Here is a 448,741-nt window from a genome sequence, read left to right as displayed (position 1 = left end):
TGGCGTTTCGCCCGCGCCGTCGATGCGGGGCAGGTCTATATCAACGAGTTCTTCGCCGGCGGCATCGCTATGCCCTTCGGCGGCAACCGCAAATCCGGTTTCGGCCGCGCCAAGGGCATGGCGGGCTTGCGCTCCTACTGCAAGCTCAAGAGTGTGGTGGCGCGGATCTGATCCGGGAGGATGACGAAGACGATGCCGAGCGATCTGTTCGCCAGTGATTTCAAGGCCGCGCCCTATTGGTGGGACGATGTGCCCCGGCCGGATCTGCCGCGCGCCGACCCGCCGCAGCAGGCCGAGGTCGTTATCGTCGGTTCCGGCTATACCGGCTTGCAGGCGGCGCTCCAGACGGCACGCGGCGGGCGTCGCACGGTCGTCCTCGATGCAGAGGCAGCAGGCTTCGGCTGCAGCACCCGCAATGGCGGCCAGATCTCGACCAGCGTGAAGCCGGGCTTCGACGAGCTCACCCGCCGCCATGGCCGCGAGCGCGCCTTCGCGATCATGCAGGAGGGCCGGAACTCTCTGCGCTATATCGGTGATTTCGTTCGCGACGAGCAGATCGATTGCAATTTCGGCATCGTCGGCCGTTTTCATGCGGCCCATGCTCCGGGCAAGTACGAGGAACTGGCCCGCAGCGTCGGGACCCAGCCGAAGGGGCTGGAGGTCGCCTGTCATGTCGTGCCGCGGTCCGAGCAACGCAGCGAGATCGGCTCCGATCTCTATCATGGCGGTGTCGTCTACGAGAGCCACGCCTCGATCAACCCGGCCCGCTACCATCAGGGCCTGTTGCAGCGCGTCGTCGCGGCCGGCGCGGAACTCGTGCCGCATTGCCCGGCGACGGGCATCGAGCGCATCGGGCAGGATTTCCTGGTCCAGACGCCGCGCGGCACGATCCGAACCCGCGATGTCGTCATTGCCACCAACGGCTATACCGGCCCGCTGACCGGCTGGTTGCGCCGCCGCGTCATCCCGATCGGCAGCTATGTCATTGCGACCGAGGAGCTCGAGCCGGCGCTGGTCGACAGGCTGATCCCGAAGAACCGCATCGTCAGCGACACCCGCAAGGTCGTCTATTACTACCGCGCCTCGCCCGACCGGCGGCGTATCCTGTTCGGCGGCCGCGTATCCCTCAGCGAGACCGATCCGCGCCGCAGCGGCCCGCTGCTCCATGCCGCGATGAGTCGGATCTTCCCAGAACTCGCCAACCGCAAGCTCAGCCACTCCTGGTGCGGCCTCGTCGCCTACAGCTTCGACGAATTGATGCATATCGGCCGGCACGAGGGCATGCACTACGCCATGGGCTATTGCGGCTCGGGCGTCGGCATGGCGAGCTATCTCGGCATGCGGCTGGGCCAGCAGGTGCTTGGCCTTGCGGAGGGCAGGACCGCCTTCGACGGACTGCCCTTCCAGACGCGGCCTTTTTACAGCGGCAATCCCTGGTTCCTCGCGCCATCCGTCCTCTACTACAACTGGCGCGACAGGCTGGCCCGCTAGAGCATTNGGACCGCCTTCGACGGACTGCCCTTCCAGACGCGGCCTTTTTACAGCGGCAATCCCTGGTTCCTCGCGCCATCCGTCCTCTACTACAACTGGCGCGACAGGCTGGCCCGCTAGAGCATTTTCAAGCGAAGTGGGCACCGGTTCGCGTGAAGAAAATGCGACAAAAGAAAAGCTCTAGAGTGGTCGCCCCGAATTCTCAGAGTGGACCTTATGGCCAGACCAATTTCGCCGGACTCTGCATGAGGCGAGACGTGCGGACGCCGCTGACCGGCCAACCGCGCGCTCATCTTTGGGGAACGCATCGTTCAAACGGGAGAACAGACACATGTCGCGCCAGCCGATCACGCCGACGAGAACGGCCCTTGCCCTCGTCCTGGGCCTTGGCCTGTCGAGCGCTGCGCCCGCCTGGGCCCAGGAACTGACCGTCGTCTCCTTCGGCGGCTCCTATCAGGAGGGCCAGAGCAAGGCGCTCTTCCAGCCCGCCGCCAAGGCCTTGGGCATCAAGATCAAGGAGGAGACCTATACCAGCATCGCCGACCTGCGCCTCAAGGTGAAGGCCGGCGCGGTGACCTGGGACGTGGTCGCCAGCGGCTCCGGCAGCGCCGCCCGCGCCGGCGCAGAGGGCATTCTCGAGAAGCTCGACTACAAGGTCATCGACACCTCGAATTTCCTGCCCGGCACTGCGCAGGATTATTGCGTCGGCGGCGACGTGTTCTCGACCGTGCTCGCCTGGAACACCAAGACCTACGGCCAGAACGGGCCGCAGAGCTGGGCCGATTTCTGGGACGTGAAGAAATTCCCCGGCAAGCGCTCCTATCGCAAGGGCGTGGCCGGCGCGCTGGAGCCGGCGCTGATGGCCGATGGCGTTCCCGCCGACAAGGTCTACGAGGTTCTGTCGCAGCCCGGCGGCATCGAGCGCGCGATCAAGAAGATCCGCGAATTGAAGCCGCATATCGCGGTCTGGTGGAGCTCGGGCGCGCAGCACGCCCAGCTCATGAAGGACGGTGAGGTCGACATGATCACCGGCTGGAACGGCCGCTTCGATGTCGCCGCCAAGGACGGCGCCAAGGTCGCCTATACCTTTAACCAGGGCCTGCTCGACTATGACTGTTTCGCGATCGCCAAGGGCGCGCCGAACAAGGATCTGGCGATGAAGTTCCTCGCCGAGGTCAGCAAGCCGCAATACCAGGCCGAATTCACGAAATACATCACCTATGGCCCGACCAACAAGAAGGCCTACGAGGGTGGTGCGATCGACGCGACCTATGCCAAGACGCTGCCGTCCCATCCCGACAATGCCGGCAAGCAGCTCACGATCGATCTGGACTGGTACATCAAGTACGAGGCGCAGGCCTCCTCCGCCTACCAGAACATGCTGACCGAATGAGGCAGGCCGGCGATCACGAGCGGCCGCGTGATGCGGCCGCTTCTGCCTCGGGCTCCACGACGGCTCTGCCCATAGCAGTCCGGCGGCTGAGCAAGGCCTATGGCGCGGTTTCCGTGCTGGATGAGATCGATATCGATGTCCGGCCCGGCGAGTTCCTCACCCTGCTCGGCCCTTCCGGCTCGGGCAAGACGACGCTCTTGATGGCGATCGCCGGTTTTCTCAGGCCCGACAAGGGCTCGATCCGCTTCGGCGAGCGCGAGGTCGTCCGCCTCGCGCCGCACAAGCGCGAGATCGGCATGGTCTTCCAGAACTATGCGCTGTTTCCGCATATGGATGTCGCCCGCAATGTCGGCTTTCCCTTGCGATTGCGCCGCGTGCCGGCCGCCGAGACCGCCCGTCGCGTCGAGGCCGCGCTGGAAATGTTCCAGCTCGGCGGTTTCGGGAGCCGCCGCATCGACCAGCTCTCCGGCGGCCAGCGCCAGCGCGTCGCGCTCGCCCGCGCCATCGTCTTCGAGCCGCGCATCATCCTGATGGACGAGCCGCTCTCGGCGCTCGACAAGCAGTTGCGCGAGCGCATGCAGATCGAACTGCGCCAGCTCCATGAGCGGCTGGGCACAACCACGGTCTATGTCACGCATGACCAGCGCGAGGCGCTGACCATGTCGGATCGCGTCGCGATCCTCGATCGCGGCCGCATCGCCCGCATCGACACGCCGCGCGCGATCTATGACGATCCCGGCAGCCGCTTCGTCGCCGAGTTCATCGGCGAATCGTCCTTCCTCGACGTGACGGTCACAGACGGCATCGCCCGTGCGGCCGGCGCCTCCATCCGCGCCTCGAACCTGCCGATGCGGCAGGGGCGCTGCACGATGGTGCTCCGGCCGGAGCGCCTGCATCTGCTCGGATCGGGCGAAGGCGAGGGCATGAACTGCTTCGATGGCCGCGTGACCGGCGCGGTCTATCAGGGCGACACGCTGTTGCTTCAGGTCGCGCTCGTCGACGGCAGCCCGGTCGCATTGCGTCTGACGACGCGCGGCGGCGAAGGTCCGCCGCCGGCGCCGGGAACGCCCGTCCGTATCGGCATCGCGGTCTCCGATACCGTCCTGCTGCCCGACGAGGCGAAGGGCGCGCCGTGACCACCGCGAGCGCCTTCGATCCCGCCCGCCCGGCGGGGGACGACCATGCCGCCGGCCTGCGGCGCGACCAGTGGCGCGAGCGCATGGCGCTGGCCGGCCTCGCGGCGCCCGCGCTCCTGCTCGTCACCGTCACCATGCTCGTGCCGGTCGGCTGGCTCTTCGGCCTGTCCTTCCTCGACGATAACGGCGCGCTGAGTCTCGAGCATTACCGGCGCATGCTGGCAGAGCCCTCCTATGGCCGGACCTTCCGCACCACCTTCGAGATCAGCTTCGTCACCACGCTGATCTGCATCCTGCTCGGCTATCCCCTGGCCTATTTCCTGTCCCAACTGCCGCGCCGGGCCGCCAATCTCTGCATGATCGCGGTGCTCTTGCCGTTCTGGACCTCGCTTTTGGTGCGCACCTATGCCTGGCTCGTGCTGCTTCAGCGCAGCGGCCTCATCAACACATGGGGCATGAAGCTCGGCCTCTGGAGCGAGCCCCTGCAGCTCGTCCACAACATGGGCGGCACGCTGATCGGCATGGTCCATATCATGCTGCCTTTCATGGTGCTGCCGCTCTACGGCACGATGCGCGCGATCGACCGCAACCTCTTGCGCGCCGCCGCCAGCCTTGGCTCGACGCCGGTCCACGGCTTCTGGACGGTGTTCTTCCCGCTCTCGCTGCCGGGGCTCGCGGCCGGCGCCTCGCTCGTCTTCGTTCTCTGCCTCGGCTTCTACGTGACGCCGGCGATGCTCGGCGGCGGCAAGGTGACGATGGTCTCGAACCGTATCGCCAACGATATCGAACTGTTCTTCAACTGGGGCGCGGCAAGCGCGCTCGGCGTCGTGCTGCTGGTGATCACGCTGGTCGTGCTGGTACTGGCGGCGCGGCTCTCGCGCGGCGCCGGCCTGTTCGGGGCGGGGCACTGAGATGGGCTGGCTCGATCGCCCCGCAAGCGACACGCAGATCAGCCATCGCGCGCGGCTCTGGCTCTATGCGGTCGGCGCGCTGGTCCTGGCCTTCCTCGCCATACCGACGCTGATCGTCATCCCGATGTCCTTCTCCCAGTCGCAATATCTGGAGTTCCCGCCGCGGGAATGGTCGCTGCGCTGGTACGAGGCCTATTTCTCCTCGTCGAGCTGGATGGCGGCGACCGCGACCTCGTTCAAGGCGGGCTTCTGCACGGCGCTGCTGGCGACCCCGCTCGGCACGCTCGCGGCCTATGGCCTGCATGCGTCGCGCCTGCGCTTCGCGGGGCTCGCGATCCTCGCCCTGCTGACGCCGACGATCGTGCCGGTCATCCTCGTCGGCGTCGCGCTTTTCTATGCCTATGTGCAGCTCAAGATGGTGAACTCCTTCCTCGGCATCGTGCTGGCGCATACGATGCTGGCCGTGCCCATCGTCATGATGATCGTCGGCTCGGCGCTGAAGAGCTTCGATCTCGATCAGGAGCGGGTGGCGCGCAGCCTCGGCGCGACGCGGACGCAGGCCTTCCTGCAGGTGACGGCGCCGCAGATCGGCTTCGCCCTCGTCACCTCGGCGGTCCTGTCCTTCCTGACCTCCTTCGACGAGGTCGTGGTCGCGCTCTTCGTCTCCGGCGGGGACAACGCTACCCTGACGCGGATGATGTTCCTGGCGCTGCGCGACCAGATCGACCCGACCATCGCCGCCATCTCGACGATCATGATCGTGATCACTTCGCTGCTGCTGGCGGTGTCCCAGCTCTTCGGCAAAAGCGAGACCTGAGAGGTCGCAAGCCATCAACAAAGCGCCGGCCGTGGGAACGGCCGGCGTCGTGGATAATCTGCTGGAAGCCTGGGTCTACTTCTTCGGATCGGAGGCAGGCGCCGGCTGGGTGGCCGCTTTACTCGCCCCGCCCACGGAAGCCGCGAGCAGTGCCTGCGTCGGATCGGCGCCCTCGAACCCGGCCTGCTTGAGGATCTCGTCGAGGATCGGCTTCTGCGCGGTGAAGCTGAGCAATTGGCTCGACAGGTCGCCAACCGCACCCGGCTGCTCACCGCCGGCCCCGCCATTCATCGCACCCGCGAGATTGCCGGCGCTGAAGATGCGGATATCCGAGATCTTCTCGATCGGCTTCATCGCCTGCGCCAGCGCAGCCGGCACGATGTCGACACGGGCCTTGTTGAGCTCGAACTCGATGATCGCCGGAGACAGGGCGTTGCGGGCTTCGTTCTTGGCCCGCTCGGCCCGCGCCTGCGCCTCGCCGAGCTCGATCACGCCAGCGGCGCGGATCTTGGCGGCGGCGGCTTCCGCCTCCGCCTCGATCTTGGTCGCGGCGGCGAGGTTCTCGGCCGCCTGACGCTCGGCCTCGGCCTTCACGGTGACCGCTGTGGCCTCCTGCTCGGCGATGCGGCGCGCGTCGAGCACGGCGATGCGCTTGGCGCGCTCGGCGATCTCGACCTCGCGGGCCGTCGTCACCTGCTCCTCGGCGGTGATGGCGGCGGCCTTGGCCTCGTCGGCCTTGGCGCGTGCGGCCTGCTCCTCCTCGGTCTTCTGAGCGACGGCGATCGCCGCCTCGATTCGGGCGGTCTCGGTGATCTTGCGGGCTTCCGCCTCGCGCTCGGCGATGCCGCGCTCGGCCGCGATGCGGGCGGATTCGCGCGCCTGCCGCGTCTCGGAATCACGTTCGGCGATGCCGCGTTCGGCTTCCAGCCGCGCCGTCTCCTCATTCAGGCGGGCGAGCTGCTCGGCCTTGGCCGCCTCGGCGCGGGTCTCGGCCGTCTTGTTGGCGATGTCGCGTTCCTGCGAGAGCTCGGCGTCGCGCTGCTCGCGCTCGATCGTCAGGCGGCGCAGCGAGGCTTCGCGGTCCTTGGTCGCGATCTCGACCTCGTTGTCGCGCACGATCTGGTTGCGCTCGCGCTTGCGTTCCTCGGTGATCTTGGTGAGCGCGGTCAGGCCTTCGGCGTCGAAGGTGTTGTTCGGGTTGAAATGCTTGATGTCGGTCTGGTCGAGCCGCGTCAGCGAGACCGATTCCAGCTCCAGGCCGTTCGACTGCAGGTCATGCGCGACCGCCGCCTGCACCGACTTCACGAATTCGGCGCGCTGCTCCTGCAGGTCGCGTAGCGACATGGTGGCGGCGACCGAGCGCAGGCCGTCGACGAACTTCGCTTCGACCAGCGCCTTCAGCGCATCAGCATCGTTGGTGCGGTCGCCCAGCGTCTGTGCCGCGAGCGCGATGTTCTCGGCGTCCGGCTTCACCCGGACATAGAACTCGGCGGTGATGTCCGCCCGCATCCGGTCCTTGGTGATCAGCGACTCGTTCTCGGCGCGCTTCACTTCGAGGCGCAACGTGCTGAGCGAGACCCAGGAATAGGAATGGAAGATCGGCAGGATGACCGAGCCGCCGTCGAGCACGACCTTCTTGCCGCCGAGGCCGGTGCGGACATAGGCCTTGTCGCGTGTCGCCCGCGTGTAGAGCGACGTCATGATGATGCCGATCACCACGACGGCGACGAGAATGCTGGCGGCGATGATGCCGAGCGTGAAGAAATCCATGTCTCAGACCCCCGTTGAAGCGCTACCTGCGACGCTGTCCGGAGCGGGAATGGCCTCGAACAGGCCATCCGCTCCATCGACGATCAGCACCAGCGTGCCCGTTGCCATCAGATGCCCCGGCGCCGCCCTGGCGCGCAGGATGTGAACATTGTCGTAGCGGTCCTTCACGCGGACCGCACCGGGATGGCCCTGGTCGAGCGGGCCGATCGTGACGGTGCCGATCAGGCCGATGAATTCGGCCTGGCTCAGCGCGTTGGTTTCGTCGCGCGGGATGACCTTGGCGATACCTCGGCTCGTCCAACGTGTCGTGGGTATCGCCGCCAGAGCGGCGGCCGGCACGGCGATCAGGAGCGGCAATGGCCCCAGCATCCGCGCGGCGAGGCTTTGCAGCGCGAAGCCGAAGACCGCGAAGGCCGTGAGAAGAATCACCGCCAGCACGAGGATCGGCACGCCGCCGGCATTGAGCCAGGACATCCAGCCGCCGAGCAGGCCGGCCTCATGGTCCCCCGGCCCGTGATGGCCGAGCCCGTCATCGAGCAGGCCGGAAGCCGAGGCGCCGATCAGGACCGAGACCAGCTCGATCACGCCGAGCCCGGCCACGACCATCAGCGCCACCCAGAAGGGCGCAGTGCCCGGCTGGATGATGTCGCCCATCAGCGCTGGCCTTCCCGGAAGGCCTTGAGCCTCGCCTCGATCGCATCCTCGCGCTGGATACGGCCGAGCTCCTCGACCTCGGCCGCGCCGGTCATCGGCTTGGCCGGGACGCCGGTGACGCGCTCGACGGCGGAAAGGGCCGCCGCGAGGCGCTGGTCGTTGCGCTGCGAGGGCGTGGCGGGATTGCTCGCCGCGACCGCACGCTCGGCGCGCTTGGCGTCTTCCAGTCGCTTCATTGCGTCGGCGCGGGCCGAGGCGATGCTGCGCAATGTGGCTTCCGCCTCGGCGATCTCGCCGGCATTCTCCGCAACGGCCTTGGCGAGCGCGGTGCGCTGCGCTTCCAGGTCGATCTGGACGCCGGTGGCGGCGCGGGCGAGGTCCTCGCGGCCTTTCTCCAGCCCCGTCTTGATCTTCTGGTCGAGGTCGCGGATCTCCTCGTCGAGATCGGCTGACTTGGCCTTGAGGCGATGGCCGGCGGCGACGGCGACGCCGAGCGCAGCCTTTGCCTCTTCGGCGATCTTCTCGATCTCGCGCACGGCCTGCTGGGCGACGGCGATGGCGTTGGCGCCCTCCGCCGCATCGACCGCATTGTTGACGACGCCGGCGATCACGCGACCGAGGCGGGCAAGGATTCCTTCGTTGGACATCGTGCTCTCCCTGTGTGTGTGAATTCCAGCCTGGACAGCGACGAGGACGCTGATCGTCGATCCCTGGAAGGACAGACGCGCCTCGGCAAAGTCGTTCCAGCCGCCGCGATAGCCATCCACCGAATAGGGGACGACAATCCGCCCATTGATGGTGGCGATGCTGATGCTGTCCGGGCCCTTGATGGCGAAAAGCTTGGAATCGAGGGGTATCTCGACGGTCGGCTCGTTTGGCTGCTGCCGGCTGTGGTCGCGCAGGGCCAAGGTCGCCATGCGCGAGGGCAGGCCGGTCTGCGCCCGGATCTCCTCATAGGCTTCCTCGTGTAGCGCAACGAGATTGGCGCCCGTCGTGCCGTCGAGAATGGCCATGGCCTGCCGGTAGGCGGCGAGCGTGGCGTTCAGTGCCGTGCGATCCTCGTCGCTGGGCGCCAGCAGAAGCGCCATCGTGGATTGAGGCTTCTTGACCATGCGACTGATATAAAGCACTTCATTGGTGCTTTCAAGGGTAGGAGTGTAACGCCACACGGTGTCATTCCGGGGCGCACCGGAGGTGCGAACCCGGAACCCACGACTGGATGGGACATTCCAAGCCGCATTACGAGCCGCTCACCCGGTCGTGGGTTCCGGGTTCTTCGCGGCGCGAAGCCCCGGAATGACAAAGGTTATCCGGCCAAAAAGCGATCCAGGAGTTGTCCAAGTCGCCTCAGCGATCCGCAACGAGCCCGCGACAGGCCAGCCGCACCAGACCCTCGATCTGGCGGTCGAGCTCGCGGCGGGGCACGGCGATCAGCTTCTCCTCCAGCCCGATCGCGACGACGCCGTGGACGGCCGAGAACAGGGTACGGCCCAGCAGGTTCCTGTCGTCCTCGTCGCGCTCCGGCACCAGCGTGCCCAGCGGCTGGAGGATGTGGCGGAACATCGTCATCTGCTCCGAAACGGCCCAGTCCGGGACCACCGCGCCCTCGGCCATGCGATGCTCGAAAAGCACGCGCCAGAGCTGCAGGTTGTCGCGGGCGAATGCCGAATAGGCGAGGGCGACGGAGACGAGGGCTTCGGTCGCCTCATCCTGCGACGAGGCGGGCGGCGCTGCCGCGCTCAGTGCAGTATCGAGCCGGGCGAGCGTGCGCGATCCGACGCGCAGCACGAGTTCGTCCATATCCGCGACGAGATTATAGATCGCGCCGAGCGAACAGCCGATCTCCTGGGCCAGCTCGCGCGCCTTCAGGCCGGCGAGGCCCTTCTCGGCAATCGCCCGTTCCGCCGCCTCGATGAGGTGCTCGCGCTGCCGGTCCCGTCGCGCTGCCGTGGTGGTCATCTCGCCGCTCTCACCTTTCCGCTTCTCACTTGCCTTGAACGTCGTTCAAAATATGCCTTGAACATCGTTCATGGATGCGCTACCCATTCTCTCGTGAACGATGTTCATAGCAGGGGAAAGCCAATGCTCAAGATGTTTCTCACTTTCGTTCGCGGCGGTGCTGCCATCGCCGAGGAACGCTTCGCCGACCGTAATGCCCTCCTGATCCTCGACCAGCAGATGCGCGATGCCGCCGTTGCCTTCGAGCGCGCCAAGAAGGCGCTGGCCATCGCGATCGCGCAGGACCGTCAGGAAAGCGAACGGCTCGCGGCCGGCAAGGCCTGCATCGCCGATCTGGAAAACCGCGTTGCAGCGGCGCTGGCGGCCGGCGACGAAAGCCTCGCCCGCGAGGGCGCCGAGACGATAGCCGCGCTGGAGGCCGACCGTGACGCTGCCGCGAGCGCGCAAGCGCTCTTCGCCACCGAGATCCTCCGCCTGCGCCGTCATGTCGCCCAGGCGCAGGCGCGCATTGCCGAACTCGATCGCGGCCGGCGCCTCGCCCGCGCCTCGGAGGCCGTCCGCCAGATGCGGCAGGGTCGCATCGAACCCGGCCCCACCCATGAGGCGACGCTGACTGAGGCCGAGCAGACCTTGAAGCGACTGCGCGAACGCCAGGTCGAAGCCGCTGCGGCGGAGACCGCGCTCGACGAGCTCGACGGTGCCGCTGCGGCTTCCGTCACCGAGAAGCTCGCAGCCAAGGGCTTCGGCCCGCGCCTGCGGACTACGGCCGAGGATGTGCTGGAGCGGCTGCGCAGCCGCCCGGCCGCCCCCGCCAATTGATCGCTACCTCGCAAGTCAACGGGAGATCGCCGTCATGAACCAGAATGTTCAGCCGCATAGCGGCGCCTGGGTCAGCTTCACCTACGCCTCCTTCTTCGCCGCCGCCGCGATGGTCGGCTCCGGCATCCTGTTCCTGCCTCTGGACTGGTGGGCCAAGGGCTATCTCGCAATGGGCTGCGTCATGCTCGTCCAGTCCTGCATCACCATGACCAAGACGGTGCGCGACATGCACGAGGCCTCAAAACTGGTGAACCGCATCGAGGATGCCCGCACCGAGCGCCTGCTGATGGATGCCGGCAAGCCGGTGCTTTGAGCCCACCGGTAAGTTCCGCTTAACCGAAAGATCGCATCGCCCGCCGCCGGCAAGGATTGCTTGGCGGGGGCGATGCGAACCTCCCTAGAACCGTCGCGAGCGCATGATGTTCGACACCTTGATGCTGAAACGGCGCTTCGCGCCGCTGTTCTGGGCGCAGTTCTTCTCCGCCTTCAACGACAATTTCCTCAAGAACGCGCTGGTCTTCATCATCCTCTACCGGCTCGCCGGTTCGCATGGCGAGGCGTTGGTGACGCTGGCGGGCGGGCTCTTCATCGCGCCCTTCTTCCTGCTCTCCGGCATCGGCGGGCAGATGGCCGACCGCTTCGACAAGGCGATGATGGCGCAGCGCTTGAAGCTCGCCGAGATCGGCGCGGCCGGTGTCGCGGCGCTCGGCTTCACGCTCCATTCCGTGCCGATGCTCTTCGCCGCACTCTTCCTGTTCGGCGTCATCGCCGCCCTGTTCGGGCCGATTAAATACGGCATCCTGCCCGACCATCTGAAGCGTGAGGAACTGCCGGCCGGCAACGCGCTGATCGAAGGCGCGACCTTCATCGCCATCCTGCTCGGCACCATCGCCGGCGGCCTGACGGCGCGCGAGGGCGGCGACGCCGCGCAACTCAGCCTGCTGATCATGGTCTTCGCGCTTGCCTGCTGGGTCGCGACGCTGTTCATCCCGAAGACGGGCGCGGCCGCGCCCGATCTCATGATCGACCGCAATATCCTGCGCTCGACCCGCGATCTCCTGAAAGACCTCTGGGCCGATGCCCAGCTCTGGCGCACCGGCGTCATGGTCTCGCTTTTCTGGCTGATCGGCGCCGTCGTGATGGCGCTGCTGCCGGCGCTCGTGAAGAACGGCATGGGCGGCACTGAGATGGTTGTCTCGGCCTATCTAGCCACCTTCGCCATCGCCATCGCCGTCGGTTCCGGCATCGGCTCCTTCCTGGCGAGCGGGCGCATCGTGCTCCTGCCTGTGCCGGTCGCCGGCGTGATCATGGGCCTGTTCGCGCTCGATCTCGGCTGGGCGGTCTCCGGCATCGCCGCGCACCAGCCGGCGCAGGACCTCGACGCATTCTTCGCCAATTCATCCGCCTGGCGCGTCGGCATCGACCTCGCCGGCCTCGCTATCGCCGGCGGCATCTTCATCGTGCCCTCCTTCGCCGCGACCCAGGCCTGGGCGCCGGCCGAGAAGCGCGCCCGCATCGTCGCCGCCGTCAACGGGCTTTCGGCCGCCTTCATGGTCGCTGGCGCGGCGGTCGTCGCCTTGCTGCAGGCGGCGGGCCTGACGCTCAGCCATCTCTTCATGCTGATCGGCGCCCTGACCATCGCGTCTTCCGTCTGGATCTTCCGGACGCTGCCGACCAATCCGCTCAGCGATTTCCTCTCGATCCTGTTCCGCGCCTTCTACCGTGTGGAGGTCACCGGCCGCGAGAACATCGCCAAGGCCGGCGATAACGCGATCATTGCCCTGAACCACGTATCCTTCCTCGATGCCGCGCTGGCACTCTCGATCCTCGACAAGGAGCCGGTCTTCGCCATCGATCACGGCATCGCCCAGCGCTGGTGGGTGAAGCCTTTCCTGAAACTGACGCGGGCCATGCCGCTCGATCCCTCGCGCCCGCTGGCGACGCGCTCTCTGATCAGTGCGGTCAAGAACGGGGAGAGCCTGGTGATCTTCCCGGAGGGGCGCCTCACCGTCACCGGCAGCCTGATGAAGGTCTATGACGGCGTCGGCATGATCGCCGAGAAATCCGGCGTGCCGATCATGCCGGTTCGCATCGAGGGGCTGGAAGCGACGATCTTCTCGCGCCTGACCCGCGAGCAGGTGCGCCGCCGCTGGTTCCCCAAGGTGCGCGTCACCGTGCTGGAGCCGGTCTCGCTGACCGTTCCCGACGAACTCAAGGGCAAGCCGCGCCGCCAGGCGGCGGGGGCGGCGCTTTACCAGATCATGTCGGACCTGATCTTCCGCACCACCGACATCGACCGCAGCGTTTTCGAGGCTGTCGCCGAAGCCGCCAAGATCAACGGCAAGGGCCGCGTCGCGGTCGAGGACCCGATCACGGGCATGCTGACCTACAAGCGCCTGCTGATCGGCGCCGAGGTGCTCGGCCGCAAGCTGATGCCGCTGGCGGAGAAGGGCAAGGCGATCGGCGTGATGCTGCCTAACGCCAATGGCGCGGCGGTGACGCTGCTCGGCCTGATGTCGGCGGCGCGCGTGCCGGCGATGATCAACTTCACCGCTGGCGCCGGCAACATCGCCGCCGCCTGCAAGGCGGCGCAAGTCCGGACCATCGTCACCTCGCGCGCCTTCGTCGAGAAGGGCCGGATGGGGCCGCTCATCGAGGCGCTCTCGGCGGATGTAAAGATCGTCTATCTCGAAGATGTCCGCGCCACCGTCTCGACCGGTGACAAGCTCAAAGCGCTCTGGCGCCATGGCCGGGCGATCGAGCCCGCGAAGGGCTCGGACCGTGCCGCGATCCTGTTCACCTCGGGTTCGGAAGGTGCGCCCAAGGGCGTCGTGCTCAGCCATGCCAACATGCTGGCCAATGCGGCGCAGGCGGCGGCGCGCATCGATTTCGGCCGGCGCGACAAGGTCTTCAACGTCCTGCCGGTCTTCCACTCCTTCGGCCTGACGGCGGGGTTGATCCTGCCGCTGGTCTCGGGCGTGCCGGTCTATCTCTATCCCTCGCCGCTGCACTACCGGATGGTGCCGGAACTGGTCTATGGTTCGAACGCGACGATCCTGTTCGGCACCGACACTTTCCTCACCGGCTATGCCCGCGCCGCCCACCCCTATGACCTGCGCTCGCTGCGCTACATCGTGGCCGGGGCCGAGCCGGTGAAGGACACGACGCGGCGGACCTATGCGGAGAAGTTCGGCCTGCGCATCCTCGAAGGCTATGGCGTCACCGAGACCGCGCCGGTGCTGGCGCTGAACACGCCGATGTTCAACCGCTTCGGCACGGTCGGCCGGATCATGCCGGGCATGGAAGCCAGGCTGGAGCCGATGCCGGGCGTCGAGGAGGGCGGCCGTCTGCATGTCCGCGGCCCCAACATCATGCTGGGCTACCTGAAATCGGAGAATCCCGGCGTGCTCGAGCCGCCGCCCGAGGGCTGGCACGATACCGGCGACATCGTCGTCATCGACAAGGACGGCTTTGTCACAATCAAGGGCCGGGCCAAGCGCTTCGCCAAGATCGCCGGCGAGATGGTCTCGCTCGCCGCGGTCGAGGCGCTCGCCGCCGAATGCTGGCCGGGCGTGCTCTCGGGTGTCGCCAGCCTCCCCGATGCGCGCAAGGGCGAGCGGCTGGTGCTGGTGACCCAGCAGAAGGACGCGACGCGCGCCGCCTTCCAGGCCTTCGCCAAGGGGAGGGGCGCCGCGGACCTGATGATCCCGGCCGAGGTCATGGTGGTGCCGGCCGTGCCGGTGCTCGGCTCCGGCAAGCTCGACTTCGCCGGCATCTCCAGGCTGGTGAAGGAACGGGCCGCGTCGCCCGCGCCTCAGCCGGTGGAGGTCTGATGCTCGGCTTCTGGCTGAAGGCGCTGACCCGGCCGACGCTCGACCTGACGCTGACCACGGCGCCGGGTCAGCAGACCCGCATCATCGAACGGCCCGGCGCCGTTCTCGACGATGCCGAGCTGGCGGCGCTGGTCGAGCATTTGCGCACGGTCGCGGGGCGGACGCTGGCGCAGGGCGCGCTGACCTATGGCGTCTTCTCCGGCGAGCGCGAGCGCCTGAGCCAGAGCATCGTCACCCTGATCAGCGAGACCGCGACCGGCCGCCCGATTGCCTTCAATGCGCTCGCCCAGATGCCGCTGACGCTGAACGGCGAGCCCGAGCAGGTCACCCATCTCGGCCTCGTCATGGTCGATCCCGAGGTGCGCGGCCGCGGCCTCTCCTGGGTGCTCTATGGTTTGACCGTGCTGGTGCTCTTCGTCCGTGGGGGCTTACGCCCGCGCTGGATATCCAACGTCACGCAGGTGCCGGGCGTGGTCGGCATGGTCTGCGAGACCTTCTCGGAGGTCTATCCCTCGCCCGATCCCGGCAGCCGCCAGATCTTCGCGCATCTGACGCTCGCAAGGCAGATCATGCGCGATCACCGCCATGTCTTCGGCGTCGGTCCCGAGGCTGGCTTCGACGAGGCGAATTCGGTCATCACCGATGCCTATACCGGCGGCTCGGACGACTTGAAGAAGAGTTTCGAACAGGCGACGCATCATCGCGAGGAGCGCTACAACACGTTCTGCCGCGACAAGCTCGACTACGGCCGCGGCGACGACGTGCTCCAGCTTGGCCGCATGGACCTCGCGGCGGCGCGCCGCTACCTGCTGGGGCAGGTTCCACGCGCCTCGCTGCCCGGGCTCATCGGCGCCTCGGCCTTCCTGCTGGTGCAGCGCCTGCTGCTGCCGCTGGTACACTGGCTTGACGATAACAGGCGCTTCGGCACGTTGCGTCCGCGCCCCGCGAGGTCGAAACCATGATCCCCGGCTTCAGCTACGAGCTTTTCGCGACCCGCAATATCGGCTTCGTCTCGGAGGCCGAGCAGGCGCGGCTCAGGCAGGCGACGGTTTTCGTCTGCGGTGTCGGCGGCATGGGCGGTGCGGCCTTCATGGCGCTGGTCCGGGCCGGCATCGGCCGCTTCGTCATCGCCGATATCGACGTCTTCGAGATCTCGAACCTGAACCGGCAGGTCTTCGCCAATGCGGGCACGATCGGCCGGCCGAAGGCGGAAGCGGCGGCCGAGGCCGCGCGCGCCATCAATCCGGAGATCGAGATCGAGGTGCTCGGTGCCGAATGGGTCGAGCGCCTGCCCGAGATTGCCGGCCGTTGCAAGGTGATCGTCAACGGCATGGACGATATTGCCGCCGGCCTCCATCTCTACCGCACGGCCAAGATGGCTGGTGCGACCGTGATCGACGCCTATATGGCGCCGCTGCCCTCGGTGATCGTGGTGCGCCCCGGCGATCCGCGCCCGGAGGAGCGACTGGGCTTTCCGACGCTCAGTAAGGATTGGCGGACACTCTCGGATGACGACAAGCGGGCGGCCATGCTCTGCGAGGTCACGCATGTCATGCTGCATTCGCGCTCGCGCCATCATGTCGACCTCGCCATCGCCGGCGAGGTCGCGGCCGGGCGGCGCAGCCGCATGTCCTTCGCGCCGATGGTGATCACGACGGGCATGATGATGGCCTATGAGGCGATCGCGCTCGTGCTGGGCCGGCAGACCGGCACCGATTGCCGCGGCTGGTTCTTCAATCCCTACCGCCCTGCGGTGGAGCGGCCCTGGCCGGCGCCGGTCGCGGCGCTGCTAAAGCCCTTCGTGGCGCGGGCACTCGCCAAGATGGTCTCCGGCCCATGACCGGCGGCTTCGCCAATCCGGGTCTTGTGGCGGATTCGATCGTCGATCTCTGCGGCGCGCTTGGCTTGGCCGTCGCGATGATGACATTGCGCCGGCGCGATCCGCGCGGCGCGCTGGCGCGGCGCTTCTTCGTCGCGATGGGGCTGGTCGCGGCGCTCTTCCTGCTGAGGGCGCTCGGCTGGTGGAGCGGCAGCGTCCTGCTCGGGCGGCTGGCGCTGGCTTGCGCCGCCCTCTTCCCGCTCGGCGCGCTGATTGTCACCGAAGGCATGCTGCGGCGTCACGCGCCGCGCCCGGTCAAGATCGCGGTGCTCACCGGCTCGCTCCTGCTGGTTCTAGCCAGCCTTCTCGGTCTCGACGATTCCGGCTGGTTCTACGATCTGGCGCTGGCCGGCTTCCAGCTCCTGACGATCGCCGTCTGCGGCATCCTGCTGTTCCGCCGTGATCAGACCGCACTCACCGCGTCCGAGAACACCAGCGTCTGGCGGCTCGGACTGTGCGCTTTCCTGATCCTGCCCTTCGCCCTCAGCGATTTCCGCGAATTGCTGCCGGGTCTGCCGGTCAGGCTCGGCGGCGTCGGTGCCTTGCTGCTGGTCTCGATCCTGCTGGTCACCGGAGGGGCGGCGCCAGCCCGGCGGCAGCGCTTCGCGATGCTCAGCCTGCGCGTCGTGGCTGCGCTGCTCCTGGGTCTCGCGGCGGCCCTCGTCACCCCGGAAGCGAGCTTCGCCCATGTCGCGCGGCTTTGCGCCGTGGCGCTCGCCGGCGTGCTCGCGATCGCGCTGGCGGTCGATGCCTTGTCGAGCGCCTTCGACGCGGAGGCGCCCGGCGTCCTCGACTCGCTCGCCCGGTCGAAGGCCGGCACGCGCGAGGCCTTGATCGCGCAGCTCGCGGCCCATCCGCTCTTCACGAACGCCCGCCGGCTCAACGAGACCGCACTCGCCGAATACGATCCAGCCATCCTGCGGCCGGCTTTGCACGGCATCGGTGTGCTCCATGCTTCCGGCCGCGGCTGGCCCTGGCCACCGACCGATCCGGCTGCCGAGCGATTGTTCGCACTGATGGCCTCACAAGCCGCGAGCCATCTGCTTGTGCTGGGCGAGACGCCGCTCGACTTGCTGCTGGTGACTGTGCCGGTGGTCTCCGCCGATCCCGCGACCGAGACGGCGCTGGCTTTGGTGCGCCGCCTGCTCGCGACGGCCCCGAGCGAGGCCACTGCATGATCGAGATCCGCAGCAACGACCGCAAGGCGGCCTTCGCCGTCACGGCAAACGCCTATCCGGCGAACAGCGCCTATGTCCCGCCGATGTGGTCGGATTTCGACCGTATGCTCGATCCGGCGCGCAATCCGCTGGTGACACAAGGGCACGGCCGCTTCGAACTGTTCACGGCTTTGCGCGACGGCCGGCCGCTCGGCCGCATCGTCGCGACGATCCACGACGCCTCCAACGCCCGGCACGGGATGAGGCGCGCCCAGTTCGGCTATTTCGACTGCGCCGACGATGCCGAGATCGCATCGGCTTTGCTTGGCGCCGCGGAAAGCTGGGCGCGGGAGCGCGGCATGGCCGAGCTCGTCGGCAATTTCAATCTGACCGCGATGCAGCAGGCGGGTGTCGTCACCGGCGGCTTCGACAACGCGCCCTTCACCGACATGCTCTGGAGCCCGCCGCATGTCGCGCGACTGCTCGAAGCGAACGGCTACGCGGCAACCTTCCCGATGACGACCTTCCGGATCGATCTCGCCGATATCGATCCGCGCGGCTTGCTCGGCCCGAAGCAGCAGGAAATCCTCGCCGACCCCGACTATCTGTGGATGCCGATCGATCGCCGCCATTTCGCCGAGCGACTCGAGGATTCCCGGCTCATCCTCAATGACGGCTTCGATGCCAATCCGATGTTCGTACCCCCGACGGCCGAGGAATACCGCTTCCAGGCCGACGACATGATGTGGGTCATCGACAAGCGCATCTCGACCGTCGTCCATCACAAGGGCGAGCCGGTCGGCGCGATTATCGCGATTCCCGATCTCAACCCGCTGGTGAAGGCGACCGGCGGGCGGATGGGCCTGAGCTTTCCCTTCCGTTTCCTGCGGCATCGCTGGACCAACCGGCGCGCCGTCATTGTCTACCAGTCGGTCGCTCGCGCCTTCCATAATCGCGGCTTGAACGGTGCGATGCTGTTCAAGGTCGCGACTGCGCTCAAGGCTGCCGGCTATACGGAACTCGGCGGCACTTGGATCGCCGACGTCAACGGCCCGAGCCTGCGGCAGGCCGAGAAGGCGGGGGCGAAACCGCTGCACCGCCTGCATCTCTTCGCCAAGTCTCTGCGGGATTGAGCGATGCTCGGTAGCGACCTGTTCCGGGAGTTGATCGCCGAGGCCAGCCTGGCGCCAAGCGTTCACAATATCCAGCCGACACGCTGGCGTCTGCTTGCGGCGGATACGGTGCTCCTGCTGGAGGACGGACAACGGCGCCTGCCGGCGGCCGACCCGACCGGGCACGATGTCCGGCTTTCGCATGGCGCTGCGCTAGAAGGCCTGTCGCTGGCCTGCGGCCGCCATGGCCTGCGGATCGCGCAGGTCGCGCTGGACGATCGGGAGGGAGAGATCTCCGGGCTACGCGTGATCGCGCGCCTGACGCTTGCCTCCGGCGGGGCAGCGGACCCGCTCGCCTCGGCGGTCGCAGGTCGCCGCTCCTGGCGCGGTCGCTTTCTGCCGGCCGATGCGGCGCTCCGGGACAGCCTTCAAAAGCTCGCCGCCGAGCCCGACCTCCTCATCGTCCCGCCGGGCTCTGCCGTGACGGAGATCGCGGAGCTGGCGGACCGCGCCGGCTTCCATTTCCTGTGCGAGGACGAGCATCGGCGCGAGCTGCTCGCCTGGATGCGGCTGTCGCGCCGCCACCCGCGTTATGATCGTGACGGCCTCAATGCTGAGGCTATGACCTTGGGGAGCGTCGAGGCGATAGGGGCCTCGCTCGTGCTCGGGCCCTTGTTCCCGGTTCTGAGACGCATCGGCCTTGCCGAGCCACTGACGCGGGAGCGTACGAAAACGGCGGCGGGTGCGATTGCCGTCTTTCACAGGCCGCTCGGCGAGGATCCGCTGGAGACCGGGCGCGCCTTCTATCGCGCCTGGCTTGCGCTGGCGGCGCAGGAGCTCTGCGCCTGTCCGATCTCGGTGCTGGCCGACTGGCCCGTCAGCAACGCCGCTCTCGTCGCGCGCCATCCGCTGCCGGCCGGTCGCAGGCTCGTCAATGTCTTCCGGTTCGGCCGGATACCGCCCGGTGCCGGTGCAGCCCGGGCACGCCTGCCTCTCGGCGAACTGATCGTCTGACGGTCCCCTCAGTCGCGTTTCCGCCGGGAGCGAAAGCGATTGAGGAGGCCGAGGCACCACAGCGCGAAGCGGGCCATCGGCTTTTGCAGGAACGGCACGTCCGCGGCGAGCAGCAGCAGGCCGAGCGGCAGCATCCAGGCGCCGAGCAGAGGCAGGAACGAGAAGATCCCGCCGGCGATCAGGGCGATGCCGGCGGGAATGCGGACCAGCCGGGAATCGGGATGACGCAGCCATCGCAAGCCTGCGGCCAGCCGGGGCGGCAACTCGCGCTCGATATGCTTGAAAGCGCGGCGCAGTTCCTGTCTGGACGAGAGCGACTGCATGATCTGGTGCTAACGGACGACGAAGCCTTGCCGGCGCCCCTTGGACGTGCGGCAGGAGCAATCGTCCCCGAGGGAGGCAGGTCGTGCCAGGGTGCATTGCCGTGCCGGCGTTCGGCAATGACGCCCGAGCCCGCTCGTCCGCTCCGCGTGGCGATAGGACCTGCCCGATGATGCGCTCGGCTCGTAGAAGCGCGGGCTGGGGGCGCCGGCTCCGACCGGCGGCCCGGCACCCGGAATCCCGCCCTGGCTCGAACGCAGCCGGATATCCGGCACATTGTCCGTGATCGAAGGCGGCCCAAGGCCTTGCCGCGGGCCGCCGGGATAGAGCGGGCCATTGCCCGGCGTCGCGTCGAACTGGGCGCTGGCGGGCAGCGAAACCAGCACGGTCAGCAGGGTCGCCGTCGCTGCGATGAGATTGCGCATCATGCCGTTCCTGTTCTCCCGAAATGGCTCACTGGTCTAGTCATCCAGGGCGATGAGCATAAGGCCGGTCTCGTGATCGCGCCGCTTTTTCAGGTAGCTCGGCTGTTCGGTCAGGATGATCTCCAGCGTCGGGCGGACGATGCCCTTGTCGAGATGCCCCGCGACCGCGCTGCCATCGAGGCGGCCGAGAACGGCATGGACATGGACGGCCGGTTCGCCGTCTGGCTCGACGGCGATGTCCCCGGTCAGCGAGGCGACCTCCACCTGCTCATCGACCGGAATCGGCTCATAGGCCTTCGTCGCCCAGTCGAAGAAGCTGAGCTCCGCCCGTTCGAAGGCGCCGATCGCCTTGAAACTCGCGGCCGTCAGCCGCTGGTCGCGGCCGAAGGCTTTCAGGCAGGCCATGGCCTCGTCGCCGGCATCCAGGATGATGGCGAAGATCTTCTGCCCGTCGGCTTCGTGGATCAGCTTGTGCCGCATTGTCCAACCATCTGCTTGCGTCAGCCTGGGAACGCGAGGCGGATGGTCCTGTTCCGGGTTTCAGTGCTCCGGGCTGATCACCGAGGTGATCTCCGACCAAAGTTTCCAGCCCAGTGCCTGATACAGGGCCCGGCCCTCCGACGTCGCTATCAGGGTGCCTTGGCTCGCGTCGCGTTCCATGGCGCGGCGCGTCAGGGCACCCATGACCGTGGTTCCAATCCCAGCCGCCGATGCGCCGCCTGCGTGAGGATCTGGTCGTAGACGGCATGTCCATGAGTCAGGCCGGCTTGCCGATCTCCAGCCACAGGCCGGTCGGCACGGCTTCCGGGGCCGGGTATCCGCGTGTGAGGGCATAGCCGGAAGCCCAGGTTTCGATGGGATTCATGGTTCGATCTTCGCTCGTCAAACGGGCGGAGAAGGCCCGGCCCGCACGATCCCGGCGCATATAAGCGCACCGAATAGAGGACGGAAATATATCATAGCGCGCGGCCGCTCCGTTCCCGGGCATGCCCGCTAAGATCGCCGCAGCGTCAAAAGGCGCTCGGCTGTCGAACCTGCGCGACCCCTCGGGTCCCGCGCTCTCGCCGGTCGGCAAAACGGGGAACCATGATGACCGCTCATTTTTCGGCCGGACGCTGCCTTTCCGCCGCCGCCTTCACCCTGTCGTTCGCGTTCGCTGCCACGACGCCTGCCTCTGCCCAGCAAGGCGCCATCCCGCTGCCGGCCGCGGTCAAGTCGGCCGGACAGATAGTCGTCGGCATCGAGACCACCTATCCGCCGATGGCCTTCAAGGACCCGAAGACCAATGAGCGCGCCGGCTTCAATGTCGAGCTCGTCAATGCCATCGCTCGGGAACTCGGCATCTCCGTGAAGTGGGAGGAGATGAGCTTCGAACAGCTCATGACCTCGTTGACGACCGGCCGCATCGACATGATCGGCACCGCGATCAGCGACCTGCCGTCCCGCCGCGAGAAGCTGACCTTCGTCGACTATCTCGCGACCGGTGCGCAGCCCTTCGCCCTGGCGGCCAAGGCTGGCGAACTGAAGAGCAATGCCGATCTCTGCGGCAAGACGGTCGGCGCGCCCCGCACCACGAGCTACATGCCGGTGACGGCGGCCTGGAGCGAGAAGAACTGCGCCGGGGCCGGCAAGCCCGCGATCACGGTGAACGGTACGGCCGGCGCGACCGCGACCCGGCTCGAACTGAAGCAGGGCCGACTCGACGCAGCCGTGCTCGGGCCAGAGTATGTCGCCTATCTGATGGCCGACGAGCCCAATACCTACGCCTTAGTCGGCGAGCCCTTAAACAAGACCCTGTTCGGCCTCGCCTTCGACAAGAAGAACGCCGAATTGCGCGACGCCGCCGCCAAGGCGACCGCGGCGGTGATGAAGAATGGCGGCTATCAGCAGGCGCTGAAGAAATTCGGCCTCGAACGGCAGAGCCTTCCCGAGCCGACCATCGACGCCGGCCAGTGATGCTGGTCCAGGAGGTCGGCGCGGACAGCAAGCAGATGAAGGCCGTGATGCTCGCGCAATTCGGCGGGCCGGAGGCGCTGGTCTGGGGCGACGTCCCGGCCCCGCGCGCCGGGCCGGGCGAGATCGTGCTGCGCGTCCATGCCGCTGCGCTGAACTATGCCGACCTGCTGCAGCGGCGCGGCACCTACGGCATCGAGCAGAGCCTGCCGCGGATCATCGGCTATGAATGCTCGGGCGTCATCGCGGAGGTCGGGGCCGGCGTGTCCGGCTGGCGCGTCGGCGATCCCGCCTGCGCCCTGGTGTCGAGCGGGGCCTATGCCAGCTTCGTTGCTTCGCCCGCAGCGCAGGTCCTCCCGATCCCGACCGGTATCGACCTCGTCGAGGCAGCAGCCTTGCCCGAGGCGGCCTGCACCGTCTGGTCGAATGTGCTCGACCTCGGCGCCCTCCAGGCCGGCGAGAGCCTGCTCGTCCACGGCGGCGCCGGCGGCATCGGCTCCTTCGCCATCCAGGCGGCCAGGGCGATCGGCGCCCGCGTCTTCGCCACGGCCGGCAGCGCCGAAAAGCTGGGTCGCTGCCGCGATTTCGGCGCCGACCGGGCGATCTCCTATACGGACGAGGATTTCGTCGCGGTGATCGAGGCCGAGACCGGCGGACGCGGCGCCGACGTCATCCTCGACAATATGGGCGCCGCCTATCTCGGCCGGAACGTCGCGGCGCTCGCCTTCGACGGCCGCATCGCAATGATCGGCCTGCAGGGCGGACGCGACGCCGAGATCAATCTCGGCGCGATGATGCGCAAGCGTGCGGCGCTGTTCACGACCTCGCTGCGCGATCGGCCGCCCGCCGCCAAGGCGCGGATCGTCGCCGGGGTTCTGCGTGACCTCTGGCCGCATGTCGCCGCTGGCTGCATCCGCCCCGTCATCGATCGCAGCTTTCCGCTGGCGGAGGCCGCCGCCGCCCATCGCTACATGGAAAGCGGCAGCCATGTCGGAAAGATCCTGCTGCTCGCGCCGGAGTCCGCCTGAGCCGGCGGCAAATCTCCGGCGGCAAGTCTTTTGCTTACCCACCGCCTATCACCGACGACCTCAAGCCATCGAGGCCAGATGACCGCTGAAACCGAACACCTCATCATCGTCCCGCGCCGGCATTTCGGGCGGATCATCGGCGCAGGCGTGGTCTGCATCGCGCTCGCCGCGGTCGTACGCGCCTTCGCCGTCGGCCAGATCGAGTGGGACTATGTCGCCGAATTCCTGACCGTGCCGGCGATCCTGACCGGCCTCGTCAACACCATCGTCATGGCGATCCTGGCGATGGTGCTGGGCATCACGCTCGGCGTCGTCTTCGCGGTGATGCGACTCTCGGCCAATCCCGTGCTCTCGAACACGGCGATCGGCTATATCTGGTTCTTCCGGGCCGTGCCGGCGCTGCTGCAATTGCTGCTCTGGTTCAACCTCGCGCTGGTCTTCCCGACGCTCGGCATCCCCGGCCTGTTCGCGTTCAAGACCGTCGACGTGATGACGCCCTTCGTCGCGGCTTTGCTCGGGCTCGGCATCCAGCAGGGCGCCTTCACCGCGGAAGTGGTGCGCGCCGGCCTGTTATCGGTCGACAACGGCCAGTACGAGGCGGCGCAGACGCTGGGCATGACGCGGCTCCAGCTCCTGCGACGGATCATCATGCCGCAGGCGATGCGCGTGATCGTGCCGCCGATCGGCAACGAGTTCATCGGCATGGTGAAGCTGACATCGCTGGCGAGCGTCATCCAGTTCGCCGAGATCCTGCATAGCGCGCAGAACATCTACTACGCCAATTCGCGGGTCATCGAGCTGCTGATCGTGGCGGCGATCTGGTACCTGGTGGTCGTCACCGTGCTCAGCCTGATCCAGGGTCGGATCGAGGCCTATTACGCCCGCGGCGTCGCCGCGCCGGCGCAGCGCTGAGGAGCAGGCCATGACCGACACCCTGCCTCAGGTCCGCACGACCGATCCGGATCATCTCGCCGCCGGCGCCCCGCTCGTTCTTGCCGAGAGGGTCGAGAAACAGTTCGGCCCGCTCAAGGTGCTGAAGGGCATCGACATCGCCGTCCCCAAGGGCGAGGTGCTCTGCATCATCGGCCCCTCCGGCTCGGGCAAGAGCACCTTCCTGCGCTGCATCAACCAGCTCGAGCGCATCGATGGCGGCGCGCTCTGGGTCTCCGGCGAGCGCGTCGGCTATCACCGCGAGGGCAACAAGCTCTACGAACTGGACGACAAGGCCATCGCCCGCCAGCGCCGCTCGATCGGCATGGTCTTCCAGCGCTTCAACCTGTTCCCGCATCTCACCGCCCTGCAGAACATCATCGAGGGACCGGTGCAGGTGCTGCGGGAGCCGGCCGCGGAGGCGACGAAGCGGGCGCTCGCCCTGCTGGAGCGGGTCGGCCTCGCCGACAAGCGCGATGCCTATCCCTCGCAGCTTTCCGGCGGCCAGCAGCAGCGCGTCGCCATCGCCCGCTCGCTCGCGATGCGGCCCGAACTGCTGCTCTTCGACGAGCCGACCTCGGCGCTCGATCCGGAACTGGTCTCCGAGGTGCTCAAGGTCATGCGCGACCTCGCCGAGACCGGCATGACCATGATCTGCGTCACCCACGAGCTCGGCTTCGCGCGTGACGTCGGCCATCGCGTCGCCTTCATGGACCAGGGCCAGATCGTCGAGCTCGGCGATCCGCGCACCGTGCTGACCGATCCCACGGAGGCGCGCACCCGCGCCTTCATCAACGCCGTCCGTCATTGACCAAGAAGGGGAACACCATGTCCAAGAAGACCGTCCTGCTCGGCCTCACGGCCATCGCGCTCTGTGCCGCCACCGGTTTCGCCCAGGCCCAGAGCCTGCCGGCGCGCATCCTGGAGAAGAAGACGCTCTCCGTCGCCAATGTGCCGAATTACCCACCGCTCGAGTTCAAGGATCCCAAGACCGGCACGCTGACCGGCCTCGACATCGATCTCGGCAATGCACTGGCCCAGAAGCTCGGCATCACCATCAAATGGGAGGAGATCAGCTTCGAGGGCATGATCCCGGCGCTGACCACCGGCCGCGTCGACATGATCCTGTCGGGGATGAGTGACCTGCCGAGCCGGCGCGAAACGCTCGATTTCGTCGATTATCTCGCCTCGGGCGCACAGTTCTACACCAATGCCGACCGCAAGGACGAGTTCAAGGATCTCGCCGCGCTTTGCGGCAAGAAGGTCGGGGCCAGCCGCCGCACCTCCTTCCCGAAGGAGATGGAAACCTGGAGCAAGGAGAACTGCGAGGCCAAGGGCAAGCCGGCCATGCAGATCGTCGGCACCGAAGGCTCGGCCGACGCCCGCACGCAATTGCGCCAGAAGCGCCTCGACGCCGCGGTGCAAGGCAGCGAGACCTTGCCCTATCTGATGGGCCAGGAGCCCGGCGTCTACGCCATCCTCGGCACGCCCTTCACCACCGTCTATCAGGGTCTCGCCTTCGCCAAGAAGGACACCGAATTGCGCGACGCCGTCGCCAAGGCTTTCGCCACCATGCTGGCTGACGGCACCTATGCCGCCGTGCTGAAGAAATGGGAGCTCGGCGAGGCCAAGGTCGACAAGCTGATGATCAACGGCGAAGCCAAGAACTGATCACGTCATAATCCGCATCCGTCGCGCCCCGGCCATCCGGCAGGGGCGCTCCTCTCGAAAGACGACCCTCATGCTGACCGACTTCCCTCATCGCGTCGCCAATCTCGCCGACCCCGCGCCGGACTATCCCTGGCCGGAGGGCTATCGCAGCGCGGTCTTCCCGGCCTTCGACGTCGATGCCGAGACCGCCTGGCTGAACTACGATGCGAAGAACACCGACCGGCTGGTGACCCTTTCCCATGGCGGCTACGAGCAGCGCGTCGGCGTGCCGAAGATCCTCGAGCAGCTCCGCCTCATGGAGATCAAGGCGACCTTCTTCATTCCGGGCTGGGTCGTCGAGGTGCATCCGGCGATGTGCGAAGCCATCGCCAAGGACGGGCACGAGATCGGCCATCACGGCTATTCGCACAAGCGGCCGGAACCCGGCGACCTCGCCGTCGACAAGGAAGAGATCGACAAGACGCTCGACATCTTCAAGCGCATCCTCGGCGTCACGCCGGTCGGCTACCGCGCCCCCTCGGGCGAGAACTACGACGAATTGCTCGGCTATCTCCGCGACAAGGGCATTCTCTATTCCTCGTCTTTCCGCGACGACATCCGGCCCTATCGCCACAAATTGCGCGACGGCTCGAAAGGCCCGATCGAATTACCGGTGGACATGTATTTCGACGACTGGCTCTACGGCCTGTCGCAGCGCTTCTCCCCGCGCCCGATGTTCCCGAAGGAGCATGTGCTTTCGATCTGGAACGACGAGCTCGACCAGCTCCGCGAATGGGGCGGCCTCGTCTCGATGGTGATGCACCCGCAGGTCTCCGGCCGGCCGATGCGGATCGGCATCATGCGCGAGTTCCTCGCCCGCGCCCGCGGGTTCGGCGACGTCTGGATCGCGACCGGCCAGCAGATCGCCGAGCATTTCATCGCGCAGGAGAAGAAGGCGGGCTGAGCCCGGCGATCCACGCTCCGTCGTCATCCCGGGCGGAGCGAAGCGAAGACCCGGGATCCATGCCGGAACGGCTCAGGCATGGATCCCGGATCAGCGCCGCTGACGCGGCTTGTCCGGGGTGACCTTGATGAGCAGGACCAGCAACCGCGCCATGACCACCCGCATCCGCAATGCCGACATCGTCATCGCCTATGATCCGGCCGTCGACGACCATGTCTATCGCCGCGACCTCGATATCGTCTTCGACGCCAGAGGCATCCTGCATATCGGCGAGGGCTTCACCGGCGCGGTCACGCGCGAGATCGACGGCAGGGGCTTCATGGTCATGCCCGGCCTTGTCGACATCCACTCCCACCCGTCGAGCGAGCCCGGCAACAAGGGCATGACCGACGAGGTCGGCACGCCAAAACTTTATAATTCCTCGCTCTACGAGTTCCTCTGGCTGTTCCGCGCCGATGCCGACGGCATCCCGCATCTCAACCATGTCGCGTGGTCGGAGCTGCTGATGTCCGGCACGACCACGCTGGTCGATCTCTCCTTCCCAAGCGAAGGCTGGCTCGACCGCGCGGCGGCGAGCGGCCTGCGTATGGTGATGGCGCCGATGTACCGCAATGGCCGCTGGTTCACCCGCAACGGCTATCAGGTCGAGTACGAGCTCGACGATGCCGCCGGCCGCAAGGTAATGGAAGACGCCTTCAGGATCATCGACGCCGCACTCGCACATGAATCCGGCAGGCTTTCCGGCATGGCCTGCCCGGCCCAGATCGACACCTGCACGGAGGAGCTGTTCCGCGCCTCGATCGCCGCCGCCGCCGAGCGCAAGATCCCGATCCAGACCCATGCCGGCCAGTCGATCAGCGAGTTCCACGAGATGGTCCGCCGCAGCGGGCTCTCGCCGATCCAGTGGCTGGACTCGGTCGGCTTCCTCGCGCCGAACGCCTCGATCGCCCATGCGATCTTCCTCGACGATCACCCCTGGGTGCGCTGGCCGACCCGCACCGATCTAGCACGCCTCGCCGAGACCGGCACCTCGGTCGCGCATTGCCCGACCGTCTTCGGCCGGCGCGGCTTCACCCTGCGCGATCTCGGCCGCTACCTGAAGGCCGGCGTCAATATCGGCATCGGCACCGACACCTTCCCGCACAACATGCTGGAGGAACTGCGCCACGCCGGCGTCTATGCCCGCATCACCGGCGAGAGCCATGCGGTCGTGACGACCGGGCAGGTCTTCCGTGCCGCGACGCTCGGCGGCGCCAAGCTGCTCGGCCGCGACGATATCGGCCGGCTGGCGAAGGGTGCTCAGGCCGATCTCGTCATGGTCGACCTGACCCATCCGATGATGCGCCCGACACGCGATCCGTTGAAGAGCCTCGTCAATGCCGCGGCTGACCGCGCGGTCTCCCATGTCTTCGTGCAGGGCAGACAGGTCGTCGCCGACGGCAAGGTCCTGACCATGGACTACCACGCAGCCTCCGACGGGTTGGAACAGGCGCAGCGCCGCGCGCTCGCAAAGGCCTCCTCGCTGGACTGGGCCGGGCGCTCGGTCGACGAACTCTCGCCGCCGAGCCTGCGCTGGGCCTGAGGCTGGCCTATGATTTGCTAACCGAATAGAGTTGGCCTGCTCTATTCGGAATGCTGTCATGAACCTTCGCCAGATCGAGCTTCTGCGCGCCGTCGTCCGCTGCGAGACGACGGTCCGTGCCGCGCAGGAACTGGGGCTGTCGCAGCCGGCCGTCAGCAACGCGATCAAGCATCTCGAAAGCCAGGTCGGCTTCCCGCTGTTCGAGCGCGTCAACAACCGTCTGTTCCCCACGGCCGAGGCACGCACGCTCTACGAGGAGTCCGAGCCGATCTTCACCCTGCACGCTGCCCTCGAGGCGAGGGTGCAGGACATCAAGGAGAACCGCGCCGGCCATATCCGCATCATCGCGACGCCGCCTTTGGGCTATGGCGTGCTGCCGGCAGCGTTGCGCAATTTCCTGGTCAAGCGGCCGAAGGTCAGGATCTCCTTCGACATCCGCCGCTTCGAGCATGTGCTGGAGAGCGTCGAGAACGGAACCGCCGAACTCGGCTTCGTCATGGGGCTGGACGACGATCGCGGGCTCGACGCCGAGACCTTCTTCGCCGGCGACATGGTCTGCGTCATGCGGCCCGAGCATCCGCTTGCAGGCAAGGTGAGGATCACCCCCGAGGATCTGCGCGAGGCGCCCTATATCGCCCTTGAACAGGGCACCCGCATGGGCACGATCGTTCGGCGGGCCTTCGCCCAGGCCGATGTGCCCCACCGGTTCTCCGTCGAGGTTCGCTACTGCAACACCGCTTGCGTGCTGGCGGAAAGCGGCGTCGGCGTTGCCGTGGTCGATCCGCTTTCGCCGGTCTTCAGCGGCCATTACGACCTCGCCATCCGCCCCTTCGCGCCGGCTTCGGAGGTGCGCGCTTCCGCGGTGCGTTCGCGCAAGCGCCCGATCTCGCGCGCAGCCGACGCCTTCCTGCGCGAGGTCCGGCTCGTCGCCGCGGAGACCGCCGCCAAGCTCGGCTCAGGCTGACGAGGGCTGCGCTATTCAGCCCGCGAATGTCGCCCCGGAAATCCGCATAGACGGCGCCATTGTCCGGCCGCCCGGGCTGGCCCAGAGTTACCCGACTGCCTTCCGGCAGCGCGTATCATGAGACCAAGCAAGCCCGATCGCGTCCGCCAGGAGCTGTGCGTGATCGGGCCGCGCCCGACACCCGACCGGACAGAAATGACTGCACCCGCCAGGACGCTCCGCACCGACGCGGCGATCGCCACGGCCGTCGCCGCCCAGCGCAATTGGGTAGAGAGCCTCTTCGGCCGGCTGGCAGCCGGCAGCCGCGATAATCCTGGCATCACCCGCGACACCTACGGCGCGGGTGAGGATTTCGGCCACCGCCTGCTGGCGGAGCACGGCAAGGCGCGTGGGCTCGCCGTCTCGCACGACTTCGCCGCCAACACCTATGTCACCTTGCCGGGTCGCGAGGCCGCGGCGCCGCGCATCCTGATGGGCTCGCATCTCGACAGTGTGCCGCATGGCGGCAATTTCGACGGTGCGGCCGGCGTCGTTGCCGGGCTCGTCGTCATCGAGACCTTGCGCGCGCTGGGCGTCCAGCCGTGCTGCGACGTCACGGCGATGGGTGTGCGGGCCGAGGAGAGCGTCTGGTTTCAGGTTTCCTATATCGGCAGCCGCTCTGCGCTCGGCACCTTGCCGGACGGCGCGCTCGAAGCGAAGCGCATCGACGACGGCCGCGTCCTTGCCGCGAGCATCGACGCCAGCGGCGGCAACTCCGAAGCGATCCGCCGACGCGAACGCCATCTCGATCCCGCAACGATCCGGGCCTTCCTCGAAGTCCATATCGAGCAGGCGCCGAGCCTGGTCGAATCGAAGTTGCCGGTCGCGATCTGTACCGGTGTGCCCGGCAATTTCCGTTATCCCGATGCGCGCATCGTCGGACGGCACGACCATGTCGGCACGCCCCGCCGCTTCCGTCGCGATGCCGCAATGGCCGGTGCCGAATTCGCGGTGATGCTCGACCGGCTCTGGCAGGAGGAGGAAGACGCCGGCTTCCCGATGGCGGTCACGCTCGGGCGCTTCCATACCGATCCCGCCGTCCATGGCCTGACCACGGTGCCGGGCAGCTTCGCCTTCAGCCTTGATGTGCGCGCCTATGATCTTGCCGTGCTGGAGCGCGTCGAAGCCAGGATGCTGGCCGGCATAAGCGAGATCGAGGCGCAACGGCGCGTCAGTTTCCAACTCGGCACCCGCGCCAATGCTGCGGTCGGCCCGGTCGACCCGGCCATTGTCGCGGGGCTCGGCGCCGCAGCCGACCGGCAAGGCATCGCGACGATGCCGCTGGGCAGCCCCGCTTCCCATGATTCCGCCGCCTTTGCCGCTGCCGGCGTGCCGATCGCCATGCTCTTCGTGCGCAACGAGCATGGCAGCCACAATCCGCTGGAAGCTATGGAGATCGACGATTTCCTGGCAGCCTGCACGATCCTGGCCGATTGGGTCGTGCGAGAGGTCGCCTGAACCGGTTGGCAATGCCATGCTGAACCACGAACCTGCCACTTCGGATCACTCGCGATGAATCGCCGGCCCCGCATCCTCGTCATCAATCCCAACTCCAACGAGATGATCACCGAGGGCTTGCGGCAGGCGCTGGTGCCGCTCGCCTTCGCGGAGGGGCCGGAAATCATCTGCGAGAGCTTGCCTGAGGGGCCGGCGGGTATCGAGACACAGGAGCATGTCGAGAGCGTCTCCCTGCCTTTGCGCCGCCGGGTCGAGGCCGCCAACGATGTCGATGCCTTCGTCATCGCCTGCTATTCCGATCCCGGCCTGCATGTGGCGCGCGAGGGCACGCGGAGTCCGGTCTTCGGCATTGCGGAATGCGGCGTGCTCACGGCGCTGACGCGGGCAGACCGCTTCGGCGTGATCGCGATCAAGTCGCGCTCGATCCCGCGCCATATCCGCTATCTCCGCCAGATGGGGCTGATGGATCGGCTCGCCGGAGAGCGGCCGCTCGAAATGTCGGTGGCGGAGAGCGCGACCGGCGAGGGCACTCTCCAACGCATGATCGCGATCGGCACGGAGCTGAGGGATCTGGACGGCGCAGGCGCGATCGTGATGGGTTGCGCCGGCATGGCGCGCCATCGCAGGCCGCTGGAGGATGCGCTGGGCATCCCCGTGATCGATCCGACGCAGGCCGCGGTCGCGATGGCGATCGGCACGATCATGGTGCGTTGAGAAGGACGAGGGCAGATGACGGCGAACTATGATCTGGTCATTCGCGGCGGCACGGTCGGCTCGGCGACCGGCAGCTTCCGCGCCGATGTCGCGGTCAAGGACGGCAAGGTCGCCGCTTTGGGCATCGGCCTTGGTGAGGGCACCCGCGAGATCGATGCGACGGGCAAGTTCGTCCTGCCCGGCGGCATCGATACCCACGCCCATGTCGAGCAGGTTTCGGCCGGCGGATTGCTCAATGCCGACACCTTTGAGAGTGCCACGACCTCCGCTGCCTTCGGCGGCAACACGACGCTGATCTCCTTTGCTGCGCAGCATCGCGGCCTCGATCTGCGCAAGGTCGTCGACGATTATGCCGTGCTTGCCCGGCGCGGCGCGCTGATCGATTACGCCTTCCACCTGATCGTCGCCAATCCCGACGCCAAGACGATCCGGCAGGACCTGCCGGCGCTGATCGGCGAGGGCCACGCCTCGATCAAGGTCTTCATGACCTATGATCTGATCAAGGTCGATGACGAGCCATTGCTCGACCTGCTGCTGACCGCAAGGCAGCATCGTGCGCTGATCTGCGTCCATGCCGAGAACCACGGCATGATCTCCTGGATGGGCAGGAAGCTGGTCGAGAAAGGCTATGTCGCGCCGAAATACCACGCGATCAGCCATCCGCGCGGTTCGGAGGCCGAGGCCTTCAACCGACTGATCACCGCGGCCGAACTGCTCGACCAGCCGATCATGATCTTCCATGTCTCGACGGCCGAGGGCGCGCAGGTGATCCGCGATGCGCGCGGACGTGGCCTCAAGGTCTTCTCCGAGACCTGCCCGCAATATCTCTTCCTGACCCGGCATGATCTCGACAAGCCCGGCCTGGAAGGCGCGAAATGGATGTGTTCGCCGCCGCCGCGTGAACAGGTGGATCAGGATGCGCTCTGGCAGGCGCTGGCGCTCGGCGACATCCAGACGGTTTCTTCCGACCACGCGCCCTATCGCTTTGACGAGACCGGCAAGCTCTCGGGCGGGCCGAATTCCACCTTCAAGCAGATCGCCAACGGCCTGCCGGGGCTGGAGACCCGTTTGCCCCTGCTCTTCGACGCGCTGGTCTCGCAGGGCCGTCCGGAATTCGCCGGGCGCGGGCTCGACGCCTTCGTGAACCTGACGGCGACGGCGCCGGCCGAAATCTACAACCTGCCCGGCAAGGGCGCGCTGCTGCCGGGCTATGACGCCGATATCGCGATCTGGGATCCAGCCAAGCAGGTGACGATAACCGACGCGGCGATGCATGACCTCACGGGCTTCACGCCTTTCGCGGGTCGCAGTGTCACCGGTTGGCCCGAACACGTCCTCGTCCGGGGCGAGGACGTCGTCAGCGGTGGCGCGCTGCATGCCGCTCCGGGCTCGGGCCGCTGGCTCGCGCGCACGGGCGGCCATGCCGCGACCCCGACCGGCCGCCTCGTCGCCGATATGGATCCGCAGCGGAATTTCGGCGCGGCTCTGCTCGACTGAAAGCGTCGTTGCCGACAGAGGATAGCGCGTATTCCAGGCCCGCGCCTCGGTCATGGCCGCTCGTCTATTGTCGACAAAAAATATGCAATATACGGTGCCTGCCGCGTGCCGCCTTTGGGCGCTGCCGTTCCGCCTGAAGGCGGAATCGGATGGCGCACCCAGGTCGACTGAGGCCGCGTAGCATTCGAGAACCGACCAAAAGAGGATGTCGACCGATGGCCATTGGGGTGGGAGGTTCGAGCGTCGAGGCGGAACTGGCCAGGCTGGGAACAGCGAGTGCCGAGGTCCCGCCCATCGCGGTCGGCGAGTTCAAGGCGCGGATCGCCAAGGCGCAGCGCCTGCTGCGGGAGCAGGGCATGCAGGCCCTCTATCTCGATACCTCGACCAATCTGCACTACTTCACTGGCATCCAGCTCAAGCTCACCGAGCGCCTGCATGGCGCGATCATCCCGGCCGAGGGCGAGGTCGTCTATCTCAGCCCGACCTTCGAGGAGCCCAAGACGCGCGAATACATGCAGTTCGGCGACGATGTGCGCTGCTGGGAGGAACATTAGGACCCGGCTGCGCTGGTCGTCGAGACCATCCGCAGCCTCGGCTACGAGAGCGGCTCCGTCGCGCTCGATCCGGACACGCCGTTTTACACCGTCGATGGCCTGCGCAAGGCCGGCAATCGCTTCGATTTCCAGAGCGCCAGTCCGATCACCGCCGCCTGCCGCCAACTGAAGTCGGCTGCCGAGATCGCCCTGATCCAGCGCGCCATGGACGTCACGATGGCGGTCCACAAGGCCGCGGCGCGCACGCTGCGCATCGGCATGACCACGACGGAACTCGTCGATTTCCTCGACCGTGGCCATCGCAAGTTCGGCCTGAGCCTGACATTCGGCGCCGCGCAGTTCGGCGAGGCGACGGCCTATCCCCATGGCGTCCCCTATCCGCAAACCCTGGCCGAGGGAGACATGGTGCTGGTCGATACCGGGACGAAGGTCGGCGGCTACCATTCCGACATCACCCGCACCTATGTTTTCGGCGAGCCCACGGAGCGTCAGCGCGAGATCTGGGATCTGGAGAAGCGTGCGCAGCTCGCCGGTTTCGCGGCGGCCATGCTCGGCGCGCCCTGCGAGGCCGTCGACCAGGCCGCGCGCGGCGTGATCGAGGCCGCCGGCTTCGGCCCCGGCTACAAGGTGCCGGGCCTGCCGCATCGCACCGGCCATGGCCTCGGCCTTGCGATCCACGAGGAACCCTTCATGGTAAAAGGCAGCCGCACGCCGCTGGCGCCGGGCATGTGCTTCTCGGTCGAGCCGATGATGTGCATCTACGGCGAGTTCGGTGTTCGCCTCGAGGACATCGCCTATATGGCGGAAGACGGAGCGCGCTGGTTCACGCAGCCCGCTTACAGCGTCGACGACCCGTTCGGCTACGAGGCCTGAGCCGGTCGGCGCTTACGCCTGCCCGGCGTCGAAGGCATCGCGTGCGCGATGCACGACGTCGAGAAAGGCCTTGATGATCCGGCTGGAGACGCGTTGCTTCAGCACGACGACATGCGCGTAGGTATAGACCTCCGCGCCCGCGATCGGGATCAGCTTCAGTGCCGCGTCGGGCACGAACTCGGCTTCCGAGACATAGCTGATGCCGAGGCCGTGGATCACCGCCTCGCGGATAGCCTCGCGGCTGCCGATCTCCATCATCAGGCGCGGCTTCGTGCCGGTCCTGACCAGCGCCTCCTCGAAGGCGCGCCGCGTCGTCGAGCCCTGCTCGCGCACGATCATCGGCTCGCCCTCCAGCTCTGTCAGCCGGATGCTGTCGCGGGCGGCAAAGCGATGGTCGCTCCGCACGAACACCGCGACCGGATGGCGCCGGTAGGGAACGGTCAGGAGCCGGTCGTCCTCGTCGATATAGGCGAGGACGGCGACGTCGCAGCGATAGCTGGCGAGGTCGTCGAGGACCTCCGCCGAGTTGCCGAGCGTCACGGCAAGCTCGATCTCCGGATAGGCCTGATTGAAGGCGGCGAGCATCTCCGTGACGTGGAACGGCCCGACGGCGCTGATCGAGAGGCGGCCGGTCCGCAATTCCCGCGTATCGGACAGGAAGGCGAGGGCCTCGGCCTCCTCGGCGAAGAGCCGGGTGGTGATGGCCAGAAGCTGGCGCCCGGTATCGCTCAGTTCGCGTCGCCGGCCACGCTTGACGAAAAGCTCGACCCCGAACTCGGCCTCCAGTGCGCCGACCTGCGCCGTCAGTGTCGGCTGGCTGATGTTGAAGGCATCCGCGGCGGCGTTGAAGCCGCCGGTATCGGCCACGAGATGGAACGATCTGAGCTGGGTGTAACGCATAGCAAAAAGCTATCGAAGCGGGCCGAGAAATCAATTTGCGATGGAACTCGGCTTCCGCTGCTGTTGCAGAGGACGTGCTGACGGTGACAGTGAGGCTCGATGCCGATTCTCAGCGACATTCCTGCCGATATCCGGCGCGCCGCCTGCGCCTTTCATGAGGCCGGCCATATCGTCGTCGGCTGGGAGCATCGGCGCCATATCACGCATACCTGGCTGCGGCCGCCCTATGGCTTCTCCGGCGAGACCTGTTTCGAGCCCTATAAGCGCGGCTTCCAGATCGACAGCCCGGTCGATCGCCAGCGGGCCGAGATCGAGATCATCATCCTGTCGGCCGGCTATTGCGGCGAGATGATCTATTGGAACGAGGAGGGGCTGAAATGGTATCCGGGCGCGATCGCCTCCCATGAGGACGACCTCCGGCAGATGAAGCCCTATCTGGCGCTTCTGCAGCCGCCTGACGAGGCCGCGCTGCGGGCCCGCTGCACCAATGCGGCGACCGCCATTCTCTATCGCCCGGCGATGCTCGCGGCTCTCGCCGCCATCGCCCGGCGATTGGCCGACCGGCGCCGCATCGATCGCGACGAGGTCGACGAGATCATCGAGGGCGCGGCGGGCCGAGTGCCGCCGCGCGCCTGATCGGATGTCCAGCCGTTACGCCGCCTTCTTGCCGGCGTCGAACGGCACTTCGATATCGACGGCGAGCGTCGAGACCTGCGGGCCGCGCTCCATCCGGACGCTGACCTTGTTGTCGTCGATCTGCATGTGCTTGGAGATCGCGCGCAGGATTTCGTCGCGCAGCTTGCCGAGCAGATCGGCATCGCCGCCGGTCGCGGCGCGCTCATGCGCGAGCAGCACTTGCAGCCTTTCCCGGGCGGCGGGGGCCGAACGGGGGCGGGAGAAGAGACGAAGCAGGTTCATGCCGCCTTCCTTCCGAAGAACTTGCCGAAGAAACCGCGCTTCTCGCCGGGGACCGTGACCGGGAGCTGCTCGCCCTTGAGGCGGCGCACGGCATCGAAATAGGCGAGGGCAGGGGCGCTGCCCTGGTCGGCCAGCGTGACCGGCGAGCCGATATTGGAGGCGCGCAGCACGTCCATGCTCTCGGGGATGATGCCGAGCAGCGGGATCGAGAGAATCTCGAGCACGTCGTCGACCTTGAGCATATCGCCGCGCTCGGCCCGCAGAGGGTCGTAGCGGGTCAGCAGCAGGTGCTTTTCCATGCGCTCGCCATTTTCGGCCTTGAGTGTCTTGGAATCGAGCAGGCCGATGATCCGGTCGGAATCGCGGACCGAGGAGACTTCCGGATTGGTCACGACGATAGCGATATCGGCATGGCGCATGGCCAGCGTCGCGCCGCGCTCGATGCCGGCCGGGCTGTCGCAGATCACCCAGTCGAAATTCGCCTTCAGCGCGCCGATGACCGCCGCGACGCCCTCGCTCGTCAGGTTGTCCTTGTCGCGGGTCTGAGAGGCCGGCAGCAGATAGAGCGTCTCGACCCGCTTGTCGCGGATCAGTGCCTGGGTGAGCTTGGCCTCGCCCTGGATGACGTTGACGAGGTCGTACACCACGCGCCGCTCGGCGCCCATGACGAGGTCGAGATTGCGCAGGCCGACGTCGAAATCGACCACGACGACCTTGTCCCCGCCCTGGGCGAGCGCGGCGCCGAGCGCGGCCGACGATGTCGTCTTGCCGACGCCACCCTTGCCCGATGTGACGACGATGACCTTGCCCATTGACCGCTCCTTCTGAACGTTGAGTGATGTGCGCGCCTCAGGCGAGCGCTTCGACCTTGAATGTTTCGCCGTCGAGCCAGATCTGCACGGGCTTGCCGCGGAATTCCGGGCCCATGTCCTCGGCCGTCTTGTAGAAGCCGTCGATCGCGATCAGCTCGGCCTCGAGCTTGCGGCAGAAGATGCGTGCGGCCGCATTGCCCATCGTGCCGGCCATCGCCCGGCCGCGCAGGGTTCCGTAGACATGGATCGAGCCGCCCGCGACGATCTCGGCGCCGGACGCGACCGAGCCGACGATGGTCACGTCACCTTCGAGGAAGACCAGCGACTGGCCCGAGCGCACCGGCTGCGTCACGATGATCGACGGCACCGACTTGGGCAGGTCCGGCATGACCGGCTCGGCGGCGGCAACCTCGGCCTTGGCCGTCTCGGCCGCAGCGGCCGGAGGCTCGAAATCGGAGGTCGGCCGCCCGTCGGCCATCGCCGGTGGCAGATCCGAGCCGAGCAGGGACGGCGAGGCGCCCTCGATGCCCATGATCCTGACCTGGCGCTGGCCGAGCTGGCTGACGAAGGTGCGAAGCTGCGCCCGGTCGATGTCGAGCCCGGTGATGTCCAGCACCACGGGGCGCCGCAGGAAGAAGCCGGCGGAGCGCGACGCGAGATCGTCGAGCCGCGCGAGCCAGTCCTCGAAGGGCAGCTCCGGGGTCAGCGTCAGCGCAAGATAGGACCGCCCCTTGAGGCGGATGGGCCGGGGTTGAGTTAACACGTCGGTTATCTTGGTAAATTTTCGGTTGCTTCGGTGTATCGAGAGAATGGTTAACAGGTGGTAAACCGCGCCTCCGAAGAGGCTCTCTCGACACGGTCCGAGGGACGCTGTCCACACCCCGTTCGCGGCTTGCGCGCAGGGGCGGCGCATGCCCTCCGTTAGGGCAGGACGTGCAGGCGCAGGGGCCGGAAACCGCTGATTCTAAGCGAATAATGCCGCCACAGACGCCGGCGTTGCTCACCCCGGTCATGCTCGGGCTTGACCCGAGCATCTCTGGGAGAAAGGGCGCCTTTCCAGTGGGAGATTCTCGGATCTGCGCTTCGCCCGAGAATGGCGTGGGTCTGAAACGCGGGCGCGCCTAGCCCTGAAACACTTCCGGATAGGCGTAGAGCCCCGGCGCGCCGCCGGTATGCCAGAACACGACGGTGTCGTCGGGGCCGATGGCGCCGCTTCGGACCTTAGCAACGAGCCCGGCCATCGCCTTTCCGGTATAGACGGGGTCGAGGAGGATGCCTTCCGTCCGTGCGACCAACTCGACCGCTTCGATCATCGCGGGCGTCGGTTGGCCATAGCCGGGACCGACCTGCGAATCATCGATCTCAAGCGCGATCTGCTGGCCCCGCTGCCGGCCTTCCAGCGCGTAGATATCGTTCACCAGCCCGGAGACGATGGCGGCCGACTGTTCCGTCGAACGCGAGACGCTGACGCCCTGCACGCGGCAGGCAAGTCCGGCATCCTCGACGCCGGCGAGGATGCCGGCATGGGTGCCGCCGCTGCCTGTCGGCACGACGATCTGATCGATGCGAACATTCGCCGCCTTCGCCTGCCCGGCCAGTTCCAGTAGGGCATCGCGATAGGCGAGGCTGCCCAGCGCATTGGACCCGCCGACCGGGATGAAATAGGGCCTTTTTCCCTGCGCCTTCAGCCCGGCCACGGCCTCGTCCGCGATCACGGTCGCATCGCCGCCGGCCGGAAGCAGACGGATCTCGGCGCCGAATAGTCGGTCGAGCAGCCAGTTACCGTTGTTCCGGTAGGATTCGCTGCGGTTCGCCACCGAATCGGTCAGCAGCAGCACGCAGGCCAAACCATTGCGCGCGGCTGCAGCAGCCGTCTGGCGGGCATGGTTCGACTGGATCGCGCCCATGGTGACCAGCGTGTCGGCGCCCTGCTTCAAGGCCTCGGCGACGAGGTATTCGAGCTTGCGTACCTTGTTGCCGCCGCCGGCGAAGCCGGTGCAGTCGTCGCGCTTCATCCAGATCGACGGTCCCTAGCCATTCGGGCTGAGCGCCTGCGAGAGGCGCGGGAGTTGCTCGAACGGCGTCGGCAGCAGCGCCAGTCGGATCGTGTCGCGTCGGGTCATTCCGGGAGGCTCCCAGCTTCGTTGCCGTCGTTAGCGAGGACAGCATAGCGCGGCGCCGGAGATTCGCCGGGCGTGCGAACGCATGCCCGGCGTGCAGTTTGGACCTACGGCTACAGCCGCCGCGACAGGCGCGGGTCGAGCCGGTCGCGCAGGCCGTCGCCGAGCAGGTTCACCGCCAGCACGACCAAGGCGAGCGCGATGGCCGGGCAGAAGATCGTCCAGGGCGCGCGGGCGAGATAGAGCCGGCTCGAGGCGATCATGTTGCCCCAGCTCGGCACTTCCGGCGGCACACCTGCGCCGAGGAAGGAGAGCGAGGCTTCCACCAGGATGGCGGACGCGCAGATATAGGTCGCCTGCACGATCAGCGGCGCGATCGTGCTCGGCATGATATGCCTGAACAGGATGCGCGGCGTCTTGGCCCCGCAGGCGCGCGCGGCCTCGACAAAGGGCAGTTCCTTGACGCTGAGCACGATCGAGCGGACCAGCCGGACGACGCGTGGCAGCTCTGGAATCGAGATCGCAGCGATGACGATGCCGATGCTGCCCTGGTTCAGCGAGACCATCGCGATGGCGAGCAGGATGGCGGGGATCGCCATCAAGCCGTCCATCAGGCGCATGACGATGGCGTCGAACCGGCGATAATACCCGGCGAAGAGCCCGATCGTCAGGCCGATCAGGATTGAGATCGTCGCGACGCTCAAGCCCACGATCAGCGAGACGCGGGCGCCGTAGACGGTGCGCGCGAAGACATCCTGGCCGAGCTGGTCGGTGCCGAAGCGCAATTCGGGGGAGGGCGGTTGCAGGCGCCGCGTCGGCAGCTTCAGCATCGGATCGCCCGCGATCAGCGGCGCGATGATCGCGATGCCGACGAAGAAGATCAGGATGGCGCCGCCGATGAGCATTGTCGGGTTGCGGCGCGCGAAACGGCCGAACCGAACGAGCCGGTTGCCGGAAGCGGGAACGGGGGCGGTGGTGGCATCGATCGTTGTCATCGTTCGCGCCTCCTCAATGCCGGATGCGGGGGTCGATGAGTGAATAGGACAGGTCGACCGCGAGGTTGATCAGCACATAGATGCCGGAAAAGACGAGGATCACGCCCTGGATGATCGGGTAGTCGCGCTTTGAGATCGCATCGACGACGAGGCGGCCGATGCCGGGAATGTTGAACACCGTCTCGGTGATCACGACGCCGCCGATCAGCAGGGCGACGCCGATGCCGATGACGGTGATGATCGGAACGCCGGCATTCTTCAGCGCGTGCTTCATCAGCATGGTGCGCGCCGGAACCCCCTTGGCATTGGCGGTGCGGATATAGTCCTCCTCCAGCACCTCCTGCACGGAGGCGCGGGTCATGCGCGCGATCAGCGCGACATAGGCGAGGCCGAGCGTGATCGTCGGCAGGATGAGATGGAGGAACCACGGGCCGATGCCGTCCATGATCGGCCGGTAACCCTGCACGGGCAACCAGCGCAATTCGATCGCGAAGACATAGATCAGGCAGTAGCCGACCACGAAGGTCGGCATCGAGAAGCCGAGCACGGAAAAGCCCATCAACAGGCGGTCGACTGGCCGGCCGGCCTTCCAGGCGGCGAGCACGCCGAGCGTCACCGCGATCGAGACGGCGAAGATCATCGTCAGCACGGCGACCGACAGCGTCGGCTCCATGCGTTGCAGGATCAGCGTCGAGACCGGCGTGCTTGTGAAGATCGAGACGCCCAGATCGCCCTGCACGACGCGCAAAGCCCAGCGGCCGAACTGCACGAGCAGGGGATCGTCGAGGCCGAGCCGCTGGCGGATGGCGAGAATCTGCTGCGGGGTTGCGTAGTCGCCGGCGATGATGGCGGCGGGGTCGCCGGCCGAGAGATGGAGCAGGAGGAAGACGAAGATGCCCACCAGCGTCATCACCAGGATGGTCGATGCCAGGCGCTGTACCAGATAACTCAGCATTGCGTCGTTCGTCCTCCGTCGGCTTGTTCTCTGATGCGGACTGCTGGGTCGCCCGCTCGGGCACGGCTTGCGTGCTCGCCCTCACGCCGCCGGCACGATCACCTGAAGACGGTCGGACAGGCGGAGCCCGCGCCAGGGCGGGCTCCGCGTATCGATGATCGATCGGGCTGAAATCAGCCCTTCTTGACGTTCCAGAACGGGATCAGCTCGGGCATGCCGATCAGGCCCGTCAGGTTGCGCAGGGCTGCCGGTTGGAACCACTGGCCGAAATAGGCATGCGGCACGAAATCCCAGGCGTTCTGCTGGATGTCGCGGGCGATCTGCTTGCGCTCGGCATCCGACTGGGCGCCGGCCCATTTGTCGCGCAATTGCTCGTGCAGCTCGTTGTTGGGCCAGCCGAACCAGCCCTTCTCGCCATTGGCGGCATGGCCACTGAGCGAGACGGGATTGCCGAAGGCATTGACCGAGCCGGAGGTGAAGAACACGTTCCAGCCGCCCTGGTCCGGCGCGGCCTTGACGGCGCGGCGGGTGACGACGGCGCCCCAGTCGGAAGCCTGCAGCGAGACGTTGAACCCGGCCTGGCGCATCCATTGCGCGATCAGGTTCGCGGCATTGTTCATGTAGGCGATGTTGGTCGCCTGCAGCACCACGACCGGGCGTCCGTCATAGCCGGACTCCTTCACGAGCTGCTTCGCCTTCTCGATGTTCGGCGCACCCTTGAACCAGTCGATATTGGCGTCGTTCTCCATCGGCGTGCCCATGCCGAACAGCGAGGAGCAGCCGCGGAAATACTTCTCGTCGCCGAAGGTCGCCTTCATCACCTCGGTCGGATGGATCAGGTGCAGCATGGCCTGGCGGGCCTTGACGTTGTTGAACGGCGGATGGAGCCAGTTCACGCGCGCCCAGCCGAGCTGGCCCTGCTTGTTGAGAACTTCCAGCTTGATGTCCTTCTCGCCGGCGAGCGAGTCGAGCAGGTCGACGTTGGGATATTCGATCATGTCGATCTCGCCGGCGCGGATCGCGGCGATGGCGGTCGCCTCGTCGGCGATGTTCTCGTAGACGACGCGGTCGACATTCACGACCTTGCCGCCCGAGGTCATCACGGCCGGCTCGGAGCGCGGCACGTAATTCGCATTCTTGTCATAGACATAGCGCTGGCCCTGGACGACCGCGCTCTCGTTGAAGACGAAGGGCCCCGAGCCGATGATCGTGCTGATCTGCTGGTTCGGATCGGTCCCGGCCTCCTTCTCGCGCATGATGTAGCAGACATTGGTCGCGGCCTTTGCGAGCCATTCGACCACGAGCCCATAGGGCTCCTTCATCACGATCTGAAAGGTCTTGTCGTCCTTCACCGGCGTGTCGGCGAGCCGTGCCATCATGTGCTGGCCGCCACCGTCGCGGGCGCCCCAGCGCCGGATCGAGGCGACGCAGTCCTTGGCCGTGACCGGCGTGCCATCGGTGAAGCGCAGGCCGTCGCGCAGTTCGAACGTATAGGTCTTGCGGTCGTCCGAAAGCGACCATTTCGAGACCATCTGCGGCTGCGGCTCGAACTTGTCGTTCACGCCGAACAGCGTGTCGTAGACCATGCCGGCGTGATAGGAGGTCATGTTCGCCGTCGTCCATATCGGATCGAAGACGCGCAGATCGCCGTGCAGGACGGCCTTGAGCGTGCGGGCGGCGGAAGGCGTGGTCTGGGCGCGGATCGTGGCTGGCGCAGCGAGGGCCGCGCCGGTTGCCAATCCGCCCTGAACGAAGCGTCTGCGTGTCGTGGTCATGTCGTTCTCCTCCTCGTTGATGGGGAGGACCGCGGGCATTCGCCTCGTCTGGCCCTCATCGGGTCATGCTTCTTCTCTCCTGTTCCTTTCGGGTGCGGGGGCGTCAGACGACGAGCCGGCCCGGCGGGAGCGGATCATGCGGCCAGAGCGGCCGGTTGATCTTGCGATAGGGATATTTGCGCACGTCGAGATGCGAAGGGCCACCGCCATCGGTGTAGATCACCTCGCTGGCGATCGGGCCGTAGGCCGCGTGGAAATGGTTGGTCGACTTGACCGAGACGATGCGCTTCTGCGTCGGGTCGATGCCGACGCTGGTGAAGATTTCCAGTCCTAGCGCCTGCGTCCGGTGCGAGAGCAGCGCGACATCGATGCCGTCGATGCGGATGCCGACCGCGTTGCCGATCGGCACCTTGGCGGTGCCGAAGCTCTGGGTGCCGTTGCGGATCGCGCCGAGCACCGTGACCTCGCCATCGACCGGCGTGCCGGAGGTCGAGGCCGCCTTGCCGCCGAAGCGTAGCGGAATGGTCGCGCCGACGCCGGCCGTCAGGCAGAACTCGACCGCCACCGGGTCCCAGATCGGGCCGACCGCCGCGTCGCCGATGCCGCGCTCGCGCAGCCGATGGATGATGTTGGTGTTGTCGGAAGCCGCGCCGCCGCCCGCATTGTCGGTGGAATCCGCGATGACGCGCGGGCCGTTGGCGGCCCCGCCGAGCGCCCGGTCCAGCGCCTCGTCGAGCGGGGTCACCGGCGGGGCGAACTGCCCCTTGAGCGAGCGGAACTCCTCGCCGAGTTTGGCGGCGAGCGCATCGCCCTTCGCCTTGTCGTTGTCGGTGATGACGAGGACGCGGGTGCCGATCTCCGGAACGTCGCCCTGCTGGAAGCCATGCGCCAGCGAAACCGAGAGGATGCCGTCCTTGCCTTCGAGCGCGCTCATCCGGTCGACGAAGGAGCGGCCGGGCTCGCGCGTCGTCGGCACCAGCTCGATCATCCGGCAATCATAGAGCGACATCACCGGTTTGATCTTGCCGCGAATGGTCCCAAGGATGATGTCGACAAGTTCCTCGGCCCGCTCGACGAAGTCGATATGCGGATATTCCTTGTAGAGAATGACCGCGTCGGCGAGGCGCACGCGCTTCTCGGTCAGGTGGCAATGCGGATCGAGTTCGACGCCGATCGGCACGGAGGGGCCGACGATGGCGCGGACATGCTCGATGATGTCGCCCTCGCAATCATCGTAGCCATGCGCGACCATGGCGCCGTGCAGGCCGAGCAGCACGCCGTCGACCGGCAGCGCCGCCTTGAGCTGGGCGAGGATCTCGTCCCGCATCTCCTCGTAATCGGCCTGGGCGCAGGTCCCTGACGGCTCGGCCCAGAAGCAGGAGCCTTCGATCAGCTCGAAGCCCTCGCGCTTGGCGCGCTGCCGCGCAACGTAGAGCGGGGCGGTGGTGTGTGTCGCCCGGTCGGGATGATGGCCCGCAGGAAAATAGGCGGAAGCCTCGAAATTGGCCCGGGATGTCGGGATAGGAGAGAACGTATTGGTCTCGGTTGCGAGCGACGCAGCGAACAGACGCATAAGCTACCTTTCCGACGATGTGACCGTCATGTTCGGTTGGCCGAGAAGGCCATGTCAAGCTGCAGCGCGAGCGCGGGATGTTGCAGCCGCTGCATGGGCCGGAAGCGCCGCATTATTGCTAATGAGGCGCATTGGCATTTTATCGTGTCGATCTTGCTGCCGGGGAGACCGGGCCGACCCCAGGGGTCACTTCGCCAGCGTCACTTCCCACATCCGCAGCTTGGACTGCCAGGGCTGGAAGCCGGAGATGGCCTTGCTCATCGCCACCGCATCGAGGCCGTTATAGAGGAAGATCAGCGGCACCTCGTCGATGACGCGGCGGTGCAACTCGTCGAAGATCTTCTGCCGCTCGGCCTTGTCCGAAATCAGCATCGACTTGTCGATCAGCTTCTGCGCGTCCGGATTGTCCCAGACCTTGCGCGGCTGCTTGTCCTTCGGCCCGGAGAATTGTTCGAAGGCGATCGCCGGGTCGAAGCGGGCTGAGAACGAGAAGGACTGCATCTGGTAGTTGCCCTTGTTGAACCGGTCGAGCTGCGTCGCCCAGTCCAAGATCTCGATCTCGGCATTGATCCCGACCGCCTGCAGCATCTGCTGCCAGACCACCGCCGCCGGGAAGCTCGGCACGGTCGGGCGCTTGTTGGCGAGGATGGTGATCTTCTCGCCCTTGTAGCCCGCTTCCTGCAGCAACTGCTTGGCCCGGGCAGGGTCATATTTATGACCCTGCTTCTCGACCTCGCCGAAATAGCCGGAGGTCGAGTAGATCGGCGAGTTGTTCGGCGTGCCCAGGTTGTTGGAGGCGGCCGCGACCAGATCGGGATAGTCGAGTGCGGCTGCGATCGCCTGGCGCAGCTTCTTGTTGCTCATGACAGTGTCTTTGGTCTGGATCAGGAAGATGTGGCGCACCGCATTGGGCGCGACCGCGACCTTCAGGCTCGGCACCTTCTTGAGTTCCTCGACATCGCTCGGCAGCGTCTCGCTCATCTGCACCGCGCCGGAGATCAGCGCGGCCTTCACGGTCGCCGCATCCTTGACGACCAGGAACTTGACCTCCTTGAGCAGCGGGCGCTTGGAGCCGACATAGCCGTCGATCTTGCCCTGGCCGGGCGACTGGTAGCCGTCGAAGGCGGTCATCGTGAAATACTCGCCGCGCTTCCATTCGCCGAACTTGTAGGGGCCGGTGCCGATCGGCTTGTCCCATGTCCCGTCGGCCTTGACGGAATCCTTGTGCAGGATCGCGGTCATCGCGCAATCGGTGCGGGCCATCGTGTCGAGGAACAGCGCGTTCGGCTTGTCGATGGTCATGACGAAGGTCTTGGCATCGGGGGCCGAGACGGATTCGACCTTGAGGCCGCTGCGTCCGTCGAATTCCGACGTGCAGCGCCAATCGGTCTTCGGGTCCATGTAGCGGTTCCAGCTCCACAGCACGTCGGCCGAGGTGAGCGTCGCACCATTGTGGAACTTCACCCCGTCGCGCAGCGTGAAGGTATAGGTCTTGCCGTCGGCAGAGAGATCGACTTTCTGCGCCAAGAGCGGCGCGGCATTGCCGCCTTCGTTGTAGCCGACGAGCCCCTCGACGAGCTGCAGCGCGAAATCGTCGGTGCTGTCGTCGCGGTTGACACCGGGATTGTTGCTGCGGATGTCGGCGGCGACTGCGACGGTGATCGACTGGGCCGCGGCCGGGCTCGCGCAGGCGGCGAGCAGGATCGCAAGGGTGAGTGGGCGTCTCATGGCATCGGCTCCCTCAAGGTGTCGCCATAAGCGGCGCGGTCGGTCTCGATCAGGCGGCTCGTTCGGTCGCGAAAGGCTCGCCGGTCAGGCTGTAGCAAGTGAAATGCCGGTTGAGCGCCGGCAGCGGCGCGACCTCCATTACGCCCTTGCCCGGTTCGAGCAGGATCATCGCCACGCTGGCGGTGATATCGCCGCGCTGGCCGGGGCGCGGCGGGCGGCAGACCGAGAAGGGCGAGAGGAAGTCGTCGAATAGCGCGGCCTTCAGGTCCTCGCGGCCGAGCGGCCGGCGCGGCTCGTTCAGGAGGTTGCGGACGCGCCAGTCGCGATAGGGGCTGTCGGGCGCGCTGGCGATGCCGGTCTCGCGCAGCTTCGTCAGCGCCGTCGGGTTGGTCCAGTGATTGGCATGCACGATCAGCCCGTCCTCGGGCAGGATCGGAAAGGCCTCGTCCGGCGCGCATTCGAGGTCGATGCCAAAACCCTTGTCCTGGCTCAGCATCATGTTGGTCGAGCAGGCCTTGGGCGTGGTCGCCACCACCTTGATCGCCAGCGCCAGATGCTCCTGTTCCATCGCCTTGCGGCGGATCAGCGCCAGCGGCACGCCCTCCTGGCAATAGTCGCGGTCGCTGCGCAGGTAATTGCCGGTGACGCAGATGCCGGCCTCGTTCATGCCATGCCGGCCCAATCCGCCGGCCTCGACGAAGGTCAAGAGGTCCGGCCCGTTCTTTCGCTGCACCCTGAGCACGATCGCGGTCTTGGCGCATTCCGGCTGCCAGTCCCAGTTCTGGCCCTGGATCACGCCGCCGGTGGCGCTGCGTTCCGGCAGGATGATCGCGCCGGTGCAGCCGTCATTATCGGCCTCGTCTTCCTCTTCCTCCTCGTCGGGGCGGCTGGTGATCAACCTGGCCTTGGCGACGATCTCGGTGCGGGCATTGATCATGATGATCGCATCGAGCGGCACGCCGGAGCCGTCGGCGATGCCGCGCATCTCCTCCAGATAGGCTTCGTCGAAGGCCGCGATCCCCTGGCGCGCCTCGTCGATCAGCTTGCCGCGCAGCGTCGGGCTTGAGCCGAGCCCGTCCAGTTGGCCGGCATAGAACCGGGCGCTGCCGGCGATGCGATCCGGCACCGCCGCGCCATAGCTGCGGCCACGCTCGTAGGGAGAGCCCGAGACCGAGACGAAGGGAAATGGTTCGATCACGAGACACTGCTGTGTTTTTTGATTGACCAAGATGCACAGTGGCGCATCATTCCACAGATTGTCAAATCGCCTCCGAAGAAGCGGAGATACGGCATGGCCAGCAATCTGCGCGGCGAGATCATCGGCGATATCCTGCGGCTGGCCCGCGACGAGGGCTGGCCGGCGGGTGCGGCTGTTGGCGTCAAGCCTCTGGCGGCACGGTTCGGCGTTTCGCGCACGCCGGTGCGGAGCGCGCTCCTGACGCTGGTCGAGATGGGGCTGCTGGCGCGCGAGCAGGGCCAGGGCTTCAGCTTGCTGCGGCCGGTCGACGACGTGGCCATTGCCGCGCATATGCCGCTACCGGCCGGCGGCGGTGAGCTCTACCACCGGATCCTGACCGAGCGGGCGCGCGGCGAGCTCCCGACCGAGGTCACCGAGAACGCGATGCTGGCGCAATTCGGCGCGGCCAAGGGCGATCTGCGCAAGGCCCTGATGCGGCTGTCGTCGGAAGGGCTGGTCCAGCGCCAGCGCGGCCATGGCTGGCGCTTCACCGAGAGCCTCGACGCGCCGGAGGCCATTCTCGAATCCTATGCCTTCCGCATCGCCATCGAGACGGCGGCGCTGAACCAGCACGGCTACAGCATCGACCCCGTGGAACTCGCTCGTCTCCGGACCGCGCATGAGGCGCTGATGCGTCGGCCGGTGCAGGAGGTCACGCCGCAACTCTGGTTCGAGGTCAACTCGACCTTCCACGAAACGCTGGCCTCATGGTCGCGCAATCGCTTCTTCCTGCAGGCCGTCAGGCGCCAGAACGCGCTGCGGCGGATGCATCAGTTCGCCGATTTCTGGGAGTTGGAGCCGGAGCAGATCCTGCAATCCTGCCGGGACCACCTCGCCATTCTCGCGGCGCTCGACAAGGGCGACCGGCCGGGTGCCGTACAGCTTCTCGTCGAACACCTTGCTGGAGCGGCCCAGGACTGGGAAGGGCAGTCGGCGGAGAGTTCAGGGCAGCCCTGACGCGCTGGTCGGCACGCCCGCTACAGCGATAATTGTGAGCCGGCCTCGGCACAGCTCGCCTTGAGCGCTTTGAGGATCGCGTCCTCGTCGGTCGCGATGCCGTGGCGCTGCAGGCAAGGCACGAGGATCGCCGCCTCGGCATGCCCGCCGGGGCCGATGACCGGGCAGGCGATATCGGTCACCGCCATGATGTCGCGGCTGGCGGCGACGCGGTGTCCGAGAGCGCGAATCTCGGCGAAGCTGCGCTCGGTCTCGGCCGCTTCAAGGCGTTGCTTGTCGGCCTCCGACGCCTCCCGCATCAACTGGCGCCGGCGCGTCTCGCTCTGGAAGGCGAGGATCAGCAGCCCGGAATTGGCGTCGAGAGCCGGGCGGCCATAGCCCGGCCGCACGATGACGCTGGCATCGAGATGGCCCGAGGTCGTCGCCAGCACGACGGTCTGCGCCCGGCTCAGCACGACGAGATGCGCGACCTGGCCGCTCGTCTCGCTGAAGCGTTCCATCACCGGCAGCACGATCGAGGTGAGCTGCCGTCCGGCCGGCGTGCGGATGCCCAGGTCGAACAATCGGCGCGACAGTTCCAGCCGGTCCGTGCCGGCCTCGCGGGCGAGATAGCCGCGCTGCTGCAGCACGAAGACCATGCGGAAGATCTCGCTCTTCGAGCGGGCAAGGCGCTCGGCGATCTCGCGCGTCGAAAGCGGCTCGCCGACCTCGGCAAGCAATTCGAGAATATCGAGCCCCTTCTCGAGCGCGGGCGCCGCGTAGATGCCCTTGTCTCCGTTCTCGGTGTCCGGCAGGTCGCTCATGTCTCTCTGTTTCATATATGAAGCTTGACATCAAATAAGAAACGAACCTAGCCTCACGGTCAAAGGGGAGGCTGATGGTACGATCGTCGGATCATATCGCAGGTTCTGGGAGCGCCGCGCCGCTGTCGCGCGGCGGCCGGTCATGAAGTACGGCCTGCAGTTCCGCGATGTCTTCGCCGCCTGGGAATCGATCCTGGAAGGCGTCTGGATAACGCTGCTGCTCTCCGCCGCCGCGATGGTCGGCGGCCTCGTCATCGGCATCGCCTGCGCCGCCGCCCGCGTCTATGGCCCGGCCTGGCTGCGCCGCATCGTCGGCACCTATGTCGAGGTGATCCGCAACACCCCGCTGCTTGTGCAGCTCTTCCTGATCTTCTTCGGCCTGCCGACATTCGGCGTCAGGCTCGACGGGCTCACCGCCGCGATCATCGCGCTGGTCGTCAATCTCGGCGCCTATACCACCGAGATCGTCCGCGCCGGGCTGGAAGCCGTGCCGAAAGCGCAGGTCGAGGCCGGCCATTCGCTCGGGCTCTCCGGCCTGCAGGTCTTCCGCTATGTCGTGATGTTTCCGGCGCTGAAGGCGATGTTCCCGGCGCTCGCCAGCCAGTTCGTGCTCTTGATGCTGGCGACCAGCGTCGTCTCGCAGATCTCGGTCGAGGACCTGTTCCATGTGGCCTCGATCGTGCAGTCGCGCACCTTCCGCGATTTCGAGGTCTACACCGTCATCGGCGTGCTCTATCTCGGGCTCGCCTTCGCCTTCCGCGGCCTGTTCGCGGGTCTCTATTACTGGGCGTTCGTCAGGCGATGATCCGCGAATTCGGCCTCATCGATGTGATGTACCTGATCGCGGCGGCGCGCTGGACGCTGGCGCTGACCGCGACCGCCTTCATCGGGGCATCGCTGATCGGCATCGTCATCGCCATCGCCCGCATCCTGCCCTTCGCGCCGCTGCGCTGGCTCGCGGCCGCCTATATCCACATCGTCCAGGGCACGCCGCTGCTGGTCTGGCTCTTCGTGATCTTCTTCGGCTTGCCGCTCACCGGCATCTCGGTCAATCCATGGCTCGCGGCGGCGACGGCCTTCTCGGTCTATGGCAGCGCCTTTCTGGGCGAGATCTGGCGCGGCGCGCTGGTCTCGATCGCGAAGACGCAATGGGAGGCCGGCGCCTCGCTTGGCCTCTCGCTCGGAGAGCAGTTGCGCCATGTCATCGTGCCGCAATCGATCCGCGTCGCGATCCCGCCGACGGTCGGCTTCCTCGTTCAGCTCATCAAGAACACTTCGCTCGCTGCGGTGATCGGCTTCGTCGAACTGACACGCGAGGGCCAGCTTACGGCAGCCGGCACCTACAAGCCCTTCGCCGTCTACATCACCGTCGCTGCGATCTATTTCGCGATGTGCTTCCCCCTCTCGCAATGGAGCCGCTCGATCGAGCGGAAGCTCGATGTCGCTCGTTGAAATCCATGGGATCAACAAGAGCTACGGCTCGGTCCAGGTGCTGAAGGACGTCACGCTCGATATCGCGAAGGGCGAGGTCGTCGCCGTGATCGGCCGCTCCGGCTCGGGCAAGAGCACGATGCTTCGCTGCATCAACGGGCTGGAGCCGATCCAGGCCGGCCTGATCCGCGTCGACGGCACGCAGGTCAGCGACCCCGCGACCAATCTGCGCAAGTTGCGCCAGGAGGTCGGCATCGTCTTCCAGAGCTTCAACCTGTTTCCGCATCTTTCGGTCTGCGACAACATCACGCTCGCCCCGCGCGTCGTGAAGAAGCAGGCGCCGCAGGCCGCCCGCGAAGTAGCGCGCGAAGTGCTCGCCCGCGTCGGGCTGGAGGACAAGCTCGACGCCTATCCCTCGCAGCTCTCCGGTGGCCAGCAGCAGCGCGTCGCCATCGCCCGCTCGCTCGCCATGCGGCCGAAGCTGATGCTGTTCGACGAGGTCACCTCCGCGCTCGATCCGGAGCTCACCGGGGAAGTTCTCAAGGTCCTCGAATCCGTGGCGAAAGAGGGCATGACCATGATCCTCGTGACCCACGAGATGGGCTTTGCCCGCCGCTTCGGCTCGCGCGTCGTCTTCATGCATGAGGGGCGCATTCACGAGCAGGGCCCGGCCGCAGCCGTCCTGGCCGAACCGAAGACGCCGGAACTCCAGACCTTCCTCAGCGCGGTCCTGCACTGAGGCTGAATGCCAACGATATCAACGAGGGGAGAAAAGACGATGCGTTCACTGTTCGCAGGCAGATCTTTCGTGGCGGGGCTGGCCGCCCTGGCCATCGCCGCCTTCGGCGCCGCCGAGGCCAAGGCCGACAAGCTCCAGGACATCCTGTCCAAGGGCGTGGTTCGCATCGGCGTGCCGCTCGACGCGCCGCCCTTCGGCTCGCAGGATGCCGATCGCAAGGCGATCGGTTTCGACATCGAGATGGCCGAGATGGTCGCCAAGGGCCTCGGCGTGAAGCTGGAGATGCAGCAGATCACCGGCGCCAACCGCATTCCCTTCCTGATGACCGACAAGGTCGACATCGTCATCTCGGTGATGGGCCTGACGCCGGAGCGCGCCAAGCAGATCCAGTTCACGGCGCCCTATGCCAACACCTTCCTCGCGGTCTACGGCGCGAAGAGCTCGACGGTATCGAGCCCGGAGACGATCGGCTCGGCCCGCGTCGCCGCCGCCAAGGGCACGACGCAGGAACTCGCCATCTCGGCCGCCGCACCGAAGGCCAGCCTGATGCGCACGGAAGACGACGCCACGGCCGCCGCCGCCTACATCACCGGCCAGGCCGATCTCCTCGCCACCAACTCGATCGTGGCGCAGGCGCTGGCCAAGCAGAACCCGAGCAAGGAATTCGAGCGCAAGTTCGTCATCCGCCGCAGCCCTGCCCATATGGGCGTGCAGATGGACCAGCACAATCTCGTGCGCTGGCTCGACGGCTTCATCTTCTTCAACTCGATGAACGGCGAACTCGACCGGCTGCACCGGAAGTACCTGGACATGCCGATGGACCCGCTGCCGACGCTGTGACGTCGTAGCGCTTCCTGCTGGGCGCATTGCTGCGCCCGGCTTTTCCACGCTTCTCAACGGCCCGCCTGCGGCGCCGATCCCTGCCCTGCACCCTGCGTGACCCCATGAGCACAGCCAGCGCCGCGCGCCCCAAGCCGACCCCGCGCCCGTCCAGCGCCTTCCTCACCGTCGATCTCGATCGCGAGGGCAAGCAGACCGGCTTCCTGATGATCCCGCATTCGCCGCATGACGATGCCTGGGGCGCAACCCGCGTGCCGGTCGCAGTGATCAAGAACGGCACCGGCCCGACCGTGATCATGGAAGGCGGCAACCATGGCGACGAATACGAGGGGCCGATCACGATCTGCGACCTGATCCGCGATCTCGATCCCGGCCGCGTCCAGGGTCGGCTCATCCTGATGCCGGCGAACAACGTCCATGCGGTCATGGCCGGTCAACGCACTTCACCGGTCGATGGGCTGAACTTCAACCGCACCTTCCCGGGCGATCCGCGTGGCACCATCACCCAGCAGATCTCGGCTTTCGTCAGCGACCATATCCTGCCGGTCGGCGACGCTTTCCTCGATCTGCATTCCGGCGGCTCCTCGCTCGATATCATCCCGAGCGCCATCGTCGAGCCGACCGACGATCCGGCCCTGCACAAGCGCAATGTCGCGGCCGTCCAGGCCTTCGACGCGCCGATGATGGTCGTCATCAGCAATCTCGGCGAGCCTCGCACCGCGACGGCCGCCGCCTGCCGGGCCGGGCTCGTCACGGTCGGCACGGAGATGGCCGGCGCCGGCACGGTCTCGCTGGAGGCGCTCGCAGTCTGCCGGCGCGGCGTCGCCAATGTGCTCGACCATCTCGGCGTCGTCGTCCGCGAAAAACCCGAGCCCCGGCGGGCCGAGGGCCAGATACTCGAACTGCCCGGCATCTCCGCTTACGTCTACGCGACGGCGGACGGCATCTTCGAGCCTTTCCACGCCAATGGCACCAAGGTCAGCGCCGGCGAGCCGGCGGGACGCATCCACTGCACCTGGGACCCGACGCGCCCGCCCGAGACGCTGTATTACGCCGCCGACGGCATCCTCTACGGCCGCCGCCAGCCGGGCCGCGTCAAGCCGGGCAATTGCTGCCTCATCGTGGCTGCGCCCTATCGCGGGACCCTGTGATGATCGCGCTCGACGATATCCGCGCCGCCCGCCAGCGCATCGCGCCCCACATCCGGAAAACCCCTACGCTGCCCTATGCCAGGACGCGCGGCAGCGATTTCGGCGGCGATGTCACGCTGAAGCTAGAATTGCTGCAGGCGGCTGGCTCCTTCAAGGCGCGCGGCGCGATGAACCGGCTCCTGACCCTGTCGAAGGACGAGCTGGCGCGCGGGGTGGTCACGGCATCCGGCGGCAATCACGGCCTCGCCATCGCCCGCTCGGCCCATGTGCTCGGCGTCAGCGCCACGATCTTCCTGCCGTCCAACGCGGCGCCGGACAAGATCGCCAAGCTGCGCGACTGGGGCGCCGACGTCCATATCGTCGGCGCGATCTGGGACGATGCCAATGCCGCCGCGCTCGCTCATTCCAGCAAGACCGGCGCGACCTATGCCCATCCGTTCAGCGATCCGGTCGTTGTGGCCGGGCAGGGCACGCTCGGCCTCGATATTCTCGACGACATGCCTGATGTCGACGTCATCCTCGTCGCGATCGGTGGCGGTGGATTGATCACCGGCCTCTCGACGGCGGTGAAGGCCCTGCGCCCGCAGACGCGGATCATCGGTATCGAGCCCGTGGGCTCGCCGACGCTGCATGCCTGTCTCGCCGCCGGCCGCCTCGTCGCGCTCGACAGGCTGGAGACCCGCGTCGCCACGATGTCCTGCCGCCAGACCGACCAAGCGATCTATGAGGCGACGGCGCGCAATGTCGACGAGATCGTGCTGATCACCGATGCCGAGATGGAGCAGGCGGCGAAATCGCTCTGGTTCGAATTCGGCATTGCCGCCGACCTGTCCGGCGCGGCGGCGATTGCTGCGCTCCAGTCCGGGCGCGTTCCGCTATCCGGCGGCGAAACAATCTGCGCGCTGGTCTGCGGCGCCGGCACGGATGGCTGCCTGCCTGGCTGAGGTCAGCTTGCATTTTTGGAAACAAAGAGGGAACATGTAAGCATGTCTCTCTCGGATTCTGTTCTGAACCCGCCGCCGGCACGGCCCGATATCACGCGCATCGTCTGTCGCGGCGCGGCACGTCATCTGCGCGAGCGCGGCTATGCCATCGTCAAGGAGATGACCTTCGCCAATGGCCGGCGTGGCGACGTCGTCGCGCTTTCGCCCTCGGGCGAGCTCTGGGTCGTCGAGGTTAAGTCCGGCATCGCCGACTACCGCGTCGACGGCAAGTGGCCGGATTATCGCGATTATTGCGATGGCTTCCTCTTCGCGGTCGCCCCGGAATTCCCGCGCGAGATCCTGCCCGACGATGTCGGCCTGATCGTCGCCGATGCCTATGGCGGCGAATTGCTGCGCGAGCCGCCGCGGCATCCCCTGAGCGCGGCGCGGCGCAAGATGCTGACCATCGCGCTGGCGCGGCTGGCTTCCAGCCGGCTCGCGCTGATCGAGGACCCTGACGCCTCAGCCTGATACGACCGCCTCACAGGCTTCGGTTATCGCCGCTTTCGGCATCGCTGCGAACCGGCGCAGATCGATCTCGTCGACCAGGAAATCGATGAAAGCGCGCACCCGTGCCGGCAATTTGCCGCCGTGGCCGACATAGACGGCATGGATGTCCTCGACATCGCCGGGATTGAAATCCTCCAGCACCGGGACGAGCCGGCCCGCGGCGATGTCGTCGGCGATATGGAAGAGCGAGAGCCGCGTCAGCCCCTGTCCCGCCAGCGCCAGGCGCCGCGCGCTCTCGCCATCGCCGACCGTGACGCGTCCATGGGCCGGCAGGAAGGCGCGCTGCCCGTCGATGACGAAGGGCCATGTATCGCGGTGCCGGGCGAAGTTGAAGGTGATGAGATCGCAGCCGGCGAGTTTTTCGGGATGATCCGGCGCGCCACGCGCAGCCAGGTAATCCGGCGAGGCGACGATGGCCGAGACGCTTTCGCCGAGCTTGCGCGCGACGAGCTGGGAGGATTTGAGCGGGCCGACCCGGATCGCGACATCGGCGCGCTCGTCGACGAGATCGATCACCGCATCGGTGATCGAGATGTCGAGCTGGATTCCGGGATGCGCCGCCATGAAGCGGGGCGCCACCGGCAGCAGAAAATGCCAGCCGAAGGCGACATTGGCGTTCACCCTGAGCCGCCCGCGTGGGATCTGGCAGGCGGCGACCGCCCGCTCGGCCTCGTCGAGATCGGCCAGCACGCGCAATGTCCGCTCATGGAAGGTCGTGCCTTCCTCGGTGAGCATGAATTTGCGGGTCGAGCGCACGATCAGCCTGACGCCGAGCCGCGCCTCCAGCCGGGTGATAAGCTTGCTGACGGCAGACGGTGTCATCCTGAGTGCGCGAGCGGCCGGCGAGAACCCGCCGAGCTCGACGACGCGGGCAAACACCTCCATCTCCCCGGATCGGTTGATCTCGCTGCGCGGCATCGTGAATTGATCTCACAATTGCTGGTCTTTCACGCAGTCTAATTCACAAGCGTGGGCGGCGCTATCTCCGGGCCCGAACAAGTCCCCCGGAGGCACGCGATGCCCATTGCCCTTTATGCTCTCACCGTCGGTGCCTTCGGCATCGGCGTCACTGAATTCGTCATCATGGGCCTGCTCCTGCAGGTCTCCGCCGATCTCGGCATCAGCGTCCCGCTCGCCGGCCTGCTGATGACCGGCTATGCGCTCGGCGTCTTCGTCGGCGCGCCCATCCTGACGATCGCGACCCGTTCCCTGCCGCGCAAGACGACCTTGCTCGTGCTGATGGCGATCTTCACCCTCGGCAATCTCGCGGCGGCGCTGAGCCCCGGCTTCGGCTGGCTGATGGCAGCGCGCATCGTCACCGCGCTGGCGCATGGCACCTTCTTCGGCGTCGGCTCGCTGGTCGCGACCAGCCTCGTCGCACCGGAGCGCAAGGCCTCGGCCATCGCCCTGATGTTCACCGGCCTGACGCTCGCGACTTTGCTCGGCGTGCCCTTCGGCTCCTGGCTCGGCCTCGCCTTCGGCTGGCGCTCGACCTTCTGGGCAGTGACCGCGATCGGCCTCGTCGCCCTGATCGTCCTCGCGGTCTTCGTGCCGGCGGATCGCGAGCGCGTGGTGCCCGGCTCGCTCGCCGAGGAGTTCAAGGTGCTGGCGCGGCCGCAGGTTCAGCTCGGCCTGATCATGACCGTTCTCGGCTTCGGCGGCATCTTTGCGGTCTTCACCTTCATCCAGCCGATCCTCGTCCAGCTTGCCGGCTTCAGCGAGGCCGCGGTCTCGCCGATCCTGCTGGTCTTCGGCGGTGGCCTCGTCGTCGGCAACCTGCTCGGCGGGCGCTGGGCCGATCGCAGGCTCGCCCCGGCGCTGATCGGTTCGATCGCACTGCTGACCGTCGCGATGTTCGCCTCGGGTTTCGCCTTCCACAGCCAGATCGGCGCCGTCGCCGCAGCCTTCGTGCTCGGCGCCGCGGCCTTCGCCACGGTCGCGCCGCTGCAGATGTGGGTGTTGCAGCAGGCCGGCGGCGCGGGGCAGGGCCTGGCCTCCAGCCTGAACATCGCCGCTTTCAACCTCGGCAACGCCTTCGGCGCCTGGCTTGGCGGCGCGGTGATCACGCAGGGTCTCGGCTATGGCGCTATCGCGCCGGTCGCCGCTGTGGTTCCGCTGCTGGCGCTCGGCCTTGCCGTCGTCGCGGTGTCCCTCGAGCGGCGCGCGGCCCGGATCGTTCCCGCCTGCGCGACCTGAGCCGCATACGCTTGCAACCAAGAAAAAGCCCGCCGGACGTCATGTCCGGCGGGCTTTTTTGCATTTCTGTTGGATCAGCGCGGAGCGCGCTTGGCGAGAATGCGCTGCAAGGTGCGGCGATGCATGCCGAGGCGGCGTGCCGTCTCCGAGACATTGCGGCTGCACAGTTCGTAGACGCGTTGGATATGCTCCCAGCGCACCCGGTCGGCCGACATCGGGTTTTCGGGCGGCTGCGGGCGGGCATCGCGCTGGGCTGCGAGCGCGGCATGGATCTCGTCGGCATCGGCCGGCTTGGCCAGGAAGTCGAAGGCGCCGAGCTTCACGGCGCTGACGGCGGTCGCGATGTTGCCATAGCCGGTCAGGACCACGCCGCGCGCATCGGGGCGGCGCTCCTTCAGGCGGGCGATCACGTCGAGGCCGTTGCCGTCGCCGAGGCGCAGGTCGATTACCGCGAAGGCCGGTGCCGACTCCTCGACGGCTGCCATGCCAGCTGCAACGCTGTCGGCGATGCGAACGGCGTAGCCGCGGCCTTCCATGGCGCGGGCGAGGCGGGTCAGGAACGGCTTGTCGTCATCGACCAGCAAAAGGGACATGTCGGCGGCGGGGCCGGGCCTGTCGGTGTCGCTCGCGGAATCCTGCATCGTCTTCTCCTTGCCGCTTCTCCACGCGCTGCGGCTCGCGCGCATAATGGTTTCAGTGTGTTGGCAGACCGGTCGCGGCTGCTCAACCAGGCTCATGTAAGGCGGATCTCTCGCCCTGTGTACCCCCATCGACAGGCAGATCGGCCTCGAAGTCATCGCGGGACCAGGTGATCCGGATCGAGGCGCCGCTTGCCGGCACCGGCCGGTTCGAGAATTCCAGGGTTGCGCCGCCTCGCTCGAGCAGCGTCTTGGCGATGAAGAGCCCGAGCCCGAGACCCCCGCCGGCGCGGCCTTCGCCGGAGCCGCGTGAGAGATAGGGATCGCCTGCCCGCATCAGTACATTGGGGGGGAAGCCAGGCCCGTCATCGGCAATCACCAGCACGACCTGATTGTGGCTCCACTCCGCTGCGATCGTCACCGTTGAGCGCGCGAAATCGACGGCATTGTCGACGATATTGCCGAGGCCGTAGATCATGCCGGGATTGCGGCGGCAGACCGGCTCCGGCTTCTCGCCGGCCATGGTGATCTCGAAGGGCGTGCCGAAGGGCCGCTGCGGCCCGGCCGCTTCCTCGATCAGCAGGCGCAAGGTGAGCTGGCCGAGCGGGCCGGCATCCTCGTCCTGAAGACTCGACAATTTGCCGAGGATGCCGCGGCAGCGTTCGACCTGTTCGCGCAGCAAGGCGATGTCCTCGGCCATCTCGCCCTCGGGGGGGGCGAGGCGGGTCAGTTCGCGCGCGACCAGCGCGATCGTGCCGAGCGGCGTGCCGAGTTCATGGGCGGCCGCGGCGGCTAGGCCGTCGAGCTGCGACAGATGCTGCTCGCGCGCCAGAACAAGCTCGGTGGCGGCGAGTGCGTCGGAGAGGTCGCGCGCCTCCTTGGCGACGCGCCAGGCATAGATGCCGGTGAAGGCGAGGCCGAGCACGAGGGCTGCCCAGTTGCCGAGCTGGTAGAAGGCCGGCAGCACCGGCCGATCGTCCCCGGCCCAGGGCAAGGGCAGGTGATAGCGGCTGAGCAGGGTTGCGAGCCCCATCGCGAGCAGGCCAAGCACCAGCGTGCGCTGCGGCGGCAGGGCCGTCGCCGAGATCATCACCGGCGCCAGGAACAGGATCGCGAACGGATTCTGCAGCCCGCCGGTCATGTAGAGCAGAGCTGCGAGCTGGGCGATGTCGAAGCCGAGCAGGGCCGTCGCCGCCCTGTCGTTGAGGCGGTGGCTCAGCGGAAAGCGGATGCGCAGCGCGACATTGAGCCAGGCGGAGACCGCGATGACGCTGAAGCACCAGCCGAAGGGCAGGGGAAAGCCGAGGCCGAAATGCACACCGGCAACGGCGAGGCTCTGCCCGGCGATGGCGAGCCAGCGCAGACGGACCAGCGTATCGAGGCGCAAATGGCGGCTGGAACGGGCCAGAGCCGGGGCGGAAAGGTCCGGAAAGCTCACGTTTTGGGGATCTCCTGAACGGCGCCGACCGGTTGTTTGGCCTGCCTCATCCACATTGGCATCGGACCGAGAAGTGGAGTCCACTTTTCGGATCAATCCGATGCAATAACAATGAGATAGATCATCGTTATCGCGTCAGATAGGACGCGCGACGATCATAGCAGGAAAATCTTATCCTTTAGCCGGGTTGAATGAGAACAAAATCAACGTAAGGTGCGATGCTGCGTCGCATCATCGCATGTTGCGACGCCGGAAGGACGTTCAATCGTATGTACGGGGCTGCCATGTCGTTCGCCTACCATGCCTACGAAGCGGTTCACATGATGGTGAGCCCGATGCGTGGGGTTTCGGATGCGATGCATCTGGCCTTCAAGAACCCGGCCAATCCGCTGACCTATACGCCGCTCGGCCGCAGCGTCGCTGCGTCCTGCGAATTGTTCGAGCGCATGACGCGCCGCTACGGCAAGCCGGCCTTCGGCCTCGACGAGACCACGATCAACGGCGTCAAGGTCGCCGTGGAGGAGCGTGTCGTCTGGGAGCGCCCCTTCTGCAAGCTGGTCTATTTCGACCGCAAGATTCCATCCAGCCGCCGCAAGCCACAGCCGAAGGTGCTGCTGGTCGCGCCGATGTCGGGCCATTACGCCACGCTGCTGCGCGGCACGGTCGAGGCTTTCCTGCCCGGCCATGAGGTCTACATCACCGATTGGGTCGATGCCCGCCTCGTGCCGCTTTCCGAGGGCCGTTTCGACCTCGACGATTACATCGATTACGTCATCGGCATGCTCCAGATGCTGGGGCCGGACACCCATGTCATGGCGATCTGCCAGCCGTCGGTGCCGGTCATCGCCGCGATCGCCCGCATGGAGGCCGAATCCGACCCGTGCGCGCCGCGCTCGATGACGCTGATGGGTGGCCCGATCGACACCCGCCGCTCGCCGACCGCCGTCAACCAGCTCGCGATGGAGCGCGGCACGGACTGGTTCCGCCGCAACTGCATCACCGTCGTGCCGTTCCCGAGCCTCGGCGCCTTCCGGCAGGTCTATCCCGGCTTCATGCAGCTCTCGGGTTTCATGGCGATGAATATCGACCGCCACGTCACCGCCCATTACGACATGTTCAAGCATCTCGTCAGTGGTGACGGCGATTCCGCCGAGAAGCATCGCGATTTCTACGACGAGTACCTCGCGGTGATGGACCTGACCGCCGAGTTCTATCTCCAGACCGTCGACACCGTCTTCGTTCAGCATGCCCTGCCCAAGGGAGAGATGATGCACCGCGACAAGCCGGTCGATCTCACTGCGATCCGCCGCGTCGCGCTGATGACGGTCGAAGGCGAGATGGACGACATCTCCGGCGTCGGCCAGACCCAGGCCGCGCATGATCTCTGCGTCAACATCCCCGCCGACAAGCGTGTCCATTATCTCCAGCCGAAGGTCGGCCATTACGGCGTCTTCAACGGCTCGCGCTTCCGCGCCGAGATCCAGCCGCGCATCTCCGACTTCATGGTCAGCCTCGACATGGAAGCGGCCAAGGAGCGCCGCGACGACAGCGCCAAGGAGCAGCGCAAGGCGCTCAAGGTCGTCGGCTAAGGCTCTTTCGTATCGCCCGCGAATCCCGCACAATCGCGGGCGATGCGCATCTCCCTGTTCAGGCGCCAGCCGGACCCCGACCGGATCGAGGTCGTGCATGCCGGCACGCGCTATGCCGTTCTGGTCAAGCGCCGCGCCGCCGCGCGGCGGATGACGTTGCGCGTCTCGCAGGCGACCGGCGAGATCACGCTGACCCTGCCCGAGAGGGCCGATTTCGCGGCGGGCCGCACCTTCGCCGAGAACCATGGCGGCTGGATCGCGGCGCGGATGGCCAAGCGCCCGCGCCCGGTGCCCTTCGAGCCCGGCCAGAGCATTCCCCTGCGTGGTGTGCCGCATCGCATCGTCCACTGGTCGAAAGCGCGTGGGCTGACGCAGGCGACACGCGATGCCGACGGCGCGCCGGTCATCGCAGTGGCCGGCGATGCCGCACATGTCGCGCGCCGGGTCAGGGATTTCCTGCGGAAGCTCGCGCTCGAGGATATCGAGAAGGCGGTCCGCCGCCACACCGCGACGCTTGGCATCTCCGCCCGCAAGATCACCATCCGCGACACCACGAGCCGCTGGGGCTCCTGCTCCTCTCAAAGGGACCTCAGCTTCTCATGGCGCCTGATCCTGGCGCCGTCCCCGGTGCTCGATTATCTCGCGGCCCATGAGGTGGCCCACCTCAAGGAGATGAACCACTCGCACCGCTTCTGGGCGCTGACCCACAAGCTCTGCCCCCATACTGAGGAGGCGGAAGCCTGGCTGAAGCGCCATGGCGCCAGCCTGCACGGCTATGGTTGAGTCAGGCGCACTGCCGCAATTCCGCCGTTAACCACTTTCTGAAGGCTCGCCCCGCACACTGAAGGCCGATTCGCTTTCAGCGTGAGTATGCCTATGGGTCAGGTCATTGCGTTCCGCTTGCCGCAACAGCCGGCTGCCGCCGCCGAGCCGGTGCTCGGCCTGATGTCGGCCGTCGATTTCGCCCTGCGCGATCTCGCCGAGATTCTCCCCCATATCGCGCTGGATTCGGCGCGCCAGCAGGCTGAGGCCTGCCGCGCCATGCTGGCTCAGGCCTTCGACGCCGAGGTCGAGGCCGAGCTCGGCAACTGACCCGGTCTTCGCGCATGCCGCCCCCGGCGATGACGCGGGTTGCCGAAGCGGCTGAAGTGTCGAACCTTTCCGGGCAAGAGCCGGTGATCCGCCGGCCATTCCTGCGCCTGGGAGGCTTTATCCGTGTTCTTGACCAACAGCGACATGGTCGATCTCGTCGATCTCCGGCATCGGCTGCATCGCCGTCCTGAAATCTCCGGCGAGGAACGCGAGACGGCTGCGACCATCGTCGAATTCCTCAAGCCGACCGGGCCGGATCGTATCGTCACCGAACTCGGCGGCCATGGGGTCGCCGCGATCTACGAGGGCGTCGAGCCCGGCCCGACGGTTCTGATCCGCGCCGAGCTCGATGCGCTGCCGATCGAGGAGCTTTCCGACAGCGACCACCGCTCCGAAATCCCCGGCAAGGGCCATCTCTGCGGCCATGACGGCCATATGACCATCCTCGCCGGCCTGGCGCGCGGCTTGCAGCGCAATCCGCCGAAGAAGGGCCGTGCCATCCTGCTGTTCCAGCCGGCCGAGGAGACCGGCGCTGGCGCTGCCGCCGTGATGGCCGATCCGAAATTCGAGGAGATCGTGCCGGATTACGCCTTCTCCCTGCATAACCGCCCGGGTGTGCCGGTCGGCCATGCCCGCATCTCGGAAGGCGCCGCCAACTGCGCCTCGCGCGGCATCAAGATCATCCTGACCGGCGAAACCTCGCATGCCTCGACGCCGGAGCATGGCCGCTCGCCGGCCCCGGCCATCGCGACGCTGATCCCGACGCTGACCGCGCTCGGACCGGGCGGCCCGCTCGACGCCAACTTCCGGCTGGTGACCGTGACTCATGTCGAGATCGGCGAGCAGGCCTTCGGCATCGCGCCGGGCCATGGCGAGCTCTGGGCGACGCTGCGCACCGTCAACGACGCGCAGATGGGCGCGCTCTGCGAAGCCGCCGAGACGCTGGCCCGCGAGGCTGCCGAGGCCGGTCGTTTGACCGTCGAGATCAGCTATCACGACATCTTCCACCACTGCGAGAACGAGCCGGAGGCCGTCGCGATGCTGCGCCGGGCGATGGACGAGGAGAAGGTGCCGCATGGTCCGACGCCGCCCTCGCGCGGCTCGGAGGATTTCGGCCTGTTCGGGCGCCGCTCCAAATCTGCGATGTTCCTGCTCGGCTCGGGCGAGACCGCGCATCTGCACAACCCGGATTTCGATTTCCCGGACGATGCGATCGGCCCCGGCGCGCGCGTCTTCATGCGGGCGCTGCGCAATCTGCTCGGCGAAGCCCGCCCGCAGGCTTGAGGGAGCGTGACATGACCGTGAACTGGACCCGCGCCGCGACCCGCGCGCAGGAAATCGTTGCGAGCTGGCAGCGCGCGGCGGGGCCGGGCGGCGCCGTCGTGCTCTTCGACCGCGACGGCGTGCGCGAGAGCTTTGCCGGCGGCCTCGCCAGCATCGAATACGGCGTGCCCTTCACGCCGCAGACGCCGAACCGCTTCGCTTCGATCAGCAAGCATGTCCTGGCGGTCGCGTTGCTCCGCGCCGGCATCCCGCTCGATGCCCCGCTCGGCCATTGGCTGAAGGACCTGCCGGCGCCGCTCGCCGCGGTCGAGTTCGGTCGTGCCCTCGACATGACCGGTGCCCTGCCGGACATGATGGAGTGCTTCTGGCAGCAGGGCTTGCCCTTCACCGCGACATTGAGCGCGGAAGAGGTCTTTGCGCTCGCCTGCCGCTTGCCCTCGCTGAGTGCCGAGCCCGGCACTGAGATGGCCTACTCCAACACCGGCTGGCGGCTTGGCCAGCGCATCCTCGAGCAGGTCACCGGCAAGCCCTACAAGGACACCGTCGCGGAACTCTCCGGTGAGCTCGGCCTTGCCTTCCGTCTGCCCTATGACGGCTCGGAGATCGTCCCCGGCCTCGCCACCGGCTACTGGAATGACGGGACGGACTGGCGGCGCGGCCATAACGGCCCGCATTTCTCCGCATCGGGCGGACTCGTGGGTTCCGCCGCCGATCTCGCCGGCTGGGCTTCGGCCCTGCTGGCGGGGCGCGGCCCGCTCGCCGGCATGCTGGAGCGCCTGACCGCGCCGCGCCATTTCGCTGACGGTAGCGAAAGCGTCTATCGGCTCGGCCTCGTCGCCAGCCGGCTCGGCGAGACCACGATCGTCGGCCATGGCGGTTCGCTCGCCGGCTACCGCAACCATTTCTGGATGTCGCCGGCCCATGGCGTCGGCGTCGTCGTGCTGAGCAATCGCGAGGAAGAGGCGCTCTGGCCAGCCCTGACCGTGCTGGCGACCCTGCTCGAACAGGAGCTGCCGACGATCGCAAACGCGCCGGTCGGCCTGTTCGCCAGCGACGAGGGGCCGTTCTGGGCCGAGCTCGCTGCGGATTCGATCAGCTACATGGGCGGCTTCGAGCGTCTGATCACCGATGGCGACGGCGGTCTGCGCAGCTTGCCGGCCTATCTCGACATCCGCCTGAAACAGGAAGGGCAGGACCGTCTCACCGGCCTGATCGGCGGCGTGCGGCGCTCGCTCGCGCGGGTGCCGGCCGATACCCCGCTTGATGCGCGCTTGATCGGGCGCTGGCGCGACCCGCATTTCGGCACGGAGATCGAGATTCGGGCCGACGGCACTGCACTGCTGCCCTGGCCTTCCGGCGGAACGGTCTCGCAACTGACGCCGCTGCCGAACGGCCGCGCGCTTGCTCGCCACCAGCACGGCCCCTGGCTTGCGCGCCCCTGCCTCTGGCTCGATGCGGAAGGAAGCTTGCGGGTGGCCGGCCACCGGGCAAGGATCTTGCAGATGAAACGAGCATGAAACGCGCCGGCTGAGGCGGCTCCGCGGAGGGGCGGTGCCGCAGGGCCGGTGACGAAGGAGGAGAACGCCTGATGCAACTGTCCCGTTTCACCGCCGCGCTGCTGCTATCGGCGGCAGCGTTCCTGCCGCTGCCGGCCTCTTCGCAGTCGCAGCCGGCCTCGAATCGCGTCCTGCGCGTCGCGCCGCATGCGGACCTCAAGACGCTCGATCCGGTCGCCGCCTCCATCGTCATCACCCGCATGCATGGGCTGATGATCTACGAGACGCTCTTCGCCTGGGATTCGAACCTCCAGCCGAAGCCGCAGATGGTCGAGAGCTTCGAGACCTCGGCCGACAAGCTGACCTGGACCTTCAAGCTCCGCCCCGGCCTGAAATTCCATGATGGCCAGCCGGTGACGACCAGGGACGTCATCGCCTCGCTCGGCCGCTGGATGAAGCGCGACACGATCGGCGGCAAGCTTGCGGAATATACCGACGGCATGGAGGCGGTGGACGATGCCACCTTCCGCCTCAAGCTGAAGCGGCCGATGGCGCTGGTGCCCTTCGCGCTCGGCTCGGCGGTCGGCCAGATCCCGGTGATCATGCGCGAGTCCGACGCCAAATCCGACCCGATGAAGCCGATCACCGAGACGATCGGCTCCGGCCCGTTCAAGTTCAACCGCGAGGAATGGCGCAGCGGCTCGAAGGTCGTCTACGACCGCAATCCAGACTATGTCCCGCGCTCCGAGCCGGCCGACGGGCTCGCCGGCGGGCGCGTCGTCAAGGTCGACCGCGTCGAGTGGCAGATCATGCCGGATGCCGCGACCGCTGCTGCTGCGCTCCAGACCGGCGAGATCGACATCTGGGAGCAGCCGAGCCAGGACCTGATCCCGGTCATCGCGACCAACAGCCAGGTCAAGGTCGACCGCTACGCCAACCTCGCCAATCAGGCGATGCTGCGGCCGAACCATCTCCACCCGCCCTTCGACAACCCGAAGGCGCGTCTGGCTCTCGCCTATGCCACCGACCAGGCCGATTTCCTCTCGGCCGGCTTCGGCGACGAGGAATGGTGGAAGCGCTGTGCCTCCTATTTCATCTGTGGCGGCCCGAACGGCACGGAAGCAGGCACGGAAGGCTACGCCAAGCCCGATCTCGACAAGGCGCGCGCGCTGCTGAAGGAGAGTGGCTACAAGGGCGAGAAGCTCGTGCTTTCGACCAGCAACGATATTGCGCCGATCGGCCGCATGGCGGAGGTCGCGGCCGCCTCGCTCAGGAAGGTCGGTTTCAATATCGATCTGCAGGTCGCCGATTGGGGCACCGTCACCACGCGCCAGCAGAACAAGGGTACGTCCGAGCAGGGCGGTTGGAACCTCTTCGTCACGACGGCGTCAGGCGCGACGATGCAGTCGCCGCTGACCAATATCGGCACCAACATGGCATGCGAGCGCGCTTGGTCGGGCTGGCCCTGCGATGCGGAAGCCGAGAAGCTGCGCGGCGCCTTCATCGATGCGCCCGACGATGCCGGCCGCAAGCTTGCGCTTGAGGCCTTGCACAAGCGTCTCGCCGAGATGCAGCCCTATCGCGTGCTCGGTCAGTACGATCAGCCCTATGCAAGGCGCACCAATGTCTCCGGCGTGTTGGCGGCACCGGTGATGCTGTTCTGGAACGTCGAGAAGAAGTGAGGCGCTAAAGCGTCGCGCGCCATACGAAATCGCGGCTCTCGCCCGGCGCCAATTTGAGGATGCCGGGCTTCTCCGCGATGTCGCCCTGCCAGCCGGCAGGGCTCGCCATGCCGTACCAGGGCTCGATGCAGAGGAACGGTGCGCCTGTTGGCTTCGACCAGATGCCGAGGTCCTTGTAGCCTTCCCAGCTCACTGTCAGGGCGCGGCTCTCCCGCCCTGATGCATCCAGCGCGGCGAAGCGCACCGAGCGGTTCGCCGTATCCGGGATCACGATCGCGTCGTTGACGAACAGGCTGCCGTCGAGCGGCAGGTCCGTCCCCGCGAAGGGCAGGGGAATCGGTGCGGTGAGCAGGCCGGCCTCGACGCCGAGTCCCTGGCCCGGCTCGGGTTGCGGGAAGGTCAGGCGATGCGCTTCCTTCGCGACACCCTCGCTCAACGGCCAGAGGAAGGCTGGATGCGCGCCGACGCCGCAGATCAGCGGGACATCGGCCGGATTGCTCACCCGCGAGGTCACGGTCAGCGTATCGCCCGCGACCGCGTAGATCATCTGCAACACGAACCGGAACGGATAGATCGCCAGCGTCTCCGGGCTCTCCCGGAGTTCCAGCACTGCCCGGTCCCTTGTGCGCTCGACCCAGGTGAACAGGCTGTCGCGTGCGAAGCCGTGCTGGGTCAGGCGATAGGAGCGTCCTTGATGGATCAGCGTGTCGTCAGTCAGCCGCCCGACGATCGGAAACAGCACCGGCGCATGGCGTGGCCAGTCCGGCCCGCCATTCCAGAGCGCAGGCCCGTTCGCATCGGAGAGCGCGATCAGTTCGCCGCCTTGTGCCCCCACGGTCGCAAGCAGCCGGTCGGAGGCAATCTCATGGGTCTCGCTCATCATCGTCTCCATCGGCGGCTCCTGTCCCGATAACCGATCGGCGCTGGCGAAATCCACTGCGCTTTCCGGATGCGTCGCATGTCTTCAGATGCGTCGGCCTCTTGCAGCGGGGCGCGTTTCGCGCGATTCCGCTAGCGATGCCGAAGGAGGCAAGTCTTGCTGATCACCCGCCGTCAGTTCGCCGCCGGTTCGCTCACGACGCCCGCCATCCTGAAGGGCAGTCTGGCATTCGCCGCCGGCCGACCCGTGACCGTCGCCTCGCTTTTGGGCGAGGACAAGCCGGAGACGAGGATCTGGCGGCACATCGCCGAGATCCTCAACCGCACGGCGCCCGGACGTTTCGACCTTCGGATCGTGCCCAATGCCGCGCTCGGCGGCGAGAAGGAGGTGGCCGAGGGCCTCCGCCTCGGCTCGATCCAGGCGGCCCTCTCGACGGTGTCCTCGCTTTCGAGTTGGGTTCCGACCGGGCAGATTCTCGACTTGCCTTTCCTGTTCCGCGACCGCGACCATCTCGCGCGGGCCCTGGCCGGGCCGCTCGGCACTGAGCTCAGGAGACTCTACGAGGCGCAGGGCTTCGTCGTGCCGGGCTTCATCAACTATGGTGCCCGCCACCTCCTGGCGAAGGAGCCGCTGACCACCCCCGCGTCGGTCAAGGGCAAGCGCATCCGCGTGATCCAGAGCCCGCTGCACACCGCGCTCTGGTCGGGCTTCGGCGCCCATCCCACGCCGATCCCGATCCCCGAGACCTATAACGCGCTGAAGACCGGCGTGGTCGACTGCATGGACCTGACCAAGTCGGCCTATGTCGGTTTCCGCCTGCACGAGGTCGTGCCGGTGCTGATCGAGACCGGCCATATCTGGGCGAGCGGCGTCGTGATGTTCGCGGCGCCCTTCTGGAAGGCGCTGACGCAACAGGATCGCGAGGCGCTGACGGCAGCGGTCCGTGAAGGCATCGCCCATTTCGACGAATTGATGCGGGCCGACGAGGAAGCCTCGATGGCGCGCGCCACGGCCGAAGGCGGCAAGGTGATACCGGCCGAGAACCGCCAGGGCTGGCAGGACGGCGCGCGCAAGGTCTGGGAGAGTTTTGCGCCGCAGCTCGGCGGCATGTCGGGCATCGAAGCCATCGCGCAGAGCGCGTGAAGCCAGCATCAAGGACGATGACCATGCCGCTTTCGATCGACCATATCGTCATCGCCGTCGCCGATCTCGACGCCGCCATCCGCGACTACACGACGCTCGGCTTCACCGTGCTGCCGGGCGGCGAGCATCCGCGCGGCTCGCGCAATGCGCTGGTCGTGTTCGAGGATGGTGCCTATCTCGAAATCATCGCCTTCCCGCGTCCGCTGCCCGGATATCGCTGGTGGCAGGTGCTCGACCGTGCCGGTCCTGGCCTCGTAGACTATGCCGTGCTGCCGGATGATCTCGACGCCGATCTCGCCCGTGCGCGGGCCGCCGGCATCGTCATGGACGGCCCGATCGATGGCGGCCGGCTCAAGCCCGACGGCACCAGCATCGCGTGGCGCTCGGCCCGCCCGCCCGAGCCCGACATCCCCTTCCTCTGCACCGATGTCACCGCCCGCAGCCTGCGCGTTCCCGAGGGACCGGTCCGCCGCCATGCCAATGGCGTGACCGGGGTCGCCGGCATCACCGTGGCGGTGCAGGACCTTGCGACTTCGATCGCGCGCTATCGCGCCCTGCTCGGGCAGGAGTCGGTCGCGCTGGGCGGTGTTCCCGGCCTCGGCTTCGGCATCGTTCAGTTCCGCATCGCCCGGCAGACACTGTCCCTGACGGAGCCGCGCGGTCCCGCCGCGGCCAGCCTCAGTGAGCACCTCGTCCGCCGCGGGCAGGGCGCCTATGCCGTCTCCTTCTACGGCCCGGAGGATGCCCGCCTGGACGAAGGCCTAGCGCATGGCGCCCGTCTGGAGATCGTCCGCGACCTCTAGGCGCAGGGCGCCGTCACGATGCGGTCACGCTCGCGGACGAGAGTGGCCCGTTACCTTAAAATAGTTCTATTTATGTAGTAATAACAATATCTTGCATAGAATCATCGGTGCGCCTATCTCTCCCTCGCGATCAGTGAATCAGCCGACGGAGGGGTCGAATGGGTGGAGTCACCGAGGTCGATGTCGCAGCCGCGATCGGCCGCATCGACGAGATCATCATTCGCGAGATCGTTCGCACCGGCGCGAGCCGGCCTGAATTGCGCCGGGCGCTCGCATTGGCCAAGGGGCCGGGCGATCTCGACGCCGATGCCGCGCTGCCGCCGCATATGCAGCGCCTCGTGGAGCTGCTTGCGGTCACCTTGCCTGAGCAGGGACCCAAACCCATTCAGGGGCCACAGCACCGCCTCCATGCCGCCATCAAGGGCATCGAACGTGCAGCCTGATCCGGGGAGCGCCGAATCGCTGGAGACCGCCCGTACCGAGATCCGGGAAGCGGTCATGACAGCCTTTTGCGCCGCGCTCCGCGATACTCGCCTCCCGCCGCTCGCCCTGATCGAGCTGGCGGCGGCAGCGGTCGGTTCTGTCTACAGAGAGGTGGCGGATGCTCATTGCGGTGACCAGCCATGCCCTTGCGGCTGGCATCCGCGCCTCCAGGCGGATCTGGAGGCGCTTCAGGCGGCGCTGGCCCTGAACGCGACGCCTGCATTGCAGCCCGATCTCGCCAGCATGGCCGTGCTCGGCCGGGCCTGATCTCGCGTTCCGTGCGCCGGCCGTGCTAAGCCGCCGCCAACGGCGGGGCGGCATGCGCAACATTCTCATCATCGGCATCGGGGCCGGCAATCCCGACCACATGACGATCGAGGCGATCGCGGCGTTGAACCGCGCCGATATCCTGTTCATCCCCGACAAGGGCGAGGAGAAGGCTGCGCTTCGGGCCCTGCGCGAGGCGATCTGCGCCCGCTTCATCCGCAACGCGAACTACCGCACGGTTCCGGTCGAAATCCCGCGCCGGGCCGAGGCCGGCAGCGACTATCACGGCGTCGTCGACGACTGGCACGAGCGCATCGCCGCGCGCTACCGCACCCTGTTCGAGGCGGAATTGCGGGAAGGCCAGACCGGCGCGCTGCTCGTCTGGGGCGACCCCGCTCTCTATGATTCCACCTTGCGCATCATGGAGCGCGTTGCCGCCTCCGGCCTCGACCTCGATTGGCAGGTCTATCCCGGCATCAGCAGCGTCCAGGTCCTGGCCGCGCGCCACCGCATACCCCTCAACACGATCGGCGCGCCGATCCTGATCACCACCGGCCGCCGGCTGGCGGCGGGCTTCCCCGCCGATCAGGACAGCGTGGTCGTCATGCTCGACGGCGAGCAGACCTTCGGCAAGATCGATCCCGCCGGGCTCGATATCTGGTGGGGCGCCTATCTCGGCACGCCCGACGAAATCCTGCGCGCAGGCCCGCTCGCCGAGCTCGCCCCCGAGATCGCCGAGGTCAGGGCCGCGGCCCGCGCCCGGCATGGCTGGATCATGGATACCTACCTGCTGCGCCGCCGTCCGGCTTGACGCAGCCGCCTGCATCCGCCATCGCTCGCCCCGATCTTTCTGGAAGCGCCGGAGCCACCTGATGTCCCTCGCCGATCTCAACCAGACCATCGACGCCGCCTGGGAAAACCGGGCCGAGATCGGCGTCCAGACCAAAGGCGCCGTGCGCGAGGCGGTCGAGCAGGCCATCGAGATGCTCGATGCCGGCCAGGCCCGCGTCGCCGAGAAGCAGGGCGCGGATTGGATCGTCCATCAGTGGCTGAAGAAGGCGGTGCTGCTTTCCTTCCGCCTCGCCGACAACGTCATCATGGCGAATGGTCCGGGCGAGGCCGTGTTCTGGGACAAGGTGCCCTCGAAGTTCGAGGGCTGGGGCGAGAACCGCTTCCGCGCCGCCGGCTTCCGCGTCGTGCCGCCGGCTGCGGCACGCAAGGGCTCCTTCATCGCCTCGGGCGTCGTGCTGATGCCGTCCTTCGTCAATATCGGCGCCTATGTCGACACAGGCACCATGGTCGATACCTGGGCGACGGTCGGCTCCTGCGCGCAGATCGGCAAGAACGTGCATCTCTCGGGCGGCGTCGGCATCGGCGGCGTGCTGGAGCCGCTGCAGGCCAACCCGACCATCATCGAGGATAACTGCTTCATCGGCGCCCGCTCCGAGGTGGTCGAGGGCGTGATCGTCGGTGAGGGCTCGGTGCTCTCGATGGGCGTCTTCATCTCGGCCTCGACCAAGATCGTCGACCGCGCCACCGGCCAGGTCCATGTCGGCAAGGTGCCGCCCTATTCGGTGGTCGTGCCGGGCTCGCTGCCCGGAAAACCCTTCCCGGATGGCACGCCGGGCCCGGCGCTCTCCTGCGCCGTCATCGTCAAGACGGTCGATGCGCAGACGCGCTCCAAGACCGGCATCAACGAGCTTCTGCGCGACTGATAGCTCGGTCGCTTCACGTCATGCCCGGGCTTGGCCCGGGCATTTCGGAAGCCAGCGCTTACTCGCCGCCGATCGCCTTGGCCGCCTCGACGGCGCGGCCACGCAGCGGCAGTTCCTGCATCCGCGCCAGCGACAGCCAGGCGAGCGCGAAGCCGAGGCTCGCGGCGCCGAAGACATAGCGGAACAGCACGACCATGGTCTCGCGGTCGACGGTGCCGAGCTTCAGTGCCTCGGGCGAGAGCTGTGCGCCCGCGCTCCCGACGCCGCCGAGCACGATCGCGCCGAACACCGCGACGATCAGTGCCCCGCCGATCTGGCGGAAGAAATTGGCCACCGCCGTCACCGTGCCGAGCTGATGCGCCTGCACGGCATTCTGGATCGACACGGTCGCGACGGGCAGCAGCGTGCCGAAGCCGATGCTGACCACGGCGAGGATGACGCTGAAGGGCAGGAGCGGGATCCGGCCGGAAAAGGCGGCGAGCACGGCTGTACCCGTCATCGCGACGAAGAGCCCGGCCAATGGCACGCGCTTGTAATGGGTGAGCTGCGACATCGCCCGGCCGGAGCTGGTCGCGCCGATGACGGTGCCGCAGGTCAAGGGCAGCAGGCCGAGGCCGGATTGGGTGGCGCTCAGGCCCATCACCGTCTCGAAATAGAGCGGCAGATAGATGGTGAGGCCGATGAAGGTGCCCATGCCGAAGCCGGCCGCCACCGTCCCGCGCCTGACAACGCCGTTGCCGAAGAGGTCGAGCGGGATCAACGGCTCGGCCGCCCGGCGTAGGCGCCAGGCGAACAGCATCCAGAGTACGAGCGAGGCCGCGACGAGGCTGGCGATCGGCAGGGACCGCCAGGGATAGGCCGTGCCGCCCCAGGACAGGGCGAGCAGCAGCGACACCGTCGCCAGCGTCATCAGGATCGCGCCGAGCACGTCGAGCTTGTGCGGCCGCTCATGGCGCGGCAGCCGCTTCAGCGCCGCATTCGACATCCAGTAGGCGCCGAGCCCGAGCGGCAGGTTGATCCAGAAGATCACCGACCAGTGCAGCTTTTCCGCGAGGAAGCCGCCGAGCACCGGGCCGAGCAGTGAGGAGGACATGAAGACGCTGGCGAAATAGACCTGATAGCGCCCGCGTTCCTTGGGCGGCACCATGTCGCCGACGATGGTCTGGGCCAGCGCGATCAATCCGCCGCCGCCGAGCCCCTGCACGAAGCGCGCGAGGACGAGCAGCCAGAGCGAGGGCGCCAGCGCGCAGGCGATCGAGCCGATCACGAAGACGACGATGCCGGCGAGCAGCGTCACCCGCCGTCCATGGATATCGGCTAGCTTGCCGTAGAGCGGCGTCACCGCCGTCGAGGCCAGCAGATAGATCGTGACGATCCACGAGAGATGCGTGACGTCGTTGAGATCGCGGCCGATCGTCGGCAGCGCGGTCGCGACGATGGTCTGGTCGAGCGCGGCGAGGAACATCGCCAGCATGACGCCGATCAGGACCGACCGAATATCCGCGGGCGTCATGGCCGCGGCCTGGGCTGGAATGTCGAGCCGCTTGTCCATGAACTGTGTTCTTGCTTGCGTCTACGGAATAGCCGGAGGGTAGTCGCGTGGTGCGCCATGCGCCAGAGACACGTTGGCGGGGCGGCTCTGCGGCGCGGGCGGGACAGGCTGCCGCAGCTCAGCCCAGGCTGCGCAGTGTCTTGCGCAAGGTTTCCGGCGCAGCATCAGGCATGGTGGCCTCGATGGCCTCATGCGTCCGCTGCCAGATCGGCACAGCCGAAGCGAGCAGCGCCATGCCGTCTTCCGTCAGCGTCAGCAAGCGGCCGCGACGATCGGCCGGATCGACCGCGATATTCACCAGGCCGCGTCGCTGCAGTGGCTTCAGCGCGGCGGTGAGGGTCGTGCGGTCCATCGCCAGAAGCTCGGCCACCGGTCCGAACGTCGCCGGTACCGGGCGGTTCAGGGCCATCATCAGCGAGAACTGGCCATTGGTCAGCCCGAGCGGCCGCAGCGCCTCGTCGAAACGGCGCGCCAGCGCCCGCGCCGCGCGCTGCACATACAGGCACAGGCAATGGTCGCGCACATGCAGCGTCGTCGCGAAGGGAACGATCGGTTTGCCGTCCATGTTGTCTGCATGTTGACTGCCGTTAGGCAAGTCAAGCCAAGCTCGTCCGAAGAGATGCCATGCCGGTTGACGGAGCGGCGCCGCGAAGCGCTAACAAGGCTCCCTGACGGCGCCAGAAGGAAAGGCCGATCATGCCGCTGCTCGCCGCGAAACATGCCATGCTGGTGGTCATCGACTTCCAGGCGAAGCTGATGCCGGCGATCCATGACGGCGAGACGGTCCTGCTCAATGCCGGGCGCCTTGCCGACGCAGCGCGCCTGCTCGGCGTGCCCGCCGTCCTCACCGAGCAATATCCGCGCGGACTCGGCGCGACAGTGCCGGCCCTGGCGGAGGTCGCGCCGGCCATCACCAAGATGAGTTTCGACGCTTGCGCGGAGCCCGCCTTCCTGGAGGCCGTGGCGGGAGATCGCGAACTGGTGGTCTGCGGCTGCGAGGCGCATGTCTGTGTCGGCCAGACCGTGTTGACCCTGCTCGAGCATCGCCGCCGCGTCGTGGTGGTTGCCGATGCGATCGGCTCGCGCGTGCCGCAATCGCGCGAGATCGCGTTGCAGCGCATGGCGAGCCATGGCGCCGAGATCGTCACCACCGAGATGGTGCTGTTTGAATGGCTGCGCAGCGCCGAGCATCCGCAGTTCCGGACGGTCTCGAAGCTGATCCGCTAGATCGAAGCCGCTCTCAGAGCGGCTTCTTGATCGCCTTCGAGATGACGCCGACGATGCCTTCGCGGAAGAGCAGCACGCAGAGCACGAAGATCACGCCCTGCACGACCGTGACCCAGGCGCCGAGCGTCGCGAGATAGTTCTGCATCGCGACGATGACGATGGCGCCGACGATCGGGCCGAAGACGGTGCCGAGCCCGCCGACCAGCGTCATCAGCACGACCTCGCCGGACATCGTCCAGTAGACGTCGGTGAGCGAGGCGAGCTGGAAGACGATCGCCTTGGTCGCGCCGGCCAGCCCTGCGAGCGTCGCCGAGAGCACGAAGACCATCAGCTTGTACTGGTTGGCGCGATAGCCGAGCGAGATCGCGCGGGGCTCGTTGTCGCGGATCGCCTTGCAGACCTGGCCGAAGGGCGAGTGGATGACGCGGTAGATCAGCAGCAGCCCGCCCATGAAAATGGCGGCGACGAGCCAGTAAAGCGCCCGGTCGTCGGCGAGGCTGATCAGGCCGAGGAACTTGCCGCGCGGCACGGCCTGGATGCCGTCCTCGCCGCCGGTGAAGCGCGGCGTCTGCAGCGAGAAGAAGAACACCATCTGGGCGAGCGCCAGCGTGATCATGGCGAAGTAGATGCCTTGGCGGCGGATGGCGAGCGAACCGAAAACGAGGCCGAGCACGGCGCCGACGGCGGTGCCGAACAGGATCGCGAGCTCCGGCGTCAGGCCCCAGTTCTTGGCGGTGTAGGCCGAGACATAGCTCGCCATGCCGAAATAGGCGGCATGGCCGAAGGAGAGCAGGCCGCCATAGCCGAGCAGAAGATTGAAGGCGAGCGCGAATAGCGCGAAGCAGAGCACCTTCATCACGAAGACGGGATAGGCGACGAAGGGTGCCACCACGAGCACCGCGGCGATCGCGATGAACAGGTTGCGGTGCAGGCGCGCCGTGCTGTCGTCGGTCTCGGCGAGTGTGAGGCCGGCGGCGGGAGCTTCGGCGGAAGCGAGATCGGTCATGTCCTTGTCCTTCTCGCGTCGTCAGGCTGCGCGGCCGAACAGGCCGGCGGGCTTCACCAGCAGCACCAGCACCATGATGACGAAGATCACGGTCGCGGCGCCTTCCGGGTAGAACACCTTGGTCAGGCCCTCGATCAGCCCGAGCGAGAACCCGGTGACGATCGCGCCCATGATCGAGCCCATGCCGCCGATCACGACGACCGCGAAGACGACGATGATCAGGTCGCCGCCCATGTTGGGATTGACCGAATAGATCGGCGCGGCGAGCACGCCGGCGAAGGCGGCAAGCGCGACGCCGAAGCCGTAGGTCAGCGTCACCAGGAGCGGCACGTTGATGCCGAAGGCCTGGGTCAGGGTCGGGTTCTCGGTCGCGGCACGCAGATAGGCGCCGAGCTTGGTCTTCTCGATCAGGAACCAGGTGCCGAGGCAGACGACGAGCGAGGCGACGATCACCCAGGCCCGGTAGTTCGGCAGGAACATGAAGCCGAGATTCTGCCCACCGGTGAGCTGCGGCGGGATGGCATAGGGCAGGCCGGAGGAGCCGTACTGGTTGCGGAAGACGCCCTGGATGATCAGTGCGAGGCCGAAGGTCAGCAGCAAACCGTAGAGATGGTCGAGATGGGCGATGCGCTTCAGCAGCAGCCGTTCGACCGCGACGCCGGTCGCGCCGACGATGATCGGCGCCAGCAGCAGCGCCGCCCAGTAGTTGAGGCCGAGATAGTTCAGGCACATCCAGGCGACGAAGGCGCCCATCATGTACTGCGCGCCATGCGTGAAGTTGATGATGTTGAGCAGTCCGAAGATCACCGCCAGCCCGAGGCTGAGGATGGCATAGAACGAGCCGTTGATCAGGCCGAGAAGGACCTGACCGAACAGCGCCTGCGGCGGGACTCCGAGAAGTTCGAACATGCGGGGCTCAGATCATCATGTGGGGTGGGCTCTTGAACCTCTTCGTCATCCCGGCCAAGCGAAGCGCAGGGCCGGGATCCATCGCAGAGTTCCGGAGCACTCCGATGGATCCCGGGCCGACCTAAGGTCGCCCGGGATGACGGCGGAGGACGTCTGGGCGGCGTTCAGCCGCGCGTCACTTGACGAGCGAGCAGCCCGTCTCGGCCAGCGGCTGGAAGGCCTGCTCTGCCGGGAGCACCGAGACCTGCTTGTAGTAATCCCACGGGCCCTTCGATTCCGAAGGCTTCTTGACCTCGTAGAGATACATGTCGTGCATCTTGCGGCCGTTGGGGCGGATCGAGCCCTTGCCGAAGAGCGGATCGTCCGTCGGCAGTTCCTTCATCTTGGCGACGACGGTGGCCGAATCCTTGCTCTTGGTCGCCTCGACCGCCTTCAGATAGTGCAGCAGCCCGGAATAGACGCCGGCCTGGACCATGGTCGGCTTCTTGCCGCCATTGAGCTTGGCGAAGCGGTCCGACCAGGCGCGGGTGCCGTCGTCGCGATCCCAGTAGAAGGACTCGGTCAGGACGAGGCCCTGCGCCGCCTGCAGGCCGAGCGCATTCACGTCGCTGATGAAAACCAGGAGCCCCGCGAGCTTCTGGCCGCCGGCGACGATACCGAACTCGCCCGCCTGCTTGATCGCGTTGGTGGTGTCGCTGCCGGCATTGGCGAGGCCGATGACCTTGGCCTTCGAGGCCTGCGCCTGGAGCAGGAAGGACGAGAAGTCGGTGCCGGGGAAGGGCGTCTTCACCGAGCCCACGACCTTGCCGCCGGCCTTGGTGATGGTCGCGGTCGCATCGCGCTCCAGCGCGTGACCGAAGGCGTAGTCCGCGGTCATGAAGAACCAGCTATCGCCGCCGGCCTTCACCATGGCGCCGCCGGTGCCCTGAGCCAGCGCGTAGGTGTCGTAGGTCCAGTGGATCGTGTTGGGGCTGCAGGCCTTGCCGGTGAGGTCCGAGGTGCCGGCGCCCGAGTTGATATGGACCTTGTTCTTCTCCTTGGTGATCTGGCTCACCGCCAGCGCGACCGAGGAGGTCGGCACGTCGAGGATCACGTCGACGCCATCCTGGTCGTACCACTGCCGGGTGATGGTCGAGCCGACATCCGGCTTGTTCTGGTGGTCGGCCGAGACGATCTCGACCTTGATGCCCTTCTCTGCCGCCTTGAAGTCCTCGACCGCCATGCGCGCCGCGATCACCGAGCCTTCGCCGGCAAGGTCGGCATAGAGGCCGGAGCGGTCGTTCAGCACGCCGGCCTTGACCGTGATCTGCTGGGCGATGGCAGGAGCCGCCATCAGGGTTGCGAGCGCGGTGGTCGCGAGGATCGTCTTCAGCTTCATGATCGTTCTCCCTCTGTCGATACCGGCTGGGGCCGGCGCTGTTCTGGTGGGTCGCGCTGCTTCAGACGCCGAGATAGCGATGCAGCTTGTCGATATTGGCGTCGAGCGCGGCATTCGGGATCATGTCGATCACCTTGCCTTGCTCGACCACGTAGTGTCGGTCGGCGACCGTCTGGGCGAAGCGGAAGTTCTGCTCGACCAGGATGATGGTGAAGCCGTCCTGCTTCAGCTTCGCGATGGTGCGGCCGATCTGCTCGATGATGACGGGGGCGAGGCCCTCGGTCGGCTCGTCGAGCAGGAGCAGATGCGCGCCGGTGCGCAGGATGCGGCCGATCGCCAGCATCTGCTGCTCGCCGCCCGACAGCTTCGTGCCCTGGCTCTTCAGCCGCTCCTTGATGTTGGGGAAGAGCGTGAAGATCGCGTCGAGCGAGAGCCCGCCGGGACGCACCTGCGGCGGCAGCATCAGGTTCTCCTCGACCGAAAGCGAGGAATAGATGCCGCGCTCCTCCGGCACGAAGCCGATGCCGAGCCTTGCAATGGCGCGCGAGGGCAGGGCGATCGTCTCCTTGCCTTCAAGCACGACCGAGCCCTTGCGTTTGCCGAGCACGCCCATGATCGATTTCAGCGTTGTGGTCTTGCCGGCGCCGTTGCGGCCGAGCAGCGTCACCACTTCGCCGGGCGAGACGTCGAAATCGATGCCGTGAAGGACATGGCTCTCGCCATACCAGGCCTCGAGCCCGCGCACCTTGAGCAGCGGGGCGGTGCCGGCGGCAGCGGTCGGCATCTTAAGGGCCTCAGTGGTGGCCATGTCCGCCTCCCGAGCCGATATAGGCCTCGACCACGCGCGGGTCCTTCGAGACGGTGGCGTAATCGCCCTCCGCCAGCACCTGCCCGCGCGCCAGCACGGTGATGCGGTCCGAGAGCGAGGCGACGACCGAGAGATTATGCTCGACCATCAGGATGGTGCGGTTGGCCGAGATCTTGCGGATCAGCGCCGCGATGCGGTCGACATCCTCGCGGCCCATGCCGGCCATCGGCTCGTCGAGCAGTAGCATCTCGGGGTCGAGCGCCAGCGTCGTCGCGATCTCCAGCGCGCGCTTGCGGCCGTAGCTGAGCTCGCCGGCGGTCAACCCGAGGAACGGGGTCAGGCCGACGGCGTCGACCAGGGCCGCAGCTTCGGCATCGAGTTCCTTGAGCGAGCGCTCCGAGCGCCAGAAATCGAACGAATCGCCGCGCTTGCGCCGCTGCAGCGCGATGCGGACATTGGTCAGTACCGAGAGCTGCGGGAACACAGCCGAAATCTGGAAGGAGCGCACCAGCCCGAGCCGGGCGATCTCCGCCGGCTTCTCGCGGGTGATGTCGCGGCCGTTATAGACGATCGCGCCGCGCGTGGGTGCGAGGAACTTGGTCAACAGATTGAAGCAGGTCGTCTTGCCGGCTCCGTTCGGCCCGATCAGAGCGTGAATAGACCCGCGGCGCACGCTAAGGTCGACGCCGTTTACAGCTGTAAAGCCGGCAAATTCTTTTGTAAGGCCTGATGTCGAAAGAATAGTATCCTCAGACATGCTGGTTGCCAGCCTTCATCAGCTTTATCTTTCTTTTTTAAGCGGTTCCCCTTGCATGTCATGCTGCACCGCGCTCCGGGCATAAGTCAACGCTGGCGGGTTTCAAAGCGGTCTTGGCAGACGCGCACTCATCCCTTCGTCTTATGTCCTGCATCTCATGCGAATAGAGGACGCGAGTGTCTTGGTGCCGGCCCGATGGTCGCGGTCCGGCGCGTGATCCCGGAAAGAATTTGAACCGATGTCCTGGTTCGCGCGACGAAGAGACGTTCCGGTTTACCAGCGGAGCGTGTTGCGGTAAAAGACGGCCATCTTTCGTCCATATTGCCGCCGTGTTTCTGAATCTGCGCTGCACCGACCGTTGCTGGCGGGCAGCCGATTGCCGAATTGGGGAGGTTGTCGTGAACTTCGCGTCTCTGGTTCCGGGGTTCCGTGCCCGAATGGCTGTCGCCTTTGCGCTGGTGCTCTCAGCAGTGGCGCTGGCCTCGCCTTCCTCCGCGGCCGTGCCCGAGCGGCGGGTCGCGCTCGTCATCGGCAACAGCATCTATACGGCCGTGCCGCCGCTATCCAATCCGGAGCGCGATGCCAAGGGCATCTCGGCCGCGCTCAAGCGCCTCGGCTTCGACGTCGTCGAGGGCTACAATCTCAAGATGGACGAGATGACGGGCATCGTGCGCGAATTCGCGCAGAAGCTCGACGGCGCCAAGGCCGGCCTCGTCTATTATGCCGGCCACGGCATCGCCGTCGGCGACGAGAACTACCTGATCCCCGTCGACGCCTCGCTGCGGTCTGAAGCCGACCTTGATTTCCGGGCCGTGAACGTCCAGCTCGTGCTGCGCCAGATGCAGCGCGACGAGCGCGTCAACATCGTCATCCTCGACGCCTGCCGCGACAATCCCTTCGCCGCCCAGCTCGCGGCGAAATCCCGCGCCGTCACCCGCGGCCTGACAGCGATCGAGACACAGTCGGCCTCCGGCATCCTGATCGCCTTCGCCACCGATCCACGCGCCACCGCCATGGATGGCGAGCGCGACACCAACAGCCCCTTCACCAGCGCGCTGCTCAAGCATATCGAGACGCCCGAGGTGTCGATCACGACGGTGATGGACCGCGTGCGCGCCGATGTCTGGGAGAGCACCGGCAAGAAGCAGAAGCCCTGGACCAATTCCTCGATCATCGGCGAGTTCAAGCTCAACCCGACTCTGAAGCTCGCCGCGGTCGATCCGGGCGTGGCCGCGACCAAGACCATCGACGCCGCCGTGCCGATGCCGGCAATGCCGGCAGCCCCCTCGCTCGATCGCACCCAGATCGACATCAAGACCTGGGAAGTCGCCGAGCGCGGCAACTCGGCCGCCGACTACCGCGCCTATCTCGACGCCTTCCCTTCGGGTCAGTTCGCGACCTTCGCCCGCAACCGCCTCGCCAGCCTCGATGCCTCGAAGCCGGCGAGCGGCTTCCTTGCCACGCCTCCCGGCGTTAATGACGAGGCGCTCAAGAAGGAAATCGGCACGGCGCAGACCGAGACCGCGATGAAGCTGGACAATGTCGGCCGGCGCGAGGTGCAGACCCGCCTGCGCGTCAGCGGCTTCCAGCCCGGCAAGGCCGCGGCGACCTTCAGCCCGAGCCATCGCAAGGCTATCCAGGCCTGGCAGAAGTCGCGCAGCATCCCGGAGACGGGCTTCCTGACCGCGATGCAGGTCAGTGCGCTGCGTGCCCAGAGCGAGGCCGCCTATCAGGCCGTGCTCGCCGAGGAGAAAGCTGCCGCCGAGAAGAAGCGCAGCGCCAAGACGGCCGGCGAAGGCAAGGCCGCCACCCGCAACGTCACGTCCTATGAAGGCGACGAGATGTATCGGCGTGACATCGCCCGCGAACGCGGCCAGGCCTACCAGGGCACCACGACCGCGACGCCGCGCCGCGGCACGACCAGCACCGGCTATCAGGGCCGCGTCCGGACGCGTGAAGGCGACTCCGGTGACAGCGCTGGCGCAGCGATCTTCGGCGGGATCGTCGGTGGCGTACTCGGTGGCGCGATTGGCGGCGGCTTCCGCCGCTGACGGATCGCTCGCCGCTCTCATGATTCGAAAGGTCGGCCTCAAGGGCCGGCCCTTTTCCTTTCGGCGCCGAAGCTATGGCTCGGCGCAAAGCCGCGTCAGCGTCGCCGCGAAGCTACGCGCGGCCGGTCCGAGCGGCGCGTCCAGCCGGTGCCCGAGATAGGCTTCGGCCGGAAGCCCGCCGCGCCGGCCGAGCACGCCCGTCTCGACCCGCACCAGCCGGCCGCTGGCGAGATCATCCGCTGCAAGCCAGCCCGGCAGCCGGCCCCAGCCCAGTCCCGCGCGGATCATGGCGTGCTTGATGTCCTGCCCGCCGACGCGGCAGGTCCGCGGCGAGATCACGCCGATATCGCGCTGGTCGGTCAGTGGCGAGCGGTCGAACTGCACGATCTGGAGATGGTCGGCGAGCGCGGCCGCATCGAGCACCCGCCTGCTCGCTTGCCCCAGCGGATGGGGCGGCGCCGCCACCGCGATCATCTCGATCGAGGTCAGTGCCGCGATCGCGATGCGCGGATCGCGGAAGCTTTCGCCGACGATGACCGAGACCTGGCTGCGTTCTTCCAGAAGCGCCGTGATCGGGCCGCCCAGGGCCTCGGCCGAGAGCCGGATCGCGACGGACGGGTAGGTCAGGCTCATCTCGGCCAGCGCCGCACCGACCAGCAAGGGCGGGAACAGCACGTCGATGGTCAGCGACAGTTCGAGTTCGACACCCTCTCGCAATCCGCGAGCCCGCGCCCGCATGGCATCGACGCGCAGCAGCACGTCGCGCACATTGGCGAGCAGGGCGCGGCCTTCCGGCGTCGGCACTGGCCGGTGGCCCGAGCGGTCGAAGAGCGTGACGCCGAGCTCGTCCTCAAGCCTGGCGATGGCATGACTGACCGCCGACTGCACGCGACCAAGCCTTTTCGCCGCCGCACGGAAGCTGCCGCTATCGCAGACCGCGAGGAACATGCGCATCTGGTCGAGGGAGAGATTGTCGAGCATGATCGATGTAATAGATCAACTCGATGCAAATTATCTCACTTTTATCGATTGGAGCGAAGGTGCATCACGAGGCGGCAACGAGGTGATGCAGCTTGCACAAGATCGATAAGACCGCCGGAAGCACGGTGACGGCCCGCACCGACTGGTGGGTGGTTATGCTGGTCGTCACGGCCGGCATCGCCGCATCGCTGCAGATCGGCAAGGCGGCGATCGCGATTCCGCTGCTGCAGGTCGAGACCGGGCGCGATCTCGCCGTCCTCGGCTGGGTCAGTTCGATCTTCGCCGTGCTCGGCCTGTTCGGCGGCGTGCCGGTCGGCGCGCTGGCGACGCGCTTCGGCGACCGCCGTATCCTGCTGCTCGGGCTCGTCATGCTCGCGCTTGGCAGTGCGTTGGGCGCTGCTACCTCCGGCCTCGGACCTCTCCTCGCTTGCCGCATTATCGAGGGGTCGGGCTTCCTTATGGTCAGCGTCGCCGGCCCGGCTTTGCTGCGCCGCTGCGTCGGCGAGCGCGACCGCGAGATCGCGATGGCGCTGTGGAGCTGCTTCATGCCGGCTGGCATGGCGCTGGCGATGCTGCTCGGGCCGCTCTTCGGTGGCTGGCGTGCGATCTGGCTGGCGGGAGCGGGCTTCGCACTCACAGCCGGCATGGCCGTCGCCGTGAGAGTGCCGGCCGCCGCGGCGGGTGCAAGCGTATCGTGGCGGCAGCTAGCTTCCGATGCCGGGAATATGTTCCGGACGCGCGGACCGTTGCTCCTGGCTTTATGTTTCGCGCTCTACGCCATGATGTTCTTCGCGGTGCTCAGCTTCCTGCCCGTGCTGCTGATCGAGCGGATGCACAGCTCGCTCGCCGTCGCAGGTCTGTTGAGCGGGCTCGCGACCGCCGGCAACATCGTCGGCAATCTGATCGCCGGCGCTTTGCTCGCTCGCGGGGTGTCGCGGCTCGTGGTCCTCGTCGGCGCGAGTGTCGCGATGGGGCTGGCTGCTGTCTTCGTCTTCCTGCCGCTCCTGCCGCCGGCCGGCGCCTTCCTGGCCGGCATCCTGTTCGCGACGGCGGGGGGCTTCATCCCCGCGACCCTGCTCTCGACCGCGGCCTCGCTCGCCTCGCGTCCGAATCTGGTCCCGGCGAGCATCGGCCTCCTGATGCAGGGCAGCAATCTCGGCCAGGTGCTGGGGCCGGCCGTGGTCGGTCTGGTGATCTCCGGCATCGGCTGGACCGGTGCAGCCTGGCTCGTCGCGCTGCTCGCCCTGCTGGCGGTGCTGACCTCCTTCGGTCTGCGGCGAGACCTTGCCGGCCTTGGGCTCAGCCGCGCTCCCAACCCGCCCTGACCAGCTCGGGCACGTCGCAATCCTCCTCCGGCCAGCCGACGCAGAGATAGGCGACGAGCTTCCAGTCCGGCTGGGTCTTGAGAACCTCGGCGATCTCGCCGGGATCGAGGATCGAGACCCAGCCGACGCCGAGCCCGCGAACGCGCGCCGACAGCCAGAATTGCGTGATCGCCGCGACCACCGAATAATCCAGCATCTCGGGCATTGTCTGGCGGCCGAGCCCATGGCCGCGCGCGGTGCCATGATCGCAGAACACGGCGAATTGCACCGGGGCTTCCCGCAGTCCTTCGAGCTTCAGGCGGGCATAGAGCGCGGCGCGCTCGCCCTCGTAGGCGGCGAGCGCATCCGCATTGCAGCGGCTGAAGCTTTCCTGCACGGCCGCGCGTTGCGCCGGCTCCGAAACGGCGAGCCAACGCCAGGGCTGCGCGTGCCCGACGGAAGGGGAGAGCCTGGTCTGAGCCAGCAGGGTCTCGATCAATGCGGCGGGGACCGCCTCGCGCCTGAATCGCCGGACATCGCGCCGCCAGCGCAGCAATTCCTCGAACTGCCGGGCGAAAACCGCGTCGAAGACCGGCGCCTGGCTCACGCCGGGCCTGCCGTCGCGATCGCGTGGAAGAACGAGCCTGTCACCAGTCCGCGTCGGCTTCCGGCAGGAACGGGCGCCGAGCCATGCGGATCCGTGACGGTCGCGAAGGGCGGATCGTCTCCCTGCGCGATGATGCTGGCGTAGTGGAATTCATGTCCGGTGAGCGCCGAGTCGGCCGGCCCCAATGGGCCGTCCGCTTCAAGCACTGCCCGGCGATAGCCCAGGTTCATCTTCCTCTTCGCAAAGGAAGTCTCGACCGAGAGCAGGCCGGCCATGGCATGGGTGACACCGTCGGCATCGGTCAGGCTGCGCCCGAGCACCATGTAGCCTCCGCACTCGCCATGCACCGGCCGGGTCTCGGCGAACCTGCGCAGGCCGCCGAGGAAGCGGTCGGCTGCAGCGATCGTGCCGGCATGCAGTTCGGGATAGCCACCCGGCAGCCAGCAGGCGTCGCAATCCTTGGGCGGTGCTTCATCCTTGAGCGGCGAGAACGGCACGAGTTCCGCGCCCGCCGCGCGCCAGCCAGCCTCGACATGCGGATAGACGAAGGAGAAGGCGGCATCACGTGCGATGGCGATCCGCCGGCCCGGCGCGGGCAGGGGCGGGGGCGCATTGCCAGTCGTTACCGGAAGCGTCGTGGCGCCGGTTGCGGCCATGACGGCATCGAGATCGACGGCGTTTGAGACGGCTTCCGCCAGGGCATCAAGTCGCGCATGGAGATCTGCGGTTTCGCCGGCCTGGACCAGCCCGAGATGGCGTTCGGGCAGGATCAGGCTCGCCTCGCGCGGCAGGGCGCCGAGCACGGGCAGGCCGACACGCTCCATGCCTTGCCGCACCAGCCGCTCATGGCGGGCGCTCGCGACCTTGTTCAGGATCACGCCAGCGACGCGGATGCGAGGATCGTAGAGCTTGCAGCCGAGCGCGACCGCCGCCGCCGATTGCGCCGCACCGGAGACATCGATGACGAGCACGACGGGCCAGCCGGCCAGCGCCGCGATATCGGCGCTGGCGCCCGTATGCCCAACCTCGCCCGGCACGGCATCGAACAGCCCCATCGAGCCCTCTGCGATGACGATATCGGCGCCATCGGCCGCTTCGCCGGCGATCCGCCCGAGCAGCCCGTCCGTCATGGCATAGCTGTCGAGATTGGCGCTGGGCGCCCCGGTCGCCGCGGCATGGAAGGCCGGGTCGATATAATCCGGCCCGCATTTCAAGCCGCGCACGGTGAGGCCGCGCCGCGTCAGGGCGCGTTGCAGCCCCAACGTGATCGTGGTCTTGCCGGAACCGGAACGCGGCGCGGCGATGAGGAGCCCACGCGCTGTCATCGCCCGCCTCGCGGCCGGAAGCGGCGGTCGTAGTCGATCGAATAGAGCGCGCTTTCGCCGAAATCATCGGCCGCCAGCGCCGGCCCGATCAGGATCAGTGCGGTACGCTCAAGTGCGCTCGCACGAACCTTCCCGGCGATATCGGTGAGCCTGCCTTGCAGCACCGTCTCGTCCGGCCATGTCGCGCGGAACACCACGGCGACCGGGCAATCGGGACCGTAGAACGGCGTCAGCTCCGCCACCACCTGCTCGACCACATGGATCGAGAGATGGATCGCGAGCGTCGCGCCGGAAGCAGCGAAGGTCGCGAGCTTTTCCTTGTCGGGCATGGCCGAGGCGCGGCCGGAGGTGCGCGTCAGCACCAGCGATTGCGCCACGCCCGGCAAGGTCAGCTCGCGCTTCAGCACCGCGGCGGCGGCGGCGAAGGCCGGAACGCCCGGCGTCACCGTATAGGGAATGCCTGTTCGGTCGAGCCGCCGCATCTGCTCCCCGCAGGCGCTCCAGATCGAGAGATCGCCGGAATGCAATCGCGCCACGTCCTGTCCGGCGCGATGCGCTGCCTCCATCTCGGCGATGATCGCATCGAGATCGAGCGGAGCGGTGTCGACGATCCGCGCACCGGGCGGGCACCAGTCGAGCATCGCCTTGGGGATCAGCGACCCCGCATAGAGGCAGACGGGCGAAGCGGCGATCAGGTCGCGCCCGCGCAGCGTGATGAGATCGGGCGCGCCGGGGCCGGCGCCGATGAAATGGATGGTCATGCGAGGCTTCTGGCGAGCGCGCAGGTGACGCGCGCGGTTGCGATCCGGGGCTGAACCAGTTCGCCGCCCGGACCCGCCGCGGCCAGCGCCGCAGCCTCCGCCACCGAACCGACGCCATAGAGCGCGGCGATCCGGGTCGAGCGCGTCGCGCAAGCGGCCTCGAAGCCTTTCAGGGCCTCGTCGGGGATGGCGACGAGTTCGGCCGCGCGTTCGGTCGCGGCAGCGACCATGCCGGCCTCGGCCACGCGGCTCGCCAGCGTGGCGAAACGCGGCGTAGGCGCACCCGCAAGCCCGGCGCTCGCCAGCGCCTGGTCGAGGCAGGCGAGGATATCGGCGGCGTCCGTGCCGGGCCGGATGCCGATGCCGGCGACGAGGCGGCTCGTGCTCAAGGCTTCTCGACCCGCCACTGCGTCACCGGCATCGCCGGGCGCCAGCCATGCTTGCCGCCGACGGGCGCGAGCCGGTCGATCGAAATGCGGCGCAGGGAACCGCCGTGCTCGGCATGGAGGGCCGCAAGCTTGGCCTCGCCCTCGATCGTCACGACGTTGGCGACGAGCCGACCGCCCGGCTTCAGCGCCGCCCAGGCGGCGTCGAACAGGCCTTCTTCGGTCAGGCCACCGCCGATGAAGACCGCATCCGGCGCCTCGCGCCCGACGAAGCCGGCCGGCGCCTCGCCGATGACTTCGACCGAGAGCCCGCCGAGCTCGAGCTTGTTGCGCTTGATGCGCTCGGCCCGTTCCGGCTTGGCCTCGAAGGCGACAGCCCGGTTGCGCAGATGGCGCTGGCACCATTCCACCGCGACCGAGCCGGAGCCCGCTCCGACATCCCAGAGCAGTTCGCCGCCGCGCGGGGCCAGTGCCGAGATCGTGATCGCGCGGATTTCCGACTTGGTGATCTGCCCGTCATGGGCGAACCACTCCTCGTCGAGACCCGGCGCCAGCGGCAGGATGCGTGAATCGCGGGTCGCCGCGACCTCGACCGCGATCAGGTTGAGCGGCACGATGTCGTTCAGGTCGAAAGCGTCGGCGCGGCATGCGCGGATGCGCTCCTGCGGACCGCCGAGCGATTCCATCACCACGATGCGGCTCGCGCCCATGCCACGCGCGGTCAGAAGTTCGGCGACGGCGCGCGGCGTCGTTTCGTCCCAGGAGAGGGCGAGAATGCGGGCTTCAGGCTGGAGATGCGGCACGATCCGGTAGAGCGTGCGGCCATGCAGCGAGACCAGCGCGCATTCCTCCTGCGGCCAGCGCATCCGCGTGCAGGCCATCGAGAAGGAGGAGAGCTGCGGGATGATCCGCATCTCCTCGGCCGGGATTGCCCGGCTGATGCTGTTGCCGATGCCGTAATGGAACGGGTCGCTGGTCGCGAGCACGCAGACCTTGCGGCCGCGCTCCTTCAAAATCTGCGGCAGCGCGTTGCGGAAGGGCTGCGGCCACGGTCGCAATTCGCCCGGCACCGTGCCGACCAGCGCAATATGCCGCTCGCCGCCGAAGACGATCTCGGCCTCGTTCAGCGTTGCCAAGGCCTCACGGCAGAGCCCGGAGGCCCCGTCCTCGCCGAGACCGATCAGCGCAAGCCAGGGCGCCGGCGTCTCGCGGCTCGACAGAACATCCGATTCACGCAAAACTGGTGACATGACCGTCCTCATCCTTGGCGGAACGAGCGAAGCTGCTGCGCTTGACCAGCACCTGGCTGATCAGGCTCCCGATATCCGCGCCATTATCTCGCTGGCGGGCCACACCGTCGATCCCCGCCCGACCAATCTGCCGGTTCGTACCGGCGGCTTTGGTGGTGTCGAGGGTCTCAGGCGCTATTTGGTCGAGGAAGGCATCGTCGCCGTCGTCGACGCGACCCATCCCTTCGCCGCGATCATGCCCTTCCATGCCGAGCATGCCTGCAAGGCGGAGGGCGTGCCGCTGTTGGCCATCCGCCGCGATTCCTGGAAGCCGCGCGCCGGCGATCGCTGGAAATCCGTGCCCGATATCGAGGCTGCCGCGCAAGCGCTGGGCGACGCGCCGCGGCGCGTCTTCCTCACAGTCGGCCGGCTCGAATTGCCAGCCTTCGCCGACGCGCCCCAGCACCGCTATCTCGTCCGCGCCATCGAGCCGATCGGAGACCGCCTGCCGGTGCCGCATGTCGATGTCATCCAGCAGCGCGGGCCGTTCGATGTCGACGACGAGGAGGATCTGATGCGCCGCGAGGGCGTCGAGATCCTCGTCAGCAAGAATTCGGGCGGTCCCGCGACGGTCGGCAAGCTCGTGGCGGCACGCCGGCTTGCCCTGCCGGTGGTAATGGTGGAGCGCCCGCCCAAGCCCGCTGTCGAGACCGTCGACCATATCGATCAGGTCCTGCCCTGGCTGGTGGCGCAGGGCATCTTCGCGACCGAACGCGGCGTGTAGACGTAAGGGGCTGCGCCCTCGCGCACGATCAGGCGCGTGCTCGATGCCCCGATCATGACCAGCGTTGCCATATCTGCCGTACCCGCAACTGCGGCGGCTTCAGCCAGCGTCAGGATGCGCAGGCTTTCGTCCGGCCGCCCGACGGCGCGGGCGAAGAGCACCGGCGTCGTCGCGTCGCGCTGCTCGGCCGCGAGTTCCAATGCCTTGCCGAGCTGCCAGGGCCGGGCCTTCGAGATCGGATTGTAGAGGCAGATCACCAGATCCGCGGCGAGCATCGCTTCGAGCCGCGCCGTCACGACGTCCCAGGGCTTGAGATTGTCCGAGAGCGAGATCGCGCAGAAATCCCCGCCGAGCGGGGCGCCGGCCCGTGCCGCCGCCGCCAGCATCGCGGTTATGCCGGGTTCGACCGTGATCGGAAGTACCCGCCATTCGGTCGGACCGGCTTCCAGCGCCTCGAACACAGCCGCCGCCATGGCGAAGACGCCGGGATCGCCGCCGGACACGACCGCGACCTTGCGGCCCTCCGCCGCCAGTTGCAGCGCATGCGAGGCGCGCTCGACCTCGACGCGATTGTCCGTGGCGTGCTTGTTCAGTCCCGCGCGCTCCGGTACCCGGTCGACATAGGGGCCGTAGCCGACGATATCGCTCGCGGCATCGAGCGCGGCCTGTGCGGCTGGCGTGATCCAGTCCGCCTTGCCCGGGCCGAGTCCGACGATGGTGAGCGAGCCGGTCACAGGCGCCGCCCCTCGCCGGGCACCAGCACCATCGCGAAATAGGGCGCCTCGTCATCGGCCTTGTCGGCGAGCCGAGCTACGACCTGCCGCGTCATCGTGGCGCGCTCGACATAGATCGCGCGCCCTTCCAGCCCGGCGGCCACGAGCGCACGCCGCACCTTCGGCAGGTTGCGGCCAAGCTTCATGATCACGGCGGCGTCGGTATCTGCAAGGCGCCGCGCCAATTCCGCTTCCGGCAGCGTGCCGGGCAGCACGGTCATGACGTCGTCGCCCCAGGTGATCGGCGCGCCGGCCTCGCCCCACGCCCCGGTCATGCCGGTGACGCCGGGGACGACCTCGGTCGGGAAGCGGTGGCTGAGCCGCCGCCACAGATGCATGAAGGAGCCGTAGAAGAAGGGATCGCCGTCGCAGAGCACGGCGAGCGTATGCCCGGCCTGCATCTCGACGGCCAGCCGCTCTGCCGCTTCCTCGTAGAAGGCTGCGATCGGCCCGTCGTAATCGGGCTCTCCGACGCTGGCCTCGATCGTCACCGGGAAGGCGAGCTCGATCTCGCGGGCCGGCTCGGGCGCGATGATCGCATCCGCCGTGCTGCGGGCATTGCCGCGCCGTCCGCGCTTGCAGAAATGCACGAGACGGTCGGCCGTTGTGATGATCTCGCGCGCCCTGACGGTCATCAGGTCCGGTGCGCCGGGCCCGAGCCCGACGCCGTAGAGCAGGGTCTTCTGCGTCCCGCTCATCGCCTATTCCTTGTCCTGCGCCAGCGCATTGACGGCTGCGGCTGCCATGGCCGAGCCGCCGCGGCGTCCATGCACGACGACGAAGGGCACGCGCCCGTCCTTGGCCAGCGCCTCTTTCGATTCCGCCGCGCCGACGAAGCCGACGGGGATGCCGATCACGGCAGCCGGCTTGGGCGCGCCGGCATCGAGCATTTCGAGCAGGCGGAACAGCGAGGTCGGTGCGTTGCCGATCACGACGATGGCGCCGGCGAGCCGGGGCTTCCAGAGCTCCATTGCGGCGGCAGAGCGGGTCGTGCCCATTTGCGCTGCCAGTGCCGGAACCTGCGGATCGTCGAGCGTGCAGAGAACCTCGTTATTCGCCGGCAGGCGCGCGCGGGTCACGCCATTGGCGACCATTTTTGCGTCGCAGAGGATCGGTGCGCCGGCTTGCAGCGCTGCCCGCGCCGTATCGGCGAAGCCTGCGGACATGTCGACATCTCTGGGCAGGTCGGTCATCCCACAGGCATGGATCATGCGGACGACGACGCGCTCGGCCGCGCCGCTGAAGCGGGCAAGGTCGGCCTCGGCGCGGATGATGGCGAAGGAGCGCTCATAGATCGCCGCGCCGTCCTGGATATAGTCGTATGCCTTGCTCAACCCTGCGATCCCGTCGAACGCGCGGCCGTCAGCCGGGCGTGAATATCTTCTCCGGGCTGCAATCGCGTGAGCAGCGCCGAAAGGTCAAGCGTCGCGACCGGATTGTCCCGCGTCGTCCCGCCCATGACGACGTCGTACAAGCCGCCGCGCCCGACCAGCGTGAGATCGGCCGCCACCGGATGGGCGCAGGCCTTGACGCAGCCGGAGACATGCAGGGTCGCGCCTTGCGCCAGCAGGTCGGCGGCAGCTTCGGCGAGTTTGGCCGCATCCGCCATGGTCGGCGCTTCGGCGCGCGAGCAGGCGGGGCTGCCGGCGCAGGCTTGCACCGAAAGCCGCGGATCGTCGTCGCCCGTGATTAGCCCGAGATCGTCGGCGAGAGCGAGCAGGCTCCCGGCTTCGGTGCGATCAAGATCGCGGAAGGCGAGCCCGCGCCAGGGCGAAAGCCGGATATCGGCTGCGCTCGTCTCAACCGTGGCGCCGAGCCTGTCGAGCTCGGCGGCATCGCAGCGCCCGAAAGGCAGGCCGATGAGCGCGGCGAAACGGTCACCGTCCAGAGCGAACAGACCGGCGCGCCTGGGCGGCATACGTGATGTCGGAGCGTTGGCGTCGGGCAGAGAACTCAGGTTCGCCAAGGCTTCGGGCGACAGGTCGCGCAAGCGGCGGATGCGATCGGGAGCCGCGGCTCGCAGCGCTGCGAAACCACGAAGGATCGTTTCCACTGCTATCGTGGTGTCGATGACCGGAATCGGGCCGTGCCAGAGGCGATCGCCAAGGCAGAGGGCCACACGCCCGCCATCGAGCCCGATCAACCGGAGATCGCCGGCAAAGCCGCCGAGGGCCTGCGCGCCGCCATCATCGACGACGATGCAGAGCTTGGCCGGCAGGCCGGGAAGCACGCGGGCGCGCTGCTCGATCTGTTCGGCCAGTGCGGCGGCGTCGATCAGGCTGGTCGGGTCTCGCCCCGCCAGCGGCGAGACCAGCGTCACGCGCTGTGGTCCGTCGCCCGCATGCTCGTCGACGAGATGCTCGACCAGCAGGCGCTCGACCAGCTTTGGATGGCTCTCGGGCGTCACGCCGCGAATTTGCAGGTTGGCGCGGGCGGAAATCTCGATCAGCCCGTTGCCATGCGCGGCAGCCAGCGCCGCGATGCGCCGCAATTGCGCCGGTGTCAGCTTCGCGCCGGGCGGATGCAGCCGCACCAGCCAGCCGTCGCCGGTCTCCATCGGCCTGAGCGTGCTTGGGCACCAGCCGCGCCTCAAGGCCTCTCGGGGAAGCGCGCTCATTCCGCCGCCTCCCGGGCCAGGAAGGCGCCGACCGAATTCCGCCGGCTGGTCCAGAGTCCGCGTCGTGCGGCTTCGGCCAATCGCGAGCGGATCGAGGCGGCGGCCGGAGCATTGGCAACTTCCAGCGCGGCCCAGACCTGCGGATCGGCGCAATAGGCTTGGAACACGGCATCGAACAAGCCATCCGCGACGGCATCCGTGCTGGCTGCGAAGACGAAGAGCGTATCGACCGCCTCGGCCAGTTCCGCCGCGCCACGCCAGCCATGGGCGAGCTGTCCGGCGATCCAGCGCGGATGCGTCAATCGGCCATGGACGATACGGGCGATGTCCTCGGCCAGCGTTCGCGCCTTCGGCGCTTCCGGGTTCGAGCTGTCGAGGCTGTAGAGCGCGGGATCGGCGCCGAGCGCCTTCGCCGCCGCCGCGAGCCCGCCGATCACGTCCGCAGCGCTGCTGGCCTCGAGAATGTCGCGTCCGGCCGTGTCGCTGACATGGATGAAGGCGTCGGAGGCGCGAATGCGATCGGCAAAGCCGGCATCGGTCGAGGCTGCGCCCTCCGGCCCGCCATAGGCATGGTCCGAAGCTGCCAGATAGGCTGCGCCCAGTTCCGCGCGCTCGGCCCAGTCGCCGTCGAGGGCGCGGTCGGCCATTGCCGCGCCATAGCGTCCGGGCGCGGCCCCGAAGATGCGGGCGCCGTGCGCGCCGCGGCGGCGGGCGGCGGCGGGCTCGTTCCAGTCGTCCGGCTCTTCCAGTGCGGCGACGGCGCGTGCCGCCTGGTCGATCAGGGCGATCTGCCCGGGGAAGGTGTCGCGGAAGGTGCCGGAAATGCGCACGGTCACGTCGAGGCGCGGGAAGGCAAGCTTCGGCTGCGGAATGATGCTGAAGCCGGTGACGCGGGTCGAGGCATTGTCCCAGATAGGCTCGACGCCCATCAGCGCCAATGCATGGGCGATGTCCTCGCCGCCCGAGCGCAGCGTCGGCGAGGCCCAGAGGTCCATGACGATCCGGCGGGGATAGTCGCCATGATCCTGGAGATGGCGCGACACCACTGCCTGCGCCGCCAGTTGGCCCAGTCGGGTGGCGGCGCGCGTCGGGATGGCGCGCGGATCGAGCGTCGAGAGATTGCGCCCGGTCGGCAGCACATCCGGCCGGCCGCGATGCGGCGAGCCGGCCGGGCCGGGCGGGACGAAGCGGCCGTCGAGGGCGGCGAGAAGGTTCTCCCGCTCGTTGCGGGCCGAGGCTGGGTCGATCTCCGAGCGCCCGAAGATATGCAACCCATCGCGGAAGGGCAGTTCGGCGATGTCGCAGAGATGGGCGTCGAGAAGCGTCAGCGCCTCGTTCATGTCCGTATCGGCGGCGACCCCGCAGGAGGCGGCAAGCCCGCTCGCCTCGGCCCGCGCCCGGATTTCGCTGGCGACGATATCGGCGCGGCGCGGATCGAGCACTTGCGCCTGCGAGAATTCCTCGACCAGGTCTCGCAGCAGGGCGGTTTCGCCGGCGGCTTCCGTCTCGGCCAGAGGTGGCGGCAGATGACCGAGCGTGACGGCCGAAAGCCGGCGCTTGGCCGGAGCGGCTTCGCCGGGATCGTCGACGACATAGGGGTAGACCACGGGCACCCCACCGACAGCGAGACGCGGCCAGCAGCCGGCCGAAAGCGCGACCGCCTTGCCCGGCAGCCATTCCATCGTGCCATGCGTGCCCAAGTGGATCAGAGCGTCGATGGCTTCGACTTGGCGCAGCGCCAGATAGAAGGCGAGATAGCCATGGCCCGGCGGCGCGTCGGGATCGTGATAACGCGCCTTGCGGTCGGGTGTCGTATCGCGTGGCGGCTGGAGAGCGACGGTCAGCTTGCCGAAGCGCATGACACGGAACCGGAAGGCGCCGTCGCCGCACGCGGTATCGGTTTCCGGGAGGCCGTGGCTGCCGATGAGGGCATCGCGCGCTACGGCGGGGATGGTCGCGAGCCAGTTGCGGTAGGTCGCGAGCGGAATGCTCAGGCTCGTCGGGGCCGTGGTGAGCGAGGCCATCAGCAAGGCCCCCTCTGTCATTCCCTCCTCCTCATCCCGAGCAAGCCGCGTCAGCGACGCCGATCCGGGATCCATTCCTGAACCTCGATCGGAAGCACTCCGGCATGGATCCCGGGGCAAGCCCGGGATGACGGAGGAGGTTGCAGAGCCAACCTCATACCCCGCCTCCGCCAGCAATTCCCGGATCTCCATCACGCTCGCCGGCGTGTCGAGCCCGACGGCGAAGCCGGCGCGACCGCCGCGTGCGGGATAGTCCGACATCACCAGCGCGAGCCGGCGCTCTGCAGCGGGCTTGCGGGCGAGCGCGATCCAGCCGGCGACGAGATCGGCGAGTGCGGCGATGCCGTCTGGATCGGGCACGAGCCGACGGATGGTGAGACCGGTCGTGGGATCGGTCTCTTCCGCCTTGAAGGCCACGGGGCTGGCCCCGATGCGCCCGTCGAATTCCGGTAGCGCGACCTGCATGGCGAGGTCGGCGGCGGAGAGTCCGCGCGGGGAAGCCTCCCAAGCTTCGCGTTGGGAGCCGACCGGCACCGCCTGCAGGATCGGACAATCGGCGCCGTCGAGCACGAAATCCGCGCCTTCGCGGGCGGAGAAGGCGGTGGTGGTGACGATCAGGGCCGGCTTGCGCGCCGCGATCAACGCTGCGAACTCGGCCGTGACGGCAGGGTCCTTCAGGCTGGTCAGCGCGAGGGGGAGCGGGGTGAGGCCGCGCGCAGCAGTGAGGGCGGCGGAAATGGCTTCACCCATGGCCATGTCGCCGGCTGCAACGCCGGAGCGGTAAAGCAGGATCGGGACGAGCGGGCGGTGGGCGGGCAAGGCGGACAGCGCATCGTGCCATGGCAACGGATCGCCATTGCTGCCGAGCGCGAAGAAGGACGGCAGCGGGAGGGGCGCCAGGTCCAGGGTTTCAGCGGTCTGTGCCAGATAACCTGCGATCCGCCGCAGCAACCACCGCATGTTCTCGACGCCGCCGCCGGCCTGAAAATAGGCCAGAAGCTGCGCCGCGAACTCCGCCGGGACGCTCGCGTGCTCGCCGAGCCGCGGATCGTCGCGCTCGTCGCCGGGCAGGATCGCGAGCGGAATGCCGCGCTTACGGCAGGCCGCGCCGAACTGCTCGATGCCGTAGCGCCAGTAATCGAGCCCGCCGAGGCAGCGCACCAGCACGAAGCGGGATTGCGCCGCCGTCTTCTCGATCAGGAAATCGACCGAGAGCGGGTGCTTCAACCGCCGGAGCGGCGCGAGCCGCACCGACAGATTGCTGTCACCTGCCGCCACCGCCAGCGCCGAGAGGTCGCTGTCGGTGAAGGACAGGACGAGCACGTCTCCCGGCGGCAGGGCGAGATCGACGGCGTCCTCGCCGTCGTCGAGCCTGATCTCGCTGGTCGGGAGGAGATGCATCGGTTGAGGTTACGCCCCCGCGAGGGCCGCTTCCACGGCCTTGAGGTCGAAGCCTTTGAGTCCGATCACGGTCAGGCGCCCATCGCGCGGCTCGCTCGCGCCCCAGGCCCGGTCGAAATGATGCCCGACGCGGCGGCCGACGCCCTGCACGACGAGGCGCATCGGCTTGCCCGGCACGGCGGTGAAGCCCTTGAGCCGTAGCACGCCCTCGGCCTCAGCGGCCTTGGCGACGCGCGCCGTGAGCTCCTCGGGGGAGAGACCGGCAGGCAGCGGCACGGCGACCGAGTCGAAATCGTCATGGTCGTGATCATGCTCACCCTCGCCATGATGCGAGGGGCGGGCGGCGAGATCGTTCTCGGCGGCAGCGCCGAGGCCGACGATCAGCGTCGGCTCGACCTTGCCATGGGCGGTCTCTACGATCTTGATCGCCTTGGGCAGATGCTCGGCGATCTCGGCCTTGACCCGCGCGCGGTCGGCTTCGTCGACGAGGTCGCTCTTGTTGAGCAGGATCAGGTCGGCGCAGAGAATCTGGTCCTCGAACACCTCTTCCAGCGGGTTGTCGTGGTCGACCGAGGCATCGGCCGCCTTCTGCGCCGCGAGCGCTTCCGGATCATCGGCGAACTGGCCTTCGGCCACCGCCGGGCCGTCGACCACGGCGATGACGCCGTCGACGGTGACGCGCGAGCGGATCGCCGGCCAGTTGAAGGCGGTGACGAGCGGCTTCGGCAGAGCGAGGCCGGAGGTCTCGATCAGGATATGCTCGGGCGGATTCGGCCGGTTCAGCAGCTTCTCGAGCGCCGGCACGAAATCATCGGCGACCGTGCAGCAGATGCAGCCATTCGGCAGCTCGACCACGTCCTCGTCGCTGCAGCCGGCGATGCCGCAGCCCTTGAGGAACTCGCCGTCGAAGCCGAGATCGCCGAATTCGTTGACGAGCACGGCGAGTCTCTTGCCCTGCGCATTCTCGAGGAGATGGCGCACCAGCGTTGTCTTTCCGGCGCCGAGGAAGCCGGTGATGATCGTGCAGGGCGTCTTGCCCAGGTTCGTGGTCTGCGGAGTGTTCATGATGTCATCCTTGCTGGCGCGCCGGCAAAGGCGGCACGCGCGCGACCACGCCCTTGCGGAAGGACTGCGGCCGCTCTTTCCAGGGAACGATGCCGTTGGCGCTGGCGGCATAGGCCTCCGCGGCGCCGACGATCTCGTCGAGATGGGTGTCGGTGTCGAGGTCGCCGATCAGATAGGTCCATTTGCCATCGGCCGTGAGCGCGATGGTGCAGGGCCGCTTGCAGACGCAGAGGCACTCGACGGGCAGCACGGGGATCGTGCTGCCCTTGGCTTTGAGCTGTTCGGCGAGACGTTCGGCCAGCGCCAGCCCCGGCTGGTCGTAACCCTCCGGGAGATCGGCGCGGGCACGGCGGCAGGCCGTGCAGACATGGATGGTGAGGTCGCCCTCGGACATTGGCTTGCCTCAGGCTTCAGAGGCCCGGCGGCTCGCCCAGGGCCAGAGCACGCCGACCATGAAGGCGGTGACGAGCCAGAGCGCGGCCTGGATGCCGAGCGAGAGCGAGGCGAAATGGGCGGCGACCTCCGCCGGAACCTTGCTCTCCGGTGGGGCCGGTAGCGGAGCGCCGACGACATGCGGCAGCAGGATCACGACGATGGCGACGAGCTTCAGCCAGGGCTGATCGAAGCGCAGGAACAGGAAGAGCCCGGCCGCGGTCGCGATGGCGGTCCAGAGCCACCAGAACTGGCGCTGTCCCAGCGCAGCCGAGGCCGCGCCTGGTAGTTCCGGAGCCAGCCCCATCGCCGGCGCGAGCCCCAACGCCAGGAAGCCGCAGGCGCCCCAGACGAGGGCGGTGCGCTGCTCGATCCGGTCGCCGGCCGCGATCATGCCGGCGAGCAGCAAAGCCGCGAAGCCGATCGCGGTCGCGATCGTCACCGCGCCGGTGAAGAGCGTGCGCTGGAGGCCGTCCTGCGGCTTCCATTCGGCATGGTCTTGGCCGGGCGCGTCGCCGGCCGGGCCATGCGCGAGGATGAGTTTCGCCTCGCCGTCGAAGGCGGCGAGAGTCGGCGCCTTCAGCGCGAGCGCCGTCTCATAGGTCTCGGCCTTGAGGATCAGCGGGGTGGTGGTGACATGCTGCAGGGCGGCGACGATCAAGCCAGCCAGAAGCCCGGCCAGGATGCTGACCGTGAGAACACGCGTGACCATGATGGCTTTCCCTCAGTGGCAGGGAAAGGCGAGGCCGTGACGGCTGTCGTGCGCGGCGTTGTGGAGGTTCGTCGAGGCCGCGAAGCCGGTCGTGTAGATCAGCGCGACGCCGATCACGAGCGCAGCGGCAACCGCCTTGACGCGGTCCGAAACGCTGAGTGTGGGGGTGGAAACCGAAACGGTGTTCATAAGCGTTCTCCGTGGCCGCCCCGCCGGCAGCCGGTTGGATCTCTGCGGGTCGACGGCAGGTCTCCTGGCTCGCGGACTTCGCGTCCCTTGCCGCCTTCCCGGAGCGAGCGCTCCAGTGGCCGATGGCGAAGGACATCCGCTTACAGTTGCGGGGGCAGCCGCGGTCTCGCACCGCGTTCCCTTTTCACCTCCTCGCGGAGGCACCGTCAGCGACGATCATTAGCCTTCGCCGTGCCGCTGTGCAATGCAGGATGGTCCTTTGAACCCTGCTTCCGCGATGCCGAACGAAATTCCCCATCTCACCCTCGTCCTCGGCGGTGCCCGCTCCGGCAAGAGCCGCCATGCCGAGGCGCTGGTCGAGGCCCAGCCGGCGCCCTGGAGCTATATCGCGACGGCACAGGCCTATGACGACGAGATGCGCGAGCGCATCGCCGAGCACCGCGCGCGCCGTCCGGCCGGCTGGCAGACGGTCGATGCGCCACTCGACCTGCCCGAAGTCATCGCCGCCCAACCGGAGGGGCGCGCGGTCCTCGTCGATTGCCTGACGCTCTGGCTGACCAATCTCATCCTCGCGGAACACGATACGGCCGCAGCCCGCGAAGCCCTGATCGCCGCCTGCGAGCGCGTCTCGGCGCCGCTGGTGCTGGTCGGCAACGAGGTCGGGCTCGGCATCGTGCCGGAGAATGCGCTGGCTCGCCGCTTCCGCGACGAGGCCGGGCGTCTCCATCAGGCGCTTGCGGCGCGGGCGGCCAGCGTGGTCTTCATGGTCGCTGGACTGCCGATGCGAGTGAAATGATGACGGATACCGAAGACGCCGCCCGCCACAAGGCGAAGATGGAGAAGCGCAAGGCGGTTCAGGACGCCGAAGTCGCCTCCAAGACGCTCGAAAAGGGGTTGCTCATCGTCAACACGGGCCCCGGCAAGGGCAAGTCGACGGCGGCCTTCGGCTTGATTCTGCGCGCGCTCGGCCATGGCTGGCGCATCGGCGTGGTGCAGTTCATCAAGGGCGCCTGGTCGACCGGGGAGCGCAAGGCATTGGAAGCCTTCGGCGATCAGGTGAGCTGGCACAGCATGGGCGAGGGCTTCACCTGGGAGACGCAGGACAAGGCCCGCGACATCGCCGCCGCCGAGCGCGCCTTCGCCAAGGCCAGGGAGTTGATGGCCGATCCGGAGATTCGCCTGCTGGTGCTGGACGAACTCAACATCGCCCTGCGCTACGATTATTTGCCGCTCGCCGACGTGGTCTCGACGCTGGCTGCCCGTCGCCCTGATCTGCACGTCGTCGTGACCGGCCGCAACGCCAAGCCGGAATTGATCGGGGCCGCCGACCTCGTTACCGAGATGACGCTGGTGAAGCACCACTTTGCTGCCGGCGTGAAGGCACAGCAGGGGATCGAGTTCTAGCAGGCCGCATCGCCGGCTGCTGCTTGTTTGCCAGAGAACGAACGCAGGCGGCTCTCATGCGTTCATGCCCTCGATCATCGTTTTCGGGGGTGGGCCATGAGTGATTTTCTGTGGGGACAATTGGATCTGCTTGCCAGGTTGCTGGCCGGCATGGCCGCCGGCATCGTCGTGGGCTGGGAGCGGACCAACAAGCAGCGCGCGGCCGGGATCCGCACCTTCGGGCTGGTCGGGTTGGGCACGGCCGCTGCCGCGACGATCTTTAGCGAGCCGAGCGAGGCCGACGCCGCGAGCCGCGTCGTCCAGGGGCTTCTGACCGGAATCGGCTTTCTCGGCGCCGGCGTCATCGTGCTGCGCCGGGGCCATTCGACGCCGACAGGCCTGACCACGGCCGCGGCGATATGGGTCACCGCTGCGCTCGGTTGCGCCGCTGGGCTCGGTGACTATGCGATCGTGGCGTCGGCCACGCTTCTTGCCCTCGTCCTGCTCGCCATCGACCATTCGGTCGAGCGCTGGGCTGGCCGCAGAGCGGCCGGAACGGGTGAGGCGCCGCCTTCCTGAGTGCCGGACTGGCTCCCATCCTGACAACAGGGCTCGCGGGAACATGCTGTCGGCGACCTGAGACCCCGGCTGCCCTGCTTCGCCACGCACCCCAAGCCGCCGCCCCTTGACGGCTGCAATCCATCTCTTCAAATTGAATCCGAATTCAAATTCAATTTCGAGGTCGCGTATGGTTGGCACTCGGCAGAAGCAACCGCGCAAGGCAGGGAAGCGCGAGGCGATTCTCGCCGCTGCGCGCGGTATCGTCTCGGAGGTCGGCTTCCATGAGACCTCGATTGCGGCGGTGGCATCGGCCAGCGGCGTCTCGACCGGCAGCGTCTATTCCTATTTCGCCTCCAAGGCCGAGCTGATGGCGGAGATCGTCGCGGCCGTGTCGACGCGCGAACTTGCCGTGCTGCGCGAGATCGCCGCGAGCGACGCGCCCGTTGCGGAGCGCCTGACCGCCGCGGTCGAGGCCTTCGCGCGCCGCGCCTTCGCCAATCGCCGGCTCGCCTGGTCGATGATCGCGGAGCCTGCCGATCCGGCCGTCGATGCGACGCGGCTGGATTATCGCCGCGAGATCGCCGGCATTTTTCGCGCGCTCGTCATCGAAGGTGAAGCGCTGCGCGCCTTCCGCCCGGTCGATCCTGATGCCGCCGCCGCGATGATCGTCGGCGGCTTCATGGAGGCATTGATCGGCCCACTTTCGCCGGAGCGGACAACCACGCCCGAGCGTGGTCGCGAGATCGCAGCCGCCCTTGCCGATCTCTCCCTCACCGCACTGGTTTCTCGTGAAGGGCGCGCCGCATGACCACGCTCGACGCTTACGGCTACGACACCCATGAGGTGCTGAACCAGGCCCCGGCGCTGGCGGATTATGACGCCTTCGCCGCCGACCCGGCGCTTGGCCGTATCCTCGATGCCTTCGGTGCCGGCTGGTTCCGCGAGCAGGCGAGCGTTGTCGGCGGCCATGTCGGTTCGCGGCGCGTGCAGGACCTGGCCCGGCAGGCCAATCGCAGCCTGCCGGAACTGCGCACGCACGATCGCTGGGGCCGGCGCGTCGACCAGATCGAGTTCCACCCTGCCTGGCATGAATTGATGGGGCTCGCCATGCGAGACGAGTTCCATTCGCTATGCTGGACGAAGCCGCGCCAAGGCGCGCAGGTGGCGCGCGCGGCGGTCTCCTATCTCTGGAACCAGGGCGAGAACGGCATCTGCTGCCCGCTCGGCATGACCTATTCGGCGATCCCCGTTCTGCAGCACGACCCCGCCCGCTGGGCCGAATTCGGCAAGCTGATCACCTCCTCCGACTATGATGGGCGTCCGCTGCCGGCGGCGCAGAAGCGCGGCGGCACGGTCGGCATGGCGATGACCGAGAAGCAGGGCGGCTCGGACCTGCGCCAGACCCAGACGGTCGCGACGCGCAATGCCGACGGCACATATTCCCTCACCGGCCATAAATGGTTCTTCTCCGTCCCGCATTCCGACGTCTTCTTGACGCTGGCACGCACGGAAGAGGGCGTCTCCTGCTTCGTCGTGCCCGGCTGGTTGCCGGACGGTTCGCGCAATCGCCTGCAGATCCAGCGGCTCAAGGACAAGTGCGGCAACAAGTCGAACGCTTCGTCCGAGGTCGAATTCCGCGGTGTGATCGCCCATCTGATCGGCGAGCCCGGTCACGGCATCCGCGCCGGGCTGGAGATGAACCACTATACGCGGCTCGATTTCGCCGTCGGCTCGGCCGGGCTGATGCGACATGCGGTGGCGCAAGCCGCGCATCACACGGCGCATCGCCGCGCCTTCCAGAAGGCGCTGATCGACCAGCCGATCATGACGAACGTGATCGCCGACCTCGCGCTTGAGGTCGAAGCCTCCGCCTGGCTCGCCTTCCGCTTCGTCCATGCGCTCGACCGGGAGGAGGCGAGCGAGGCGGAGAAGCTGATCGGCCGCATCGGCGCGCCGATCGCCAAATACTGGAACTGCAAGCGCGCCACCCCGGTCGTGGTCGAGGCGCTCGAATGCCATGGCGGCAACGGTTTCATCGAGGACCACCTGATGGCGCGGCTCTATCGCGAGGCGCCGCTCAACGGCATCTGGGAGGGCACGGGCAATGTCGTCTGCCTCGACGTGCTCCGCTCGATCCGCCGCTATCCCGATTGCGTACCGGCTTTGCTCGATGAGTTGCGGGCCGCCCGCGGCAGCGATTCGCGCTACGATGCCTTCCTGACTGAGCTGGAGACCGATATTGTCGATGTGCTCAGGCACGAGCATCTGGCGCGTCGCTTCGTCGAGCGCATGGCGCTCGGCCTGTCGGCCTCGCTGTTGATCCGCCACGCGCCGCACGCGGTCGCGGACGCCTATGTCGCCTCGCGATTGGCCGGCGGCTGGTCCGGCCATTTCGGCTCGCTGCCGCAGGGGGCGGATTTGCAGGCGATCGCGCGGCGGGCCGTGCCGGTGCCGAACTGAGCCTCAGCGCAGTGCCACAGCCGCCAATAGCGCCGCCAATCCCCAGAGCAACCCGCAGGAGCGCTTGTACAGCGTGAGCGCCCGGCGGATATCGGCTGCACTGGCCTCGGCGCGACCATCTCCCATCCAGTGATCCTCGACGCGGGTCTCGCCATAGACGCGCGGTCCGGCGAGCCTGAGGCCGAGCGCTCCGGCCATCGCGGCTTCCGGCCAGCCGGCATTGGGCGAGCCGTGCTTGCCGGCATCGCGCCGAACGGCTTTCCAGGCTCCGCGGGCATCCGCCGATCGGTCGAGCGCCGCCGACACGATCAGCAGCAGGGCCGTCAATCGCGAGGCCGGCAGGTTGACGAGGTCATCGAGCCGCGCCGCTGCCCAGCCGAACGCGAGATGGCGCGGCGTGCGGTGGCCGATCATCGAATCGGCCGTGTTGATCGCTTTATAGGCAGCGATGCCGGGAAAGCCGCCAACACCCAGCCAGAAGGCGGGCGCGACGATGCCGTCCGAAAAATTCTCGGCGAGGCTTTCGATGGCGGCGCGCGACACGCCGGCTTCGTCCAGCGTCTGCGGATTACGCCCGACGATCATCGAAACGGCGCGCCGCCCGCCGTCGAGCCCGTCCCGCTCCAACTCCTCGGCGACGCGGGCGACATGTTCGTAGAGGCTGCGCTGGGCGATCAGCGTCGAGGCGAGGAAGGCCAGCGGGATCAGGCCGAACGGCCCGAGGGCGAGGCACAGGCGCTGGACCAGCGCCGACAGCGCGATGACGGCGGCGAACAGCAGCACGAGCGCCAGCACGCCCATCGCCTTTCGCTGCGCGAAAGAGGCAGTTTCCCGGTTCAGCCCGCGATCGAGCCAGCCGATCAATCGGCCGATCCAGGTGACGGGATGGCCGATTGCGGCATAGAAGCGCTGGGGATAGCCGAACACCGCCTCGATGGTCAGCGCGAGCACGAGCAGCGGCAGGCTGGCGGAGAGATTCATGCGGGGCGCGGACGGGGTCGTGGCTGAGGACGGTATCTGGCATGGCGGCGATCTCGCCACGGCCCGCGCCCTCTTTCCGGAGGCGCCGCAGCCCTGGATCGATCTCTCCACCGGGATCAACCCGATCCCCTATCCGCTTCCGGCGCTGCCGTTAAGCCTCTGGGCGCGCCTTCCCGGTGCCGATGACGAGGCGGCGCTGATAGCAGCGGCCCGGAAAGCCTATCGGGTCCCGGCCCACGCAGACATGGTCGCGGCGCCCGGAACGCAGATCCTGATCGAACTGCTGCCGCGTCTGTCTCCAGCGGGGCCGGTGGCGATCCTCGGCCCGACCTATGCCGAGCACGGCCATGCCTGGCGCAAGGCGGGCTATGCCGTCACCGAAACCGCCACGCCTGCCGAGGAAGCCACGACCGTCGTCGTGGTCAACCCGAACAATCCGGACGGGCGCGTGCTGTCGCAGGCCGAGCTCACAAGGCTCGCCGCGCATTGTGCCGCCAATGGCGGGTTTCTCGTCGTCGACGAGGCCTTTGCCGATTTCACGCCGGAGGCCACCATCGTGCCGGATCTGCCTGTTGGGGCGATCGTGCTGCGCTCCTTTGGCAAGACCTATGGCCTCGCCGGCCTGCGGCTTGGCTTCGCCATCGGCGCGCCCCACCAGATGGCGCGACTCAAGGCGGCACTCGGTCCCTGGTCGGTTGCCGGTCCCGCGCTCCATGTCGGCGCGCAGGCGTTGTCGGATGCCAATTGGCTCGCCGAGACCGGGCGGGAGCGTGCCCGCGATGCCGCCCGCCTCGATGCCTTGCTGGCGCCCCATGGCCGAATCGTTGGCGGTACGACTCTGTTCCGCCTGCTTGAAACGCCGGTTGCGTCGGCTCTTTTCGCCCGTCTCGGCCGCCACGGCATCTATGTCCGGCGCTTCCAGAACGCGCCGGATCGCCTGCGCTTCGGCCTGCCGGGCGACGAGGCCGGATGGTCGCGCCTGCGCGCTGCGCTCGCCCTCGATACCCGGGAAGCATCGCCGCCAGCGTGAAGCTTGCATGCGGCCAATGCGGGGACAGGAGCGGGCGCGCCCGCTAACGTCCAGCCAAGAAGGAATCGGGGAGAGACGACACATGGCATTCCTGCCGCCGGAAGGCGACCTGACGATCGGCTTCGCACATGCCGCTTATCAGCTCCGCGACGAGTTCCTGACGCGCGGCCGCGCCGCGAAAAGCTTCGAGGTCCGCAGCCTGGACGAATTGCGCGAACGCGCGCCGGAAGCCGATGTGCTCGTCGTTTCCGGCCTCTGGCGCAACGACCTGCTGCCGCGCCTGCCGAAGCTGCACTTCATCCAGTCGATCAGCGCGGGCACCGACCAGTTCGACAAGCCCGCGATCGGCGCCGCGGGCGTGCGCCTCGCCAGCGCCCAGGGCGGCAATGAGCGGGCGGTGGCCGAGCATGCGATCTCGCTGATCCTGGCGCTGACCCGCCAGATCCATTTCGCCCGAGACAACCAGGCGAAGCAGGTCTGGCGCCCGATGATCGGGGACCGCGCGCTGCGCGAGGATGAACTCGGCGGCAAGACGCTGGTCATCGTCGGGCTCGGCCGCATCGGCCTGAGACTTGCGAAGCTCGCGAGCGCCTTCGACATGCGCGTCATCGGCGTGCGCCGCAGCGCCGAGCCGCAGCCGCATGTCGAGGCGGTCGTCCATCCGGACAAGCTGGCCCAGACGGTGGCGCAGGCCGATTTCGTCGCGCTGACCTGCCCGTTGACGCCGGAGACGGAAGGGCTGATCGATGCCCGCATTCTCGGCGCGATGAAGCCTTCCGCTTACCTGATCAACGTCGCGCGCGGCCGCGTCGTCGACGAGATGGCCCTGCTCGACGCGCTCGGCAACGGCGGCATCGCCGGCGCCGGGCTCGATTGCTTCCATGAGGAGCCGCTTCCGTCGAACTCGCCCTTCTGGCGCATGCCGCAAGTCATCGTCACGCCGCACAGCGCTGGCGAGACCCGTGCCTATGAGGGCAACGTGATCGATATCCTTCTCGATAATCTGGATCGTCTCGGACGCGGCGAAGCGGGCCTGCGCAACCAGATCGTCTGAGCGGCAGCAGGTGGCGGCGATGGCTTCGCCCAGATTGTTCCGGCCGGGCGGCCCTTCGCTGATCCCCGCGCTCGGGATCACCCAGGTCTTCGGCTACGGCACGCTGTTCTACGCCTTCACCGTGCTGGCGCCGCGCATGACCGCCGATTTCGGCTGGGCTCCGGAGTGGACCTTCGGCGGTTTCGCGATCGGCCTTTTGCTGGGTGGCGCGGTCGCGCCCGTCACCGGCAGCCTGATCGACCGCTATGGCACCCGGCTGGTGATGACGATCGGTTCGGCGCTGGCCGGCCTCTCGCTGTTCGCGCTGGCGGAGGCGCGCGGCATCGTCAGCTATACCTTCGCGATGGTCGCCTTGCAGGCGGTGACCACGGCCGTGTTCTACGATGCCGCCTTCGCCGCGCTGACTCAGGCGCGCGGCAGTCAGGCGCGCCGCGCCATCAGCCAACTCACCCTGATCGGCGGCTTCGCCTCGACCTTGTTCTGGCCGCTGACCTCGAGCCTGCTCGGGATGTTCGACTGGCGCGGCGTTTATCGGCTCTACGGCCTCTCGCAGATCCTGGTTTGCCTGCCCTTGCACCTGTTTTTCCTGCCTGGGCGGGTGAAGCGGCCGGTCGTCGCGCAGGCCGCAGATGCGGCAGTGCCAGCCCCGCGGGAGCCGGAGCTGGCTTATCTCCATGGCGATGCGCGCCGCCGTGCTTTCCTGCTGCTGGCGCTGGCCTTCTCGCTCCAGGGCTTCGTCGTCTCGGCCATGGCCGTTCATATGCTGGCGCTGCTGCAGGGCTTTGGGCTCAGCGCGGCCGTCGCGGTCGGCATCGGCGCGATGCTCGGCCCGTCGCAGGTCGCCGGACGCCTCGCCGAGATGCTGTTCGGCCGCAGCCTCTCGCCGGTGACCACGGCCTGGGTCTCGGCCTGGCTCATGCCGCTCGGTCTGGTGTTGCTCCTGATCGGCGGCTCGATGCCGGTCGTCGCCGGGCTCTTCGCCATCGCCTTCGGCATCAGCATGGGGCTGAGTTCGATCGTACGCGGCACCGTGCCGCTCCAGCTCTTCGGTCCGGTCGGCTTCGGTGCGACCATGGGCAAGCTCTCGGCGCCCGGCCTTGTCATCAAGGCGGCGGCGCCGCTCGTCTTCGCCGTCTCGCTGGAGCGGGGCGGCGTCATGCTCTCGACGGTGCTGCTGATCGGTTTTTCTGCGCTTGCCGCCGGCTCGCTCATGCTGCTGGCGCGCCGCCGGGCCTGAATTCAGGCCCGCATCGTCCGCCACCAGTGGCGCACGGCGTCGCGCGTCCGCATCGCCATCGCATAGGCGGCCGTGGCGCGGACCCAGCCGAGCACGCGATCACGCACGCGCACCACCTGCCCCATGAACCAGGCGAACCAGCGATAGCTCAGCAGCTTGTCGCGCCCGGCATGGTAGATGCGCTCGACGAAGACGAAGCTCGTCAGATGCGCGAAGGCGGTCACCACCAGGCCGGCCCAGAACTGCCCGCGTGCGAAGAGCAGCAGGCCAAACAGCTTCAAGGGCTCGGCGATGGCGAAGGGGATCGCCAGCGCCAGCAGAACGAGGGCGCGCGGCAGCGACGCGACACGCTCCTCCAGCCGGCGCATGATGCGCAGCTCCGCGAGCCGGCGCAGCAGCGGCCGGTAGAGCGGCCGCAGGAACTCGTCGAGGATGACGAAGACGGTGATGACGGCGCGCAGGACCGCGAGCAATCCGCGGGTGAACGGAGCGCGCTCCGGCGCAGGCGAGGGCGGAAGATCGTCGGGCATCGCGATCCGATTCATAGATTGCGGTTTGCGGCAATTCAAAGCCGCCCGGCGCGGCAGGCGTTAGCGGCGCGCGTCTTCCTTCAGCATCGCCACGCCCTTCTCGGCGATCATCATCGTCGGATTGGCGGTGTTGCCGGAGGTGATCGTCGGCATCACCGAAGCGTCGATGACGCGCAGGCCCTCGACGCCGCGCACCCTGAGCCGCCCGTCGAGAACCGCGCCCGGATCGTCGTCGCTGCCCATCCGCGCCGTGCCGACGGGGTGGAAGATCGTGGTGCCGAGCTTGGCGGCGGCTTCCAGCAGGGCTTCGTCCGATTGGGCGGCATCGCCCGGCATGTGCTCTTCCGGGCGGAAGCGGGCGAGCGGTGCCTGCGCCACGATCCGGCGCGTCAGCTTCATCGCGTCGATCGCGACCTGCCGGTCCTCCTCCGTATCGAAATAATTCGGCGAGATGACCGGATTGTCGCGCGGGTCGGCCGAGCGCAGATGCACGCTGCCGCGGCTCGACGGCCTGAGATTGCAGACGCTCGCGGTGAAGGCGTCGAACGGGTGGAGCCCCGAGCCCCAGCTATCGAGCGAGAGCGGCTGGAAATGATATTGCAGGTTTGCGGTGGCGTATTGCTGGGAGGACTTGGCGAAGGCGCCGACCTGCGAAGGCGCCATCGTCAGCGGTCCCGTGCGTAAGGCGGCCCATTCCAGCGCCATCAGCGGCCGGCGCCAGAGCTTGGCGTAGTCGCTATTCAGCGTCTTGACGCCATGGACCTTGTAGATCGGCCGGATCTGGAGATGGTCCTGCAGGTTCTCGCCGACGCCGGGCGCATCGACCAGCGTCTCGATGCCGAAGCCCTGCAGTCGCGACCCGCTGCCGATGCCGGAGCGTTCCAGCAGGAGCGGCGAGGCGACGGCCCCGGCCGAGAGCACGACCTCGCCGTTGATCTCGACCTTCAGCCTCTCCTCGCTCGCCGTACCCAGGGCATGGGTGAATTCGACGGCCTTCGCCCGGCCGTTCTCGAACAGGATGCGCTCGACATGGACGCCCGTCTCCAGCCTGAGATTGTCGTGGTTGTGCCGTTCGAGCATCGGTTTCAGGAAGGCGCGATAGGCGCTCAAACGCCGGCCCCGCCGCTGGTTCACCTGGAAATAGGACGAGCCTTCATTGTCGCCGGTGTTGAAATCCAGGATCTTGGCGATGCCCGCGGCTTCCGCCGCGTCCCGGATCGCATCGAGGATCGCCCAGCGCACGCGCGGATGCTCGACGCGCCATTCACCGCCGGCCTTGTGCAGCCCGCCCGGTGGCGGCGCCATATGGTCCTCATGCCGCAGGAAATAGGGCAGGACGTCGTCCCAGCCCCAGCCGGCCAGGCCGCGCTGGCGCCAGCCGTCATAGTCGGCGGCCTGGCCGCGCATATAGACCATGGCGTTGATCGCCGAGGAGCCGCCGACGACCTTGCCGCGCGGATAGGCCAGCGCCCGCCCGCCGAGCCCGGCCTGCGGCTCGGTCTGGAACAACCAGTCGGCGCGGGGATTGCCGATGGCGAAGAGATAGCCGACCGGGATGTGGAACCAGACCCAGTCGTCCATGCCGCCGGCTTCGAGCACCAGCACCCTGTTCTTCGGATTGGCCGCCAGCCGGTTGGCGACGATGCAGCCGGCCGAGCCCGCCCCGATGACGACATAGTCGAACGAGCCGATCAGGCGACGCGCGGTCGATGCGGTATCGGGCATGGCGTTTCCAGCGTTCCGTTGCAGGCCTGCCCGTTGCTTCGGCAGTGACGGAGCAATCTGGCATAGGCCGGCTGGCGTGGCAGCAGGCGAAAACGCACAGTGCGTTGGCGGTGATGATGACCCGGCTTCGCCCGGCGGCCGGGATCCCGTGAGCTCAGGATATCCGGTAGCCCTCGACGAAAACCTTCTGCTCGGCCTCCCAGCAAAGGCTCTCGGCAGCCTTCAGCGAGTTCCTCTTCATCTCCTCGATGTCGCGGCGCGTCAGGCTGTTGATCGCATTGGCGACCGATTCGGCATCGAACGTGGCGACGAGCCGGCCGTTCTTGTGCTCGCGGATGATTTTTGAAAGCTCCGGGACATCCATCACGACCAGGGCCAGGCCCGACATGATGTACTCGAAGAACTTGTTCGGGAGCGTGTATTTCCGCTGATTGGAAAAGACGTCGAAGGCGAAATAGCCGATATCGGCCTGGTTGGCCGATGCGACGAGGTCCGCGAACGGGACAGGAGGCGCGATCGTGAACCGATGCGCCACGCCGAGCTGCTTCGCGAGGTCCAGCAATTTCCGATCGTAGTTCGGATCGGCAGGCCCGCGCATCGTCAGCCGGAATTCTTCGCGGCACAGGACCAGTGCGCGCACGGCGACATCGAGATTGCGGGTGGGGGTGATCAGCCCGTGATAGACGATCTCGATCGTCTCGCCGCAGGGCCTGAACGGCATTTTCTCGAAGAAGGGCGTCGATCTGACGACGATCGGGCGCTGCGCGAGCTCGTAATCTGCGGCCAGGAGGTCCGCGATCCCGTCGCAGACGGTGCTGACGACGTCCGCGCTCTTGAAATAATGGCGCTGCAACGCATCGACATAGGGCCGGGTGACCGTCAGCCACTCATTCCGGGCGTTACGATCAGGGTTGTTCTCGTAATCATATTGCTGGAGCGCGTATTCGTGACAATCGAGGCCGAGCCTCGCACCGCGGCGCTTTGCGACGTCATCCGCCAGGATATAGGTGAAATAGTCATGCGCTATGACGAGGTCGCACGGCGGAATTTTCGCGATCAGATGCCTTTTCAGGTTCCGCGTCGCCTTGTCGCGATAGAAATGCTTTCGCGCCTCGCGCCATGACCAGGGCCGGGCTCTTGGGGAGGTGAGGGGCAGCCTCACGCGCAGCTTCGGCACGGCCCGCTTGGCATGGACGAGGAGAATTTCCGAGATGCGGCGCGCGGCGGCCAGAGGATCCGACAGGATCATATGCCGGATCCTGCGGGTTTCCGGCGGCCTCACGCGGCCGGAACTATCCGGCAGGAGGCTGAGATCGGCCTCGACGAAGTCCCAGTTATCGGGGATCGGCTTGCCGCGGCCGTACCCGACCACGGTCACCTGCCAGCCTTTTTCCAGGAAGGCCCGGATCTGACGCAGGACCCGGGGCTCCTGGACCACCGATGTCAGCGAGATGATGCAGACCCGGCGGGGCCGAGCGTTGGGTTCTGCGGCAAGAGACATGCCCGCAGCGCCGGAACGCTCGGAAGGCGGTTGCTGCGTCATGCCCCACCGAGTTTGCGTCGGATCCGCCGTGCAACGCCGCGTGCGCGCGGGACGAACCATCCCTTGAAGCTCACGACGGGGTTTTGCGCGACCTTCGCCAGCCGGAGAGCCGGATAGTAGTAGCGCGGCCGATACTTCGTGTCGGTGTCGAAATCCCACAGCGAGATGGGGGGCTTCTTCAGGAGATCTTCGTATTCCGCGTCCGAGATGCCGAGCTTCTTCAGCACGAATTGCCGGTCGATCTTGGCCTGTTCCTCGGCGATGGGCGGCTTCTGAATCGCGGCAAGCGCCTCGTCGCGCGTCATGCGATGGTCGTTGATCAGGCAGGACAGATGCGGCCGGCGCTTGTCGGCGCCGAACTTCGTGAAGAGATACTGCGTCTGGTAGAAGCGCGTGTAGATCGACTCGTGGTGCTTGTCGCCATACGAGACCCAGCCGAGCTCCGACTTCATCAGGTCGAGAGCCTCGAACTTGTTGTATTCGAAGTAGTTGAGCACATAGACCATTTCCATGTGCTTGATCGCTGGCCAGAGCACGGCGTAGTCGAAGAACGTGTAGTGCGGATAGGTGCGAAGCGGGCCGGCTCCGAACTTTTCCCCGATGGTGCGGATATAGCGCCAGTCCGAATGCCCGTCCGACCATGTGCGCGGAACCATCTGCTCCGTCGCATAGTTGGAGCCGCCCATGATGAAGCGGACACCCTGCTCCATGGCCACGCGATAGAGCACGGCGGTGATCGCGTGGTCGGTCGGAATCTCGCAGTCGGGAACGCCCGAGCGGACGAAGGCGGCCTGCAGGCCGCGGAATTCCTCCCAGTTCAGCACCTCGGTATAGAGGTCGATGCCGAGCTTCGTGACGACGTTCTCGATGTTGCTGACCGCGATCTCGGTATTCCAGCCATTGTCGAGATGGATGGCGAGCGGACGAAGCCCGAGCTTCTTCACCACGACATAGGCGACGTAGGTCGAATCGACGCCGCCGCTGAGACCGATGATGCAATCGTATTTCTTGCCGCGGCCCTCCTCGCGGATGCGCTGCGCGATCGCTTCCAGCTCGGCCCAGCCCTCCGGTCCGCGCTTGACGTATTGCTCGATCGTGGCGTCGTAGGAGAGGCAGTGGTTGCAGATACCGTTTTCGTCAAACGAAATCTCGGGATCCGACGTATCCATGATGCATCGGGAGCAGATCTGATAGCGCGTCGAAGATTGTTCGCCCGGCCGCTGGCGCGGGGGCTTATAATTCTCGCCGATTGAACGGTTCACATGAGACGCGAAAAACCTGTCGAGAGCGTTGATCGCCGTTTCGCGAACATAAGTCGACGTTTTCGTCACGGGTATTGTCCATACATCTGAGCGCGCTGTGCGCGTGACATGGCGGAGAAAATCGGCCATGTCAAAGTTCCGGGTCTCCCAGCTTCCTTCCGATTATGGCCGAGCGTTCCATCTGCATTCTGTCGCTGTCCGCTATCGCGGACGATCCGCGCGTGAGGCGCCAGGGCGATGCCTTTGCGGATGCAGGCTGGCTGGTGACGGCCGTGGGGCTGGATGGTGGGGCCTCGCCGGCGCCGTCCTGGACCATCCTGACGCCCGGCTCCGCTTCCCCCGGCCGCGGGCCGCAGGGTGCTGCTTCTGCGGGGCCGGCCGGGGCCCGGGCGCTGGCGGCGCGCCTGCCGGGCGCACTGCGCCGGATCGCCCAGCCCTGCTGGCGCCTGGCTTTGCGCGTGTTGAAGCTGCCGGAATACGCTAGGCTGGCCTCGTTCCGGCTGGCCCCGGGCCAGGCCGTCGACTACTACCTGCGGCGTCCGCATATCGCTCCACTCTATGCCGCGGCTCTCGACGTGAAGGCGGCGGTCTATCTGGCCAACGATTGGCACATGTTGCCGGTCGCGATGGCGCTGGCGGAGCGGCATGGCGGCATCGTCGGATACGACACCCACGAATATGCACTCGAAGAATATGGCCATAGATTGGCCTGGAAGCTGACCCGGGTGCCCTTGGTTCGCGCGGTCGAGGGTGCGGGGCTGGCCCGCGCCAAGGTTAGGACGGCGGTTTCGGCCGGTATCGGCACGGATATCGCACGCATCTACGGGCTGCCTGAGCCCCTGCAGGAGATCAGGAACGTGCCCGATCGGCACGACGTGCCGTTTCGGGCGGTCGGCAGTCGCTGCTCCGTCCTGTTCCACGGTATCCTGGCGCCGAATCGCGGCATCGAGGAATGCCTGGAGAGCGTCCCGCTCTGGCGGCCTGAATTCGAATTCGTGCTGCGCGGCCCCGGGGAGCGAAGCTACCTCGACATGATAGAGCAGACGATCGACCGGCTGAAGATCCGCGACCGGGTGCGGCTCGATCCGCCGGTGCCCATGGTCGAGCTCGTCGCACGGGCGACGGAGGCCGATATCGGGATCGTCACGCTGCCGCCCAGCTCGAAGCACAATCTCTATGCGCTGCCGAACAAGTTCTTCGAGTACGTGCAGGCGGGATTGGCGCTGATCGTGTCGGACCTGCCGGACATGAGAGCCCTCGTCGACCGTCACGGCTTCGGGGTCCTGACCGAAAGCCTGACGCCGGAGGCGATCGCGGCTGCCGTGAACGGTCTCGACGCTGCCGGAATCGATAGGCTGAAGCAGCGCAGCTTGGCCGCGGCGGGGGAGCTCAACTGGGATGTCGAGCGCTCCCGGCTGGTCGGCCTCTACGAGACCGCGATCAGCCGAGCCTGAACACCTCGTCCAGCACGTTTTGCGTTGGGTAGGTGATCAGCACCGCCCGATGCGTTCCCTGGAAGACGAACATGCTGCCGGCTGCGGCCGCGGCGGCGCCCGCCTCGACCGCTGCCCTGAAATCGTCCGGCTTGCCCGCACCGCCGAGCGCGACTACCGGCACGTCGACCGCATCGGCGAGCGCCTTGATCAGCGGGAGATTGTAGCCCGCGAGCGAGCCCTCGCGCTTCATGTCCTGGATGATGATCTCGCCGGCGCCGCGGCGCACGCATTCCCGGGCGATCGCCAGCGGGTCCTGGCCGGTCGCGCGCGTGCCGTTCTGCGTAAAGGCCTTGTAGCTCCCCAGCAGATTGCGCTTGGCGTCGATGCAGACCACGGTGCTGGAGGCGCCGAGGAGGGCGGAGATTTCCTCGATCAGGGCGGGATTCTCGACCGCCGCCGTATTGACGATCGCCTTCTCGACGCCGAGCGAGGCAAGCCGCGCGGCGTGCTCGACCGAGCGGATGCCGCCGCCATAGCCGATCGGCATGAAGCTCTCGCTGACGATCTCCTCGATCAGCGCGTAATCCGGTTCGCGGCGCTGGGGCGTCGCGCTCATGTCGAGCAGGACGAGCTCATCGGCGCCCTTGTCGTTGAAGATCTTCACCGCCACGCGCGGATCGCCGACATAGCGCGGCGCGCGGAAGCCCTGGGGCTTGTACAGAAGCCCGTCCTTGATCAGCAGGACCGGGATGACGCGCGGCCGCATCGGTGGGAGCTGAAGGGGCGGCAGCCCGGTCGGATCGGACATCAGGGCCGCCATGCTGCAAAATTGGACAGGAGCTGCATGCCGTACCGATGGCTCTTCTCGGGGTGGAACTGAACGCCGACGACCGTGTCCTTGGCGATGCCGGCATTGAAGCGGCAGCCGCCATAGGAGGATTCCAGCAGGACATCCTGGCGCGAGGCGCAATCGACCCAGTAGGAATGCACGAAATAGAAGCGGGGCATCTCGAGCCCCGCCAGAACCGGGTGCTCCTTGGCCGTCGCGACATGGTTCCATCCCATATGAGGGACGGTCGGCGGCTTCTGCCCGGCTTCGCCGGGCTCGAAGCGGAACTTGACGCTGCCGCCCTTGATCAGCCCGAGGCCTTCGCCGGGGCCTTCTTCGCTGTCATCGGCAAGCAGTTGCATGCCCATGCAGATGCCCAGAAGCGGCGTTGCATCCTTCAGGATCTTGTCGCGGATCAGGGAACGCAACTCCATCTGGGCGACATTGCCGGCGCAGCGGGAGAAGTTGCCGACGCCCGGCAGCAGCAGCTTGTCGGCCTTCGCGATATCCTCGTGCCTGTCGGTCAGGCTGGCCTCGATGCCCAGGCGCCTGAACATGTTCAGGATCGAGCCGAGATTGCCCATCTTGTAGTCGATGATCGTGATCATGCGCAGGCAGCCTGCAAGGAAGCGCCGGCCGGCGCATTGTCGTTGTCGAGGCCGTCGCGCCAGGCGCCGTCGCGGCCGAGCCTCAGCCACTCGCTCGCGCTGATCCAGCGCCACAGATCCCATGAAACGTCGGCGCCGGCCTGATGCCGCTGCCATGCGGCCTCGATCGCGCCGCGATCATAGGTCGCCTGGTCCACGATGGGGCCGGCGAACAGCAGCTCATGGGCCCAGTCCTTCAGCGGGCCGCGCAGCCATCTGTCCTGGGGCGCGGCAAAGCCGACCTTGTCGCCGCGCCACTGCACGTCCCGGGGGATGACGCCGTCCATCGCCTGGCGCAGCGGCCATTTCTGCCAGCCGTTCCGGATGAGGACCTCGTCCGGAAGATGGCTGCACCAGTCGACGAGCTCGTGGTCGAGGAACGGGAAGCGGGCCTCGATGCCGAACGCCATGGCGTTGCGGTCCGACATGACGAGCTGGTTCGGCAGCATGTCGTGGAGCATGCCGTCGGCGAGATAGGCCCGGAAGAAGCGGCCGTTAGCGGGATCGGGGGTTCCGACGCGGCGTGCGAGCTGCGGCTCCAGCCGAGACGGCTCTCCGCGAGCCATGCGAAACTTGTCTGCAATGCCGCGCTTGAGCATGTCGAGGATTGACCCGGCCGCATCGGCGTTGAACCGGCGGCCGGCATCGGTGTACTTCCGCGCCTCGCGAACCAGATGCTGGCGATGCAGATATGTCTGCTTCGTCAGCTCGAACCAGCGGCCGGTGTTCAGCCAGTCGATCTGCTTGACGCCGAAATAGAACTGATAGCCGCCGAGCAGCTCGTCCGCGCCCTGGCCGTCGATCATGACCGTCAGGCCGCTTTCGCGCGCGGCCCGATGCACGCACCATTCGAGATAGGCGGAGGCCGACAGGAACGGCATCTCCTGGTGCCAGTGCAGCGCGCGGGATTCCTCCATCAGCCGCAGCGGATCCGGCTCGATCCCGAGGCCGGCGGCGCCGCAATAGCGCAGCACACTGTCGATATGGGCTCCCTCGCTCAGCGTCGGATCGTCGCTGAACCGGGCCGAGATCGTATGGAGGAGCTGGCCTTCCCGCGCGACGTTCTGTCCGGCCATGAGACCGACGAGCGAGGATGAATCCAGGCCACCCGACAGGCAGGCGCCGACCTGGACATCGGAGCGCAGGCGAAGCCGGACCCCGTACGTCAGACGCTCGCGGAATTCCGCGGCGGCGTCAGCCGGGCGGATCGGGCGGACATCGCCGAAATCAGGCAGCCAATAGCGCCAGGAGCGGCGAATCCGGCCATCCGCGGAGACGACCATCGCATGCGCCGCCTCGAGCTGGCTGACGCCGCGAAACAGCGTCTCGGCGCTGGCATAATCCGCCCGCCCGCCGGTGAAGATGTTGAGGCGATCCTGGTCGAGCTCGACCGCCACGCCCGGATGCGCGAACAGCGCCTTCATCTCCGAGCCGAGCGCGAGCCCGCCGCCGGCGATCGCGGCATAGTAGAGCGGCTTCTCGCCGTAGCGGTCACGCGCGACGAAGGCCTCGTTGCGCCTTCCGTCCCAGATCACGAAGGCGAACTGGCCGTTGAGGCGCCGCAGGCAATCCTCGCCCCAGACCAGATAGGCCTGGACCAGCACTTCGGTGTCGGACGCGGTCCGGAATGTCGCTCCGGCCGCCCGCAGTTCCTCGCGCAGCTCGATGTAGTTGAAGATCTCGCCGTTGAAGACGATCGCGATCCGGCCGTCCGCGGCGAGCATGGGCTGCGTCGCGGCATTTGACAGGTCGATGATCGACAGCCGGCGATGGCCCATCCCGACGGTGCCGTCGCCGACGCGCTCCATCCAATGCCCGGCGCCGTCGGGGCCGCGATGGACGAGGCGGTCACGCATCCGGACGAGGATGGATGTATCCAGCGGTCCCGGGGTCAGGACCGCGACCAAGCCGCACATTCTCTTCTCACGCGTTAGGAAGTTTCCGGAAGATCATCGTCGATCTCCGTCTGTCTCGGGCACGGAAAGCATAGCACGCTTTGCCGCTACGCTCTGCCGACACCAAGCGCCGCATCGCCGGCTGCTCGTGCCGATAACGTGCCAGGGTCCAGTAGCGATTCAGATCGTGGTCATAGACATACAGGCTCGGATCGGTCTCGTCGGCACGGCTCTGCAGGACGTAGCCGGCCTTCTCGAAGGTGCGGATCACGCTTTCCGGCTGACGCAGGCGGAAATAGCTGAACTCGTCGAGCTGGACCCGCAGCATCACGCCGAGCGTCGGGATGACGCTGTGGTTGACGATCAGCAATCCGTCATCGGCGAGGATCTCGCGGGTATCCTGCGCGAATTTCCCCAGGTCCTGGCAGAACATGATCGCGGCGCGCGCCATCACGATATCGAACGTCTTGGGAACCTCGGCCTGGATGCTGTGGCTGTTGAAATTGAAGAGGCGGACATCGATGCCATGCGTGGCCTTCGCATAGTCGATGGTCGGCTGATTGATTTCCGTCAGGGTCACCTCGGCGCCGAGCTTGGCGATCTCCATCAGGAAATGTCCGTTGCCGCCGCTGATGTCGAGCACGCGCTTGCCGTAGAAGGCGATGCGGTTCGGTTCGGCATGCTGGCGCAGGAAGTCGCCGGCCGTGCCGATCGAGTAGTCGATATGGTCTTGGTGGATGAAGTAATCATACATCGACGCCTCGTCCTCCTTCATCTTCTTCAGATGGGGGTCGGGCAGAAATGTCAGCGAGTACCGGTCCTTCTGCTGCGGAAAGGCGTCGCCGCAGGCGTGGCACAGGAACCAGTTCCGTTTGTAGGTGTTCAGCGCAAGCAGATCGTCCGATTGGCAGGAAAGGCAGATCACGGGGGGATCCTATCGTTCACTGGCGCGCCGCGAGGCGGGCGTCTTCGGGCGGCCGATCCGGGTAATGCCATATTCCGTTCATATGCACGAGAGGCGGATCGGAATCATTGCTCGGTGCGTAGTTCAGGCAGCCGAAGCGCGACCAGAGATCGTAGCGCTCGGCGGCAGCGCCGAGTGGGGGGGATGCATCCTCGATCGCCAGCGAAAGCAGATAATGCTGCGCGCCGAGAAGAAGCGGGCCGAGCACCATGCGGAAGGTTGCCTCCGAGCCGGCCGGAAGATCGCCCAGCTCGATGAGCTCTCCTGCGGCAGAGGCAAAGCGCTCGCCGGAGAGCGAGTATATCCGCAATTGCGGCGTGATCGCGAAGCTGCCGCCGGTAGTGCTGGAAAGCCGCACCGTCAGTTCCAGCTCGTCGCCGACGACGAGGCCGGTCATTCGTGCCGGGGACGCGCGCATCTCGATCCCGGCTATGCGCAGCCCCGGCTTGCCTGGATAGGACATGACCGCTTGCCCGTTGGCCCGTGTGATGGGGACCGGCTCGCCCTCCACCCGTTCCGCCACGCGGATGGCCTCGGCCACGAATTCGGTGTCGAGGCTGGCCGGGAGGCTGAAAGGATCGGTCGCTTCCTCGATCCGGGCGGTTGCGCCGCCATGGGCCGCGGCGATGTCCTCCATCTCGGCCTGGTAGGCCGCAAGCACAGCCTCGGCCGGGCCATCCTGATGGACCCGTCCCTCGCGCAGCCAGATGACGCGCTCGCAATATTGCAGGATCTGCGTGGCGTCGTGGGACACGAGCAGGATCGTGCAGCCGCTATCGACCAGCCCTCGCATCCGGTTCGCCGACTTGACCGCGAAATAGCCGTCTCCCGCGCCCAGCACCTCGTCGATCACGAGAATGTCGGGCTGTATGGCCGTCGCCACCGCGAACTGGGTCCGTGCCTGCATGCCCAGCGAGTAGACGCCGAAGGGCTGGTTGATATGCAGGCCCAGCTCCGTGAAGGCGACCACGTCCGCGATGGCGTCCTTCAGGCGCCGGCCGGTCAGCCCGCTCTGGGACAAGGCGGCTTCGATGTTCTGGAAGCCGGTCAGGTCGGGATGGAACCCGCCCGCCACGCTCATCAGAGCCTGGACGGTCCCGTTCCTCTCGACCGCGCCTTCGCTCGGCGCGACGGCACCCGTCGCCAGCTTGAGCATCGTCGTCTTGCCGGAGCCGTTGCGCCCGACGATGCCGACCCGCTCGCCGCGGCGGATCGACAGGTTCAGGCCCCTGAGCGCGGAGAAGACCGGAATCTCCGGGCGCTTGCGAAAGGGCAGGCGACGCAGGCCGAGCTGGTCGACCGCGACCTGCAGCGGCGAGGCATACATCTTGTAGAGCTTGGCGACGCCCGAGAACGACAGGGCCGGCTGCTCGGGGAGCGGAGAGGGGAGTGTCATCCGAGCGCGACCTTCAAGGGCTGTCCGGACAGGATCGCCTTGAGCAGCCGCTGCTGACGCTCCGGCTCGGCGATCGTCCTTTCGGGATGCCACATCAGGCAGGTGAGCGGACGGGCACGGTGGGAGGCGGCCTCGACCGTATCGTCGCTCCCCCACAGGATCGGCTCGAGCTCTGCCGCAAGATCCGCGCGGCCGATGCCGAAATCGTGGAAGCTGTTGACCAGGAAGGAGCCGCCACCGGCGGTCGAGACCTTGTGGCTTGCGGCGACATGTCCTTCCACTGGCCGAACCTGCCCGCCGAGGCGCTGGTTGATCGCCTGCATGCCCCTGCAGATGCCGACGACGGCACACCCGTGCCGCTCCGCCCAGTCCAGCGCGGCTTCTTCCAGCCTGTTGCGCTCCGCATCCGGCGCGCTTTCCGGCAGCGGGTCGCTGCCGCCGGTCAGGATCAGCGCATCGGGCTGAAGCCGTTCGAGCAAGGCAAGGGGCTCCGTCGCCGCATTGGGCAAGGCGACCATCTGGCAGCCGAGGCGGCCGAGCAGCCGCGCCCATTCCTGGTCGAGGCAGTCCCGGCGCTCCTTGTAGCGCTGCTCCTCGCAGGTCCGTTGACTGAGCGCGACCAGCATCGATTACCTCAGAACCATGATGCGCCGCGCCGCACAGTCGAGCTCGACGATTTCGGCCTTCGCCAGCGCGTCCATCTTGACCTCGCCGACGCCGATCGCGGCCGGGAGCCCGAATTCGGCCGCGCGGATGGCCATATGCGAATTCGCGCCGCCATAGGTCGTGACGAAGCCCGCGAGCTTGCGCCCGAACAGCCAGTCATAGCCGGGATCGGCGTTCTCGATAAGGGCGATGGCGCCATTGAGCGCATCGTCCTTCACCAGGCTGGCGACGGGCACCACGCGCGCCGTCACCTTGCCCATCGTGACGAAATTCGGCTCGACCTCGGGCATGACGAAGGACTGGAAGTCGCGTGCCTGCGTCAATAGCGGCGGCAGCCGCATCGATTGCACCAGCCGCACCCTGTCCCTGGCGGTGGCGATCCGCCGCCGGAGACGCTCGATATCCGGCCCGATCGAGCCGGAGCCGATATCGAGGATGTCGCCGATGGTGAGGTAAGCGGCATCGGAGCGCGCGATGCCGGCAGCCTCCGCCCAGGCGGCGATATCGTTCAAGGCGGCGCAGACGCTGCGGGAGAAGATGAATTTGGCTTCCTCCCGCCCTTCGATGGAACGGCGCAGAAAGCGGTCGATCTCGTCGATCTCCTCCGGGAGCGAGGCCGCCTGCATGGCCTTCTGCCAGTTGCGGGCTTCGTCCGCCGACCAGGCGAAGGACGAATGCGAGGGCTCCTGCGCGTTGTCGACGAGCGGGCGCAGATATTCCTCCGGCGTCTCGCCATAGGATGGAGCGCCGATGTCGTAGGTGCCCGGGCGGAGATGCCCGTAACGGGCGACGAACGCATCCCAGGCGAGTGCGCCCTTGCGGACCTGCCAGGCATCTTCCGGCAGGCGGTGGCCGACCGTCCTGATGGAGCCGAGGAACTCGCTCATGCGGGTCGCCGAGATCAGGCCCGTCTCGACTGCCGTCTTGAGGAGCGACATCGCGACGAAGCCGCAACGCGCGAGATGCGCGAAGAGCAGCGTTCCCGTCCGGCGGCAGACATATAGGCTGGCGCGGAGCCGGCTGAACAGGGCGCCGTCCGCCGCCAGGAGCCGCTCCTGCATCGCGGCATAGCTGTCGAGGCGGGCCCAGGAGCTTTCGCAGCGTGCGAAGGCATGGTGCGTGATCGCGATCAGCGCCGCCCGGTAGTCGTCGGTCTCCGCGCGGCTGAGCCCTGCCTCATTCAAACGCTCCCGCCAGGACTCGAACGCGAAGTCGAAGCAGGTCAGGGTGATGCCGAATTCCAGCTTGTCGTGCAGATGCGGTTCCCGGCGCAGCCGGGCGATGCCCGCCTCGACGATCCGGCGGGCGACGGTCTCGGGAAGGGCGGCGGGGATGAAGCTGTTCAGGCTCGCGCGGACATCGACATAAGGATGTCCCGCGAAAAGCCGGATGAGCGGCTGGTGCCTGAGGTCGCGATAGCCGAACTCGGCTCGCTGGACCGCCCAGGTCTCGTCGGTGATGAGATGACGGTACAGGCTCTCGGCCAGCGGCGCCGGCGTGATTCCGATCAGCTCGGCCGGGTTCCAGTCCGGCATGATCCCGAAGACCGTGGCATCGCCGACGATGCCGGGCATCGGCGCCTGGCCCTCGCCGAAGGCCTGTTGCGCATAGGCGATCTCGCGGGCGATGAGCGCGTCCGTGTCGCCGGTCCGCTCCTGCTCCATGACGAGCGGGCGCACCTGGAGGATATGGCAGACGTCGTCGCCATCGATGGCGAACTCGACATCGAGCGTGTCCAGTTCGGTCAGGCGCTCGATCTCATCGAGCGCGTCGACCAGGCTGGCGAGGGACGGGTGGGCATCGGGCGGCAGCTCGGTCGAGCCCCGGTGGAGGTAGATGACCCTGCTTTCCCCGCGCATGCCGCTGGTCACGATATCGGTGCGGCTGCCTTCGGAGGCGTTGATGACGCGGTAGGGCGCGCCGACGCCGAGCGTCCGGGTGAAGGCCACGCCGCTGCGCGCGACGCCGCGGATCATCGGCTGGACGAGGACCTGATGCTCGTCGCCACCGTCATAGGAGCCGATCACGCGCGCGACAGCCGCGGCGAGGCTGGCTTCATCGAAGCCGACATTCAGCTCCGACTGGAACTTGCCCGCATTGCTTTCGTTGAAGCCGTCCTCGTTGCGGGCGCTGGAGCGGACGGCGAGGCTGCCGGAGGGCAGCTCCGCCAGGACGCGTGCCGCGATCGCGGCTTGGTCTCGGCGCCAGTCCGCGACGGAGAAGGTCGCCTGCGGCGCGATCCGGGCTTTGGTGATGACCTTCGCGAGCCGTGACAGCGTTTCGGCCTTGGTGCCGAAGATGAAGCGCGCGAGCACGGCCTCGCTGTCCAGATCGGTCCAATGGCCCGACGCGTCGTGGAAGCTGAAAGCCTCGCCGCGTTCGCGCAGCGTCTCCAGCCAGGCGGCGAGATGCGCCCTCGGGTCTTTCGCCAGCGTGCTTGCGAGCGCATCGGCGGCGGCCTCGACGCGCGACGCTGGTATCCTGACGAAGCCGACCACGTCATGCTCCGCCCTGTCGATCTCGGCGGCCCGCCCGAAGGCGGATGGCTGGCCGTCCGGGCCGAACAGGACGACCTCGCGGCTGGTGCGGCGCGCCGTCCGGCGCGACGAATCCACGGCGAGCCCGACCCGCTCCGGCGAAGCGGTGCTGCTCAGCGCTTCGACAAGATCCGGCCGGAACAGGATGTCGGCATAGCTGATATAGACATCCTGGCCCGCGCCCAGCCCGGCTTCAGCGAGCGAGCGGATGCTGCCCGAACGTTCCCAGTCCGGATTGATGGCATAGTGCAGTTGCGGGAACCGCTCCATGATGTCTGTAACGGCGTATCCGCCGACGAAATGGACGTCGTCGCCGAGCGGCGCCAGGGTCGAGAGCAGCCAGTCGAGCACGTTGCCGCGCCGGCTCACCGCCCTCAGCGAGCTGTGGCTCTCGCCGTGAAAGGGCCGGCCGGCGCCGAGAATGATGACGCGCGGCTTCATAGTGTCCCATCGCTGAGAAGGCGCATCGCCTTGCGCTGCAGGCGGGCATGCATCCAGTAGAAATTCCGTCCGCTCTCGGGATCCTGCGGCGTGTTCGGCAGCGAGGCGAGGTCCCGGCCACCGCAGGCAGCGACGACATCGGCGAGAAGCTGGGCGCGCAGATGCGGGTCATAGGCGTAGAGCAGTGCCGAATAGACGACATCCGGACGCTGCTCGATCGCCTCCTTCAGGAACGGCATGACCGGCCGTTCGAACTCCCGTGTGCGGATGATCGAGCCGGTATCGATGCCGGGGTTCATGTAGAAGCAGCTCATGCCCGGCCGGCCGCGCGTCAAGAGCGACCAGAACAGCCCGTCCGACCCCCGCACATGCGGGACCACGCCGGGGTGGATATGGATCATCCTGAAGTCCGGCCGGTCGAGCAGCGCGGGCGGAACCCGTCCGCCATTGGTGTAGAGCCAGACGGGCATGCCGGCCTTCGTCAGCCGCTCGTGCAGGTCCTTGTCGTCATAATCCTCGGCGACGAAGGGCAGGACCTGTTCGGCATATTCTGACCAGTCGAAGGCGCCGAAATAGTCGACCGGGTGCGGAACCACGGCCTGCATGGCCTCGCAGAGCGCCCGGAAACCGTCGTCGAAATGCCGGTCGGGCAGCCTGCGGCGCTGTTTCACGAGTGGCGCGACGAGCCGGTCGAACTGCCCGCGCAGGCCTTGCCTGTGCCGGACAGGGCCGGTGAAATCGGTCAGCAGCACGAGCCGGACCCGATAGCCCGCGGCCCTGAGATAGGTCAGGTAGGTGCGCGACGTCGAACAGAAGCGGTCCGCGACGATTCCGAGATCGACGGTCTGCATCACGGGGCTTCGCCGAGGGAGATGCGCAGGGCGCTCTCGAAGGCGGCGGGAAGGGTGATGGGCCTGTCGATGAGAATACCGTCCTGCATTTTCATGGCGGTGTTCAGAAACTTCCAGTCGCCGCGTGCGAGGCCGGCGAACACGAACAGGCAGGCGAGATAGGTCGACACCTCCGCCCGCACCGGCCTGTCATCCACGGGCTTGCCGAAGCCGTCGATATAGGCAGCCAAAAGCCTGCGGCCAACCTCGACCTTCCGCGACAATCGTTCCAGCACGGCGGCGGCCGCATCGTCGGCCGCCAGCAGGGCGGGATCGAGGACGATCCGCTCGGTCGCGGGCTGTTCGGGCGATGCGAGCGACTTAAGCGCCGCCGCGAGCATCTCCCGCAGCGCCTCCGGGGTGCCGGCTGCGACCACGGGCCCTTCAGAGGCGATCATCATAGAAGGCCAGCAATTCGCCGCTCTGCGCGAGGCCGTTATAGGCCTCGTAATCGGCCAGGCTGTCGATTTCCAGCCAGCCGCGGTTGAAGAAGCCCGGACGCACCGTGATGCCGGCATCGATCATCGCTTGCACGAAGGACGTCATGAACATGTTCGCCTTGTCCCGGCCGTCATGCGGGCCGGCGGGGTCGAGCTTGTCGTAGAGATCGACGATGCCGCGCTGGGCATCGGCCCTGATCTTTATCAGGCCGATATACTGGCCTTCAATCTCGTCATAGCTCCGCGGCTTGCGGCCGAGCTCGACGAGCTGGCCCTCGGGGCCGATCTTCAGCGTCTCGGCATCCGAGAGCGGGTCGTCCATGCGCAGGCCCCACAGATCGCGCCAGCCGCGGTCGACAGCCACGGCGACGGGGGCATCGACCGCGAGCAGCGACGCCAGGACCGTGCGTTGATAGACGATGTCGCCGTAGCAGATCAGCAGGTCGCGCGACCCGTCGAGGAGATGCCGGGCACAGAAGAGCGACGACACCATGTTGGTGCGCTCGTAATCCGGGTTCAGGACCTTCTTGAGCCCCGGAAACGCGATCCGGTCCGCGAGATGACCCGCGACGATCGAGATGTCGTCGATCCCTTCCGCGGCGAGCGTCCGCAACTGGCGCGACAGCAGGCTCTCGCCGGCCAGGGGGGTCAGGCATTTCGGGGCGGTATCGGTGAGAGGCCTGAGCCGCGAACCGAAGCCGGCGGCGAGGATGACGGCACGCGGTGAGGTCATCTGAGGTCCTTCATCAAGGCGATCAGGCTGGTCGCGGCGCGCTCGCCGACATGGGCTTGTTCATAGAGGAAATCGGGCACGACGGCGGCAATGGCATCCGGCGGGCGAGGCGCGTCGATCGCCGCGAGGATAGCCTGCAGTGTATCGCCGAGAGTGCAGCCGGCGATGGTCCCAAGCCGCGCGCGCAACGCGATTTCGACCGGTTCGGACGCGATTTCCTGCCAATCCGGGTTCAGCACCTTCTTGGGCAGGTCGACGAAGACCGTCGGCCGATGCCTCAATGCGGCGTATTCAAAGGCGATGCCGGAATAATCGGTCACCAGGACATCCGCGCTCAGCATCGCGGTCTGGACGATATCGGTCGAGGTTTCCAGGACGAAGCGGGGGTTGCCGGCCGCAGCTTCCAGCGTCGCGGCTAGTTCCGGCTCCTGCTTGAGGAAGAAGCTCGGATGGGGCCGCAGGGTGACCTGCAGGCCTTCCGCCAGAAGTCCGGCCACGAGCTGCGGACCCATGCTGCGCAACAGATTGGCCTCGCCCCAGGACGGCGCCAGAAGCACATGCCGTTGCGGCTGCGGGGGTCCCGCCTCCCGGAGCACATCGGCGAGCGGGTCCATCTTTCCGTAGCCGACATCCATGGACAGCCCCGGCGGCAGGCCGTGGCGCGCCCGGATCAGGCTCCACTCGCGGACATGATGCGGGCCGGCCGCGAACAGCACGTCGTAATTGTCGAACGCATCGCCCGGATAGATCATGTGCAGGCTGACCAGAGAATGCGGCATGTGAACGAGCCGCCGCAGGGACGGCCCGAAGAACGCCCTGGGAATGCCGCTCGACGCGGTGACGACCAGCCGCATCCGGAGCTTGTGCAGCTCTTCGATATTCGAGGCTTCGATCAGCGGAACCTCAAGCGCGGCATAGCGCTCCCTGAGCGCCGGCGGCGCCGCGCCCGGTCCGCCCGACAGGACCAGCCGCAGCTTGAGCCCGCGGGCGAGGCAGGCCGCGATCGTGCTGCGGACCCAGATCTCGTCGATCCAGCTCGATGCGTAGAAATCGACATCGACGCCATGGCCCGGCCTTCCGAAGAAGCGGCGCAGCGCTTGCAGGAGGCGGCGTTCCACGATCCGTGCCTGTCAGATCTTTCTCATCACGTAGAACTCGCGCAGGCCGGATTCCGTCTTCTTGAAGACGCCGTCCCACGAGAACAGGTCGCGCACGGTTTCCATCGCTGCGTAGAAATCGGCCTGGCCGGGGTCAGCCGCATGGGTTTCGAACAGAAGCAGCCCGCCCGGCGCGAGATAGGAATGCATCCGCTCCATATGGTCGCGGATCGACACGCGGTAATTCTCGTCGTCGGTCCAGTGCGTCGCGAAGGACAGGACGACGGTGAACGGCTCCTTGGCCGCGTATTCCTGAATGCGGACGGCCTCCAGCGAGACGAGGCCGCCGACATTCAGGTGGTCGGCGCAGAGCCGGCCGATCTCGATCATATAGGGGTTGATGTCGATGCCATGGGCGCGGCACCCGGTCCGATAGGCCGCCATCAGCGCGATGAAGCCGCAGGAGCAGCCGATGTCGAGGACGTTGTCCTTTTCGCTGATGAATTTCCTCAGCTCGTATTCGTCGAAGCGCGGATCGGCGAGCCGGTCTCCGAACACGTTCAGGAGCCCGAGGCCCTGATAGGGATAGCCGTTGAAATAGGTATAGCTCTTATATTCCTGCGCCTGCCGGCGAAGCGTGTCGTTGATCGCGGCGTTGAGGCCGCGCAGGCGCACGACGGGATCGCGGTCGTTCAGTCCGCGATCATCCGCATAGATGGCGTTCATGAGCTCGCGGCTCAGCGCGACCATCTTGACGCCGAAATCGTTCAGGCGCGACGAGAGCTTGAGCGCGAGAGGCCAGCGGCGTTGGTCTGCTGAAAAATAGCGGCGAACGAAAACCGGGATCATAGTGCTTCTTGAACCTTAATGTCGTGCGGGTCGAGCGAGTGAGACCTGCAGGGGATGCCGTATCAGAAAATCGTCATCGCCGCCCGGGGGCACGACCTCGAAATCGAGCGCATGCGCCAGCACGTCGTACCGGGCCTCCTGGGTTGCGGCCGAGCCGTGCTTGTCGACGTCGTAAACGGAAAACGACACGAAATAGCGCCCGCGGGTCAGCGCCTGCGCCGGCGTCTCGAAGCGGATGCTGCGGCGCTCGCCGGCCGCCAGGGTGAAGCGGTCGACGTCGTTCTCGATCCTGCCCACCCGCCGTCCGGCCGCGGTCCAGAGCGTGATCACATAGCGGCAGATATAGTCGCCGCCTTCTTCCGCCACGATCGAGAGGCTGACCTTCAGCGGCTCGCCGGGCCGGAACTTGTCCGTCGGCCCGAGCTCGTTCTCCAGGCTCAGGCTGTCGATCTTGACCCCCTTCTTGCCCGGCCAGCGGTAGACGTCGCGGCCGTCGCCGAGCCGGGTCTTCATCTCGCCGGACGAGGCCGGGGGCTCGAAGCGCGACTGCGGGTCTTCGCTGCTGATGCCGAGCCGCGACAGCCGCTCCAGATAGACCTCGTAGGCGTCGATCACCTCGAGCGCCGGCCCGTCCATGACGAGGCGCCCGCGATCCAGCCAGATCACACGATCGCAGAATTCCAGGATCTGCTGCATCGAATGCGAGACGATCAGCATCGTGGCGCCGCGCTCGACGAAGCCCTTCATCCGGGCGGCGGATTTATGGGTGAAATAGACGTCGCCCGCGCCGAGGATCTCGTCGATGATCAGGATATCGGGGTCGACCGCCGTGGCGACCGCGAATTGCAGCCGCGAGCCCATGCCGAGCGAATAGGTCTTGAGCGGCTGGTCGAGATGGTCGCCGAGCTCGCAGAAATCGATGATCTCGTCGACGACGCGGAGCATCTCGCTCTCCGGCAGCCCGTTATAGGCGAGGGCGGCGTGGATGTTCTCCCGCCCCGTCATCTCGTTCGAGAAGCCGATCCCAGTCTGCATGAGGCTGTGGACGGTTCCGTTCCGCTCGATCGCGCCACGGCTCGGTTTGAAATTGTCGGTGACGAGCTTCAGCAGGCTTGTCTTGCCGGCGCCGTTGCGGCCGATGACGCCGACACGCTCCCCCTTGCTGACCGAGAAGCTGATATCGGCGAGGGCGTCGAAGGAGGGGAACTGCGGCCGCAGCGCGCGCGGCAGCAGCCGGTAGAATCCGAAGGCGTCCAGCGCCCGCTGCCCCGGCGTCTCGTAGAGCGGGAACGTCTTGCCGACATTCGAGAAGCGCAAGGCCGGGCTTGCGTCAGGCATAGTCGTAGAATGCCAGCTTGGCGCGCTGGAACAGCCAGAAACCGCCCGAGAACGACAGGATCGACGAGAGGACCATGGCCGTCGCGAGCTTGCCTGTCGGAAGGGCGCCGCGCACGAGGATCTCCTGATAGGACAGGACGAAATAGGCCAGCGGATTGAGATAGGTCAGCAGCGCCAGCCGCGGCGGGACCATTTCCAGCACGTAGCCGATCGGCGTCACGATCAGCAGGATGATCACGAGATACTGGATGAGATGCTGGATGTCCCGCAGCACCAGGGTCACCAGCGCCAGCACCCAGACGATGCCGCAGGTGAACATGAACTGGAGCAGCATGACGACCGGGAGCGCGAGCACGCTGCTGCCGGCCGAGCCGTAGAGCATCGCGCCCGCGGCGATCACCAGCCCGCCGACGAGAAGCGGCGGCAGCGTGACGATCACCGCCCTGACCGGGAGAAGCTCAGGGGGGAAGACGGTACTGGTCAGCATCTGCTTGTTGCGGATCACCGAGACCGAGCCGCCGGCCAGCGCTCCCGCGAAGGAGAGGAAGGCGATCAGCCCCGCCGAGACATGGGCGATGTAATCCGCCGTGGTCAGGCCGGGGACGCGGACCTGGAAGATATAGGCATAGGTCAGCGTGTAGATGGCGAGCAGCAGCAGCGGCGCCAGGATCACCCAGGCCAGCCCGAGCACCGATCCCGCATACATCATGCGCAATTCGATCAGCGACGTCGTGGTCAGGATCGCCCGGTGCCGGAAGACCAGTTGCCACGGCGCCAGCAGGAAATCTCCGACTTTACGGGCCAGTGTCATGAACCTGCGCCTTCAAGCCGCGACGCCGAAGCGCTGGCCCCAGCGCCCGAAGCAGATGATGCGCCAGAGCGCGAAGGAGAACGGCACCCGGCCGTCGAGCATGTCGCGGGCATAGCGCCGGACCTGGTCCGCATCGAAGATTGTCGGATACGCCTCGACCGTCTCGTCGGCCGCGGCGAGGATGCGCTCGCGCAACGGGCCCTTGAACCAGACCTCCTCGGGGGTCGGGAAACCCAGCTTGTCCTGCCGGTTGGTGACCTTCGCGGGCAGGATCGGCTCCATCGCGCGGCGCAGAATCGCCTTGGTCTCGCCATCGACGAGCTTGTGCGCCTCGCCGAGACCGATGGTCAGCTCCGCCAGCCGGTAATCCAGGAACGGCACGCGCGCCTCGATGGCATGGGCCATCGAGTTGCGATCCTCGAAATGCAAGAGCATCGGGACGCTCGTCGTGGTCAATTGATGGGCGCAAAGCGAACCGAGCGGCGAGGCGTCTCCCGTCCGGGGCACGCGCAGCGACCCCAGGAGATCACCCTCGTTCGCGGCGGAGAAGCCGGTATTGAGCCAGGCCGGCGCGGGCGAGCGGCCCGTCAGCCTCAGGATCGGCGTGAACCAGCCGCGCGGCAGCAGGCTGGCGAGCACGAGCCCGGTCAGCCGTTCCATCGAGGTTCCGTGCCGGCGGCGGATGGCCTTGATCTCGCTGACGAAGCGCTGGAGGCGCAGCTTCTTGAGATGGCCCGCGAGAGCGGCGCCGAACATCGGATGGTAGCCCGCGAGCTGCTCGTCCGCCCCCTGGCCATCGAGCATGACCGTCACGCCGGCCTTGTGGGCCTCGGCGAAGACCGACCATTGCGCGAAGATCGAGGTCGAGCCGAAGGGCTCGTCCTGATGCCAGATCATGGCATCGATCGCCGACCAGAGATCTTCGGCGCTCGGCGAGACGACATGGCTGGTCGTGCCGCACTGCTCGTTGACCGCCTTGGCATAGGTCCATTCGTCGAGGCCGGGCGTATCGAAGGCGCAGGTGAAGCTGTGCTGCCGCGCATTCGGATCGTCCGCGATCAGCTCGCTCATCAGGCAGACGATCGTCGATGAATCGAGGCCGCCCGACAGGCAGGTCCCGACCGGAACGTCCGCCCTGAGGCGCAGGCGCACCGAATCGCGCATGAGGTCGAGGAAACGGGCCGAGGCCTCCTCCATCGGCAGCGCGAGCGAGTCCGGCCGCGGCAGCTCGTACCAGCGGTGGGGGGCGGGAACGCCGCCGGGCCGCCATGCTGCGAGATCGATCGAGAGATATTCCCCGCCGCGCAGTTGCTGGACGCCCGCGAACATCGTCTCCCGGCGATGGTCGAACACGCCGGAGACGAGGAAGTCCCAAGCGCCGCGCTCGTCGCGCCGGGCCTGGAAACCTTCGACTGCGGTGAACTGCTTGATCTCGGAGGCGAAGGCGACGCCCTTGGGCGAGACCCAGTAATACAGCGGCTTCACGCCGAAGCGGTCACGCGCGATGAACAGCCGCTGCGCCTGCTTGTCGAAAAGCACGAAGGCGAACATGCCGTTGCACCGGGAGAGGCAGGCCTCTCCCCATTGGGCATAGGCTGCGAGCAGGACCTCCGTATCGGTCTTGGTCCGGATGCTGCGCCCAAGCGCAGTCAATTCGTCGCGCAATTCGCGGTAATTGTAGATCTCGCCGTTGAAGACGATGACGTAGCGGTCATCATAGGTCATCGGCTGGAGGCCGCTGGCATCTGGGGCGATGATGGCGAGGCGGCGATGCCCGAGCGCGAGCGGGCCAGCCTGCGTCGCGATCTCTTCCCAGCCGTCGCCGTCAGGGCCTCGGTGAGCCACGAGGTCGATCGCCCGCTTGTCGGGAGACAGGCCAAGCGAGGCCCAGATTCCGCACATCGTCCTGTTCCGCTTGCTTTTCCGCCGCCGCAGCGACGAAGGCGCCGCGCAGTCGGCAGCTTCTATACGGTGCGTCCGCGCTCTTCAAGCGAAGCCGGCTAGGCCGTCAGGGCGTCCGCAATCTCCATCATGCGCCGCTCTTCGTGCTCCCAGCTCAATTCCCGGGCGGCGACGAGCGCGCGGCGTTTGTGCTCCTCCACGGCGGAGCGGTCGAGTCCGTTGACGACCGTAGCGATGTCGGTGGTGGAGAGGCCTGCGATCAGGCGGCCCTGGCCATAATGGGCGATCACCGCCGCCATTTCCGGAAGATCCGAGACGCAGACGCAAAGCCCCGCCATCGTGTATTCGAACAGCTTGTTGGGCAGTACGTAGCGGTTCTGGTGCGAATGCGGCGAGAGCACGAAGATGCCGATATCATATGCCGACGCCGCCCGAACCAGGTCCGTGAACGGCACGGGCGGATCGAAATGGACCCGCTGCGTCACGCCGCCGGCCTCGGCAAGGCGACGAAGCTCGGCGAGATAGGTGTCGCTGCCCGGCCCGCGGATCGTTAGCTCGAACTCGTCGCGCCAGAGCGCGACGGAACCGATCAGGGCCTCCAGCCCGCGGTTCGGCATCACCAGGCCATGATAGAGCACCTTGATGCACTCGCCGCACGGCCGGAACGGCATTTCCTCGTAGCGGGGCACGTTGCGGACCACCACAGGGCGGCGCGCCAGCCCGTAGACGGCCGCCAGCCTGTCGGCGATGCCGTCGGAGACGCAGGTGATCTCCGCGGCCCGGGCAATGCCGGCCGCTTCGATCTTGCTGACCAGCGGGCGCATGAAGGTGCGCCATTTCCAGTTCTCGGGGAATTCGTCCGAGGCGAATTCATGCGTGTCGTAGATGAACGGGATGCGATCCCTCTCGGCCAGCCGCGTCGCGAGAGGCAGCATGGTCCAGTCGTTCGCCAGCCAGAGATCCGGGCGATAGGGCTCGGCGAGGTCGAGGATGGCACCGTAGTTTTCCGGAAGATTCCAGAAGACGGCCTCCGGCGCCCATGGCTGCACCTGTAGGCGGCCGAGGCGCACGAGCCGCCGCAACCGGCTTCGGAACGTACGGTCGTAGGACGGCAGATGCGCTTCCAGCAGCTCGCCTGCCGGCGGCGCGGCACGCCCTCCCTTGGCGCCGAACGCGAGGACACGCCAGCCGGCCTTGCTGAAGGCCTCCACCTGCCGACGAACCCGCGGGTCGTCGGCAATGGCCGTGTGGGTCAGGATACCGACCGAGCGACGGCGGTCCCCGGCTGTCATCGCGCGCCCTCGATCTGCCCGAGAACGCTATCGATCGCCGCGGCACGCGCCGCCCATGAATGGTGAGCAAGCGCTTCGGTCGCACCGCGTTCGCCCATCGCCGCGGCTGCGGACGGATCGGCGGCGAGGCGCGCGACGGCTTCCGCAAGCGCCGCCAGGTCTTGCGGGGGAATGACCAGCCCGCAACCGGTGGAGCGCACGAGCTCCGCCTGTCCCTTCAGGTCGCTGGCGATGACGGTGACGCCGCAGGCCATCGATTCGAACAGCTTGAGCGGCATGACGCCGTAATCGGAGCGCCCCTCGGGATTCTCGATCGTGACGAGGCTGGCCAGCGCCCCCCGGTACAGCGACGGAAGGGCGTCCTGCTCCTGCCTGCCGAGATAGGTAAGACGGTCCGACCGGGCGGCCTTCACGGCGGGAGCTTCGACGCCGTCTCCGGCGATGACCAGCCGGACGCCGTCGGGCCATGACGGGTGGTCGATCGCCGCGAGCATCGTCTGGATGCCGTGCCAGCGCACCAGGCCGCCGACAAAGACGACATAGGGCCGATCGAAGGAGGTTTTCGGGCCCTGTGGATTGAAAAGCGCGGTATCGGCGGCATTCGTCACCACCGAAACCCGGTCATGCCCGGCATGATCGCTGGCCCAGCGGGCGAGCGCTTCCGTCACCGCGAAAAGATGATCCGCCGTCTTGTGCTGGATGCGGTCGAGCCAGGCGAAAACCGGATAGAGCCGTCGCAGGGCCGGATAGGTGACGACGATATCGCGCGTGGTGCCGTTGATCTCGTGGACGACGGTCTTGCCGAGAAGCCGCAGGATGAGCGCGGCCGGCGCCGCCATGCAATGCCCTCTCACGAAGACGACGCGGTAACGTGCCGCCTTCATCAGCAGGGAGGCTTGCGCGGCGAGCTGCGACATGAGCCGCACCGGGAACGAGGCCCGGCCGGAGGCGCCGCTCTTCGCGGCGGTGAAGAGGGTCACGTCCCAGCCGAGTGATCTCAGCTCGCCGATGATGGCGTGGACATGCGTATGCGCAGCCTGGCCGGGCCGCGGGTTTTCCAGCGCCAGATAAGCCAGCCGCTTCTGCCGGCTCATGCCACCGCGGCCGCCGGTGCGGCCAGAGCCTCCAGAACCTGTGCGATGATGTAATCCTGCGTCGATTCGTCGAGATAGGGGTGCATCGGCAGCGCGACCACCTCCTGCGCGACGCGCTCGGAGATCGGCAGACCATTCCCCGCGACGGGATAATGCTTGTAGGCGGTCTGCTGGTGCAGCGGCTTCGGGTAGTAGACGGTCGTCGGCACGCCCTTGGCCTTCAGTGCAGCCTGAAAGGCGTCGCGGCGGTCGGCATCGACGCGGATCGTGTACTGGGCCCAGGTCGAGACGCAATCCGCCATGACATGGGGGGTGACCACGACGTCCTTGAGTGCGGCGGTGTAGCGGGCCGCCACGACCTGCCGTTTCTCGATTTCCTCGGCATAGATCTTGAGCTTCTCGATCAGCACCGCGGCCTGGATGGTGTCGAGCCGCGAGTTCACGCCGACGCGGACATTGTCGTATTTGTACGAGCCCTTGCCGTGGAAGCGCAGCGACATCAGCAGTGCGGCGTGCTCGTCGCTGTCGGTCAGGATCGCGCCGCCATCGCCATAGCAGCCGAGGGGCTTCGCCGGGAAGAAGCTGGTCGTCGCGAAATCGCCGATCGCGCCGGCGACGCGGCCCTTGTAGCGCGCCCCATAGCCCTGCGCCGAATCCGAGATCAGGACGAGGCCGTTCTGCTTGCAGAAGGCTTCGATCGGCTCGTAGTCGCAAGCCTGGCCGAACAGATCGACGCTGATCAGGGCGCGCGGGTTGAGCTTGTGCTGCTTCGCGGTTTCGAGCGTGGCTCCGAGGCTCTTCGGGTCGATATTGTAGGTGGCTTCGTCGATCTCGGCGAAGACGGGGGTCGCACCCATCCAGGCAACGACCTCGGCGGTCGCGGCGAAGGTGAAGCTCGGGCAGATCACGGCATCGCCGGGGCCGATGCCGAGCGCTTCGAGCACGAGGATCAGCGCATCCGTGCCGTTGGCGACGCCGATCGCGTGCTTGGCCCCGCAGAAGGCCGCGAGCCCGGCCTCGAACTGCTGGACCTGTTCGCCGAGGATGTAGTTGCCGTCATGGACGACCTTGAGAATCGCCTCGTCCATCGCCTTGCCGATATGCTGGCGCTGGGCCTTGAGGTCGATGAACTCGATCACGGGACGCTCGCTCATCAGGCAATCTCCTCAAGCTGCTCCGGGCCGGTTTCCCGATAGCGCGTTCCGGTCAGCGGGCAGGTCAGTTCCGCCCCGAGCTTCTCGCCGGCCTTGCTCATCCAGCCGATGCGGCGCGCCGGTACGCCAGCCATCAAAGCATAATCCGGCACGTCCTTCGTCACCACCGCGCCGGCGGCGATGAAGCAATAAGCGCCGAGCGTATGCCCGCAGACGATGGTCGCGTTGGCGCCGATGCTCGCGCCGCGCTTCACGAGCGTGCGGCGGAACTCGGCCTTGCGGTTCATGAAGGCGCGAGGGTTGTTGACGTTCGTGAAGACGCAGGACGGGCCGCAGAACACGTCCGCCTCCAGCTCGACACCGTCGTAGAGCGCGACGTTGTTCTGGATCTTGCAGCCGTCGCCGATCGTCACGCGTGGCCCGGCCATCACGTTCTGGCCGAGCACGCAGTCGCGCCCGATCGTGGTCTGGCCCAGCACATGCACGAAATGCCAGATCTTGCTGCCGGCGCCGAGCGTCGCGCCCTCGTCGACATAGGCGCTTTCATGGATCAGCGCGCCGGGAAAGCGCGGGTCTTCCCGCATCTGCGACGCGCCGGCCATCGTTCAGCCCTTGAGGTGCTTGGCGACGAAGGGGTGTTTTTCGCCGGCGGTCACGACGGGGGTGTTGCGGAACTGCGAGACGACCTCGATCGAGAAGCGCACGTCGTCGAGCCCGTAGCCGCGGCCGGCGAGGATCTCCTCGTAGCTGCGGGTATGCAGGTCGGTGAAGCCGTCCGAGAACTCGATTTCCTCGCCGTCGACGGTGATCGACCGGAAGGTCGTCTTCTGGCCCTTCACGCTGTCCGGCAGGTCTTCGGCATCGACCGAGAGGAACCAGCGCACATCGGCCTTTTCGTAGGAGAGCAGGCCGCCGGCGCGCGCACCCTCGCGCAGGTTCGCGGTCTGCGACTGCAGCGGACCGAAGACGAAGGCGAGCATGTCGAAGAAATGCACGCCGATATTGGTGGCGACGCCGCCGGATTTGGCGTCCTCGCCCTTCCAGGAGGCGTGATACCAGCGCCCGCGCGAGGTGATGTAGGTCAGGTCGACCGCATGGCGCTTGTTCGAGGCGGCGATGCGATCGCGCAGGGCGATGATCGCCGGATGCAGGCGCAATTGCAGGATGGTGTTGATCTTGCGGCCGGAGTCGCGCTCGACCTCGGCCAGCCCGTCGATATTCCAGGGATTGAGGACGAGCGGCTTCTCGCAGATCACGTCGCTGCCGGCACGCAGGCCGAAGCGGATATGGGCGTCGTGCAGGTAGTTCGGCGAGCAGATGGAGACATAATCGATGCGCTCCTGGCGGCGGCGCAGCTTGTCGACATGGCGGTCGAAGCGCTCGAACTCGGTGAAGAAATGCGCCTGCGGGAAATGGCTGTCCATGATCCCGACGGAATCGTTGGGATCGAAGGCGACCTTCAGATCGCCGCCCACGGCCTTGATGGCCTTCATATGGCGCGGCGCGATATAGCCGGCGGCACCGATCAGTGCGAATGACGTCATGATGTGGTCTCTGGCGTTTCCCGGGGCGTCTCGGCTCAGGCCTTGACGATGTTGTCGCCGGTCAGGCCGGCCTTGGCGCAGGCATTGCGCGTGTCGACGACGAGACGGGCCGCAGCGACGAGCGCCTTGTAGTCGACAGCGTCATGGTCCGTCGCGATCAGGATGGCGTCATAGCCCTTGATCGTCTCGGGTGAAAGCGCGACCGAGGCGCGGCCGGTCAGGTTGGCATGCTCGCGGGTCGGCGGGATCACCGGCACATGCGGGTCGTGGTAGTCGGCCTTGGCGCCGCGCTCCTCGAGCAGTTCGATCAGGCGCAGCGAGGGGCTCTCGCGCATGTCGTCGATGTTCTTCTTGTAGGCGATGCCCATCACCAGGATCTTCGCCTTGCTCAGGCCACGGCCCTGCTGACGGTCGAGCGCCTCGGCGACGCGGTCGACCACCCAATGCGGCATGGCCGTGTTGATCTGCCCGGCGAGCTCGATGAAGCGGGTGGTAACGTCGAACTCCCGCGCCTTCCAGGTCAGGTAGAACGGGTCGATCGGGATGCAGTGCCCGCCGAGGCCGGGGCCCGGATAGAACGGCATGAAGCCGAAGGGCTTGGTCTTGGCGGCGTCGATCACCTCCCAGACGTCGATCCCCATCTTGCCGTAGATCACCTTCAGCTCGTTCACGAGCGCGATGTTGACGGCCCGGAAGATGTTCTCGGTCAGCTTGACGGCCTCGGCCGTCGCAGAGGAGGAGACCGGCACGGTCTTGACCACGAGCGCGCCATAGACCGCGTTGGCGAGTTCCAGCGCGTCGGCCCCGTCGCCGCCGACGACCTTCGGGATGGTCGAGGTGCCGAAATCCGGGTTGCCGGGGTCCTCGCGCTCGGGCGAGAAGGCGAGGTAGAAGTCGACGCCGCTCTTCAGACCGGTCTTCTCGAAGATCGGGCGCATGATCTCGTCGGTCGTGCCGGGCCAGGTCGTCGATTCCAGCACGACGAGATGGCCCTTGCGCAGGCGCGGTGCGATCGCGCGGGCCGTCGCCTCGACATAGCTCAGGTCCGGTTCGCGATGCTTGGTCAGCGGCGTCGGCACGGCGATGATGATGGCGTCGACGTCGCGCAATTCGTCGAAATCGGTGGTGGCGCGGAAGCGGTCTTCCTTGATCGCGGCGGCGATGGCCTCGGTCGGGATATGCTTGATGAAGCTCTCGCCGCGGTTGATCTGCGCGACGCGCTTGGCGTCGATGTCGAAGCCGACGACCGGGAAGCCGGCCTTGCAGGCGGTCAGGGCCAGCGGGATGCCGACATAGCCGAGGCCGATGATGCCGACCCGGTAGTCTTTCGTGGCGATGCGCGCGAGCTGATCGCGCAGATTCGCGGACCTGTCGGAAACGGACGACGCTGTCGGCGATGAAGACATGACCGGCTTTCTGCGTGAGAAGGCGCGCTGGACGCGGCAAGCAAAGATGCGGGTGGCTTTGCCGCTGCCTTAGAAAGATGTCAACCAGCGTACACTGCAAGCGCACCGAAGCAACGCATGCGTGTTGAAAAACGCTGGCGGCGCAGTCGCCAGCGAAAGCCGGGTTGCGATCCTTTGTCGAGCCAGCGATCCGGCGAGTATTCGCAGGTCATGGCGAAGCGAGATGGCCTGCGCCTGTCCTGCATCGGCGAGGCCAGCCCTGCTCGCGTTCTTCATGCGGCGATGGAGCCATCCTGGCCCCAGCGCAGCGCGACGCGCAGCCCGCCCAGCGCCGAGCGCTGGAGCGTGAGCTCCCCACCCGTCTCCTCCGCCAATTCGGCGGCGATCGCCAGGCCGAAGCCCGTGCCCGTGACGGTTTCGTCCCAGCGTCGACCGCGCGCGACGCGGGACATGGCCGTCTCGCTCATGCCCGGACCGTCATCCTCGACCGAAAGCTGCATCAGGCCTTCCGCTGAACGGCCGCCGGTAACGGCGACGGTCCGGTGCGCCCATTTGCGGGCATTGTCGAGCAGGTTTCCGAGAAGCTCGGTGAGATCGCCGTCCTCGCAGGGGTAACAGAGCTCTTCGGGAAGCGAGACCTCCCAGCGCAGGGAATCGGCTTCCGGAAGGCGGCGCAAGGCGACGACCAGCTTTTCCACGATCGGCGCCACCAGGCAGGACTGCCGGGCCAGCCGCTGAGCGGCCGCGGCACGCGCGCGGGCCAGCGAACGCTCGACCTGTCGCCCCATGGCGAGGGCCTGCCCCTCGATCGCCTGCGCGAGCTCCGGGTCCTGTGGTGCGACGTTGCGGGCGAGCGATTCGAGCACGGCCAACGGCGTCTTCAGCCCGTGCGCCATGTCGCCCGCCTGCGCGCGGGCTCGCGCCAATGCCGTTTCCTGCATCTGGATGAGCCGGTTCAGCCCGTCGACGAGAGGCTGAACCTCGGTGGGAAAATGGCCGGGCAGGGCGGAGCGCTGTCCATCTTGCACCGCCTTCAGCTCAAGCCGTAGTGTCCTGAACGGAACCAGCGCGCGGGCGACGAACAGCCACATAGCCATTGCCAGGACCAGGCCGAGCGCGACGAGCGAGGGAACGAGAAGGCCGACATAGTTGGCGCGTGCGCTTTCGAGATCGCGGCGGTCCATCGCGACGGTGACGGCAAGCCGCGTCTCGTGGCCGCCCCGGTCGATCGCGAAGCGCCGCGTCACCGCGATCAGCCGCTGCCCGTCGGGGCCGGCTAGAGCGAAGCCGAGCGGAGCGGCCGGCGCGGCTGCCAGCGCATCGCGATCGAGGCGGGCGTCCCAAAGCGAGCGGGACCGCAACTCCCGCCCATCCGCGGCCTCGACCTGCCAGTACTGGCCGCCATAGGGGGTCGCGAAGCGCGGGTCGGGCAACTCGGTGCCGATCGTCAGTGCGCCGGTCGGCGAGAGCGCGATCTGCCCGGTGAGGAATTTCGCCGAGCGGTCCAGTTCGTCGGCGGCGCGTTCGTCGAGAACGCGGTCGAAGATCACCACGAGCCCGATGCCCGCCAGCGCCAGCGCCAGGGCCACCAGCACGGAGGCGGCGATTGCGAGCCTCAGGCGCAGGGAGCTGCGGATCACGGGTCCTCGGCCGGGCCGTCGGTTGCGATGATATAGCCGTGGCCCCGGCGCGTCTCGATCACGCCGGGCCCGATCTTGCGGCGCAGGCGTGTCAGCACCGCTTCGAGGGCGTTCACGTCCCGCTCGCTGGCCGCATCGTAGAGATGCTCGATCAGGTCGCCCTGGCTGACGAACCGCCCCTGCCGGTGCAGGAGAAACGAGACGAGGCGATATTCCAGTGCGGTGAGGGCGACCTGCTGCCCCTCGACCGTCACGTCGCGCGTCCGCGTGTCCAGCTCGATCGGGCCGGCCCTGAGGATCGGGGAGGCATGACCGGCGGCGCGGCGCAGGATCGCCCGGAGGCGCGCCTGCAATTCCTCCATGCGGAACGGTTTCACCAGGTAATCGTCCGCGCCGGCATCGATCCCGTCGACGCGCTCGCGCCAGCCGTCGCGCGCCGTGAGGATCAGCACGGGCAAGGTGACGTTCGCGGCGCGTAGCCGGCGCAGCACGCTCAGGCCGTCGAGGCGCGGCAGGCCGAGATCAAGCACCATGGCGTCATAGCTCTCGACCTCTGCCTGGAACCAGGCCGCCTCGCCGTCGCCGACGACATCGGCCACATAGCCGGCCCGCTCGACGCCGGCCTTGATATCCGCCGCGATGGCGCTCTCGTCCTCCGCGATCAGGATACGCATGAGCGCGGCTCAATCGTCGTCATCGTCGTCGTCTTCTTCCTGCTTCAGGATCTGCAGGGATTGGGCATCGACGCGCATCGCCAGCCGCTTGCCCGCGGGCGTCAGGATCTTGAGCTTGTAGTACCAGCGGCCCTTCTTGTCCTTGAGGTCGAGCGCCACCACGTCGCCGGGAATGGCCGCGCGCGCCGTCGCCAGGACCTGATCGAGCGGCCGGATCTCGCCGCGTTCCATCGCAGCCCGGGCGCGGTTCTGGTCGAGAGCGGCGGCGGATGTGGACAACGCGCCCGAGAGCAGCAGAAGCAGGAGGAGGAGACGGACCATGTTCGTGCGCCATAGCAGCGGGAAGCTGACGAAACGCTGACAGGTGTCGTCAGCGAGGCGAGGGAGCAGTCTGGCAGAAGAACGGCGTCTCAACCAAGAGAGGTCAGATATGAAACCAGCAACCCTCGTTCTCGCCGCCGCCCTCCTGGCGGGTTCGCTCACCAGCGCGATGGCGGATGACAGGCCAGGTCCCGACTGGATCCCGATGGACAAGGTCTACCGGTCGCTGACGGATGCCGGCTATGCGCCCGTCGCCTCGATCGAGGCCGACAGCATGCGTTGGGAAGCAAAGGCCTACAAGGACGGCGTCGCGCAAAAGCTGCGGATCGATCCTCGTACCGGAGAGATCAGCGAGAAGCCGTGGAAGCGCTGAGGCGCTCCTGATCGGCTGCATCCATAGCGCCTGGCCCCGATCCAGCCGATCTCGGGCCATGGCGCTGGAGCAAAGCCGGAGCGATCGACGATGACTGCATGATCGCGGAAGCGGTCATGCGTCGCGCCGCCCCGGCATGGCAGGGCGTCGCTTGTCGATCTCGGCAACTGGATCGAGCCTCCGCCCATCCTATGCCGGGCAGGCTGCGCCGCTATCGGCCCAGGCCTGCATCAGTGCGCCGAACTCGGCTGCCGTGCCCGGCGCGGGCTGGCGCCCCTTGCCGGGGTTCCAGCCCCAGAGCACGAGCGTGTCGGTGGTGACGTGCTTGATCAGCGCGGGGACATCGCGGCTGCCATTACGGTTCAGGTCCTTCAACTGCTCGCAGATCTGACCGATCGTCTTGCCTTCCCAGGCCATCGAGGCCGGGGCCAGCGCCCAGTGCCCGTCGCCGGGAACGCCCGCCGGGTCGAAGTTCTGTTTGCCGTGGCATGTCGTGCATGGCAGGCCGGTCGCGCCGCGGCCATCCCTGCCGCGCACGACGACGGGCTCGTGCAGCTTGCGCAGATCGCCCTGACGCGGCCGCTCCGTCGCCGGATGGCAGTTCATGCAGCGCGGATGGGTCAGCACCTTGCCCATCTCGGTGAAGAGCGCGACCGAGCGGTCGCGCTGGTTGGCGATGGACGAGAAGCTCGATGCGGGGCGCAGGCTTGCACCGCCGGGCTGGGGAGCGTTCTGCGCCAGCGTCAGGGCGCTGCCGGCGAGGCAGACCGCGAGCGCCGCCCCGGCGGAGAGGAACAGGTTCCTTTTCATCAGACCGAGCCTCCCTGCATCGGCAACTGGCGGGGCCGGCCATGGCCGAGCGCCGCGAGCGCATTAGCGACGGCGGGGCCGATCGGCGGCACGCCGGGCTCGCCGACGCCGGTCGGCTTCTCCGTCGAGGCGATGATCCTGACCTCGACCTCCGGCATCTCGTGGATGCGCAGCGAGCGATACTCGTGGAAATTGGTCTGGACCGGCCGGCCGCCATCGAGCGTGATCTGGCCGTAGAGGGCGTGGCCGAGGCCGAAGCCGATGCCGCCCTCCATCTGGGCGCGGATGATGTCGGGGTTGACGGCGACGCCGCAATCCACCGCGCACCAGACCTTATGGACCTTCGGCTCGCCCTCCGGCCCCATCGAGACCTCGGCGATCTGGGCGACGAAGGAGTTGAAGCTTTCGACCACCGCGACGCCGCGGGCCCGGCCATCGACCGGCGCGGAACCTTTCCAGTTCGCCATTTCGCCGACGGCCTTGAGCACGGCGGCGGCGCGCGGGTGCTTGTCGCCCATCAATGCGAGCCGGCCCTGCAGCGGGTCCTGGCCAGCCGCCTGCAGGAGCTCGTCGATGAAGCATTCGACGGCATAGCCGGTATGGGTGTGGCCGACGGAGCGCCACCACAAGGTCGGCACACCGACTTTGGGATTATGCACGTCGCAGCGGAAATCCGGCACCTCGTAGAAGATCTTGTTGGCACCCTCGACAGAGGTCGCATCGATGCCGTTCTTCACCACCAACGCCTCGAAGGGCGTGCCGAGGAAGAAGGATTGGCCGACCAGCGTGTTCGACCAGGCCGCGATCTTGCCGTCCTTCACCGCGCCCCGCAGGCGATGCACGAAGAGCGGGCGGTAATAGCCGCCGGCGAGATCGTCCTCGCGGGTCCAGACGACCTTGACCGGACGGTTCGGGCCGATCGCCTTGGCGGCCATGGCGAGCTCGGCCGCGACATGCTGGCTGACCTGGGCACGCCGACCGAAGCTGCCGCCGGCCAGCATGGTCTCGAGCCTGACCTTCTCCGGCGGCAGGCCGAGGATGGTGGCAATGGTCTGGTGCTCTGTGGTCTGGAACTGGCTGCCGAAGCGGGCGAGCGCCTGGGTACCGTCCCATTCCAGATAGCCGTCGAGCGGCTCCATCGGCGCATGGGCGAGATAGGGGAAGACGAACTCAGCCTCGATGACCTTGTCGGCCTTGGCGAGCGCGGCCTCGGCATCGCCATGGCTGCCGGCGACGGTGCCGGGCTGGCGGGCGAGCTTGCGGTATTCGGCGATCAGCTCGGCGCTGCCGCGCTTCTCCGCCTCGCTGTCGTCCCAGGTGACCTTGAGGACCTCGCGGCCCTTCAGCGCCGGCCACATGCCGGTGGCATAGACCGCGACGCCGGAGCCGATCTGCTTGACGTCGACCACGCCCCTGACCTTGAGCGTAGCGGCGGCATCGAAGCTCGCGACCTTGCCGCCGAAGCGCGGCGAGCGGGCAACGACGACGGTCAGCATGTTCGGCGTGTGGATGTCGATGGTGAACTGCGCCTTGCCGCGCGTCTTGTCGGCGCTGTCGAGCCGCTTCACCGCGCCGTCCTTGCCGATCAGCTTGTAGGCCGAGGCTGGCTTCAGCGGTGGGTTCTCGGGCACGGGCAGCTTGGCGGCGGCCTCGGCGAATTCGCCGAAGCGGCCCTGTTTGCCGGAGGCATGGCTGATCACGCCGGCCTCGACCTTGATCTCGGCAGCGGGGACCTTCCAGGCGTCGGCTGCGGCCTGGACGAGCATGGTACGCGCCGCGGCGCCGGCCTTGCGCATCTGCTCCCAGCTATTGGCGATGGCGGTCGAGCCGCCGGTGCCCTGCACGCCGAGCGCGAGATTGGCGTAGAGCTTGACGTCGGCGATGGCGTGCTCGGCCCGCATCTGGCTCCAGGCGGCGTCCATCTCCTCGGCGGCGAGCGTCGCAAGCCCCGTGAACGGTCCCTGGCCGAATTCGATATGCTTGACGATGACGGTCACGGTGTCGTCCGGCGCGACGCGGATGAAGGCATTCGGCGCGAAGCTGTCATTGCCGCCCGGCCGATAGCCGGCGGCGGCGCCGGACTGGGCGCGGGCGTTCCGCGGCAGGTTGAAGCCGATGACGAGGGCGCCGGCGCCCGTCAGCAGGGAACGGCGGGAGAGCTTTGGATCATGCGCGGTCATGGCTCAGATCTCCAGCGCGCGGGCCGCGTCATGGATCGCGGCGCGGATGCGGACGTAAGTGGCGCAGCGGCAGATATTGCCGTTCATCGCGAGGTCGATATCGCGGTCGGTCGGCTTCCGGTTTTCCTTCAGGAGCGCGATGGCGCTCATCACCTGGCCGGACTGGCAATAGCCGCATTGCGGCACGTCGCGGGCGATCCAGGCCGCCTGGACGGCGTCCGCCTCCTTGCCGGCGAGGCCTTCGATTGTGGTGATCTCGCCGGTGCCGACGGCCGAGACCGGCGTCACGCAGGCGCGCAGCGGCTGGCCGTCGATGAAGACGGTACAGGCGCCGCATTGCGCGACGCCGCAGCCGAACTTGGTGCCGGTGAGGCCGAGATTGTCGCGGATCGCCCAGAGCAGGGGCGTGTCGTCGTCGGCATCGACGGTGTGCGTCGTCCCGTTGACCTTGAGAGAGACCATGGTTGCCTCCGATGCTGGCATGACGCAGCGCGGCACCATGGTGCGGATCGAGGGCTCGCCCTCGATGGCCCGATCTGACATACCAGATGGCGGGCGATGAATCCGTAGCCCTGGGTCGCGCGACTGGACTAATTAGACGTTTTGAGTCTAACTAGGATGGTCGCGCGCAGTTTGGATTTTGTCAAGACTACTGACGCTGCAATGGCCGACAGAAGCGAAAATTCCAGCTCTCCCGTCGATGATGCGATGGTTCGCGCCGACCAGATCGCCGATGCGGCGTTGCGCCTCTTCGCCCGCTACGGCTACAAGCGCAGCTCCATGGACGACATCGCCAGGGAAGCGGGGCTCGCCAAGGCGACGCTATACCTGCATTTCAAAGGCAAGGACGACGTCTTCCGCTCGATGCTGGATCTGCTCGGGCGCCGCGTCGAGGCACGTTGCCGTGAGGTCGTGGCGGCTCCGGGGTCGTTTCCGAAGCGGCTCGCCGCGCTGCTCCACGCCCATCACGGGCTGGCCTATGCCAGCTTCGGCACCGGCGAGCATCTCGTCGAGCTGAAGGCGGTGATGAACACGATCGCGACGCGCGAGCTGCAGGCCTTCGAGCAGATCTTCACGCGGTTCGCCCGCGAGCTGCTCCGCCAGGCCGAAGATCGGGGCGAGATCACCTTGTCGCGTTTGTCGACCAGCATCGAGGATTGGACGGCCGGCATGCTCTTCGCCGCTGCGGGAGCGAAGCTCGGGACGGCCCCGAGCGCCGAGGATTATGCGCGCAGGCTCGATGGTATCGCGTCGGTCTTTGCCGCCGCCCTTGCGGCATAACCCGTCACGGCAGGAAGCGGGATCTACCAGCGCGATCCGCGGGCAGGGCGGAGAGGCCGGCATCCGCGGCGGTTGCAGGTGCTCTCCCAGACGCGCCCGTTGCCGTCGATGCAGCGGTTGGCGTTGCAGTCGAAGCCGCCTCCGCCACCATAGCCCCCGCCATAACCTCCGCCTCCATAGCCGCCGCGATCCCGGTAGCGCGGTGGCGGCGCGCCATAGGCGGGGCCGCCGATGCGCCCGACGGGGCCGCTGATCGGCCGGCAGCCATAGCGGTCGCAGGTCGATTGCGTATAGACGCCGGTGCGCGGATCGATGCAGCTCGCGGCGGTGCATTGCAGTTGGACCTGCGTGACCCCGGAATCGGCCTGCATCGCGGGGACGGGCAGGGCATTCGCCTGTGAAGCCCAGAGCGCGAATGCGGCCAGGGCCATGTTCCGCAGGAAAGAACGCATGGGTATGTCTCCTTCAGCACGGAAGATACGCATGCGATTCTGAACGGTTCCCTGCTGAAGGTCGAGCGCAGTTCATATATGCAGGCCTGCGCGGCGCGGCATGGCTGCCGGGGCCCGGGCCGCATATGATGATGCATGCCTTGCTCGGCCGGAGATTGCCGAGCAGGCTTGCCGCGAGAGGGCTGAATGAGTTTCCGCAACATCCACGCGCATGGTCTCGTTCGCATCGCCTGCGCTGCGCCACGGCTCAAGGTGGCCGACCCGGCCTTCAACTTGGCCGAGACCCTCGAGATGCTGCAACGCGCCGACGAAGGCGGCGCCTCGCTCTGCCTGTTCCCGGAGCTCGGCATCAGCGCCTATGCGATCGACGACCTGTTGCAGCAGAACGCCTTGCTCGATGCGGTGCAGGATGCTCTCGCGAAGCTCGTCGCGGAAAGCCGCAGCCTGCGCTGCGTCGCGGTCGTCGGCGCGCCCTTGCGTGTCGAGGGGCGGCTGTTCAACTGCGCCGTGGCGATCCATCGCGGCCGCATTCTCGCCGCCGTGCCCAAGACCTATCTGCCGAACTATCGCGAGTTCTACGAGCGCCGCCAGTTCGCCTCGGGCGAGCGGGCCGGAGCGCTCTATGTCGAGCTCTGCGGACAGGAGGTGCCTTTCGGCACCGACATCCTGCTGACCGCGAGCGATATCCCCGATCTCACCGTCCATATGGAGATCTGCGAGGATGTCTGGACGCCGATCCCGCCCTCGTCCTATGCGGCGCTCGCCGGCGCGACGCTGCTGCTCAATCTCTCGGCCTCGAACGTCACGATCGGCAAGTCCGACTGGCGCCATGCGCTTTGCAAGGCGCATTCGGGCCGCTGCATCGCGGCTTACGCCTATTCCGCTGCCGGCACCGGCGAGTCGACCACCGATCTCGCTTGGGACGGCCAGGCGATGATCTACGAGAACGGCGCGCTGCTCGCCGAGGCCGAGCGCTTCGCCGCCGAGCCGCAGCTCATCCTCGCCGATATCGATCTCGAACGGCTGGCGATGGACCGCATCCGCCAGAACACCTTCGGCGACAGCGCCGACCTCAACCGCGACCGGCTCGGCTTCCGCCGCATCGGGTTCGCGTTGGAGCCCGATCGCGAGAGCGATCTCGGCCTTGCCCGCGAAATCGATCGCTTCCCCTTCGTGCCGAATGACGATGCGCGCTTGAACGAGCTCTGCTTCGAGGCCTACAACATCCAGTCGCACGGCCTGCGCAAGCGGCTGGAGAGCACGCGGCTCGACAAGGTCGTGATCGGCGTCTCCGGCGGCCTCGATTCGACGCAGGCCCTGATCGTCGCCGCCCATACCTTCGACGCGCTCGGCCTGCCCCGCGAGAACATCCTCGCCTATACGCTGCCGGCTTTCGCGACGAGCAAGGACACCAAGGACAATGCCTGGCGCCTGATGCGGGCGCTCGGCGTCAGCGCCGAGGAGATCGACATGACGCCGGCCTGCCGGCAGATGCTGGTCGATATCGGCCATCCCTTCGCCAAGGGCGAGCCCGTCTACGATATTACGTTTGAGAACGTGCAGGCCGGCGCGCGCACCTCGGTGCTCTTCCGCCTCGCCAACCGGCATAATGGCCTGGTGATGGGCACCGGCGACCTGTCGGAATTGGCGCTCGGCTGGTGTACCTATGGCGTCGGCGATCACATGTCGCATTACAACGTCAACGGCTCGGTGCCGAAGACGCTGATCCAGCACCTGATCCGCTGGGTCGCCCAGTCCGGCCGTTTCGGCGCCGAAGCCTCGGACGTGATGCTCGACATCCTCGCGACCGAGATCTCGCCCGAGCTGGTGCCCGGCGATGGCGACAAGCCCGCGCAGAAGACCGAGGATTTCGTCGGCCCTTACGCGCTGCAGGATTTCAACCTGTTCTACACGACGCGCTATGGCTTCAGGCCCAGCAAGATCGCCTTCCTCTCCGAACATGCCTGGCGCGACGCTTCCGCCGGGGACTGGCCTCCGAACATGGAAGCGGGCAAGCGCGTCGCCTACGACTTGACCGTGATCAAGCGCTGGCTCGGCGTCTTCATCCGCCGCTTCTTCGAGACCAGTCAGTTCAAGCGTTCGGCCGTGCCGAACGGCCCGAAGGTCTCGTCCGGCGGCTCGCTCTCGCCGCGCGGCGACTGGCGCGCGCCGAGCGACGCCTCGGCCGCACCCTGGCTCAAGGATTGGGAGCGCATTCCGGATTGAGGGGCCGCACCGGGGCTGATCCCGGGGGCGGCTCGCCACGCGCGCTCAGGCGATGCCGAGCAGGCGAATCAGGCCGAGGCTGACGGCGGTCAGGACGATCAGGGACAGGGTGACCGCGGCGGTGACCCGACCGCCGGCGCGAGCGACGACGCGGATATCGACCCCGAGGCCGAGCGCCGCCATCGAGATGATGGTGAGGACGGTCGCGGTCTTGGCGATGGGGGCAAGGGCGGTCTCCGGGATGAGGCCGTGGCTGCGCAGCGCCGCCATGCCCAAAAATGCGATGATGAACCAGGGCACGAGCTTGTTGACGGCCAGGCGTCGCGATGCCGGCCTGACGCCGACCGCATCCGTATCTTCCCGCAACCGGTGCCCGAGGATGGAAAGGATCAGCACGACCGGTCCCAGCATGAGGACGCGGACGAGCTTGACGAGAGTGCCGATCTGGACGCTTGCCGCGGCAACCGGCGCCGTCGCGGCCAGGACCTGCGGCACGGCATAGACCGTGAGCCCGGCGAGAACGCCGTATTGCGTCTCGCTCAGGCGCAGCAGCGGGACGAGCAGGGGCAGCCCGAGCACGACCAGCACACCCAGAACCGCGGTGAAGGCGATGGAGGAGGCGACATCCTTGCCGTCCGCGCCGATGACCGGCGCGACGGCGGCGATGGCGGAATTGCCGCAGATCGAATTGCCGCAGGCGACGAGGACCGCCATGCGTTTCGGCAGCCCGAGCGCCCGGCCGATCAGGAAGCTGAAGACGAGCGCCATCGCCACGACTGCCGCAATTCCGGCGAGCAATGCCGGCCCGGCTGCGACGATCATTGCCATGTTCAGGGACGCGCCGAGCAGCACGACGGCGATTTCCAGGACCATCTTCGCCGAGAAGGTGATGCCCGGGCGCCAGCGCTCGGAAGGCGTCCAGACCGAGCGGATGGCGGTGCCGATCAGGATTGCCAGCACCAGGGCCTCCAGCCAGGCGCGGCCCGTGGCGAAGGCTTCGAGATGTTCCAGCACGAAAGCCAGCGCGCTGATGGCGGCGCAGAGGGCGAGGCCCGGCAGGATGCGGCCCGCGCTCCGCAGGAGGGAGCTGGACGGCGCGGGCGTGGGGGCTGGAGCGTGCGTGGTCATAGGAGAACCTTCTTCTCCGCTGACCTAGTCGGAGAAGGAATATGCTGTCTATCGCATTGTTTCGATCGCTCTGTTCGATCTGATAGAACGGTCGGGCGCCGCGCCGGGGGATTTCACGACGAGTTTCTCGGAGTCGCGAGACGCTGGTCTGAAGCCGGGTGCCTCCATTGCCTGCTGGAGGTCTTGGGCAGGCCTATACGGCGCGGGATGTGTTACGCTATGGCATTGCGATGACTGCGTTCTCCGACCCGCAAGCTGTTGCCCGCTATGCTGAGAACCCGCCTCGCCTGGTGCCAGGCTATGCTGACATGCAGCGAATGGCCATGCTCCTCCTCGCGGAACGCGCTCCGGCAGACGCCCATGTGTTGGTTGTCGGTGCTGGTGGCGGCCTTGAACTCAAGCTGTTCTCCGAAGGACAGCCCAAATGGTCGTTCGTCGGGGTGGATCCCGCCGCTGCAATGCTCGACCTTGCTCGGACCACCCTCGGCGATCACGCCGGTCGGACGCGGTTTCACGAGGGTTTCGTCCATAGCGCACCAGAAGGCCCGTTCGATGGCGCAACCTGCATCCTGACCCTTCACTTCATCGAGCGCGAGGAGCGGCTGCGCACCCTCGAACAGGTGCGGCGTCGCTTGAAGCGCGGCGCTCCACTCGTCGCCGCCCATTACAGCATCCCCGAAGGCGAGCTTGAGCTCTGGCTGTCGCGTTCTGCTGCGTTCTCGATCACGTCGGGTGTTGATCCCGCGCAGGCAAATGCCGCGCGCGCGGGAATCGCCGAGCGTCTGCCGATTCTATCTCCCGGCGCCGATGAACACTTGCTGCGCGAGGCGGGCTTCAGTGGCACCCGTCTCTTCTACGTAGGCTTCGCTTTTCGAGGTTGGGTCGCTTACGCCTGAGGCATTTCCGCTTCTGCCCCATCGCGGGCAGCGCGTGCAGGCTGGATCAGCCGATCAAGGCGTCCCGCAGGAGGCTGACGGCGAGCGCCGCCATCATCAGGGCAATCAGCAGATCGAGCATTCGCCAGGTGATCGGCTGCGCGAAGAGCGGGGCCAGGAAACGCGCTCCGAAACCGAGCGATGCAAACCAGGCGAAGCTGGCCGATGCGGCCCCCATGACGAACCACGGCCTCTCGTCCGCGGGGATGCTGCTCCCGATCGTGCCCATCAGCATGACCGTGTCGATATAGACATGCGGGTTGAGGAAGGTGAATGCGGCCGTGCTGGCGAGAGCCGTCGTGAGCGAGATGCCGGCCTGGTGATCGACGATCAGGCTCGACGGGGCCATGGAGCGACGCAGGGCGCCGTAGCCGTACCAGCTCAGGAAAGCGGCCCCGCCAAGGCTCAACGCCATCGAAAGACCGGGTACCGCCGAAAGCAGCGCGCCCAGCCCGTTGACGCCGGCGACGATCAGCATGGCGTCGGCTGCCGCACAGAACATCACGATGGGCCAGACATGCTCGCGCTTGAGTCCTTGCCTGAGCACGAACATGTTTTGCGCGCCGATCGCCATGATCAGGCCCGCGGATAGCATGAAGCCCTTCAGGGCGGCCGAGAGGAAAGCTGAGTCCATGGCCGCTTGATGCGGCAGCGGAGGAGAGTAGTCTAACTAAAATAGCTAAATCAGAATTAGGACGGCTAATGCTGGATTATGCGGCGCTCGCTGCCGTCGCAGCGGTTCTGCGCGAGGGCAGCTTCGACAAGGCGGCCGCTGTTCTCGGCGTCACGCCTTCTGCGGTCTCCCAGCGCGTCAAAGGATTGGAAGAGCGTCTTGGGGTCGCGTTGCTGACCCGCGGGGCGCCGTGCCTGCCGACCCCGAGCGGTGCCAGGCTCTGCGCCCATCTCGATCGCGTCAGGCTGCTGGAGGCCGACATGTCCGGCGAGTTTCAGGGCTTGGTCGGGCCGGGGGATGAAAAGCCGACGCTGCGGGTCGCCGTCAATTCCGACAGCCTCGCCACATGGTTCCCGCACGCCGCCGCGCAATTCACGGCTGCAAGCGGCGCGCTGCTCGAATTGGTCCTGGACGACGAAGCGCATACGGCCGAAAGACTGCGGACCGGCGAGGTGGTGGCCGCCGTCAGCGCCGATCTCGCGCCGGTGGCCGGTTGCAGGATCCATCCACTGGGTGCCCTGGACTACGCTGCCGTGGCAAGCCCCGCCTTCCATGCCGAGCAATTCGCGAATGGGGTCGATGGCCGGGCATTGCGATCGGCGCCCATGCTGCGCTTCGACCGGCGCGACGAATTGCAGTTCCGCTGGATGCGGGACGCCCATGGCGAGGCCATCTTGCCGCCGACGCATTGGGCTCCCTCGACGCACGGGATGCTTGAATTGACGCTTGCCGGCCTGGGCTGGTCGATGGTGCCGATCAGCATGGCCGCGCCCCTGTTCGCGCAGGGGCGCCTGGTCGAATTGCAGCCTCTCCATCGGGTCGCGGTGCCGTTGAACTGGCAGCGCACGCGGCTGAACACGCAACTGCTCGACGTCATGACCAGGGCCGTAAGGCAGGTAGCGGCCCAGCAGCTTCGGCCGCTTGAGGCGCAGGCCGAGCCCGACCGGAATCCGCAATGAACCTCACCGCTCGCGGAGAGGCGCCTCGCCGCATCCGACGCCGGCCGGCATTCGGTCGCTCTGACAAGAAAAAACCCGCGGCTGGTACCGCGGGCTGATCGTTTCAGGTGTGCTCAGGCTCAGGCCGCGATCGCGGCCGGGCCCTTCTTCTCCCATTCCTCGCCCCAGATCATCACGGCATGGCCCGGCGAGACCTCGCGGTACTGGCGCACCGGCGGGACGTAGTCGGCCGGTCGGACCGGGCTCTTGATCTCGTCGTTCGAGACCGGGCGCTTCTGCAGGCGCCGGGCCGGATCGGCGATCGGCACCGCTGCTAGCAGGCGCTTGGTGTAGGGGTGCTGCGGGTTCTGGAAGATCGCCTCGCGCGGGCCGATCTCGACGATCTCGCCGAGATACATCACCGCGACGCGATGACTGACGCGCTCCACCACCGCCATGTCATGCGAGATGAAGAGATAGCCCAGGCCCATGCGGGCCTGCAGGTCGAGCATCAGGTTCACCACCTGCGCCTTCACCGAGACGTCGAGCGCCGAGACCGCCTCGTCCGCCACGATCAGGCGCGGTTCGACCGCGAGCGCACGTGCGATGCAGATGCGCTGGCGCTGGCCGCCCGAGAACTCGTGCGGGAAGCGGTTCGCCATTTCCGGCTGCAGGCCGACGCGCTTGAGCAGGTCGGCGACCTTGTCGCGCGCTTCCGAGCGGCTGGCGAGGTTGTTAATCAGCAGCGGCTCGGCCACGGCCGTGCCCACGTTCATGCGCGGGTTCAGCGAGGCGAAGGGGTCCTGGAAGATCATCTGCATGCGCTTGCGCTGCTCGCGCAAGTCATGCTGGTTGAGCTTCAGCACATCGACGCCGTCGAGCAGCACCGAGCCCGCGAGCGGCTCGATCAGGCGCATCACGGAGCGGCCGGTCGTCGACTTGCCGCAGCCGGATTCGCCGACCAGCGCCAGCGTCTCGCCGGCCATCAGGCTGAAGGAGACGTTCTCGACCGCATGGACCCGGCCCTTGACCGCGGAGAGCAGGCCACCGCGGATCTCGAAGCGCGTCGTCAGGCCGGCGACTTCGAGCACCGGGCGTTCGGCCGCCTTGACGGTATCGGGAACCTCGACCGGGACGTCGGACTCGCCGGTATTGCGGTCGACGACCGGGAAGCGCATCGGGCGCCCCTTGCCGATCATCGAGCCGAGCCGCGGCACGGCGGAGATCAGCGCCTTGGTGTAGGGCTTCTTCGGGCTGGCGAAGATGTCCTCGGTCGCGCCGGTCTCGACCTCGTCGCCATTGTACATCACGACCGTGCGGTCGGCGATCTCGGCGACGACGCCCATGTCGTGGGTGATGAAGAGGACGGACATGCCCTCCTCGTCCTGCAGCGTCTTGATCAGCTCCAGCGTCTGCGCCTGGATGGTCACGTCGAGCGCGGTGGTCGGCTCGTCGGCGATCAGGAGCTTCGGCTTGCAGGCCAGCGCCATCGCGATCATCACGCGCTGGCGCATGCCGCCCGAGAAGCGGTGCGGATACTCGTGGAAGCGGGACTTCGCCGCGGGGATGCGGACCTTCTCGAGCAGGCGGATGGTCTCGGCCTCGGCCTCCGAACGCGACAGGCCGCGATGCAGGATCAGGGCTTCCGCGATCTGGAAGCCGATGGTCAGCACCGGGTTGAGCGAGGTCATCGGCTCCTGGAAGATCATCGCGATCTCGTTGCCGCGGATATGGCGCATATCCGAATCCGGCAGGGTCAGGAGTTCCTTGCCGTTGAGCTTGATGGAGCCCTCGATCTTGCTCGACTGCGGCGGGGTCAGGCGCATGATCGACAGCGCGGTCACGCTCTTGCCGGAGCCGGACTCGCCGACGACGGCCAGCGTCTCCTTCGGCTTGATGTCGAACGAGAGGTTGCGGACGACCGACTTCCACTGGCCTTCCACGCGGAAGGAGGTGGTGAGGTTCGATACGGTCAGGATCGGTGAGGTCATGTCTAGCCCTTCCCTGGGATCAGATGACGCGACGCGGGTCGAGCGCATCGCGCAGGCCGTCGCCGATGAAGTTGATCGAGAGCACGGTAAGGAAGATTGCGGCGCCTGGGAACAGGGCCCAGTGCGGCGCGGTGTCGAGCTGGTCCTTGGCGTCGAACAGCAGGCGGCCCCATGTCGGGATGTCCGGTGGGAAGCCGAGGCCGAGGAAGGAGAGCGTCGATTCGGCGATGATCGCCGAGGACACCTCGATCGTCGAGGCGACGATAACCGGCCCCAGCGCGTTCGGCAGGATGTGCCGGAACATCTGGCGCATCTTGGTCGCGCCCTGGGCACGGGCGGCCTCGACGAATTCCTTCTCGCGCAGCGAGAGGAACTGGGCGCGCACCAGACGTGCCACCGGCATCCAGCGCAGGCCGCCGATGACGATGACGATCAGCACGAAGACGCCGCCCTCGACGCCGAACACGGCTTTGAGCTGCTCGCGGAAGAGATAGATGATCAGCAGCAGCAGCGGGAGCTGCGGCAGCGACAGGAACAGGTCCGTCACCCACATCAGGATCGGGTCGGCATATTTGCGCGACATGCCGGCTAGCGCGCCGATCAGCACGCCGACGATCGTCGCCACCACCATCGCCGCGAGGCCGACGGCGAGCGAGATCCGCCCGCCATACATCATGCGGGCCATGATATCCTGGCCGAGATCGTCGGTGCCGAGCGGATGCGACCAGGACGGGCCCTGGAGCTGCGCCGAGAAATCGATGTCGTTGATCGCCACCGGCCACAGCCAGGGCCCGACGATGACGCTCAGCACGAGCAGGCCGAGCACCACGGTGCTCGCCATGGCGAGACGGTGGCGCCGGAAGCGACGCCAGGTCTCACGCCCGGGCGAGACCGAGACCTGGCTCACGGCAGCGCCTGCAGCCGGATTAGCTGAAGGAGATGCGAGGGTCGAGCCAGCCATAAAGAATATCCGCGATGAGGTTGAAGAAGACGACCAGGCAGGAGAACACGAAGGTCACGGACATGATGACCGGCGTGTCGTTGGCGAGGATCGCGTCGATGAGCAGCGATCCGATGCCCGGAACGCGAAAGATCTGCTCGGTCACAAGCGCGCCGCCGAACACGGCGGGCATCTGCAGGGCGACCAGCGTGACGACCGGAATCAGCGCATTGCGCGTGATATGCCGCAGCGTGACCCGCTTCTCGCTCAGGCCCTTGGCGCGCGCCGTGGTGACGTAGTCGAGCCGGATGACGTCGAGCACGGCCGAGCGGACATAGCGCGTGTAGGAGGCGGCCTGGAACAGGCCGAGCACGGTGATCGGCATGATCGCCTGGCGGAACATCTCCCAGTACCAGCGCCAGCCGGTGGCGGCGATGTCGGAACGGTAGACGAAGGGGAACCAGTCGAGCGTGACCGAGAAGACCAGGATGAAGAGCAGGCCGGTGAAGAAGGTCGGCAGGGAGAAGCCGACGAAGGCGAGCGTGTTGGCGATCTGGTCGAAGACCGAATAGGGCCGGGTCGCCGCGTAGATGCCGACCGGCAAGGCGACGCACAGTGCCAGGATCTGCGATGATCCCACGACGAATAGCGTCGTCGGCAGGCGTTGCAGGATCAGGTCGTCGACATTGATGCGGCTGGCGAAGGAGAAGCCCCAGTCGCCCTGCGCCATGTTCGACAGCCAGCGCAGATAGCGCACCATGATCGGGTCGTTGAGGCCGAAGCTGGCGCGCAGAGCCTCGCGCACTTCAGGCGGAACGTTCGGATTCGTCGCCATTTCCGAAAACGGGTCGCCCGGTGCCAGCGCCAGGATCGTGAACAGGATCACGCTGATGCCGAGAAGGCTTGGAATGGCGATCAAGAGCCGCCTGATGAGATATGTCGCCATGAAATAGTCTCTGTACGCACGGCATGGCCGCGGACTGGTGTTGATGACGCTCGGCCCGCCCCTGCGGCTGGTGAGGCGGCAAGGGCGGGCCGGCGCGTTCGTCTTCCGTCAAGGCAGCGTGCTGCCCTGACGGAGGATCGGGCTTAGCTACGATACCAGGCCGCGATGTTCCAGCTATCGACGTCCCAGCCGCTGTGGTCGTGCGACAGGTTGTTCAGCGAAGCCGCGATGCGGGTCCGCGACAGGATCGGCAGGATGACGTTGGCCTCGCAGAAGATGTCGTTGACCTTGATCAGGAACGCGGCGCGCTTGGCCGGGTCGAGCTCCTTCTGGGCGGCCTTGTAGGCCTCGTCAGCAGCCGGGTCCGAGTAGCGCGAGACGTTGCGGCCCAGCCACTTGTTCTCCTTGGTGGCGATTTCCCAGGAGGTGAACTGGTTGAGGAACCGCTCCGGATCGGTGCCGGGGGCGATTGCGAGATCCTCTGGCAGGAACGCGGTGGCCCGCCGGTCGCGCCGCCATCGCGTCAGGGCTTCGGCAGCATCCTGATCGATCGCAGCATTCCCTACGATCTCGGCGGCCGCAGCGACTTGTCCTTCGAGCCCGAGGGCATCACGGCGAAGCTCTGCATTCCCGCCAAATTCGTCCGCTGGACGGAGGATGCGGCGTCTCCTGAAGAGGTCCCCGTGCCGGTAAAGGGCAAGCCTGGCCGGCCACTGGAAGGCAGGCGCGTGCTGATGGTCGAGGACCAGTTCATCATCGCCATGGATTGCGAGGACATGCTGGCGACGCTGGGGGCGAGCCAGGTCGAGGTCTGCGCGAGTGTCTCCGAGGCCCTGTCGTTCCTGGGCCGGACGGTGCCGGATTTCGCCATCCTCGACGTCAATCTCGGCTCGGAAACCTCGGAGCCGATCGGCAATCGCCTGCGCGAGCTCGGTGTCCCCTTCCTCTTCGCGACCGGCTATGACGATCTTGCTATTCTCGGCGTCGCTGAGGCGACGACACTCCGCAAGCCCTACAATCTTGCTTCGCTGGAGGCAGCGCTGCGCAGGCTTCCAGGCGTCGCGTAACTTATGAGCGTCCGGCGCGGTTCAGGCCGCTTCGGACGCCGGAGGTGCCAGGCCGGCGAAGGACAGTTCCATGACGGCGTGCGTGCCGCGTCCGCCCGTATCCGTGTAGCGCAGTTCGGTGGCGAGGCTCTTCGCCATCGCACGCACGATCTTGCTGCCGAGGCCGGTGCCCCTGATCGTGCCGGTTCCGGTCCAGCCGATCCCGTCATCGACGACCTTGAGCGTGACGATATCGCCCTCGCGAGACAGGCTGACCCGGACTTCGCCCTGGCCTTTCGGGTAGGCGTATTTCAGTGCGTTGGTGACGAGTTCGGTTGCGATCAGTCCTATCGAGATCGCCTTGTCGGTTTTCGCCGGCACGGGCACGGGCACGGTCTCGAAGCGGATCGCCGGCATCTGGCCGGAGCCGGCCAGTGACTGGGCGAACTCATCGAGCAGGGAGCGGAGATAGCCGGCGAGATCGACAGCGCGGACATCATCCGAGGTGTAGAGGCTGCGATGCAGGTTGCCGATCGCGGTAATGCGCGCCTGCGTTTCGGCGAGGGCCGCCTTGGCGCCGGGGTCCTCGACCGAATTGGCTTGCATCCGGACGAGCGAGCCGACCAGCGAAAGGCTGTTGGCCACCCGGTGGTTGACCTCGGCCAGCAGCGTCACGGCACGGTCACGTGCGGCCCGGACTTCCTGCTCGGCCTGTTCACGGGCGCGGGTCAGCCGCGTCTTGACTACGGCATGCTCCAGAGCCGCCCGCAGCAGGATCTCGAAATCCTCGCCGATCGTCTTGACGACATAGTCCATGGCGCCGGCCTTGAGCGCGGTCACCGCGATCGACAGCTCCGATGACGCGGTCACATAGATGACCGCGGGAGACGCCGCGTCTTTGGACAGCACCGAAAGGACATCGAGCCCGGACGCCGTCCCGAGATCATGGTCGAGGATGACGACGTCGATCCCGCCCGCTTCTGCGCGCGCGAGCCCCGCATCGGCGGTTTCGACATGCTCCACGACATAGTTGTGGCGCGCGAGCATGCGCTGCACGAGGCGCCCCAGCGTGGCGTCGTCGTCGATATAGAGGACGTTGATCGGCCGGTTCGGCATCAGCGGCGGCCACGCAAGCCGGTCATGGTGTTTCCGGGACCTGGATCACGGAGAAGAACAGCCCGAGCTGGCGGATCGCGTTGGCGAAGCCGTCATAGTCCACGGGCTTGGTGATATAGACATTAGCGCCGAGATCGTAGCAGCGCTGGATTTCGCGGCTGTCGTCGGTCGTGGTGAGCACGACCACCGGCGAGCGCTTGGTATGCGTGTTCGCCTTCACCTTCTCGAGGATGTCCACGCCACCCATATCCGGCAGGTTGAGGTCGAGCAGGATCAGGAGCTGGCGGCCGGCGCTGACGGCGCCGGAACCATCGGAGCCGAACAGATAGTTCAGTGCATCCGTGCCGTTGGCGAAGGGGATGATCTCGTTGCTGACGCCGGCGCGGCGGATGTTCTTTTCGATGAGGCGGGCATGGCCTTCATCATCCTCGATCATGATGATCGAGACGGGCTTTCCATTGGTCACGCTTCAGCACTCCGTCTGTAGGCCGCGAGGTCGGGGGGCAGGGTCACGGTAAAGGTCGTGCCCTTTCCAAGTTCTGAGCGCACGGCGATGTCACCGCCGAGATTGCGGACCATCGTGCGGACATGGGCGAGGCCGATGCCCTCGCCCGCCGTGTTCTGCGCGCCCGAGCGCCGGAACAGCTCGAAGATGCGCTCGTGGTCCGTCGCCGCAATGCCGCGGCCATTGTCCTCGATCTCGATCTTCACCCAGCCACGGCGCTCCCGGCGCGTGCGGACGGCAATCTGGACCGGGCGGTCGGGCGCCCGGTATTTGATCGCATTGTCGAGGAGATTGCCCATGATCTGGTCAAGCGACAGGCGATCGCTGACGATACGCGGAACCTGCGAGTCGAGCGCGATCCCACCGCCTTCCTCCGCGCTGGCCTGATGGTGGACCGCCGCTGCGGCCGTCTCGATGAGCCCGGTCAGGTCGACGGTCTCCACCCGCAATTCGCGCCGGCCTTCGCGGGAGATCTTGAGGATTGCGTTGATGAGACCGTCCATCTTGCGCGTCGACGAGCGGATGAAGCCGATCGCCTCGGCCACATCGACCCGCAGAGCCTCCTCGGCCGCAGCCTTCTGCTCCGGGCTAGCAGTCGGCCCAGCGGCCACGTACGCGTCGATCGGTTTGAACATCGCCTCGAGTTCGCTGGTGAAGCCCATGATGTTCACCAACGGCGCGCGCAGATCATGCGTCACGATATAAGCGAAGCGCTGGACCTCCTCGTTCGCCTTGACGAGGGCGTCCGTTCGTTCGCGCACGCGTTCTTCAAGCCCGACATTCAGCGTTTCGACCTCGCGACGTGCCGCGACGAGTTCACGGGTATAGCTGATGATCGTCCAGCTCGCCGCGCCGGCCATGGCGAGGATCAGGATCGCGCCGATGATCGTCGTCCAGCGCAGCCGCGTCGAGGCGGTGAGCTGCGCGTCGATCGCTTCCCTCAGCTCCGCTTCGGAATTGGCCAGAATAGCGTTCAGATCGGTCCGCAACTCGTCCATGAGCCGCTTGCCGGTTCCGCTGCGAACCATTTGCACGGCCGTCTCGATGTCGCCTCTGCGCGTCGCCTCGACCGTTGCTGCCAGTTCGGCCATCTTCTGGTCGAGCTCGCTCGTCACGCGCTGAAGCAGCGGGCCTACCTCGCGCAGCTTGGCGGCGGCGCGTTCCAGCTTCGCGCGCTGGTCGGTCAGCCTGGAAACCGCGACATTATAGGGCTCCAGATAGGTCTCGTCCCGGGTGAGCAGGAAACCACGCTGGCCGGTCTCCGCATCCTGCACGAGCGAGAGAAGATCGGCGGCGGCGCTCCGCACAGCGCGGGCAGCCGTCACCTCGCCGAAATAGCGTTCACTCGCGCTCGTGAGCCACAGGGACGTCGCCACGATGGCGACCAGCACTGCAATGCCTATGGCCAAAAGCAGGGCGTTCGAGCGTCGGAAGAACGCCTGGGAGATAGGCATGCACGGAACCAGCTGGAGAGACGCACCTCTCTGCAACGATCAAAGCTCTGGGAGCAATAACAAATGCTATTGCGCCTCGCTCCTCCCTGTGCATGGCCGCAGTCTGCGATGCGGTCGACTGCCTCAGCGAAGCATCAGCATGAAGCCGCCGCCAGCCCGTTTTATCGATCCGGCTTCCTGATCTTCGGACCGGGCGGAATGTCAGCGGAGGCGCCATCGAGGCGCAAGTTCGCAACGTAGATGTCCACGCCGTCGGCGTTCTGCACGGTGACCGAAAGGGACATGTGATCACCGTTGGGCAGCTTTTCGCGATTCAGGGCCGCCAGCAGTTCCTTCGCGGCATTTCGCGCGCTTTGGTCGTCGGGTAAATCCGTACCCTCCTCGTCGATTTCGAGCTTCTGTCCATCGCGCGTGTGAAAGAAATAGCTGGGCATGCCTGCCTAATGCAGCCAAGGCAAACCTGTTCCTCAATCGTCTTTGATTTTGGCGGCGCCGGGTTGGAGATGCAAATAATCCGGATCGAACTCAGCCAAACTGCAAAGGCCTTTCCAGTCCAGAACCGTCAGTCGATTGGCCCTGATCCGAACAAGTCTGGCTTCCCGGATTTCCCGGAGCTTCTTGTTCATGTGAACCGTCGACAGGCCGAGCGCGTCGGCGATCTCAGGCTGTGTCAAAGGCAAATTGCAGGTCACGCCGTCGGACAAGCCGATCGCCGTCATCTTGGTGATGAACTCGCAGAGCAGATGGGCGATCCGGCTCGGCGCCGCGCGGCGCCCGATACCGACCATCCACTCACGATAAATCGAGGCTTCGATGAGCGTTTCGCGCCAGAACGCTTCCGATATCCGATAGGAAGCCCGCGTAAGAGACCTGACCGCTTCGTGCGGGATGAGACCGACCACCGCCGGCGTCAGCGTTCCCAGGCAATGATCCATGCGCTCGATCAGGAGAGAGTGGATGTCCGGAATGTCGCCGGGAAGGTGGAGCGACAATATCTGCCGCGCACCGTCGCCAACGATCTTGTAGCGACAGACCAGCCCTTCGGCGACGAGGCAACACTGCTGCGTGAGTTCTCCTTCGCGGACAATGTCGTGATTGGCTTCCAGGCGCTTCAAGGTGAGCGGCAGTTGCAGCAGTTTCTCCCGCTCGGCCGGGGGTAGGGGGACATGGGTTTCCAGCTTGAGAACGAGCCGTTCCAGATAGTGCTGCTTGTCCATTCGTTTCCTGCCACGTCGGATGACGTCTCGCAGATATGAGATCGTGCCGTCTCGCGCTGCATCAAATGCTATATGAGCCGCAGCGTTATGAAAGCTCCCGATTCTGATTTCGGCATGGATCGGTTGTTGGAGCTGCCGGCCTCTTGGCACGGCGGTGTGCTTGCTGGCTGGGTTGTGCCTTCCGAGGAAGCGTGACAGCGCGCTGATGCTCAACGAATGAAGTCATGCACCATGTCAGATCTGCGATCGAGCGAGGCTGGAGAGCCAGTCCGAGAATTTCTCGCTGGGTGAACGGCTTTGCCAGTCCGAGAAGGTATAGGGGCGGGAGGCTGCGGCATCCTTGTCGAACAAGGCCGTCTGGGTTCTGGCGAAGTCCCGATCGAACAGGTTGATGTTGGCTTCGTCGTTCAGCCTGAGGGCGCGGTCGTCGATATTCGTCGAGCCGACGGAGGCCCAGACATCGTCGACGATGACGAGCTTGCAGTGAAAGAAGGTCGGCTGATACTCGCTGATCTTCACGCCGGCCTGGAGCAGGTCGCCCCAGAGGTGTCGCGACGCCTTCCTGACGATACGCGCATCCGTGCGGGGCCCCGGCACGATGATCTCGATCTCGACGCCGCGCTTGCGGGCTTCGAGAAGCTGCTGGCGCGTCAGGTCGTCGGGAACGAAATAGGGCGTCGCGATGCGAATGCTCTTCTGCGCGGCGGCGAGCGCGGTCATCAGCATGAGATGCAGGGTATTGCGCTGATGGGTCGAGCTGACGACGACCTGCGCGGCGTGGTCGCCTGCCGGGGCGATCTCCGGAAAGAAGCGGTCGCCCAGGAGCAGCTCCCCGGTCGCCTCGATCCAGTGCTCGGCAAAGGCGGCCTGGAATTCCGCCACGGCCGGCCCTTCGATGCGATAGTGAGTGTCGCGCCATTCGTTTGGCGTGCGCGCATCGCCGTTCCATTCATCGGCGATGCCGACGCCGCCGGTGAAACCCACACGCCCGTCGACGACAAGCAGCTTCCGATGGGTGCGGTTGTTGACCCGGTCGAGCGTGTACCAGGTGACCGGGCGGAACCGGACGACCTCGACGCCGGCGTCTTGCATCCGCTGGATGAGCTGCTCGTCCATCGGCAGGCTGCCGACCCAGTCGAGCAGCACCTTTACGCTCAATCCATCCCGTGCCTTTGCCGAAAGGGCATCGGCAAACTCCTCGGCAATGGCGCCGCGCCAGTAGATATAGGTCTCGAAGCTGATCGTCTGCCGCGCCTCGCGAATGGCTGTCAGCATCGCGGGGAAGATTCTGATCCCGTTGACCAGCGTCTCGACCTTGTTGCCGGGCACGTAGTTCGAGCCGAAGAGGGCGCCCATCGACGTCCTGAGCTGACGATCCGACGAGGCAAGGTGATGGGGTAGCGGTTGCTTCAGCTCCTGCGGCTCCGGCAGCAGGTTGCCGACGACGAGACAGCCCACGATACCCAGAACGGCCGAGATGAGCGCGATGACGAGAGGGTGCCGTCGGAGCGTCATGGGCATGCTGGCTTGAAAGGGAGGGGCATCAATTGCGTGCCGGTTCGTTCTCAAAGGCTGTGTGACCAAGCCAACGTGGCCGGCGATCTTAGAACACCATCCAAGTGACCCGGTTCCCGCGAATAGGCCGGCCGTGGGGAGGGGCAACGGATTTCTTTGAAGGCAACGGATTCTGGAGCGAGGGAACGTGCTCGGCCGGCCGGCGTTCGATCAAGATGACCGCATCTCTCGAAGGCGGGCCTGCATGACCGAGAATCACACGCCGCCGCCTCGGAAGGCTGGTAGAGCCGCCTTGATGATCGTCGCCGTCATTGCGGCGATGATCGTAGCGATCTTCGTGGGCTTCAACTTCTATCACGCCGATACGCTTCGCGAGCGTCAGTCTGGTCAAGTCGATCGGCGCGATGGGCCGAAGAGTCGTACCGACCTTCAAAAGCTGCCGGCACTACGACAGTAAAAGATCGTCGCCATCGACAGGCAGGAGCGGAGACAAGGCCTGTCTCAACCTGTGCCTGTCTCGATGTCATCACGCGGACGAGACGATGACAGCGCGCCGCTTCCCGGGGTCTTTGCCTTATCCGTCGCCCCTTCCGTGGCGTGCGGACCATCCGGCGGTGTCAGCTTGTCGCCCTTTCCATCCCGATCAGACAGGTGGCCCTCGACCCGCTCGCGGGCTCGGTCGAAATCGGTCTCTGTCTTCTGGCTTGCAGACATTGTTCGCTCCTCGCGCTCTTGTCCCGTTCAGCGCTTCGCGGTGCCGGGAGCGGCCATCTTGCGGTGCTGCTCGGCCAGGACGCTGGCCGGAGTCACATTCGCGATCGCGGACTGAAGCTTGTTGTACCAGCCGCTGACGACATCGCCTTCTCCCGCCATCATCGCGTCGAACCCGGTCTTCGCGACCTCGGCAGGGTCGTCCTTCACATCGGTGCCGACCTTGGTGTCGAGCATGTCGGCGCGCTCGAAGAACTCGGTTTCCGTCGCGCCCGGCATCAGGCAGGTGACGGTCACGCCGGTCTCGGCAAGTTCGGCACGGATCGCAAAGGAGAAGGAATCGAGGAACGCCTTCGTGCCGTTATAGACGGCCTGGAAAGTACCCGGCATGAAGCCGGCGATCGAGCCGGTGATCAAAATGCGGCCGGCACCGCGATCGCGCATGTCGCGGGCGATCTTCTGGATCAGATAGACGGTGCCGGTGACGTTCGTGTCGATGACATAGCGGATATCCTGCCAGTCCTGATCGACGAAGGCACGGCCGAGGCCCCGCCCTGCATTGGCGAGCAAGGCATCGACGGCGCGACCCCGAAGGGCGGCGTAGAGCTTGTCGCAGCCTTCGGTCGTCGCGAGATTGGCTTCGACAGCCTCCACGGCCACGCCCATCCGGCGCAACTTGTCGCCGGCCTGGTGGATCTCCGCCTCGTCGGCTGCGATAACGAGGTCGAAGCCTTGCCCGGCACATTGCAAGGCGAGTTCATAGCCGATGCCCGAGGAGGCGCCGGTGACCACGGCGAGCTTGGTCGTTGGCGTTGCCTGTCCCATGGAATGCTCCTTTCACGGGGTCATGATGGCCTTGATGCAGCCGTCCTGCTTGGCGCGAAATGTCTTGTAGAGCTCGGGGCCTTCCTGAAGCGAAGCCCGGTGCGTGATGACAAAGCCGGGGTCGATCTTCCCGTCCTCGATCAGCTGGAGCAGCTTCGGCATGTAGTGCTGAACCGGCGTCTGGGCCATGCGGAAGGTCAGGCCGCGATTGATCGCCGATCCCATCGGTATCTTGTCGAGAAAGCCGCCATAGACGCCGACGATCGAGACGACGCCGAAATTGCGGCAGCAGTGGATAGCCTGGCGCAGCACATGCGGCCTGTCCGTGCCCATGAAGGTCGCGACCTTGATCCGGTCGAGGATCGAATCCGCGCTTGCCATGGTTTCCGGCTCGGTGCCGACAGCATCGATGCAGGCATCGGCGCCGCGCCCGGCGGTCAGCTCCATGATGCGTTCGTAGATATCCTCACTCATGAAATCGAGCGTGAGCGCGCCGCTCCGGCGCGCCAGTTCGAGGCGCTCAGGCACCGTGTCGATGGCGATCACCCGCTCGGCGCCGAGCAGGAAGGCGCTTTTGATCGCGAATTGTCCGACCGGCCCGCAGCCCCAGATCGCGATGGTCTCGCCGCCTTGGATATCGCAGAACTCGGCTGCCATGTATCCGGTCGGGAAGATGTCGGATAGGAACAGGACCTGCTCGTCGGAGAGACCTGACGGAACCTTGAGGGGGCCGATATCGGCATAGGGCACACGCAGATATTCCGCCTGGCCGCCCGAATAGCCGCCGAGCAGATGCGAGTAGCCGAACAGCCCAGCCGGTGAATTGCCCCAGAGCTTGGCGGCCTTTTCCCGGTCGGGGTTCGAGCGCTCGCAGGCGGAGAAATAGCCGCGCTTGCAGAAAAAGCATTCGCCGCAGGAGATCGTGAACGGCACGACGACGCGGTCACCAACCTTCAGCTTGCTGTTCTCGGAGCCGACTTCGACGACCTCGCCCATCGTCTCATGGCCGATCACGTCTCCGCTTTTCATCTGCGGGATGACGCCGTCGAAGATGTGAAGATCGGAACCGCAGATGGCGCAGGCCGTCACCTTGATGATGGCATCGCGCGGGTGCTCGATCGCAGGATCAGGCACCGCCTCGCAGCGTATGTCGTTCTTTCCATGCCAAACCAGAGCCTTCACGGTACCCTCCCGACGGAGATGGAACTGGCTGTCCCGCCCGAAAGCGGGACAGCCATAGCCAGATCAGCTCTGACCGCCCTTGCGGCCGGCCTCGGAGGCGCGTTCGCGATCATTGGCGAAGTTGCTGGAACCGCCGCGGTTGCCATCGCCGCCTTGCTGGCCGCGGTCGTTGCCGCTCGCCTGCTGCTGACGATCGCCGCCGCTGCTTTCGCCACCCTTGCGGCCGGCCTCGGAGGCGAGGTCGTGATCCTGCGAGAAGCTGCGCTTCTCGGCCGGCACGCTCTGGCCGCCCTTCGACGCGATATCGCGTTGCTTGTCCTCGTCCATGGAGCCGAAGCCGCGCTGGTCGTTGTTGTTTGCCATGGCAAACCTCCAATTGTTCGGTGCAGGGAGAACCCGAAGGCTCGGGAGACGAACGGATGGAGGCTCGAAGATGTTCGCGGGCTCTGGAGCTCGGTGCGCTAACGCACTGATCGCGCCGATATGTCGAACCGTACGCTCGCAGATCTATTTAAGGGCGGCGATGTAACGGGGTTGCGATCGGGCACGGCGCCAGTGCCCGCTTCTCAGATGACGCCTTCGATGAGGCCGAGATTCATGGCCTCGTTGGCCTCGATATACCAGTTCTCGGGCGCCAGCTTGAGCACCTGCTCCATGCTGACCGACGAACCGGCGATGAGGTTCTGGAAGCCTTCGTTCTGGATCTGGATCGAATGCTCGATCTCGTTGAGCTTCGCTTTGAGGTTGGCGATGCACATGGTCAGAGGACCGTCGAGGATGACATTGGCCTGCAACTTGCGCTCGTGGATCATGAGCCGTGTGCCGCGCGTCAGGTAACGGTTCGGGCGGGCGAAGAAGCTCATGAATGTGGCGCCGGCCGAGTAGATCGCAGCCTTGCCGAGGAAAACGAAGCGCCGGTTCGGCTCCTGCTCGCTGTGGAACCGAATATCCTCTCCCATCATCCGAGCCACCTCTGGGTCGCCTCCCAAGGTGCTGAGCTCGATGACGACGACGCCTTCCAGCGGCGCCGTCATCAGACGATCCCGGAAGAAGGCATACATCAGGTTATCGACGACACCGGCCAGCAGGATCGGCGGGTTCAGGAAATCCCGAGCTTGCAGCGGGCGGAAGAGATCGGGCGCGGCATCGTCGGGCCCGGCGGATGTGGGCAGGCTCATTCTCATTCCATCAGTCGGTTGATTTGGCGCCGAAACTCGCGAGCCCTGCGGCCAGTTCCCACGTGGAACCGGATGGCGGCGCCCGCGCTCAGCTTCCGACCGTGCTGTGCCGAACGTTTCCTGGCGGCCGGGCTGTGGATCGGAAACCATCGGTCGCCCGCGGGGTTGAAGATGGTGGCTTTGATGGTCCGGAGCCACTTCACAAAGCGAGGACACGCAATGCTCACACGCGGGAAAAACAAGCTGGACGAGAAGCTGGATCAGCAGGCGAAGACGGGAAAGGCCGCGCAACGCGATGCGAAAGGCCAGTTCGCTCCGACGGAAGCCGATCCGAACGCAGGCGGCCTGGTCAGTGCCAACCCGGTGGTGCTCTCAGGATCGGGCGACGCGACGCAAGGCGAAGGTCACGGGCGTGAGCGCGATACCAAGGGATCGAAGTCGGGATAAAAGCCCTTTGCTTCAATCCTTGTGCAGTTTGCCGAGAAATTCCGGCACGCCAGCCATCGGAAGATCGTCGATATCGAGCTTGCCGGAAGGCAACTTCGATTCCTTCTCGAGCATCTGCCGGCCTGCCTCGGCGATCTGCTCCGGCAAGTCCATATCCTCCTGAAGATGCCACTCCACCTTGTCGCGGGGCTCCTTCGAACGTTCGCAGAGCTGCGCCATCCAATCCTGACCGGGATAGCGGCTGCCGAGTTCGACTGCGAGAGCTCGTCCCTTCATGGTCGTTTCCTTTTCAAACGCTTGCAGCGGAGCGCGCGAAGCGATGCGCGCCGCGATCGGCAAACAGGCATCGCAGCAGAAAGTTCGGCTGGTGGGCGATCTGTCTGCGAGCGCACCAAGGAGTCGTCAGTTTCTGACGCGTAGCTCGCAATTGGCGAGATAGCGGCATATGCCGATTTCAAGCGCGGCCCGCTCGCGGCTTCGTGGAGAATTCTCTCCTTCGATTTCCAGCCCCCTGAGGCGTGACAGTGCGTCGCGAAACTGCTCCGGCGTGACGATGGCATCTAGGGAAAACGTTGGGTCGAGGCGATCGGTCGGGCTCTGCATGGCATGGCCTCCTGCTTGAGCCTGTCCTTGTCGGGCGCCATCCGCCTTTACCCAGGTTAGAGCAGTGCGAATTTTCGCGGGATTTCGGCGATGTCATTAACCTGTGATGCAAAAGGCCGTGTCACTAGGGCTGTGGCGGTGTGATGGAACCGGCTGGCAAGCGGGGCCGTTTCGACGGGGCTTGCCCGATCAGGACCCGCACCATGCCACGCTACTTCATCGACACATCCGACGGGCAGCGACCGCTCATCGACAACGTTGGGCAGGAGTTCCCCGATGCGGAGGCAGCACGGAGGGCCGCGCTCGACGCCCTGCCCGACATGGCGAGGGACGAGCTGCCGAATGGAGATCACAGGACTTTCACAGTTTCCGTGCGCGACACCAGCGGCAAGGCTATCTACAGCGCCAAGCTGATGCTTGAAGGCCATTGGCACAATTACCGTTAAGCGGCCGAAATACGCTTTGCGTGAGCGGCGCGTGATGCGCCGGATCGCCGGTCGCGGCGATCAACGGAACAGCGGCACGAGCTGTTCGTCGAGAACCGAGCCCAGTCTCTCGTTCCATGGAATTCGGATCGTGCAGGATGTGCCGCGCTCATGATGGAATAGCGAGGTCTGCGCCCCGAGTTCGTGAAACAGCATTGCTGTCAAAGTCTGTGTTCCGAAACCTGCCTCCGACGAAGGACATGATTCAGCACCGCTTTCCCGCCATTCCAGCACAAGCTCGTGGTGCTGTGATTTGTCTTCGAAATGCCATCGGATACGGAGTCTTCCGTCATCCAAGCCCAAGGGGCCGTGTTCGATGGCATTGAGCGCGAGTTCATGAAACGCAAGAGCGATGCTCTGTCCTGGCCGGGCATTGAAGCGCACGGTGGGCCCTGAGAGCTCCAGCCGCTCTCCTTCCAGTACACGAAACCGGGTCAGCTCCTCCGACAGGAGCGAATGCAGGTCGATCGAGCCCTGATCGTCGGCAGCAGCCTGAGCTCGGGAGATGGCTTCGACGCGCTCAGCGAGATGCGCAACGTAGCTGTCGATGCTCGTTGCGCGATGGGCCGACTGCCTGATGACCTGCAGCAACAGTGCGATGGTCGAGCGCATACGGTGGCGTAGCTCGGCCGGCGCGTTGGCAGCTTCCAGCAGGCGACGGAGGCGTCTGTTGTCGACGCGCAACCGCTGAATTTCTTCTTGCAGGACCCGCTCATCCATGAGCTACCTCCGGGGTCCCGGACAACAAGGAAGCAGAATAAACCGGTTCGACCTGGGCAAGATCGAGCAGTTCGCGCAGGCGTAGGATTTCGAAGCGACGACCATGCCAAGTGATGAGCCGGCGCCGACGCAAATCCATGAGCGACCTATTGATGTGGACGGCCGATAATCCCAGCAGGTCCGCCAGATCGGCTTGTGTGACCGGCAGGTCGAAACTCCGTTCATCGACCAACCCGACGGCTTTCAATCTGGAGTAAATCTCGCACAGCATGCAGGCGAGGCGTTCGCTCGCACTGCGCCGGCCGAGACTGACGATAAGTTCGCTGGCGAGGTCACGCTCAAGATAAAGGTCAAGCCAAAGGGCATCCTCGATGGTTGGGTGAGCCAGGGCAAGAGAGCGTAGCGCTCGCGGCGAAAGCTCGCAGACCGTAGCTGGCGTCAGAGCCATCAGCGAGCAGGACCATCTCTGCGGCGTGATGCCGAAAGGCTGAGAAAAATCGCCTGGAAGCAGGAGGCCCGTGATTTGGCGATTGCCATTTGCCAGAACGCGATAGCGGCAGGCCCAGCCGCTCAGAACCAGGATGAGACCGCCGCGTGGGCTGCCCTCGTCTGCGAGATCAGTCCGCGGCTCGACCCGCCGAGCTGGCGTGCAAAGCCCGACCAGCGCCGCACGATCTTCCGGCGACAGCTCGATGCCGAGACTGAGCTTTCTTAGAAAAAAGTCATGATGCTCCGCCATCAGCGTAAAACGATCGAATGGCATGAGCGTTCCGCCACTGTACGGAGCCGTACAGTGGCGTGGTCGTTGTCGGCTCGCTCAGGCCGCTTTTCGGTTGACGCCGCTGAGGGCGAGCTTCGACAGCTTCTTGTCGGTGGCGTCCTCCTCGTCGAGCGTCTGCTGGAGAAGGGAGGCGCAATCCTCGCGGCCGAGTTGCTTGGCCCAAGCGACGAGGGTGCCGTAGCGCGTGATCTCGTAATGCTCGACGGCCTGCGCGGCGGCGATCAATGCGGCATCCAGCACCTGCTTGTCGGCCACGTCTCCGGCGATATCGCTGGCTTCTTCGAGGATGCCGTCGATCGCGGGGCAGGTGACCCCCTTTTCCTCCGCGCCGTGCAGGCGAAAGACCTGTTTCAGCCGGTCGATATGCCCGTCGGTCTGACGAAGATGCATTTCGAATCCGCTTTTCAGCTCGGAGTTCGTCGCCTTCGCGATCATGTCGGGAAGCGACTTCCTGATCTGGTTCTCCGCATAATAGATGTCCTGAAGCGTGTGGACGAAGAGGTCGTCCATCGTTGCGATGTCCTTTGAAAACCAACCCATCGTCATCTCCCGTTTTGGGGTTGCGTATTCCCACAAAACGGGACGGCGCCGCAGGCGTTCCCTTTGTCCCGCGCCGAATGTTCCAATGCGTACAAATTACGAGAAAAGGCCGGAACCTCGGAGGTGCGTTGCCGGTTTGCGACCCGCACAACAGATGGTGACGGCAGGAATAGGCATGTCGTGCAGATACCAGCGTCCCCGACGCGATGCGTGTCGATGATGGAGACGGTTCGCTTCGGTGCCTGGAGGACTGGCTCGGCTGCGACGTTCAGGTTATGGGCGCCCGCGCTCGCGACGGTTTCGATCGACATCGACGGAGAACCGGTTAGCCTTCCGATGGCCGCGACCGGCGGCGGCTGGTTCGAGCACCGCGCCGATCTGCCGTTCGGAACCCGTTACCGCTATCGCTCTCCGGACGGGCTGACCTTCCCGGACCCCGCCTCGCGCCAGCAGAAGGGCGGGGTTCATGGCTGGAGCGTCCTTACTGACTCGGCTTATTCCTGGCGCTGCGGCGGCTGGTGCGGCAGGCCTTGGCGTGAGACTGTACTATACGAAATTCATCCCGGCCTTGCCGGCGGCTTCGCAGGGATAGCCGCGGAATTGCCGCGTCTGGCCCAATTGGGCGTCACGGCCGTCGAGCTCATGCCCATCGCCGATTTCCCGGGCGAGCGGTCATGGGGTTATGACGGCGTTCTACCTTTCGCGCCCGCCGCCGCATACGGATCTCCCAGCGAATTGAAGCGACTGGTCGATCAGGCGCATGAACTCGGCCTTGCGATCCATCTCGACGTTGTTTTCAATCATTTCGGCCCGGATGGCTGCTATCTGCACGCTTATGCGCCGCAATTCTTCCACCCCGGCAGCCATACGCCATGGGGTGCGGCGATCGACTTCGATCGCCCGGAGGTCCGCGCTTATTTCATCGCCTGCGCGATCCAATGGCTGGACGAGTACCGGTTCGATGGGCTGCGGCTCGACGCCGTCCATGCCATCCCCTCGCTCGATTTCCTCATGGAGTTCGGACGGGAGGTCCGTAATGCCATTCCGGCGGAGCGCGATATCCAGCTCGTTGTCGAGAACGACGCCAACGACTCCCGGCTGCTTTCGCATTTCGACGCGCAGTGGAACGACGATTTCCATCACGCCGTTCATGTCCTGCTGACGGGCGAGGCCAGCACCTATTACGGCAGCTTCGCCGCCGAACCGGCCCGCCATCTTGCGCGCGTGCTGGCGGAAGGCTTCGCGTTCCAGGGTGAGATCGCTTCTTTCAGCGGCGAGCCGCGCGGGCGGTCAAGCGCACATTTGACGCCCGATCGCTTCGTCAACTGCCTGCAGAACCATGACCAGATCGGCAACCGCCTCTTCGGCGAACGCCTGCTGGCCCTGGCCGATCCGGCCGCGGTCAGGGTCGCCGTCGCGCTGCTGCTGCTGACCCCACAGATTCCGCTGATCTTTATGGGCGAAGAGGAGGGTAGCCGCGCTCCCTTCCTGTATTTCACCGATCATCACGAGGAGCTCGCCCAAGCTGTCAGGGAAGGTCGCAGGCGCGAATTCGCTCATCTCGATCCAGAAGGGGAGCGACCGCTTTTCGATCCCAATTCCGCGGCAACCTTTGCTGCCAGCAAGCCCGTCGCCGCCGATGATAGCGTCGAATGGAACGCGTTCTACCGGCAGCTCATCATGCTCAGGCGCGACCGGATCGTCCCTCATCTCGACGACTGCCGCAGCCTGGGCGCAGCAGTGCTAGGCCCGGCCGCCGTTCGGGCGTCCTGGGCCCTTGGTGGAGGGATTTTGACGCTCATGGCGAATTTCGGCGACGATGCTGTGGCCGGTGGCCTGGCGGACGGCGCGGCGATCTTCGCTCTGGGCGAGGTGGAAAATGGAGCGGACGGCCTGCGCCTCGGGCCCAGGTCGTTCCGCGCCTTCCTGTCGTAGGGCGGTTACCTGCTCAGCGATGGCCCAGCAGCACGCGGCAGCCGAGCCCCCGATCCGCGAGCTTTACCTGTCTCTCCGAAGCCGGTGGCCCGAGGAGCGGCTCCCAGTGCGAGGCCGAAGCCGGCAATGTGACGCCGGTATCGCCCCACCGTTCCCCGCGCAGAGAAAGCGCTTCATCGACATCCGCCGCTGCACAGCCGATCGGCAAGACGACCGCGAGCACCGCTTCCTCTGTTTCGCGGCAGAATGCGATCGCGTCGCCGGCCCTTGGCCCTCTCACGGAAAGAGGGTGATAGCTGCCGCGCTTGAACAATGCGGGATGGCGCCGCCATGCAGTCAGGAGCCGGTGCAGAAGATATTGCTTGATCCAGCCGTCTTTCCAGGCGGCGCGGAGGCGATCTTCATCGATGCCCTGCAATAGCGCCGACTCACGCACCGCGAAGTCCACGGGGTGCCGGTTGTCCGGGTCGACCATGCTCAGGTCCCAGAACTCGCTGCCCTGGTAGATATCCGGGACGCCTGGAGCGGTGCACTGGAGAACGGTCTGCGCGAGACCATTGAGAGCGCCGGCCGGGCCGATCTGCGCGAGATAGCGCTTGAGCGTATCGTGGAAGCCCCGGTTGCCGCGCGGGTCCAGGAGGGCATGCAGGAAATCCTCGGCGAGCTGTTCATAGGCCTGATTGGGCGCGGCCCAGCCGGTGCGCAGCTTTGCCTCGCGCAAGGCCTTGCGCCACCACCCACCGATGCGGTCGGCGTAGTCACCGGCGATCCCATTAGCCGGCCATGTGCCGATGAGCATTTGGTAGAGCATGTATTCGTCGCCCCGGTCCAAGCCGTCCGGCCGGATCGTCGCGTTGATTGCAAACCAGCCTTGCACCTCGTCCATCCAGGACTGCGGGTCCCGGCTGATCGTCGCGAGGCGGGCGCGGACGTCGGCGCCGCGCTTGTGATCGTGCGTCGACAAGGCGAGCATGGCGGCAGGCTGGAGATGAGCCCGCTCGGCCATCGCCCGATGGAATTCTTCGACGGGCAGTGTCAACCGCGCAGCATCGAAGCCGACATCGTTGCGAGAGAGCAGCCGTCCATAACGATAGAAGGCCGTATCCTCGACGCTGCGGGCGGCGAGCGGCGAGGTCAGCTGGTTGAAGCGCCGGATCACCGCGCGCCTGGCACGCGGTTCTAAAGTCATCTCCATTCCGGTCAAAACGGCCTCGATGAAGTCGATCGCGAGCAGCTCGGCCTGCGGTTGCGCGCGTGCGGCGGCCACAGCCTCGTTGAAGCCGGAACCGGGATCTTCCGGGGCGCAGCCGCCGGTCAGATAGGTGCGATAGCAACGCATGTGGCAGGTGATAGCTGCGAGGGCCCGCTTCATCGCGCCGCGAGGGATGTCGGCCTCGCGGCCTGCAGCCTGGGAAAGCATCATCAGGCGGCCCGTAATCGCTTCAAGCTGCCCGTCGAAAGCATGGTCCAGCATCTCGCGGCGTGCCGCGATTTCCTCGTCGTCGAAGTTCGCGGGCCGGCCGCTGAGCTCTGACCAGAACAGGCCGAGCCTGTTCTCTTCATCTGCTGCATGCAGAACCGCGCTGGCCTGATCCATGAAGTCGTAGCCCGTCGTTCCATCGGTTTGCCAGTCCGAGGGAAGTGCCTCGCCGGATGCCAGGATTTTCTCGACCACGATCCAGGCTGGACCGGGTGCAGCCCAGTCCGGGCGTCGCGGTGCCAGCGCCGAGAGACGGGCTCGCAGAGCCCTGCAATAGCCGGCAGGATCGGCCAAGCCGTCGACATGATCGATACGCAGGCCGTCGATCCAGCCCCCTTCGTAAAGCGAGAAGGCAAGGCGATGGGCCGCCTCGAACGCGTCCCGTTGCTCCATCCGCATGCCGGCAAGCTGGGTGATATCGAAGAAGCGACGCCAGTTGAGCCGGTCGCCGGCATTGCGCCAGTAGTCCAGATGAAAATGCTGTCGTTCGATCAGAGCACGCAGGGCGTCAGGATCGCGCCGGGCCTCTGGGAAGTAACCGCGCAGCTCGGCGTCATCCTCCGGCCGGATCGGAAAGAGATGCTCGCCATAGCGCAGGGCGAAACCACTCCTCTGGGGATCCTCCTCCAGCATGATCTTCCCAGCGGCAAGTGCCTCCTCGAAGGGTTCCCCGAGGAAAGGCGCGTGGATCCGTCCGTCGAGTAGCGGATCGGCATCGTCGAAGTCGATGTCGAACCAGTCTGCATAGCGACTGCCGCGCCCGTTCTTGAGCAGGTCGAGCCACATCGCATTGTCGTCGCCGCCGACGGCGACATGGTTCGGCACGATGTCGAGGACGATGCCGATCCCTTCGGCGCGAAGCGCCTCGGCCATAGACAGGAACCCGTCCATCCCACCGAGCTCCGGGTTGACCTCGTCATAGCTGATGACGTCGTAGCCATGCAGCGAGCCGGCGCGGGCGGCCAGGATCGGCGAAGCATAGGCATGGCTGATCCCGAGCCTGCGCAGGTATCCGGCCAGCGCCGCGCCGCGCGCGAAGGGAAAGTCTTTGTGGAACTGCAGCCGATAGGTCGCCAGCACCGAATAGGCCTGCGTCACGATACCCCCGTTTCCGCCGGCCGATCCGAGCAGCCGCCGCCGATCCAACGCGCTTTCGAGGCTTTGGGTTTCGCAGCCTAGCGATCACGCCCAGCGCTCAGAAAAGGATGCGTCGGAACATCGCAGCTCGTCTGCGGAACCCGGCATATCGAGGCGCGTTCAGCCGCCGGAGGTGAACCATGCAAGTTGCTCCGATCCGTTCCCCGATCGACATGCTGCGCGCGCAATCCCGCCTGAAGATGCTGGGCGCATGCACGCCCGGCTCCTCAGACGAGATCGAGAGCGCTGCCTTGCGCGATGCTATCGAGCATTACCGCTGCGTTACGGAAACGCTGGATCTGTCTCGGCGGCCGCCAGGTGTCGTCAGGCCGTCTCACGCCTGAATGATCAATTTGAGCGGTTGTCTCCCAGCGGCGCCAATCGGTCGCGGAGACCCTCGCCATCGAGCACCCGGGCGGCGTTGCCTTCCAGACGGTGGCGCCAGTTCGGCTTCTCGACAGTCGTGCCGGGGACATTGGGCTGTACTCGCAGGCCGAGGGCATCCTCGATCGGCACGATCTTCAGGGTGCAGGGCGTCGCCGCGACATAGCGGATCGCTGCATCGACGACAGGGGCGGTATCCTCCGGCGGCGGCCGCTCGCCTTCCGCCAACCCGGCATCCCTGAATGCGCCCCAGAGCACGCCGCGATCCCAGGCCCTGACATTCTCAGCTTCGCCTGTCTCACCCGGCGCGTCGAGATCGGAACCCGCCCACCAGCCGGCAGTCGGCACGAGGTCATGGGTGCTGGTCAGAGCCACCGCATCGCGATCCCAATCCGATGGCCCGATATAGCCATACTGGGAACGTTCGAAGCGCAGGACGCGCAGCCCCGCCACGCCCTGCTCGCGCAGGTCGTCGCGGAAGCCATAGGGCAGGGTGCCGAGATCTTCGCCGATGACGATGGCGCGATGGCGCCACGATTCGAGCGCGATCAGGCGGAACAGCGTCTCGGAGGGAAAGCTGACATAGGCGCCGTCGAGCGCGCCAGCGCCTTCCGGGACCAGCCAGAGCCGGCTCATCCCCATGACGTGGTCGATCCGGATCCCGCCGACATGACGCAGGCTAGCCCGCAAGGTCTCGATGAAGGGCGCATAGCCGCTGGCCGCGAGACCGCGCGGTGAGAAGGTGGTCAGCGCCCAGTTCTGGCCATCGGCCGCGTAATAGTCCGGCGGCGCTCCGATGCTCAGCCCGTGCAGGATCTCGTCCTGACGGCTCCAGGCGTGGCTGCCGGCGCCGTCCATGCCGATGGCGAGATCGGCGATGAGCCCGACGGTCATGCCGGACTCCCGGCAGGCGCGCTGGGCGTCGCCATAGGACAGACTCGTCAGCCATTGCAGGAAGAGCTGGTAGCGGACGTCGTCGGCATGGGCTTCTGCGAAAGCCGCCACCTGTGGACTGTCCGGATCGCGATAGCTGGGCTGCCAGTTCCGCCAGGAGCGCAACGTGGGATCGCGCGCGAGCTCGGCCGCGTGCAGGACTTCGAAGATCGCGTGGGAGCGCAGCAGCGGCGAGGCTTCCGCGGCATGGCGTTCGAAGGCGGCCCGGCTTTCTCCGGCTTGGTCCAGCCGATCGAAGAGCGCACGCAGGAAGCGGTGCCGGAGCGGCGTCGCGGCGAGCCAGTCGATCCGGTCGAGGCCGGAGAGCCGCTCCATCTCTGCCGCCAATCCCTCGCGCGAGATGACGTCGCGGATCAGGGCGTCGGGCAGAGCTGCGGCGGGATCGGCATGGAGCGGGTTGTAGAAGAGCCGGGTCGAGGGCGAGTAGGGGCTGAACTGACCGGGCAGGGCGCCATAGAGGGCATGGACCGGACTGATCGCCAGGGTATCGGCGCCGAGACGGGCCGTCGCCCGGCCGAGCGCGGCCACGCCGGCGAAATTGCCGATCCCGCCGTCGCCGTCGCTGCGCAGGGAATAGATCTGCGCGGCCAGACCCCAGCCCGTCCGGCCTCCCGACAGATCGGCAAAGGTGACGCAGCGCGCCGGGGCGACGGCGAGCGTGATAGCCTCTTCGCCAACATGGAGGGTGTGATAGCCGGGCGCGTCGAAGGCCGGCAGAACGAGGCGATCGCTCGCTCGTTCTGCCTTGAGAATGCGGCGAGTGCCGTTCTCCAGTTCGGCTTCGAATTCGCCGGCGTCATTGCCGGTCGCGGGCAGGTCAATCGGCTGCCCCACGCGGGCGGTCAGGAAACGCGCGGAGCCCGATAGCGGAAGCGCCTCGACGGCGGCGAGCGAATTGCGCAGAGCTCCGGTGGTGTCGCTGGGCAGGCCGAGCGCGAGCAGGATCGCGCGCAGACTGTCCGGCGAGACTTGTCGCAAGGCGCCGGTCTGGTCGGTCCATTCGGGCGCGATGCCGGCGCGGGCAGCGAGCTGGCGCAAGATGTCGTCGGTCATTCGCCCGCTCCGGCATGCTCCAGCACCAGAAGAGCGAGCGGCGGAAGGGTCAGCGAAAGCGATTGTGCTTGCCCGTGGGAAGCGAGGGGCGTCGTCGCAGCCTGACCGCCATTGCCGAGCCCGGAACCTCCGTAGATTTCGGCATCGCTATTGAGCCGCTCTGCCCAAAGCCCCGCGGCTGCGACGCCGACGCGATAGTCGTGGCGCGGCACCGGCGTCATGTTTGCGATCACCAGCAGCGGGGGCCTGCCGTCGCCGGCCGAGCGCGTGAAGGCGAAGACGGCGTTGGCCTGATCGTCCGCGATCACCCAGCCGAAACCTTCCGCCTGATGGTCGAGGCGGTGAAGCGCGGGGTGTCCGCGATAGACGGCATTGAGATCGCGCACGAGCTGCATTGTGCCGCGTCGGCGAACGTCGTCGTCGGCAGGCCAGGGGAAGGGCGCATCGACATTCCATTCTTCCTCCTGGCCGAACTCGCAGCCCATGAAGAGCAGCTTCTTGCCCGGATGGGTCCACATCAAGGAGAGGCACAGCCGCAGATTGGCGAAACGCTGCCAGTCGTCGCCGGGCATCCGGGAGATGAGCGAGCCTTTGCCGTGGACCACTTCATCATGCGAGATCGGCAGGACGAAGTTCTCGGAGAAGGCGTAGATCAATCCGAAGGTGACGTCGTCGCCGTGATAGCCGCGATGGATCGGGTCCCGCACGAAATAGCGCAGGGTGTCGTGCATCCAGCCCATGTTCCATTTGAAATGGAAGCCGAGTCCGCCGTGATGGACCGGCGCGGTGACGCCAGGCCAGGCCGTCGATTCCTCTGCGATCGTGATGGCGCCGCGCCCGCGTGCGCCGACCAGGGTGTTGAGTTCCTGGAAGAAGGAGATCGCCTCTAGGTTCTCGCGACCGCCGAGATGGTTCGGCACCCATTCTCCAGGCTCGCGGCTGTAGTCTCGATAAAGCATGGAAGCGACCGCATCGACGCGCAGGCCATCGAGATGGAAAGTCTCCAACCACCATAGCGCCGATGCGATCAGGAAGCCGCGGACCTCGCGCCGGCCGACATTGTAGATCAGCGTGTTCCAGTCGCGATGGAAGCCCTGGCGAGGGTCCTCATGCTCGTAGAGAGCCGTGCCGTCGAAGCGGGCGAGGCCATGCTCGTCCGAGGGGAAATGGGCCGGCACCCAGTCCAGGATCACGCCGATGCCGGCGGCATGGCAGCGGTCGACGAAGCGGGCGAAGGATTCGGGCGGTCCGAGCCTCGCGGTCGGAGCGAAGAGGCCGAGCGGCTGATAGCCCCATGAGCCGCCGAAGGGATGCTCGGTGATCGGCAGGAGCTCGACATGGCTGAAGCCCATGTATTCGAGATAGGGGATCAGCCTGTCGCAGGCCTCTTCCCAACTGCCCATCCTGCCCCATTCCGTCCTGAGCCATGAGCCGACATGAACCTCGTAGATGGCGAGCGGCTCCGCCATCGGATTGGCCCGCTCGCGTCTCTTCAGCCATCCGGCGTCGTCCCATTCGAAATCGGGGGCGGCGGAGACGATCGAGCCGGTGCGCGGCGGTTCCTCGTGCCGGCGGCCAAGCGGGTCGGCCTTCCAGGGGAGCTTTTCGCCGTTCGACCCGGTGATCGCGTATTTGTAAACGGCGCCCGGGCCGATGCCGGGAATGAACAGCTCCCAGATACCCGGTCCGAGCCGGCGGCGCATAGGGTGGCGGCGGACGTCCCAGCCGTTGAAATTGCCGACAACGGCCACCTGGGAGGCATTGGGCGCCCAGACGGCGAAAAGCACGCCGTCGATGCCGTCGAAGCTGCGCGGATTCGCGCCGAGCCGTGTCCCGAGGTCGAAATGCCGCCCCTCGGCGAAGAGATAGATATCGTCCTCGGACAGCGACAGACCGAAGGCATAGGGGTCAGCCGCCTCGACGATGCCATCCGGCCAGGAGATGCGGAGGCGGTAGGGGATATCGGCCGGCGCAGGCGCCTGGAAGACGCCGTCACCGTTCGTGACCATCGGCACCGCGTTGCGCTCCTCACCCTCTCCGGTGACGAGTTCGGCATAGTTGCAGCCGGGCAGGAAGGCGCGCACGAAGCTGCCGCCGGCGAAGCCATGTCGGCCGAGAACGGCGAAGGGGTCGGGATGGCGCCCTTCCTCCAGCAACACCAGATCATGCTGGGCCAAGGCGGGCAGAGAAGATGCAGACTGGCGCATAAGCGGGCTATTCCGAGAACGAGAGGCGTTTCGCCCGGGCTGCGGAATCGGCCATGATGCAACGCAACAGAAGGGCTCCGCGTTCCGCTTCGCCGCCATCGCGAACATGCGAGATCATCTGTCGGAACCAACTATACGGCATGCAGTTCATCCAGCGTGCTTCAGCCGCCTTTCGAGGAGATAGATGATGAGCCGGGAACAGATCGTCCGCGATACCGCCTACGCGATCTGGGAAGCCGAAGGTAAGCCCGAGGGCCGCGATGCCGAGCACTGGCGCCTCGCCGAGGAGCGGGTCACGGCCAGCACCGGTAAAACCGGCAAGGCAGGGAAGCCTGCCAAGGGCAGGGTTTCGGCGACCGTGGACGACAAGCCGAAGGCGACGGTTCCGGTCAAGAAGGCGGCGACCGGGAATGCGGGCGCGCGGAAATCCGCCCCGAAGGCCAAGGGCTGAGTGCTGTCCTGCCGAAGATGCTGCGTGCGTCGTGTTCGGCCTGATCACCATGATCAGGCGGCGAGCGCGCGGGCATAGACATCTGCATAGCGGAAGCTGGGCCGGCGCCAGTCGAAGCGCTTCGCCATGGCATGGTCCCGCATCTGCCGGAACGCGCGCTTGGAGCGGAAGGCTTCGAGCGCGCGGGCGACGGCCCCAGTCAAGCCGGCGCCCGTCAGATTGGAGAACAGGAAGCCCGACAATCCGTCTTCGATCGTATCGACCAGGCCGCCCGTCCGATAGGCGATCGGCAGCGCGCCGGAGCGCTGCGCATACATCTGACTGAGACCGCATGGCTCGAAGCGCGAGGGCATCAGCAGGAAATCGCTGGCGGCGAACAGACGGCGGGCTTCGCCGTCGTCGAAGCCGATCCGCGCAGCGACGGCGCGGGGATATCGGCGCGCCAGCTTCTCGACGGCTTCCTCGATGCGCGGCTCGCCGCGTCCCGTCACAACGAGCTGGCCGCCCTGCGCCACGATCGTCTCGGCAGCCTCCAACGATAGATCTATGCCCTTCTGATGGACCAGACGGGAGACGATCGAGAAGAGCGGGCCCCGCGACTCCGGCAGGTCGAATGTCCGGCGAATGTCTGCGGCGTTCCGCCGCTTCCACTGCCGGATGATCTGGTCTCCGGAGCGGCCGCCTTCGATCAGCGCATTCCAGCTGTCGTCGATGCCGTTGACGATGCCGGTCAACCTGCCTTCCCCCATTCGCGTCTTGAGGAGACCATCGAGGCCGCAGCCGTGCTCGGCCGTGGTGATCTCGTTGGCATAGGTCTCGCTAACGGTGGTGACATGCGAGCCATAGAAGATGCCGCTCTTCAGGAACGAGATTTTGCCGTGAAATTCTGAGCCGTTGATGTCGAAAGCTTGATCGGGAATGCCCAGCAGCCGCATGCGCTGCGGATGATACAGGCCCTGATAAGCGAGATTGTGGATCGTCAGGATCGAGGGCGTCTCCAGCCCCTTCCAGCGCATGTAGCCGGGCGCGAGAGCAGACGGCCAGTCGTTGACATGGACGACGTCCGGCTTCCAGTTCGGGTCGGCCTCGCCGGCGGCGATCTCTGCGGCGGCGAGCGAGAGCCGCCCGAAGCGGACATCGTTGTCACCGAAATCGCCTCCGCCGAAGGGCCCATAGGGCGAGCCGTCGCGATCATAGAGCTCGTCGCAAAGCACGGTGTAGACGATCAGGCCGTCGCTCGTGGTGAAACGGCCGAGCGACCATGGCGGCAGGCCGGCGACGCGTGGCATCTGCCGGACGACGTCCATGGCGGGTTTGGCCTTGCGGACCTGGCGAAAGCCGGGCAGCAGGACGCGCACCTCGCAGAACTTGCGAAGTTGGCGGGGCAGCGCCGTCGAGACCTCGCCAAGGCCGCCGGCCTTGATGAAGTCGCCCATCTCGGACGTCACGAACAGCAGTTTTGTGGTCGCGGCGATCGGTGATGGCTGGTCGGCGATGTCGTCCTTGACGGCGGGGGCATAATGCAAAGCGTGGCCTGACGTAGCGGGGGCGCCTGCGATTTCAGCCAGCTTCAAAACATTTGTCATCGTCACGCCCTTGGCATCCCGCGAAGCACAACAGGTCCGCCGATCCCCGAGTTCCTGCCTCGCAGCGAAATATTTCAGGCAAGATCGGGGCCAGCGGTCCGGAACTGCTGTTGCTGCAGCACGTTGCTGCCATCGCGACGGAAGCGAGGCAGCCTCGCAGCGACGATAGTCCTTTCTGCACGCTGGACACGAAGGTGCTGTGACATGGCGGGAGCAAGACATGGCGGGTTTTGAGATCAAGGCCGGCCGGGCTTCCGAACTCGGCGCTGTGTTCGATGGCGAGGGAACCAACTTCGCCCTGTTCTCGGCTCATGCCGAGCGCGTCGAGTTGTGCCTGTTCGACGAGAGTGGAGAGAACGAGACTGCGCGCATCACTTTGCCGGAATACACGGACGAGATCTTCCACGGCTACCTGCCGGGCGTGGGGCCAGGGCAGCGCTACGGCTATCGCGTCCATGGCCGGTTCGCCCCGGAGGAGGGGCATCGCTTCAACCCGAACAAGCTTCTGCTGGATCCGTATGCGCGGGAGTTTTCAGGAGCGGTCGACTGGAACGATGCGCATTACGGCTACGAGATTGGTGCCGGGGAAGACCGCGATCTCAGCTTCAGCGAACTCGACAGCGCGTCCTACATGCCGAAATGCGTTGTTGTGGACTGGCAAGCCGATCCGCAGCGTCCCGGCGCGCCCGGTCTCGGCTGGGACCGGACCATCTTCTACGAGACGCATGTGCGCGGCTTCACGCAACTGCACCCAGCTGTGCCCGAAGCCCGCCGCGGCACCTTCGACGGCCTCGCCGAGCCGGCCGTGATCGACTACATCAAGAGCCTTGGAGTCAGCACCGTCGAGCTCCTGCCCGTGCATGCCTATCTCGACGACCATCACCTCGTCGCCAAGGGCCTGTCCAACTACTGGGGCTACAACACGATCGGCTTTTTCGCGCCGATGCAGCGCTATCTCGGGCGGGCCGGCCTTTCCTCGTTCCGCGACATGGTCCGCCGCTTCCACGATGCGGGGCTCGAGGTCGTCCTGGACGTCGTCTACAACCACACGGCCGAGGGGAACGAGCTCGGCCCGACGCTGTCGTTCAAGGGGATCGACAACTTCTCCTATTACCGGACGATGCCGGGCGAGCCGCGCTACTATGTCAACGACACCGGTACCGGGAATACGGTCAATACGTCCCATCCGCGCGTGCTCCAGATGGTGATGGACTCGCTGCGCTACTGGGTCGAGGTGATGGAGGTCGATGGCTTCCGCTTTGACCTCGGCACCATTCTTGGCCGTGAGCCGCACGGCTTCGATCCACGCGGCGGCTTCTTCGACGCGATTGGGCAAGACCCCGTCCTGCGCAAGGTCAAGCTTGTTGGCGAGCCCTGGGATATCGGGCCAGGCGGCTATCAGGTCGGCGGCTTCCCGCCAGGCTGGGCCGAGTGGAACGACAAGTACCGCGACACGATCCGTGCCTATTGGAAGGGCGAAGTGGGCATCATCCGCGACCTCGCTGCCCGCATCACCGGATCGGGCGATGTCTATGACCAGCGCGGCCGCCGGCCCTGGGCCAGCGTGAACTTCATCACCGCTCATGACGGCTTCACCCTAGCGGACCTCGTCTCCTACAACGACAAGCACAACGAGGCGAACGGCGAGGATAACAAGGACGGCCACGGCCATAACCTGTCCTTCAACCACGGCGCCGAGGGATCGACTGAGGACGAAGGCATCCTTGCGGTGCGTCAGCGGCAGAAGCGCAATCTGCTGGCGACGCTGCTCTTGTCCCATGGCACGCCGATGCTGCTTGCCGGCGACGAGCACGGTCATTCCAACCGCGGCAACAACAATGTCTACGCCCAGGACAACGAGACTGCCTGGATGCGCTGGGACGAGATCACGCGGCGCGACGAGGCGCTCGCCGGCTTCGTCCAGCGCGTCATCGCCTTGCGCAACGAGCACCCGATCTTTAGGCGGGCGTCCTTCCGCGACGGCTGCCTGCTGCGCTGGGTCAACCCGGCTGGAGGCGATCAACAGGAAGAGCACTGGGACGATCCCGGCGTGCTCGCGATTGGCCTGCTGATGCATATGCCGGATGTCGAGGCCGGCGGCGACGAGGCCCTGATCCTGTTCAACGCCTTTGACGGCGAGGTCGTGTTCAAGATACCGCCGCGGGTGAAGTCCGGTTCGTGGTCGGTCGTGCTGGATACGGAGACCGGCCCGAATTCGGACGAGGGCCGCAAGGGACTGAAGGCGGACCAGGAAATCTCACTTTCGCCGCGGTCCTTGATCATGCTGATGTGATCAGACTTTCCGCCACAGTGTGACGCTGCGGGCGGGCAGCATGCCCTCCATTCGGCCGTCGGAGGTGAATATCTGCTCCCATCGGCCGGCGGGAAGCGTCATCGCGGCCGCATGCATACTACGGTTGAGCGCGATCAGCAGGCTCTCTGTGGCGCCGTGCAGCAGCAAGCAGAAGGCATCGAGACCGGCCCAGTCCTGATCGGCGATCGCTGTCGCGTCGGCTTTCAGCCAGCGCGCATCCGGCGGCTCTCCCGTGCCGGTCAGAAAGGTATCGGCGGCTAGAAGCGGGTGCCGACGACGCAGTGCGGCGAGCGCCGCGACCAGGGCGGTCAGTTCATCGTCGGCCCGCTCCCAGTCCAGCCAGGAGGTCGGATTGTCCTGTGCGTAGGCATTGTTGTTGCCGTGCTGGGTCCGCCCGAACTCGTCGCCCGCCGTCAACATCGGAATACCGCGCGACAGGAAGAGTGTCGCGAGCAGCGCGCGGACGTCGCGACCGCGCGCGGCTTCGATCGATGCGTCGCGCGTTGGGCCTTCGATGCCGCCGTTCCAGCTATGGCTGTCATTGTGGCCATCGCGGTTCTCCTCGCCATTGGCCTCGTTGTGCTTGCGCTCGTAAGAGACGAGGTCGCGCAGCGTGAAGCCGTCATGGGCGGCGATGAAATTGATGCTGGCTTGCGGGCCGCGATGTTTGTTGGCGAAGAGGTCCGACGAGCCGGCCAACCGCGTCGCCAGCGCGCCGGCCATCCCGGCATCGCCGCGCCAGTAACGGCGAATGTCGTCGCGATAGCGCCCGTTCCATTCGGCGAAAGGAGCGGGGAAATCGCCGAGGCGATAGCCGCCAGGGCCGATATCCCAGGGCTCGGCGATCAGGATGGCGTGCGCGAGTTCCGGATCCTGCAGGATGGCGCCGAAAAGCGGTGCATCGGGCGTAAATCCGGTCTCTGTGCGTCCCATCACCGTGCCGAGATCGAAGCGGAAGCCGGCGATGCCGAGGCGCAGCCAGTGCCGCATTGCGTCCATCGCCAGACGCAGCACCGGAGCGCGATTGAGCGCCAGCGTATGGCCGCAGCCGGTATCGTTGACGAGGCGGGCGGGATCGTCGGCGGCATGGCGGTAATAGACGGCATTGTCTAGGCCGCGCAGGCTGACCGTGCCGCCGAATTCATCGCTTTCGGCTGTGTGGTTCAGCACGATGTCGAGGATCACGCCGATGCCTGCCTCGGCATAGGCTGCGCAGAGTGCTGCAAGATCGACCGGCCCGCCAGGCGCGAGCCGCGGGTCGAGCGCGAAGAAGTTAACGGGATTGTAGCCCCAAGCATTGGCGAGCCCGAGCGGCGGCAAGTGGCGCTCGTCCATCCAGGCTGCGACCGGCATCAGCTCGACATGGCTGACGCCGAGCCTCTGCAGATGCGCGATGACGGATGGTTCACGCAGGGCGACAAGTGTTCCCCGCAAGGGCGGCGGGACGGCCGGGTGGCGCATGCTGAAGGATCGGACGCCGAGCTCGTAGAGGAAGGTCGGCGGCGTCGCTTCGGAAGCCCGGACCTCGCCGGGGACGGGGAGGGGCTGCACGATGCAGCGCGGCACGAGCGCCGCTGTTTCCGCGCCATGGCGGGCGAGCGCCGGATTCCAGAGGAAGGGGCGATCGATCAGCGTCGCATAGGGGTCGACGAGCAGCTTCGTCGGGTCGAACCGATGGCCCCGCTCGGGCTGCCATGGCCCCTCGACGCGCAGGCCGTAGCGCATCCCCGCGCCGGCACCCTCCAGCAAGCCATAATGGATGTCGCCATCACGGCAAGGCAGCGGCAGCGATGCCAGCTCCGTCTCGCCGGCCTCGTCGAAAAGGCAGACGAAGACGCGGGTGCCGTGGCGCGAGAAGACTGCGAAGCAGACTCCGTCGTCCACAAGGGACGCACCGATGCTTAGCGGGCGCGCGCAGGGAATGATCCGCTGCATCGGAGCCAACGCCTCAGCCTTCTCCCGGTGCCGCGGCGGGCAGATTCCAGATACGCTGCGCATATTCGCGGATGGCGCGGTCGGCGCTGAACCAGGCGCAATGGGCCGTATTGTTCACGGACATGTGCCACCACCGCGCCTGATCCGCCCACAGGCTGTCGATCCGCCGCTGGGTGAGGCGGTAGCTCTCGAAATCGTTGAGCACCATGAACCAGTCGTTGGCGAGGAGGCCTTCCACGAGCCCGGCATAGCGGTCGCGATCGCGGGGGGAGTAGGCGCCGCCGGCGACCGCATCGAGCACGCCTTCGAGATGAGCCGAGGCATGGATGATGTCGGCGCTCGGGCGGGGATCGCGTCGCGCCGCCTCGACCTCTTCCGCCGTCAAGCCGAAGATTGCGATATTGTCGGCCCCGACACGCTCGCCGATCTCGATATTGGCGCCGTCGAGCGTGCCGATGGTGATGGCTCCGTTTAGCGCGAATTTCATATTGCCGGTGCCGGACGCCTCCATGCCGGCCGTCGATATCTGTTCGGACAGATCGGCGGACGGGATGATCGTCTCGGCGAGGCTGACATTATAGTTCGGCAGGAACACCACTTTGAGCCGGTCTCGCGTCGTGATGTCGTTGTTCACCACGGCGGCGACATCATTGATGAGGTTGATGATCGATTTTGCGGTCACGTAGTTCGACGCGGCCTTACCGGCGAATATCTTCACGCGCGGAGCCCAGTCGCGATAGGGCTCGGATCGAATGGCGTCGTAGAGCGCGATCGTCTCGAGGATGTTGAGCAATTGGCGCTTGTATTCGTGGATGCGCTTGATCTGCACGTCGAAGAGAGCGGCTGGATCGACGATGACGCCGCAGTCCTGACGGATGATTGTCGCGAGCCTGAGCTTGTTCTCGCGCCGGATCGCTGCCAGCCGGTCATGGACTATCGTGTCGTCGGCGTGTGTGCCGAACTGGCGGATCAACCCGACATCATCCGTGACCCTCTCCCCGCAAGTTTCCTTGAGGAGGTTCGTCAGACCCGGATTCGCGTTGAGAAGCCAGCGGCGCGGCGTGATGCCGTTGGTGACATTCGTGATCCGGTCCGGGAAGACATGATGCAGTGGTGCGAACACCGTTTCCTTCATCAGGTTGGAATGGAGCGCGGAGACGCCATTGACCTTGTGCGAGCCGACAAAGGCGAGATGCGCCATCCGGACCCGTCGCCCGTGATATTCGTCGATCAGTGAAAGCGCGGAGAGGTCGGCATCGGGCGCGTCGCGGCGGACGCCGTCAAGGAAGCGGGCATTGATGCCGAAGATGATCTGCATATGGCGCGGCAGGAGCCGCTCCATCAGGGCGACCGGCCAGGTCTCCAGCGCTTCCGGCAGCAGCGTGTGGTTGGTGTAGGAGATCGTCGCCGTCGTGATCTCCCAGGCTCGCTCCCATTCGACCTCATGCTCATCGATCAGCAACCGCATGAGCTCTGCGACCGCAAGCGAGGGATGGGTGTCGTTGAGTTGGATTGCGGCCTTTTCTGCGAGGTTGTTTAGCGTTCCGAACTGACGATGGTGGCGTCGGACCAGATCCTGAAGCGAGGCGGAGGTGAAGAAGAACTCCTGTCGCAGGCGCAATTCCTGCCCGACCGGGGTCGAGTCGTTGGGATAGAGCACCTTCGAGATCGCTTCGGCGCGGTTGCGCTCGGCGACAGCCCCGACCAGATCGCCTTGATTGAAGGCATCCAGCGACAGGGGATGCATCGCCCTTGCGCGCCAGAGCCGCAAGGTGTTGGCGTCGCGCCCCTGCCACCCGACGACAGGCGTATCATAAGCGACGGCGAAGATGGTCTCCTCCGGCGCCCAGAACACCTGCCCGGGCTTTCCGCCCGCAGCCACGGTGCCGCCGAAGCCGATCTTGTAGGCGCTCTCGCGTCGTTCGAACTCCCAAGGATTGCGGAAGGACAGCCAGTCCTCGGGAACCTCGATCTGCCGTCCGCCATCGATGCGCTGCTTGAACAGACCGTGATCGTAGCGGATGCCGTAGCCGAGCGCCGGCACGCCGGTCGCGGCCATAGCTTCCATGTAGCAGGCGGCGAGGCGGCCCAGGCCGCCATTGCCCAGGGCGGCGTCAGGTTCGAGATTCTCGATCCCGGCAAGGTCGACGCCGAGCTCGCGAAGCGCCTGGGCCATGGAGCCGGTCAGACCGAGATTGTTCAGCGCGTCGGCGAGCGAGCGTCCGATCAAAAACTCCAGGGAGAGATAATAGACGCGCTTCCTGCCAGTGGCGTAGCTCTCCCGGGTCGATTTCTGCCAGACATCGATGACGTGATCGCGAGCCGCGAGGATCGCTGCTGTCAGCCAGTCATGGGGCTGCGCGACCGCCGGGCTTTTCCCGAGCGAGTAGGTGAGCTTGCGCACCACCTCCGCCTTGATGCGCTCGACCTGCTCGTCGGGCTCGTAATGAACAGAGGTCTCGCGAGAAAGAGCTGACAAAGGAAAGTCCCAGGCTGGAATCCGCATGGGCACGATCTCGTAATGCGGTGGCCACATCAAGGCTTGGCCTGACACGTCTGGAATGCACGGGGACCAGGGAACATGCGGAATAGTCCGGCGTTCCCACCTGTCGGGATCCGGAAGCCTGTGAATAGCTCAAACGCTGCCCGTACTTCGGATGGGAACGAATTAGGTCGCTCCGGACGTGACCGGTGGGACCCATGAGTGACATTGGCGTGACGATGGAGGCGGCCCAGCGGCTCGCCCGGCGCGAGGGCACCGGAGTTCAACTCACGCCTGAGGCCGAGCGCGCAGTCCAGAATGGCGGGAAGCCGCTGGTGGGCTGAATATTGCGAAGTCGATGCTAGCCGCGAGGATGACGGGGAACCATGCGGCCTCGAAGCAGGTTGCGCCGGGGTGCACAGAGGAGGTCCCGTCATGACGATCGAGCCGACTATCGCAGGAGGCAAGCGGAGCGCTCGGCGCGGGCGCCCGGTCGCAATCGAAGATCGTGAGCAATACGCGGCGGCGGCGGAGCGGGCGCGCCTGTTGTCCGATTACCCGGAAGGGACCGCCGAAGCCATGGAGCTTGCCGCATTGGTCAAAGCCATACTGGTGTGGGAGCGATCCAATGCCGACGCGTTGCACTAGCCGAGGCTGAGATGGGCGATCTCAGCGCGGACGAAGCGGTTCTCGTCAAACGCCTCGTCGAGATCATTGCGACCGAAGGTCTCGTTCATCCCGAGCGGCTCGATCCTGGCGCATCGCTGGAAGCCGATCTCGGGCTGTCGCTGGACGACCTCACCTTGATCGGGAACGCGGTCGAACGGGAGTTCGATTGCGACATGGTTCCAGATGACGAGATGAAAGCCTGCCGCAGCGTCCGGCAACTCGTCGATCTGATCGTGGGGCGCATCGCGGCTAAGTCAGCATCGGAATTGCCCCAGGAAAGCGGCCTCGGGAAACCTCCAGCGTAGCGCTGTGGCCGGAGTGTGGGCTCGGCTAGCGTATGTTAGTGCGCTCCGCCTGTGAATGCGCGTCAATGGTCAGGCAGTTGTCTCCATGCCGATCCTTGGAAATGACCGCTGGCGGTGCGCATTGACGCTGCCCAGTCGGAGACCTGTCATGCATAGCGGAAAAGGCTCTTTGATCCTGCGCGATGGCCGCAGGCTTCCCATCAGTTTTCAGTTCAGCAACGATTTCGGCGACACGCGCGGCGGCTATTTGCTCTGCAACACCGGCGACCTCGACCCGGCAGCCTTGCTTGGTTTGCTGAATCTCGAATGCGAGGACGGTAGCTACCTCGTGGTTGCGGTCATGCATTCCAGCGACCGATACCTGGCTGTGACCGGACGCGTTTTGCCGACCGCTGCGTTAGAAGAGCACTCGAACGAAGTGGAACTCGGCTTCGGCGCGGCGGGTTGACGGCGTAATCGATGCGTTGCGTGAGGTGCCGCCATGGTCGCAATCTGGAGGGAGCCTGGTCCGGCGCGACGCCCGAGCCCCGTCAAGCGTGCGCTCTACACAGAGCGGTGCCGGGATGAGGATGGCACGGTGTATCATGTCATCGTCTGGCGCGACTGGCCGGGCTCTCCATTGACGTCCTACACGTTGGAGGACGGAACCCCGGTTCATTATGAAGATGGGTGCCGTTTCGCCTTGCCGGACGGGACGATACTGTCGCGGTGCGGGGATTAGGCGAGGAGCACGCGCACATCAAAACCCCGCCGGGTTGCCGGCGGGGTTTTGTGGGCTTCCAGCCCTTTGCTCGCCGATGCGACGAGCACTACTGTGAATTCCGCCTGCTCAACGTTCCATCGATGAGATCGGTTCCAGCTGCGGACACATATGACCTCAAGCGAGCGGCTCCGAAGCCGGTAACATACGTTAATGCGCTGGAAGAGCTGGAGCATAGCCTAGTTTGCGTATCAAGGCGCAGGAATGATGATGAAAACGGTACTCGAGCGTGCTTTCGAGCTGGCGAGAACAGGCGGTTTCCAGAAAATCCGGGAACTTCGGCGAAGACTTCAGGAAGAGGGATACAACTCTAGCCAGATCGAAGGTCCCGTTCTGATGCAGCAATTGCGGGAGATGAGCAAAGCTGCGAGAGCCGCGCGGAATGCCTTGACACTTGAACATAGCGAAAAGCGCTAGACGTATCCCGGTCAGGCAGACCTGCAATATGAAGCATTTTATTGCGACCTTCGACATCGAGACGACGCCCGGGGAGCCTCGCGCGCGCTTCGTGGAAGCTGCCTTTGCACGTGGTTGGTCCAATATGCTCCTGATCGCCGGTCAATCGGCGCAGCTCCCTGCTTCGACCTTGATCGGCGATTTCCGCGATCTGGAAGATGCTCACCGCGCTTTCGATGCGGCGATAGAGGACGCGTCCCGGATGATCGCGCCGGCAAAGATCAGTATCGAACGGCGCTATATCGTCGAGCGAATCCCCGCCGGGCGCCTCAAGGCGCCACGGAGAGAATGGGTTAAGACGAATATCGCGCGGTTGAAACGCCTGGTAAGGCCGAAGCGATAAACCTAGCCCTTCATTGGAGCGAACGGTCGGCTCAGGAAGCGTGAGCCACCAAGCCCAAAGCGCCAGGGATAATCGGCGGCCTTCGAGATCCCGATCCGGGGGCCACAGATGATCCCGGGCTCGCAAGGACGCTCGATGAGGGCGAACGGAGGCAGGTCGAGGCTCTTCCCGTCATGAATGCCGGACAAGCCGAGCGCCTGCGTCAGCCGGCCCGGGCCATTGCAAAGCTGGATCATCGCGCCGCGGCGAGCCTGCATAACCTCGATGCCATGTCGCGGCTCCAGCGCCCGGATCAGCACGGCGCCATTGCCGGTCGCCACGACGTTGAAACACCAGTGAATGCCATAGGACCGGTAGACGTAAGCATGCCAAGCGGGGCCGAACATTGCCGCGTTGGTTCTGGTCGGCCCGCGGAAGCTATGCGAGGCGGGGTCGTTGGCGAGATAGGCTTCGGTTTCAACGATCGTCCCACCCACGCCCTCGACCAGAAGCTCCATGCCGATGAGTCTAGGGGCGAGTTCGAATGCGTTCAGCGTCGACAGTCCCGTGGAAACTCCAAGCATTTTGTTTCTCTGCGCCGAGGGCGAAGCCTGCAACGGCGATCGTTGTTTTGGTGCGTCAGACCGTTGCCTGCAGCAAGCGCGAAATCGCTTCCACGACTTGCCGAAGTTGCAGCGGTTTCACCAGCCTCTCGACGCCTGCGAAGTCGGGAGGAATGATATCGGCGTCGTAGCCGGTGACAAAAACGAAGGGAATGCCGTTTTCCTGCAGATGCTCGGCGAGCTTGAACGACGCACCATGACCGAGATTGATATCAAGGACCACGGCATCCGGCGTTTGCATGGCCAATTCCGCCTGAGCCGCCACTTCGTTTCCGCAAGGACCGATAACCGTCGCGCCGGCCCCCTGAAGTGCGCGCGCGGTATCGGTGGCGATGTACTCGTCCTCCACGATCAGAATGTGGTAGCCGTGGAGATCCGGTGCCCCCGTCATGTCGAGTGCTCCTCCAAATACGGTCAATCTCTGCGGCGCTCCCGTCTCGAAGACGCTCGCACCGTCAGCCAGCGGGAACTCCAGGTGGCACTGGGCTTTGCCTGCTTCGATGACAACGCTCCCCTGCCCGCCTAGTTCGTAGGGTACGCGAGCTTCGATCAGCTCGCGGCCAAATCCTCGTCGTCGCGGCACTGTTGCCGCGGCAATTGGCGCTGCGGCTGATCCGCTTTCCGTCCATACGAAGCGGAGCCAGGGGATGCCGCGCTTGACGAAGGTGGCCCATTCCACCTTGACCCTCCCGTCGGCTACGGACAGGGCGCCGTACTTCATCGCGTTGGTGCCGAGCTCATGAACCGCCAGCGTCAAGATCTCCGCCGCTTTGGGAGAGAGGGAAATGTCCGGCCCTTCGATCCAATACTGCCCCTCGTGCTGTGCCTGCACGCTGACCTCGTCATGAACGACATCTCTGATATTCACGCTGAGATTGGCGCCGCGTGTGAGGAGGGCCTGGACCCGCGCCAGAGCCAGGAGCCGGCCAGATAGGATATCGGCGTAATCCTGCACACTTGAGGCTCGTTCTCCGGTTCGCACAGTGACCGAACGCACGATGGCCAGGACATTGCGCACGCGGTGCTGAAGCTCGGCGAGCAGAGTGGCTTGGTGTCCGGCCGCGAGTTTCGCTTCAGTGATGTCCTGCGCGATCGACCCGATGCGCTGGATGTCACCGTCGCCACCGCAAAGCGGAAATCCGGTGCTTCGGATCCAGCGAAACGCGAGGTCGCCCGCCCGCTGAATACGGTATTCCTGGACGACGACCTCGCCAGCGCTGACGCGCTCGACATTCCTCGAAGCTTCATCACGTTCTTCAGGGATGATCAGGGCGTTGAGCAGCCTGGCGTCGGCTAGCACCGCCTGCGGGGTGACGCCAAAGATCGTCTGCACTGCCGGGCTGACATATTCAAAGTCCCAGCTATGGGCATTTCTGACCCAGATGGCATCCGAGGAAGAGGCGCCTAGCTGCTGGAAGCGCTCCTCGCTTTCGCGAAGCGACGCTTCGGCAGCCCTGCGATACCTCGCTTCGAGGTCGCGGCCGATGATGATGCCGGCCGTGTTGGTGACGAGGTTCGCAACCTCGATATCCGAGGAGCCCGCTTTTGCCGGCTGCGGCCAGTAAAGAGCGAACGTGCCGACAAATTCCCCTTTGCGGGAATGGATCGGAAAGCTCCAGCAGCCGCGATACTGGAAGCGACGGGCCATCTCGCGCCATGGCTCCGAGCACACCTCCTCCTCGACATCGGTCGTCAGAACTGCTTCGCCTGTGGCAGTTGCAAGGCTGCTGGCGAGCGAATCCTGCCCGATCAGGAAGCCATCCACGGCCGCGGCATAGTCCTCCGACATGCCGACGACGTGCCGGAGCGACGTTCTCTCGTCATTAGCGAGATAAAACGCGAAGCGGGTGCCGCAACCGTACTGAGCTGTTACCGCACCTCCCAAAATGCCTAATGATGCCGTGAGAGGCTCTCCGTTCAAGGCGCATTCGAGAGCCTCTCGCTGGCTCGCCAGCAGCGCCTCGTTGCGCTTGCGATCCGTAACGTCCACGAAGACGTTGATTGCGCCCGTTATGTTGCCGGCATCGTCAAAGATCGGGTCAATATTCACGTTGGCGATCAGGCGCGTGCCGTCCGGCTGCTCGATCACCACCTCCGGATCGCGCCCCGCTCGGCCATCCCGCAGCGCATCCGCCATGGGGCAGTCCTCATGCCTCAGCAGGTGGCCGTCCGGCGTCCACATGCGAAACGAACCGCAATATCGTTCCTGATCGTCCCCAAGCGGCGGCTCGCGTCCCCAGATCTCGACGGCTTTCCGGTTGAAAAAGGTGAGGCGACCGGCAGCATCGCAAGTATAGACCGCCGCGGGCATGAGCGCGACCAAGCTTGCCGTGAAGCTGTCGGGGAAACCTTGGCGATGTGCGATCGGCTTATCCATGCGGACGATGTCTCCGCTGCGGATGAGCCATCCTACCTAAACCCGGCGGGTTTCGCATCAGCAGTCGCTCATCGGCCCCTGCCCGCCAGCATGGCCAGCAGGGAGTGGAACCGTCTTCGATCGCGATCGTATCGCTAGCCCACATCGCCACGCAGCTTCAGGAGCTCGTTGAGATGGTCCTGCTTGGCGTTGATCTGCTCCTGCAGGTTTTCTTCCTGCGCGGCTCCGGAGGCGGCTGCCGCGAGTTGGGTCAAATCCGAAACCTGCCGGCGCAGGAGAGCGATCTGGTCGTTGAGAGCTTCGCGATTGCCATTGGCCATGCTGGTGGTATCCACTCAAATGGATCGTCATCGCCCTCTGGGCTCCAGAGTCAGGACGCCCGAGCGGCCTCGCTGTTCCACCACCTGCAGATTGTTCAAGGGCACCGGTTGCTTGCCCCATCGAAGCCGTCGGGCTGAATTCAGGCTGGCGCGAGAGCCTGCGAGAGCCTATACCGACTGATCGTTCTTTATTTGTTCCGGAACTTCATGACACGCCGATCAGGCAGCGCTGATCTTCCCCTGCATTACGGCCGCGTTCCGCCCTGGCTGGGCGAGCGCATGGCCAGGCTGGGCAGCGTGATCTGCGAGGCGATCATCCAGCACTACGGTCGCGACGAGTTACTCCGGCGGCTCGCGCATCCCTTCTGGTTCCAGTCCTTCGGCGCGATCATGGGAATGGACTGGCACTCCTCGGGCATCACGACCAGCGTGATCGGGGCTTTGAAGCGCGGCCTGACGCCGCTCGCCGGCGAGCTCGGGCTCCATGTCTGCGGCGGACGCGGCAACCAGTCCCGCCGCACCCCGGCGGAGCTGGAGCAGATCGGTGGGAAGGTCGGGTTCGACGGAGCGGCGCTGGCTCAGGCGAGCCGGCTCGTCGCGAAGGTCGACAGCGCCGCGGTGCAGGACGGCTTCGACCTCTACCTGCACGGCTTCTTCGTGACGGATGACGGGCACTGGACGGTCGTGCAGCAGGGCATGAATGGCGATGGCGGGATGGCGCGGCGTTATCACTGGCATTCCGAGGGGCTCGGCAGCTTCGTCGAGGCGCCTCATGCGGCGATCGAGGGCCGTAGCACCGGTAATATCGTCAACCTGACGGATGCACGCGCGGATCGTGCCCGTACGGCGCAGGTCGCGATGCTTCGCGACGAAGGGCCTGATGCGATCGTCAGAGAGCTAGCTGCGCTCCAACCGAAGCGCGCTTGCGCCGATCAAGTGGCTCCGCAACTAACCCTGCCGCATCTCGTGATGCCTTCGCATCATGATGTGAAGCCCAAAGACGTCATGGCGCGCCGCCTTCATGGTGCGCTTGCCGCCGCGGCCGACCGGGGCCCGAGCGATTTTTCCGAGCTTCTGCTCGTGCCCGGCATTGGTGCTCGTACCGTACGCTCTCTCGCGATGGTCGCGGAAGTGCTGCATGGTGCGCCATGCCGTTTCAGTGATCCCGCGCGCTTTTCGCTCGCGCATGGCGGCAAGGATCGCCAGCCCTTCGCCGTACCGACCAAGGTCTATGATCAGACGATCGGTGTCCTTCGTTCGGCCGTCGACCGGGCGAAGCTCGGTCAGGAGGATCGCCTTGCCGCGATCGCGCGGCTGGACGGCGAGAGTCGCCGGCTGGAACAGAGTGCGACAGGTCCGACGCTCGTCGAGTATGTCGCCGAGGAGCGCCGACGCTCGCCGGAGTACGGCGGCCGAAGCGTCTTCGGATGGGAGAGGCCGGATGGAGGCTGCGAAAAAGACAACGAGGCGAAATTCCGACGTCGGTAGGATACCCCTCGCTACTGCAGCGCTATGGCCGCGAGTCGAATCCAGGCGGGGGCATGGTCGCTGGCCTTGTCCCAGCCACGCACGTGGCGATCGACACCCGCCGCTTCCAGACGCGCGACCAGATCCGGGCTCAGAAGCAGATGGTCAAGGCGTAGGCCGGCATCGCGTCCCCATGCGTTTCTGAAATAATCCCAGAATGTGTAGATGCGGTCTTCGGGGTGAAGCTTGCGCAATGCGTCCGTCCAGCCTTGCGCGAGAAGCGCCTCGAAGGCGCGCCGGACCTCGGGACGAAATAGAGCATCGCCCAGCCAGCGCTCGGGCTTGTAGACGTCTCGCTCGGTCGGAATGACATTGAAGTCACCAATGAGCGCGACCGGAACGCGATGCGCCAGTAGCTCTGCGGCGTGGTCTGCGAGGCGTGCGAGCCAGTCCAGCTTGTACGCGAGTTTCGGGCCTGGCGCCGGATTTCCGTTCGGAAGGTAGAGACAACCGATCAGCACGCCTTGCACGGCGGCTTCGATATAACGGCTCTGTTGGTCGCCCGCATGGCCGGGCAGGCTGCGGCGGGTCTCGATGGGATCGCTGCCGCGTGCCAGGATGGCGACGCCGTTCCAACTCTTCTGGCCCGCCCAGATGCAGCCGTAGCCGGCGTCTCGGATCGCTGATTCCGGAAACCTGTCCTGCGTAGCCTTCAGCTCCTGCAGGCAGGCGATGTCCGGCTGGGTCTCGCTCAACCACCGGAGGAGGACGGGAAGGCGACCATTGATGCCATTGATGTTGAAGGTCGCTATTCTCATGGGCTCCGATCTCTAGCTCCCTTGCCCGGGGTAGAACGCCCTTGCTTGCGCGTCTCCAGAGCGCGTTCGAGAGAGCGGGCGGCCCTTCTGGCATCGCGCAGTTCGGAAAGAGTCGGCTGCCACCAACCTTGTGCGAAATCATCGGCGGCGGGCTGGTGACGAGCTGGCCAAGCCTTGATCAGCTCATCATGCGTGGGGCGGCGCCATAGTGCCCAGATCAGGTCGTCGCGCCGGAGCTCGCCCCAAGGATAGTGCTGTCGGGCGATCTCGGCTGGCACGATCTCACCGGTGACGTCCATAACCACGAGCGGTCCCTCATGGGACATCAGGACCCTGTCCAACGGAGGCAAAGCGGTGGCGGGAACGGGATAACGCTGCCGCCGCCGCTCGTTCGTCCTGGCTTTGGCGCCTTCATATTCGGGAGCGGATTTCGCAGCGGCGCTTCGCATCTTCCGCGCCTCTGGCTCGTTGCGCTGAGCTGCCGCTTCGATAACAGCCCGTCGCTCACGCAGCGCGTCGACGGATCGGAAGGGGATGTGCCAGGCCTTGTCCTCACCATGCCACCAAGCCCAGGGCACGGCCCGCAATTCCGCGACCACGGTGCGCGAATAGGGCGTCCTAACGATGATTTCGCTATCGGTACTAAGATAGGGGCTGACGATGGGCTCGAAAGAGAAGGAATCCCGCCCGCGCTCATCGGCATTGGTGAACGTTGCCGGGAGTTCACGGTCAAGCCAACGCGTGACGCGTCGAGCGGCCGTCGTGCCCGGCAGTCGCCAGGCCCGATGCCGGTCGCTCCAGCGAGCGCGCGGAAATGCCATGCGGAAGCGCTCGACGAATGCGGCATCAAAGGGAAACGATACGATTGCACCCCGACCATCGTCCCCCTCCATGATCCGAACGTCACTGAGTTCGCCGCCCATCCGTTAATCCAGATCATGAGATCGCTGCCAGCAGCCAGCGCGCCGAACCAGTTCGATCGCTGCAAGGCTCCTCGATCTTATCTCTCGTGGAACTCGCGAATGGCCGGGCGGTTCAGGGCTTTGCCGGGGCGAAGGCAATGCGGGACCGAGGTGCGTCATGTCGAGCTACGATCATATCATTCACAAGGGCAACAAGGCTTCCTTGTTCACGCGTATGGCCCAGTCGGTCGCGTCCTGGACCGGCAAGCCGATCACCTTCTTCGGTGCCGTGACTCTGATCGTGATCTGGGCTGCGTCAGGACCGATATTCGGCTTCAACGACACCTGGCAGCTCGTCATCAACACCTCCACGACGATCATCACCTTCCTGATGGTCTTCATCATCCAGAATAGCCAGAACCGCGACACGGCTGCGATGCAGATCAAGCTCGACGAGCTTATTCTGCGATTTGAAGGTGCCCGCGAAGAATTGCTCGACCTCGAGGAGCTCGACGAGAAGGACCTCGCCCTCATCCGCGAGGATTTCTGTAAGAGGGCCTCATCCGCTCGCGACAGCACCAACGGAAAGTCCACCGACTAAGCACGCCATAGCCGTACCGGAACTCCCGTGGGCATTGCTCGTTGCGCCCAGGCGGAGAGAACCAATGGCGGCGCATGCGGGATCACGAACGGTCATCTATGCGGCGCTGGTTGGAAATCTCCTGATCGCAGCGACGAAGTTCATCGCTGCAGCCTGGACGGGTAGCTCGGCCATGCTGTCGGAAGGAATCCATTCCCTCGTCGACACCGGCAATGGCGCACTTCTGCTTTACGGGCTGCACCGGGCGGCCCGACCGCCTGATCTCACACATCCCTTCGGGCACGGCCGCGAACTCTATTTCTGGAGCTTCATCGTTGCGCTGCTGGTCTTCGCTGTCGGCGCAGGCGTCTCGCTCTATGAAGGCATCGCCCATGTCATCTCGCCACATCCTGCGACGAGCCTAACCGCGAACTATGTGGTGCTCGGCCTCTCGGCTCTGTTCGAGGGCTATTCCTGGCGGGTCGCGTTGAAAGAGTTCAAGGCCGCCAAGGGTACCCTGAGCTATTTCGCGGCCGTGCGGCAAAGCAAGGATCCCAGCGTCTTCACGGTGCTGTTCGAGGATACGGCAGCCCTATTGGGCCTGCTCATCGCCTTCATCGGCATCACCGCAGCAGCCTATTTCGAGCGCCCCGAGCTCGACGGGGTCGCCTCGATCCTGATCGGCATCATCCTTGCCGCCACGGCGATACTCCTGGCGCGGGAGAGCAAGGCCCTGCTCATTGGAGAAGCTGCGCTGCCGCAGGTGCAGGAGGAGATCAGAGCGGCCATCGATGGCGATCCCGATGTCGAGCGGGTCAACGGCATGATCACGGTTCATCTTGGCCCGGACCAGATCGTCGTGGCTCTGAGCCTTGAATTCAAGGACGATCGCTCCACCGCCGATATCGAGGATTGCGTCGAGCGCATCGAAACAAAGCTCCGAAAACGCCGCTCGGACATCGTCTCGGTCTTCGTGAAGCCGCAGACCTCCGCGACATGGCGCGAGCGGCGAGCCCGGCTCCTGGAGTGAAGGTCGCGAGGTCGCGCTCAATAGCCGGGATAGGCATGCCGCTTGAGCAACCCGGCAAGATGGGCCGCATTGCGGGCGAGCATGCGGTTGGTCTTCGCTGTCGTTTCGGGAACCTGATCGAGGTCGACGAAATTCACGCTGCCCATCGCTTCGCCGACCCAGTAGGTCGGGCCTCCCGCGGCGATCGTGAACCCGACATCGAACAATGCCTGGCCGATTTCGGCGGAGACGTGATGGGCTCCGTCCTCGTTCCCGACGACGGCGATGGCTGCGACCTTGCCATAGGCAGGCGTTCGGTTCTGATCATCCGCTTCGTCGAGAAAGGCATCCATGCGTTCCAGTACGCGTTTGGCCACGCTTGACGGCTGCCCCAGCCAGATAGGGCTGCCGATCAGGAGAATGTCGCAAGCGTCGATCTTGCGTCTGAGCGCGGGCCAGTCGTCGCCATCGCCTTCATCCGAAGAAACGCCTGGCTTGATGTCGAGTGCGGCGACACGAACGATCTCGCGCTCGCAGTCGTCCGGAAACTCCCCCAAAGCCAGTTCCAGGATGCGCTGGGTCGAGGACGTGCCATCAGGCTTCAGGGTGCAATTGAGAGCCAGGATCGTGAGCGACATCTGCAGATCCAATCTTTGTTTAAGGCTGGTGATTACAACGGCTTGCAGCCATGTTTCAGCGGCCATTCCGTGATGGCAGAAGCGTTGCGAGGAGGGAGCGAGCGGTGCTCGTCACCACATTGCCGGCCTCGGGGTCCCCGCTAGCCAAGGCGCCGGCGAAGCCTCGTGCCTGAGCGAAGGTGATATGGGGCGGCAGCGGCGGGACGTTCGGGTCGGTCACGATGTCCAGAACGAAGGGTCGATCGGCCGAGAGTGCCTCGTCCCAGGCCGGACCGACCTGCTCGGGATCGTCAACGCGGCGACCGCCCAGTCCCATGAGCTTCGCGATATCGGCGTAGGGGATGTCCGGGAGATCCTGGCTTGTCGGCCATTTCGGATCGCCGGCTTGAATGCGCTCTTCCCAGGTCACATAGGCCAATTCGCGGTTGTTCAGCACCATGACGATCAAGCGCGGATCGGACCATCGCTTCCAATATTTGGCGATGGTCACCAGCTCGGACATGCCGTTCATCTGCATGGCGCCATCGCCCGCCAGCGCAATCGCAGGCCGATCAGGGTGCGCGAACTTGGCGGCGATGGCATAGGGAACGGCACAGCCCATCGTAGCGAGAGTGCCGGAAGCGGACCCCATCATCCCACGCCGGAATCGGAGATGCCGGGCGTACCAAACGGTGGTCGTCCCACTGTCGGCGGTGACGATGCAGTGGTCAGGCAGGCGGTCCGATAACTCCGATGCAACACGCTGCGGATTGATCGGCGAGGCTTCGACCAGCGCGCTGTCCCTGGCTTCCTGCCAGGCTTCGCTGACATTCGCCTCGATCGTCGCTCGCCATTCGCCCCCCGCCTTTGGCTTCAGCAGCGGGAGGAGAGCTTGCAGCGTTGCCGCCGCGTCACCGATGAGATTGACCTCCATCGGATACCGGAGGCCCAGCATGCCTGCGTCGATGTCGATCTGGACACCGCGGGCTTGTCCCGGCTTCGGCAGAAACTCGGTGTATGGAAAGCCCGAACCGACCATCAGCAGCGTGTCGCAGTCCTGCATCAAGTCCCAACTGGCCTTTGTGCCGAGCAGCCCGATCGAGCCGGTGCAGAACGATACATCGTCCGGCACCACAGCTTTCCCCAGCAGCGCCTTTGCAACTCCCGCTTTCAGCTTCTCGGCGGTGGCGAGCACGGCATCGGTCGCGCCGAGCGCGCCGGCTCCGACCAGGATTGCGACCTTTTCGCCTGCATTGAGCACATCGGCCGCACGCTGCAGCGCCGGCTCGGCAGGAACCACCGGGGAGATGTCGATGCCGACACCGGAATGCGTCATGCCGTGCTCCCGAGCCGGCTCTTCCATGGCTTCGAGCTGGAGGTCGTTTGGCAGAATGACGCAGGTCACGCGCCGCTCTGCCTGCGCGATCCGGAACGCGCGATCGATCAGATGCGGTACCTGCGCCGGCACGGATGCGGTCTCGACATAGGCGCCAGCAACATCCTTGAAGAGCGATTGCAAATCGAGGTCCTGCTGATAATGCGAGCCGATCGCCGAGCGAGCCTGTTGTCCGACCAGCGCGACAACCGGCCGGTGATCGAGCCGCGCATCATAAAGACCGTTGAGAAGGTGTCCCGCGCCGGGCCCCGAGGTCGCGATGCAGACCGCGACCTTTCCCGTGAAGCGCGTCTCGCCCGACGCCATCAGGCTCGCCATTTCCTCATGCCGAGCCTGGACGAACTCGATATCCTTTTCGCGCCTCTGCAGGGCGGAGATCAATCCACCGATACCATCGCCCGGATAACCGTAGACGCGTCTGACACCCCATTGGTGGAGTCGGGCCCAAACGAAATCGGAGACGGTGTCGGGCATCAGGCGCTCCAGAGCATTGGACAGCGCACGCGAGACATCGATCTCGTTGGGAGGTAGCGCCGTATGGATCCCCCAGCGGCACGGTTCCAAGCAAAACAGAGAGCATTGCCCGAAGTTCCTTTTGGATGTCTGTTCCGTCGGGCGGCGGCGAGCGCCCGGAGATGTCGTATCGGCCCAAAGTCCGCATCAGCCCATCGTCGCCAAGGGCCGGATCGCGGGGAGGGGAGCTCAGAAGGGCGATGCCTGCTGGCGGCATGAACGACTGAGGATCGAAGGCGCCGCCGCGCCGAGGGAAGCCATGCCCTTTGCAATCGACCCGATCGATCCGGCCCGTGCCGAGGCGGCTCGTGAAAAGGCTCAGGCAGAATTCAAGCCGTCGCTTATGTCGATTTCCGAGGCTTCACTCTGCAGGGGCGCTAGAGGCCAGCAGGATCAATCGCTCGGCTTGTTGTCATTTGCGATATGAGCCTCCGCCCATAGCAAGCAGGCATAAAGGTCAAGAGCTTCCTCCAGCTCGGCAAGCTCGTGCTCCTTGTCGCTGCCCATACAGCCGATGAGGTCCTGTGCGCGCCGCAGAGCCGCTTGGAGGTCCTGCTCGTTACGGATTGTCAGGTGGGACATGGCTCTTGAACCGGACAGTCCGGGGTTCGTTCCGGGGATCGCGATGAATGACGACAGCGATCGCAGGAACGAAACCGCCTACGGACCGTTCGCGACTCCATTGAATGGAGGGAACGGTCTCCGCGGCCGCCCGAGAACCGCTACGAGGTCCGCATGGCTGCCGTCGACGAGATGAAGAGGGTCGCGAGCGCCGATGACGCCGAAGGCGCCTACCTGGCTCCTCGCCGGATCGGCCCCGTGCGCGGGTTGCTGAAGTTGCTCGTGCAGGCGGATGCATCCCGCTCCAAGCTCAATCGTCTTGCAGCCGTTCTCATCCTGGTTGCAGGAATCTTGGCATTCGCATTCCTCGGATACGTCTTGCCAAAGCTTCTGTTGTAAGCTGCTCGGATTTCCGTGCGACCTGCAATTCCGCGACGCCGGGCATTAACATTTGATATTGAGAGTCCCTGATGCCCGGCTAGGTTGCATGTTGTGCCTAGCCGAGTTCGATATGCCTTTCTCGTCCTTCAGCGACCCCGCCGACATCGCCCGCGCTCAGGGCGCCTTCGAAATAGCCTGGAGTCGTATCAAGCGGCTGGTCATCGAGGAGGATCGCGAACGCGAGCACGCCCGTCTTGTGTTCATCATCGCATCGCTTGCTCATGCTTCCTACGATGAGGAGGAGTTGGCCGAGCGAGCATGGGAGCGCTACTGGCAGCGGTGATGCGCGGCGGCGAACTATTTTTGATCTGCCGGAACTCAAGATGCACGAGCCTGTTTAAGAGCTGCTACGTCGTTGCACCCATCGACGATAGCGGTGGACCCTCTGCCAAGATGACCACCAGAAGCGAGCCGGCGCATCATTCCCCCAGCCTGCCGGCTCGCTTCTTTCGCCTTCGACCGGAGAGCGAGCCGCGGATGTACCGGCTGCTCCCGGTCGAGGCCTTGAACACGTATGGGTACCTCGGAGACGACCCGGTGATAGAGGCCGCGGCTGAACCGGCATCTCCCTTTTCAATTCACGATCGACACAAAGGGGCCTTTTTGAAGCTCGCATACGGGCGTTTGGCAGCTCTCTCGCTCGGTGGTGGAATCTGGATGACGGCATCGTCGGAGCCGACAATGGAGCGACAATGACTTCCCGCCGGATCGCTAACATTGCTGCACCGGGCGTGAAAAAGATGACGACGGCGAGGAACCAGATGCCCCTATGCACGTATCGTTGTTCTGATAGTTCCGCGGTCAGGCTGGGGGCCGAAACTTGCCGCTCAACGAGGCACTAAAGCAGCTACGCTCGCGCGAGGAAGAACTCGCTCGCGTCCAGCGCATTGGACAGATCGGCGGCCTTGAAGTCGACCTGCGGGAAGGGGCATTTCGGAACAGCCGATCGCCTGAGTATCTTGTTGTTCATGGGCTACCGCCGGAAGCCGCAAACGAAACTCATGAGGCTTGGGTTGCGCGCATCCATCCGGAAGACCGGGATCGCGTCGTCAGTCAGTTTCATCGAAGCGTCTTTGGCGCCGACACGGAGTACGAGGCGGAATACCGGATCATCCGACCTTCCGACGGCGAAATTCGTTGGATCCTTGCCAAGGCTGAAATCCAGCGCGATGAACTGGGCAAGCCGATCAAGCTGGTCGGTGCGCATATCGACATCACAGCGCGGCGTATTGCCGAAGAACAGCGAGAGCTGATCGCCCGCGAATTGCAGCACCGCATCGGAAACATCTTCGCGGTGATCGGCAGCCTGATCTCGATGGCGGCGCGCGCGGAGCCTGCATCCGCAAAATTTGCGGAGGAGATCGTTGGACGAATTCGAGCCTTGAACCGAGCCCACGGCATCGTTCTCGATCAGAGCGGCAAAAGGCCAGCGGACAATCTGCTGGACCTCATGGGCAGGCTGGTGGCGCCATATAACTCTGGTTTAAACCCACGCATGACGGTCGCTGGAGATCACATCGAGGTCGGCCGTTCCGCCTCAACGGCAATCGCTCTGGTTCTTCACGAGCTGGCGACGAATGCAGTCAAGCACGGTGCCCTGTCGAGTCCAGCAGGGTCGGTCGAAATCGATGCACGCATATCGGGCGAGACCGTCATTCTGCGCTGGGCGGAAACTGGTGGGCCGCTGGTGGTCGGCGAGCCGCTGAAGCGAGGTTTTGGCAGCGAACTTGTCGATCGAGCACTGAGGTCTCAGCTGGGCGCGCAAACCCATTTCGCCTGGCTACCGCCAGGCTTGGTTGTCGTGATCGAGATGGACGCGAACAAGATCCAGTTCTAGCCGGGGAACCTGGTCGGGACTATGGAGCAGCGCCGCGAGGTAGCCCTTCTTCGAGCCCCTTCTTCCGCGGCTGGGTTTCTTTCCCGTATTCGCGGTTCTGCTGGGAATTGGCCCCGCCCTGAGCTTCAGGCCGATTTGCGCCGGGAGGCTCCGGGATGCGCTCCCGTTGTGATTCAGCGGAATCCGGCTTGGCGCCGAAGCCCTCTCTTGTCGGTGGATGGATCGCCTGAGCTGCCGCCCCGCCAATCAGGGCGATAGATGTGGCCAGGATAATCAGGCGAGTTCGCATCGCACCCTCCGGTTTAGACTAAGTAACGTCCTTCTTGGCCAGAGTGTTCCTTCATGCGCAATACGAGCTGGAGCCTGTTTTTATGTCGGTCGTTATCCACCCGTTGAACGAACGGTTTCCCCGTCGTCGAACAGGGATCGAGTTCGTATGGTTCAATGCTATATGGCGATCCGTATTAATAGTGCATCTAGCGTCCTCTGACGACGGCAAGGACATCGGCTTCACCGACATATTGTGCGCATGGTGATCGGCGATAACTCACCATCTCCAGACGATCGTGCCGGTAGCGGCCTGTAACCGGACGGCGCGCGCTGAATTTCCTCCGACCCGGCTTCGTCTTGCCCGTGCGTGCTCTCGCGCCTGTTAAGCAGCCTTCCCCTCACAGGTCTTGCCGCTTTGCATGTGTCTGAGCGGCTTGCCCCCCATAGCGACCTCGCTCTACTCGCCGAAGCCGACGCCTTCCCGCCATGCTGGTGCCGTCTTGGCGGGCAAACTAGGTCCTCTACGCCACCGCCCTTTCGATGGCGCCGAGGCCTTTCGGGTTTATCTCACCCTCACCCGCTATCCCCACCGCGTCGCCATCGCCAACAGCCGCCTCGTCGATATGGGCGGTCGGGGATCACGATCGCTGGAAGGATTATCAGGCTCGCTCACCCGGGAAGATCTGGCACAAGATCATGACGCTGACGGCGCACTAGCCCCCTCCGCCGCTTCGTCCTCCACGTTCTGCCCGCTGACTTCCATCGCATCCAGCACAGAAGAACCCCGCCGGGATCTCCGACGGGGTTCACATGATGAGCTTGAGCCGTGAATCCGGCGTCGTTATTCGATGACCTGAATGATCTTGCGCGTCTTCGGCTCGACGATGACAGTCCGATCGTTCACCACGGTATAGCGATAGCCGTGCGAACCGAACTCGGTCGGGACTTCGCGATACGTCACCCCGCTCTCAGGGAGCACCGCACCGACGCGCACGTCCTCGCGATAGGTGTACGACGGCACTTCGTGGGCTTGGACATAGGTCTTGAAACGAGGTGTGGCGTCGCCGGCGATGCCCCCGACGACGGCGCCTCCAACGCCGCCCACTACGGCTCCGACCGGACCACCCACAATCGCTCCGCCAACCGCGCCAGTCGCGGCGCCCGCCGCAGCGCCCCCACGTGCGCCTTCAGGATTCTGGGCGAATGCCATCGTCGAGGTTAGCACGACAGCAGCAGCAAGTACGGTCTTCTTCATAGGTCAATCTCCCGATTAACCCCCAGTCTCCCATCACAACAGAAGACAGCATGATGCAGTTCCCTGCGGGCCAGCGGTCACCATGCGATTGGATTGGAATACATTGGCGTAGGCGACCTCCTTATGGAGACGGCTCGTTATTTGGTGTTCTGAGCGGCGGCAGAAGCGGAGCGGTCGTCTGGAACTGTTCCGCCGCCTTGGCTGGAATATCTTCCTGCTCACCCTGGCGCCACAGCGTTGCGACGATGTAGGCGAGCCGCTCCCTCTCACCCGGGGCTTTCAGCGGATCGTGGCCGTGTCTTGCCTCGACGATCGCCCATGCTCGTTCAAGCGCGCGCTCAAGACGAACCAGATCCTCAGGTGATGCGAAACTGAACGGCATGGATTTTTGTAGGTCCGCGCCAGTCAAGTTTCGTTATCATATGTTAGTGGCGCCGCAGCTAGCGCGCGTGATTGGAGAGAACCCGTCGCTCCCCGGTTTCGGAGGATATGATGGGCCGGAGATCGACCCTGCCATGGCCCTCCATAGGGCGAGGGCCACAACCATTGTGTTCCGCCCCCGTTCCTGGGATTTGGATGATGTACGCGAGCGTACAAAACCATCAGTGAACATATCTAGCGCGCCGGCTCGGATGAGCGCTGGTTTCTCGTTGCAAATCAATGCATTAGGAGCGTGGCCATGCTGACCTGCTGCGCCAGGCCGGAACAGAATTGCTCGCGATGATGTTCGATTGAGCATCCCGCGGCGCCAGCCGCTCTCCATTCAGGGACATCATGATGAGAAAGCTCGTGCTCACGTCGCTTCTGGCAGCGATGACCTCGTTCGGCGCGTTCGCGCAGACCTCCACGACCTCGCCGAAGCCGGCGCCCGGTGCGGAAGCGGACAAGAATGCACCGCTGCCTGGCGCGAACAGCTTCACCGAAGGCCAGGCGAAAAGCCGCCTCGAAGCCAACGGCTATTCGCAGGTCACCGGCCTGAAGAAGGATGACAACGGCGTCTGGCGGGGGATGGCCACGCATGGCGGCGCCCAGGTCAATGTCAGCGTCGACTATCGCGGCAACATCACCCGCCAGTAATCGAAAGGAAGAGCGAGATGACCCAGACACTCACCCGTTCCTATGACAGCTACGAAACCGCCCGCTCCGTCGTGGAAGCGCTGGAAGCCGAAGGCGTGAGTTCCGCTGATATCAGCGTGGTCGGCCGCCATGCGTCGGTCGACGACAGCAATGCCGGGGAGGGCGCCGGCATCGGTGCGGCTCTCGGCGGCGCAGCCGGCCTGCTCGCCGGCATCGGCATGATCGCCATTCCCGGTATCGGCCCCGTGGTCGCAGCCGGCTGGCTCGCTGCGACAGCGGCCGGCGCCGTTGCCGGCGGGGCAGCCGGTGGCCTGATCGGTGCCTTCACCAGTGCCGGACATAGCGAGGAAGATGCCAATTACTATGCGGAGACGGTGCGGCGTGGTGGAACGGTCGTCTCGGTGCGGACCGCCGACGAAGATGTCCCCGCCGTCCAGGCCATTCTCGATGGCGCGACACCCATCAATCGCGACGAGAGGCTCGCCGAATACCGCGCTGGCGGCTGGTCGCGCTTCGACGAGACCGCGGCGCCTTATCGGCCGCCGGTCGTCTAGCAGCCTCGCTTCGGGCCCCGCCGCAAGGCGGGGCTTCGTCCGCAATTCATGGATCAGGAGACCATCATGCCGAGCGAACCGAAAACCCTCGACGATCTCTTCCTCGATACGCTGAAGGACATCTATTACGCTGAAAAGCAGATCCTGAAGGCGCTGCCGAAGATGGCGAAGGCAGCGAACGCGCCGGAGCTCAAGCAGGCCTTCGAGACTCATCGCGAGCAGACCGAGGGCCATGTCGAGCGCCTGACCGAAATCTTCGAGGCCATCGGCAAGGCGCCGCGTGGCAAGACTTGCGACGCCATTCTCGGAATCATCGAGGAAGGCAAGGGCATCATCGAGGAATTCGAAGGCAGCCCGGCCCTTGATGCCGGCCTAGTCGCCGCGGCCCAGGCCGTCGAGCATTACGAGATCGCACGCTACGGCACGCTCAAGGCCTGGGCGCAGCAACTTGGGCTGAAGGATGCCGTCAAGCTCCTCGATCAGACGCTCACTGAGGAGGAGAAGACCGATCAGCTTCTCACGAAGCTCGGCATGACCTCCGTCAACAAGCAGGCGGCGTAACCATTGCCGGCATCTGGCCTTAAGGCTGGGTGCCACCCTGCCGGCGATGCGGCACGTTGTCGGCAGGGAGGGTACGGCAAGCGGCCAGGCGGTTTGCCGCAGGCAAGGAATGCGAGATGGGACGCACGATCTGGTCGCGCTACGGCTTTGTCTGGGTCACGGGCGGCTTTTTCCTGATCAGCCTTGTCGGCCACTGGATTTTCGGCTGGTTCGCCTACGCGCAGGAACAGGGTGCTCTTGGCCAAAACGCCGAGTTCAACGGCTATTTTATCGAGATGATGCGGGACACACTGGAGAACTGGCAGTCCGAATTTCTGCAGTTGATCTGGCAGGTCGCCGGGCTCGCGATGCTCCTGCATGTCGGCTCGCCACAATCGAAGGAGGGCGACGACCGCATGGAGGCCAAGCTCGATGCGATCCTGCGAAAGGTCGACCGGGATGGCGGCGATCGGCTGATCGACGAGATCGACCGCGACTATGCCGGCCGCCATACGGACCATCGCTATGTCAGAGAGCATCAATCTTGAACAGGTAGTGACGCTCGGTTCGAGGAGATCGAAACACTGGCCGATCGGCTCATCGGGCTGGCGGCAAACCGTGGACTTCGCTTGGTCACAGCCGAATCCTGCACAGCCGGGATGCTCGCGCATCGCCTGTCGCGAGCGGTTGGAGCGGCCGCCGTCCTGGCAGGCGGCTTCGTCACCTACACCAAGTCTACGAAAACCCAGTTGGTCGGCGTATCGCCGGGGCTGCTCGCCGCATGCACGGCCGTTCATGCCGATGTCGCCGAGGCGATGGCCAGGGGCGCGCTTGAGCGCGGCGGTGCCGATCTGGCGCTGGCGATCACCGGGGTTACCGGTGCCGAGCCCGACGAGGATGGCAATCCCATCGGGCGGGTGTTCGTCGGCCTCGCCGCGGCCGGGAATGCTTCGAGCCTCCATTGTGAATTCGGGCAACTTGCGCCGGCGGCGTTGGCGCATCTTGCCGTGCAGGCCGCGCTGACATTCGCCCTGGCGCAGCTTAGTGACCCGGCGGCGCACCGGCTTCTGCACGGAGCCGGCGACTGAAGCCCGTTATGCTGCCTTGGGCTTTGCCGCTTCGGGCCAGGCGATGCCGAGCATGCGCATCAAGACAGCCGCGTCCTGCGGTGCATGTCGCTTGTCGGTGTTGTCGAAGAACAGGTAGATGTCGCGTGGCTGATCGGTGGCGCTCTTCTGATCTGCGGCGAAATCGCCGTCCCGCATCGGTTGCCCTGAACGCCAGGCACGAATGCGCGCAGCCCAGCGCTCCAGGTCAGCTTCGTCATAACGAGACCGATAGAGCTCCTTGGAGCCGTGTAGCCGGCAATAGGCAAAGTCGGCGGTCAGATCCATCAGCAACGGCCAGTCGGCTGTGTCGGCGCAGACGAGCGCGATTCCATAGCGGCGCAGCAGATCGATGAAAGCGGGATCGCGAAAGCTGTCATGTCGAATCTCGACCGCATGCCGTAGCGGGCGCTTCTTATCGGTTTCGACCCAGGCCCGGCCATCAAGATGCTCGTCGTGCCGCTTGGCGCGTGTAGCGGCTTCCTGCGTATCTTTGGGAAGCAGCTTCAGAAACTTTTCCATGAGCGCGGCATCGAAACGAAAGCTCGGCGGAAACTGCCAGAGCAGCGGCCCGAGCTTGGAGCCGAGGCGGAGCAGGCCGGATGCCAGGAAATTGCTCAGCGGCGTCTCGACATCCCGGAGCCGCAGCACATGGGTAATGTAGCGCGAGCCCTTGATCGCAAAGACGAAGTCGTCGGGCACAGCCTCTTTCCAGCGCCCGAAAACCTCGGGCTTCTGCAGGCCATAGAAGGTACCGTTGACCTCCAGCGCCGGGAACTGATCGGCTGCGTAGGAAAGCTCGCGCTTCTGCACCAGCCCTTTCGGGTAGAAATGCCCGCGCCAGGGCGCATAGGTCCAGCCGGACAGCCCGATCCGGACCTTCTTGTCCTGCCGATCTTCCTTTCGCATGAAACGGCGCTCCCACAGGTGCTCGTTCCCCGGCAACGCGCCCGCGCCGGTTTCGTTCGCAGCCGCTCCGGTGCGCCTTCCGACACCTGTGAAGACGGCGCCATCCACTAACATAGGTAAATCCCCAGCCGGCTTTTTGCGTCCATACGGAGATTCACGGCAGCGTCGTTCACGCCGCCGGAATTCGCCGAATTGGAAGTGCGATGAACAGGCTGCGACCGTTTATTCGAACCTTGGAGCGGCGCGACCGGTTGTCGCCCGACGAGCTGGCGTTGCTGTCATCAGCACAACTGCGCGTCCAGGGCTTCCGGCGCGGGCAGGAGATCGTGCGGGCCAAGACGCAGCCCGGCGAAAGCTGCCTGATGGTCCAGGGCATTTCCGGTCGCGAGATGGTCACGGCCGAGGGCAAGCGGCAGATCAGCGCCCTGCACGTCGCCGGCGATTTCGTGGATCTGCATAGCTTCGTGCTCAAGCGGATGGACCACGCTGTCGTCGCCCTGACCGAGGTTGCCGCCATTTTCGTGCCCCATGCCGAAATCCGGCGCATCATCGATGCCTCTCCGCATCTTGGGCGCCTGTTCTGGCTGATGACAACAATCGACGGCGCCATCCAGCGCGCCTGGATCGCCTGTCTCGGCCGCAGCACGGCCATGCAGCATATGGCTCATCTTTTTTGCGAGCTCTGGACCCGGATGGAGATCGTCGGCCTGGTATCGGGCCACAGCTTTCCCTTCCGCCTCACGCAAGCCGAGTTGGCGGATGTCGTCGGGCTGTCGGCCGTGCACGTGAACCGGACGCTCCAGGAGCTGCGCGGGCTCGGCGTGGTTGACTGGAATGGCGAACAGGTCGAAATCATTGACTTCGATCGGTTGGTCGCTCTGGGCGACTTCGACAAGACTTATCTGAACCTGACCCAGGAACCGCGCTGAGGCGCAAGACAGGTGCAGGAGCTGCACCATGACACGCTATTTCATCGATACCTTTGACGGGATGCTCGACGTCCGGGATGGCATCGGGACTGAGTTCGCCTCCTATAACCGCGCCTGTGCCGAAGCCCGGCGGGCGGTCCGCGACATGATCCGGGACTATACCGATGATGGCGGCAGCCGGCCGATCAGCGTATCGGTCCGCAACCGCGACGGAAAGACCGTCTATGCGTTGCGTCTCGATCTTTCCGAAAGCTTCGACCGGGACGACTGAACCTATTCGTTTCGCGCTGCGTTGATCAGCCATCGCGAGGGCGGCCGGGATGAGCAGCCGCGCGGTTCTCGTCATCTAACCCATGTTAGTGCCATCGGGTCTGGTTCAGGTGACGCTGCCGCTTCCCAACGGAGGCGCCCATGAATGCTCGCTATCGGGAAAGCCCCCGAAACGCCGAGATTGACGATACGCGGCAACGAAGCCTGGATGAGTTGCTGGGGCCGGTTGCCCGGCGTATCCGCTTCGAGGCCGGCGCGGAGCTTCCGCTCGCCGACGCAATCTATTTCCCGATCGACGGTATTGCGACCCTGGTGCTCCAGCGCGGGCAGGCGAGGTTCCAGATCGGCTTCGGTAGTCGTGGCGATGCGATCGGCATCCAGAAGCTCTTCGCTCCGGAGTTCGCAGACATGTCCGCGAAGGTTCTGAAATCCGGCAGTTTCATCTGCGTCGCTCCTCAAACCTTGCGGCGTCTCCTGCGCGAGGATGGCGGATTGCGCGAGCGGCTGATGTTCCATGCCCTGCGGGCTGCTGGCCGATATCTCGATGAAGCGGCTCGCACGGTGGCGCTGTCGCTGGAGCGGCGCGTTGCGCATTGGATCACCCGCTGCGGCGAGACCCTGGCGAGCGACATCATTCCGATCACTCATCACGATCTCGCCCATACGCTGGGCGTGCGCCGCTCCGGCGTGACGGTCGCGCTCCATGTTCTCGAAGGTGAGCGTCTGATCCGCTCGTCGCGGGCGCGGATCGAAGTCATCGACGGCAAGGGGCTCGCGGCCTTTTCACGGCCACAGCTCTCCTGATCTACGCGGCAAAGGGCCGGTTTCGAAGGGAGCGGACCGTCATTGCTCGGAGAGCCGCGATGGAGGGGCCGCGATTCCAGCAAAGGAGATCGCCATGATTCATCGAACAGGTTCGAGAAGGTCGTGAGATCGTGGGTTCGGACGGCGTGCATGTCGGCACGGTCGACGCGGTGTCCGGAACGCTCCTCAAGCTCAAGAAGTCAGACCCGTCATCCGGAGGCACGCACTACTATCTCGATATCGGGCTGATCGTCGCGATCGAGGGCAATCGGGCGAAGCTGCTGGTTCCCGCGGCAGAAGCGAAGCAGCACAGGTCCGAAGCCGCGGAATAACGCGCTCGCCATCATCATGTCGCTGGAGGTCGAGGCCCTCTCCGCTACGCGAAGCCGGCCTTACCGACCGGCCTCGATCTTACCTTTCTCGTTTCCGGCGATCGTCGCGCTCCCGCTGTGTGGCATTCCCCTCCGAAATCACAGCCGGTCCTTTCACAGCCTCTTTCGCAGGGCCTTCGCGTCGCTCGGGCGGCCGCTGATTGGGTTCCGTCGGGCCGTTCGTGCTGCCCTTTCTCTTGGGTTGCTCCTCATTCATCGCATGTCCTTTCCGATCGTGATGCTGGAGAAACGCCGACGCGCTGCGATCCGTTCGGGTGAGATGAAAAGACTCGGCCCGCCGCGGCGGGCCGAGGGTGGCTTGCCTGATCGAGGAGCCGTTCAGAGGGTCGGTTCGACCCGGAGGTTCTCGTCCCGATGTTCCCCGCCCAATGTGGCGGCCCACGAGGCCGCCGCGGCGCCAACGAGCAGTGCTGCGGCCGTCAGGAACGCCGTCAGTACCGCGGTCTTGCGGGCACGCTCGGCCGCTTGCTTGGCGGTCTCCTTGGCCTGCGAAATCCGCGCATAGGCGTCGTCGATCCGCTTCTGCGCATCCTGCTCGCTGATCCCGGAGCGGGCGGCCAGTCGCGAGGCGAGATAGTCCCGATCACCCTGTTCGATCCTGCCATTCGCGAGGGCGCTGACGAAGATCCGGGAGGCTTCATCGCGTTCCTGGGCGGTCGGCGGCTGCTGGCCGTTGGCGCGCATGATGTTGTCCAGCGCCATCGCCATTGGATCGACGTTCTGGGAAACCAGGGTGGCTACCCCGGAGCTTGCGCTGGCCACGCCGCTGGCCGCCGTCTTTGCCGCACTGAAGAGCGAGGATGTCGCGACGATGGTGATCAGAAGCGCTCCGGTCGCCCAGACGAGCAGGCCATGCGTTGCGTCGCGCACCTTTCGCTCTTCGCCATTGGCATCGAAGCTCGGCTGGCGCATGCGCCCGGCGAGGTAGCCTCCCGCCACCGTCGCGGATACCATGACCCAGAGCGCCCAGAGGGCACCGGCAATCGCCAGGGCGGTCGCGCTCGAACTCTTCTCGAAATCGGCGGAGACCATCGACAGGCCGATCGCCGAGCCGAAAACCGTCATGATGGTGGAGATGGCGGTCGCGATCACCGCGCCGCCGATGATCGGTCCCCATTGTACATAGGAGCGATTCTCCTTGTTGACGGTGACGGGGGCGACGACGACGTCCGTTCCAGACATGGACATGGCGAACTCCTATCGAAGGCCGAGGAACGACAGGATGGCCATGATGACCACCACGAGACCGACGAGGTAAATGATGCTGTCCATGAGCCCCTCCTGCTGATGAGCGAAAGTGACAGGCAAACAGTCGTCGGAGCGGATTGGTTCCTAACCGCAGCAAACGGAGAAAATCGCGCCGAGCAGCGAGTGAGACCGGAACCGCTGGGGCGGAAGCCCGTTCACCTCGGGGGGCATTCCAGATGCGAGGCACCCATGCGTGACGGCGATGGCAACAAGCTCAGCCCTGAAGAGCAGCAACGCGTCAAATCGATCCAAGGCGATCAGGGCAAGGACGCCACCACGAAGGTCTCAATTGATCCCGATCCCGAGAAGGACACCGGAGACGCCGACAAGCCGCGGGTAAAGCCGGACGACAAGCCTGCGGCGGGTGTCGGCGAATGAGAGCCGAAACTTTTGGAACAGACAGCGGCGGTGCGCCACCGTCGTTTCGAGATTCTTCGCCTGCGCGAGCTGCTCGACCTCGCGCAGTTCGAGCCGGCGAGCGGGAACCTGCTGCCGGCCGGCGTGTTCGACTCGCTATCAGCCCCATCGAGATAGGAAAGGCCATGCAGGTGCTCGACCAACCGAAATGGGCGATCGCCGATCATCCGGCCGAAAATCGCTTCGTCATGAGTTTTCCGGGCGGCGAGGCCTTTGCCGTTTATCGCAGGCTCGACGACTACCTGGTCGTCTCCCATACCGAGGTGCCCGCGGCCTTTCGCGGACGCGGCATCGGCGAGCGCCTTGTCGAGGGAGTCTTCCGCCTGGCGCGTGAGCGCGGGCAGCGCCTCGTGCCCGCCTGCAGCTTCGTCGCTGACTGGGCGCATCGGCACCCGGAGTTCCATGACGTGCTGGCCGCTCGCGATGGAGCGGGGCGATGATCGACCACGTCTCCGTCGGTACCAACGATATCGCGCGTGCCCGAGCCTTCTACGACAATGTCCTCGGCTGCATCGGCTTGCGGCTGCTGCACAACGACGAGCACTCGGCCGATTACGGCGTGGCGAGCATCCTGTTCAGCATCGAGACTCCGCTCGATGGCCGCCCGGCGACGCGCGGCAACGGCATGCATGTCGCGTTCGCGGTCGGCCGGCGCGAGCTCGTCGAGACCTTCCACCGCACCGCACTCGCCCATGGCGGCCATGATGCCGGGCCGCCTGGCCTGCGTTCCGAATACGACGCCCATTATTTCGGGGCGTTCGTGTTCGATCCAGACGGCAACAAGATCGAGGCCGTCACCCGTTCATCCCAGTGAAGGAGGAGACCATGCCTGCAAAATCAGCCGCACAGCAGAAGGCCGCGGGCGCCGCATTGGCGGCCAAGCGCGGCGACATGAAGAAGAGCGAGCTCAAGGGCGCCTCGAAATCGATGGAGAAATCGATGAGCGAGACCGAGCTGGAGAAGATGGCTTCGACCAAGCGCGAGGGCAAACCGGAGCACGCCTCCAAGCACTGACAACACCGGACGGAGGCTCGACCGGCTTCCGCAAGCAGGAGAGTCGCCATGACCGCGCGTTTCGAGCCACCCTTCCCGGAACAGCGACAGCCCATGCCGGGCAAGACCGCCGCGATGACGCCGCGGCCCGATCATGGCGAGACGAGCTATGTCGGCTCGGGGAGGCTCAGGGGCAAGCGCGCCGTCATCACCGGCGGCGACAGCGGCATCGGCAGGGCCGTCGCCATCGCCTTCGCGCGCGAGGGGGCGGATGTTCTGGTCTCCTATCTCAACGAGGACGAGGATGCGGCCGAGACGGCCGACTGGATTACGAAGGCCGGGCAGAAGGCTGTGCTGATGCCCGGCGATATCCAGCACCCCGCCCATTGCCGTGCCATCGTCAGGCGGGCCCTCGATGAGTTCGGCTGCATCGACATCCTCGTCAACAACGCCGCGCATCAGGCGAGCTTCGACACCATCGACGAGATTTCGGACGAAGAATGGCAGCTTACCTTCGCGGTAAACATCCACGCGATGTTCTACCTGACGAAGGCCGCCGTTCCCCATATGAAGCCGGGCTCCTGCATCATCAACACGGCCTCGGTGAACGCGGACAAGCCGAATCCAAGCCTGCTCGCCTATGCGGCGACCAAGGGCGCCATCCAGAATTTCACCGGCGGGCTCGCACAACTGCTCGCCGACAAGGATATCCGCGCCAATGCGGTCGCGCCGGGGCCGATCTGGACGCCTTTGATTCCGTCGACCCTGCCGCCTGAGAGCGTCAGCCAATTCGGCAAGCAGGTCCCGATGCAGCGCCCCGGCCAGCCAGCCGAACTGGCGACGGCCTATGTCATGCTGGCCGATCCGCTCTCCAGCTATGTCTCGGGCGCGACCATCGCGGTCACCGGCGGCCGGCCGATCATCTGAGCCAACCCCAAGACGAGGGCAGGCCCTTGGCCGGCAAGCTGCAAGCCTATCGCGCCAAGCGCGATTTCGAGAAGACGAAGGAGCCGAGCGACGCGATCGCGGTGGCTCCTTCAAACCGGCTGCGCTTCGTCATCCAGAAGCATGATGCGACGCGGCTGCATTACGACCTGCGCCTGGAGCTGGACGGGGTCTTCAAGTCCTGGGCCGTGACCAGGGGGCCGTCGCTTGACCCCGGCGACAAGCGCCTCGCCGTCGAGGTCGAAGACCACCCGCTCGCCTATGGCGATTTCGAAGGGACGATCCCGAAGGGCCAATATGGCGGCGGCACCGTCCAGCTTTGGGATCGTGGCTACTGGAAGCCGGAGGGCAAGCTCAGCGCCCAGCGTCAGCTCGAAAAGGGCGACCTCAAGTTCACGCTAGATGGCAAGCGGCTGCAGGGTAGCTTCGTACTGGTGCGCATGAAGCATGACCGCGACGGCGGCAAGCGCACCAACTGGCTCCTGATCAAGCATCGCGACGACCACGCGGTCGATTCCGATGGTGATGCGGTCCTGAAAACCGATGCCTCGGTGGCCTCAGGTCGGACGATGAAGGCGATCGCGGCCGGGCGCGGCCGGTCGCCCAAGCCTTTCCTGATGGGCGAGCAGGCCGTCGAGGCCGATGCCGTCTGGGACAACAAACAGGGCCTGGCGGCGCAGGCGCGCGACGGCAAGCCGGCACAAGCCAGTGCTGCAAGCCGAACCCCGAAAGCGCGCCGCGCTGCAGCGGCCGACCTGCCGGATTTCATCGCACCTCAGCTCTGCCGGAGCGTCGAGCGGCCGCCGGCGGGCAGCGGCTGGGTCCATGAGATCAAATTCGACGGCTATCGCATCCAGGCGCGTGTTGCTGCCGGCAAGGTCACATTGAAGACGCGCAAGGGGCTCGACTGGACGAAGAGGTTCGGGGCCGTGGCCAAGGCGTTCAAGGGCCTGCCGGACTGCGTCATCGACGGCGAGATCGTCGCGCTCGACGACCGTGGCGCGCCGGATTTCGCCGCTTTGCAGGCGGCGCTATCCGAGGAGCAAACCGAAAACCTCGTCTTCTTCGCCTTCGATTTGCTGTTCCTCGACGGTGAGGATTGGCGCGAGCAACCTCTTCTCGCCCGCAAGCAAAGGCTGGAGGCGCTGCTGGACGACGCGGCCGATAGCGTCACCTTGCGCTATGTCGAGCATTTCGAAACCGGCGGCGACGCCGTTCTGAAATCCGCCTGCCGCCTCTCGCTCGAAGGCATCGTCTCGAAGCGCGGCGACGTGCCTTATGTTTCCGGGCGCAGCGATAGCTGGACCAAGGCGAAATGCCGTGCGGGCCATGAGGTCGTCATCGGCGGCTGGGCGACCACGGCCGGTAAATTCCGCTCGCTGCTTGTCGGCGTCCATCGCGGTCCGCATTTCATCTATATCGGCCGGGTCGGCACGGGCTATGGCGCGGCCACGGTCGAGAAGCTGCTGCCGCACCTGAAAGAACGCGAGGCCAAGACCTCCCCCTTCACCGGTAAGGGCGCGCCCCGGCGAGCTCCGGGGGTGCATTGGGTCGAGCCCGTCCTCGTCGCCGAGATCGAATTTGCCGGCTGGACCGGGGACGGCATGGTTCGGCAGGCCGCCTTCAAAGACTTGCGAGAGGACAAGCCGGCGGCGGAGGTCGAGACCGATTTGCCGGCGCCACCAGAGAAAACAGAACCGCCCAAGCCCGCGCCGCGACGTGGCGGACGGATCGATATCCTGGGCGTGCCCCTGTCCAAGCCCGACAAGCCGCTCTGGCCCGATGCCGAGGATGGCAAGCCCGTCACGAAGCTCGACCTCGCACACTATTTCGAAGCCGTCGGGCCCTGGCTGCTGCCGCATATCCAGGGCCGGCCCTGTTCGCTATTGCGGGCACCCGATGGGATCGAGGGCGAGGTCTTCTTCCAGCGCCATGCCGGCCTCGGCACGTCGAGCCTGTTCGAACTCGCGAAGATATCCGGCGACAAGAAATCCTATCTCCAGATCGACCGGATCGAGGCTTTGATCGCAACCGCCCAGATCGGCGGGATCGAGCTGCATCCATGGAACTGCCGGCCGGGGGAGCCGGAAATTCCCGGGCGGCTGGTCTTCGATCTCGATCCTGGACCGGGCGTTCCTTTCGACGCCGTGATCGCGGCGGCCAAGACGATGAAGGAGCGGCTTGATGCTCTCGGCCTCGTCAGTTTCTGCAAGACCACCGGCGGCAAGGGGCTGCATGTCGTGACGCCGCTGGAAAAGCCCCGCCGGGGCGGCCCGGACTGGCCGGCAGCCAAGGATTTCGCGCGCCGCGTCTGCGCGGAGATCGCTGCCGCCGAGCCCGAGCTTTATGTCGTCAACATGGCCAAGCGCCTGCGCCAGGGGCGCATCTTCCTCGATTATCTCCGCAACGACCGTATGGCGACGGCGGTCGCACCCTTGTCGCCCCGCGCCCGACCGGGAGCGCATGCCTCGATGCCGTTGACCTGGCCGCAGGTGAAAACGGGCCTAGATCCCGCCCGCTATACCATCCGCACAGTTCCGAAGCTGCTGGCGGCAAGCAAGGCCTGGGCGGATTATGACGAAGCCGAGCGGCCCTTGGCGGAGGCGATCAAAAAGCTCGGCCGCTCCTGACTGGCACTGGCGCTTCGCAGCATCGGAACGGATCGGCCGTCGATGCGTTTCGCGTCCGATGGGAGAGGCTTCCATGGCGCAGCGAACATTCTGGAAAGGCTATCTCAAACTCTCGCTCGTGACTTGCCCCGTCGCGATGACGCCAGCGCGCTCCGAAAGCGAGAAGGTCCGCTTTCACACGCTCAACCGCAAGACAGGGCACCGCATCCAGAGCCGCTTCGTCGACGCCGTCACCGGCAAGCCGGTCGCCGATGCCGACGAGGTCAAGGGCTACCCCAAGGGGGATGACGACTACGTCATGCTCGAGGATGACGAGCTCGACGCCGTCGCGCTGGAGAGCACGCGCACGATCGATATCGAGCTGTTCGCGCCGCGCTCCTCCGTCGGCTGGATCTGGTACGACACGCCGCATTACCTCGTGCCGGACGGCAAGATCGGCGACGAGGCGTTTTCGGTCATCCGCGAGGCGATGAAGGCGACGAAGACGGTTGGCATCTCCCGCGTCGTGCTTTACCGGCGCGAGCGGGCCGTCCTGTTGGAGCCGCGCGACAGGGGCATTGTGTTATGGACCTTGCGCTATGGCGACGAGGTCCGCGACGAGAAGGATTATTTCGCTGATATCAGGAAGGCGAAGTGCGAGCCCAACATGCGCGCGCTCATGGAGAAGCTGATCACCTCGCGCACGAAGGACTGGTCGCCGGAGCTTGCGCAGGACCCTGTCCAGGACGAACTGCTCGATCTCATCAAGGCCAAGCAGAAAGGCCGCAAGCCGGCCCGGAAAACCAAGCCTGCCGCCAGCGAGGGCAATGTCATCAGCATCATGGATGCGCTCAAGCGCAGCCTCGAACCGCGGAAGTGATCAGCTCGCCTTCCGCTGTGGTTCGGTCTTCGCGGCCGTCTTGCGGGCGGATTTTCGCTTCTTGGCGGGTTTGTCAGCCGATTTGCCATCGCCTTGACTGCTCTTGGCGCTCTGTCTGAGAGCATCGAGAAGATTGACCACCTTCGCCGGCTCCGGCCGCTTCACCGGCTTGATCTTGCGTCCTTCGATCTTCGCCTTGACCAGTTCTGCCAGCGCAGTCTCGTAGCGGTCGTCGAAAGCCTTGGGGTCGAAGCGGCCAGCTTTGGTGCGGATGATGTGCTCGGCGAGTTCCAACATCTCGCCTTCGATCTTTAGCTTCGGGATGTCGTCGAAGGCGCTTTCCGCCGGGCGGACCTCGTAGTCGAAATTGAGCGTCGTCGCGATCAAGCCGGTTTCATGCGGCCGTATCAGGATCGAGCGCATCCGCCGGAAGATCACGGTCCGCGCCAGGGCTGCTGTCTTGCGGCTCGCCATGACGTCGCGGATCAGGATGAAGGCCTCGGTCGCGATCGGCGTGCTCGGCGTCACGTAATAGGGTCGGTCGAAGAACAGGTCGTCGATCTCGTCGCAGGGCAGGAAGGTCGCGACGTCGAGGACCTTGTCGCTTTCTGGCGTGGCCTCGGCGATCTCCTCCGGCTCGAGCACGATGTAGTCGCCATCGCCGCGATCGTAGCCCTTGACCTGATCATCCTTCTCGACCGGCTTCCCGGTGACCTCATCGATGAACTGGCGATGCACTCGGTTGCCGGTCTTGCGATTCAGAGTGTGGAAGGAGATGCGCTCGCCGGTTGAGGCGGCAGTGTAGAGTGCCACCGGGCAGGTGACTTCGGCGACCTTGAAGACGCCTTTCCAGATTGCGCGCGGCGCCATGTCGTCAGCCTCGCATCAGAGCAGGGATTGCGGATGAAAAACCGTTCGTCTCAAGCGAAAGTTCCCGTGTCGAGCCGATCAATGGCTTATTTGCATCCAAGCCTTGGCTTGTTATGCCTCTGCGAATTGGATTGCCAGGAACGCGACGGTATCCGAGTCGGGTTAAGGCCAAGCTCAGCGGCGGACGCCGATGTCATCGCACCGTCCGAAAGCGGGCCTTCAACGTCCTGGGTGGCGGCGGACCTCGCCATCGATCCGGCAAGCTATCTCGATCTCGCGGCGGACGAGATTGGTAAGCTTTTCTCGGGATCCGGCCCTCGTCCGATCCGGCTGATCAAGGCCCATGCCCAGCTATCTTGCTGGAATACGAGCAGGGCTTCCACGCCCTGCAAGAAGATCAGCGCAACCTCGGGCTCTACCATGAGTGCGCCGCTCGCATCCGCGACCCTATTGCTGCGGTAATGATCATAAGCTCGATCAATACCCGTTCGCTGCGGCTGTACGAGCAGTGGCCTTTGATCGGAGGACGTTCAACGCCCCAAAAATGAGTAGCTACCTTATGGTATGAATTATGGTAGGAATGATGGTATGAATTGAAATCAAGATAACTTGTAAGTATTTGATTTTGTTTATTTATTGTTGTTATAGGTGCGTATCCCCTAGGGAGCGCCATTCGCCGCCGAGTCTCGTTTCGCAAGCCATTGCTTTGCATCCCTGATTTTCGGCGATTTGGCCGGTTTGGGACATTCACCCGTTTGGGTTTGGGTCGTTGTTTCCCTTCTGCCCTTCAAGGCGGCTGATCGCGGCCGCGGCAAGGCGCTTCTGATCAGCTTCTCGAGGCTGCTGACGCTGCGTTGACCGTGCTTATCCTCGGTGATCTTCAAAGACCGGGACGGCGGTTACGAAGTTTTCCGGAGGCCTGATCCGCCCGACCATGGCGTTGCCGATGACGGTGAAGCCCTGGCCCGCCGTCGTGGCGATCTTGGCGGAGTCGTCGTCGGTTCCCTTCCGCTGGGACCTTGCCGCGTCGATGATGACCTTGGTCGTGATCTTGCCGTGCTCGGCATAGGTCTAGAGCGAGCCGATGGGGATGCCCATGCCGTCCGCGATCAACTGGGCGAGGTGGGGCGCCTGCTCCATGACCGAGTTCAGTTCTTCTCCACGCAACGTAACAGACGCCATGCCCTGCGAGAGCAGGAGGAGCGCAGCCTCGGCGGATCCGGCCGGACCGGGCGTGGTGGCCAGCGTCTGGTTGACGGTCTCGGTCACCCCCAGCAGCGTATTGGCGGAGCAGCCCATGCCGCGCGTCGACTTCTGGAGCCGGGCATACAGCTCGATGGTGCCGGACGTGCTCGTTCGCGTGTTCTGCGAGATGTCGAAGGCGCGCGGATAGACGGCATTCAGCGCGCCCTGCGACTTGGTCACAAGCGCGAGCTGCCTGCGGAGCTTAACCGGCTTGAGCAGTCCGCAAGCGCGTGGGGCTCGAGGCGGCATCGTTCGATACAGCAAAAACGACCGATGACTCAGGCGGATGAGGCAATATTCGCCGCCGAACCGCTTAGCTCACCAGCCGAGTATAAGCACTGTGGTCGTCGGCGGGCCGGGTCGTTTCGAACGTCAGATGCTCTAGGAAAATCTGGTAATGGGTAGCGCTGCGCTCAGGGCTACCGGGGCAACGCGCATCAAAATGCGGCTCGGGCTCTGCCGCCCGAGCCGCGGAATGGCCGATCGCCCTACTTTGAACGCGACCAGTTGCCGACGTCCCAGAGCTCGCTGTCCCAGGGGTTCATCGCGACGCCGGCGAGCGACTTCGTCGCGCCCGAGATATTGCCGCGGTGAACGAGCGGGATGACGGAGTAGGACTGCACCAGCATGTCGTTCATCTTGCGCGCCAGATCGGCGCGCTCCGTGATCCCGTCGGTCTTCCGAACCGTCTTCGACAGGTTGTCGTAGTCCTGCGAGCAGTAACGCGGCATGTTGCTGCCCTGCCATTGCGTGGCCGGGGAGGGGATCGCCGCGCAGGTCCATTTGTTCAGGTAGGGTTCCTGGTCGAGGCCCTTCGAGTTGTCGGTGTACATCTCGATATCGGCATAGAATTTCTGCCGCGTATCCGGATTGCCGGCATCGCCGCCGAAGAACACAGATGCGCTGACATTGCGCAGGTCGACGGCGACGCCGAGAGTCTTCCAATACTCCTTCAGCATGGCCTGGGTGTCCTGACGGACGCCGCTGGTAGAGGTCAGGAAGGACAGCCGCAGTTTCTGTCCGCCCTTCTCGCGGACCCCGTCGGCGCCGGGCTTCCAGCCGGCCTCGTCCAGCAGGGCCTTGGCCGCCGCGACATTAGGCTTCAGGCAGCTATCATTGGCGGTCGAGACATACTGGGCGGGCGCCGGCACGACATTGCAGGTCGCCTTGCCCTGGTCCCCATAGAGAACCTCGGCGATCTCGGCGCGATCGATGGCGAGAGAGAGCGCCTTGCGCACGCGGATGTCGCTCAGGATCTTGTTCGGGCCGCCCGCCACGGTCGAGCGCTTGTCGCCCAGATCCGAGGATGGATCGGTCAGGTTGAGGAACAGGAATTCGACCATCGTGCCGTGGGCCGTCACCGTCCGTGCCTTGCCTGTGGAGGTCAGCTTGGCCATGACGTCGGGTGCCAGCATCAGATTCCAGGCGTAGTCGGTTTCTCCCGTCTCGAAGACGGCCCGCGCCGAGGACATCGGGTCGCCGCCGCCCTTGATCGTTACGCCGGAGAAATGCGGCTTGCCGGCTTCGCGATAGGCGGTGTTCATCGTGTAGATGACGACGTCGTTCGGCTTGAACTCCTTGACCTTGTAGGGGCCGGTGCCGATCGGTGCGAAGTTCTGCGTGGTGCAGGAGGCGATCTTGGCGCCCATGCAGTCCTTGAACTGCGCTTCCTGCAGCACCGGCGTCGTCGAACTGACGAACGGCACGTAAGGGTAGGGCGTCGGCTGCGCGAACTGGATCTCGATCGTCAGGTCGTCCTTGGCGACGATGTCCTTGATGCCGTCGAAGGAGTTCGAGGCGGCACAGCCCGCGCCCGGCGCCGTGCAGTATTTCCAGGTGAAGAGCACGTCCTTGGCCGTGAAGGCGCTGCCATCGGCCCATTTTACGCCGGGCCGCAGCTTCCAGGTGATCATCGTCGTGTCGGCTGAGATGCCGCCATTTTCCCTGGTCGGGATCTCCGCCGCCAGCAGCGGCACCAGCGTACCCTGCGGATCGAAGCGTGCGAGCGGCTCGACGATGAGCGCCGCCGCGTCGACCTCCTTGCCGATCCCGGACAAATAGGGGTTCAGCGTCGAGGCGGCCTGCCAGTAGAGGATCTTGAGATCCCCATCCGCCCCCCGCTGGGCCTGCGCGGGGAGGGGCAGCAGCGCAAGCGCGGCTGCGGTCAGGAACTTGGCCATGCTCATTCCGTCTTCTCCTGTCGCTGGCCCCGGTTCCTTCGGCTCCGGCTTCCGGGCGGGTGCATTGATTGTTGTAACATACTGTGCAAGATGCCTGAATTGAGTCAATATGTAATAAAGAATACAGGAATGTCCGCGCCGCCCCTTTTCGACAGGATTCGCAGCGAAGCCCGCTCGACGGCGGAGCGCAAGGTCGCCTCGACCCTGCTCGAAGGCTATCCGACGCGTGCGCTGGCGACGGTCGAGGTTCTCGCGAAACAGGCCTCGGTGAGCGCGCCGACCGTGCTGCGCTTCCTCTCCAAGATCGGCTTCTCGCGCTTCGCCGATTTCCAGGCCGCGGCCATCGCCGATGTCGAGCGCCAGCTCGGCTCGCCGCTGAATAACATCCGTTCCGAGACGGCTGCGGAGCCGCCGGAACATGTCTACCAGCGCACCCTGCTGATGCAGGCGGAGGCGCTGCAGCTTGCGGCCGCGCAGGCCATGCCGGCGGAATTCGACGCGATCGTCGACCTGCTGGTCTCTCCGCGGGCGACGATCAAGCTGCTGGGCGGCCGCTACAGCCAGAATCTCGCGCAGCGCCTGGCGACGCAGCTCGGCCAATTGCGGCCCGGTGTCGCCTTCACCCCGCTCATGCTGGGCTTCGCCTACGACACGCTGGTCGATGCAGGCCCGCAGGACATCTTCGTGATCTTCGACTACCGCCGTTACCAGAGCGAGCTTCTGACGTTCGCGCGCGGCGTGCGGCAAAGCGGCGCCCGGATCTGTCTGTTCACGGACATCTGGCGCTCGCCCATCGCGGAATATGCAGACGCCGTGCTGACATCGCCCGACGCCTCGACCTCGCCCTTCGGCTCACGTGTCGTCGCCACCGCCCAGATCGAGGCAATCGTCGCCGCGGTCAGCCAGCGTTGCCGAGACTGGAGCCGCGACCGGCTCGCCCGGATCGAAGAGCTGCGCAAGCTCGGCGCGGCCGAGCCGCCTGCCAAGGAAAGCTGACCGTCCATGCGTGCCAATCCGCCGATCGTGCTGAACCCGCAAGGTCGCTTGCCCGGGTTGATCGCGGTCGATCATGCCGGCCGCTCGATCCCGCCGGGCCTCGGCGATCTCGGGCTCGCGCCCGCCTGGCATGAAAGTCACTATTTCTGCGATCTCGGCGTCGCGGAGCTCGCCCATGACCTCGCCGCCCGGATCGACGTGCCGATCGTTCTCTGCGACGTCAGCCGCCTCGTCATCGACGTGAACCGCTGGGTCGACGACCCCCGCTCGATCCCCGTGGCGCTGGAAGGCACGCCCATCACGCTCAACGCAGCCTTGTCGGCGGCCGAGCGGGAGGAGCGGCAGGATGCCGTCTTCTGGCCCTATCACCGGTTACTGGCCGAGATCTGGGCGCGCCAGACCACCCGCCATGAGCGCCCGTTCTTCTTCGCGCTGCACAGTTGCACCCGCGTCTTCGACGGCCTGCATCGCCCCTGGGACGGTGGCACGATCTGGCATGACGACGACACGCTGTCGCGCCATCTGCTCGGCCATATCGGCGCGGAAAAGGGCCTCGTGCTTGGGGACAACCAGCCCTACTCCGGTCGGAGTGGCGTCTACACGGTCGATTGGCACAGCTATGGCACGGGCCTTCCGGCCTGCGGCTTTGAGGTGACGAACGATCTTCTGGAGACCGGGCCGGACCGAGCCCGCTGGGCCAGCCGCCTTGCCGGCGCCTTGACTGCCGCCATCGATCAGGGAGTCGCCGCATGACCCCGTTTTCAGCCGAACCGCCCTATGCACTGACCGCCGTTGCAGCCCCGGAGACCGGGCGCCTCGCCGGCACGCGCGAGGTCGACATGCTGCTGGTCGGCGGCGGCTATGGCGGCCTGCTGACCGCGATCGAGCTTGCCGAGGCCGGGGCGCGGGTCGCGGTGGTCGAGGCGCGGGGAATCGGTGCCGGCGGCTCTGGGCGCAACCACGGCCAGTGCATCCCGGTCTTTCGCTATCTCGACCCCGCGATCCTGCCGAAGAAGGGCATCGATCTGCTGGCCCAGGCCGGGGCACGGGTTTTCGACCGGATCGCACGGCACGACCTGCGTTGCGAGGCGATCCAGAAGGGTACGCTCAGTGCGGCCTATAATCACCGGACGCTGGCAGCCACCCGCGCGGCGCAGGCGAAATACGCAGGCTACGGCAAGACCGAGCGCTACCTCGATGCCGACGAGGTCGCCGAACTGACCAGCACGCGCGCCTTCCAGGGCGGCTGGGTCCATCGCGAAGGAGGACATGTCAATCCGCTCGGCTATGCCCGCGAACTGGCGCGCCTGGCGCTGTCGCTCGGGGTCGAGGTTTTCACCGACAGCCCGATGACCGGCTTCTCGCGCGACGGCGGTCGCTGGAGTGTTCGTACACCCGAGGGCGAAATCCGCGCCAAGGCCGTCGGTTTGACGACCGACGCCTATTCGACGGCGGCGGTTCCCGGAGCGGTGACGCAGGGCTTCTTCCCGCTGACGAGCTATGCCGTTGCGAGCCGCCCGCTGACGGAAGAGGAGCGCGCGGCCGTCATGCCCTCGGGCATGAATTTCGGTGACACCCATCATGACCCGATGTTCTTCCGCATCGATGCGTCCGGGCGGATCATCACTGGCGGCCTGCAGGAGCCCGGCCGCGGCAGCCGCTTCGACTACACGGCTGGCTTCATGACCCGCCGGCTGGCGCGGATCTGGCCCGTGCTCGCGGGGCTGGACTGGGAATTCATGTGGACAGGCACGATCAGCATGGCGCTCGACCAGACGCCCTCGATCCAGAAGCTCGACGACGGGCTCTGGGCGCTGTCGGGCTGGTCGGGCCGTGGCGTGCCGACCTCGGCGGCGCTGTCCTTCGCCTTCGCCCGGACATTGGAGAATCCCGCCACGGGGCTCGACTGGTGGCCCCAGCGCCAACCGCCAAAGGTCGTCGCCGGCGCCTTGCTGGGGCGGATGGTGCAGCTCTGCCGAGGTCCGTTCAATCAATTGCGGGACCGGATCGAGCGCTGAGCGCCGATTGGCGACGCGATCGGTTCAGCGCGACCTTGCCCGTGGGTCCATCGCGTCGCGCAGGCCGTCGCCGATATAGTTGACCGACAGCACCGTCAACGAGATCGCGATGCCGGGCAGGATCACCCGCATCGGATAAAGTTGAATCTGGTCGACCGCGTCATAGAGCAAGCGGCCCCAGGTCGGGAAATCCGGCGGGAAGCCGAGTCCGAGGAAGGACAGCGAGCTTTCGGTGATGATTGCGCCGGCGATTCCGAGCGTCGCCGAAACCAGGATCGGCGACAGCACATTGGGCAGGATGTGGCGCAGGATCATCTTGCCGTTGCGCGTGCCCACCGACCGGGCGGCCAGGACGAATTCGCGCTCCTTCAGAGTGAGGACCTCCCCACGGACGAGGCGCGCGGTGTGCATCCAGCTCGTTCCGCCGATGGCCGTGACGATCAGCAGGAAGATTCCGGTCTCGGCGCCGAGCCATTGCGACAACGGCTCGCGGAACAGCATCGACATGACGAGGAGCAGCGGCAGCAGGGGGAGCGCGAGGAAGAGGTCGGTCAGCCGCATCAGGATACCATCGAGCCCGCGCAGGAAGCCCGCACAGACGCCCACCAGCGTCCCCAGCAGCAGCGAAAGCCCCATCGCGGTCATTCCAACCGTGAGCGAGACCCGCCCGCCCGCGATCAGGCGCGCCAGCATGTCGCGCCCGAGATGATCGGTGCCGAGCGGATGAGCCAGCGACGGCCCCCGGTTGCGCAGCCGCATGGAAATGGCGGTCGGATCGAGCTGCCACAGCCAGGGGCCGGCGATGATCGCCAGCAGGATCGCGCCGAGGATCACCGTGCCGATCATCGCGCCGCGATGCTTGCGGAACCGGCGCCAGACATCGCGCGCATGGCTGGAGCGCTGGCGGGGGGCAGTCGCGGCGGCCTCAGTCATAGCGGATCCTCGGATCGAGAATGCCGTACAGGATGTCGGCCATCAGGTTGAACAGCACGATCAGCACCGCGAAGATGAAGGTCAGGGTTTGGACCATCGGTACATCGTTGGCCTGGATCGACGAGATCAGCAATTCGCCGATCCCGTTCACCTTGAAGACCTGCTCGGTGATGATGGCGCCGCCGAAAATATGCGGCACGCCCATCGCGATCACCGTCACGACCGGGATCATCGAGTTGCGCAGCACATGGACCAGGACAACCACCCGCTCGCTCAGCCCGTTGGCGCGAGCGGTGCGGACATAGTCCTGCCGCAGATTGTCGAGCATCGAGGCCCGCATGAACCGGCTGATCTGGCTGGCATTGTAGAGCGCGAGCACCATGACCGGCAGAACCATCTGGCGCACCTGCGCCAGAAAGCTGTCCCAGTTCGTCACCCGCAACGTCGTATCGTAGAGCGAGGGAAACCAGCCCAGTTCGACCGAGAAGATCACGATCAGCAGCACGCCGGTAAAGAACGTCGGCACCGAGAAGCCGATCATCGACAGGAAGGTGCCGAGCTGATCGAACCAGCTATGCTGGCGGTAGGCCGACAGGATGCCGATCGGCAACGCGATGGCGGTCCCCACCACATAGGCGAGACCGACGACCCAAAGCGTCTGCGGCAGTCTTTGCGCGATGATGTCGGCGACGGGCGCACGCGACTGCCACGACATCACGCGCTGGCTTTCGCCCGCGAGGTTCCACCCGAACAGCATGTCGAGGACATGCAGCGGCTCGACCCAGAAGAACTGCTTGAGCCATAGGAAATAGCGTACCAACAAGGGGTCGCCGAGGCCAAGCGACGCGCGCATCTTCTCCTTCACCTCGGGCGGAATCGTCAGCGGCAGTTGCGCCATCGGGTCGCCAGGTGCGAGGCCGAGCAGCAGGAAGATGACAAGGCTGATCAGCAGCAGCGTGGGGATCGCCACCAGGAGCCGGCGCAGCGTGTAGTGGAGCATCTGGAGGCCTTAGCCGCACGCGGCGGGGTGCCGGCGGTGGCGCCCGCCGGTGGCGCGGCATATGAGGTCCTGACCCATCCTGATGGCACCTGTCTCGATCGCCGGATTATGTAAAATAGATTGCAAAGATGCGGTCTGACAGTCAATATGTAACAAACAATACTTTTTCGGAACGGGCCCGCACGGAGCTGGATGTTCGCCTCCGCTGTGCGCCGCCTGCAGGCCGAGGGGATGGCCGGGCGCGTGCCCGGGGAGGTTCGATGTACGATACGTCCCTTGATCCGCAGGCATCCAGCGCGACGCCGCTCGTGTCGATTGCCGGGCTGCGCGTCGAGTTCGAGACCCATTCCGGCCCCGTTGTCGGCGTGCGCGACGTCAGCTTCGACATCACCCGCGGCGAGTGCGTCTGCGTTGTCGGCGAATCCGGTTCGGGCAAATCGGTCTCGGCACTGTCGCTGATGCGGCTCGTCGAATTTGGTGGCGGCCGGATCGCGGAAGGGGAGCTGCGCTTCCGGCAGGTCGACGGGCGCATGATCGACCTCGTCCAGGCCGACCAGTCTACGATGCGCGCGATCCGTGGCGGCCAGATCGGCATGGTCTTCCAGGAGCCCATGACCGCGCTGAACCCGGTCTTCACGATCGAGCGCCAGCTCACCGAAGTGATCCTGACCCACCGGCGCATCCCGGCGGCTGCCGCGCGCGCCCGTGCGCTCGACCTGCTGACGCAGATGCAGATCAGCGAGCCCGAGCGCCGCCTGAAGCAGTATCCGCACGAGCTGTCGGGCGGCATGCGCCAGCGCGTCGTTATCGCGATGGCGATGGCCTGCGAGCCGCGCCTGCTGATCTGCGACGAGCCGACCACGGCGCTCGACGTCACGATCCAGGCCGAGATCCTCGCCCTGATCGACAAGCTGAAGCGCGAGACGGGGACGGCCGTGCTGTTCATCACCCACGACATGGCCGTGGTCGCGCAGATGGCCGACCGGGTCGTGGTGATGTATCGTGGCGACAAGGTCGAGGAGGGCCCGGTGGAGGCGATCTTCTCCGCTCCTCGTCATCCCTATACGCGCGCGCTGCTGGCTGCGGTGCCGAGGCTCGGCGAGATGCGCGGCACGACCCAGCCGGCGCCGATGCGCGGTATCGCGACCGGCGAAGGGCTTGTCCCGGCGGCCGCGCGCGCCGTGCCGCCGCCGCGAGCCGAGGCCAGGCCGCTTCTGGAGGTACGCCACCTCCGCACCCGCTTCCCGGTCAGGAAAGGGCTGCTGCGCCGCACGATCGCCAATGTCCATGCGGTCGAGGATGTCAGCTTCACCATCGATCCCGGCCAGACGCTGAGCCTGGTCGGCGAGTCCGGCTGCGGCAAGTCGACCTGCGGTCGCTCGATCCTGCGCCTGACGCAGCCGCTATCCGGCGAGGTGATACTGGACGGGGAGGACGTGCTGGCTCAGTCGACGCAGGGCATGCACGCGCTGCGCCGCAAGATGCAGATGATCTTCCAGGATCCCTATGCCAGCCTCAATCCGCGGATGCGCCTGTTCGATCAGGTGGCGGAGCCGCTGCGCAATTATGACCAGCTATCGGGGCAGGCCCTGCACAGGCGTGTGACGGAGCTGTTCGAGCGCGTGCGACTGCCCGCCTCCTTCATAGATTTCTACCCCCACGAGCTGTCGGGCGGCCAGCGCCAGCGCATCGCCATTGCCCGCGCGCTGGCGCTCGAGCCGAAGCTCATCGTCGCCGACGAGGCGGTATCCGCGCTCGACGTCTCGGTGCAGGCGCAGGTGCTGAACCTTCTGATGGAGCTGCAGGCGGATCTGGGAATCGCATGCCTGTTCATCAGCCACGACATGTCGGTCGTGGAGCGGATCAGCCATCGGGTCGCGGTGATGTATCTCGGCCGGATCGTCGAGATCGGCCCGCGCGCCGCGATCTTCGAGAATCCGCAGCACCCCTATACCCGGACGCTGCTGGCGGCGGTCCCGATCGCCGACCCCGCACGCCGGTCGGCGCACAGCCTGACGGGCCACCCGGTACTGCGCTCGCCCATTCATCCCGCCGACCATGTCGCTGCGCCGTCGCTCTACACCGAAGTCGCGCCTGGTCACCTGTTGCTGGAGACCGAATGATCTGAGGCAAGTCAGCCAGCGTGAGTTCGACGGCCCGCGCGGGGCAGACGTCCGACAGAAGCGGATCAACGTCTGCTAGTGGGCGGGATACCGATTTGCACTCCTGGCGCATAGCTAAGCGGCTGCCGGCGCTCGGAAAAAAGGTCGGCAGCTACTGACGGCGGAGCAGTCAGGAGGCTGGATGCGCCACCGATAGACCTTCGACCTTGTGCTTCGCAATCAGCTTGCCGACGAGGCCAGTCCGAATGGCGGTGGCAACGAAGGCACGTAAATAGTCGATCGCGCTGCCGGATGCCTTCGGCGTGCCGAGCGCCTGCTGGACCGCCATGAAGCGGCCGGGGAGAATGCGCGATCCCGGCAACGCTTTTTCGTCCTCGATCAGCTTCGGCCTGAGCCCCGCGAGAGCATCGAGCTTCCGGTCGACGAACTGCCTATAGGCTCCATCGAACCCTTCTCCCATTACGAGTTCGGCTCCCTCCACGTTGCGTTCCAGCCAGAGGCCATAGGCTGTGCGCGCGGCCACCGCGATGCGCCGTCCTTTTTGGTCAACCTCCGCCACCGATTGCAGAGACGAGCCCGGCTGGACCAGATAGGTGGCTTCGATCTCGGTATAGGCCGGCGTGAAATCGATGACCGCGGCGCGCTGCGGCTCGGCGCCGACCAGAGCGACGTCCCACTCATCACGCTCGGCCGCATCTGCGAGCGGGCCGGGTGATGGATAAGGGACGTATCGGAGTGGCAGGCCGAGGCATTCAGCCAGGATCGCCGCCATGTCCGGCGAGACGCCTGCCGGACCGCCGTCTGCGGTACGGCTGGAAACCAGCAGGAAGTTCGACAGGTTGATGCCGGCCCGCAGTTCGCCATGGCGCGAGAGCACCCGGCGAACCGCGTCGGGCGCAGCCCCAATCATCCGTTCGATGCGTTTGGCCTCTTCGCGCATATTCACGCCGTCCGCAGGGTCTCGGCGACGAGCGTGCCGAAGCGCTTGGTGCCGGTCTTGCCGCCGAGATCGGGGGTGCGCGAGGCGGGGTCGGTCAGCACGATGTCGATAGCCTTGTCGATCGCATGGAAAGCCTGCTCGAAGGCGGGCAGTTTCCGCTTTTCGCCGAGCCACTGCAACAGCATCCCGCAGGACAGGATCATCGAGACTGGGTTGGCCTTGTCCTGATTCTGGATATCGGGGGCCGAGCCGTGCTGCGCCTGGGCGCAGCAATGGGTGTCGCTCGCCATCATCGAGCCGGCGAGGCCGAGGCTGCCGGAGAGCTCGCTGGCGAGGTCCGAGATGATGTCGCCATAGAAATTCGTGGCGCAGATCACGTCGAAGCGCTCGGGATTGCGGACGAGATGAGCGGTCGAGGCATCGATCAGGAGGTCGTCGAGCTGCACATCCGGAAACTCGGCGGCGACCTTGCGGACCTCGCGCAGGAAGAGGCCGTCAGTCTGGTGGAAGCTGTTGACCTTGTGGACCGCGGTCACCTTCTTGCGGCGCTTGGCTGCGAGCTCGAAGGCGCGCCGGGCGATGCGGTTCGAGCAATGCGCCGTGATCTTGCGAAGCGAGATCGCCATGTCCGGCGAGGGCATCAATTCAGCCCAGCCGAGATGCATGTTGCGGTCGGGATAGAAGCCCTCGGTCGCTTCGCGCATGATGACGAGATCCATGGTCTTGCCGGGCTTCATGTTCGACTCGATGAAGGGGCGCGTGCGGGCAGGGCGGACATTGGCATAGAGGTCGAGGCCGATGCGGAAGCCGGCGGAGACGTTGCGCCCGCCCTTCTCGGGGGCCGGGTAGTCTGCGTGGGACTGGGTGCCGAGGATCACGCCGTCGAACTCGTTGCGAGCGCGGTCGAGCACGCTCTCGCGCAGGGTCGTGCCGTGCTTCTCCAGGCTCTTGAAGCCGACATCGTCATATTCGAAGGTGAGGCCGAGGCCGAAGCGGTCGCTCGCGACCTCCAGCACCGCCATGGATGCGGAGACGATCTCGGGGCCGATGCCGTCGCAGGGCAGGACGAGAATTTTCATCATGACATTCCTTTGGCGCTTCAATGGCACTTGTATTGGCTATTCCATGTTATAAAACCAATTTTAGGTCAAGGCGCCATGGTGGATTTGCCAGGCCGGCTATGACCTGTAATCACTCACGGAGTTTGAACGGCGCCAGTCATGACCCATAGTCCTCTCGCCCTCCGCATCGCTAACGACATTATCGCGCGTATCGGCATGGGCGAGTTCAGCACAGGTTCGCATCTGGCGACCGAAGCTCTCGCCAAGCGTTTCGAGGTCTCGCGCTCTCCCGTGCGGGAGGCTCTCGCGCTGCTCTCCGATCAGGGCTTCCTTGAAAATCGCCGTAACCGCGGGTTTTTCGTGCTGCCGAGCGCGAAGGGCAGCGTGCAGCGCGCTATCGAGCCCATAGGTACGCCTGACAGCGACCCTTACTACCAGCTGGCGGAGGATTGGCTGAAGGATCGGATCGGCGCGGAACAGACCGAGCAGGCGATCCGCGACCGCTACAATCTGACTCGCTCCCAGGCTCAGGATCTTCTGTCTCGCGCGGCGCGAGAGGGCTGGGCCGAGCCGAAGCCAGGTTATGGCTGGAAGTTGCGCCAGGTTGCCAAAACGGCGGAGGCTTTCGAAGAAATCTATCGGTTTCGCGCCGTGATCGAGCCTGCGGCTCTTTTGGAGCCCAGCTTCAGGTTCGACAAGGCGATTGCCGCCTCGTTGCGTCGGACGCAGGAGAGACTGGCTTCTGGGAACCTGGAAGGGTTGGCTCCTGCTGCCATGACAGCCGCTGGCGCGGAATTTCACGAAGGCATCATCAGAATGTCGGGAAATCCGATGTTCTTTTATGCGCTGGAGCGAGCCAACCAGCTACGCCGATTGGCCGAGTACCGGTTGAAGGTCAATCCGGAGCGGATTGCAGTGCAGAGCTCCGAGCACCTCCAGATTCTCGACCTCCTTGCCAAGGGCGACAATCTGGAAGCGGCCCATCTGATGCGTCGTCACCTCAGCGGTGCCCTCGCATCCAAGTCTCCTGTCGTACACCCACGTGCTGGAGATGCTGGACGCGCGGCTTGAAGAGGGCAGTCATCGGCTCGACCTGGCGATGTAGTTTTTGCGCGTGTTAATGACTTCGCCGCAACCAGGAATGGTGCTGCTTCCGGGCTGAGTCGCACTCCGCTGCGCAGCTACCGCGACAGGCTGAATTTCAGCGATCCGCTTTTCCGACTCGCTTGCTGCGATCGGCCAGAGGGCCAATTACTCAAGCCCACGTGCCGGTGTAGCGGCGCGCCATGAACGGACGTGGTTTTACGGCTTGATAAAACCAATGATGGCGATTAGGCTTTCCTCACAACTAAAACCAATGGGAGGATCGCAATGATCAATCGTCGTCAATTCGTGCTTGCCTCGGCTGCTAGCGCGACCGCGCTGGGGATTGGCCTGCCGGTCCGAGCCCAAGAGGTGCCAGCAGGTTACCCAGCCGACTACAAGGCTCTGGTGGAGAAGGCGAAGGCCGAGGGCGTCGTATCGATCTACACCTCGACCGACGACGTGCAGGGCCGCCCGATCGTCGAGGCGTTCCAGAAGGCCTATCCCGGCATTCGCGTCGACTATAACGACCTCGGCACCAACGGCGCCTATAACCGCATCATCTCGGAAGCCGCGGCCAAGCAGGTCGGCTCCGACGTGGTCTGGACCTCGGCGATGGACCTGCAGATGGTCCTCGTCCAGAAGGGATTGGCCGAGGCCTACAAATCACCCGAGACGAGCCATCTGCCGGGCTGGGCCAATTTCAACGACACGCTCTACGGCACGACGGTCGAGCCGGTTGGCATCCTCTATAACAAGGCCCAGCTCGCTTCGATGAAGCTGCCGAAAACCAGGGCTGAGCTCCTGGCTTTCATGCGGGACAACAAGGACGCGCTGAAGGGCAAGCTCGCGACCTTCGATCCCGAGAAGAGCGGCACCGGCTTCCTCTTCTTCAGCAACGACGCCAAGACCATGCCGGACACGTTTGAGCTGGTGAAGGCCTTCGGTGCGACCGAGGGCAAGACCTACGGAAGCTCGGGCGCGATGCGCGAGAAGATCGTCTCGGGCGAACACTGGCTCGCCTTCAACATCATCGCATCCTACGCAATCGAATGGGCTGCGAAGAACCCGGCTCTCGGCTACATCCTGACTTCGGACCACACCGCCGCGTTCTCGCGCGTCGCCAATATCTCGAAGGGCGCGCCGCATCCCAACGCCGCGCGTGTCTTCCTCGATTTCCTGCTGGCCAACTCGGGGCAATCTGCCTTGGCTTCTGTCGGGGCTCCTTCGATCCGCACCGACGTGACCTCCGGTCTCAATCTGACCAAGCTGACCGAGATGGCCAACGGCAATCTCAAGCCGATCCCGGTTACGACAGCGCTCCTCGAGGCGACCGAGCCGAAGAACCGAGCCGATTTCTTCCGCCGCTGGAAGGAAGCGCTGCGCGGCTGAGCCGCGCAGTTCCCGAGGGATCCGATGTCTCTTTCAGCTCAAGCACCCCGTTACCGGGCCTCGGTCATTCTGGCCCTGTTCGTGATGGTTGCGGCCCCGGCCGCGCTCATCATCTACCAGAGCTTTCTGAGCGCGCCGTTTTTCGACGAGACGGCGCGCCTGAGCCTGGAGGCTTACGAGTTTATCCTCTCGGATCCCGAGTTCTACCGGGCCCTATGGACGACGACGCTCTACGCGGTCGGCATGGTCGCTGTGGCCGTGCCGCTCGGCGGCTTGCTCGCGTTCCTGATCACGCGCACCGACCTCAAGGGGCGCGGCTGGCTAGAGCCGCTGGTGCTGGTGCCGATGTTCCTGTCCTCGATCGTACTGGCCTTTGGCTACACGGTCGCGGTCGGGCCCTCCGGCTTTGTCACCATCGCATTTCGGAACGTGTTCGGTGTGGCGCCGTGGAGCATCTACACGCTGCCGGGCATTATCCTGATCGGAGGCCTGAGCCATGTCCCAACAGTCTATCTCTATGTCGCCTCGGCGATGCGTCGACTGCCGAGCGATCTTGAGGAGGCAGCCCGGACGGCGGGCGCCAGCATCTGGCGCGTCTCGCTCGACGTAACGCTGCCGATGGTGCTGCCGGCGCTGGTTTTCAGTGCAGCGCTGAACCTGCTGCTGGGCTTCGAGACCTTCGGTATCCCGCTCGTTCTGGGGGACCCGAACGGCATCCTCGTGCTCACCACTTATATTTACAAGGTCAACACGATCTTCGGCGCGCCGACCTATCAGGTCATGGCGGCGGTGACGGTGTTCCTGATCCTGATCACCTTGCCGCTGGTCTTCATCCAGCGCCGGCTCCTGCGCCATGCCCGCCGTTTCGCGGCCGTGGGCGGCAAGGGCGCGCGCACCAATCTCCTCAAGCTCGGCAGCACGGGACAGGTGGTCGCCCTATCGATTATCGGGCTCTGGCTGCTGGTCTCGGTGGTTTTGCCGGTGGGCGGAATTGTCTTGCGCGCCTTCGTGGAGAACTGGGGCGAGGGAGTGAAGCTGTCGGAGCAACTGACGCTCGCGAACTTCCAGCGGGTGTTCGAATTGCCGAGCCTGTCGCGCGGCATCATCAATACGATTTTGCTTGCCGCGGTAGGTGGCGCATTCGCCGTCGCGTTCTATCTGCTGGTTGGCTTGGCAGGGCATCGCAACCACGGAAAGACTGGCACGCTGCTCGACTACTCGGTGCTGATCCCGCGCGCACTGCCGGGGCTGATCGTCGGCCTCGCCTTCTTCTGGCTGTTCCTGTTCGTGCCGTTCCTCGTGCCGCTGCGCACGACGCTGTTCAGCCTGCTGATCGCCTATATCATCGTCGGCCTGTCCTATGGCCTGCGCATTATCCAGGCGACGCTGTTGCAGGTCGCGCCGGAGCTTGAGGAATCGGCGCGCACCGCCGGCGCCACGACCTTCCGTACCTGGCGGGACGTGGTCATCCCACTCGTGCGGCCAGGCCTCGCCGGTGCCTGGGCGATGATCATGATCGTCTTCCTGCGTGAGTACGCCACCGGCGTCTATCTGATGAGCGCAGGCACCGAGGTGATCGGCTCGCTGATGGTGTCGCTCCTGACCTCCGGCGCGATGGACCAGATCGCCGCGCTCTCCTTCATTTCAATTCTGCTGACCGCAATCGGCCTGACATTGGCCATGCGGCTGGGAGCCAAGATCCATGACTGACCTCGTCGTCGACAACGTCCAGAAATGGCTGGGCGGCCTACAGATCCTCTCTGGCGCGAGCTTCACGGCGGAGAAAGGTCGGATCGTCGCGCTGCTCGGCGCCTCCGGTAGCGGCAAGACCACGCTGCTGCGCTGCATCGCCGGGCTGGAGCAGCCGGAGATTGGCTTCATCAAAATTGGTGGGACGCCGGTTCTCGATGACAAGTCCGGGATCGCGCTTCCTCCCGAGCAGCGGCAGATCGGCTTGGTCTTCCAATCCTATGCGCTCTGGCCGCACCGCACCGTGTACGAGAACGTGGCCTACGGACTGAAACTGCGGAGAGCCTCTCAGAGCGAGATCAAAACGAAGGTCGAGGCGATCCTGGAAAAGCTCGGGCTCGCGCATCTCGCGGCGCGCTACCCCGACCAGCTCTCGGGCGGCCAGCAGCAGCGCGTCGCGATCTGCCGGGCGCTGGTCTACGAGCCCAAGGTGCTGCTGCTCGACGAACCATTGTCCAATCTCGACGCTAAGCTGCGCGAGGAGGCACGGTTCTGGATCCGCAAGCTGATCCTCGATCTCAAGATCTGCGCGATCATGGTCACGCATGACCAAGCCGAGGCGCTGGCCATCGCCGACCAGGTCCTGCTGCTGAAGGGTGGCAGCATCGTCCAGTCCGGCACGCCGCTTGAAATCTACGGGCGGCCCGAGACCTTCTATGCAGCCGATTTCATGGGCACGAACAATGTGCTGAGTGGCCGGCTTGTCGGGGCTCCCGGAGGCGATGCCGCGATCGATTGCGCCGGCTTGTCGCTGCCGGGCATCTGGAAGGACCGGGCGGCGCCGGCCGATCCCGATGCCGTGCGCGCGGTGATCCGCATGGAGGCGATTTCCGTCTCGCCGGAGCCGAGCGCCGACAGTGCGCCTTTCGATGTTGAAGGCTGCATCTATCTCGGCGAGAAATGGGAGTATCGCTTGAAGCGCGGCGACTTGCGCCTGCGGGCTCAGGGGCACGAGCCGCTGAGCGCAGCAGTCGCGCATTGCCGGATTCCGGCCTCCGCCATCTGGCTCTATAATCCCTGAGGTCTTGATGTCCGACCGCATCCGCATCGCGCTCGTCCATGCGACGCCTGTCGCCGTCGATCCGATCGCCCAATCCTTTCGAGCGATCTGGCCGGAGGCCGATCCGGTCGGCATCCTCGATGATGGTCTGGCGCTCGATCGGGCGGCTGCGGGCACGCTGACCGACGACCTCTCGCGCCGCATCGTGGCGCTCGGGCAATATGGTCTTTCGACCGGCGCCAAGGCGGTTCTCTACACCTGCTCCGCCTTTGGACCCGCGATCGAGGAGGCGGCGCGCCTGTTCCCCGTGCCGGTCCTGAAGCCGAACGAGGCGATGTTCGAGGAAGCTCTCGGGCATGGCGGCAATCTCGGAATGATCGCCACCTTCAGCCCGGCCGTCGCGATGATGGAGCAGGAATTTGCCGAGGAAGCGGCAAGGGCGAAGCCTGGCGCGCGATTGACATCCTGGCTCGCTACCGGTGCGATCGAGGCGCTACGAGCCGGCGATGCCGACAGGCATAACCGGCGCGTGGCTGAAGGCGTGGCGGCGCTCGGTGAACGCGACGCGATCCTCCTGGCGCATTTCTCAACATCGCGTGCAGGCGAGGCCTGTCGCGCACTGACCGCGCGGCCAGTGCTTTCCTCCCCCGATGCTGCTGTCCGAAAATTGCGGCGCCTGCTGGAAGCCTGACTATCGTCGCTTGATTGAGTGCCCGGACGGGATAGGGCGCCAAGTCGATATCTAAACAAGGCGGGCTCCAGAGCCTGGTTGAACTCGTGATACGAAACGACAAAGCCGAATGGATCTCCTTTGAGGCGGCCGGCGAGCGCTTTCACCGCCTCGATGTCGAGTCGCTTCTGGGGGCGGAATTCCGACGCCTGCCGCATGTGCTGCGGATACTGTTCGAGAACGCGATGCGTTCGGCCTCTGCGGATGACACGGGACATTTACCGCAGGCCTTCCGCGACTGGCTCGGCGAAGGTTCCAGCCTCGTCGAGATCCCGTTTCTGCCGAACCGGATCATGATGCATGACACGACGTGCGGGCCGGCGCTGGTCGACATCGCGGCGATGCGCGACGTGCTCGCCGAGAACGGCCGCGACCCCGACCTGCTGATGCCGCGCATCCCGGTCGACGTCTCGACGGACCATTCCTCGGGCGTCGATGTCTTCGGCCGGCCGGACGCCTTCCAGCGCAACCTGGAGAAGGAATTTTCGCGCAATGCCGAGCGTTACCGCCTGATGAAATGGGCGTCATCGGCCATGCCGGGCATCCGGGTGCATCCGCCGGGATCGGGTATCATGCACACGATCAACCTGGAGCGGCTGTCGCGGATCGTCGTCAATGACGCGCATCAGGGCGAGCGCCGCGCCTTCCCGGATGCGCTGCTGGGAACCGACAGCCATACGCCGATGGTCAACGGGCTCGGCGTGCTCGGCTGGGGCGTCGGCGGGCTTGAGGCGGAGGGCGCCCTGTTCGGCGTCCCCGTCGTCCTGCGTATTCCCGATGTGATCGGCGTGAAGCTCATCGGCCGGCTGCGCGACGGCGTGCTTGCGACCGATCTCGCGCTGGAAGTGACGCGAGCGTTACGCGCTATCGGCGTCACCGGCGATTTCGTCGAGTTCTTCGGCCCGGGCGTATCGACGCTCGCGGTCGGGGAGCGCGCGGCGATCGCCAATATGGCACCGGAATACGGGGCTTCGACCGGGTATTTCCCGATCGACGACAGCGCGCTGGCCTATCTCGCCCGGATCGGACGATCGCCCGAGGACTGCGCCCTTGTCGCGGCCTATGCTCGGGCGAGCGGGCTCTGGTTCGATCCGGCGGCGGAGCCACGCTTCACGCGCAGGATCACCATCGATCTCGACGCGATCGAGGCCAGCGTGGCAGGGCCGCGTCGCCCGCAGGATCGATTGCCTGCCGGCTCAACCCGCTCGGCCTTCACGCCGGCTCTGGCATCTGCGCGTGAAGGGGTTCTTCCCGATGGTGCCGTCGTAATCGCGGCGATCACGAGCTGCACCAATACCTCCGATGCCGGCATGCTGGCTGCGGCCGGCATCCTTGCGCGCAAGGCCCGCGCCCGCGGCTTGCAGCCGCCGGATTACGTCAAGACCTCGCTGGCGCCGGGATCGCCGACGGCCGAGCGCTTCCTGCGCCGCGCCGGTCTGCTCGACGAACTGGAAGGTCTCGGCTTCGGCATTGTCGGCTATGGCTGCACGACCTGCATCGGCAATTCCGGGGCGCTGCTCGATGTCGTCAGGGATGAGCTCGGTCGCGATGACTTTCGTCCGGTCGCGGTGCTCTCCGGCAACCGCAATTTTCCGGGCCGGGTCCATCCCGATCTCGAAAACGGCTTCCTGGCCTCGCCGCCGCTGGTCATCGCCTTTGCGCTCGCGGGCACGGTCGATATCGACATCACGCGCGAGCCGCTGGGATTCGATGCAGCGAGCAAACCCGTTATGCTCAGCGAGATCTGGCCGACGGGCGCGGAGATCGACGAGGCCGTGGCGACAGGCTGGAACGTGGCCGACTTCGATGCGGCCTATCGCGAGGCTGCGATGCGCCCGCTCTGGGTCGATCTCGATGCGCCCGATGGGCCGCGTTTCCCTTGGGATTCTGGCTCGACCTACCTGCGCAAGCCGCCCTTCGTCCGGCCGCAAGGGCTGCCTTCGGCCGAAGGGCATGCCCGGCCGCTGCTGGTGCTGGGCGACGACGTCACCACCGACCATATCTCACCGGCCAACCAGATCCGTCCGGACAGCGCCGCCGGCCGGCACATCATCGCTGAAGGCGGCGATCCGGCCGATCTCAACGTCTTCGCCTCGCGGCGCGGCAATTTCGAGGTGATGATCCGCGGCGCCTTCACCAACCGGATGGCGGTCAACCGCCTGCTGCCGGTCGATGCGCCGGCTGGCTTCACCCGGCACGAGCCCTCCGGCGAGATCATGCCACTGACCGAAGCGGCCGATCGCTATGCCGGCGAGGGGACGCCGCTGGTGCTCGTAGCGGGCGAACGCTATGGCATGGGCTCGTCGCGGGACTGGGCGGCCAAGGCGGTGGCGCTGCTCGGCGTGCGTGCCGTGATTGCGGCGAGCATCGAGCGCATCCATCGCACCAACCTGATCGGCATGGGCATCCTGCCGCTCCTGCTGCCGGAAGGAGCCCATCCCGATACGTTGGCCATAGGCTCGGCCGATCTCTTCGCGATCGACCTTCGCCCGGATCGGCTGGCGCCGCGCTGCGCTGTGCCGCTGACGATCACGCGCCCCTCCGGCGAGGGCGTCGCGATTACCTTGCGCGCGGCGATCGAGACTTCGCTGGAGATCGCTTTGCTCAAGTCAGGCGGGCTGATCCCGCATGTCCTCGGCGGGCTTCTCTCGCGCCCGAATTGAAGGCCGCCGAACGTCCACCTCTTCGGACTGCCCGAGGAGTTCTCCTGTGCCTCGACGCGCGTCTGGACTGCGCCCGGTCCGTTAGACACCGCCGACCTATCCTTTGAGCATAGGAGGTTGGTCATGAGTTCGCAGAGGTTTGCACCGGAGTTCAAGGAAGAGGCGGTCAGGCAAGTCGGCGGGTGCGGATCACTCTCCGCTCCATCGAAGGCGCATATCCACGACCTGAGTTGAAGCGGCGCGTGTCTGACAGACCGCTTTGGCTTCGGGGCCCGGCGAGCGTTTGCGCCGAGCGGGTTCCTCGACAGCGGGCTATGCTTGGGCGGGCCGGCTCGGCGGCGAAGTCATCATGAAAAAGATTGACATAGTCAATATGATATATCGTATATTTACAAGAATGCCTCAGATTTGCTTGGGAGAGAGCTCATGTCGCGGCACGGATTCAGCAAGCGCAGTTTTCTGATCGGAAGCGCAGCGTCGGTCGCGGCTGTTTCGCTGCCTGAGTTGGCGCGCGCCGCGCCGCGATCCCTGACCGCCGTCCTCGAGTCGGAGGTCGTGATCCTCGATCCGCATGCGACCACGGCCGCCATCACGCGGACCTTCGCGTACCATGTCTTCGATACGCTGTTCGCGATGGACACGGCCGGGACGATCCGGCCTCAGATGGTCGATCGGTTCGAAACCGCTCCGGACGGCCTTGCCTGGACCTTCATCTTGCGCGACGGCCTGAGCTGGCATGACGGAGCGCCGGTCAAGGCCTCGGACTGCGTCGCCTCACTCAAGCGCTGGGCCAAGGGCGATGCGCTGGGCAAGATGCTGCTGGCGGCGGTGACCGCGATCGAAGCGCGTGACGAACGCAGCTTCACGATCGCCCTGCGCGAGCCGTTCCCGCTGATGCTCGATGTGCTCGGCAAGCCCAATGCGCCGATCCCGGCGATGATGCCGGAAAGGATCATTCCGGCCGGCGAGGAGCGCATCAAGGAGATCGTCGGTTCCGGTCCGTTCCGCTTCAAAGCGGATGCCTGGCGCGCCGGCGACCGCATGGTTCTCGAGCGCTTCGCCCAATACAAGCCGCGCGCCGAAAAGCCGGATTTCCTGGCCGGCGGCAAGGTCGTCAATGTCGACGAGGTGGTCCTCAAGACCATGCCGGACGATGCGACGGCGGCCACCGCGCTGGTCGCCGGCGAAATCGATTACATGCAGTACCTGCCGTTCGACTGGCTCGAGAAGCTTGAAAAGACACAGGGCCTGAAGGTCATGGCTCTGACGGGTCTCGACATGTTCCAGGGCAATTTCAGGCTCAACCACGCGACCGGGCCTTTCGCCGACAAGGCTGTCCGCGAGGTTCTCTGGAAGCTCGTCGACCAGACGGAGGTTCTGCAGGCGATCGGCATTCCCGATCGTTACGTGATCAAGAACTGCCCCTCCTTCTTCATGTGCGACGCGCCTTTCAGCTCCGCGGACGGGGCAAGCGGCGCCAAGCTTGCGATCGCAGAGGCCGGCGCCGCCCTGAAGAAGACCGCCTACAAGGGCGAGCCTGTGGTCTTCCTGACGGTTGCCGGGTCGATCTCGCAGACGGCGGGCGCGGTTCTGGCCAGCAACATGCGCAAGGCCGGATTCACCGTGGACGAGCAGGTGATGGACTGGGGCACGGTGCTCGCCCGGCGGGGCAAGAAGGACGGCTGGAGCATCTTCCCGGTCTACGCCAACGGCATCGACATGATGTCGCCGCTGACGCATTTCTACATCGGCAACAACTGCGTGAACTATGCGGGCTGGAGCTGCGACGCCGTCATCACCGAGAAGCTCGCGGCCTATGCGAACGCGCCTGACCCGACCACGCGCAGACGCATCGCCGCCGAAATCCAGGTCGAGGCCTACAAGGACACGCCCTCCGTGATGTGGGGCCAGTTCAGCCGGCCGGCGGGCTATCGCCTGCGCCTCAAGAACATCGTCCAGTCCAGCTTCCCGATCTTCTGGCAGCTCACGCTCGACGCGTGAGTGCGCCCGGTTCCGGCAGGATACGAGGTCTCGACAAGGAATGAACATGGCGGCCAAGACCGATCGTGAAGCCTTGCAGGCGGCATTGCCGCCGCTTTCCGGCAGCCTCTCCATTCCCGGATTGGGCGCGCCGGTCCGTGTCCAGCGCGATGGCTGGGGCATCCCGCATATCAAGGCCGCGGGCGAGGCCGATGCCTATCGGGCGCTGGGCTTCGTTCATGCGCAGGACCGCCTTTTCCAGATGGAGCTGACGCGTCGCAAGGCGCTGGGACGCGCGGCCGAATGGCTCGGCGCCGAGGCTGCCGAGGCCGATATCCTCGTGCGCCGGCTCGGCATGGAAAAAGTCTGCCGGCGCGATTTCGAAGCTTTGGGTGCCGAGGCCAAGGACATGCTGCGGGCCTATGTCGCCGGTGTGAACGCATTCCTGGCTTCCGGTGCTCCTTTGCCCATCGAATACGGCCTGCTGGGCGCCGAGCCGGAGCCTTGGGAACCCTGGCACAGCATCGCCGTGATGCGGCGGCTGGGGCTCTTGATGGGCTCGGTCTGGTTCAAGCTCTGGCGGATGCTGGCGCTGCCGGTGGTCGGGGCCGCGAATGCGCTGAAGCTGCGCTATGACGATGGCGGCCTTGACCTGCTCTGCATCCCGCCGGGCGCCGAGGCACATCGGTTCGAGGCGGATCTCGCGGTCCTGAGGCCCGCGGTCGATGCGCTCCTGAAAGCGATGGGTGGCGATGCCTCCGACGCCGCCGGCGGCGGCAGCAACAACTGGGCGGTCGCTCCGGGCCGCACGGCGACGGGCCGGCCGATCCTCGCCGGCGATCCGCATCGCGTCTTCGAAATCCCCGGCATGTATGCGCAGCATCATCTGGCTTGCGACCGGTTCGACATGATCGGCCTGACCGTGCCGGGCGTGCCGGGCTTCCCGCATTTCGCGCATAACGGCAAGGTCGCCTACTGCGTCACCCATGCCTTCATGGACATTCACGATCTCTATCTTGAGCAATTCGCCGGGGAGGGGCGCACTGCGCGGTTCGGCGACGATTTCGAGCCCGTAGCCTGGCGCCGGGACCGTATCGCGGTCCGGGGTGGTGACGATCGCGAGTTCGACATCGTCGAGACGCGCCATGGCCCCGTCATCGCCGGCGACCCGCGCGAGGGAGCGGCCATCACCCTGCGCTCGGTCCAGTTCGCCGAGACCGATCTGTCCTTCGATTGCCTGACGCGGATGCCGGGCGCATCGACCGTGGCGCAACTCTACGACGCGACGCGCGGCTGGGGGCTGATCGACCATAATCTCGTCGCCGGGGATGTCGCGGGCTCGATCGGCCATCTGGTCCGCGCCCGCGTTCCGTCCCGCCCGCGCGAGAACGGCTGGCTGCCGGTGCCGGGCTGGTCCGGGGAGCATGAGTGGCAAGGCTGGATTCCGCATGAGGCGATGCCGCGCGTCATCGATCCGCCGGGCGGCCTCATCGTCACGGCGAATAACCGCGTCGTGGCCGATGATAATCCCGATTATCTCTGCACCGATTGCCATCCGCCCTATCGCGCCGAACGGATCATGGAGCGCCTGGTCGCCAATCCCGCTTTCGCGGTCGACGATGCTGCTACGATCCATGCCGATACGCTGTCACCCCATGTCGGGTTGCTGCGCGCGAGGCTTGAAGCGCTTGGCGCCCGCGATAGCTTCCCTGCCGAAGAGCTGAGGCAGGCCCTCATCGGCTGGGACGGTCGCATGGATGCGGGCTCGAAGGCAGCCACTGCCTATAATACGTTCCGCAGGGCGCTGACGAGGCTGGTGACGGCCCGCAGCGGGCTGGAGCAGGCGATAGCGCATCCGTTCGCGGCGGTTCCGCCCGGCGTTTCGCCGCAGGGGCAGGTCTGGTGGGCCGTGCCGAGCCTGTTGCGCGACGACGATGCCGGGATGCTGAAGGGCTGGAGCTGGAACGAGGCCTTGTCGGAAGCCCTGTCGGTCGCAGCGCAGAACCTGACCGGGCGCGGCTGGGGCGAAGAGCATCGGCCGCGCTTCACGCATCCGCTCTCCGCGCAGTTCCCGGCCTGGGCGACGCTGCTCGATCCGGTGTCCCGTCCCATCGGCGGCGATGGCGACACCGTGCTCGCGAACGGGCTCGTTCCATCGGCCGGGCCGCAGGCGACCTATGGCGCCTTGTCGCGCTACGTCTTCGATGTCGGCAATTGGGATAACAGCCGCTGGGTCGTCTTCCACGGGGTCTCCGGGCATCCGGCCAGCCCGCATTATGCCGACCAGAATGCGCCCTGGAGCGACTGCGCGATGGTGCCGATGCTCTATAGCTGGGACAGGGTCGCCGCAGAGGCCGTGGCCTCGCAGGACCTCGTCCCGGCTTGAGAACCGCAGCCCCCGGTCAGCCTGCCGCAGCACTCTTCGGCAGGCGCGGGGTGCGCAAGCCCGCCGTTTCGCCGCCATCGACGGTCAGGACGGCCCCGTTCACATAGCTCGATGCATCGGACAGGAGCCAGGCCGCGACATCCGCGACCTCGTCCGGCGTGCCGAGCCGGCCTGCCGGAATGCGCAGTTCGAGCTGCTCCAGCCTGAGCGGGTCGGCCAGCACCTTGTCCATCATCCGCGTCGCGATCTGGCCGGGGCAAATGGCGTTGAAGCGAACCTCCGCGCCATATTCGAGCGCCAGCGCCTGGGTCATGGCGATCACCGCTGCCTTCGAGGCGCAGTAGAGCGCAAGGCCTTCCTCGCCGGCCCGGCCCGCCACGGACGCCACGTTGACAACGGCGCCCTTGCCCGCCCGCAACCCTGCCAGCGCATGGCGCGTGAACAGGAAGGCGCTGCGGGCATTGGCGTTCATCACGGCATCCCAATCCGCGATCTCCGCCTGCGCGAAATCCATGCGCCGTCCGAGGCCGGCATTGTTGACGAGGCCGTGCAGGCGTCCGCCACCGAGATCGAGCGCGGCCTCGACGGCGCGGCGACAATCCGCCTCGCGCGTCACGTCGCCCTCGACGAAATGCGCGCCGGGTGTGGCTGCCGCTAGCGCTTCGCCGGCCTCACGGTCGCGGCCCGTGAAGACGACGCCGCGCGGCGCCAGCCGCTCGACGCAGGCCCGGCCGATGCCGTGGGTTCCGCCGGTAACAATGATCATGCCGTATCCTCGATCGTTCAGCTATTCGCCAGGCGGGCGCGACCGTAATCGGCATAGCGCGCGAGCACGATGTCCATCTCGTCCGGCGTCAGATGCACGATCTCGCCGGCCTGGCGCGCAAGACGATATTGCCGTGCCAGCATCTCCAGCTTGACGGTGCGTGCGAAGGCCTGCGCCAGGGTCGAGCCGAGGCAGACCACGCCGTGATTGGCCATGAGGCAGGCGCTGTATCCGGTCTTCAGGGTCGCGACGACGCCATCGGCCAGGGCGGTCGTGCCGAAGGGGGCATAGGGTGCGCAGGGCACCTCATGCCCGCCGAAGGAGGCGATCATGTAGTGGAAAGGGGGGATTGGCCGGCGCAGGCAGGACAGGGCTACGCAAGAATCGGGATGGGCATGGATCACCGCCTGCGCCAGTCCTTCAGCATAGAGGCCGCCATGGATCGCCCATTCGCTCGACGGGACGCCCTGCGAGAGGGCCGTGCCGTCGAACTGCGTCAGAACGAAATCGTCGGGGGCGACCGTCGCGCCGTCGGCGCCGGTCGGGCTGATCAGCATGTGCTCGCCCCAGCGGATGCTGATATTGCCGGCATTGCCGAGGCTGAGACCCGCGCTCTCGATGTTGCGGTAGATCCGGCAGAGCTCGGCGCGGGCTTCGCTCTCCTGCATCGCGGAGCTGCTCATCGCCGTTCACCCTGCTCCATGCTGGCCAGCATCGGCAGCAGCATGTCCTCCGGGCCGAGCTTGCCGGATTTCAGGCAGAAGGCGAGGGGCTTTGCTCCGTCGGCCAAAGCCTGCGAGACACCCGGAGCGCGATAGGCGCCGACCTGCAAAGTCCGGATGCCGAGCCGATCGAGCACGGCCCCCGAGGTTTCGCCGCCGCAGATGAGAAAGCGCGTCGTGCCGGCTTCCTGGAACGCCTCGGCCAGCCGGGACAGGATCTCCTCGGCCAGCGAAGCAGCCACACGCTGGCCCAGGCGAGCCTGCGCTGCTGCGACGGCCTCCGGGCCGGCGGAGGTCGCGATCGCGATAGGCCCGCTGTCCAGGCGCGACAGCCCCCAGGCAAGCGCCTCGGCCACGATCCGGTCGGCATCGCCATCCGCGAGATCCAGCATCAGGAGAGGGCGCTGCTCGCCGAAAATCTTGAGCTGGCGTCTCGTCCTGTCGGCGCAACTGCCGGCCAGCACGACGGCCGGACCCGGAACGGGCGGAAGTCCGGGAGCGCTGGGTTCGGCCGCGACGAGCCCGCGTTCGCGCCAGAGCGGCGGGTAGTAGGCGGCGACCGAGGAATTGCCGGTCATCAGCGGCCAATCCACCGTCAGCGCCGCCAGTGCGGCGAGGTCTTCCGGCACCGCTGCATCGGCGAGCGCGAAGCCCGTCCCACCGGCGACCAGCCCGTCGCAATGGCGCTTCATTGCCTCCAGCCCGGCGCGCACGACCTGCTGCGGAATGAGCCCGACCGGCGTCGCGGTCTGCTGCCTGAGTACCCGCACGAGGTCCGGATCGGTCATCGGCGTCAGGGGATCGTAACGCTTCGGCGATTCCGAGATCAATCGATCGTCGGCGAAGAGATGCCCCTGGAAGACGCGCCGGCCGGCTTCGGGAAAGGAAGGGCAGAAGGCGGTCAGCTTGCTCCCGGTCAATTCGCGCAGAACATCGGCGCAATTGCCGATATTGCCGGCGGGGGTCGAGTCGAAGGTGGCGCAGTACTTGAAGAAGATCTGCCGTGCGCCTTGTTCCTTGAGCCAGGTGCCGGTCCTGCGGATATCGGCGACCGCCACCGCGGGATCGGCGACGCGCGTGCGCCTGCCGATAACGATCGCGGGATGCTCCAGCGCGTCAAGCGGTTCCGTTGCAAAGGCACAAGGGACGCCCGCTGCGACAATCATCGCGGCCAGTTCGAGGCCGCCGGTCAGATCGTCGGCGACCGCGCCGAAGACGAGGTTCATGAGCGCCTTCTCCCCCGGCACCTTCCCTGTTCGGCCCGCATCGCGAGCCGGACAGATCGAGCACCTGTCGATCGTTCAAATCGGATAGGCCGGTCGTTTCGTTTCGTCCGCCGGCTCTGGACGCAATCTGAATATATCATATAGTCGATTGCGTCCACGGGCCGAGACGAGCCCATCGGGAGGTTGCCATGAAGGAGCGGGGCCAATGAGCGCTGTCGCCGATCGCCAGCCGGAACGGCGCATTCGCGATCCCCGCGAACTTTCCGAAATCGCCCTGCGGCTCAGGCGCAAGGTCATCGAGTTGGTGGCGCCGACCGGGCAGGGCTACGTGCAGCAGGGGCTCGGCGCGGCGGATCTCTTCACCGTGCTCTACTTCGCGGAGCTTCGGCTCGACCCGGCCGATCCGGACTGGATCTCGCGCGACCGCCTGCTGCTCTCGACGGCGCATAACACGGCGATCTTCTACGCCACGCTGGCCGAGCGCGGGCTCGTCCCGGCGGAGGGCCTCCCCGATTACTGCAAGGATGGCTCACCCTTCGAGGTCAATGCCTCCGAGCGCCTGGGTACCGTGATCGAGGCGACCTGCGGTTCGCTCGGCCAGGGGCTTTCGGTCGGAATCGGCATGGCGCTGGCCGCGCGCCGGCGGGGTGATGGCGCGCGCGTCTACGTTGTTCTCGGCGATGGCGAGCTGCAGGAGGGACAGGTCTGGGAGGCGGCGCTGCTCGCCGGCAGCCTCGGCCTCGACAATATCTGCCTGTTGATCGACGACAACCGCATGCAGGTCGAGGGGCATGTCGACCAGGTGGTCAAGCTGGAGCCGATCGCCGGCAAGTTCGCGAGCTTCGGCTGGGCGCAGCACAACGTCGATGGCCATGACATTCCGGCGCTGCTGGCAGCACTTGACGGAGCGCGGACGACCGCCGGCAAGCCGACCTGCCTCGTCGTCCGCACGCTTCCCGGCAAGGGCGTGCCGGCATTGGAAGGCATCCTGGCGCATAACCTGAAACTGCCTGCCGATGTGGCCGCCGCCGCGCTGGCTGCTCTTTCCAGCGAGGATGCAGCATGACGAGCATCACGACAGACGGGTTGACGGTTCAGGATTTCAACCAGCGGGGCGCCGCGGCCGCCCCCAACCGCAAGTTCTATGGCGAGACGCTGCTCGATCTGGCGCGGCGCGATCCACGCATCGTCTGCCTGACCGCCGACCTGACCCTTTCGACCGAGACGGACCTCTTCCGCGACGCGCTGCCGGCGCGCTTTCATCAGGTCGGAATCGCCGAGGCCAACATGGTCGGCCTCGCCGGCGGCATGGCGCGGAGCGGCGAGATCCCGTTCGTGCATTCCTTCTGCGTCTTCGCGACGCGGCGCTGCTACGACCAGATCGCGATGCAGGTCGCCTATCCCAACCTGAACGTGAAGATTGTCGGCGTGATCCCAGGGCTGACGACGATGCTCGGCGTCTCGCATCAGGCGATCGACGACATCGCGCTGATGCGGGCCTTGCCCAATATGACGGTGATCGAGCCGAGCAACGCCGCCGAGGTGCCCGCCGCGGTCCGCGCCGCCGCCGCTCATGACGGGCCGGTCTATCTGCGGCTGAAACGCGCCGATGGGACCGAGACCGGCATGATCGAACAGGAAGGGGTGATACCGCTCGGCAAGCTGCGCCTGCTGCGCAAGCCGGGCGAGGGGCTCATCCTCGCCTGCGGCCTCATGGTCGAGCAGGCCTTGCTGGCCGCCGATCTCCTCGCCGCGGAGGGCATCGCCGTCGGCGTCGCGGACGTGCCGACGCTGAAGCCGCTCGATCCCGGGATCGCCGAGCTTGCTACCGGCCTCAGGGCGGTGGTCACGGCCGAGAACCACTCGATCATCGGCGGCCTCGGCAGCGCCGTGGCCGAATTGCTGATGGAGCGGGGCGTCAGGACCGGTTTCGCCCGGGTCGGCGTTCGCGACGTCTTCGCCGAAGGCGGGACGACGCCCTACCTGTTCGAGCACTACGGCTTGACCGCGGCCGCGATCGTTCGCTCCTACCGCGAGGCACGGGAGCGGGAAGGGGGCTGAGCGCCGCCCTCTCGGCTCATATTCCGGGTATCGCCGCCAGCCTTCAGCAGCTCGACCAGCTTGAGCCCGCCCTGGATCATGTCCGTCTGGACGGCCTCGCGCACGCCGGCCGCGTCGCGCTGCTGCAGGCGTTCGAGGATGCGTAAATGCTCGTGCGGGCCCGGATAGGTCGGGCGCGCATGCGGGTAGTGGTAGTTGAGCAGCGGCCCGTTGCGCATCCAGATATCGTCGAGGATGGCGAGGAGCTCAGGCATCTCGGCCGCCTCGTAGAGGCGGTGGTGGAAGCGCCAGTTGGCGCGCACCGCATCCGACCAGCGGCCTTCCTCCTCGGCCAGCGCCAGCTCGTCGTGCAGCGCCGTCATCTGCGCGATGCCCTTCTCGCCGATCTTCGGCGTCGCGCTCTCGGCCGCCAGCCCTTCGAGGAACAGCCGGATCTGCCGCAGTTCGAGATATTGCGGCAGCGACATATGCGCGACGATGATCGAGCGGCCGTCGATCAGCTCCAGCGCCCGCGCGCGGACAAGCTGCATCAGCGCCTCGCGGATCGGCGTCTCCGAGACGTGCATCGAGGCGGCGAGATCGCGGATCTTGAAGCGGTGGCCCGGCCAGAACCGGCCCTCCATCAGCGCGACGCGCAGATTGTTGTAGACGATGCGGGTCAGGCTATCGCGCGCCACCGGCTCGATCATGCCGCCCTGTAGAAAATTGTCTTCGGCGCCCGTCACGCTGTCCTGTCCTTCACGAGGCCTAAAGCTCGCCGAATCAGCCATAAAGCAAATCGCCGGGCCGTGAAACGCGCAACTCAGGCGTGTTCCGACGCTGCGTGGCACTGGTCGGAAAACCGGCTTGCCAAGTTCGATATATCAAATAACCTACATCAAAATGAAGGGGAACGGTGTTGCGGGCAGTCGACGCGTTCAGCCACTCGGTTGGGATCGAGGTCCGTGACGCCGTCAAGCGGTTCGGGGCCGTCACCGCAGTCGATCGCGTCTCGCTTGCCGTGGAGCCGGGCGAGTTCCTTGCGCTGCTCGGGCCGTCCGGATCGGGCAAGACGACGATCCTTATGGCGATCGCAGGCTTCGAATATCCCGACGAGGGCCGTATTCTCGTCGGCGGCGAGGATGTGACCTGGACGCCGCCGAGCCGGCGCAATCTCGGCATGGTTTTCCAGAAATATACGCTCTTCCCGCATATGAGCGTGCTCGAGAACATCGCCTTTCCGCTCAAGATGCGCGGCGTCGGCCGCGCCGAGCGCGAGGACAGGGCGCGCCAGGCGCTCGCGACCGTCAGGCTGGAGGGCTTCGGCGAGCGCAAGCCTTCGCAGCTTTCCGGCGGCCAGCAGCAGCGCGTCGCGATCGCCCGGGCCATCGTCTACAAGCCGCGCGTGCTCCTGATGGACGAGCCGCTCTCCGCCCTCGACAAGAATCTGCGCGAGGAGATGCAGATCGAGACCAAGCATCTGCAGCGCGAGATCGGGGTCACCGTCGTCTTCGTGACGCATGACCAGACCGAGGCGCTGACGATGGCCGACCGCGTCGCCGTGCTGGACCATGGCCGGCTGCAGCAGATCGGTACGCCTCATGCGCTCTATGAGGCGCCGCAAAGCGCCTTCGTCGCCGGCTTCATCGGCGAGACCAATTTCATCGCCGGGACCGCGCGCGCGGCGGCAGCCGCGGGAGCGGAGATTACCGTCGGACTGGGTGAGAGGCACGCTGTTCCCGCGACCGCGGTTCGTGATGTCGCGCCCGGAGCCGCGGTTCGCGTCGCCGTCAGGCCGGAGCGGCTTGTCCTGACCGGGGCAGGTGAAGGGTTGCTCGCTGCTCGTGTGCAGGAAGCGATCTATGTCGGCAACGCTACGACATTGCTGCTGGCGACACCGGAGCGGCAGGTCCTGAAACTGCGCCTGCCGGCTGGCGCATCCGTGCCGACGATTGGCGAGTCCGTGGGGTTGCGCTGGTCGGCTGCCGATGCGCGCGTCTTCGAGGGGGCGCCATGACGGCGCGTCCGAAGGCCTGGCTGCTCGGCGGGCGCCATTACAGCACGGCGGCGAGCCTGGCCCTTGCCGCGCCGTTCCTCGTGCTCGCGCTGGTCACCTTCATCCTGCCGCTGGCCTCGCTGCTGCATGAGAGCCTGTTCCTGCCGGCGCCGACCCTGACCCATTACCAGCGTGCCCTGACGGAGCCGGTCTATCTGCGCGTCATGCTGCGCACCTTGCGGATCGCCGCCGCTGTCACCGTCCTGACGCTGATCCTGGCCTGGCCGCTGGCCTGGGTCATGGCGCGCAGCAGCGGGCTCAAGCTCGCGGTTCTCGTCGCATCCGTGCTGCTGCCGCTCTGGACCTCGGTCCTGGTGCGCACCTATGCCTGGATGGTGCTGTTGCAGAAGAACGGCGTCGTCAACCAGCTCCTGATCGGTTCCGGCATCATCGATCAGCCCCTGACGCTGCTCTACACCGAAGGCGCGGTCGTGCTCGCGATGAGCCATGTCTTGCTGCCCTTCATGGTATTGCCGATCTATTCGGCGCTGCGCGGCATCCCTGAGGATTACGGCCGTGCCGCGCAGATGCTGGGCGCCTCCGAATGGGCGACCTTCCGCGAGGTGATCTTTCCGCTCTCGCTGCCGGGCGTGACCTCGGGCTGCCTGATGGTGTTCCTGCTCGCGCTCGGCTTCTTCGTCACGCCGGCCCTGGTCGGCGGCCCCCGTCAGATGATGATCGCCACGCTCGTCTCCCAGCAGGTGCGGGAGATGCTGGACTGGTCCTTTGCCGGCGCGCTGGTCGGAGTTCTGCTCGCCTTCGTCCTGCTGCTGGTGCTCATCTTCAAGCGGGCGGTGCGGCTCGACCGCTTCGTGGGGTCGGCATGAGCGCCCCGGCCCGCAACGCGCCGTCCCGCAATGTCGGCCGCGCGACGCTCGGCGCCGCCGCCTATGCGGTCACGGTCTTCCTGCTGCTGCCAACGCTGGTGATCGCGCCGATGTCGGTCGGGCCCGAGCGCTATCTGCGTTTTCCGCCTGCCGGCTTTTCGTTGCGCTGGTATCGCGAGTATTTCGGCGATGCCGACTGGATCAACGCGACGCTGTTCAGCCTGGAGGCGGGCGTCATCGCGACGCTGGCCGCGACCGTCATCGGGACGATGCTGGCGCTGGCGCTGGTGCGCGGCCGCCTGCCGGGCAAGGGCCTCGTCGAACTGCTCGTCATCGGCCCCGTCATCGTGCCGCATATCGCGCTCGCGGTCGCGATGTTCCTCGTCTTCGAGCAGTTGCGCCTGACGGGGACGCTGCTCGGCTTCGCGATGGCTCACACCATCCTCGCCTTGCCCTTCGTGGTCTTCACCGTTCTGGCGGCCCTCTATCGTTTCGACGTCGATCTCGAGCGGGCGGCCCTGTCCTGCGGCGCGGGGCCGTTCCGCACCTTCCGGCATGTCACCTTGCCGCTGATCGCGCCCGGCGTCGTTTCGGCCGCGCTCTTCGCCTTCATCATCTCCTTCGACGAGGCGGTGGTGTCGTTCTTCATCTCCAATCTCGATCGCAAGACCCTGCCGCGGAAGATGTTCGAGGACATCGACTACAACGTCTCGCCCACACTCGCCGCCGTGGCGACGATGCTGACGCTGCTCACCGTCGCGGCCCTGGTCGGCAGCCATCTCGTCAAGAGCCGGCTCGACCGCCGCACCCGGACCAACCCGCCCAGTTCCTGACCACCGACCCGCATTCCGAAGGCCAAACAAGGGGAGCCTCGCGATGACCACCGACAGCAAGATCTCGACGACCCGGCGCCATGTGACCCGGCGTAAAGTCCTGGCAGGAGCACTTGGTGCGACGACCCTGGCGGTCGGCGGCCGGGCGCTCGCCCAGTCCCAGGAGGTGATCGTCGCCACTACCGGCGGGCTGATGGAACGCAGCCTGCAGGAGCATTTCTACAAGCGCTTCGAGGCGCAGACCGGGATCAAGGTCCGCTCCGTCCCGATCGAATTGCCGGATCAATGGGCGCGCGCCCGCGCCGGCCAACGCAGCGGCAACATCCCGTTCGATGTCGTCACCGCGACGCCGCCCGACCTGATCCAGCATGCCGACATCCTTGAGCCGATCGATTGCGCCGGCCTGCCCGGAATCGTCGCCAATGCCCTGCCGAATGCCTGCTTTCCGCGCGGTATCATCCGCACGGCCGGCGGCATGGCGCTGACCTGGAGCAAGAAGGCGTTTCCGAATGGCGGGCCGCAATCCTGGGCCGATTTCTTCGACGTCCAGAAATTCCCGGGGCCGCGCTCCCTGCCGGATACCGGCGACCGCGAATGGTGGGTGCCGCTGGCGGCCCTGCTCGCCGATGGCGTCGCGCCGGACAAGGCGTTTCCGCTGGATATCGACCGGGCCTACAAGAAGCTCGACGCCCTGAAGCCGCAGGTCGCGGCCTGGTGGAAGAGCGGCGACAACGCGATGCAGATCATGCGCGGCGGCGATGCCGTGATGATGATGGTCTATTCCAGCCGCTCGGTGCCGCTCGCCAAGAGCGGCGATTTCGACTTCACCTGGAATCAGGCGATCCGCGACGTCGGCAACTGGGCCGTGCTCAAGGGCAGTCCCAATGTCGCCAACGGCATCAAGTTCCTCGATTTCTTCGTGCAGGACGGCAAGGAGCATGTCGCTTTCAGCGAAAAGGTCTCCTTCGACTCCAATAATCGCGAGGCGCCGAATCTGGTGCCGCCCGAGGAGCGCCGCTTCCGCCCGTCCTGGCCCGAGAACTGGTCGCGGCTCGTCATCGCGGATTACGACTGGATCGCCGCCAACCGGAACGCCCTGCGCGAGCGCTGGGTGACCTGGCTGACCAAATAGGCCGCACGCGCCATCGGCCGGCGCCGTTCTCGCGACGCCGGCCACCATGCCGAGGTTTCAAAGCCGATGCTCGTAAACTATTCCGACGCCGCGCACTGGCCCGTCGATCCATCCCGTCAGGATCTGGTCGATGAGATGCGGGCGCGGCCCCGTGGCCCGCATAGCCACGACCTGCAGCGCCTGCTGCACCGGATGCGCTGGACCGGAGTCGGCAAGCGCCATGTCCTGATCACCCTCGATCCGGGCCGCCGCTGGATACTGGCCCGTCTGCCGGGGCGGCGCGGTGCCTCGATCGAGACCTTTCCCAATCGGGTGTTCACCAGCCTGGCGGAGGCCGAATGGGCCGTCTTCGCCATCCGCTGGGAAGCGCTGACCGGGCAGAAGCTGGACTGAAGGGCCGCTCCTCATGAGAGATACCACCGCCGTCCTCGGCTATGCCTGGCCGCTCGTCGTCTCGCCGGGCGAAACCGTCTCCTTCCATCTGTCGAGCCCGAGCCTGAAGCAGGCGCAGGCGAGGATCGTCCGGGTGCGCTGCGCCGATCCCGATCCGGACGGGCCGGGCCTCAAGCTGAGCGAGCCGGGAACCGCGATCGACGGGCCGGTCGCCCTGCGCGACCAGCCGATCCATCCGGGCTCAGCAGCGATCATCGCCGACAGGCCCGCTCTCGCGCCGGCAAGCTTCTCCGTGGGCTGCTTCATCTGGCCGACCGCTCCGCTCGACGGCGCCCAGACCATCCTGTCGCGCTGGCGCGGCGATCTTGCCCAGGGCTGGCGGCTCGGCCTGGACGAGAGCGGCCATCTCGTCTTTGCGGTCGCGGGCGCGGCCGGCGGCGCGGAAGCGCGCTCCGCCAAGCCGGCGATCGAGCGGGAATGGTTGTTCGTCACCGCCAGCTACGATGCCGCGACGGGACGAATCGGCCTGACCCAGCGCAGCCTCGATCCACAGGCCGGACGCGACCGCAGCGGCACCCGCGAGGGCAGAGCGCCTGCTGCACTGGCCTGGCCCACCGACACGGCGCTGGTCTTCGCGGCGCAAGCGCTGGAGGGCGGTGCCGATCCGCTCACCGGCGCCCATTACGACGGCAAGATCGACCGGCCTCGCCTGTTCCGCGAGGTCCTGCCGGAAGACGCCATGCGCCGCGCCTGCGAGATGCTCGCGCCCTCACCGGCCGATCCGGCGCTGGTCGGCGCCTGGGATTTTTCGCGTGAGATGGCGGGCGATAGCGTGCGCGACGTCTCGACCAATCGGCTCGACGGCCGGCTGCGCCACATGCCGATGCGCGCGATGAGCGGCGCGAACTGGGACGGCTCCGTGGTGCAATGGCGGGAGCGGCCCGAACTCTATGGCGCGATCCATTTCCACCGCGACGACATGGCCGATTGCGGCTGGACGCCCGACCTGACGCTGAGCGTGCCGCAGGGCTGGCGCAGCGGCTTCTATGCGCTGAAGCTGACGGCGCGCGAGGGCAGCGACGATCCGGTCGAGAGCTATGTCTCCTTCTTCGTCCGTACGCCGCCGGGGCAGGCGAAGGCCCGGCTCGCCCTCGTCGCGTCGACGGCGACCTATCTGGCCTATGCCAACAGCGCGCTGCGGCTCGACCAGGTCCATGCCGAGGCGATGCTGGAAGGGGTGATCGCGCTGTCGCGCGACGATGCCTATATCCAGGAGCATCGCGAACTGGGCTTATCGACCTACGACACGCATAGCGACGGCAGCGGCTGGTGCTATTCGACCGCGAAGCGGCCGATCCTGAACATGCGCCCGCTCGGCAACACCTTCAACTACGTCAACGACACGCATATCATCGACTGGCTCGAGGCGCTCGGCTTCGACTACGACGTCATCACCGATTGCGACATCGACCGGCACGGCGCGCAACTGCTCGAGGCCTATGCCTGCGTGATCACGCCGTCGCATCCGGAATATTACAGCCTCAACATGATCGAGGCCTTCGATGCCTATCAGCGCGGCGGCGGACGGCACATCTATCTAGGCGGCAATGGCTTCTACTGGCGCATCGCCTGGCACCCGAGCGAGCCGCACCAGTTGGAGATCCGCCGCGGCATGAACGGCCTGCGCACCTGGGAGGGGGAGGCGGGCGAGAACGGCCTCTCCTTCACCGGCGAGCCCTCCGGGCTCTGGCGCACGCATGGGCGGCCGCCGCAGCGGCTCGTCGGCGTCGGCTTCGACGCCCAGGTCTTCACCCGCTCCTACCCCTATGAATGGCTGGAGGATGCGCGCGATCCGCGTGTGAGCTGGCTGGTCGAGGGCATCGACCTCACGCAGCCGCTCGGCGATTTCGGCCTGCGCGGGGGCGGGGCCGCCGGGCTGGAGGTTGACCGCATCGAGCCCTCCCTGGGCTCGTCGCCGCAGATCCTGCGGCTCGCGACGGCCGACCGGCTCGACTATGGCGGCGTCCCGACCCTGGAGGAATTGCGGACGCTCCATCGCGGCGTAATGGGCGACCAGAACGCGCTGGTGCGGGCCGATCTCGCCTTCTTCCCGACGGCGGCCGGCGGGGCGGTGTTCGCGACGGGCTCGATCGCCTGGGCCTGCGCGCTGACCTGCGACGGCTATGACAACTCGGTCAGCCGGGTCACGGGCAATGTCCTGCGTCGCTTCCTCGATCCGGCGCCCTTCGCCGGCTTCGAGGATTGATGAGCAGGAGCTTCTGAGGAATCCGTCAGCCCAGCCCGACCAGGTTCGAAGCGGCCCGGAGCTGGGCGAGCAGCATCGCCCGGCCCGGCACGGTGCGGCAGCCGCGCGCCGCGGCGGCGGCGAGGAACGGCGTGACGGGCGGCGTCATCACGACCTCGGCCGCGACGGCGGTCGGCGGCAACCGGCCTACATCGAAAGGCAGTGGATCGCTCTCGCGCATGCCGAGCGAGGTGGCATTGACGGCGATGTCGCAGGCGGCAGCATCGCCATCCCCCGCGATGACGCGGCAGCCGGGATAGGCCTTGGCAACAGCGGCGGCCAGCGCCTGTGCCTTCTCCGGGGAGCGGTTCACGATGGTGAGCGCTGCGGCGCCGGCCTCGGCCAGCGCAAAGGCGATCGCGCGCCCGGCCCCGCCCGCGCCGGCTTGCAGGATACGCGCGTCCTTGACGGTGACGCCCGCCTCAAGAAGGCCGCCGATGAAGCCGAGGCCGTCGACATTGTCGCCATGTAGCGTTCCGTCGGCGTTGCGGCGGACGAAATTGACGGCGCCGACCAGCCGCCCGCGCTCGCCGACCGAGTCCAGCAGGTCGATCACAGCGATCTTATGCGGGATCGTGACACCGAACCCGGCGACGTTCCGCAGCGTCCTGAGCGTTCCGATCAGGACCGGCAGGTCCTGCGGCGCGACATGCAGCGGCGAGACCGCAGCATCGATGCCGCGGCTCGCAAAATGCTCGTTGAGCAGGGAGGAGCCGATGATGTGAGCCACCGGATCGCCCAGGATGAAGAGGATGCGGGTCCTGCCGGTGATGGGCTGCATGGCGCGACCGCCGCCCGAGCCTTACGCCGCCGCCCGGTTCCGCGCGGCCACGGCCGCGAGTCCGGCATCGGCGGCGGCCAGCGCCTCTTCGATCTCGGCCTCGCCATGGGCAGCCGAGAGGAACATGTTGTGGCGCGGGTGAAAATAGACGCCGCGCGTCAGCGCGGTCTGGCTGAACAGATTGCCCTTGGCGAAATCCGCGTCGTCCTCGAACAGGAACAGCGGCATCTGGACCGGACCGCTCTGGCGCAATCCGACTCCGTGGCGTGCCGCGAGCGCGTCGAGCCCATCCCGCAGGCGCCGGCCCATGGCGTCCAGCCGGTCGATCACCTCGCCGCGCCGCAACACCGTCAAGGTCGCGATTCCCGCTGCCATCGGCACGGCCCCGCACCAGAACGATCCGGTGACGAAAACCTGGGATGCGGCCTTGCGCAGCCATTCGCGGCCCGTGACGGCAGCCAGCGGATGGCCATTGGCGATCGCCTTGCTCCAGGCGGCGAGATCGGGACGCACGCCGAGCGGCTCCCAGCTTCCGGCGAGATGGAGCCGGAAGCCGGCCCTGACTTCGTCGAGGATCAGCGCGGCGCCCTTGGCGTCGCAGGCGGCGCGGGCCGCCTCGGCGAAGGTGCGCGTCGGCAGTTCCTGGTCGCGCGCGAGATCGTGGCGATAGGCCGAGACGATCACGCCGGCGAGATCGTCTCCGGCTTCATCGGCCGCCATGGCCAGGCTCTGGGCATCGTTGAACTCGTAATAGAGGATATGGGCGCGGTCCTCCTCGGTGACGCCGATGACCGAGGGCGAGCACCACGGCACCGCGCCGTGATAGGCGCCCCGCGCCACGAGCAGCTTGCGCCGGCCGGTCGCGGCGCGTGCGATCGTCGCGCAGGTCGTGGTCGCGTCGGTGCCGTTCTTCTGGAACTGCGCCCAGTCGGCATGCGCGACCGTGTCGACGAGCAGTTCCGCGAGCTCGACCATGGCCTCAGCCGGGCCGTTCATGCAGTCGCCGAGTCGCGCCTGTCGTTCGGCCGCAGCCTCGACCTCGGGATGGTGATGGCCGAGCAGGTTCGGCCCCCAGCTGCACATGAAATCGAGATAGGAGCGGCCATCGACATCCCACAGGCGGCAGCCTTCCGCCCGTGCGAAGAATTGCGGGTAGCCCTCGGGCAGGCGATTGGCGTGAAGATGCCCCCACATGCCGCCCGGGACGACGCGCAGGGCGCGGTCGCGAAGGGCCGCGTCAGCGGAGTTCTTGACATCGGTCATGGCTGTCCTCCATGATTTGATATATCATATAGTAAGATTGACTTGGCAAGAGCTTTCGTGTCGCTTTGGAGAGGCCGCGCGGAGCGGTCCGTGCGGGGCGGGCGATGCCGGGTCCGAGGGTGTAAAAAACAAGAGCGGGAGGGTTTTGAGATGCAGGCAAGCTGGCTGAGGACATCCCTGGCGCTGGGCGCCGCCGCGCTGTCGCTGGCGGCCCTGACGGAGCCGCTTCGGGCGGCCGATACGCGCCCGCTCGTGGTCGCGCGCAACATGGACATCGTCTCGCTCGATCCGGCCCGGTCCTTCTGTGACACCTGCCAGATCTATCTCTCGGCCGCCTACCAGACGCTGGTCACGCTCGCGCCCGACAACAAGACGCTGGTGCCTCATCTCGCGACCGCGTGGGAGGTCAGCCCCGACCAGACGCGCTTCTCCTTCAAGATCGCGCCCAATGCGGTGTTTGCCGATGGTACGCCGGTCACGTCGGCCGATGTCGCCTGGTCGCTGATGCGGCTAAAGCACATGAAGGCGGACGCCTCCTTCCTGATGGACGCGCTGAGCGCGGTGGAGACCCCCGACGACAAGACCGTCGTGCTGCGGACCGCCCAGGCCAATTCGGAATTCCTCCAGATGCTGGCCTCGCCCTATGCCGGCATCATCAACCGCAAACTCGCCGAGGCGAATGGCGCCAAGAGCGGCGAGAACGCCAGCAGCGCCGACCAGGCCGATGCCTGGTTCTTCGCCAACTCCGCCGGCAGCGGCCCCTACAAGCTCGCGCTCTATCGCAACGGCGACCAGCTGCGCCTCGTCGCCAACGAGAAGTTCTGGGGCACGCCGGCTAAGACTCCGGAGGTCATCGTCAAGCAGGTGCCCGACGCGGTGGCGCAGCTCCAGGCCCTGCAGGCCGGGGCCGCCGATGTCGCGATGCAGATCGATTCCGACACGGCCGCCTCGAGCAAGGACCCCAACCTCGTGCTGGGTTCGGTGCCGAGCTACAATTTCATCTATCTGGCGCTCGGCGTCGGCGCCAAGGCCAATACGGTGCCCCTGACCAAGCCGGTCCGGGAGGCGATCGCGGCCGCGATCGACTATCAGGGGCTGATCGAGTTCACCGTCGGCGGCAAGGGCAAGCTCCAGCCCGTCGCGATCCCGAACGGCTTTCCCGGCAACCATGATCTGCCGGTGCCGAAGCAGGACCTCGCCCTTGCCAAGGCGAAGCTCGCCGAGGCCGGGCAGCCCAACGGCTTCACGATGAAGGCGGCTTTTCCGGGGGTGAATTCCTACGGCGTCGACCTCTCGCTGATGATGCAGAAGCTGCAGCAGGATCTCGGCCGCGTCGGCATCAAGCTGGAGCTGGAGCCCATTACCTTCGCGGTCTGGCGCGAGCGCGTCGCCAGCGAGGGCATCCCGATCACCGCCTCGTATTACGCGCCGGACTATTTCGGCACGGTGCAATACGTCCAGTTCTTCTCGATGATGGAGGGAAGCTCCTGGTCGAAGCGCGCGCATGCCACGAAGGTGGACGGCGTCATCAATGCCAAGGAGGGCGAGCTTCTGAAGAAGGCGCTTGCCGCCGGCCCGGCCGACAGCGACAAGATCTTTCGCGAGATCGCGCTTGAGATGATCGGCGACAAGGTCATCATTCCGGTGGTCAGCCCCGATCTGATCCTCGCCGCACGAAAGGGCGTGACCGGGGTGCGCTACAGCGCCTGCTGCAATCTGGACCTCAGCCAGATCGAGCGCCAATAGCGTCCGCCCGCCGGGAGAGCCCATGCTCAAGGTGGCATTGCAGCGACTGGCGATGATGCCGTTTCTCCTGCTCGGCATCATTACGGTCGCCTTTTTCCTGACGCAGGTGACCAAGGGCGATCCGCTCGCCGCGCTGATCGGCGAGCGGCAGATGAACAATCCCGTCGTGGTCGCGGCCGCCAAGGAGCGCTGGGGGCTCGATCGCCCCCTTGCCGAACGCTATCTCGTCTATGTCGGCAACCTCGCGCGCGGCGACATGGGGACATCCTTCCGCACGCGCCAGCCGGTCGCCTCCGACCTAGCGCAGCGATTGCCCGCGACGCTCGAACTGGTCATCGCCGCGGTTCTGGTCGGTGGGGGTGTCGGTACGGTTCTCGGCCTGGTGGCGGCCAAGATGAAGGACCGGGCCGCCGACACCGGCATCCGGATCTTCGCGCTTGTCGGTTCCTCGGTGCCGATGTTCTGGCTCGGGCTGATCGCGCTCTTCATCTTTTTCGCCACGCTCGGCTGGGCTCCCGGACCGGGGCGCCTCGACACCCGTTCGCTGCCGCCGCCCTTCGTGACCGGCTTCTTCACGATTGACGCGCTGATAGCGGGGGACGGCGCCAAATTGCGCGATGCGCTGGCCCATCTCGTGCTCCCCGCCTTGATGCTCGGCTGGACGGTGGTCGGGATCGTCGCCCGCCTCGTGCGCGCCAGCCTCATCGAGGTGCTGACGCAGGATTACATTCTGGTGGCCCGGGCCAAGGGGGCAGGCGAGGTGCGCGTGCTGGCGATCCATGCGCTGCGCAATGCCCTGATGCCGACCCTGACCATCCTCGGCTTCACCTTCGCCTATTTGATCACGGGCGCAGTCCTGACGGAGACGATCTTCGCCTGGCCGGGCATCGGTTCCTACGCGGTCGAGGCGGCGCGGACGCTCGACCATCCGGCGATCATCGGGGTCACCATCGTCGGCGGCGTGGCCTTCCTGATCACGAACCTCGTCACCGACATCGCCTATGCGTTCGCCGATCCGCGTTTGCGGGACCGCCGATGACGGCCGCGACCGAGCCTTCGGCCCCCGCAAAGCGGACCGGCTGGCGCCGGCTCTTCCGCAGGATCGCGCCCGGCGGCGCTGCCCGCTGGACCTTGCTCTGGGCCCTGGTCGTCGTCGCCGCCTGGATTCTCGTCGCGGCGACGATCGATCTCTGGACGCCCTATGATCCGGTGGCGCTGGCGGGGCGCCGGTTGCAGCCGCCGAGCATGGCCCATTGGCTCGGCACCGACGCCCTGGGGCGCGACGTCCTGATCCGCACGCTCTATGGCGTCCGCTTCTCGCTGCCGATCGCGGTGGGCGTGCTCGTCGTGGCCGTCGCCATCGGCTGTGCGATCGGGGCTTTTGCCGGCTATGTCGGGGGGCTTGCGGACGCAGTCCTGATGCGCCTCGCCGATATCACGCTGTCGTTTCCGGCCATGCTGCTCGCCATGGCGGTTGCCGCCACGCTCGGGCCGGGGCTGCTCAATGCCGGCATCGCCATGGTCGTGGTCTGGTGGCCGATCTATGCGCGGCTGATGCGGGCCCAGGTTCTCGCTGTGCGCTCGCTGGAGCATGTCGAGGCGGCGGTGGCGATCGGCGCGTCGCGGCGGCGCGTCCTGTTCGGCCATGTGCTGCCGCTGTGCTGGACGCCGATCCTGGTCAATGCCACGGCCGATCTCAGCCAGATCATCCTGCTGGTGGCGGGGCTCAGCTTCATCGGCCTGGGCGCGCGGCCGCCGACGCCGGAATGGGGCCAGATGGTCGCGGAGGGCGCAACCAGTTTCTACAATTGGTGGATCGCGGCGGGGCCGGGCCTCGCCATTCTGTCGCTGTCGCTCGCGTTCAGCTTCATCGGTGACACGATACGCGATCTTCTCGACACCCGGTCGAGGACCTAGAGCGTTTCCGGCGAAGCTTCACCGATCGTGATGGCGAGGCTTCCGCGCATGCGGGAGCCGCTGCAACGCTCACCGACGCGGCGATCGCGCCGCCCCCCATTGACGAGCTGGTCACTGGTCATTCAGGCTGCCCTCGTGGCGGCCGGGGGGCCCGCCGACTCCTCGTTTCTCATGCCCCGAGGCTTCACCGACCACGCATCCCGGAGGAAAGATGATACGCAGCCCTGTCGAGCCGCGCAGCGCGCAGCGCCCGGCCCTTGCCACGCTGGCTTGCGGCCTCATCTTGCCCCTGGTCCTCGCGGGCTGCGGCGGCGGCGAAAGCCTGCCGCCGATTGCCAGCGCCGGCGCGGCGAGCGCGCCGGCCCCTGCTAATGTCTCGCGCGAGGCGCTGATCGGGCGCTGGGGCGTGGCCTCCTTCCATACGGAGAAGGACCGCAAGCGCACGGAAACCGAGGCGCGGAGCCAGTGCAGGCAGCCCTATGTCATCGCCAAGGGCGCCGGCGACGGGGTGATGATGCATGTCGCGGATGATCCCAAGCTCTACGAGCTCAGGCTGAAGGCGGGCGCCGGTGGCAAGACCTATCTCGGCTTCGAGGCCCCGGCCGGCGATCCGCAGGACCGCGAGCTGCTCTCGGTGACGCCGAAGGAGATCGTAGCGCGCTTCGTCGATGCCGACGCCAACGCCCGCTACGGCACCTTCATCTATAGCCGGTGCGCCTGAACGGAGGCGATGCGATGAACCCGACCATCCGAAGCACGCTGCGCGGCCTCGTCGTCTCAGGACTAGGGCTCGTGCCGCTTCTCGCGCTGCCCGGCGCGGCGGTAGCGCAGCCGCGCCCGCCGGCGGCGGTCGATGAGACGATGGAGATCGGCGAGGAGCCGGGCCGCGTCTCGACCGAGGACGCCACAATCACCGAGGGGCCCTACGCCCGCCAGATGGTGCTCTTCCGCTCGAACGAGGCGCCGGGCACGGTGGTGATCCATTCGGCCGAGCGCTTCCTCTACGTGGTGCAGGGCAATGGCCGCGCGCTGCGCTACGGGATCGGTGTCGGCCGCGAGGGCTTCACCTGGTCCGGCCAGGTCCAGGTCAGCCGCAAGGCAGAATGGCCGGACTGGCGCCCGCCGCCGGAAATGCTGCAGCGCCAGCCCTATCTGCCGCGCTTCATGGCCGGCGGTCCGGGCAATCCGATGGGCGCGCGGGCGCTCTATCTCGGCTCGACCGTGTTCCGCATCCACGGCACCAACCAGCCCGAGACGATCGGCCAGGCGGTCTCGTCGGGCTGCTTCCGGCTTGCCAATGGCGACATCGCCGATCTCTACGAGCGCGTGCCGATCGGCACCAAGGTCGTGATCCGCCACAAGGCGACGCTGTGACCGCCTCCGCAACCTCCGCCGACCTGCAAAAGGAACGGACAGATATGTCGAAGGCCAACTGGTTTTGCCGCAGCGGTCTCGGTCTCGCCGCCTTCGTCAGCCTCGCCCTTCCGGCCGGCGCCGGCACGCTCGACAGCGTCAAGCAGCGCGGCACGCTGCAATGCGGTGTCAGCGAGGGCGTCGCCGGCTTCTCCGAGAAGGACGCGCAGGGGAACTGGCGCGGCTTCGATGTCGATCTCTGCCGCGCCGTTGCCGCGGTCGTGCTCGGCGACGCGGGCAAGGTCGCCTTCACGCCGCTCTCCGCAAGCCAGCGCTTCGATGCGCTGAAGGGCGGCAAGGTCGACCTGCTGGCGCGCAACTCGACCTGGACGCTCGGCCGCGAGGCCGAGCTGGGCCTCGCCTTCGCCGGTATCACCTATCATGACGGCCAGGGCTTCCTGGCGAAGCGCGCGCTCAAGGTCGACACGGCGCTCTCGCTCGACAAGGCGAATATCTGCGTCGAGGCCGGCACCACCACGCAGCTCAACCTCGCCGATTTCTTCAAGGCCAACTCCATGACCTACGAGGAAAAGGTCTATCCGAGTGCGGCCGAAGCCTTCGCCGCCTTCGAGGGCGGGCAGTGCGACGTGCTGACCCGCGACCAGTCGGCGCTGCATGGCGACCGGCTCAGGCTGGCGAAGCCGGCCGAGGCGATCGTGCTGCCGGACGTGATCTCGAAGGAGCCGCTCGGGCCGGTGGTGCGCAGCGACGACTTTCCCTGGTTCACCCTGGTGAAATGGGTGGGTTTCGCGCTAGTCAATGCCGAGGAGCTCGGCATCTCCAGCGCCAATCTCGACGAGGCGCTCAGATCCCAGAAGCCGGATGCGCGCCGCTTCATCGGTGCTGAGGGCGGTTTCGGCAAGGCGCTCGGCCTCGATGCCGACTGGGCGGTCCGGGCCGTCAAGGCCGGCGGCAACTATGCCGAGATCTACGAGCGCAATCTCGGCACCGGCTCGAAGCTCGGCATCCCGCGCGGCCTCAACCAGCTCTGGAGCATGGGCGGCATCCTCTACGCCCCGCCGCTGCGCTGAACCACGCAAGCCATGGCCATCGGGAAACGCAGCGCGCTCGGCGGCCATGGCCTTTGGCAGTCCTTATCGGTCTTCCGGGTCGCCATCCCGGCGCTTGCCGCCCTCTGCGTTGCTCTGCTTGCCGGCAGCCCGGCAGAGGCCGCGAGCAAGCCGCCGCTGTTCCTGCGCAGTTGCACGATCACCCCTCCCGATCCGGCACCGGTCTTTTCGTCGCTTGCCGCATCGAAGCCCGCTGCGGCAAGCGACGACGATGACGAGGAGGAGGAAGGCGAGGACGGAGCCGATGACAGCCCCCGCGGCTTCATCGCGCCCCTCTCCAACACCTGCATCGCGATCNGGCGGGGCCCCCCCACGACGATGACGAGGAGGAGGAAGGCGAGGACGGAGCCGATGACAGCCCCCGCGGCTTCATCGCGCCCCTCTCCAACACCTGCATCGCGATCTCGGGCACGGTCAATGCCGGTATCCAGCGCGACGATTACAAGGCGAATGCGCTGGCGCGGGCAACAGGGCAGGTGCCGCAGAATGCGTCCAGCTTTCCCCTGAGCAGCAGCTTCCGGATCGAGACCGGGCAGACGCTCGCCGACGGCCGCTATCTGGCGAGCGCCTTCGAGTTCTCCGTGGACACCAATAGCGAGGGCGGCAGCGAGCTCACCATGAGCGAAGCCAGCGTCACCTTCGGGGCCTTCGCCTTCGGGCTGGCAGGCTCGCGCTTCGATTTCTGGACCGGCGGCGACTTCGCCTTCATCGGGCGCATTCCAAGCCGCACCGTCGCGCTGATCGGCTATGAGCGGCAATTGACCGACGGGCTCGGCCTGTCGCTTTCGGCCGAGGACACCGCGGTCGACCGGCGCACGGTGGTGCCGGCGGGAAGCCGCTTCCCGGACGGTGTCGTGCGCCTGCTCTATGAACAGGATGGGCTGACGCTGCATGGCGGCGTCGCGGTGCGGGACGTGCCGGGCGCCGGCGGCGCCCACCGCCTCGGCCGGGCCGCCATCCTTGGCGCGACCTGGGAGCGGACTGTGCTGGACCGGCCGCTGACGCTGACGGCCCAGATTGCCGGCGCGGTCAACGCCGCTCCCTATCTCGGCTCGCGGCTCGACCAGCGCACCGCTTTTTCAGTCCTGACCAGCGACCTCACGATGCGCGGCTGGACCGGTGTGATCGCGATCGGGCGCGAATGGACGGATGAGTGGTCGAGCAACGCCTATATCAGCCGCTACCGGCTTTCGGTGCCGAATCCATCCGGGCTGGCGGGCAGGATCCAGATCGACCGCGTGGCGGCGAATCTGATCTGGGCACCGATCGATGGGCTGCGGCTCGGCCTGGAAGGCTCGCTCGCCTGGCAAAAGCTCGACCTTGCCGGAAATGCGCGCGCCGCGAGCCTCAACGGCCGCCAGAGCTCGGCGCAGCTCTTCGTCGAGCGCAGCTTTTGACGCCCGGGCGAGACCGGACCGCGCTGCCCGGATGAATCGATTGCTCGGCTCGGCTATGCCCGCTTCGGAGCGCTGTCGAATTCCCGCAGAAACTTTTCGCTCACGGTTGCGGCCGCGCGGAAACGGGTGATCGCGAAGGGCTCTAGCGGCGTCTGCGTTTCGCCGTCGAGGATCATTTCGCTGAGGCAAAGGCCGACGCCGGGGCCGATCTGGAAGCCGTGGCCGCAGAAACCGAAGGCATGGAACAGACCGGGCGTCGTTCCGCTGCGGCCGATCACCGGGATCATGTCCGGCAGATAGGCCTCGATGCCGGACCAGACGCGGATGACATGGCATTGCGCCAGCATCGGCGCGACACGGGCGAGCGCCCGCATCGCTGCGAGCGTCTTGGCGGGCGGCACCGGGGCGTGGTTCGCCTGCGGATCGGCCGCCGTGCGCGGGTAGCCGGCGAGGATGATGTTGCCGCGCGGAATCTGGCGGAAGATCACCGAGCCGTCGATCGCCTGTACCGAGGGTTCGATCCGGTAGGGGAACGGCTCGGTCACGAATTGCGGCGGCCCGGCCGGGAAGACCGGCGCGGTCTCGCCGAAGCGCTCCGCGATTTCCAGCGCCCAGGCCCCGGCACAGTTGACCAGAGCGCCGGAGCTTATCCGGTTGCCGTCGGCCAGCGTCAGCGAAAAGCCGTCGCCGGAGCGCTCGACGGCCGTGACGCGTGTGTTTTCCAGGATGGTGGCGCCCTGTCTCGCAGCCGCTCGTGCCACGGCCGGAGTAGCCAGCCTTGGATTGGCGGTGGCATCGCGGGCAGAGAAGGTTGCGGCGACGGCGCGCTCGCTGAGCCAGGGCCAGCGACGGCGCAGATCGGCGGGGCCGACCCGTTCGATCGCGAGCCCATAGGCTTCGGAGACCTTTGCATAGCCTTCGAGCTTCGTGTGCTCCTCTTCGTCATAGGCGAGGTAGAGATGGCCGGTCTGTTCGAACTCGCAATCCTCGCCGATCAGCGCCTCGAAATCCTCCCACAGCGCCTGCGAGCGCAGCGACAGCGGGTACTGGCCGGGAAAGCGGCCCTGCAGGCGCAGATTGCCGAAATTGACGCCGCTCGACTGTTCTCCGACGACGCCCTTCTCGATCAGCGTCACACGCTGGCCGCGCTTTGCGAGGAAGAAGGCGGTCCAGGCCCCGATCAATCCGCCGCCGACGATCGCGACGTCGGTCGTTTGCGTGCTCATGCCGGTTCTTCCGCAGCGGCGAGCGCGATCGGCTTGACCGGTGCCTGCCCGCGCAGGCGGCCGGCGGCTTCTCCGCCTTGTCCTGTTCCCGTCGCGACGATCTCCTGCAGGGCCGGCCCGCAGACGCGGCCCTGGCAGCGGCCCATGCCGCAGCGGGTCATCGCCTTGACGCGGTTGACCTCGACGGGGCCGAGCGCCTTCGCCATGGCGGTGCGCACCTCGCCGATGGAGACGTTCTCGCAGCGGCAGAGCGTGACGGAAGCGGGGAGGGCGGCGATCTGCTCCTTCGGCCAGATGAAGGCGCGGGCCAATCCGCGCTGGAAATCGCGCAGCCGGGTGACACGCCGCGCCAGCGGCCTGATCACAATGTCCTGCGCCCGGCCGAGATCGGAGAGGATGGCATGGGCGGCGAGCGTCCCGCTCACCTCGGCCGCATCGGCGCCGCCTATCCGCACGCCGTCGCCGGCGAGGTAGAGCCCCGGCCGTGCCCGGCCGAAGCCGTCGATCTTCGGCAGGAACAAGCGGAAATCCGGATCATAGGCGAAGGCTGCCCCAGCGAGATCGGCGAGCTGCGTCTCGGGCTTCAGGCCATAGCCGAGCGCGATTGCGTCGCAGGCAAACCGCCGTTCCCGTCCGCTGCCGTCACGCAGGACGAGAGCCTCGACGCGGCCGTCTCCTTCGACGGCGACCGGTGTCACGCCATGCAGCATCGGGATGCCCGCGCGCAGGGCCGACGCCATGTACCAGAGCCCGCGCAATAGCGTGCGCGGCGCGCCGAGCAGGGCCGGCATCGCGGCGAGCTTGGCGGAGAATGGCGTCGTATCGGCGATTACGGCGATCTCGGCACCCATGGCGCGGTATTGCTTTGCTGCCAGCGTCAGCAATGGCGAGGAGCCGAGGAAGGCGACGCGGCTGCCGATCAGGCAGCCCTGGTCCTTGAGCGCGACCTGCGCTCCGCCGAGCGTGAAGACGCCGGGCGTCGTCCAGCCCGGCAGAGGCGCGATCCGGTCCATCGCCCCGCTGGCGATCAGCAGCCTTTCGCAATCGAGCGTCTCGGCCCGGCCGTCGCGCAGCAGATGCAGGCGCTTGCCGTCGATCGCCCAGACCAATGTCTGGGGCCGGTAGTCGATCCGGGGCTGCAGGGCGGCGAAGCGGGCATGCAGGGCGGCGTATCGACCAGCCTCGGAGCCCATCAGCCTGGCCATGTCGAGAGCGAGGTCATCGGCTGGCCGGCGATAGCCCTGTCCGCCGGCGCGGGCGCCTTCATCGATCAGGATGGGCTTCAGCCCGTTCGCAACCAGCAGCTCCGCGGCGCTGATCCCGGCCGGGCCGGCGCCGATGATGACGATCTCAGCCATGGGCAGGTACCATGCCCTGCGGTTCGGCGAAGAGCTCCATGCCTTCGCTAACAGGCGTGGTGCAGGCCCTGATCCGGCCGCCGGCCGCGCTCCAGACCCAACAATCCTGGCAGGCGCCCATCAGGCAGAAGCCGGCGCGCGGCGCGGCCCCGAATTCCAGCCGGCGGACGAGGGCGCCGTTCTCCAGCAGTGCGGCGAGAACGCTGTCACCGCCGGTCGCGTGGATCGGCACGCCATCGAAGCTGAGGGTCACCGCCGCTCCGCCCCGGAATGCCACGCGGCGGAACTGCGCCTGGGAACGTTCCATTTGATCTCAGATATATTGCAATGCGATATAAGTTCGTGGATTTTGATAAGTCGTATTTCGTTCTGTCAAGACCTCCGGTGCCGCTTTCTCAGACGCGCGAGATGGCGTGAGCGGCGGCGATGACCAGCGAGGAGAAGCGCGAGACGACCTCCTCATGGCTATAGCGCGAGGTCGAGGTCGCGATGTTGACGGCGGCCTCCGGGCGGCCGTGATGGTCGACCACCACGGCGGCGATCGAGGCGTCGCCGATATAGACTTCCTCGAAGGCCGTGGCGTAGCCCTGCGCCGCCGACCGGCGCAGCTTTTCGCGCAGAGCCTCGCGCTGCCAGGTCGTGGAGGGCGTGTAGACGCGGCGGTCGGAGGCGTCGATGATCGCCATCGCCTCGTCCTCGGGCAGGCGCGACAGCATGGCGATGCCCGGCGCCGTGGCATAGGCGGGCATGCGCGTGCCGATGATGACGTCGGTGTTGAGGACGTGCCGGCTGAGGAAGCGCGAGACGAAGATGATCTCGGTCTCCTCGCGCACGGTCAGGTTCACCGTCTCCTCGGTCTCCTTGCTGAGATGCATGAGATAAGGCATCGCCCGGTCGAGCAACCGGCTGCTGCGGACGAAATGGTAGCCGAGATCGAGCGTCTTCGCCGTCAGCTCGAAGCGCTTGGTCTGTGCGTCCTTGCGCAGGTATCCGAGCTTGGTGAGCGTATGGGTGAAGCGCTGGGCGGCGCTGACATCCATCCCCGTTTCAGATGCGACCTGCGACAGGTTCAGCGTCTGGTGCTGGCGACCGAAGGCCGAGAGCACGCGAAAGGCCTTCTCCACCGAATTGACCATCAGCGCGTCGTCCTTGCGGGGCGCCTGGTCGGCCGGCGCGGCCGCGCGCCTGCGGCCGGTCTGTCTCTCTTCGGGCATCGTCATCGGGCCTGCTCTCCTTGGCGCGATCAATGGCTGCGAGGAACGGCCTTGACAAGGTGAGCCGCCTCCGTAATATTTTCAATAGAAATTATCGCATTGCAATAAATATCCATCGGAGAGCGCTATGAAAGACTCTGTTCTGGTCGAGGTGCGTGGCGCGGTCGGCATCATCACGCTCAACCGCCCCGAGATCCTGAACGCCTGGAACGCGCCGATGCGCGAGCGGCTGGTGGCCTGTTTCGACGAGATGGAGGCGAACGAGGCCGTCCGCGCGATCATCCTGACGGGTGCGGGCGAGCGCGCCTTCGGCGCCGGCCAGGACCTGAACGAGACCAAGACCTTCGATCCGGACCGCGCCGAACTGTGGATGGGCGAATGGGAGCGTCTCTATGACCGCATGCGCTCGCTTTCGAAGCCGCTGATCGCGGCGCTGAACGGCGTCGCGGCGGGCTCCGCCTTCCAGGTCGCACTGCTCTGCGACCTGCGCGTCGGCCATGCCGGCGTCACCATGGGCCAGCCCGAGATCAATTCCGGCATCGCCTCGGTCACCGGCCCCTGGATCATGAAGGAGATGATCGGGGTCGCCCGCACCATCGACCTGACCCTGACCGGCCGGATGATGGATGCCGACGAGTGCTTCCGCATCGGCCTGATCAACCGGATCGTGCCGAAGGAGCAGGTGATGCAGGCCTCGCTCGCGCTGGCCGAGGAGCTTGCCGGCAAGCCGCCGGTCGCCATGCGCCTCAACAAGGCCCGCTTCCGCGAGATCACCGAGGAGAGCTTCCGCGAATGTCTCGCGGCCGGCATCCGCAATCAGCGCGCCGCCTACGCCACCGGCGAGCCGGCGCGGATGATGGAAGCCTTCCTCGCCAAGCGCGCGGCGCGAAAGACGGCCTGACCACAGCAACCGACCATCCGATCACCCACGGGGAAATGCGGAAAACCGCTTGAAAGGGGAGTAGACGATGACGAGCCTGACCACGAAACCGACCCGACGCACCCTGCTGCAACTCGCTGGCGGCGTCGCTGCCGGCGCCGTCGCCGCGCCCTACCTGACGGGCACGGCGCGCGCCGCGACCCAGATCACGGTCGCCGATCCCGGCGGCCCGTTCGGACCGGCCTTCCGCAAGGCCTTCTACGATCCCTTCGAGAAGGCGACCGGCAACAAGGTCGTCAACGTCGCCCGCGAGGCCGAGCCCACCGCCCAGTTCAAGGCGATGGTCGAGACCAAATCCTATACCTGGGACGTCTGCACGCTGACGCTCTCGGCCCGCGACATCCTGAAGGGTCAGGGCCTGCTCGATCCGATCGGCTTCGCGCATGCCGACGTGCCGAAGCTGATGCCGCAGGCGATCTCGCCCGAGTTCATGGGCACGGACGTCTACTCGACCGTCTTCGCCTACCGCACCGACCGCGTGAAGAACGCGCCGGCGAGCTGGACCGACTTCTTCAATGTCGAGAAGTTCCCCGGCCGGCGCGCGCTGCGCAAGAACCCGATCGACACCATCGAGCAGGCGCTGCTTGCCGATGGCGTGCCGCTCGACAAGCTCTACCCGCTCGATATCGACCGCGCCTTCAAGGTGCTCGACAAGATCAAGCCGCATGTCGCGGTCTGGTGGACAGGCGGCGCGCAGTCGACCCAGCTCCTGCAGAGCGGCGAGGTCGACATGCTGCCGGGCTGGAACGCCCGCCTGCAGGCCGCGATCGATGGTGGCACGCCGGCCAAGATCGTCTGGAACCAGGGGCTCTACTCGATCGAGGGCTGGGGCCTGCCCAAGGGCGGGCCGAAGGCGGATGTCGCCCGGCAGTTCATCCGCTTCTGTTCCGACCCGAAGGCGCAGGCCGTGTTCACCGAAGCGCTGGCCTACGGTCCGACCAATCTCGACGCTTATCAGACGATCCCCGCCGAGCGCGCCAAGGTGCTGCCCACCTCGCCGGAGAACCTGAAGCAGATGGCGATCGCCAACGAAGACTGGTGGAGCGCGAACCGCTCGAAGGTCACCGAGCGCTTCAACGCCTGGCTCCTGACCTGACGGCAATGGGGACGGGTGCCGGAATGACCGCGAACCAGCCGAAATCGGCCGAGCTCGTCGTCGCAGGGAAGCTTGTCATCGAAGGACTTGGCAAGCGCTATGGCGCGACCACGGCCCTCGAGCCGAGTTCGCTCAGCGTCGCCGAGGGCGAGTTCCTCACCTTGCTGGGGCCTTCGGGCTCCGGCAAGACGACGCTGCTTCAGCTCATCTGCGGTCTGGTCGAGGCCAGCGAGGGCCGGGTGGTGATCGACGGGCGCGACCAGTCGAACATGCCGGTCCATCAGCGCGATATCGGTCTCGTCTTCCAGCATTACGCGCTGTTCCCGCACCTGACGGTCGCGGAGAACATCGCCTTTCCGCTCAAGATGCGCGGGCGCCCCTCGGCCGAGATCGCCGGCCGGGTCGCGTCCACGCTCGACATGGTCCATCTTGGCCATCTCGCCGGGCGCTTCCCGCGCGAATTGTCCGGCGGCCAGCAGCAGCGCGTCGCGCTGGCGCGCTGCTTCGTCTACCAGCCCTCGATCATCCTGATGGACGAGCCGCTCGGCGCCCTCGACAAGAAGCTGCGCGAGCATATGCAGATCGAGATCAAGCGCCTGCACCGCGAGAGCGGCGCCACCATCGTCTATGTCACGCATGATCAGGAAGAAGCGCTCGCGATGTCCGACCGCATCTGCCTGATGAACCACGCCAAGATCGAACAACTCGGCACGCCGCGCGAGATCTACGAGCGACCGCGCACGGCCTTTGCCGCCGATTTCATCGGCATCTCCAACATCTTCCGCGGAAGCTGGGACGGCAATGGCGCGCTCGACACGCCGCATGGCCGCTTCGCCCTGCCGAGCGGCGCGAATTGCCAGAGCAAGGACGCCGCCCTCGTCATCCGGCCTGAAAACCTCCATCTCGGCGAGCGCGACGGCAATGCCGTGCGCGGCCGCGTCAGCGAGATCGTCTATGCCGGCTCGGAGACGCGCGTCATCGCCGCGCTCGGCGATGGCAGCCCGCTCGTGCTGCGGCTGGGGCCGGACGATCCGGTGCCGGCGATCGACCAGGCCATCGTCGCCGGCTGGGCCCGCGACAAGGCGGTGCTGGTCGCATGAGCGCGGTCGCGGCAGGCAGGGCTCCGGCGCGCCGGGGCAAACTGAAGTTCGGCCCGCTCTGGCTGGCGGTGCCCGGCCTGGCGTTTCTCGCGATCTTCTTCGCCTGGCCGGTGGCGCAACTGCTCGGCCTCAGCCTCGTCGATTCCGAGACCGGCGGCTTCTCGGCAGGCGCCTATCAGCGCATCGCCGCGACCGACGTCTATCTGCGCGTGCTCGGCATCACCTTCCGCATCGCCGGCTGGACGGCGCTCTGGTCGCTGCTGATCGGCTACCCGCTGGCCTATTGGCTGGCGCGCCTGCCCGACATGTTCCGTGGCCGGATGCTGCTCTTCGTCATGGTGCCGTTCTGGACGAGCTATCTCGTCAAGACCTTCGCCTGGATGATCGTGCTCGGCCGCAGCGGCATCATCAATTCGCTGGCGACCGGCTCCGGCCTGGTCGACCAGCCGCTGCCGCTGCTGCACAACATGTTCGGCGTGATGGTCGGCATGGTCCACGCCATGGTGCCCCTCGCGGTGATGACCATGCTGCCGGTGATGACCGGCATCGACCGCCGCCTCGTGCAGGCCGCGCAGACGCTCGGCGCCGCGCCGGCGCGGGCCTTCTGGCTGGTCTATTTCAAGCTCTCGCTTCCGGGCGTCGCGGCGGCGGGGCTGCTGGTCTTCATCTCCTCGCTCGGCTTCTTCATCGTTCCCGCCTTCCTTGGCGGGCGGCAGGAGACGATGCTGGCCCAGCTTATCATCACCCAGGTGCAGGAGCTGCTGAACTGGTCCTTCGCCGGGGCGCTCGCGGCGATGATGCTGGCGGCTGCGCTGGTCTCCTGCTGGATCTACGACCGGCTCTTCGGCATCTCGACTATCGCCGGCGGCTCGGCGCAGGCCGGGGCCGGACGGATCCGCGATCTCGGCCTCGCCATCCTCGGTGTCGTCGGCGATATCGCCGGGCGCGTCGCGGCCGTGGCGCAACGCGTGCTGGGCAAGCGCGTCTGCGAAGCGCTGCTGCCGGGCTTCTGCTGGCTCGTCATCGGCTTCCTCGTGCTGCCGACGCTGCTGGTTATCCCGCTCGCCTTCACCTCCTCGCAGTTCCTCGAATTCCCGCCGCCCGGCTACGGCGTCAGTTGGTTCCGCACCTATTTCGAGTCGCCGCTCTGGCTGCAGGCGACGCTTCGCTCCTTCATGGTCGCCTTCGCCACCGCTTTGGCGGCGACCGCGATCGGTGGCTTCGCGGCGCTGGCGCTGGCCCATAGCCGGACGCGCTGGAGCGGATTGATCTTCGCCTTCTTCCTCGCGCCGATGATCGTGCCGCGCATCGTCATCGCGGTCGGGCTGTTCTACCTCTTCGCCCGCATCGGGCTCGTCGCCACCGATCTCGGCCTGATCATCGGCCATACCGTGCTGGCGATCCCGTTCACGCTGGTCACCATCGCGGCCGTGCTCAAGACCTACGACCAGCGGCTCGACCAGGCGGCGGCGACGCTCGGTGCCAACCGCGTCCGCACCCTGACGGGCGTGACGATCCCGCTGGTGAAGGGGGGGCTCGTCGCGGCCTTCCTCTTCGCCTTCATCACCTCCTTCGACGAATTGACCATCGCGATCTTCGTCTCGGGCGGCGTCAAGACGACCCTGCCGAAGCAGATGTGGGACGACATGATCCTGCAGCTCAACCCGACACTGGCGGCGGTCTCGGTCGTCGTCTTCGTAGTGGTGACGGTGATGCTGCTGTTGGCCGAACGCTTCCGCTCCTCCTCTTCTTCCAGATCCTGACGACCGAAGCGCAACCATGACCTCCCCAGACAAAGACGGCTTCGCAAGCCTTCTGACCGCGCGCGCCGCCGCCGAGCCGGATCGCGTCTATGCCCGCTTCAACGGCGAGCCGCTGAGCTATGGCGAGCTCGAGCAACGCTCGGCCGCCTTTGCGGCGCATCTTCGGGCGCGCGGCATCGTCGCGGGCGACCGCGTCGCCGTGATGATGCGCAATTCGATCGCGACCATCGCCGTGGTCTTCGGACTGGCCCGGGCCGGCGTCGCCTGGGTACCGGTCAATGCCCAGCAGCGCGGCGAGGGGCTGAACTATCTCCTGACGCATTCCAGCCCGCGCCTCGTCGTCGCCGATATAGAGCTCGCACCGCAGATCGCCGAGGCGATGGGGCCGGATTCGGCTCTGCCGGTCTTGCTTCATGCGCCGGGCGGCGATCTCGATGCGGTGCTCGCCGGGACCACCGGCTTCGGCGAGCCGGCCCCTGCAGCGGATGCCGTCTTCGCGATCATGTACACCTCCGGCACGACAGGGCGGCCGAAGGGTGTGATCGTCTCGCACCGCATGCTGCGGCTGGCGGCCGAGAGCGTGCTCTATCTCTCCGATGCCAAGCCCGGCGAGGTCTTCTTCGTCTGGGAGCCGCTCTATCATATCGGCGGCGCCCAGCTCCTGCCGCTGCCGATGATCCGCGACGTGACGCTGGCCATGGTCGAGCGCTTCAGCGCCAGCCGCTTCTGGGCGCAGGTCCGCGAAGAGGGCGCGACCCATATCCATTATCTCGGCGGCATCCTGCAGATCCTGCTGAAGCAGCCGCCTTCCGCGCTCGACCGGCAGCATGGCGTGCGCATCGCCTGGGGCGGCGGCTGCCCGGCCGATATCTGGCCGCAGTTCCGTGACCGCTTCGGCGTCGAGATCCGCGAATGCTACGGCATGACCGAAGCCTCCAGCTTGACGACCTGCAACACCAGCGGCGTGGTCGGCTCTGTCGGGCAGCCGATGCCCTGGTTCACCGTCAGGCTGCTCGATGGCGAGGGTAAGCCGGTTGCGGCGGGCGAGCGCGGCGAGATCGTGGTCGAGACCAGCATCCCCGGCGCGATCTTCCCCGGCTATCTCGACAACCCCGAGGCGACCGCGAAGGCCCTGCGCGGCGGGGCCCTCCATACCGGCGATCTCGGTTCCTTCGACGCCGACGGCAACCTCTCTTTCCACGGCCGCATGACCGACAGCGTGCGCTGCCGGGGCGAAAACGTCTCGGCCTGGGAGGTCGAGCATGTCGCGGCCGAGCACGAAGCCGTCGAGGACTGCGCGATGATCGGCGTTGCCGCCGATATCGGCGAGCAGGACATCAAGCTCTTCGTCAAGCCGCGCCACGGCGCGATCGTCGATCCGCAGGCCCTGTCCGGCTGGCTCGGCCAGCGCCTCGCGCCCTACCAGAACCCGCGCTACATCGCCCTGGTCGACGAGTTCGAGCGCACGGCGAGCCAGCGCATCATGAAGCACAAGCTCTCGCCCCGGCTCGACGATTGCTGGGACAGGGCCGCGATGGGACGCTGAGATGGCCGGCTGCGATATCCTGATCTCCGGCACCGGCGGCTTTGCCGCGCGCATCGCCTTCGACATCGCCGCGACCGCGCGCGAGCCGGTGGAAGTCGTCATCGCCGGGCGCAATCTCGAACGGCTGAACTGGCTCCGTACCGCCGCCAATGCCCGCGCCGCGCTGTTCGGTGCCAGGGCGCGCTTCACGACCCATGCCATAGATCTGCTGGCGCCGGACGCCTCCGACGAACTGCTGGCGGTGACAGACCCGCGCATCCTCGTTCAGGCTGCCTCGATCCAGACCTCGCAGGTCATCGCCCAGAGCGGCAACGCCTGGACGCGTCTCGTCGCCGAAGGCGGCCTGAGCGCGACAGCGGTCTTCCAGGCGCTGATCAGCTCCCGCGTCGCCGCCGCCATCACGCGTGCCGGCAAGCCGGTGACGCTGGTCAATTGCAGTTTTCCCGACGTGGTCAACGGCATGATCCGCGCGATGGGACACGATGTTTCCTGCGGCATGGGCAATGTCGCGATCCTGTCCAACGTCTTCGCCGGCTCGGCTGCGGCGCCCGCCGGTGCCGAGCTCAAGGTTCTCGCCCATTACCAGAACCTTGCCGCCTGGCGCCGCCGTCCGCATGAGCGCGCCGGACGTGCCCCGCGCGTCTGGCTCGATGGCGAGGAAGTCGCCGATGTCTACGCGCGCTTCGCCGATATCCAGCTCACGCCCGAGCCTGTGATCGAGATCTCCGGCGCGAGCGGCGTCCCGATGTTGCTGGCGATCGCGGCAGGCAAGCCTTGGCGCGGCCATGTCCCCGGACCGAACGGATTGCCCGGGGGCTATCCCGTCAGCCTGGAGAGGGGCCGGCTTACTCTCGATCTACCGGCTGCGATCAGCGAAGCCGAAGCTATCGGCTGGAACGCCTCGTTCGAAGAAGCCAACGGCCTCGTCGTCGCGGCCGATGGAACCGCCCGCTTCACCGGCATCCTGGGCGATCGGCTCGCCCAGCAGCTCCCGGCTCTCGCACAGGGGTTTCGCGTCGACGATCTGGAAGCGGTCTGCGCGGACATGCTGGCGGTCCGGGATCGACTGATCGACCAGCCCTGATCCTCCCGGGTCTTGCGCTCGACGCTAACGACATGCGCTTCGCGACCAGTAACGGGTTCGCCGAATCCGACCTGTTCTTCACCCATCTGCGCGACACGTTCGACACGCTCTATCGGGAAGGGCAGGCGGGCCAGCCGAGATGATGAGCTGGCCGTCGGTCTGGTTCGCCAGGCGCGAGCAGATCGTGCGGCACTGGCGAAGCTGCCATCCGCCGACCGTCGAGGTCTGGCGCTCGGCCCGGCATTGGCGAAGCTGGCTCCTTGCCGTCGGTGTCGGCAAGATGGTGACAAGGGCCACCGATCACCGGCGGCGTCACGAACTGCGCCGGCCGAGGGTGAAGCGGAGCTTTACGGCAGGGCTTTCCCGGCGTCCGGAGATTAATTCAGTTTATTGTTGTATCTTGAAGAATAAGATCCCCGTGCGAGGTGCCCTCTATTGAACTCACCCTCGACTCGATTGCTTTGCTGGCGCGCTTGCACCAACATAGGGACATTCTATTCGCATTTCGATTTCGGTGGGAGGAAGGAGTGGCGGGCTGTTTCAATCTGGCGCGTGGACTGGCGCGGCAGGCGGAACAATGTCCTGAGGCATTGGCTCTCCATGCCGGAGGAACCGCGCTCAGCTATGGCGCGCTCGCGCGACAGGTGACGGAGCTGGCCGGGCTGCTCGCAGAACGCCGCCAGTCTCGTCGCATCGGCATTCTCGGCACGCGCAGCATCGAGGCCTATATCGGCATTCTCGCGGCCTGCTGGGCCGGCAGCGCCTATGTCCCGCTCAACCTCAAATGGCCGGCCGAGCGCCTGATCGCCCTGTTCGGCCAATTGCGGCTCGATGCCCTGGTCGTCGACGAGAACGGCCTCGGCCTCCTGATGCCGGAGGTTCTCGCCCATGCCCCCGATCTCGTCGTGATCCCGCCCGGGCGCGCACTTGCACCCGTCCGGCCGGGGCAATCCGTGATCCCGCGCGATGTGACGACGGCCGCGCCTCTCGACGAGCCGGCTCCCGTCGCTTCCGGCGATACCGGCTATATCATCTTCACCTCCGGCACGACCGGACTGCCGAAAGGCGTGATGATCTCGGCCGGTTCGCTCGCCCATTATCTCGAACAGAGCGAGCCCTGGACGCAGTATGGGCCAGCCGACCGGATCGGCGAGGCCTGCGACGTCACCTTCGATCTCTCGGTCCATAACCTGTTCCTGTGCCTGCGCGCCGGGGCCTCGCTGCATGTGATGTCGCAGCTCGAAATGCTCGCTCCGGCGCGCTTCATCCGCGGCCAGGAACTCACGGCCTGGATGTCGGTGCCGACGGTGATCGCGCTGATGCGGCAGAACGGGGCGCTCAAGCCGGGCATCTTTCCGAGCCTGCGGCTGTCGATCTTCTGCGGCGAGCCGTTGCCGGTCTCGGCCGCGCAGGCCTGGGCGCTTGCGACGCCCAATGGCGTCGTCGAGAACATCTACGGGCCGACCGAGGCGACCGTGATCGGCCTGCGCCAGCCATTGACGGAGCCGCCGCTCGTGACCGAAGGGCGCGATATCCTAGCCATCGGCCGGCCTTATCCGACGATGAAAGTGGCCATTCTCGACCCGCGGCAGCAGCCGGTCGCGCCGGGCGAGGCCGGCGAGATCGCGCTGGCGGGGCCGCAGCTCGGCATCGGCTATTTCGGCCTGCCGGAGCTGACGGCCGATCGCTTCCGCACCATCCGCGGCGAGCGCTGGTACCTGACCGGCGATCTCGGGCGCATGGACGCGGACGGCGTCTTCCACCATCTCGGCCGGGTCGACAATCAGGTGAAGCTCAAGGGCAACCGGGTCGAGCTGGAGGAGATCGATACGCATCTGCGCCGGGCCGCCGGCACGGAGCTGGTCGCGACCGTCGCCTGGCCGGTCGCCCATGGCTCGGCCGACGGGCTCGTCGCCTTCGTCGGTGGCGGCCATGGCGATGTCGAGGCGATCCGGCAGGATCTGGTGCGCCGGCTGCCGCGTTATCTCGTGCCCGGCCGCATCGTCACGTGCCCGGAACTGCCGCGTAACATCAACGGCAAGATCGATCGCGGCGCGCTCGCGCGCCGGCTCGATCAGGATGCCCGTTCCGCTCCGGCCCCATCCGCGGCCACCCGCTCTGCCGACCCCGTTTCCTGACGAAGGAGGATCTGTGAAAGCCGATACGCAAGGCCTGCGCCGAACCGTCATCGCATTGCTTGCCGAGGCCGGACATGCCGGCCCTGTCGGCGAGACCGAGTCGCTGTTCCTGAGCGGACGGCTCGATTCCCTCGCCGCGGCTGAGCTTCTCGCGCTGCTCGAACGCGATCATGGACTCGATCTGGCCGATGCCGATTTCGACATCACGCAGATCGACACCCTCGCCCAGCTCGAGGCGTTGGCAAGCCAGCAGCCGGCGTGATGCGGGATACGAGCGCGGAAACTTTTGCGGAAGTCCGGCCCGAGGTTGCGACGGCTGTCAGTACGCGTCCGCGCTTCCTGTCTCCGTTCGGGCCGTCGCGGCGCGACGAGGCCGTGGCGCTGCTGATGGAGGGCTTTCCCGCGACCAGCCGCGCCTTCTGGGAGAAGGGGCTCGATCGGCAGGAGGCGCTGCAGGACGACAATCTCGGCTATTTCCTTGAGGCGGGCGGGCAGGCCGTCGGCGTCATGCTGACGCTGCGCAGCACGCGCAGCCGGCCTGACGGCACGCTCTATCCGGTGGTCAACCTGTCGAGCTGGTACATCCAGCCGGCGCATCGCTGGCGCGCCGTCCCGATGCTGCGCGCCATCGTTGCGGAGAGCGATGGGCTGGTCACCGATCTCACCGCGTCCGAGTCGATCTACCGGATGAATGCGGCTGTCGGTCTGGAGCCTTGGAGCAACGGCATGATCCTCGCCGGCATCCTGCCCTGGGCCGCGCTGCCGGCCCGGCGCGGCGCGAGGGTGCTGCTCTTCGCTCAAGCCGCCGCGCTGCTCGGCCCGGCTGAGGCCGGCATGCTGGAATGGCATGAGCGGGACGGGCTGATCGCCGCCGTGCTGTGCGAAGACGCCGGTACCTGCCCGCTGCTCTTCCGCCCGATCCGGCGCAAGGGTGTGCGTTTCGCGCAGTTGATCTTCGCCGGGAGCCGCAAGGCGGTGATCCGCAACCTGCCGACGGTGACGCGCTTTCTCGCCGGACACGGCATCCTGTTCCTGTCGATCGACGCCTATCGCGAGGATTGCCCGCGGGGCGCCGTCTTCCGGCCCGGACGGCAGCGCTTCTGGCGTGGCGAGGTCGACCATGACAGGCTCGACTACGCCTATTCCGAGCTCGTCCTGTTCGGCGTCTCCTAGGAGAAGCAGGCAGGCGCCCGGTGACGTTCTTCCGCAAGACGCTGCTCTACATGCCGGCCGGGACGCTCGGCCCGCTGATCCAGCTCGCCACCATCGTGGTGCTGACCCATTGGCTGGCGCCGGCCGATCTCGGCCTCTATGCGCTGGTGGTGGCGCTGCAGGATCTCGCCCAGATCGCGACGCTGTCCTGGTGGTCGCAATATGTGCTGCGCTACCTCGACGAGCATGATCCGGCCCTGCGCGCGCGGCAGGATCGCACCGAGATCGGCGTGATCGCCATGGCCGGGGTCGCGCAGGCCCTGCTGGTCGCGGGCTTCACCATCGCTCTGGCGGACGGGCCGGTGGAGCCGGGTCTTGTGCTCAGCGCGGCACTGGCCGGAATCATGCGCGCGCTCGTCGTGCATGGGAGCGTGCGGGCCCGGGCGCAGCAGCAGATCGGGCTGCATGCCTTCGCGCAGATGGCTGCGCCGAGCCTGAGCCTCGGCTTGAGCCTCGTCGGCTTCGCCCTGTTCGGCGCCAATCTGACGGTCGCCTTCCTCGCCATGGCGCTCGGTCATCTCCTCGCAGCCCTGCCCCTGGGGCTGAAGCTCGACTATCGCCGGATCCGCGGCGGCATCGATTATCCCACCCTGCAACGGGCCTTCCGCTATGGCGTCTTCACCGCGATGGGCGCGGGCCTGGCCTGGGGTTCGATGCAGAGCATGCGCTTCGTCACCGATCTGGTGTTCGGTGCGGCGGCCGTCGGCTTGATCCATGTCGGTTGGGGCATCGGCCAGCGCATCGCGACCCAGCTCTCCGTGCTGGGGACGGCGGCGCTGTTCCCTATGGCGGCCAGCCGGGCGCGGAGCGAAGGGATCGCAGCAGGCGTGAACCAGTTGCTGATCGGCGGGCCGATCCTGCTTGCCTTGCTGGCGCCCGCGACGATCGGGCTCGCCTTCGTCGCCGAACCGGTCGCGCGACTCCTGACCGCGCCGGCCTATCAGGAGATGACGGCGGCGATCCTGCCCGTGGCCATGTTGGCCGGCGCCGTGCGGGCCTTCCGCAATCACTATCTCGACGAGCTCCTGCAATTGACCGATCGGTCGCGCTTGATGACGGCGCTCGATGGCGTCGAGGCCGTTGCCACCGTGCTGCTTTGCGGGGCCGGCGCGCTGCTTTACGGCATCCAGGGCGCCCTGATCGGTTGCCTGGTCGCCGCCATGCTGGCGACGGTCCTGGCCTTCGTTCTGGTCGCGCGGCAGCACGGCCCGTTGCTGACCGGTCGTGCCGTCTTCGTGACCGGGGCGGCCTGTCTGGCGATGGCTGCCGTGCTCGCAGCCCTGCCGAAGCCCGACGGGCTCGTCGGCCTGATCGCCCTCTGTGGTCTCGGCGGGGGTACTTATCTCGCGACTTACGCCCTGTTCGAGCACCGCGCGCTTCAAGAATGGGTGCGCGGCTCCCTTGCCCGGAAGCGCGGCGGCTAGGCGATCCTCCGCCGGAAACGCCGCTCCGAGCCACAGTCGGCGGCCTCTTCCCAATGATCCGGTGTCCTCCCGTTTCCGGTCGCGGTTGTCGCCGCGCCAGATTCCGGCTTGTGTCGATCCAACTGGTTCTATATTGGTCTATATGACGATCGCGGCTCATGTAAGGCGCGGCAGATGGGAGTGTCCGAAACGGTGCAAGGCGAGGGGTGCGTTACAGTGTCGACCGACCACTACGCGCCGGCTGCCGGCAAGGCCGGATCGGGCTGGTGCGTACTCTCGCAGGCCAGCGAGAAGGGCAGTGCCGCCTTTAACGAGGACATGTCCGGCGCCGCCGGTTCCTGCGCCTGGATCATCGACGGCTCGGCCTTCTTTTCCGGCGCCGCCCGGACCACCGAAGAATCGGAGGGGGCCTGGCTCGCCCGCCGGGTCGATGCACTTCTGAAGGCGGACCCGCCCGAAGACTTGGCCTTTGCGACCTGGGCCGAAGGGCTCGAACGGCAGTTGCGGCAGGACTATGCGGCGCTGGGCGAGGGCCATCCGGAGCGGGAGGCGGGCGAGGGGCCTTCCGCCGTGCTCGGCCTCATCCGCCTGCGGCGCGACGGCGATGCCTGCCGCATCGAAGGCGCGGTGATCGGCGACGTCTCGATCCTGATCCAGGACGGCGATCGGGTCGAGCGCTGGACCGACCCGTCGAGCAGCCCCTTCGAAGCGCGGACCATCGCGGCGGCGACGGCCGACGGACATCTTCCCGGCGAGGTGATCTCGCCGAAGGCGTTGGCGCAGATTCTGCGGAACCGGCGCTCGCTCAATCGCCAAGGTGGTTACTGGGCGATCAATCCCGGCCTGAGCTGGCGGGCGGGCCTGCGCCTGTTCTCGGCGGAGATCTCACCGGAGGCGACCGTCCTGCTCGCGTCCGATGGCTTCATGCGTCTCGTCGATGTCGTCGCCCATTGCGACGAGGCGGGGCTGATGGATACCGTCTCGCGCCGCGGCGCGGCGGGGGCCATCGCCGAGTTACGCCAGCTCGAAAGCGATGATCCGCTGGCGGAGCGCTTCCGGCGCGTCAAGATCCACGACGATGCCACCGCGCTGCTGGTGACGCCGCCTCTGCGCGACAACCACAGCGAAAAGCCGTCATAAGACGACCGGAACAACCAGGGAGAGTGACTATGTTGGCCGGAATCCAGACCAAACCCATCGTCAGGCGGACGCTTGGAAAGCTGGCGCTGGCGCTGTTCGCCGCCGCGACGGCCTTCGCGGCGCCGGTTCAGGCGCAGGCGGAAGACATCACCGTGTGGAGTTGGCGCCAGGAGGACAAGGCCGCCTATGCCAAGCTGATCGCCGCCTTCCGCAAGCACCACCCCGATATCAACGTGAAGTTCGAGGCTTTCGAGGCGGCAAACTACAACACGGTGCTGTCGACGGCGCTCGCCGGAGGCACCGGCCCGGATGTCGTGCAGGTGCGCGCCTATGGCACGCTCGGCGTCGGCAAGCCCGACTATCTCGTGCCGCTCGACAAGACGACGGTGCCCGAGTTCGCCAATTTCCCGGATTCGGCGATCGCTGCCGAGACGATGCGGGCCGACGGCAAGCTCTATGCCGTGCCGCTGGCCTCGCAGACGATGCTCATCATCTACAACAAGGAGCTGTTCGAGAAGGCCGGCGTCACGCCGCCGAACACCTGGGACGAACTCGTCAGCGTCTCCAAGACGCTGAAGGACAAGGGCATCAATCCGTTCGGCAACGGCACGGCGACGGCCTGGCAAAACGAGACCATCGTCGGCGCGCTGCTCTCCTCGCAGATCGGGGTGCAATTCGAGCAGGACGTGATGGCCGGCAAGGCCGATTTCACCGATGCCCGCTTCGTCGGCGCGCTGACCAAGCTCAACGAGATCAAGGACTATTTTGCGCCGAATTTCTCTGGCGTCGACTATGCGGCGTCGCAGCAGCTCTTCGCCGCCGGGCGGGCGGCGATGTTCGCCGGTGGCTCGTTCGAGATCGCCAATTTCCTGCGCCAGAACCCCAAGCTTAAGCTTGGCCTCTTCCCCTCGCCCGTGGCCAAGGCCGGCGATCCCAAGCTGGTCGCCCTCTATTATGATGGCGGCTACGCCATCAATGCGGCGTCGAAGAAGCGGGACGCGGCGCTGAAGTTCCTGCGCTTCGTCGGCACGCCGGAATTCGGTACCGCCTTCTCGAACGAATTGCAGAACATCTCGCCGATCAAGGGCGTCGCCTTCGAGAACCCGCTGCTGAAGGAGGTCGCGACGCTGAACCAGAGCGCGATGTCCTACATCATGCTGGTCAATTTCCGCTATCAGGAGCCGACCGGCTCGGTGCTGCTGCAATCGGGCGTGCAGAAGATGCTCGCCGGCAAGGCGACGCCGGCCGAGATCGGCGCCGAGATCACCAAGGGCATCGCGACCTATTACGCGCCCTTCAAGAAGTAAGCGCGACAGCGGCGGCGCTCGCCCGACGCTCACGGCCGGCCTGCGGCTGTGAGCGCTGGCCTCGTGCTGCCGCCACTCGCTCCCGGCGCATCCCAAGGGCAGAGCCGATGCAGACGGATTACCGAAACCGCGAGAAGCGCAGGCGTGCGGCCTGGATCGCCTTCCTGATCCTGCCGCCACTGGCGATGATGCTGACCTTCGTGGTCTGGCCGCTGCTCTCGGCGCTCAGCGCCGCCTTCTATCGTTGGGATGGCATGGCGCAGGGCGAGTTCGTGGGCTTGAAGAACTTCGCCGACGTGCTGTTCGGCGATCACTTCGCGGCGCTGACCTGGCGCGCCTTCCGCCACAACCTCTTCGTCTTCTTCGCGCTGTTCGTGGTGCAGAACAGCGTCGGCTTCCTGCTCGCCTGGTTCATCTATCGCGAGCCGTTCGGCTTCCGCTTCCACCGTGTCGCGATCTTCATGCCTGTCATCCTGTCGACCGTGCTGGTCGGCTTCCTGTGGAAGCTGTTCCTCGACCCGAATTTCGGGCTGATCAACCAATTGCTCGACATGGTCGGGCTGGGCGGCTGGCGCCAGCCCTGGCTCGGGCAGGAGACGACTGCCCTGCCAGCGCTGGTGCTTGCCAATGCATGGCACTGGGTCGGCTTTCCCGCGCTCGTCTATCTCGCCGGCATGCAGCGCATCCCGCGCGAAATCCTCGAGGCGGCCAAGCTCGACGGTTGCAATGGCTGGCAGATGCTGACCCGCGTGGTCTGGCCGCTGGTGACGCCCTCGACCACGATCACGCTGACGCTGCTCTTCATCGGCGCCTTCAACTGGTTCGAGCTGCCCTACATCATGGCTGGGCTGGACGGCTCGCCCTATGGCTCGACCGACGTTCTCGGCCTGTATTTCTACCGCACGGCCTTCGGCAACCAGACCGCAGGGATCCAGGATTTCGGCCATGGCAATGCGCTGGCCGTGCTGATGTTCCTGTTCATCGCGGCGGTCGCGACCGTCATCACCCAGTACCTGCGCAAGCGGGAGATCGCGCTGTGATGTCCCACGCTGCAACCAATGATCCGCTCTTCCCGCGGAGCAGCGCTGGGAGCCTGATCGCCGCAGCGCTCCTGATCGGCAACACCGTGCTGATGCTCTATCCGATCGTCATCATGGTCTTCTCGGCCTTCAAGACCACGGCGGAGATCTTCGACGCACCCTTCGCGCCGCCGGATTTCACCTATGTCGAGAATTTCGTGCGGATCTGGGGCGAAACCAGCCTTCCCGGCTATTTCGTCAACTCAGTCGTCATCACGGGAACTTCGATCCTGCTGACGCTGATCCTTGGCACGATGGGCGCCTATGGCCTGGCGCGATACAGCTTTCCCGGCAACTCGGCGATCTTCATGTTCTTCCTCGCCGGGCTGATGCTGCCGCTGAAGCTCGCGGTGATCCCGCTCTTCCTGCAGATGCGCGATTTCGGTTTGCTCGACACCCGGCTCGGCCTGATCCTGATCTACACGGCGATGGGCCTGCCCTCGACGATCTTCATCATGACCGGCTTCCTGCGCACGCTGCCGGTCGAGCTGGAAGAGGCTGCGCGCATCGACGGCGCCTCCGAGCCCCGGATCATGTTCTCGATCATGCTGCCGCTTTCGATCCCGCCGATGGTGATCGCCGCGATCCAGAACGCGGTGCCGACCTGGAACGACTTCTTCTTCCCGCTGGTCTTCATCCAGACCGATGCGCGCAAGACCCTGCCACAGGGTCTCTCGGTCTTCATGGGCGAATACACCACCGACTGGGGCATGCTCTTCGCCGGCCTGACCATCGCGGCCCTGCCGCTGACCATCGTCTACATCCTGATGTCGCGCCAGTTCATCCGCGGCATGACCGCCGGAGCGGTGAAATGACATCCTCTGCCGGAACCCTGATCCCGCCTCGCAGCCTTGCGGCTTCCTGCCAGGCGCGGGCCGACAATCCCTTGCACGGCCCGGCCTTCATGGCGGCGATGGCGCAGGCGGGGGAGCAGGGGATCGGTCGAAAAGCTATGGGGCTTTACGATGGATCCCGGATCGGCGCTGCTTGTCCGGGATGATGGCGTGGTTCCGCAGATGATCAGCCGAGAAAAGGACCAGCATGCCGATCGTCTATTTCGTCACCCACCCGGAGGTCGTCGTCGATCCGCAGGTTCCCGTGCCGGAATGGGGGCTGTCGTCTATCGGCTGGACGCGCATCGAAGCCTTCTGCCAGCGGACGGAACTGGCAGATGTCACCGACGTCTTCACCAGCGACGAGCGCAAGGCGATGGATTGCGCAGAAGCCTTCCAGCGTGCCCGCGGCCTGCCGTTCGGGGCGCGCGAGGATCTGCGCGAGAACGACCGCTCGGCTACCGGTTATGTCGCACCGCCGCGCTTCTGGGAGATCGTCGATCAGTTCTTCGGGCAGCCGGATACGAGCGTTCTCGGCTGGGAGACGGCGCGGGATGCGCAGGCGCGGATCAAGGCTGGCGTCGCGGCCTGCATCGCGGCGCGACGCGGAAGCGGCGATCTCGTGATCTTCGCCCATGGCGGCGTCGGCACCTTGCTGCTCAGCGATCTCCAGGGCGAGCCGATTTCGCGCCAGAACGGCCAGCCCATCGCCGGTGGAGGCTGCTATTTCGCCTTCGACATGGCAAGCCGCGCCCTGCGCCACGGCTGGCGCGACATTGTCCCCGAAGGCGCCGGCGCTGCTCCTTAAGCCTTCGGCCGCACCAGCGAGAGCGCCCCGGCGATCGCATCGCTCTTCACATGCGTCAGCCGTCGCCGGACATCGGGCGCCAGCCAGGCTTCCATCGCCGAGGACAGGCCGCCGATCAGTGCCACCCGCGGCACGTTGCGCTCGAACAGCGTGCGCACCATCGCGTCGATCATCGCGGCAGCGTTCTGCATGATCATGCGGGCATGGGAATCGCCGAGATCGGCATGGCGCAGCACGAGCGGCGCCAGCGTCGCGTAATCGGTGGCATGGGCCTTGTCCATCCAGGCGATCACCTCGAAGGGATCGCCCTCGAAGCGCGCCAGCACGTCCCCGGTGAAACGCGTCGCCGGCTCACGTCCGTCATGGGCGCGCAGCGAGACGCGGATGGCGGCGAGGCCAAGATCCGCGCCGCTGCCCTCGTCGCCGACCGGAAAGCCGTAGCCGCCGATCCGGAGCTCCTCGCCGTTCACCCGCGCGAGCCCGATCGAGCCGGTGCCGATGATGACGATGCCGCCATCTTCGCCGCCATGCGCGCCGAGGCAGGCGGCCAAGCCGTCACTCTCGAAGACCGTTTTTGCGAAGGGAGTTTTCCAGGCGGCGAGCGCCTGCTGCATGCCCTTCCGTCCGATGCCGGCAAGGCAGATGCCGGCATGGACCCGCGCGAAATCGGCTTCTGTCAGCCCGGCTTCAGCGATGGCGCCACGCGCCGCCTGCATGACCGAAGCAAGCGAGGTTTCAAGCCCGAGCCGAAGCGAGGCCGGGCCGGCGATGCCGGAGCCCAACACTTCGCCGGCGGCGGTTTCGAGTCGGCAGCGGCAGCCGGTGCCGCCGCCATCGACGCCGAGATAGAGATCGCCTGGCGTGCTCATGCCGGGACCCGTTCGATATCGGCGCCGCAGCGCTTGAGCTTGCGGTCGAGCGCCTCATAGCCGCGGTCGAGATGGTAGATGCGGCTGACCACGGTCTCGCCCTCGGCGACGAGGCCGGCCAGCACGAGGCTGACCGAGGCGCGTAGGTCGGTCGCCATCACCGGCGCCGCCTTCAGGCTGGCGACCCCGCGCACGGTCGCGCTGGTGCCCTTCAACGTGATGTCGGCGCCGAGCCGGACCAGCTCCGGCACATGCATGAAGCGGTTCTCGAACACCGTCTCGCGGATCAGCGAGGTGCCGTCCGCCACGCTCATCAGCGCCATGAACTGCGCCTGCAGATCGGTCGAGAAGCCGGGATAGGCCTGAGTCATGATGTCGATGCCGGTGAGACGGCCGGGGCGCGTCACCATCAGCCCGCGATCGCTCGGCCAGAGGCGGACGCCGGCCGCCTCCAGCGCCTCGCCGACGGCCGCGAGATGCTCGAGCCGCGCGCCGACCAGTTCCAGCTCGCCGCCGGTGATCGCGGCGGCGACCGCATAGGTGCCGGCCTCGATCCGGTCGGCGACGATCTCATGGGTGGCGGGGGAGAGGTTCTGCGCGCCCTGAACCAGCAGGCGGTGGCTGCCGATACCCTCGATCCTGACGCCCATCGCCGTGAGGCAGCGGGCGAGATCGAGCACCTCCGGCTCCTTGGCAGCGTTGACGATCTCGGTTTCGCCCCTGGCGAGGCTCGCCGCCATGAGCGCGGTCTCGGTCGCGCCGACCGACGAGAAGGGAAAGACGATCCGCGCGCCGCTGAGGCCTCGTGGCGCCTTCGCTTCGATATAGCCGCCGGCCACGCTGATCTCGGCACCGAGCGCTTCGAGCGCCTTGATATGCAGGTCGACCGGCCGGGCCCCGATGGCGCAGCCGCCCGGCAAGGAGACGCGCGCCTCGCCGAAGCGCGCCACCAGCGGCCCGAGGACAAGGATGGTCGCGCGCATCTTGCGAACGGTGTCGTAGCTCGTCTCGCGCGGTCCCGCCTTGGCGGCATCGAGCGTCAGCGCATCGGCGGCCCGGCCCGAGAAGCCGACGCCATAGCCTTCGAGCAGGGTTTGCATCGTCTTGACGTCGACGACATCCGGCAGATTGCGCAGGGTCAGCGGCTTGTCGGAGAGCAGCGAGGCGGCAAAGGCCGGCAGCGCCGCATTCTTCGCGCCGCGGATCTCGACCGTGCCGGACAGCCTCTGGCCGCCGCGGATCAGGAGTTTGTCCATCAGCGGGTCTCCTTTGACCGATGCGAGCCCTCATCTTGAAGGCCCGCTCCACAACGCCAGCCCTCATCCTGAGGAGCCGCGTGAGCGGCGTCTCGAAGGATGTTCCAGGAGGCTCCGGAGACATCTGGACCACCCTTCGAGACGGCCCTGCGGGCCTCCTCAGGATGAGGGCTGGCGTGCTGTTGGGGTGTCATCAGCTTCTCATAGCGCAGGAAGCGATGTTGCGCCCCGGCGAATTCCCGCTCGTAGTCATCAGCGACCTGCCAGCCGGCCCGCTCATAGAAGCGCCGCGCGCCTTCATTCGCCGCGAACACTTCCAGCGACCGGGCGCCATGGGCCTCGGCATAAGCCAGCAGCGCGGCGCCATGGCCCTGGCCGGTCTCGGCCGCGAAGAGCATGGCGATATGCCCATCCTTGACCAGCAGCACGCCGCGCACGCCGTCCGCTTCGAGGACGGTCAATGCCTCCAACTCGCGGGCAAAGCGCGCCTCGAAATGAGTCTGGTCGAAGTCGAGCGCGGCGTCGCCGATGATCGGCCGGAAATGCGTTCCATAGGCTCGCATCATCAGCGCAGCGGCCGGCGCGATATCGTTCGCGACCGCCCGGCGGATGATCACGACTGGCCCCGGAGCCGCGGATCGAGCTCGTCGCGCAAGGCGTCGCCGAGCAGGTTGAAGCCGAGCGAGAGCAGGAGGATGCCGAATCCGGCGAAGATCGCATTCCAGGGCGAGAGCAGTACGAAATTGCGCCCCTCCGCCAGCATCAGGCCGAGCGAGGGCGTCGGCGGCTGGGTGCCGAGCCCAAGGAAGGAGAGCGAGGCCTCGACCAGGATCGCGGCCGAGAGCAGGAGCGAGCTCTGCACCAGGATGACCGAGGCAAGATTGGGCAGGATATGGCGCAGCATGATCCGCAGATCCGTCGCGCCGATCGAGCGGATGCCGGCGACGAAATCGCTCTCGACCAGCACCATGGCCGGCCCCCGGATCAAGCGCGCGAAGATCGGTACATAGACCACGGCGATGGCGATCGCGGCGCTTTCCGTGCGCGGGCCGAGCATGGCGATGATGCCGATCGCCAGCAGCATCACCGGGAAGGCGAAGATGATGTCCATCGCCCGCATGATGATGCGGTCCCACCAGCCGCGATAGAAGGCGGCGAGCAGGCCGAGGCTGCCGCCGATGACAAGCGCGAGCCCGACCGCGATGCCGCAGGCAATCAGCGCCGTGCGGTAGCCGTAGAGGATGCGCGAGAAGATATCGCGGCCGAGATGGTCGGTGCCGAGCCAATGCGCGAGGCTCGGCCCCTTCATCCGGGCGACGATGTCCTGCGCCAGCGGGTCATAGGGCGCGACCAGGGGCGCGCCGAGCGCCAGCATGATCTGCACGGCGACGAAGATGCCGGCGGCGATGGCGATGCGGCGGCTCTGGCTCATGACGCGGTCCTGAGCCTTGGGTCGATCAATGCATAGGCGAAATCGACGAGCGCGTTGACCAGTACGAAGCCGACCGTGACGACGAGGATCGTGGCCTGGATCAGCGGATAGTTGCGCTCGGCGATGGCGCCGAGGATCAGGCGGCCGAGGCCGGGGATCGAGAAGACCTGCTCGACCACGATCGCGCCGCCGAGCAGATAGCCGGTCATGATGCCGACGCTGGTGACGAAGGGGATCAGCGCGTTGCGCAGGGCATGCCGGTAGAGCACGGCCCTTTCCCCCAACCCCTTGGCGCGCGCGGTGCGGATATAGTCCTGGCCGAGCGCATCGAGCATCGCGGTGCGCACCAGCCGCGAGAGATTGGCCAGGATCGGCAGCGCCAGCGCGATCGCCGGCAGCAGCAGCCGCTGGAGATTGCCGAGCGGGTCTTCGCTGAAGGGCACATAGCCGAGCGAGGCGAAGCTCGGCGCCAGCGTCGCGACCGTGATCAGCATGACGATGCCGAGCCAGAAAGAGGGGATGGTCAGGCCGGCAATGGCGCCGACGCGCAGCACGAGATCGGCCCGCCCGCCGCGCCAATGCGCCATCAGGCAGCCGACCGGGATCGCGAGCCCGGCCCCGAGCACGAGCGAGAACAGGGTGAGCTGAAGCGTCGGCCAGATCTGGGCGGCGATCTCCTGCATCACCGGCCGGCCCGTCCAGATCGAGGTGCCGAAATCACCCTGGACGGCGCGACTGAGCCAGACCCAGTATTGCTCCAGCAAGGGCCGGTCGAGACCGAGCGAGCCGCGCATCGCAGCGATACGCTCGGGCGTCACCTCGGTATTGGCGCCGAGCATGATCGCCACCGCGTCGCCCGGGATCAGCCGGATCATCAGGAAGACGATCACGGAGATCCCGAACAGCACGATCAGGAGGTCGAGGCCGCGCTGCAGCAGGTGACGGAGCATGCCTCGACCTTACTCCAGTTATCGCAGGCTTGCGCGGCCGAGCGAGACCAGCGAGCGGTTGGCGTAGATGTCGTAGCCCTGAAGGTTGCTGCGCACCGCGCTGAACAGCGTGGGATAGGCGATATGCGCCGCAGGCCCGGTGCAGCCCAGGATCTTCTGCGCGTCGCGATAGGCGGCCTGGCGCGCCGGCTTGTCCAGCGTCGCGCGGCCCTTGTCGAGCAGCGTGTCGAGCTCCGGGTTGCTGTACTTGAAGACGTTGGTCGAGCCGCCGGTGCGGAAGGCGCGGTAGAAATAGTCGTCCGGCTCGATGCTGCCGGCATTGGTCGAGGCGAAGAGGTCGAAATTCGAGTTGCGCCAGTCCTGCACGAACTGGCCGAGCTCTGGATTCTTCAGCTCGACCTTGAAGCCGGCCTTGCCGAGCTGCTGCTGCACCACCTGCGCGATGTCGCGGATGTCCTGGCGCGGCAGCACCGTCATGCTCACCGTAACCGGCGTCGCGACGCCTGCCTCCTTGAGCAGCGCCTGCGCCTTGGCCGGGTCATAGGTGTAGCAGGGCAGGTCCTTCACATCGACGGCCCAGTCCTTCAGCACGGCCGGGAGCGGAGCCGCCGGGGCACCGCTGCCGAACAGCGCGGCGTCGATGATCTCCTTGCGGTTCAGCGCGTAGTTCAGGGCTTCGCGCACCTTCACGTTGTCGAAGGGCGGCTTCGAGGTGTTCATGCCGATCAGCGTGTAGGCGAGCTCCGTCGTCTCCTGCATCGCGATATTCGGCTTGCCCTTGAGCTGGAGCGCGGTCGCCGCGTCGACATGCGGCAGCAGCGCGAACTGGCCGTTGCCGATACCGACCTGGCGCGTCGCGGCCTCCGGCACGAAGTTGAACTTCACACCCGCGAGCTTGACCTCGGCGGTGTTCCAGTAGCCGGCATGCTTGGCGAGGCGGATGAAGCCGTTCGGCTGCCATTCCTCGAACTTGAACGGGCCGGTGCCCATGGGGGCACGTTGCAGCGCATCCTTGTTGCCTTCGAGACCGCGCGGCACGATGGCGATGCCGGTGAGCGAAGCGAGCAGCGGCGCGGAGGGCTCCTTGAGCTTCAGCTCAAGTGTTGTCGCATCAACCGCTGTCGCGCTCTCCATTGCGGAGAGGCGGCTGGCGAGCGGCGAGCCGACATCCTTCGACAGCACGCGGCGCAGCGACGAAGCGACATCCTCCGCCTCCATCGGCTTGCCGTCATGGAATGTGACGCCGGAGCGCAGCTTGAAAGTCACCGTCTTGCCGTCGGCCGAGGCGGTCCAGGACTGGGCGAGGCCCGGGATGATGTTGAGGTCCTTGTCGAGCGCGGTCAGACCCTCGTAGATCGGGCCGAGCACGATCTGCGAGGAAGCGAAGGCCGTCACGATATGCGGATCGAGCCCGGCGGGCGAAGCCTCGACGGCAACCTCCAGCGTCTGGGCCGAGGCCGCACCCGCGAGCAGCGCGAAGGTGGCTGCGGCAACGCCACAACGCAGGGCACGACGCAGGCCCGGACCCTGTTTCACGATACGAAGCATGACACCCCTCCTGATTTTGATGACGGCGCCTGTTCCGACGCTCGTATGAACCCGATCGCATATGGACCACTTACGGACCAATCTGGACAAGGCTTAGCCGATCGCCTAGAGCCGGTGCAAGCCTCGAAGCAGCGACTTCGAGGGTTTGCAGGGGCGAAATGATGATGCGTGACCTCGACAAGCCGGTATTGACCGCGATCGGCGTGATCAGCGGCACCTCGATGGATGCGATCGACGTCTCGATCGTCGAGAGCGACGGGCGCGAGCGGCTCAGCTTCGGCGCGGGCGCCGGCTACCCCTACCCGCCCGAAATCCGGCGCCAGTTGCAGGCCCTGGTCGCCGAGGCCGAGCGCGCGGTGACCGAGCCGCTGGTCGAGCTCGAAGCCGCCGTGACCGCCGCCCATCTCGACGCGGTCAGGCGCTTCATGTCCGAGCAAGGCATCAAGCCCGAGAGCGTCGATCTCGTCGGTCTGCATGGCCAGACCGTCTATCACCGCCCCGAGATCCGCTTCACCCGTCAGCTCATCGACGGCCCGGCCGTGGCCAAGACCCTCGGCATCCCGACGGTCGACCGCTTCCGCCATGCCGATGTCGAGGCCGGCGGGGAGGGCGCGCCGTTCGCGCCGCTCTATCACCGCGCGCTCGCCCAGGGGCTTGAGCAGCCGGTGATGGTGCTGAACCTCGGCGGCGTCGGCAACGTCACCTATATCGACGGCGACGAGGTCATCGCTTTCGACACCGGCCCGGCCAGCGCCATCCTCGACGATTTCGTCCTGCGCCGCCTCGGCAAGACCTATGATGCCGACGGCACGCTGGCGGCGAGCGGCAAGGTCCGCGAGGACCTCGTCGCTGAGTTCATGGTCAATCCCTATTTCGACCGGCCGGCGCCCAAGTCTCTGGACCGCAATGATTTCCACCGCCGCGCCCAGGTGGTCGAAGCCCTCTCCGATGCGGATGGCGCCGCGACGCTCGCGGCCTTCACGGTGGAAAGCGTGGTCGATGCCCTCCGGCACGTGCCGAAGGCGCCGCGGCGCTGGCTTGTCACCGGCGGCGGCCGCCTCAACGGCCATTTCATGCGCTGCCTGCACGAGCGTCTCGGCGTGCCGGTCGAGCCGGTCGAGGCGGCCGGCTGGGCCGGCGATGTCATCGAGGCGCAGACCTTCGGCTACCTCGCGATCCGCTCGGTGAAGGGACTGCCGCTCAGCCTGCCCGGCACGACCGGCGTGCCGCAGCCCCTGACGGGCGGGCGGCTGAATCTGCCGGGCTAACGCCGCAGCAGCCAGCAGGCGCCGATGATCAGGGCGGCGCCGAGCATGGCCTGTGGCGTCGGCATTTCCGAGAAGAAGACGAGGCCGATCAGGATCGCCCAGATCAGCCCGGTATATTCGACCGCGACCAGGCGGCTCGCCTCGCCTCGCGCGAAGGCCAGCGCCAGCGCGACATGGCCCGCAAGGCCCAAGGCGCCGATCAGGATGAAGGCCGGCCAATCGGCCGATGCGATCGGCGCCCAGAACAGTGCGGCCGGCAGGGCGAGGATCGCCGCGGGAATAGCCGACTGGAACAGCGCGATCGTCAGTGGCGGATCGCCGCGCTTCGCCCGCTGGCGCAGCAGCACGATGGAGAGCGCATAGGCCACGGCGCAACCGAGTACGGCGGCGATCCCGAGCGCCCGCTCCGGCGCGATCGTCGCGAGCTTGAAACCCCCGGCCGTGACCATGACGCCGGCGAAGCCGAGCGCCAGCGCGAGATAGACCATCGGCTTCGGTCGTTCGCCCAGCAGCGGAATGGCGATCAGCGCGACCAGCAGCGGCGCGATGAAGGAGATGATGAAGACCTCCGCCAGCGGCAGCACCGCGAGCCCGTAGAAGAAGCCGAGCGTCGAGAGGGCGACCATGACGCCGCGCAGCAGATTGCCGGTGATGACGCCGCGATCCGGCAGCGGGGCGCGCAGGGCGAGGAACAGCAGGGCGCCCATCGCCGCCGTCACTGCAAAGCGCAGGAAGGTCAGGTGCAGGGCGCTGTAGCGTGGCGAAAGCTCCTTCACGACTCCGTCCATGGCCGTCAAAAGGGCGATGCCGGTAAGACCGAGCAGGAAGGGCGGGACGGAAGCCGTGAACCGGGCGGCGCGGGCGGGACGGGAAATCTGCGGTTCTGGCTGCGACATGGCTTCCCTGTCCGCTTCCGGCTTGCTACTGGGCTAAAGTGGACTTAATTTGGTCTGGTCACAAGAGGCAGTTCATGGCGACGGAAGATGTCAGCGCACGCTTTCAGGATCTCGATGCCTGGGGCGATCTCGATATCCTGAAGGCGCTCTACGAGGGCCAGCTCGCCGCGGTCGCGGCGATCGCGACCTCACTGCCGGCGATCGCGGAGGCCGTCGCCGCCGCGGTGCCCAGGCTCGAAGCAGGCGGGCGCCTGATCTATGCCGGCGCCGGGACCTCCGGGCGCATCGGCGTCCAGGACGGCGCGGAACTGACCCCGACCTTCGACTGGCCGGCGGAGCGTCTCGGCTTCGCCATCGCCGGCGGCGACGAGGCGATCCTGCACGCGGTCGAGAATGCCGAGGATTCGGTCGATGACGGCACCGAGGCGATGCGCAGCGCCGAGATCGGTTCCAACGATGTCGTCATCGGCCTCGCCGCCAGCGGCCGTACGCCCTACACGCTCGCGGCGATCGGCGAGGCCAAGTCACGCGGGGCGCTGACGGTCGGCGTCGCCAATAATCGCGGCTCGGCCCTGCTGCGCACCGCCGATCTCGGCATCCTGATCGAGACAGGTGAGGAAGTCGTCGCCGGCTCGACCCGGATGAAGGCCGGCACCGCCCAGAAGATCGTGCTCAACCTGTTCTCGACCCTGCTGATGATCCGGCTGGGTCGGGTCTATCGCGGACTGATGGTCCATATGCGGGTGACCAACGCCAAGCTCAGGCACCGTGCCGCCGAGATGGTGGATACCATTACCGGTTGCGGCATGGAGGCCGCAGCGCGGCATCTCGACCGCGTCCATGGTGACGTCAAGCGTGCCACTCTGCTTGCCAGCGGCGCCGATGTCGCCTTGGCCGAGACCCTGCTCGCCCGCCATCGCGGCAATCTGCGCCTCGCCCTCGTCGAGCTCGGCACTGGTTCGGCGGGCGCTGCCCCGACCGCATCCAGGGCGGCGCCGTGAGCGAGGCCTCGCCCGGACGTGGCTCGCGGCGCCCGCGTGAGGCCGCCTCCGGGACGACGCTCGAAGCGATGCCGGCCAAGCAGCAGGCGATCCTGCAAGCCTTGGCCGGCGACGACCCGACACCGCGCTATCTCCGGCTCGCCGGCGCCTTGTCCCGGCTGATCGAGAGCGACGTCTTTCAGCCGGGCGATGCCGTGCCCTCGGAGCGCGACCTGGCGCAGCTCACCGGCTATGCGCGCGTCACCGTGCGCAACGCCATCGATGAGCTCATCCGCAGCGGCACGCTCTCGCGCCGGCACGGCTCGGGCACCTTCGTTGCCTCGCGCATCGAGCAGCCGCTTTCGGTGCTGGCGAGCTTCTCGACCGATATCGAGAACCGCGGCGGCCGGCCCGGCTCGGTCTGGCTCTCGCGCGAGCTGACGCGGCCGAAGCCGCAGGAATCGATGGCGCTGGGGCTGGGTCCGAGTGACGGCGTCGTGCGGCTCACCCGCGTCCGGACCGCCGATGGCGAGCCACTCGCGATCGAATGCGCGGTCGTGCCCGCCAGCATCCTGCCGTCGCCGGATCTCGTCGAGATGTCGCTCTATGCCGCGCTTGCGCAGCGCGGCGCCGTGCCGGCCCACGGCGTGCAGCGCATCCATGCCGGCCTCGCGACCGCCGAAGAGGCCAGGCATCTCGGCGTGCCGGCCGGCAGCGCGCTGCTGCGGATCGAGCGGCGCGCCTTCCTCGCCAACGGCAAGCCGGTCGAGTTCACAGTCTCCGCCTATCGCGGCGACCGCTACGATTTCGTCGCGACCCTGAAGGGTGAGGCCATGGGGCCGCAACCATGAACCATTCCGACCAGCCGACCTCGCGCATGTCGCGCGAGGTCGCGGAAATCCCGCAGGCCGCAGCACGTCTGCTGGACGAGGGGCGGGAGGTGATCGAGCAGGTCGCGGCAGCGCTCGACATGCGGCGTGTCAGCCATGCGGTGGTCAGCGGCCGCGGCAGTTCCGGCCATGCCGGCACCTATCTCCGCTACCTGATCGAGACCCGGCTCGGCCTCAGCGCTGCGCCTGCTGCGCCCTCGGTGGTGACGCGCTATGGCGCGAGCCCTCGCCTCGGGGAGGCGCTCTACATCCTGATCTCGCAATCCGGCCGCAGTCCTGATCTTGTCGCCGCGGCCGAGCAGGCGACTGCGGCCGGTGCGCAGACCATCGCCATCGTCAACGACGCGAATTCGCCCGCCGCCCGTGCCTGCCGCCATGTCATTCCGATCGCCGCCGGACCTGAACTTGCCGTTGCCGCGACCAAGACGGTGGTGAACACCATGCTGGCCGGCCTGCTGCTGATCGGCGCCCTCGCCGAGGACAAGGCGCTCATCGCCTTGGCGGGAACCGCGCCGGAGCGGCTGGCACAGGCGCTGGCGCTGGACTGGTCGCCCTGGGCGCGTCGCTTGTCCGTCGCGCCCGCCGGCTTCGTGATCGGGCGCGGGCTGAGCCTCGGACCTGCCCGCGAGGCGGCTCTCAAGGCTGCCGAGATATTGGGCGTGCCGGTGCTCGCCTACAGCGCCGCCGAGGTCCTGCACGGGCCGAAGGCGGCGATCCGCAGCGAGCATCCGATCCTCGGGCTCAATGCCGGCGGCGCGGTCTCCGACAGCATCGAGGATGCGCTGGCGACGCTTGGCCGGCAGGGCAGCCCGGTTTTCTCGGGCTCAGGGTCGCAGCCGGGACTGCCGGGTCTCGGAACGGGCGAACCGGCGCTCGATGCCATTGCCCTGCTGGTGCCGGTCTATCGCGCGCTCGAAGCGGAAGCCGCCCGCCTCGGCCGCAATGTCGACAGCCCGCCCGGCCTGCTCAAGGTCACGGAGACGCTCTGATGGCGGCCGCCCGGCAAGCCTGGCGCACGAAACGCCTGTTCGATGGCGCTGAGATCCTGAGCGATCGGCTCGTCGTCGCCGAGGACGGCGTCGTCAGCGCGATCCTTCCGGCCGATGCCACAGCCGACTGCGTGGTCGAGGACCTGCCCGAGGACGCCGTCCTGTCTCCCGGCTTCATCGATATCCAGGTCAATGGCGGCGGCGGCGTCATGCTGAACGACAGCCTGACCGTCGAGGGCATCGCCACGATCTCAGCCGCCCATGCCCGCTTCGGCACCCGCTTCCTGCTGCCGACGCTGATCAGCGCCAGCCGCACCGACATTGCCCGTGCGATCTCTGCGGCGCGCGAAGCGATCGCTCAGGGCGTGCCCGGCGCCCTCGGGATTCACATCGAAGGCCCCTTCATCAACCCCGAACGCAACGGCGCCCATCCGCTCGCCAACATGCTGCGGCCGGAGCCGTCGGATGTCGACCTGCTTGCCGCGCTGGGGCCGACCGGCGTGACGCTGGTGACGCTTGCGCCCGAAATCGTTCCACCGGGCTTCATCCGTGCTTTGGTCGAACGTGGCGTCAGGGTCTGCGCCGGTCATACCAACGCCACCGCGTCGGATATGGCGCGCGCCCATGCCGAAGGGCTTTCCGGCGTCACGCATCTGTTCAACGCGATGTCGCAGCTCGGCTCGCGCGAGCCCGGCGTGGTGGGTGCGGCGATGTCGGATCTCGGGCTTGCCGCCGGCATCATCGCCGACGGCCACCATGTCGCCTGGCCCTCCTTCCAAGCCGCGTTTCGGGCCATAGGGCCCGAGCGGATGGTGCTGGTGACCGACGCCATGGCGACGATCGGTGCGGAGCGCGATGCCTTCGAGCTGTTCGGCGAGACGATCCATGTCAGCGAGGGGCGGTTGGTCAATGCCGAGGGCCGGCTGGCTGGCGCCCATCTCGCCATGAACACCGCGATCCTCAACGCGCACCGCCATGGCGGCGCGACCCTGGCCGAGGCGCTTGCGATGGCGAGCACGGCTCCTGCGGCCTATCTCGGCCTCTCCGGCAGCCATGGCCGGATCGCGCCGGGCCGGAAGGCCGTCTTCTCCGTCTTGCGGACGGCGGCCGGTGCGTCATCGTAGGCATCGGATGCCACCACCAGCCGTGCTGCATGAGGCAGGTGGCGGCCTCCTGCCCGGTCGTTATCGTGTTGGAGCGGCGCAGTTCGTCCGATAGTTTCCGGGGCAAGCGCCCATGCGCAGGCGAACAGCAAAGGTCGGTCCTCATGATCCTGGTCTGCGGCGAAGCATTGGTCGATCTGTTCGCCGAAGCCGGCCAGGGCGGCGAGATGCCGGCGCGGATCGTGGCCGGCGGCTCGCCCTTCAATGTCGCGATCGGCCTGGCACGACTCGGTGTCGAGTCGGCTTTGCTCGGTGGTATCTCGCGCGACGGCTTCGGCGCCATGCTCGCCGATCTGCTGGCGCGCGAAGGGGTCGACGATCGCTATCTCGTCCGGACGGACCGGCTCACCACGATCTCGGTCGTGACGACCGACAGGGACGGCCATCCCGGCTATGCCTTCCATGGCGAAGGTGCGGCCGACCGTTCGCTTGCCGCAGCCGATCTGCCGGCCATCCTGCCGGACGCGATCCGGGCGCTGAGCTTCGGCTCCTATACGATGGCGGTGGAGCCCGTCGGCTCGGCCTTTGCGGCGCTGGCCGAACGTGAACGCGGCCGGCGTGTCATCAGCGTCGACCCCAATCTGCGCCCGAGCGCGATCGGCGACATGGCCGGCTGGCATCCGGCAGCCGAACGCTTCTATCGTGCGGCGACCCTCATCAAGGCCAGCGACGAGGATATCCGGATCGCCTGGGACGGGCAGCTCACCGTCGCCGAAGCCGCCTCCCATTGGCTCGATCTGGGAGCCCAACTCGTCGTGGTAACGCAGGGCGAGCGGGGCGCGACCGCCTTTTCCGCTGCAGGCCAGGTTTCCGTGCCGGGCCGAAAGGTCGCGGTGCAGGACACGGTCGGCGCCGGCGATACATTCCACGCCGCCTTGCTTGCCCGGCTCGCGCATACCGGCCGGCTCAGTCCGGAAGCGATCGCGGCGCTCGATCGCGAAGCCCTTGCCGATTTGCTGGCCTATGCCGCCGCAGCCGCGGCGATCACGGTAACGCGCCGGGGCGCCGATCTGCCGACCGCGGCCGAAATCGAGGCGATCGGGTGGCGACCCGGAGCGGCTTGACGACGGCGGAGCCTCACCGCGACAGCATGGCGGCACGATCGAGGGCGGTCGCGAAGCCCTGAAGCGAGGTGGAAAAAGGGGCTGCCGTCCCGCCACCGGCCGTTGCCCTGATCTTCAAGGCCGTACCCGTGCGCAGAGCCACGACCATCGGCGCGTCGAAGCGGTGGCCCTGGCGGCGGAAGCGGCGTGGAATGTAATGATCGCATCGAACGAAGAATGCCCTGCGATTGACTTCCAGGCGTTCCCGGCGCCTACTCCCACTCAGGCCGACTACCCCCTATCGGGCGGTTAGCATTCTCAGTTTCCGCGCCGCGCGCGGACGATCGGCGCTCAACGTGAAACCGACAGTCGACGCGTACACGGTCGCCATGCCGTGGTATGAGCGCGAGGACTTCACGCAGCTCTGGGAGCTTGCCCATGATCGCGACCAGATGCCTGCGGATTACGAGACCTGGCATCGCAATGCGGTGGCGGTGATGAATGTCTGGCTGGCGCGGGGGCGGGCACTGGAGATCGTCACGATCAAGCCGGCCGAGTTCCTCGCATGGCTGCAGGATACCGGCATGCCAAACACCGCGGATACCCGCCGGAAATATGTGGAGCTTCGCGCGGGCACCCATTGCTACGACGTGGCGTAGCCGCTCGCTCGCTTGTTCTGAGCCGGCTGCTAGCCGGTTCGCGTCCAGCGCAGGAAAGCGGATAGCCGCAGCAGACTGTTGATGATCAGAGCATAGACCACACCCGTGTCTCCATCTTGGGAGCCCACGTTACCGCGTGGTGCTTTTAGCGTTGTTGACGCGGCGCAAGCTGCTCCGACAAATCCCGCGACCGGATCGCTCCGATATTTGCGAGCATTCCGGTAATTCCGCGCGTGGTCAATCGCAGGGAATTCCAAGTTTCCGGGCGTTCGGAGAAGGAATCCGCTGTTTCAAGCCGCCGCCACGTCCTCCATTTTCAGGATCTTGAGGCCGATCTGGACCATCAGCATCTCCTCGGCATCGTCGAGATCGATCCCGGCCTCGGACCTGATCTTGTCCAGCCGGTAGAGGACCGTCTTCGGATGGACATCGAGGCGCCGCGAGGTTTCCAGCGCATTGCCGTTGCAGGCGATATAGGCTTCCAGCGTCTCGACGAGATCGGCGCGGGCCCGCGTCCTGACCGCGACCAGCCGCTGCAGCGCGGGCGGGACCATCTCCCTGAGTTCGTGCTGCGGGGCGAGCCGGCAGAGCATGCGGTAGATGCCAAGCTCGTGGAAGAAGACGAGATTCTTCTCGAACCGGGCGCGGATGCCGATATTGAGCGCGTCGAGCGCCTGGCTGTAGCTTCGGGGCAGACCCTCGACATCGGCCGCGACCTCGCCGATGCCTGCCCGCAGGGTGGCGCGCTCCTCGGTCCGCGACCAGAGCGCGCTCAGTTCGGCGAAGCGGCGTTGGAATTGCGTGCGCCATTCGCGGCCCTCGCCGGCCGGCCAGAAGAGCACGATATGGCCGCCCCGGATCTGGGCATGGGCATTGTCGATCACGCCGGTGAGAAGCTGGGACAGGCGCTCGAGGTTCTTGCCCTCGTCGGATGATTTCGGCGGAGCCTTCAGGCCGAGCACGGCGACGGCGTGTTTTCGCCTCAGGTCCCACTGGATCAGGCCGGCGCGCCGGTGCAATTCGCTGGAGGGCAGGGCGCTGCCGCCGAGCAGATCGCCGATCAGGTCGAAGCGGAACTGCTTCTCGACCTCGATCACCGCCTGCTGTCGCAGGAAATCGAGCGCCAGCGCGTTGATCGCGCTCTCGATGGCGATGGACTGGACGTCTTCCAGTGCGCCGTGCAGTTCGAGGACGGTGAGATAGAGCCTGACCTCGTCGCCGACGCGGACGGAAAAGACGTAGCGGTTGCAGATGCGGTCATCGGCTTCAGGGGTGACGATGGTCTGGACGTAGTAGGGCGCGTCTTCGTGATGACCTTCGGGCGGGACGAGGCTGACGGAGCTGCCGGTGGTGCCGGCGAGGCATTGCAGCTTCTCGTCATAGAGACCGACCGGATTGCCGATGAAGGTCTCCAGCGATTTCAGGATGCGGAAGGCGCCCTGGTTCGCCAGGGAGGCGCTGAGGAAGTGGTCGCTGATCTCCTTGAAGCGTTCGAGCACGCCGAGGCGTTCGCTGAGGAGATGTTCAGAGATGCACAGGACGATGGTCCGGTAGAGCACGCTGCGGGGAATCTCGATGACGGGCAGGCGATGCCTGCGCGCGGCCTCGACGATCTCTTCCGGGACCTCCTGCACGAAGAGGCCGGTCTTGACGATCAGGGCGCTGAGCTTGCGGGCGGCGACCTTCTCGATGAAGGCATCGAGCGGGCGCAGGCGATCGAGCGAATAGAAATTGGTGAGCAGGACGTCACCGGGCTGCACCCAGTCGGTGACGTCGGGCGCCTCGATGACGTTGACGCCGCGGACGGGGTTGGAGAGGCCTTCCTCGCCGCAGATCAGGCGGGCCTGCTTGAAGGGCGCGAACTGGAGCAGCTCGGAAATCTTCAGTTGATGGGCCATGCCTGCGCTCCCCGGCGGCTGCTCCGCCTCATCGCTGTAGTCGCGAAAGGACGGCGCTCGCAAGCAAAACAGGGTTAGAACGGTTCAATTTTTATCCGCTGAGGATAAAAAATGACCGGTCAATTTAGGCGGCTTGGCAATGGTTCCCCGCTCGCCGGCTCACTAGGCTCCCCTCAAAAGAAGATCGTTCGACTGCTGGGAGCCGCGCCGCTGGAGCGCGCCCGCGAGGATGGGGAAAACCGATGGATAGATCCTTTATCTGGCGAAAAGGCGACTGGGGCGGCTATTTCGGCCTGCTGGCCAACAACCTGACCAATCTTCTGACGATGATCGGCCTGCTGCTCTTCGTCGTCGGCTTCCCCAAGGAGATGGTCTACGGGCGCATCGCCCCGGCCTTCGGCCTCGCCGTCTTCGCCGCAAGCCTGTGGTACACTTATTTCGCCTACAAGCTCGTCAAGGAAACCGGCCGCACGGACGTGACCGCGCTGCCTTCCGGCCCGAGCGCGCCGTCGATCTTCACAGTGACCTTCCTCGTCATCCTGCCGGTCTATCTCCAGACCAAGGATGCCGAGTTCGCGCTGCAGATCGCGCTGGTCTGGTGCTTCGTCGAGGCGATGATCCTCGTCGGCGGCTCCTTCCTGGGCGAGACCATCCGCAAGACGATCCCGCGCACGGTGCTGCTGTCCTGCCTTGCGGGCCTCGGCCTGCTGCTGCTCGCGATGAACCCGATGCTGCAGTCCTTCGAGACGCCGACCGTCGCTTTCGTCGTGCTGGCGCTGATCTTCCTGAACTGGTTCGGGAAGAAGCCGATCTTCCCGAAGGTGCCGACCGGCTTTCTGCTGCTCGCGGCCGGCACGGCGCTCGCCTGGATCTTCGGCCTGCAGAGCCCGGCCGAGATCAAGAACTCGCTGTCGACCTTCGGCTTCAACCCGCCGACGCTGCACATCTCGAGCTTCCTCAACGGGCTGCCGCATGCGCTGCCCTATCTCGCCTCGGCCGTGCCGCTGGGTCTCGCCAATTACGTGTTCGACCTCGAGAACATCGAGAGCGCGCATGCCGCCGGCGACCCCTACCCGACGCGCCAGGTGATGATGGCCAATGGCCTGTCCTCGACGCTCGGCGCCTTCTTCGGCAATCCGTTCCCGGTCACCGTCTATATCGGCCATGCCGGCTGGAAATCGATCGGGGCCGGTACCGGCTACACCTTCTTCACCGGCCTGAGCATGTTCGTGCTCTCGCTGTTCGGCCTGGGCGCTTTCCTGCTGGCCTTGATTCCGATGGTCGCGGTCGTTCCGATCCTCGTCTATATCGGCATCGTCACGGCTAATCAGGTGGTGCGCGAGTCGCCGCGCGACGAAGTGCCGGTGATCTTCGTCACGATGTTCCCGTGGATCGCCAACTGGGCGCTGACGCTGGCCAACAACACGCTGTCGGCCGCCGGCACCGCGGCCAAGACCGTCGGCGTCGAGGCGCTCGCCAAGAAGGGCGTCTACTATCAGGGCCTGTCCAATCTCGGGAACGGCGCGCCGCTCAGCAGCATGACCTGGGGCTGCATCACGATCTTCGCGATCACCGACAAGCCGATGCGCGGCGCGGTCGCGGCGCTGGTCGGCGGCTTCCTGACGCTGTTCGGCGTGATCCACGCGCCGGCCGTCGGCTTCGCCCAGCCGCACGCCATGCCGCTGGTCTATGCCTATTGCATGATTGCCGGTGTCTTCGTGCTCAAGCACTACCTCAACCTGCGCGAGGCGGATCGCTCGATCCAGACCGGCTCCGGTTCGGCCAGCGACATGAAGCCGGCGGCCAGCAAGGCATGAGCCTGCGAGGCGAGTCCACTCGCAGTGGATGGGCTCGCCTCGCCGTTTCCCTTCATGCCCTCCGCAGCGTCGCCCCCGGCGCTGCCCCACCGATCGACAGGAAGACCCGATGAACGCCCCGTCCACCAACCCGCCTCTGATCGCCGCCGCCGACATGGGCGACATGGCCGCCATCGAGCGCCTCCTCGCGGAGGGCGTGAAGGTGGATGCCAAGGACGAGACCGGCCGGACCGCGCTGATGGCGGCGACCCAGAAGAACAACCTGCCGCTGGCGCGGCGCCTGATCGCGGCCGGCAGCGACGTCAATGCCCGCGACATCACCATGCTCTCGCCCTATCTCTGCGCCGGGGCGAACGGCTTCAACGAAATCCTCAAGCTCGCCATCGCCTCGGGCGCCGATCGCAACAGCGTCAACCGCTTCGGCGGCACGCCGCTGCTGCCGTCGAGCGAGAAGGGCTTTTTGCGCACGGTGCGGGTCTGCCTCGCCGCAGGCATCCCGGTGAACCGCGCCAATGATCTCGGCTGGTCGGCCCTGCTCGAAGCCGTGATTCTCGGCGATGGCGGCAGGCTTTATGGCGACGTGGCCGAGGCGCTGGTCGAGGCGGGTGCGGATCAGCATCTCAACGACCGCGACGGCAAGTCCTCGCTGGTGCATGCGCAGGCGCTCGGCCAGGAGCGGGTCCTGAAGATCTTCCGCGGTGAAGGTGCCGCGTCCGGGCCGGGCGCAGGGGTGATCCGGCAGGCGAAGCTGGCCGAGAAGGCCGAGCGCTACGAGGAGGGGCTCGCCCTCGTCGAGGCCGCGCTCGCGCAGCATCAGGGCGATGCCGATCTCAGCTATTACAAGGGCTATTACCTCTACGAGCTCGGGCGCAACGAGGACGCGATCCGCGTCTTCGAGGCGGTGCTGGCCGCGACGCCCGACGCGGTCGAGTTCCATTTCTACATCGCCTATGCCTGGCGGGCGATGAAGCAGCCGGAAGCGGCGCTGGCGGCCTTCGACGCGGGGATCGCGAAGAAGCCGGAGGCGCAGTTCCTGCGCTATCACAAGTCGAACTATCTGCGTGAACTCGGCCGCCACGAGGCGGCCGTCGCGGTGATGGACGAACTGCTGGCGCTCGATCCCGGTCGCTACGACTTCGCCTTCCACAAGGGCAACAGCCTGCGCTCGCTCGGCCGGCACGAGGAGGCGATCAGCGCGATCGAGATCGCCATCGCGTCCGATCCCGGCAATCCGCTCTACCGCCAGCATAAGGCGCAGTCGCTCCGCCTGCTCGGCCGCGAAGCCGAGGCGCAGGCCGAGCTTGCGGCTGCGGAGCGGCCCCCGGCCGCACGCGCCAGCTAAGCATGGCCGGTCCCGCCCCGATGCGCGCGCATGTCACGATGCAGGCCAGGTCCGGAGACGGCGCCTTCCTTGCGCGCGTGAACGGCATCGCTTTCGCAGGCGTGGTCCACAGCGCCTTCCGCCGGGCAGTCAACATCGCCTGCCTGTGCTGCGGCGACCTGCACACGCTCGTCACTGGTGATCTCGATGACGGTCCGAATTCGCTGGTCGTCGCGGCCGATGATTTCCTCGCCCTGGGCATCTGTCAGGGCGACAGTGTCAGGGCCGCAGGCGGCAGCCTCGCCATCGCCGGCAAGGCAATGGTGGATGTCACTGGGGCGGCCGTCTGGCGCACGCCGCTGCCGGACACGCATTGCGCAACCGGCCTGCTGCGCCGTCGGCTGGCGGAAGTCGAGGCGGAGATCTGGCGCGACGGCACGCCCGGCGGCTTCATCGAGGGCATGGCCGATACCGAGGTCGCGCGGCTGACGACCCGGATGCTGCACGAAGGTGCGGATGGGCTCGCGCTCGCGCTGGGTCGTGGCGATACCGACGCGGCGCTGGGCCATGCCGGCCGGCTGCTTGGACTCGGGCCGGGATTGACGCCTTCGGGCGACGATTTCCTCACCGGGCTGCTGGCGGCCCGGGCGCTCTTCCGGCGGCAGGCCGACCCCGGCAGCGATGCCTTCGCGCTCGGCGTGATAAGGCTCGCCAAGACCGCGACCAATCCGATCGCCTACGCCGCGATCGCCAAGGCGGCACGTGGCGAGGTCCGGGAGCGGGTCGCGCGTCTGATCATCGCGCTCGGCAGCGCGACGGCGGAACCCTCCGCGCAGGCACTCGCACAGGTTCTCGCGATCGGCTCCTCATCCGGGACCGAGATCGCTTTCGGCGTCACCCGTGGGCTGGCGTCGCTCATTGACAATGGAGAATGGGATCATGGCCATCAAGACCGCCATTAAGCGGAACACCTATTTCGACTCGGTCTCGCTGATGTCGGTGACCGGGCGGGCCAATGCCGTCGCAGGCGTCGAGCAGGCGATGATCGGCATGGGCACCGCCATGAACAAGGAAGTGCTCCAGAATGTCGGCATGCTGACGCCGGAAGCGGCGGAGGCCCAGAGCGGCGACCTGATGATCGTGGTGCGCTCGGCGTCCGACGAGATTGCCGAGAAGGCGCTGGTCGAGATCGACGAATTGTTCAAGCAGAAGGGCGGCAACGAGACCGGCCGCAAGATGAACTACGCGACGATCGAGTCCGTCGTCGCGCATGTGCCCGGCGCCAATCTCGCGATCATCGCGGTCGCCGGCGAGTTCGCCTCCCGCGAGGCGCGCCGCGCGCTGGAGAGCGGCCTGCATGTGATGATGTTCAGCGACAACGTCTCGATCGAGGATGAGGTCGCCCTCAAGACGCTCGCCCATGACAAGGGCCTGCTGATGATGGGGCCGGATTGTGGCACCGCCTATATCGGCGGTGTCGGCCTGTGCTTCGCCAACGCGGTGCGCGCTGGCAATATCGGCATCGTCGGCGCCTCCGGCACCGGCAGCCAGGAGGTCGCGGCCCGCATCCATGATTTCGGCGGCGGCATCACCCAGATCATCGGCACTGGCGGGCGCGACCTCAACGAGAAGGTCGGCGGCATCATGATGATCGACGGCATCAACGCGCTCGCCCGCGACCCGGCGACCGAGGTGATCGTGCTGGTCTCCAAGCCTCCGGCGAAGTCGGTGCAGGACAAGGTGCTGGCGGCGGCCGCTTCCTGCGGCAAGCCGGTCGTCGCCTGCCTGCTCGGCGGCTCCGAGGAGGCCGTCACCAAGGCCGGCCTGCAATTCGGCAAGACCACCAAGGAGGCCGCACTCAAGGCGGTCATCATCGGCGGGAAGAAGGAAGAGGAGATCAACAAGCGGGCGCTCAACCTGCCATTGATCGCCGAGACCCGTGCCAAGCTGAAGCCCGAGCAGCGCTATATCCGCGCCTTGCTTTGCGGCGGCACGCTCTGCGAGGAGATGATGCTGATCGCCAAGGAAAGCTACGACAACGTCTACAGCAACATCGCCAAGGACCCGGCGCGCAAGCTGAAGGACGTCTCCACCAGCATCGAGCATACCTTCATCGATTTCGGCGACGACGACTTCACCCGCGGCCGGCCGCACCCGATGATCGATCCCTCCCAGCGCCTCGCGCGATTGGTGCAGGAGGCGCGCGACCCCTCGGTCGGCGTCATCGTGCTCGACTTCATCCTCGGCTACGGCGCCCATGAAGACCCGGCCGGCGTGATGATCCCCGCCCTCGTCGAGGCCAAGCAGATCGCGGCCGCCGAGGGCCGTCACCTCGAGATCCTCGGCTATGTCCTCGGCACGGATCTCGACAGCCAGTCGCTCGCCGAGCAGACGGCCAAGCTTTCGGAAGTCGGCGTCACCATCGCCAGCAGCTGCACCAATGCCGGTCTGCTGGCGCGCGGTTTCGTCTCCAAGGAGAACTGATCATGTCCAGCATCAACGACCTGTTCAGCAAGGTCAGCGTCATCAATGTCGGCCTCGAAATGTTCAAGGACGACATCGAGAAGCAGGGCGGCAGCGCCGTCCATCTCGACTGGCGCCCGCCGGCCGGTGGCAAGCCCGAGCTGATCGACGCGCTCGAAGCCCTGGCGCGTCCTGAGATCGCGGCACGCATCGAGAAGGCCAATGAGGAGGCCGTCGAGCGCATCCTGAAGTCGCAGCCCGTGCTGGTCGGCTTCGGCCCGGCGCTCGACGTCGTGCCCGGCATGACCAAGAAGACCATCCTGCATGCCGGCCCCCCGATCACCTGGGAGCGGATGTCCGGCCCGATGAAGGGCGCGGTCACCGGTGCGCTGGTCTTCGAGGGCCTGGCCAAGAACCTTGAGGAGGCGGCGGCGCTCGCGGCGTCGGGCGAGATCACCTTCTCGCCTTGTCACGAGCATAACTGCGTGGGCTCGATGGCGGGCGTGACCTCGGCCTCGATGTTCATGCACATCGTCAAGAACAAGACCTATGGCAACGTCGCCTACACCAATCTCAGCGAGCAGCTCTCCAAGATCCTGCGCATGGGCGCCAATGACGAGACCGTCATCGCCCGGCTGAACTGGATGCGCGACGTGCTCGGCCCGATCCTGCGCGAAGCCATGCAGATCGCCGGCGAGATCGACCTGCGCCTGCTGCTCTCGCAGGCGCTGCACATGGGCGACGAGTGCCATAACCGCAACGTGGCCGGCACGACCATCCTGATCCAGAAGCTCGCGCCCTTCATCCTGGAGACGTCGTTCACGACGGCCCAGAAGCGCGAGGTCTTCGATTTCGTCGCCAGCAGCGACTATTTCTCCGGCCCGACCTGGATGGCGATGTGCAAATGCGCGCTCGATGCCGCCCATGACGTGCCGCATTCGACGATCCTGACGACGATGTGCCGCAACGGCGTCGAATTCGGCATCCGCATCAGCGGCGTGCCTGGCTTCACCTGGTTCACCGGCCCGGCGCAGAAGGTCATCGGCCCGATGTTCGCCGGCTACAAGCCGGAGGATTCCGGGCTCGATATCGGCGACAGCGCGATCACCGAGACCTATGGCATCGGCGGCTTCGCCATGGCGGCGGCGCCGGCCATCGTGCCGCTGGTCGGCGGCACGGTCGACGAGGCCATCGGCTTCTCGGTCCGGATGGCCGAGATCACCACGGCCGAGAACCCGAACGTCACGGTGCCCCTGCTCAACTTCAAGGGCGTGCCGACCGGCATCGACATGCGCAAGGTGCTGCAGACCGGCATCATGCCCGTCATCAACACCGCGATCGCCCACAAGGAAGCCGGCATCGGCATGATCGGCGCCGGCATCACCTACCCGCCGATGGAGGCTTTCGAGAAGGCTCTGCTGGCCTTCGCGCGCCAGGAGGGCGTCGCGGGCTGAAGACTGCCGCGGGCCGCCCCAAACGGCTCGCGTTCCACACCAACGAACAATTTCAGCATGCGTCGCGACCTGCCGGCCGGCGCGTGGGAGGAGGATTCATGACTTCGCACGACGCCGTTCCGGATCGCCTGATCATCGCCATCGGCGGCAACGCCATCCATCCCGAAGGCATCCGCGGCACGGCGGAGGAGCAGGAGAAGCTCGCCGCCGAGACCGGCGCCGCCCTGCTGCCGCTGATGGAGCTCGGCTCGCAGCTCATCATCACCCATGGCAATGGCCCGGTCGTCGGCAAGATGCTGCTGCGCCACGCCATTGCCCGCCATCGCGTCGCACCGATGCCGCTCGATATCTGCGTCGCCCATAGCCAGGGCGGCATCGCCTATCTGCTGACGCAGGCGCTGGAGAACGCGCTGCGCGCCAAGGGCAATCCGCGCGAGGTGACCTGTGTCCTGACCCAGGTCGAGGTCGACCCGAACGATCCGGCCTTCCAGAACCCGTCCAAGCCGATCGGCTATTTCTACACCGAGGAGGAGGCCAAGGCCCTCAGCGAGGAGATGGGCTGGCTGATGAAGGAGGATTCCGGGCGCGGCTACCGGCATGTCGTACCTTCGCCGCTGCCGCAGCACATCGTCGATTTCGACCTCGTGCAGACGCTGGCCGACAAGGGCGCGGTCGTGATCGCGGGCGGCGGCGGCGGCGTGCCCGTGGTGCGCCAGCCCAATGGCCAGAGCCGCGGCGTCGAGGCCGTGATCGACAAGGATCGCACCACCGCCAAGATGGCGAACCTGCTCGACATCCCGGACATGATCATCCTGACCGCCGTGCCGCGTGTGGCCGTGCATTTCGGCAAGCCGGAGCAGCGCTTCCTCGATCGCGTCAGCCTCTCCGAGATCAAGCGCCTGCATGCGGAGGGGCATTTCCCGCCCGGCAGCATGGGGCCGAAGATCGACGCGGCCGTCCAGTTTCTGGAAGGCGGCGGCCGGCGCTGCATCATCGCATGCATCGAGGATGCGGTCGCGGCGCTGCGCGGCGAAGCCGGCACACAGATCGTCTCCGACGAGGCGTTCGCGGCGGCGGCCTGAGGCCTCTCCAATGCTTGCAGTGTTCTCCTCGGAACCACGGCGTCATCCCGGACAAGCTGCGTAGCAGCGCCGATCCGGGATCCATCGTAGAGTTCCGGAGCCCTTCGATGGATCCCGGGGCAAGCCCGGGATGACGAGGTGTTTCCGAGGACAAGGACCAGCCTTTGTCGGCAGAATTGAAGAGGGCCGCCTGGATGACCGGCGGCCCTTTTTCATGCGCCCCTGCGCGAAATGAGGACGCAAACGAAAACGGCGCCGCGAAGCCTGAAGCCTCGCGACGCCGCCGATGATCCGGGATCGCTTCGTCAGGCGATCGGCTGGGTCAGTTCGCCATGGCGGGTGACGATCCTGCCGCGCTTGACGACGGTGCGGTCGGCCGGGCGCTCGACGATCGCCTCACAGATGGTCTCGCCGGGCAGGATCACGAAATCGGCGGTGCAGCCGACATCGAGGCCGTAGTTCTCGATGCCCATCACCTCGGCGCCCTTGTAGGTGCAGACGTCGAGCGCCAGCTCCATCTCTTCGTCGCGGCGGAAATTGTTGCGCAGGCCGACGAGCGTCGCGCGCTCCAGCATGTCGCCCATGCCATAGGGGTTCCAGCTATCGCGCACGCCGTCCGAGCCGCCGGCGATGACGACGCCGGCCTTGAGGCAGGCCATGACCGATGGGGCCGGCGAGGCGGCCGGCGCGGTGGTGACCAGCGTGACGCGCTCCTTGGCCAGCGCGTCTATCAGGCGGCGGACGTAATCGGCATCGGGCATGCCCAGGCAAAAGGCGTGGCTGATCGCGACCTTGCCCTGCATGCCGAGCGCGCGGGTGCGCTCGATGATGAGCTCCATCGAGAAGGCGCCGACTTCGCCGCGCTCGTGCAGGTGGATGTCGAGAGGGCGGCCGTATTTCTCGGCGAGGCCGAAGATCGCGTCGAGATGGCCCTTGGGGTCGCGGTCGAGCGTGCAGGGATCGAGGCCGCCGACGACATCGGCACCCATCGCCATCGCCTGGTCGAGCAGTTCGAGCGTGCCCGGCCGGATCAGCATGCCGGATTGGGCGAAGGCGACGATCTCGACGTCGATCACGTCCTTGAGGCGCTCGCGCATCGCCATGACGCCTTCGATGCCGGCGAGGCCGACTTCCGTGTCGACGTCGACATGGCTGCGGATATGGGTGGTCCCGAGCTTGACCATCTGGGCGACGAGGCGGCCGGACTGGCGGTCGGCATCGATGCCGAACTCGCGGCGGTTGCGGCGCTCGGTCTCGATCTTGTCGATCAGGGCGGGGCCGGCGGTGTGCCTGTGCCAGCCCATGCCCCAGAAGCTCTTGTCGAGATGGGTATGGGCCTCGACGAGGCCGGGGATCATCAGCCGGCCGCCGGCATCGAAGATCGTGTCGCTTCCGGTCGCGCCGGCGCCGATCGCGTCGATGCGCCCGTCGCGGACCAGCACATCCGTCGACGCACCGCCGGCCGGGCGGACATTCCGGATCAAGAGGGTATCGGTCACGAGGCGTCTCCTTCTTCCAGACCGGCGAGGCCGGCTTCTCAACGTCGATGACGGCTTTGGCCTGCCGGATCATAGAGCCAGCAGGCCAATGCCGTCGGCATAAAAGGCGCCCCGCCGGTGTCGCGCGGCGGGGCAAGTTATCCACGGTGAGTGGGGCTTACCGAGCTTGGCTCCCCGTGGAGGCATTCAGGTGTCACACCCGCTTGCGCAGGCGTGGGTCGAGGGCGTCGCGCAAGCCGTCGCCGAGCATGTTGATGGCAAGCACGGTGATCGAGAGGAACAGCGCGGGGAAGAAGATGATGTAGGGCTTGATCTGCCAGAGTGCCCGGCCCTCGGCCATGATGTTGCCCCAGGACGGGGTGGACGGCGGCACGCCGGCGCCGATGAAGGAGAGAGCCGCTTCCGCCAGGATCGCGACCGCGCAGATATAGGTCGCCTGGACCGCGATCGGTGCGAAGGTGTTGGGCAGGATGTGGCGGAAGACGAGCCAGGGCACGCTGGCGCCGCAGGAGCGCGCCGCCTCGACATAGGGCTCCTCGCGCAGGAAGAGCACGACGCCGCGGATCAGGCGCACGACGCGCGGCGTCTCGGCGATGGTGACCGCCAGGATCACGTTCCAGATCGAGGCGCGGTTGAGCGCGATCAGCGCGATGGCGAGCAGGATCGAGGGGATCGCCATCAGCCCGTCCATGACCCGCATGACGAAGGCGTCGAAGCGCGGCAGGAAGCCCGCGAAGACGCCGATCAGCACGCCGAGGATGGTCGCGCCGATCGCCACCGAGAAGCCGACGATGAGCGAGACGCGCGTGCCGTAGAGCACGCGGGAATAAAGGTCGCGGCCGAGCATGTCGGTGCCGAACCAGAAGGTCGCGGACGGCAGCTTGGCGCGGTCGAAGGCCGAAATCGCCGTCGGGTCGCGCGTGCCGAGCCAGGGCGCAAGCAGCGCGATCAGCACGAGCAGGGCGAGGACAGCAGCGCCGCAGGCGATGCTCGGATTGCGGGCGAGCCGCCCGAACCGGCTCTGCCCGGCGCCACGCGGCGCGGCGTCGGAGGTGATGGCGGTCAATAGCGGATCCTCGGATCGAAGACGGTGTAGAGCATGTCGACCAGCAGGTTCACGAGCACGTACATGAAGCTGAACAGCAGGATGACGCCCTGGATGACGGGGTAGTCGCGGCGCAGGATGGCATCGACGGTGAGGCGCCCGAGCCCGGGGATGGCGAAGACGGTCTCGGTGACGATGGCGCCGCCGATCAGAAGCGCGACGCCGCTGCCGATGGTGGTGATGATCGGTACGGAGCAGTTCTTCAGCGCGTGCTTGAACAGGACCTTGCGATCCTCGACGCCCTTGGCGCGGGCGGTGCGGACATAGTCCTGCTCCAGCACCTCCAGCATGGTGGCGCGGGTGATGCGGGCGAGCAGGCCGATATAGACGCTGCCCAGCGCGATCGCCGGCAGGAGCAGGCTGCGCACGGCCGGCCAGAGGCCGTTCGACATCGGCACATAGCCCTGCACCGGCAGCCAGCGCAGTTGCAGGCCGAAGACGAAGGCCAGCAGGTAGCCCACGACGAAGGAGGGCAGCGAGAAGCTGAGCACGGCGAAGACCATGACGGCGCGGTCGCTCGTCGTGTTGTGCTTCCAGGCGGCGATCACGCCGATCGGCAGGGCCATGGCGACCGAGATGACCAGGGTCATCAGCATCAGCAGATAGGTCGGCTCCAGGCGCTGCGCGATCATCGCGGCGACCGGCTGGTTGGTGAAGAGCGAGAGGCCGAGATCGCCCTGCAGCAGGCTCCAGACCCAGTTCCCGAAGCGGATCGGGAACGGGTCGTCGAGCTTCAGCGCGATGCGGATGCGGGCGATGTCGGCCGCCGTCGCCTGGTCCCCGGCCATGATCGCGGCGGGATCACCCGGCGCGAGATAGAGCAGGCCGAAGACGAACAAGGCGACGAAGGTCATGACCGGCAGCGCTGCGAGCAGCCGGCGTGCGATATGGGAGAGCATGGGGCTGTGCCTCAGCCCTTGGCGGTCATCGTGAAGAAGAGCGGCCGCTGGAGCTGGATATCCGTGACGTTGCTCCGGTAGCCGCTGACGGTGGCGAAGCCGCCGAGCGGGATATAAGGCACGTCGATCAGCGCCTGCTTCTGGATCTCCTCGCAGATCTTCTTCTGCGTGGCGACGTCGGGCGCATCGAGCCATTGCTGGCGCAGTTCCTCCAGGCGCGGCGCCGTCGGCCAGCCGACCCAGGCCTCGTTGCCGTTGCCGCGCAGGCCGATATGGCCGACGGGGTTGAAGTTGCTCATGCCGGAGAGTGCGGTGAGGAAGACGTTCCAGCCGCCCTTGTCTGCAGGCTCCTTGCTGAGACGGCGCTGCATCAGCGTGCCCCAGTCCATCGCCTGGATGTCGACGTTGAGGCCGACCTTCTTCAGCGTGTCGGCGGCCAGCAGCGTGCAGGGATGCGTCCAGGGATAGTCGACGGGATCGAGCACGACGACGCGCTCGCCGTTATAGCCGGCGGCCTTGATCTCCTCGGCCGCCTTCTTGATGTCGCGGGGGCTGGTGAAGGCCTCCAGGCCGATTGTGGTCGTCATCGGCGAATCCGGGCTGAAGAAGCCGACGCCGGACTGCCAGAACGCCACGTTCTCCTCGCCGAAGGTGCCGGACATGATCGCCCGCTGATCGAAGGCCTTCAGCAGCGCGCGCCGGATTACGGGGTTGTTGAACGGCGGCTGGAGATGGTTGAAGCGCATCACCGCGAAATTCGGCGTCGTGCGCGGCAGCAGGCGGATATTGGGATCGGCCTTGAGCACGGGCAGGAAATCGGCGCCGACCATCTCGATCATGTCGATCTCGCCGGCCTGGAGGGCGGCCGCGGCGGTCGAGGCATCCGGGATGATGTTCCAGACGATCCGCTCGAAATGCGCGATCTTCGGGCCGGCGGTATAGGTCGGCGGGAACGAGTCGGTCCGCGGCTTGTAGCCGGCGAATTTCTCGAAGACGGCCTTGGAGCCGGAGACCCATTGCTCCTTGGCGAAACGATAGGGGCCGGAGCCGATGCTCTCGCGGATCTGCTCGGTCGGCGAGGTCATGGCGATGCGCTCGGGCATGATCGCCGGCATGTTCGAGCCGCTGGTGGCCAGCGTCATCGGCAGCAGCGGGAACGGCTTCTTGAGCTTGAACTGGAGCGTGCGGTCGTCGACGGCGGTCATCGTGTCGACGACCCCGAGCAGGGCCGCGCCCATGAAGTCGCGCTTTCCCCAGCGATTGATGCTGGCGACGCAATCCTTGGCGAGAACGGGCGTTCCGTCATGGAACTGCAGGCCGTCGCGCAGCTTGATCGTCCATTGCAGCTTGTCGTCCGAGATGGTGTGACCCTCAGCCATCTGCGGGTGGACATTATAGTCCTTGTCGAAGCCGTAGAGCGTGTCGAACACCAGATGGCCATAGACCTGCACGATGGTCGAGGTGCTCCAGACCGGATCGAGGATGTTCAGGTCCGCCTCGGGAATGTAGCGGAGTTCCTTCTTGTCGGCCGCATGTGCCGGCGCAGTAAAGAACGGAGCCAACTGCGTAAAGACAGCCGACTGCGCGGCGAGCTTCAGGAAATCGCGCCTATTCATGTTTCGTCCCTGGTGTTGCCGGGGAGGTTGGTTTGACTTCGATCGGGATTTCGAGGCCATACGCCGGCAGCTTCGACTGTCGACGGGATAGGCATCGTCAATAGGAGTCGAAGTATTGTGCCCCGGAATTGTTATATTGTTTGGCGGTATGATGGGGCCGTAGCGCGGATTTTCAAATTAAATCATCCAATTATTATCATGCAGGAATCGAATGAGGCGACGCCGCGCGCCCTTCTGTCATTCCGGGGTGCACCGTAGGCGCAAACCCGGAATCCACGACTAGGTGGGGCATCCGGCGTCCGGTTGAGAGGGGGCTTGCCCAGTCTTGGGTTCCGGGTTCTTCGCTGCGCGAAGCCCCGGAATGACAAGGGTGGTTTGAAGCTGTTATTCCCGAGCGCCGCACGCCTAGAAGGTCGGCGGGGTGCAGGCGCTGACCATCTCACAGGGAACCGGGCCGACGCAGCGGAACCGATGCGGGCGGTTGCTCTCGAAATAATAGGCGTCGCCGGGGCCGAGAATGCGGCGCTCCTCGCCGACGGTCAGTTCCATTCGGCCGCTGATGACGACGCCGCCTTCCTCGCCCTCGTGGTTCAGCATCACGCGGCCGGTATCGGCGCCGGGCTCGTAGCGCTCCTTGATGATCTGGAGCGCCCGACCGAACAGGTTCTCGCCGACCTGGCGGAAGGAGATGCCGCCTTTGCCGATCTCGACCAGCTCCTCGGCCTGGTAGAACACCTGGCGCGGCTTCTCCGGTTCGAAGGCGAAGAACTCCGAGAGGCTGATCGGAAGGCCGTCGAGGATGCGCTTGAGCACGCCGACCGAGGGATTCACCTCGTTGGCCTCGATCAGCGAGATCGAGGAATTGGTCACGCCGGCCTGCTTGGCGAGCGCGCGCTGCGACAGACCGCGCTGCATCCGGACATATCTGAGCCGTGCTCCGACATCGATACTCATCGCGGGCCTGTTCCTGCTGTTCTCGATCTTGAACGATATCGAGATCGATCCAGGTTTTTCAAGGAATTAGGCTGATCTTGAAACAGACTTGTTGCGCTGGCGAAAACATGAGCACTGACGGGCCACCAAGGGAGACCGTCATGACCGTCAACACCAAGCCGTCCGCGCTGCAGAACGCCCGTTCGCTCGATGCCTTCTGGATGCCGTTCACCGCGAACCGGCAGTTCAAGCAGGCGCCGCGCCTGCTCGCCAGCGCCAGCGGCATGCATTACGCCACCGAGGATGGCCGCAAGGTCATGGACGGCACGGCGGGCCTATGGTGCTGCAATGCCGGCCATGGCCGCCGGCAGATCAGCGAGGCCGTGTCGCACCAGATCGCCGAGCTCGATTTCGCGCCGGCCTTCCAGATGGGCCACCCCATCGTGTTCGATTTCGCCGAGCGGCTCGCCGCCATCGCCCCGGGCGAGGGCGCGAACAAGCTCGACCGCGTGTTCTTCACCGGCTCGGGTTCTGAATCGGTCGATACCGCGCTCAAGATCGCGGTCGCCTATCAGCGCGCCATCGGCCAGGGCACGCGGACCCGCCTGATCGGACGCGAGCGCGGCTATCACGGCGTCGGCTTCGGCGGCATCTCGGTCGGCGGCCTCGTCAACAACCGCCGCGTCTTCCCGCAGTTGCCGGGCACCGACCACCTGCGCCACACCCATAATCCCGCCCGCAACGCCTTCACCCGTGGCCTGCCCGAGCATGGCGCGGAGCTTGCCGACGATCTCGAGCGGCTGGTCGCTTTGCATGGCGCGGAAACGATCGCGGCCGTCATCGTCGAGCCGATGGCCGGCTCCACCGGCGTGCTGCTGCCGCCGAAGGGCTATCTGCAGCGCCTGCGCGAGATTGCGACGAAGCACGGCATCCTGCTGATCTTCGACGAGGTCATCACCGGGTTCGGCCGCCTCGGCACGCCCTTCGCCGCCGATTATTTCGGGGTGATGCCGGACCTGATGACCACGGCCAAGGGCCTGACCAACGGCGCGGTGCCGATGGGCGCGGTCTTCGCCAGCCGCAGGGTGCATGACGGCCTGATGCACGGGCCGGAGGGGATGATCGAGCTGTTCCACGGCTACACCTATTCCGGTCATCCCGTTGCCTGCGCGGCGGGCCTCGCCACGCTCGACATCTATGCGGCCGAGGGGCTGCTGACGCGGGCGGCGACGCTGGCCTCGGCCTGGGAGAACGCGATGCATTCGCTACGCGATGCCCCGCATGTCATCGACATCCGCAATCTCGGCCTCGTCGCCGGCATCGAGCTCGCGTCGCGTGATGGCGCGCCCGGCGCCCGCGCCTATGAGGTCTTCGTCGACTGCTTCGAGAAGGGGCTGCTGATCCGCGTGACCGGCGACATCATCGCGCTGTCGCCACCGCTGATCGTCGAGGAAGATCAGATCGGCGAGATGGTCGATACGCTGCGCGGCGCGCTTAAGCAGGTGGCCTGAGCGGTTTGACCACAGTCCCTCCGTCCTTTCGAGGTGGAGGGCTTTCAGGCCGGGATGAGTGTTTCGATACGACGGCGCAGGTCGCCGTATCGAAGACGCACCGGCTTGTGTCCGGATCGGTCCGTCGCCTACCGTGCTGGTATCAGCGCCGCCCGATGTGGTGTGCCCACGCCAATCCGGGGAGCCGAGATGACCAGGATTCTCCATCGCTCGATCGGCGGCCGTCTGCCGCAAGCCGTCGCGGGGCGGGGCGTCTATATCACCGACCAGGACGGGCGTAGCTATGTCGACGGTTCGGGGGGCGCCGCCGTCTCCTGCCTTGGCCACGGCCACCCCGAGGTCATGGCCGCGATGCGCGCGCAGATGGACCGCATCGCCTACGCGCACACCTCCTTCTTCACCACCGATGTCGCCGAGGAGCTGGCCGAGCGATTGGTCGCGCTGGCGCCGGACGGGCTCGACTACGTCTATCTCGTCTCGGGCGGCTCCGAGGCCGTCGAGGCCGCGATGAAGATGGCGCGGCAGTATTTCGTCGAGCTCGGCCAGCCGCAGCGCCGCCATTTCATCGCGCGCCGGCAGAGCTATCACGGCAACACGCTGGGGGCGCTGGCGGCCGGCGGGAACGCCTGGCGGCGGGCGCAGTTCCAGCCGATCCTGCCTGAAACCCACCATGTCTCGCCCTGCTACGCCTATCGCGACCAGAAAGACGGCGAGACGCCGGAAACCTATGCCGCCCGTCTCGCCGACGAACTCGAAGTCAAGATCCTTGAACTCGGCGCGGATCAGGTCATCGCCTTCATCGCCGAGCCGGTGGTCGGCGCGACGCTCGGCGCCGTCGGCCCGGTCGCGGATTATTTCGCCCGCATCCGCCGTATCTGCGACAAGTATGGAGTCCTGCTGATCCTCGACGAGGTGATGTGCGGCATGGGTCGCACCGGCACGCTCTTCGCCTGCGAGCAGGAGGGCATCTCGCCCGACCTCGTCACCATCGCCAAGGGGCTCGGCGGCGGCTACCAGCCGATCGGCGCGGTGATGCTGTCTGACAAGATCTACCGCGCCTTCGCCGAAGGCTCCGGGCTGTTCCAGCACGGCCATACCTATATCTGCCACCCGATGGCGGCGGCGGCGGCGCTCAAGGTCGTCGAATTGATCTCGCAGCCGGAGATGCTGGAGAATGTCCGCCTGATGGGCTTGCGCCTGCAGGCCGGGCTCGATGCGCGGCTCGGCCAGCACCCCCATGTCGGCGATATCCGTGGGCGCGGGCTGTTCCGCGGCATCGAGATCGTCGCCGACAAGGAGACGAAGGCGCCCTTCGACCCGGCGCTGAAGATCCATGCCCGGATCAAGAAGGAAGCGATGGCGCGCGGCCTGCTGAGCTATCCGATGGGTGGCACGATCGACGGGCGCCTCGGTGATCATGTGCTGCTGGCGCCGCCCTACATCATCAGCCCCGAAGAGATCGACCTGATCGTCGAGCGGATCGCGGGTGCCATCGACGCGGCGGTGAAGGGCTGACGATGCGCATCGCTGGAGCCACCGCATGATCTCGGCCAGCCTCGTCCAAATGGACGTCCAGTCCCTGGCGCCGGCCGAGAATTTCCGGCGCATCCACGAGTTCGTCGCAGGCGAGGCAGCAAAGGGCGCGCAGCTCATCCTGTTCCCAGAACTCGCCAATACCGGCTATGTCGAACCGCTGGTGCCTGGTGGGGCTGTGATCAGCGATGTCCCGCATTTCGGGGCGGCGCTCTACGAGGCCTGCGCGGCGCCGGATGGCGAGGAGATCAGGGCGCTCGTCGCGCTCGCGGCGAAGCATCGCGTACATCTGGTCATCGGGCTCGGGCTTCGAGATCGCCTGCGTGCCGGCGTGATGCGCAATGCCTCGGTCCTGATCGGGCCGGAGGGCGTGATCGGCGACTACACCAAGATCCACCAGTGGCAGAACGAGAAGCTGTTCTTTACCGGCGGCGACAGCATCGAGACCTATCCCGTCTTCGGGACACGGCTCGGCATGCAGGTCTGCTACGATATCCGCTTCCCCGAGATCACCCGCATCCTCGCCCTGCAGGGCGCGAGCATCGTCACCTCCGTCTGGGCCTCCTTCGGGGCCGAGAATGCCGCGGTGACGGACGAAGGGCTCTTCATCCACCGCGCCTATACGCGCGCGACCGAGAACGGCGTCTTCTTCCTGAGCTGCAATCGCAGCGGCAGCCGGGGCGGGCAGCGCTTCTTCGGTCGCTCCTGCGCAGTGGCGCCGGATGGCCGCGTGCTCGGCGCGCTCGACCATGATCGCGAGGACGTGCTGCGGATCGAGATCGACCTCGCCGAGGTCGCGCGCTATCGCAGCTTCACGGGCATCTGGGCCGACCGGGCGCCTTCCCTCTACGCCAAGTACCTGGCGCCCTGACCTTTGCGAGACCTCCGATGACAACCTCTCCCTGCCCGCCGATCAGCGATGCCGATTGGCCCGAGGCCATCGCCGAGATGAAGACCGGCTTTGCCGGCGCGCTCAATGTCTATCGGACGATGGCGCATCATCCGGCCCTGCTGAAGGCCTGGGCTCCCTTGCGCCAGCATGTCGTCAAGGACAGCGCGCTCGGGCCGGTGCGTTCGGAAGTGGTGATCCTGCGCGCGGCGCACCGGATGGGCTCGCCCTATGAATGGGCGCATCATGTCAGCCGGGCGCGGGTGCTCGGCATGAGCGATCAGCGCATTGCGGCGCTACGCGGCGAGCCGGAGGGCGAGGACGGCATGATCGTCCGGGCGGTCGATGCGCTCTTCGACAACAAGCGCCTGTCGTTTGAGCTCGAAGCGGAGCTCGCGGCGGCGATCGGGCGCGAGGCGGTGTTCGACCTGATCGCGACGGTCGGTTTCTACTCGGTGCTCGGCTATATGCTGATGACTTACGAGACCCCGATCGACGAAGCCATCGCGTCCGAGATGGCCGAGAGGCCGCTGGGTACGGTCTAGGCGCAGAGTTGTCGAAGCCGCCGGGCATCGTGTAACCCCGCCGGAACGGGCCGATGGCGAGCGCCCGGCCGCAAGACGGGAAAGACATGTCCGACGACGACTACATCTATGACGAAGCGACCGGTGAATGGCGCCCGGCCTCGGACGTGAAGCAGGCCGCCGCGGCAGCCGCCGCCCCGGTGGTGCGCGACGCCGCCGGCAATGTGCTCGCCGACGGCGATTCCGTCGTGCTGGTCAAGGACCTCAAGGTGAAGGGCGCCAACCAGACCCTGAAGCAGGGCACGGTGATCCGTTCGATCCGCCTCACGGAGAATGTCGAGGAGATCGACTGCCGCCATGACACGATCAAGGGGCTCGTGCTGCGGACGGAGTTCGTCCGCAAGCGCTGAGGTTTCGGGCCCTGCCTACCAGAGGCGCGGTCCCTCCATCGTCGAGACATGGGCTGAGACCACCTTCCAGCCCAGATCGGGAAAGCGCACCCAGCTCTGGCTCTGTCGGCCGATGACGTCGCGCCCGCGTACCTTGAACTCCAGGTTCACGGTGGCGATGTCGCGTCCCAGGGTCAGGATCTCCAGACGAATCCGCTTCTCCTTGATGCCCGGCCCCGGCGGGCGGGCGACGCGGTGGCCGTGGATCTCCTGGAAGCCATAGCCGTTCTCGTGCAGCGCGTAGCGGATCGTGTAGGGGCTGTTCCAGAAGGCGGCGTCCAGCACGTCGACATTCTTGTCGATCAGCGCCTGCTCGTAAGCCTCGAACCGGGCGCTGATCTCGGCCACCACGTCGGGGATGTTCGGGGTCAGGTCAGTCATGATGCGGCCTCCATGGCCTGTGCGACGGCGATCAGGCTGGCATCGGTGCCGCGCCCGCCGATGATGGACAAGCCGACGGGGGCGCCATCGACCAACGCTCCGGGCAGGTTGACCTGCGGATGGCCGGTGAGGCCACCCTGCGCGCAGAGGCTGGTGATGCGGTCGCGCATTGGCCTGAGAACCGGCATGGGCAATCCGCGCACGGGGGCTGGGAAGGGCGTCGTCGGCAGGCACAGGATGGTGCCGGGCGGCAGCAGATAGCGCAGCCTTGCGCGGGCTTCCTCGCGCATCAGCGCGGCCCAGTTCTGCTCGGATACCGGAACCTGCGAGCCGGCGATCAGTCCGGCCGCGACAGTGAAGGCCATGCGCGGATTGTCCCGCTCGATCCAGGGACGGAAGGTCTGCCAGGCCTCGACCGGCTGCAGGCTGCGCTGCGCCCGCGCCCAGACGGAGAGGCCCTGCGGCGCCATGATCTCGTCGCGCGGCGTCGCGCCCAGCACGCGGGCGAGCCGCTCGACCATCGGCTGCAGTGCGTCGGCGACCTCCGGATCGGCGAAGCCGAAGGCGTCGACCGCGACGATGAGCCTCGTCGGCAGCGGGCCGGGCGCCTCGCCGAGCAGTACCGTGCCGACGCGCGCGAAGGTCGCGGCGTCGCGGGTGAACCAGCCGGCCGTGTCCGAGCTCGGCGCCTGCGGCATCAGCCCGGTGAGGTCGAGCCGGCCATGGGTCGGGCGGATGCTGTAGAGCCCGCAGAAGCTGCCGGGCACGCGCATCGAGCCGCCGGTATCGGTGCCGAGCGCGGTGTCGCAGAGCCCGGCGGCGACGGCCGCGGCCGAGCCGGAGGAGGAGCCACCCGGCACGCGGTCGGGCGCAGCCGTGTTCAGCGGCGTGCCGTCGAAGGCATTCTCGCCGAGGATGCCGAGCGAGACCTCGTCGGTGATGGTCTTGCCGACAAGTTCGGCGCCGGCATCGAGCACGGTCTGCACCGCCCAGGCATGGTGCTCCGGGATGGGGTTGGTCCTGGCCCAGTCATGGTTGCCGCCGCCGGTCGGCGTGCCCGCGACGTCGAACAGGTCTTTCACCGCGAAGGTCAAGCCGTCGAGTGGGCCGCCTTGCCGGCCGGGAATGCGGATGCGCGGGCCGGGCACGAAGGCGTTGACGCGATCCTCCATCACGGCATCGGCGATCGTGTTTCGTCCGCGGCGGTCGGTTGGGTCGGCATCGGCACGGCTTTTTATCCTTTGTCGGATTCGGCTTAATCGTCGGGTGCAGCCTAAGCAGGTTTGCCGCCGCTGCAAACGCCGGCATGCCGGCTTGTCTTGCCGTCGATCATCGGGAACCTTTTGCGGGCTCAGCCATCCGATGCGGCGAGGAGGGGCCGATCATGCCATCGCCAGGAAGACCGGCCGGGTGACACTCCAGACGGCTGAAGCGATCGATTATTGCTGCCGCTTCCGCCGGAACATCAAGGGTCGCATCACCGTCTCGGCCGTGTCATAGCGATGCGGGTTCAGGGCGCGTTTCGGGCAATGGCAGTCCGGAGCGCGCCCTGTTGCTGCGTGATCAGGAATTTTTCCTGAGCCTCGGTCTCGACCGCGGCCGCATCATGCTCGCGACGGATGTGCGCGACCGCATCCGCCGCGCTCATCCCGCTCTCGACTAGCAAGAGAGCCGCGATGGTGCCGGTGCGGCCGAGGCCGGCGCGGCAATGGATCGCCCAGCTCTCGCCTTCGCGCAGGCGGCGCGCCAGATCGAGCCTGCGCCAGCCGGTCATGAAGACCGCATCCGGCACGCCGTAATCGGGGATCGGGAGATGGGTCCATTCCATCTTGACTGCACGGACGGCAGTGGCGAAGCCGTCGAGGCCACCCGGCAATTCCTTGGCTTCGACGAGGCTCAGCAGGCCGTTCGCGCCCATCTCCGTGAGTCGCGACAGGTCCTCCGTCAGCACCGCCTGCAATGAGGCCTCATCGAGCGCTTCCTTGCGCCGGCCGGGGCAGGGGCCGAGCAGAAGCGCGCCAGCGAAGCCGGGCAGGGCGAGGCGGGAAACGGAAGGCGGCGGGTTGTGCAAACAATTCTCCAGAGGGCGGATCGGCGGGGCAGTCTACCCGTCGCATCGTGTTCACGCGAAACGATATCCGCGTCGTACGGGCAGGTCAGAGGCTCGCTGATTGACATGATGATATAGCTGTGTACAGCTATATCATCATGCTGTCCACCCAAGATCCAGCCAGCACTGTCGGCACGGCGCCGGGCGGCCAGGCCTTTGCAGCTGGCAAGCTCAAGCCGCCGAGTCCGCCGCCTCCGAGTGCGCCTTTGCGCAAGCGTCTGGAAGGGTTGGTCTGGCCGCTCGTCGTCCTGCTCGGGCTTTTCGGTGCGGGCGTGCTGGGCGCACGGAACGTCTCGGCCAATCTGGCAGCGGCCGGGATGGAGATCGATTTCTCCTTCCTCTGGCAGCAGGCAGGCTTCGATGTCAGCGAGAGCCTGATCGGTTATTCGCCCCGCGATACCTATGCCTATGTGCTGCTTGTCGGCATCCTGAATACGCTTGCCGCCGCGTCGGTGACGCTGGTGCTGGCGAGCGCCATCGGCCTTGTCGTCGGCATCGCCATGACCAGTTCGAACTGGCTCGTGCGCAACCTTGCGCGGCTCTATGTCGAATTGCTGCGCAACCTGCCAAAGTTGCTCATCGTGATCGCGCTCTATGTCGCGCTGGTCCGCGGTCTGCCGCATATCAAGGCGGCCTGGACCGGCCCCTTCGGCGCGATGCTGAGCAATCGCGGGCTCGCCCTGCCAGCGCCGGTGATCGGGCATGGCGGGCTTGCGCTGGCGCTCGCAACCTGCCTCTGGCTCGCCGGCTGGGTGTTCTGGGCGCGCGCCGTCAACCGGCATCAGGACGCGACCGGGCAGCGCCGGGCTGTCGCCCTGCCGGTGCTGTTGGCGGGGTTCACGCTCTATGCCGGGCTCGCCCTGTCGGGGCTGGTGGAGATCGGCTGGTCGGTGCCGAAGCTCACCGGCTTCAATGTCAGCGGCGGCATCGGGTTGTCGCTGCAATTCGCCGCGCTCGTCCTGGCGCTCTCGGTCTATCATGGCGGGCAGATCGGCGCGATCGTCGAGGGCGGTATACTCGCGACCTCGCGCGGCCAGCACGAGGCGGCGCTGGCGCTGGGTCTGAGCCGGCTGCGCACGATGCGCCTGATCGTGCTGCCGCAGGCGCTGCGCATCATCACGCCGCCGCTCGGCAACCAGTATTCCAACCTGCTGAAGAACACCTCGATCGCGCTCGCGATCGGCTATTCCGACCTGCTCAGCGTGGTCAGCACTTCGGTGAACCAGACTTTCCGGCCCATCGAACTGATGACGCTGGTCGCGCTGTTCTTCCTGATCGCGAACCTCATGATCTCGGCCGGGGTCAACTGGTGCAACCATGTCTTCCGCATCAGGGGGCGTTGAGATGTCCGCGCTCGCCGAGACAGTCCCCGTCGCCGGACCGCCGCAGAGCCGTCGTCTCGTCATGGCCGTCCGCTGGCTGCGGTCGAACCTGTTTTCAAGCTGGTGGAATACGCTGCTTACCGGCCTCGTGCTGTACGGCGTCGTGGCTTTCGTCGCGAAGGCGCTGAGCTGGGGCGTGGTCGATGCCGTGCCCTTCTCCGGTAGCCGGACCGAATGCGCGGCGGCGAGCGGCGCCTGCTGGGCCTTCCTGCGCGAGAAGGTCCATCTCGTCCTGACCGGGACCTATCCCGAGCCCGAGCGCTGGCGCGCCTATCTCGCGAGTGCCGTGATGATCGCGGCGATCCTCGCTTTCGCCAAGGCGCCGATCGGCGTCGCTGGCCGGGCAGTGCTCGTCCTCGTGTCCGGCGCTTGCGCCTATCTGCTGCTGCGGGGCGGCGTCGTTGGCCTTCCGGTGGTGGAATCGCATCGCTGGAACGGCTTGCCGCTGATCCTGTTCCTCTCGGCTTTCAGCATGGCGGCGGCCTTTCCGCTTGGCGTCGTGCTCGCTTTGGCGCGCTGGTCGGGCCAGCGCGGGCTGTCGCTGTTCGCCGTCGGCTATATCGAGGCTGTCAGGGCGATCCCGATGGTCGCGGTGCTGTTTGCCGGCATCTTCATCCTGCCACTGCTTCTGTCGCGCGGCGCGGCGATCGAGCCGGTTGCGGCGATCCTGATCGTGCTGACCCTGTTCTATGCCGCCTATTTCGCCGAGGACGTACGGGCCGGCCTGCAATCCCTGCCGAAGGGCCAGACCGAGGCTGCGGCGAGCCTCGGCCTCTCGTCGGTGCAGCGCATCCGGCTGATCGTGCTGCCGCAGGCGTTGCGCACGGCGATCCCCGGCATCACCAATTCGATCATCGGCAGCTTCAAGGATACCTCGCTCGTCGCGATCGTCGGCATGCACGACCTGCTCTCGACGGCGCGCATGGCCTATGCCGATCCGCAATGGCAGGCCTATTCGCTGGAGGCGAACCTGGCGATCGGCCTGTTCTATTTCATCTGCTGCTGGCTGATCTCCGAGCGGGCGCGGCGCCTCGGCCATGGCGCCGTCACGGCGCACTAAAGCCGACTTTCGACAAAAGAAGTGGCCAGCCGCTCAAGCGATGCTCTAAGCACAAGGCGGGCAGGAAGAGAGACGATGACGGTCGATATCGCCGGTTCGGATACGCGCCAGCTTCGCCAGTTGGTCCGCTCGCGCAACGACGTGATCTTCGAGATCGTGCGCGACCGCATCTGCCTGCGCGAATACGACGAGGGCCACGTCATCCACGAGACGGCGCTGGCGACGGAGTTCCGCGTCAGCCGCACGCCGATCCGGCAGGTGCTGCAGCGGCTCGTCTACGAGCAGCTCGCCGAGACCCGCAATGGCGTCGGCACGATCGTTTCCTATGTCGGCCCGCAATCGGCCGACATGCTGCGCTTCCGCATCGGGCTGACGCGCCTGATCGCCGACCTGATCCCGCTGCAACTGCCCTCGACGCTCGGCTCCGACTATGCCCGCTTGCAGGCGCTGGCCGGGCTGCTCAAGCCGGATTCCTCATTGAAAGAGGCCTGGGATGTCTGGCGGACGCATCACGAGGTCCGCAACGCGCTGATCGGCGACGAGGCGCTTCGGCAGATGGACGACACCATCTTCTTCCGCACCGCCCGCACCTGGATCGGTTGGCTGAAACGGGAACCCGCGGCGATGCATGCGCTGCTGGTCGAGGAGATCGCGGCCGTTGCCGGCAAGGCGACTGCTCTGTCGGCGCCTGAGTTGTTCCGGCTGCATGCAGCCCATCTTGAGCGGATGCTAGCGCGCTACGGTGCGCAGGACAGCAAATAGGCGGCCTGCTCTTCGCTTTCGATAGCGCCGGGCCGAGCCGTCCGGACGGCCGTAATGGCATCCTCCGGCATCGAGCCGGTGGCGATCAGCAGCCGCGCCGCCATCATGCCCGAGCGGCCATAGCCTGCGAGGCAGCAGAAGGCGATCCGGCGTCCTTGCCTGAGGTCTCCGGCGAGGTGCTCGATCAGGGCCGGCCAGTCGAGCCGCTGGTCCGGCGCGGAGAAATCGGCGATCGGTGCGCGGAGCAAGGCGATCGATCGGGATTCGGCTGCGTTGGCCAGATCGTCGATTTCGTCCGGCTCGCATTCGTCATCGTCGAGCAGGATCACCAGCAGGCTGGTCTGCCGTGCGGCGAGGGCGTCGAGAACCTCGTGCTGCAGGGATCCATCGACATAGCGCTCGCCGCGCTTGGCGATCACGAGCCCCGGCAGCGGCAGCATGCCGACCGCCGCGGCAAGGCCCGGCGGTTCGACCCAGGCAATCCCTTCAGCCATGCGCCCCTCCGCCCGGCAGTCCCGCCATCGGGAGATGCGTGCTCATCGCGTTCATGAAGCGGATCGGGGCGGGGATTGTCCACTGCGGAAGGCCTGCCGTGTTGCGGTTTCCCGAAACGAAAGCCCTCCCGGATCGCTCCGGAAGGGCTCGGTTCAGGCATCCCGGTCGAGGGCTTCACCGAACCGGATAGGAGAGGATCAGGCCGCCGTCGCGGGCGAGGCGGTTTGGCGACTGGGCGCGGTCCATCGCCAGCGGGGAGGCCTTGCCGATATGCTTCTCGAAGACCTCGCCGTAATTGCCGACCTGCTTGATGATCTGGAAGGCCCAGTCCGGGCGCAGGCCCAGCTTCTTGGCCATGTCGGCGGTCGGGCCGTTCGGCGCGATCAGGCGCTGGGCGTCGACCGGCAGGTCCTTGAGCGCCGCGAGCTTGGCCTCGACATTCGCGGAGGTCAGGCCGAATTCTTCGGCGGCGACCATGATCTGCACGCCCCAGAACAGGGTCTTCTCCAGCTCGGTATCGGGGCGGGAGACGAGCGCCAGCGGCTCGGTCGCCGAGCGCTGCGGAACCAGCACGTAATCGTCCGGCTTCGGCGCCAGCAGGCGGTCGGCAGCCAGCGCCGAGACCGAACTCGCGACGGCGTCGCATTTGCCGGAAAAGAAGGCCTGGAGCCGGGCGGTCTTGTCGGCGATGTTCTCGACCTTGTAGGGCAGCTTCGCTTCGCCGAACCAGTCGGCGAGATAGAGCAGGGTGGTCGAGCCCTCCTCGGCGCAGACGGTCGCGCCCGACAAGTCGGCGAGTTTGGTCATGCCGAGGCTCTTGGGCACCATGAAGCCCTGGCCGTCATAGAAGGTGGTGGTGACGAAGGAGACGCCGGGATCGGCATCGCGCGTGCCGGTCGCGGTGATGCCGCGCGAGGCGATATGGGCGCTGCCGCTGATGATCGCCTTCAGGCTGTCGGAGAAACCGATGCCGCGCAGCTCGGCCTTGCCGGCGTCGCCGAAAATCGCGACCGCGGCCATGCGGCAGAACTCGACATTGAAGCCCTGGAAGCGCCCGGCGCTGTCGGGGACCGAGAAGCCCGGCGAGTTCGGGTTCACCAGGCAGATGATCTTGCCGTCTTCCTTGACCTTGTCGAGTACCGGGCCGGCTTGCGCCACTGGTGCGACCAGGCTGAGGGTTGCCGCGGCAAGGGCCGCACGAACGATGCTGAAAGCCATCCCGATCTTCTCCCGTTCTCGACTGTCGTCGAGCTATAGAGCTGTATACAGCAACTTAGCCATACGTCAAACGCGGGCGTTGCGACGGACACGGCATTTCAGGCAGGATCGGGATGGAGGCGTCGGAGTGCGCCATTCTATTCCGTATTGTCATAACAATGCGCCGCGAATGCATTAGCCAGTGGCGCTTCGGGCGTGCCATCCTGCCGGTCTCAAGGGAGCGTCATGACGCTCCGGTTCGGCGGAGCCCGGTGTGTCAGACGACCAGAACGCCCTCTACGAGGCAGTTGAACCCTACCAGTCCCTGCGCCTGCCGGTCGGCGACGGGCATGAGCTCCATATCGACCTGAGCGGCAATCCCGACGGCATTCCCGTCGTTTTCCTGCATGGCGGGCCGGGTGGCGGCACCAAGCCAGCCCAGCGCAAGACCTTCGACCCGTCCGCCTTCCGGATCGTGACCTTCGACCAGCGAGGGGCGGGGCGCTCCAGCCCTCTGGCCGAACTCGCGGGCAATACCACCCAGACGCTGATCGCCGATCTGGAGCGCATCCGCGAGCATCTCGGCATCGAGCGCTGGCTCGTCACCGGCGGTTCCTGGGGGAGCTGCCTCGGCCTCGCCTATGGGCAGGCCCCTCCCGAGCGCTGCCTCGGCTTCCGTCTGCACGGCATCTTCATGGCCGAGCGCGCCGAGATCGACTGGTGGTTCCACGGCTCGCGCACGATCTTCCCGGACCACTGGGAGACTTTTGCCGCTTTCGTGCCGGAGGCGGAGCGCGGCGACCTGCTCGGCGCCTATTACCGCCGCCTCACCGGCCCTGATCGCGAGCAGCAACTGGCGGCTGCCGTCGCCCTGCGCACCTTCTCGGGAAAGACGCAGACCTTCCTGCCCGATGCCGAGCATGTCGCGGCGCTGACCGAGCCGGATGCCGCGCTCGCGCTCGCCCGCATCTTCACGCATTACTGCGTCAACGGCGCCTTCCTCGACCCCGGCCAGTTGCTGCGCGACGTCTCGCGCATCCGGCATCTGCCGGCCGAGATCGTGCAGGGGCGCTACGACATCGTGACGCCGATGTGTACGGCCTGGAAGCTGAAGACCGCCTGGCCCGAGGCCCGCTTTACCATCGTGACCGAAGCCAATCACGCGGCGACGCCGAGCGCGCCTGCACTGTCTCACGCTTTGCGCGATGCGACCGACCGCCTGCGCGATTCGATGCTGGCCCTCGCGGCCTGAAGGAACGACCATGTACGAAGCTGCCAGCCAGATCCGCCTGGGCATCGAGCCCTATCTCGAAATCCGCAGCGCCAAGAGCCCGGCGGTGGCGCCGGATGGCGAGCTTCTCGCCTATCTCAGCGACGAGAGCGGCACGCACCAGATCTGGCTCCGGCCGCTTGCCGGCGGGGCGCCCTGGCGCCTGACCGACATGCCTGAGCCGGTGGGGTCGATCGCCTTCAACCCGAAGAGCCGCGACCTCCTGTTCACGATGGATTGCGGCGGCGACGAGCGCCACCAGCTCTGGCTCGTGCCGGGCGCCTCGGGCGTGCCGCAGCCGCTGACGGACGATCCGACCGTGGTCCATGTCTGGGGCTGCTGGGCGCCGGACGGGCAGCGCATCGCCTTCGCCTCTAACGCGCGCGACCGCGAGCATATGGACATCTATGTGATGGACATGGCGACGCGCGCGGCGCGGCGCGTCTTCGAGGGCAGCGGCTATCGCGAGGCGGTGGCCTTCTTCCCCGACGGACGCTCGCTGCTGGTCGCCGACGCGACCCATGCGATGAACGATCAGGACCTCTATCGGCTCGATCTCGAAAGCGGGGCGCGCGAGGCGCTGCTGCCGCATGAGGGCCGCGCCCGCTATGCCGCGAACCGGATGAAGAAGGACGGCAGCGGCTTCTTCTCGATCACCGACCAGGGCCGCGAGTTCCTCAGCGTGGCGTTCCGGTCGGCGGCTGACGGCACGCTGAGCTGGATCGTCGAACGCGACGGGCAGGATATCGAGGCGGTGGCGCTCGCGCCGGACCAGAACCGCCTGGCCTATGTCGCGAATGATCGCGGCTGGAATCGCATCTTCGTGCGCGAGATCGCCGGCGGGGCAGAGTTCGAGGTCGAGGGTTTTCCCGCCGGCTCGGTCGGCTCCGTCGCCTGGCTGCCGGATGGTTCGGGGCTCGTCTTCCCGCTCGACGGCTCGACTTCGTCGCCGGATATCTGGCGCTTCGACATCGCTACGAAGCAGGTCAAGCGCCTGACCGATGCCTCGAAGGCGGGGCTCGATCCCGCTGGATTCGTCGAGCCGACGGTCGCGAATACCAAGAGCTTCGACGGGCTCGAGGTGCCGTTCTTCGTCTATCGGCCGCGTGGCAAGGCGCCGGAAGGCGGCTATCCGGCAGTCGTCGTCGTACATGGCGGGCCTGAAGCGCAGTGGACCCCGATCTTCCGGGCCGATCTGCAGTTCTTCCTGAGCCAGGGCATCATGGTGATTGCGCCCAACGTGCGCGGCTCGACCGGCTATGGCCGCAGCTACCATCATCTCGACGACAAGCATCTGCGCATGGACAGCGTCGCCGATCTCAAGGCGGTCAGGCTGTGGCTGCGGGAGCAATCCGACGTGAACGATGACCGCGTCGCGGTCTACGGCCGTTCCTATGGCGGCTTCATGGTGCTGGCGGCGCTGACCGAGCAGCCGGATTTGTGGAAGGTCGGGATCGAGTTCTACGGCATCGCCAATTTCCTGACGCTGCTGGAGACGACCGGGCCGTGGCGGCGCTATCTGCGCGCGGTGGAATATGGCGATCCGGTTGCCGACCGCGAGAACCTGATCCGCTTCTCGCCGATCCACAAGCTCGACCAGATCCGCGTGCCGCTCTTCGTCGCGCAGGGCTTCGACGATCCGCGCGTGCCGCCGGGCGAGAGCGAGATGGTCTATTCGGTGCTGCGCGGCCTCGGCCGTCCGGTCGAATACGTGCGAATCCCGCATGAGGGCCATGGCTTCGCCCGGATCGAGAACCGGCGCACCGTCTTCGGCGGCGTGGCCCGTTTCCTGCGAGAGCATCTCTGAAAGAGGACCGACCCATGCAGAATTCCGAGATCATCTGGGAGCTGGTCGATGCGAAGCGGCAGCCTTTCGAGGCGCTGAGCGACCGCGTCTGGGGCATGCCCGAGATCGCCTATACCGAATATGGCTCGGTCGCCGAGCATATCGCCATGCTCAAGGAGCAGGGCTTCCGCATCACCGAGAACGTCGCTGGCATCCCGACCGCGGTGATGGGCGAGGCGGGCGAGGGCGGCCCGGTCATCGCGATCCTCGGCGAGTACGACGCGCTGCCGGGCCTGAGCCAGGAGGCGAATATCGCCGAGCCGAAGCCGGTCGAGGCCGGCGGCCACGGCCATGGCTGTGGCCACAACATGCTGGGCTCGGCCGCGCTGCTGGCGGCGACCGCGGTGAAGGACTGGCTCGCCAAAACCGGCCGGCCGGGGCGCGTGCGCTATTTCGGCTGCCCCGCGGAAGAGGGCGGCGCCGCCAAGGCCTTCATGGTCCGCGCAGGCGCGTTCGACGATGTCGATGTCGCGATCTCCTGGCATCCGGCCTCGATGACCAAGGTCGACGATGCGCTCTCGCTCGCCAATACCCGGATGGATTTCCAGTTCACAGGTCGCGCCTCGCATGCGGCCGCCGCGCCCCATCTCGGCCGCTCGGCGCTCGATGCGGTGGAGTTGATGAATGTCGGCGTCAACTACATGCGCGAGCATGCGCCGTCCGACGCTCGCATCCACTATGCCTATCTCGATGCCGGCGGCATCGCGCCGAACGTCGTGCAGGCCTCGGCCAAGGTGCGCTACGCCATCCGGGCGCGCGACCTCGCCGGTATGCTGGAGCTCAACGAGCGCGTGAAGAAGATCGCCGAGGGCGCCGCTTTGATGACCGAGACCACGGTCTCGATCTCGATCATGAGCGCGGTCTCCAACATGCTCGGCAACACGCCGCTAGAAGACGCGATGTTCAAGAACATCGACCGGCTCGGCCCCGTACCCTTCGACGCAGCCGACAAGGCCTATGCGGCCAAGATCCAGGCTACGCTCGGCCCGGCCGATATCCTCAACGACTATCGCCGCACCGGCATCCCCCCGCGCGAGGACACGCCGCTCTGCGATTTCGTCGTGCCGCAAGGCACGCGCGGCGTGCCGATGATCGGCTCGACCGATGTCGCCGACGTGAGCTGGAAGGTGCCGACCATCCAGGCCAGGGTCGCGACCCATGCGATCGGCACACCCGGCCATTCCTGGCAGATAACGGCGCAGGGCAAGGCGCCGGCCGCGCACAAGGGCATGGTCCATGCCGCCAAGATCATGGCGGCGACGGCTGTCGACGTGATCAGCGACGAGACGCTGCTGGCGCGGGCCAAGAAGGACCATCAGGAGCGGGTGACGCAGACGCCCTATGTCTGCCCGATCCCGGCCGAGGTGAAGCCGCCGATCAAGCCGCGGCCCCAGGCCGCCTGAACCGGGTACACGGGAGCAGCATGAACGGTTGCTCCAGCCGGCCGATACGTTTTCAATCAAACAACAAACCAAAGAGCGGGACAGAGATCATGGCCAACCAGAATCACGAGACCGGAACCAAGCGACGCCTCGCCGGGAGCAGGCTTCTCTCGGCGGCTGCAGCCGCCGCCCTCTGCGCGGGTGCGGGCGCCGCCATCGCGGCGACGCCGAAGAACGCGCTGGTGATGGCCTGGAACATCGACGCGATCAGCACCTTCGATCCCGCCCAGGTCGGCGAGGTCGTCACCAACGAGGTCCTGCAGAACACCTGCGACACGCTGGTCGATTTCGATCCGGCCGACGAGCGCAAGGTCGTGCCGAGCTTCGCCTCGCGCTGGGACGTCTCGCCGGACCGCAAGGAGATCACCTTCCACCTGCAGAAGGGCGCGAAGTTCCCGTCCGGAAACCCGGTCACGGCCGAGGACGTCGCCTGGTCGATGCACCGCGTCGTCAAGCTGAACTTCGGCAATGCCGCGACGTTGACCGAGTACGGCTTCACCAAGGACAATGTCGAGCAGACCATCGTCGCGGGTAACGACACGGTCACGCTCAAGCTCGACAAGCCCTATCCGACGACGCTGGTTCTGCAGGCGATCGGCGCCAACCGGGTGTCCATGATCATGGACAAGAAGACCCTGATGGCGAACGAGCAGGGCAGCGATCTCGGCAACAAGTATCTCGCGACCCGCACGGCCTGCGTCGGCCCCTACAAGCTGACGCGCTGGAATGCCGGCGAGTCGATCGTGCTGGAGGCGAACGAGAACTACTGGGGCAAGGCGCCGGCCCTGAAGCGCGTGCTGATCCGCCATGTCGCCGAGCCCGGCACCCAGCGCCTGCTGCTCAGCCAGGGCGATGTCGACGTAGCGCGCGACCTGACCCCCGAGGATCTGCGGGACCTCGAAGGATCGAAGGATATCGCGATCGAGAAGGTGCTGCGGCCGCAGTTGTTCTACTGGGGCTTCAACGTCGCGGACGGTCCGTTCTCCAAGGAGAAGGTGCGCCTCGCGATGCGCTACCTGATCGATTATGAGGGCCTCGGCAAGACGGTCATGACCCATCTCGGCGTGCCGCGCGCCAGCTTCGCCCAGCTCGGCGCCGTCGGCGCGCTGGACGAGAAGGAAGGGCAGCCCTTCAAGCTCGATCTCGACAAGGCCAAGCAGCTCCTGACCGAAGCCGGCTATGCCAACGGCTTCGAGGCGAGCGTGCTGTTCGGCACGCTGCCGCATGCCAACCCGATCGCCCAGAGCGTGCAGCAGAACGCCGCCAAGATCGGGGTCAAGCTCTCGCTGGAGCGGATGGCGAATGCCCAGCTCTTCAGCAAGGTGCGCGGGCGTGAATACCAGTCGGCGATGCTCGCCTGGCAGACCGGCGTGCCGGATGCTCATGGCAATGCGTCCCGCCTCGTCTTCAACCCCGACAACCGGCTGGAAGCCAAGCAGACCCAGTATCCGAGCTGGCGCTCGGCCTATCAGGACCTCGAGCTGAACAAACAGATCGACGCGGCCCTGCTGGAGCCCGACACGGCCAAGCGCGACGCGCTTTACGCCACGATCCAGAAGGAGGTGATGGCCAAGGGACCGATGGCCTTCATGTTCCAGATGAACAGCGTCGCCGGCGTGCGCAAGGACCTGAAGTCGTGGACCTGGAACGGCTTCCGCACCTATTACGAGCGCGCTGCCAAGTAAGGCCATCTGCAAGCAAGGCCATCGCCATGTCCCGGACCGCCACCGCGGCACCCGGCCTGAGCTCCGATCCAGGACGGACCATCCTTCCGTCCTGGCTCAAGGCTTCCGGCCGAACGCTCGTCTCCTTCGCCGTCACCCTGCTCGGGCTGGCGGCGTTGACCTTCTTCATCGGCCGCCTGCTGCCGCTCGATCCCGTCGTCGCCGTGCTCGGCGACAACGTGACCCAGGAAGCCTATCAGGCGATGTACAAGCAGCTCGGTCTCGACCAGCCGCTCTACATCCAGTTCGGCCGCTATCTCTGGGGCGTGCTGCAGCTCGATTTCGGGATGGCGCTGACCACCGGCAAGCCGGTGATGGCCGATATCGCCCGCGTCTTCCCGGCGACGATCGAACTCGCCAGCGTGGCGATCGTGATCGGCACCAGCTTCGGCATTCCGCTCGGCGTGCTCTCGGCGATGTATCGCGGCTCCTGGCTCGACCAGATCGTCCGGGTCGTCGGCCTGATCGGCTATTCCGCACCGAATTTCTGGCTCGGCCTGATGGGGCTCGTGCTGTTCTACGCGACGCTGGGCTGGGTCGGCGGGCCGGGCCGCATCGACTTCACCTATGAGTTCGACCTCGAACCCGTCACCGGCTTCCTGCTGATCGACAGCCTGCTCGCCGGCAACTGGGACATGTTCGTCAACGCCGTGTCGCACATCATCCTGCCGGCCTCGATCCTGGCCTTCAGCTCGCTCGCCTATATCAGCCGCATGACCCGCAGCTTCATGATGGAGCAGCTCGGCCAGGAATACGTGGTGACGGCGCGGGTGAAGGGCCTGTCCTGGGCGCGCACGGTCTGGGGCCATGCCTTTCGCAACATCGCCGTGCAGGTGGTGACCGTGGTCGCGCTCTCCTACGCCTTCCTGCTCGAAGGCGCGGTGCTGACCGAGACGGTCTTCGCCTGGCCCGGCTTCGGCCGCTACCTGACCAATGCGCTGCTCGCCGGCGACATGAATGCCGTCGTCGGCTGCACGCTGCTCGTCGGCGTCATCTTCGTCACGCTCAACCTGTTGTGCGACCTGCTCTACCGGGTCTTCGACCCACGGACCCGCTGAGACATGGCCATGGCACCCCAACCCATCGACCAGGCCAACGGGCGAGGCCTCAAGGCCTGGCTCGCGGCGCCCGTCCCGTCCTCGCCCTTCCAGGCGCGGATGCAGCAACTCTCGCTGAAATGGTGGCGGCTCAGGGCCAACCCCGCCGCCATGTTCGGCCTCGCCGTCATCGTGCTGATCGTGCTGGTGGCGCTGTTCGCGCCGCTGGTCGCGACGCATGACATCTACGCACAGGACCTGACGAAGCGCCTGCAAAGGCCCTCCGGCGCGCATTGGTTCGGCACCGACGAACTCGGCCGCGACATCTTCAGCCGGCTGGTCTTCGGCGCGCGGATCACGCTCTACATCGCCATGCTGACGGCGGTGATCGCGGCGCCGCTCGGACTGATCGTCGGCACCACCTCCGGCTATCTCGGCGGCTGGGTCGATACCGTGCTGATGCGCATCGTCGACATCTTCCTGGCTTTCCCGAGCCTCGTGCTGGCGCTCGCCTTCGTCGCGGCGCTGGGGCCCAGCATCGACCATGCGATCATCGCGATCGCGCTCGCCGCCTGGCCGCCGATCGCGCGCCTGGCGCGAGCCGAGACGCTGTCGATCCGCAAGTCCGACTATATCGCGGCGGTCCGCCTGCAGGGCGCGTCGCCGCTTAGGATCATCCTCGGCCATGTCGTGCCGATGTGCATCCCCTCCGTCGTGGTGCGTATCACGCTCAGCATGGCGTCGATCATCCTGACGGCGGCCGGTCTCGGCTTCCTCGGCCTGGGCGCGCAGCCGCCGAGCCCGGAATGGGGCGCGATGCTGGCCTCGGGCCGCGAGTTCATCCTGACCAATGGCTGGATCGCCGGCATTCCCGGCCTCGCCATCCTGATCACCAGCCTGGCCTTCAACCTGTTCGGCGACGGCCTGCGCGATATCCTGGATCCGCGTCATGGATAAGCCGCTGCTGGAGGTCGAGGACCTCTCCGTCACCTTCAAGGGCGCGCATCGCTCGGTTCAGGCGGTGCGCGGCATCTCCTTCAGCGTCGGCCGCGAGAAGGTCGGCATCGTCGGCGAATCCGGCTCCGGCAAGTCGCTGACCGGGCGCACGATCCTGAAGCTGACGCCGAAGGCGGCGACGATCGCCGCCAGGAAGCTCTCCTTCGACGGGATCGACCTGCTCGCCGCCAGCGAGCGCCAGATGCGCAGCATCCGCGGCAACCGCATCTCGATGATCCTGCAGGACCCGAAATTCTCGCTCAATCCGCTGATGCGGGTCGGCGAGCAGATCACCGAGGCCTACCGGCTGCACCACAAGGTCGGCGGCAAGGAGGCGGAAGCCAAAGCGCTCGCCATGCTGGAGGCCGTGAAGATCCGCGACCCCGCGCGCGTCTTCAAGCTCTTCCCGCACGAGGTCTCGGGCGGCATGGGCCAGCGCATCATGATCGCGATGATGCTGATCCCGGAGCCGGACCTGATCATAGCGGACGAGCCGACCTCGGCGCTCGACGTCACGATCCGGCGGCAGGTGCTGAGCATCCTCGACGAACTGGTGACGCGGCGCGGCGCCGGGCTGATCTTCATCAGCCACGATCTCAATCTCGTGGCGGATTTCTGCGACCGCGTGCTTGTGATGTATGCCGGCCGCATCATGGAGGACATCCCGGCGCGCGAACTGCGCAATGCGCGCCATCCCTACACGCGCGCGCTGCTCGACAGCCTGCCGCGTCTCGACCGGCAGGCCGACATGCTGCAGGTGCCGAGCCGCGATCCGGCCTGGCTGGACGGGCCGACCCTGCAGAGCGGGAGCCGGGCATGAGTGCTGTCGACACGACACCGGCGGCGAACCGCCCGGCCGCGCTGACGGTCAGCCATCTCTCGGTCATTTTCGGCCGGGGCGCCTCGGCCCTGAAGGCCGTAGACGACGTCTCGTTCACGCTTGGGCATGGCGAGGCCTTCGGGCTGATCGGCGAATCCGGCTGCGGCAAGTCGACGGTGCTGCGCGCGCTTGCCGGCCTCAACAGCGAGTATGGCGGTTCGATCGCTTTCCATGACCGCGAGGTGCCGCACAAGCGCGACAAGGCCTTCTTCCGGCGCGTACAGATGGTGTTCCAGGACCCCTATGCCTCGCTGCATCCGCGCAAGATGGTGCAGAATGTGCTGGCCGAGCCGCTGAAGATCCACGGCTTCGACCGGCCGCAGGAGCGCATCGACGAGATCCTGACCGCCGTCGGCCTCGGGCCGTCCTTCCGCTACCGCTTCCCGCACGAGCTTTCGGGCGGGCAGCGCCAGCGCGTCGCGATCGCGCGTGCGCTCATCATCGAGCCGGAACTGCTGCTGCTGGACGAGCCGACCTCGGCGCTCGACGTCTCCGTGCAGGCGGAAATCCTCAATCTGCTGAAGCAGCTCAGGCGCGACCGCGACCTCACCTATCTCATGGTCAGCCATGATCTCGCGGTGGTGACGCATCTCTGCGAGCGCGTCGCGATGATGAGCGAGGGCCGCATCCTCGAGGAGATGAGCGCGGCGGATGTTCGGGCCGGACGGGCGCATGAGCCCTATACGCGCGAGTTCCTCGAAGCGAGCGTCGGCTATCGCCCGATCGCGTAGGCGGACGGGCTGCGGAGGATCATGGGATGGATGAGGCGGGAATGATGGGTAAAGCCCGGGGTGCGGAGCATTGGCCGGCGAAGGACTGGGAGAGCGTCGCGCCGGAGACGGCCGGCTGGTCGCGCGAGGGGCTCGACCGGGCCTGGCGCTATGCCGACACCATTTCGACGGCGACGCTGATGATCGTGCAGGGCGGGCGCGTGGTGGTGAGCCGCGGCGACCTCGCCCATCGCTACCAGTGCCATTCCGTCCGCAAGAGCTTCCTCAGCGCCCTGATCGGCATCCATGAGGAGGCCGGCCGGATCGACATGTCGCGGACGCTCGCCGATCTCGGCATCGACGACAAGGAAGGACTGAGCGAGCAGGAGAAGGCCGCGACGATCTACGATCTGCTGACGGCGCGCTCCGGCATCTTCCACCCGGCCGGCTACGAATCCCCCTGGATGAAGTCGATCAAGCCGCCGCGCCATTCGCAGCCGCCGGGCGCCTTCTGGTTGTATAACAACTGGGACTTCAATGCGCTGGGCACGATCTTCACCGCGCTGACCGGCGCCGGCATCCACGACGATTTCCTGGCGCGGATCGGCCGCCCGCTCGGCATGGAGGATTTCCGCCTCGACGGCGAGCGCCGCGACGGCTGGCTGGAGCCGGACGATTGCTCCGTTCATCCGGCCTATCCGTTCCGGATGTCGACGCGCGACCTCGCCCGCTTCGGCCTGATGTTCCTGCGCCAGGGCCGCTGGCAGGATGAGCAGGTCATCCCGGCCAACTGGGTCGCCACCAGCGTTTTGCCGCTCTCCGATGCCGGGCCGCGCGGCGGCTATGGTTACATGTGGTGGACGGAGCGTTCGGGTGCGGGCTTCCCCGGCGTCGTGCTGCCGGCCGGCAGCTATAGCGCGCAGGGCGTCGGCGGGCAGTATTGCCTGGTCATCCCGTCGCTCGACCTCGTGATCGTCCACCGCGTCAACACCGACATCAAGGGCACGGAGGTCAGCCGCTTCGCCTTCGGCCGCCTGCTGCGCCTGATCCTCGAAGCCCGCCAGCCCGGGTGAGAGCAGATCACGCTATCGCCGACACGGGCGCGCGGGCAGGGCTTTCCGGCCTGGTCGCCCGGCTGCTCTCGCTGACGGCCGCCCAGAATTGCTCGACGGGGAGGCGGCCCTGCTGCCTGGCCCGATAGAGCCGGATTTCGGCGGAGACGTACCAGGAGGTATCGGCGGCCGGCACGAGCTGGCCGCTGCGCAATTCCTCGATCACCAGGCTCTCCGGCACCCAGGCGACGCCGCGTCCGGCCAGGACCATGGCCTTGAGACCGACCGACATCGGGTTCTCGTAGACGGTCACAAGGGGTGTCGGCCGCTCGGCGAAGAGCAGGGCGAGCCGCCGCGCGAAGAAGGTCGAGCTGCCATAGCTCAACAGCCGCACCGGCGCGTCGCCGCAGCGGAAGGCATGGACGGGTTCGCCATTGCCGTCGGCGATCGAGACGGGGATCGCCCGCTCGCTGCCGAGGCGGCGATAGATGAAAAGCTCGGGATCGAGCTCCGGCATTACGGAGTCGTGCGCATAGGTCAGCAGGAAATCGCAGTCGCCCCGATTGAGCAATGCGACATTGCCGTCGAAGGAGGAGCGCTGGTCGCAGAATCGCGTCTTCAGGGGGCCGAGCGTCTCTTCCATGCGGCGGATGAGGCCGGGGAAATACGTCAGCGACAGGGTGTTCAGCGTGGAGAAGATGAGCGTTTCCGCGGCATCCTCGTGCTGTTGACGCAATTCCTGCCGCGCGACCTGAATTTGCCTCAGGATTTCCTGCGCCCGCGGCAGGAAGGTCCGGCCCGCCTCGGTGAGGCGGATCGGATAGCTGCTGCGATCGAAGAGCGGCGAGCCGAGCCAATCCTCGAGTTGCTTGACCCGGCGGCTCAGAGCCGATTGCGTGATGTTGCGCTCACGGGCGGCGCGCGAGAAGCTGAGCGTGGTCGACAGGCTCAGCATGTCCTCCAGCCATTTCAGCTCCATCGCTGCTCCTCCGCGCCCATGGCAGGATGGCATGGCGGCTCCGGCCGCGCCAGAAGCGGGCCGGGACATGAGGACGCAGTGGCAGCCGCGCTAGCGCGCGGCCTCGACTTCGCGCAGGCAGATCTTCAGCCGGTCGAGGATCATCTCGACATCGTCGGCGCCGATCGTCAGCGGTGGACGGATCTTCAGGATGTTGTCAGCCGGCCCCTCGCGCCCGACGAGGATGCGCATCTCGCGCAGGCGGTTCATGACATGGGCCGCCGCATCGGTCGCGGGCTCCAGCGTTTCGCGATCCGTGACCAGCTCCAGCCCGAGGAAGAGGCCGATGCCACGCACGTCGCCGACGCAAGGGTATTGCTCGGCGAGTTCGCGCATGCCGGCGAGCAGCTTGTCGCCCATCGCCTTGGCATTGGCCGAAAGTCCTTCCTCCTCGACGATATCCAGCACTTCCGAGGCAATGCGGCAGGAGAGGTTCGAGCCGCCGAATGTCGAGAAATATTCCGGTCCTTCGGCGAAGCGCTCGGCGATGGCGCGGGTGGTGATGACGGCGCCGATCGGGTGGCCGTTGCCGAGCGGCTTGCCGAGCACGACGATGTCTGGCCGCACGCCCTGCTGCTCGAAGCCGAAATAATAGTCGCCGAGGCGGCCGAGCCCGGTCTGAACCTCATCGGCGATGCAGATGCCGCCTGCGGCGCGGATGCGCTCGTAGACCGCCGCGAGATAGCCGGGCGGCGGGATGATCTGGCCGCCGACGCTCGGGAAGGTCTCGGCGATGAAGCCCGCGACCTTGCCGCCACGTTCAGCGATGGCAGCGAGCGCGCCATCGACCTGCTCGGCGTAGTGCAGCGCCCGGTCGGCATCGTCGCGGCGGAAGCGGCCGCGATAATCGTCGGCGACGTCGACGAGCTGTACCCAGGGCTTGCGGCCGCCCATGTTCGGCTTGTTGAATTTGTAGGCGGAGATGTCGATCGCGCCGGTGGTGTTGCCGTGATAGCCGTGATCGGGCGTGACGATGTCGTAGCCGCCGCTGGCCGCGCGGGCGAGGCGCAAAGCCAGTTCGTTCGCCTCCGAGCCGGAATTGACGAAGAAGCAGACCTCCAGCTCCTTGGGCAGCTTTGCCGTCAGGCGTTCCGCCAGCGCCATCGGTGCTGGGTGCAGGTAGCGCGTGTTGGAGTTCATCCGCGCCAGCTGGTCCATCGCGACCTTGCGGATGCGCGGATGGGCGTGGCCGACATGGGGAACGTTGTTATAGGCGTCGAGATAGGGCCGGCCCATCGCGTCGAAGAGATGGTGGCGCCAACCGCGCAGGAAGGTGACCGGCTGCTTGTAACTGAGCTTGAGATTGGCACTGAGCCGGGCCTTGCGCTCGGCCAGCAGCGCGGCCTCGTCGATCGCCTGATAGGCGACGACCTCGTCGGGCAGGTTGAGCAGGGCGGCAGGGTTCGGGCAGATCGCCTGCCAGAGCGCCCAGTCGTCGGGATCGGCGACGCCCGGCCAATCATGGCCCATGCCGTCCAGCGTCAGCGCGAGCTGGAAATGCAGATGGGGCTCCCAGCCGCCATTCTCCTCGGCCGGGCCGAGTTTGGCGAAGGCCTCGCCGGCCGCGATCTCCTGGCCTGGCTTCAGCTTGGCTGCGCCATCGGCGGCAAGATGGCCGTAGAGCGTATGGAAGACGTCGCCCTCGGGCGTGCGGTGTTCGAGGATGACGACGCCGCCATAGTCGAGATGACCCTTGCGGTTCTCCGCCAGCGCGACCTTGCCGGCGAGAGGCGCGCACACCGGTTCGCCCGCCGGTCCGAAGACATCGACCGCCATATGGATTGTGCGGCGATTGGATGCGAGCCAGCGGCCCTTGCGGAAGGCCTTGTCGGTATAGACCAGACGCGGCTCGCCATACTGGCCGAGCCACCATTCCTGGGTGATGCCGAGCCCGGTGCCGAGATTGCGGGCCTCGTCGGCGCGCAGGTCGAACGGGTTCTGCGGGATCGTGGCTTCGGCGACGCCGAGCGAGCCCACCGGCAGGCCATCGAGCGCCCGGCCGAGCACGGGGGCGAAGCTGCCCCGCTGCGCGGCGATCCAGCTCGCGATGCGGCCGGCGGCATCGGTGACGGGCAGGCCGCAGGCATTGCGCAGGCGCGCGCCCATCAGCTCGCCGTCGATGGCGGGGTTTTCGAGGAGCCGCCAGGCCGGGGCCTGCGAGATCGTGACATAGGGGTCGTTCGGGCGGCCCTTGGCCTCGATCGTCGAGTTCACGACGCTGACGGCGAGGCGCATCCGGACGAGCGGCCAGATCAGGCCGATCTCCTCGGTGCTCAGGGGCGAGACGCCGTGATAGCCGGCGACGAAGGCCGCGAGCGCTGCTTCCGGCGTCTCGTGGTCGAGGATGGCGTAAGCTGCGGCGATGGCGATCTCGCAGACGCGCGGACCATTGGTCATGTCGCCAAAATCGATCAGGCCGCTGATCCGGGCAGGCTCGCCGAGGCTCGGCTGGACGAGGATGTTGAAGTCGTTGAGGTCGTTATGGATGGTCTGGCGCGGCAGCGTGTCGAGCGCGGGCTTGAGGGCCTCGAAGGCCGCGACGATCCCCGCCACCAGCGTGCGGCGCGAACCTTCCAGCACGTCGAGATGCGGCTTGATCCAGCCGGCCTCGGTCAGATCCCATTTTGCGGCATCCGGCGCGGCAGTCACCTTGAAGTCGCGCAGTGCGAGATCGAGACGCGCTGTCAGTGCGCCGAGTTCGGCGAGAACGGCGGGCGGCTGCGGCCCGGCTTCGCCCATCGGAATGCCGGGGAAGGCGCGCTGGACCCAGACCATGCGCTGCTGGCCCTGAGCATCCGCGACCTCCTGCCAGAAGCGCTTGCCTTCGGCGGGGAGGAGGCGTGGCAGCGGGAGTGTCGGATCGGCGGCGAGGGCGTGACTGATCGCGGCGCATTGCTGGTCAACGAGGGCGGACTCACCCTGCGGGCGCATCGCCTTGACGATGACGTCGCCCTCGCTGGTCCGGCCGCGGAAGTTGAGGTCGTATTCGCCGCCGAGCTGCCGCAGCCCGCCAGCGATGCCGAACTGCTCGGCCACCTCACGCAACCAGACGTGTTCCATCATCTCTCCCCCGTCGCGAAGCTGCTGCGGCTTCGCGCTCGTTTCCTCAGGTCGATCGAATCGACCGACGCCGTCATCCATAGCCAGAAAGGTGGCCGGTTTGCTCCCGCAAAGTTTGCGGGGCGGCCGCTGTTGGGATGCGCTGGGCGAGGGCGCTTGTCATTCCGGGGCGTGCCGAAGGCGCGAGCCCGGAACCCACGACCGGGTGAGACATTCCATGCCGTGTTGCTGGCCGTTCGCCCAGTCGTGGGTTCCGGGTTCTTCGCTGTGCGAAGCCCCGGAATGACAACTAGGCTTGGACCGGCTTGTCGGACAACCAGCGCTGCTTTGCCCGCTCGATAGCCTCGCGCACCGTATCGGGAGCTGTGCCGCCATAGCTGCGGCGGCTGCGGACGGAGTGCTCCGGCGCCAGCACCGCGAAGACCGTTTTATCTATGCGCGCATCGACCGAGCGCATGGCGTCGAGATCGAGCGCCTGCAGGGTGCAGCCCCTGGCCTCGGCCAGCGCGACGATGCGGGCCGTGATGTGATGGGCGTCGCGGAAGGGGATGCCGGCCTCGCGCACCAACCAGTCGGCGAGGTCGGTCGCGGTCGGGAAGCCGCGATCGAGGAAGGCGCGCATGCCCTCGGGGCGCACGGTCAGGTCGCGGACCATGCCGGTGGTGGCCGCGACGCAGAGCTCGACGGTCTCCAGCGCGTCGAACATCGGCTCCTTGTCCTCCTGCATGTCCTTCATGAAGGTCATGGGCAGGCCCTTCACCATCACCAGCATGGCGGTGAGCGAGCCGACGACGCGGCCGGTCTTGCCACGCACCAGCTCGGCGGCGTCCGGGTTGCGCTTCTGCGGCATGATCGAGGAGCCGGTGGTGAAAGCGTCCGACAGCGCGATGAAGCGGAAGCCGTCGCTGCACCAGAGCGTGATCTCCTCGTTGAGGCGCGAGAGATGCACGGCCAGCATCGAGCAGCAGAACAGGAGTTCGCAGATATGGTCGCGCGCGCCGACCGAATCCATCGAGTTCTCGGTCGGCCGGGCGAAGCCGAGCTCGGCCGCCGTGAACTGCCGGTCGATCGGGAAGGCCGTGCCGGCGAGCGCGGCGGCGCCGAGTGGCGAGACGTTGGTGCGCTGGCGGGCGCCGGCCAGACGCTCGCGGTCGCGGCCGAACATCTCGACATACGCCATCAGGTGATGGCCAAAGGTCACGGGCTGGGCGACCTGCATATGGGTGAAGCCCGGCATAATGGTCTCGGCATGCTCGCTTGCGCGCGCGATCAGCGCCTGCTGCAAGTCGCGGATGGTGCCGTCGAGAGCATCGATCGCGTCGCGCATCCAGAGGCGGACATCGGTGACGGCCTGGTCGTTGCGGCTGCGGGCGGTATGCAGGCGTCCTGCGGGCTCGCCGATGATCTCCTTGAGGCGTGCTTCCACGTTCATGTGGATGTCCTCAAGATCGATGCTGAACTGGAGTTCGCCGCGATCGATCTCGCCGCGGATCTGGTCGAGCCCGGCCTGGATGCGCTCGTTGTCGGCGCCGGCGATGATGCCCTGGCGGGCCAGCATCGCGGCGTGGGTCTTGGATGCGGCGATGTCCTGCCGGTAAAGCCGATAGTCGAAACCGATCGAGGGGTTGATCTTGCGCATCACATCGGCCGGCGCGGTGGTGAAGCGCCCGCCCCACATCTTGTTGGCACCGGGGTTCTGGTCGGACATGATGGGGCTCTCCGGGAGCGGCTGTGACGTCGCCACCAAGGGATAGCAATCACGGTTTGGACTGTAAATTCCAAAATCGACCTTGACGTCCAAATAATGCCCATCATACTCGCAGGCAGATGCGGCGGATCGGCCGGCGCGGGACGGGCAGCATGAAGATCGAAGAATTCACCCTGGAGCGCATCCAGTCGCTCTACGAGAACACCGTCGAGTTCAATCTCTCCGATAGCGGCGTCCATCCCTACTCGCTGAACGAACTGCTCAGCGCCGAGCAGCGCGCCAAGCTGATGGAGGTCGAGCTCGGTTACGGCTGGACCAATGGCGCGGTCGAACTGCGCGAGGACATCGCCAAGCTCTATTGCAACCGGACCTCGGACGAGGTGATCGTCACCAACGGCTCGGCCGAAGCCAATTTCCTGATGGTGATGTCGCTGATCGAGCCGGGCGACGAGATCGTCGTCTTCGTGCCGAACTACCTGCAGATCTGGGGCTGGGCGCGGGCGATCGGCGCCACCGTCAAGGAAGTGAAGCTGCGCGAGGAGCTGGGCTGGACGCCCGATCTCGACGAGGTCCGCCGGGCGATCACGCCGCGCACCAAGCTGATGACGATCTGCAACCCGAACAACCCGACCGGCAGCCTGCTCTCGCGGGAGACGATGGACGCGCTGGTCGAAATCGCCCGCGCGCAGGGCTGCTATCTCCATGCCGACGAGGTCTACAAGGGCGCCGAGCTCGAAACCGACGAGCCGCCCAGCTTCGCCGATCTCTACGAGAAGGCGATCATCACCAGCGGGCTCTCCAAGGCGATGGCGCTGCCCGGCCTGCGTATCGGCTGGTTGGTCGGGCCGGCCAGGGACATCTACATGGCCTGGCAGAACAAGGATTACACCTCGATCACGACGAGCGCGCTGAGCGAGCATATCGCCCGGATCGTCATCCAGCCGGCGAAGCGCGCCGAAATCCTGCAGCGCAGCAAGACCATCCTGCGAGAGAACCTCGCACTGCTGACGAACTGGGTGAAGGCGAATGACGAGTTCTTCTCCTTCGTGCCGCCCAAGGCCGGCGGCATGGCCTTCATCAAATACAGTCACTCGATGAATTCGACCGAGCTCGTCCATCGTCTGCGTGAGGAGCGCGGGATCATGCTGCTGCCGGGCGATGTGTACGGGATGGATGGCTATATCCGCATCGGTATCGGCGCGCCCGGCGATCATCTCTCGGCGGGTCTGGAGCGCCTGAGCGACTATCTCAAGTCGCAACCGCGCTGACGGAGCGGGCATGACGCCGGAACTCGCCCCTTACTTGCCTGTCTGCGATGCGGTGGCGCTGCTGTTCCGGCCGCATGCCGAGGTCGTGCTGCACGATCTCGGTACGCAGAGCGTCGTGCATATCGCCGGCAATTTCTCGCAGCGCGTGTTGGGCGAGCCGTCTCTGCTCGACGAGATCGGCTTCGATCCGGACGAGACGATCATCGGCCCCTATGAGAAGGTGAACTGGGACGGCCGGCGGCTGAAATCGATCAGCATCGTGCTCTCGGCCGGAGCAAAGGCGATCGGCGTACTCTGCATCAATGTCGATGTCTCGCAGTTTCATGCGCTGATGCAGACCTTGTCCGCCTTGGCGACGGTGCCGGCCGGCGTCGAGAAGCCCCAGGCGCTGTTCAAGGAAGACTGGCACGAGCGGATCAACGAGTTCGTGCAGCAATGGACGCAAAGTCGCGGGCTTGCCGTAACCAGCCTCAGCCGCGCCGAGAAGCGCGAGCTGGTGGCGGACCTTGCCGCCAACGGCGCCTTCGGTGGCCGCAATGCAGCCGCCTATATCTCGCGCATCCTCGGGCTCGCCCGCGCGACCGTCTACAACTACCTCAACCAGGCCAACGAGACCCCGGATGCTTGACCTGTCGCGTGCGGAGATCGAGGCCGCTGTCGATCTCGACCGGGCCTTCGTCGCGCTGGAGGAGGGGTTCAAGGCCGCCGCCGCCGGCAAGGTGCAGATGCCGCCTGTCGGCTATCTCGGCTTCCCCGCTCATAACGGCGACTGCCATATCAAGTTCGGCCATATCGCTGGGGATCCGATCTTCGTCGTGAAGATTGCGACGGGGTTCTACGACAACCCGGCCAAGGGCCTGCCGACGACGAGCGGTATGATGATCGCGCTCTCGGCCGAGACCGGCGCGGTGGTCGCGATGCTGCGCGACGAGGGCTGGCTGACCGATCTGAGGACCGCGCTGGCCGGTGCCATCGCGACGCGGGCCGGGATGCGGGCCGATGCGCGCCGGATCGGGATCGTGGGCGCCGGGACGCAGGCGCGGTTCCAGATTCGTGCCGCCGCGCATCTGCTGCGCGAGCGGGAGCCGCTTTTCGCGGTGTGGGCGCGCTCGCCGGAGAAGCTGGCGGTGTTGAGGCGCGACCTCGAAGGCGAGGGCATCACCGTCGAGCCGGTGGCGGAGCTGGAGGCGCTGTGTGCGCAATCGGATGCGCTGATCACGGTGACACCGGCGGCCCAGCCGATCATCCGCGACGATTGGGTCAAGCCGGGGACGCATATCACCGCGCTCGGCGCCGATGCTCCGGGGAAGCAAGAGCTGGATACGGCATTGGTGGCGCTCGCCGATACCCGCATCGCGGATTCGCTGGAGCAGAGCCTCGACCATGGCGAGTTCGCTGCTGCCGCTGCGGTCGGGCTGATCGATGCGGGCGATTGCGTCGAGCTTGGGGCCGTGCTGGCCGGCGACGTGCCGGCGCGGCGCTCAGATGACGACATCACCATCGCGGACCTCACGGGGATCGCGGTGCAGGATATCGCGATCGCGCGGGTGGTGCTGGACGGGATCGGGCGCCGAGGCGACGCGTAGCGCCGCCCTTCCCAAAGTGCTTCAGCCCTTGTGCCGCGCCAGGAACCGATCCATCCGCGCCAGCCCGTCCCTCAGCACCTCGGTCGGGACGCCGATGCCGATGCGGATGTGGTTCTCGATGCCGAACCAGCTTCCGGCGACGACGAAGACGCTCTCCTCCTCGCGCAGCTTCTGCGAAAAGGCCTCCGAGGGCATGTCGAGCGGATAGCGCAGGAAGGCCATGCCGCCGGCCTGCGGGCGTCGCCACGACCAGTCGTTATGCTGCGCCATCCATTGCGCGACGAGATCGGCATTGCTGCGCAGCAAATCCCGGCCGCGCGCGAGCAGGCGGCCGCGCGTTTCCGGGCGCATCACTTCTTCCGCGAGGATCTGGCTGAGGATGCCGCTGCCGATCGTGGTGTAGTCCTGCCGTTCGGCCGCGGACGCGACGACCTCGGCGGGAGCGACGATCCAGCCGAGGCGCAGGCCGGGGCAAGCGAAGGATTTCGACAGGCTCGAGGCGACGACGACCTTGGGATAGCTGCCCCAGAGCGTCTCCGTCTCGGCGCCGTCGATCTCGCCGCCGCGATAGATTTCGTCGACCATCAGCCAGGCATCGTTACGCTTCGCCGCCTCAATGAGGGCGGCGCGGCTTGCGGCCGAGAGCACGCTTCCGGTGGGATTGGCCGGGTTGGTCACGGCAATCGCCTTGGCGCCGGCAGCGACCTTGGCGAGGTGAGCCGGATCGATCTGCCAGTCGGTGTCGCCGGAGAGTTCGAGCCGACGGATGTCGAAGCCGAGCGCACGGCCGAGACCGTCGATCTGCATGAAGTTCGGCAGGGCGAAGACCAGCGCGTCGCCGGGCTCGAACAGCGCCATCAGGGCGATCATCGTCGCCTCGGAGGAGCCGTTGGTGACGAGCACGTTCGTGGCGCTCGCGCCGGGATACCAGGATGCTATGTTCGCGCGCAGATCGGGCCGGCCATCGGTCCAGCCATAGCCGAGCGGCTGCTTCAACAGGTCGCGGGCGGCCTGTTCGCCCAGAATGTCTTCGATCGACCAGGGATGGACGCCGCTCTCGGTGAGGTTGATCTCGACGTCGTTCTCGAAGAGCGTCTGGTTCCGCTCCATCTGGAAAATGTCGAACTTCACGCGAGCCTCCTGCCTTGCGGCCTGTCGCTTGCCGCCGGGGCGGCAAGGCTGTTCCGGTCATCTGTGCAGGCGGGAAAGGGCCGGGTCAAGGCAAATTTGGACAACAAGTCCAAATTGGACTTTGTGTTTATTTCGCCGCTGCGCCCGGTTTCGTAGCGCGCTCGTCACACGGAATTTCGAAGGTGAGGGCGCGGCTCGTCCGGCTGCGGATTTTCTCTCCGCCTTGCCGGGAACCGAGGCCGCCCTATATCCGTTGGCCAGCCATGTTTGAATCGCCGATGCCTAATTCGAATTTCCGCTTTCCCGGCGTCCTGAACTCTCAGGGATTGCTCGTTGCAGAAGCCGTCCAGGCCAGGGCCTGGGCTGCGATCGGGCATGATGACAGGCTCGATACCGAGCTGGAGTCCGAGGCCCGCGACCGGCTGGGGCGGATCATCCTGCGCCTGATGTCGAATGTCTCCGACTCGGTTTCGGACCTGACTTCGGCTGCCGTCGCCGAGTTCAAGGCGACCCGGCCGACAATCCGCGTCGAGTTGTCCGGGCCGCAGCGCGGCTAACGCCATTTTCCAAACAAATCGGCCGGACGTGAACGTTCTGCCCCCGCGCCCGGCCGGCTATCAAGCCGTGTTGTTTCTGGTTCGCCCGATCAATGGGCTGCCATGTCGAGCGGCGGCTCAACATCGTCGGTGATCGGGTTGGCGAAGGGGTTCCTGGCGCGGAAGGCCGCGAACTCGTCCTTGGCCGCCTTGAGCAAAGCAGGGTCGCTCAGCACGTCCGAGGCGACGCCGGCCATGGCCTTGGCGGCGAGAGCGAGGCCCTTGTGGGCGGCCGGCGCCAGACCCTGTGCGACGAGCTGCCAGGAATGGCCGGGCGTGCCGATGGCGTAGCAGGCGGTGCGGCACTGCACGGTTGGGACGACCCAGCTCACCGTGCCGACATCGGTCGAGCCCACGGAGGTGTCGTTGCCGGCGCCGAGCGGGTAGATCTCGTCGCTCAGCGCCTCGCCGTCCTTCGGCTTCAGGTCGAAGCGACCATAGGCGGCGGCGATGTCCTGCGGGCTCAGCGTCTTCTGGAACTTGGCGGCGAAGGCATGGTCGGCGGCGTCGAAGCCGGGGCCGCCCAGCTCCAGCAGATTGGCCTGCATCGTCTCTTCGAGCGGGCGGTTGCCGACGAGATTGGCATCGCCCGAGAGCTGCTTGATCGCGACGGTGGTCTCGCTCATCAGGGCTGCGCCCTCGGCGATCTTCTTCACACGGGCGACGAGTTCCCACATCTCGGAGAGGGTCGCGGCGCGGATCAACTGGCGCGTCGTCGCGGTCGCCTGGACGACATTCGGGGCGATGCCGCCGGCATTGATGACCGCGTAATGCACGCGCGCCGTCGAGGGCATGTGCTCGCGCATATAGTTCACGCCGATATGCATCAGTTCGACCGCATCGAGCGCCGAGCGGCCGAGATGCGGCGCGGCCGCGGCATGCGAGGCGCGGCCCGAGAAGGTGAACTCGATCTCGACGCAGGCCAGCGAGAAGGCGCGGTTGACGCCGTTGAACGAGGCCGGGTGCCAGCACAGGGCGATATCGACATCGTCGAAGGCGCCGGCGCGCACCATGAAGCCCTTGGCCGAGCCGCCTTCCTCCGCAGGGCAGCCGTAATAGCGCACGCGGCCCTTGAGCCCGTTGGCGGCGAGATAGTCTTTCACCGCAGCGGCGGCGAGCAGCGAGGCCGAGCCCAGCATGTTATGGCCGCAGCCATGGCCGTTGCCGCCCTTCTCGACCGGGGTCTCGGTCGCGTTGCCGGCCTCCTGGCTCAGGCCCGGCAGCGCGTCGAACTCGCCCATGATCGCGATGACCGGGCCGCCTTCGCCGGCCTCACCGACGACTGCGGTCGGAATGCCGGCGACGCCGGTCGTCACGCGAAAGCCCTCGCTCGCCAGCATGGCGCCATGCTCGGCTGCCGAGCGGACTTCCTGATAGTTCAGCTCGGGCATGTGCCAGATGCGGTCGGAGAGCCCGAAATAGGCCGGGGCCTTGTCGTCGATCCGACGCCAGACATCCTTGCTGTTGCTCATGGAAGCTTCCTCCTGCGCGGGTCGTTCGGCCCAATTCCGTGACGGTTTCTGGCATGGCGTGCGAAGGGCTCACAAGCGAGCCGAGGGCAGGGTCAACCTGCGTTTGCGACAGGGGTCTGTCATGGCCTGCGAATTCGACATTGCGATATCCGGCTTCAATGCCACGCCTTGAGCAAAGGCGCGTTAGGTCTAATACTTTCGACTTGAAATCATTCTATTATCGAAATCGCGCGACCTCTGATGAGGGCATCGATTTATTTCAAACAAGTCATGATTTCGCGCTTTCTCTCCGGGAAGGTTTCTGCGATAGGGCGGGCCACATCTTCATTCGATAGCGCTGACATGAAACATCATTCCCTCCGTATCGCCTCGCTCGCCGCCGCTCTTGCCATCGGCTGCCTGGCTGCGCCTGCGCTCCGGGCGCAGGAGGATCCGGCCGCGCCGCCGGCCCCGGCCGCGCCGCAGCGTCCCGCGCCGCGCCCGGCCCCGAAGCCCGCCGCCAAGCCGGCGCAACCTGTCGGGCAGGCTCCGGCTGCCCCCAGCGTCAGCCAACCGGCCACTTCGGCCGCCACGTTGCCGAATGGCGCGAGCGCGATCAACGAAACCTATGGCGACTGGACCGTCGACTGCCGGATCGCTGACGGACAGCGGCTCTGCGTGCTCCTGCAGTCGCAGGGCAATAGCCAGACGGGCCAGCGCGTCTTCGCGATCGAGTTGCGCGCGCCGAAGAATGGGCGGGCCGAGGGCACGATCCTGTTCCCGTTCGGTATGAAGCTGGAGAACGGCGCGGTGCTCAGGCTCGACGACAAAGACCTCGGCCAGGGCCTGCGTTTCTCGACCTGCATGGCACAGGGCTGCCTGCTGCCGATCTCGTTCCCGACGGTCGCGACCGATGCGATGAAGGCGGGCAAGGCCCTGACGGTCGCGGCGTTGAACCTGTCCAATAACGAGCCGGTCTCGTTCAACGTGTCGCTGGGCGGCTTCGGCGCGGCGCTCGACCGCATCGCGCAGATCGATAAGTAGCCGGCAAGCGGGTGAGCGCTTGATTGGTGGTTTTTCGCGCCCGGTTGCGGCGCGGTAGCGGAAACCGCCAAAGTTGACCGGTGCTACACAGAAATTTGGCTCGTTCTGCCAGTGCTTCCGTGCATGATCGGCAGTACTGGGGAGTTCGAGCCGAAATCCATGACAACAGATCCGCGCCTGCCGTTTCTCGCCGAGCTGGAGAAGAAGATCCTCTGGTTGGCTTCGTGGACGATCCATAACGCTAACCATATCCGCCAGAACGAGGACGGGATGAAGGTGGGTGGGCACCAGGCCTCCTCAGCCTCGCTCGCCACGATCATGACGGCGCTCTACATGGCCGCGCTGAAGCCTCAGGACCGGGTCGCGGTGAAGCCGCATGCGTCGCCGATCTTCCATGCCATCAACTATCTGATGGGGCTGCAGACGCGCGAAAAACTCGAGAATTTCCGCGGCTACAAGGGCGCGCAGAGCTATCCCTCGCGCACCAAGGATATCGACGATGTCGATTTCTCGACCGGCTCGGTGGGCTTGGGTGTCGCGCAGACGCTGTTTTCCTCGCTGACGCAGGATTACGTGAAGGCGCATGGCTGGGCGAAGGATCGGCCCGAAGGCCGCATGGTCTCGCTGATCGGCGATGCGGAGCTCGACGAGGGCAATATCTTCGAGGCCCTGATGGAGGGCTGGAAGCACGGCCTGCGCAATACCTGGTGGATCATCGACTATAACCGCCAGTCGCTCGACGCCGTCATCCGCGAGGGGCTCTACGACCGTTTCGAGACGATGTTCCGCAATTTCGGCTGGGACGTGGTCACGCTGAAATACGGCTCCTTGCAGCAGGCGGCGTTCAAGGAGAAGGGCGGCGAGCGGCTGAAGGCATGGATCGATTCCTGCCCGAACCAGCTCTATTCGGCCCTGACCTTCCAGGGCGGCGCGGCCTGGCGCAAGCGGCTGATGGACGATCTCGGCGATCAGGGGCCGGTGACCACGCTGATCGAGAAGCGCTCGGATGCCGAGCTCTCGAAGCTGATGTGCAATCTCGGTGGCCACGACCTGCCGTCGATCCTCGAAGCCTTCGAGGCGATCGATCACGACCGGCCGGTCTGCTTCCTCGCCTATACGGTGAAGGGCTTCGGCCTGCCGATCGCCGGGCACAAGGACAACCATGCCGGCCTGATGACCAAGGAGCAGCTCGACGGCTTCCGCAAGGCGAACGGGGTCCGCCCCGGCCATGAATGGGATCTGTTCGAGGGCCTCGGCCTGTCCGAGAGCGAGATGCGGGCCTTCCTCGACAAGGTTCCGTTCTTCTCGCAGGGGCGCCGGCGCTTCTCGGCCGCCAAGCTGCCGGTTCCGGCGAAGCTGGAGGCTGGCATCCAGCCGTCGATGTCGACGCAGATGGGTTTCGGCAAGGTGCTGGATGATCTCGCCAAGACCGGCGGGCCGCTGGCCGATCGCATCGTGACGACGGCGCCGGACGTCACCGTCTCGACCAATCTCGGACCTTGGGTCAATCGGCGCGGGCTGTTCGCCAAGGCGTCGATGGCCGACACCTTCAAGGACGAGCGCATCCCCTCGATGCAGAAATGGGAGTTCTCGCCGAAGGGGCAGCATGTCGAGCTCGGCATCGCCGAGATGAACCTGTTCATCAATCTCTCGGCGCTGGGCCTGTCGCATTCGATCTTCGGCGAGCGTCTGATTCCGATCGGCACGCTCTACGACCCCTTCATCTCGCGCGGGCTCGATGCGCTGAACTATGCCTGCTACCAGGATGCGCGTTTCATGGTGGTGGCGACGCCGTCCGGCGTGACGCTGGCACCGGAGGGCGGGGCGCACCAGTCGATCGCGACGCCGTTGATCGGCATGAGCCAGGACGGGTTGTGCTCCTTCGAGCCGGCCTTCGTCGACGAGCTCGCGGTGATGATGCGCTGGTCCTTCGACTACATGCAGCGCGACGGCGAGGGCGATCCCGACGAGCGGACCTGGCTGCGCGACGAGACCGGCGGATCGGTCTATCTGCGCCTCTCGACGCGGCAGGTCGAGCAGCCCAGCCGCGCGATGACGCCGGAACTGGAGCGTGCCATCATCGACGGGGCCTATTGGCTCAGGAAGCCCGGCCCGAATGCCTCGGTCGTGATCGCCTATACCGGCGCGGTGGCGCCGGAGGCGATCGAGGCGGTCGGGCTACTCTCCGAGGACCGGCGCGATGTCGGCCTGCTGGCGATCACCTCGGCCGACCGGCTCAATGCCGGCTGGCAGGCGGCGGAGCGGGCACGCCAGCGCGGCAACCATGCCGCGACGAGCCATGTCGAGCGGCTGCTTGGCGAGCTCTCGCGCGATTGCGGCATCGTCTCGGTGCTGGACGGGCATCCGGCGACGCTGGCCTGGCTCGGCAGCGTCCATGGCCACAAGCAGAAGGCGCTCGGCGTCGAGCATTTCGGCCAGACCGGTACGGTCGCCGATCTCTACCGGCATTTCGGTATCGACGCGAACGCGATCGTACATGCGGCGAACGCGGCGGCGCCGGGGCGGCCGGTGCGTTATCTCAAGGCGTTGCCGGAGTAAGGCGCGCGATATGAAGAGGCGCGCTTCAATGAAGGGTGTCTTCCCGCACGCGCTGCGGCACGCAGTGCTGCTGCGCAGATGCGGGATCGCGCGACGAGAAGGCGCCTTTTCCTGAGAACGGTCCCGTGTCTGCGCAGCAGCGTTTCACGCTGCAGCGCGCACGGGATGACAGAAGCCCTTCAAATGGCGCCCTTTAGGAATGCGCTTCTCAGAACCGCGGCGTCGCGAACGTATTCGCGAACGGGTTTGCGCCCGCGCCGATGCGACCAGGCAGGGTGCCCTCGCCATAGAGGTCGCCGGTGTTCACATAGACCGGCGAGGCCGACATGTGCTGGCTGGCATAGCGGTTCATCGAGCCGACCGGCACGACATTGCCGGCATCGAGATAGCTGCGCTTCTGCACTGTGACGCGCAGCGGGCCGCGGCGGTTCTGGGCTTCGGCGATGCTGGCCATGACAGTCGATGCCGTCACGGCGACGGCGAGGATGGCGGCAACGCGCTTGAACGACATCATGACGGCAATCTCCGGGAGCGGATCGATCCACTCGATGTAAGCATCGAAAAACCGGCGCAAAGACTAGCACCGCGTCGTTAACAACTTTGTTAGCGCTCGCGACGGGGCTTTTTCATGCGACGCGGTCGCGGCTCGGGCGTCGGCTCGCCCGTCGCGGTCTTCATGCGCAGGGCCGGCATCGTGCCGTCGGCGTCGAGCCAGGAGACCTTGCGGCCTGTGGCGGAGAGGCGGGGTGTGGCGCAGCCTGGCTGGCGCTGGAGCTCGCTGCGGGCGAAAGCCGCGCGCAATTCGGGCTCGGCGCCGGCATTGGCGAGATCGAGCCGGTCGATCAGGCAGGTCAATTGCTTGCGGTCGCTGGGCCTGGCGCCGGCGCACCACCAACCGCTCATCGCGAAGGGGGCATCGGGGCCGACCGTGCGGAAGGCGAGGCAGGCGCGGCTCCCGGCGCCGTCGCCGAGGACGATATCGGCGGTTTCGAGCGGGCCGAAGCGGGTCTCGATCGTCGAAGGCGTGCTGCCGCGTTCGACTGCGAGGCTGCGAAGAGCCGCCGCGTGAACGAGCGCGACCGTGAAGGAAGCGGGATTGGCGGAGGCGTGATCCCCCGTCAGCAGGCGCAACGAGAGATGCGAACCGGATCCGGCGAAATCGCCGAAGCTCAGCACATCCTCGCGCCGGCTGCCGTCCTGGCTGCGGCGGGCCTCGACCGTGGGAGCTGCCCGGCCGAACTCGGGCGCTTCGAGATTGAAGATCGCGATCGGGCGGGTGACCGCCACCCAGTCCGCTTCCGTCGCCGCCAGAGGCTTGCGGTTGAGAGCTGCGTTCTGGGTCGTGGCGGCTGCGACGGGCGATGCGAGGCTGGCGAGCTGGGGCTGGCCTTCGCCATTCCCCGAAAGGCTGGTGACGATGGCGGCCGTCAGGCTGATGCCGCCGAGCGCGGCGCCGACGCGCCAGGCCAGCGCACCCGGCAGGCCGAGGCCGCGGCGCGGCATGAGGCGGCGGCCGGCGCGGCCGGCGATCCGGAAAGCCGCTTCGATCCGATCGGCGCTGGTGATGAGAAACGGGACGAGATCAATGGCGACGGCGCGCGCCCAGATGCTGCGGCACTGGGGCGCGGCGCGCGCTATGCCCTGCTGCAACTGCCGCAGCAAAGGTCGGAGCCGTGTCGTCATTTCGTCCGAACGCAAACGCAACCCGCTACTCCCGCACGGCGAAACAGGGGCCGCGCATTCCTCACTCAGGCGGGCAGGCTGAACCGGCGGAGTCGCTGTCGGGTTACCGAGAGGGCGCGATCGGCCGGCAGCGTGAACAGGAGGTCAACGAGCACGGTTAATGCGCGGCCGGGCTGCGACTATGAGGAGGAGATTGACTTTTCGCCGTTCCCGGTGTTCTGACAGGGCGTGGCGCAAGGTTGCGCCGCCTTGCGAAGTTTTCAGCCCTTCGGGATTGGCTCTGTGACTGTCCGTCTGACGACGACGAAACTCACGACCAAAACGACGACCGGGAAAACCGGCCTGTCGCGCTGACGCTTCGCCTCGGTTCCGGGTCCATCTCCCCCCGGCGGGGAGAGATCGCCGAACCCGCCCGAGACCGGTGCGGGGCGGCCCCCAAAGGGAGACCCGGACCGCCTTATCCGCAAAGGATCACATCATGAGCTTCAAGGTCGCAATCGTCGGAGCCACCGGCAATGTAGGCCGCGAGATGCTGGACATTCTCGCCGAGCGCGCCTTCCCCGTCGGCGAGGTCGTGGCGCTCGCCTCCTCCCGTTCGGTCGGCACCGAGGTTTCCTTCGGCGACAAGACGCTGAAGTGCAAGGCCCTGGAGCATTACGACTTCTCCGACACCGATATCTGCCTGATGTCGGCGGGCGGCGACGTCTCGAAGGCCTGGTCGCCGAAGATCGGTGCGCAGGGCTGCGTCGTGATCGACAATTCCTCGGCCTTCCGCATGCATCCGGACGTGCCGCTGATCGTGCCGGAGGTGAATGCCGCCGCCGCCGCCGGCTTCACCAAGATGAACATCATCGCCAATCCGAACTGCTCGACCGCGCAACTCGTCGTCGCGCTGAAGCCGCTGCACGACAAGTTCGGCATCAAGCGCGTCGTCGTCTCGACCTACCAGTCGGTGTCCGGCGCCGGCAAGGAAGGCATGGACGAATTGTTCAACCAGACCCGCGCCGTGTTCTCGGCCGGCGAGGTCACCACCAAGAAGTTTCCGAAGCGCATCTCCTTCAACCTCATTCCGCATATCGACGTCTTCATGGAAGACGGCTTCACCAAGGAAGAGTGGAAGATGGTTGTCGAGACCAAGAAGATCCTCGACAAGAAGATCAAGCTGACCGCGACCTGCGTGCGCGTGCCGGTCTTCATCGGCCATTCCGAGAGCGTCAACATCGAGTGCGAGAAGCCGATCACCGCCGAGGAGGCGCGCGAGGTTCTGCGCACGGCGCCGGGCATCCTGGTGATCGACAAGCACGAGCCGGGCGGCTACATCACCCCGCATGAGGCGGCCGGCGAGGACGCGACCTATATCTCGCGCATCCGCGAGGACGCGACCGTCGAGAATGGCCTCGCCTTCTGGTGCGTCTCCGACAACCTGCGCAAGGGCGCGGCGCTGAACGCGGTGCAGATCGCCGAGGTGCTGGTCAACCGCAAGCTGATCCAGCCGCGCAAGCAGGCCGCCTGAGGCAACTTGCACCGCCGGTCCTGTCCGAAAACCGGGCAGGGTCACCGATAATGTCCACGCGCATGGGCGGGCGGCCGTCTTTGCGTGTGGCTATGCCGGGCAAAAAGGCTAAGGCTTGCGCATTACCCGTGTGCGAACCTTAGCCCTTGCCCAACCCCAACGCTCCCCTCCCTGAAACGCCAGTCGTGCCTCCGCAGGAAGGCAGGCCGCTGCGTATCGACAATTCCGCGCGCGGCATCGCGCTGCTGCTGCTCTCGTCGATTTTCATGTGCAGCGGCGACATCGCCTCCAAATATCTCGCGACCAGCTTGCCGGCACTCCAGATCACCTGGATGCGCTACGGCACCTTCGCTGCGATCATGCTCGTCACCATCGCCTTCACCGGCGGCTTCCGCAGAATGAGCACACGCCGGCCCGGCCTGCAGGTGCTGCGTGCCCTGGGCGTCACCGTCTCCTCGATCCTGTTCGTGGCCGGGCTGCACGACCTGCCGATGGCGGACGCGACCGCCACCTCCTTCGTTTCGCCGCTCTTCGTGACGGCGCTTTCCATCCCGATCCTGGCCGAAACGGTCGGCTGGCGGCGCTGGCTCGCCACGATCGTGGGACTGATCGGCGTGATCGTCGTGGTGCGTCCAGGTGGCGACGGCTTTCATGCCGCGTCGTTCTTCGTTCTCGGCTCGTCATTCTTCTGGGCGTTTTCGCTGATCATGACGCGGATGATGAGCCGCACCGAGATCCCGGTGGTGACGCTGGCCTATTCCGCCACGATCGGTTTCGTCCTGCTTTCACTGGCCGTACCGTTCTACTGGCAGGCACTCGATCTCAAGACGATCCTGATCGGCGTCTTCATCGGCGGCATCTCGACGATCGGGCATATCTTCCTGATCCAGGCCTTCCGCTATGCGGATGCCTCGCTGCTGGCGCCCTTCGCCTATTCCCAACTGCTCTGGTCCTCGATCTTCGGCTATCTGGTCTTCGCCGCGATCCCCGATATCTGGACCTATGTCGGCGCGGCGATCATCGCGGCGTCGGGGCTCTATACGGCGCATCGCGAGCGCATCCGGGCCAGGCAGGTCGCCGGCTGACGGCGCCGGGCCTCAGCCCTGCGGCTTTACGCCGTAGCGCGCCATGAACATCGTGATCGCCTCGCCGACGACACGGCGGATCTCGTCCTCGCTGGGCGGCGTGCGCACGGCGTTGAACAGGCGCGGGCGGGTCAGTGTCGACTGGCAGAGATCGATGAACTGGACGGCTGCGAGGTTCGTGTCAGCGATCGCGAGCCTGCCCTCGGCGACCATGCGGTCGAGATAGGCTGCAATGAGCTTGGCGCCCTGCATCGGGCCGTTCTCGTAGAAGCCGCGGCCGAGATCCGGCATTCGCTCGGCGACGCCGATGACGACGCGATGGGCGCTGACGGCGAACTCGGCATTGATCATGCGCACAAGGCACTGGCCGAAATTGCCGAGCGCCCGGACCGGATCGGAATCCTCGGCGAGGGCCTCGAAGGCGCCGCGCTTCTGCGTCTCGCGCTCGCGCTCGATCAGGGCGACGAAGAGGTGCTCCTTGTCCTCGAAATAGACATAGAGCGTGCTCTTCGAGACGTTCGCGGCCGTGGCGATGTCGCTCATGCTGGCCGCGTCGAAGCCGCGGGTGATGAAGACCTGATGGGCGCCGTCGAGAATCTGCCGCCGCTTGTCCGGATCGGTGCCCGCGACGCGGTGATTGCGCGCCCGGGTCCTGGGGCTGACTTCGGAGGTCCTGGACATCATTTCCCGGCGGAGGAACGGTTCCGCGCTCGCGTGCAAAAATAATCGAACCACTCGGTTCGATTTGACTTGATATGCATCATGCGCCGCGCTATTTCAAGCGCAATCGAACCGATTGGTTCGAATTGATATGCAGGACGCCCAATGTCTGCTGAAACCGTTACCGAACAGCGCCGCGACCGGCTGAAGCTGGTCGACGCCACGGCCGAAACCGCCCAGCCGGCCGAACCCGCCACCGCCCGCGACGCGCAGGCGAAGAGCGCTTCGCCCGAAGCGGCCGAGGGCAAGGCCAAATCCGGCAAGAGCCCGCTGAAGCGCGGCGCGCTGCTCGTCGTGGCAGCCGCTGTTGTTGGCGCCGGGCTCTGGTATGGCGTCGACTGGTGGCGCAATGGCCGCTTCATCGTCTCGACCGACGACGCCTATGTCGGCGCCGAGATGGCGACCATTTCAGCCAAGCTCTCTGCGAATATCGCCACCGTCTCGGTGCGCCAGAACCAGGAGGTCAAGGCCGGGCAGCCGCTGGTCGCGCTCGATGACGGCGACTGGCGGATCGCACTCGACAGCGCCCGTGCCAAGAGCGCGACAGCGCAGGCGACGCTCGCCCGCATCGACAGCCAGGTCGAGGCGGCGCGAGCCGCCCAGTTGCAGGCGCAGGCCCAGCAGAACTCGGCCGAGGCGGCGGTGACGCGCACGGCCGCGGATTTCGACCGCGCCAATAGCCTTGCCGCCAAGTCCTACGGTTCGCAGGCAACGCTGGATGCCGCGACTGCGGCACGCGACCAGGCGATTGCTTCGCTGGCGAGCGCCAAGGCCGGCGTCGTGCAGGCCCAGGCCAATATCAAGGTGCTGGAAGCGCAGCGCATCGAGGCCGCCCGCCAGATCGACGAGCTGAAGGTCGCCGAGCAGAAGGCGGAGCGCGATCTCTCCTTCATGAAGATCGCCGCGCCGATCGACGGCATCGTCGCCAATACCAATGTCCAGATCGGCGACCTCGTCGGGGCCGGCAAGCGCCTGATGTCGATCGTCCCGCTCGACCAGGTCTATGTCGACGCCAATTTCAAGGAGACCCAGGTCGGGCCGCTGAAGACCGGCGACAAGGCGAGCATCACCGTCGATGCGCTGCCGGGGCAGGTCTTCCACGGCACGGTCAGCGGCATCGCCGGCGGGACGGGCTCGGTCTTCACGCTGCTGCCGCCCGACAACGCGACCGGCAACTTCACCAAGATCGTGCAGCGCGTGCCGGTGCGGATCGCGCTCGATCCGGCGTCTACGGCGAAGCATGTGCTGCGCCCGGGCATGTCGGTGGTCGTGTCGATCGATCCGCGGCCGGCCGCGCAGCGCTGATCAAGCGGCACTGATGAAGCGGGTCATCCCGCACGCGCTGCGGCACAAAGTGCTGCTGCGCAGATGCGGGGCCGCAGGACGAGTTGCTACTGGCTCCCGCCGTTGTGAGGGCGCCTTTTTCTGATGACGGTCCCGTGTCTGCGCAGCAGCACTTCGTGCCGCAGCGTACACGGGACGACACCCCGATGAAAGGCAGGCCGTCATGGCCACTGCGACCCTGACTCCGGGCGCCGGCGCCAAACCCGCCGAAGATGCCATCCCGCTCCGTCGCATCCTCGCCTTCATGGCGATGGTGTTCGGCATGTTCATGGCGATCCTCGACATCCAGATCGTGTCGGCTTCGCTCGCAGAGATCCAGGCCGGCCTCTCCGCCTCCTCGGACGAGATCGCCTGGGTCCAGACAGCTTATCTCATCGCCGAAGTCATCATGATCCCGCTTTCCGGCTATCTCAGCCGGGCGCTGTCGACGCGCCTATTCTTCTCGATCGCGGCGGCGGGGTTCACCATTGCCAGCGTGCTCTGCGCCCAGGCCAACTCGATCAACGAGATGATCCTGTGGCGGGCGGTGCAGGGTTTCATCGGCGGCGGCATGATTCCCGGCGTCTTCGCCGCGGCCTTCACGATCTTCCCGCCGTCGAAGCGGCCGATCGTCTCACCCCTGATCGGTCTCGTCGCGACGCTGGCGCCGACGATCGGGCCCACCGTCGGCGGTTATCTCAGCAATGCCTTTTCCTGGCACTGGCTCTTCCTGGTCAATGTCGTGCCCGGCATCGCGGTGACGATCGCGGCCTGGACGCTGATCGATTTCGACAAGCCCGACCACAGCCTGATCAAGCGCTTCGACTGGCTGGGCCTCGCCGCCATGGCCGCCTTCCTCGGCAGCCTCGAATATGTGCTGGAGGAGGGGACGCGGCTCGACTGGTTCCAGAGCCACGAGATCCTGTTCTTCACGGTCGTCATGGTCGTCGGCGCGGTGCTGTTCTTCTGGCGGGCGCTGACGCGCGACGATCCGCTTGTCGATCTCTATGCGTTCAGAAACCGCAACTTCGCCTTCGGCTCGCTGTTCTCCTTCACAATGGGTATCGGCCTCTACGGGCTGACCTATCTCTACCCGGTCTATCTCGGGCGCATTCGCGGTTATGACGCGCTGATGATCGGCGAGACGATGTTCGTCACCGGCCTGTGCATGTTCTTCACGGCGCCTTTCGCCGGGCGGCTCTCGGCCAGGCTCGACCCGCGGATCATGATGATGATCGGCTTCAGCGGCTTCGCGCTCGGAACCTGGCTTGCTTCCGGCATCACCTCGGATTGGGATTTCTACGAGTTGCTTTGGCCGCAGATCCTGCGGGGCTGCTCGCTGATGCTGTGCATGGTGCCGATCAACAATATCGCGCTGGGGTCGCTGCCGCCGCAGCAGCTCAAGAATGCGTCGGGTCTCTACAACCTGACGCGCAATCTCGGCGGCGCCGTCGGGCTCGCGATCATCAACACGATGTTGAACACGCGCACCGACCTGCACATTACCCGTCTGCACGAGATGGTCGTCGCCGGGCGGCAGGTGGCGGAGGAGGCGCTTGCCAACACCGCGCAGCGATTCGGCGATTTCGGCGATGCCGCGCAGCAGATGGCGCTGGCGTTGCTGAACCAGCGCGTCCACAAGCAGGCGCTGGTCATGGCCTTCGGCGACGTCTTCCTCGGCCTGACCATGATCTTCGGCAGCCTGGTCCTGCTGTCGCTGTTCCTGCGCAAGCCGCCCAAGCCTGCTGGCGGCGGCGGAGGCGGCGGCCACTAGGCCGCTTCCGGGAAAGCCCGCCAGCTTCTCCAGGCCCGCAGATCGCCGCGGCGAGCGCACCGGGCCATGCGTCCACCGCGCAGTACCGGCGCAACGATCACGCCGATGTGCTGTGGGCGCTGCCCGATGTCGCAGCTCAGAAGATTGACATTTGGTCGCTGTTTTGCCAAATATGACAATAATATCAGTAGTTTAGAGGATTTCTAAACTACGCTGCCGAGGTTCGGCGTGTGGAAGGCGTTACAATGAGCGTTCTGGCGAGCAAGGATCACGATCACAGGCCGGTGGCGGCCGATCATATCCCGTGGCCGCAGAAAAACCCGACGAGCTGCCCGATCAGTGCCGTGAAGGCGCGGCTGCGGACGGCGGGTCTGCGTCCGACGCGCCAGCGAATGGCGCTGGGCTGGCTGCTCTTCGCCAAGGGCGACCGCCATGTCAGCGCCGAGATGCTCTATGAGGAAGCGCTGCGGGCGCGCGAGCCGCTCTCGCTCGCGACCGTCTACAACACGCTGCGCCAGTTCTCCGAAGCCGGCCTGCTGCGCCAGGTTTCTGTCTCCGGCCCGAAGACCTTCTTCGACACCAACGTGTCGGAGCATCACCATTTCTATAACGAGGACGACGAGACCGTCACCGATATCCCGGGCTCGATGATCCAGGTCGCCGGCCTGCCGGATGCTCCCGAAGGCATGGTGATCTCCTCGGTCGAGGTCATCGTCCGTCTGCGCAGCGCCGATGGCGAGGAAATCGAGACCAAGCGGGTGGTGGGCCACCACGCGTGATCGTCTGCTCCTGCAACGTCCTGTCCTGCGGCCAGATCAAGGGGACTATCGCTGCCGACGGCAGCGGTCCCCGGACGGCCGGCGAGGTCTATGACTGCCTGGGCTGCAGCCCGGATTGCGGGCGTTGCGCGCGTGAAGTTCGGGCGCTGCTGGCGGAGGCCCGCGCGGTCTGCGCTACGCAATGCGGTAGCTGCGCCAGCCGCGAGGTCGAGTGCGCCGTGCATGTCTCGGTCGGGCGCATGCTCGATGGGATCGAGCTCGCCGAGGAGAGCGTGGCGGCCTGAGGCCGGCGCTTTCCATCCGATTCGATCAAAAGCACCGAGACCGCATTTTTTCCCCTTCACTTCCGGCCAGTCCGTGTCTACATTAGGATCATTCTAATGTGGATTGCGGAGTTCATCCGATGAAGGGCGACAAGAAGGTCATCGAGTATCTCAACAAGGGGCTGCGCTCGGAGCTCACCGCCATCAACCAGTACTGGCTGCACTACCGCATGCTGGACAACTGGGGCCTGAAGGAGATGGCCAAGACCTGGAAGAAGGAATCGATCGAGGAGATGGTCCATGCCGATCGCTTCGTCGACCGCATCCTCTTCCTCGAGGGCTTCCCGAATCTGCAGACGCTCGACCAGCTCCGTATCGGCGAGACCGTCAAGGAAGTGATCGAGTGTGACCTCAAGGCCGAGATCGAGGCCCGTTCGCTCTATCAGGAAGCGGCCAAGTATTGCCGCGAGGTCGGCGATTTCCCGTCCGAGGACCTGTTCAAGGCCCTGATGAAGGACGAGGAAGGCCATATCGACTTCCTCGAGACCCAGCTCGACCTGATCGCGCGCGTTGGCATCGAGCTCTACACCCAGAAGCATATCGGCGGCCTGGAAGGCGACGACCACGACCATTGAGTCGTGCCCGAGGCGCGTCGCTTCGGCGGCGCGCCTTCCGTAGACCATGCTGTCCCAAAGGAAAAGGCCCGCCGGATTGGCGGGCCTTTGTTATTTCGGCGAAGCTGCGGAGCGTCAGATGAAGCTGACGTCGGCCGCTTCCGGGCCCTTGCGGCCGGTGCGGATCGAGAAGCGCACGCGCTGCCCGTCCATCGGCGGCTGCAGGCCGCTGCGGCCCAGCGACGAGACGTGCAGGAACACGTCCGGCCCGCCCTTGTCGGGAGCGATGAAGCCGAAGCCGCGATCCGAGTTGAAGAACTTCACGGCACCATCGTAGGGGCCTTCGACCGGGCCGCTGTTGCGATCCTGGAAGCCGCCGCCGCGCGGGCCGCGATCGCCGCCGCCGAAGCCGCCGCGATCACGATCGCCGTAGCCGCCGCGGTCGCCACCGTAGCCGCCACGATCCCGGTCGCCATAGCCACCACCGCCGCCGAAATCATCGCGCGGAGGACGGGGCGAGAAGGCGCGGGGAGCCGGCGCGGTCTGCGAGGCTGTCGATGCGTCGATCTCATGGACCGCGACGACCTGGAGGCCGCGGCGACCTTCGCCGAGATCGGCAACGATCGTGGCGCCGGGCAGCAGGTCCTGCTGATCCAGCGGGCCGATGGCCGAGACATGCAGGAAGACATCGCCCGAACCATCAGAGGGCGATGCGAAACCGAACCCCTTCTCGGGGTCGAACCACTTGACCTTGGCTTCGATGTTTTCGTGGGTGACGAAAGGCTGGGCAGCCGGAGGCTTGCGACGATCGAACATGGAGCTTCAAATATGAGTGACCGGGAGCACGCAACTTAGCTCATGCCGGACGCGCCGTCATCGGGGTCAATGCGAAATTATTGCACGTGATTTTACGGCGCAATAGTGGTTTTTTCGCCGGCCGTTCCTAAGGTTATCTTCCGCTGATGCCATGCATGCCGTGCATGTTGGGGCTGGATTCTCTGGCTATTTTATCGTTGGGCCGGCGAAAATGCCGCGGATCACGCCCTTGCAATCGTGCCCGTGTCATACGATGTGATGAGCGAGTTAGGGAAGATAACGCCTCCTGGTCGGTTAGCGCGGCACTTGCGCAGCTCAGGAGATGATAATTTGGTCCATTCGCGACAATCCGGCAGGAAGGCCGACGATGGCGTGATCCGGCGGTTATGGCCGACCGAACGCGATCTTTTCAGAGAGCATCTGCTCAGGCTCGACCCCGTCACGCGTCATCAGCGTTTCGGCACGGTGGTGAATGACGCCTTCCTGGAGAACTATGCCAGGACGACCTTCGGCGTCGGCGGGCTGGTCTATGGCTATGTGGTCGACGGGGCGGTACGCGGCGCAGCCGAGCTGCGCGGCCTCGACGACATCATCGCCCTGACCGGCGAGGCGGCCTTCAGCGTCGAGGCGCCCTGGCGCCGGCGCGGCGTCGGTTCGCAATTGTTCGGGCGATTGATCACCGCGGCGCGCAATCGCGGTGTCCGGACGCTCTATCTGACCTGCCTGCCGGAAAACATGGCGATGCGCCGGCTCGCGGCCAAGTTCGAGGCCGATCTCGTCGGCGGCTATGCCGATGTGGAGGGCGTGATCGCGACCGGCGCGCCGACGCCCTTCACGATTCTCGACGAGGCGCTCGACAACGCCAAGGGCCTCGCGACGATGGCGCTGTCGATCCAGAAGAGCTTCTGGCCGAGCACATTGCTGGCCCGAACCTTCGGAGCCTGAGAGCGTCCAGTTGTCAGGGTCTTTTCCGCGTTCTCGAAACGCGGAAGCGCTTTTTCTATTCGGTCGGGTGCCTGAACGCGTCGGCCTACCGGTTCATCGACAGCGAGGCGCCTGACTTGGTCACCGCGCCGTCAAGCGCGCCGGAGCCGGAGCTGCGCAGCCGGGCCGCGACCGTGCCGCCCTGCTGGTAGAGATAGACCTCGCCATCGCGGAAATCCCAGGCCGAGATCTTCTGCAGGTCCCTGTTGGCGCAGCCGGACGAGGACGCGCGGTAGAGATCGAGCGTCGGCGTGCTCGATAATTGCACGCGGCAGGTGCCGCCGGTCGCTTCGCGGGCCGTCCAGCCGCCGACGACGCTGTCGCGGCTGGCCGAGGGGCGCGGTGCAGCCGTCGGGGCCGAGCCGAGGCCGGCGACCTGGTTGCTGCTGCCGCGCAGGCCCGGGTCCTGCGTCGGCTGGCCGGTCGGCGGCAAGCCCTGGCCTTGCGGCGCGCCACCGGCATTGGGGTCGAAGAACGGATCCTGCTGTGGGGGCAGGGCGCCGCCCTGCGGGGCCCCGGCGACAGGATAGCCACCGGCCTGGGGTGGCGCTGCGGGATAGCCGCCGGGCGGCGGCAGGGGCTCCGAGGTGATCGGCGCCGAGCTCACCGGCGGCGCGGAGGGCAGGGGCTGGCTGTAGGAGGGCTGGTTCATCACCGGCCCGCTGAAGCGCTGCGAGCCGGCGCAGGCCGTCAGCGCCAGCAGAGGCAGCAAGGCGGCGGCGCGCGCCAGGGTGGCGGTCGATGCGGTCTTGATCGTCGTCATCAGGCGCGGGCTCCGATCTCGGTCAGCCGAACGTAGCGTCATTATCAGGAACGCGATGAACGCGGCATGAGCATGGTCTAGCGCAGGCCTGCAGCGTTGCGAACCCTCGATATCTGTTCCGGTTCCTGGTTTCGGGGCTCAATCCCACGAAAATGGCCTGCGCGCAGATGCGAGCAGGCCATTTCCAATCTCCAGCCGAATGGGCAGCGGCTTGGCGGCTCAGCCCGCCTTGCGCTTGTTCTGGCGGTTGGCGACGAGATCGTCGACCACGGCGGGATCGGCGAGCGTCGAGGTGTCGCCGAGCGCGCCGTACTCGTCCTCGGCGATCTTGCGCAGGATGCGGCGCATGATCTTGCCGGAGCGGGTCTTGGGCAGGCCCGGCGCGAACTGGATCAGGTCCGGCGAGGCGATCGGGCCGATCTCCTTGCGGACATAGGCTACGAGGTCCTTGCGCAAGGTGTCGGTCGGTTCCTCACCGGTCATCAGCGTGACATAGGCATAGATGCCCTGGCCCTTGATGTCGTGGGGATAGCCGACGACCGCAGCCTCCGAGACGGACGGATGCGCGACGAGCGCCGATTCGACCTCGGCCGTGCCCATGCGGTGGCCGGAGACGTTGATGACGTCGTCGACGCGGCCGGTGATCCAGTAATAGCCGTCGGCATCGCGCCGGCAGCCGTCGCCGGTGAAGTACTTGTTCGGATAGGTCGCGAAATAGGTTTCCTCGAAGCGCTTATGGTCGCCATAGACCGTGCGCATCTGGCCGGGCCAACTCTCGGCGATGACGAGATTGCCCTCGCAGGCGCCTTCAAGGACCTTGCCCTCGGCATCGACGATCTCGGGCTTCACGCCGAAGAAGGGGCGCGTCGCCGAGCCCGGCTTGAGTTGCGTTGCGCCGGGCAGCGGCGAGATCAGGATGCCGCCGGTCTCGGTCTGCCACCAGGTGTCGACGATCGGGCAGCGGCGCTCGCCGACGACGCGGTGATACCACTCCCAGGCTTCCGGATTGATCGGTTCGCCGACCGAGCCGAGCAGGCGCAGCGACTTGCGCTTGGTCTTCTTCACCGGTTCCTCGCCCGCGCCCATCAGCGAGCGGATCGCGGTCGGCGCCGTGTAGAAGGTGTTGACCTTGTGCTTGTCGATGACCTCCCAGAAGCGCGAGATCGTCGGATAGGTCGGGATGCCCTCGAACATAAGCGTGGTCGCGCCGTTGGCGAGCGGCCCGTAGAGGATGTAGCTGTGGCCGGTCACCCAGCCGACATCGGCCGTACACCAGTAGATGTCGCCGTCATGGTAGTCGAAGACATACTGGTGGGTGATCGAGGCGTAGACGAGATAGCCGGCGCTGGTATGCAGCACGCCCTTCGGCTTGCCGGTCGAGCCCGAGGTGTAGAGCAGGAAGAGCGGGTCTTCCGCCTTCATCTCGGCCGGCGGGCAATGGCCGGAGACCTTGGCGGCCTCGTCATGATACCAGAGGTCGCGGCCGTCCTTCATGGTGACATTGCCGCCGGTACGCTTGACGACGATGACGGTGCCGATGCCGCCCTTCACCTTGTCGTCGGCGGTGTCGACATTCTTCTTGAGCGGGACGGCGCGGCCGCCGCGCAAGCCTTCATCGGCGGTGATCACGATCTTCGAATCGGAATCCTCGATGCGGCTCGCCAGCGAATCCGGCGAGAAGCCGCCGAACACCACCGAATGGACGGCGCCGATGCGGGCGCAGGCCAGCATCGCATAGGCCGCCTCCGGGATCATCGGCAGATAGATGGTGACGCGATCGCCCTTCTTGACGCCGTTGGCCTTGAGGACGTTCGCAAACTTGCAGACCTCGGTATAGAGCTGGCCGTAGGTGATCTTCTTCGACTCGGAGGGGTCGTCGCCTTCCCAGATGATCGCCGTCTGCTTGGCGCGGGTCGCGAGATGCCGGTCGATGCAGTTATGGGCGACGTTGGTCGTGCCGTCCTCGAACCATTTGATCGAGACCTTGCCCGGCTTGTAGCTGGCGTTCCTGACCTTGGTATAGGGCTTGAACCAGTCGATCCGCTGCCCATGCTCGCCCCAGAACTTGTCGGGGTCCTTGATCGAGGCCGCGTACATCTTCTTGTACTTGGCGTCGGTCGCCCAGGCCTTTTTCGCCCAGGAGGTCGGGACGTCGTAGATGATCTCGGACATTCGGGCGTCTCCCCAGACTTGGGCCGTCTGTGTTGCGCTGGTCCGCCTCATGGATGGGCGCGGCGGACATCGCTTCTTCGATTTCGACGCATCATAGGATGCGCGCGCGGCGCGGCAACCCATTGTGCATCGCACTTTCGTGGCAGGGACCGGCGTTCGGGGCATGGCGAGGCGCCAAAACATCCCCAGTTGGCCTCATCCAATGGTAGGATAGGCCTCTGGGAGGCCACATGGCGCGCAATATCGGCATTTTCTCGGATGGAACGGGGCAGGCCGGCGGCGCCAACCCGATCAACTGGACGAATGTCTATCGCCTGTTCATGGCGACGCGCGAGGCGGGCGGCGCCGGGCAGATCTGCTTCTACGATCCCGGCCTCGGCTCCAATCCGGACGAGGGCGAGATTCGCGGGCCGTTCCGGCGCTTCAAGGATCTGCTGGCGCAAGCGACCGGCTACGGCATCACCGACAACATCATCGACTGCTATGCGGCACTGCTCTGCGCGTACAGGCCGGGCGACCGGGTCTTCCTGTTCGGCTTCAGCCGCGGCGCCTATACCGTCCGCAGCCTCGGCGGGGTGCTGGCGCTCTGCGGCGTACCGGGCGGTTTTGCTGATGTGACGCGGTGGGACGGATTCAGCGACGCGATCAAGGCGGAGGAGGTCAGAGCCTTGGCCACGAGTGCGGTCAAGGACGTCTACATGATCAAGGACGCCAACGCGCGGGCCGAGGCTGCGGCGGCATTCCGCCAGCGCCATGGCACGCAGCCGGTGCCGCCCTTCTTCATCGGCGTCTGGGATACCGTCAGGGCGCTTGGGTTTCCGGGGATCGGTAGCCTGCCGGGCCGCCACAAGTTCCACGATGCGATTCTCAACCGGCAGGTCGCCCATGGCCGCCACGTGCTGGCTATCGACGAGAACCGGCAGGTCTTCGCACCCGAGCTCTGGGACGAGCGGCAGGCGCCATCCGGGCAGATCAGGCAGGTCTGGTTTGCCGGCGTGCATACCGATATCGGCGGCGGCTACGGCTTGAAGATGGGGCTGTCCGATCTATCGCTCGGCTGGATGATCGCCGAGGCGCAGGCGATCGCGCATCCGCTCGTCGTCGAGCCGGGGCTGATCGCGGGATTGCGGCCGGATGCACTCGGCCGCCAGCATGACGAGCGCAAGACCTCCCGGCTGCCCTGGAGCGAGGGCACGCGGGAGGCGTTCGTGCTGCACGATTTCCAGCCGCAGCCGGTGCGGATGGCTGATGCCGTCGAGCCGCGTCTGCAGGCGGCCAGCGTGCCAGTTCTCGATGAGATGCTGCCGTATCGGCCGCGCGCGCTGGCGGGATACCTGCCTTTCGCGCGCTATTATCGTGTATGAGCGTTCAGAGCCCGCCCATCTTGCAGACGATGTCCCATTCCGCGTCCGTCACCGGCTGGACCGAGAGACGGAAAGAGGTGACCAGCGCCATCTTGGCGAGTGTCGGCTCGGCCTTGACCGCAGCGAGCGTGACCGGCTTGGGCAAGGGCTTCACCGCCTTGAAGTCGACGAGGACCCAGGGTTCGCCGGGGATCCAGTTATAGGCTTCCTTGATGACCTCGACGATGCCGACGACCTCGAGCCCCTCGTTGGAGTGGTAGAAGAAGACCTGGTCGCCCTGCTTCATCGCCATCAGGTTGAGCTTGGCGGTGTGGTTCTTCACCCCGTCCCAATGCGTGCCCTTCGCGCCGGCCTTGACCTGGTCGTCCCAGGACCAGACGGATGGTTCGGATTTGATCAGCCAGTGAGCCATCAGGTCTCGTCCTCCTTGAGCGGCACCGGCGGCTGCGAGGCCGCCTCGCCCTGTTCGTTCCAGAACCGCACCATCTCACGGGTCAGCGCGGCGTAATCCTTGGGGTCGAGCTCGACGCGGACCTCGCCCTCGCCGAAGGGCAGGATCAGCACGAAGCGATGAGTGCCCTCGGTCCGGCGCTTGCGATGCTGGATCACCGGGCTCGCGATGCGGCCGGCCAATGGCACGGGGCCGCTCTCGGCGACGAGCTCCGAGCCCGTCGTCTTCTTGACCTCGGCGATGCCGCGCGCGACGCGCTTCGTCAGGTCGGACCAGTCTCCCGCCATGCTCTCCTCCCTCACTCCGCCCGGATCGGCCGGGCCAGCAATGCAGCGACCGCATCGCGCACGCCGACATCGCCGGTGATGATCGCGGCCACGGCCTCGGCGATCGGTGTTTCGATCTGTTTTGCCCGCGCCATTTCGACGAGGACGGAGGCCGTGAAGGCGCCCTCGGCCAGCTTGCCGCCGGCAGCTTCGTCCGGGCTCCGGCCCTGGCCCAGCGCCAGACCATAGGAGAAATTGCGCGATTGCGGCGAGGCGCAGCTCAGCACGACGTCGCCGAGACCGGACAGGCCCATCAGCGTCTCGGGATCGGCGCCATAAGCCTCGCCGAAGCGGCGCAGTTCGGCGAAGCCGCGCGCGACCAGCGCGGCGCGGGCACTCTCGCCAAGCCCGAGCCCGACCGCGATGCCGGCCGCGATGGCGAGCACGTTCTTGGCCGCGCCGCCGATCTCGACGCCACGGATGTCGACGGAATGGTAGATACGGAAGGCCGGCGAGCTCAGCGCCTCGGCCAGCGCCTGCGCCAGAGCGGGATCGCCCGCCGCGAGCGTCACGGCGGTGGGGAGCCCGCGCCCGATATCGGCGGCGAAGCTCGGGCCGGAAAGGATCGCGGCGGCCGTGCCTGGCCAGGCCTGCTCGATGATCTCGGTCGCGAAGCGGCCACTCGTCTGCTCGATACCCTTGGCGGCGGAGATCACCGGCACGCGCGGCGGCAAGGCTCCGGCCAACCCTTCACAGGCTGAGCGCAAGGCCTGCGTCGGCACAGCGACGATCAGGGCATCGCAATCGGAGAGAGCGTCGAGAGAGCTTGTTGCGCCGATGGCCTGAGGCAGGTCGATGCCAGGGAGCTTCGGCGCCTGCCGCGTCTGTTCGATGGCTGCGATGGTCTGGGCATCGCGCGCCCAGAGCCGGACTTCGCGTCCGGCGCGGGCTGCGGCCAGCGCCAGCGCGGTTCCGTAGGCGCCGGCGCCGACGACGCCGATGCTGCGATAGGCGACGCGAGGGCTCATGCGGCGGTCGAGGGCGCGACCGAGAGTTCGTCGAGCGGCCAGCGCGGGCGGGCGACGGCGCTCATGTCGTCGACAAGACCGAGCCTGAGACGTTCCAGCCCGGCCCAGGCGATCATCGCGCCATTGTCGCCGCAGAGCGCCAGCGGCGGGGCGACCATGGGCAGGCCGGCCTCGGTCGCGAGGCGACTGAGCCCGCTGCGGATCGCCTGATTGGCGGCGACGCCGCCGGCGACGACCAGCGTCGAGGGTGTGATGCCGGCTTCGCGGCAGGCGCGCAGGCCGGCGCGGGTGCGGTCGACCATCACGTCTACGACGGCCGCCTGGAAGGAGGCGCAGAGATCGGCGACGTCATTGTCCGAGAGTGGCGCGATTCGCTCGGCGACGAGGCGTACGGCGGTCTTGAGGCCGGAGAGCGAGAAATCCGGGCTCGGCCTGCCCTGCATCGGGCGCGGGAAATCGAAGCGCTCGGGGTCACCCTTGGCGGCCTCACGCTCGACCGAGGGGCCGCCGGGATAGGGCAGGGCCAGCATCTTGGCGATCTTGTCGAAGGCCTCGCCGACAGCATCGTCGATGGTGCCGCCGAGCTTGAGATAATCGCCGACGCCACGCACGGCGAGGAGCTGGGTGTGCCCGCCGGAGACGAGCAGCAGCAGATAGGGAAAGGCGAGATCGTCGGTGAGGCGCGCCGTCAGGGCATGCGCCTCGAGATGGTTGATCGCGATGAAGGGCTTTCCGGTGGCGAGCGCGATCGCCTTGCCGGCCGTGAGGCCGACCATGACGCCGCCGACGAGGCCGGGGCCGGCGGCTGCCGCGACGGCGTCGATATCGTCCGGCCTCAATTCGGCATTGGCGAAGGCGCGGGCGATGATGCGGTCGATCGCCTCGACATGGGCGCGGGCCGCGATCTCCGGCACCACGCCGCCATAGGCGGCATGTGCGGCGATCTGGCTCAGCACCTCGTTCGACAGGATCTTGCTCTCGCCGGAACGCTCGACGGAGACGATCGCGGCTGCCGTTTCGTCGCAGGTCGTCTCTATCCCCAGTACACGCATGATCGGTCGACTTGTCTCGCGGAATGAGGGATCAGGATCCAGAAGTGCCGTCCGGCGGTTCCGTGCCGGCAATTCCTTCGTATAGTGCGCGAGGGGGCGCAAGGCCAAGAGGCGCGTCGCAACATGCGCCTTGGCGGCCACGACGGCAGGAACGGAAAAAGGAGACGGCATGGGCAGGATCATTGTTCCGCCTCAATGCAGCGTGATCGCGGAATGCTGCACGGTTCGCGGATCGTCCTGCGGTCGCCGCCGGTTTTGTCAGGAGCTGTGAATGCGCGTCTTCGTTTTTCGTCCCCGCCCCGATGCCGAGCGGACCGCGCGCGCCATCGCCGAGCACGGCTTCGAGCCGGTGGTCGCGCCGCTCTTCGAGGTTGTCCGCCTTTCGGAGGCCGCACCTGAGGGCGCCTTCGACGCGCTTGTGCTGACCAGCGGCAACGGCGTGCCGGCGCTGGCCGATGGCCCTGCGAGCTGGCGGGACCTGCCGGTCTTCACGGTCGGGAGCCGGACTGCGGCGAAGGTGCGCGAGGCCGGGCTCGACGACACCCGCAGCGCCGATGGCGACCGCAACGACCTGATCGAGTTGATCACGCGGACCCTTCCGACCCCGGCGAAGCTCCTGATGATCGTCGGGCGCGACCGCAAGGAGGATGTGCCGGACCGCCTGCGCGAAGCCGGCTACGAGGTGACGCTCTGGACCGCCTATGCGGCCGAGCCGGTTTCGGTCCTGCCCGAGGATACGCAGGCTGCTTTGCGGCATGGCGGCGGCGGTGCGGCGCTGCACTACTCGGCGCGCGGGGCGCGGACCTTCATCGCGCTGGCGCAGGCCGCCAATGTGGCCGACGAGGCGCTCGAGCTCACCCATGTCGCGCTTTCGGCCGATGTCGCCTCGCCGCTGATCTCGGCCGGCGCCAGCACGATCCTGGTCGCCGAGCATCCGGAGGAAGCCGGGATGCTGGCGGCGCTCCAGCAGGTCTCGGCGCGCGAACATCTGTTAGATGCGGCCCGACCGGAACCGCGCGGCAGCCTGCAACGCACGCCGCCGACCGTCGAGCTGAAGGCGGTCTCGTCGGAAACCGTTGAGAATACGGAAGCCGCGACACCTTCCCCGGAAGCGCTCGCACCGACCGAAGCGCTGCCGCAGGAATTCTCGCCGCCGCCGGTCGAGCCGCTGCGCCCGTCCGCCGAACGCGAGATTCCGACCCGCACACCCTGGCTTGCGGTGGCTGCGGCCGGGCTCGTCGGTGGCGTGATCGGCGGGGCGCTCGTCAGCTATGCCCTGACCAGGTCGGGCCCGTCGGGAAATACCGAGGCGATTGCCGAATTGCGCAGCCGGATCGAGAGCTTGCAGGCTGGTGCTGCCGCGGCTGACCGCAAGGCGGCCGCTGCGACGGAAGCGGCGGCGAAGGCCGGTTCCGAATTGCAGGCGGTGACGGCGAAGCTCGCTTCGCTGGGGAATGCGCAGGCGCCGGATACGAGCGCTCTCACCGCGCAGGCCCAGAGGGCCGAGGCGGCGGCGACCGCCATCGGTCAGCGCCTCGACCAGATCGCCGGGCGGCTCGGGACTGTCGAGACACAGGCGAAGGCTGCATCCGGAGCGAGCCCCGAAGCGATGGCGGCGGCGCGGATCGTTCTGGCCGAGCGGGTGCAGCGTGCGCTTGCCGGCGGGCGTCCTTTCGCCGGCGATATCGCGGCGCTGACGAAAAGCGGCGTGGCGCAGGCGGATGTCGCCGCTCTGGCGGCCGTCGCTACGGGCGGCGCGCCGACGCGCGAGACCCTGCAGGCGGGCTTCCGCAAGCATGGCGCGATGTTCCAGCGCGAGGTGATGCCGGCTTCCGAGAGCTGGAGCGACAAGCTGCTGGCGCTGGCGAGCCGCGTCGTCACGGTGCGCCCGGTCGGCGATAGCGGCTCGACCGATCCCGCGACGTTGCCGATCCGGATCGAAGGCGCCATCGCTGCCGGCGATATCGTCAAGGCTACGGCGCTTTGGGGCCAGTTGCCCGAGCCGGCGCGCCGTGCCAGTGCGGAGTTCGGTGCCGATCTGCAGAAGCGTGCCGCGGCGGATGCGGCGATCGCCAAAATTGCGCAGGATGCGGTCGCGGCGCTCGGCGTGGCCGGCTGACGGAGGGTTGAGGGTTCATGGTTCGCGTTCTCGTCTACCTCGCCGTCTTCGCCTGCCTTGCCTTCGGCGCCGTCTGGCTCGCCGACCGGCCGGGCGAGGTTTCCGTGCTCTGGCAGGGCTATCGCATCGAGACGAGCGTAGCGCTGGCGGCGATCGGCGTCGTCGCGCTCGCCTTTCTCGTCCTGCTGGTCTGGGCGATCTTCCGCTTCGTCTTCGGCCTGCCTTCGGCCTTCAGCATGTCCTCCCGGGCGCGGCGCCGGGCGCGCGGCTTCGAGGCCGTGTCGCGCGGCATGGTCGCGATCGGCGCGGGCGATCCCATTGCGGCCGGGCGCTATACCGGCGAGGCGCGCCGCTTCGTGCCGGGCGAGCCTTTGACCCTGCTGCTGGAGGCGCAGACCGCGCAGTTGAGCGGCGACCGGGCGTTGGCCGAGGCCGCCTTCAAGGCGATGCTGGATAAATCCGAGACGCGCGTGCTCGGCCTGCGCGGCCTCTTCGTCGAGGCCAAGCGGCGTGGCGATGTCACCGCCGCGCGGGCTTTCGCGGATGATGCCGTCCGCCGTTCGCCTTCGCTGGCCTGGGCCAATGACGCGCTGCTCGATTTCCACACGCAGGCCGGCGATTGGCCGGCGGCCCGCACCGCCGTCGAGCGTCGGGCGGCATTGCGCCTGGCCGACAAGGCCGAGGCACGCCGTCAGCGCGCCGTGCTGCTCGCGGCCGAGGCCTTGCAGGCGCGCGACAACGAACCGGAAAGAGCGCTCGCCGCCGCACTTGAGGCCGTGAAGCTCGCGCCGTCGCTGACGCCGGCTGCCGCTCTGGCGGGCCGGATGCTTGCCGAGCGGAGCGATGTCCGCAAGGCGTCGAAGCTGCTGGAAGCCGCCTGGAAGGATGCGCCCCATCCCGACATCGCCGCCGCCTATCTCGATGCGCGGCCGGGCGACAGCGCGCTCGATCGCCTTGCCCGGGCGACGACCCTGACGAAGCTGCGCCCTTCCGATCCGGAAAGCGTGCTGGCGCTGACCGGCGCCGCGATCCAGGCGCGCGAGTTCCAGAAGGCACGCGAGACGCTTAAGCCTTTGCTGGCCGGCGGCGCCTCGGTGCGTGCCTGCCTGTTGATGGCCGAGCTGGAGGATGCCGAGCACGGCGCTGCCGGCCGCGTGCGCGAATGGCTGGCGCGGGCGACGCGGGCACCGCGCGACGCCGCCTGGGTGGCGGACGGGCTGGTCTCCGATCACTGGATGCCGGTTTCGCCGATCACCGGCCGGCTCGACGCCTTCGTCTGGACCGTGCCGCCGGCTACGCTCGGCAACCGGGCTCAAGCCGTCGACGACGTGCTGGCCGATCTCGACGATTCGACCAAGCTGATCGAGGTGAAGGCCGAGAGCGTAACGACGATCGAACCCGCAGCGGTTGCGCCGCCTCCTCCGCCCCCTCCACCCGCGGCTGCACCGAAGGAAGAACCCAAGCCAGAGCCCGTCGTGGCCGCTGCGCCGCCGGTCCCGAAGGAGGAGCCGAAGCCGGCCGTCGAGCCGAAGCCGGTGGAGGCGGTTGCGGAACCTGCGAAGCCGGCTGAAGCCAAGCCCGTCGAGGCGAAGCCGGCCGAGAGCAAGCCTGCTGCCGCGCGCGAGACGGTGCCGCCCAAGCCGGTGATCTTCCCGGTCTCGCACGCGCCCGATGATCCGGGGCCGGAGGAGCCACCGCCGCCGGAGCCGAAGAAGAGCGGCTTCAGGCTGTTCGGCTGAGCTGAAAATGCGTGCGGCCGGCGGCCATGCGCCTTATAGCGGCGCCATGACTTCCGTTCTCGATCCCAATGCCGCCGTCACCCTCACGGTCGGTCCCGAGCAGGCCGGCCAGCGCCTGGACAAGGCGCTGGCCCTGCTTGCCGGCGAGATTTCGCGCGCACGGCTGCAACAGGTCATCAAGGAGGGCGGGGTCAGCCTCAACGGCGCCGTCTTCAGCGATGGCAGCCGCAAGGTGGTCGAAGGCGACACGATCGCCCTGGTCATGCCGGCGGCCAAGCCGGCCGATCCGGTGGGGCAGGATATCCCGCTCGACGTCGTCTACGAGGACGAGCACCTGATCGTGATCGACAAGCCGGCAGGGCTCGTCGTCCATCCGGCGGGCGGGCATGAGGACGGCACACTGGTCAATGCGCTGATCGCCCATTGCGGCGAGAGCCTGTCCGGCATCGGTGGCGTCCGGCGGCCCGGCATCGTTCATCGGCTCGACAAGGATACGAGCGGGCTGCTCGTCGTCGCCAAGAACGACCGGGCGCATCAGAAGCTCGCCAAGCAATTCGCCGACCATGGCCGCACCGGGCCGTTGCAACGCGCCTATCTCGCCATCGCCTGGGGCGTGCCGCGCCTGCGCGAGGGCACGATCGACGCGCCGATCGAGCGTTCGACCCGCAACCGCGAGAAGATGACCGTGGTGAAGGAAGGGCGCGGGCGCGAGGCGATCACCCATATCGAACTGCTCGAGCGCTATCCGCCGCTGCTGAAGGGGCTCGACGAAACCGAGCCTCTCGCGAGCCTGATCGAATGTCGGCTTGAGACGGGGCGCACGCACCAGATCCGCGTGCATATGAGCCATATCGGCCATCCGCTGCTGGGCGACCAGCTCTACGGCTCGGGCTTCGCCACGAAGGCGGTGCGCTTGCCCGCCGATGCGCAGGCCGCGTTGGCTACGCTGGGCCGGCAGGCGTTGCATGCGGCGATCCTCGGATTCGAGCATCCCGCCAGCGGCGAAGAGATGCTGTTTGAGTCCGAGCCGCCCGAGGATTTTGCGAATCTGCAAGCCGCGCTCGCGCGGCTGTGAGCGAAACCGGCGGTTTTGCCACCTTTCCGCCAGAGTGAGTTCGCATATACTGGTGTTGTTCGGATGCGGATGGCCAAGGGGGCGCCGCAAGCGAGCGTTCCAACCGAACCGATGACAGGTTCCCGCGTTGGATCGTATTGCCGAATCCGAAGCCTGCGCGAAGGTTGATCGCGCGGAGGGCCTGCCGCCAAGCGGGGGCCTCGATGAGGAGAACGAGCATGGCGAGTGCTTCGCTGCCCGTCCTGTCCGCCGAAGGCGGATTGTCACGTTATCTCGATGAAATCCGTAAGTTCCCGATGCTGGAACCGAGCCAGGAATACATGCTGGCCAAGCGCTGGCGCGAGCATGGCGACCGCGATGCGGCGCACCAGCTCGTCACGTCTCACCTGCGCCTCGTTGCCAAGATCGCCATGGGCTATCGCGGCTACGGCCTGCCGATCGGCGAGGTCGTGTCGGAAGGCAATGTCGGCCTGATGCAGGCGGTGAAGCGTTTCGAGCCCGAGAAGGGTTTTCGCCTCGCCACCTATGCGATGTGGTGGATCAAGGCCTCGATCCAGGAATACATCCTGCGCTCGTGGTCCCTGGTGAAGATGGGCACCACGGCCAACCAGAAGAAGCTGTTCTTCAACCTGCGCAAGGCCAAGAGCAAGATTTCGGCTTTGGGCGAGGGTGATCTGCGCCCGGACCAGGTCCAGCAGATCGCGACCAAGCTCGGCGTCAACGAGCAGGACGTGGTCGATATGAACCGCCGCCTCGGCGGCGACGCTTCGCTCAACACGCCGCTGCGCGAGGATGGCGAAGGCGAGTGGCAGGACTGGCTGGTCGACGATTCGGAAAGCCAGGAGCGCCGCCTTGCCGATTCCGAGGAGGCGGATAACCGCCACTCGGCGCTGCGCGAGGCGCTGGAGGTGCTCAATCCGCGCGAGCGCCGCATCTTCGAGGCGCGCCGTCTGGCCGAGGACCCGATCACCCTGGAGCAGCTCTCCGAGGAGTTCGGCGTGTCGCGCGAGCGCGTCCGCCAGATCGAGGTCCGCGCCTTCGAGAAGGTGCAGGAAGCCGTGAAGAAGGCGATCACCCGCATCGAGGCGCCGCGTGCGGCGCTGCCGGCGGCCTGATCCGGTTTCTGGGTTTCAAGAAGGTTCGAGGGGCGCCGTGAGGCGCCCCTTTTCGTTTGTCAGTACAGCGGCGGCAGCGGCTGGAGCGGCAGGCGGAAGGGACCGATGAAAACCCGGCCTTCGCGCAGCGAGACCGGCGGCAGGGTGGTGAGGCCCTGAGGCGTGCCGGCGTTGTTGCCGCGCCCGCCGAGGAAACCGCCGAGGCCGCCGAGCAGGTTGCCGATGCGCAGGCCGCCGATCTGCTCGATGCCGGCTGCGGCGAGCTGGAGATCACCGGCGACGCGGCGCAGCGGGTCGAGGACGAGCTGGCCGCTGCCGTCGACGCGGGCCTTGCCCTTGGTCGAGACGAGGCGGGTCAGTTCGAAGGAGCCGTTGGCGGCGCGCCAGCCTTCGAGCGCATCGGGGTTGAAGCCCTTGCGGAAGTTCTCGGCCTGGGTGAGCGTCGCCTGCAGGTCGATCTCGCCGGTGTCCGTGTTGCCGAGCAGCGCATCGATCGGCGGCAGGATCGTGCCCTTGGCGGCGATGGCAATGTCGACGGCCTGATCGGTTGCGGGGCGGGTCGGGTTGCGGCGCAAATGCGCTTCCAGTGTGGCCGCGCCCCAGTTCTCGGTGCTGAGGCCGGGCGTCGTCAGCACGCCGCGCGGCTCGCTGGCGACGAGCGCGAAACGCTCCGGGCTGCGCCAGGCGAAGCTGGCATCGAGATTCTTCCAGGTCAGGTCGAGCACGCGGCCTTCGGGCAGCGTGACCTTCGCCGGGCTCGATGCCTCCAGGATGACGAGACCGGGCGAATAGATCTGGCCGACCACGACCGCGGGGCCCGTTTCGACGCGGACCGCATCGCCCCAGCGCGTCGAGGTCAGGCTCAGCGCACTGCAGCGCAGTTCGATGCGGAAGGGGAAGCCGCCAATGCTGCGGTTGGTGCAGGTCCAGGTGCGGCCGCGCTCGACCTCCCGGGCCAACGCGGTGTCGATCTCGGTCGCGATCCGGCCGCGCGCATAGAACCAGAAGGCGGACCAGGCGGCGGCGAGGACGGCGAGCAGCATGAAGGGCCCGTAGAGCCAGAAGCGGCTGCGGCGGCGCGTCGGAAGGGGATCGGTCATGCGGCAGGCATTCCTTGCGCAGGGGCGGGCGGATCGCTAGATCGCCCGGATCGCTCTCGCGGGCGGTCTATCGCATTGTCGTGGCACTGGATTTGCTCGAAAGGCGGGTACCGCTTTTCGGTCTGATGCTCAAGCAAGCAGGCCGGCGCGGCCAAATTATGGGACGAGGATGACGACCGAATTCGGCGCGACCGATCTCTGGGTCTTCGGCTATGGCTCGCTGATCTGGCGGCCGGGCTTCGCCTTCGAGGAGAGCGTGCAGGCGCGCCTCCACGGCTATCATCGCTCGCTCTGCGTGTTCTCGCATGTGCATCGCGGCACGCCGGAGCGGCCGGGGCTGGTGCTGGGGCTGGATCGCGGCGGGGTCTGCCGCGGCCTCGCCTTCCGTGTCGCGGCCGGGCAGGCGCAGGAGACGGTGGACTACCTGCGGGCGCGCGAACAGGCGACCTCGGTCTATCTCGAGCGCCATGTCGCGCTGAAACTGGAGGACGGCCGGCAGGTGCGCGGCATCGTCTATGTCGCCGATCGCAACCACCTGCAATATGCCGGCAAGCTGCCGGCCGAGCAGTTGCTCAAGCTCGTGCGGGAGGGCAGAGGCCAGTCCGGCGAGAATCCGGACTATGTGCTGCAGACGCAGGAGCATCTGCGCAAGATGGGCATCTTCGACCCCGTGCTGGCCGAACTGGCCCAGCAACTGGCGCCGGGCCTCGGTGCGCCGCATCCGCCGCTGGCGGGCTGATCACGCCTCCGGATTCGCTTCCGGCATCAGGTCGAGCAGGGCGGCGCGGCGGCTCATCCCGTCTTCGGCGAGCAGGTGGACATGGATCTCGCAGGCGCCGGCGGCCATGATCGAACGCTGCCAGCGGCCGAGCGCGGCCTCGATTCCGAAGGGGCCGGAATCGCGGGCGGCGATGATGCGCCGGTCGGCGGAGACAGCGAGCAGCACCGCATCGGTGAAGCTCAGAGCATGCGTGTCGTCGACGGCGAAGACCGATGCGACATAGCGCCGGCCGGAACGGCCGCGCCAGGCGGTGAAGCGGCGTTCGCTGAGCGCGGCGGTGCTGCGCAGCGGCATTTCGCGGGCGGCCGGCGCCTCGTCGAACAGATCGGGGGTGTAGCGATAGGCGAGAGCGGCCATGTCCGTTCCTCCTGTGATAGGAACAAAATGGGAACGACATGGGGATAAGTCAAGCGGGGCCGGAACGGAAACCGCGCCTTGGTCGGATCTATGCTGTCAGGGTCTGTCAGGAGCCGGCGAGCGGGTCCATTCCACGCGCGGCGAGTTCGGCGCGGCCCTGCGCCAGGAGCCGGTCGCTCGCAGTCTCGATGCGCTCCTGCAGAAGGTTCTGGAACGAGACCTTGTCGAGCCCCGGCTCGATCGCCGGCAGGATCTCGATCCGGACGGTGCCGGGGCGGCGCAGGAACTTGCGGCGCGGCCAGTAGAGTCCGGAATTCAGCGCGACCGGCACGCAGGGAACGCCGAGTTCGCCATAGAGATGGGCGACGCCGAACTTGTAGGCGGGCGGCGCGCCCGCAGGGCGGCGGGTGCCTTCCGGGAAGATCAGGAGCTGGCGGCCGTTCTGGCCGAGCTCGACCTTGGCGCGGCGGGTCACGTCGGAAAGCGCGCGGGCCCGGGCGCCGCGATTGACCGGGATCATCCGCAGCTTGGTCAGGGCCCAGCCGAAGACCGGGATCCAGGTCAACTCACGCTTCAGGATGAAGACCGGGTTCCGGAAGACCGTGACCAGCGCGAAGGTCTCCAGGAAGGACTGATGCTTGGCGCCGACCATCAGGCCGCCCTGCGGGATGTTCTCGATGCCGGTGATCTCGCAGCGCGTGCCGGCGACGACGCGCATCAGCCAGAGCGAGGAATGCGACCAGCCGATCGCAACCGCCAGCAGCATTCGCCGGGGCAGAAGCATCGCGGGCAGGACGGCGAAGATCAGCCAGAGGACGAGATTTGCATAGAACAGGACGTTGAAGGTGAGCGAGCGCAGGACGAGCATGCTGCGCAATGAGCCCGAGATGCCCTCCCGGTCAAGCGTCGCCTTGCCGTTTCGGCGTCAACCTTCTTGACGATGCTGGCCCAGCAGGTGCGTGCGCTTCTCGGCGGCGGGGCCGAGCGTATCGGCAGGTTTCGGCGAAACCGGCTTGCGGCCGCCGATGATGACCGAAAGACGGGAGGTTTCCGGGTCGCGTTCGACGAGGCTGCGCAGGCGTGCGACCAGGTATTTCGCGTATTCAGGCACAAGGATCTTGACGACCGACCAACGGCTCCACCAGCCGGAGGTATCGATATGGTCGGTGACGACCGGGTGGGCGACGAGCTTGACGCCGGGCATCGCATGCGCGAACTCGGCGAGCGTGCGCGGCATGTGATAGTTCGAGGTTACAACGAGCAGGGAGTCGAAGCCGTGGCGGCGGACCCAGCGCCGCGCCTCGATGGCGTTGCCGATGGTGTTGCGGGCGCGGTAGTCGAGATCGACGCAGCAGGCGAGCAGATCGCGCGAGGCCGGGTTCAGCTTGGCGAGTTCCTCGCGGCCGGTCTTCTCGTTGACGCCGCTGATCAGCAGCCGCTGCCCGCGCTCGGCCCCGAGCAGGCCCATGGCATCGCCGACGCGCTGGGCCCCGCCGGTGACGACGACGATCGCATCGGTGCGCGGGGTGTTCGCCGGTTCGCGTGCGTCGATCATCCCGATGAAGCGGACATAGCCGATGCCGAGAAGCAGCAGACCGATGCCGGCAAGGGCCGCTGCTGCCAGTCCGAGGATGCGGCGCAGCGAGATCGACCGGGCAGGCTTGCCACTCCGGGACGCGGAATCGGATTGGGCCATCGTGAGATGGTCGTCTGTGCTGCCGATCATGGCCATGACGCCGTCGTCCTAGCGCGCCAATCGGGCATAACGGCGGCGGACCTACGTCCGGCCCCGCCGCAAGGGTTAAGGCTTGGTTGACGCCGTGCAGCCAGAGGAATGCTCATGCGAGCATCCTCAGGTGGTGGCGCACGGTGAAGCGCGAAACCAGGCCGGCGATGATCGCGACGACCAGGGCGACGAGGATGACGGCGCCATAGCCGGTCCAGCCGATCTCGAAGGCGCCGAACAGGGCCTGCAGTTGCTCGGCTTCGGGTGTGGCGCTCCACCGCGAGGCGAGGAAGCCGAGCACGCCGATCGTGGCGATCGCGGCGAGCCCGCCGAAGAGCCCGCCGCGCAGGCCGAGCCGGATGAAGCGGCTCTGGAACTCGCGGGCGATGAAGTCGTCGTTGGCTCCGACGAAATGCAGCACTTCGACGCTGTCGCGGCTGCCGGCCATGGCGCCGCGCGTGGCGAAGGCGACCGCGAGCGCCGCTGCGGTCAGCACCAGCAGCACGATCGCGAAGCCGGAGGCGATGATGGTGCCTGCCATGGCGGAGAGGCGCCGGACCCAGAGCCGGTGGTCGTCGAGCGTCGCGGTCGGGATTTCGCGGCGCAGCGTCGCGCCGAAGCCGGCGAGGTCGGGAGGAGCGTCCGTCTTCAGCTTCAGCACGATCAGGCGCGGCACCGGCAGCTCGACGAGATCGAGCCCCGTGCCGAGCCAGGGTTCGAGCAGCTTGTCCGACTCGGCCTTGGGCACTGCCCGGACGCTCTCGACCTCCTTCAATCCGCTCGCCAGCATGACGGCGCGGGCTACGTCGTCGTCGATCTTGCGACGCGAATCGGGACGGACCTGGATCGTCATCTCGTTGGAGATGGCGCCGCGCCATTGGTCGGAGGCGCGCGCGGCCAGCATCGCGGCGCCGGCGCTGAGCGAAGCGAGGAAGGTCAGGATCGCGATTACCGCCATCAGGGCGCGGCCGGCGACATTGTCGACGGGGACGAGCGGCTGGTCCCGCCGGAGATTGGCGGGCAGGCCGCGCGGCTGCCGCTCGGATTCCCGGTCGTGGGTTTCAGGCGTCGACATGCAGGTGTCCGTCGGCCAGCACGAGACGCGGGGCGTCGTAGATATCCATCAGATTGAGGTCGTGGGTCGCGATCACGACGGCGGTGCCGAGCGATTGCAGCTCCATGAACAGCCGCAGCAGGCGCCGGCCGAGGCCGGGATCGACATTGCCGGTCGGCTCGTCGGCGAGCAGCAGTTCGGGCCGGCTGATCAGGGCGCGGGCGATGGCCGCGCGCTGCTTCTCGCCGCCGGAGAGCACCGGAGGCACGGCATGCATGCGCTCGCCGAGCCCGACCCAGCGCAGCAACTCGACGACCTCGGCGCGATAGCTCGCCTCCTCCTTGCCGAGGACGCGCAATGGCAGTGCGACATTCTCGTAGACCGTGAGATGGTCGAGCAGGCGGAAATCCTGGAAGACGACGCCCATGCGGCGGCGGAAGGCGGTGAGCGTGTCCGAGTCGAGCCGCGAGACATCCTGGCCGAACAGGTTGACCAGTCCGCGCGTCGGCTTCAGCGCCATCAGGATCAGGCGCATCAGCGTCGTCTTGCCGGCGCCGGAGGGGCCGGTCAGATACTGGAACGAGCGCGGCTCGATGCTGAAGTTGATGTCCTTCAGCACCTCCGGGCCCATGCCGTAACGCAGGCCGACATTCTCGAACCGAACCAAGCGGTCTTCCTCGCTGAACCAGTCTTTTGCGAATCCGCATCCGATCCTACACCGCAAGCCATCGCGCGCGGAAAGACCGTGATGCGACCAATCTGCCCCAGAGATTCTTCACGGGGCGTTAACCATAAATCGCGCCAATGGAAACGCGCGCATTGGCCGCTGTCATGCGGCGATCTGTCGATGCGCCGATGTACTTGCGGCAACCGTCTTGAAGGAGTTGGCTCGCAGCCATGCTGATCGTCTGCCCATCCTGCGCGAGCCAGTACGAACTCGACGCGGCCAAACTGGGGCCGGAAGGGCGCAAGGTGCGTTGCGCCAACTGCAAGACGTCCTGGCATGTCGAGCCTGCCGCCTTCCCGGAGCCCCCCAGCGAGGCAGAGACCCAGGCGCTGCTCGCCGAGGAGCTGGAGCGCGCCGCTGCGATCGATGCCGAGATCACGGCCGTTGCCGCTGAAGCGGGCGGGCAGGACGCCCCTGAGGAGCCGCCTGCCGTCGAGACACCTGCGCCCGTAGCCGCCATGCCGAAGCGCCGCGGCGGCAAGCGTCCGGCCAAGCCGAGCAAGGCGTCCGGTGCGTTCCTGCGGCGTGGCGGAGCCGGACGGCCGTTGGCTGCGGCCCTCGCAGGTCTCGTCCTGCTTGCCGGCGTCGTCTGGCAGCGTGAGGCGGCGGTTCGTGCCGCCCCGCAACTGGCCGGTCTGTTCGACAGGCTGGGGATGCCGGTGAACGTCCGCGGGCTCAGCCTCAGCGCGATCGAGAGCGGTGTCGTCGCCGACGGCCAGAATCGCTTCCTCATCGTCGAGGGCGACGTCACCAATGTCACCAAGAGCAAGACGGCGGTGCCGCTGATCGAGGTCGCGGTCAAGGATGCGGGCGGTGCGACGCTCTACACCTGGACGACCGATCCGCCGCGGGCGAGCCTGGAGCCTGCGGAACTCGTCCGCTTCCGGGCGCGGCTGGCTTCGCCGCCGGAGCAGGGGCAGTCGGTCCGGGTGCGCTTCACCTCGGTTGCGACTGCGGCCAATCTCGCCAGCAAGCGCTGAGGCTGCTAGGACAGGGGCCTGTCGACCGTGCCGGACCAGCAGCCGGACGGTTTTCACGGATCATCGCCTGCATCGGCCTTCGGCGCGCCTGAAGCGCGCAAGGCCAGTTGCGGCCGGGTATCGAAACGGAGTCATCATGCCGGAACGGCGTATCAGGGTTCTCTACGACGAGGCGACGATAGCGCGGCGCAACGAGGAGATGGCGCAGGCCATCGCGGGCAGCAATCCGAAGGATCTGCTCGTCGTTGCCGTCCTGAAGGGCAGCTTCATGTTCGCTGCCGACCTGATCCGGGCGATGCACCGCACCGGACTCTCGCCGCAGGTCGAGTTCATCCACCTGTCGAGCTATCTCTCGGGAACCGTTTCCTCGGGCCAGGTCGAAATCCTGCGCGACGTGCAGAGCGAGGTGCGCGGCCGCGACGTGCTGCTGGTCGACGACATCCTCGAGTCCGGCCGGACGCTGGCCTTCGCCAAGGACCTGCTGGCCGCGCGCGGGGCCGCGAAAGTGTCGACCGCCGTGCTGCTGGAGAAGCCGCATAAGCGGGCTGTCAACATCCAGGCGGATTATGTCGGCTTCGAATGCCCCGACTATTTCGTGGTCGGCTACGGCATGGACGTCGCCCATTCGTACCGGCAACTGCCCTATGTCGGCGTGGTCGAAACCGATGATCAGGCCGGCTTGCCCGGCATCTGAGGAGCATTCATGTCGCGTATTCTGGTCGTCGATGACGAGGAGCCGCTGCGCCAGTTGGTCGCGCGGGGCTTGAGCCTCGACGGACATAGCTGCCTCATCGCCTCCGACGGGGCCGAGGCGCTCGACATCCTCGACGCCGAGCAGGGGCGGTTCGACCTGCTGCTGACCGATATCCGCATGCCCCTGATGGACGGCATCGCGCTGGCGCTCGCCGCCAAGCAGCAGTTCCCGGAGCTGACGATCATGCTGATGACCGGCTATGCCGAGCAGCGCGAGCGGGCGAAAAGCCTCGAGTCGATCGTCGCCGAGGTGATGGCCAAGCCCTTCACAATCGCGGAGCTGCGCGCGACCGTGATGAAGGTGATCGAGCGCTCGATCGGGTGAGCTCGGATACTATCGGTTGAGCCACCAGATCGAGGCGTTTAGCAGCGTCGCGAAGGCGACCCAGGCGAGATAGGGCCAGAGCAGATTCGAGGCGAGCCGATCGAGCGGCCTGAAGGCTGCGATCGTCGCCGCGATCAGGACGAGCAGCGGCAAGATGACCGCGATGCCCGCGAGCGGGCTGTTGGCGCCGAAGAAGGCGAAGGACCAGCCGATATTGAACAGAAGCTGCAGGTGATAGACCAGCAGCGCGCGCCGGCGGCCGGGCGTTCCGACCGGCAGGCGCAGGATGCGGAATGCGGCCAGCGCCATCAGCGCATAGAGCGCGGTCCAGACCGGCGCGAAAATCCAGTTCGGCGGGTTGAACGGCGGTTTGACCAGCCCGGCATACCAGGTCGGGATTTGCGGCACGGTCGTTGCGCTGCCGGCGACCGAGGCGGCCACGACCGGAAGGATCGCAATCGCAAGCGCCGCCCAGAGCGGCGGACGATGATCGGTCGAGGTCTGAGGCAGCGTCGTCATGATCCGATGATGGGCAACACCCGGACGCTTCGCAAGGCGCTGTGCCTGCTCCAGATATGCGGTCGGCACCAGCGGACATTCCCGCTTCTCATGGAACTTTTTCCGGGCAGGTCGTGACGAAAGGCCGGCTGGCTGGGTGAGGACCCTCAAAGCCAGATCCCCTTCGCCTTCGCGAGAAAGCGAGCGCGCTCCGCCAGACCGTTGCTGCCGCCATTGATGAGCTTCGTCACGCGCTCGCCATCGTCAGCGTCGGCGGCGGTGTTGATGGCACGCTCGGCCCAGTAGGCGAAGGCGACGCGCAGTGAGGTCTCCGGCTCCTTCGCCCGCTCGGGCTCGGCCTCCAGGTCGATGCCGAGCAACTGACCGAAGCGGCGGTAATTGGCCCGGCCGGTGAGTTGGAAGATGCCACGGCCGTGATAGCGGATGCCGTCGCCGGCCTGCGTGTTGCCGAGATCGCGCCGGCCTTCGTAGCGGATGAAATAGGCGGGGCCGCCATATTCTTCGAGCGTGCGGAAGCCGTCGGTCTCGTGCGCCGCCTGTGCCAGGAAATGGCAGAGGCGCAGCCGGGTGGTGACGTCGTGATCATCCGCCAGATCATCGAAGCGCCCGGCAATGCCTGTGACGATCGTCGCATTGGCGGAAGGCGCGAGGCGCAGCAGGCGCTCGCGGGTGACGGTCAAACCCGGCTCGGCCGCTCTGTCGAGACCGACCCAGGTTCCGATGGCGCGCATCGACATGAAAATGCCCTCCCGATGAGGAGGGCATCATCGCCGCTGTCGCGAAGCCGGGGATAAAATACCCTGCGGGAAGCAGTCAGCCGCTGACGGCGGTGTACTCGGTCTCGATCGAGGAGGCGTGGACCTCGTGGTCGAAGCCGTAAATATGGATCGAGATCGCCTCGCCCGGTCCGGAATTGCGCATGCGGTGGATATTCGGGCCCGAAGGCAGCATGCAGGCGACATAGCCCGGCTGGCGCTCCTGCTCCTCGGTCTGCACGGCGCGATTGGCGTCGATCGCGCGATACCAGGTCTCGGTGACCGTGCCCGAGACGACGCCGAAGCAGCAGGAACAATGATGGTCGTGGATCGAGGTCGCCGAGCCCGCGCCCCAGACGATCGCCCAGACGCTGACATTCTCGTCGCCGGCGAGGAGGTTGCGGCTGTAGCAGCCGGCCTTGCGCTCCAGCGGCAGGCGCTGGATCAGGTCGGGCATGGCGACGAGCTCCTGCAGCACTTCGCGGGCGGCGCTCAGGTAGTCGCGCGTCAGCGTACCCGCATCGGTCCGCAGATTGCGCAACACGGCCCCGCGCCGCTCCTCGCTGAGAAAACCCTGCATGCCATTTCCCTCTTGAAACTGTTTGGGAATGATATGCGCCGAACGCGGGCAGTGGTTTGCGGAGATGGAGAATTTTCATCCCCGATTGGAATTGATTGCCTCTTGTGGAATGATGCTTGGAATTTTTTCTCCGCTTCATTCTTCACGAAGGAAGCCGATTTCGATTTCTTCGAGGTGCAATGGCCAAGCTGGATGCTTTCGATCTGCGCATCCTGGCGCGCCTGCAGGAGGATGCCAGCCTGCCGCTCGCCGAACTTGCCGAGGCGGTGGGGCTGTCGTCCTCGCCCTGCTGGCGGCGGGTGCAGAAGCTGGAGGAGGGCGGCTACATCAAGCGCCGCGTCGCCCTGCTCGACCGCGACAAGCTCAAGGCCGGGGTCACGGTCTTCATCGCGGTGAGAACCGCGCGGCATTCGATGGAATGGCTGGAGCGCTTCCATACGGCGGTGCAGGACCTGCCGGAGATCGTCGATTTCTACCGGATGAGCGGCGAGATCGACTATCTGCTCAAGGCCTGCGTCTCGGACATTGCCGCCTATGACACGCTCTACAAGAAGCTGATCTCGCGCATCGACCTCAGCGACGTGACCTCGATGTTCGCGATGGAGGAGCTGAAATCGACCTCGGCAATCCCGCTGGGATTCGCGGAGGAACGTTAGCCCAGCACAGCTTCAGGCCTTCGTGACCTTCTGGTAGTCCTTCACGTCCGAGAAGGTGATGTCGGGTGCGCGCTCGGCATCGTATTTCAGTGTGAACTGGCTCGATGCCATGAAGACCGGGTCGCCGTCGAGATCGTCGGCCATGGCCGAGGGTTTCAACCCGACGAATTTCTGCAGCGCGACCTTGTCCTCCGAGGAGACCCAGCGCGCGATCGAGAACTGGCAAGGCTCGAAATCGACCGGAAGCGAGTATTCGGCGTCCATGCGTTCCTTGAGTACGTCGAGCTGAAGCGCGCCGACGACGCCGACAATGGCGGGCGCGCCGTCATGCGGCAGAAAGAGCTGGACGACGCCTTCCTCGGCCATCTGCTGCAGTGCCTCGCGCAGCTTCTTGGCCTTCATCGCGTCCTTCAGCTTGACGCGGCGCAGGATCTCGGGCGCGAAGCTCGGCACGCCCTTGAAGACGATGTCCTCGCCCTCGGTCAGCGTGTCGCCGATGCGCAGGGTACCGTGGTTGGGCAGGCCGACGATGTCGCCGGCGAAGGCCTCCTCCGCGATCGAGCGGTCGCGGGCGAAGAAGAATTGCGGCGCGTTAAGCGGCATCGGCTTGCCGGTGCGGACGAGCTTGGCCTTCATGCCGCGCGACAGCTTGCCCGAGCAGATGCGCATGAAGGCGATGCGGTCGCGGTGGTTCGGGTCCATGTTCGCCTGGATCTTGAAGACGAAGCCGGTCATCTTCGGCTCGTCCGCCTCGATCGGGCGCTTGTCGGCGAGTTGCGCGCGCGGGCTCGGGGCATAGGCGCCGAGCGCATCGATCAGGTCGCGCACGCCGTAATCGCGCAAGGCCGCGCCGAAATAGAGCGGCGTCAGATGGCCCTCGCGGAAAGCCTGGAGATCGAAGGGCTTCAGGCCTTCGGCGGCGAGGAAGACCTCCTCGCGCCAGGTCTCGGCGGCGCCATGCGGCAGGAGCTCGTCGAAGAGTGGATCGTCCCAGCCGGAGACCTGGCGGTCCTCGGCGCGCTCGTCGCCCTTCTGGTTGCGGCGGAAGGTATTGGCCTTGAGATCGTATGTGCCGACAAATTCACGGCCGCGGCCGACCGGCCAGGTCATCGGCGCGACGTCGAGCGCCAGCGTGGTCTCGATCTCGTTGATCAGGTCGAAGGGGTCGCGCGTCTCGCGATCGACCTTGTTGATGAAGGTGACGATCGGGATGTCGCGGAGGCGGCAGACCTCGAACAGCTTCTTGGTACGGTCCTCGATGCCCTTGGCGGCGTCGATCACCATGACGGCGGCGTCGACGGCGGTGAGCGTCCGATAGGTGTCTTCCGAGAAGTCCTCGTGGCCCGGCGTATCGAGCAGGTTGAAGACGTGCCCCCCGTACTCGAAGGTCATCACCGAAGTGACGACCGAGATGCCGCGCTGGCGCTCGATCTTCATCCAGTCCGAGGAGGTCTGGCGCCGGCCCTGCTTGGCGCGCACCTCGCCGGCGAGCTGAATGGCGCCGCCGAAATAGAGCAGCTTCTCGGTCAGCGTCGTCTTGCCCGCGTCCGGGTGCGAGATGATGGCGAAGGTGCGCCGGCGCGCATGCGGCGCGGCGGAGGCCGCGGACGCTTCAAGGGTCGAAAGATCGGTCATGGCGGGTGTGAAGACAGGATGAGGCGGAGGAAGTCAATCGTTCTTGCCTTCCGCACCGGATAACTCGCTCGATCACGCCGCGCTCACGGCTCCGTGAGCATTGCCGACTGGTTTGTGAGCGGAACAACCGTCATTCCCGCCGCATTCTCCCGTCCGACTTCCGTCGTACGACTCTCACCAAACTAGGGGGACTGAATGCCCGCAGCCGCGAAGGCCGAGCCGCAACCGACCCTGTCCGTTTTCGATGCTGTGACGATCATGGTCGGCATCGTCGTCGGGATCGGGATCTTCAAGACGCCGGCGATCGTGGCGGCCAATGTCGGAAGCGAGGCCGCCTTCATCGGCATCTGGGTCGCGGGCGGCATCGTCACGCTGATCGGCGCGCTCTGCTATGCCGAGCTCGCTGCCGCCGATCCCCATACGGGCGGGGAGTATCACTTCCTGACTCGCGCCTATGGCCGGCCGGTCGCGATGCTGTTCGGCTGGGCGCGCGGGACCGTGATCCAGACCGGTGCGATCGCGGCCGTTGCCTTCGTGCTGGGCGACTACGCGGCACAGATCGTGCCGATCGGGCCGATGGGGCCAGCGATTTATGCAGCGCTCTCCATCGTCGCCCTGACCGCGCTCAACGTCATCGGCACGACCCAGAGCAAGAGGATGCAGATCGTCATGACCTTCATCGAGGTCGGCGCGCTCGGGGCGATCATTCTGCTCGGCTTGTTCGGAGGCGGAGAAGCCCCGCCGCAGACGGCCTCGCCTGCGCCGGCATCGGCCGCGATCGGGCTCGCGATGGTTTTTGTGCTGCTGACCTATGGCGGCTGGTCGGAAGCGGCCTATCTCTCGGGGGAACTCAAGGATCCCGCCCGCAACATGGTGAAGGTCCTGACGATCGGAACGCTGATTCTGATCGCCATCTATGTGCTCGCCAATCTGGCGTTGCTCGCGATTCTCGGCCTCGACGGTCTGCGCAACTCGGAGGCCGTCGCGGCCGACATGATGCGACGCGTCGCGGGCGCACCTGGAGCGCTGATCGTCAGCCTCGCGATCGTCGTTGCGGCGCTTTCGACCCTGAACGCCACGATCTTCACCGGGGCACGCGTCTATTTCGCGATGGCGCGGGACCTCACCCTGCTGCCGCGCGTCGGCGAATGGGACGAGCGCGGGCGGGCTCCGGCCAACGGCCTGCTGCTGCAAGGCGCCGTGGCCCTGCTGCTCGTCGGACTCGGCGCGGCGAGCCGCGACGGCTTCCAGGCCATGGTCGATTACAGCGCGCCGGTGTTCTGGGCCTTCCTGCTGCTGGTGGGGCTCGCCCTGCCGATCCTGCGCTGGCGGGAGCCCGGCCGGGCGCTGCCTTTCAGGGTGCCGCTCTATCCGCTGACGCCGATCCTGTTCTGCCTGGCTTGCGCCTACATGCTGCATGCCAGCCTTGCCTATACCGGCAAGGGCGCTCTCGTCGGCCTCGCCGTGGTGCTGGCCGGGCTGCCGCTGCTGCTGTTCCGCCGCAGAGAGCCCAAGGCCGCATTGCCCGCAGATGCCGCACCCGCCTCGCTCAAGTAACGACCGTTCGACAGGAGAGACATGATGAAGATCGTTCGCGCCCTCACTGCTGCTTGCGTCATCGGCCTGCTCGCGCCGTTCGCCGTCCAGGCCCAACCGGTCCAGGCGACGAAGGACCCGAGTGCCGTCCCCGACTACGTTCCGCGCTCCGGCCAGGCCGGCAAGGACGTCGTTTGGGTGCCGACGCAGCAGGCCCTGATCGATCGCATGTTCGAGATGGCCAAGCTGACGAAGGACGACTACCTCGTCGATCTCGGATCGGGCGACGGGCGCACCGTCATCTCGGCGGCCAAGCGCGGCGTGCGCGCGCTCGGCATCGAGTACAATCCCGACATGGTGAAGCTCTCCCAGCGGACAGCCCAGGCCGAGGGCGTGACCGAGCGGGCGCGCTTCGTCGAGGGCGACATCTTCGAGACCAACTTCTCGGACGCGACGGTGCTGACGCTGTTCCTGCTGCCGGAGCTCAATCTCAAGCTGCGGCCGACGATCCTCGACATGAAGCCGGGGACACGCGTCGTCTCCAACACCTTCATGATGGATGACTGGGAGCCGGACGAGACCGCGATCGTCGCCGAAAATTGCTCGAGCTATTGCCGCGCCTATCATTGGGTCGTCCCGGCCAAGGTCGCGGGCACCTGGCGCCTCGGCGATGGCGAACTCAAGCTGACGCAGAGCTTCCAGAAGCTGTCGGGAACGCTGACGGTCGCGGGCAAGGCGCAGCCGATTTCGGATGCGCGCATGAAGGGCGGCGAGATCAGCTTCATGGCCGGCGGGCGCAGCTATACCGGGCGCGCCGAGAACGACCGCATGACCGGCAGCAGCGAGGCTGCCGGCGCCAAGCTCGACTGGCAGGCGACCCGTTCCGGCTCCTGACGGATGACAGCGGTTATCGGCTCAGTTCTTGAGCCGGTAACCCGTCTTGAAGATCCAGCCGACGGTCGCGATGCAGGCGACGAGGAAGATGAGCGTCATGCCGAGGCTGACGCCAAGGCTGACATCGGCGAGTCCGTAGAAGCTCCAGCGGAAGCCGCTGATCAGGTAGACCACGGGATTGAACAGCGTCACCGTCTGCCAGAAGGGCGGCAGCATCGAGATTGAGTAGAACGAGCCGCCAAGGAAGGCCAGCGGCGTCACGATCAAGAGCGGAATGACCTGCAATTTCTCGAAACCGTCGGCCCAGATGCCGATGATGAAGCCGAACAGGCTGAAGGTCGTCGCCGTCAGCACGAGGAAGAGCAGCATCATCGCGGGATGCTCGATCCGCAGCGGCACGAAGAAGGCGGCGGTCAGCAGAATGATGAGCCCGAGCAGGATCGACTTGGTCGCGGCGGCGCCGACATAGGCGATCACCGCCTCCCACCAGGCGACGGGCGCGGAGAGCAATTCGTAGATCGTGCCGGTGAATTTCGGAAAATAGATCGCGAAGGAGGCATTGGCGATGCTCTGCGTCAGCAGCGAGAGCATGATCAGGCCGGGCACGATGAATGCGCCATAGGGCACGCCCTCGACCGATTGCATGCGCGAGCCGATCGCGCCCCCGAAGACGATGAAATAGAGCGAGGTCGAGAGCACGGGCGAGACGATGCTCTGGAGCGGGGTGCGCCAGGTACGGTTCATCTCGAAGCGGTAGATCGCGGCGATCGCGTGGAGATTGAGACCTGTCATCAGCGGCGCTCCTTGACCAGGCTCACGAAAATGTCCTCGAGCGAGCTCTGGCTGGTGCTGAGGTCGCGGAAGCGGATACCGGCCTCGGCCAGGCCCTGCAGCAAGGTGGTGATGCCGGTGCGCTCGGCCTGCGTGTCATAGGTGTAGACGATCTCGTCGCCGGCGGCCGAGAGCTTGAGGTCGAAGCTCGCCAGAGGCTCGGGGATCGCTGTGATCGGCTGCTGGAGCTGGAGCGAGAGCTGCTTCTTGCCGAGCTTGCGCATCAGCTCGGCTTTCTCTTCCACCAGAATGATCTCGCCCTTGGAGATGACGCCGACGCGGTCGGCCATCTCCTCGGCTTCCTCGATATAGTGGGTGGTCAGGATGATGGTGACGCCGTCGTCGCGCAGCCGGCGCACCATTCGCCACATGTCCTGCCTGAGCTCGACATCGACGCCGGCGGTGGGCTCGTCGAGGAAGAGGATGCGCGGCTCGTGCGAGAGCGCCTTGGCGATCATGACGCGCCGCTTCATGCCGCCCGAGAGCATGCGGATCTGGCTGTCCTTCTTCTCCCAGAGCGAGAGGTCCTTGAGGATACGCTCGATCAGGGCGGGGTCGCGCGGCTTGCCGAACAGGCCACGGCTGAAATTCACCGTGGACCACACTGTCTCGAAGGCGTCCGTCGTCAACTCCTGCGGCACGAGCCCGATCGCCGAACGGGCGGCGCGATAGTCCACGAGGATATCGTGGCCATCGGCGGTGACCGTGCCGGTGCTCGGCCGGACGAGGCCGCAGATGATGCTGATCAGCGTCGTCTTTCCGGCGCCGTTGGGGCCGAGCAGGGCGAAGATCTCGCCGCGCCTGATCGTGAGGTCGACCGATTTCAGCGCGCTGAAGCCTGAAGCATAGGTCTTGGAGAGGCCGGAGACCGAGATGATCGGCGAGGTCGTGTCTGACATGGGCGGCATATAGGGGAGCCGGTGCTGGGTTGCGATGGCGGGGTCATGCGGGAAAAGCATGATCGCCTGTCAGTTCATGGCGGGAAGCGCCGCGAAACGAAAAGGCCGGGCGCTGGGCCCGGCCTTCTCCACGCGACGCAACCGCACGCTACTTCATGAAGAACCACAGCAGGATGATGACCGGAATCGGAACGCCTACAAGCCAGAGGATGATGGAACGCATTTGAAGCCCCCGTTTGGAACGATGATGCTGCGGCAACGCTGGTGCGCGGGGGAAAGTTCCTGCCCGCCAAGGCGTCAGGCCGCGTCGAACGCCTCGGCGCTCGGATGCCATTGCGGGCGGTAGCCGTGCTGCATGGCTGCGATGCTGGCAGGCGGCGTGAGGACGGTCACCGTTCCCGCTGGACGCTTGCGTCGCTCGACATAACCACCGGGCGACCAGAGCAGGGCAGACGCTCCCCGCAGCGCCAGGAAATCCGTTCCGTCGTCGGAAAGCAACATGGCGCCATCGGGCAATTGCTCGGCCGGCAGGCGATGGATGCGCTTCATTCGGCCGTCCAGGCGGTCGGCATCGAGGATGCGATCGATCTCCGGGAAGAGCGGCGTCTCGGGGAGGCCGAGGCCCTGCACCAGTGCCGCGCGATAGGCCAGCGCATCCTGGCGCCTGCATTCCATGCAGGGGCGGTGTCCGGCCGCGAACGCCGTCACCTCGTCGCAGAAGAACAGTTCGGTATAGCCGTTGCCCCAGACCTTGCGCTTGCGCCCCTTGAAGGAGAGGACACAGCAGAGCCATTGCCGCGTCGCCTGGATGCGGGCGGGAAGCTCATGCGCCATGGGATCGTGGAAGCGACCGCCGCGATTGCCGTAGAAGGTGCCGCGCGCCGGGTTGGCGAAGAGCGTGCCATCGGGTTTGACGCGGTTGGGAAGGGGCATGATCAGCATCCGCTCCATTGATCGCGAGCGAGCCTAGCCTGCCGCCGGCCCATTGCTGGCAGGAAGGATCGCTCGCGATTTTCATCGATCGCGGCAGGGTCCGCTTAACGCTACGAGCAAGTCGGCGCCGGCCCCTAAGGCATTTGAAGTATTTTCGACCCCATTCCGATGGCGACGAAGCCATGCGGAGCCGGCAAGCGCCACGATGAACGCCTATCTTCCTTTGATCCTGTTCACGGTGCTGACCAACGCCGCCGCGCAACTGATGCTGAAGCGCGGCATGACCGGTGTCGGCTCGCTCGACGTCGCCGGCGACGGTTTGATTGCCACTGTCTTCCGTGTCGTCTTCAATCCCTTCGTCTTCGCGGGCCTGTGTACTTTCGTCATCAGCATGGCCTCGCACCTGATCGTGCTCTCCAAGGTGCAGATCAGCTATGCCTACCCGTTCCTGAGCCTCGCCTATGTCGTGGTCGCGGCTTACGCCTATTTCGTCTTCCACGAGGATCTGAGCGCGATGCGTATCGCCGGCATCGGCTTCATCGTGCTGGGCACCATCTTCATTGCACAAAGCTGAGGGAGATCATGGACCTGATCGTACGCCTGTTCCTGCGCCTCGGCGCCCTGTTCGAGCCGCCGGTGGCGCCGCAGCCGGTCCCGGTGCCGGTGCGCAACCGCGATCCGCGCCTGCCTATCGACCGGAGGTGACGCGATGAAGCACATCATCATCGGGGGCGACGGCTTCGTCGGCTCGCATCTGGCGGCCGACCTCTCCGCCATGGGCGAGCAGGTTCTGGTCGCTGACATCCACCAGAGCGGCCATGCTCATTACGCCACGGTGCCGTTCCTGACGGTCGACGTGACCAAGGCCGAGAGCGTGGACAGCATTCCGCTGGCGCCCGAGGACCTCGTCTACAACCTTTCGGCCAAGATGCTCTCGCCGATCGTGACGCGGGCCGAGCGGCACGAGTTCTTCTGGCCGGTGAACTATCACGGCACGCAGAACATCCTGTCGTGGATGGAAAAGAACGGTGCCAACCGGCTCGTCCATTTCACCACCGACATGATCTACGGCCATTCGGTGACGGTGCCGCAGGACGAGACGCATCCGGCCCATCCGCTCGGCGAGTACGGCGAGAGCAAGCTCGCGACCGAACGCCTCGCCGACGAGTACCGCGCCAAGGGCTTCCGCATCCCGATCTTCCGGCCGCGCCTGATCATCGGGCCGGGCCGTCTCGGCATCCTCGTCAAACTGTTCAAGCTGATCGACATGAACCTGCCGGTGCCGATGATCGGCTCGGGCAAGAACCCCTATCAGTTCATCTCGGTCTTCGACTGCGCCAGCGCCTGCATCGCAGCCTGGAAGGCAGGCTTCCCGAACGAGGCCTATAATCTCGGCTCCGACGATCCGCCGCCGGTGAAGAAGCTGCTGGGTGATCTCATCAAGCATGCCGGCTCGAAGTCGATCCTGCTGCCGACGCCGGCCTCGCTGGTGAAGCTCACGCTCGACACGCTGGACGCGATCAACCTGCCGATCATGGACCCCGAGCAGTACAAGATCGCCGACGAGATCTGCATCCTCGACACCTCCAAGGCCAAGCGCGAGCTCGGCTGGGCGCCGCAACATCGCGACGAGGACATGCTGCTCGCCGCCTATACCGAATACCGCAAGGCCAAGGATGGCCTTAAAACAGCTGAGAGGAGCCTCGCCGCATGAGCATGCCCGCCTTCAGGAATGAGGACGTCGCCGTGACCAATGCCCGGCCCCAGCTCATCAGCGTGGAAGCCGCCAAGCAGCTCGACGCCGCGCAGGTGAAGGAGCTTTTCGCGGCCCATATCAACCCCGGCCAGCTTCACTTCCTGAAGCTGCTCGGCTTCGACAAGATCCTCGTCGACCGCGCCGAGGGCATGCACTACATCACCAAGGACGGCCGCAAGATCCTCGATTTCTTCGGCGGCTTCTGCTCGGTCGCCTTCGGCCACAACCATCCGCGCATCGTCGCGGCCCGGCAGAAGTTCCAGGACGAGAACCGCCATGAGATCTGCATGGCCTTCATGTCGCAATATGCCTCGGCGCTGGCGAAGAACCTCGCCACCATCGCGCCGGGCGATCTCGACATGGTCTTCCTCGGCTCGACCGGCTCGGAGGCGATGGAGGCGGCGCTGAAGGTCGCCGAGCAGGCGCAGGGGCCGGAGAAGTCCAAGATCCTGCATGCCGCGAACTCCTTCCACGGCAAGACCAAGGGCGTGCTCTCGGTCACGGATTCGACGCTCTACCAGTCGCAGTTCAAGCTGGTCGAGAACCGGGTCAAGGTGCCGTTCGGCGACATCGCCGCGGTCCGGCAGGCACTCGAGAGCGACCCCTCGATCGGCATCGTCGTGATGGAGACGATCCAGGGCGGCGGCGGCATCGTCGAGGCCCCGGAAGGCTTCTGGCGCGAACTGCGCGCGCTCTGCGACAAGCACGGCGTGCTCTGGGTCGCCGACGAGGTGCAGTGCGGGCTCGGCCGGACCGGCCAGTTCTTCGCCTTCGAGCGCGACGGCGCGGTGCCAGACGTCACCGCGCTCGCCAAGGCGCTCGGCGGATCGAAGGCGGCGATGGGCGCGATGATCGCGCGGCGCGAAATCTACATGAAGGCCTATGGCAAGCCGAAGAGCGCGCTGATCCATGCGCAGGCGACTTTCGGCGGCATGGGCGAGGCCTGCGTCTCGTCGATCGAGGCCCTCAACGTCCTCTATGACGAGGACCTGATGGGCAACGCCCAGCGCCAGGGCGACTACCTGATCGAGAAGCTGAATGGCCTGCGCGCCAAGTATCCGACCCTGCTCAAGGAAATCCGCGGGCGCGGCCTGATGATCGGCGTCGAGTTCCAGGACATCAGCGAGACCATGCCCTTCGGGTTGAAGCACATGGTGGCGCTGCTGGACGACAAGCTGAAGGGTTCGCTCTGCGGCTTCGTCGGTGCGCTGCTCCTGAAGGAACACGACGTGCTCGTCGCCTTCACCGAGTACAACCGCAACGTCATCCGGCTGGAGCCGCCCTTGATCGTCACGCGCGAGCAGTGCGACCAGTTCCTCGCGGCGTTCGAGGACATCCTGTCGCGCGGCGTCACCGGCATCGTCACCGGCTATCTGCGCAAGGTCGCCGCTGCCAAGGGCTGAAGCGGCAGGTTGCCGACACAATGAAAGAGCCGGCGGTCGCCATAGACCGCCGGCTCTTTTTCATTCGACCCTGTTCCGCTCGGCTCAGGCGTTGCTGGCCGGATGCGTCGCGTCCGCATTGACGCGCTCGACATCGCTGCGCGACAGGCCGAGATCCGACAGGCCCCGGTCATCCATCGCGTAGAGTGCGCGGGCGCTGCTCCGGGCATCGAGCCAGGCTTCGAGCTGTAGCAGCAATCCCAGCACGCGGCTGTTGCGGCGGGGAGCGGAGAAAGAAAGTCCGGCTATGGCATGGCTGGCGAACATGGCGCGCCTCACGAGTGATCTAACTGTCGATTGATTTGCGCCTTGCTCAGGATCGAAGCAAATGCGAAGTTCTTCGCACTGCCCAAGCTGTACTTGGCCTGACATGAGCCGCCGCCACCTCCCGCCCCTGGCTTCCCTGCGTGCCTTCGAGGCGGCTGCCCGGCATCGCAATTTCGAGAAGGCCGGGGACGAGCTCGCGGTCACGGCCAGTGCCGTCGGCCAGCATGTCCGCTCGCTCGAGAGCTGGCTCAGGCGCCCGCTCTTCATTCGGCTGCCGAGCAAGGGCGTCGCCCTGACAGAGATTGGCGAGCGCTATGCTGCGACGATCTCGCAGGTGCTCGACCAGCTCAACGAAGCCACGGCGCGGGCCCTGCGGCCGGAGACGCCGAATGTCATCACCGTCAGCACCTTGCCGAGCTTCGCCCTGAACTGGCTGATCCCCCGGCTGGGGCATCTGAAGGAGCGCGCGCCGCATCTGGAGGTGCGGGTCGAGGTTTCGGTAAGCCTGACCGATTTCGCCCGCGAGAATGTCGATATCGCCATCCGCTCCGGCAGCGGCGGCTATCCAGGCCTGCAGAGCGACCTGCTGATGGAGGAGAATTTCTTCCCCGTCTGCAGCGCGGCGCTGCTCGACGATCCCGAGCGGCCGCTGCGCGAGCCGGCGGATCTGCGCCACCACATCCTGCTACACGAGATTCCGGAAGGCATTCCCGATTTCGTCACCTGGCCGCGCTGGCTGGCGGCGGTCGGTGTGAGCGGTGTCGATGCGACCCGGGGACCGCGTTTCTCGCACACCTTCCTGGCCCTGCAGGCGGCAGCCTCGGGACAAGGCGTGGCGCTCGCCACCAATGTCCTGATCGGGGACTATCTCGATGCCGGCCGTCTGATCCGGCCGTTTCCGGATCAGGTCAGGGGGCCGCACCAGTATTATCTGGTCTGCCCGGAGGCTTCGGCGCACCGACCGGCGATCGCGGCGTTCCGAAGATGGATCCGGGACGAGGCCGCGGCCCATATCGGGCTGAGCGCGGGTTCCTGACGTCGCTGCTGCTCCTTGAACAAAAAGAGGCCGGCGTAAGCCGGCCTTTTGAGTCAGGGGTCTCGAAACAGGGGTCTTCCAGAAAAGCTCAGTAGTAGCCGCACACCCGGCGGTAGCCGATCACGTTGCCCCAGCGGTCGAAGCGCTCGACCATGTCGCAGGAGCGGACGGGGGCGGCGTAGTAGCCGTAGCCATAAGCGGGGCGGGTGGCGCCGGCGATGATGGCGCCCGCGGCGAGAGCGCCGACCACGCCGGCTCCGACACCCCAGCCCCGATGCCCGTAGCCGTAACCCCAGCGCGGGCGCGCCTCGGCGCTGGAAGCCGCGAAGGTGGTGGCCAGGGTGAGGGCCGCGAGGGTCGCGGTCACGGTCTTGCGGAACGTCGTCATGCTCGTCTCCCAATCTCTGCGAGAGCGAAGGTTTCGCTCTTCATGCTCATTGGTTGCAGGGAGGGGCGGACAGGTTCAAAGGCGAAGCGAGATTTTTTCAGGGCGGTTTGAAACGCTCTGGAACACCGGTGCGATCAGCTCGCCGCACGCCCGTAGAAGCGCAGCAGCTCGAGGCCTTCCGGGCTGGTCCAGTCGGCCTCGCCGACGAGATAGCCGACGCTGCGGGCCTCGCGATCGAGCAGGTAGGTCATCGGCATGCCGTAGAGCGGGAAGGGCGTGGGCTTGGCCGATTTCGGTCCCGAGGCCACCACTCCTTCGGCATCGATGAAGGTCGCGAGATCGGCGAGGCCGAGCCTGTCGAGATAGGTCCTGACGGTCGCCACCGATTTGTCGAGCGAGACGGGCACGACGACGAAGGGCTCGCGCGCCGCCGTTGTCTGGAGCCGCCGCAGGATCGGCAACTCACGCCGGCAGGGTGGGCACCAGCTCGCCCAGAAATTCAGCAGGACCGCCTTGCCGCGATAAGCGGAAAGCGGCCGGGTCTTGCCGGCGAGATCGGTGAGAACGAGGGAGCCGGCCTCTTCCGGCGGATCGATCTGGACGAATTGCGAGCTCGGGCCGGCGAAGCGTGGCGATTGCCGGGCCACGGCCGGCGTCGCCACAAAGGGCGGGAGCAGGGTCAGGGCAAGCGCTTCGCGGCGCGTCGGCGAAGGAGTGGTGTTGCGGCGCGGTGCCGGCTGATCGTTTCCCGTGGCAGTCATCAGCCGCAGCTAGCAGCGGGCCGCCTGTCGGGGAACCGTCGCCGCGCGTGCCTCACCGGGCTGTGATGTCGCAGCCCGCGTCTATTGCGCGGTAACCCGCCGCCAGAAGTCGGAAGAGAAGCCCGGGTCGACATGAGCAGCGAAGTCGCGCCAGCGCGGGAAAGAGGCCGCGAAGGTCGCGGATGACATGCGTGCATCCTTGTACGGATTGACCCGGCCACCGGCAGCGATCGCGAGGGCATCGAGCCGCGCCAGCAATCGTTCGGTCCGTTCGCCGCGATTGGGGAAGTCCAGCGTCAGCGTCGCGCCCGGCATCGGGAAGGACATCAGGCCGGGCGAGGGCTTGTCGCCGAAGAGCTTCAGCACCGTCAGGAAGGAGGCCTCGCCGGCAGCAAGTGTCTGCCTGAGCATCTCGGCGACGGTCGCGGCGGCGTTCTCCGGCGGGACGGCGCATTGGAACTGCCGCAGGCCTTTCGGGCCATAGGCGCGGTTCCAGTCATGGATGCGGTCGAGCGGGTAGAAGAACGGGCGATAGGGCACGCGGCGATCGCGGCCGTCGCGCGGTTGGCTGTTGCGGTAGAGCCAGTTGAAGGCACCGAGCGTCAGGCGGTTGATCAACGGAAATGGCGGCTTCAGCGGAAAGGGCAGGGAGCGCGCCTGGCGCGGCGGGGGCTCGTCGGAGGTGGGCGCGTGGTTGGCCCTGAAGAAGACACCGCGGCCGAAATTGCGGCCGCTGGCGAGCGAGTCGATCCAGGCGACGGTATAGTCATGCGTGGCATCGGAGGCGGCGGCGATCTCGAAGAAGCCAGCCAGATTGTCGAAGGGCAGGACCTCCTGCGCCATCTCTGCGGAGGCGATCGGTATCAATTGCAAGGTCACCTGCGTCACCAGCCCGGTCAGGCCGAAGCCGCCGATCGTGGCCGCAAAAAGCTCGCCGTTGAGGTCCGGCGCGCAGATCAGGCGCTGCCCGTCCGAGCGCATCAGCTCGAAGGCGCGGACATGGCAGCCGAAAGTGCCGGCGCTGTGGTGGTTCTTGCCGTGAACGTCGTTGGCGAGCGCGCCGCCTACGGTGACGAAGGCGGTGCCGGGTGTCACCGGTGGAAACCAGCCTGCCGGCACCACGACATCCAGCAGGCGGTCGAGCATGAGCCCGGCACCGCAGGTGATCAGGCCGGTCTCGCGGTCGAAGGCGAGGATCTCGTCGAGGCCGCGCGCATCGATCAGCGTGCCGCCGTCGTTCAGGCAGGAATCGCCATAGGAACGGCCATTGCCATAGGCGAGGAGGGGGCGACGCGGGCGATGCGGTGCATCCAGCCAGTCGCGGGCATCGACGATCGTGCTGCCGCGGGCTGCCAATCCGCCCCAGGAGCGATAGTCCGAGAGCGGCGCGGTCACGGCACGAAGGTCGCAGCGACCATTATCAGGACCACCAAAAGCCCCATGAACTGGCTGCGCCAGTCGCGGATCATGAAGACCAGCGGATCATCCGGCATATGGCCGCGGCGGGCCAGGAACCAGATCCGGGCCATCTGGTAGAGGATGATCGGGCAGATCAGCCAGATCAGCTTCGGCTGGCTGTAGAGCTGCTTCACATTGGCGCTGTCGACATAGAGCGCCATGATCAGCGCGCAGGTGCAGCCCGAGGCCATGCCGAGCTGGGACAGCGCCTCGATATCCTCGGCCTGATATCCTCGGCCCGCCTTCTTCAGGCCGGACTGGTCCTGGGTCAGGCGCAGTTCGGCATAGCGCTTCACCAGGGCCAGGCTGAGGAACAGGAACATCGCGAAGGCGAGCAGCCAGGATGAGACGGGGATCGCCGCAGCGGCATTGCCGGCGAGGATGCGCAGGGTGTGCATGGCGGCGAGGCCGAGCACGTCGACCAGAAGCTTGCGCTTGAGGAAGAGCAGATAGGCCAGGGCCAGGAAGAGATAGGCCAGCAGCGCGAGCAGGAAGTTCTTCGGCTGCGGCACCAGCGGCACCAGTGAAAAGGCGGCGATCAGCAGCACCGGTACGGCGGCATAGGCCTGTGCCGCCGTGATCTCGCCGGCGGCGAGCGGGCGTTTGCATTTGGTCGGATGGCGCCGGTCGGCTTCGACATCTTTGATGTCGTTGAGGAGATAGACTGCGGAGGCGATCAGGCTGAAGGCGACGAAGGCGACCAGGCCGAGCCAGAGCGCGTGCAGATCGAAGGCATCATGATTGAGCAGGATTGGGACGAAGACCAAGCCGTTCTTGAGCCAGTGGTGCGGCCGCATCGCCCGGATCATCGCGGTCACAGACATGGTTCGGCCCGTCTCCTCCAAGACATGCGTCGGCCTCCGCACTGCGGAACCCGACTGCCGGTTCAGCCGGCGCGGCGGTTATCGGCGGGCAACTCCTAAGCGCCGGTGCATAGGGCGTCGAAACCGGCTGTGATTTCAAAGCCATGCTTAACATCGGGCTTCCGCGTTCCGCGAAAGCCCGAGGCGGCCGGCGCCGCGATCGGGCGCCGGCCGAGGCCGTCAGACCTTGGCGGCGCTGGCGGCGGCGTCGATATTGGCGACGAGTTCGGCATCAAGGCCGAGCGCGCCGGCGAGGCCCGCCAGGAAGTCCTTCTCGGCGGCATTGTCCGGATTGATGGCGATGCGCGCCGCCGTATAGATCTGCGCGGCGAGTTCGGGACTTTCGGCCGCCTCGACCAGCGCGTCGATCGAAGCGGGCTTAGCCATCTCCTTCGCCAGCCATTCATGCGCCTCCTGATCGAGGCCGGCTTCCTTCAGGCCGCCGAGGATGGCGCGCTGCTCTTCATCGTCGATATGGCCGTCGGCAGCCGCTGCCGCGATCATCGCACGGATGAAGATGAGGGCGGTGGCCTCGGTCGCGGCCTGCGGCTCGAAGCCGGTTCCGGCCGGGGCCGGCAGAACGTCCTGAGGCTGGGCGGCATTGAGCAGCGGCTTGCCGGCCTGGTAGTTCTGATAGGCCTTGTAGGCGAGGCCGCCGATCAGGGCGAGGCCGCCTAGCTTGGCCGCCGAGCCGGCAACCGAGCGGCCGGTCGAGGTTCCGAAGACGAGCGCGCCGAGGCCACCGAGCACTGCCGTCGCCAGGGCCGGGTTGCTGCTGAACACGCCCTTGGCCTGCTCGATCAATTGGTCCGGGGTCCGGCCGCCGGTGACCCGGCCGAGCGCATCGCCGGCGCCCTGCTGCACGCCGGTCTGGCGCGCCGCGTCGCCAAGGCCTTGCGTCGCCTGGGTGAGGATCTGGCCTGCCAGACCGCCGAGCCCACCCGAACGCTGGACCTGATCGGCCAGCCCGCCGAGCATGCCGCCGATTCCGCCTTGCTGCCCTGCCTGTGCGCCCGCCTGGCTGCCGGCGCTGATCAGGGCGTCGAGCAGGGATTTGGCATTGAACATCTAGGTTTCTCCTGTTGGCGGCGCTCCTGCCGCGCAGTCGGGATCGATCAGCCGCATGAAAACGGCGTGACCAAGGCGCCAGTTTGCATAGCAGCAGGCTTATGTCATCGGCAGCGGCAGCACGCCCGGCTCCTTCAACGTTTCCAGCGCGATCTCGGAGCGGACGCGGGCGACGCTTTCGTGGGGCATCAGGATTTCGTTGACCAGCCGTGCCAGCGCCTTGAGGTCGCCCACCGCGACCTTCAACAGGTAATCCGCTTCACCGGTGAGGGCATGGGCCTCGAGGATCGCGGGCGTCAGGCGCACGAGGTCACGGAAGCGTCGGGCGTTGTCGCGCGTATGCGTGTCGAGCGCGACATGGATGAAGACGATGACACCGAGGCCGACGGCGGAGGGCTCAAGCGCCGCGCGATAGCCGCGGATGACGCCCTCCTGCTCCAGCCGTTGACGGCGGCGCGAGACCTGGCTGGCCGAGAGGCCAACCGTTTCGGCCAAAGCCGCATTGGTGAGAGAGGCATCGTTCTGGAGCGCGTCAAGCAGGCGCCAGTCGAGTGCGTCAAGCGTGGCCATATGGTGCGTCACTCTACATTTCGATGCGCGGATCATGCATAGAAAATTCAAATTCAATCAAGTTTGCACGCAACACGCCTCCAGTTTGCGTGATCATGGGTGATCCCGACGAGAGCAGACAGGAGGAATGCCCATGGGTCCGTTTCCGCACGATGCCGCCCCGCCCGCGATTTCGGCCGCCAACCCGATGGGAACCGACGGTTTCGAGTTCGTCGAGTTCGCCCATCCCGAGCCGGAGAAGCTCGGCGCGCTGTTCGAGACGATGGGCTTCACCAAGGTCGCTCGCCACCGCTCGAAGCAGGTGACGCTCTACCGGCAGGGTGACGTCAATTTCGTCGTCAATGCCGAGCCCGATTCCTTCGCCCAGGCCTTCGCGGCCGAGCACGGTCCCTGCGCCTGCGCCATGGCCTTCCGTGTCGTCGATGCCAAGCATGCTTTCGAGCGGGCAGTGTCGCTCGGCGCCGAACCCTATGAGAGTGCGATCGGGCCGGGCGAGCTCGCCATACCCGCCGTGCGCGGCATCGGCGGGTCGCTGCTCTACTTCGTCGATCGCTACGGCGAGAAGGGCTCGATCTGGGACGTCGATTTCGAATGGCTCGGCGAGCGCGATCCCCATCCGGAGCAGGCCGGGCTCTATTATCTCGACCACCTCACCCATAACGTCATCCGCGGCCGCATGGACCATTGGGCCGGCTGGTACGGCAACCTGTTCAATTTCCGCGAAATCCGCTTCTTCAACATCGAGGGCAAGCTGACCGGCCTGATCTCGCGGGCGCTGACCTCGCCTTGCGGCAAGATTCGCATTCCCATCAACGAGTCGCTCGACGACAAGAGCCAGATCGAGGAATACCTGCGCCAATACAAGGGCGAGGGCATCCAGCATGTCGCGATGGGCTCGCGCGACATCTATGCCAGCGTCGAGGCCTTGCGCGGCAATGGCCTGCCCTTCATGCCGTCACCGCCCGCGACCTATTACGAGAAGGTCGATGCCCGCGTGCCGAACCATGGCGAGCCGGTCGCGCGATTGAAGGAGAACGGCATCCTGATCGACGGCGAGGGCGCGGTCGCGCTCGGCGAGAAGCAGGGCCGGATGAGCAAGGTGCTGCTTCAGATATTCTCTGCCACCGTGGTCGGGCCGATCTTCTTCGAGTTCATCCAGCGCAAGGGCGATGACGGCTTTGGCGAGGGCAATTTCCGCGCGCTCTTCGAATCGATCGAGGAAGATCAGATCCGCCGGGGCGTGCTGAGCCCGGCTGCGGCTGAGTAACCAGGCGAACCGCATGGCCGGCTGAGCCCGCCATGCGTGTTATTGCGTGAGTTTGCGCATCAGGAGCGGCGCGCCGACCGCGGGGTCCTTGCGCCACTGACCGTTCTCGAAGACGAGGTCGGTGCCGTGGCCCCGGCGCGCGACGAGCGTCAGGCGGCCGCCGGCATAACGCCAGCCGACGGGATCGAAGATGGTCAGCCCGGTATCCGGGCACAGGCCCTCGAAGGCGGCGGGATGGCGACCATCGGCGGCTGCGGGCGAGAGCACGAGGCGGCAGGCCTCGCGGTTCTGCTGGCGCATCAGGACATAGCGCCCCGGCACGCTGTCGGGCGCCGGCGCCGTTGCGGGATCGACGACGGTGATGCGCTGGGCCGCGGTCGCCGCCGCATTCTGCGGGCTTCGCGGCGCAACGCGCGGGTGGTCGCGCGAGGCCAGCTTGTAGGCCTTGCCATCGCTGCCCTTGCCGTCGAGCCCGGTTTCGGGCGTGCCGCTCTGGAAGCCGACGAGTTCCTTGCCGCCGGCATCCATGATCTGGGGCTGCCCGCTGCCGTTCAGCGTCCAGGATGCGGCCGTGTCGAGGACGGGCAATGCGCGCCGGCAGGTGGCGGGGAAGCGCAACTGGCGCCGGTTGCCGGCAGCTTCCGCGCCCAGCGTGATGGTGCAGCTTCTCGACGCATCGGCGAGGGCGAGGTCCCAGGCACCGAGCCAGCGGCGGATCGCATCCGGTGCCTTGTCGGCGCCGCGTGGCAGCGGCGCCGTCTGGGCAGCCGCCGGCAGCGCACCGGCGGCGAGGATCAGCAGCGGCAGCAGCCGATGGATCAGGCCTTTTTCCATGGTGTCTCCGACACGGGCGTCAGCGGGCCCTTGCCATCGAACCATGAAACCATGTTGTCGACCAGAAGCTGGCCCATCGCCTCGCGGGTATGGACCGAGGCCGAGCCGACATGAGGCAGCAGCACGGCATGCTCGATCGCGATCAGCTCGGCGGGCACGCGCGGCTCGTCCTCGAAGACGTCGAGGCCGGCGGAGAGGATGGTCCTGTCGTTGAGCGCCTTGATCAGGGCCTGCTCGTCGACCACGGTGCCGCGGCCGACATTGACCAGGATGCCGTTGGGACCCAGCGCCTTCAGTACCTCGGCATTGATGATGTGATGGGTCGAGGCACCGCCCGGTGCGACGGAGATCAGCGTATCGACATCGGCGGCCATGTCGACCAGCGAGGGGTAATAGGGATAGGACACGTCGGGCTGGCGCGAGCGGCCGTGATAGACCACCGGCAGGCCGAAGGCCTCGACGCGCTGCGCCACGGCCTTGCCGATGCGGCCGAGGCCGACGATGCCGACCTTGCGGCCGCGCAGCGAGGTGGTGAGCGGGTAATTGCCCTGCAGCCACTTGCCTTCGCGCAGGTAGCGGTCGACCTGCGGGAGCTGGCGGACGGTGGCGATCAGCAGGCCGAGCGCGAGATCGGCAACCTCGTCGGTCAGGACGTCGGGCGTGTTGGTGACGACGAGGCCGCGCTTGCCGGCCTCGGCCGCGTCGACATGGTCGTAGCCGACGCCGAAGCTGGAGATGACCTCGAGCTTGGGCAGTGCGTCGAACAGCGCGCCATCGACGCGGCTATGCCCGCCGCCGGCGGCGACGCCGCGGACGCGATCGGCGACCTCGCGCAGCAGGGCGGCGCGATCGGCCGCCTTCCACAATTCATGGACGGTGAAGCGCGCCTTGAGCTGGTCGGCGGCATAGGCCATCAGCGGGCCGGTCTGGACGATTTCGGGCTTGGTGGAGGCTGTCATTGTCGAGCTGTCCGTCTGTGGTGGCGAAGGTCGTTGATTCGGCTTGTCTGAATCGATTAAAATGGAATGACGCGACCTGCCGGAGCGGCCTAGCCCCGTCGTCGCATGAGCGCTATCCGATCACGCCCCGTCGATTGAGCGAGGCGCTCATTTAGTATGCTTTATTCTGGCGATTTTCCCAGTCTCCGTGGCGACATGCGTGCCAAGCGAGGCGAGCGTGGTGTTCAGGCTGTCGATCACGAGGCCGGCCATGCGGGCCGAAGCAAGGTCGCCGTCGCGGTCGATGATGGCGAGCAGGACATGTTCGTGATCGGGCAAGGATTCGATATAGGCGGCCTCGTCGCCGGTCTTGAGCAGCAATGACCATTGCAGCGTGGCGATGACCGCGCTGGAGAGGCATTGCAGCGCGGCGTTCTGGCAGGCGGCGAAGATCGCTTCGTGGAAGGCGAGATCGGCCCGGATCGTGCTCTCGGCATAGGGCGCGCCATCGGCCATGCCACGATAGGCGGCTTCGATGCGCGCAATGTCGGCCGAGGTCCGGCGCTGCGCGGCGAGGCGGGCCGCGCTGGGCTCGACGAAACGGCGCAACTCGAAGAGATCGCGGATGAATTTCTCGTTCGGATCGGCCTCGAAATGCCAGGACAGCACGTCCGGATCGAGCAAGTTCCAGCGCTCGCGCGGTGCGGCCCTCGTGCCGCTTTTCGGGCGGGCCTCGACCAGGCCCTTGGCCGTCAGGATCTTGACCGCCTCGCGATAGGCCGTGCGCGAGACCGAGATCTCAGAGCGCAGATCGTCCTCGTTCGGCAGGACCTCGCCCGCCCGGACGCGGCCGGTGATGATCGCGACGGCGAGCTTCTGGGCGACCTGGCCGAAAAGCCGGTCCGGATTGAGCGTCGTCGGCCGCGAGAAGTCGCGTACCCGCATCGCTGGTGCCCCTCCCTCGGGCGCCTCCGGCCAGCCTGAATTTGCGGCATTGCGAAGGCTGTGGCGGCGCTTGACAGGGCCGCTTCTATCGTATGACTTTATCGCAGATTGGAACGGAGACAATCGCCGGGAACAGGCGATAACTCTTTCATCATTCGGTCACAAGAAACCGATTGTGGTCGTGAGCCGCCTGCATGATGGGCGGAGCGACCAGGGAACGGAAAGCAGGGAAGGACGGCATGGCCTCAGTCCAGATCGCCGATGTGCGCAAGGCCTACGGGTCGACGCAGGTCATTCACGGCGTCGATATCGACATCAACGACGGCGAGTTCGTCATCCTGGTCGGGCCTTCGGGCTGCGGGAAGTCAACGCTGCTGCGCATGATCGCCGGGCTCGAGAACATCTCGGGCGGCGAGATCCGGATCGGGCCCAGGGTGGTGAACGACGTTCCGCCGAAGGAGCGCGACATCGCCATGGTGTTCCAGAACTATGCGCTCTATCCGCATATGACGGTCGCCGACAACATGGCCTTCTCGATGAAGCTCCGGAAGGCGCCGAAGAGCGAGATCGACGAGCGCGTCAACAAGGCCGCGCAGATCCTCGGTCTGACCAAGCTGCTCGACCGCTACCCGCGACAGCTCTCGGGCGGCCAGCGCCAGCGCGTCGCGATGGGTCGGGCGATCGTGCGCGATCCGCAGGTCTTCCTGTTCGACGAGCCGCTCTCCAACCTCGATGCCAAATTGCGCGTGCAGATGCGCACCGAGATCAAGGAACTGCACCAGCGCCTGAAGACCACCACGGTCTATGTCACGCACGACCAGATCGAGGCCATGACCATGGCCGACAAGATCGTCGTGATGCATGACGGCATCGTCGAGCAGATGGGCGCCCCGCTCGATCTCTACGACAACCCTGCCAATCTCTTCGTCGCGGCCTTCATCGGCTCCCCCTCGATGAACCTGCTCAAGGGCAAGATCGTCGGCGACGGCTTCGAGACCGAGGGGGGCACGGTCTGGCCGATCGGCAAGCATCCGGTCGGTTCGGACGGATTGTCGGCGGTGCTGGGCATCCGGCCCGAGCATATCCGGCTGGATCCAAACGGCCTGAAGGCCGAGGTCGCGGTCGTGGAGCCGATGGGTTCGGAGACGCAGGTCGTCGTCCGCTGCGGCGGGCAGGACCTGACCTGCATCTTCCGCGAGCGCATCTCGGCCAAGCCCGGCGAGACGATCGGCATCACGCCCGATACCAGCGTCACCCATCTCTTCGACGCCGCCACCGGCAAGCGGATCTAGGGCATGTGCCAGCCGGCGCGATGCGGCCCGGCTGTATTGCGCGCGTTCTGGATACGGAGTTCAGAAGCGGCTTTCCCGATCGGCCTGTTTCACGCCTGATCGGCCCGGCTCAAAGAAATTCGCCGCCCTGCAAGGCAGGGCGACGGATGATTGCTGTCAACGCCCACCAATCATGCAGGACGGTGGTCCCATGCAGGCCGCTGCCGCCAACGGAGGAGACGGTTTCCATGAGCATTTCAAGAAGAGACGTTCTGATCGGCGGCGCCGGCCTCGCGGCGGGCGCGACCTTGCCGCTCACCTCGGCCTTTGCGCAGGCCGATATCGAGAAGGGCGCGAGCTTACGCGTCCTGCGCCCCACCAAATTCGTCGATCTCGACCAGCAGATCTTCGACGAGAACACCGCCGCCTTCACCAAGGCGACGGGCGTGCAGGTCAAGGTCGACTATGCCGGCTGGGAGGACCTGCGGCCGCAGACAGCGGTGACCGCCAATACCGGCGCCGGCCCCGATATCGTCGTCGGCTGGGCCGATGACCCGCATATCTTCTCGGACAAGCTGATCGACCTCACCGCGCTGGCCGATGATCTCGGCAAGAAGAACGGCGGCTGGTACCCGATCGCCGAGAAGTACGGCAAGAAGGACAAGACCAACCAGTGGGTCTCGATCCCGATGGGCGCCTCCGGCGCGCCGGCGGTCTATCGTGAATCCCATGTCAAGGAAGCGGGCTTCGACGCCTTTCCGAAGGACCTGGACGGCTTCCTCAAGCTCTGCCGCAAGCTCAAGGAGCAGAACCATCCGGCCGGCTTCGCGCTCGGCAACGCTGTCGGCGACGGCAACGCCTTCTGCAACTGGCTGGTCTGGACCCATGGCGGCCATATGGTCGACGAGAACAACAAGGTCACGATCAACTCGAAGGAGACGATCGAGGCGCTGAAATACGCCAAGGCGCTCTACGAGACCTTCATTCCGGGCACGCTGTCCTGGCTAGACATCAGCAACAACAAGGCGCTGTCGGCCGGCGAAATCTCGGTCACCCAGAACGGCGTGTCGCTCTACTTCTCGATCAAGAACTCGAAGGACGAGAAGACGGCGGCGATCGGCAAGGACCTGAACCATGCCATGATGCCGGTCGGCCCGCTCGGGCGTCCCTCGGAGCCGGCGCTGATCATCAACGCCATGGCGTTCAAGCACACCAAGTTCCCGAAAGCCGCGCTGGCCTATCTGCGCTTCATGATGGAGCGCGAGAACTACGACAAGTGGCTGACCGGCTCTTCGGGATACTGGGCGCAGCCGCTCAAGGGCTATGCCGACAGCAAGGTCTGGTCGAGCGATCCCAAGATCCTGATCTATCGCGATACCTGGGAACGTGCGCTCTGGAGCGGCTACAAGGGCTCGATCAACGAGGCCGCCGGCACCGTGAACGCCGAATATGTGGTCGTCCAGATGGTCGCGTCCGTCTGCGCCGGCCAGGCGACGCCGGAAGAGGCTGCCAAGGAAGCCGAGCGCCGCGCCAAGCGCTACTACCGGACCTGATGCGCACCCTGCGCTGATCCGGAGACAAGCGGCCGCCGGTTGGCCCGGCGGCCGACGCAAAATCGCATCGGACTTGTCCGGGACGTGGCTTCCACGTTTCGGCCCGATGCCGCTGTCGACCCCAACGCGAGGGCGCCATGGCCGTAGCTGCCGCCGAATCGCGAACCGTCTACAACCTGCAGCAAAGCTGGCTGGTGCGACTGTTCGACAACAAGCCGTTCCTGATCTTCCTGTGCCTGCTGCCGGCGGCGGGCTTCCTGCTGGTCTTCCTCAGCTACCCGTTGGGCTTGGGGATCTGGCTCGCCTTCACCGATACGCGCATCGGCAGGCCGGGCATCTTCATCGGCTTCGAGAACTTCGAGTCGCTCTGGCATGACCGGGTGTTCATCACCTCGGTCTGGAACACGCTGCTCTATACGGGCGTGGCGACGTTCGGGAAATTCGCGCTCGGCCTGTGGCTGGCGCTGCTGCTCAACAATCATCTGCCGTTCAAGTCGCTGCTCCGGGCGATCATCCTGATCCCCTGGATCGTGCCGACCGTGCTTTCGGCGATCGCCTTCTGGTGGATTTACGATCCGCAGTTCTCGATCATCTCCTATGTGCTGGTCGACGTGCTCGGCTGGCGCGATACCTATATCGACTTCCTCGGCCAGCCCTGGGCGGCGCGGTTCTCGCTGATGGCCGCCAATATCTGGCGCGGCATTCCGTTCGTCGCGATCAGCCTGCTGGCGGGCCTGCAGACGATCTCGCCCTCGCTCTATGAGGCGGCGATGCTCGACGGCGCCAATTCCTGGCAGCGCTTCCGGCATGTCACGCTGCCGATGCTGATGCCGATCCTGGCGGTGGTGCTGACCTTCTCGGTGCTGTTCACCTTCACCGATTTCCAGCTCGTCTATGCGATCACCCGCGGTGGTCCGGTCAACGCCACGCATCTGATGGCGACCCTCGCCTTCCAGCGCGGCATTCCCGGCGGCCAGCTCGGCGAGGGCGCGGCGATCGCGGTGGCGATGATCCCGTTCCTCGTGATGGCGACACTGTTCAGCTATTACGGCCTGTCCCGGCGCAAGTGGCAGCAGGGGGAAGACAATGACTGATCAGACCCTGGCCACACGCCCGCAACTCACGGACAAGGAACGGGAAGGCGTCATCGACTGGTCGTCCGGCCCGCGGCGCTTCATCACGCTCTATCTGCCGCTCTCGGTCTTCGTGCTCGTGCTGCTGTTCCCGTTCTACTGGATGGCGATCACGGCGATCAAACCGAACGGCGAACTGCTCGACTACAAGAACAACAACCCGTTCTGGGTGAAGTCGCCGACGCTGGAGAACATCAACAAGCTGCTTTTCCAGACCGACTATCCGCAATGGCTGTGGACCACGATGATGGTCGCGGCGGTGGCGACGGCGCTGTCGCTGTTCTCCAGCGTGCTTGCCGCCTATGCGATCCAGCGCCTGCGCTTCAAGGGCTCGCAATATGTGGGTCTGGCGATCTATCTCGCCTATCTCGTGCCGCCTTCGATCCTGTTCATTCCGCTGGCGACGCTGATCTTCCAGTTCGGTCTGTTCGACTCGCCGCTGGCGCTGATCCTGACCTACCCGACCTTCCTGATCCCGTTCTGCACCTGGCTCCTGATCGGCTATTTCAAGTCGATCCCGTATGAGCTCGAAGAGTGCGCGATGATCGACGGGGCGACGCGGCTTCAGACGCTGTGGCGGATCACCCTGCCGCTCGCCATGCCCGGACTGATCTCGGCCGGCATCTTCGCCTTCACCCTGTCCTGGAACGAGTTCATCTATGCGCTCGCCTTCATCCAGTCGGCGGAGAAGAAGACGGTTCCGGTCGCGGTCCTGACCCAGCTCGTCGAGGGCGACGTCTATCACTGGGGCTCGCTGATGGCCGGCGCGCTGCTCGGCTCGATCCCGGTCGCGATCCTCTATTCCTTCTTCGTCGATTACTACGTCGCGTCCATGACGGGCGCGGTGAAGGAGTGATCAGGCTTCGGTGCGGGCCTTCGCGGCCGGCACTATCCATTGGGGGCATGGCGAGAGCCGTGCCCGCTTTCGTTCAAAGAGTGCCTCCTGCCATGTCCGCTCAACCGATTTCCAGTATCGCCTTCGTCGGGCTCGGCGCCATGGGCGCGCCGATGGCCGAGAACCTCGTGAAGAAGCAGTTTCGCGTCACCGGCTTCGACATGCGCGAGGCGGCGCGCGATGCGCTCGCCGCGGCCGGTGGGCATGCGGCAGCTAGCGCGAAGGCGGCGGCGTCAGGTGCCGAGGCGCTGGTGCTGATGGTCGTCAATGCCGCCCAGGCGCGCGCGGTGCTGTTCGAGGCCGGGGCGCTCGAGGCGTTGGCGCCGGGTGCCACCGTCATCCTGATGGCGACCTGCCCGCCGGGCGAGGCGGAGGCGATTGCGGCCGAGGTGACGAAGACCGGGCGGCATTTCATCGACGCGCCGGTTTCGGGCGGCGTCAACGGCGCGCGCAACGCGACGCTGACCATCATGGTCGGCGCCCCCCAGGACAGCTTCGCGCGGGCGAAGCCGGTGCTCGACGCGCTCGGTGACAAGGTCTTCCATGTCGGCGAGAGGGCCGGGCAGGGCGCGACGGTGAAGACCGTCAACCAGCTCCTCGCCGGCGTGCATATCGCGGTCGCGGCCGAGGCTCTGTCGCTGGCCGAGAAGGCTGGCATCGACGGGCGCCTGCTCTTCGAGATCATGGGCGGCTCGGCCGCCTCTTCCTGGATGCTCAGGGATCGCGGGCCGCGTATGCACGAGCCCGATCCGGTGGTGGCGAGCGCCGTCGACATCTTCGTCAAGGACCTGGGCATCGTGCTCGATGCCGGGCGCGCGGCGAAGACGGCCCTGCCGCTGGCTGCGGCCGCGCACCAGATGTTCCTGTCGGCATCGGGCCTCGGCCATGGCGGGCGCGACGATTCGCAGGTGGTGCGGGCCTATCGCGCGCTCAACGCCAAGCCAGCGAACGATGCCTGACGCTGCCTCAGCGCGGCGGCGGGCAGGTCGTCCCGCGGATGTGGAGGGCTGGCGTCAGCAGGAGGCGCTGCGTCGGCGCGGTCGGATCGGCGATGCGGTTCAGCAGGAACTCTGCCGATTTGGCGCCCATCTCGTTCTGGAAATTGTAGACGGTGGTGAGCGCGGGGAACCACTGCGCCGCCTCCTTCACGTCGTCGCAGCCGACGATCGAGAAATCGCTGCCGGCCTCCAGCCCGCGATGGCGCAGGCCGAGCATCGCGCCGAAGGCCGCGAGGTCGTTCATGCAGGCGGCGGCCGTCGGCGGGTCATGGGCGTCGAGGACCTGCTGGATGCCCTTGAGCCCGTTCTCGCGGGTGCCGTAGTCGAAATGCACCAGGGCAGGGTCGAAGGGCAGGCCATGGCGGGTGAGCGCCTCGCGATAGCCGGCATAGCGGTTACGCCCGGTCGAGATGTTCTCGTTGGCGCAAAGGAAGGCGATGCGGCGATGGCCGAGCCCGATCAGGTGCTCCATCGCGAGATTGGTGCCGTGGCGGTCGTCGGAGCCGACGAAATCGAGCTCGAGCTCGGGAATCTCGCGCGAGAGCTGGACGATCGGGATACCGGCCTCGACGAGCGGCATCAGGTTCTCCGCCGTGCTGGCGCCGGCAGGGCAGAGCACCATGCCGTCCGGCCGGTATTCGGCCAACGTGCTCAGCACGCGCTGCTGCCGGTCCAGGTTCTCGGAATAGGTGCCGAGCAGGATCGAGCGATCGTGACGGGCCGCTGTCTCCTCGATCGCCGCCAGCAACTCGGCGAAATACGGATTGGTGATGTCATGGAAGCCGACGCCGATGATGTTGGTGCGGTCCGTGCGCAGCGATGCGGCGCTGCGATTGTAGCTGTAGCCCATCTCGCGGGCGATCTCGCGCACGCGGTTGCGGGTCGCTTCCGCCACGAGCTGGGAGCCGCGCAATGCCAGGGACACCGTCGCTGTCGAGACCGAAAGACGCTCGGCGATGACCTGCAGCGTGACGCGGCTGCGGCCGGCGGGCATCGGGCTTTTGGGCTGGCGGGGCCCGGGCGGGTCGCTGGCGGTCATGACTCGTCCATACTGGGCGCGGGCCTCGCGGCCGGCTGCCTGTCGGGCCATTTCGCCGACTTCCGGCTCCATCTCAACCATATCAGCGGGAGAATTTGAAGATGAGCGCACGCAAAGAGTCCGTCGGCTTCATCGGCGTCGGCCTGATGGGGCAGGGCATGGCCCGCAATCTCGTGGACAAGGGCTTCCCGCTCACCGTGATGGGGCACCGCAACCGCAAGCCGGTCGAGGAGCTGGTCGCGGCCGGCGCCGTCGAGGCGAAGACGCCGAAGGAGCTTGCGGCGCGCGCCGAGATCATCTTCCTGTGCGTGACCGGCTCGGCCCAGGTCGAGGCCGTTCTGAAGGGCGAGAACGGCATCATCGCCGGGGCGAAGCCGGGCACGGTGATCGTCGATTGCTCGACCTCCGATCCCACGGTGACGGTGAAGCTCGCGGCCGAGCTGGAAGCCAAAGGCCTGGATATGGCGGACGCACCGCTCGGTGGAACGCCGGCGCAGGCGGCATTGGGGCAGCTCTCGGCGATGATCGGGGCCTCACCGGAGGTGTTCGCCCGGATCAGGCCGGCCTGCGAGGCCTGGGCGCAGAAGATCGTGCATCTCGGCCCGGTCGGTGACGGCCACAAGATGAAGCTGATCAACAACTTCCTGTCGCTGGGCTATGCCGCGATCTATGCGGAGGCGCTGACGCTGGGCCAGAAGATCGGTATCACGCCGCAGGTCTTCGACAGCGTCATCCGCGGCAGCCGCATGGATTGCGGCTTCTACCAGACCTTCATGACCTATGTGCTGGAGCGCGACCGCAACGCCCACAGGTTTACCCTAAGCAACGCGCTGAAGGACGTCCGCTATCTGGAGAGCGTCGCCAACGAGGCCGGCGTCGCCAATCCGATCGGCAATGCCGTGAAGAACAGCTACGCCGCCGCCGTCGCCAGCGGCAAGGGCGATGACTATGTCCCGATGCTCTCGGACTGGATCGCGGGCCTGAACGGCGCTTCGCTCGACGGCAAGGGCTGACCAGCTCCGCTCAGGGCTGTGCCAGCAATCGGGACAGGCCTGCGGAAAGCCCGGTGCTGGCGACCGGCGCCGGTAGGGCGAGGTCGCCTTCCAGCGGCTTCGGGCGCGGCTGATCGAGTTCGGCCAGCAGCATGCGGATGCCGGCCTCGGCCGAGCAGATCACGGGCACGTCGACATGCGGCTGGACGCGGGGCGCGAGCCCCGCAAGCCCGGCGCCGCCGAGGATGACCGCGCCGGCACCGTCGCGCTTGGCGACCCTGCGGCAGGCTTCCGCGAGCATGGCGATAGAGCCGTCGGGGTCGCGGGCGATGTCGGCGCCGGTGGGAGCCACCGTCTCGACCGCGGCGAGGCGGTTGCCCAGCCCGATCGAGCCGACGAATTCGTGCAGCATCGGCCCCCAGCGCTCGCCGCCGGTGACGATGGCGAAGCGCTCGGCCTGTTCCGCGGCATAGCGGCTGCTGGCTTCCGCCATGCCGATCACCGGAACCCGGGCCATCTCCTTGAGGGCGAGCAGGCCGGGATCGCCGAAGCAGGCGAGATAGACGCCGTCACAATCCCCACCATGCTCGGCGAAGGCCTCGAGCGCGGCATGGGCGGCGATGACGCCGGCGCTGCGGCTGGCGATGTAATGCGCACCGAAGCGGCCGGTGACCGGTACGAGCTCGGTCCGTGCCGGCAGGTAGGCCTGGACCACGCGCGCGACCAGCGCCGTCATCTCCGGCATGGTGTTGGGATTCAGCAGGAGAATGCGCAAGCGAGTCCTCACAATCCTTGATCCGGCCGCGAGGCGTCGCCGATCGTCCGATCGGGCGATGGCCATGCAGCGTGGGTCAGGAGCGAACGATGTCTCATCGGTTTGAAGTCAAAAGCAGATATGCCGTTTGGCCTGCAAGCGGATGAATGGAGAAACAGTGCTTCCATTCCGGCGCGGTCGGCCCTTGTTCGCACTGCCCGGCGTTCTCGCATTCCGCAGCGTTCACAGCAAGGGCGCGCCGGTCAGATCGCGATGCCCTGTGGCGCCGGTGCCGCCTTGTGCTTAACGGGGCCGGCTAGGAGCCTGGCGTGTGATGGCGCAAGGCGTCCTGCTGAAGCGGATCGGGGGCTTCGCTGCGACCAGGCGCCCTTCCTCGGGATGTTCGACGGTCTCGAAGAAACCAGTCGCCCTGAGATGCGGGTCGTCCAGCAGGTCGTCGAGCGTGTTGACGGCCGAGCAGGGCACGTCGATCCGGTCGAGGATCGCGAGCCAGTCGGCAGAGGAGCGATGCGACAGGCATTCCGCCAGGCGCTCGTAGAGCGTGTCGATCATCGCGGCGCGCGCGGCGCCGTCGCTGAGCGCCGGCTCCGCCGCCCAGTCCTCGCGGCCGGCGGCGCTGAAAAGCGCCTGCCAATGCGCCGCTGTGTAGGGCATCGCCGCGATGAAGCCGTCGGCCGTCCGATAGGGCCGGCGATGCCGCGATAGAACGCGTGAATACCCGCTAGAGCCAAGTGCGGGCTCGAAACTCAGCCCGCCGAGATGCTCGACGGCGAGGAAGGAGACCATCGCCTCGAACATCGGGACCTCGATTGCCTGGCCTTCGCCTGAGACGGCCCGATGATAGAGCGCGGCATTGATGGCGCCGACGGCGAAGAGGGCGGTCGTCTTGTCGGCGACGATGGTGGGGGCGTAGGCCGGCGCATCGCCGGTGCGCTGCGCCAGCGCTGCCCAGCCGGAGGCGGCCTGGATGACGTCGTCATAGGCCGGGCGGTCGCGATAGGGCCCGTCCAGCCCGAAGCCGACGATGGCGCAGTAGATCAGGCGCGGATGCCGGGCGAGCAGCGTTTCCGGGTCGAGCCCGTAGCGGCGAGCCGCTTCCATCCGCATGTTGTGGATGAAGATGTCGGCATCGGCGATGAGTTCGCGCAGATGGGCGAGGTCCTCCGCCGATTTCATGTCGAGCGCGATGCTGCGCTTGTTGCGGTTGCAGTTGAGGAAGGCCGCGCCCATGCCAGGCGTGCGGGCGGGGCCGGGAGCGCGCATGATGTCGCCGCCCGGTGGCTCGACCTTGAGGACATCGGCGCCCATGTCGCCAAGCATCTGCGTCGCATAGGGGCCGGCGATGACCGTGGTCAGGTCGACGATCTTGATCCCGTCCAATGGTCCCGGCATGCGCGTACGAATCTCCATGTCGAGCCGCAGTGAACCTGCCATCGGCCGGTGGCGCAACGCCGCTCACGATGGGGCAGCCCTGCGGATTTGCTGCCGAGGAAGGACGTTCTCCAAACAGGCACCCAAACGATTCTACGCTGTCGACAAGTTGGATGTTGCGTGCATATCATGCTCCGTCCGGAGCCGGGTGCTTCCCGGCAGGCATGTTCGGAGGCGGTGATGACGATGCTGCATTTCAAGAACTTCGCTTTGCTCGAACCCGGTTTCGGTGAGCTCCGACAGGGCTACGAGCTCGTCGTCGAAGGCGACACCATCCGCGAACTCTCCGACAAGCCGCTGAAGCTCGCCAAGGCCGATGTCATCGATTGCGGCGGCCGCACGCTGATGCCCGGGCTGATCGACAGCCATGTCCATGTCTTCCTGTCCGAGGTCTATATCCGGACGATGGAGAGCATGCCGCTGACGCTGATGACGGCGCGCGCTGTCCGATTGATGAAGGGCATGCTCGACCGCGGCTTCACCAGCGTGCGCGATACCGGCGGCGCCGACTGGGGCATCAAGGAAGCGGTCGAGAAGGGCGATGTCGCAGGGCCGCGCCTGTTCATCGCGGGCGCCGCGATCGGCCCGACCGGCGGCCATAGCGACCCGCGCCGGCGCACCGATTTCGGCGCGCGCTGCCATTGCTGCAACGCCATGGCCTATACGATGAACGTCTCCGACGGCGTCTCTTCGGTGCGCAAGTCGGTGCGCGAGCAGATGCGGCTCGGCGCCGACCATATCAAGATCATGATGTCGGGCGGCGTCGCCAGCCCCTATGACCCCCTGGATTCGATGCAGTTCAGCGTCGACGAGGTGAAGGCCGCGGTCGAGGAGGCGAAGGCCTTCGGCCGCTATGTCTGCGCCCATGCCTATACGCCGGAGGCGATCACACGGGCTGCGCAATGCGGCGTGCGCGCGATCGAGCACGGCAACCTGATCGACGACGCCTCGGCCAAGCTGATGGCCGAGAACAATATGTTCCTCACCGCCAATCTCGTCGCCTATTACGCTATGAAGGAGCGGGCGGCCGAGTTCGGCATGACCGGCGACATGCTGGCCAAGAACGACCTCGTCATCGATGGCGGCCTGCGCTCCCTCGAGATCTGCAAGCGCGCCGGCGTGCCGGTCGCCTATGGCTCGGACCTGCTCGGCCAGTTGCAGAGCGAGCAGTCGCGCGAGTTCCTGCTGCGCCGCGAAGTGCTGTCGCCGCTGGAGATCATCCGCTCGGCGACGACGGTTGGGGCCCAGATCCTGCGCATGGAAGGCAAGGTCGGCACGGTGCAGACCGGCGCCTTCGCCGACCTGATCCTCGTCGATGGCGACCCGCTGAAGGACCTCGCGCTGTTCCAGGAGCAGGGCAAGCATCTCGCTGCGATCATGAAGGGCGGCGCCTTCCACAAGAACACGCTGCACTGAGCCCTGCCCGTCAACAGGGCATGATCAGACCGAAATACAGGCTTCAATGTTTGTAAGTGGCGTCGCACACTGCCGCTCAAACGAGGGAACGGTCTTGGCCTTCAGAGCGGACGACATAAGGCAGGGAACGGCCTGCCATCAGGGACAAGACGGGTGAGCGCCGGTTCGCAGCGATTCGGGCGCTACGCCCTGAACGGTGCAGCCGCGCTCTCGCTCGGCTTCATTCTGCTTCCGTTGATCTTCGTGACCTGGCTCGCCTTCTTCCGGCAGGAGATCCCGTCCTTCCCGCCGGAGGGCTATTCGCTGAAATGGTTCGCGGGGGCGGCGAACAACAAATCCTTCATCGACGGCTTCTCGCTGAGCCTCCAGGTCGCCATTGCATCGACGCTGATCGGCCTTCTGCTGGGTGTGCCGGCGAGCCTCGCATTGGTGCGCCATCGCATCCCGCTGGGGGGCGGTATCAGCACGCTCCTGCTCTTGCCGCTGGTGATGCCTGGCATCGTGCTGGGCACCGCGACCTATGTCTTCCAGATCGAGGTCGAGATCGCCACGCAATGGCCGGTGATGGGCTCGCTTGCCGGCCTCGTCGCCGCGCATACGCTCGTCGTGATCCCCTGGGTGGTGCGATTGGTCACGGCGAGCCTTGCCGGCTTCGATCGTTCGATCGAGGAGGCTGCGCAGAATCTGGGTGCCGGCCCGGTCACCACCTTCTGGAGGGTGACGCTGCCGAGCATCCGGCCCGGCATCGTCGCGGCCTCGCTGTTCAGCTTCGTGACCTCGTTCGGCAATCTCGAGATGAGCCTGTTCCTGGTCGGGCCGGGCCGGACGACGCTGCCGATCGCGATCCTCCAATATCTCGAATGGAAGATCGATCCGACGGTGGCCGCGGCTTCGCTCATCCAGATCATCCTGATCTGCGTCGCGATGATCGTGACCGATCGCTATGTCAAACTGAGCCGGGTGGTGTGAACGGATGGCGCGGCTCTCTATCTCGCATCTGAAGAAGACCTATGGTGCGCTGACGGTCGTCGACGATGTGGACATCGCCGTCGCCGATGGCGAGTTCCTCGTGCTTCTCGGCCCCTCCGGCTGCGGCAAGACGACGACGCTGCGCATGGTCGCCGGCTTCATCGCGCCGACCTCCGGCGGGATCACCATCGGCGAGCAGGACGTCACCAACCTGCCGCCGTGGAAGCGTCATTGCGGGCTGGTCTTTCAGAGCTATGCGCTGTTCCCGCATATGACGGTCGCGCAGAACGTCGCCTTCGGTCTGGAAATGCACAAGGTGCCGCAGGCCGAGCGGGGCCCGCGCGTCGCCGAGGCGCTCCGGCTGGTGCGGCTTGGCGGCTTCGACGAGCGCTATCCGCGTCAGCTCTCCGGCGGCCAGCAGCAGCGCGTCGCGCTTGCCCGCGCGCTGGCGATGGAACCGCAGGTGCTCCTGCTTGACGAGCCGCTCTCCAATCTCGACGCCAAGCTGCGGCTCGAAGTCCGGATCGAGATCCGCGAATTGCAGCAGAAGCTCGGCCTGACCACGATCATGGTGACCCATGACCAGGAGGAGGCGCTGACGATGGCAGACCGTCTCGTCGTCATGGAAAAGGGGCAGGTGCGCCAGATCGGCACCCAGCGCGAGCTCTACGAGAAGCCGGCCGATCGCTTTGTAGCCGGCTTCATCGGGCGCAGTGCCTTCATCGAAGGGCAGGTCACGGGGCAAGGCCGCTTCCGCACCGAGGGCGGCCTCGACATCGCCTGCTCCGCCGCTGCGGGCTCGGGGCAGGCGACGCTGGCGCTGCGGCCCGAGCGGATCGCGGTCGGCAGCGAGGCGGACGGTTTGCCCAACCGCTTTACGGCGCGGATCGAGCATGCCTCCTATCTCGGCGCGCTGCTCGACGTGCAGGTCGCGCTCAACGAGCAGGACCGCATGCTCCTGCAGATCCCGAACAAGGTCGGGCTCGCCGAGCCGCATGTCGGCGAAACCATCACGATAGGCTGGGCCGAAAGCGCCGGGCTCGTCTATCCGCAAGGGGCGTGAAAGCTCCCAATCGGCGTCCAGAAACGAGGGGAATACCATGGCTTCATTCGACAGGCGGGATCTTCTGAAAGGTGCGGGCGCGGCAGCACTCGCTACTGCGACCGGCATGCCGGCCTTCGCCCAATCGGGCGGGCGCGTCGTCGTCGGCACCTGGGGCGGCGACTACGCACGGCTGCTGACCAAGAACATCGAGGACCCGATCCTCAAGCCCAAGGGCCTCGAAGTGGTGCAGGACCAGGCCGGCGACGCGCCGCGCCGCGCCAAGATGGTCGCCGAACGCCGCCTGCCGCGCGGCACGGTCGATATCCAGGGTCTCTCCGCCGCCAACATGTTCGAGATGAACGAGGCCGGCGTGCTCGAGCAGATCGACTATTCCAAGCTGCCCAACGCCAAGAACCTGCTGCCGACGATGAAGTACCCCTATGGCATGGGGCATATCTATTCGGGCAACGTCGTCATCTACAATCCCAAGATCATCTCGCCGGCGCCGAAAGGCTTCAAGGACTGGCTCGACCCGAAATGGGGCTCGAAGATCGGTTTCATCGACATCCAGTACCAGTCGATCTTCATCGCAGCCTCGATGGCGGCGACGGACGGCAAGGACATGAACGACATCGAGAAGGCCAAGGAGGTCCTGCTCGCCGTCAAGAAGGCCGGCGCGCGCGTCTACCCGACCAACGAGGCCTTCGCCCAGGCGATGAAGAACGAGGAAGTCGGCATCAGCGCGATCTGGAAGGCGCGCGTGGTGCAGTGGCAGAATGCCGGCATCCCCTGCGAGGCGGTCTCGCCGATCGAGGGCATCCCGACCTATGTCTCGGGCTTCGTGATCCAGAAGAACGCGCCGAACAAGGACAATGCGTACGCCTATATGGACGCGATGCTGGCCAAGGCGCCGCAGGAGGCCTTCGCCGTCGACATGGGCTATAACGGCACCGTCACCGGCCTCAATGTCGATCCGGCTCTGCACAAGCGCATCGGCTTCACGCCCGAGGAAGAGAAGACGCTGAAGGATCTCGACTACGCCTTCCTCGCCAAGAACGACTCGGCGATGAAGGAATGGTGGGACAAGGTCTTCAAGGGCTGACATGGCTCGTCCGTTCTACTACCGCGGCCGCCTGACGCGGCTTTCTGCGCTTCCGGTGCTCACGGACCGATGTCCGCTGCGCGCCGGTTCTCGAAAGCCTGATCATCCGGCTCGCGCTGGCGAACGGTCGAACCATGCCATTGGCGCCTTCAAGGGGAGGAGCTCATGAGCGCCGCTCCCGAAGCCGTCGCCGGCGCCCGCACCAGACTCGCCGGCCTGCTCGTCATGCCGGCGACGCTCTTCGTCGCGCTCATGCTGATCGGGCCGCTCACGATCCTGTTCCGCTACTCGCTCAACAAGTTCGTGCCCGGCCAGTTCATGGTCGATGCGCTGGTGATCGAGAACTACGTCAAGTTCTTCACCGACGCCTATTACCTCAATGTGCTCGTCCGTACGGTCCGTGTCGCAGTGATCTGCACGCTGGCCTGTCTGATCTTGGGCTTTCCGCTGGCCTATGTGCTGGCGCGCACGCAAAGCCGCTTCAAGAACCTGATGGTCATAGCTGTCGTGCTGCCGCTCTTCGTCGGCAATGCTGTGCGTGCTGCCGGCTGGATGACGCTGTTCGGCAGCAAGGGCGCGCTCAACGCCTCGCTGATGGGGTTAGGGCTGATCGATCAACCGCTGGAGATCATGTATACCGAGAATGCCGTGCTGATCGGCATCATCGCGGTCAACCTGCCCTTCATGGTGCTGACGCTGCAGAGCGTGATCGAGGGCATCCCACGCAATGTCGAGGAGGCGGCCTTCAGCCTCGGCGCCGGCCCTGCCGCGATGTTCCGGCGTGTGCTCTGGCCGCTGGCGCTGCCGGGCATCCTCGCCGGCACGATCCTGACCTTCATCCTGGCGATGAACGCCTATGCCACGCCGGTGCTGCTGGGCGGGCCGAAATTCCAGATGATGGGACCGCTGGTCTATGGCCAGTTCGCGCAGCAGAACAACTGGCCCTTCGGCGGCGCGATCTCCTTCATCCTGATGACCGCGACGATCCTGCTCACCATGATCGCCCATCTCACCGTGCAGCGGCGCTATCGCTGAGACAGCTTGCCCCTGTGAGCCCTCATCCTGAGGAGCCGCGTTAGCGGCGTCTCGAAGGATGCTCCAGTTGTCTCCGGAGCCTCCTGGAGCATCCTTCGAGACGCGCCTGCGGCGCTCCTCAGGATGAGGGCTCGGGGGAATGAAACCCGCCCCGGCCGGGTGGCCGAGGCGGACTCTTCACCTTACTCGGCAGCCTGCAAGACCGGCTGTTCGATATCATGGCGGGCGAGCGGGCGGTTGCCCGCGAGCTTGCGCATCAGCACGTAGAAGACCGGCGTCAGGAAAATGCCGAAGGCGGTGACGCCGATCATGCCGGCGAAGACCGCGATGCCCATGGCCTGCCGCATCTCGGCGCCGGCCCCGGTCGAGATCACCAGAGGCACCACGCCCATGACGAAGGCGAGCGAGGTCATCAGGATCGGACGCAGGCGCAGGCGGCTGGCCTCGATTGCGGCCTGGACCGGCGTCCTGCCCTCGAATTCGAGTTCTCTGGCGAATTCGACGATCAGGATGGCGTTCTTGGCGGATAGCCCGACGAGCACGACAAGGCCGATCTGGGTGAAGACGTTGTTGTCTCCGCCCGAGAGCCAGACGCCGGTCAGCGCCGCGAGCAGGCCCATCGGGATGATCAGCAGGATCGCGATCGGCAGGGTCATGCTCTCGTACTGGGCGGCCAGCACCAGGAAGACGAGCAGGATCGCCACCGGGAAGACGATCACCGCCGAGTTGCCGGCGAGGATCTCCTGATAGGTCAGCTCGGTCCATTCAAAGGCGAAGCCCTTGGGCAGGGTCTCCTTCGCGATGCGCTCCACCGCCTCCTGCGCCTGTCCCGAGGAGAAGCCCGGCGCGGCGCCGGCATTGATGTCGGCCGAGAGGAAGCCGTTATAGCGCATGGCGCGTTCCGGCCCGGAATCGGTGCGCACGTTGAGCACCGCGCTGAGCGGGATCATCTCGCCGGAGGTCGAGCGCACCTTGAGCTGGCCGATATGCTCCGGCTGGGCACGGAAGGGCGCATCGGCCTGGACGCGCACGGTGTAGGTGCGGCCGAAGCGGTTGAAGTCGTTGACATAGGTCGAGCCGAGATAGGTCTGCAGCGTGTCGAACACCTCCGTCACGGGCACGCCGAGCTGGCGGGCCTTGGTGCGATCGATATCGGCATAGAGCTGGGGAACGTTGACCTGGAAGCTCGAGAACATGCCGGCGATCTCCGGCGCCTGCGCGGCCTTGGCCATGAAGGCCTTGGTTGCCTCGTCGAGCGCGGCATAGCCCAGGCCGGCGCGATCCTCGATCTGCAGCTTGAAGCCGCCGATCGTGCCGAGGCCCTGCACGGGCGGCGGCGGGAACATCGCGATGAAGGCCTCCTTGATCCCGCCGAATTCCTTGTTGAGCTGCATCGCGATGGCATTGCCGCTCAAGGACGGGTCCTTGCGCTGGTCGAAGGGCTTCAGGCCGACGAAGACGATGCCGGAATTCGACGAGTTGGTGAAACCGTTGATCGAGAGGCCGGGGAAGGAGATGGCGTTCTCGACGCCCGGATGCTTCAGCGCGATCTCGTCCATGCGGCGGATGACATCCTCCGTCCGATCGAGGGTCGCGGCATCAGGCAACTGCGCGAAGCCGACGAGATACTGCTTGTCCTGACCGGGCACGAAGCCGGACGGCACCGCCTTGAACAGCACGCCGGTTGCGCCGAGCATGACGACATAGACCGCGAGCATCAGCGCGCGATGCGAGATCACCCGGCGCACGCCGCCGCCATAGGCCTCGGACGAGCGGTTGAAGAAGCGGTTGAAGGCGCGGAAGAACCAGCCGAACAGCTTATCCATGACCCGGGTCAGCGCGTCCTTCGGAGCGTGATGGCCCTTCAGCAGCAGCGCGGCCAGCGCCGGCGACAGCGTCAGAGAGTTGATCGCCGAGATCACCGTCGAGATCGCGATGGTCAGCGCGAACTGGCGGTAGAACTGCCCGGTCAGGCCCGAGATGAATGCCAGCGGCACGAAGACCGCGACCAGCACCAGCGCGATCGCGATGATCGGGCCGGAGACCTCGCGCATCGCCTTGTAGGTCGCCTCGCGCGGCGAGAGGCCGTTCTCGATATTGCGCTCGACATTCTCGACCACGACGATCGCGTCGTCGACGACGATGCCGATGGCGAGCACCAGCCCGAACAGGCTGAGCGCATTGATCGAGAAGCCTAGCAGATACATCACCGCGAAGGTGCCGACGACCGAGACGGGCACGGCGACGAGCGGGATGATCGAGGCACGCCAGGTCTGCAGGAAGACGATGACGACGAGCACGACGAGCGCGACGGCCTCCAGCAGGGTCGAGATCACCGCCTTGATCGAGGCGCGCACGAACTGGGTGGTGTCGTAGACGATCGAATAGTCCACGCCCTCGGGCATGTTCTGCTTGATCTCGCGCATCGTCTCCTGGACGCGGTCGGCGATCGCGATGGCGTTCGAGCCCGGCGCCTGGAAGACCGGCACGGCGACTGCCGACTTGCCGTTGAGCAGCGAGCGCAGCGCATAGTCGGCGGCGCCGAGCTCGATGCGGGAGATGTCCTTCAGCCGGACGACCGCGCCGTCGGCTGCGGTCTTGACGATGATCTCGCCGAACTGCTCCTCGTTCTGGAGGCGGCCCTGCGCGTTCACCGAAAGCTGGAGGTCGAGGCCCGGCGCATTCGGCGAGGCGCCGATGACGCCGGCCGCGGCCTGGACGTTCTGGGCGCGGATCTCGCGCACGACATCGCCGGGCGAGAGGCCGTGCTCGGCGACCTTCTGCGGGTCGAGCCAGACGCGCATCGAGTAGTCGCCCGAGCCGAAGAGCTGGACCTGACCGACGCCGTCGATGCGGGCGAGCCGGTCCTTGACGTTCAGCACCGCGTAATTGCGCAGATAGGTCATATCGTAGCGGCCGTTCGGCGAGGTGATGTGAACCACCATCGTCAGGTCCGGCGAACTCTTGACCGTGGTGACGCCGAGCCGGCGCACCTCCTCCGGCAGGCGCGGCTCGGCCTGGCTGACGCGGTTCTGCACGAGCTGCTGGGCCTTGTCCGGGTCGGTGCCGAGGCGGAAGGTGACGTTCAGCGTCATGACGCCGTCGGTCGTCGCCTGGCTCGACATGTAGAGCATGCCCTCGACGCCGTTGATCTGCTCCTCGATCGGCGTCGCCACCGTCTCGGCGATCACGCGCGGGCTGGCGCCCGGGTATTGCGCGCGCACGACGACCGTCGGCGGGACAACCTCGGGGTATTCCGAGATCGGCAGGGCCCTGATCGAAAGCAGCCCTGCCAGGAAGATGAGGACAGAGAGGACCGCCGCGAAGATCGGCCGGTCGATGAAGAATTTCGAGAGGTTCATTGTGCGCCCCCTTTCGAGCGGCTTATTGGACCTGCGACCACGGACCCGCCCTGGCGGCATCCGTGGCGGGTCGTGTCGGTCAGCGTTGCGCGAGTTCGGTCGCGGGCTTCTTCAGTTCGCTTTTCTCGGCCATCGGCACCGGCTCGGGCGCGACTGTCGCGCCGGGCCGCACGCGCTGGAGCCCGTTGACGACGATGCGCTCGCCGGGCTTCAGGCCGGCGGTGACGACGCGCAGGCCGTCATGGGCGGCGCCGAGCGAGACCTCGCGCCAGGCCGCCTTGGCGTCGTCGCCGACGACGAAGACGAACTTCTTGTTCTGGTCGGTGCCGACGGCACGCTCGTTGATGACGAGTTGCTGCTCGGCCTTGGCCTGGCCGAGCTGGACCCGGACGAACTGGCCGGGCATCAGCTTGCCATCGGGGTTGTCGAGCCGGGCGCGCACCCGGACCGTGCCGCTGGCGCCGTCGATGCCGTTATCGACGAAATGCAGCTTGCCGCTGAACTGCGCAACCTGCGCCGTCGCGGTGGTGAGCCGGACCGGGATCTGCTCCAGCGCCCGCGAGCCGTCCGGCAGCGAGGCCAATGCATCGAGCACGCTGCGCTCGTCGGCATTGAAGGCGGCATAGATCGGGTCGACCGAGAGCAGCGAGGTCAGGACCTGCCCGCCGGCCGCGATCAGGTTGCCGATGGTGACGTCGAGCCGGCCGATGCGGCCGCTGATCGGGGCGCGGATCTGGGTGTAGTCGAGGTTGAGCTGCGCCGTGCGGCGGGCGGCCTCGGCGGCCTGGAGATTGGCCTGCGCCTCCCGCAGGTTGTTGACGCGGGTATCGACGTCGCGCTGGGAAAGGTTGCGCGTCGCCAGCAATTGCTGGCCGCGTTCGTTCTCGCTCTCGGCAAGGGCGACCCGGGCCTTCGCGCCCTGCACCTGAGCCTCGGCCCGCTGGAGATCGGCGAGATAGGGCGCCTGGTCGATGCTGACGAGCAGGTCGCCCTGCTTCACGAGATTGCCCTCGCGGAAATGCACGGCCTCGACCACGCCGGCGACTCGCGAGCGCAGTTCGACGCGCTCGATCGCCTCAAGCCGGCCGGAGAACTCGGCCCAGGGCACGATCTCGCGCGCCTCGACGGTCGCGACGGAGACGGGGACGGCGGGCGGGGCCGCCGGCGCGGTGTCGCCCTGCGCGCGGGTGCCGGACAATGCGAAGACCGTGATGGCGGTCAATGCGACGGAGGCTGTGAGGCCGGCCAACAGGCCGCGACGGTTCGTTCCCGGAATCATGGGTTCGGTCCTTCCTTGGAAATGCTTGGGGTGTTCGGAAAGGGGCGGGCCGCTACGAGGGCGCGGTCCGTTCATAGAAAGCTGCGATCTCGCCGCAGCTCTTGCAGAGACAGGAGCCTTCCTCCGCCGCGTCCGCATAGGCCTGCGGCCAACGGGTCGGCGCGGTGAACTCGACATGGCGGACGGCGATGCCGGCCTGTCCGAGACGATCGGCGTATTGCGCGGCTTCGTCGCGCATCGGGTCGTCCTCCCCGCTGATCAGCAAAGCCGGCGGCAGGCCGGCGAGGCGTGTCGCCTGGAGCGGGGCAGCATAGGGGTGGGCGGCGCGCTCGGGCGTGCCGAGATAATCGGCCCAGCCATCGGCCCAGCGGCAGCCGACCGGGCCGGCCTGGACATCGCGTAAGGAGGCGGTGCCGAGGCAGGCATCGAGCATCGGCGAGAACAGGATCTGGCCGGCGAGCGCCGGGCCGCCGCGATCACGCGCCATCATGGCAAGTGCCGCAGCGAGATTGCCGCCGGCTTCCTCGCCGGCGATGTAGAGCGGCGCGCCGCGCGTCGCCCAACGGTTGCGCCCCCTGGCAAGAGCCTCGAGTGCTGCATAGATGCGCTCCAGCGTCTCGGGGAAGCGCTGCACCGGCGCGAGCGGATAGGAGAGCGAAAACACGACCGCGCCCGCCTCTGTCAAAGCCGTGGCGACGGCCTGACCTTCGGCCGGCGAGCCGCTGTTGAAGTGGCCGCCATGCAGATGCAGCACGAGCCCGGCATTGTCCGGAACCTCGGCGGGCACGTAGAGGCGGCCGGTGAAGGTCTCTCCACGGGCGCTCAGGGTTTCCTCCCGCCAGAAGACGGTGAGGACCGGTTGTAGTTTCTGCGCGGCGATCGCTGGCATGGCTCACCCTCGCTGTTGCGGTGCATCATGAGATAGTGAATCGGATTTTCGGAATAAATGCGCTATTCGCTCATTCATTATTCACACATGGAAACAATCTGAGGGTGTATGGACCAGCTTGCCGCGATGCGGGCCTTCGTGCGGGTCGTCGAGACCGGGACTTTCACGCGCGCGGCCGATCTCCTCGACATGCCGAAGCCGACCGTCACCAAGCTGATCCAGCAGCTCGAAGCGCATCTGCGCGCCAAGCTCCTGAACCGGACGACGCGGCGCGTGACCGTGACCATGGACGGCGCCGCCTATTACGAGCGGGCGCTGCGCCTGCTTGACGAACTTTCGGAACTCGATGCCAGTCTCACGCTGGCGCAGGCGCGGCCGAGCGGGCGGCTCAGGGTCGATTGCAGTTCCTCGCTGGCGATCTCGGTGATCATCCCGGCGCTGCACGAGTTCCACGCACGCTATCCCGATATCCAGCTCGATCTCGGCCTGAGCGACCGGCCGGCCGACCTGATCGGCGAGAATCTGGACTGTGCTGTGCGGGCGGGCGAGATCGCCGACCAGAGCCTGATCGCAAGGCGGATCGGCGAGATGCAGCTCATCACCTGCGCGACGCCGGACTATCTCGCCCGTTTCGGCACGCCGGTGCATCCGCGCGATATCGAGGACGGGCACCAGATCGTCGCCTATCGGCCGGCGCTCGGCGGGCGTGTCATGTCCATGGTCTATCAGAACCGCACGGAAACGATCGAGGTCTCCGGGCGTTACACGGTTGCGCTCAATGACGGCATGGGTTACCTCGCGGCCGGGCTCGCGAGCCATGGCATCATGCAGTTGCCGACCTTCATGGCCCGCGTGCCGATCGCGGACGGGCGGCTCGTGCCGTTGCTGCTGGACTGGTGCGCGGCGCCAAAACCGCTGCACATCGTCTATCCGCCGAACCGCCATCTCAGCAACAAGGTGCGCGTCTTCGTCGATTGGCTGGCGGAGCTGTTCGCGCGGGACGAATTCGTCCTGTCGCGCGGTGCAGGCTTCCCGGCCGGCTGCCTGCCGGGGATTTTTGCGGCCAAGCCGACGCCGATCCCGAAGGCCGATCAGCTCTCGTCGAGCAGCAGCGCGTAGATGTCCTCGCCGCCCGCGGCCTTGCGGATGCGCTCGCGAATCTCGGCCGGGCGCAGGCGCCTGGCGATGCAGGCCAGCGCGTCGATGCGGCCCTTGCCGCCATTCATCGGCGTCAGGACCAGACAGACGAGATCGACCGGCGCGCCGTCAATCGCCTCATAGGCGACGGGTTTCTCCAGCCGTGCCAGCAGGCCGAAAGGCTCAGGCAGGCCCTCGACCGGCGCATGCGGCATCGCCAACCCGCCGCCGACGCCGGTGGAGCCCAGCGCCTCGCGACGGGTGAGCGCGTCGAGGAGCGCGGCTTCGGGCAAGGCGAGCTGCTCGGCCGCCTTTTTCGCGAGCGCGCGGAAGAGGGCGGGCTTGTCCGCGGCGGCCAGCCTGACGATCGAGCGCGGGCGGATGATGTCTGCTGGGATCATGGATCAGTTCGCGCCTTGCGGCGGGTCTCACTCGGCTTCGCGCAGGCGGTAGCCGACGCCGGTCTCGGTGGTGATGTATTGCGGCTGGTCGGGGATGCGCTCGATCTTCTGGCGGAGCTGCCGGACATAGACGCGCAGATACTGGACATCGGCCGAGGCGCCCCAGACCTGCTTCATCAGGTGCTGATGGGTCAGCACCTTGCCGGCATGCTGCACGAGGATGCGCAGGATGTCGTATTCCTTGGGCGAGAGCTTCACCTCCTGATCGCCCAGCCTGACGATGCGCTTGACCAGATCGACCGAGAGCTCGCCGGTCTGGAAGATCGGCTTCTCGCCCTGCTGCTGAAGCTTGTGGCGCAGCGCCACGCGCAGGCGAGCCGCCAGTTCCTTCATGCCGAAGGGCTTGGTGACATAATCGTCGGCGCCGTTCTCCAAGGCCTCGACGATGCCGGCCTCGTCGGTGCGGCTCGACAGGATGACGATCGGCAGGGTGAGTGCCTCCGCGCGCCATTTCTGCAGCAACTCCTGCCCGGAGAGGTCGGGCAGGCCGAGATCGAGTATGACGAGATCTGGCAGGTCCTCGGCCATGCGCTCGATTGCTTCGCGCGCCGTTGCAGCCTCGCGGATGACATAGCCCTCGGTCGAGAGGCCGACGCGCAGCAGGCGGCGGATTGCCGGCTCGTCATCCACGACCAGCACCTTGATGTCCGTCGCCGTCATGACTGTGGTTCCAATGGCTTGGGTTGGGCGTCGGCCGGCATGCGGATGGTGAAGACCGCGCCGCTGCGGTCTGTCCGGTTGGCCGCCGTGATCGTGCCGCCCATCGCCTCGACGAAGCCGCGGCAGATGGCGAGGCCGAGCCCGGTTCCGGCGCGGACCTGATCGCCCTTCCGCACCCGATAGAAGCTGTCGAAGACGCGTTCGAGATCTGCAGGCGGCAGACCCGGTCCCTCGTCGGTCACCGTCACCAGCACCTCGCGGCTTTCCTGCCGGGCACGGATGGCGATGGCGCTGCTGGCGGGGGCATATTTCGCGGCGTTGTCGAGCAAGTTGAACAGCACCTGCTCGAACAGGACAGGATCGAGCCGGAGCATCGGCAGGTCGCCCGGCATGGCGGTCTCGACGCTATGGCCAGCGGTGATCTTCGCGGCGCGGCGCAAGGCGCTGCCGACGACGTCGGCGACATCGACCAGCGCCGCGTTCGGCTCCATCGCGCCGGATTCGATCCGGGTCATGTCGAGGAGATTGGCGATGAAGCGGTTGAGGCGCTCGGATTCGTCGATCACGGTCGCGAGCAGGGCGGTGCGATCCCCTTCCGGCAAGGCGCTGCGGTAGTCGCGCAAGGTACCGGCCGCGCCAATGATCGAGGCCAATGGCGTCTTCAGGTCATGCGAGATCGAGGTCAGCAGGGCCGAGCGCAGACGGTCGGCCTCGGCCGCGAGTTTCGCCCGGTCGACATCGGCGACGAGCTGGATGCGTTCGATGGCGACGGCCGCCTGGTCGGCCAGCGCATCGAGCAGTCGCTGCTGCTCCGGCGTTAATAGCGGCCCTTCCTTGTCGTCGTCGAGGCCGATCACGCCGATGGCGGTGCGGCCGGTGCGCAAGGGCAGGTAGAGCCGCTTGGCGCCGGGCAAGGTATCGGCGCCGCGCCCGGCCGGACGATCATGCTCCCAGGCCCAGCGCGCGGCGGCGATATCGGCATCGACCAGCGTATCGTCGGGTGGATAGCCGGCGCGGACGGAAAGCGTGCCCTCGTCCGGCATCAGGATGACGACGCGCACGCGCAGCATCGAGGCGATCTGGAAGGCGCTGGCCCAGAGCACGTCGTCGAGCGTGCCGGTGCCGGCGAGCTTCTTCGAGAAGAGATAGAGATCCTCGGTAGTGCGGGCGCGCTGGCGGGCGGCATTGGCCTGGCGCTGGACGCGGGCGGTGAGGTTCGAGGCGATCAGCGCGACGAGCAGGAAGAAGCCGAGCGCGACGACGTTTTCCGGATCGCTGATCGTCAGCGTGTAGAGCGGCGAAATGAAGAAGAAATTCAGGGCGAGCGCGCTCAGCAGCGAGGCGAAGAGGGCCGGCCACAGCCCCGCCGTGACGGCCGAGACGAGCACTGCGGTGAGGAAGACCAGCGCTATATTGCGCAGGTCCATGATCTGGCTGAGCAATTCGGCCGCGCCCAGCGCCACCGCGACATAGGCGGCTGCCGCGAGATAGGGCTTAGGCGAAAAGCCGGGCTTGCCGGTGGCCGAGACACCGACATCGGTCTCCGGCGGCTGCTCGCGCAAGGCGACGACATGGATGCCGATATCGCCGGCGCGACTAATCAGCTCATGCGAAACCGACGGCCGCAGCCATTCGCGCCAGCGCGGCTTGGCTGGCTTGCCGACGATGATCTGGGTGACGTTGCCGCTGGCGGCATGGCGCAGGATCTCGCCCGCCACGTCCTGTCCGGGCAATGTGATCGCCTCGGCGCCGAGCTGTGCCGCGAGCCGGAGTGCATTGGCGATCCGCGTCTTGGCCGCTTCGGGCAGGGCCGCGGCCTGGGGTGTCTCGACATGGAGCGCGCTCCAGGGCGCGCGCAGGCGATCGGCCTGCCGCTTGGCGTGGCGGATCAGTGCGGGCGCCCCGGCGCTGTCGTCGATGCAGACCAGGATGCGCTCGCCTGCCGCCCAGGGGCCGGAGATCGCGTGCTCCTGCATATGGCTGAGGAGCTGGTCGTCGACCCGCTGCGCGGTGCGGCGCAAGGCGAGTTCGCGCAGGGCGGTCAGGTTGCCCGGCGAGAAATAGTTGGCGACGGCGCGCTTGGCGGTCTTGCCGAGATAAACCTTGCCCTCTTCGAGTCGCTTGATCAGGTCGGCCGGGGTCAGGTCGATGATCTCGATATCGTCGGCGCGGTCGACGATCGAGTCCGGCACGGTCTCGCGCACGCGGATGCGGGTGATCTGCGCGACGACGTCGTTCAGGCTCTCGACATGCTGGATGTTGAGCGTCGTGTAGACGTCGATGCCGCGCGAGAGCAGCTCCTCGACATCGAGATAGCGCTTGGGATGGCGGCTGCCGGGAACGTTGGTATGGGCAAGCTCGTCGACGAGGACGAGTGCGGGGCACCGCGCCAGGATAGCGTCGAGGTCCATCTCGTCGAGCGTGCGGCCCTTGTAGTCGACGAGCCGGCGCGGGACGATCTCGAAGCCGTCGACCAGCGCTTGGGTTTCGCTGCGGCCATGGGTCTCGACGATGCCGATCACGACGTCGATCCCCTCGGCCCGGCGGGCGCGCCCGGAGGTCAGCATCTCGTAGGTCTTGCCGACGCCGGGCGCCGCGCCGAGGAAGATCTTCAGGCGCCCGCGGCCCTCGCGCCGGGCGCTGGCCAGCAGCGCCTCCGGCGAGGGCCTGCCTCTCGTCTCGCGATGGCTATCGGCGATGGTCATGCGGGTCCGCTAGGGAAAGCGGCGGCGCCTCGCGCGTCGCCGGGGTCTTTGTGTCAGCGCTGGGCGGCGCCGTCGAGAGCAAGGTTCAGCGCGAGCACGTTGACGACGGGCTCGCCGATGAAGCCGAGCTTGCGCCGCTCGACATGGGTATCGACCAGTGCCTTCAGCGTCGCCGGATCGGCATTCCGCGCTCGGGCGACGCGCGCGATCTGGAAATAGGCGGCCTCGGGCGAAACATGCGGGTCGAGCCCGCTGCCTGAGGTCGTGACCAGCTCCATCGGCACGGGCGCGTCGGGGTTCTCGGCCTTGAGCCTCTCGATCTCGGCCTTGATCCGGTCGATCAGCTTCTGGCTGGTCGGGCCGAGATTGGAGCCGCCGGAATTGGCGGCGTTATAGGGCGCGTCCACGGCCTTCGTGCTGTCGTTCGGGTCGGCCCCCACCGTTGCCGAGGGGCGGCCGTGGAAATAGCGCTCGCTGGTGAAGTTCTGGCCGATCAGGCTGGAGCCGATGATCTTGCCGTCCTTCTCGATCAGGCTGCCATTGGCCTGGCGCGGGAAGACGGCCTGGGCGATGCCGGTCATGGCGAGCGGGTAGGCGAGGCCGGTGATGACGGTCAGCGCGACGATCATCACGAGGGCGGGGCGGATCTGCTTGAGCATGGTCGAATTCCTCAGACGAGGCCGATGGCGGTGATGGCCATGTCGATGGCCTTGATGCCGATGAAGGGGACGACGAGGCCGCCGAGCCCGTAGACGGTGAGGTTGCGGCTGAGCAGAGCGCCGGCGCCGACGGCGCGGTATTTCACGCCCTTCAGCGCGAGCGGGATCAGCGCGACGATGATCAGCGCGTTGAAGATGATCGCGGAGAGGATGGCGCTCTGCGGCGTCTGCAAACCCATGATGTTGAGGGCGCCGAGTTGCGGATAGAAGGCCAGGAACATCGCCGGGATGATTGCGAAATACTTGGCGACGTCGTTGGCGATCGAGAAGGTCGTCAGGGCGCCACGCGTCATCAGGAGCTGCTTGCCGATCTCGACGATCTCGATGAGCTTGGTCGGGTCCGAGTCGAGATCGACCATGTTGCCGGCCTCGCGGGCCGCGACCGTGCCGGTGTTCATGGCGACGCCGACATCGGCCTGGGCGAGGGCGGGCGCATCGTTGGTGCCGTCGCCGCACATGGCGACGAGCTTGCCCTTGGCCTGTTCCTCGCGGATCAGCGCGAGCTTGTTCTCGGGCGTGGCCTGGGCGAGGAAATCGTCGACGCCGGCTTCGGCTGCGATGGCGGCGGCGGTCATCGGGTTGTCGCCGGTGATCATCACCGTGCGGATGCCCATGCGGCGCAGCTCCGTGAAGCGCTCGCGGATGCCGCCCTTGACGATGTCCTTGAGGTGGATGACGCCGAGCAGGCGCCCGTCGCGGGCGACCGCGAGCGGCGTGCCGCCGGCCTTGGCAATCTCGGCGGCGATGGCCTGGACTTCACGCACGGCCTTGGTGCCGGCACCCTCGACATATTTCAGCACGGCATCGACCGCGCCCTTGCGGATCTGCGATCCCTCGAGATCGACGCCGCTCATCCGGCTTTGCGCGGTGAAGGGCACGAAGGTCGCGTGCAGGCTCCCCATGTCGCGGGCGCGGATGGCGTATTTTTCCTTGGCGAGCACGACGATCGAGCGGCCTTCCGGTGTCTCGTCGGCGAGCGAGGCGATTTGGGCTGCGTCCGCCAGCTCCTGCTCCCCGACGCCGCGCACGGGGCGGAACTCGGTCGCCTGGCGGTTGCCGAGCGTGATCGTGCCGGTCTTGTCGAGCAGCAGCGTATCAACGTCGCCGGCGGCCTCGACGGCGCGGCCGGACATGGCGAGCACGTTGAAGCGCACCAGCCGGTCCATGCCGGCGATGCCGATGGCCGAGAGCAGCGCGCCGATCGTGGTCGGGATCAGCGTGACGAAGAGCGCGACCAGCACGACTACAGGGATATAGCCGCCGGCATAGGTGGCGAAGCTCGGGATCGTCACGGTCGCGAGCACGAAGATCAGCGTCATGCCGGCGAGCAGGATGTTGAGCGCGATCTCGTTCGGGGTCTTCTGGCGCTCGGCGCCCTCGACCAGCGCGATCATGCGGTCGATGAAGGTCGAGCCTGCCGCGGCCGTGATGCGCACGCGAATCCAGTCGGAGAGCACCTGCGTGCCGCCGGTCACGGCCGAGCGGTCGCCGCCGGATTCGCGGATGACGGGGGCGGATTCGCCGGTGATCGCGGCCTCGTTGACCGAGGCGACGCCTTCGATGACCTCGCCGTCGGAGGGGATGATGTCGCCGGCCTCGACCAGCACGACGTCGCCGACCTTGAGCGAGGTGCCGGGCACGAGCCGGAACTGGCTGCGATCATCGCCCGAGAGGAGCTTGGCTTCGGTCTCGGAGCGGGTCTTGCGCAGCGAGTCGGCCTGGGCCTTGCCGCGACCCTCGGCCACCGCTTCGGCGAAATTGGCGAAGAGCACGGTGAACCAGAGCCAGAGCACGATCTGGAAGGAGAAGCCGAGATTGGCGCCTCCCGTGGCGAGGTCCTTGAGGAAGAGGATGGTGGTGAGCGCGGAGACAACGGCGACGACGAACATCACCGGGTTGCGGGCGAGGCTGCGCGGGTCGAGCTTGCGCAAGGCGTCGGCGAGGGCCGGCAGCAGGATCCGGGCGTCGATCAGGCTCGCGGATTTGGACGGGCTCATAAGAGGCTCCAGCGGAAGGGTGTAAGGTCCGGCTCAGGCGGCGACGAGGCCGGCGAGCGCGCGGACGAGCAGCAGGACGAGGAACAGCGCGACCGTCAGGCCGAGGATGATTGTGGCAGGGCGCGGGGGCGCCCTGTCCGTTTCCCGCAAGGCGGCGTCGCGGTGGACGGCGTCGCGGCGCATTTGGCGCAGGCAGCTTGCCATTTTGGCCTCCTCAGAAGCTCTGGCCCGCGAGCATCGCGAGATGCTCGACGATCGGGCCGACAGCGAGGGCAGGGAAGAAGGTCAGGCCGCCGACGATCAGGATCACGCCGACGAGCAGGCCGACGAAGAGCGGGCCGTCGGTCGGGAAAGTACCGGCGGAAGCGGGCACAGATTTCTTCGTGGCGAGCGACCCGGCGATGGCGAGCGCCGGAATGATGACGAGGAAGCGGCCGACGAGCATCGTGATGCCGAGCGTCACGTTGTACCAGAGCGTGTTGGCCGAGAGGCTGGCGAAGGCCGAGCCATTGTTCGCCGCCGCCGAGGTATAGGCGTAGAGGATCTCGGAGAAGCCGTGTGGGCCGCTGTTGCCGGCCGACGCCACCGCACCGGGCAGCACCACCGCGATCGCGGTGAAGACCAGCATGCCGGCCGGCAGGCAGAGGATGGCGAGCATCGCCATCTTGACCTCGCGCGCCTCGATCTTCTTGCCGAGGTACTCGGGCGTGCGGCCGACCATCAGGCCTGCGACGAAGATCGCCAGCACGACGAAGAGCACGATGCCGTAGAAGCCGGCGCCCACGCCGCCGACGATGACCTCGCCGAGCTCCATGTTGATCAGCGGGATCATGCCGCCGAGGGCGGTAAAGCTGCCATGCATGGCGTTGACCGCGCCGCAGGAGGCGGCGGTGGTGACGACGGCGAAGAGAGCCGAAAGCGGGATGCCGAAGCGCATCTCCTTGCCTTCGAGATTGCCGCCCTGAAGGCCGAGAGACTGGACCAGCGGATTGCCGGCAGCCTCGGCCCAGTAGCAGATCGCGACGCCGGCGATGAACAGGGCGCCCATGGCCGAGAGGATCGCCCAGCCCTGGCGCTCGTTGCCGACCATCCGGCCGAAGACATTGGTCAGCGAGGCGCCGATGGCGAAGATCGAGACCATCTGGATCAGGTTCGAGATGGCGTCGGGGTTCTCGAAGGGATGGGCCGAGTTAGCGTTGAAGAAGCCGCCGCCATTGGTGCCGAGCATCTTGATGGCGAGCTGGGAGGCGACCGGCCCGCGCGCGATGATCTGCTGGGCACCTTCGAGTGTTGTCGCCGTCACGGACGGGTCGAGCGTCTGCGGGACGCCGAGCGCGACATAGGCCAGCGTCAGCAGGATGCAGAGCGGCAGCAGGACGTAGAGTGTCGCGCGGGTCAGGTCGACCCAGAAGCTGCCGACAGACTTGGCCGAAGCGCGGGCGAAGCCGCGGATCAGCGCGACGGCGATGGCGATGCCGGTCGCGGCCGAGACGAAGTTCTGCACGGTCAGGCCAAGCATCTGCGTCAGGTAGGATAGGGTGCTTTCGCCGCCATAACCCTGCCAGTTGGTGTTGGTGACGAAGCTCACCGCCGTGTTGAAGGCGAGATCGGGCGCGACCGCACTCATGCCGTCCGGGTTCAGCGGCAGCAGGCCCTGAAAGCGCTGCAGCCCGTAGAGCAGCAGCAGCCCGGCGAGGTTGAACAGCAGCAGCGCGACGGCATAGCCGCTCCAGTGCTGCTCCTCGCGCTCGTGAGTGCCGGCGAGCGCATAGAGCCCGCGCTCGACCGGGGCGAGGATGGGTGAGAGGACGGTGCGCTCGCCCTTGAAGACGCGCGTCATGTAGCTGCCGAGCGGCTTCACCAAGGCGAGCACGATCGCGCAGAAGACGAGGATCTGGATCCAGCCATAGAGTGTCATGGAAGGGCTTTCTCAGCTCGCGCCGGCGCTCAGAAGCGTTCGGGGCGCAGCAGCGCATAGGTGAGGTAGGCGAGCAGGACCGCAGTCACTGCACCACCGAGGAGATAATCGACGAACACGGGAGGCTCCTTCAGAGCGCGCTGCAGGCCGAGACATAGGCGAGGGCTGCCGCGAAGAAGCCGAATGTGAGCGCGAGCATGGCGATATCCATTGCCGTGGTCCTTTCGACCGGGCGTTACCAATGGGCCGATGCGCACGAGCCCGCCTTCCCGCGGAAGGCGATGGCGCAGGCGCATCGACCATGGCGTGGATTATCGTGCCGGCGGCATAGCCGTTCGAGACGGCCGGCTGCGTCGCGGAATAGGAATTTTATAGGAATTCGGTGCGACCTGCGGACGCGCAGGCTTCAGCCGTGAGGCGTGTCGGACCGGAAGATGCCGGGCTTTCGCGGCACGGCGGTGGGGCGTTCGATCGAGAGGGTCACCTCCGGCGCGCCATCCCCCTGATGCAGATCGACAAGGCTGTCGTTCAGCGCCCTGTCGACCGCAGTCCGGCGGTAGTTGAAGCGCAGATAGTCGTGCCATGTCGGTGTGCGGAAGCTCTCGGTCCACACCGTGATGTCGTGCAGATTGCGCGTCAGAATCCAGCGGCGGGCGCCGTTGCGCCCCTGCGCGCGCCGGCGTTGCAGCATCAGGGCGAGGAAGGCTTCGACCTGGTCGGGAGCGATGCGGTATTCGATCTTGACCGCGATCGGCCCGCTGCGCGGCTTCAGATCGAGGCCCAGCGACGGCGCCTCGAAGTTGTCGGGCGTCGAGACGTCGGAGTCCTTGCGCTGATGGATCGGCAGGAGAAAGCCGAGAAGGGCGACGCCGAGAGAGGCCGCCGTCGACGCCTGCAAGGCGAAGCTCAGGGAATAGCTTTCGGTGACCATGCCCCAGAGCCAGCTTCCGGCAGCGAGCCCGAGCGAGGTCAGGGCGTAATAGAGCGAGATCGTCCGGCCGACGACCCAGCGCGGGCTCGCCCATTGCACGCTGATGCTCAGGCCCGACCAGCCCAGGACCCAGCCGGCGCCGCCGAGCATCAGCGCGACGGCCGCGAGAGCCGGGTTTTGAGTCAGCGAAAGGCAGAGCGTGCAGGTCGCGCAGGCCGTGCAGGCCAGCTTCAGCATCTGCTCGTCCGAGAGCTTGCGCCGCAGCGTCGTCGAGGCGAGGCCGGCCATCAGCGCTCCCGCGCCGAAGCCCGCCATCAGGGTGCCATAGGCGATCGCGCCCTGCTTTAGCTGGTCGCGAACCACCAGCGGCAGCAAGGCGAGAATGGCGATGCCCGCGAAACCGAACAGGAAGCCGCGCCCGAGCGCCGTCTTGATCTCGGAGGACAGGGAGGTGAAGCGGATACCGTCGGAGATCGCCGTCAGCATGGCTTCGGGCGGCAGGCGGGGTACCGGCACCTTCCAGCGCGAGCGCCAGACGACGGCCAGCGGCGCGAGATGGCCAAGCGTGTAGAGGCAGAAGGCCGTCAGTGGGCCGAAGGTCGCCAGGATGATGCCGCCGAGGGCCGGCCCGACGCTGCGCACGGTGTTGAAGCCGACCGAGGTCAGCGTCACCGCCGCCGCGAGATCCTTGCGGTCGACGATATCGCCGACCGAGGCCTGCCAGGCTGGATCGTTGAAGGCGATGCCGCAGCCCGCGAGAAAGCTGAAGAACAGGATGACCCAGGGATTGATCATGCCGAGCGCGACGAGGATCGTCAGCGCCGCGGCTGTCACGGTCATCAGGGTGCGGGCTGCCAGCATCACCTTGCGGCGGTTGAAATTGTCGACGATGGCGCCGGCGAAGATCGACAGGATGAAGGCGGGCAGGTTGGTCGCGGCCTGAACCAGCGCGACCATGACGCTGGATGGCGTGATGGTGGCCATCAGCCAGCTCATGGCGATCGTCTGGATCAGCCACCCCAGCCCGGAAATCAGCCCGGCGAGCCAGATCGCCCGGAACGTGACATTCCTGAGAGGCGCAAACGGCCCGGCGCCTGCCGCGGATTTCCGCACATCCATGACTCGGCTCATTCCGACGTCTGCTCCTGGCCGCCGGCGTGGTTTCCGAGCGTGATTCCGGAATCTTATGTCATGATTTTCGTCTGGAAGGCCTGATTTTCCGGCATGGACGACCTGCAGGGAGACGATCGTTCCTCGTCGCGTGGTCCAACAATGCGGGAGATGCCGCGAGAGCGGCGAATGGTGCCCCTGGCCGGGATCGAACCAGCACTCCTTGCGGAACTCGATTTTGAGTCGAGCGCGTCTACCAATTCCGCCACAGGGGCCCATTCAGGCGGGGCGGACTATAGCGATCGGCGGATGCCGGTCAATCGCCGGTGCGGCTATTCCTGCAGGTTTCGGCGGATGATCCGCAGGCGTTGCGCTGTCCGTCCCGAAAGGCGGGCGTGATGATGCGGAAACACCCCTTCCGTAGACGCGGAAGCCGTTGCCTCGCCGGCGACCGCATGCTCTAGAGCGCGCCATGCTCAAGCGCCTCTACGAATGGACGATGTCGCTCGCCGCCCGGCCGCGGGCGGAGCTCTGGCTGGCGATCGTCGCCTTCGTCGAGAGCTCGTTCTTCCTGATCCCGGCCGATGTCCTGTTCGTGCCGATGGCGCTCGCCCGGCCGCAGCGGGCGTACCGACTGGCCTTCGTCGCGACGCTGTTCTCGGTGCTCGGCGGCATCGCCGGCTATGCGCTGGGCTATTATGCCTTCGAGGCGCTGGCGAAGCCGGTTCTCGCCTTCTACGGCAAGCTCGGCGCGTTCGAGGCGCTCAAGGCCTGCGCCGGGCCGGATACGACGCTGATCCTGCTGACGACCTCGGGCCTCGCGCATCTGCCGCCGATCAAGGTGGTGACGATCCTGGCCGGCGCCGTCCATATCGGCCTGACCTTCTTCGTCATCTCCTGCGTGCTGGCTCGTGGCGCGCGCTTCTTCGCGCTCGCCTTCCTGCTCAGGCGCTATGGCGACACGATCCGCCACTTCATCGAACGTCGCCTGAAAGTGATCGCCCTGCTGGGTGCTGCCTTGCTGATCCTGCTTTATTTCGGCCTCAAGCTCATCGCAGGGTCGGGCCAGCTTTTCTCTTGCTGAGCCCGCCATGACCGCTTCCCTTGCCACTGCTTCCGCCACGCGCCGCCTGCCGAGTCCGCGGCAACTGATCGGCCTCATCGGCATCGCGAGCCTGGCGCTGATCGCCGGGGCCTGGTTCTTCGAACTCGTTCTGCATCTGAGCCCCTGCAAGCTCTGCCTCGAACAGCGCATGCCGCATTACGCTGCGATCGGATTGGCTCTGGCGGGGCTGGTGCTGGCGCGCTCGCCACGGCTGCAATGGCTGGTCCTGCTCGGCCTTGCCGGTTTGATGGCCTGGAGCACCGGACTCGGCTTCTATCATGCCGGCGTCGAATGGGGCTGGTTCATGGGGCCGAACGATTGCGGCGGAGCGGCCCCGGCTGCGGCCGGCATGCAGGATTTCATGAAGCAGCTCCAGACGACGCGGATCGTCGCCTGCTCGGAAGCGGCCTGGCGCTTCCTTGGCCTGTCGCTGGCGGGCTGGAATGCGCTGGCCTCGGCTGGGCTTTTCCTACTCGCCGTGTTCGGGCTGCTGCGGGGACGCATCGTCTCGCAGCCGTGAATGACGCCTCAGCCTGAGCCAGACGTCTGAAGCTTCGGACGGGGCTGATCCCAGGCGTGGTGAAGCCGATTGCCGATGAGACAACTGTAGCACCGCTCGGCAGGCTTGCGGCGGCGCGGCCCGGCAAGGTCAGGTTCGCGGCCCCGTTCGGACTTGATCGATGCATGCTGGGAGATCACGAAGCGCGCGAGCACGCTGGGGCCGCTTGCCTCCACAAGGCGGGATCGAAACCGCAGATGCGCCACGTCGATCCAGCCACTGATCCGAACATATCGATCCCGGAAACGCCGTCGAGCGGGTAGAAAAATGCTCGATCCGTTCTTCACAATGAAAGAGCACGGAATGGGTATGGGGCTCACCATCTGCAGTTCGATTATCGAGTTGCATCGCGGGCGATTGTAATCTGAAAAGAACCATCCAGACGGGCGGCTTTTTGTCTTTACGTTGCTGATCTGATCTCTTTGAAGCGGTGTGGCGTCAAAAATCCTAGCTCTGAATCCATTGACCGAACGGCTATCCGGCAGATCAACGCCAAGCTACCCGCCACGCGAGACAGGGTGGTAACTCGGTGTCACGCCGCATCGATGGCCACCGTGGTCTATGCGGGCATAGATGGCCCTTTGCCGACATTGCGAAGGTCTGCATATCGGCAGTGCGATGAAGGCGGCAGGCGGTAGCCGGACCTTGCCTTTCGCCGATTGCGCGGGTGGGTGCCTCCCGGCCCGGCGCGATGCACGGCCGCTATGCGGGAAGTGTTACCGGTTGCTGTTGAGGTCGTCGTGACGCAGCGCCTCCGCCAGGAACGCGATCTGGGATTGCGTCAACTCCGCAGGCAAGCCGAACCTTTCCTGAAAAAGTGGCGGACGCGTCCAGCCCTGCTGATCCGGTGCCGGCCGGATCTCGCTGGTCGACAGATCGACAATAATGTTTCGCTCGGCCGAGCCTCCGTCAACGAGGAGCGCGACGATCTTCAACCGGACCTCGTCGAGATCGATGGGCATGTCGCCGACCACCATGTCCTTCCCGGCGCGCACCAGCCAGCCCGGCAATGGCCGACCATCAGCCAGCAGCACACGGTATTCGGTCGCGCGCTGATCAGCTTCGGCAAAGCGGCTGGTGAACTCGAGCGTGATCGTGCGGCCGCGAAGCACCGACTGCACCGTCAATTCGCCCCGTTGTGCATCGTCGCCTGATTGCGGGCGAAGTTCCATCGAGCGGCTGAAGCCCTGTACCTCGGGCAGTGTGCGGTCGATCGCGCGGCGTTCGGCGTCATGGCGAAGATAGCGGTCTAGGCTGGTCTCGCCGCGCGGATCGACACCCGGCAGCGAGCGCCCGATCACCAGCGATTTTCCGGCCAAGCCGTCGAGCGGTGAGATGTCGTTCAGCGCCGAAAGGATCGGCCCATGCGCCGTCAGCGAGGTGGAGATGCCGCCGAGATCGGCGATCCTGCCAACAGCATCGAGAATGAAGGTTTCGCCGTCGGTCTGCAGCGGGAACGGAGGCTGCGTCGTTGGTTGCGTGGCCGGTGGGCGCTGCCCGCCCGAAGGCACGGTTGCGGTTTCGGGCAGGACCGAGACCAGAACCTGGCCCGTCGCCAGGCCGCGCTTTCCGTCCGAGATCGTATAGGTGATGGTCGCGACCCCGACGAAGCCGTTGGGCGGTGTGTAGGTCAGGGTGCCATCAGAGTTGATCGAGACGGTGCCGATACCGGCTTCGGCCGCGACGATGGTGAGCGGGTCTCCATCGACATCGACGTCATTGGCGAGCACGGGCAGGATTGCTTGCGCATTCTGCGGGATGGCGACGGCATCGTTGTTGGCGACCGGAGCATCGTTGACGGCGGTGACCGTGACGATAACCGTGTAAGCAGAGACGCTCGTCCCATCCGAGACCAGATACGTGAAGCTGTCCGTGCCAGAGAAATTGGCGGCTGGAACATAGCTGAAGCTGCCATCCGGGTTGACGGTCGCCGTGCCGAATCCGGATGGCCGGCCTAGCGCATAGCTGACGGGCTGCCCCTCGGGATCGGTCGCCGCAGGAAGCGTGCCGGCGAAGCTGCCGTCCTCCGGCAGCGAGATCGCGAGATCGGAGCCGACCGGCGGATCGTCGACGGGTGCGACCGTGAAGCTGACCGGGACGACGAGCGTGGCGCCGGACGAGTCGGTGACGGTGATGGCGAAGCTGTCGGCGCCGTTGAAGTTCGACATGGGCCGTCGAGATCGTGATGCCGCGGGCCTTCTCTTCCGGCGCCTTGTCGATCTGGTCATACGCCGTGAACGACGCACCGCCCGACTCCGCCAGGACCTTCGTGATCGCAGCCGTCAGAGACGTCTTGCCATGGTCGACGTGACCAATCGTTCCAATGTTGCAGTGCGGCTTGTTGCGCGCAAACTTCTCTTT

General features: G+C 66.5%; 427 protein-coding genes, 1 tRNA gene, 2 pseudogenes and 1 riboswitch (2 of these 431 cut by a window edge). Of the genes and pseudogenes, 221 read left to right on the top strand and 209 right to left on the bottom strand.

Annotation, left to right across the window (positions count from 1 at the left end):
- The 6 genes from Q9235_RS19065 to Q9235_RS19040 form a co-directional block, all read left to right on the top strand.
- Positions 1-171, top strand: the 3' end of a protein-coding gene (locus tag Q9235_RS19065) for an aldehyde dehydrogenase family protein (protein ID WP_306223367.1). Its footprint begins 1,323 nt before the window's first position; 171 of the gene's 1,494 nt are visible here — the last part of the coding sequence; its start codon lies beyond the left edge, outside the window; the stop codon is at positions 169-171.
- 21 nt (positions 172-192) lie between these two features.
- Positions 193-1,491: an NAD(P)/FAD-dependent oxidoreductase gene (locus Q9235_RS19060; RefSeq protein WP_306223366.1), complete on the top strand. Its 1,299-nt coding sequence runs from the start codon at positions 193-195 to the stop codon at positions 1,489-1,491.
- A 331-nt stretch (positions 1,492-1,822) separates the two neighbouring features.
- The gene (locus tag Q9235_RS19055) at positions 1,823-2,884 is read left to right on the top strand and encodes an ABC transporter substrate-binding protein (RefSeq protein WP_306223365.1); all 1,062 of its coding nucleotides are present in this window, start codon (positions 1,823-1,825) and stop codon (positions 2,882-2,884) included.
- The gene (locus Q9235_RS19050) at positions 2,881-4,020 is read left to right on the top strand and encodes an ABC transporter ATP-binding protein (protein ID WP_306223364.1); all 1,140 of its coding nucleotides are present in this window, start codon (positions 2,881-2,883) and stop codon (positions 4,018-4,020) included. The genes Q9235_RS19055 and Q9235_RS19050 overlap by 4 nt, the downstream gene beginning before the upstream one ends.
- Positions 4,017-4,931 carry an ABC transporter permease gene (locus tag Q9235_RS19045; RefSeq protein WP_306223363.1) on the top strand — a complete coding sequence of 305 codons (915 nt, stop codon included), beginning with the start codon at positions 4,017-4,019 and terminating at the stop codon, positions 4,929-4,931. Before Q9235_RS19050 ends, Q9235_RS19045 begins: the two co-directional genes overlap by 4 nt.
- Position 4,932: 1 nt before the next feature.
- Positions 4,933-5,748 (top strand): ABC transporter permease, encoded by an 816-nt coding sequence (locus Q9235_RS19040; RefSeq protein WP_306223362.1) that lies wholly within the window; start codon positions 4,933-4,935, stop codon positions 5,746-5,748.
- 75 nt (positions 5,749-5,823) lie between these two features.
- Here Q9235_RS19040 and Q9235_RS19035 read toward each other — a convergent pair whose 3' ends face one another.
- From Q9235_RS19035 to Q9235_RS19020, 4 genes are all read right to left on the bottom strand, one after another.
- Complete coding sequence (locus Q9235_RS19035; RefSeq protein WP_306223361.1) at positions 5,824-7,518, bottom strand: flotillin family protein; 1,695 nt, start codon at positions 7,516-7,518, stop codon at positions 5,824-5,826.
- A gap of 3 nt (positions 7,519-7,521) precedes the next feature.
- Positions 7,522-8,172 (bottom strand): OB-fold-containig protein, encoded by a 651-nt coding sequence (locus Q9235_RS19030; protein WP_306223360.1) that lies wholly within the window; start codon positions 8,170-8,172, stop codon positions 7,522-7,524.
- Entirely contained in the window at positions 8,172-9,260 is a 1,089-nt protein-coding gene (locus tag Q9235_RS19025) for a PspA/IM30 family protein (RefSeq protein ID WP_306223359.1), read from the bottom strand. Before Q9235_RS19025 ends, Q9235_RS19030 begins: the two co-directional genes overlap by 1 nt.
- Before the next feature lie 259 nt (positions 9,261-9,519).
- A complete protein-coding gene (locus Q9235_RS19020) occupies positions 9,520-10,131 on the bottom strand; it encodes a TetR/AcrR family transcriptional regulator (protein WP_306223358.1) in 612 nt (203 codons plus the stop codon).
- Positions 10,132-10,254: 123 nt separating this feature from the next.
- On the opposite strand from Q9235_RS19020, the gene Q9235_RS19015 reads away from it, so the two are divergent.
- From Q9235_RS19015 to Q9235_RS18980, 8 genes are all read left to right on the top strand, one after another.
- The gene (locus tag Q9235_RS19015; protein WP_306223357.1) at positions 10,255-10,950 is read left to right on the top strand and encodes a PspA/IM30 family protein; all 696 of its coding nucleotides are present in this window, start codon (positions 10,255-10,257) and stop codon (positions 10,948-10,950) included.
- Between the two features lie 34 nt (positions 10,951-10,984).
- Positions 10,985-11,263 carry a YiaA/YiaB family inner membrane protein gene (locus tag Q9235_RS19010; protein WP_306223356.1) on the top strand — a complete coding sequence of 93 codons (279 nt, stop codon included), beginning with the start codon at positions 10,985-10,987 and terminating at the stop codon, positions 11,261-11,263.
- 106 nt (positions 11,264-11,369) lie between these two features.
- Positions 11,370-14,783 carry an acyl-[ACP]--phospholipid O-acyltransferase gene (locus tag Q9235_RS19005; RefSeq protein WP_306228358.1) on the top strand — a complete coding sequence of 1,138 codons (3,414 nt, stop codon included), beginning with the start codon at positions 11,370-11,372 and terminating at the stop codon, positions 14,781-14,783.
- Positions 14,783-15,745 (top strand): hypothetical protein, encoded by a 963-nt coding sequence (locus Q9235_RS19000; RefSeq protein ID WP_306223355.1) that lies wholly within the window; start codon positions 14,783-14,785, stop codon positions 15,743-15,745. The genes Q9235_RS19005 and Q9235_RS19000 overlap by 1 nt, the downstream gene beginning before the upstream one ends.
- Positions 15,742-16,623 carry a ThiF family adenylyltransferase gene (locus Q9235_RS18995; RefSeq protein ID WP_306223354.1) on the top strand — a complete coding sequence of 294 codons (882 nt, stop codon included), beginning with the start codon at positions 15,742-15,744 and terminating at the stop codon, positions 16,621-16,623. The genes Q9235_RS19000 and Q9235_RS18995 overlap by 4 nt, the downstream gene beginning before the upstream one ends.
- Complete coding sequence (locus Q9235_RS18990; RefSeq protein ID WP_306223353.1) at positions 16,620-17,840, top strand: hypothetical protein; 1,221 nt, start codon at positions 16,620-16,622, stop codon at positions 17,838-17,840. The genes Q9235_RS18995 and Q9235_RS18990 overlap by 4 nt, the downstream gene beginning before the upstream one ends.
- Entirely contained in the window at positions 17,837-18,952 is a 1,116-nt protein-coding gene (locus tag Q9235_RS18985; RefSeq protein ID WP_306223352.1) for a GNAT family N-acetyltransferase, read from the top strand. The genes Q9235_RS18990 and Q9235_RS18985 overlap by 4 nt, the downstream gene beginning before the upstream one ends.
- A gap of 3 nt (positions 18,953-18,955) precedes the next feature.
- Positions 18,956-19,945, top strand: coding sequence for a hypothetical protein (locus Q9235_RS18980; protein ID WP_306223351.1), 990 nt, complete (start codon positions 18,956-18,958; stop codon positions 19,943-19,945).
- Between the two features lie 8 nt (positions 19,946-19,953).
- Here Q9235_RS18980 and Q9235_RS18975 read toward each other — a convergent pair whose 3' ends face one another.
- Genes Q9235_RS18975 through Q9235_RS18960 form a run of 4 tightly spaced genes read right to left on the bottom strand, consistent with a single transcriptional unit; the run spans position 19,954 to position 21,375 of the window.
- Entirely contained in the window at positions 19,954-20,268 is a 315-nt protein-coding gene (locus Q9235_RS18975) for a hypothetical protein (RefSeq protein ID WP_306223350.1), read from the bottom strand.
- Between the two features lie 9 nt (positions 20,269-20,277).
- Positions 20,278-20,694, bottom strand: a complete 417-nt coding sequence (locus Q9235_RS18970) for a hypothetical protein (protein ID WP_306223349.1) — start codon at positions 20,692-20,694, stop codon at positions 20,278-20,280.
- 33 nt (positions 20,695-20,727) lie between these two features.
- Positions 20,728-21,171 carry a PPC domain-containing DNA-binding protein gene (locus tag Q9235_RS18965; protein ID WP_306223348.1) on the bottom strand — a complete coding sequence of 148 codons (444 nt, stop codon included), beginning with the start codon at positions 21,169-21,171 and terminating at the stop codon, positions 20,728-20,730.
- A 60-nt stretch (positions 21,172-21,231) separates the two neighbouring features.
- On the bottom strand, positions 21,232-21,375 hold the full coding sequence (locus tag Q9235_RS18960) for a hypothetical protein (RefSeq protein WP_306223347.1): 144 nt from the start codon (positions 21,373-21,375) through the stop codon (positions 21,232-21,234).
- Positions 21,376-21,777: 402 nt separating this feature from the next.
- Between Q9235_RS18960 and Q9235_RS18955 the strand changes: the two genes are divergently transcribed.
- The 13 genes from Q9235_RS18955 to Q9235_RS18895 all read left to right on the top strand — a co-directional run bounded on the left by Q9235_RS18955 (position 21,778) and on the right by Q9235_RS18895 (position 34,897).
- Entirely contained in the window at positions 21,778-22,647 is an 870-nt protein-coding gene (locus Q9235_RS18955) for a transporter substrate-binding domain-containing protein (RefSeq protein ID WP_306223346.1), read from the top strand.
- Complete coding sequence (locus Q9235_RS18950) at positions 22,647-23,672, top strand: NAD(P)H-quinone oxidoreductase (protein ID WP_306228355.1); 1,026 nt, start codon at positions 22,647-22,649, stop codon at positions 23,670-23,672. The genes Q9235_RS18955 and Q9235_RS18950 overlap by 1 nt, the downstream gene beginning before the upstream one ends.
- Before the next feature lie 78 nt (positions 23,673-23,750).
- Positions 23,751-24,584, top strand: coding sequence for an amino acid ABC transporter permease (locus Q9235_RS18945; RefSeq protein ID WP_306223345.1), 834 nt, complete (start codon positions 23,751-23,753; stop codon positions 24,582-24,584).
- Positions 24,585-24,594: 10 nt separating this feature from the next.
- Positions 24,595-25,413, top strand: a complete 819-nt coding sequence (locus Q9235_RS18940) for an amino acid ABC transporter ATP-binding protein (protein WP_306223344.1) — start codon at positions 24,595-24,597, stop codon at positions 25,411-25,413.
- A gap of 17 nt (positions 25,414-25,430) precedes the next feature.
- Positions 25,431-26,273, top strand: coding sequence for an ABC transporter substrate-binding protein (locus Q9235_RS18935; protein WP_306223343.1), 843 nt, complete (start codon positions 25,431-25,433; stop codon positions 26,271-26,273).
- Between the two features lie 70 nt (positions 26,274-26,343).
- Positions 26,344-27,216 (top strand): polysaccharide deacetylase family protein, encoded by an 873-nt coding sequence (locus tag Q9235_RS18930; RefSeq protein ID WP_306223342.1) that lies wholly within the window; start codon positions 26,344-26,346, stop codon positions 27,214-27,216.
- A 127-nt stretch (positions 27,217-27,343) separates the two neighbouring features.
- Positions 27,344-28,798, top strand: a complete 1,455-nt coding sequence (locus Q9235_RS18925; protein WP_306223341.1) for an amidohydrolase family protein — start codon at positions 27,344-27,346, stop codon at positions 28,796-28,798.
- 58 nt (positions 28,799-28,856) lie between these two features.
- Positions 28,857-29,762, top strand: coding sequence for a LysR family transcriptional regulator (locus Q9235_RS18920; protein ID WP_306223340.1), 906 nt, complete (start codon positions 28,857-28,859; stop codon positions 29,760-29,762).
- Positions 29,763-29,957: 195 nt separating this feature from the next.
- The gene (locus tag Q9235_RS18915) at positions 29,958-31,259 is read left to right on the top strand and encodes a Zn-dependent hydrolase (protein ID WP_306223339.1); all 1,302 of its coding nucleotides are present in this window, start codon (positions 29,958-29,960) and stop codon (positions 31,257-31,259) included.
- Positions 31,260-31,313: 54 nt separating this feature from the next.
- Entirely contained in the window at positions 31,314-31,973 is a 660-nt protein-coding gene (locus Q9235_RS18910) for an aspartate/glutamate racemase family protein (protein ID WP_306223338.1), read from the top strand.
- 15 nt (positions 31,974-31,988) lie between these two features.
- Positions 31,989-33,470, top strand: coding sequence for a dihydropyrimidinase (hydA, locus tag Q9235_RS18905; RefSeq protein WP_306223337.1), 1,482 nt, complete (start codon positions 31,989-31,991; stop codon positions 33,468-33,470).
- Positions 33,471-33,685: 215 nt separating this feature from the next.
- Complete coding sequence (locus Q9235_RS18900) at positions 33,686-34,024, top strand: aminopeptidase P family N-terminal domain-containing protein (protein WP_306223336.1); 339 nt, start codon at positions 33,686-33,688, stop codon at positions 34,022-34,024.
- Between the two features lie 204 nt (positions 34,025-34,228).
- Positions 34,229-34,897, top strand: coding sequence for a M24 family metallopeptidase (locus tag Q9235_RS18895; RefSeq protein WP_422678214.1), 669 nt, complete (start codon positions 34,229-34,231; stop codon positions 34,895-34,897).
- A gap of 12 nt (positions 34,898-34,909) precedes the next feature.
- Here the strand turns inward: Q9235_RS18895 and Q9235_RS18890 are convergent, their stop codons facing one another.
- On the bottom strand, positions 34,910-35,797 hold the full coding sequence (locus tag Q9235_RS18890) for a LysR substrate-binding domain-containing protein (protein WP_306223335.1): 888 nt from the start codon (positions 35,795-35,797) through the stop codon (positions 34,910-34,912).
- A gap of 99 nt (positions 35,798-35,896) precedes the next feature.
- Here Q9235_RS18890 and Q9235_RS18885 point away from each other — a divergent pair, with 99 nt between their 5' ends.
- Positions 35,897-36,433 (top strand): hypothetical protein, encoded by a 537-nt coding sequence (locus Q9235_RS18885; protein WP_306223334.1) that lies wholly within the window; start codon positions 35,897-35,899, stop codon positions 36,431-36,433.
- 15 nt (positions 36,434-36,448) lie between these two features.
- Here Q9235_RS18885 and minE read toward each other — a convergent pair whose 3' ends face one another.
- The 10 genes from minE to Q9235_RS18835 form a co-directional block, all read right to left on the bottom strand.
- Entirely contained in the window at positions 36,449-36,715 is a 267-nt protein-coding gene (gene minE, locus Q9235_RS18880) for a cell division topological specificity factor MinE (protein WP_306223333.1), read from the bottom strand.
- The gene (gene minD / locus Q9235_RS18875; protein WP_306223332.1) at positions 36,712-37,527 is read right to left on the bottom strand and encodes a septum site-determining protein MinD; all 816 of its coding nucleotides are present in this window, start codon (positions 37,525-37,527) and stop codon (positions 36,712-36,714) included. The genes minE and minD overlap by 4 nt, the downstream gene beginning before the upstream one ends.
- Positions 37,528-37,564: 37 nt before the next feature.
- Positions 37,565-38,299 carry a septum site-determining protein MinC gene (minC, locus tag Q9235_RS18870; RefSeq protein WP_306228350.1) on the bottom strand — a complete coding sequence of 245 codons (735 nt, stop codon included), beginning with the start codon at positions 38,297-38,299 and terminating at the stop codon, positions 37,565-37,567.
- Positions 38,300-38,648: 349 nt separating this feature from the next.
- Positions 38,649-39,542 (bottom strand): D-cysteine desulfhydrase family protein, encoded by an 894-nt coding sequence (locus Q9235_RS18865; RefSeq protein ID WP_422678213.1) that lies wholly within the window; start codon positions 39,540-39,542, stop codon positions 38,649-38,651.
- A 218-nt stretch (positions 39,543-39,760) separates the two neighbouring features.
- Positions 39,761-40,642 carry an ABC transporter permease gene (locus tag Q9235_RS18860; RefSeq protein WP_306223331.1) on the bottom strand — a complete coding sequence of 294 codons (882 nt, stop codon included), beginning with the start codon at positions 40,640-40,642 and terminating at the stop codon, positions 39,761-39,763.
- 13 nt (positions 40,643-40,655) lie between these two features.
- Positions 40,656-41,597, bottom strand: coding sequence for an ABC transporter permease (locus Q9235_RS18855; protein WP_306223330.1), 942 nt, complete (start codon positions 41,595-41,597; stop codon positions 40,656-40,658).
- 173 nt (positions 41,598-41,770) lie between these two features.
- A complete protein-coding gene (locus tag Q9235_RS18850) occupies positions 41,771-43,372 on the bottom strand; it encodes an ABC transporter substrate-binding protein (protein WP_306223329.1) in 1,602 nt (533 codons plus the stop codon).
- A 103-nt stretch (positions 43,373-43,475) separates the two neighbouring features.
- Positions 43,476-44,945, bottom strand: coding sequence for a M81 family metallopeptidase (locus Q9235_RS18845; RefSeq protein ID WP_306223328.1), 1,470 nt, complete (start codon positions 44,943-44,945; stop codon positions 43,476-43,478).
- Between the two features lie 186 nt (positions 44,946-45,131).
- Positions 45,132-46,673 (bottom strand): ABC transporter substrate-binding protein, encoded by a 1,542-nt coding sequence (locus tag Q9235_RS18840; protein ID WP_306223327.1) that lies wholly within the window; start codon positions 46,671-46,673, stop codon positions 45,132-45,134.
- Positions 46,674-46,722: 49 nt separating this feature from the next.
- On the bottom strand, positions 46,723-47,871 hold the full coding sequence (locus Q9235_RS18835) for a C45 family autoproteolytic acyltransferase/hydolase (RefSeq protein ID WP_306223326.1): 1,149 nt from the start codon (positions 47,869-47,871) through the stop codon (positions 46,723-46,725).
- Between the two features lie 93 nt (positions 47,872-47,964).
- On the opposite strand from Q9235_RS18835, the gene Q9235_RS18830 reads away from it, so the two are divergent.
- A complete protein-coding gene (locus tag Q9235_RS18830; protein WP_306223325.1) occupies positions 47,965-48,867 on the top strand; it encodes a GntR family transcriptional regulator in 903 nt (300 codons plus the stop codon).
- A 20-nt stretch (positions 48,868-48,887) separates the two neighbouring features.
- On the opposite strand, the gene Q9235_RS18825 is transcribed toward Q9235_RS18830, so the two are convergent.
- A complete protein-coding gene (locus tag Q9235_RS18825) occupies positions 48,888-49,670 on the bottom strand; it encodes an IclR family transcriptional regulator (RefSeq protein ID WP_306223324.1) in 783 nt (260 codons plus the stop codon).
- A 142-nt stretch (positions 49,671-49,812) separates the two neighbouring features.
- Here Q9235_RS18825 and Q9235_RS18820 point away from each other — a divergent pair, with 142 nt between their 5' ends.
- From Q9235_RS18820 to Q9235_RS18790, 7 genes are all read left to right on the top strand, one after another.
- Entirely contained in the window at positions 49,813-50,475 is a 663-nt protein-coding gene (locus Q9235_RS18820; protein WP_306223323.1) for an amino acid ABC transporter permease, read from the top strand.
- Complete coding sequence (locus Q9235_RS18815) at positions 50,472-51,122, top strand: amino acid ABC transporter permease (protein WP_306223322.1); 651 nt, start codon at positions 50,472-50,474, stop codon at positions 51,120-51,122. The genes Q9235_RS18820 and Q9235_RS18815 overlap by 4 nt, the downstream gene beginning before the upstream one ends.
- Complete coding sequence (locus Q9235_RS18810) at positions 51,109-51,840, top strand: amino acid ABC transporter ATP-binding protein (protein WP_306223321.1); 732 nt, start codon at positions 51,109-51,111, stop codon at positions 51,838-51,840. Before Q9235_RS18815 ends, Q9235_RS18810 begins: the two co-directional genes overlap by 14 nt.
- A 39-nt stretch (positions 51,841-51,879) precedes the next feature.
- Positions 51,880-52,680 carry a transporter substrate-binding domain-containing protein gene (locus Q9235_RS18805; RefSeq protein WP_306223320.1) on the top strand — a complete coding sequence of 267 codons (801 nt, stop codon included), beginning with the start codon at positions 51,880-51,882 and terminating at the stop codon, positions 52,678-52,680.
- A 104-nt stretch (positions 52,681-52,784) separates the two neighbouring features.
- Positions 52,785-53,831 (top strand): succinylglutamate desuccinylase/aspartoacylase family protein, encoded by a 1,047-nt coding sequence (locus tag Q9235_RS18800; RefSeq protein ID WP_306223319.1) that lies wholly within the window; start codon positions 52,785-52,787, stop codon positions 53,829-53,831.
- Positions 53,831-54,775: a threonine ammonia-lyase gene (locus tag Q9235_RS18795; RefSeq protein WP_306223318.1), complete on the top strand. Its 945-nt coding sequence runs from the start codon at positions 53,831-53,833 to the stop codon at positions 54,773-54,775. Before Q9235_RS18800 ends, Q9235_RS18795 begins: the two co-directional genes overlap by 1 nt.
- A 42-nt stretch (positions 54,776-54,817) precedes the next feature.
- Positions 54,818-55,285 (top strand): MmcB family DNA repair protein, encoded by a 468-nt coding sequence (locus Q9235_RS18790; protein ID WP_306223317.1) that lies wholly within the window; start codon positions 54,818-54,820, stop codon positions 55,283-55,285.
- Here the strand turns inward: Q9235_RS18790 and Q9235_RS18785 are convergent.
- Entirely contained in the window at positions 55,277-56,242 is a 966-nt protein-coding gene (locus Q9235_RS18785; protein WP_306223316.1) for a LysR family transcriptional regulator, read from the bottom strand. The genes Q9235_RS18790 and Q9235_RS18785 overlap by 9 nt on opposite strands.
- A 99-nt stretch (positions 56,243-56,341) precedes the next feature.
- Between Q9235_RS18785 and Q9235_RS18780 the strand changes: the two genes are divergently transcribed.
- Positions 56,342-57,520 (top strand): MFS transporter, encoded by a 1,179-nt coding sequence (locus tag Q9235_RS18780; RefSeq protein WP_306223315.1) that lies wholly within the window; start codon positions 56,342-56,344, stop codon positions 57,518-57,520.
- Between the two features lie 74 nt (positions 57,521-57,594).
- Here the strand turns inward: Q9235_RS18780 and Q9235_RS18775 are convergent, their stop codons facing one another.
- Both Q9235_RS18775 and Q9235_RS18770 read right to left on the bottom strand, forming a co-directional pair.
- Positions 57,595-58,161 carry an ActR/PrrA/RegA family redox response regulator transcription factor gene (locus tag Q9235_RS18775; RefSeq protein WP_306223314.1) on the bottom strand — a complete coding sequence of 189 codons (567 nt, stop codon included), beginning with the start codon at positions 58,159-58,161 and terminating at the stop codon, positions 57,595-57,597.
- An 82-nt stretch (positions 58,162-58,243) separates the two neighbouring features.
- Positions 58,244-59,596, bottom strand: a complete 1,353-nt coding sequence (locus Q9235_RS18770) for an ActS/PrrB/RegB family redox-sensitive histidine kinase (protein ID WP_306223313.1) — start codon at positions 59,594-59,596, stop codon at positions 58,244-58,246.
- Between the two features lie 284 nt (positions 59,597-59,880).
- Between Q9235_RS18770 and Q9235_RS18765 the strand changes: the two genes are divergently transcribed.
- The 6 genes from Q9235_RS18765 (at position 59,881) to Q9235_RS18740 (ending at position 66,739) form a co-directional block, all read left to right on the top strand.
- On the top strand, positions 59,881-61,185 hold the full coding sequence (locus tag Q9235_RS18765) for a polyhydroxyalkanoate depolymerase (protein WP_306223312.1): 1,305 nt from the start codon (positions 59,881-59,883) through the stop codon (positions 61,183-61,185).
- Between the two features lie 42 nt (positions 61,186-61,227).
- Positions 61,228-61,968, top strand: a complete 741-nt coding sequence (locus Q9235_RS18760; RefSeq protein WP_306223311.1) for a M48 family metallopeptidase — start codon at positions 61,228-61,230, stop codon at positions 61,966-61,968.
- A 93-nt stretch (positions 61,969-62,061) separates the two neighbouring features.
- Entirely contained in the window at positions 62,062-62,277 is a 216-nt protein-coding gene (locus Q9235_RS18755; protein ID WP_306223310.1) for a hypothetical protein, read from the top strand.
- 123 nt (positions 62,278-62,400) lie between these two features.
- Positions 62,401-63,561, top strand: a complete 1,161-nt coding sequence (locus tag Q9235_RS18750; protein ID WP_306223309.1) for an amidohydrolase — start codon at positions 62,401-62,403, stop codon at positions 63,559-63,561.
- Between the two features lie 11 nt (positions 63,562-63,572).
- Positions 63,573-65,078 (top strand): serine hydrolase domain-containing protein, encoded by a 1,506-nt coding sequence (locus Q9235_RS18745; protein WP_306223308.1) that lies wholly within the window; start codon positions 63,573-63,575, stop codon positions 65,076-65,078.
- Positions 65,079-65,149: 71 nt separating this feature from the next.
- Positions 65,150-66,739 (top strand): ABC transporter substrate-binding protein, encoded by a 1,590-nt coding sequence (locus tag Q9235_RS18740; RefSeq protein ID WP_306223307.1) that lies wholly within the window; start codon positions 65,150-65,152, stop codon positions 66,737-66,739.
- Positions 66,740-66,743: 4 nt separating this feature from the next.
- On the opposite strand, the gene Q9235_RS18735 is transcribed toward Q9235_RS18740, so the two are convergent.
- Positions 66,744-67,631, bottom strand: coding sequence for an aldose 1-epimerase family protein (locus Q9235_RS18735; protein WP_306223306.1), 888 nt, complete (start codon positions 67,629-67,631; stop codon positions 66,744-66,746).
- A 144-nt stretch (positions 67,632-67,775) separates the two neighbouring features.
- Between Q9235_RS18735 and Q9235_RS18730 the strand changes: the two genes are divergently transcribed.
- From Q9235_RS18730 to dapD, 6 genes are all read left to right on the top strand, one after another.
- Positions 67,776-68,762, top strand: coding sequence for a TRAP transporter substrate-binding protein (locus Q9235_RS18730; protein ID WP_306223305.1), 987 nt, complete (start codon positions 67,776-67,778; stop codon positions 68,760-68,762).
- A gap of 23 nt (positions 68,763-68,785) precedes the next feature.
- The gene (locus Q9235_RS18725; protein ID WP_306223304.1) at positions 68,786-69,565 is read left to right on the top strand and encodes a VOC family protein; all 780 of its coding nucleotides are present in this window, start codon (positions 68,786-68,788) and stop codon (positions 69,563-69,565) included.
- A gap of 158 nt (positions 69,566-69,723) precedes the next feature.
- Positions 69,724-70,008: a hypothetical protein gene (locus Q9235_RS18720; RefSeq protein WP_306223303.1), complete on the top strand. Its 285-nt coding sequence runs from the start codon at positions 69,724-69,726 to the stop codon at positions 70,006-70,008.
- A gap of 55 nt (positions 70,009-70,063) precedes the next feature.
- Positions 70,064-70,315, top strand: coding sequence for a hypothetical protein (locus tag Q9235_RS18715; protein ID WP_306223302.1), 252 nt, complete (start codon positions 70,064-70,066; stop codon positions 70,313-70,315).
- 52 nt (positions 70,316-70,367) lie between these two features.
- Positions 70,368-71,126, top strand: a complete 759-nt coding sequence (cobF, locus tag Q9235_RS18710) for a precorrin-6A synthase (deacetylating) (protein ID WP_306223301.1) — start codon at positions 70,368-70,370, stop codon at positions 71,124-71,126.
- A gap of 61 nt (positions 71,127-71,187) precedes the next feature.
- Entirely contained in the window at positions 71,188-72,030 is an 843-nt protein-coding gene (gene dapD, locus Q9235_RS18705) for a 2,3,4,5-tetrahydropyridine-2,6-dicarboxylate N-succinyltransferase (protein WP_306223300.1), read from the top strand.
- Between the two features lie 58 nt (positions 72,031-72,088).
- Here dapD and Q9235_RS18700 read toward each other — a convergent pair whose 3' ends face one another.
- Positions 72,089-73,582 (bottom strand): MDR family MFS transporter, encoded by a 1,494-nt coding sequence (locus tag Q9235_RS18700; protein ID WP_306223299.1) that lies wholly within the window; start codon positions 73,580-73,582, stop codon positions 72,089-72,091.
- Between the two features lie 118 nt (positions 73,583-73,700).
- On the bottom strand, positions 73,701-74,147 hold the full coding sequence (locus Q9235_RS18695; protein WP_306223298.1) for a MarR family winged helix-turn-helix transcriptional regulator: 447 nt from the start codon (positions 74,145-74,147) through the stop codon (positions 73,701-73,703).
- Between the two features lie 131 nt (positions 74,148-74,278).
- On the opposite strand from Q9235_RS18695, the gene Q9235_RS18690 reads away from it, so the two are divergent.
- Positions 74,279-74,809, top strand: coding sequence for a hydrolase (locus tag Q9235_RS18690; protein ID WP_306223297.1), 531 nt, complete (start codon positions 74,279-74,281; stop codon positions 74,807-74,809).
- 13 nt (positions 74,810-74,822) lie between these two features.
- On the opposite strand, the gene Q9235_RS18685 is transcribed toward Q9235_RS18690, so the two are convergent.
- From Q9235_RS18685 to Q9235_RS18665, 5 genes are all read right to left on the bottom strand, one after another.
- On the bottom strand, positions 74,823-75,815 hold the full coding sequence (locus tag Q9235_RS18685; RefSeq protein ID WP_306223296.1) for a branched-chain amino acid ABC transporter permease: 993 nt from the start codon (positions 75,813-75,815) through the stop codon (positions 74,823-74,825).
- Positions 75,816-75,836: 21 nt separating this feature from the next.
- Positions 75,837-76,724, bottom strand: coding sequence for a branched-chain amino acid ABC transporter permease (locus tag Q9235_RS18680; RefSeq protein WP_306223295.1), 888 nt, complete (start codon positions 76,722-76,724; stop codon positions 75,837-75,839).
- Positions 76,725-76,899: 175 nt separating this feature from the next.
- Entirely contained in the window at positions 76,900-78,102 is a 1,203-nt protein-coding gene (locus tag Q9235_RS18675) for an ABC transporter substrate-binding protein (RefSeq protein ID WP_306223294.1), read from the bottom strand.
- A 61-nt stretch (positions 78,103-78,163) separates the two neighbouring features.
- Positions 78,164-78,910 (bottom strand): ABC transporter ATP-binding protein, encoded by a 747-nt coding sequence (locus tag Q9235_RS18670; RefSeq protein ID WP_306223293.1) that lies wholly within the window; start codon positions 78,908-78,910, stop codon positions 78,164-78,166.
- Entirely contained in the window at positions 78,897-79,667 is a 771-nt protein-coding gene (locus Q9235_RS18665) for an ABC transporter ATP-binding protein (protein WP_306223292.1), read from the bottom strand. Before Q9235_RS18665 ends, Q9235_RS18670 begins: the two co-directional genes overlap by 14 nt.
- Positions 79,668-80,104: 437 nt before the next feature.
- Between Q9235_RS18665 and Q9235_RS18660 the strand changes: the two genes are divergently transcribed.
- A complete protein-coding gene (locus Q9235_RS18660) occupies positions 80,105-81,718 on the top strand; it encodes a caspase family protein (RefSeq protein ID WP_306223291.1) in 1,614 nt (537 codons plus the stop codon).
- 72 nt (positions 81,719-81,790) lie between these two features.
- Here the strand turns inward: Q9235_RS18660 and Q9235_RS18655 are convergent, their stop codons facing one another.
- Positions 81,791-82,699, bottom strand: a complete 909-nt coding sequence (locus Q9235_RS18655; protein ID WP_306223290.1) for a LysR family transcriptional regulator — start codon at positions 82,697-82,699, stop codon at positions 81,791-81,793.
- A gap of 92 nt (positions 82,700-82,791) precedes the next feature.
- On the opposite strand from Q9235_RS18655, the gene Q9235_RS18650 reads away from it, so the two are divergent.
- Positions 82,792-84,024 carry an MFS transporter gene (locus Q9235_RS18650; protein WP_306223289.1) on the top strand — a complete coding sequence of 411 codons (1,233 nt, stop codon included), beginning with the start codon at positions 82,792-82,794 and terminating at the stop codon, positions 84,022-84,024.
- Here the strand turns inward: Q9235_RS18650 and bluB are convergent.
- The 5 genes from bluB to cbiE are packed head-to-tail and all read right to left on the bottom strand — an operon-like array spanning position 83,999 to position 88,332.
- Positions 83,999-84,610, bottom strand: coding sequence for a 5,6-dimethylbenzimidazole synthase (gene bluB, locus Q9235_RS18645; RefSeq protein ID WP_306223288.1), 612 nt, complete (start codon positions 84,608-84,610; stop codon positions 83,999-84,001). The two genes, Q9235_RS18650 and bluB, sit on opposite strands and share 26 nt — an antisense overlap.
- On the bottom strand, positions 84,607-85,935 hold the full coding sequence (locus Q9235_RS18640) for a cobyrinate a,c-diamide synthase (RefSeq protein ID WP_306223287.1): 1,329 nt from the start codon (positions 85,933-85,935) through the stop codon (positions 84,607-84,609). Before Q9235_RS18640 ends, bluB begins: the two co-directional genes overlap by 4 nt.
- Positions 85,932-86,696 (bottom strand): precorrin-4 C(11)-methyltransferase, encoded by a 765-nt coding sequence (gene cobM, locus Q9235_RS18635; RefSeq protein ID WP_306223286.1) that lies wholly within the window; start codon positions 86,694-86,696, stop codon positions 85,932-85,934. Before cobM ends, Q9235_RS18640 begins: the two co-directional genes overlap by 4 nt.
- On the bottom strand, positions 86,693-87,085 hold the full coding sequence (locus tag Q9235_RS18630; protein WP_306223285.1) for a cobalamin biosynthesis protein: 393 nt from the start codon (positions 87,083-87,085) through the stop codon (positions 86,693-86,695). The genes cobM and Q9235_RS18630 overlap by 4 nt, the downstream gene beginning before the upstream one ends.
- The gene (gene cbiE / locus Q9235_RS18625; protein ID WP_306223284.1) at positions 87,082-88,332 is read right to left on the bottom strand and encodes a precorrin-6y C5,15-methyltransferase (decarboxylating) subunit CbiE; all 1,251 of its coding nucleotides are present in this window, start codon (positions 88,330-88,332) and stop codon (positions 87,082-87,084) included. Before cbiE ends, Q9235_RS18630 begins: the two co-directional genes overlap by 4 nt.
- On the opposite strand from cbiE, the gene Q9235_RS18620 reads away from it, so the two are divergent.
- Entirely contained in the window at positions 88,331-89,095 is a 765-nt protein-coding gene (locus Q9235_RS18620; protein ID WP_306223283.1) for a cobalt-precorrin-6A reductase, read from the top strand. The two genes, cbiE and Q9235_RS18620, sit on opposite strands and share 2 nt — an antisense overlap.
- On the opposite strand, the gene cobJ is transcribed toward Q9235_RS18620, so the two are convergent.
- The 9 genes from cobJ to Q9235_RS18575 are packed head-to-tail and all read right to left on the bottom strand — an operon-like array spanning position 89,038 to position 98,308.
- Positions 89,038-89,829, bottom strand: coding sequence for a precorrin-3B C(17)-methyltransferase (gene cobJ / locus Q9235_RS18615; protein ID WP_306223282.1), 792 nt, complete (start codon positions 89,827-89,829; stop codon positions 89,038-89,040). The two genes, Q9235_RS18620 and cobJ, sit on opposite strands and share 58 nt — an antisense overlap.
- Positions 89,826-90,566: a precorrin-2 C(20)-methyltransferase gene (locus Q9235_RS18610; protein WP_306223281.1), complete on the bottom strand. Its 741-nt coding sequence runs from the start codon at positions 90,564-90,566 to the stop codon at positions 89,826-89,828. The genes cobJ and Q9235_RS18610 overlap by 4 nt, the downstream gene beginning before the upstream one ends.
- 3 nt (positions 90,567-90,569) lie before the next feature.
- Positions 90,570-91,202 (bottom strand): precorrin-8X methylmutase, encoded by a 633-nt coding sequence (locus Q9235_RS18605; RefSeq protein WP_306223280.1) that lies wholly within the window; start codon positions 91,200-91,202, stop codon positions 90,570-90,572.
- The gene (gene cobG, locus Q9235_RS18600) at positions 91,199-92,485 is read right to left on the bottom strand and encodes a precorrin-3B synthase (RefSeq protein ID WP_306223279.1); all 1,287 of its coding nucleotides are present in this window, start codon (positions 92,483-92,485) and stop codon (positions 91,199-91,201) included. Before cobG ends, Q9235_RS18605 begins: the two co-directional genes overlap by 4 nt.
- A complete protein-coding gene (gene cobN / locus Q9235_RS18595) occupies positions 92,482-95,910 on the bottom strand; it encodes a cobaltochelatase subunit CobN (RefSeq protein ID WP_306223278.1) in 3,429 nt (1,142 codons plus the stop codon). Before cobN ends, cobG begins: the two co-directional genes overlap by 4 nt.
- Before the next feature lie 9 nt (positions 95,911-95,919).
- Positions 95,920-96,975, bottom strand: coding sequence for a cobalamin biosynthesis protein CobW (gene cobW / locus Q9235_RS18590; protein ID WP_306223277.1), 1,056 nt, complete (start codon positions 96,973-96,975; stop codon positions 95,920-95,922).
- 4 nt (positions 96,976-96,979) lie between these two features.
- Complete coding sequence (locus Q9235_RS18585) at positions 96,980-97,369, bottom strand: DUF1636 family protein (RefSeq protein WP_306223276.1); 390 nt, start codon at positions 97,367-97,369, stop codon at positions 96,980-96,982.
- 9 nt (positions 97,370-97,378) lie between these two features.
- Entirely contained in the window at positions 97,379-98,119 is a 741-nt protein-coding gene (locus tag Q9235_RS18580) for a CbtA family protein (protein ID WP_306223275.1), read from the bottom strand.
- A gap of 12 nt (positions 98,120-98,131) precedes the next feature.
- Positions 98,132-98,308 (bottom strand): CbtB domain-containing protein, encoded by a 177-nt coding sequence (locus Q9235_RS18575; RefSeq protein ID WP_306223274.1) that lies wholly within the window; start codon positions 98,306-98,308, stop codon positions 98,132-98,134.
- Positions 98,309-98,345: 37 nt separating this feature from the next.
- A riboswitch (cobalamin riboswitch) is annotated at positions 98,346-98,530 on the bottom strand.
- A gap of 55 nt (positions 98,531-98,585) precedes the next feature.
- Here Q9235_RS18575 and cobU point away from each other — a divergent pair.
- The 5 genes from cobU (at position 98,586) to Q9235_RS18550 (ending at position 102,712) form a co-directional block, all read left to right on the top strand.
- Positions 98,586-99,104: a bifunctional adenosylcobinamide kinase/adenosylcobinamide-phosphate guanylyltransferase gene (gene cobU / locus Q9235_RS18570; protein WP_306228345.1), complete on the top strand. Its 519-nt coding sequence runs from the start codon at positions 98,586-98,588 to the stop codon at positions 99,102-99,104.
- Positions 99,104-99,712 (top strand): cob(I)yrinic acid a,c-diamide adenosyltransferase, encoded by a 609-nt coding sequence (gene cobO / locus Q9235_RS18565; protein ID WP_306228341.1) that lies wholly within the window; start codon positions 99,104-99,106, stop codon positions 99,710-99,712. Before cobU ends, cobO begins: the two co-directional genes overlap by 1 nt.
- Before the next feature lie 96 nt (positions 99,713-99,808).
- Positions 99,809-100,270, top strand: a complete 462-nt coding sequence (locus Q9235_RS18560; RefSeq protein WP_306223273.1) for an MgtC/SapB family protein — start codon at positions 99,809-99,811, stop codon at positions 100,268-100,270.
- A 169-nt stretch (positions 100,271-100,439) separates the two neighbouring features.
- The gene (locus Q9235_RS18555) at positions 100,440-101,060 is read left to right on the top strand and encodes a TetR/AcrR family transcriptional regulator (RefSeq protein WP_306223272.1); all 621 of its coding nucleotides are present in this window, start codon (positions 100,440-100,442) and stop codon (positions 101,058-101,060) included.
- Entirely contained in the window at positions 101,057-102,712 is a 1,656-nt protein-coding gene (locus tag Q9235_RS18550; RefSeq protein ID WP_306223271.1) for an acyl-CoA dehydrogenase family protein, read from the top strand. Before Q9235_RS18555 ends, Q9235_RS18550 begins: the two co-directional genes overlap by 4 nt.
- A 3-nt stretch (positions 102,713-102,715) precedes the next feature.
- Here Q9235_RS18550 and cbiB read toward each other — a convergent pair whose 3' ends face one another.
- Positions 102,716-103,693, bottom strand: coding sequence for an adenosylcobinamide-phosphate synthase CbiB (gene cbiB / locus Q9235_RS18545; RefSeq protein WP_306223270.1), 978 nt, complete (start codon positions 103,691-103,693; stop codon positions 102,716-102,718).
- Between cbiB and cobD the strand changes: the two genes are divergently transcribed.
- The 3 genes from cobD to Q9235_RS18530 all read left to right on the top strand — a co-directional run bounded on the left by cobD (position 103,692) and on the right by Q9235_RS18530 (position 107,014).
- Positions 103,692-104,723, top strand: coding sequence for a threonine-phosphate decarboxylase CobD (cobD, locus tag Q9235_RS18540; protein ID WP_306223269.1), 1,032 nt, complete (start codon positions 103,692-103,694; stop codon positions 104,721-104,723). The genes cbiB and cobD overlap by 2 nt on opposite strands.
- A gap of 82 nt (positions 104,724-104,805) precedes the next feature.
- Positions 104,806-105,777: a D-2-hydroxyacid dehydrogenase gene (locus Q9235_RS18535; protein WP_306223268.1), complete on the top strand. Its 972-nt coding sequence runs from the start codon at positions 104,806-104,808 to the stop codon at positions 105,775-105,777.
- 19 nt (positions 105,778-105,796) lie between these two features.
- Entirely contained in the window at positions 105,797-107,014 is a 1,218-nt protein-coding gene (locus Q9235_RS18530) for an MFS transporter (protein WP_306223267.1), read from the top strand.
- Between the two features lie 2 nt (positions 107,015-107,016).
- On the opposite strand, the gene Q9235_RS18525 is transcribed toward Q9235_RS18530, so the two are convergent.
- The 4 genes from Q9235_RS18525 to Q9235_RS18510 form a co-directional block, all read right to left on the bottom strand.
- Positions 107,017-107,544, bottom strand: coding sequence for a hypothetical protein (locus Q9235_RS18525; RefSeq protein WP_306223266.1), 528 nt, complete (start codon positions 107,542-107,544; stop codon positions 107,017-107,019).
- Between the two features lie 60 nt (positions 107,545-107,604).
- Positions 107,605-109,269, bottom strand: coding sequence for a GMC family oxidoreductase (locus Q9235_RS18520; RefSeq protein ID WP_306223265.1), 1,665 nt, complete (start codon positions 109,267-109,269; stop codon positions 107,605-107,607).
- 154 nt (positions 109,270-109,423) lie between these two features.
- Positions 109,424-110,770 (bottom strand): glycosyltransferase, encoded by a 1,347-nt coding sequence (locus Q9235_RS18515; protein ID WP_306223264.1) that lies wholly within the window; start codon positions 110,768-110,770, stop codon positions 109,424-109,426.
- 38 nt (positions 110,771-110,808) lie between these two features.
- Positions 110,809-111,981, bottom strand: coding sequence for an N-acetyl sugar amidotransferase (locus Q9235_RS18510; protein WP_422678212.1), 1,173 nt, complete (start codon positions 111,979-111,981; stop codon positions 110,809-110,811).
- A 314-nt stretch (positions 111,982-112,295) separates the two neighbouring features.
- On the opposite strand from Q9235_RS18510, the gene Q9235_RS18505 reads away from it, so the two are divergent.
- The gene (locus tag Q9235_RS18505; RefSeq protein WP_306223262.1) at positions 112,296-113,528 is read left to right on the top strand and encodes a glycosyltransferase; all 1,233 of its coding nucleotides are present in this window, start codon (positions 112,296-112,298) and stop codon (positions 113,526-113,528) included.
- Here the strand turns inward: Q9235_RS18505 and Q9235_RS18500 are convergent.
- From Q9235_RS18500 to Q9235_RS18385, 24 genes are all read right to left on the bottom strand, one after another.
- On the bottom strand, positions 113,515-114,318 hold the full coding sequence (locus tag Q9235_RS18500) for an AglZ/HisF2 family acetamidino modification protein (protein WP_306223261.1): 804 nt from the start codon (positions 114,316-114,318) through the stop codon (positions 113,515-113,517). The two genes, Q9235_RS18505 and Q9235_RS18500, sit on opposite strands and share 14 nt — an antisense overlap.
- Entirely contained in the window at positions 114,318-114,947 is a 630-nt protein-coding gene (hisH, locus tag Q9235_RS18495; protein ID WP_306223260.1) for an imidazole glycerol phosphate synthase subunit HisH, read from the bottom strand. The genes Q9235_RS18500 and hisH overlap by 1 nt, the downstream gene beginning before the upstream one ends.
- On the bottom strand, positions 114,944-116,902 hold the full coding sequence (gene asnB, locus Q9235_RS18490) for an asparagine synthase (glutamine-hydrolyzing) (RefSeq protein ID WP_306223259.1): 1,959 nt from the start codon (positions 116,900-116,902) through the stop codon (positions 114,944-114,946). Before asnB (Q9235_RS18490) ends, hisH begins: the two co-directional genes overlap by 4 nt.
- A 7-nt stretch (positions 116,903-116,909) precedes the next feature.
- Positions 116,910-117,806 carry a class I SAM-dependent methyltransferase gene (locus tag Q9235_RS18485; RefSeq protein ID WP_306223258.1) on the bottom strand — a complete coding sequence of 299 codons (897 nt, stop codon included), beginning with the start codon at positions 117,804-117,806 and terminating at the stop codon, positions 116,910-116,912.
- A 16-nt stretch (positions 117,807-117,822) separates the two neighbouring features.
- On the bottom strand, positions 117,823-119,241 hold the full coding sequence (locus Q9235_RS18480) for an ABC transporter ATP-binding protein (protein ID WP_306223257.1): 1,419 nt from the start codon (positions 119,239-119,241) through the stop codon (positions 117,823-117,825).
- Positions 119,238-119,867, bottom strand: a complete 630-nt coding sequence (locus tag Q9235_RS18475; protein WP_306223256.1) for a gamma-glutamyl-gamma-aminobutyrate hydrolase family protein — start codon at positions 119,865-119,867, stop codon at positions 119,238-119,240. The genes Q9235_RS18480 and Q9235_RS18475 overlap by 4 nt, the downstream gene beginning before the upstream one ends.
- 3 nt (positions 119,868-119,870) lie before the next feature.
- Positions 119,871-122,885: a PEP-utilizing enzyme gene (locus tag Q9235_RS18470; RefSeq protein ID WP_306223255.1), complete on the bottom strand. Its 3,015-nt coding sequence runs from the start codon at positions 122,883-122,885 to the stop codon at positions 119,871-119,873.
- Positions 122,882-123,739 (bottom strand): formyl transferase, encoded by an 858-nt coding sequence (locus Q9235_RS18465; RefSeq protein WP_306223254.1) that lies wholly within the window; start codon positions 123,737-123,739, stop codon positions 122,882-122,884. Before Q9235_RS18465 ends, Q9235_RS18470 begins: the two co-directional genes overlap by 4 nt.
- A complete protein-coding gene (locus tag Q9235_RS18460; protein ID WP_306223253.1) occupies positions 123,736-124,152 on the bottom strand; it encodes a hypothetical protein in 417 nt (138 codons plus the stop codon). The genes Q9235_RS18465 and Q9235_RS18460 overlap by 4 nt, the downstream gene beginning before the upstream one ends.
- 7 nt (positions 124,153-124,159) lie before the next feature.
- Entirely contained in the window at positions 124,160-124,948 is a 789-nt protein-coding gene (locus tag Q9235_RS18455) for a phosphocholine cytidylyltransferase family protein (protein ID WP_306223252.1), read from the bottom strand.
- A complete protein-coding gene (locus Q9235_RS18450) occupies positions 124,945-126,066 on the bottom strand; it encodes a CDP-glycerol glycerophosphotransferase family protein (RefSeq protein WP_306223251.1) in 1,122 nt (373 codons plus the stop codon). Before Q9235_RS18450 ends, Q9235_RS18455 begins: the two co-directional genes overlap by 4 nt.
- A gap of 12 nt (positions 126,067-126,078) precedes the next feature.
- Entirely contained in the window at positions 126,079-126,894 is an 816-nt protein-coding gene (locus Q9235_RS18445) for a class I SAM-dependent methyltransferase (RefSeq protein ID WP_306223250.1), read from the bottom strand.
- Positions 126,895-126,909: 15 nt separating this feature from the next.
- The gene (locus tag Q9235_RS18440) at positions 126,910-128,232 is read right to left on the bottom strand and encodes an ABC transporter ATP-binding protein (RefSeq protein WP_306223249.1); all 1,323 of its coding nucleotides are present in this window, start codon (positions 128,230-128,232) and stop codon (positions 126,910-126,912) included.
- A complete protein-coding gene (locus tag Q9235_RS18435) occupies positions 128,225-129,043 on the bottom strand; it encodes an ABC transporter permease (RefSeq protein ID WP_306223248.1) in 819 nt (272 codons plus the stop codon). Before Q9235_RS18435 ends, Q9235_RS18440 begins: the two co-directional genes overlap by 8 nt.
- A gap of 12 nt (positions 129,044-129,055) precedes the next feature.
- On the bottom strand, positions 129,056-130,945 hold the full coding sequence (asnB, locus tag Q9235_RS18430; RefSeq protein ID WP_306223247.1) for an asparagine synthase (glutamine-hydrolyzing): 1,890 nt from the start codon (positions 130,943-130,945) through the stop codon (positions 129,056-129,058).
- Between the two features lie 98 nt (positions 130,946-131,043).
- Complete coding sequence (locus Q9235_RS18425) at positions 131,044-132,237, bottom strand: glycosyltransferase (protein ID WP_306223246.1); 1,194 nt, start codon at positions 132,235-132,237, stop codon at positions 131,044-131,046.
- Positions 132,234-133,331 carry a glycosyltransferase family 4 protein gene (locus tag Q9235_RS18420; protein WP_306223245.1) on the bottom strand — a complete coding sequence of 366 codons (1,098 nt, stop codon included), beginning with the start codon at positions 133,329-133,331 and terminating at the stop codon, positions 132,234-132,236. Before Q9235_RS18420 ends, Q9235_RS18425 begins: the two co-directional genes overlap by 4 nt.
- A complete protein-coding gene (locus tag Q9235_RS18415; protein WP_306223244.1) occupies positions 133,328-134,485 on the bottom strand; it encodes a DegT/DnrJ/EryC1/StrS family aminotransferase in 1,158 nt (385 codons plus the stop codon). Before Q9235_RS18415 ends, Q9235_RS18420 begins: the two co-directional genes overlap by 4 nt.
- Positions 134,485-135,087, bottom strand: a complete 603-nt coding sequence (locus tag Q9235_RS18410) for an acyltransferase (RefSeq protein WP_306223243.1) — start codon at positions 135,085-135,087, stop codon at positions 134,485-134,487. The genes Q9235_RS18415 and Q9235_RS18410 overlap by 1 nt, the downstream gene beginning before the upstream one ends.
- A 3-nt stretch (positions 135,088-135,090) precedes the next feature.
- On the bottom strand, positions 135,091-136,029 hold the full coding sequence (locus tag Q9235_RS18405) for a Gfo/Idh/MocA family oxidoreductase (protein ID WP_306223242.1): 939 nt from the start codon (positions 136,027-136,029) through the stop codon (positions 135,091-135,093).
- A gap of 35 nt (positions 136,030-136,064) precedes the next feature.
- Entirely contained in the window at positions 136,065-137,435 is a 1,371-nt protein-coding gene (locus Q9235_RS18400; RefSeq protein ID WP_306223241.1) for a nucleotide sugar dehydrogenase, read from the bottom strand.
- 272 nt (positions 137,436-137,707) lie between these two features.
- Positions 137,708-139,075, bottom strand: coding sequence for a sensor histidine kinase (locus Q9235_RS18395; RefSeq protein ID WP_306223240.1), 1,368 nt, complete (start codon positions 139,073-139,075; stop codon positions 137,708-137,710).
- A complete protein-coding gene (locus Q9235_RS18390) occupies positions 139,072-139,749 on the bottom strand; it encodes a response regulator transcription factor (protein WP_306223239.1) in 678 nt (225 codons plus the stop codon). Before Q9235_RS18390 ends, Q9235_RS18395 begins: the two co-directional genes overlap by 4 nt.
- A 9-nt stretch (positions 139,750-139,758) precedes the next feature.
- Positions 139,759-140,070 carry a PepSY domain-containing protein gene (locus Q9235_RS18385; protein WP_306223238.1) on the bottom strand — a complete coding sequence of 104 codons (312 nt, stop codon included), beginning with the start codon at positions 140,068-140,070 and terminating at the stop codon, positions 139,759-139,761.
- 109 nt (positions 140,071-140,179) lie between these two features.
- Here Q9235_RS18385 and Q9235_RS18380 point away from each other — a divergent pair, with 109 nt between their 5' ends.
- Positions 140,180-140,443: a PepSY domain-containing protein gene (locus Q9235_RS18380; protein ID WP_306223237.1), complete on the top strand. Its 264-nt coding sequence runs from the start codon at positions 140,180-140,182 to the stop codon at positions 140,441-140,443.
- A 189-nt stretch (positions 140,444-140,632) separates the two neighbouring features.
- Here the strand turns inward: Q9235_RS18380 and Q9235_RS18375 are convergent, their stop codons facing one another.
- From Q9235_RS18375 to Q9235_RS18365, 3 genes are read right to left on the bottom strand one after another with little or no spacing between them, the layout of a single operon-like run.
- Positions 140,633-141,253, bottom strand: a complete 621-nt coding sequence (locus tag Q9235_RS18375; protein ID WP_306223236.1) for an Isoquinoline 1-oxidoreductase subunit — start codon at positions 141,251-141,253, stop codon at positions 140,633-140,635.
- A complete protein-coding gene (locus Q9235_RS18370) occupies positions 141,253-143,433 on the bottom strand; it encodes a xanthine dehydrogenase family protein molybdopterin-binding subunit (RefSeq protein WP_306223235.1) in 2,181 nt (726 codons plus the stop codon). The genes Q9235_RS18375 and Q9235_RS18370 overlap by 1 nt, the downstream gene beginning before the upstream one ends.
- Positions 143,434-143,436: 3 nt before the next feature.
- A complete protein-coding gene (locus Q9235_RS18365) occupies positions 143,437-143,895 on the bottom strand; it encodes a (2Fe-2S)-binding protein (RefSeq protein WP_306223234.1) in 459 nt (152 codons plus the stop codon).
- A gap of 156 nt (positions 143,896-144,051) precedes the next feature.
- On the opposite strand from Q9235_RS18365, the gene Q9235_RS18360 reads away from it, so the two are divergent.
- Positions 144,052-144,714 (top strand): TetR/AcrR family transcriptional regulator, encoded by a 663-nt coding sequence (locus Q9235_RS18360; RefSeq protein ID WP_306223233.1) that lies wholly within the window; start codon positions 144,052-144,054, stop codon positions 144,712-144,714.
- Between the two features lie 23 nt (positions 144,715-144,737).
- Here the strand turns inward: Q9235_RS18360 and Q9235_RS18355 are convergent, their stop codons facing one another.
- Complete coding sequence (locus tag Q9235_RS18355; RefSeq protein ID WP_306223232.1) at positions 144,738-145,166, bottom strand: hypothetical protein; 429 nt, start codon at positions 145,164-145,166, stop codon at positions 144,738-144,740.
- 186 nt (positions 145,167-145,352) lie between these two features.
- Here Q9235_RS18355 and Q9235_RS18350 point away from each other — a divergent pair, with 186 nt between their 5' ends.
- Positions 145,353-147,392: an NAD(+) synthase gene (locus Q9235_RS18350; RefSeq protein WP_306223231.1), complete on the top strand. Its 2,040-nt coding sequence runs from the start codon at positions 145,353-145,355 to the stop codon at positions 147,390-147,392.
- Positions 147,393-147,437: 45 nt separating this feature from the next.
- On the opposite strand, the gene Q9235_RS18345 is transcribed toward Q9235_RS18350, so the two are convergent.
- Entirely contained in the window at positions 147,438-148,520 is a 1,083-nt protein-coding gene (locus tag Q9235_RS18345) for a YeiH family protein (protein ID WP_306223230.1), read from the bottom strand.
- 230 nt (positions 148,521-148,750) lie between these two features.
- Between Q9235_RS18345 and Q9235_RS18340 the strand changes: the two genes are divergently transcribed.
- Positions 148,751-149,416 (top strand): class I SAM-dependent methyltransferase, encoded by a 666-nt coding sequence (locus Q9235_RS18340; RefSeq protein WP_306223229.1) that lies wholly within the window; start codon positions 148,751-148,753, stop codon positions 149,414-149,416.
- Positions 149,417-149,462: 46 nt separating this feature from the next.
- Here the strand turns inward: Q9235_RS18340 and Q9235_RS18335 are convergent, their stop codons facing one another.
- Positions 149,463-150,089: a LysE/ArgO family amino acid transporter gene (locus Q9235_RS18335; protein WP_306223228.1), complete on the bottom strand. Its 627-nt coding sequence runs from the start codon at positions 150,087-150,089 to the stop codon at positions 149,463-149,465.
- Between the two features lie 68 nt (positions 150,090-150,157).
- Here Q9235_RS18335 and Q9235_RS18330 point away from each other — a divergent pair, with 68 nt between their 5' ends.
- Positions 150,158-151,087 carry a LysR family transcriptional regulator ArgP gene (locus Q9235_RS18330; protein WP_306223227.1) on the top strand — a complete coding sequence of 310 codons (930 nt, stop codon included), beginning with the start codon at positions 150,158-150,160 and terminating at the stop codon, positions 151,085-151,087.
- Positions 151,088-151,206: 119 nt separating this feature from the next.
- On the opposite strand, the gene Q9235_RS18325 is transcribed toward Q9235_RS18330, so the two are convergent.
- The 3 genes from Q9235_RS18325 to Q9235_RS18315 are packed head-to-tail and all read right to left on the bottom strand — an operon-like array spanning position 151,207 to position 154,943.
- The gene (locus Q9235_RS18325; RefSeq protein ID WP_306223226.1) at positions 151,207-153,057 is read right to left on the bottom strand and encodes an ABC transporter ATP-binding protein; all 1,851 of its coding nucleotides are present in this window, start codon (positions 153,055-153,057) and stop codon (positions 151,207-151,209) included.
- Positions 153,058-153,076: 19 nt separating this feature from the next.
- A complete protein-coding gene (locus Q9235_RS18320) occupies positions 153,077-154,018 on the bottom strand; it encodes an ABC transporter permease (RefSeq protein ID WP_306223225.1) in 942 nt (313 codons plus the stop codon).
- On the bottom strand, positions 153,984-154,943 hold the full coding sequence (locus tag Q9235_RS18315) for an ABC transporter permease (RefSeq protein WP_306223224.1): 960 nt from the start codon (positions 154,941-154,943) through the stop codon (positions 153,984-153,986). The genes Q9235_RS18320 and Q9235_RS18315 overlap by 35 nt, the downstream gene beginning before the upstream one ends.
- Before the next feature lie 200 nt (positions 154,944-155,143).
- On the opposite strand from Q9235_RS18315, the gene Q9235_RS18310 reads away from it, so the two are divergent.
- On the top strand, positions 155,144-156,010 hold the full coding sequence (locus tag Q9235_RS18310) for a response regulator (RefSeq protein ID WP_306223223.1): 867 nt from the start codon (positions 155,144-155,146) through the stop codon (positions 156,008-156,010).
- Between the two features lie 21 nt (positions 156,011-156,031).
- Here the strand turns inward: Q9235_RS18310 and Q9235_RS18305 are convergent, their stop codons facing one another.
- From Q9235_RS18305 to Q9235_RS18280, 6 genes are all read right to left on the bottom strand, one after another.
- Complete coding sequence (locus tag Q9235_RS18305; protein ID WP_306223222.1) at positions 156,032-157,105, bottom strand: histidine kinase dimerization/phosphoacceptor domain -containing protein; 1,074 nt, start codon at positions 157,103-157,105, stop codon at positions 156,032-156,034.
- Positions 157,106-157,127: 22 nt separating this feature from the next.
- The gene (locus Q9235_RS18300; protein ID WP_061966392.1) at positions 157,128-157,541 is read right to left on the bottom strand and encodes a response regulator; all 414 of its coding nucleotides are present in this window, start codon (positions 157,539-157,541) and stop codon (positions 157,128-157,130) included.
- Positions 157,542-157,567: 26 nt separating this feature from the next.
- The gene (locus tag Q9235_RS18295) at positions 157,568-159,064 is read right to left on the bottom strand and encodes a sensor histidine kinase (RefSeq protein WP_306223221.1); all 1,497 of its coding nucleotides are present in this window, start codon (positions 159,062-159,064) and stop codon (positions 157,568-157,570) included.
- 161 nt (positions 159,065-159,225) lie between these two features.
- Positions 159,226-159,498 carry a DUF6894 family protein gene (locus tag Q9235_RS18290; protein ID WP_306223220.1) on the bottom strand — a complete coding sequence of 91 codons (273 nt, stop codon included), beginning with the start codon at positions 159,496-159,498 and terminating at the stop codon, positions 159,226-159,228.
- A 33-nt stretch (positions 159,499-159,531) separates the two neighbouring features.
- Positions 159,532-160,281: a Crp/Fnr family transcriptional regulator gene (locus Q9235_RS18285; protein WP_306223219.1), complete on the bottom strand. Its 750-nt coding sequence runs from the start codon at positions 160,279-160,281 to the stop codon at positions 159,532-159,534.
- Positions 160,282-160,515: 234 nt separating this feature from the next.
- Positions 160,516-161,802, bottom strand: coding sequence for a phospholipase D-like domain-containing protein (locus Q9235_RS18280; protein WP_306223218.1), 1,287 nt, complete (start codon positions 161,800-161,802; stop codon positions 160,516-160,518).
- A 238-nt stretch (positions 161,803-162,040) separates the two neighbouring features.
- Between Q9235_RS18280 and Q9235_RS18275 the strand changes: the two genes are divergently transcribed.
- Positions 162,041-162,253: a hypothetical protein gene (locus tag Q9235_RS18275; protein ID WP_306223217.1), complete on the top strand. Its 213-nt coding sequence runs from the start codon at positions 162,041-162,043 to the stop codon at positions 162,251-162,253.
- 44 nt (positions 162,254-162,297) lie between these two features.
- Here Q9235_RS18275 and Q9235_RS18270 read toward each other — a convergent pair whose 3' ends face one another.
- From Q9235_RS18270 to Q9235_RS18250, 5 genes are all read right to left on the bottom strand, one after another.
- Positions 162,298-162,510, bottom strand: coding sequence for a hypothetical protein (locus Q9235_RS18270; RefSeq protein WP_306223216.1), 213 nt, complete (start codon positions 162,508-162,510; stop codon positions 162,298-162,300).
- A gap of 27 nt (positions 162,511-162,537) precedes the next feature.
- A complete protein-coding gene (locus Q9235_RS18265; RefSeq protein WP_306223215.1) occupies positions 162,538-163,332 on the bottom strand; it encodes an SDR family NAD(P)-dependent oxidoreductase in 795 nt (264 codons plus the stop codon).
- Positions 163,333-163,344: 12 nt separating this feature from the next.
- The gene (locus tag Q9235_RS18260; RefSeq protein ID WP_306223214.1) at positions 163,345-164,514 is read right to left on the bottom strand and encodes a zinc-dependent alcohol dehydrogenase; all 1,170 of its coding nucleotides are present in this window, start codon (positions 164,512-164,514) and stop codon (positions 163,345-163,347) included.
- Between the two features lie 63 nt (positions 164,515-164,577).
- Positions 164,578-164,877 (bottom strand): con-10 family general stress protein, encoded by a 300-nt coding sequence (locus Q9235_RS18255; protein ID WP_306223213.1) that lies wholly within the window; start codon positions 164,875-164,877, stop codon positions 164,578-164,580.
- A gap of 203 nt (positions 164,878-165,080) precedes the next feature.
- The gene (locus Q9235_RS18250) at positions 165,081-165,908 is read right to left on the bottom strand and encodes a peptidase S14 (protein WP_306223212.1); all 828 of its coding nucleotides are present in this window, start codon (positions 165,906-165,908) and stop codon (positions 165,081-165,083) included.
- 3 nt (positions 165,909-165,911) lie between these two features.
- Here Q9235_RS18250 and Q9235_RS18245 point away from each other — a divergent pair, with 3 nt between their 5' ends.
- A complete protein-coding gene (locus Q9235_RS18245) occupies positions 165,912-166,139 on the top strand; it encodes a hypothetical protein (protein ID WP_306223211.1) in 228 nt (75 codons plus the stop codon).
- Between the two features lie 12 nt (positions 166,140-166,151).
- Here the strand turns inward: Q9235_RS18245 and Q9235_RS18240 are convergent, their stop codons facing one another.
- Together Q9235_RS18240 and Q9235_RS18235 are read right to left on the bottom strand one after the other, a co-directional pair.
- Positions 166,152-166,478: a hypothetical protein gene (locus Q9235_RS18240; protein WP_306223210.1), complete on the bottom strand. Its 327-nt coding sequence runs from the start codon at positions 166,476-166,478 to the stop codon at positions 166,152-166,154.
- A 63-nt stretch (positions 166,479-166,541) separates the two neighbouring features.
- The gene (locus Q9235_RS18235; RefSeq protein WP_306223209.1) at positions 166,542-166,742 is read right to left on the bottom strand and encodes a hypothetical protein; all 201 of its coding nucleotides are present in this window, start codon (positions 166,740-166,742) and stop codon (positions 166,542-166,544) included.
- A 203-nt stretch (positions 166,743-166,945) separates the two neighbouring features.
- Here Q9235_RS18235 and Q9235_RS18230 point away from each other — a divergent pair, with 203 nt between their 5' ends.
- Positions 166,946-167,188: a DUF6894 family protein gene (locus tag Q9235_RS18230; RefSeq protein ID WP_306223208.1), complete on the top strand. Its 243-nt coding sequence runs from the start codon at positions 166,946-166,948 to the stop codon at positions 167,186-167,188.
- Between the two features lie 60 nt (positions 167,189-167,248).
- On the opposite strand, the gene Q9235_RS18225 is transcribed toward Q9235_RS18230, so the two are convergent.
- Genes Q9235_RS18225 through Q9235_RS18215 form a run of 3 tightly spaced genes read right to left on the bottom strand, consistent with a single transcriptional unit; the run spans position 167,249 to position 169,268 of the window.
- Positions 167,249-167,947, bottom strand: coding sequence for an HWE histidine kinase domain-containing protein (locus Q9235_RS18225; protein ID WP_306223207.1), 699 nt, complete (start codon positions 167,945-167,947; stop codon positions 167,249-167,251).
- On the bottom strand, positions 167,940-168,710 hold the full coding sequence (locus tag Q9235_RS18220) for a Crp/Fnr family transcriptional regulator (protein WP_306223206.1): 771 nt from the start codon (positions 168,708-168,710) through the stop codon (positions 167,940-167,942). The genes Q9235_RS18225 and Q9235_RS18220 overlap by 8 nt, the downstream gene beginning before the upstream one ends.
- A 54-nt stretch (positions 168,711-168,764) precedes the next feature.
- On the bottom strand, positions 168,765-169,268 hold the full coding sequence (locus Q9235_RS18215) for a YciE/YciF ferroxidase family protein (RefSeq protein WP_306223205.1): 504 nt from the start codon (positions 169,266-169,268) through the stop codon (positions 168,765-168,767).
- Between the two features lie 216 nt (positions 169,269-169,484).
- Here Q9235_RS18215 and treZ point away from each other — a divergent pair, with 216 nt between their 5' ends.
- Complete coding sequence (gene treZ / locus Q9235_RS18210; protein ID WP_306223204.1) at positions 169,485-171,203, top strand: malto-oligosyltrehalose trehalohydrolase; 1,719 nt, start codon at positions 169,485-169,487, stop codon at positions 171,201-171,203.
- A 13-nt stretch (positions 171,204-171,216) separates the two neighbouring features.
- Here treZ and treY read toward each other — a convergent pair whose 3' ends face one another.
- The 3 genes from treY to glgB form a co-directional block, all read right to left on the bottom strand.
- A complete protein-coding gene (gene treY, locus Q9235_RS18205; RefSeq protein WP_306223203.1) occupies positions 171,217-173,781 on the bottom strand; it encodes a malto-oligosyltrehalose synthase in 2,565 nt (854 codons plus the stop codon).
- Between the two features lie 387 nt (positions 173,782-174,168).
- Entirely contained in the window at positions 174,169-176,211 is a 2,043-nt protein-coding gene (gene malQ / locus Q9235_RS18200) for a 4-alpha-glucanotransferase (RefSeq protein WP_306223202.1), read from the bottom strand.
- Positions 176,208-178,418 (bottom strand): 1,4-alpha-glucan branching protein GlgB, encoded by a 2,211-nt coding sequence (gene glgB / locus Q9235_RS18195; protein WP_306223201.1) that lies wholly within the window; start codon positions 178,416-178,418, stop codon positions 176,208-176,210. The genes malQ and glgB overlap by 4 nt, the downstream gene beginning before the upstream one ends.
- A 184-nt stretch (positions 178,419-178,602) precedes the next feature.
- On the opposite strand from glgB, the gene Q9235_RS18190 reads away from it, so the two are divergent.
- Positions 178,603-178,869: a DUF2934 domain-containing protein gene (locus tag Q9235_RS18190; RefSeq protein WP_306223200.1), complete on the top strand. Its 267-nt coding sequence runs from the start codon at positions 178,603-178,605 to the stop codon at positions 178,867-178,869.
- Positions 178,870-178,922: 53 nt separating this feature from the next.
- Here Q9235_RS18190 and glgA read toward each other — a convergent pair whose 3' ends face one another.
- On the bottom strand, positions 178,923-180,677 hold the full coding sequence (gene glgA, locus Q9235_RS18185; RefSeq protein WP_306223199.1) for a glycogen synthase GlgA: 1,755 nt from the start codon (positions 180,675-180,677) through the stop codon (positions 178,923-178,925).
- On the opposite strand from glgA, the gene glgX (Q9235_RS18180) reads away from it, so the two are divergent.
- Positions 180,676-182,748: a glycogen debranching protein GlgX gene (gene glgX, locus Q9235_RS18180; RefSeq protein WP_061966345.1), complete on the top strand. Its 2,073-nt coding sequence runs from the start codon at positions 180,676-180,678 to the stop codon at positions 182,746-182,748. The genes glgA and glgX (Q9235_RS18180) overlap by 2 nt on opposite strands.
- Here the strand turns inward: glgX (Q9235_RS18180) and glgX (Q9235_RS18175) are convergent, their stop codons facing one another.
- Together glgX (Q9235_RS18175) and Q9235_RS18170 are read right to left on the bottom strand one after the other, a co-directional pair.
- Positions 182,749-184,692: a glycogen debranching protein GlgX gene (glgX, locus tag Q9235_RS18175; protein ID WP_422678384.1), complete on the bottom strand. Its 1,944-nt coding sequence runs from the start codon at positions 184,690-184,692 to the stop codon at positions 182,749-182,751.
- A gap of 25 nt (positions 184,693-184,717) precedes the next feature.
- Positions 184,718-187,183 carry a glycogen/starch/alpha-glucan phosphorylase gene (locus Q9235_RS18170; RefSeq protein WP_306223197.1) on the bottom strand — a complete coding sequence of 822 codons (2,466 nt, stop codon included), beginning with the start codon at positions 187,181-187,183 and terminating at the stop codon, positions 184,718-184,720.
- Positions 187,184-187,404: 221 nt separating this feature from the next.
- Between Q9235_RS18170 and Q9235_RS18165 the strand changes: the two genes are divergently transcribed.
- The 5 genes from Q9235_RS18165 to Q9235_RS18145 all read left to right on the top strand — a co-directional run bounded on the left by Q9235_RS18165 (position 187,405) and on the right by Q9235_RS18145 (position 189,719).
- Positions 187,405-187,530 (top strand): hypothetical protein, encoded by a 126-nt coding sequence (locus Q9235_RS18165; RefSeq protein WP_306223196.1) that lies wholly within the window; start codon positions 187,405-187,407, stop codon positions 187,528-187,530.
- A gap of 91 nt (positions 187,531-187,621) precedes the next feature.
- Entirely contained in the window at positions 187,622-187,834 is a 213-nt protein-coding gene (locus tag Q9235_RS18160; protein ID WP_306223195.1) for a hypothetical protein, read from the top strand.
- 11 nt (positions 187,835-187,845) lie between these two features.
- Positions 187,846-188,160 carry an acyl carrier protein gene (locus Q9235_RS18155; RefSeq protein ID WP_291653969.1) on the top strand — a complete coding sequence of 105 codons (315 nt, stop codon included), beginning with the start codon at positions 187,846-187,848 and terminating at the stop codon, positions 188,158-188,160.
- 148 nt (positions 188,161-188,308) lie between these two features.
- A complete protein-coding gene (locus tag Q9235_RS18150) occupies positions 188,309-188,608 on the top strand; it encodes a hypothetical protein (RefSeq protein ID WP_306223194.1) in 300 nt (99 codons plus the stop codon).
- A 757-nt stretch (positions 188,609-189,365) separates the two neighbouring features.
- Positions 189,366-189,719, top strand: coding sequence for a hypothetical protein (locus tag Q9235_RS18145; protein ID WP_306223193.1), 354 nt, complete (start codon positions 189,366-189,368; stop codon positions 189,717-189,719).
- Positions 189,720-189,721: 2 nt separating this feature from the next.
- Here the strand turns inward: Q9235_RS18145 and Q9235_RS18140 are convergent, their stop codons facing one another.
- The 3 genes from Q9235_RS18140 to Q9235_RS18130 all read right to left on the bottom strand — a co-directional run bounded on the left by Q9235_RS18140 (position 189,722) and on the right by Q9235_RS18130 (position 193,033).
- A complete protein-coding gene (locus tag Q9235_RS18140; RefSeq protein WP_306228337.1) occupies positions 189,722-190,282 on the bottom strand; it encodes a DNA-3-methyladenine glycosylase in 561 nt (186 codons plus the stop codon).
- A gap of 55 nt (positions 190,283-190,337) precedes the next feature.
- Entirely contained in the window at positions 190,338-192,698 is a 2,361-nt protein-coding gene (locus Q9235_RS18135; RefSeq protein WP_306223192.1) for a PAS domain S-box protein, read from the bottom strand.
- A gap of 134 nt (positions 192,699-192,832) precedes the next feature.
- Positions 192,833-193,033 (bottom strand): hypothetical protein, encoded by a 201-nt coding sequence (locus Q9235_RS18130; protein WP_306223191.1) that lies wholly within the window; start codon positions 193,031-193,033, stop codon positions 192,833-192,835.
- A 192-nt stretch (positions 193,034-193,225) separates the two neighbouring features.
- Between Q9235_RS18130 and Q9235_RS18125 the strand changes: the two genes are divergently transcribed.
- On the top strand, positions 193,226-194,506 hold the full coding sequence (locus Q9235_RS18125) for a DUF763 domain-containing protein (RefSeq protein ID WP_306223190.1): 1,281 nt from the start codon (positions 193,226-193,228) through the stop codon (positions 194,504-194,506).
- Positions 194,507-194,517: 11 nt separating this feature from the next.
- Here Q9235_RS18125 and xth read toward each other — a convergent pair whose 3' ends face one another.
- Both xth and Q9235_RS18115 read right to left on the bottom strand, forming a co-directional pair.
- Positions 194,518-195,303, bottom strand: coding sequence for an exodeoxyribonuclease III (gene xth, locus Q9235_RS18120; RefSeq protein ID WP_306223189.1), 786 nt, complete (start codon positions 195,301-195,303; stop codon positions 194,518-194,520).
- Complete coding sequence (locus Q9235_RS18115; protein WP_306223188.1) at positions 195,300-196,226, bottom strand: hypothetical protein; 927 nt, start codon at positions 196,224-196,226, stop codon at positions 195,300-195,302. The genes xth and Q9235_RS18115 overlap by 4 nt, the downstream gene beginning before the upstream one ends.
- Before the next feature lie 157 nt (positions 196,227-196,383).
- Here Q9235_RS18115 and Q9235_RS18110 point away from each other — a divergent pair, with 157 nt between their 5' ends.
- Positions 196,384-196,806: a low affinity iron permease family protein gene (locus Q9235_RS18110; RefSeq protein WP_306223187.1), complete on the top strand. Its 423-nt coding sequence runs from the start codon at positions 196,384-196,386 to the stop codon at positions 196,804-196,806.
- 64 nt (positions 196,807-196,870) lie between these two features.
- Positions 196,871-197,815, top strand: coding sequence for a cation diffusion facilitator family transporter (locus tag Q9235_RS18105; RefSeq protein WP_306223186.1), 945 nt, complete (start codon positions 196,871-196,873; stop codon positions 197,813-197,815).
- Positions 197,816-197,832: 17 nt separating this feature from the next.
- Here the strand turns inward: Q9235_RS18105 and Q9235_RS18100 are convergent, their stop codons facing one another.
- The 3 genes from Q9235_RS18100 to Q9235_RS18090 form a co-directional block, all read right to left on the bottom strand.
- The gene (locus tag Q9235_RS18100; RefSeq protein WP_306228336.1) at positions 197,833-198,432 is read right to left on the bottom strand and encodes a flavodoxin family protein; all 600 of its coding nucleotides are present in this window, start codon (positions 198,430-198,432) and stop codon (positions 197,833-197,835) included.
- A gap of 55 nt (positions 198,433-198,487) precedes the next feature.
- Positions 198,488-200,281 (bottom strand): thiamine pyrophosphate-requiring protein, encoded by a 1,794-nt coding sequence (locus Q9235_RS18095; protein WP_306223185.1) that lies wholly within the window; start codon positions 200,279-200,281, stop codon positions 198,488-198,490.
- A gap of 432 nt (positions 200,282-200,713) precedes the next feature.
- Entirely contained in the window at positions 200,714-200,902 is a 189-nt protein-coding gene (locus Q9235_RS18090; protein WP_291653952.1) for a hypothetical protein, read from the bottom strand.
- Between the two features lie 153 nt (positions 200,903-201,055).
- On the opposite strand from Q9235_RS18090, the gene Q9235_RS18085 reads away from it, so the two are divergent.
- From Q9235_RS18085 to Q9235_RS26870, 3 genes are all read left to right on the top strand, one after another.
- The gene (locus Q9235_RS18085; RefSeq protein WP_306223184.1) at positions 201,056-201,280 is read left to right on the top strand and encodes a hypothetical protein; all 225 of its coding nucleotides are present in this window, start codon (positions 201,056-201,058) and stop codon (positions 201,278-201,280) included.
- Between the two features lie 112 nt (positions 201,281-201,392).
- Positions 201,393-201,605: a hypothetical protein gene (locus tag Q9235_RS18080; protein WP_291653948.1), complete on the top strand. Its 213-nt coding sequence runs from the start codon at positions 201,393-201,395 to the stop codon at positions 201,603-201,605.
- 537 nt (positions 201,606-202,142) lie between these two features.
- Positions 202,143-203,159, top strand: a complete 1,017-nt coding sequence (locus tag Q9235_RS26870) for a PAS domain-containing protein (protein ID WP_422678211.1) — start codon at positions 202,143-202,145, stop codon at positions 203,157-203,159.
- Positions 203,160-204,270: 1,111 nt separating this feature from the next.
- Here Q9235_RS26870 and Q9235_RS18060 read toward each other — a convergent pair.
- On the bottom strand, positions 204,271-204,684 hold the full coding sequence (locus tag Q9235_RS18060; protein WP_061966364.1) for a DUF1236 domain-containing protein: 414 nt from the start codon (positions 204,682-204,684) through the stop codon (positions 204,271-204,273).
- A gap of 121 nt (positions 204,685-204,805) precedes the next feature.
- Positions 204,806-205,093: a hypothetical protein gene (locus Q9235_RS18055; RefSeq protein WP_306223183.1), complete on the bottom strand. Its 288-nt coding sequence runs from the start codon at positions 205,091-205,093 to the stop codon at positions 204,806-204,808.
- A gap of 380 nt (positions 205,094-205,473) precedes the next feature.
- Here Q9235_RS18055 and Q9235_RS18050 point away from each other — a divergent pair, with 380 nt between their 5' ends.
- From Q9235_RS18050 to Q9235_RS18030, 5 genes are all read left to right on the top strand, one after another.
- Complete coding sequence (locus Q9235_RS18050; RefSeq protein ID WP_306223182.1) at positions 205,474-205,761, top strand: PepSY domain-containing protein; 288 nt, start codon at positions 205,474-205,476, stop codon at positions 205,759-205,761.
- 17 nt (positions 205,762-205,778) lie between these two features.
- Positions 205,779-206,315, top strand: coding sequence for a hypothetical protein (locus tag Q9235_RS18045; RefSeq protein WP_061966367.1), 537 nt, complete (start codon positions 205,779-205,781; stop codon positions 206,313-206,315).
- Between the two features lie 66 nt (positions 206,316-206,381).
- Positions 206,382-206,876: a YciE/YciF ferroxidase family protein gene (locus Q9235_RS18040; RefSeq protein WP_061966400.1), complete on the top strand. Its 495-nt coding sequence runs from the start codon at positions 206,382-206,384 to the stop codon at positions 206,874-206,876.
- A 116-nt stretch (positions 206,877-206,992) separates the two neighbouring features.
- The gene (locus Q9235_RS18035; RefSeq protein WP_061966368.1) at positions 206,993-207,403 is read left to right on the top strand and encodes a DUF6766 family protein; all 411 of its coding nucleotides are present in this window, start codon (positions 206,993-206,995) and stop codon (positions 207,401-207,403) included.
- Positions 207,404-207,484: 81 nt separating this feature from the next.
- Positions 207,485-207,943, top strand: a complete 459-nt coding sequence (locus tag Q9235_RS18030) for a CinA family protein (RefSeq protein WP_422678210.1) — start codon at positions 207,485-207,487, stop codon at positions 207,941-207,943.
- Positions 207,944-207,949: 6 nt separating this feature from the next.
- Here the strand turns inward: Q9235_RS18030 and Q9235_RS18025 are convergent, their stop codons facing one another.
- Complete coding sequence (locus Q9235_RS18025) at positions 207,950-208,870, bottom strand: DUF72 domain-containing protein (RefSeq protein WP_306228330.1); 921 nt, start codon at positions 208,868-208,870, stop codon at positions 207,950-207,952.
- A gap of 203 nt (positions 208,871-209,073) precedes the next feature.
- Here Q9235_RS18025 and Q9235_RS18020 point away from each other — a divergent pair, with 203 nt between their 5' ends.
- From Q9235_RS18020 to Q9235_RS18005, 4 genes are all read left to right on the top strand, one after another.
- Positions 209,074-209,799 carry a Crp/Fnr family transcriptional regulator gene (locus tag Q9235_RS18020; RefSeq protein ID WP_306223181.1) on the top strand — a complete coding sequence of 242 codons (726 nt, stop codon included), beginning with the start codon at positions 209,074-209,076 and terminating at the stop codon, positions 209,797-209,799.
- Between the two features lie 28 nt (positions 209,800-209,827).
- A complete protein-coding gene (locus Q9235_RS18015) occupies positions 209,828-210,070 on the top strand; it encodes a DUF6894 family protein (RefSeq protein ID WP_306223180.1) in 243 nt (80 codons plus the stop codon).
- Between the two features lie 140 nt (positions 210,071-210,210).
- A complete protein-coding gene (locus Q9235_RS18010; protein WP_082617294.1) occupies positions 210,211-210,873 on the top strand; it encodes a Crp/Fnr family transcriptional regulator in 663 nt (220 codons plus the stop codon).
- Between the two features lie 131 nt (positions 210,874-211,004).
- Complete coding sequence (locus Q9235_RS18005; RefSeq protein ID WP_061966374.1) at positions 211,005-211,205, top strand: DUF2171 domain-containing protein; 201 nt, start codon at positions 211,005-211,007, stop codon at positions 211,203-211,205.
- Positions 211,206-211,583: 378 nt separating this feature from the next.
- Here Q9235_RS18005 and Q9235_RS18000 read toward each other — a convergent pair whose 3' ends face one another.
- On the bottom strand, positions 211,584-212,453 hold the full coding sequence (locus Q9235_RS18000; RefSeq protein ID WP_061966375.1) for a hypothetical protein: 870 nt from the start codon (positions 212,451-212,453) through the stop codon (positions 211,584-211,586).
- A 249-nt stretch (positions 212,454-212,702) separates the two neighbouring features.
- Between Q9235_RS18000 and Q9235_RS17995 the strand changes: the two genes are divergently transcribed.
- From Q9235_RS17995 to ku (Q9235_RS17965), 7 genes are all read left to right on the top strand, one after another.
- A complete protein-coding gene (locus tag Q9235_RS17995; protein WP_306223179.1) occupies positions 212,703-212,891 on the top strand; it encodes a hypothetical protein in 189 nt (62 codons plus the stop codon).
- Positions 212,892-213,055: 164 nt separating this feature from the next.
- Positions 213,056-213,370 carry a GNAT family N-acetyltransferase gene (locus tag Q9235_RS17990; protein WP_061966377.1) on the top strand — a complete coding sequence of 105 codons (315 nt, stop codon included), beginning with the start codon at positions 213,056-213,058 and terminating at the stop codon, positions 213,368-213,370.
- A complete protein-coding gene (locus tag Q9235_RS17985; protein ID WP_061966378.1) occupies positions 213,367-213,744 on the top strand; it encodes a VOC family protein in 378 nt (125 codons plus the stop codon). Before Q9235_RS17990 ends, Q9235_RS17985 begins: the two co-directional genes overlap by 4 nt.
- An 11-nt stretch (positions 213,745-213,755) precedes the next feature.
- The gene (locus Q9235_RS17980; RefSeq protein WP_061966401.1) at positions 213,756-213,944 is read left to right on the top strand and encodes a DUF3008 family protein; all 189 of its coding nucleotides are present in this window, start codon (positions 213,756-213,758) and stop codon (positions 213,942-213,944) included.
- A 48-nt stretch (positions 213,945-213,992) separates the two neighbouring features.
- Positions 213,993-214,850 carry a glucose 1-dehydrogenase gene (locus Q9235_RS17975; protein WP_061966379.1) on the top strand — a complete coding sequence of 286 codons (858 nt, stop codon included), beginning with the start codon at positions 213,993-213,995 and terminating at the stop codon, positions 214,848-214,850.
- A gap of 26 nt (positions 214,851-214,876) precedes the next feature.
- On the top strand, positions 214,877-217,498 hold the full coding sequence (ligD, locus tag Q9235_RS17970) for a DNA ligase D (RefSeq protein ID WP_306223178.1): 2,622 nt from the start codon (positions 214,877-214,879) through the stop codon (positions 217,496-217,498).
- A gap of 73 nt (positions 217,499-217,571) precedes the next feature.
- Positions 217,572-218,357, top strand: coding sequence for a non-homologous end joining protein Ku (gene ku / locus Q9235_RS17965; RefSeq protein ID WP_061966381.1), 786 nt, complete (start codon positions 217,572-217,574; stop codon positions 218,355-218,357).
- Here the strand turns inward: ku (Q9235_RS17965) and ku (Q9235_RS17960) are convergent, their stop codons facing one another.
- A complete protein-coding gene (ku, locus tag Q9235_RS17960; protein WP_306223177.1) occupies positions 218,358-219,227 on the bottom strand; it encodes a non-homologous end joining protein Ku in 870 nt (289 codons plus the stop codon).
- Positions 219,228-219,260: 33 nt separating this feature from the next.
- Between ku (Q9235_RS17960) and Q9235_RS17955 the strand changes: the two genes are divergently transcribed.
- The gene (locus Q9235_RS17955; protein ID WP_306223176.1) at positions 219,261-219,689 is read left to right on the top strand and encodes a hypothetical protein; all 429 of its coding nucleotides are present in this window, start codon (positions 219,261-219,263) and stop codon (positions 219,687-219,689) included.
- Between the two features lie 609 nt (positions 219,690-220,298).
- On the opposite strand, the gene Q9235_RS17950 is transcribed toward Q9235_RS17955, so the two are convergent.
- Both Q9235_RS17950 and Q9235_RS17945 read right to left on the bottom strand, forming a co-directional pair.
- On the bottom strand, positions 220,299-220,652 hold the full coding sequence (locus Q9235_RS17950; RefSeq protein ID WP_422678209.1) for a tape measure protein: 354 nt from the start codon (positions 220,650-220,652) through the stop codon (positions 220,299-220,301).
- A 308-nt stretch (positions 220,653-220,960) separates the two neighbouring features.
- Positions 220,961-222,658, bottom strand: a complete 1,698-nt coding sequence (locus Q9235_RS17945; RefSeq protein ID WP_306223174.1) for a peptide ABC transporter substrate-binding protein — start codon at positions 222,656-222,658, stop codon at positions 220,961-220,963.
- Positions 222,659-222,781: 123 nt separating this feature from the next.
- Between Q9235_RS17945 and Q9235_RS17940 the strand changes: the two genes are divergently transcribed.
- The 3 genes from Q9235_RS17940 to Q9235_RS17930 are packed head-to-tail and all read left to right on the top strand — an operon-like array spanning position 222,782 to position 225,666.
- The gene (locus Q9235_RS17940) at positions 222,782-223,648 is read left to right on the top strand and encodes a MurR/RpiR family transcriptional regulator (RefSeq protein ID WP_306223173.1); all 867 of its coding nucleotides are present in this window, start codon (positions 222,782-222,784) and stop codon (positions 223,646-223,648) included.
- Between the two features lie 6 nt (positions 223,649-223,654).
- Complete coding sequence (locus Q9235_RS17935; RefSeq protein ID WP_306223172.1) at positions 223,655-224,401, top strand: N-formylglutamate amidohydrolase; 747 nt, start codon at positions 223,655-223,657, stop codon at positions 224,399-224,401.
- Entirely contained in the window at positions 224,398-225,666 is a 1,269-nt protein-coding gene (locus Q9235_RS17930; protein WP_306223171.1) for an NAD(P)/FAD-dependent oxidoreductase, read from the top strand. Before Q9235_RS17935 ends, Q9235_RS17930 begins: the two co-directional genes overlap by 4 nt.
- A 24-nt stretch (positions 225,667-225,690) precedes the next feature.
- Here Q9235_RS17930 and Q9235_RS17925 read toward each other — a convergent pair whose 3' ends face one another.
- Together Q9235_RS17925 and Q9235_RS17920 are read right to left on the bottom strand one after the other, a co-directional pair.
- On the bottom strand, positions 225,691-226,599 hold the full coding sequence (locus Q9235_RS17925) for an ABC transporter permease (protein ID WP_306223170.1): 909 nt from the start codon (positions 226,597-226,599) through the stop codon (positions 225,691-225,693).
- A complete protein-coding gene (locus tag Q9235_RS17920) occupies positions 226,592-227,599 on the bottom strand; it encodes an ABC transporter permease (RefSeq protein ID WP_306223169.1) in 1,008 nt (335 codons plus the stop codon). The genes Q9235_RS17925 and Q9235_RS17920 overlap by 8 nt, the downstream gene beginning before the upstream one ends.
- Before the next feature lie 260 nt (positions 227,600-227,859).
- Here Q9235_RS17920 and Q9235_RS17915 point away from each other — a divergent pair, with 260 nt between their 5' ends.
- Complete coding sequence (locus Q9235_RS17915) at positions 227,860-229,722, top strand: ABC transporter ATP-binding protein (RefSeq protein ID WP_306223168.1); 1,863 nt, start codon at positions 227,860-227,862, stop codon at positions 229,720-229,722.
- Between the two features lie 169 nt (positions 229,723-229,891).
- On the opposite strand, the gene Q9235_RS17910 is transcribed toward Q9235_RS17915, so the two are convergent.
- The gene (locus tag Q9235_RS17910; protein WP_306223167.1) at positions 229,892-230,662 is read right to left on the bottom strand and encodes a transporter substrate-binding domain-containing protein; all 771 of its coding nucleotides are present in this window, start codon (positions 230,660-230,662) and stop codon (positions 229,892-229,894) included.
- 2 nt (positions 230,663-230,664) lie between these two features.
- Positions 230,665-231,741: an isocitrate/isopropylmalate dehydrogenase family protein gene (locus Q9235_RS17905; RefSeq protein ID WP_422678383.1), complete on the bottom strand. Its 1,077-nt coding sequence runs from the start codon at positions 231,739-231,741 to the stop codon at positions 230,665-230,667.
- A gap of 141 nt (positions 231,742-231,882) precedes the next feature.
- Here Q9235_RS17905 and Q9235_RS17900 point away from each other — a divergent pair, with 141 nt between their 5' ends.
- The 8 genes from Q9235_RS17900 to Q9235_RS17865 all read left to right on the top strand — a co-directional run bounded on the left by Q9235_RS17900 (position 231,883) and on the right by Q9235_RS17865 (position 244,706).
- Entirely contained in the window at positions 231,883-232,794 is a 912-nt protein-coding gene (locus Q9235_RS17900) for a GntR family transcriptional regulator (RefSeq protein WP_306223165.1), read from the top strand.
- 300 nt (positions 232,795-233,094) lie between these two features.
- Positions 233,095-234,198, top strand: coding sequence for an ABC transporter substrate-binding protein (locus tag Q9235_RS17895; protein WP_306223164.1), 1,104 nt, complete (start codon positions 233,095-233,097; stop codon positions 234,196-234,198).
- A gap of 24 nt (positions 234,199-234,222) precedes the next feature.
- On the top strand, positions 234,223-235,908 hold the full coding sequence (locus Q9235_RS17890) for an ABC transporter permease (protein ID WP_306223163.1): 1,686 nt from the start codon (positions 234,223-234,225) through the stop codon (positions 235,906-235,908).
- A complete protein-coding gene (locus tag Q9235_RS17885) occupies positions 235,901-236,968 on the top strand; it encodes an ABC transporter ATP-binding protein (protein WP_306223162.1) in 1,068 nt (355 codons plus the stop codon). Before Q9235_RS17890 ends, Q9235_RS17885 begins: the two co-directional genes overlap by 8 nt.
- Positions 236,969-236,975: 7 nt before the next feature.
- On the top strand, positions 236,976-237,638 hold the full coding sequence (locus Q9235_RS17880; RefSeq protein WP_306223161.1) for an aspartate/glutamate racemase family protein: 663 nt from the start codon (positions 236,976-236,978) through the stop codon (positions 237,636-237,638).
- Positions 237,639-237,727: 89 nt separating this feature from the next.
- Positions 237,728-240,340 carry an aconitate hydratase AcnA gene (gene acnA / locus Q9235_RS17875; protein WP_422678382.1) on the top strand — a complete coding sequence of 871 codons (2,613 nt, stop codon included), beginning with the start codon at positions 237,728-237,730 and terminating at the stop codon, positions 240,338-240,340.
- A 426-nt stretch (positions 240,341-240,766) separates the two neighbouring features.
- Positions 240,767-242,341, top strand: coding sequence for an ABC transporter substrate-binding protein (locus Q9235_RS17870; RefSeq protein ID WP_306223159.1), 1,575 nt, complete (start codon positions 240,767-240,769; stop codon positions 242,339-242,341).
- Positions 242,342-242,387: 46 nt separating this feature from the next.
- Positions 242,388-244,706, top strand: a complete 2,319-nt coding sequence (locus tag Q9235_RS17865; protein ID WP_306223158.1) for a penicillin acylase family protein — start codon at positions 242,388-242,390, stop codon at positions 244,704-244,706.
- A 16-nt stretch (positions 244,707-244,722) separates the two neighbouring features.
- Here the strand turns inward: Q9235_RS17865 and Q9235_RS17860 are convergent, their stop codons facing one another.
- From Q9235_RS17860 to otnK, 3 genes are read right to left on the bottom strand one after another with little or no spacing between them, the layout of a single operon-like run.
- Positions 244,723-245,472: an SDR family NAD(P)-dependent oxidoreductase gene (locus Q9235_RS17860; protein ID WP_306223157.1), complete on the bottom strand. Its 750-nt coding sequence runs from the start codon at positions 245,470-245,472 to the stop codon at positions 244,723-244,725.
- 17 nt (positions 245,473-245,489) lie between these two features.
- The gene (locus Q9235_RS17855) at positions 245,490-246,155 is read right to left on the bottom strand and encodes a class II aldolase/adducin family protein (protein WP_306223156.1); all 666 of its coding nucleotides are present in this window, start codon (positions 246,153-246,155) and stop codon (positions 245,490-245,492) included.
- Positions 246,152-247,420, bottom strand: a complete 1,269-nt coding sequence (otnK, locus tag Q9235_RS17850) for a 3-oxo-tetronate kinase (protein WP_306223155.1) — start codon at positions 247,418-247,420, stop codon at positions 246,152-246,154. Before otnK ends, Q9235_RS17855 begins: the two co-directional genes overlap by 4 nt.
- A gap of 205 nt (positions 247,421-247,625) precedes the next feature.
- Between otnK and Q9235_RS17845 the strand changes: the two genes are divergently transcribed.
- Both Q9235_RS17845 and Q9235_RS17840 read left to right on the top strand, forming a co-directional pair.
- Positions 247,626-248,486, top strand: a complete 861-nt coding sequence (locus Q9235_RS17845; protein WP_306223154.1) for a transketolase — start codon at positions 247,626-247,628, stop codon at positions 248,484-248,486.
- Entirely contained in the window at positions 248,483-249,481 is a 999-nt protein-coding gene (locus Q9235_RS17840; protein ID WP_306223153.1) for a transketolase family protein, read from the top strand. The genes Q9235_RS17845 and Q9235_RS17840 overlap by 4 nt, the downstream gene beginning before the upstream one ends.
- On the opposite strand, the gene Q9235_RS17835 is transcribed toward Q9235_RS17840, so the two are convergent.
- Positions 249,448-250,170 carry a GntR family transcriptional regulator gene (locus tag Q9235_RS17835; protein WP_306228328.1) on the bottom strand — a complete coding sequence of 241 codons (723 nt, stop codon included), beginning with the start codon at positions 250,168-250,170 and terminating at the stop codon, positions 249,448-249,450. The genes Q9235_RS17840 and Q9235_RS17835 overlap by 34 nt on opposite strands.
- A gap of 209 nt (positions 250,171-250,379) precedes the next feature.
- Between Q9235_RS17835 and Q9235_RS17830 the strand changes: the two genes are divergently transcribed.
- From Q9235_RS17830 to Q9235_RS17805, 6 genes are all read left to right on the top strand, one after another.
- A complete protein-coding gene (locus Q9235_RS17830; RefSeq protein WP_306223152.1) occupies positions 250,380-251,477 on the top strand; it encodes an ABC transporter ATP-binding protein in 1,098 nt (365 codons plus the stop codon).
- On the top strand, positions 251,474-252,343 hold the full coding sequence (locus tag Q9235_RS17825) for an ABC transporter permease (protein WP_306223151.1): 870 nt from the start codon (positions 251,474-251,476) through the stop codon (positions 252,341-252,343). The genes Q9235_RS17830 and Q9235_RS17825 overlap by 4 nt, the downstream gene beginning before the upstream one ends.
- Positions 252,340-253,176, top strand: a complete 837-nt coding sequence (locus tag Q9235_RS17820) for an ABC transporter permease (RefSeq protein WP_306223150.1) — start codon at positions 252,340-252,342, stop codon at positions 253,174-253,176. The genes Q9235_RS17825 and Q9235_RS17820 overlap by 4 nt, the downstream gene beginning before the upstream one ends.
- 43 nt (positions 253,177-253,219) lie before the next feature.
- Positions 253,220-254,308 (top strand): extracellular solute-binding protein, encoded by a 1,089-nt coding sequence (locus Q9235_RS17815; RefSeq protein ID WP_306223149.1) that lies wholly within the window; start codon positions 253,220-253,222, stop codon positions 254,306-254,308.
- Positions 254,309-254,443: 135 nt separating this feature from the next.
- Positions 254,444-254,701, top strand: a complete 258-nt coding sequence (locus tag Q9235_RS17810) for a N,N-dimethylformamidase alpha subunit family protein (protein WP_306223148.1) — start codon at positions 254,444-254,446, stop codon at positions 254,699-254,701.
- Positions 254,702-254,714: 13 nt separating this feature from the next.
- The gene (locus Q9235_RS17805; RefSeq protein WP_306223147.1) at positions 254,715-256,967 is read left to right on the top strand and encodes a N,N-dimethylformamidase beta subunit family domain-containing protein; all 2,253 of its coding nucleotides are present in this window, start codon (positions 254,715-254,717) and stop codon (positions 256,965-256,967) included.
- 25 nt (positions 256,968-256,992) lie between these two features.
- Here Q9235_RS17805 and Q9235_RS17800 read toward each other — a convergent pair whose 3' ends face one another.
- Together Q9235_RS17800 and Q9235_RS17795 are read right to left on the bottom strand one after the other, a co-directional pair.
- Positions 256,993-257,787, bottom strand: coding sequence for a shikimate dehydrogenase family protein (locus Q9235_RS17800; RefSeq protein WP_306223146.1), 795 nt, complete (start codon positions 257,785-257,787; stop codon positions 256,993-256,995).
- Between the two features lie 21 nt (positions 257,788-257,808).
- Positions 257,809-259,050: an aminotransferase class III-fold pyridoxal phosphate-dependent enzyme gene (locus tag Q9235_RS17795; protein WP_306223145.1), complete on the bottom strand. Its 1,242-nt coding sequence runs from the start codon at positions 259,048-259,050 to the stop codon at positions 257,809-257,811.
- Positions 259,051-259,200: 150 nt separating this feature from the next.
- Between Q9235_RS17795 and Q9235_RS17790 the strand changes: the two genes are divergently transcribed.
- From Q9235_RS17790 to Q9235_RS17760, 7 genes are all read left to right on the top strand, one after another.
- Entirely contained in the window at positions 259,201-260,796 is a 1,596-nt protein-coding gene (locus Q9235_RS17790) for an ABC transporter substrate-binding protein (protein WP_306223144.1), read from the top strand.
- A gap of 22 nt (positions 260,797-260,818) precedes the next feature.
- Complete coding sequence (locus Q9235_RS17785) at positions 260,819-261,835, top strand: ABC transporter permease (protein ID WP_306223143.1); 1,017 nt, start codon at positions 260,819-260,821, stop codon at positions 261,833-261,835.
- A complete protein-coding gene (locus Q9235_RS17780) occupies positions 261,832-262,713 on the top strand; it encodes an ABC transporter permease (protein ID WP_306223142.1) in 882 nt (293 codons plus the stop codon). Before Q9235_RS17785 ends, Q9235_RS17780 begins: the two co-directional genes overlap by 4 nt.
- Before the next feature lie 211 nt (positions 262,714-262,924).
- The gene (locus tag Q9235_RS17775) at positions 262,925-263,434 is read left to right on the top strand and encodes a hypothetical protein (protein WP_306223141.1); all 510 of its coding nucleotides are present in this window, start codon (positions 262,925-262,927) and stop codon (positions 263,432-263,434) included.
- Positions 263,435-263,448: 14 nt separating this feature from the next.
- On the top strand, positions 263,449-264,087 hold the full coding sequence (locus Q9235_RS17770; RefSeq protein WP_306223140.1) for a L,D-transpeptidase: 639 nt from the start codon (positions 263,449-263,451) through the stop codon (positions 264,085-264,087).
- Positions 264,088-264,131: 44 nt separating this feature from the next.
- On the top strand, positions 264,132-265,157 hold the full coding sequence (locus Q9235_RS17765) for an amino acid ABC transporter substrate-binding protein (protein ID WP_306223139.1): 1,026 nt from the start codon (positions 264,132-264,134) through the stop codon (positions 265,155-265,157).
- A gap of 323 nt (positions 265,158-265,480) precedes the next feature.
- The gene (locus Q9235_RS17760; RefSeq protein WP_306228326.1) at positions 265,481-266,593 is read left to right on the top strand and encodes a porin; all 1,113 of its coding nucleotides are present in this window, start codon (positions 265,481-265,483) and stop codon (positions 266,591-266,593) included.
- Between the two features lie 53 nt (positions 266,594-266,646).
- On the opposite strand, the gene Q9235_RS17755 is transcribed toward Q9235_RS17760, so the two are convergent.
- From Q9235_RS17755 to Q9235_RS17740, 4 genes are all read right to left on the bottom strand, one after another.
- Complete coding sequence (locus tag Q9235_RS17755) at positions 266,647-267,819, bottom strand: NAD(P)/FAD-dependent oxidoreductase (protein WP_306223138.1); 1,173 nt, start codon at positions 267,817-267,819, stop codon at positions 266,647-266,649.
- Entirely contained in the window at positions 267,816-269,177 is a 1,362-nt protein-coding gene (locus tag Q9235_RS17750; protein WP_306223137.1) for an FAD/NAD(P)-dependent oxidoreductase, read from the bottom strand. Before Q9235_RS17750 ends, Q9235_RS17755 begins: the two co-directional genes overlap by 4 nt.
- Positions 269,170-269,484 (bottom strand): (2Fe-2S)-binding protein, encoded by a 315-nt coding sequence (locus tag Q9235_RS17745; RefSeq protein WP_306223136.1) that lies wholly within the window; start codon positions 269,482-269,484, stop codon positions 269,170-269,172. The genes Q9235_RS17750 and Q9235_RS17745 overlap by 8 nt, the downstream gene beginning before the upstream one ends.
- Positions 269,485-269,572: 88 nt before the next feature.
- Positions 269,573-270,397, bottom strand: a complete 825-nt coding sequence (locus Q9235_RS17740) for an IclR family transcriptional regulator (protein WP_306223135.1) — start codon at positions 270,395-270,397, stop codon at positions 269,573-269,575.
- A gap of 121 nt (positions 270,398-270,518) precedes the next feature.
- Here Q9235_RS17740 and Q9235_RS17735 point away from each other — a divergent pair, with 121 nt between their 5' ends.
- From Q9235_RS17735 to Q9235_RS17665, 15 genes are all read left to right on the top strand, one after another.
- Positions 270,519-271,292, top strand: coding sequence for an enoyl-CoA hydratase/isomerase family protein (locus Q9235_RS17735; RefSeq protein WP_306223134.1), 774 nt, complete (start codon positions 270,519-270,521; stop codon positions 271,290-271,292).
- A gap of 67 nt (positions 271,293-271,359) precedes the next feature.
- Positions 271,360-272,427 (top strand): ABC transporter substrate-binding protein, encoded by a 1,068-nt coding sequence (locus tag Q9235_RS17730; RefSeq protein WP_306223133.1) that lies wholly within the window; start codon positions 271,360-271,362, stop codon positions 272,425-272,427.
- Between the two features lie 23 nt (positions 272,428-272,450).
- Positions 272,451-273,527, top strand: a complete 1,077-nt coding sequence (locus Q9235_RS17725; RefSeq protein WP_306223132.1) for an ABC transporter ATP-binding protein — start codon at positions 272,451-272,453, stop codon at positions 273,525-273,527.
- Positions 273,524-275,290 carry an ABC transporter permease subunit gene (locus tag Q9235_RS17720; protein ID WP_306223131.1) on the top strand — a complete coding sequence of 589 codons (1,767 nt, stop codon included), beginning with the start codon at positions 273,524-273,526 and terminating at the stop codon, positions 275,288-275,290. Before Q9235_RS17725 ends, Q9235_RS17720 begins: the two co-directional genes overlap by 4 nt.
- Positions 275,291-275,306: 16 nt before the next feature.
- Positions 275,307-276,836 carry a class I adenylate-forming enzyme family protein gene (locus tag Q9235_RS17715; protein WP_306223130.1) on the top strand — a complete coding sequence of 510 codons (1,530 nt, stop codon included), beginning with the start codon at positions 275,307-275,309 and terminating at the stop codon, positions 276,834-276,836.
- 1 nt (position 276,837) lies between these two features.
- On the top strand, positions 276,838-277,920 hold the full coding sequence (locus Q9235_RS17710; RefSeq protein WP_306223129.1) for a hypothetical protein: 1,083 nt from the start codon (positions 276,838-276,840) through the stop codon (positions 277,918-277,920).
- Positions 277,921-278,447: 527 nt separating this feature from the next.
- Positions 278,448-280,058, top strand: coding sequence for an AMP-binding protein (locus Q9235_RS17705; RefSeq protein ID WP_306223128.1), 1,611 nt, complete (start codon positions 278,448-278,450; stop codon positions 280,056-280,058).
- 13 nt (positions 280,059-280,071) lie between these two features.
- Positions 280,072-280,320 carry a phosphopantetheine-binding protein gene (locus Q9235_RS17700; protein ID WP_306223127.1) on the top strand — a complete coding sequence of 83 codons (249 nt, stop codon included), beginning with the start codon at positions 280,072-280,074 and terminating at the stop codon, positions 280,318-280,320.
- Positions 280,320-281,231, top strand: coding sequence for a hypothetical protein (locus Q9235_RS17695; RefSeq protein WP_306223126.1), 912 nt, complete (start codon positions 280,320-280,322; stop codon positions 281,229-281,231). The genes Q9235_RS17700 and Q9235_RS17695 overlap by 1 nt, the downstream gene beginning before the upstream one ends.
- A 20-nt stretch (positions 281,232-281,251) precedes the next feature.
- Entirely contained in the window at positions 281,252-282,694 is a 1,443-nt protein-coding gene (locus Q9235_RS17690) for a lipopolysaccharide biosynthesis protein (protein ID WP_306223125.1), read from the top strand.
- A gap of 216 nt (positions 282,695-282,910) precedes the next feature.
- Complete coding sequence (locus Q9235_RS17685) at positions 282,911-283,834, top strand: hypothetical protein (RefSeq protein ID WP_306223124.1); 924 nt, start codon at positions 282,911-282,913, stop codon at positions 283,832-283,834.
- 29 nt (positions 283,835-283,863) lie between these two features.
- Positions 283,864-285,141, top strand: a complete 1,278-nt coding sequence (locus Q9235_RS17680) for an extracellular solute-binding protein (RefSeq protein WP_306223123.1) — start codon at positions 283,864-283,866, stop codon at positions 285,139-285,141.
- A 107-nt stretch (positions 285,142-285,248) separates the two neighbouring features.
- Positions 285,249-286,181 carry a carbohydrate ABC transporter permease gene (locus Q9235_RS17675; RefSeq protein WP_306223122.1) on the top strand — a complete coding sequence of 311 codons (933 nt, stop codon included), beginning with the start codon at positions 285,249-285,251 and terminating at the stop codon, positions 286,179-286,181.
- Positions 286,181-287,035, top strand: a complete 855-nt coding sequence (locus Q9235_RS17670; protein ID WP_306223121.1) for a carbohydrate ABC transporter permease — start codon at positions 286,181-286,183, stop codon at positions 287,033-287,035. The genes Q9235_RS17675 and Q9235_RS17670 overlap by 1 nt, the downstream gene beginning before the upstream one ends.
- A 226-nt stretch (positions 287,036-287,261) precedes the next feature.
- Positions 287,262-287,861, top strand: a complete 600-nt coding sequence (locus Q9235_RS17665) for a histidine phosphatase family protein (RefSeq protein WP_306223120.1) — start codon at positions 287,262-287,264, stop codon at positions 287,859-287,861.
- Here the strand turns inward: Q9235_RS17665 and Q9235_RS17660 are convergent.
- From Q9235_RS17660 to Q9235_RS17635, 6 genes are read right to left on the bottom strand one after another with little or no spacing between them, the layout of a single operon-like run.
- Entirely contained in the window at positions 287,858-288,730 is an 873-nt protein-coding gene (locus tag Q9235_RS17660; protein ID WP_306223119.1) for a glucosamine kinase nucleotide-binding domain-containing protein, read from the bottom strand. The genes Q9235_RS17665 and Q9235_RS17660 overlap by 4 nt on opposite strands.
- Positions 288,727-289,986: a UDP-N-acetylglucosamine 1-carboxyvinyltransferase gene (gene murA, locus Q9235_RS17655; protein WP_306223118.1), complete on the bottom strand. Its 1,260-nt coding sequence runs from the start codon at positions 289,984-289,986 to the stop codon at positions 288,727-288,729. Before murA ends, Q9235_RS17660 begins: the two co-directional genes overlap by 4 nt.
- Complete coding sequence (locus Q9235_RS17650; protein ID WP_306223117.1) at positions 289,986-290,603, bottom strand: GNAT family N-acetyltransferase; 618 nt, start codon at positions 290,601-290,603, stop codon at positions 289,986-289,988. The genes murA and Q9235_RS17650 overlap by 1 nt, the downstream gene beginning before the upstream one ends.
- Complete coding sequence (locus Q9235_RS17645; RefSeq protein WP_306223116.1) at positions 290,600-291,418, bottom strand: ABC transporter permease; 819 nt, start codon at positions 291,416-291,418, stop codon at positions 290,600-290,602. The genes Q9235_RS17650 and Q9235_RS17645 overlap by 4 nt, the downstream gene beginning before the upstream one ends.
- Positions 291,415-292,368 carry an ABC transporter permease gene (locus tag Q9235_RS17640; RefSeq protein WP_306223115.1) on the bottom strand — a complete coding sequence of 318 codons (954 nt, stop codon included), beginning with the start codon at positions 292,366-292,368 and terminating at the stop codon, positions 291,415-291,417. The genes Q9235_RS17645 and Q9235_RS17640 overlap by 4 nt, the downstream gene beginning before the upstream one ends.
- Positions 292,369-292,386: 18 nt before the next feature.
- Positions 292,387-293,916, bottom strand: a complete 1,530-nt coding sequence (locus Q9235_RS17635) for an ABC transporter substrate-binding protein (RefSeq protein ID WP_306223114.1) — start codon at positions 293,914-293,916, stop codon at positions 292,387-292,389.
- 158 nt (positions 293,917-294,074) lie between these two features.
- On the opposite strand from Q9235_RS17635, the gene Q9235_RS17630 reads away from it, so the two are divergent.
- Positions 294,075-295,184: an anhydro-N-acetylmuramic acid kinase gene (locus Q9235_RS17630; protein ID WP_306223113.1), complete on the top strand. Its 1,110-nt coding sequence runs from the start codon at positions 294,075-294,077 to the stop codon at positions 295,182-295,184.
- Here Q9235_RS17630 and Q9235_RS17625 read toward each other — a convergent pair.
- Entirely contained in the window at positions 295,181-296,080 is a 900-nt protein-coding gene (locus tag Q9235_RS17625) for a DMT family transporter (protein WP_306223112.1), read from the bottom strand. The genes Q9235_RS17630 and Q9235_RS17625 overlap by 4 nt on opposite strands.
- Before the next feature lie 74 nt (positions 296,081-296,154).
- On the opposite strand from Q9235_RS17625, the gene Q9235_RS17620 reads away from it, so the two are divergent.
- The 6 genes from Q9235_RS17620 (at position 296,155) to Q9235_RS17595 (ending at position 301,804) form a co-directional block, all read left to right on the top strand.
- The gene (locus tag Q9235_RS17620; protein ID WP_306223111.1) at positions 296,155-297,081 is read left to right on the top strand and encodes an N-acetylmuramic acid 6-phosphate etherase; all 927 of its coding nucleotides are present in this window, start codon (positions 296,155-296,157) and stop codon (positions 297,079-297,081) included.
- Entirely contained in the window at positions 297,078-297,911 is an 834-nt protein-coding gene (locus Q9235_RS17615; RefSeq protein ID WP_306223110.1) for a GntR family transcriptional regulator, read from the top strand. The genes Q9235_RS17620 and Q9235_RS17615 overlap by 4 nt, the downstream gene beginning before the upstream one ends.
- Positions 297,908-298,939 carry an SIS domain-containing protein gene (locus tag Q9235_RS17610; protein WP_306223109.1) on the top strand — a complete coding sequence of 344 codons (1,032 nt, stop codon included), beginning with the start codon at positions 297,908-297,910 and terminating at the stop codon, positions 298,937-298,939. Before Q9235_RS17615 ends, Q9235_RS17610 begins: the two co-directional genes overlap by 4 nt.
- Positions 298,939-300,063 (top strand): N-acetylglucosamine-6-phosphate deacetylase, encoded by a 1,125-nt coding sequence (gene nagA, locus Q9235_RS17605; protein ID WP_306223108.1) that lies wholly within the window; start codon positions 298,939-298,941, stop codon positions 300,061-300,063. Before Q9235_RS17610 ends, nagA begins: the two co-directional genes overlap by 1 nt.
- Before the next feature lie 143 nt (positions 300,064-300,206).
- Positions 300,207-301,166, top strand: a complete 960-nt coding sequence (locus Q9235_RS17600; RefSeq protein ID WP_306223107.1) for a carbohydrate kinase family protein — start codon at positions 300,207-300,209, stop codon at positions 301,164-301,166.
- Between the two features lie 335 nt (positions 301,167-301,501).
- Positions 301,502-301,804, top strand: a complete 303-nt coding sequence (locus Q9235_RS17595; RefSeq protein ID WP_306223106.1) for a hypothetical protein — start codon at positions 301,502-301,504, stop codon at positions 301,802-301,804.
- A gap of 290 nt (positions 301,805-302,094) precedes the next feature.
- On the opposite strand, the gene Q9235_RS17590 is transcribed toward Q9235_RS17595, so the two are convergent.
- Positions 302,095-303,702, bottom strand: a complete 1,608-nt coding sequence (locus tag Q9235_RS17590; RefSeq protein ID WP_306223105.1) for a PucR family transcriptional regulator — start codon at positions 303,700-303,702, stop codon at positions 302,095-302,097.
- 242 nt (positions 303,703-303,944) lie between these two features.
- Here Q9235_RS17590 and Q9235_RS17585 point away from each other — a divergent pair, with 242 nt between their 5' ends.
- From Q9235_RS17585 to arcC, 6 genes are all read left to right on the top strand, one after another.
- Positions 303,945-305,519 carry a SulP family inorganic anion transporter gene (locus tag Q9235_RS17585; RefSeq protein ID WP_306223104.1) on the top strand — a complete coding sequence of 525 codons (1,575 nt, stop codon included), beginning with the start codon at positions 303,945-303,947 and terminating at the stop codon, positions 305,517-305,519.
- A gap of 109 nt (positions 305,520-305,628) precedes the next feature.
- Positions 305,629-306,861, top strand: a complete 1,233-nt coding sequence (locus Q9235_RS17580; protein WP_306223103.1) for a tetratricopeptide repeat protein — start codon at positions 305,629-305,631, stop codon at positions 306,859-306,861.
- Between the two features lie 2 nt (positions 306,862-306,863).
- Positions 306,864-307,802 (top strand): oxamate carbamoyltransferase subunit AllH family protein, encoded by a 939-nt coding sequence (locus Q9235_RS17575; protein WP_306223102.1) that lies wholly within the window; start codon positions 306,864-306,866, stop codon positions 307,800-307,802.
- Entirely contained in the window at positions 307,780-309,324 is a 1,545-nt protein-coding gene (fdrA, locus tag Q9235_RS17570; protein ID WP_306223101.1) for an acyl-CoA synthetase FdrA, read from the top strand. The genes Q9235_RS17575 and fdrA overlap by 23 nt, the downstream gene beginning before the upstream one ends.
- Positions 309,325-309,326: 2 nt before the next feature.
- Complete coding sequence (locus tag Q9235_RS17565) at positions 309,327-310,757, top strand: YlbE family protein (protein ID WP_306223100.1); 1,431 nt, start codon at positions 309,327-309,329, stop codon at positions 310,755-310,757.
- A gap of 98 nt (positions 310,758-310,855) precedes the next feature.
- Positions 310,856-311,839: a carbamate kinase gene (gene arcC, locus Q9235_RS17560; protein ID WP_306223099.1), complete on the top strand. Its 984-nt coding sequence runs from the start codon at positions 310,856-310,858 to the stop codon at positions 311,837-311,839.
- A 305-nt stretch (positions 311,840-312,144) separates the two neighbouring features.
- Here the strand turns inward: arcC and Q9235_RS17555 are convergent, their stop codons facing one another.
- The 5 genes from Q9235_RS17555 to Q9235_RS17535 form a co-directional block, all read right to left on the bottom strand.
- Positions 312,145-313,338, bottom strand: coding sequence for an amidohydrolase family protein (locus tag Q9235_RS17555; RefSeq protein ID WP_306223098.1), 1,194 nt, complete (start codon positions 313,336-313,338; stop codon positions 312,145-312,147).
- A gap of 193 nt (positions 313,339-313,531) precedes the next feature.
- Complete coding sequence (locus Q9235_RS17550; protein WP_306228324.1) at positions 313,532-314,395, bottom strand: ABC transporter permease; 864 nt, start codon at positions 314,393-314,395, stop codon at positions 313,532-313,534.
- 5 nt (positions 314,396-314,400) lie between these two features.
- Complete coding sequence (locus tag Q9235_RS17545; protein WP_306223097.1) at positions 314,401-315,342, bottom strand: ABC transporter permease; 942 nt, start codon at positions 315,340-315,342, stop codon at positions 314,401-314,403.
- An 11-nt stretch (positions 315,343-315,353) separates the two neighbouring features.
- Positions 315,354-316,958 (bottom strand): ABC transporter substrate-binding protein, encoded by a 1,605-nt coding sequence (locus Q9235_RS17540; RefSeq protein ID WP_306223096.1) that lies wholly within the window; start codon positions 316,956-316,958, stop codon positions 315,354-315,356.
- Between the two features lie 405 nt (positions 316,959-317,363).
- Positions 317,364-317,912 carry a cupin domain-containing protein gene (locus Q9235_RS17535; RefSeq protein WP_306223095.1) on the bottom strand — a complete coding sequence of 183 codons (549 nt, stop codon included), beginning with the start codon at positions 317,910-317,912 and terminating at the stop codon, positions 317,364-317,366.
- 140 nt (positions 317,913-318,052) lie between these two features.
- On the opposite strand from Q9235_RS17535, the gene aptA reads away from it, so the two are divergent.
- The 5 genes from aptA (at position 318,053) to Q9235_RS17510 (ending at position 322,758) form a co-directional block, all read left to right on the top strand.
- Positions 318,053-319,402 carry an omega-aminotransferase AptA gene (aptA, locus tag Q9235_RS17530; RefSeq protein WP_306223094.1) on the top strand — a complete coding sequence of 450 codons (1,350 nt, stop codon included), beginning with the start codon at positions 318,053-318,055 and terminating at the stop codon, positions 319,400-319,402.
- 189 nt (positions 319,403-319,591) lie between these two features.
- Positions 319,592-320,917, top strand: a complete 1,326-nt coding sequence (locus Q9235_RS17525; protein WP_306223093.1) for an aspartate aminotransferase family protein — start codon at positions 319,592-319,594, stop codon at positions 320,915-320,917.
- 25 nt (positions 320,918-320,942) lie between these two features.
- Positions 320,943-321,806 (top strand): carbon-nitrogen hydrolase family protein, encoded by an 864-nt coding sequence (locus tag Q9235_RS17520; RefSeq protein WP_306223092.1) that lies wholly within the window; start codon positions 320,943-320,945, stop codon positions 321,804-321,806.
- Positions 321,807-321,823: 17 nt separating this feature from the next.
- Positions 321,824-322,369, top strand: a complete 546-nt coding sequence (locus Q9235_RS17515) for a carboxymuconolactone decarboxylase family protein (RefSeq protein ID WP_306223091.1) — start codon at positions 321,824-321,826, stop codon at positions 322,367-322,369.
- A gap of 86 nt (positions 322,370-322,455) precedes the next feature.
- Complete coding sequence (locus tag Q9235_RS17510) at positions 322,456-322,758, top strand: alkylphosphonate utilization protein (RefSeq protein WP_306223090.1); 303 nt, start codon at positions 322,456-322,458, stop codon at positions 322,756-322,758.
- Positions 322,759-322,773: 15 nt separating this feature from the next.
- Here the strand turns inward: Q9235_RS17510 and Q9235_RS17505 are convergent, their stop codons facing one another.
- From Q9235_RS17505 to Q9235_RS17495, 3 genes are all read right to left on the bottom strand, one after another.
- A complete protein-coding gene (locus tag Q9235_RS17505) occupies positions 322,774-323,178 on the bottom strand; it encodes an AtzH-like domain-containing protein (protein WP_306223089.1) in 405 nt (134 codons plus the stop codon).
- Positions 323,175-324,350 carry an amidase gene (locus Q9235_RS17500; RefSeq protein ID WP_306223088.1) on the bottom strand — a complete coding sequence of 392 codons (1,176 nt, stop codon included), beginning with the start codon at positions 324,348-324,350 and terminating at the stop codon, positions 323,175-323,177. Before Q9235_RS17500 ends, Q9235_RS17505 begins: the two co-directional genes overlap by 4 nt.
- Before the next feature lie 338 nt (positions 324,351-324,688).
- Positions 324,689-325,249 carry a phosphatase domain-containing protein gene (locus Q9235_RS17495; protein ID WP_306223087.1) on the bottom strand — a complete coding sequence of 187 codons (561 nt, stop codon included), beginning with the start codon at positions 325,247-325,249 and terminating at the stop codon, positions 324,689-324,691.
- A gap of 137 nt (positions 325,250-325,386) precedes the next feature.
- Between Q9235_RS17495 and Q9235_RS17490 the strand changes: the two genes are divergently transcribed.
- The 3 genes from Q9235_RS17490 (at position 325,387) to Q9235_RS17480 (ending at position 328,492) form a co-directional block, all read left to right on the top strand.
- Positions 325,387-326,631, top strand: a complete 1,245-nt coding sequence (locus Q9235_RS17490; RefSeq protein WP_306223086.1) for an amino acid ABC transporter permease — start codon at positions 325,387-325,389, stop codon at positions 326,629-326,631.
- Between the two features lies 1 nt (position 326,632).
- On the top strand, positions 326,633-327,730 hold the full coding sequence (locus tag Q9235_RS17485; RefSeq protein WP_306223085.1) for an amino acid ABC transporter permease: 1,098 nt from the start codon (positions 326,633-326,635) through the stop codon (positions 327,728-327,730).
- 75 nt (positions 327,731-327,805) lie between these two features.
- The gene (locus tag Q9235_RS17480) at positions 327,806-328,492 is read left to right on the top strand and encodes a GntR family transcriptional regulator (protein ID WP_306223084.1); all 687 of its coding nucleotides are present in this window, start codon (positions 327,806-327,808) and stop codon (positions 328,490-328,492) included.
- Here Q9235_RS17480 and Q9235_RS17475 read toward each other — a convergent pair.
- Positions 328,468-328,986, bottom strand: coding sequence for a phosphatase domain-containing putative toxin (locus Q9235_RS17475; protein WP_306223083.1), 519 nt, complete (start codon positions 328,984-328,986; stop codon positions 328,468-328,470). The two genes, Q9235_RS17480 and Q9235_RS17475, sit on opposite strands and share 25 nt — an antisense overlap.
- Positions 328,987-329,161: 175 nt before the next feature.
- A complete protein-coding gene (locus Q9235_RS17470) occupies positions 329,162-330,205 on the bottom strand; it encodes a transporter substrate-binding domain-containing protein (protein ID WP_306223082.1) in 1,044 nt (347 codons plus the stop codon).
- 253 nt (positions 330,206-330,458) lie between these two features.
- Between Q9235_RS17470 and pip the strand changes: the two genes are divergently transcribed.
- The 10 genes and pseudogenes from pip (at position 330,459) to Q9235_RS17425 (ending at position 341,162) form a co-directional block, all read left to right on the top strand.
- Positions 330,459-331,436 carry a prolyl aminopeptidase gene (gene pip, locus Q9235_RS17465; RefSeq protein WP_306223081.1) on the top strand — a complete coding sequence of 326 codons (978 nt, stop codon included), beginning with the start codon at positions 330,459-330,461 and terminating at the stop codon, positions 331,434-331,436.
- A gap of 10 nt (positions 331,437-331,446) precedes the next feature.
- On the top strand, positions 331,447-333,261 hold the full coding sequence (locus Q9235_RS17460; protein WP_306223080.1) for a S9 family peptidase: 1,815 nt from the start codon (positions 331,447-331,449) through the stop codon (positions 333,259-333,261).
- 14 nt (positions 333,262-333,275) lie between these two features.
- Positions 333,276-334,703, top strand: a complete 1,428-nt coding sequence (locus Q9235_RS17455) for a M20 family metallopeptidase (protein ID WP_306223079.1) — start codon at positions 333,276-333,278, stop codon at positions 334,701-334,703.
- 89 nt (positions 334,704-334,792) lie between these two features.
- Positions 334,793-336,427: an ABC transporter substrate-binding protein gene (locus Q9235_RS17450; protein WP_306223078.1), complete on the top strand. Its 1,635-nt coding sequence runs from the start codon at positions 334,793-334,795 to the stop codon at positions 336,425-336,427.
- Between the two features lie 26 nt (positions 336,428-336,453).
- The gene (locus Q9235_RS17445) at positions 336,454-337,524 is read left to right on the top strand and encodes an ABC transporter permease (protein ID WP_306223077.1); all 1,071 of its coding nucleotides are present in this window, start codon (positions 336,454-336,456) and stop codon (positions 337,522-337,524) included.
- 9 nt (positions 337,525-337,533) lie between these two features.
- On the top strand, positions 337,534-338,460 hold the full coding sequence (locus tag Q9235_RS17440; protein WP_306223076.1) for an ABC transporter permease: 927 nt from the start codon (positions 337,534-337,536) through the stop codon (positions 338,458-338,460).
- A gap of 70 nt (positions 338,461-338,530) precedes the next feature.
- Positions 338,531-338,941: pseudogene (locus Q9235_RS26865) on the top strand (ATP-binding cassette domain-containing protein); the annotation flags it as partial.
- Positions 338,927-339,319 (top strand): ABC transporter ATP-binding protein, encoded by a 393-nt coding sequence (locus tag Q9235_RS26860; protein ID WP_422678381.1) that lies wholly within the window; start codon positions 338,927-338,929, stop codon positions 339,317-339,319. The pseudogene Q9235_RS26865 and the gene Q9235_RS26860, both read left to right, overlap by 15 nt.
- Positions 339,316-340,110: an ABC transporter ATP-binding protein gene (locus Q9235_RS17430; RefSeq protein ID WP_306223074.1), complete on the top strand. Its 795-nt coding sequence runs from the start codon at positions 339,316-339,318 to the stop codon at positions 340,108-340,110. Before Q9235_RS26860 ends, Q9235_RS17430 begins: the two co-directional genes overlap by 4 nt.
- Positions 340,111-340,151: 41 nt before the next feature.
- Complete coding sequence (locus tag Q9235_RS17425; RefSeq protein WP_306223073.1) at positions 340,152-341,162, top strand: serine hydrolase domain-containing protein; 1,011 nt, start codon at positions 340,152-340,154, stop codon at positions 341,160-341,162.
- A gap of 7 nt (positions 341,163-341,169) precedes the next feature.
- Here the strand turns inward: Q9235_RS17425 and Q9235_RS17420 are convergent, their stop codons facing one another.
- From Q9235_RS17420 to argH, 3 genes are all read right to left on the bottom strand, one after another.
- On the bottom strand, positions 341,170-342,120 hold the full coding sequence (locus Q9235_RS17420) for a LysR family transcriptional regulator (RefSeq protein ID WP_306223072.1): 951 nt from the start codon (positions 342,118-342,120) through the stop codon (positions 341,170-341,172).
- 90 nt (positions 342,121-342,210) lie between these two features.
- Positions 342,211-345,222 (bottom strand): aminotransferase class III-fold pyridoxal phosphate-dependent enzyme, encoded by a 3,012-nt coding sequence (locus Q9235_RS17415; RefSeq protein WP_306223071.1) that lies wholly within the window; start codon positions 345,220-345,222, stop codon positions 342,211-342,213.
- A gap of 286 nt (positions 345,223-345,508) precedes the next feature.
- Complete coding sequence (argH, locus tag Q9235_RS17410; RefSeq protein ID WP_306223070.1) at positions 345,509-346,927, bottom strand: argininosuccinate lyase; 1,419 nt, start codon at positions 346,925-346,927, stop codon at positions 345,509-345,511.
- Between the two features lie 152 nt (positions 346,928-347,079).
- On the opposite strand from argH, the gene Q9235_RS17405 reads away from it, so the two are divergent.
- Genes Q9235_RS17405 through Q9235_RS17395 form a run of 3 tightly spaced genes read left to right on the top strand, consistent with a single transcriptional unit; the run spans position 347,080 to position 349,781 of the window.
- Positions 347,080-348,195: an aminotransferase class I/II-fold pyridoxal phosphate-dependent enzyme gene (locus Q9235_RS17405; protein ID WP_306223069.1), complete on the top strand. Its 1,116-nt coding sequence runs from the start codon at positions 347,080-347,082 to the stop codon at positions 348,193-348,195.
- A gap of 10 nt (positions 348,196-348,205) precedes the next feature.
- The gene (locus Q9235_RS17400; protein WP_306223068.1) at positions 348,206-348,823 is read left to right on the top strand and encodes a helix-turn-helix transcriptional regulator; all 618 of its coding nucleotides are present in this window, start codon (positions 348,206-348,208) and stop codon (positions 348,821-348,823) included.
- A complete protein-coding gene (locus Q9235_RS17395) occupies positions 348,816-349,781 on the top strand; it encodes a Rossmann-fold NAD(P)-binding domain-containing protein (RefSeq protein WP_306223067.1) in 966 nt (321 codons plus the stop codon). The genes Q9235_RS17400 and Q9235_RS17395 overlap by 8 nt, the downstream gene beginning before the upstream one ends.
- A gap of 21 nt (positions 349,782-349,802) precedes the next feature.
- On the opposite strand, the gene Q9235_RS17390 is transcribed toward Q9235_RS17395, so the two are convergent.
- Positions 349,803-350,912 (bottom strand): aminotransferase class I/II-fold pyridoxal phosphate-dependent enzyme, encoded by a 1,110-nt coding sequence (locus Q9235_RS17390; protein WP_306223066.1) that lies wholly within the window; start codon positions 350,910-350,912, stop codon positions 349,803-349,805.
- Positions 350,913-351,190: 278 nt separating this feature from the next.
- On the opposite strand from Q9235_RS17390, the gene Q9235_RS17385 reads away from it, so the two are divergent.
- Entirely contained in the window at positions 351,191-351,469 is a 279-nt protein-coding gene (locus Q9235_RS17385) for a hypothetical protein (RefSeq protein ID WP_306223065.1), read from the top strand.
- A gap of 89 nt (positions 351,470-351,558) precedes the next feature.
- Here Q9235_RS17385 and Q9235_RS17380 read toward each other — a convergent pair whose 3' ends face one another.
- A complete protein-coding gene (locus tag Q9235_RS17380; RefSeq protein ID WP_306223064.1) occupies positions 351,559-352,980 on the bottom strand; it encodes an amidohydrolase in 1,422 nt (473 codons plus the stop codon).
- 342 nt (positions 352,981-353,322) lie between these two features.
- Here Q9235_RS17380 and Q9235_RS17375 point away from each other — a divergent pair, with 342 nt between their 5' ends.
- Positions 353,323-354,003: an invasion associated locus B family protein gene (locus Q9235_RS17375; RefSeq protein ID WP_306223063.1), complete on the top strand. Its 681-nt coding sequence runs from the start codon at positions 353,323-353,325 to the stop codon at positions 354,001-354,003.
- Positions 354,004-354,162: 159 nt separating this feature from the next.
- The gene (locus tag Q9235_RS17370; RefSeq protein ID WP_306223062.1) at positions 354,163-356,562 is read left to right on the top strand and encodes a transketolase-like TK C-terminal-containing protein; all 2,400 of its coding nucleotides are present in this window, start codon (positions 354,163-354,165) and stop codon (positions 356,560-356,562) included.
- Positions 356,563-356,770: 208 nt separating this feature from the next.
- On the opposite strand, the gene Q9235_RS17365 is transcribed toward Q9235_RS17370, so the two are convergent.
- Positions 356,771-357,076 (bottom strand): hypothetical protein, encoded by a 306-nt coding sequence (locus tag Q9235_RS17365; protein WP_306223061.1) that lies wholly within the window; start codon positions 357,074-357,076, stop codon positions 356,771-356,773.
- Positions 357,077-357,165: 89 nt separating this feature from the next.
- A complete protein-coding gene (locus tag Q9235_RS17360; protein WP_306223060.1) occupies positions 357,166-358,245 on the bottom strand; it encodes a hypothetical protein in 1,080 nt (359 codons plus the stop codon).
- A gap of 478 nt (positions 358,246-358,723) precedes the next feature.
- On the opposite strand from Q9235_RS17360, the gene Q9235_RS17355 reads away from it, so the two are divergent.
- Positions 358,724-359,758, top strand: coding sequence for an aspartate-semialdehyde dehydrogenase (locus Q9235_RS17355; RefSeq protein WP_306223059.1), 1,035 nt, complete (start codon positions 358,724-358,726; stop codon positions 359,756-359,758).
- 185 nt (positions 359,759-359,943) lie between these two features.
- The gene (locus tag Q9235_RS17350) at positions 359,944-360,843 is read left to right on the top strand and encodes a DMT family transporter (protein ID WP_306223058.1); all 900 of its coding nucleotides are present in this window, start codon (positions 359,944-359,946) and stop codon (positions 360,841-360,843) included.
- Between the two features lie 12 nt (positions 360,844-360,855).
- Here Q9235_RS17350 and Q9235_RS17345 read toward each other — a convergent pair whose 3' ends face one another.
- Positions 360,856-361,524, bottom strand: coding sequence for a TetR/AcrR family transcriptional regulator (locus Q9235_RS17345; RefSeq protein WP_306223057.1), 669 nt, complete (start codon positions 361,522-361,524; stop codon positions 360,856-360,858).
- A 144-nt stretch (positions 361,525-361,668) separates the two neighbouring features.
- On the opposite strand from Q9235_RS17345, the gene Q9235_RS17340 reads away from it, so the two are divergent.
- The 5 genes from Q9235_RS17340 to bfr all read left to right on the top strand — a co-directional run bounded on the left by Q9235_RS17340 (position 361,669) and on the right by bfr (position 366,337).
- Complete coding sequence (locus tag Q9235_RS17340; RefSeq protein WP_306223056.1) at positions 361,669-362,868, top strand: HlyD family secretion protein; 1,200 nt, start codon at positions 361,669-361,671, stop codon at positions 362,866-362,868.
- A 202-nt stretch (positions 362,869-363,070) separates the two neighbouring features.
- Positions 363,071-364,660, top strand: coding sequence for a DHA2 family efflux MFS transporter permease subunit (locus Q9235_RS17335; RefSeq protein WP_306223055.1), 1,590 nt, complete (start codon positions 363,071-363,073; stop codon positions 364,658-364,660).
- A 245-nt stretch (positions 364,661-364,905) separates the two neighbouring features.
- Entirely contained in the window at positions 364,906-365,439 is a 534-nt protein-coding gene (gene irrA, locus Q9235_RS17330) for an iron response transcriptional regulator IrrA (protein WP_306223054.1), read from the top strand.
- Complete coding sequence (locus tag Q9235_RS17325) at positions 365,436-365,723, top strand: (2Fe-2S)-binding protein (RefSeq protein ID WP_306223053.1); 288 nt, start codon at positions 365,436-365,438, stop codon at positions 365,721-365,723. The genes irrA and Q9235_RS17325 overlap by 4 nt, the downstream gene beginning before the upstream one ends.
- Before the next feature lie 119 nt (positions 365,724-365,842).
- Positions 365,843-366,337, top strand: a complete 495-nt coding sequence (gene bfr / locus Q9235_RS17320; RefSeq protein ID WP_306223052.1) for a bacterioferritin — start codon at positions 365,843-365,845, stop codon at positions 366,335-366,337.
- Positions 366,338-366,451: 114 nt separating this feature from the next.
- On the opposite strand, the gene Q9235_RS17315 is transcribed toward bfr, so the two are convergent.
- Positions 366,452-367,132, bottom strand: coding sequence for a cold-shock protein (locus tag Q9235_RS17315; protein ID WP_306223051.1), 681 nt, complete (start codon positions 367,130-367,132; stop codon positions 366,452-366,454).
- A gap of 330 nt (positions 367,133-367,462) precedes the next feature.
- Here Q9235_RS17315 and Q9235_RS17310 point away from each other — a divergent pair, with 330 nt between their 5' ends.
- Positions 367,463-368,077 (top strand): GNAT family N-acetyltransferase, encoded by a 615-nt coding sequence (locus Q9235_RS17310; protein WP_306223050.1) that lies wholly within the window; start codon positions 367,463-367,465, stop codon positions 368,075-368,077.
- An 85-nt stretch (positions 368,078-368,162) separates the two neighbouring features.
- Here the strand turns inward: Q9235_RS17310 and Q9235_RS17305 are convergent, their stop codons facing one another.
- Positions 368,163-368,879 carry an AprI/Inh family metalloprotease inhibitor gene (locus Q9235_RS17305; RefSeq protein WP_306223049.1) on the bottom strand — a complete coding sequence of 239 codons (717 nt, stop codon included), beginning with the start codon at positions 368,877-368,879 and terminating at the stop codon, positions 368,163-368,165.
- 219 nt (positions 368,880-369,098) lie between these two features.
- Positions 369,099-371,051, bottom strand: coding sequence for an acetate--CoA ligase (gene acs / locus Q9235_RS17300; RefSeq protein ID WP_306223048.1), 1,953 nt, complete (start codon positions 371,049-371,051; stop codon positions 369,099-369,101).
- Positions 371,052-371,281: 230 nt separating this feature from the next.
- On the opposite strand from acs, the gene Q9235_RS17295 reads away from it, so the two are divergent.
- The gene (locus Q9235_RS17295) at positions 371,282-372,415 is read left to right on the top strand and encodes a DUF2235 domain-containing protein (RefSeq protein WP_306223047.1); all 1,134 of its coding nucleotides are present in this window, start codon (positions 371,282-371,284) and stop codon (positions 372,413-372,415) included.
- Positions 372,416-372,419: 4 nt separating this feature from the next.
- Here the strand turns inward: Q9235_RS17295 and Q9235_RS17290 are convergent, their stop codons facing one another.
- Genes Q9235_RS17290 through tsaD form a run of 4 tightly spaced genes read right to left on the bottom strand, consistent with a single transcriptional unit; the run spans position 372,420 to position 375,212 of the window.
- On the bottom strand, positions 372,420-372,827 hold the full coding sequence (locus tag Q9235_RS17290) for an EVE domain-containing protein (RefSeq protein ID WP_306223046.1): 408 nt from the start codon (positions 372,825-372,827) through the stop codon (positions 372,420-372,422).
- A complete protein-coding gene (locus Q9235_RS17285; protein ID WP_306223045.1) occupies positions 372,827-373,153 on the bottom strand; it encodes a hypothetical protein in 327 nt (108 codons plus the stop codon). The genes Q9235_RS17290 and Q9235_RS17285 overlap by 1 nt, the downstream gene beginning before the upstream one ends.
- Positions 373,154-373,164: 11 nt before the next feature.
- Positions 373,165-374,160, bottom strand: a complete 996-nt coding sequence (locus Q9235_RS17280; RefSeq protein ID WP_306223044.1) for an NAD(P)H-dependent glycerol-3-phosphate dehydrogenase — start codon at positions 374,158-374,160, stop codon at positions 373,165-373,167.
- Positions 374,157-375,212: a tRNA (adenosine(37)-N6)-threonylcarbamoyltransferase complex transferase subunit TsaD gene (gene tsaD / locus Q9235_RS17275; protein WP_306223043.1), complete on the bottom strand. Its 1,056-nt coding sequence runs from the start codon at positions 375,210-375,212 to the stop codon at positions 374,157-374,159. Before tsaD ends, Q9235_RS17280 begins: the two co-directional genes overlap by 4 nt.
- Before the next feature lie 271 nt (positions 375,213-375,483).
- On the opposite strand from tsaD, the gene Q9235_RS17270 reads away from it, so the two are divergent.
- From Q9235_RS17270 to rpoH, 4 genes are all read left to right on the top strand, one after another.
- On the top strand, positions 375,484-377,331 hold the full coding sequence (locus tag Q9235_RS17270; protein WP_306223042.1) for a uroporphyrinogen-III synthase: 1,848 nt from the start codon (positions 375,484-375,486) through the stop codon (positions 377,329-377,331).
- Positions 377,332-377,348: 17 nt separating this feature from the next.
- Positions 377,349-379,070 (top strand): heme biosynthesis protein HemY, encoded by a 1,722-nt coding sequence (locus Q9235_RS17265; protein ID WP_306223041.1) that lies wholly within the window; start codon positions 377,349-377,351, stop codon positions 379,068-379,070.
- 46 nt (positions 379,071-379,116) lie between these two features.
- Positions 379,117-380,145 (top strand): RluA family pseudouridine synthase, encoded by a 1,029-nt coding sequence (locus Q9235_RS17260; protein ID WP_306228323.1) that lies wholly within the window; start codon positions 379,117-379,119, stop codon positions 380,143-380,145.
- A gap of 218 nt (positions 380,146-380,363) precedes the next feature.
- Complete coding sequence (rpoH, locus tag Q9235_RS17255; RefSeq protein ID WP_306223040.1) at positions 380,364-381,260, top strand: RNA polymerase sigma factor RpoH; 897 nt, start codon at positions 380,364-380,366, stop codon at positions 381,258-381,260.
- A 59-nt stretch (positions 381,261-381,319) separates the two neighbouring features.
- Here the strand turns inward: rpoH and Q9235_RS17250 are convergent, their stop codons facing one another.
- Positions 381,320-382,360: a DUF2125 domain-containing protein gene (locus Q9235_RS17250; protein WP_306223039.1), complete on the bottom strand. Its 1,041-nt coding sequence runs from the start codon at positions 382,358-382,360 to the stop codon at positions 381,320-381,322.
- Between the two features lie 169 nt (positions 382,361-382,529).
- Here Q9235_RS17250 and Q9235_RS17245 point away from each other — a divergent pair, with 169 nt between their 5' ends.
- The gene (locus tag Q9235_RS17245) at positions 382,530-383,099 is read left to right on the top strand and encodes a gamma-glutamylcyclotransferase (RefSeq protein ID WP_306223038.1); all 570 of its coding nucleotides are present in this window, start codon (positions 382,530-382,532) and stop codon (positions 383,097-383,099) included.
- On the opposite strand, the gene Q9235_RS17240 is transcribed toward Q9235_RS17245, so the two are convergent.
- From Q9235_RS17240 to ftsE, 5 genes are all read right to left on the bottom strand, one after another.
- Entirely contained in the window at positions 383,100-383,498 is a 399-nt protein-coding gene (locus tag Q9235_RS17240) for a hypothetical protein (protein ID WP_306223037.1), read from the bottom strand.
- A gap of 106 nt (positions 383,499-383,604) precedes the next feature.
- Entirely contained in the window at positions 383,605-384,366 is a 762-nt protein-coding gene (locus Q9235_RS17235) for a lysophospholipid acyltransferase family protein (protein ID WP_306223036.1), read from the bottom strand.
- A 57-nt stretch (positions 384,367-384,423) separates the two neighbouring features.
- Positions 384,424-385,230: a YdcF family protein gene (locus tag Q9235_RS17230; protein ID WP_306223035.1), complete on the bottom strand. Its 807-nt coding sequence runs from the start codon at positions 385,228-385,230 to the stop codon at positions 384,424-384,426.
- Between the two features lie 106 nt (positions 385,231-385,336).
- The gene (locus Q9235_RS17225) at positions 385,337-386,299 is read right to left on the bottom strand and encodes a cell division protein FtsX (protein ID WP_306223034.1); all 963 of its coding nucleotides are present in this window, start codon (positions 386,297-386,299) and stop codon (positions 385,337-385,339) included.
- Positions 386,286-386,909, bottom strand: coding sequence for a cell division ATP-binding protein FtsE (gene ftsE, locus Q9235_RS17220; protein ID WP_422678380.1), 624 nt, complete (start codon positions 386,907-386,909; stop codon positions 386,286-386,288). The genes Q9235_RS17225 and ftsE overlap by 14 nt, the downstream gene beginning before the upstream one ends.
- A 266-nt stretch (positions 386,910-387,175) precedes the next feature.
- Between ftsE and Q9235_RS17215 the strand changes: the two genes are divergently transcribed.
- The 3 genes from Q9235_RS17215 (at position 387,176) to Q9235_RS17205 (ending at position 389,063) form a co-directional block, all read left to right on the top strand.
- Positions 387,176-387,985, top strand: a complete 810-nt coding sequence (locus Q9235_RS17215; protein ID WP_306223032.1) for a zinc-ribbon domain-containing protein — start codon at positions 387,176-387,178, stop codon at positions 387,983-387,985.
- Between the two features lie 136 nt (positions 387,986-388,121).
- Positions 388,122-388,679: a hypoxanthine phosphoribosyltransferase gene (gene hpt / locus Q9235_RS17210; protein ID WP_306223031.1), complete on the top strand. Its 558-nt coding sequence runs from the start codon at positions 388,122-388,124 to the stop codon at positions 388,677-388,679.
- A 9-nt stretch (positions 388,680-388,688) separates the two neighbouring features.
- Entirely contained in the window at positions 388,689-389,063 is a 375-nt protein-coding gene (locus tag Q9235_RS17205; RefSeq protein WP_306223030.1) for a response regulator, read from the top strand.
- 9 nt (positions 389,064-389,072) lie between these two features.
- Here the strand turns inward: Q9235_RS17205 and Q9235_RS17200 are convergent, their stop codons facing one another.
- From Q9235_RS17200 to Q9235_RS17190, 3 genes are all read right to left on the bottom strand, one after another.
- A complete protein-coding gene (locus Q9235_RS17200; protein WP_306223029.1) occupies positions 389,073-389,582 on the bottom strand; it encodes a TspO/MBR family protein in 510 nt (169 codons plus the stop codon).
- A 146-nt stretch (positions 389,583-389,728) separates the two neighbouring features.
- A complete protein-coding gene (locus Q9235_RS17195) occupies positions 389,729-390,319 on the bottom strand; it encodes a glycoside hydrolase family 19 protein (protein WP_306223028.1) in 591 nt (196 codons plus the stop codon).
- Positions 390,320-390,395: 76 nt separating this feature from the next.
- Positions 390,396-390,917, bottom strand: coding sequence for a cysteine dioxygenase (locus Q9235_RS17190; protein ID WP_306223027.1), 522 nt, complete (start codon positions 390,915-390,917; stop codon positions 390,396-390,398).
- A gap of 188 nt (positions 390,918-391,105) precedes the next feature.
- Between Q9235_RS17190 and Q9235_RS17185 the strand changes: the two genes are divergently transcribed.
- On the top strand, positions 391,106-391,573 hold the full coding sequence (locus Q9235_RS17185) for an Lrp/AsnC family transcriptional regulator (RefSeq protein WP_306228321.1): 468 nt from the start codon (positions 391,106-391,108) through the stop codon (positions 391,571-391,573).
- Between the two features lie 12 nt (positions 391,574-391,585).
- Here the strand turns inward: Q9235_RS17185 and Q9235_RS17180 are convergent, their stop codons facing one another.
- Entirely contained in the window at positions 391,586-393,208 is a 1,623-nt protein-coding gene (locus Q9235_RS17180) for a peptide chain release factor 3 (RefSeq protein ID WP_306223026.1), read from the bottom strand.
- 195 nt (positions 393,209-393,403) lie between these two features.
- Here Q9235_RS17180 and Q9235_RS17175 point away from each other — a divergent pair, with 195 nt between their 5' ends.
- The gene (locus Q9235_RS17175) at positions 393,404-394,765 is read left to right on the top strand and encodes an APC family permease (RefSeq protein ID WP_306223025.1); all 1,362 of its coding nucleotides are present in this window, start codon (positions 393,404-393,406) and stop codon (positions 394,763-394,765) included.
- 21 nt (positions 394,766-394,786) lie between these two features.
- Entirely contained in the window at positions 394,787-395,638 is an 852-nt protein-coding gene (locus Q9235_RS17170; RefSeq protein WP_306223024.1) for an SAM-dependent methyltransferase, read from the top strand.
- A 21-nt stretch (positions 395,639-395,659) separates the two neighbouring features.
- On the opposite strand, the gene Q9235_RS17165 is transcribed toward Q9235_RS17170, so the two are convergent.
- From Q9235_RS17165 to Q9235_RS17155, 3 genes are all read right to left on the bottom strand, one after another.
- The gene (locus Q9235_RS17165) at positions 395,660-396,430 is read right to left on the bottom strand and encodes an ABC transporter permease (RefSeq protein WP_306223023.1); all 771 of its coding nucleotides are present in this window, start codon (positions 396,428-396,430) and stop codon (positions 395,660-395,662) included.
- On the bottom strand, positions 396,430-397,368 hold the full coding sequence (locus tag Q9235_RS17160) for an ABC transporter ATP-binding protein (protein ID WP_306223022.1): 939 nt from the start codon (positions 397,366-397,368) through the stop codon (positions 396,430-396,432). The genes Q9235_RS17165 and Q9235_RS17160 overlap by 1 nt, the downstream gene beginning before the upstream one ends.
- A 297-nt stretch (positions 397,369-397,665) precedes the next feature.
- The gene (locus Q9235_RS17155; protein WP_306223021.1) at positions 397,666-398,301 is read right to left on the bottom strand and encodes a hypothetical protein; all 636 of its coding nucleotides are present in this window, start codon (positions 398,299-398,301) and stop codon (positions 397,666-397,668) included.
- 205 nt (positions 398,302-398,506) lie between these two features.
- Here Q9235_RS17155 and Q9235_RS17150 point away from each other — a divergent pair, with 205 nt between their 5' ends.
- The 4 genes from Q9235_RS17150 to Q9235_RS17135 are packed head-to-tail and all read left to right on the top strand — an operon-like array spanning position 398,507 to position 401,460.
- Positions 398,507-398,875 (top strand): DMT family transporter, encoded by a 369-nt coding sequence (locus Q9235_RS17150; RefSeq protein ID WP_306223020.1) that lies wholly within the window; start codon positions 398,507-398,509, stop codon positions 398,873-398,875.
- Between the two features lie 8 nt (positions 398,876-398,883).
- Entirely contained in the window at positions 398,884-399,006 is a 123-nt protein-coding gene (locus Q9235_RS17145) for a hypothetical protein (RefSeq protein WP_306223019.1), read from the top strand.
- Between the two features lie 4 nt (positions 399,007-399,010).
- On the top strand, positions 399,011-400,015 hold the full coding sequence (locus Q9235_RS17140; RefSeq protein WP_306223018.1) for an NAD-dependent epimerase/dehydratase family protein: 1,005 nt from the start codon (positions 399,011-399,013) through the stop codon (positions 400,013-400,015).
- The gene (locus Q9235_RS17135; RefSeq protein ID WP_306223017.1) at positions 400,012-401,460 is read left to right on the top strand and encodes an aspartate aminotransferase family protein; all 1,449 of its coding nucleotides are present in this window, start codon (positions 400,012-400,014) and stop codon (positions 401,458-401,460) included. The genes Q9235_RS17140 and Q9235_RS17135 overlap by 4 nt, the downstream gene beginning before the upstream one ends.
- A gap of 84 nt (positions 401,461-401,544) precedes the next feature.
- Here the strand turns inward: Q9235_RS17135 and Q9235_RS17130 are convergent, their stop codons facing one another.
- Positions 401,545-401,766: a DUF1127 domain-containing protein gene (locus Q9235_RS17130; protein WP_306223016.1), complete on the bottom strand. Its 222-nt coding sequence runs from the start codon at positions 401,764-401,766 to the stop codon at positions 401,545-401,547.
- A 103-nt stretch (positions 401,767-401,869) separates the two neighbouring features.
- Between Q9235_RS17130 and gcvA the strand changes: the two genes are divergently transcribed.
- Positions 401,870-402,802 carry a transcriptional regulator GcvA gene (gene gcvA, locus Q9235_RS17125; protein WP_306223015.1) on the top strand — a complete coding sequence of 311 codons (933 nt, stop codon included), beginning with the start codon at positions 401,870-401,872 and terminating at the stop codon, positions 402,800-402,802.
- 88 nt (positions 402,803-402,890) lie between these two features.
- Here the strand turns inward: gcvA and Q9235_RS17120 are convergent, their stop codons facing one another.
- From Q9235_RS17120 to Q9235_RS17095, 6 genes are all read right to left on the bottom strand, one after another.
- Entirely contained in the window at positions 402,891-403,190 is a 300-nt protein-coding gene (locus Q9235_RS17120) for a hypothetical protein (RefSeq protein WP_306223014.1), read from the bottom strand.
- A gap of 134 nt (positions 403,191-403,324) precedes the next feature.
- Positions 403,325-403,951 (bottom strand): TlpA family protein disulfide reductase, encoded by a 627-nt coding sequence (locus Q9235_RS17115; RefSeq protein ID WP_306223013.1) that lies wholly within the window; start codon positions 403,949-403,951, stop codon positions 403,325-403,327.
- An 81-nt stretch (positions 403,952-404,032) separates the two neighbouring features.
- Positions 404,033-405,346, bottom strand: a complete 1,314-nt coding sequence (locus Q9235_RS17110) for an FAD-binding oxidoreductase (RefSeq protein ID WP_306223012.1) — start codon at positions 405,344-405,346, stop codon at positions 404,033-404,035.
- A complete protein-coding gene (locus Q9235_RS17105) occupies positions 405,343-406,233 on the bottom strand; it encodes a UbiA family prenyltransferase (protein ID WP_422678208.1) in 891 nt (296 codons plus the stop codon). The genes Q9235_RS17110 and Q9235_RS17105 overlap by 4 nt, the downstream gene beginning before the upstream one ends.
- Before the next feature lie 219 nt (positions 406,234-406,452).
- A complete protein-coding gene (locus tag Q9235_RS17100) occupies positions 406,453-407,340 on the bottom strand; it encodes a tellurite resistance TerB family protein (protein WP_306223010.1) in 888 nt (295 codons plus the stop codon).
- A gap of 99 nt (positions 407,341-407,439) precedes the next feature.
- Complete coding sequence (locus Q9235_RS17095) at positions 407,440-407,910, bottom strand: Lrp/AsnC family transcriptional regulator (RefSeq protein WP_306223009.1); 471 nt, start codon at positions 407,908-407,910, stop codon at positions 407,440-407,442.
- Positions 407,911-408,043: 133 nt separating this feature from the next.
- Between Q9235_RS17095 and hppD the strand changes: the two genes are divergently transcribed.
- Positions 408,044-409,177, top strand: a complete 1,134-nt coding sequence (gene hppD, locus Q9235_RS17090; protein ID WP_306223008.1) for a 4-hydroxyphenylpyruvate dioxygenase — start codon at positions 408,044-408,046, stop codon at positions 409,175-409,177.
- Between the two features lie 39 nt (positions 409,178-409,216).
- Here hppD and Q9235_RS17085 read toward each other — a convergent pair whose 3' ends face one another.
- The 3 genes from Q9235_RS17085 to Q9235_RS17075 form a co-directional block, all read right to left on the bottom strand.
- Positions 409,217-410,011, bottom strand: a complete 795-nt coding sequence (locus Q9235_RS17085; protein WP_306223007.1) for an AprI/Inh family metalloprotease inhibitor — start codon at positions 410,009-410,011, stop codon at positions 409,217-409,219.
- Positions 409,996-410,970 carry a 2-hydroxyacid dehydrogenase gene (locus tag Q9235_RS17080; protein WP_422678207.1) on the bottom strand — a complete coding sequence of 325 codons (975 nt, stop codon included), beginning with the start codon at positions 410,968-410,970 and terminating at the stop codon, positions 409,996-409,998. Before Q9235_RS17080 ends, Q9235_RS17085 begins: the two co-directional genes overlap by 16 nt.
- Positions 410,971-411,117: 147 nt before the next feature.
- A complete protein-coding gene (locus Q9235_RS17075; protein WP_306223006.1) occupies positions 411,118-411,894 on the bottom strand; it encodes a FadR/GntR family transcriptional regulator in 777 nt (258 codons plus the stop codon).
- Between the two features lie 239 nt (positions 411,895-412,133).
- Between Q9235_RS17075 and Q9235_RS17070 the strand changes: the two genes are divergently transcribed.
- The 5 genes from Q9235_RS17070 (at position 412,134) to Q9235_RS17050 (ending at position 417,705) form a co-directional block, all read left to right on the top strand.
- Positions 412,134-413,186, top strand: coding sequence for an ABC transporter ATP-binding protein (locus Q9235_RS17070; RefSeq protein WP_306223005.1), 1,053 nt, complete (start codon positions 412,134-412,136; stop codon positions 413,184-413,186).
- 227 nt (positions 413,187-413,413) lie between these two features.
- Entirely contained in the window at positions 413,414-414,718 is a 1,305-nt protein-coding gene (locus Q9235_RS17065) for an ABC transporter substrate-binding protein (protein ID WP_306223004.1), read from the top strand.
- A 137-nt stretch (positions 414,719-414,855) separates the two neighbouring features.
- Positions 414,856-415,812: a carbohydrate ABC transporter permease gene (locus Q9235_RS17060; RefSeq protein WP_306223003.1), complete on the top strand. Its 957-nt coding sequence runs from the start codon at positions 414,856-414,858 to the stop codon at positions 415,810-415,812.
- Positions 415,805-416,707, top strand: coding sequence for a carbohydrate ABC transporter permease (locus tag Q9235_RS17055; RefSeq protein ID WP_257732623.1), 903 nt, complete (start codon positions 415,805-415,807; stop codon positions 416,705-416,707). The genes Q9235_RS17060 and Q9235_RS17055 overlap by 8 nt, the downstream gene beginning before the upstream one ends.
- A 92-nt stretch (positions 416,708-416,799) precedes the next feature.
- Positions 416,800-417,705 carry an NAD(P)-dependent oxidoreductase gene (locus tag Q9235_RS17050; RefSeq protein ID WP_306223002.1) on the top strand — a complete coding sequence of 302 codons (906 nt, stop codon included), beginning with the start codon at positions 416,800-416,802 and terminating at the stop codon, positions 417,703-417,705.
- A 7-nt stretch (positions 417,706-417,712) separates the two neighbouring features.
- Here the strand turns inward: Q9235_RS17050 and Q9235_RS17045 are convergent, their stop codons facing one another.
- Entirely contained in the window at positions 417,713-418,783 is a 1,071-nt protein-coding gene (locus Q9235_RS17045) for a LacI family DNA-binding transcriptional regulator (protein WP_306223001.1), read from the bottom strand.
- A gap of 101 nt (positions 418,784-418,884) precedes the next feature.
- Between Q9235_RS17045 and Q9235_RS17040 the strand changes: the two genes are divergently transcribed.
- Complete coding sequence (locus Q9235_RS17040; protein WP_306223000.1) at positions 418,885-419,796, top strand: NAD(P)-dependent oxidoreductase; 912 nt, start codon at positions 418,885-418,887, stop codon at positions 419,794-419,796.
- Between the two features lie 10 nt (positions 419,797-419,806).
- Here Q9235_RS17040 and Q9235_RS17035 read toward each other — a convergent pair whose 3' ends face one another.
- Positions 419,807-420,550: an aspartate/glutamate racemase family protein gene (locus Q9235_RS17035; RefSeq protein WP_306222999.1), complete on the bottom strand. Its 744-nt coding sequence runs from the start codon at positions 420,548-420,550 to the stop codon at positions 419,807-419,809.
- 282 nt (positions 420,551-420,832) lie between these two features.
- Positions 420,833-421,942 carry a CaiB/BaiF CoA transferase family protein gene (locus Q9235_RS17030; protein ID WP_306222998.1) on the bottom strand — a complete coding sequence of 370 codons (1,110 nt, stop codon included), beginning with the start codon at positions 421,940-421,942 and terminating at the stop codon, positions 420,833-420,835.
- A gap of 219 nt (positions 421,943-422,161) precedes the next feature.
- Between Q9235_RS17030 and Q9235_RS17025 the strand changes: the two genes are divergently transcribed.
- From Q9235_RS17025 to Q9235_RS17005, 5 genes are all read left to right on the top strand, one after another.
- Positions 422,162-423,397: a metal-dependent hydrolase family protein gene (locus Q9235_RS17025; RefSeq protein ID WP_306222997.1), complete on the top strand. Its 1,236-nt coding sequence runs from the start codon at positions 422,162-422,164 to the stop codon at positions 423,395-423,397.
- 153 nt (positions 423,398-423,550) lie between these two features.
- Complete coding sequence (locus Q9235_RS17020) at positions 423,551-424,366, top strand: ABC transporter permease (RefSeq protein ID WP_306222996.1); 816 nt, start codon at positions 423,551-423,553, stop codon at positions 424,364-424,366.
- A 4-nt stretch (positions 424,367-424,370) separates the two neighbouring features.
- Positions 424,371-425,429: an ABC transporter ATP-binding protein gene (locus Q9235_RS17015; RefSeq protein WP_306222995.1), complete on the top strand. Its 1,059-nt coding sequence runs from the start codon at positions 424,371-424,373 to the stop codon at positions 425,427-425,429.
- Positions 425,430-425,466: 37 nt separating this feature from the next.
- Positions 425,467-426,513 (top strand): ABC transporter substrate-binding protein, encoded by a 1,047-nt coding sequence (locus tag Q9235_RS17010; protein WP_306222994.1) that lies wholly within the window; start codon positions 425,467-425,469, stop codon positions 426,511-426,513.
- A 165-nt stretch (positions 426,514-426,678) separates the two neighbouring features.
- Entirely contained in the window at positions 426,679-427,548 is an 870-nt protein-coding gene (locus tag Q9235_RS17005) for an ABC transporter permease (RefSeq protein ID WP_306222993.1), read from the top strand.
- A 182-nt stretch (positions 427,549-427,730) separates the two neighbouring features.
- Here the strand turns inward: Q9235_RS17005 and Q9235_RS17000 are convergent, their stop codons facing one another.
- The 3 genes from Q9235_RS17000 to Q9235_RS16990 all read right to left on the bottom strand — a co-directional run bounded on the left by Q9235_RS17000 (position 427,731) and on the right by Q9235_RS16990 (position 433,078).
- Positions 427,731-430,910, bottom strand: coding sequence for an efflux RND transporter permease subunit (locus tag Q9235_RS17000; RefSeq protein ID WP_306222992.1), 3,180 nt, complete (start codon positions 430,908-430,910; stop codon positions 427,731-427,733).
- 79 nt (positions 430,911-430,989) lie between these two features.
- Entirely contained in the window at positions 430,990-432,189 is a 1,200-nt protein-coding gene (locus tag Q9235_RS16995; protein WP_306222991.1) for an efflux RND transporter periplasmic adaptor subunit, read from the bottom strand.
- A 52-nt stretch (positions 432,190-432,241) separates the two neighbouring features.
- Complete coding sequence (locus Q9235_RS16990) at positions 432,242-433,078, bottom strand: alpha/beta hydrolase fold domain-containing protein (protein ID WP_306222990.1); 837 nt, start codon at positions 433,076-433,078, stop codon at positions 432,242-432,244.
- Positions 433,079-433,186: 108 nt separating this feature from the next.
- On the opposite strand from Q9235_RS16990, the gene Q9235_RS16985 reads away from it, so the two are divergent.
- A complete protein-coding gene (locus Q9235_RS16985) occupies positions 433,187-434,197 on the top strand; it encodes a LysR family transcriptional regulator (RefSeq protein WP_306222989.1) in 1,011 nt (336 codons plus the stop codon).
- On the opposite strand, the gene Q9235_RS16980 is transcribed toward Q9235_RS16985, so the two are convergent.
- The 10 genes from Q9235_RS16980 to Q9235_RS16935 form a co-directional block, all read right to left on the bottom strand.
- Positions 434,170-434,616 (bottom strand): PTS sugar transporter subunit IIA, encoded by a 447-nt coding sequence (locus Q9235_RS16980; RefSeq protein WP_306222988.1) that lies wholly within the window; start codon positions 434,614-434,616, stop codon positions 434,170-434,172. The two genes, Q9235_RS16985 and Q9235_RS16980, sit on opposite strands and share 28 nt — an antisense overlap.
- A gap of 27 nt (positions 434,617-434,643) precedes the next feature.
- A complete protein-coding gene (locus tag Q9235_RS16975) occupies positions 434,644-435,336 on the bottom strand; it encodes a response regulator transcription factor (protein WP_306222987.1) in 693 nt (230 codons plus the stop codon).
- Positions 435,333-438,041 carry a sensor histidine kinase gene (locus Q9235_RS16970; RefSeq protein WP_306222986.1) on the bottom strand — a complete coding sequence of 903 codons (2,709 nt, stop codon included), beginning with the start codon at positions 438,039-438,041 and terminating at the stop codon, positions 435,333-435,335. Before Q9235_RS16970 ends, Q9235_RS16975 begins: the two co-directional genes overlap by 4 nt.
- Before the next feature lie 53 nt (positions 438,042-438,094).
- Entirely contained in the window at positions 438,095-438,700 is a 606-nt protein-coding gene (locus tag Q9235_RS16965; protein WP_306222985.1) for a K(+)-transporting ATPase subunit C, read from the bottom strand.
- An 11-nt stretch (positions 438,701-438,711) separates the two neighbouring features.
- A complete protein-coding gene (gene kdpB / locus Q9235_RS16960) occupies positions 438,712-440,757 on the bottom strand; it encodes a potassium-transporting ATPase subunit KdpB (RefSeq protein WP_306222984.1) in 2,046 nt (681 codons plus the stop codon).
- 33 nt (positions 440,758-440,790) lie between these two features.
- Positions 440,791-440,961, bottom strand: a complete 171-nt coding sequence (locus Q9235_RS16955) for a hypothetical protein (protein ID WP_306222983.1) — start codon at positions 440,959-440,961, stop codon at positions 440,791-440,793.
- A gap of 10 nt (positions 440,962-440,971) precedes the next feature.
- Positions 440,972-442,675 (bottom strand): potassium-transporting ATPase subunit KdpA, encoded by a 1,704-nt coding sequence (gene kdpA / locus Q9235_RS16950; protein ID WP_306222982.1) that lies wholly within the window; start codon positions 442,673-442,675, stop codon positions 440,972-440,974.
- A gap of 29 nt (positions 442,676-442,704) precedes the next feature.
- On the bottom strand, positions 442,705-442,794 hold the full coding sequence (gene kdpF, locus Q9235_RS16945; protein ID WP_091856849.1) for a K(+)-transporting ATPase subunit F: 90 nt from the start codon (positions 442,792-442,794) through the stop codon (positions 442,705-442,707).
- Between the two features lie 287 nt (positions 442,795-443,081).
- The gene (locus tag Q9235_RS16940; RefSeq protein WP_306222981.1) at positions 443,082-444,737 is read right to left on the bottom strand and encodes an MFS transporter; all 1,656 of its coding nucleotides are present in this window, start codon (positions 444,735-444,737) and stop codon (positions 443,082-443,084) included.
- A 169-nt stretch (positions 444,738-444,906) separates the two neighbouring features.
- Positions 444,907-444,991, bottom strand: a tRNA-Leu gene (locus tag Q9235_RS16935).
- Positions 444,992-445,188: 197 nt separating this feature from the next.
- On the opposite strand from Q9235_RS16935, the gene Q9235_RS16930 reads away from it, so the two are divergent.
- Positions 445,189-445,800 carry a YqaA family protein gene (locus Q9235_RS16930; protein WP_306222980.1) on the top strand — a complete coding sequence of 204 codons (612 nt, stop codon included), beginning with the start codon at positions 445,189-445,191 and terminating at the stop codon, positions 445,798-445,800.
- Positions 445,801-445,807: 7 nt separating this feature from the next.
- Positions 445,808-446,341, top strand: a complete 534-nt coding sequence (locus tag Q9235_RS16925; RefSeq protein ID WP_306222979.1) for a disulfide bond formation protein B — start codon at positions 445,808-445,810, stop codon at positions 446,339-446,341.
- Positions 446,342-447,096: 755 nt separating this feature from the next.
- Here the strand turns inward: Q9235_RS16925 and Q9235_RS16920 are convergent.
- Entirely contained in the window at positions 447,097-448,548 is a 1,452-nt protein-coding gene (locus Q9235_RS16920) for a tandem-95 repeat protein (protein ID WP_306222978.1), read from the bottom strand.
- A pseudogene (locus tag Q9235_RS16915) lies at positions 448,505-448,741 on the bottom strand (GTP-binding protein) (its annotated part continues 6 nt past the right edge of the window); the annotation flags it as partial. The gene Q9235_RS16920 and the pseudogene Q9235_RS16915, both read right to left, overlap by 44 nt.

This window comes from Bosea beijingensis (genome assembly GCF_030758975.1).
Lineage (GTDB): Bacteria > Pseudomonadota > Alphaproteobacteria > Rhizobiales > Beijerinckiaceae > Allobosea > Allobosea beijingensis.
This window is presented reverse-complemented; position numbering and strand designations above follow the sequence as displayed.

Bases quoted from the DNA above. Each gene is read 5' to 3' on its own strand.
- Q9235_RS19060 (WP_306223366.1), top strand. From the start codon at position 193: ATGCCGAGCGATCTGTTCGCCAGTGATTTCAAGGCCGCGCCCTATTGG.
- Q9235_RS19055 (WP_306223365.1), top strand. From the start codon at position 1,823: ATGTCGCGCCAGCCGATCACGCCGACGAGAACGGCCCTTGCCCTCGTC.
- Q9235_RS19050 (WP_306223364.1), top strand. From the start codon at position 2,881: ATGAGGCAGGCCGGCGATCACGAGCGGCCGCGTGATGCGGCCGCTTCT.
- Q9235_RS19040 (WP_306223362.1), top strand. From the start codon at position 4,933: ATGGGCTGGCTCGATCGCCCCGCAAGCGACACGCAGATCAGCCATCGC.
- Q9235_RS19035 (WP_306223361.1), bottom strand. From the start codon at position 7,518: ATGGATTTCTTCACGCTCGGCATCATCGCCGCCAGCATTCTCGTCGCC.
- Q9235_RS19030 (WP_306223360.1), bottom strand. From the start codon at position 8,172: ATGGGCGACATCATCCAGCCGGGCACTGCGCCCTTCTGGGTGGCGCTG.
- Q9235_RS19025 (WP_306223359.1), bottom strand. From the start codon at position 9,260: ATGGCGCTTCTGCTGGCGCCCAGCGACGAGGATCGCACGGCACTGAAC.
- Q9235_RS19020 (WP_306223358.1), bottom strand. From the start codon at position 10,131: ATGACCACCACGGCAGCGCGACGGGACCGGCAGCGCGAGCACCTCATC.
- Q9235_RS19015 (WP_306223357.1), top strand. From the start codon at position 10,255: ATGCTCAAGATGTTTCTCACTTTCGTTCGCGGCGGTGCTGCCATCGCC.
- Q9235_RS19010 (WP_306223356.1), top strand. From the start codon at position 10,985: ATGAACCAGAATGTTCAGCCGCATAGCGGCGCCTGGGTCAGCTTCACC.
- Q9235_RS19005 (WP_306228358.1), top strand. From the start codon at position 11,370: ATGTTCGACACCTTGATGCTGAAACGGCGCTTCGCGCCGCTGTTCTGG.
- Q9235_RS19000 (WP_306223355.1), top strand. From the start codon at position 14,783: ATGCTCGGCTTCTGGCTGAAGGCGCTGACCCGGCCGACGCTCGACCTG.
- Q9235_RS18995 (WP_306223354.1), top strand. From the start codon at position 15,742: ATGATCCCCGGCTTCAGCTACGAGCTTTTCGCGACCCGCAATATCGGC.
- Q9235_RS18990 (WP_306223353.1), top strand. From the start codon at position 16,620: ATGACCGGCGGCTTCGCCAATCCGGGTCTTGTGGCGGATTCGATCGTC.
- Q9235_RS18985 (WP_306223352.1), top strand. From the start codon at position 17,837: ATGATCGAGATCCGCAGCAACGACCGCAAGGCGGCCTTCGCCGTCACG.
- Q9235_RS18980 (WP_306223351.1), top strand. From the start codon at position 18,956: ATGCTCGGTAGCGACCTGTTCCGGGAGTTGATCGCCGAGGCCAGCCTG.
- Q9235_RS18975 (WP_306223350.1), bottom strand. From the start codon at position 20,268: ATGCAGTCGCTCTCGTCCAGACAGGAACTGCGCCGCGCTTTCAAGCAT.
- Q9235_RS18970 (WP_306223349.1), bottom strand. From the start codon at position 20,694: ATGATGCGCAATCTCATCGCAGCGACGGCGACCCTGCTGACCGTGCTG.
- Q9235_RS18965 (WP_306223348.1), bottom strand. From the start codon at position 21,171: ATGCGGCACAAGCTGATCCACGAAGCCGACGGGCAGAAGATCTTCGCC.
- Q9235_RS18960 (WP_306223347.1), bottom strand. From the start codon at position 21,375: ATGGGTGCCCTGACGCGCCGCGCCATGGAACGCGACGCGAGCCAAGGC.
- Q9235_RS18955 (WP_306223346.1), top strand. From the start codon at position 21,778: ATGATGACCGCTCATTTTTCGGCCGGACGCTGCCTTTCCGCCGCCGCC.
- Q9235_RS18950 (WP_306228355.1), top strand. From the start codon at position 22,647: ATGCTGGTCCAGGAGGTCGGCGCGGACAGCAAGCAGATGAAGGCCGTG.
- Q9235_RS18945 (WP_306223345.1), top strand. From the start codon at position 23,751: ATGACCGCTGAAACCGAACACCTCATCATCGTCCCGCGCCGGCATTTC.
- Q9235_RS18940 (WP_306223344.1), top strand. From the start codon at position 24,595: ATGACCGACACCCTGCCTCAGGTCCGCACGACCGATCCGGATCATCTC.
- Q9235_RS18935 (WP_306223343.1), top strand. From the start codon at position 25,431: ATGTCCAAGAAGACCGTCCTGCTCGGCCTCACGGCCATCGCGCTCTGT.
- Q9235_RS18930 (WP_306223342.1), top strand. From the start codon at position 26,344: ATGCTGACCGACTTCCCTCATCGCGTCGCCAATCTCGCCGACCCCGCG.
- Q9235_RS18925 (WP_306223341.1), top strand. From the start codon at position 27,344: ATGAGCAGGACCAGCAACCGCGCCATGACCACCCGCATCCGCAATGCC.
- Q9235_RS18920 (WP_306223340.1), top strand. From the start codon at position 28,857: ATGAACCTTCGCCAGATCGAGCTTCTGCGCGCCGTCGTCCGCTGCGAG.
- Q9235_RS18915 (WP_306223339.1), top strand. From the start codon at position 29,958: ATGACTGCACCCGCCAGGACGCTCCGCACCGACGCGGCGATCGCCACG.
- Q9235_RS18910 (WP_306223338.1), top strand. From the start codon at position 31,314: ATGAATCGCCGGCCCCGCATCCTCGTCATCAATCCCAACTCCAACGAG.
- hydA (WP_306223337.1), top strand. From the start codon at position 31,989: ATGACGGCGAACTATGATCTGGTCATTCGCGGCGGCACGGTCGGCTCG.
- Q9235_RS18900 (WP_306223336.1), top strand. From the start codon at position 33,686: ATGGCCATTGGGGTGGGAGGTTCGAGCGTCGAGGCGGAACTGGCCAGG.
- Q9235_RS18895 (WP_422678214.1), top strand. From the start codon at position 34,229: ATGGACGTCACGATGGCGGTCCACAAGGCCGCGGCGCGCACGCTGCGC.
- Q9235_RS18890 (WP_306223335.1), bottom strand. From the start codon at position 35,797: ATGCGTTACACCCAGCTCAGATCGTTCCATCTCGTGGCCGATACCGGC.
- Q9235_RS18885 (WP_306223334.1), top strand. From the start codon at position 35,897: ATGCCGATTCTCAGCGACATTCCTGCCGATATCCGGCGCGCCGCCTGC.
- minE (WP_306223333.1), bottom strand. From the start codon at position 36,715: ATGAACCTGCTTCGTCTCTTCTCCCGCCCCCGTTCGGCCCCCGCCGCC.
- minD (WP_306223332.1), bottom strand. From the start codon at position 37,527: ATGGGCAAGGTCATCGTCGTCACATCGGGCAAGGGTGGCGTCGGCAAG.
- Q9235_RS18865 (WP_422678213.1), bottom strand. From the start codon at position 39,542: ATGAAGCGCGACGACTGCACCGGCTTCGCCGGCGGCGGCAACAAGGTA.
- Q9235_RS18860 (WP_306223331.1), bottom strand. From the start codon at position 40,642: ATGACAACGATCGATGCCACCACCGCCCCCGTTCCCGCTTCCGGCAAC.
- Q9235_RS18855 (WP_306223330.1), bottom strand. From the start codon at position 41,597: ATGCTGAGTTATCTGGTACAGCGCCTGGCATCGACCATCCTGGTGATG.
- Q9235_RS18850 (WP_306223329.1), bottom strand. From the start codon at position 43,372: ATGACCACGACACGCAGACGCTTCGTTCAGGGCGGATTGGCAACCGGC.
- Q9235_RS18845 (WP_306223328.1), bottom strand. From the start codon at position 44,945: ATGCGTCTGTTCGCTGCGTCGCTCGCAACCGAGACCAATACGTTCTCT.
- Q9235_RS18840 (WP_306223327.1), bottom strand. From the start codon at position 46,673: ATGAGACGCCCACTCACCCTTGCGATCCTGCTCGCCGCCTGCGCGAGC.
- Q9235_RS18830 (WP_306223325.1), top strand. From the start codon at position 47,965: ATGGCCAGCAATCTGCGCGGCGAGATCATCGGCGATATCCTGCGGCTG.
- Q9235_RS18825 (WP_306223324.1), bottom strand. From the start codon at position 49,670: ATGAGCGACCTGCCGGACACCGAGAACGGAGACAAGGGCATCTACGCG.
- Q9235_RS18820 (WP_306223323.1), top strand. From the start codon at position 49,813: ATGAAGTACGGCCTGCAGTTCCGCGATGTCTTCGCCGCCTGGGAATCG.
- Q9235_RS18815 (WP_306223322.1), top strand. From the start codon at position 50,472: ATGATCCGCGAATTCGGCCTCATCGATGTGATGTACCTGATCGCGGCG.
- Q9235_RS18810 (WP_306223321.1), top strand. From the start codon at position 51,109: ATGTCGCTCGTTGAAATCCATGGGATCAACAAGAGCTACGGCTCGGTC.
- Q9235_RS18805 (WP_306223320.1), top strand. From the start codon at position 51,880: ATGCGTTCACTGTTCGCAGGCAGATCTTTCGTGGCGGGGCTGGCCGCC.
- Q9235_RS18800 (WP_306223319.1), top strand. From the start codon at position 52,785: ATGAGCACAGCCAGCGCCGCGCGCCCCAAGCCGACCCCGCGCCCGTCC.
- Q9235_RS18795 (WP_306223318.1), top strand. From the start codon at position 53,831: ATGATCGCGCTCGACGATATCCGCGCCGCCCGCCAGCGCATCGCGCCC.
- Q9235_RS18790 (WP_306223317.1), top strand. From the start codon at position 54,818: ATGTCTCTCTCGGATTCTGTTCTGAACCCGCCGCCGGCACGGCCCGAT.
- Q9235_RS18785 (WP_306223316.1), bottom strand. From the start codon at position 56,242: ATGCCGCGCAGCGAGATCAACCGATCCGGGGAGATGGAGGTGTTTGCC.
- Q9235_RS18780 (WP_306223315.1), top strand. From the start codon at position 56,342: ATGCCCATTGCCCTTTATGCTCTCACCGTCGGTGCCTTCGGCATCGGC.
- Q9235_RS18775 (WP_306223314.1), bottom strand. From the start codon at position 58,161: ATGCAGGATTCCGCGAGCGACACCGACAGGCCCGGCCCCGCCGCCGAC.
- Q9235_RS18765 (WP_306223312.1), top strand. From the start codon at position 59,881: ATGTCGTTCGCCTACCATGCCTACGAAGCGGTTCACATGATGGTGAGC.
- Q9235_RS18760 (WP_306223311.1), top strand. From the start codon at position 61,228: ATGCGCATCTCCCTGTTCAGGCGCCAGCCGGACCCCGACCGGATCGAG.
- Q9235_RS18755 (WP_306223310.1), top strand. From the start codon at position 62,062: ATGGGTCAGGTCATTGCGTTCCGCTTGCCGCAACAGCCGGCTGCCGCC.
- Q9235_RS18745 (WP_306223308.1), top strand. From the start codon at position 63,573: ATGACCGTGAACTGGACCCGCGCCGCGACCCGCGCGCAGGAAATCGTT.
- Q9235_RS18740 (WP_306223307.1), top strand. From the start codon at position 65,150: ATGCAACTGTCCCGTTTCACCGCCGCGCTGCTGCTATCGGCGGCAGCG.
- Q9235_RS18735 (WP_306223306.1), bottom strand. From the start codon at position 67,631: ATGGAGACGATGATGAGCGAGACCCATGAGATTGCCTCCGACCGGCTG.
- Q9235_RS18725 (WP_306223304.1), top strand. From the start codon at position 68,786: ATGCCGCTTTCGATCGACCATATCGTCATCGCCGTCGCCGATCTCGAC.
- Q9235_RS18720 (WP_306223303.1), top strand. From the start codon at position 69,724: ATGGGTGGAGTCACCGAGGTCGATGTCGCAGCCGCGATCGGCCGCATC.
- Q9235_RS18715 (WP_306223302.1), top strand. From the start codon at position 70,064: ATGACAGCCTTTTGCGCCGCGCTCCGCGATACTCGCCTCCCGCCGCTC.
- cobF (WP_306223301.1), top strand. From the start codon at position 70,368: ATGCGCAACATTCTCATCATCGGCATCGGGGCCGGCAATCCCGACCAC.
- dapD (WP_306223300.1), top strand. From the start codon at position 71,188: ATGTCCCTCGCCGATCTCAACCAGACCATCGACGCCGCCTGGGAAAAC.
- Q9235_RS18700 (WP_306223299.1), bottom strand. From the start codon at position 73,582: ATGGACAAGCGGCTCGACATTCCAGCCCAGGCCGCGGCCATGACGCCC.
- Q9235_RS18695 (WP_306223298.1), bottom strand. From the start codon at position 74,147: ATGGACGGCAAACCGATCGTTCCCTTCGCGACGACGCTGCATGTGCGC.
- Q9235_RS18690 (WP_306223297.1), top strand. From the start codon at position 74,279: ATGCCGCTGCTCGCCGCGAAACATGCCATGCTGGTGGTCATCGACTTC.
- Q9235_RS18685 (WP_306223296.1), bottom strand. From the start codon at position 75,815: ATGACCGATCTCGCTTCCGCCGAAGCTCCCGCCGCCGGCCTCACACTC.
- Q9235_RS18680 (WP_306223295.1), bottom strand. From the start codon at position 76,724: ATGTTCGAACTTCTCGGAGTCCCGCCGCAGGCGCTGTTCGGTCAGGTC.
- Q9235_RS18675 (WP_306223294.1), bottom strand. From the start codon at position 78,102: ATGAAGCTGAAGACGATCCTCGCGACCACCGCGCTCGCAACCCTGATG.
- Q9235_RS18670 (WP_306223293.1), bottom strand. From the start codon at position 78,910: ATGGCCACCACTGAGGCCCTTAAGATGCCGACCGCTGCCGCCGGCACC.
- Q9235_RS18665 (WP_306223292.1), bottom strand. From the start codon at position 79,667: ATGTCTGAGGATACTATTCTTTCGACATCAGGCCTTACAAAAGAATTT.
- Q9235_RS18660 (WP_306223291.1), top strand. From the start codon at position 80,105: ATGGCTGTCGCCTTTGCGCTGGTGCTCTCAGCAGTGGCGCTGGCCTCG.
- Q9235_RS18655 (WP_306223290.1), bottom strand. From the start codon at position 82,699: ATGCTCGACAATCTCTCCCTCGACCAGATGCGCATGTTCCTCGCGGTC.
- Q9235_RS18640 (WP_306223287.1), bottom strand. From the start codon at position 85,935: ATGACAGCGCGTGGGCTCCTCATCGCCGCGCCGCGTTCCGGTTCCGGC.
- cobM (WP_306223286.1), bottom strand. From the start codon at position 86,696: ATGACCATCCATTTCATCGGCGCCGGCCCCGGCGCGCCCGATCTCATC.
- Q9235_RS18620 (WP_306223283.1), top strand. From the start codon at position 88,331: ATGACCGTCCTCATCCTTGGCGGAACGAGCGAAGCTGCTGCGCTTGAC.
- cbiE (WP_306223284.1), bottom strand. From the start codon at position 88,332: ATGTCACCAGTTTTGCGTGAATCGGATGTTCTGTCGAGCCGCGAGACG.
- Q9235_RS18610 (WP_306223281.1), bottom strand. From the start codon at position 90,566: ATGAGCGGGACGCAGAAGACCCTGCTCTACGGCGTCGGGCTCGGGCCC.
- cobG (WP_306223279.1), bottom strand. From the start codon at position 92,485: ATGAGCGCGCTTCCCCGAGAGGCCTTGAGGCGCGGCTGGTGCCCAAGC.
- cobN (WP_306223278.1), bottom strand. From the start codon at position 95,910: ATGCATCTCCTCCCGACCAGCGAGATCAGGCTCGACGACGGCGAGGAC.
- cobW (WP_306223277.1), bottom strand. From the start codon at position 96,975: ATGAACACTCCGCAGACCACGAACCTGGGCAAGACGCCCTGCACGATC.
- Q9235_RS18585 (WP_306223276.1), bottom strand. From the start codon at position 97,369: ATGTCCGAGGGCGACCTCACCATCCATGTCTGCACGGCCTGCCGCCGT.
- Q9235_RS18580 (WP_306223275.1), bottom strand. From the start codon at position 98,119: ATGGTCACGCGTGTTCTCACGGTCAGCATCCTGGCCGGGCTTCTGGCT.
- Q9235_RS18575 (WP_306223274.1), bottom strand. From the start codon at position 98,308: ATGAACACCGTTTCGGTTTCCACCCCCACACTCAGCGTTTCGGACCGC.
- cobU (WP_306228345.1), top strand. From the start codon at position 98,586: ATGCCGAACGAAATTCCCCATCTCACCCTCGTCCTCGGCGGTGCCCGC.
- cobO (WP_306228341.1), top strand. From the start codon at position 99,104: ATGACGGATACCGAAGACGCCGCCCGCCACAAGGCGAAGATGGAGAAG.
- Q9235_RS18560 (WP_306223273.1), top strand. From the start codon at position 99,809: ATGAGTGATTTTCTGTGGGGACAATTGGATCTGCTTGCCAGGTTGCTG.
- Q9235_RS18555 (WP_306223272.1), top strand. From the start codon at position 100,440: ATGGTTGGCACTCGGCAGAAGCAACCGCGCAAGGCAGGGAAGCGCGAG.
- Q9235_RS18550 (WP_306223271.1), top strand. From the start codon at position 101,057: ATGACCACGCTCGACGCTTACGGCTACGACACCCATGAGGTGCTGAAC.
- cobD (WP_306223269.1), top strand. From the start codon at position 103,692: ATGCGGGGCGCGGACGGGGTCGTGGCTGAGGACGGTATCTGGCATGGC.
- cbiB (WP_306223270.1), bottom strand. From the start codon at position 103,693: ATGAATCTCTCCGCCAGCCTGCCGCTGCTCGTGCTCGCGCTGACCATC.
- Q9235_RS18535 (WP_306223268.1), top strand. From the start codon at position 104,806: ATGGCATTCCTGCCGCCGGAAGGCGACCTGACGATCGGCTTCGCACAT.
- Q9235_RS18530 (WP_306223267.1), top strand. From the start codon at position 105,797: ATGGCTTCGCCCAGATTGTTCCGGCCGGGCGGCCCTTCGCTGATCCCC.
- Q9235_RS18525 (WP_306223266.1), bottom strand. From the start codon at position 107,544: ATGCCCGACGATCTTCCGCCCTCGCCTGCGCCGGAGCGCGCTCCGTTC.
- Q9235_RS18520 (WP_306223265.1), bottom strand. From the start codon at position 109,269: ATGCCCGATACCGCATCGACCGCGCGTCGCCTGATCGGCTCGTTCGAC.
- Q9235_RS18515 (WP_306223264.1), bottom strand. From the start codon at position 110,770: ATGTCTCTTGCCGCAGAACCCAACGCTCGGCCCCGCCGGGTCTGCATC.
- Q9235_RS18510 (WP_422678212.1), bottom strand. From the start codon at position 111,981: ATGGATACGTCGGATCCCGAGATTTCGTTTGACGAAAACGGTATCTGC.
- Q9235_RS18500 (WP_306223261.1), bottom strand. From the start codon at position 114,318: ATGTCCGATCCGACCGGGCTGCCGCCCCTTCAGCTCCCACCGATGCGG.
- hisH (WP_306223260.1), bottom strand. From the start codon at position 114,947: ATGATCACGATCATCGACTACAAGATGGGCAATCTCGGCTCGATCCTG.
- asnB (WP_306223259.1), bottom strand. From the start codon at position 116,902: ATGTGCGGCTTGGTCGCGGTCCTGACCCCGGGACCGCTGGATACATCC.
- Q9235_RS18480 (WP_306223257.1), bottom strand. From the start codon at position 119,241: ATGACACTCCCCTCTCCGCTCCCCGAGCAGCCGGCCCTGTCGTTCTCG.
- Q9235_RS18475 (WP_306223256.1), bottom strand. From the start codon at position 119,867: ATGCTGGTCGCGCTCAGTCAACGGACCTGCGAGGAGCAGCGCTACAAG.
- Q9235_RS18470 (WP_306223255.1), bottom strand. From the start codon at position 122,885: ATGAAGCCGCGCGTCATCATTCTCGGCGCCGGCCGGCCCTTTCACGGC.
- Q9235_RS18455 (WP_306223252.1), bottom strand. From the start codon at position 124,948: ATGACCTCACCGCGTGCCGTCATCCTCGCCGCCGGCTTCGGTTCGCGG.
- Q9235_RS18445 (WP_306223250.1), bottom strand. From the start codon at position 126,894: ATGATCCCGGTTTTCGTTCGCCGCTATTTTTCAGCAGACCAACGCCGC.
- Q9235_RS18440 (WP_306223249.1), bottom strand. From the start codon at position 128,232: ATGCCTGACGCAAGCCCGGCCTTGCGCTTCTCGAATGTCGGCAAGACG.
- Q9235_RS18435 (WP_306223248.1), bottom strand. From the start codon at position 129,043: ATGACACTGGCCCGTAAAGTCGGAGATTTCCTGCTGGCGCCGTGGCAA.
- asnB (WP_306223247.1), bottom strand. From the start codon at position 130,945: ATGTGCGGAATCTGGGCCTCGCTTGGCCTGTCTCCCGACAAGCGGGCG.
- Q9235_RS18425 (WP_306223246.1), bottom strand. From the start codon at position 132,237: ATGACAGCCGGGGACCGCCGTCGCTCGGTCGGTATCCTGACCCACACG.
- Q9235_RS18420 (WP_306223245.1), bottom strand. From the start codon at position 133,331: ATGAGCCGGCAGAAGCGGCTGGCTTATCTGGCGCTGGAAAACCCGCGG.
- Q9235_RS18415 (WP_306223244.1), bottom strand. From the start codon at position 134,485: ATGAGCGAGCGTCCCGTGATCGAGTTCATCGACCTCAAGGCCCAGCGC.
- Q9235_RS18410 (WP_306223243.1), bottom strand. From the start codon at position 135,087: ATGGCCGGCGCGTCGCAGATGCGGGAAGACCCGCGCTTTCCCGGCGCG.
- Q9235_RS18405 (WP_306223242.1), bottom strand. From the start codon at position 136,029: ATGACGTCATTCGCACTGATCGGTGCCGCCGGCTATATCGCGCCGCGC.
- Q9235_RS18400 (WP_306223241.1), bottom strand. From the start codon at position 137,435: ATGTCTTCATCGCCGACAGCGTCGTCCGTTTCCGACAGGTCCGCGAAT.
- Q9235_RS18390 (WP_306223239.1), bottom strand. From the start codon at position 139,749: ATGCGTATCCTGATCGCGGAGGACGAGAGCGCCATCGCGGCGGATATC.
- Q9235_RS18385 (WP_306223238.1), bottom strand. From the start codon at position 140,070: ATGGTCCGTCTCCTCCTCCTGCTTCTGCTGCTCTCGGGCGCGTTGTCC.
- Q9235_RS18380 (WP_306223237.1), top strand. From the start codon at position 140,180: ATGAAACCAGCAACCCTCGTTCTCGCCGCCGCCCTCCTGGCGGGTTCG.
- Q9235_RS18375 (WP_306223236.1), bottom strand. From the start codon at position 141,253: ATGAAAAGGAACCTGTTCCTCTCCGCCGGGGCGGCGCTCGCGGTCTGC.
- Q9235_RS18370 (WP_306223235.1), bottom strand. From the start codon at position 143,433: ATGACCGCGCATGATCCAAAGCTCTCCCGCCGTTCCCTGCTGACGGGC.
- Q9235_RS18365 (WP_306223234.1), bottom strand. From the start codon at position 143,895: ATGGTCTCTCTCAAGGTCAACGGGACGACGCACACCGTCGATGCCGAC.
- Q9235_RS18360 (WP_306223233.1), top strand. From the start codon at position 144,052: ATGGTCGCGCGCAGTTTGGATTTTGTCAAGACTACTGACGCTGCAATG.
- Q9235_RS18355 (WP_306223232.1), bottom strand. From the start codon at position 145,166: ATGCGTTCTTTCCTGCGGAACATGGCCCTGGCCGCATTCGCGCTCTGG.
- Q9235_RS18350 (WP_306223231.1), top strand. From the start codon at position 145,353: ATGAGTTTCCGCAACATCCACGCGCATGGTCTCGTTCGCATCGCCTGC.
- Q9235_RS18345 (WP_306223230.1), bottom strand. From the start codon at position 148,520: ATGACCACGCACGCTCCAGCCCCCACGCCCGCGCCGTCCAGCTCCCTC.
- Q9235_RS18340 (WP_306223229.1), top strand. From the start codon at position 148,751: ATGACTGCGTTCTCCGACCCGCAAGCTGTTGCCCGCTATGCTGAGAAC.
- Q9235_RS18335 (WP_306223228.1), bottom strand. From the start codon at position 150,089: ATGGACTCAGCTTTCCTCTCGGCCGCCCTGAAGGGCTTCATGCTATCC.
- Q9235_RS18330 (WP_306223227.1), top strand. From the start codon at position 150,158: ATGCTGGATTATGCGGCGCTCGCTGCCGTCGCAGCGGTTCTGCGCGAG.
- Q9235_RS18325 (WP_306223226.1), bottom strand. From the start codon at position 153,057: ATGACCTCACCGATCCTGACCGTATCGAACCTCACCACCTCCTTCCGC.
- Q9235_RS18320 (WP_306223225.1), bottom strand. From the start codon at position 154,018: ATGGCTGGCTCGACCCTCGCATCTCCTTCAGCTAATCCGGCTGCAGGC.
- Q9235_RS18315 (WP_306223224.1), bottom strand. From the start codon at position 154,943: ATGGCGACATATCTCATCAGGCGGCTCTTGATCGCCATTCCAAGCCTT.
- Q9235_RS18305 (WP_306223222.1), bottom strand. From the start codon at position 157,105: ATGCCGAACCGGCCGATCAACGTCCTCTATATCGACGACGACGCCACG.
- Q9235_RS18300 (WP_061966392.1), bottom strand. From the start codon at position 157,541: ATGATCGAGGATGATGAAGGCCATGCCCGCCTCATCGAAAAGAACATC.
- Q9235_RS18295 (WP_306223221.1), bottom strand. From the start codon at position 159,064: ATGCCTATCTCCCAGGCGTTCTTCCGACGCTCGAACGCCCTGCTTTTG.
- Q9235_RS18290 (WP_306223220.1), bottom strand. From the start codon at position 159,498: ATGCCCAGCTATTTCTTTCACACGCGCGATGGACAGAAGCTCGAAATC.
- Q9235_RS18285 (WP_306223219.1), bottom strand. From the start codon at position 160,281: ATGGACAAGCAGCACTATCTGGAACGGCTCGTTCTCAAGCTGGAAACC.
- Q9235_RS18280 (WP_306223218.1), bottom strand. From the start codon at position 161,802: ATGCCCATGACGCTCCGACGGCACCCTCTCGTCATCGCGCTCATCTCG.
- Q9235_RS18275 (WP_306223217.1), top strand. From the start codon at position 162,041: ATGACCGAGAATCACACGCCGCCGCCTCGGAAGGCTGGTAGAGCCGCC.
- Q9235_RS18270 (WP_306223216.1), bottom strand. From the start codon at position 162,510: ATGTCTGCAAGCCAGAAGACAGAGACCGATTTCGACCGAGCCCGCGAG.
- Q9235_RS18265 (WP_306223215.1), bottom strand. From the start codon at position 163,332: ATGGGACAGGCAACGCCAACGACCAAGCTCGCCGTGGTCACCGGCGCC.
- Q9235_RS18255 (WP_306223213.1), bottom strand. From the start codon at position 164,877: ATGGCAAACAACAACGACCAGCGCGGCTTCGGCTCCATGGACGAGGAC.
- Q9235_RS18245 (WP_306223211.1), top strand. From the start codon at position 165,912: ATGCTCACACGCGGGAAAAACAAGCTGGACGAGAAGCTGGATCAGCAG.
- Q9235_RS18235 (WP_306223209.1), bottom strand. From the start codon at position 166,742: ATGCAGAGCCCGACCGATCGCCTCGACCCAACGTTTTCCCTAGATGCC.
- Q9235_RS18230 (WP_306223208.1), top strand. From the start codon at position 166,946: ATGCCACGCTACTTCATCGACACATCCGACGGGCAGCGACCGCTCATC.
- Q9235_RS18225 (WP_306223207.1), bottom strand. From the start codon at position 167,947: ATGGATGAGCGGGTCCTGCAAGAAGAAATTCAGCGGTTGCGCGTCGAC.
- Q9235_RS18220 (WP_306223206.1), bottom strand. From the start codon at position 168,710: ATGCCATTCGATCGTTTTACGCTGATGGCGGAGCATCATGACTTTTTT.
- Q9235_RS18215 (WP_306223205.1), bottom strand. From the start codon at position 169,268: ATGGGTTGGTTTTCAAAGGACATCGCAACGATGGACGACCTCTTCGTC.
- treZ (WP_306223204.1), top strand. From the start codon at position 169,485: ATGATGGAGACGGTTCGCTTCGGTGCCTGGAGGACTGGCTCGGCTGCG.
- malQ (WP_306223202.1), bottom strand. From the start codon at position 176,211: ATGACCGACGACATCTTGCGCCAGCTCGCTGCCCGCGCCGGCATCGCG.
- glgB (WP_306223201.1), bottom strand. From the start codon at position 178,418: ATGCGCCAGTCTGCATCTTCTCTGCCCGCCTTGGCCCAGCATGATCTG.
- Q9235_RS18190 (WP_306223200.1), top strand. From the start codon at position 178,603: ATGATGAGCCGGGAACAGATCGTCCGCGATACCGCCTACGCGATCTGG.
- glgX (WP_061966345.1), top strand. From the start codon at position 180,676: ATGGCGGGTTTTGAGATCAAGGCCGGCCGGGCTTCCGAACTCGGCGCT.
- glgA (WP_306223199.1), bottom strand. From the start codon at position 180,677: ATGTCTTGCTCCCGCCATGTCACAGCACCTTCGTGTCCAGCGTGCAGA.
- Q9235_RS18165 (WP_306223196.1), top strand. From the start codon at position 187,405: ATGAGTGACATTGGCGTGACGATGGAGGCGGCCCAGCGGCTCGCCCGG.
- Q9235_RS18160 (WP_306223195.1), top strand. From the start codon at position 187,622: ATGACGATCGAGCCGACTATCGCAGGAGGCAAGCGGAGCGCTCGGCGC.
- Q9235_RS18155 (WP_291653969.1), top strand. From the start codon at position 187,846: ATGGGCGATCTCAGCGCGGACGAAGCGGTTCTCGTCAAACGCCTCGTC.
- Q9235_RS18150 (WP_306223194.1), top strand. From the start codon at position 188,309: ATGCATAGCGGAAAAGGCTCTTTGATCCTGCGCGATGGCCGCAGGCTT.
- Q9235_RS18145 (WP_306223193.1), top strand. From the start codon at position 189,366: ATGAAGCATTTTATTGCGACCTTCGACATCGAGACGACGCCCGGGGAG.
- Q9235_RS18140 (WP_306228337.1), bottom strand. From the start codon at position 190,282: ATGCTTGGAGTTTCCACGGGACTGTCGACGCTGAACGCATTCGAACTC.
- Q9235_RS18135 (WP_306223192.1), bottom strand. From the start codon at position 192,698: ATGGATAAGCCGATCGCACATCGCCAAGGTTTCCCCGACAGCTTCACG.
- Q9235_RS18125 (WP_306223190.1), top strand. From the start codon at position 193,226: ATGACACGCCGATCAGGCAGCGCTGATCTTCCCCTGCATTACGGCCGC.
- xth (WP_306223189.1), bottom strand. From the start codon at position 195,303: ATGAGAATAGCGACCTTCAACATCAATGGCATCAATGGTCGCCTTCCC.
- Q9235_RS18115 (WP_306223188.1), bottom strand. From the start codon at position 196,226: ATGGGCGGCGAACTCAGTGACGTTCGGATCATGGAGGGGGACGATGGT.
- Q9235_RS18110 (WP_306223187.1), top strand. From the start codon at position 196,384: ATGTCGAGCTACGATCATATCATTCACAAGGGCAACAAGGCTTCCTTG.
- Q9235_RS18105 (WP_306223186.1), top strand. From the start codon at position 196,871: ATGGCGGCGCATGCGGGATCACGAACGGTCATCTATGCGGCGCTGGTT.
- Q9235_RS18100 (WP_306228336.1), bottom strand. From the start codon at position 198,432: ATGTCGCTCACGATCCTGGCTCTCAATTGCACCCTGAAGCCTGATGGC.
- Q9235_RS18095 (WP_306223185.1), bottom strand. From the start codon at position 200,281: ATGCCCGACACCGTCTCCGATTTCGTTTGGGCCCGACTCCACCAATGG.
- Q9235_RS18090 (WP_291653952.1), bottom strand. From the start codon at position 200,902: ATGTCCCACCTGACAATCCGTAACGAGCAGGACCTCCAAGCGGCTCTG.
- Q9235_RS18085 (WP_306223184.1), top strand. From the start codon at position 201,056: ATGGCTGCCGTCGACGAGATGAAGAGGGTCGCGAGCGCCGATGACGCC.
- Q9235_RS18080 (WP_291653948.1), top strand. From the start codon at position 201,393: ATGCCTTTCTCGTCCTTCAGCGACCCCGCCGACATCGCCCGCGCTCAG.
- Q9235_RS18060 (WP_061966364.1), bottom strand. From the start codon at position 204,684: ATGAAGAAGACCGTACTTGCTGCTGCTGTCGTGCTAACCTCGACGATG.
- Q9235_RS18045 (WP_061966367.1), top strand. From the start codon at position 205,779: ATGACCCAGACACTCACCCGTTCCTATGACAGCTACGAAACCGCCCGC.
- Q9235_RS18040 (WP_061966400.1), top strand. From the start codon at position 206,382: ATGCCGAGCGAACCGAAAACCCTCGACGATCTCTTCCTCGATACGCTG.
- Q9235_RS18035 (WP_061966368.1), top strand. From the start codon at position 206,993: ATGGGACGCACGATCTGGTCGCGCTACGGCTTTGTCTGGGTCACGGGC.
- Q9235_RS18025 (WP_306228330.1), bottom strand. From the start codon at position 208,870: ATGCGAAAGGAAGATCGGCAGGACAAGAAGGTCCGGATCGGGCTGTCC.
- Q9235_RS18020 (WP_306223181.1), top strand. From the start codon at position 209,074: ATGAACAGGCTGCGACCGTTTATTCGAACCTTGGAGCGGCGCGACCGG.
- Q9235_RS18015 (WP_306223180.1), top strand. From the start codon at position 209,828: ATGACACGCTATTTCATCGATACCTTTGACGGGATGCTCGACGTCCGG.
- Q9235_RS18010 (WP_082617294.1), top strand. From the start codon at position 210,211: ATGAATGCTCGCTATCGGGAAAGCCCCCGAAACGCCGAGATTGACGAT.
- Q9235_RS18000 (WP_061966375.1), bottom strand. From the start codon at position 212,453: ATGTCCATGTCTGGAACGGACGTCGTCGTCGCCCCCGTCACCGTCAAC.
- Q9235_RS17995 (WP_306223179.1), top strand. From the start codon at position 212,703: ATGCGTGACGGCGATGGCAACAAGCTCAGCCCTGAAGAGCAGCAACGC.
- Q9235_RS17990 (WP_061966377.1), top strand. From the start codon at position 213,056: ATGCAGGTGCTCGACCAACCGAAATGGGCGATCGCCGATCATCCGGCC.
- Q9235_RS17985 (WP_061966378.1), top strand. From the start codon at position 213,367: ATGATCGACCACGTCTCCGTCGGTACCAACGATATCGCGCGTGCCCGA.
- Q9235_RS17980 (WP_061966401.1), top strand. From the start codon at position 213,756: ATGCCTGCAAAATCAGCCGCACAGCAGAAGGCCGCGGGCGCCGCATTG.
- Q9235_RS17975 (WP_061966379.1), top strand. From the start codon at position 213,993: ATGACCGCGCGTTTCGAGCCACCCTTCCCGGAACAGCGACAGCCCATG.
- ku (WP_061966381.1), top strand. From the start codon at position 217,572: ATGGCGCAGCGAACATTCTGGAAAGGCTATCTCAAACTCTCGCTCGTG.
- ku (WP_306223177.1), bottom strand. From the start codon at position 219,227: ATGGCGCCGCGCGCAATCTGGAAAGGCGTCTTCAAGGTCGCCGAAGTC.
- Q9235_RS17955 (WP_306223176.1), top strand. From the start codon at position 219,261: ATGAAAAACCGTTCGTCTCAAGCGAAAGTTCCCGTGTCGAGCCGATCA.
- Q9235_RS17945 (WP_306223174.1), bottom strand. From the start codon at position 222,658: ATGAGCATGGCCAAGTTCCTGACCGCAGCCGCGCTTGCGCTGCTGCCC.
- Q9235_RS17940 (WP_306223173.1), top strand. From the start codon at position 222,782: ATGTCCGCGCCGCCCCTTTTCGACAGGATTCGCAGCGAAGCCCGCTCG.
- Q9235_RS17935 (WP_306223172.1), top strand. From the start codon at position 223,655: ATGCGTGCCAATCCGCCGATCGTGCTGAACCCGCAAGGTCGCTTGCCC.
- Q9235_RS17930 (WP_306223171.1), top strand. From the start codon at position 224,398: ATGACCCCGTTTTCAGCCGAACCGCCCTATGCACTGACCGCCGTTGCA.
- Q9235_RS17925 (WP_306223170.1), bottom strand. From the start codon at position 226,599: ATGACTGAGGCCGCCGCGACTGCCCCCCGCCAGCGCTCCAGCCATGCG.
- Q9235_RS17920 (WP_306223169.1), bottom strand. From the start codon at position 227,599: ATGCTCCACTACACGCTGCGCCGGCTCCTGGTGGCGATCCCCACGCTG.
- Q9235_RS17915 (WP_306223168.1), top strand. From the start codon at position 227,860: ATGTACGATACGTCCCTTGATCCGCAGGCATCCAGCGCGACGCCGCTC.
- Q9235_RS17910 (WP_306223167.1), bottom strand. From the start codon at position 230,662: ATGCGCGAAGAGGCCAAACGCATCGAACGGATGATTGGGGCTGCGCCC.
- Q9235_RS17905 (WP_422678383.1), bottom strand. From the start codon at position 231,741: ATGAAAATTCTCGTCCTGCCCTGCGACGGCATCGGCCCCGAGATCGTC.
- Q9235_RS17900 (WP_306223165.1), top strand. From the start codon at position 231,883: ATGACCCATAGTCCTCTCGCCCTCCGCATCGCTAACGACATTATCGCG.
- Q9235_RS17895 (WP_306223164.1), top strand. From the start codon at position 233,095: ATGATCAATCGTCGTCAATTCGTGCTTGCCTCGGCTGCTAGCGCGACC.
- Q9235_RS17890 (WP_306223163.1), top strand. From the start codon at position 234,223: ATGTCTCTTTCAGCTCAAGCACCCCGTTACCGGGCCTCGGTCATTCTG.
- Q9235_RS17885 (WP_306223162.1), top strand. From the start codon at position 235,901: ATGACTGACCTCGTCGTCGACAACGTCCAGAAATGGCTGGGCGGCCTA.
- Q9235_RS17880 (WP_306223161.1), top strand. From the start codon at position 236,976: ATGTCCGACCGCATCCGCATCGCGCTCGTCCATGCGACGCCTGTCGCC.
- Q9235_RS17870 (WP_306223159.1), top strand. From the start codon at position 240,767: ATGTCGCGGCACGGATTCAGCAAGCGCAGTTTTCTGATCGGAAGCGCA.
- Q9235_RS17865 (WP_306223158.1), top strand. From the start codon at position 242,388: ATGGCGGCCAAGACCGATCGTGAAGCCTTGCAGGCGGCATTGCCGCCG.
- Q9235_RS17860 (WP_306223157.1), bottom strand. From the start codon at position 245,472: ATGATCATTGTTACCGGCGGAACCCACGGCATCGGCCGGGCCTGCGTC.
- Q9235_RS17855 (WP_306223156.1), bottom strand. From the start codon at position 246,155: ATGAGCAGCTCCGCGATGCAGGAGAGCGAAGCCCGCGCCGAGCTCTGC.
- otnK (WP_306223155.1), bottom strand. From the start codon at position 247,420: ATGAACCTCGTCTTCGGCGCGGTCGCCGACGATCTGACCGGCGGCCTC.
- Q9235_RS17845 (WP_306223154.1), top strand. From the start codon at position 247,626: ATGAGCGCTGTCGCCGATCGCCAGCCGGAACGGCGCATTCGCGATCCC.
- Q9235_RS17840 (WP_306223153.1), top strand. From the start codon at position 248,483: ATGACGAGCATCACGACAGACGGGTTGACGGTTCAGGATTTCAACCAG.
- Q9235_RS17835 (WP_306228328.1), bottom strand. From the start codon at position 250,170: ATGATCGAGCCGGTGGCGCGCGATAGCCTGACCCGCATCGTCTACAAC.
- Q9235_RS17825 (WP_306223151.1), top strand. From the start codon at position 251,474: ATGACGGCGCGTCCGAAGGCCTGGCTGCTCGGCGGGCGCCATTACAGC.
- Q9235_RS17820 (WP_306223150.1), top strand. From the start codon at position 252,340: ATGAGCGCCCCGGCCCGCAACGCGCCGTCCCGCAATGTCGGCCGCGCG.
- Q9235_RS17815 (WP_306223149.1), top strand. From the start codon at position 253,220: ATGACCACCGACAGCAAGATCTCGACGACCCGGCGCCATGTGACCCGG.
- Q9235_RS17810 (WP_306223148.1), top strand. From the start codon at position 254,444: ATGCGGGCGCGGCCCCGTGGCCCGCATAGCCACGACCTGCAGCGCCTG.
- Q9235_RS17805 (WP_306223147.1), top strand. From the start codon at position 254,715: ATGAGAGATACCACCGCCGTCCTCGGCTATGCCTGGCCGCTCGTCGTC.
- Q9235_RS17800 (WP_306223146.1), bottom strand. From the start codon at position 257,787: ATGCAGCCCATCACCGGCAGGACCCGCATCCTCTTCATCCTGGGCGAT.
- Q9235_RS17795 (WP_306223145.1), bottom strand. From the start codon at position 259,050: ATGACCGATGTCAAGAACTCCGCTGACGCGGCCCTTCGCGACCGCGCC.
- Q9235_RS17790 (WP_306223144.1), top strand. From the start codon at position 259,201: ATGCAGGCAAGCTGGCTGAGGACATCCCTGGCGCTGGGCGCCGCCGCG.
- Q9235_RS17785 (WP_306223143.1), top strand. From the start codon at position 260,819: ATGCTCAAGGTGGCATTGCAGCGACTGGCGATGATGCCGTTTCTCCTG.
- Q9235_RS17780 (WP_306223142.1), top strand. From the start codon at position 261,832: ATGACGGCCGCGACCGAGCCTTCGGCCCCCGCAAAGCGGACCGGCTGG.
- Q9235_RS17775 (WP_306223141.1), top strand. From the start codon at position 262,925: ATGATACGCAGCCCTGTCGAGCCGCGCAGCGCGCAGCGCCCGGCCCTT.
- Q9235_RS17770 (WP_306223140.1), top strand. From the start codon at position 263,449: ATGAACCCGACCATCCGAAGCACGCTGCGCGGCCTCGTCGTCTCAGGA.
- Q9235_RS17765 (WP_306223139.1), top strand. From the start codon at position 264,132: ATGTCGAAGGCCAACTGGTTTTGCCGCAGCGGTCTCGGTCTCGCCGCC.
- Q9235_RS17755 (WP_306223138.1), bottom strand. From the start codon at position 267,819: ATGAGCACGCAAACGACCGACGTCGCGATCGTCGGCGGCGGATTGATC.
- Q9235_RS17750 (WP_306223137.1), bottom strand. From the start codon at position 269,177: ATGGCTGAGATCGTCATCATCGGCGCCGGCCCGGCCGGGATCAGCGCC.
- Q9235_RS17745 (WP_306223136.1), bottom strand. From the start codon at position 269,484: ATGGAACGTTCCCAGGCGCAGTTCCGCCGCGTGGCATTCCGGGGCGGA.
- Q9235_RS17740 (WP_306223135.1), bottom strand. From the start codon at position 270,397: ATGACGATGCCCGAAGAGAGACAGACCGGCCGCAGGCGCGCGGCCGCG.
- Q9235_RS17735 (WP_306223134.1), top strand. From the start codon at position 270,519: ATGAAAGACTCTGTTCTGGTCGAGGTGCGTGGCGCGGTCGGCATCATC.
- Q9235_RS17730 (WP_306223133.1), top strand. From the start codon at position 271,360: ATGACGAGCCTGACCACGAAACCGACCCGACGCACCCTGCTGCAACTC.
- Q9235_RS17725 (WP_306223132.1), top strand. From the start codon at position 272,451: ATGACCGCGAACCAGCCGAAATCGGCCGAGCTCGTCGTCGCAGGGAAG.
- Q9235_RS17720 (WP_306223131.1), top strand. From the start codon at position 273,524: ATGAGCGCGGTCGCGGCAGGCAGGGCTCCGGCGCGCCGGGGCAAACTG.
- Q9235_RS17715 (WP_306223130.1), top strand. From the start codon at position 275,307: ATGACCTCCCCAGACAAAGACGGCTTCGCAAGCCTTCTGACCGCGCGC.
- Q9235_RS17710 (WP_306223129.1), top strand. From the start codon at position 276,838: ATGGCCGGCTGCGATATCCTGATCTCCGGCACCGGCGGCTTTGCCGCG.
- Q9235_RS17695 (WP_306223126.1), top strand. From the start codon at position 280,320: ATGCGGGATACGAGCGCGGAAACTTTTGCGGAAGTCCGGCCCGAGGTT.
- Q9235_RS17680 (WP_306223123.1), top strand. From the start codon at position 283,864: ATGTTGGCCGGAATCCAGACCAAACCCATCGTCAGGCGGACGCTTGGA.
- Q9235_RS17675 (WP_306223122.1), top strand. From the start codon at position 285,249: ATGCAGACGGATTACCGAAACCGCGAGAAGCGCAGGCGTGCGGCCTGG.
- Q9235_RS17670 (WP_306223121.1), top strand. From the start codon at position 286,181: ATGTCCCACGCTGCAACCAATGATCCGCTCTTCCCGCGGAGCAGCGCT.
- Q9235_RS17665 (WP_306223120.1), top strand. From the start codon at position 287,262: ATGCCGATCGTCTATTTCGTCACCCACCCGGAGGTCGTCGTCGATCCG.
- Q9235_RS17660 (WP_306223119.1), bottom strand. From the start codon at position 288,730: ATGAGCACGCCAGGCGATCTCTATCTCGGCGTCGATGGCGGCGGCACC.
- murA (WP_306223118.1), bottom strand. From the start codon at position 289,986: ATGGACAAACTCCTGATCCGCGGCGGCCAGAGGCTGTCCGGCACGGTC.
- Q9235_RS17645 (WP_306223116.1), bottom strand. From the start codon at position 291,418: ATGAGCCAGAGCCGCCGCATCGCCATCGCCGCCGGCATCTTCGTCGCC.
- Q9235_RS17640 (WP_306223115.1), bottom strand. From the start codon at position 292,368: ATGCTCCGTCACCTGCTGCAGCGCGGCCTCGACCTCCTGATCGTGCTG.
- Q9235_RS17635 (WP_306223114.1), bottom strand. From the start codon at position 293,916: ATGCTTCGTATCGTGAAACAGGGTCCGGGCCTGCGTCGTGCCCTGCGT.
- Q9235_RS17630 (WP_306223113.1), top strand. From the start codon at position 294,075: ATGATGATGCGTGACCTCGACAAGCCGGTATTGACCGCGATCGGCGTG.
- Q9235_RS17625 (WP_306223112.1), bottom strand. From the start codon at position 296,080: ATGTCGCAGCCAGAACCGCAGATTTCCCGTCCCGCCCGCGCCGCCCGG.
- Q9235_RS17620 (WP_306223111.1), top strand. From the start codon at position 296,155: ATGGCGACGGAAGATGTCAGCGCACGCTTTCAGGATCTCGATGCCTGG.
- Q9235_RS17610 (WP_306223109.1), top strand. From the start codon at position 297,908: ATGAACCATTCCGACCAGCCGACCTCGCGCATGTCGCGCGAGGTCGCG.
- nagA (WP_306223108.1), top strand. From the start codon at position 298,939: ATGGCGGCCGCCCGGCAAGCCTGGCGCACGAAACGCCTGTTCGATGGC.
- Q9235_RS17600 (WP_306223107.1), top strand. From the start codon at position 300,207: ATGATCCTGGTCTGCGGCGAAGCATTGGTCGATCTGTTCGCCGAAGCC.
- Q9235_RS17590 (WP_306223105.1), bottom strand. From the start codon at position 303,702: ATGGCCCATCAACTGAAGATTTCCGAGCTGCTCCAGTTCGCGCCCTTC.
- Q9235_RS17585 (WP_306223104.1), top strand. From the start codon at position 303,945: ATGGATAGATCCTTTATCTGGCGAAAAGGCGACTGGGGCGGCTATTTC.
- Q9235_RS17580 (WP_306223103.1), top strand. From the start codon at position 305,629: ATGAACGCCCCGTCCACCAACCCGCCTCTGATCGCCGCCGCCGACATG.
- Q9235_RS17575 (WP_306223102.1), top strand. From the start codon at position 306,864: ATGGCCGGTCCCGCCCCGATGCGCGCGCATGTCACGATGCAGGCCAGG.
- fdrA (WP_306223101.1), top strand. From the start codon at position 307,780: ATGGCCATCAAGACCGCCATTAAGCGGAACACCTATTTCGACTCGGTC.
- Q9235_RS17565 (WP_306223100.1), top strand. From the start codon at position 309,327: ATGTCCAGCATCAACGACCTGTTCAGCAAGGTCAGCGTCATCAATGTC.
- arcC (WP_306223099.1), top strand. From the start codon at position 310,856: ATGACTTCGCACGACGCCGTTCCGGATCGCCTGATCATCGCCATCGGC.
- Q9235_RS17545 (WP_306223097.1), bottom strand. From the start codon at position 315,342: ATGCTCTCCCATATCGCACGCCGGCTGCTCGCAGCGCTGCCGGTCATG.
- Q9235_RS17540 (WP_306223096.1), bottom strand. From the start codon at position 316,958: ATGAATAGGCGCGATTTCCTGAAGCTCGCCGCGCAGTCGGCTGTCTTT.
- Q9235_RS17535 (WP_306223095.1), bottom strand. From the start codon at position 317,912: ATGAGTATCGATGTCGGAGCACGGCTCAGATATGTCCGGATGCAGCGC.
- aptA (WP_306223094.1), top strand. From the start codon at position 318,053: ATGACCGTCAACACCAAGCCGTCCGCGCTGCAGAACGCCCGTTCGCTC.
- Q9235_RS17525 (WP_306223093.1), top strand. From the start codon at position 319,592: ATGACCAGGATTCTCCATCGCTCGATCGGCGGCCGTCTGCCGCAAGCC.
- Q9235_RS17520 (WP_306223092.1), top strand. From the start codon at position 320,943: ATGATCTCGGCCAGCCTCGTCCAAATGGACGTCCAGTCCCTGGCGCCG.
- Q9235_RS17515 (WP_306223091.1), top strand. From the start codon at position 321,824: ATGACAACCTCTCCCTGCCCGCCGATCAGCGATGCCGATTGGCCCGAG.
- Q9235_RS17510 (WP_306223090.1), top strand. From the start codon at position 322,456: ATGTCCGACGACGACTACATCTATGACGAAGCGACCGGTGAATGGCGC.
- Q9235_RS17505 (WP_306223089.1), bottom strand. From the start codon at position 323,178: ATGACTGACCTGACCCCGAACATCCCCGACGTGGTGGCCGAGATCAGC.
- Q9235_RS17500 (WP_306223088.1), bottom strand. From the start codon at position 324,350: ATGGAGGATCGCGTCAACGCCTTCGTGCCCGGCCCGCGCATCCGCATT.
- Q9235_RS17490 (WP_306223086.1), top strand. From the start codon at position 325,387: ATGCTGTCCACCCAAGATCCAGCCAGCACTGTCGGCACGGCGCCGGGC.
- Q9235_RS17485 (WP_306223085.1), top strand. From the start codon at position 326,633: ATGTCCGCGCTCGCCGAGACAGTCCCCGTCGCCGGACCGCCGCAGAGC.
- Q9235_RS17480 (WP_306223084.1), top strand. From the start codon at position 327,806: ATGACGGTCGATATCGCCGGTTCGGATACGCGCCAGCTTCGCCAGTTG.
- Q9235_RS17475 (WP_306223083.1), bottom strand. From the start codon at position 328,986: ATGGCTGAAGGGATTGCCTGGGTCGAACCGCCGGGCCTTGCCGCGGCG.
- Q9235_RS17470 (WP_306223082.1), bottom strand. From the start codon at position 330,205: ATGGCTTTCAGCATCGTTCGTGCGGCCCTTGCCGCGGCAACCCTCAGC.
- Q9235_RS17460 (WP_306223080.1), top strand. From the start codon at position 331,447: ATGTACGAAGCTGCCAGCCAGATCCGCCTGGGCATCGAGCCCTATCTC.
- Q9235_RS17455 (WP_306223079.1), top strand. From the start codon at position 333,276: ATGCAGAATTCCGAGATCATCTGGGAGCTGGTCGATGCGAAGCGGCAG.
- Q9235_RS17450 (WP_306223078.1), top strand. From the start codon at position 334,793: ATGGCCAACCAGAATCACGAGACCGGAACCAAGCGACGCCTCGCCGGG.
- Q9235_RS17445 (WP_306223077.1), top strand. From the start codon at position 336,454: ATGTCCCGGACCGCCACCGCGGCACCCGGCCTGAGCTCCGATCCAGGA.
- Q9235_RS17440 (WP_306223076.1), top strand. From the start codon at position 337,534: ATGGCACCCCAACCCATCGACCAGGCCAACGGGCGAGGCCTCAAGGCC.
- Q9235_RS26860 (WP_422678381.1), top strand. From the start codon at position 338,927: ATGGGCCAGCGCATCATGATCGCGATGATGCTGATCCCGGAGCCGGAC.
- Q9235_RS17430 (WP_306223074.1), top strand. From the start codon at position 339,316: ATGAGTGCTGTCGACACGACACCGGCGGCGAACCGCCCGGCCGCGCTG.
- Q9235_RS17425 (WP_306223073.1), top strand. From the start codon at position 340,152: ATGATGGGTAAAGCCCGGGGTGCGGAGCATTGGCCGGCGAAGGACTGG.
- Q9235_RS17420 (WP_306223072.1), bottom strand. From the start codon at position 342,120: ATGGAGCTGAAATGGCTGGAGGACATGCTGAGCCTGTCGACCACGCTC.
- Q9235_RS17415 (WP_306223071.1), bottom strand. From the start codon at position 345,222: ATGATGGAACACGTCTGGTTGCGTGAGGTGGCCGAGCAGTTCGGCATC.
- argH (WP_306223070.1), bottom strand. From the start codon at position 346,927: ATGTCCGACCAGAACCCCGGTGCCAACAAGATGTGGGGCGGGCGCTTC.
- Q9235_RS17405 (WP_306223069.1), top strand. From the start codon at position 347,080: ATGAAGATCGAAGAATTCACCCTGGAGCGCATCCAGTCGCTCTACGAG.
- Q9235_RS17400 (WP_306223068.1), top strand. From the start codon at position 348,206: ATGACGCCGGAACTCGCCCCTTACTTGCCTGTCTGCGATGCGGTGGCG.
- Q9235_RS17395 (WP_306223067.1), top strand. From the start codon at position 348,816: ATGCTTGACCTGTCGCGTGCGGAGATCGAGGCCGCTGTCGATCTCGAC.
- Q9235_RS17385 (WP_306223065.1), top strand. From the start codon at position 351,191: ATGCCTAATTCGAATTTCCGCTTTCCCGGCGTCCTGAACTCTCAGGGA.
- Q9235_RS17380 (WP_306223064.1), bottom strand. From the start codon at position 352,980: ATGAGCAACAGCAAGGATGTCTGGCGTCGGATCGACGACAAGGCCCCG.
- Q9235_RS17375 (WP_306223063.1), top strand. From the start codon at position 353,323: ATGAAACATCATTCCCTCCGTATCGCCTCGCTCGCCGCCGCTCTTGCC.
- Q9235_RS17370 (WP_306223062.1), top strand. From the start codon at position 354,163: ATGACAACAGATCCGCGCCTGCCGTTTCTCGCCGAGCTGGAGAAGAAG.
- Q9235_RS17365 (WP_306223061.1), bottom strand. From the start codon at position 357,076: ATGATGTCGTTCAAGCGCGTTGCCGCCATCCTCGCCGTCGCCGTGACG.
- Q9235_RS17360 (WP_306223060.1), bottom strand. From the start codon at position 358,245: ATGACGACACGGCTCCGACCTTTGCTGCGGCAGTTGCAGCAGGGCATA.
- Q9235_RS17355 (WP_306223059.1), top strand. From the start codon at position 358,724: ATGAGCTTCAAGGTCGCAATCGTCGGAGCCACCGGCAATGTAGGCCGC.
- Q9235_RS17345 (WP_306223057.1), bottom strand. From the start codon at position 361,524: ATGTCCAGGACCTCCGAAGTCAGCCCCAGGACCCGGGCGCGCAATCAC.
- Q9235_RS17340 (WP_306223056.1), top strand. From the start codon at position 361,669: ATGTCTGCTGAAACCGTTACCGAACAGCGCCGCGACCGGCTGAAGCTG.
- Q9235_RS17335 (WP_306223055.1), top strand. From the start codon at position 363,071: ATGGCCACTGCGACCCTGACTCCGGGCGCCGGCGCCAAACCCGCCGAA.
- irrA (WP_306223054.1), top strand. From the start codon at position 364,906: ATGAGCGTTCTGGCGAGCAAGGATCACGATCACAGGCCGGTGGCGGCC.
- bfr (WP_306223052.1), top strand. From the start codon at position 365,843: ATGAAGGGCGACAAGAAGGTCATCGAGTATCTCAACAAGGGGCTGCGC.
- Q9235_RS17315 (WP_306223051.1), bottom strand. From the start codon at position 367,132: ATGTTCGATCGTCGCAAGCCTCCGGCTGCCCAGCCTTTCGTCACCCAC.
- Q9235_RS17305 (WP_306223049.1), bottom strand. From the start codon at position 368,879: ATGACGACGATCAAGACCGCATCGACCGCCACCCTGGCGCGCGCCGCC.
- acs (WP_306223048.1), bottom strand. From the start codon at position 371,051: ATGTCCGAGATCATCTACGACGTCCCGACCTCCTGGGCGAAAAAGGCC.
- Q9235_RS17295 (WP_306223047.1), top strand. From the start codon at position 371,282: ATGGCGCGCAATATCGGCATTTTCTCGGATGGAACGGGGCAGGCCGGC.
- Q9235_RS17290 (WP_306223046.1), bottom strand. From the start codon at position 372,827: ATGGCTCACTGGCTGATCAAATCCGAACCATCCGTCTGGTCCTGGGAC.
- Q9235_RS17285 (WP_306223045.1), bottom strand. From the start codon at position 373,153: ATGGCGGGAGACTGGTCCGACCTGACGAAGCGCGTCGCGCGCGGCATC.
- Q9235_RS17280 (WP_306223044.1), bottom strand. From the start codon at position 374,160: ATGAGCCCTCGCGTCGCCTATCGCAGCATCGGCGTCGTCGGCGCCGGC.
- tsaD (WP_306223043.1), bottom strand. From the start codon at position 375,212: ATGCGTGTACTGGGGATAGAGACGACCTGCGACGAAACGGCAGCCGCG.
- Q9235_RS17270 (WP_306223042.1), top strand. From the start codon at position 375,484: ATGCGCGTCTTCGTTTTTCGTCCCCGCCCCGATGCCGAGCGGACCGCG.
- Q9235_RS17265 (WP_306223041.1), top strand. From the start codon at position 377,349: ATGGTTCGCGTTCTCGTCTACCTCGCCGTCTTCGCCTGCCTTGCCTTC.
- Q9235_RS17260 (WP_306228323.1), top strand. From the start codon at position 379,117: ATGACTTCCGTTCTCGATCCCAATGCCGCCGTCACCCTCACGGTCGGT.
- rpoH (WP_306223040.1), top strand. From the start codon at position 380,364: ATGGCGAGTGCTTCGCTGCCCGTCCTGTCCGCCGAAGGCGGATTGTCA.
- Q9235_RS17250 (WP_306223039.1), bottom strand. From the start codon at position 382,360: ATGACCGATCCCCTTCCGACGCGCCGCCGCAGCCGCTTCTGGCTCTAC.
- Q9235_RS17245 (WP_306223038.1), top strand. From the start codon at position 382,530: ATGACGACCGAATTCGGCGCGACCGATCTCTGGGTCTTCGGCTATGGC.
- Q9235_RS17240 (WP_306223037.1), bottom strand. From the start codon at position 383,498: ATGGCCGCTCTCGCCTATCGCTACACCCCCGATCTGTTCGACGAGGCG.
- Q9235_RS17235 (WP_306223036.1), bottom strand. From the start codon at position 384,366: ATGCTCGTCCTGCGCTCGCTCACCTTCAACGTCCTGTTCTATGCAAAT.
- Q9235_RS17230 (WP_306223035.1), bottom strand. From the start codon at position 385,230: ATGGCCATGATCGGCAGCACAGACGACCATCTCACGATGGCCCAATCC.
- Q9235_RS17225 (WP_306223034.1), bottom strand. From the start codon at position 386,299: ATGTCGACGCCTGAAACCCACGACCGGGAATCCGAGCGGCAGCCGCGC.
- ftsE (WP_422678380.1), bottom strand. From the start codon at position 386,909: ATGGGCCCGGAGGTGCTGAAGGACATCAACTTCAGCATCGAGCCGCGC.
- Q9235_RS17215 (WP_306223032.1), top strand. From the start codon at position 387,176: ATGCTGATCGTCTGCCCATCCTGCGCGAGCCAGTACGAACTCGACGCG.
- hpt (WP_306223031.1), top strand. From the start codon at position 388,122: ATGCCGGAACGGCGTATCAGGGTTCTCTACGACGAGGCGACGATAGCG.
- Q9235_RS17205 (WP_306223030.1), top strand. From the start codon at position 388,689: ATGTCGCGTATTCTGGTCGTCGATGACGAGGAGCCGCTGCGCCAGTTG.
- Q9235_RS17200 (WP_306223029.1), bottom strand. From the start codon at position 389,582: ATGACGACGCTGCCTCAGACCTCGACCGATCATCGTCCGCCGCTCTGG.
- Q9235_RS17195 (WP_306223028.1), bottom strand. From the start codon at position 390,319: ATGTCGATGCGCGCCATCGGAACCTGGGTCGGTCTCGACAGAGCGGCC.
- Q9235_RS17190 (WP_306223027.1), bottom strand. From the start codon at position 390,917: ATGCAGGGTTTTCTCAGCGAGGAGCGGCGCGGGGCCGTGTTGCGCAAT.
- Q9235_RS17180 (WP_306223026.1), bottom strand. From the start codon at position 393,208: ATGACCGATCTTTCGACCCTTGAAGCGTCCGCGGCCTCCGCCGCGCCG.
- Q9235_RS17175 (WP_306223025.1), top strand. From the start codon at position 393,404: ATGCCCGCAGCCGCGAAGGCCGAGCCGCAACCGACCCTGTCCGTTTTC.
- Q9235_RS17170 (WP_306223024.1), top strand. From the start codon at position 394,787: ATGATGAAGATCGTTCGCGCCCTCACTGCTGCTTGCGTCATCGGCCTG.
- Q9235_RS17165 (WP_306223023.1), bottom strand. From the start codon at position 396,430: ATGACAGGTCTCAATCTCCACGCGATCGCCGCGATCTACCGCTTCGAG.
- Q9235_RS17160 (WP_306223022.1), bottom strand. From the start codon at position 397,368: ATGTCAGACACGACCTCGCCGATCATCTCGGTCTCCGGCCTCTCCAAG.
- Q9235_RS17155 (WP_306223021.1), bottom strand. From the start codon at position 398,301: ATGCCCCTTCCCAACCGCGTCAAACCCGATGGCACGCTCTTCGCCAAC.
- Q9235_RS17150 (WP_306223020.1), top strand. From the start codon at position 398,507: ATGAACGCCTATCTTCCTTTGATCCTGTTCACGGTGCTGACCAACGCC.
- Q9235_RS17145 (WP_306223019.1), top strand. From the start codon at position 398,884: ATGGACCTGATCGTACGCCTGTTCCTGCGCCTCGGCGCCCTGTTCGAG.
- Q9235_RS17140 (WP_306223018.1), top strand. From the start codon at position 399,011: ATGAAGCACATCATCATCGGGGGCGACGGCTTCGTCGGCTCGCATCTG.
- Q9235_RS17135 (WP_306223017.1), top strand. From the start codon at position 400,012: ATGAGCATGCCCGCCTTCAGGAATGAGGACGTCGCCGTGACCAATGCC.
- Q9235_RS17130 (WP_306223016.1), bottom strand. From the start codon at position 401,766: ATGTTCGCCAGCCATGCCATAGCCGGACTTTCTTTCTCCGCTCCCCGC.
- gcvA (WP_306223015.1), top strand. From the start codon at position 401,870: ATGAGCCGCCGCCACCTCCCGCCCCTGGCTTCCCTGCGTGCCTTCGAG.
- Q9235_RS17120 (WP_306223014.1), bottom strand. From the start codon at position 403,190: ATGACGACGTTCCGCAAGACCGTGACCGCGACCCTCGCGGCCCTCACC.
- Q9235_RS17115 (WP_306223013.1), bottom strand. From the start codon at position 403,951: ATGACTGCCACGGGAAACGATCAGCCGGCACCGCGCCGCAACACCACT.
- Q9235_RS17105 (WP_422678208.1), bottom strand. From the start codon at position 406,233: ATGTCTGTGACCGCGATGATCCGGGCGATGCGGCCGCACCACTGGCTC.
- Q9235_RS17100 (WP_306223010.1), bottom strand. From the start codon at position 407,340: ATGTTCAATGCCAAATCCCTGCTCGACGCCCTGATCAGCGCCGGCAGC.
- Q9235_RS17095 (WP_306223009.1), bottom strand. From the start codon at position 407,910: ATGGCCACGCTTGACGCACTCGACTGGCGCCTGCTTGACGCGCTCCAG.
- hppD (WP_306223008.1), top strand. From the start codon at position 408,044: ATGGGTCCGTTTCCGCACGATGCCGCCCCGCCCGCGATTTCGGCCGCC.
- Q9235_RS17085 (WP_306223007.1), bottom strand. From the start codon at position 410,011: ATGGAAAAAGGCCTGATCCATCGGCTGCTGCCGCTGCTGATCCTCGCC.
- Q9235_RS17080 (WP_422678207.1), bottom strand. From the start codon at position 410,970: ATGACAGCCTCCACCAAGCCCGAAATCGTCCAGACCGGCCCGCTGATG.
- Q9235_RS17075 (WP_306223006.1), bottom strand. From the start codon at position 411,894: ATGCGGGTACGCGACTTCTCGCGGCCGACGACGCTCAATCCGGACCGG.
- Q9235_RS17070 (WP_306223005.1), top strand. From the start codon at position 412,134: ATGGCCTCAGTCCAGATCGCCGATGTGCGCAAGGCCTACGGGTCGACG.
- Q9235_RS17065 (WP_306223004.1), top strand. From the start codon at position 413,414: ATGAGCATTTCAAGAAGAGACGTTCTGATCGGCGGCGCCGGCCTCGCG.
- Q9235_RS17060 (WP_306223003.1), top strand. From the start codon at position 414,856: ATGGCCGTAGCTGCCGCCGAATCGCGAACCGTCTACAACCTGCAGCAA.
- Q9235_RS17055 (WP_257732623.1), top strand. From the start codon at position 415,805: ATGACTGATCAGACCCTGGCCACACGCCCGCAACTCACGGACAAGGAA.
- Q9235_RS17050 (WP_306223002.1), top strand. From the start codon at position 416,800: ATGTCCGCTCAACCGATTTCCAGTATCGCCTTCGTCGGGCTCGGCGCC.
- Q9235_RS17045 (WP_306223001.1), bottom strand. From the start codon at position 418,783: ATGACCGCCAGCGACCCGCCCGGGCCCCGCCAGCCCAAAAGCCCGATG.
- Q9235_RS17040 (WP_306223000.1), top strand. From the start codon at position 418,885: ATGAGCGCACGCAAAGAGTCCGTCGGCTTCATCGGCGTCGGCCTGATG.
- Q9235_RS17030 (WP_306222998.1), bottom strand. From the start codon at position 421,942: ATGCCGGGACCATTGGACGGGATCAAGATCGTCGACCTGACCACGGTC.
- Q9235_RS17025 (WP_306222997.1), top strand. From the start codon at position 422,162: ATGACGATGCTGCATTTCAAGAACTTCGCTTTGCTCGAACCCGGTTTC.
- Q9235_RS17015 (WP_306222995.1), top strand. From the start codon at position 424,371: ATGGCGCGGCTCTCTATCTCGCATCTGAAGAAGACCTATGGTGCGCTG.
- Q9235_RS17010 (WP_306222994.1), top strand. From the start codon at position 425,467: ATGGCTTCATTCGACAGGCGGGATCTTCTGAAAGGTGCGGGCGCGGCA.
- Q9235_RS17005 (WP_306222993.1), top strand. From the start codon at position 426,679: ATGAGCGCCGCTCCCGAAGCCGTCGCCGGCGCCCGCACCAGACTCGCC.
- Q9235_RS17000 (WP_306222992.1), bottom strand. From the start codon at position 430,910: ATGAACCTCTCGAAATTCTTCATCGACCGGCCGATCTTCGCGGCGGTC.
- Q9235_RS16995 (WP_306222991.1), bottom strand. From the start codon at position 432,189: ATGATTCCGGGAACGAACCGTCGCGGCCTGTTGGCCGGCCTCACAGCC.
- Q9235_RS16990 (WP_306222990.1), bottom strand. From the start codon at position 433,078: ATGCCAGCGATCGCCGCGCAGAAACTACAACCGGTCCTCACCGTCTTC.
- Q9235_RS16985 (WP_306222989.1), top strand. From the start codon at position 433,187: ATGGACCAGCTTGCCGCGATGCGGGCCTTCGTGCGGGTCGTCGAGACC.
- Q9235_RS16980 (WP_306222988.1), bottom strand. From the start codon at position 434,616: ATGATCCCAGCAGACATCATCCGCCCGCGCTCGATCGTCAGGCTGGCC.
- Q9235_RS16975 (WP_306222987.1), bottom strand. From the start codon at position 435,336: ATGACGGCGACGGACATCAAGGTGCTGGTCGTGGATGACGAGCCGGCA.
- Q9235_RS16970 (WP_306222986.1), bottom strand. From the start codon at position 438,041: ATGACCATCGCCGATAGCCATCGCGAGACGAGAGGCAGGCCCTCGCCG.
- Q9235_RS16965 (WP_306222985.1), bottom strand. From the start codon at position 438,700: ATGCTCAAGCAGATCCGCCCCGCCCTCGTGATGATCGTCGCGCTGACC.
- kdpB (WP_306222984.1), bottom strand. From the start codon at position 440,757: ATGAGCCCGTCCAAATCCGCGAGCCTGATCGACGCCCGGATCCTGCTG.
- Q9235_RS16955 (WP_306222983.1), bottom strand. From the start codon at position 440,961: ATGGCAAGCTGCCTGCGCCAAATGCGCCGCGACGCCGTCCACCGCGAC.
- kdpA (WP_306222982.1), bottom strand. From the start codon at position 442,675: ATGACACTCTATGGCTGGATCCAGATCCTCGTCTTCTGCGCGATCGTG.
- Q9235_RS16940 (WP_306222981.1), bottom strand. From the start codon at position 444,737: ATGAGCCGAGTCATGGATGTGCGGAAATCCGCGGCAGGCGCCGGGCCG.
- Q9235_RS16930 (WP_306222980.1), top strand. From the start codon at position 445,189: ATGCTCAAGCGCCTCTACGAATGGACGATGTCGCTCGCCGCCCGGCCG.
- Q9235_RS16925 (WP_306222979.1), top strand. From the start codon at position 445,808: ATGACCGCTTCCCTTGCCACTGCTTCCGCCACGCGCCGCCTGCCGAGT.
- Q9235_RS16920 (WP_306222978.1), bottom strand. From the start codon at position 448,548: ATGTCGAACTTCAACGGCGCCGACAGCTTCGCCATCACCGTCACCGAC.